The organism is Leptolyngbya sp. FACHB-60 (assembly GCF_014695775.1).
In the GTDB taxonomy this organism is placed as follows: domain Bacteria; phylum Cyanobacteriota; class Cyanobacteriia; order Phormidesmidales; family Phormidesmidaceae; genus Nodosilinea.
Window position 1 is genome coordinate 1 of the sequence record NZ_JACJOX010000017.1, and the last position, 353,002, is coordinate 353,002.

The following is a 353,002-nucleotide window of genomic DNA, read 5'->3' on the forward strand; positions in this document are numbered from 1 at the left end:
AGCAAAAATGAACTCGGATGGGCTGACTTTCGCGTGACTGACTATGCTGCGATTGAAAAGTGGTGGGAGATTGTCATGAGCGCCTATTGGATGGTCACCTTGCACACGCCACCGATGCGTCCTGACGGGATTAGTCCCCCAGGACGAGATGACTCCGGTGTGGTCTCGTCGTTTACCCAACATTCAGCCTGGGATGCAGGGAATGGATGGAAGAACTGGCTCAATAACCTTCGCCTCATTCTGTTGCCCTGAGTGAGTTCGAATCTGCTCCAACCTTGGCTGGAGGTGTTCCCCGTTCCTCAGTTGGAAAAAGGTTTTCAGGCGCTCATTGGGCTTATGAATCTGTTTCCAGGCGCGTCTCTACCGACCTCACAACTACTTTCCTCCGTCTAGAGTCATTGAAGAGCGATAACTCCTGACCTAGATAAGAAGGATTTTTATCTACCAGGGCAATACTTCTCCATTCGAGTGCCAGAAGGTGCCGGAGTTTTCCAGAGTTAGCTCGTCGATGCGGGCTAGCAGACCTTTGACCGATTCTTCTGGAGTGATGCCGCTATTGGTAAAGCCCGTCATGCGGGTCTGCACCAGTCCTGGGTGCAAAATTGCCACGGCAATGCCTTTGGGATGGAGGTCGTGGGCTAACGACTTGCCCGCCATCGACAGCGCCACCTTCGACATGCGATAGCCGTAGGAGCCACCGGAGGTATTGTCGGCGATTGACCCCATGCGGCTGGTCATAATTGCCACCTTTGACCCATCGCTCAGCTGAGGCAGCAGTGCCGCTGTCAGCCGTAGCGGGGCGATCGCATTCACCTCAAACTGCCGCCGAATGCTGTCAAAATCCAGATTGTCTAGGGTGACGCGCTCCACAATACCGGCATTGTTGATCAGCACATCGATCGCGGTGCCCTTGAGCCGCTGGGCCAAATCAGCGACGGCAGCCTCATCGGTGAGGTCAATGCCCGTTTCTAGCGGCACCCCCAGGGCTGTTAGCTCATCCGAGGGCTGACGGCAGACGGCAATGACGCGATCGCCCCGCTGCTGGAGCTGCCGACAATATTCGTAGCCAATGCCGCGATTGGCACCGGTAATCACATAGGTAGCCATAGGATATCTTGAGGACGACTGAGCGTTGGTAGGCCAAAACGGCCAAAGCTACATCAACTGGATCAAAAACGCATCATAGAGCCTCGAAAAAACTGCTGCTGCTGACCGTCTCTTGGGTTGACGCTAGGGTGGGCAGCGCCGGCCGCCAACACAGATAGAGCAATGGGCCAAACAATGGAATCAAGGCAATCACCCAAAATCTCTCGGGCCGATAAACCCCTCGTCGCTGCATGTCATCGTCAAGCAGCGACGTCAGCGGAAAGATCAGACCCATCAGGCAAAAGTCTAGGGAGATCAAGTGCACAAAGGCGTAGCTGTGAAACTGTGCCACATAGTCGTTCCAGTCTCCAACAATAATCGAAAAAGCAATCAGCGCCAGGGTAGTCAACAACAGCACAACACCTGTAGAGCGCCGATCCAAGAGGTCAAGCCAGTAGTCTTTTTTGTCGCGAAAAGACTGGTTGCGCTGCCGCATCAGCAGGTAAGGGAGCAAACCAATCACTCCACTTAAATTTGAGGCAATAAAAAAGGGCCATGCTGGAAAATTCTGCATGCGACCATCGGCAAACATCAAGCAGGCATAGATCATCGGCCAGACTCCCATCATCCAGAAGATGGCCATGAGATAGGCATTGATTTCGCCCCACTGCAACGTCACTAGGTTGTGGGCAAAGAACCAAGTGAACGGTTGATCGAGCGGGGCCAGCCAGAGGGTATAGCCTACAAATCCAATCCAAATTGTCGCCAGTAGCAATCGCCTTACCATACGCTCTTCTCCCCAAAAACTAGAGGCACAGTTTGATCGTGAAGCAGGCCAGGGAGGCTTGTGCTCTCCCAAGGTAAAGGAACTGAGGTATGGCAAAAGACCGAAAATAGAAAAGCGAAGAATGAAAAAGATCCCAATAAGCTTGGATCTTGCCACTTTGGCTTATCCTCACCTAGGCTTCGCGGGCTGTGCGCCGTGCCCCAACAGCGGTGATCTACAGACAGAGCCGACCAATTAGCCACCCATCCGCTGGTTCACAGATGGTGACTGCATTGACAGGGGCTCAGAAACTCCCATACTGAATGTCATTGGCTGAGCGGCTGCCCTTTATTGCGTCGAAACTGTGATGATGGCTCCTAGCGATACCCACGTTTATCCGGTGGTGTGGCAAGACGATCACCTGGTGCTCATTGACCAGCGACAGCTGCCGGAGCGCTACAACATTGTGTCGATTCGCCGCTGCGACGATGTGGTGCGATCGCTGCGATCGGGCATTGTCCAGGGCGGTTCGGCCATGGGGCTCGCGGCCGCCTACGGCTTGTACTTAGGGGCGACCGAAATTCACACCGACGACCCCATTGCTTTTTGGGAGCGGCTGGAGGCGATCGGCGACCAGTTTAAGCAGACCCGGCCCGACAAGGCCCACCTCCAGTGGGCGATGGAAAGGATGCTGGCGGTGGCTCACCACTCCAGCGATGCTATTGAGGTGGTCAGGGGTCAGCTCTTAGCCCAGGCTCAGGCAATGCAGGCAGAGGATTTTAGTCTGTGCCACGCTATTGGCGACCACGGCATTGCGGTGCTGCCGGAAAGCCCGGCGAAGCTGACCCTACTGACCCACTGCAACCATGGGGCGCTGGCGACTTCGGGCTATGGCACGTCGTTGGGTATCATGCGATCGCTCTGGCAAGCGGGCCGACTAGAGCGCATCTATGCCGCCGAAACCCGACCAACCTTTCAAGGCTCGCGCCTCACCGCCTGGGAGTGCATACAGGAAGGCATCCCCGTGACGGTAGTGACCGACAGCATGGCGGCCCACTGCATGCAGCGGGGGCTAATCCACGGAGTGCTGGCCGGGGCCGATCGCATTGCTGCTAACGGTGACACCCTGAGCAAAATTGGCACCTACAGCTTGGCCGTGATGGCCAAAGCCCATGACATTCCCTTTGTGGTGGCGGCCCCGGTATCGACCATCGACCTCACGGTTGCCAGTGGAGAGGGCATGGCGATCGCAGAACACCCCCCTGAGGAGATTTACCAAATGGGCGATCGCGTCACGTCTCCCAATGGCGCAGAATTTTATAACCCCGCCTCAGACATTACCCCAGCTCGTTTAATTACGGCGATCGTGACTGAAAAAGGAGCCTTTGCCTCCCATCAGCTGGAGAGAGCCAGCTAGCTTTAGCATTGTCTAGACAACCAATCTTTTCTTCTCGATTAAAAGCCAAACATTGAATCACCATTATGATTAAGGGCATTATTGCCCCCTGCCCTGTTTTCGTCATTCCTAACCATGCCCATCCCGCGCCCCTCAGCCAATGTGTCTCGGTATTTGCTGACGGTTATTGCCATTACCACTGCCATTCTCGCAGCACGGTTTTTCATTACTTGGGCGGCGGAGGCGTTTTTGCACCCCATTCCGATTTTGGGTGGCTGGCTCAAAAGCCTTGAAATTGTTGAGCTGAGCGTCGTCATATTATTTGCTTTTTTGGGCTGGGGGCTGGGAGCAGCCTCTCGTCACTTGGTCGCCAAAACCTCCCTAGCCATTAAGTCGATTGCGTTGGTTGTAGTGCTACCGCTGGTGTTTTTTAGCAGCTACTGGCTGCGGCATCACCTGTGGCTGAGCCAGCTTACCGCTGAGTCAAACCTGTCTCGCCAAGAAATTACGGCGCTGGCCAACCAAGCGCTCGCCAGCGAAGGCGGCAGTCAGGGATTTTGGGGCTACTACACCACCACGACTCGCATGCCCATCCTGCCTGCCACTGTGTCCGAGCTACAGCGCATGGTTGAAGACCAAAAGTGGTTTCGTTCTGAGCTCACCCGCTTCAGCGGTATTGAGCCAGGCGTATTTTCAATGATTTTTGACGGGGCCGGATGGGGTATTCGTCTGTTTTATATGGTCTTAGCCTTTCTCACTGGGGTCATCTACTTCTCTAAGGGCCTGGTTTGGGCCGATGCCGCCCGGCTGCGCAAGGTTGCCCAGGGTGCCATAACTCAGAGCAAAGCATGACGGTGCTGACAGTGCGGGTGAAGCCCAACGCCAAGCAGCAAAAAGCTATCTGTCTCGACGACGGCAGCTGGCTACTCCACCTCAAAGCCCCACCTCAGGATGGCAAGGCCAGCCTAGAGCTGATTGTCCTGCTAGCCCAGGCATTGGGGATTCCCAAAACTCAGGTACACATTAAATCGGGGCACACCGCCCGCATTAAGCGAGTCGAAATTGATGCTTAGGGCCGAGATGAGATGACCTCCCTGGCTACCGTGATTTTGGCGGGGGGCCGCAGCTCGCGGATGGGGCACGACAAAGCTCTGATCGCAGTTGGTGAAGAAACGCTGATTCAGCGCACCTGTCGGGTCGCCCTGCAATGTAGCGATCGCGTGTATATCGTTACCCCCTGGCCCGATCGCTATCAGCCTGCTTTGCCCAATACGGTCGGTTTTATCGCAGAGGCCACAAGTCCAGGACAAGCCGGTACTTTTCAGGGGCCGCTGATGGCGCTCATTACAGCCCTAAGCGTTCTGCGAACCAAACAGGAGGATCCACCGGCCTGGGTGCTGACCTTAGCCTGCGATATGCCCAACCTTTCGGCAGCGGTGCTAGCCACCTGGCGCGACGAATTAGACCATCTGGAACCGCAACACTTAGCTTACTTACCCAAACGCCAGCAGCGATGGGAACCGCTGTGCGGGTTTTATCGAGTTACGGCGTTAGAGTCTTTGAAGCAGTATGCGAGTACCGGCGGGCGATCGCTGCAAGCCTGGCTGAATCAGCAGGCGATCGCCCCTATCCCGGACATCGATGAAGCCATGTTCGCCAACGTCAACACGCCCAGCGATCTAGCCGAGTGGCAGAAAACCAAGGACTTCTAGCGCTGTCCCACGGTGATCACTCTCCGACTGAAGGTGAATCGTCAGAGCTTTCCGTCTCAGCTTCAGTTGGGGTGTCGGCCTCGTCGGGCGACTCGGCCTGGGGCCAGGGAATGCGGCGATCGGCAGCTATCAGCCGGGCCATCTCCCGCGCCCCATAGAGGTTGACATGGCTGGGGTCAGCAAACAGGTGAGACTGCCAGCGCCACTCCTCTAACCGATCTACCAGGGTAAAGGCACCTTGGTTAGCCCAGGTCTGCAAAAACCGTTGAAACTGCCGCTCGTAAGGCGTACGTGCCCCGTCTAGGTAGTCGTTACTCAGGGGCAAATTCACAAACACTAATGGAATGCCTTGGCTCTGCAAAAACTGAGTCATCGCCGCCAAAGACAGGGTCTGTACCCCCTCAAGGCGAAAGGCGCGGTAGGAATCGTCGTACTGGCCGCGCACCCGAGGAAAGCGGCGGTAATAAGTCGTCGGGTTGAACTGATCGTTAACGGCTAAAAAACCTTGGGAGTTGATTGGGGTCAGCGGTACCGTTCCATAGCTTGCGACGGCTGTTTCAGAGGCAATTTCTAAAGCGTCGTCGGGAGTTTTAGTAGATTCTTCAGCGGCTTCCTCAGACTCTTCAGCAGACTCAGTCCCATCTTCAACGACTGGTTCAGACGCTTCAGCTCCTTCAGAATCCTCCGCGGTTTCAGGAGATGCGGCGGTTTCAGTAGACGCCTCGGCGAGATCTTCGGGGGCAGAAGCCAGAGGGGCCTGTGCTTGCAGGGTCAACTTTGCTCCCTCCTGCACAGCGGCGTAACCTGGAGATGCCAAAATTTCGGCAAAGGTGCGGTCAAATCGGCCGCTGTTGAAGGCGCGGGAGCCTTCAGCCCAGACAATGAGTCGAGGGTGCAGGTCGGTACCCAACAGTTGCCGGGTGACAAAGCTCACCACCTGGGCCGTGGCACCGTTAACGCTAAAGTTGTACACCCGCAGACCGGGGTAGCCTTCCACCGCTAGCGCCTGTTGTAGCACCTGGGGGTCAATGCCTTGTAGCGATCGCGAACTGCCCACAATCAGCACGTCCGGCGGTCCCTGGGCTGCAACATAGGCTCGATACAGGCTGACCTGCTCGTCTAGCACATCGCTGCCCAAGGCCGGGAAAGCACGGGGTAACCCCTGCTGCTCGGCTTTTTGGTAAGCCAGCAGCAAATTTTGCCGATATTCGCGAGCCTTGCGCTGGCTAAAGACATGGCGGGGATCATCGGCAGGGAGAGTTTGCAGCAGAGTCAGCGATCGCCCCCAAGCCCCGGCCACCTGCTGCCACTGAGTCGCAGTCGCAGCAGTTGCCGCTAGCTGGCTGGCTCGGTTGGCCTCACTGATAGCCCCATGCCAAGGGTCAGCGGGCACCGCTGCCGCCGCTTCGCCGTTGCCAGCCTTGGGCATGCCTTGCGGGCCAGGAGCGCCAATGCAGCAGGAGAGCAGCGTGCCCAATGACAGCGACACCACTAGCCCAGCGCGAGAAGTGAAGAGTTTAGTCATAGCTGTTTGAGGGCATGATGACGAAGGGTAGGACCAGGAAATAGTGCTGTGCCCCAGCCCCTAATCCCAGTGTAGAAAATTGTGTTGCCGAGCAGACAGCAGTCCCTCTGGATCGTCGGCTCTATACCTTTGCCCAAAACGGACAGTGAGAGCAGGTTTTGTGCCCTTCCTGAGTTTAGCTATCTATGTCGGTGGCCAGCGATCGCATTCTCAAGCCTCCCATTCAAAATCTAAGTAGCTTTCAGGCACGGCAACTACGGCCCACGATCACCACATACCGGGCTAATTCTGTTACCGGCAGGTCGCTAGATCTGACGCAAAGGCCAACCAGAGACAGATTTTCATTTCCTAAACACTCTGTAATAGTGTCTTTGTCTCCAGCACTATTTGCGAGGTAACTGGTGGTACCCCTAAAAGACTACAACCCAGGTCAGCGTACTCCCTACGTCACCTACGGACTAATTGCGCTCAACCTAGTCATTTTTGTCTATGAGCTCAGCCTGCCCGCCTACGGATTGACTGATTTTTTTCACAGCTGGGCCTTGGTGCCCGACGAGCTTTCTACTAGCCTAACCACGGGAGTATCGGCCCCCAACGCCGAAGAATGGCTGACGATAGTGACCAGCCAGTTTCTCCACGGTGGCTTTTTGCACGTGGCTGGCAACATGCTCTACCTGTGGATTTTTGGCAACAACGTCGAAGACCAGATGGGGCACGGGCGGTTTTTGGTGTTTTACCTGCTGTGCGGCGTGCTGGCCAACCTGGCTCAATGGTTCTTTGCTATGGGTTCAGAGATTCCGTCTTTGGGGGCGAGTGGCGCGATCGCCGGTGTCATGGGAGCTTACATCTTTCGCTTCCCAGAGGTGCGCATTCTCACTTTGGTACCCCTAGGGCCGTTCCCTCTACCGCTGAGAATTCCGGCTTTGTTTTACCTGGGCATTTGGTTTGTGCAGCAAGCCTTCTACGGCGTCGCCAGCCTCGGAGCCCCGGCCATGATCGGCATGGAAAGCGGCGGCATTGCCTACTGGGCCCACGCTGGCGGCTTTGCCATTGGGGCACTGGTCGGCCCCCTGTTTGGTCTGTTTAGCCAGCCTGACAGGATAGAGGTTGTCGCTGAGACGCCCGGTGCTGAGTAGATCCAGCGCCGAATAGGCTATAGGAAAGGTAGGCAGAGGTAGAGGCAAAAACCGTGTGAACTGGCTCAAAACGAGTCTTTTATCCGCTAACGCAGGTTCACCAATCCAGGCCAAAGCGCCCTGCCGAGCAACGCCTCCTAAAGCTTTCTCTCAAACCCAAGACAACCAAAGCTCTTTGCCGATTTCAAGATACTGACAGCGTCTGTGGCAGGGGTCAGCGTCTTTCGCTGTGCTTGCAATTGAAATGAGTAATTGTTACATTAATTTACAATAGCGTAACAATTAGCAACGTATTGAGTCTTGAGCCGCAAGCGTGTGAGAAATCAGCTGCCCTTGAGCGGCAAAAACGGTTGGAGTGTTGTCTGATGGGTAAAAACAGTCCTATGGATTCTCAATCCATCACCATGGCCCAGGTATTGGATCTGTATGCCACTGGTCGCCGCGATTTTAGCCATCTCGACTTCCATGAGGCATGGATGCCTGGATTAGAGCTGCCCGGCATCGATCTGAGCCAGGCCAACCTAGTCTCGATCAATCTACACCGGGCCATGCTGGCCGGGGCTAAACTGGGCGGCTGTAATCTGTGGCGTGCCAATTTGGAAGATGCCGATCTGGAGGATGCTGACCTAGCTCGGGCGGTTTTGATTCGGGCTGAGCTCAGCCGGGTCAACCTGACGAGGGCCAACCTGCGCTGTAGCGACTTACGCCTGGCCACTCTGCACTACAGCACACTGATCGGCGCTGACCTACGCAACGCCAACCTCAGCTACGCCGATTTGCGCGGTGCCGACTTTACCAAGGCTGACCTGCGTGGTGCCGACCTCACCGGCGCTAACCTGCGGGGTACGACCCTGGGGCTCGCTCAGATTGAAGGCACTTGCTTCGATCGCGCTTGGTTAGACGAAGCCGAACCGCCTCACCCCGAACTGTTCTCCAAGGTTTAGGCCTCGCCTCACCCCTCAGCACCAGCGGCCAAAGCTTGCCGCAGCTGCCCCTGGTGCTGGGCTAGGCGCTCAGCCGCCGCCTGGGCATCGAGGTTGCCTAGGTGCATTGTCAGGGCCAGTTTGACCTGCTGGTTGCTGCGATCGAGCAGGTCAGCGGCGGCCTCACGATCGAGGTCAGTCAGGTCGCAGAGAATGCGCAGGGCGCGATCGCGCAGTTTGGTATTGGTCACCGCCACATCGACCATGCGATTGCCATAGACTTTCCCCAGGCGCACCATCACCCCCGTCGAAAGAATGTTGAGGGCCATTTTTGTGGCGGTGCCTGCCTTCAGCCGGGTCGAGCCCGCGAGCAGCTCTGGGCCGACCAGCAGGCGAATGTCAATGTCGGCCTCGGTGGGCACCTGGTCAGCGGGCACGCAGGCCATAAACGCTGTGGTAGCACCGCGCCGATTGGCCGCGGCGATCGCCCCCTGCACGTAGGGCGTCGTGCCCCCAGCAGTAATGCCCACCACTACATCGTGGGATTGCACGTTGCGCTCGGTGATTGCCGCGGCCCCGTCTTCGGCAATATCCTCCAGTCCCTCAGAGCTTTTTACCAGCGCCCCGGCTCCCCCCGCGATAATGCCCTGCACGAGATCGGGCGGGGTGCAAAAGGTGGGCGGGCACTCTGCGGCATCGAGCACTCCCAGACGACCGCTGGTGCCCGCGCCCACATAAAACAGTCGCCCCCCCTGCCGCAGCGACTCGGTAGCGGCATCGATCGCCGCCGCGATCGCCTCCCTAGCTCCGGCGATCGCGGCTAGCGTGTGCTGGTCTTCGCGGTTAAACAGATCGACCAGTTCCAAAACGCTGAGCCGATCGAGCTGAGCGCTACGGGGGTTGGCTTGCTCGGTTAACAAGTGGCCGCGATCGGCAGGGTTGACAAGGGAAGAATTGGCGGTCACAGGCAGCATCCAGAAAGCATATACATTGCCGCCAATGTAAGGGATGGTGGGCCTAGCGCACAAACCGAATCGCTACCCCATAGCGGACGGGCTTGCCCTCGGCAGCCTGAGTCGCCGATACAATGCAGCTGACGATTTCGATCAGGGCCAGGGGCACCACCAGCAAAAAGCCCACCAAAATAAACATCAGCGCAATGGTCACGATCCAAGCAATCAGCATCGTCAGCTGAAAGTTCAGGGCCGCTTTGGCCTGGCTCTGCACAAAGGCAGCATTGGGGGCAGCGTCGGGGTTAGATGAAGGCCCCGTTCCTTTCACTAAAAGCAGCGCTAGCGGTGCCACCACCCGCCAGGGCAGCAAAAACGAACTGCCCCAAAACAGCGGCCATCCCCCTAGCCACTGACTCCCGATCGCCAGATAGCTCACCAGCGGCACCAGGTGAGTCAGCACGACCAGGGTTGCGTCTGACAAACCCGCCTTGTTCTTGCCGAAATCAGAGGGCGATCGCGGCAAGCTGTCCGTAGACGAGGGAACCGCTGCCCCAGCCGAGGAATCGTGAGACAGTACCGCTGGCCCAGCGTTCTCTGCGGTAGCAGGTGGAGGCAATGTCGCGCCGCCAGCGCCCTCAGCTGCTCCAGCCTGAACTTGAGCATCCGTTTGGCCAGACGCGCCCTTGAGACTAAAGGATTCTTGCCAGTCGGCGGTGTCAGCACCGATGCGTCGCCCAGAAACCCGCACGCTATCAATCGGGCAAGTTAACCCCAGGCGCATCATCCCCCGGCGAATGTGAGGCACCACCAGATTTTGATGGATATCGGTATCGGCCTCCAGATCGAGGTGGAGCGTGGTGCCCCGCCACTGGCCACGAGCGACCACACCGGTGGCCAAAGAGGGAGTCAGCAAGTGGGCGATCGCGCGGGCATCGCCCTGGCGGGCCTGGGCAATCAGGGTTGAGATCGGAGTTGACATGGCCCGTGACCCTAGAGCAGTTTCTCAAGCTGCTGGCGCATCCGGTCTAGCTCAGCTTGAGAAAGCCCGTTGTCGTCGGTAGACGGAACACTGTCGGCAAGCGGAGCAACGGCGTCAGGATTGTCGGGGTCCCAGGTAGTTTGCTCGAGGGTTTGATCAGGGGGAACCGCCAAAGTGCCTTCAGGTACCAGGCGATAGCCGTACCCAGCCGATTCGCAAAACTCTTCAATTTCAGCCTGGTCAAACCCCTCCACGGTGGCCTCTGGAAAATCTTGGGCCTCCAGCATCAAGGCATAGCGGATGGCGTCGTCCTCATGCTCAAACATCAAGATGATGTTCTCCCCGTTCATGGTTTCGGCATGAATGCCCTCGTTGTCGGTGCGGGCATTAAACAACAGCACGTACACCACCATGGCCCTATCTCGCTAACAGCATTACTTGTTTACTGTACCGGGCCGTTGCCTCGCGAACAAAGCAGCCTCAGTGGTCGTCTACGGTTTGAGGCTCTCAGTTGAGTGACTGAAGCTGAACGATTCAAGTTTCCTCGCGATCGGACCCAGCAATTTCGCTACAGACAGCGCCGACCATTAAGTTCGTTGGAAGTGGTAGGCAGAAAGCGGGGAGTTCATTACTATTGTTGGGTGTTCTGCGGTGGCGTAAACGGGTATGACCCCTTCTCAAGAACCAGAGCCTTCTCAGGAACCGGAATCTCAAGAGCCGGAGTCTTCTCAGGAACCGGAATCTTCTCAAGAGCCGGAGTCGAGCGGCAGCGGCCGTTGGCTGACAGCGGGCCTGTTGCTGGGCACGCTGCTGGTGTTGGGAGGTGCAGCAGCGCTGGGGGGCTGGCTATGGAGCCGCAATAACCTTGTGCCCTTGCTGGCCAGGGAGCTGTCGGAAGCCCTGGAACGCCCGGTAGAGCTAGGGCCGGTAGAACGGGTGGGTTTATCGGGGGTGCGGCTGGGGCCATCTAAAATTCCACCAACACCGACAGATCCAGATAGCCTATCGCTGGCAGCGGTAGAGGTGCAGTTCAAGATATGGGATTTGTGGCGGCGGGAACTGCCCCTCACTGTGACTTTTGAGAAGGGAGAGCTGTACCTAGAGCAGAATGCCGAACGCGAATGGTTTGATCTGGATCTAGAACTATCCGATCGCGATCCGGAGCGCGATCCCTTCATCAATGTGAATCTCGACCAGCTCTACGTCAAAGATTCTCAGCTGACTATGGTGCCCTACGTACAGGGTGATGTTGAGCCGGTGCGGGTGGCGATCGAAAACTTGCAGGGCCAGCTAGACTTCAACGAAACGTTCATTGAGGTACCAGGGGATCCTAATTCACCCCTTGAAACTCGGCAGCTCGACCTAAACCTCAGCGGCGAATCCACCCAGGGAGGCGACTTGGATCTCACCGGGTCGGTGCTACTGCCGCCGCCCAAAGAAACCCCCAGCGAAAGCGCCGATTCTCCGGTTGATCCGACCGAGGTACCTGGCCCTGGCCTGCAAGCCAATATTAATTTACGCACCCAAAAGGCCCGAACCACCGACGTCATGCCCTTGGTCGACTCCTTTTTGGAGGAGCCTCTGCCGGTGCAATTTCCCACTGGCGTGGTCAGTGGGCAGGTCGATATTGAAAGCGGTGTTGGCATCCCCACCAACATCGTCGGTACAGCCCGGGTAGAGGAGGGCAGCGTAGTTCACCCCATTCTGCCCGAGCCCCTACAAAATGTTCAGGGCGACGTACGCTTTCGGGGCCGCACCTTTAAATTTGAGAATGTCACCACCAGCATGGGCGACCTAACCGCCCGCGCTGGGGGCAGCCTCAACTTAGATGAGGGCTACAACCTCAGAGGCCAGGTCAACCCATTTACCGTAGCCCAGGCCTCTGAACTGCTGGACAGAAGTTTGCCGGTAGAGGCCAGTGGCGTCTTTGGGGCCGACGTTACCATGACTGGGCCCTTAGGCAAGCCGGTGCTAACTACCGAGCTGATCTCCCAAGATCAAATCATCGTTGATCGAATAGCTTTCAGTGAAGTCAGGGTCACAGGCACCCTGCGATCGCCCAACCTAGCGATTGATCAACTCCTGGCAGTGCCAGTCGGGGGCGGTGCTCTGACCGGCAGCGGCGTTTTTACCTTTGGCGAACCGGGGCGGCTGGTGCTGGCACTAACGGGCGATCGCATTCCCGCCGACACCATCGGCCAGGCCTACGGGCTGTCTGACCGGGTAGCCTTAGGGCCAGTATTTTTTGACGCTGATATCGCTGGTCCCGTCAACCAGCTCGTCGGCACGGCCAGCTGGCGCGCCCCCGTGGGCGACTACCCAGCCCAGGGCAATCTCCGCCTGGTGGGCAACCAGGTGCGCTTTACCGATACCTTTGTGCAGGTGGCTGGGGGCACTATAGCGGGCGATGGCCTGCTCGCCAATGGTCAGTGGAACGCTGACCTCCGGGGCCAGGGGGTACAGCTCGGTCGCTTGGGGGTCGGGGTTGACGGGGTGGCTAGCGGCACTGCTCAGCTTTCAGGCACCCTAGACAATCCTGGCCTGGCGGGTATTCGGGGCCAGGGCAATGGCGCGATCGCTCTGGCTGGCGGCGGCACCGTGCTCACCGACGTGAGCCTGGCGGGTGGCCAGTGGAGCGCCAATGTCCAAGGGCGCGAGCTGCAAATGGCGGCCTTTGCTCCCGATCTCCAGGGCACCGCTGGGGGCAACTTTCGCTTTACGGGCAGGACTGACAACCTCACCTTGGCCGGAGCGCGGGGGCAGGGGCAGCTCGTGCTTTCGGATGGACTGGCTACCGCTGCCTCCCGATCACCTCAGCTCGCCCAGATGCGCGGCCCCCTTACCGCCGACCTGGTCTGGAACGGCCAGACGGTGCTTGTGCAGCAGGCCAGCACCAGAGGGATCCAGGCCAACGGGTTTATCACCCCGCAGCTTAGTGGCCCTGGAGCACCTGCGATCGCCAACCTCGATCTCAACCTCAACGCAGATAACTTCAGCCTGGCGGCACTGCCCGTGCGCCAGGTGATTCCCCTGACAGGCAACGCCTTCTTTAACGGACGGTTGCGCGGTCGTCCCGGCGCGCTGGCCTTTAGCGGCGACGCCTCTCTGGTGGGGCTACAGGCGGGCGATCTGGCCTTTGCCTCTCCCCTCAGCGGCCCTGTCACCTACAACCAGGGCGGCGCACTGGCGGTTGATCTAACAGGCGGTGGCGATCGCGTCTATGTAGCCAGCGCTGGAGGCGACCGCGACCTAGCCTTTGAGATCCGCAGCGGCGAGGCCCTGGCCGAGGGCTACACCCGGGGTGACGAGCTCTACGCCACCGTCGAAAATTTGCCCCTGGGCGACCTCCGCTTGCCCCAGGCTGGCATCAACGGCATTGGCACTGTGAGTGGTCTAATCAGCCGGGCCGAAATTGTCGCCAACCTGCGGCAGCCCACCCTGCGGGCCACCTTCGACGTGCAAGACCCCAGCATTGGCTACCTCAGACTGCCCAACGAAATCACCACCGTCGCCATTGACCCCACTGCCCCCGAGCGCCCGACCGAGTCGACTCGCTATGGTCGGCTGCGGGGCAGCGTTACCTACACCAACAACGTCATCAGTCTAGCTGGGGTCGTGCTGGAGTCAGCCTCTGGGCTTAGCCGCTACCTGGCTAGCGGCACCTATACCCTGGGCGACCAGCCCCAGATCAACGGTGAACTTGTGGTTCACAATGGCCAAATTCAAGACGTTCTCCAAACCCTGCTGATTTTTGAGCAGGCCGATTTTCGCTTTAACCCGCTTCGACCCCCCGAGTGGTTTCGCCCCGCCACTCCAGCCGATTTGGCTTCGCTGGAGGAGGTGCAGCCCGTGGGCGATCGCAACGCCAGCCTGCTCGATCAGCTCCGCCGTCTAGCCGAAGTGCAAGAGCTCGAAGATATGCTGGCAGACCAGGGCGAAACCGCTACCCTGCCTCCCCTCGATGAATTTGTTGGCAACTTCTCAGGCAAAGTGACCGCCAACGGCACCGTGCCCGACAGCCTCAACATCACTTTCGACCTGGCCGGAGCGGACTGGGTCTGGGGCAACGCCGACGGCAGCAACGGTGCCACCTACCGCATCGACGAAGTTATTGCCAAGGGCAGCTACCAGGACAGCGTCATTCGTCTCGAGCCGGTCAGCCTGCGCTCTAACTTCACCGATTTTTCCGACACCACCCAGCAGGGTGTAGCGCTGGCCACTCTCAACGGCGACTTTAGCCTGCGCCCCGACGACCCCGTAGCCCGCACGCTGCGTCTGGAGGTGAGTAATGTGCCCATCAACGCGCTGCGCCAGCCCTTGCGCCTCCCCGACAACCTCGACGGGTTGGTCAACCTGGGGGCCACCCTCACCGGCACCCTGGCTGCCCCCCAGGTACGCGGCCAGCTGGCGGTCAACGAAGCCACCATCAACCGCAACGCCATCGATTTGGCCACCGCCAACTTTCGGTACGAAAACGCCCGCCTCAACCTGATCAGCCGGGTCGCCATTGACGAACAAGTCGACCCGCTGCGGCTGGTGGCCAGTGTGCCTCTGCCTCTGCCCGGCCTACAGCAACAGCCCGAAACCGATACGGTTGACGTTTCCCTTAGAGTGCGCGATGAGGGCTTTGCCCTGGTCAATCTGTTCACCCGCGCCATCACCTGGGAGTCAGGCCCAGCCAGCCTCGACCTAGCCGTTCAAGGGCGCTGGCCCGTCAACCAGCCCATTCAGGAGGCCCTGACCACCCTCAATGTGACCGGCAATGCCAACCTTGAGGGTGTCACCATCAGCTCCCGCAGTCTAACCGAGCCCCTCACCAATATTCAGGGCCGTATCGACGTGCTCGAAGGCCCTGACACCATCCGCGGCAACTCTGTCTACACCAACGGTTTAGTGCTCGCCTTCCAAAACTTAGAGGGCGACTTTAGCAACGGCAAGGTAACGGCCGGTGGCAACCTCAAGCTGCTGCCCTCAGTGCAAGACTTAGCCCCTGGGTTATTTGACACCCGCACGCCCCTAGAGGATGGTGGCACTTCCCCACAAGGTGACAACCCTTTCCGCGTTACCCTCGACAACATTGCCCTTGACCTGCGTAACCCAGCCGGCACCTATCGGGGTCGCGTCGATGGCAACGTTGTTGTCGACGGCAGCGTCTTTTTGCTGCCGCCCCTGGTCTATGGCGAAGTGAAGCTATCCAACGGGCTGCTTACCTTGCCCGATACCAGCTTAGGGGAGGGCACCGCAACTGGCTTTGCCTCGACCTCAGAGCCCAGAATCTTTGACCCGATTCCGCCAGTGCTAGAAGACTTTAAGCTGGTGCTGGCTGAGAATGTGCGGTTGGCTGTCCCTGGCATTGTGGATGTGAGGGCCGAAGGTACGCTAGACCTGATGGGTACTGTCCCCAACATCAGACCCGATGGTCGCATTAATCTACCTTCGGGCCGCATTAACCTACTGACCACCGAGTTTCGTCTCACAGGCGATCAAAACTATGCTGAGTTCAGCGATCTCGACGAAACCATCGACCCCTACTTGGTGGCCAACCTATCGGCGGCAGTGCCCGATAGCGCTGCGGCTGGCAATGCCCTGGCTGTAGCCACCCCCTTCCCCCGTAACGAAATTAGCGTATCTCGCATCGACCAGCTGGGTATCACCCAGGCCGGGGTGCAGACCGTGCGCATTCGCGCCAGCGTCAACGGCCGTGTTAGCCGCGTAGTGAATTTGCAGGGGGTAGAGCTATCTAGTACCCCACCTCGCTCCGAGGGTGAGATTGTAGCCTTGCTCAGCGGTGGCCTCCTGGCGGCGCTTGAATCCACCTTGGGCAGCGTGTCAGGCGGCGGCGATGGGTTCCAAGGTCTGCTAGCTTTTGCGGGGTCGGCCCTGCTCAACAACCTGCAAAATCTGCTGGGGTCAGGGCTAGATCGCACCGAGCTACGCCTGTTTTCGGCCTCGCCACCGGGGCAGCAGGCAGGTGCCCTCGACATTGGCGGCGAGATTGGCTATAACTTTTCTCCCAGTATCTCGGTGTCGGTGCAAAAGGTATTTACGAATGTTACTCCCGCCGTGTTTAGCGTGCGCTATCGCATCACCGACCAGATCACCATACGGGGTATCACCAGCTATGAGCAATTCAATGAAAACACTGGCGCAGTTGTAGAATTTCGATTTCAGCCTTGAGCTCAGGGGCAACGCCCCTAGGCCTGTAAGGTGGAAGAGAATCGCTGCCCATACCTCGACAACGATAAGCTGATGGACCCTAAGCTGCCGCAACCTGCTCCACCCAATCCCCCCGCTGAGGAGACACCGCCAGCGGAGGTTTCAGCTTGGGCTCGTTGGCGATCGCTGTGGGCAGGGCAGTGGAGCAACATTCGAGTGCTGGCGATCGCCCTAGCGATCGCCCTCACCGTGCGAGTGCTGATTGCTGAACCTCGCTATATTCCCTCCAACTCCATGGATCCGACGCTGCACATCGGCGATCGCCTACTGGTCGACAAAATTAGCTACCGCTGGCAGGCTCCTCACCGAGGCGATATCGTGGTGTTTGCGCCACCGCCGCAGCTAGCTCGCCTGGGGTACGAGACTCGTCAGGCCTTCATCAAACGAGTGATTGGCGAACCTGGCCAAACCATCGCCGTTCGCCAAGGACAGGTGATCGTTGACGGCGAACCGCTGCAAGAGAGCTATCCCCTCGAAGCCCCGGCCTACACCCTAGAGCCCGTCACCGTCCCACCAGGGCAGGTGTTTGTTATGGGCGACAACCGCAACGACAGCAATGACTCCCACGTGTGGGGCGGGCTCCCGCAGCAAAACATCATTGGCCGCGCCCGGTTCAGGTTTTGGCCCCTCGATCGCCTTGGCCCCGTCAGTTAACGGTTAACCCCCAATTTCCCTAACCCAGCGGCAGCCCAACGGCATACTGCACTACCACCCTGACTTGACGGGTTGTGTAAGATCAAGGCGACTTGTGATCACCCAGTTTTGAGGCAGCGCCCATGCTTGTACAGCTTGTTCGCCCCCTGGTGCGTACCCAGGTGCAAATGCTCACCCAGGCTCAGTCGGTCAGCAACAAACTGGTGGGCATGGTGTCGCAGTGGTTGGGCTACCTGGGCATTCACGCGGAGGTGACTCAGTTGCACACGACTGGCGATCGCATTCAAGTGTCGCTCTGCGTAGGCAAACCCGAACAGTGTACCGAGGCCGAGTGGCAGCAAATTCTCGATAACCTGAACCAAGACCAAACCGTTACATCTGAAGAAGACACCCTTACCTACACGGACATGTCCTCTGCCCAGCAGAGCAAGGTGCAGCGGCTGCTAGCCTCCATTCTCCACGCCAGCGGCCAAGACCCCCTTGAAGAATGGGCTAGCCTGCGGCCAAGGCTAGTGGCTTTAGGCATGGAGGAATCGATGTTGGCGGGCATTCAAAGCGCTCTCAAGGTGCCCATGCCCGTAGAGCTTTTGGCCGAGCAACTAGAGCCCGATGTAGCGGCCTTTGTGCTGTCTAAAGCCATCCACATTGCCCTGCTCGACCAGCAGATCAGCCAGGCCGAAGACACCGCCCTCAAGACCCTGCTCAACGCCGTTGATCACAAGTTAGTGGCCTAGGTTTGCCGATCACGATTCCGGGACGGATACTCGTTCCGAGTCGGTGCCCGTTTCTAGAATGCCGCAGGCTATACGCTTCGCGAATCGCCGCTTCATCTTCGCCCCCTTCGCCCTTCCCGGTATGGATTCTGTTGTCTTGTTTCACCTGGCCTTTCCCGTGGTCGATATTCCTACCACAAAAAAATTTTACGTGGATGGCCTTGGCTGCAAACCAGGGAGAGAAACGCCTAACTCGCTCATTCTCAACCTGTATGGCCATCAGTTAGTGGCTCACACCACAACCGAGCTAGCCCCGCAAAAAGGCATTTATCCGCGCCACTTTGGCCTGGTCTTCATGGCTGAGCCCGACTGGGAAACATTGCTACATCGCGCCAAAGATCATCAGCTCACGTTCTACCAGGACGAAAAGCACCGCTTTCCGGGCACAACGCTGGAGCATCGCACCTTCTTTTTGCAGGACCCATTCTTTAACTTGCTAGAGTTTAAGTATTACTGCCACCCCAGCGCCATCTTTGGGGAGGTTGACCAGGCGCAGGTGGGGGATACCGAATAATCGACTCCAGCGCTGAGCCACGATAGAAGTTGTGTCCTCTCTGCGGCTGTCGCCGTGATAGGTTGATGGTCGGCGAATCTCTGGCGTGGCTATGCATAAAATTCCAGTTACCATCATTACCGGCTTTCTCGGAGCAGGCAAAACTACACTGATTCGCCAGCTACTGCAAAACCCTGAGGGTCGGCGCATTGCCGTGCTAGTCAACGAGTTTGGCGAAGTCGGCATTGACGGCGATCTGCTGCGCAGTTGCCAGGTGTGTGACGAAGATGGGGAGGTGATCGCCCCAGAAACCAACATTCTCGAACTCACTAACGGCTGCCTCTGCTGCACCGTGCAGGAAGAGTTTTTGCCGACAATGCAGCAGCTCATGACCCGCCGCGACCAGATCGACTGCATTGTAATCGAAACCTCTGGCCTCGCCCTGCCCAAGCCCCTGGTGCAAGCCTTTCGCTGGCCCGAAATTCGCACCGCCGCCACGGTTGACAGCGTGATTACCTTGGTGGACTGCGAAGCCCTCGCGGCAGGTGACCTGGTAGGTGACCTGCCTGCTTTAGAGGCCCAACGCCAAGCCGACGATAGCCTTGACCACGAAACGCCCCTCGAAGAACTGTTTGAAGACCAGCTCAACTGCGCCGATTTGGTGCTGCTCACTAAGGTGGATAAGGTGAGTGAGGGCGATCGCACCCGCATCGAGACCTGGCTTACCCAGCAGCTGCCCCACTCCGTCAAAGTGCTGGGCCTGGCCGGCGGAGAGGGTAGCAGCCCCATCAGCACCGACCTACTGCTGGGCTTTAACGCCGCCGTCGAAGACAACCTCGACAGCCGCCCTAGCCACCACGACCACGAGCATGATCACGACCACGACGACGACATCGTCGCTATTCCCATCGTGCTCGATCAAAGTTTTGAACCAAAGGCTCTGGTCAAGCGGTTAGAAACCCTGGCTGCCACCCACGAAATCTACCGCATCAAAGGCTTCGTTGATGTTCCCAACAAAGCCATGCGCCTGGTAGTCCATGGCGTTGGTCAGCGGTTTGACTCCTTCTTTGACCGGGCCTGGCAACCCAGTGAGCCTCGCCAAACCCGACTGGTAGTGATTGGTAAGGATCTGGATCAAGAGGTGATTCGGGCGGCGATCGCCGCCTAACCCCCTTATCCATACAGCTCTGCCACATACTCCCCATAGCCGTTGTAAATCACCGTGGGCTGCTGTTCCCAGGTAAACATTGCCGTAGATTTTCCGATTAATCGTTCTTTAGCCTGCGACCAGCGGGGATGGGGCACATCGGGCTCTACATTGGCCTCAAACTTATACTCATTGGGGGCTAGCGTATTCCAGTAAGTGGCGGGCTGTTCGGCCACAAACTCGACTTTGACAATCGATTTGGCCCCCTTAAATCCATACTTCCAGGGCACCACCATGCGAATTGGGGCACCGTGCTGCTTAGGCAGGGTGCGCCCGTACACGCCCACCGCCAAAAAGGCCAGGTCATTGGCCATTTCCTCTACAGTTAGCCCCTCGGTGTAGGGCCAGGGCAGGTCGCGGGCAAAGCCCAGGCTAGGGCCTGGGCACACCGCCGAGTCATAGAAGGAGGTAAACCGGACGTACTTAGCCGCTGGGGTGGGCTCCACCGCCGCCATTAGCGCTCGCATGGGGAAACCAATCCAGGGCACCACCATCGCCCAGGCCTCTACACAGCGAAACCGGTAGATGCGCTCCTCTAGGGCAAAGCGTTGGGTTAAGTCATCTAAGCTAAAGGTCTGAGGGTTTTTGACTAACCCTGTCACCTCTAGGCTCCAGGGGTCAGTCGGCAAGGCTTGAGCGCTCGCCCAGATATCTTTGCTGCCGCCAAACTCGTAGAAATTGTTGTAGCGGCTGGCGTACATTTGTGGCGTCGGCTCTCGTCCAGCATTGGCAAAAGCATCGTTGAGCATTGCCCCGCTGAGGGGATCTCCTAGGGTATTCGCCAGGTCTGCATCCATCTCCGGCGATCGCTGGCAGGCCCCCACTGAAGCAGCCGCTAACCCTACTCCGGCCCCAATCAGTGACTTCATAAACCGTCGCCGCTGCCAAAACACCCCCTCGGCAGTCACACGAGACGCTGGCAGCTGCCAGCCGGGGCGAGACTGAAAGAAAACCATCGTAGTGAGCCCTAGGATTACAAACTGGCGATCGCCAGCCTAAACCCCATTCTGGCATCGCCTCTTCGACCTGGATGAATGTGGGGTGAGAAAAGCATCCTTGCACCGAACCGACCCTAGGCATTACCTGCGAACTGATGTAACAGTTCTAAACCCACCCCAGGGAAAATACGGGTCTTTTTTCTAGTCACCCAAGCACAATTCAAAGACTTAATTTCGATCAAGATCCTGGCTTGCCCAACCGCCTCCGTAAGAATTGGCAGACTTCGCCAAAAGTTTACAGAGCCGTAGAAATTATGTAAACAAGGCCAAACCCATTGGGGTGCGAGGCTTAGCGATTCACAAATTTTGAGATTGAGCCCCCGAATCAACCCTCTCAGGCCTCGGCAAGAAGGGGCTGAGCAGGAAGACTTTAGAACAGAATCGCCAGCTCTTATACTGATGAGGCGAGTCCATAGGTATCCGTAGTTACGCCATTGTGGTTGCTTCCGTCGGCCCTTAGGCTTATATCACGAGCACACGATCCTGTGATGCACTGCCTTGTCGTTGACAGAGAGCAGATGGGCGAGGGTAGCAAGGTTTTCTTTGCCGCCGATCCCCCAGCTACCTTTGTTACCGTTTAAGGCCCACCGTCAGGCGGCATAGTTCTCGGTTTACCCAACTGGATTCACCACTTCCTGAGATCGCCATGGTCGCTACTTCCCGATTTCAAGCTAAAGGCAGCACTCTAGAACTGCTGCGGCTCTATCAAAGCAATCCCGATCTCAATTTGCGCAATCAGCTGGTGCAGCTCAACATTGGGTTAGTACGGCGTGAGGCCTACCGCTGGCTGCAACAATCTAACGAAACCTTTGACGATCTCATGCAGGTGGGTAGCCTGGGGCTGATCCGCGCCATCGAGCGCTTCGACATGGGCAAGGGCTATGCCTTTAGTTCCTTTGCGATTCCTTACATTCGCGGCGAAATTCAGCACTACCTGCGCGACAAAAGCACCTCCATGCGCATTCCGCGACGGTGGCAGGCGTTGCAAAGCCAGTCGGCCCGTGTCATTCGCCAGCTGCAAACAGATCTGGGCCGGCTACCCAACGATGCCGAAATTTCTGCGGCCCTCGATATCTCTACAGCCGAGTGGCAAGAGGTCAAGCTGGCCAATCGCAACCGATCGCTGCTGAGCCTCGACGCCCCAGTGCAAGATGAAGAATCAGGCTGTCTAGGCGACCTGCTGCCCGACCTCAAATACAAAAGCTTTCAGCTGGCCCAGGAAGATCAGCTTCGCCTCCAGCAGGCCCTGCACCAGCTTGAGCATCGCACCCGCGAAGTGCTGGAATTTGTCTTTCTCTACGACCTCACCCAAAAAGAAACGGCCGAACGCATGGGGATTAGCGCCGTTACCGTGTCGCGCCGGGTGAAGCAAGGGCTGAAGCACTTGCAGGTGCTAATGGTGTCTAACGAAGATGAAACCGCCTAAAACGCTCTGCATCCTCGGAATTGAGCTATCGTTTAGGAACATCGGCTCAGGAAGCAAGGAGGCTCAGCCATGGGGGCGATCGCGTTTTTAGTCTTATTTTTTCTCGGCGTTTTGCTGGCTTTTGTAGGCAGCATTATTGGTATTGTAGACGCGTTTAAGGTCAGCCCTGTCTGGGGTTTACTGTCGATTCTTATCATCCCCCTGTTAGTCTTTTGGGCTAAGTTTCGCGGTCGCAAGTGGGCTCGAAACAGCCTCTTGATATTCCTAGGTGGGCTGCTGTCGATGTTGGCGTCCATTCCCTTCTTGGGCAGTTTTCTTGCCCAGCGAGCCCAGCAGGCCGGGGTCCCCGCCGAAGAGGGCATTCCCGCTGAAGAAGTGCCGGTGGAGTCGATACCAGTACCTGAGGAGCAGGTGGCCACCGAAGAATTTGCTGAGCCTTTGGTGCCCATTGCACCTCAGTTCTCTCCCATTGCTCGGGCCGATTTGATTCAGTCTACAGACCCCAACGAGCGCCTTCAGCAAATTAACAACAGCCGTACCGATCCCTTCGCCATAGTGCCCATTCCACCACCGCCGCCCCGGGTAATTGCCCCACCGCCGCCTCCAGGAGGCGGCACGGCCCCTGGCACAGCTACGGCTGGTACCACTGCGGGTGGTGGCGGGGCAGGTGCTGGTGGTGGTGCCGCTGGGTCCGCTGTGGCTAGGGCTGGTGGCGCTGCTGGAGCTGGTGGTGCTGGTGCGGCTAGGGCTGGTGGCACTGGCACTGCTGGCGCTGCTGGCAGGACGTCGGGTGGGGCAGGGGCCGCAGCGGGCAACGCTGGTGCTGGACGACCCACAACCCCGCCGCCATTGGCACCTCTACCCCAACTCCCGAAGCCTGCCCTAGCGGAAGCCGTGCTGGTGACTGGTGTGATGACCATCGGCAACGAAAATTTTGCTGTGGTACAAACCTCAGCTGGTAGCCAGTATGTCAAAGCAGGTCAGCGAGTTTCTAATGGTCAGGTGCTGGTTAAGCGCATTGACATGCGCGGTAGCGATCCGGTGGTGGTGCTAGAAGAGAACGGTATTGAGGTGTCGCGCCCAGTGGGTGCTCCTTCTACAGCCGCAGAACCGGCGGCTTAGCTGTTTGATTAAATCTTGAGCCATAGCAAAGCCTGGAGGGTCGCCTCTGGGCTTTGCTATTGTTGCGAGACCTGCACCCCGCAGCAAGTCGTGTCAGAATGTGAATTGCTCGATGTGGTGTGGAATTTTATATGCCGCTTGAAACGGTTGTTTGGCAGGGATTGTGGGGCGCGATCGCGATCCTAATAGCAGAGGCGGTGCGCGATATTTATCATGTGGTCAGCCACTACTGGCCGCCCCTAATGCGCCTCCACAACTGGCACCATCGGGCCTATAAAAAAGATTTTAGCCCTGTTAGCCCCGACCTCTATCGCCAAGCTCAGCTCTATAACGACACTCCCGAAGCCATTGTCATGGTTGGCGCGCTGGCGGGTCTAGCGATTTCTACTGGCATCGCTGGGCTGTGGCTGGGGTCAGTGTACGGGCTAGGGTTTTTGACAGCAGCGATCGCCCGCTCCCAGGGCTGGCTGCTCACCACCGACATCACCCACGAACCCGGCGAACTCACTACGATTCCCGGCAACTGGCGAGTCAACCGCACCTATCACTGGCGGCACCATTTTGACGACACCAACGCCTACTTCGCCGGCTACTTTACCGGACTGGACAAGCTGATGGGCACCGCTGTTTCTCTCAAGGGCAAAACTGTGGCGGTTACCGGCGCGTCGGGTACGATGGGCCGCGCTCTGCTCAACGAACTCGTTCGCCAGAAAGCCCGGCCCATTGCCCTCACGACCTCTGCCGACGCCACCTTTGAGGAGGGCATTCCCTGCTGGCAGTGGCAATCTGGGGCTGAAGCCGACCTGCGCGATGCGCTCAAGAAGGTGGATATTCTAATTTTGAACCACGGGCTGAATGTGCATGGCGATCGCACCCCAGAGGCCATTCAAACCTCCCTGGAGGCCAACGCCCTCTCTGGCTGGCGTCTGATGGAGGTCTTCTTCAGCACGGTGGAGACTTCGCCCCAGCGGGCTACTAAGGAAGTCTGGGTCAACACCTCCGAAGCCGAGGTAAACCCAGCCTTTAGCCCGCTGTACGAATTGTCTAAGCGGCTGATGGGCGATTTGGTGAGTCTGCGACGGCTCGATGCCCCCTGCGTAGTGCGCAAGGTGATTCTGGGGCCGTTCAAGAGCAACCTCAACCCAATTGGGGTGATGTCTGCCGACTGGGTAGCTTGGGCGGTGGTAGCGTTGGCCAAACGCAACGTACGCAACATCATCGTCACCATCAACCCACTGACCTACCTATTATTTCCGATCAAAGAGTTGAGTCAGGGAATCTATTTCAGGCTTTTTACTCGCTCCAGCAAGAGCTGACGATTAGAGGAGCTGCCATCCCTAAGTTACTGATCGGCTGACACAATTTGCCACGGCTGCTGTCTCCACCCTAGCTGCCGCTTGGCAAAAGCGGTATTGACTTGGGGCATGTGGGTTTCAACTAGCGCTACGGTTTCTTGTACCAAGGCCTCCAGGTGAAGAGCTGCGATCGATGCCTCTTGGTGAAACAAATCTTCCAGCCGTAGCGCAAGATTTTGAGGGGCAATCTTCATTTGCTCGATCAAAGTACCCATGCACTTGAATTGAAACGTTGAGAAGTACAGACGATTCAAGCCCGACAGCACACCAAGAATATTTTGGGCAGACTCAACCAGATTTGGTAGTACCAGAGGGTGGCATCGCGCCGAGCCAGCTTTGGCTGCATGCCCCAAAGGGCAAAGAACTTGAGATAGTGCTCTACCATAGCCTGGGCGAGTTGGTCAGGATACTTAGCGATGTCAACTTGCCACTGCCGAATGAGGGCTTCTCCGTAGAGCGGCATGCCGATCAAGGTGCCGTGCAGCATTTTCATGATGCCGGGTTGAATCTCAAACTTTTCCAGTGCAGTGGCCATTTCTGCTTCCCACTGGGCGATCGCAGTATGGGCAAACTGGCATTCAATCCCCTGCACCCGAAAGGTTTCACCAAACGCACCCGATTGGCGATCGCCCAACAACTCGACTAATTCTGCGCCTCGATTTTGCTGCCGCGCCAGAGTCAGCTCATCCTCAGTAGGGAGCTCATCGTAGTACAGCATCACGTCGCAGTCTGAATACTCATCGCATCGCCCTTCTGCCACTGAGCCTGTAACCATAACCGCTTTTGTTTTTGGATTCGCGATATAGGGTCTGACGCTGCGCTGTACTAATGTCAACAGATATTGGGTTCTATCGGCCATGGCTTGACGATTAGATATTGAGCTATTCAGCCTGCCCGGGAATCTGTTTAGCTACGGTTAAAGAACTCAACTTGGGGCAGGCGAGGGTCGTTAACCATGCCCAAACCCTGAAAATCCCAGCGGTTGATCAAGGGCTTGAGGCTAGAGGCGGTAATGGTTTCGATCGCAAATTTGTCGCTCAGCTCGGGGGCATGGGCGTTGAGATAGCTGAGGGCATCGTAGTCTGCGGTAAACACCAGCAGAAACCCCGTAGGAAGAGGCTGATCAGGGTTACCACGACCGTGGGGGCGGGCCACTAGGTAGCTGCCGTCGGCGCGCGATCGCAGCAAATAGTAGAGCTGAGACACCATAATTTCTCGCTGCCTCAGTTAATATCTGATAGGCGGATGCGAGGGTCGGCAAAGCTTAGCGCTAGATCGGCCAGCAGGTTGCCAACAATCAGCAACACTGCCCCCATAATCAGACTCGCCATCACCAGATACAAATCCTGGGCCTGCACCGCTTCGAGGGTCAGTTTCCCCAGGCCAGGCCAGTTGAAATAGGTTTCGGTGATGAACGCGCCGCCCAGTAGGCCAGCAAACTCAAAGCCCAGCAGCGTGATCAGCGGGTTTACCGCATTGCGTAGAGCGTGAACGTAGACCACGCGATTTTCTGACAGCCCTTTGGCGCGGGCGGTTTGAATGTAGTTTTGGCGCAGCACGTCAAGCAGTTGCCCTCGGGTAACCCGTTGGAGCCCGGCAAAGCTGGTGATGCTGAGGGCCAGAGTTGGCAAGATCAGGTGCCAGCCCACATCCACAAGCTTGCCAAACCAGTTGAGGTCGTCATGGATGATGCTGGTGCGCCCGCCAATAGGGAACAGCGGTGCCACGCTTTGAGCAAAGAACAGCAGCAGCAGGCCGGTCACAATACTCGGCATGCCCTGCCCCAGATAACTCAGCACTCGCAACACGCGATCGGTAGGACGGTTTTGGTTGACAGCGCTGACGATGCCCATGGGAATGGCGATGAGCCAGGTAACCAGAAAAGCCGCTAAGGCAAGCAACAGGGTGTTGGGCACTCGCTCCCACAGCAGGTCAACCACTGGGCGCTGGTAGGCAAAGCTGAGGCCAAAGTTGCCATGGAAGATTACCTGGTAGAGCCAGTTGAAGTACTGCCGCCAGGCCGGCTGATCGAGGCCGAACTGGGCCTCCAGCTGCGCCAGAGTCTCGGGCGAAAACTGCGGGCTCTGACGATACTGATCGAGAAAATTGCCTGGCGCTAGCTGAATCACAAAGAAGCTTAAGGCCGAGGCCAGCAGCAGCGTTAGTGCAGCCTGCAAAATACGCTTCAGCACGTAGAGGACAGTTTCGCTGTTGGCCAAGACCACCAGACGTTCCCAAGGGCTGATTGAAGGGCGGCGAGGAGTAGAGGACTGGGCCATTCCCAAATGCACAGAGATTAAAGGGCTATCTGTGGTGATTCTAAACCATCGCGCCCAGCCAATCGATGCTGACGGCGCTAAGGCGCGATCGCAGCTAACAAAACAGATACTTAACCCGACTATTTGCAACGTTAGATTGCTGAATTGAACCCACTAGGGTAGCCATCATCTTTGATGTTTATATTCCCCCTGCAAAGGCAACGCTCAACACAACGCCTTTGTCTGGCTCAGATTGAATTTTGCTACGCCCCAAGGTCATTTGGCAGTCCCTAATTTACACCCCGATCGAAACCAAATTTTTCTTCAGGATTTACCTATGACAGCCCTTGAAGCCCCCCCGACCAAAACCAACCGTCTGGTTTTAACGGCCCCGCTGTCGGGGCTGGTGGTGCCGATAGAAACCGTGCCTGACCCAGTATTTGCGCAAAAAATGGTGGGCGATGGTGTGTCTATCGACCCAACCAGTCAGGTGCTGCTAGCCCCCTGCGATGGGGATATTGTGCAAATCCACAGCGCTAGCCATGCGGTCACGGTGAAGACCGCCGAGGGCATTGAAATTTTGATGCATATTGGTCTCGATACCGTAGCCCTAAAAAGTGAGGGGTTTACGGCCAGGGTAAAGGTCGGCGATCGCGTTAGATCTGGCGATATCCTGATTGAGTTTGATGCCGACTATGTGGCGCTCCACGCCCGCAGCCTGCTGACCCAGATTGTGGTGACCAACAGCGATCGCGTGGCCGAGTTCAGACCCGCTAGCGGTATAGTCAACGCCGCCCGCGATGCGGTGCTGGAGCTGGTGCTAGTTGGAGAAACGACCGCTAGCGAGGCCGAGACCGGACCAACGGTGACCTCCGAGGCCATTGTCATTCCTAATCCGGTGGGGCTGCATGCCCGGCCAGCGGCGGTGCTGGCTCAGCTGGCGAAAAAGTATCAATCGGCCATTCGCCTGCATCGGGGCAGCGATAGCGCTAACGTGCGCAGCGTGACCACGCTAATGGGGCTGGAGATTGGCCGGGGCGATACGGTAACACTGGAAGCGACCGGGGCCGATGCGGAGGCGGCGATCGCCGAACTCTCCGCAGCTCTGGGGGATGGCCTGGGCGAAGAGGGTGCCGTGCCCGTAACCACCGCTGCCGCCAGTATGACCCAAGCCGAAATCTCCGCTCCGGCCCCTCGACCCAAGAGCGACAACCCCAACATTATTCTGGGCGTAGCGGCCTCGCCTGGGGTAGCAGTGGGCAACACCTACCGTCAGCAGCGGCAAGCCCTACGCGTTGACGAAACCGCTGACAGTCCTCAGGACGAGCACCGCAAACTCGACAGAGCGATCGACCAAGCTGCGCTCGAAATCGAGAGTCTGCGCGCCAAGGTGCAGGGACAGGGCGACCCCAGCAAAGCCGCTATCTTCGCTGCCCACCAAGAACTGCTTGCCGACCCAGAGCTGATGGATAGCGCCACCAGCGCCATTGACCAAGGCAAGAGCGCCGCCTTTGCCTGGCAGCAGATCTACACCAGCCAGGCCGACCAGCTAGCCCGGCTCAAGAGCGAGCTGCTGGCTCAGCGGGCCAACGACTTGCGCGATGTGGGCGATCGCGTGCTGCGCATTCTGACTGGGGTTCAAGCAGAGGCTCTAGTTTTGCCCGCCAACACTATTTTGCTGGCCGAAGACCTCACCCCATCGGATATGGCCAACCTTGACCCAGCCCGAGTAGTGGGCTTTGCCACGGTGGCGGGCGGGGCCACCTCCCACGTGGCAATTTTGGCCAGGTCGATGGGCATACCGGCGATCGCCGGCATCGAACCCCGCATTCTCGAGCTAGCTGACAGCACCCCGGTGATTCTCGACGGCACCAAGGGCCAGGTAAGGCTCAACGCATCTGTAGACGAGTTAGAGCAAACCCAAGGCCGCATTGCTCGCCAAAAGGCCAAGCAGGCGACGGATCTGGAGCATGCCTTCACGCCCGCCATCACCCAGGATGGGCAGCAGATTGAGGTAGTCGCTAACATCGGCAGCCAAAAAGATGCTGAAGCATCGCTCAAGGTGGGCGGCGAAGGGGTCGGTCTGCTCAGAACAGAATTTGTGTTTATGGAGGCCAGCTCGGCCCCCACCGAGGATGAGCAGGAGGTGATCTACGCAGGCATTTTGCGGGTGCTGGGCGATCGCCCCATGATCATTCGCACCCTGGATGTGGGCGGCGACAAGCCCCTGCCCTACCTACCCATGGCCCACGAAGAGAATCCTTTCCTCGGCGAACGGGGCATTCGCCTGGGCTTCGATCGCCCCGAGTTGATGCGCACCCAGTTTCGCGCCATTCTCAAAGCCTCTACCGCTGGCAAAGCGCGGGTGATGTTCCCCATGATCGCCCGCATGGAGGAGTTGGATATGGCCAAAGCAGTGATGGAAGAGGAGCGCCAGAAGCTGGGTGTGCCGCCCATTGAGATTGGCATCATGGTCGAGGTGCCCGCTGCCGCTGTGTCCGCTGAGCGGTTTGCAGAACAGGTGGACTTCTTTTCCATTGGCACCAACGACCTCACTCAATACACTCTGGCCATGGATCGCGGCCACCCCAAGCTGGCTCCCTATGTGGATGCCCTCAACCCCAGCGTGCTGCGCATGATCGACCTGACGGTGCGAGGAGCGAACAAGCACGGCAAATGGGTCGGTGTCTGCGGCGGCATGGCGGGCGACCCCCAAGCGGTTCCCATTCTGATGGGCCTGGGCGTGAAGGAACTGAGCGTCAGCGTGCCAGTGATTCCAGCGGTGAAGGCCCAGGTACGGGCTTTGAGCTATTCCCACTGTCAGGAGCTGGCGCAGCAGGCGTTGAATTTGGATTCTGCCGCCCAGGTGCGCGATCTGGTGCCCTTAGAAGAGGCGTAGGGTGCATTCGGCGGCAATGGCTGCGCGCAGTGTCGATCCCCTTTGCCCCGCCAATGCACCATCTTTGAGAACTCAAAGCACCGTAGGGTGGGCACCGCCCACCATGGACTACGCAGTATTCAGATCAATTGCTTGTAGGAAAGCGCGGCGCACGATTGAGGACGAAAGCCAAGCCTACCGCTGGGGCCATTTCGCTGGCCCCAAACCCCCGTCGAGAAGGGCGTTCCGCCTCCCTTCACCCCACGGAAAGGATTAGCTGATCATCGGTTTAAACCTCTGTTCTGCCAATGGATCGGTAAGAAACATAAGCCCTGCTATGTCGGCTCCTTTTCTTAACTCCATCACCCATCCACCCCCTTACCCCCTACCCCCCACCCCTTAACCCTCTATGAAAATCAAAGAAACCTGGAACCACGCCTTCGGGCTGTTGCAAAAAATGGGGAAGTCGCTCATGCTTCCCGTGTCGGTGCTGCCGGTGGCGGGCCTGCTGCTGGGCTTGGGCAGCGCTCGCCTGATTGAGCTGCAGCAGATTGAGCAGGGCGTTCTCACCGACCCGAAGTTTTGGTGGCTACCGGAGTGGCTGGCCGCCATTATGAAAACGTCTGGGGACGCCATTTTTGCCAGTCTGCCGCTGATTTTTGCGATCGCCGTGGCGATCGGCTACACCGGCAACGATGGCGTCTCGGCCTTAGCCGCCACCGTGGGCTTCGTGGTGTTTCTCGCCACCCTGGGCACCGTTGCCCTCGGTATGGGCTTAGAGACCAAGACAGTGCTAGGCATTCCCACGTTGGATACGGGGGTGTTTGGCGGCCTGATTATGGGCTGCATCGCCGCCTATATGTTCAACAAATTCTTTCGCATCAGCCTGCCCCGCTACCTGGGCTTTTTTGCCGGTAAGCGGTTTGTGCCCATTATCACCGCCTTTGCCGCCATTCTTACCGGCTTGGTGATGAGCGTAATTTGGCCGCCCGTCGGGGCTGGCATCAACAGCTTCGCCCAGGCAGCAGCGGAGGGCGGCAATGTGCCCCTGACCGTTGCCCTCTACGGCTTTATCGAGCGCTTGCTAATTCCCTTTGGTCTGCACCACGTCTGGAACGTGCCCTTCTTCTTTGAGATTGGCTCATTCCAAGACCCGATTACTGGGGAGACCGTGCGGGGCGACATTGCTCGCTTCTTTGCGGGAGATCCTACAGCAGGGATTTTGGGTGGGGCCTACTGGTTCAAGATGTTTGGGCTGCCGGCGGCTGCGATCGCCATCTGGCACAGTGCCAAGCCAAAAAACCGCAAGCAGGTCGGCGGCCTGATGATTTCTGCCGCTCTGACCTCTTTCTTAACCGGCATTACCGAACCGATTGAGTTCTCATTCTTATTTGTCGCCCCGCAGCTCTTTGCCATCCACGCCGTGCTGGCTGGGTTTGCCGATTGGCTGTTTGTCACCCTGGGCGGACGCATGGGCTTCACCTTCTCCCACGGGCTGATCGACTTTGTGTTGTTCAACAGTTTGGGAACTCGGGTTTGGCTGATCCCGGCTCTGGCTCCAGTATTCGTCGCCCTGTACTACTTCATCTTCCGCTTTGCCATTCGCCAGTTTAACCTCATGACCCCAGGCCGCGAAGAGGATGTGGATGCAGATGAATCCACCGCCGTCATCACCGGAGACAAAGCTGCAATGGCCAAGGCTCTGGTACTGGCCTTTGGGGGTCGCAGCAACATCAAAAACCTGGATGCCTGCATTACCCGTCTGCGCATCACCGTAGATGACATGGCTAAGGTCAACGTCCCGCGTCTAAAGGCCTTGGGAGCTTCTGGGGTTTTGCAGATGGGGCAGAATGCCCAGGCTATTTTTGGGCCGCAGTCTGACAACCTCAAGACCGATATGGCCGACTACCTCAAAACCGCAGGCCCAGAAGCCGATGTAGTGGAGGTACCTGCCACAGGCTTTGTGGGTGAAACCACCCCTGCTGTGGTCAAAGTTTCCCCTGACCCCCAAGCTACCGAAAAAGCCGAGGCCATGGTTATGGCTCTGGGCGGGGCTAACAACATTCGCACCGTTGACTCCGTTGCCCTGACTCGCTTGCGGGTAGAAGTAACCGACCCCCTAGCCATTGACGAAGCTGCACTCCAGGCCGCTGGAGTACAAGGCATCATGCGGTTACAGAATGACGTGCTGCATCTGGTGACTGGGCTTAACGCCGAACAGTACTCCGCTGCGATCGCCCAGCGATTGGCTGCCAAGGTGTAGATTTATCTGCTGAACTGCGCGGTTCTGTCGGGCTACTAGGGTGGTAGGGGTTTGCGATCGCCCCTACCGCCCTACAAAATTCATAGCAAATTAGCGTTTCATCAATTCAGTGTTGATGAAGGATTTTTTATGTCCCACGCGCTACTCAAGATAGTCTTCGTTGTCGGGTTTGGCAGGTAACGGTAGTGCATCTTTCCACCCGTGCCGCTCGGGTCAGCGAGCAGGTATCAGTAAGCTACGACGGGCAGTGGGGCCGTGGCATCTGCGCTCGTTCTGCCACACCGCTGTAGTGCCACAAAAAACCCCAGCCGTCCAAAGCTAGGGTTGTTAGGTTAAATGGCTGATTCGACGATTTGATTTAAGGTTTTGATTTAACGGTTGGATTTATGAAATGCGTTAGTGGTGCTTTTGCCCCAGTCGCTAACCTTGTCTTTTGGGCTTAACCCGCCGACACCAGTCAGTGAACTATGACATTGGCAACACTGCATAAAGCTTATGTTAGCTCAACATTGTCCGCCGTTACACAGACTACGTTTAAGTAAATCTATAGAGCGGCCCGGCAGGCTCTATCTAATCTCAACCAAGCGCAGAAAATCCAAGCCTATCTCCTTTGTGCCCTGGAGCTGTGAGTAGCAACCTGCCAATTTTTCATCAGTAAATTTGTTACAGCCCAAAGTTAGTAAAACTCCTAACCGATTTCGCGGGCAGCATTATAAATTGCTTCATTGGCCTGCACTGACTTGTGCAAATCCACCATCGGGCGCGGATAGTCAACACCGAGGGTAACCCCAAAGCGCTTTTGCTCTACCGGCTGAAGTTTCCATGGCTCATGCACCTTAGCTGGGGGGACATCTATTAATTCTGGCAACCAGTGCTTCACGTAGAGGCCGTCGGGGTCATAGTCCTTCGACTGCTTAGGAATGTTGAAATAGCGAAAGCCTCGCGCGTCGTTGCCAACTCCGGCGGTGTAATTCCAGTTGCCGTAGTTACTGCATGGGTCGTGGTCGACCAGCAGCGACTCAAACCACTCAGCCCCCATGCGCCAGTCAATACCCAGATTTTTGGTCAGAAAGCTAGCGACATTCTGTCGCCCTCGGTTCGACATAAACCCGGAGTGAGCCAGCTCACGCAGGTTGGCATCCACTAATGGAAAGCCTGTTTCGCCGTTGCGCCAAGCGTCAAAGCGAGGCCGGTCCTGATTCCAGTCGATCAGCAGCCCCCGCAAACCAGAGGGGTAAAATACTTTGTTACTGTGCTTGGCACAGATAAAGCGAAAGTAGTCGCGCCACAGCAACTCAAAGACCAGCCAGTAGGTGGAGTCGTTGCGAATGCGCTCAGCCTCGTAGGCTTGCACCGTCTCGTACACCCGGCGGGGCGAGAGGCAACCCATCGCCAACCAGGCCGACAGCTTTGAGGAATAGTCGGCCCCCACCATGCCGTTGCGGGTCTGCTTGTAAGTCTTGAGGCAGTCGGCCTCCCACACGTAGTGGTTGAGGCGAGCCAGGCCAGCCGTTTCGCCTCCCTCAAAGGTGAGCACGGCACGGCTGTCAGGGTTTGGGGCTTCCAAGCCAAAGTCTGCCAGGGTGGGCAGGGTGCCAGGGTTAACCTGGGGCAGGGGCAACATTTTTGTGGGCGTGGGTAGGGCTACATCCACCGTGCTGTGCTGTTCCACCTGTTTGCGAAACTGGGTAAACACTTCGGGCAGGCGGCTGATGGCAAAGGGTAGGTTGTCGGGATGGTAGAGGGTGGCCCCCCAGCACACCTCCGTTTTGCAGCCTATAGCTGCTAGTTTGGTCTCTACCGCCCGCTCCACCCGTAGTTCTTCAGCGGTGACTTCCTCGTGCCAGTAGACGGCCTCAACGCTGTGGGCTTTCACCAGCTCTGGAATAATGTTTTCGGGATGGCCCACGCGCACGACGAGGTCGCTGCCCAGGGTTTGAAGCGATCGCCGCAGATCCGCCACACTCTTTAGCAAAAACTGCGCCCGATAGGCTCCCGTTTTGGGAAAACCAAAGGCGGTCTGGCCAAACTGACGGGGGTCAAAACAATAGAGAGGAATAATCGGCTGACCGGCTCGCAGCGCCTCATTGAGAGGCTGATGGTCGTGGAGGCGGAGGTCGTTGCGAAACCAGACGAGGGTAGTCATTGGCGCATGGTAGGGGCAGTTAGGAGTGATAGAACTCCCCGATTTCAGCTCTGTCAGGGCACCATCTCAAAGCAAATGCCTTCTCAAAATGTCCTAGAAGAGCTGATTTAGCCAAACGGGCCGTGATCTGTTTAACGACAGAGCTGCTTTATTAAGTATTCTAAAGAACTATCCGTTGTCGTGCAGGAGATTCGCATCTATGGCTATCAAAGTAGGGGACATGGCCCCCGATTTCACGCTGCCCAACCAGGCGGGCGAGTCCATTGCCCTAAGCAGCTTTCGGGGCCAGAAGGCGGTGGTGCTGTACTTTTACCCCAAAGACGATACCCCTGGCTGCACCGTAGAATCGTGCTCGTTTCGCGACAGCTACGCAGACGTGGTGGCCGTGGGGGCCGAGGTCATCGGCATCAGTAGCGACTCGCCTGACTCACACAAAGCCTTTGCCCAGAAGCACAATCTGCCCTTTACCCTGGTCAGCGATCGCGGCTCTGCGGTGCGCAAGACCTACGGCGTGCCCGCCACCCTGGGGCTACTGCCCGGTCGAGTCACCTACGTCATCGACAAAGACGGCAAGGTACGGCATGTTTTTAATTCCCAATTCAACCCCAAGGGCCATGTAGAGCAGGCCATGGGCATTCTCAAAACCCTACAACCCGCCTGATATGGACCTGCAACCTGAGCACTATGAACTAGCGATCGCCCTATCGGCCATAGAAGGCGCAATGGCCGGTCTTTGGTATCCCAGTGAAAGCGATGCCCTGGTCTCCCTAGTGATCTACGCCGACCCCCTGCCCGATACGGAGGCCTTGGCCCAAAAGCTGGGGGCGGGGGAGGAGAACCTCGAAATTCGGCCCGCTGAAACTTTTTTTCGGCCGGTGCTCAACAACCCCTACTGGGCCAGTGAGCAGGGCGGTCACCTAGCGCAGAAATTTGCCAATCTCCGTGATGTGCTAGAAACCCACCTAGAAGATCTCCAGAGCATTCGTGTGGGTGTGGGCAATGTGACGTTATATCTACTAGGGCGGCATTCTAGCGGCTGCTACCTTGGGGCCTGCACCCACGTCGTCGAGACCTAGCCACTCCGGTCAGATGACGGTAGCCTAACGGTAGCAATCAAGGCAATGTATCTATGGCTTTCCAAACCCCAGACTGGGTGAAGCACGCGGTCTTCTACCAAATTTTTCCCGACCGGTTTGCCCGTACCCAGCAGCATCTAGATGACCCGGCGATGGCTGTGACCTTAGAACCGTGGGAGACGCCGCCGACGCCCTTTGGCTACAAGGGCGGTGACCTCTGGGGCATAGCCGAAAAACTCGACTATTTGGCAGATCTAGGGGTTACAGCCATCTATATGACGCCGATTTTTCAGTCGGCCTGCAATCACCGCTACCACACCCATGACTATTACCAGGTTGATCCGCTGCTGGGGGGCAATCCGGCTTTTTTGGATCTGCTAGAGGCTGCCCACGCCAAAGACATCAAAGTGGTGTTAGATGGGGTGTTTAACCACTGTAGCCGCGGCTTTTTCTTCTTTAACGACATTCTTGAAAACGGCCCCAACTCTCCCTGGCTGGAATGGTTTGAGGTGGGGGGCTGGCCCCTGTCGGCCTATGACGGGTCGCAGCCCGCTAACTACCGCAGCTGGGTCGACAACCGGGCTTTGCCGACCTTTAAGCACGACCACCCAGCGGTGCGCGAATATCTGATGCGGGTGGGTGAGTATTGGGTGCGTCAGGGCATTGATGGCTGGCGGCTCGATGTGCCCTTTGAGATCAAAACCGAGGGCTTTTGGCAAGAATTTCGCGATCGCATCAAGGCCATCAACCCCGAAGCCTATATCGTTGGCGAGGTGTGGACCGATGCCAGCCAGTGGCTCGACGGCACTCAGTTCGACGGGGTGATGAACTACATGTTCACGGGGCCAACCATGGCGTTTGCGGCGGGCGATCGCATCCGGATGGATCTAGTCGAAAAGCCCCACTACTATCCCTACCCCGCCCTAGATGCGGCGGGTTATGCCGAAAAAATTCAGCAGCTGCTCAAGCTTTACCCCTGGGAGATTCAGCTGACCCAGCTCAACTTGCTCTCTAGCCACGATGTCGCTCGCATTCATTCGGTGGTGGATGGGGATGACGCTAGCATGGTGCTGTCTACGGTGCTGTTGTTGACCTTTCCAGGAGCGCCAAGCATTTACTACGGCGATGAGGTGGGGCTACCGGGCGAGCTAGACCCCGACTGCCGCCGTACCTTTCCCCCTGAAAAAGAGTGGCACCTCGATCTATTGACTATTCACCGGGAGCTGATTGCGCTGCGCCACCGGCACCTGGCCCTGCGCATCGGCACCTACGATGTGCTGCACGCCGAGGGCCATGTCTATGGGTTTAGTCGCACGCTGGGGAGCGATCGCATCATTGTCATTCTTAACGCTGGCGAAGAGAGCGTGCCCCCGATCTCGACCGATACCTTAATTTCTAAGGGGCAAACCGTCCACGAGGTCTTTACCTACCACGGGGCTACCTGGACCCAGGACAGCCTAACGCTGCCCTCGCGATCGGCGGTGGTGGTGACAGCAGAGTAAGGCGAAAGGAATCCCGTTGGCTGCACCATTTCACTAGGCCACCGACCCGAGCTTCTACCCACCCCGACGCTGACGAATTTGGGCAATAAAAAACTCTTCCAGCGTTGGGCGAGTCTGTTGTAGGGCAATTAGGTGGCCTCCCACTAGGGGGATCTGCTTGGCAAACTCGTAAGGGTCGCCTTTGACATGGCCTTGCCAGAGATCGCCCTGCACCGTCATTTGGTCGAGCCAGAACTCTAGCTCGGCGATGCGACCGCCGCGACCTTTTGCCACATATTGGTCGGCGGTGCCCAGCAGCTGGTCTAGGCTGCCGCTGGCAATCAGCTCACCCTGGTCGAGAATGGCGATGCGATCGCAAATCACCTCCACATCCGACAAAATGTGGCTATTAAAAAAGATCGTCTTGCCCTCTCGCTTTAGGGCCAAAATAATTTCCCGCACTTGAAAGCGCCCGGTGGGGTCAAGCCCTGACATTGGCTCATCGAGAAACACTACATCGGGGTCATTCATCAATGCCTGGGCCATACCCACTCGCTGGAGCATCCCTTTGGAGTACTGGCGTAACTGCTTTTTCTTCGCCGCTTCTTGAGGTAGTCCCACCAGATCGAGCAGCTCCACAATACGGCGCTGCTGAGCCGCCCGCGACAGACCAAATAGACCAGCGGTATACTGCAAAAACTCCCAGCCGGTCAAAAAGTCGTAAAAGTAAGCATTCTCAGGCAGGTAGCCAATGCGCTGTTTTACCGCACTGTCGCCCAGGGCATGACCCAGTAGAGTCGCCTTGCCCGCCGTCGGGCGAATAATGCCCAACAAAATCTTCAGTAGTGTCGTCTTACCCGCCCCGTTGGGGCCTAGCAAGCCAAAGGTTTCACCCTGATAAACTGTGAGAGAACACTGCTGGAGAGAAGTAACTCGCTGGTTAAGCCAAAACCCAGTGCGATAGGCTTTACCTAGCCCCTCGGTTTGCACCACTGGCACCCGATCTAGCGGTGTGGTTAGCCCATTTTGTGACAGTACAGCGCCCATACCCGTGCTCGTAAAACCGTGATAGAACCGTATTAAGACGTTAGGCAACGTCAGCGTATCTCTGTTTAGGGTACCCGCCCCGTGGCACTATGGTACTGACTTAGCGCTGGTCCGGACTGTCACTGACCTTAGTCTAGGTTCAGCCTAGAGTGACCCTGTCCTCGTTCTCATACTCCTTCCTAAGTGCTGCTATGGATCGCTCCAAGCTCGTTGCTATCGTTACCGGCGTTATTTCTCTGCTGCTAGCAGTTGGCTATTTAGTACTAGTACAACTCCTCGATTTTCGCGGCGATATGGTGCCCGCTCCCCTATCATTCCTGCCCAACTTGCCATTTTTGGCTGCGATTTTCAGCCTTATTTTAAGGTAGGACAAAGTTTTCAAGGTTCAGGGCATGCCGTTAAAAACCGTTGACCTAAAGCATGCACAAAAGCCAAATCCAGAGGTTGCTCTAAAAATCCTGCTCTATGCAGCAAATAGTTGAGGATGTCCCCTCAACTCCCCTCCTTTTGAGGAAAGCACAGGGCAGCAGATAGCTAAAGTGACGACAGATTCCGCTTCAAAAGCTTCTAAGGCTTTCAGCGCAGTTATTTTCTTCAGCGTCAAAACCACCCAGATCTAGGGTTAACTTTAAAACAACGCCTTTCTAAGCTGGGGGAGATCGCCTGGTTGAAAATTTTGTTCCCCGCCAAACCATCTATTAGCAATACTTATAAAACCTTGCAATTGGCTCTATTTTCTCTATAGGGCTCGTGATTTCCCGCAGAGTTAAATTGGGTTTAGGGCAATGTCGCCCTATATCTGTCCACTGAGTGCCCCCACAAGCCCGTTGACTTTGGCATAGTATTATTGCGATTAACCCCTAAGATATTTATCCGCTACCCAGCAGGTACCCATGGCCATGCAACAGCTTGAGACAACTTCGACCCTTGACTACCAGTCAGAGCACTACAAAGATGCCTATAGCCGCATCAATGCCATTGTGATTGAGGGCGAGCAAGAAGCGTACGACAACTACTGCAAGCTGGCAGAGTCAATTCCTGACTCTAAGGATGACCTGCTGCGTCTAGCAAAAATGGAAAGCCGGCACATGAAAGGTTTTCAGGCCTGTGGCAAAAATTTGGCCGTCACTCCCGATATGGAGTTTGCCGCCAAATTTTTCTCTCAGCTGCACGAAAACTTTCAGCAAGCTTGGGCTGAGGGCAAAATTGTCACCTGCCTACTCATTCAGTCACTGATTATTGAGACCTTTGCGATCGCGGCTTACAACATCTACATTCCAGTAGCCGATGATTTTGCTCGCAAAATCACCGAGGGCGTAGTCAAAGACGAATACAGCCACCTCAACTTTGGAGAAGAATGGCTCAAGGCCAATTTTGAGTCGGCCAAGGTCGAGCTTGAAGTGGCGAATCGCCAAAACTTACCCATCATCTGGGCCATGCTTAACCAGGTGGCTGACGATGCCCAGGTTCTCGGCATGGAAAAAGACGCCTTGGTTGAAGATTTCATGATTACCTACGGTGAGGCGTTAGCCAACATTGGCTTCTCCAGCCGCGAGGTGATGAAACTCTCAGCCCAAGGTTTAGCTGCTGTTTAGACCGCCATCCGGCAGCCGCTAACGGTCTGAGCGTCAGCGGCCCGGCTATTTCAAACCTCTCTGACCTGCCCAGTGTGCTATTCAATCCAGCACTGGGCAGTTTATCGTAGGTAAATTGTTAACCTGCACCATAACTTTTTGGCGCATTTCCCCTCTCCAATACCCTAGATACGCGATGTTTGGCCTAATTGGACATTTAACCAGCCTTGACCACGCCCAGCTTGTAGCCCGAGACTTGGGATATCCAGAATATGCTGACCAGGGGCTCGATTTTTGGTGCAGCGCCCCACCTCAAATTGTCGACACGATCAAAGTCACCAGCGCCACCGGCCAACAGATCGAAGGCCGCTACGTTGAGTCGTGCTTTTTACCGGAGATGCTAGCCGCTAAGCGCATTAAAGCGGCTACCCGCAAAATCATCAACGCCATGGCCCACGCCCAAAAGCACGGCATTGACATCACGGCTTTGGGCGGCTTCTCCTCAATTATTTTTGAGAATTTTAACCTCAACCAAATTCAGCAGGTGCGCAACGTCACCCTAGAGTTTGAGCGGTTTACCACAGGCAATACCCACACGGCCTACATTATTTGCCAACAGGTGGTGGCCGCTGCCGAAAAGCTCGGCATTAACCTCTCTGATGCCACCGTGGCGGTGTGCGGTGCTACTGGGGATATTGGCAGCGCTGTCTGCCGCTGGCTGACTGCCCGTACCGACATCAAAGAGCTGCTCTTGATTGCCCGTAACCAAGAGCGGATTCAGCGTCTGCAAGAAGAACTGGGCTGCGGCGTGGCTATGGATCTCGATACTGCTCTGCCCAAGGCCGACATTGTGGTGTGGGTGGCCAGCATGGCCAAGGGAGTTGAGGTTGACTCCAACAGCCTGAAGCGCCCCTGCCTGATGATTGACGGCGGCTATCCCAAAAATGTCGACCAGCACTTTAATTTTGATGGCGTTCACGTGCTCAAGGGCGGCATTGTCGAGCACTCCCTCGACATCGACTGGCGGATCATGCAGATTGTGAACATGGATGTGCCCGGACGCCAGCTGTTTGCCTGTTTTGCAGAAGCCATGCTGCTGGAGTTCGAGAAGTGGTACACCAATTTTTCGTGGGGACGCAACCAAATCACCCTTGAGAAAATGGATTTGATCGGCCAGGCGTCGCGGCGGCATGGGTTTCGTCCCTTGCTCGACCTCAACACGTCTCTCTTGGTCACTGAGCTCTCCTAAGCGGACGATACCCTGATCGCGGAGGTTTTATGCCCTCAGTTTTATCCGCTGAGCAGAGGGGCTGCGGCTTGGTATCCTAGATTGCAGACGGGCAAGAATTTTCTGGGTGACCAGGGCGTTCCTAGCCCATGTTGGCCTGTTTAAATAGTTTGTTTCTTCCTTGGCTATGGCCCCACCTGAGCGCAAGTCCATTCTGCTGTCCTTTGAAAAGCCCCTGGTCGAACTAGAGGCCCGCATCACCCAGATTCGAGAACTGGCGGAAGAAAACGATGTGGACGTGTCGGCCCAGCTGCTTCAGCTGGAAGCCCGCGCCACCCACCTCCGCCAGGAAATTTTTTCTAACTTAACGCCAGCCCAGCGACTACAGGTGGCCCGCCATCCTCGCCGCCCCAGCACCCTCGACTACATTCAGGCGATTACTGACGACTGGCTTGAGCTGCACGGCGATCGCGGCTCGGGCAAAGATGATCCTGCCCTAGTGGGGGGGGTGGCCCGGCTCGAAGGTCGGCCTGTGGTGATCTTGGGCCATCAGAAGGGACGCGATACCAAAGACAATGTAGTGCGCAACTTTGGTATGGCCTCTCCCGGTGGCTACCGCAAGGCCATGCGGCTGATGCGCCACGCCGATCGCTTTTCTATGCCAATCATTACCTTTATTGATACTCCGGGTGCCTATCCCGGCTATGAGGCCGAGGAAATGGGGCAGGGCGAGGCGATCGCCTACAACCTGCGAGAAATGTTTGGCCTCACGGTGCCAATTGTCTGCACCATCATTGGGGAAGGCGGCTCTGGCGGTGCTCTAGGGATTGGCGTGGGCGATCGCCTGATGATGTTTGAGCACTCGGTTTACACGGTAGCCAGCCCTGAAGCCTGCGCCGCCATTTTGTGGAAAGACGCGGGTCGCTCGGGCGAGGCGGCCGAAGCCCTCAAAATCACCTCTTGGGATCTTAAGCAGCTGGGTCTATTAGACGAGCTTCTGCCCGAGCCTGTAGGAGGTGCCCACGCCAACCCCATTCAGGCAGCAGACATTCTTAAGCAGGCACTGGTGGAGCAAATTACCGAGCTGTCTCAGCTAGCGCCTGCGGCCCTACAGCAGTTGCGCTATCAAAAGTATCGCCAGATTGGGGTCTTTGCCGAGGCCGCCTAGGGCGCGTTGGCTAGGACGCCAACGGCTGCTCGCTCTGCTTCACCAAATCAGTGCTCCATGTCTCAAGCCCTGTTTCCCCAAGAAGGAGTTAATGCTCTGTTCATATTCGCGGTCAAGGTCAACGCTAGGGTAAACCAAGACTACGCCGCTTACTAACGATGCCTGCGCTCATAAACTGTTTACATTTGTTAACATAGGAAAAGTGCTTAGCCCACACGCCTTTCCCCAAGGGGCAATCTGCCCTGGTTCTCTGGCGATCTTGGGGTGTCAGCTATCCTGATTTCTTTGTTGATTGGTAACTACCATTGCAGAATCCTGTATCTTCTGACCTGCCGCGTCGCGCCCTGGTAACGGGGGCTAGCCGTGGCATCGGCAAAGCGATCGCCCAAGCCTTGGCCTTAGCTGGGTATGACGTTGCTCTGCTCGGTCGCTCCCTAGAGACCTTGCAACCGGTGCAGGAGGAGTTGAGCACCTACGGCGTTTTGGCTAAAGCCTATGCCGTTGACTTAGCCCAAGAGGGCTTGCAGCCTCGGCTAGCAGCGGTGCTAGCCGACTTCGGACCGCTCAGTGTAGTAGTCAACAACGCTGGTATGGGCTACACCGGGCCGCTAGCCACCATGCCCTTAGCTGACTGGCAGCAGGTGATGGATTTGAACGTCACCAGCGTCTTGCAATGTATTCAGGCGGTGCTGCCCATGCTGCGACAGGGCGGTGGCGGCACCATCGTCAACATCGCCTCGATTGCGGCTCGGTCGGCTTTCCCCGATTGGGGAGCGTATACCGTGAGTAAAGCCGCCATTGTGGCTCTATCGCGGGTACTAGCCGCCGAAGAGCGCGCCCACGGCATCCGGGTTGTGACGGTGTCACCGGGGGCGGTTAACACCCCCATTTGGGATACCGATACGGTGCAGGCCGATTTTGATCGGTCGTCCATGCTCACGCCAGAGATCGTGGCTCAGACCGTTCTGCACACCATTCTCTTACCCCCTGAGGCGGTGATTGAAGACCTCACCCTAATGCCCGCAGGCGGTGCCCTGTAGCTAGTTTTTTCCCTGTCGCGCCCCTGGCCAACTCAGCGAGTGGCCTCAATTTTGTTGAACCTCTGGAGTATTTAGAACCCTATGACTACCGCATCCTCAAGCAGCCTTAACGACAAAGCGACTAACAGCTCTAGCACCATTGGCACTGGCCTCAAGGGCATAACCCCCGAAATTCGGCCCGATCGCACCCACAGCTACCGGGAAGAGGGCGATCAGTACCCCATCCCTGAAACTAGCCAAGAAGACATGAGCGACGCGGTGCGCACCATGCTGCTGTCGGTGGGTGAAGACCCGGAGCGAGAGGGACTGCTCAAAACTCCTAAGCGCGTCGCCGAGGCTATGCGATTTCTCACCAGCGGTTATCAGCAGTCGTTGGAAGAACTGGTCAACGGTGCCATCTTCGACGAGGGCCACAACGAAATGGTGCTAGTGCGCGATATCAACCTGTTTAGCCTATGTGAGCACCACATGCTGCCGTTTATGGGTCGTGCCCATGTAGCCTATGTTCCTAACCAGCGGGTAGTAGGGTTGAGCAAGCTGGCCCGCATTGTCGAGATGTATTCGCGGCGCCTTCAGGTGCAGGAGCGCCTCAACCGCCAGATCGCTGAAGCGGTGCAGGAAATTTTAGATCCCAAGGGTGTGGCCGTGGTGGTGGAGGCCAGCCACATGTGCATGGTGATGCGCGGCGTGCAAAAGCCCGGCTCTTGGACAGTGACCAGCGCCATGCTAGGGGTGTTTCAGGAAGATTCTAAGACGCGCGAAGAGTTCCTCAGCCTGATTCGCCATCAGCCTTCGTTCTTCTAGGCTGAACGGCTTCTGGCTCGCGAATCGAGCGAGGCGATAGTCCCTAAAAACCGGGTTTCTGTAGGCTAACTCCAACGATTGGAGGTTGCACAGAACCCGGTTTTTTTGACGCCTATGGGGTTGAGCGTCCCGCCAGGTAGCCCCAGGCGTAGGCCGCATCACCCATACTCTGCATAATCGTGAACTCGTTGACGTTGGGCACGTAGTAAATGTCGAAATAGGTCTCGACCGAAGGCCACTGCCGAGCCGGGGGGACCGCTACCGTTTCTAGAACGTCAAAGAACCAGTCTGAGCCGTAAAAGCCCGTGTCGATGGGGCCATAGAGGGTGATGCCCGGCAGCAGGTCGCCGGTAATGCGCTGATCGACGATGAGAGGATTTTGGGGCGACTTGTGGCCCAGGCCGGTGGTGTAGGTCATGTTGTCGGGGTTGGCCCCGGCGGAAAACTGGCAGGCTAGCAGCGCGGCGTTGAGATAGCGATCGCCACCGGCTAGCGCATGGGCCCGCAGCAGGATCCGCGCTTTGGGAGTCCCAAGCCCATCGCCCCAGCCGACCGGGGTCGACGGGTGCACCTTAGTCCAGCCAAAGGCCGTGGTTTGACCGGTTTCTACGGCGGCGTCAGCCTCGGCCAGCAGCGTGGTTCGCAGCTCGGCCTGAAGTTCTGCGTCGACCTGGTCAGCGGGGAGGCGGCTGTAGAGAAAGTTGATTTCTCGCTGGGGGGCGGCAATCCGGTAGTCGCCGCGCGCCTCAGCGGGAATGGCCGAGCGCGCGGCGACAAAGCGATCGTGCCAGGTGCGATCGCCCGTCAGGTCATAAAGCTCTAAGGCCGCCAGGGCGCGATCGGCCTCAATGCGATGGCGGGGCCATTCCTGGGCCTGAATGCCGGCTTCATGCTGAGCCTCGGCCCAGGCCATGGCCGCTAGGGCGCTGTCGCGGTAGCCCCCGGCCTGATCGGGAACATAGGTCTCCATCAGTCGGGCCGTGCGGGCTGCCACCCCAGCGTAAACATAGCTGCTCCAGGGGTCGGGGGCGTAGGCCATCACCGGCAGTGACTCTTGCCAGCTGGTTTCGCCTCGCTTGGGGTGTTCTGCCGACTCAATGCCGCCGCGCACGCCGCCCTCAGAGGTTTGCAAACGGCGAAAGAAATCGACTCCCCACAGCGCCTCATCCAACAGATCAGGGTGATCGTTAGCAGATTCTGGAATATTGAGCGCCATATCGCTTAGGGGCTCAGGAAATAGTTCGAGCAGTTCGAGCAGCCAGCGGGCGACCTCCAGGTGCTGAATGCGGCGATCCCAGTCGCCCGCATCGAAGTAGCCACCCCAGGCGTTGGCTACCACCGCATCAGTCTTGCCCTTTACCAGATTGGCGAAGTTGCCGTCGTCGGTGCCTTGGGCGTTGAGGCCATTGCCCGTATCCATCAGCCCAGTGGTGGATTGGTAGACCTTGACCCCATCGTCGGGGTGGAAGGGACGGGGACGCTCAATATCGGTGTAGGGCTGCCCTAGGGCAATGCCGCTGCGCTGGTGATAGAAGCCGCGGGCCGCCACATAAAAGGCCTGTTGCCAGGCATTTTCAGCCACCGCAAAGGAGTTAGAGCAGCCGACAGTGTCTACACAGAGTCGGTACTGACCAGGCTGAGTGAGGGCGCTAAAGTCGAGTTGGTCAACGTCGGTGAGGGTGTAGGTGCGATCGCGGGCATCCTCTGCCTCTTCACGGCGATAGCGGCGGCTAGCCTGTCCCCTCAACGCTACCTGGTTTGTCGCCTCGTCGATCACCTGAAACGACAGTCCCTCGGGATAGCTCAGCCCGCCGCCCGTACCCATCCAGGTCGACAAAAACCCTACTTTAAGGGAGTCGTCGGGGCGAAACCCTAGGGCCGACACATGCACGGCCTCACTGATCTGGCGATCGGGTTGGTAGTCCAGAGTCAGGGGCGGTAGCTCCTGCCCTGTGATTTGAACTTGATAGCTCTGCCCTGGAGTCAGGGGCGTGGGCAACCGCAAGTAGAACCGATGATCCATAGCCCAGCGGCGATTGTCTCGGCTGACCTGGGCTGTGTCTATGGGCTTGCTTTTGCGATACACCTCTATCGGCGTTACGGGCTGCCGATAGCTAGGATCATCCTGGGACTGAATGTGATAGCCGTACGGTTGGCCGGCGCGATTGGCATTAAACGGCTCCTCGCTGTAGCTGTCGAAGCCGTAGAGCACAGATTGATCGGGGCTGACCAAGGTTCCCAGAGCCTGCCCTTGCCGCAGCACCCAAGTGTTGTCACCCGAAGTTTCTAGCTTGTCTTGGGGCTGGGCGCGGTAGGGCTCCTGGCGAGCGTGGGTGATGGTGCCCTGGCGAAGGGAGACCACGATTACTTCAGGGCTAACCACGGCTACTGTCACCGGGGGCTGCGCCGATTCGGCGTTGGGCAACCAGCTAGTACCGGCTGTGCAGGCCATCAGAAATGTCAGCAGCCCAAGCAAAAACGCAGTCCGGCGGGGCCGGCGACCTACAGTAGCAAACAGCATTTGCAGCAACTCTCCTGAGCAATTGATCAAAGGCAGCAAGGTGGGCATCGTGAGCCGTTGCCTGCTCTCAGCCCTGGGGCCATAGTATAAACTGCACCTGTAGGTGTGGAGCCTTGTTCCCATGCTGTACCAAAGTTTTACCCCAGCTAAACAATTGGGCTATTGCTTCATTAAAAGTGAGCTAATATCTAAGCCGATTCAGCCTTTTCTTTCTGAACGGTCGCTGCTCGCGGGCTAGGTGGTATGGCTCGGCCAACAGGTTGCGATCGCCCAAAAGCGCGGCTGAATTCTGTGGTGTGTGGGGAGATCGGCCCGATTGCGGCTAAGGCAGCTTTTTACTGGAGTAGTTGGGGTGGCTGGGGTATGCCTATTTGGCAGCCTACCGGCCAAAGCCAGCGCACGGCTTCAAGCCTGGGAATTTGACACTGGCCAAAACCGTTTGGTGTTTTCCACCGAAAGCGGGGTAGAGCCTCAGGTCAGCTGGCTCAGCAATCCGCAGCGGTTGGTCATCGATCTACCAGGCATTTTGACAGAAGAATCCCTAGGCGATCAGTTTGTTGGTGGAGCGGTCGCGGCAGTACGCGTCACCCAGGCCGATGCCCAGACCACCCGCATGGTGCTAGAGCTGAATCCCAACTACAGCCTCGACCCTAAGCAGGTAAAGGTGTGGGGCCTGACCAGCCAGCAGTGGGTGGTGCAGCTACCGGGTTCGACCCCAGTCGCTGCCGATGGCGGCTTGACCATGCCCGATTTTTCCAAAGCAGCCCGACCGCGCCCCCTAGCAGCGGCTGGAGCCGATCCGCTGCCGCCATTGATCAGCCGCAACCAGATCAACAACGTCGCTGTCAGGGCAACGGCCACCGTGCTGCGCGGTGTTCAAACCACCGCCGAGGGCTTCTTCATTCCCACCGCTGGGGCTACACCTCAGGTGCGGGTGTACCGCACCCGCGATGCTAATCAGGCGCGGCAGATTGTTATTGACCTGCTAGACGCGGCCATTGCCCCTGGCCTCACCCCCGAGGCGCTGCCCCAGGGGCGCTACGGCATCCACCACTGGAGCATCAGTCAGTTTGCCACGGCCCCGCCTGCCATTCGCCTCACCCTCACCCTCGACGGGTTTAGCCCCGACTGGCAAATTACCCCCCTCGCCAGCGGCGGCATTTGGGTCACCCCCATCGGCGTCGCCCCCAGTCAAATTGCGACCCCACCCACCACGGTCGTGCTGCCGGTGCTCAACCCGGTAGTAACGCCACCACCGATCGCTCAATCTCCCCCGCCCACAGCAACAGTTCCAGCACCGGCCATCGCTTCAACGCCTGCCCCCCGCCCCGCCCAAGGCCAGGTGCTAGTCATGCTCGACCCAGGTCACGGTGGCGTTGACCCCGGAGCGGTGGGCATTGGCGGCCTGCAAGAAAAAGGGGTAGTGCTGGCGGTGGCCCAGCACACAGCAGCCGTGCTGCGCGCCCAGGGCATTGCCGTGCAGATGACCCGCCAGAGCGATCAAACCGTCGATTTGCAGCCCCGAGCCGATATGGCCACAGCGGCTCGGGCCACAGTGTTTGTCAGCATCCACGCCAACGCAGTGAACATGCAGCGCCCGGAGGTGAATGGGCTCGAAACCTATTACTACTCCGAAACTGGGCAGGTGCTAGCGGCGGCCCTCCAGCGCCAGGTGCTGAGCACCATGGCGATGAACGATCGCGGCGTGCGCCAGGCCCGTTTTTTGGTGCTGCGCCGCACCGCTATGCCCGCGGCCCTGATCGAAATTGGCTTTGTGACCGGCGCTACCGATGCCCCCAAACTGCGTGATCCACGCTGGCAGGCGCAGATGGGGCAGGCCATTGCCCAGGGGATTCTCAACTATTTGAGGAGCCAGCCCTAGGGTTGGGGTGGATAGGTAAGGGGCAGATGGGTCGAGGGGCTAGCGCTAGTTTGAGGCGTATTTGGCCAGAGCGGCGGGAAAGTTGACGATGATCATGTTGGTGTCCCAGTTGGTGCGGGTGATGGCTTCGGGCTCACGGCCCAGGGCAGGCTGGCCCCGGGAGTAGGTGCTGGCAATCAAAATCAGCAGCGTATTCGGCCGCACGGCCTCCGACACGCGCTTGACGGTGTTGCCCTGCACTGGCTGCACGGTGCTGTCAGCGTCTTGGAGCAGGGCGGTGAGCTGGCGATCGCGCACTGACCCAATCGTCATCTGCATCACTTGAAGCGGGGCCTTCAGTTCCTCCGCCAGGCATTGGGCCATGGCCAGGGTACTTTGAATGTGCCCTAGAACCTGACCACCAGTAATGGCAAACAGCACCTGCTCGGTATTTTTAATGGGCTGCGGAAAGCGGCTTATCAGCACCGGGATGGTGGCCGATCGCACAATGGTGTCGATCACGCTGCCAAAGAAATTCTCTTGATAGGTCGAAAACCCCTTCCAGCCGCAGATCAGCAGGTCTGCCTCGCGTTCTTGTATGGTACGCAACACGCCCCAGGCTACCGAGTCATCAATGCGGCCAATGGTTTCGACCGGAATGGTGGCCGAGTGGGCAATGGTTTCGGCGTTTTCCAGCAGGCGGTTTTGGCGAATTTTCTCAGCTTCGACGATGGGCTGGTTGCGATCGGGCAGGACGTGCAGAGGCAAAAGGGTGCCAGCCGTGCGCTGAGTCAGAATGATGGCCAACTGGAGCAGGTTGTCTTCGGTGTTGGGATTAGCCACCGGAATCAGCACCCGCTTGCCTAGGATGGGCATTGGTATCGATGTTTGAGCCACAGGAGCCAAAGCCGACTCCGCAGCCGTTTCACCTTGCATCTGTGTTCCCCAGCGGGCGACCACCCAAGGAGACAGCACGCAGCTAACCAAAATCATCGCGATGATGGCGTTGACCACTAGTTCATCTACCAGGCCAATGTCAAAGGCAATGGTAATGGCGGCCAGAGTAGAGGCGGCCTGGGCCATCGATAGGCCAAACATCACCATGGCGCTGGGAAAGGTCCACTTAAACCAGCGGGCTGACGCCCAGGCCGCCAGAAGCTTACTGGCCAGTTCTACTAGCACAATCGCCGCGGCGATCAGCAATCCCTGGGGTTCGCGCAGCAGAATGAGCGGGTCTACCAACATGCCGACCGAAATCAAAAAAATCGGCACAAACAGCGTGTTGCCAATAAACTGCACCCGGTTCATCAGCGGGCTGAGGCGAGGAATAATTTGGGTAATTGCCACCCCCGCCAAGAACGCCCCCACAATCGCCTCAATCTCGATCAGGCTAGCTAGGTACGACGCCACAAACAGCGTCGCCAGCACAAAGGTAAACTCAGCCCCTTCGTCATGACCAAACCGCTTAAAGAACCAGCGACCCAGCTTGGGCACTCCCCACAGCACCGCAAAGGTGTAGATCGTCAGGGCCGGAATTAAAAACAGCCAGAAGCCTAGGGTTAGATCGCCCTGATCGGCCTTAACCACCACCGCCAGCACCAGCAGGGCCAGCACGTTGGTAATCAGCGTGCCCCCCAGGGTAGCAATCGACGAGGGGTGGCGCATAATGCCCAGCTTGCTCAACACCGGCAGCGCCACCAGAGTATGGGAGGCCAGGCAGGAGGCTACCAGCACCGAGGCCCAAAAGCTATAGCCCAGCGCTAGCATTGCCCCGGTGCCCAGCAGCATCGGCACCACAAAGGTTGCAAGGCCAAAAATAATTGGCTTGTCGGCGTCTTTTTTGAGGTCGTCGAGGCTAGTTTCTAGCCCGCCCAAAAACATTAGAAACAACAGCCCTACGGTGCCCAACAGCACGATGGTAGGATCCCGATCCAAAATACCGAGGCCGTGGGGGCCAACGACTACCCCTGCCAAAATCAGACCAATGATGCCCGGTAGGCGCAGCCGTTCAACCAGCAGCGGAGCCACCAGCATAATGGCCAGGATAGTAAGAAAAATGGCTACCGGGTCAGTAAGCGGTTCTTGCAGCAGCTGCCCCAAAGGTAGGGGAATGAACCCAACCAAGGTCTTGGAACCGGCGATCGCCGCGTCAAATCTTAGGCCTAGGTAGGTCATGGTCTATCGGTTGATAAATATCAGGGCAGGGGCGCATCTAGAGCATCACCCTCAGGCCAAAGCTCTTACTTCGCCTAGGGACATAGACAATACGGGGGACGCAAGCCCTTGGAGGACAGTGGTAGCCTTCTTTTTGAATGCTAGAGCTCGACTATTAGGATAACCTTCGCGTCGGCTTATCCCACCGCTTTTTGCATAGTACCGTCTCCCCTAGCCCACCCAGGAGAAGGATCATGGCCACTGTTCCGCGATCGCCCAATCACCACAGCCGCAATGTCTATTGCCTGATTGTGCTGATGCTAACCCCGAGCTGCCTGGGATTTTTTGTTGAGCGGCGCAACGAAACAGCCCGCCTCGCCGAGGCCCAGGGGTTGTTGTCTACCGACACCACCCCCCAAGGAGTATCAGGCGGCCGGGCTCGCGGCGGTGGCTTTGACAGTCCCTCCGACGGCGGCTCACCTGGGGGAGGTTTTTCCGGCGGCGGTGGTGCGTTGCCCCCGCCAGGGGGTCCGAGCTATGGCGGTCCAGGTTATGGTGGCGGCTATCCCTCCTACCCTAGCGGCGGTCCAGTGATTGTGCCGGTGCCCGGTGGCTACGTGGGTGGCTACCCTGGCGGCTATGTGGGCGGCTATCCTGGCGGCGGCATCGCGATCGGTAGCGATGCAGGTCTATTGTTTCTGCTGGTGGTGCTGGGCTTTACGGTTCTGCCTTTGATCACAAATTTGATGCGCTTGGGGGTAGTAGATCTGGTCGCGGCATCCAAGTTGTGGACAGCGGCAACGAGCTAACCAACGATGTCGTCACCATAACTCAGCTCCAGGTGGCGCTGCTCTCCCAAGCCCGCGATCTTCAGACTGAGCTAGAGACTATCGCCGCCCGTAGCGATATTGACACTAAGCCAGGGCTGAATCAGCTGCTGCAAGAGACGGTGCTGGCCTTGCTGCGATCGCCCGAATACTGGTCCCACGCCAAGCTTACCGGCCAAACCGTTCGCTCCCGCGCCCATGCCTCCCAGGTCTTTGAGCAGCTCTCCGTCACTGAGCGCAGCAAATTCAGCCGCGAAACCTTAGTCAACGTCGGCGGCCAGGTCAGCCGTCAAACTTACCAGCCCAAGGCCGATGCCGACCCGGCTGCCTACATCGTGGTAACGCTAATCGTGGGCACAGCCGACGATCAACCCTTGCTCACTCAGCCGATCCATTCTGCCAGCGATCTCCAAGCAGCCTTGAGACGGCTCCCCGACTATCTGCTGGTCTACGAACTGCTTTGGGCACCGCAAGCGGCCAGCGATAGCCTCAGCTATGACCAAATGCTGGCCGCCTATCCCGACCTCACCCAAATCAGCTAACCGGAGCTTCAGTCAATTCGGCCTCGTTAGAATCGGCAGAGACAGCTTCCAGCAGGGCGAGTAATTCGCGCTCAAAGGCCACTTGGGCGCGGTTCGTTCTGCCGCCCACATACACCGTGCCCTCCTGCGCCAGCGCCCACACCTGAGAGTGCGACACGTAGCTCATGATCACCCCCAGCATCAGCAAGCCAAAGCCCCCGTAAACCAAAGGAATGCCTGGGTCAGCCTTAATTTGCAGGCCCGTACTGCCTACTACATCTACCAGCGAGAGCCTAACGCCATTCACCTCTGCCGCCATGCCTTTACGAACCGTAGAAATGAGCTGTCCGGCATTGTCGTAGATCAGCACAGAACCTTGAAGATCGGTGGCCAGCAAAGTCACGCCTTCGCTCATATCGGGTTTCGTCGGCAGCCAGGTACCCCAAAAGCGTGGGCCGTCGTTCTCGAGCTGCTGCATCGGCAGTTGCAGCACCGGGCTGTTGTTAAGCTTTACCTGCACCGCGGCTACGCCCCAGTCGGCTTGATAGAGGGTCACGCCCTTGTGGCGCAGAGGCTGGTTTACAAAGATGGTCTTGCGATCGATTTCATCTCCGGCCCGGTCTAGCACTGACAGGTCAGAGTAAAACTGATCAATATTGCCCTCAGGACTGTAGTCAATCCAAAATCGGTTTACCCGCACCGACCAGTCTTTAGGAATTTGGGCCTCGGCCCAGGGACCAGCATCAAAAATATTGCGAATTTGAAAGGTCTCGCCGCTGGGCACGATCTCTTGGGCAAAAAAGCCCGTCATGGCCCCTAGAATGGCCCCCGCCAAAATCAGCAGCATGCTGGCGTGCACCACAATAGGGCCAATGCGGCCCACAATGCCCTTGCGTCCGTAGAGCTGATTGCCGTCTTGAAACACCCGGTAGCGCTTTTGGGTCAATCTATTGACTAGGGAGGCGAGGTCAGTTTCGGACAGCTCAGCGCTCAAAGCTAGCTTTTGAAACTGGCGGGGTTGAGTGTAGTACTTCCACTTTTGAGCTGCCCCCAGAGCCGGGAACTGACGGGTAAAGGTGCAGGCGGTCAGGCTGGCCCCAAACACCATCAGCAGCGCCAAAAACCACCAGGTGCGGTAGACGTGATCTAACCCAAGGGTGAGAATTACCTTCCAGCTCAAGAATCCAAGCAGAGCCGGATCCTGGGGATAGTTGGTCTGGTAAAACTCCAGAGTCTGGCCCTGCTCAATCACCGTGCCGCTGATGCTAAAGGCCGCGATCGCCAGCAGCAGCACAATTGCCAGCCGCAGATCCGCCAGCAGCGGCAGCAGATCTTGTCTAAAATAGTCGCGCACCCCGTCCCAGAGAGTCGGTTGGGGAGCTTCAGACGGGGCCATAGTATCCCTCAGAAACGGGTGACATATTTTCTAGAAAATTACACCAAGCTGGTCGGCAGCAGCCGAGACAGCAGCGAAAACACCCCAAACCCCAGCAGCAGCGCCCCACTTGCCGGTGTCACCCAGCTCGACCACTGACGCAAATCTAGCAGTCGTTTTAGAGACGCGGTAAAGGTACCCGCCAGCACCAGCGGCGTTACATAGCCCACGGCGTAGGCCAGCAACAAGGCACCGCCCAGCACCGGATCTTTCGTAGTTGAAATCCAGGCTAGGAGGGTAGCCAGAACTGGTGTGCTACAGGGCGACGCCACAATACCAAAGGTGAGACCCAGAGCGTAGGCCCGCAACCAAGGGGGCAAGTTTAGATTTTCAAAGGTGGGGCCAACGCCAGCGGGCAAGGCCAAGGGAATGACTCCCAACAGATTTAGCCCCATCACGATCGCCACCAGGCTCACCACAATCGGTAGCCCCCAGGCCACCTGACCATAGACGTAGCCAAAGAGCCCAGCAATCAGGCCCAACAGAGCGAGGGTGGTGGCGAGGCCAAGGGCAAAAGAGAGCGATCGCGCGATCGCACCACCCCGATCACCTTCTTCATAGCCGCCCATATAGCCCACCATAATCGGCAGCATCGACAGCAGACAGGGAGATAGGCTTGTTAAGAGCCCCGCCAGCCCCACCACTGATATGCTCACCCAAGACACCTGAGTGAGTTGATCACTCACCAGTTGATTAGCCCACTGGGCAATTTCGTATAAATAAAGCTGCAGGCTCTCGAACATTAGCGAGGTGATGAGATGCAAAAGCACTCACCATTGTAACAATCCTGCAACCCGCTCTCAGTTTTCTGCATTAAGAAAGCGCGTTGCCGCCATCAAACACTCGCAGGGGCAAAGGCTCCTGCGGCTCCGCCTTAGACCACCGTCGTCGCAAAGGTACCGGCGCATCTAGATTTATCTCGCGCGCGGCCCGCACCAGCAGCGCCGCCGTTGCCAAACTAGCCAGCATCGAGCTGCCGCCGTAGCTCAGCAGCGGAAAAGGCAGCCCTGTCGTCGGCAAGAGCCCTGTGGCTACACCCATATTCAGCAGCGCCTGCCCCACTAGCAGCACCATCCCTCCCACCGCAACCAGGCGGTGCAAAGGTTGCTTCAAGCGTAGCGCTACCAACAGAGCCAAAGAAGCATAAGCCCCCAAAACCGTCAGCAACACGAGGCAACCCACAAAACCAAACTCTTCGGCAAACACCGAGAAAATAAAGTCGGTGTACTGAATGGGCAGCGAGTAAAGCTTTTGCTGAGACAGCCCAAAACCCTGGCCCCAAAACCCGCCAGAGCCAATAGCTAGTAGGCTCTGCACTAACTGATAACCCTGATTGCCTGGATCAGCCCAGGGGTCCAAAAACGAGACAATGCGCTGGCGCTGATAAGTCTTGAGGCTGACGCTTACCGTCGCAGTCAGCAGCCCCCCTCCCGCCGTTAGCAGCAGATGCAGATAGGGCAACCCCGCCGCCAGCGCAATTAGCCAAAGCGTTAAGCCACAGATAGCCGCTGTACTCAAGTTGGGCTGCAACAAAATCAGCCCCAAAATAGCGACAAAAATGCCCAGCCAGGTCAACCGTGTCTGCCAAGTGAGCTGCGGCCACCGCCCAAACAGTCGCGCCCCCTGTAACACCAAGCAGGGCTTTAGCAGCTCCGAAGGCTGAATCATAAACGGCCCCAGAGGCAGCCAGCGAGTAGCCCCATTCACGGTTACCCCCAAAGAAGGCACTAGCGTTAGGCTCACCAAACCGACCAACACCAGCAGCACAATACCCGACCCCTGAATGAGCCGATCCAGCGAGGTATGAACAATGCGGTTGAAAATCACCAAACCAATTGCAACCCACAGCAGCTGCACCATCACATAGTGCAGCCCATAGCCATGTTCAGCCACAGACACAGCATAGGAAGCTGAAAACAATACCAGTAGACCGCTGCCCAACCAGACAAAGGTCAACCAGCGCAGCCAGCGCGCTTCCGCTGACCACTGGCCCACCGTGGGGTCAATCCATGGAACCAATCGAGCAATGTTCACCCTAATTACCCCACGTGCCTAAGGGCCAAATCTTTCAAGGGCCTAGTATAGCTGAGGGGGTCGAAAGCCGCTCAAGATTTTGAGTGTATTTTCACGGCTATGGAGCATGTTCCAAAGGCGTGGAAATATCCCTAAAAACACAACGGCAGGGCTGACCCCTAGGCCGACCCTGCACGTATCGCAGCATGAAAAAAAGCAGTAAAAATTTTTATCAGACGCTTTGCTGAATTAGGCGCGTTAGAGCAGACCGGTATTGGCACCCTGCCGACCAGTAGCCAGCTCAACCTTAACGATTTTGCCGCCCATTTTTTGAATGCGCTGCTGCTCTTTGAACCAGTTCTCGTAGGGCACCAGCTTGGTAAAAAAGGTATTTTGCAGCTCCCGCTGGGTACGAATCCTGGTTTGGCTAGGAACACAAGCGGTGATCTTAAACATGCGCATGGCCGAAAACTCTCCTGCTAATCACTGGACGGATGTAAACCAAAGCCAAGTCCAGAAATGAAGGTTTACCAATAGGAAAACACAAATCCCAAGCTGGACTTGGTATGAACACTGAAAAGCCAGAGTCGAGAGCCAATGCTATGGACATCAGGAAGACAGTACAGCACAACCTAGTGTCCTCAACACTCGCCCCTGACTCTGGCCTAGGTTCGCTCTGGCCCGCGGCCAAAGCGCAATGGATGAGCCTGGACTAGCTCAAGCCAGAGGAGATGTAGTCGAAGTAAACACCCATTTCCTTACCAGCATCAGCACCCACTAGGCTAGCGGTCACTTCTTTCATGGCTTGGATAGAGTTGACGGTAGCGCCGATGGGTACACCCAAGGAGTTGTAGGTTTCCTTGAGGCCATTGAGCACCCGCTCATCCAGGATGGAGGGATCCCCAGCCAGCATGGCGTAGGTGGCATAGCGCAGGTAGTAATCGAGGTCGCGGATGCAGGCAGCATAGCGACGGGTGGTGTACATGTTGCCACCGGGACGGGTGATATCGGAGTACAGCAGGGACTTAGCCACGGCTTCTTTCACGATTTCAGCAGCGTTGGCGCTAATGGTGCTAGCGGCACGAACGCGCAGCTCACCGGTTTGGAAGTAAGCCTTGAGCTTGTCGAGGGCGGAACCGTCCAGGTACTTGCCCTGCACGTCGGAGGAGTTGATAACAGAGGTAATTGCGTCTTGCATTGGTGAAGCTTCCTTAGAACTGACGTAATCTCAACAACGAATCGACGGGGTAGTGCAGCTGCGACTACTGCATAGCGCCGACAACATAGTCGAAGTAGGATGCGGCTTCAGCAGCATCTTCGCTGGATAGAAGCCCAGTTGCGACACCCTTCATGGAGCGTACAGACTCAGCCACAGCGGGGATAGGGGTGCCCAGGGAGTTGTACATTTCACGCACGCCCACCAGACCGATTTCTTCGATGGGGGTAACGTCACCAGCGACCACACCGTAGGTGATGAGACGCAGGTAGTAGTCCATGTCGCGCAGGCAGGTAGCGGTCATCTCTTCGCCGTAGGCATTGCCACCGGGAGAAACAATGTCAGGGCGCTTTTGGAACAGCTGGTTGCCAGCTTCCTTAACGATGCGCTCGCGGGATTCGGTTAGCACCTGAGCAATCCGCAGGCGACGCTCGCCAGAGGTGACAAAGCCCTTGATGCGATCCAGCTCACCGGGGCTAAGGTAACGGGCCTCAGCATCGGCATTCACGATTGACTTCGTGACAATACTCATTGATGGATTCCTCCGAAAAGTATGACCAGATGTATGAAACTGGCATTTAAGGGTGCGGAGCCAGAGCTAACTCTATTAAGAACCTCAGTTCTGGCGGCCTTCCCGATTAATTGTCCGGTATCGCGTAAGCCTTCTTCAAAGCCGCGAAATATTTTGTAATAGTTTCCCTCAGTTTCTCTAAGGCCAGTCAGCAACGCGCCTGTAGAGGCTTAGGGAAAGCCCTAAATACTCAAAAAACTATAAACCGGGTGCCATTTAGCATCCGGTTTTAATATTTCGTAACAGAGTTAAGAAGGGCTATTGGCGAGACAATGTCTTTGCCAATAGAACTGCTAGTTAGCAGGTTGTTGGATCAACAGATGGGGATGATTTAGACTACCCCCATCTGTCGATCACGGCCTAGACGCGACGGTAGGGTACACCCTGCTCGCCAAAGTAGCGCAGGTACTCAGTCGAGCCGAGCATAGCTTCAGCGACAGCCATAGCGCCTTGTTGGGCTGCAATAGCACTGTACTCGGCAGCATCCTCTAAGTTCCGCCCCAGCAGCTGGCGGCCCATAATGGCTACGAGCTTGGGTGCTGGGTATGCGGCGACGAAACGGGTCTGATAGGCAGGAGTCTGAATCAGCTGGCGAATGAACTCGCGCAGGGTAATGCGATCGCCCTTCACCAACGCCTCAGCCTTAGTCAATCGCCAATCCGCTGGGATCTCTCCCTCGGGCAGCACCATCACCTGGCGGTAAACGGCAGTGAGCACCTGGTCTACCTGCTCAGGACTAGCCCCAGGCTGTAGACGATAGAACCGCGTCGTTGGGGCAACGACAGCTACGTCAGCCTCTACGGAGGAGCGACCTACCGTTGCGGCCAGCTCCGCAGCGTTAGCGGCCTGGGAAGCCACCGCATCAGCCATCAAAGGCATATCGGCAACATTGACAGTGTTTTTGGCACTAACAAAGCTAGGCACGATGAGATCGCGATTTTGCTTAGTGAGCCGGTTGTAGAGCTTCTCCGTGTTGGGGAAGTTGGCCGCCGGCAGAGTGGGATAGCGGCGGTAGGGCACGGTATCTTCCCCAAAGCTTTCGGCATACTCAGGGGTATTGAGCATTGAGCGAATAAACCCACGAATGCCCTCGCTAGCCAACACCTGGTTGTACTTGCGAATTTCCGCCTGATCCTGCGGGGCACGACCCAAGAAGTGCTTGGTACCAAACTCAATCACTTGGGTATTGGGGTAGGGCGCGTAGAACTCTTTGATATATAGAGTTGAGGTGCCTAACCCCTCAATGAACTCCTTCATGTTGATCTCGCCGTTGCCCAGCTTGCTTTCCAGGGCGGTGAACTCGCTCTTAACAATGTAAGGAGCAATGTCTCGCTCAAAGATCTGTCGGTAGGCTGCGGCAGTAACCAGTTTGAGGTTGGGTTTATCAGCCAGAGAAGTGAGTTTGAACACCTTAGTCTGCTGACGCTGGCGGTTCACACCCTGATTTAGACGGCGCTGCACCTCAGGTATGGCGCGATCCTCGGTGACTGTGCCCAGCTCCACAAAGCGAGGAATGCTGGTATCGGCCACGGGCACCATACCTTTCTCAGCCAGAGAACCAGCCCGCATGCTGCGTAGAGCCAGACCCTTGGGAGTCAGGTAGCGCTCATAGGGTACAGTGTCGTCTCCAAAAGCTTCGATATATTCCTGGCTGTCGATAATCGAATCAACCAGGGCATAGAAGCCTTTCTTGGCGCAGATGTCGAAGTAGGCGTTAGTTTCCTTACGGCCATAGGTGGGGCGACCTAGCAGGCGACGGTGAATGTACTCCACCGCCTTCATCACATACAGCGATGACCAATAGGTCTTGCGGAAAGCCTCAGACTTGGCGATCGCCCGAATGAACTCCTTCATGGAGATTTCGCCGTTCTCCAGCTTGATCTCAGCGACCTTAGAGCGCTGACCCGAGTACACCTCACGGCCAAACACTTGACGGTAAGCAGCGCTGATGATCGTCTGAGTCGAGCTTTCAGAGTAGCGTACGCTGTTTTGGGTGTTGCCGGTTCTAGGAATTTGATCCAGCTTGAACACCTTGGCCCCGAGAGAACCAGGATTTTCAGGCCGGGCAGCGGGATTGCTCAACTGGTTGTTGATACCCGCACCACGGTGAATCAGAATGCGGCGGGTGTCTTTGTTGAAGAACGCCGGAGTAGCGCTGACGTCGCGGGTTTCCTTGGGGAAGATGGCCCCAAACTGAATTTCCAACGGGTCGTTGCCCGAGCCGTAGGGGTGCTGGTCAGGCAGAGGTTGCTCGTAGGCCGCGAACAGCGTAATGAACTGCGGCTTTTTGCGGAAGGGGGCACTGTAGTTAAACAGATCAAACTGAGGTCCCCAGTTGCGGCACTCCTGGGCTTCTTGACCCAAACCACGCAAGTAAGGTACCGTCTCTTCCCCAAAGTAGTCAGAGTACTCTTTAGAATCGACTAGGGCATCAATTAGAGCTGCCAGACCACCGCTAGACACAATGGAGAAGTAGTCACGCACTTCTTCACGGGAGCTAGGTGCTCGACCTAGAATGTGGCGGAAAGCCAGTTCCAGGGCACGGCTGTTGATGTAAGGAGTAAAGAAGTTCTTGCGGTACAGCGGCGACTTGGCCAGGCGACGCACAAACTCCTTCATAGAGATTTCGCCGTTCTTCACCTTTGACTCTAGGTCGGAAACCGACAGGGAGTAGGCTCGGGTGATATCGCGCTCAAAGACCTGACGGTAGGCGGCCTTGACCACATCATTTTTCTCTACCGCCGACAGGCCCGGCTTCATCGCGTACTTAGGCCGACGCTCAGCAGCGTTGAAATAGATCTGAGGAAGCTGTAGGCCTTGCAGATCGTTAGAAGGACGCTGTCGCACCTTGTCTGACGGGGTAGGTGCCTTAAACTCGCTCAGCAGCACCCCAAAGTACTGGTCGACAATCGCTTGAGCCTCAGGATCGCCATTCAGGTAGCGCAGAGACCCCGCCTTCATGGTTTGAATGGCGACAATCGTTGCCGCTGACGAGCAGGCATTTTCAATAATTTCGCGGAGGCCACGCACGTTGACCGCGATGATGTTGGGGTCGCCCGCCACAATGGCGTAGGTCACGTAGCGCAGGAACCAGCTCATGTCGCGCAGAGACTTCTGCATGTTGCTGGGGCCATAGCGCGACACGCTAATGGGGCGAAACCCAGCGGGCACAGGCCCAGTGGGGGTAGAATTGAACAGGTTTTGGAACAGCCCACCGCCGCTGCTCTCGATAAAGGTTGAGGTGCCCAGTCGAGAAGCCTCTGTTTCGTTTAAAACAGTGCCCGCCCGAGTTTTTTCAACGGGTGATTCGCTATCAACTCGCTCCAGGTAGGCCAGAGGAGACCCTCCGGTAAAGATGCGGTTGGCCGCCTGGGAGACAATCAACTCGGAGTAACGGGTCAAGGTTTCGGCAATCTTAACCCGCTTCAGACCAGAACTAAAAAAGCCTGATAGCTCATCTAGCTCTCCCCGACCCATATAGCGGTCTTGCTGCTCGGCCTGGGAAATCGTGGCCACCGGCAGAGTTTGGTAGAGCTGGGGCCGCGCCGGTGCACTTCCACCACTTGCTTTAACACTCATGCGTTTTCAAAGGCTCCCTATGCGGACAATGACGGCATCAAAAAAGAATCTATCAATCGGGTTGGAGGGCGTAGGACCCGGCAACGCTCAGGAACGCTCCCTGAACCAGCGCAAAATCACTGAACCCACTTGAAGGTAAAGCGTTGTTAACCTCACCTGCCACGCATTCAAGCAGGGCACCGAATGCGGTATCTATGGATGGCGGGCTGTTCGCTGAACCTGGAATCAGATTAAACCGTTTCAGTACAGCAACACAGATTATTAAAAAGTGTGTAACATCCAACCGGGCAAATACCTTTGGTCATCATAGATGATGGCCACTACACCCCTGAGAAGGCGGATAAGTTTTGTAACGTTTCGTGATAAAGCTGAGGCCCAAAAGCCGCTTCTGGAGAGGACTTGCTTTTGTAGCCAAAACGATCGCCCATGATGCAGCCCTAGCCCCTAGGGCGAGTTTTTTCTAAACCACTACCGCAGGGCAGCGATCTTCTAAAGTTTGACCAAACTACGTGAATTGAACTGACAGATTAGCTATGGACGACTCGACAAAAACCCAGGCGGTCAGCGATGCAGTAGCCAGCCTGTACAACACCTACCCTTTTCCTCCAGAGCCCATTTTAGATGAAGCCCCACCGGGATACAACTGGCGCTGGTACTGGCCTACAGTACATAGCTTTTGCACGGGGGCAGCCCCAGCTAGCAACACGGTGCGGGTATTAGATGCGGGGTGCGGCACTGGGGTAAGTACTGAATATATTAGCCACCTGAACCCAGACGCTGAGGTGCTGGGCATTGATCTGAGTGAGCGGGCGATCGCCACGGCCACCCAGCGTTGCCAATCCTCCGGAGCTACCAACGTCCAGTTTCGCCAGCTCAGCATCTACGACGTCGACCAAATCGAAGGTGAGTTCGAGTGGATTAATTGCGTCGGCGTTATCCACCACATGCCCGACCCGCTAAAAGGGCTCCAAGCTCTCGCCACCAAACTAGCCCCCGGCGGATTTATTCATCTATTTGTATACGCTGCTATTGGTCGAGCAGAAATTTCACTGATGCAGCGGGCGATCGCTCTGGTCCAAGGCAGCCAGCGCGGCGACTACCGCGACGGCGTACAGGTGGGGCGACAGATTTTCGCCAGCCTACCTGAGGGAAATCGGCTAAAGCAGCGAGAGCGCGATCGCTGGGCCATGGAAAACCACCGAGACGAATGCTTTGCGGACATGTATGTCCACCCGCAGGAAGTTGATTACACCTTAGATAGCCTATTTGAGTTGATCGACGCCTCGGGTCTAGAATTCGTCGGCTTTTCCAACCCTCAGGTGTGGCAGCTCGATCGTCTGCTGGCATCAGACCCAGCGCTGCTCGATCGCGCCCAGCAGCTGCCGGAGAAAGATCAGTATCGCCTAGTAGAACTACTGGATCCTGAGATCACTCACTTCGAGTGGTTCCTAGCTCGTCCCCCCTACCCACGATTTAGCTGGGACGAGGACGCCGCTTTGCTGTCTGCCATTCCCACCCGCAATCCCTGCATGGAAGGCTGGCCCAGCCAGAGTATCTTCGACCACAACTACCAGATCATTTCTCTAGACAAGACAGAGTTTGAGTTTTTGCAGGCCTGCGATGCTCACAACGGTCCAAACTCCGAGCATTCCCAGGCCAGTGTGGCTGAGCTGGTGGCCCACGGCGAGGCGAGCCCTGAGGTGGTGCGGCAAATGCAGCAAAGGCAGCTTATTTTACTAGAGCCATCCCAGCAGACTTGATCGAGATAGGCCAAGGACAATGGATTTACTTTGGAGAAGTGTCTATTAAGTATTATTGCCGTGATATGATCATATGCGGTCTGCTCAGGCAGGCAAAACCCTTTAACGGCTAAGGATTAGGCGCTTTCGTGGCCCCATTGCCCCCCGAAACCACTGACCCTGTCGATCAGGTCGAGGCAGAGGTAGACCCCGGTCAAACCGAAGGTCAAATTCTCCCTCCGGCTTCGACGACAGCGATGGAAGAGTACTACCAGCTTCAGCAAAATCTGCTGCTGACTACGTTGGCCTTTACTGGCGTGATCTTTTTTAGCGTCTGGCTAGCCTACTCTCTACCAATTGCTCTGAATTATTTAATAGGAGCGTGCGGCGGTGTGGTTTACTTGAGGATGTTGGCAAAAAGCGTGGCCAACATTGGGCGCGGAAGCTCAAGGCTAGGCAGCGGCCGACTGGCCCTTGTGGTCGCTCTGGTTTTAGTGGCTACTCGGTGGCAGCAACTTGAAGTCGTTCCCGTTTTTCTCGGGTTCTTGACCTACAAGGGGGCGTTAATTGCTTACACCCTCTGGACTGCGGTGCTGCCAAAATCACCATCAGGGTCTTCCCAGGCGTCTGGTTAACCTAGATCGGTGGTTCCCAAGCATAGCATGCTTTTTCCTGGCAGGTCTTAAGGAGAAGTCGATTTAAGAGATGGCGCTCAATATGCTAATGATTCATCCCTTAGTCCTGGCAAAGCTAGAGGTTGGCCAGCATTTGTACTGGCAGCTCGGCAGCTTAAAACTTCACGGCCAGGTCTTTTTGACCTCTTGGTTTGTGATTGGCGCTCTGCTGTTAGTTTCATTTTTGGCCACCCGCAACATTCAGCGGGTACCTTCCGGCCTCCAGAACTTCATGGAGTACGCACTAGAGTTTATCCGCGACCTAGCTAAAAACCAGATTGGCGAAAAAGAGTATCGGCCTTGGGTTCCCTTTGTGGGAACGCTGTTCCTGTTTATCTTTGTCTCAAACTGGTCAGGGGCGCTGATTCCCTGGAAGTTAATTCATCTGCCGTCGGGTGAGTTAGCCGCTCCAACTAACGACATCAATACCACCGTCGCCCTGGCGCTGTTGACGTCCTTAGCTTACTTTTATGCTGGGTTTAGCAATCGCGGGCTGGGGTACTTTGCCAAGTACATCGAACCCACTCCCATTCTGCTGCCCATCAACATTTTGGAAGATTTCACCAAGCCTCTCTCCCTAAGTTTCCGTCTGTTTGGAAACATCCTGGCCGATGAGCTGGTGGTCGCTGTGCTGGTCTTGCTGGTGCCTCTCTTCGTACCGCTACCAGTGATGGTCTTGGGTTTGTTTACCAGTGCCATTCAGGCGCTGATCTTCGCAACCCTAGCAGCGGCCTATATTGGCGAGGCGATCGAGGGGCATGGTGGTGAAGAGCATGGATGACCCTCAGTGATTTCCTCTTGAGGGCATTCAGTTTGATATTGGCTGGTAGGGCAGGTGCTGCCAGCCGACGTGGTCTTAGGGCCGCAGTATAAGAAACGCCTATTAAGCGTTGTCTACGACCTGTTTAACGAGTTGTTAATTGTCCAAATCGAGGTAAAGACATGGATCCTATTATCGCTGCCGCTTCCGTAATTGCAGCTGCTCTAGCCGTTGGTCTGGCAGCTATCGGCCCTGGTATTGGTCAAGGTAATGCAGCTGGTCAAGCGGTAGAAGGTATTGCTCGCCAACCCGAGGCTGAAGGCAAGATTCGCGGCACCCTGCTGCTGAGCTTGGCATTCATGGAAGCACTGACCATCTACGGTCTGGTGGTAGCTCTGGTGCTGCTGTTCGCCAACCCCTTCGCGTAGATTCGAAATCGCTGGGCAGGGTAAGGTTCAATACTTTTCCCTGCCTATCGAAACTCACATTCGCGATGTCACCTTGTAGTGCTGGCCCTGGGCCGAGTGAAAGGGCATACCCACAATGATGAATTTTGTTTGGTTACTGGCGGTTGAAACCGCCGAGGCAGTTGAAGAGGGCGGCGGTCTTTTTGACTTAGATGCTACTCTGCCGCTGATGGCCGTGCAGTTTGTGCTGCTAGCGGTGGCACTCAACGTATTGTTTTATAAACCCCTGGGCAAAGTCTTAGACGAGCGCGACGGCTACATTAGCTCCAACCAGGTTGATGCGGCAGAGCGTTTGGCCAAAGCCGAGCAAATCGCCAAGCAGTATCAGCAAGAGCTGGCCGAAACCCGCCGCCAAGCCCAAGCGGTGATTGCCGAAGCCCAGGAAGAAGCGCAAAAGATTGCGGCTCAAACCGTTGCGGTGGCTCAGCAGGAGGCCCAAACCCAGCGAGAGCAGGTGCAGCGAGAGCTAGATGAGCAGAAGAATCAGGCGATGGCTACCCTGGAGCAACAGGTAGATGGCTTGAGCCAACAAATTTTAGACAAGCTGCTGGGTTCTTTAGCGGCCTAAGCTATCGGTGATGACGGGGTAATTTAGCCCCTGGAGTTGCCCGCGTCGTTGACGGAAAGTAGGGATATGACTATTGGTTGGTTATTAGCGGCGGAAGAAGGCGGGTTTGGTGTGGATTTCAACATCCTAGAAACCAACCTGATTAATCTGGTCATTATTATTGGCGTGCTGTATTACTTTGGCGGCAAGTTTTTAGGGAAGACCCTATCGACTCGCCAATCGGCCATTAAAACGGCGATCGCAGAGGCCGAGCAGCGTAAGAAGGAAGCCGCCGCCGCTTTGGCAGAGCAGCAGCAAAAGCTGGCTCAGGCTCAGGCAGAAGCCAAGAAAATTTTGACCGAGGCTCAAACCTCGGCAGAGCGCACTCGCGAGGCCATTTTGGCTCAGTCTCAAACCGATGTAGAACGCATGCGGGCCACCGCCGCCCAGGATCTCACCTCCCAAGAGGCGCGGGTGATGCGAGAGCTACAGCAGCGGATTGCAGCCCTGGCCATTGAGCGCAGTGAGGCCGCTTTACCGGGTCAGCTCAATGACGACTTGCAGCGGCGACTGGTCGATTCCAGCATTGCCCTGCTCCAAGGAGAATAGCCATGAATGACACAACGCTAAATTCTGAAATTGCGGGCCCCTACGCCAAGGCGCTGATGTCGGTCGCCGTCGACAACAACGCCGTTGACCAGGTGGGTGTCGAGGTAGCTGACCTGCTGGAGGTGCTGGACAGTTCCAAAGAGCTAACCGGCTTTTTAATGAGCCCGTTGATGTCTGCCGACACCAAAAAGGGCGTACTGCGCCAGGTTGCGGAAGGCAAAGTAAGCGGTTTTTTGCTGAGTTTTCTGCTGCTGCTGGTTGACCGCAGCCGCGTGGCGTTCTTAAAGCCCATTCTTCAGCAGTACCAAGCCTTGCTGCGGGAGCGGAACAACACGGTCTTGGCCGATGTTACAGCGGCAGTCGAGCTGTCTGACGATCAGCAGAATGCCATTCGCGATCGCGTGAAGGCCATGACCGGTGCCAACAGTGTCGAGCTATCCGTAACCGTTGACCCGTCCCTGATTGGCGGATTGATCATTAAGGTTGGCTCTCAGGTGATTGACGCTAGCCTGCGGGGCCAGCTACGCCGCATTGGCATGCAGCTAGCAACAACCGCCTAGCGACCTAAGCTTGCCCCCTGGTTGGGCAGTTTCTCTGAAGTCTCGTGTTTATGTAGGTTTATCCAGAGCAAGTCCTATGGTTAGTATCAGACCTGACGAAATTAGCAGCATTATTAAGCAGCAGATCGAGCAGTACAACCAGGAGGTCAAGGTCTCCAATGTGGGTACAGTGCTGCAGGTGGGTGACGGTATCGCCCGCATCTACGGCCTCGAAAACGCCATGTCCGGCGAGCTGCTGGAGTTTGAAGACGGCACCGTAGGTATCGCCCTCAACCTTGAAGAAGACAACGTGGGCGCGGTGCTGATGGGCGACGGTATCAATATCCGCGAGGGTAGTGCTGTCACCGCTACCGGCAAAATTGCGTCGGTGCCCGTCGGTGAGGCCATGCTAGGCCGCGTAGTAGACGCTCTGGGCCGCCCCATTGACGGCAAGGGCGATGTCCAGACCACTGAAACCCGCTTGATTGAGTCTCCAGCCCCCGGCATCATTGCCCGGAAGTCGGTGTACGAGCCGATGCAAACCGGCATTACCGCCATCGACGCCATGATTCCCATCGGGCGGGGCCAGCGCGAGCTGATCATTGGCGACCGTCAGACCGGCAAAACCGCGATCGCCATCGACACCATCCTTAACCAGAAGTCTGAGGACGTGGTCTGCGTCTACGTGGCAATTGGTCAGAAGGCCTCTTCGGTGGCTCAAATTGTCGACGTGCTACGCGATCGCGGTGCCCTTGACTACACCATTGTGGTTACCGCCAGCGCCAACGACCCAGCACCGCTCCAGTATCTAGCTCCCTACACTGGCGCTAGCCTAGCCGAGTACTTCATGTACAAGGGCAAAGCTACCCTGATCATCTACGATGACCTCACCAAGCAAGCCCAAGCCTACCGCCAGATGTCGCTGCTGCTGCGTCGTCCGCCCGGTCGTGAAGCCTTCCCTGGCGACGTGTTCTACCTGCACTCTCGCCTGCTAGAGCGAGCTGCTAAGCTTAGCCCCGAGCTGGGCGAGGGCAGCATGACTGCCCTGCCCATAATTGAAACCCAGGCGGGTGACGTGTCAGCCTACATTCCCACCAACGTGATTTCGATCACCGATGGTCAAATCTTCCTATCTTCTGACTTGTTTAACTCGGGTCTGCGTCCTGCAATCAACGCCGGTATTTCGGTGTCTCGGGTGGGATCTGCGGCTCAGATCAAGGCCATGAAGCAGGTGGCCGGTAAGGTGAAGCTGGAGCTAGCCCAGTTTGACGAACTCCAGGCCTTCTCTCAGTTTGCCTCTGACCTGGATGCTGCTACTCAAAAGCAGCTGGCCCGTGGTACTCGCCTGCGGGAACTGCTGAAGCAGCCCCAGTACTCTCCCCTACCGGTGGAAGAGCAAGTGGCGATTATCTATGCCGGTATTAACGGCTTTATGGATGAGGTGCCTGTGGATCAGGTGGTGGCCTTCTCGAAGTCTCTGCGTGACTACATCCGCAACAACAAGCCCAGGTTTGCGGAGCTGATTCGCAGTGAGAAGAAGCTTGGCGACGAGAGCGAGACCCTGCTTAAAGAAGCGATCGCTGAAACCAAGCAAGCCTTTTTGGCGGCAGTCTAACCTCCTGTTCTAGCCGGGGTGTTGCATGAGCCAATGCCCCGGTTCTCGACGACCCCTTAGGGATCCACTATGCCTAACTTAAAAGCGATTCGAGACCGCATTAAGTCTGTAAAAAATACCCGTAAGATTACCGAAGCTATGCGCCTGGTGGCGGCCGCTAAGGTACGCCGTGCTCAGGAGCAGGTAATTGCTACCCGCCCCTTCGCCGATCGCCTGGCTCAGGTGCTTTACGGTCTGCAAAGCCGCCTCAGGTTCGAAGAGACCGACCTGCCGCTGCTGAAGCAGCGTGAGGTAAAGACCGTGGCGCTGCTAGTGATTTCTGGCGATCGTGGCCTTTGCGGTGGCTACAACACCAACGTCATTCGCAAGGCGGAAATCCGTGCCAAGGAACTGGCCGCTGAGGGCTTGAACTACCGCTTTATTTTGGTGGGACGCAAGGCTAGCCAGTACTTTAAGCGCCGCGATCAGCCCATTGAAGCTAGCTTCACTGGGCTGGAGCAGATTCCTATCGCGTCCGAAGCCTCGACCATTGCGGACGAGCTGTTGTCGCTATTTCTGTCCGATGAAGTCGATCGGGTTGAGCTGGTCTACACCCGCTTTGTGTCGCTGGTTAGCTCTCGCCCGGTCATTCAAACCCTGCTACCCCTTGACCCCCAAGGGCTAGAGGTACCTGACGACGAGATTTTCCGGCTCACCACGAAAGGCGGTGTCTTTCAGGTGGAGCGCGAGCGGATGGCAGGGCCAGCTCCAGCAGAGTTTCCCCAGGACATGATCTTTGAGCAGGATCCGGTGCAAATTCTGGATGCGCTGCTGCCTCTGTACTTGAACAACCAGATTCTGCGAGCGCTCCAAGAGTCTGCTGCTAGCGAACTGGCGGCCCGTATGACCGCCATGAACAACGCCAGCGATAACGCCAAAGAGTTGGCTAAGACTCTGAACCTGACCTACAACAAAGCCCGTCAGGCTGCCATTACCCAGGAAATTCTGGAAGTAGTTGCTGGGGCTAACTCTCTCAACTAAGTCAGTAAACCTACATTCACGATTCTAGGCCCGTCACAATTGTGACGGGCCTTTTTTGTGTACCCGATAGCTGCGAGTCGCACAACCACCGGTGCAAAGACTGCCTAGCCGTGGCGCTTTTGGTGCCACGCCCAGGCGTGGGTAAGAATGGTGTCAATGTCAGCATACTGCGGGTTCCAGCCCAAAGTAGTGCGGGCGCGATCGCTGCTGCCAACCAGCGCCGGTGGATCGCCGGGGCGACGTTCTACCTCAACCACCGGGATAGACTTGCCGGTGATTCGCACTGCCGCGTCGATCACCTCTCGCACCGAGAAACCGCTGCCGTTACCGAGGTTAAAGACGGCGCTCTCACCGCCCTTCAGCAGATACTCCAACCCCAGAATGTGGGCATCGGCTAGATCGCAGACGTGGATATAATCGCGCACGCATGTGCCGTCAGGGGTGGGGTAATCGGTACCAAAAACGCTGATTGACTCTCGCTTACCCAGGGCCGTTTGCAGCACTAGGGGAATTAGGTGGGTTTCAGGGTTGTGGTCTTCGCCCAGCAGACCGTTAGGGTGGGCACCAGCGGCGTTGAAATAGCGAAACCGTACTGACTTGAAATCGTAAGCTTTGTCGTAGTCGGTCAAAATCCGCTCCACCATCAGCTTAGTCATGCCGTAGGGGTTGATGGGGTTTTGGGGATGGGTCTCAGTGATTGGCATCTCCTGAGGTACACCGTAGGTAGCACAGGTGGACGAGAACACGAATGTTTTAACGCCCGCCTCCACCATGGCATCGAGCAGCGATAGAGTACCGACCACATTGTTTTCGTAGTATTTGCTGGGATCGCTTACTGACTCCCCAACATAGGCGTAGGCCGAGAAATGCATGACCGCACTGATGTCGTAGCGGCTAAAAACATCCTTGAGCAGGGCTTTGTCTAGGGTGCTGCCGACAATTAGCTCAGCCTTTAGAGCCGTTTCCACTAGGTCCCGATGGCCATAGACCAGGTTGTCTAAAATCAGCACTCTGTAGCCGGCCTGCTGAAGCGCCATGACGGCATGGCTGCCAATATAGCCAGCGCCTCCCGTAACCAGAATTGTTTTTAGGTCAGTTGTCATAGGAAATTTCTCTAGAGTGTTGGGTGCCGCTAGGGCATTAGCGTTGTCGGGTGTCCCGGTGAAGTCATTCTAAAGCGTGGCCCTATGCGCTAGGCATTAGCTCTAAGCCTAGGTCATTAACTTTTCATCTCTAAAGTTTGCCTCCTTATGAAAATTCAGCTGAGTACATTGGAAATCCTGCCTGTTAAGCAATTTTTAATCAAAGCTTACTGGCTACTTAGCCTTGCCATTAAGTGCTGCAGTGAGTAATGACCGAAGATAACTCCGTAGCATTGGCTACCAGATGTGACCCCCAAGTGTTATCCATGGCTGACTTCACGCTCCAACTCTTCCATGCCGCTGACCAGGAGGGCAATATTACCGCCCTTGACGATGCCCCTCGGTTTTCAGCCGTATTAAATGCCCTAAAAAATCAAGATATTGATGGTGATGGCGTAGCCGGCTTTGCCAATACGCTGATTTTGTCTTCTGGGGATGCGTATATTCCTGGCGTATTTTTTAATGCCAGCGCTGATGCTTTTGGCGGTGCTGGTCGCGGCGATATCCTAATTCAAAACGCCCTGGGCTTTCAGGCGATCGCCTTTGGCAACCACGAATTTGACCAGGGTACTGCTTTGGTGGCCGATCTGATTGGCGGTGGCGAAGACGATCCAACTACAGAAATCGACGAATCATTTGCTGGAACAGCGTTTCCTTACCTAAGCAGCAACCTTGACTTCAGCACCGATGCCAACCTAGCCGATTTAGTCATACCCGATGCCGCCGCTCCCCAGCCTAAAGGCATCGCGGCCTCTACAGTCATTGAGGTCAATGGCGAGAAAATTGGCGTGGTAGGGGCCACGACTCCCACCATCAGCAACGTCAACGTGCGCATCTCTAACCCTGGAACTGTCACAGTGCTGCCTCAGCCCTTTGACAGCAGCCCCACCCCAGACCAGCTGGATGCCCTAGCCGCCGAAATTCAGGCCGATGTCGATGCTCTGCTGACCGCTAACCCCGACATCGATAAAGTTGTGCTGCTGGCCCACATGCAGCAGATCGCCATTGAGCAAGAGCTGGCCCAGCGGCTATCGAACGTCGATATCATCGTTGCCGGTGGCTCTAACACTCGTCTCTTCGACACGGACGATCGCGCCCGCGCCGGCGACACCAACCAAGGTATTTACCCCATTATTCAAACCGGGGCTGACGGCAACCCCATTGCCGTGGTCAACACCGATGGCAACTACAAGTATGTCGGTCGCTTGGTAATTGACTTCGACGAAAACGGCGTGCTCTTGCCTGAGAGCTACGACCCAACGATCAGCGGAGCCTACGCCACCGACGATGAGGGCATTGCGGCCGTAGGTGGTGAAGGACTGGCGGATCCGGCGATCGCAGCAATTACCGCTGCCCTGCGCGAGGCTGTGATCGCCACCGAGAGCAACGTGTTTGGCGTCAGCGAAGTATTTCTCAACGGCAACCGGGGCGCGGTACGCACTCAGGAAACCAACCTAGGCAATCTCACCGCCGATGCTAACCTGGCGATCGCTAAGGGCGTTGACCCGACGGCAGTCATTTCTCTCAAGAACGGCGGCGGCATTCGCAACAACATCGGCCAAACGCTGGTGCCTGCGGGCGGCACGGGTGAAGCTGAGCTGCTGCCCAATGAAGCAATTCCCGGAGTAAAACCAGCGGGCGGTATCTCTCAAAACGATGTGGCCAATGCCCTATCGTTTAACAATGCGCTCTCACTCGTCACGGTAACGGCTGAAGAACTGCTGGCCCTGATTGAGCACGGTGTTTCTGCCAGCCTGGCAGACGATAGCGCTACCCCTGGCCAGTTTCCTCAAATTGGTGGTTTTTCCTTTAGCTTTGACGTCAATGGTGAACCCGGCAACCGCGTTCAGTCCCTGGCGATCGAGGCTGAAGATGGCACCGATATTGACGTCGTGGTGCAAAATGGCGAGATTGTGGGCAACCCTAGCCGCACCTTCCGCATGGTGACCTTGAGCTTCTTGGCTGACGGGGGCGATGGCTATCCCTTCCCCACAGGTGAAGCGACCAACCGCATTGACTTGGTAGATGAAACGGCTCCTGTAACGGGCAATGCTACCTTCGCCCCCGATTTCAGTGAGCAAGATGCTTTAGCGGAGTATCTGTTCGACAACTTTGGCGCAGATACTCCTTTTACCGCAGCTGAAACGGGGCGCGAGTTGGACAGCCGCATTCAAAACCTGGCCTTCCGTAGCGATGCGGTGATTGACAGCGTTGATCCCACCGAGCCCACTGATCCGACCGATCCCACCAATCCGACCTCTTTGCTGGTACCCGTCGGCACCTACAGCACGGGAGTTTTTGACGCCAGTGCCGCTGAGATTGTGGTTCACGACCCGGCGACCCAGCGGCTGTTTGTGGTCAATGCCAACGTTCCTACCGTAGAAGTGCTAGATATTAGCAACCCCAGCAACCCTACCAAATTATTTGACATCGACCCCTCGGCGTATGGAGCCGGGGCAAACAGCATGGCAATTAGCAATGGCATCGTTGCGATCGCTATCGAAAGCGCTGAAAAAACCGACCCTGGCAGCGTCGTGTTCTTTGACGTTGACGGCAACTTTTTGAATGCCGTTACTGTGGGCGCTCTGCCCGACATGCTGACCTTTACCCCCGACGGCACCAAGGTGCTGGTGGCCAACGAAGGGGAACCCAACGCTGACTACAGCATTGACCCCGAAGGTTCGATCAGCATTATTGACCTCTCAGGAGGCGTAGAAAACCTTACCCAGGCCAATGTCACCGCCGCTGGCTTCACCGCCTTCAATGACCAGCGCGATGCGCTAATCGCCGATGGGGTGCGAATCTTTGGCCCTAATGCCACCGTGGCCCAAGATGTTGAGCCAGAGTACATTGCGGTGACCGGCGACTCTCGCACCGCCTACGTGGCCTTGCAAGAGAACAACGCCTTGGCCGTAGTGGACATTGCGTCGGGGGTCGTCACCGACATTTTGCCGCTGGGGTATAAGGATCACTCGGTGGTGCCGCTGGATGCCAGCGATCGCGACGACGCCATCAACATCACCACCTACCCCAACCTGTTTGGCATGTACATGCCCGACGCGATCTCGCTCTACGAAGCGGGTGGCGCAACTTACATCGTCACCGCCAACGAAGGGGATGCCCGCGAGTACGACACCTTTGCTGAAGAAGCGCGGGTGAAGGATCTAGCGTTAGATCCTGTGGCATTCCCCAACGCTGCTGAACTTCAGGCTGACGAAGCCCTAGGCCGTCTTACCGTTACCACTACTCTGGGCGATGCCGACGGTGACGGTCTCTACGAAGAACTGTACGCCTTTGGTGGGCGCTCTTTCTCAATTTGGAATACCCAAGGCAATCTGGTCTACGACAGCGGCGCGGAGTTTGAGCAGACTATCGCTGAGCTGTTCCCCACCGAGTTTAATTCTGACAACAGCGAGAATGGCTCCTTTGATAGCCGCAGCGATGCTAAGGGCCCTGAGCCTGAAGGCGTGACTATTGGTGATGTCAATGGACGAACCTACGCCTTCATTGGACTAGAGCGGTTTGGGGGTGTCATGACCTACGACATCACCGACCCCAGTTCACCGTCCTTTGTCGATTTCGTCAACAACCGCGATTTTGCCGGTGACGCTGAAGCTGGTACTGCGGGCGATTTGGGAGCTGAGGGATTAATTTTTATCTCCGCCAAAAATAGCCCCAATGGCAACCCTCTAGTAGTGGTAGCCAACGAGGTCAGTGGTAGCACGACTGTATTTGATGCCAGCGCGTTGGATTCTTCTGGCCCTGGGGAACCTAGCCCTGAGGCACCTGACTTCTTTCTTGACCTGCGCGATATTACCGGAGCAGTAGCTGCAACCTTTACTGTCAATCGAGAGGCGGCCTTCGACAACTTTGCAGGCTTTTACCGGGTCGCTGACATCAATGGCGGCATTGACATTACCGGTGACGGTATAGCTGACATTACTCCGGGGCAATCGGGGTATACCGAGGCTGCTTTAGCGAACCGCGCACAAGATGTGGCGCTGACCACCGCCAACCTAGTGACGTCGCTCTTTGAATCGACGGTAGCCGGAGGTAGCCTCTACGCCCCCTTCCTAATCGCCAACGGTAATTTGGACAGATTTAACTCTAACGAGGTGTACTTTGCCTTTGGCAGCGCCAACGCCGACGGGGTTGAGCACATTCGCGTTAGCGATGGCGCGATCGGGTTTGAGGATCTGTTTGGTGGTGGCGACAATGACTTCAACGACATCGTTGTAAAGGTTGCCGTATCAGTCTAAAGGTCAGCAGTAACCAGGGTTAATCAGCAGCTAACCGCTAATGGACTCTTGACTGCATAAACTTATATAAAAGCAGGCTCAAAAACTGAGCCTGCTTTTTTGTTGCCAGCACAACAAATCTTCAGCACTCGTCTCAACTAGATTAGGAAGGCTTGGCTCAAGGTATAGCAGCTCTAAAACTTAGGGATCGCAACAAAACATTACGCCGCCATCAAGATATGCGCCACAAGAGAAATAGTTCTTCAATTTAATTCACTTATCTTTAGCGTAGGCCATTGGTTTTGTCGCTGAGCAGCAAAGTTTTGCTGGCGATCGCACCGTCTTTAAGCATAGCTTTTACCCTTTTCCCCAAAGACTAAATTAGCTCGACCAATTAGTTCTAATTCTTCCTGTTTAAGCATTTCAGCCCAGAAAATCCTTGATTTTGTCGCTTCAGCTACTCATTCCCATCTTTAAACAGACTTACTCAAGAAGTTTTGTTTTTCGTAGCTTATCGGCCCAATGGCCAATATTCTTATAAAAGAAGAGAGCATTGAGGTAGTTACTTTAAAAGCACTATCAATGACGTTCATACCTACTATTGATGCTAGTCAGCTGCTTGATTTCAATACCGCAGCCCTGGCCGTTTTAACCCATCTACACGACCGGCTTGGCTTTGACCTGTGGATGGTAACGCGCACCGAGGGTGAAGACTGGATTGTTTTACAGGCTAATGACGCAGGCTATGGTGTCAAATCCGGAGATGTTTTTCGCTGGTCTGACTCCTTCTGCTCTCGCATGATCAAAGGAGAAGGCCCTCGCATTGCCCCCTCGTCTGAGGCGGTGGTGGCCTACGCCGAAGCTCCCATCGGGCAACAAGTCAAAATTGGTGCCTACGTGGGCGTCCCCCTTCTAAAAGAGGATGGCACTCTATTTGGCACCCTTTGCGCCATCGACCCGCTGCCTCAGCCCCACGCCATTCAGCAGGAGCTGCCCTTAATCGAGCTTTTAGCCCAACTGCTCAGCCGCATTCTCCACGCCGATATAAAATCCGCAAAGCAGGCGCGACTAGCCGAACATCTGCAAACAGAAGCGTTGACCGATGGCTTGACTGGGCTCTACAACCGTCGCGGCTGGGATCAACTCTTAGACAGCGAAGAAGAACGCTGCGCCATCTATGGCTACCCCGCCAGCATCATCGTCATTGACATCGATGACTTGGAGACAGTCAACGACAGCCAAGGCCACGCCGCTGGAGACCAGATTTTACAGCGCACTGGGCACCTGCTTAAGCAAATAACTCGCAAACAGGATACCGTTGCCCGCATTGGTAGCGATGAGTTTGCCATGCTCTGTGTGGAGTGCCCTCTAGTCGAGGGAGAATTGATTAAATACCACCTAATGAAAGCCCTAAGCGAAAGCCAGATTCATGCCTCGGTGGGCATTGCGGGCCGCCACCCTAGCCAAGGACTGCGTTGGGCCTGGGCCAATGCCGATCGCGCCATGTATAGCCACAAGCACGCTAGCCAACAAAAAAACCGTTAACCACGTGATTAAAAGTGGCCACAGGCAGTTATAGTAATATTCAGTCGGCCATCACCGTTGGCCAAACCAACAAAAACCAGTTTGACAAGGGTATACCTGTTATCTATACTGGGGATTGTTGAAAAATAGGCCCCCATCGTCTAGAGGCCTAGGACACCTCCCTTTCACGGAGGCGACGGGGATTCGAATTCCCCTGGGGGTATAGTTCTAATACCACGATGTTATCAGCCCTGTAGCGCTCAAACGCCTACGGGGCTTGCTTTTTAGATACCATTGCGGAATGTGTATTAACCCTAATTAACCCTAATTAACCTTAATCGCCCCTGTTTTTTTAGGCCAGATTTTAGGCACGTGGAAATAGCCGGTAAATTACGCCAGGTCAATGGCAGGCTTAAGGCCAGCAAAGTGGGGGTCACCGTTGAGCAGCACGGGGACAAATTGCGACTGCGGGCCACCCTGCCACCAAAACCGGGCAGCTCACAGGCAGAACCTTCCCAGCAGCGGATCAGCTTGGGGCTACCAGCGAACCCTGACGGTCTCAGGCGAGCGGAGAAAGAGGCGCGACTGTTGGGTGCCCAGCTGGCGGCCCGCGAATTTGAATGGGAGCGGTGGGGAGTTGTAGGGGCCGCTGTGCCCACTTGGGGCTGTGATGCGGCAATAGAGGGGTTTAAGGCCCAGTACCTCGCCGCCGGTGGCACCCTAGACACTTGGGAGGGAGATTATTTCAAGCCGCTGCGCAAACTGCCACCAGCAGCAGTGCTCACCGGTGACCTACTGCGCCAGCTGGTGGAGAGCACCACGCCAAACAGCCGATCGCGGGTTCGGGTCTGTGTGGCTGCGGGGGCGTTGGCTAAGTTTGCTGGGGTGGAGTTTGACCCTAAGCCCTATCGGGGCAACTACAGCCCCACAAAGGTAACGCCCCGAGACCTGCCCACCGACTTGGCGATCGTGGAGGCGAGGAATAACGTACAAAACCCGGCTTGGCGGTGGGTGTTTGGCATGATGGCTACCTATGGCCTCAGGAATCATGAAGTGTTCCACGTCGATTTATCGTGCTTCCCTCGCGTGAAGGTGAGGGAGACCACCAAAACCGGGGCTAGGGAGGTGTGGCCTTGCTATCCAGAATGGGCGGAGGAATGGGGGCTAAACTATCCGGTGTTTCCGCCGATCGACCTCGACCGGAGTAACCAGAAGATTGGCAATTCAGTCACCAAATACCTCAGCCCTCGCATGGACTTTGTGCCCTACGATCTGCGCCACGCTTGGGCTATTCGCACGCTGTTGTTTGGGTGGCCTGTGGAGCTGTCGGCCCGGCAGATGGGTCACAGTGTTGACGTTCACACGCGCACCTACCAGCGGTGGATCAGTTCTCAGCAGATTGAGAGCGTGTATCGACTGCTGGTGGAACGGTCTGATCGCCCGAAGCCGCCGGAGTCCAGAGGGTTCCAGCTTGGAGCTGTTCTTCAACGCCGGGGGGATATTCGTTAATCCAAATCCCCTCGGTAGAGCCCAGTTTTTTACGGAGCATTGCTATAAACTCAGGAGCTTTGACGCGAGCGACAAAATTCCTATATTTGTCATCGCCAGTTGTGGCGATCGCCTGAGGCTCTACCCCAAGCTCAGGAGGAGTTAAGGCAAGGGCTTTTTGAACACGCTCACACATTCCACGGTCGTTTTCATCGACCCAAATTTCTAATCTGTACACGGGCTAAGCCTCCATCAGCTTTTGGATTTTCTTGAGGTGCCATCGATAGGTGGGCCGCCAGGCGCTGGGGTTGAGAACGCGGTAGTGGGTGCCTCGTTTGAAAATGGTATCCCGGTTCTCTCTGAGATATTTGGCACTACAGCCCAGCTCTTGGGCGGCCTGGCTGGTGGTGAGCCAGACGCGGGGGGCGTTTTTAGGCATCGACTTTCTCCCCCAGTGCTTCTACTAAGCGCGCGAGCAGGGCAACCCGCTCGCGTTCGGTCAAGCCATTGAAAACGCGATCGCAGTATTCCTCGATCGATGCCTCAGCATCTGGGGGCAGCTCGCGGGGCGGTTCGAGGAATAGGCGATAGATCCCGGTGGGGCTTTCGCTGGTGAGCATTTTTAGAGGGTAGTCGGGGAGTTTGTGAGATATCCACCCTTCAGCCAGGCCCTGGGCTATGGTTTCGGCGTCTGCTTTGGGCTTGCAGATGGGCAGGCCGATGGGGTTTTGTACGATATTCGGCTCGGGGTTGTCGAGCTCGCGGGCGATCGCAATCAGATGATCGGCCAGGCGCTCTGGCACCCTGATCGCCCTGGTTGGGCCGCTCCACTTGGCGGGGCGGCCTGCTTTAGTTTTCTCGGTCATAGCGCCCCTCTATCTGGTTTTTATATTTCGCTCGGTAGTGAGCCAGGCGTATGGAGGGCATAAGTTCGTCAGGCACTAACCAGAGCCTTTGCTTACCACTGCATGGCACCGCAGGAATTGCCACAACATCAGCCAGCCGCCAGCCAATTGGGCCGCGAAACCAGGGGGAATCAGAGCTTGTCACATTACCGACGAATCGGGCGATCGCCACAATGCCGGTGGGGTGCTCTGAGCCATCTGGCGGACACCCTAGACCGATGTTTTGCCGGAGCCAGTCAGCGCTCTGCCGGTCATATTTCAGTCCGGCGTGGATGGCGATCACGCTACCAGTCGCCAGAGGACAGGCCCAAGAGCGGTTTTCAATGTCTTTGCCCAGATGCGCGATCGCGTAGGCCCATGGACGGTGAAAGGTTATGGCTTTTAGTGGTCGTTTGGTGGGTTTAGCCATCGATCGCACCTCCCAGCAGGGTTAATTGACCAGCTCTCTCGCGTTTGGCCTGGCTGTTGGCCACACGATAGGGGGCGTCGTGGCGTAGATGGCAGGGGGCGCAGAGTGCCCGCAGGTTGGACGGGGCGTTGTCGCTAGGATCTTGGTTGAGATGAGCCACCGTGAGCACAAATCGAGTGGGGTGTTCGCAAATGGTGCTGGTGGCGGTGTGGTTTACCCAGTCCAGCTCTGGCCAGTCCTCTCCCTGCATGCGCACGATGAAGTCAAACAAGATTTCTCCCGTCATCCGGCAGGGCCTGCCGCACTCCTGACATTTCCAATCGGCTTCGCTTTTCACTTTGAGCGCTATTTCGTCCCAGTTTTTGGCGTAGCGGCTTTTATCCATTGGCATGGTCTTCAACCTCCAGTTCAACAGCGGGGTTTTCGATGGGCTTAAGAAATTCGTTGTTGAACTGCTGTGTGCCCATGCCGGGGACGTACACCGTTGAGGCGTGAACCCCTTTCTTATCAAGCCTTACAGCAGTTTCTAACTCTGTGCAGTACAGCCAAACTTCGGTGGGCTGTTGAACTCGTGTTGAACTCGTGTTGAAGAGCTGTTGAACTTGTAAACCCTTGACCTGTAAGGGTTTCGGCTCTGAGTTCAACAAATCCCCAGGTGTGGGGGGTGGGGTCTCTGGCGAAAAGTGATCATTATTTTGATCACTTTTCGAATTTAGGATCACTTTTTCCGTAGGAGGGGAGGAAAAAATATTTTGTTGAACTGACCCTCTAATGCTTTCGTCGTCTGGGTTTCCGCTCTTCAACAGCGAGTTCAACTGTTGAACTTGTTGAAGAGCCTTTTTGACGTAAACAGCGGCCCTTTGGTCGCCGCGTTTTTCAACCAGGTCGTCAGCCTGAAGCCGCTTCAGCACTTCATAGAGAGAACGCTTTGGCAGGTTGGTCTCTTGGGCTATCTGGTCTAGCTTGGCGCTGCCCACCTGGGTGAGATAGGCGAGCACCCGATCGCGCTGGCTCAAGTCGACCTCGGGGCCGTGCCAGTTGCCCAGCAGCCGCCATTCGAGGGTGTTGGCGTCGAGCAAAATTTGCAAATCCATCTTGTTCCAGCCGTTTTCTACGCATAGGCGATAGTTGCGCTCGTCGGCGGCGAGCACCATGGTGCCGCGACAGGTGGCCCTAATGGCGCTGCTGCCCCTGATGGTCTCGAAGATGTCGGTGTCTCCGGCGTTGTTGACGTTGACTTTGCCAGTGTGGTGCACCAGCAGACCGGTGCAGCGCTGGCGTTTACACATTTCTTGCAGCGGTTCTAACAGCTGGCTCATCTCGGCTGACGATTCGCTGATGGCGCTGTCTCGGATGCGGCTGAGGGTGTCGAACACCACCAGCCGGGCCCCGAGCTCTTCGACCAGCTCATCTAGATGGTTCAGCTCTGAGAGCTTAAATTTGTCGAGCCAGTAGACGGGCATTCCCTCAGTCCACCCCTGTTTCAACTCACGTTCTTTGGTTTTGGTGTCGCTGTCTTCGCAACGAACGTAAATAACGGCCCCCTGGGAGGCGGGCCGCCCCATAAACTTGCCGCCGGTGGCGACGGCCTTGGCCAGGGTAAAGGCCAACAGCGATTTGCCAGCCCGGGGGGAGGCCGCCAGCAAAAACAACTCATCGGCGGTCAGAATGTCATCGACGAGCCAGTCGGTGTAGTCGGGGGCGGTGGCCAGCAGTTCGTCATTGGTGACCAGGCGATCGCGCAGGGGGTTGTCTTTTTTCTTCGGTTCCCAGGCTTTTGCCTCGGTGGCCTTGGTGGTGAAGTCGGCCCAGAGGCCAGCATTTAGGGCATCGCTGACATCCCACCCCTCTGCCGGGGCTTCTGGGTGAGGGACGGTGGCCACCTTACAGCGCTCTTTGAGTAGATTCTGGACTTTGGCCGCTCCCTTTTGGCCGGGCTCGTCGAGGTCGTACCAAACGGTGACGGTGCCGGGCAGCTGCTCTAGAGTTTCCATTTGGGGGACGTTTCCAGCGCCACAGGTAAAGCAGCTCACCTGTATGTCATTTTTCAGCTCTGAATTACGTACAAAATGCCCGAGCAGCATGGCATCCCATTCCCCCTCGGTGAGCCATGTTTGAGTAGGGGTTTCTGGCTGGTGGGTGGTGTAGACCATCCTGGGAATGCCGTACTGGCTCCAGGCCTGGTAACCATCGGGCTGCTCTTCTTTTGGCACCCAGGGTCTGATTCTCTTCTTTTGGTAGTAGGCGGTGCCATCGGCGTTGGGAATGCTGACTGCGATCGCTGGTAAATGGGTGGACTTGGTGGCCTTGCTGCTGTCGCCTACTTTGGACCTCACCACTCCCAACCGGTAGCGCTGAATCATCTCTGAGGTGATGCCTCTATCGGTGAGCCAGCGGAGGGCATGGGTGCCGTGGTTTAGCAGCTGCTCTGTGGCGGCCTTCACCTTTTCGGGGCTCACCATGACGTTCTTCGCAGGTTTTGCCGGTGGTGAGCTGGGTGGTGGGAGGGTGCGATCGGCGGTGTAGCCCAGGGCGTCTTTTATTTGTTGGGGGAGACAACCGCGATGGCATTTGTAAGCCCCGCTCTCTAGAACGGATAGATTCTTAGCTGTTTTGCCGTCTGTGAGGCAACTGGGGCACGTGGCCCGGCCTTTGGTGTCGAACTCCACATATTTAGAGATGTCGAATGTCATAATGTTCAAATCTTGACTGGGGTAGGGTTTGTAGGCGGGTTGCAGCCCGCGAACCACGACAAAGAAAAGGGCCGGTACTCTTAGGGGGGTTCCGGCCCTTCTGTTTTTAGAATTCGTCTAGTTCTGGCGTTAGTACCTCCTCCTCTGCCGGTTGCAGTAGTGAGTTAAAGGGAGAAAGTTTAGGGGCATCGGGGTTTAGCCCTTGGGCCTTGAGGAAGTCGGCGGTTTGATTCCACTGCTCAGCCGCTGTCTTGATTTTGTTCTCCAGGCTTTCCAGCGATTGCTTATAGCGGTAGATGCGGCCATAAAGCTCATCGGCATCACCGTTGCTGCCAGCGTTGAGGGCGATCGCCTTCTGCCGCAGCTGCTCTACCACTTCGTCTGGGGTCTCGCCTTCTTCTACAGTTGCTCTGAGCGCAATGGATTCGTTGTTGTAGTTGCCCAGGTTGTAGAGGGCTTTGTATTCGACGTGGGTGATTTTCATAGTTGGGTTGAGGGTTGAGGGTTGAGGGTTGAGGGTTGAGGGTTGAGGGTTGAGGGTTGAGGGTTGAGGGTTGAGGGTTGAGGGTTGAGGGTGGCAGCCCCTTTGCTTTCAGAGGGGAAAGTCTTGCTCTGGTCGGTCGATCAGCGGGTAGAAGGTCACCTCGCGGTAGACCTCCATCATTTCCTGCTGCACAAATACGCGGTTGCCCCAGAGAATGACCTCTGGCTCTTGGCCTTGCGGAAATTTGGGGAGGTCGGCTTTGCGTACAACGTGGCCGTCTTGGGTCTCTAACCAGATGGTGGTGAACATCTAAATCACTCCACCTCGTCGTCTTGATCGGAGTCAAAAAGTTGCAGGTCGTCGAAATCGCCTTCCCAACCGCACTGCTGGCAGAACATGAAGAAGGTTTCTCCACCCAAATAGCCATTTGCGGTTGACTGTCTAATTTCGGCTGAGAGGCAGCTCGGGCAACGGTATCTGGTCATCTCAACTCACTCCTTCCTCTGCGATCGCGCTCCAATGCCAGGGGCTGTTGAGATGCGATGTTTCAGCATTTTCGGTGGCCCGCCAGAAAGCTGGCCACGGCTCGGGGTTGGTGCTGTAGGGCAGGCAGCCCTGCATGTTGCGATCGATTAGGAGAGGCAGCCAGGCGAGAAGGGCGCGCCCCCGGGGGCAGTCGATCCACCCCACGACTTCGCGGCCCCCTCCATCAAATGATTCGGCCCCCAGGATGGGCCGGAATGGTTGCAGTAGCTCTATCAGCATTTGCTCTATATCGCTCCATACAAAGGATTGAGAGAATAAATAGGCGGGCTGACATGTGAGAGTGACCAGCCCGCCTTGTCGTCTAGCGGAGCATATCAGTCTAACAAGTTAGTTGTAACTGTTCTGCTGATATGTTAATCATATGGTAGAGCCAAACCTGTTTGATGTCGAGGGAGAACCCCCGGTGAAAAAGATCAGAGAAGTCCTGGGGTTAACACAGCTCCAGTTCGCCCAGCTATTAGGTGTCTATCCCCACACCATCAGTCGGTGGGAAAACGGGAAAGGCAACGCGTTGCTGAGCATTGGTCAGATAAAAGCGTTGCTGGCGGCCTTGGAACCGTACGGCATAACGCTAAAAGACCTGCCAGACGATCTGAGTCGTCCAGCAGGTCAAAGCTAGGAGTTTAATTTTGCAAAACCCAGGGGCCCCGGTTGGCACTGAAACCCCTGGGATTAGCCACGAAGGGCATTTCTTATTATGACTACGTCCATATCGATCCCAACGCCTGAGTTTGAGCTAAGAGCCGATGTCTGGCTCCGCTACGGCGGAACTATGATCCCCACCAGCATCAAGGTGCGCCACTACGACCCAGACAAAGGCGGGTGGTTTTATCGCGTTGCCCTGTCGGGCAATTGGCACACCGCCGATGAGCTAGAGCACCGCACTGGGGAGGCTGCGTAGGTCATGGCCTCCCCTAAAACTCAAGCTCAGCAAAAAATTCTCAATCAGATTGAGACCAACGGCCACTACACAACCACATCAGACCGCAGTGCAAATACAGCTCACGCCCTAGCCGATCAGGGCGTGCAACACGTTTATAGCTGCGTTTTACCCGAGAACCCAGGCAAAACGACGCACCGCTTTATAAAGCGCCAATCTTGCCAGTCTCAATAACGTTCGCTGAGCCCGCGCCCCCAACTCTCCTTGGGGGGCGCTTTTTGTCGTTTAAAGGTTTTCCATCCATATGAATGACCAACTGCCTGCCCCGCTTTACTCACTCGATTTGACTCTTAAAGAAATCGAGGAGCTGACAGACCTGCTGGAGAACTGCATCCCAGAAGAAGAAGCAGCCAGGACTACTCCGTTTCTAGACCAACTCTACGACTTAATCTCGCTGGCTACTGCCCCACCAACACGACCTGTCTAACCGCTAACCCAAAGGTTCTCCATGAAACAGATTCTGATTCCTCTACCACTGGCCCTGCTGCTGGCTGCGCCTGCCTTTGGGCAGGTAGAGGCCCGCTACGGCTCTTACACCCTGCCCGATGGCAAGGTCATTCCAGAGGGGCAAAACCGCCCCCCTGCTACCCATGACGCGATCGCCTTTCGCCCCAACTGCGAGCAGGTCGCCCCGGTAGGGCAGACCAACGGCACCACCGCTTGGGTGCTCAACATGCCCGATGGTGCGGCCCGCATCCTAGCCACCTACCCCGCCGACCTGGATGGGTTCGAGGCAAAGCGCTACCTCTCCAACGATGGCCTATGCGCCTGGGGCGGGGTAGAGGTGCCGATCATCTACACCGCCCAGCTGCCTCAACAGCAACAGGCCCTGCAAGTCAGCAACCCCACCGGCACTGTGGAGGGCGACGATCGCCCATCAGCCAACTGGCTCGGGGTCGGGGCCGGTGCTCTGCTGCTGGCGGCGGTCGCTGGGGTCATCGCCAAGATGGCCACCGCCAAGCCCAAAGCTGCCCCCACCGATACCAAAGCCAAAGCCGCCGATGCCCTAGACGACCTGCTCGGGGGTGGCAAATGAAAACCCAGTGGATTGTCTTTTCACCCTTTCTCATCGCCGCCAGCCTGCTGGGCCTGGGGCTGGTCAGCACCTCCCTCGACACCGAGGGCAAAGAGATCCAGCAGCTGGCCGAAAGCCGCTATCGGGCCGAAGCTCGCAGCCTGTTTGAGGGCGACATGATGAGCGCCACCCAAGGCCTGGCCACCCAGCGCTATCAGTCTGGGAGCTGTGTCTACGTCGGCAACGGGGTCGAACTGAAAGAGGGCCAGGTTTACCAGCTGGCCAATAACACCTGCGTGGCCGATGGCTACGGCAGAACGGGGCTGATTGGCTCCAATGGCGCGGTGGGGCAACTCGCCACCACCCAAGACCGGCAAGTGATCCAACAATTTCTAGGATGGTGACCCATGGCAAATGCTAAGTTCAACGACCCAGAACGGGTTGATACCCTCATCGGCTGGGCCATTCTCATCGGGGCCGGGGGAGTGCTGTTCTACTACCTGGCCCTCAACATCTTTCCCTACGCTGCCTTCTTTGGGCAGCTGCTCAAAAATCTGATTCCTGAGGGGATACCCCTGCTGGCTCCATTGCGGGCGATCGCCACCGTGGCGGGCTGGGTCATTGGCATTGGGGCTTTAGTGGCCGTGCAAAGTGCCGAGGCCTGGCCGGTGCTGTTGGGAGGCTCACCCAAAGAAAGCCGCACCGACCGCTGGGAGCAAAAAATGTTTGTCGCCTCTGTCATTGCCACCGTGGGCTATGGCCTAGATGCCTTCTTCTGTGGCCGGTTCTGGCCGGTGCTGCTGGTGTCGATGGAGCAATTTAGGTTTGCTCGCATGTGGAGCCTCGTTAACTGGGGCAACATCGCCACTGTGGTGATCACGATGTTTGGAGTCGCTGTTTACGTTCTGCTCTGGCGTTTCGTGCGGAGGGCCATGTAGCCATGACTGACCAACAGATTCTCGACCTCAAAGACGCCCTACGGCTCAAGGTCACCAACCGGGCGATCTCCAACGTCCACACTCGTCTGGGGCTCGCGGGGCAGATTAGCGCCGCCATTGTGGCGCTGTGCTATCCAATAGGCGTGATCATTGCTGGCCCCATCGGGCTATGGGCCATGATTGCCCTAGCCACCGCTGTGGCCGGTGGGTCGCTGGCTGCCATCCGACAGGAGAGCAGCGCGATCGCCACTGGGGACGCCACTAAAGCCCGGCAATACCTCTCCCCTGAGGAACTGATCGAGTTCAATGATGCGGCTGTTCAAATTCAGGCCGCAGCCTCAAAAAAGCCAATGGGGGCAGCACCAGCGACTCAGGAGTCTGGCAGTGGAACGAATCCACCGGCACCTGGGAGCAAGTCAGCTGATGTTGCCCCTGTCCCCTTTGCCCCCATCAAACTAGACCCAGACTGCCCCCACTTCCTGTTGCTGGCAGGTACTAGGGAGGGAAAAACCAACGCCCTCCGCTGCCTGCTCGATGGCCATGCTCGCGTCAACTATGTGAGCACTAAGGCCACCGACAAAATACCCGCCCATTGGGATGGTTATGTTCTCGGGGGCACACCTGAAGACAAGGGTAAGCAGCTGCAATGGTTGCTCGCCCATTGGGGGGCCAAACTAGCTGCTCACGCCGAGGGCACCGATACTGAGCCGGAGTGGTTTGTCTTTGATGAAGCCATTCAAATTCAGACCTACGCCAAGCGCTCAAAGGTGAAAGGCCTGGCCGATGCCATAGCTGGGCTACAGGTTGAAATCGCTACCCAGGGGGCGGCGATCGCCGCCTATGGGGTGCTGTTGGCTCAGACTAAAAATGCCGGGCCATTGGGTATTGACCTTGACCTATTGCAGCAAAATTTCAGGATGGTTTTACCCCTGAAAAGTAAGCGGCGGTTAGCCCTCTCAGTCATCGAAAAGATGGGCGGGCTACGGCTCACCACCGAGCAACGGGAGGATATTCTTAGCAACCCTAACCGCTACTTACAATTGTGGTTAGGTGAGGATGAGGACATCTACCACGATGTCTTGCCCGAGTTCCAAGGGGAGTTAAAGCCCCTGGTTAAATGCCCGACCGAGGACGCTAGCAGCCCAGAGCCATCACCCCAGGAAACGACCGAACCCAAACCCCTAGGGGTGAAGATTTTGGATTACCTGAAGGGGCATGGCGAGGCCAAAACGGCAAGGGAAATTAGGGGCGCTTGCACCCGCTCAAGTGATAGCCCAAGGGCATCAGTTGACGAGGTGCGAGACCTCTTAGCCCTGATGATTTCTGAGGGGCAAATTACAAGATGGGAGGATGGGAACACCGACCGCTACCAGGTAACTGGCACAGTCTAGGTGTGGGCGTGGGCGAGGAAAAAATAGGGGTGTGGGCACACCCGCCCACACCCGCCCACACCCGCCCACACCCGCCCACACCCGCCCACACCTGAGCGCCCACACCCAACTGGCACAAACCCCGCCAAGCTATTTAGGAGTAGCTTGGCGGGGTATTTTTTGTGTCTATCGCCTATCCCTCAAAATGTCATCAATCACTTTCTCAGCGCACCAATTGAGCGATTTACTCATATTGGCCTGACGGGTCGAATGCAGCAGCCGCACCGACACTTCATAGTTATGGGTGTACTTCGTTATGCTGCTCACCGCCTGGCCGATTTCCTGCTGCTGGGCATGGTTCACCGGAGCTGTTCTCCTAGCCCCAGCAGGTGCTGGCCGATGGGCTACCCTCACCTTTCTAACCCTGCTCTGGCCACTACTGCCAAAACTGAAAAAAGGAATTTTCACCGCCCCAGAACGATAGAGCTGGTTATAGCGAATCCACCACGCCACAAAGCCAATCACAGCAAACGCTAACAGTACATCCATCGCCCTTTCCGGTGCTCTTAACAGAGTCTTCCCGGTCGGCTGAAAGGATTTCGTACAAAACTATTGTCTTAGCCAATCCACTATTAATATGAAGGCCGCCACACCAGCACCGGCCACAACCAGCCGATAAACCTTGCCCGCTGGTGTCTGCCCAGACAGCGCCCACTGAGTCCCCAGGTAGAGGCTATCCCAGGGGGTTTTGCTCGATGACGGCGGTGCTGGCTCTGGCTCAGTCACCGTTGGCAGAGTAGCCAGAGGCATATTGCTCGCGATCGTCGCTGGGCCTGTATCCTCGCGGCTTATCGTGTCTTGTTCGTCTTCTACGCAATGGATTTTTGCATCAGGGCCGAGCCAAAACCTATCGCCAATATTGAGGGGAGCTGGGGTTTTGGGGTCGATTCTGTTCTTACGGATGATCGTGCCGTTGCGGCTTCCCAAGTCGCTAATGCTCCAGCTGTCGCGGGCGTAGCTGTAGGCGATCGCCGCGTGATGGATAGACACGCTCTTAATATCAAAAGTTAGATTCGCTGCTGGCGACCTGCCCAGCACAAACTCACCAGCCGCCCCCCCAGGCACCTCAAGCGCATAAACCGTATTGGCCCACCGCTGATCAGGGAAATCCTTATCAAAGTAGAGACTAAGCTTGGGCACTAGAACGTCACAGGAATATAGTTCTCGTTAGCGATCTGTTGCCACCCTGAAACGGACGATAGAACTGGCATAGAGAGAGATTTGCAATGGTCATAGATGCTTTGGAGCGCTTCACTATTCGCGGCGATCGCCGCCAGCTTCAAATCTTCACGCCAGGTCGCCGGTAGCCTCTCCGACCAATCCCTAAACGTGGCTGACTCTAATAGGGCTAGACGAAAATCTTGCCAGTTAGGCTCGGGCTGCTCTGGCTCTGGCTCCGGTGGGGTGTAGTGTTCCCAGTTCCCCGCAGCGTAGGCGGATTGAAGGGCGTCTCGAGTAGCCATGCTGTTGGGGGCGTAACCCTCGAAGTCAGGAGAGCCATCGGGCTTGGCAGGCACGGGGTGCTCAATGCCGTCTGAAGTGGTGATTTTAATAATCAAACTCTTCTAAGCCTATAGTTTGCAGACAACGCAGCCCTAAACGCTCCAGGGGTTCCGGTAGTGTTCCAAACTGCTATCAATCCACTGACGTTGCCGGTTGAACTTAAAGAAAATCGGTTCGGATGCACTATTCCCAGGGGTAGAGCAGCCCAAAAGGTTCCCTCGTTGTTTATCACTAGAGAGGTTAAGGGGACGGCGGTAAAAACAACTGAATCGTCTCGGATTGGGTAAATTGTTACCGTCCAGAAGTTGAGGGAGTCTACTAATCCCGTAGACCTCCTGTAAATCAGTTCGACACCATCCAGCCAGATGTCTGAAATAGGAGTTCTAGACGGCAGAGTGCAGCCAATGTTATTCCCATTCGCAGAAACAGATGTAAATGCAACCGAGGGTGGGCCAGCCTTATATCTAACCGTGCTTAGCCAAAGGCTCCCAGACCATTCCCACTCGCCATTACCCTCGCGCCAGGTCTGCCCCGCTGTAGGGTTTAGTGGTTCTGATTGCTGGTCATAGGTGAACCCCTGGGGGCGGGCTAAGAGGGCGACGATCGCAGCGGCCTGTTCGGAGTTGACCGTAGATAGGCTCGTAATGGCGGCATCTTGGCTGTCTTGGTCGGTATCAATAGCGGCGATGGCGTTGGTCAAGTTGCCGGTGATGGTGGTGAGCGCCCCAAGCGCATCGCCCTGGTTGTTACTGGCTGTGGTCAGCAGGTCGATCGCTTCTCCCTGAGCTGCCTGGCTGGTGTCTAGGGTGGACAGATCGTTGGAGAATGCGGCGATCGCATTGCCCTGGGCCTCAATCGCTGTAGCGCTTTCCTCGGTGAGGGTATAAACCTCCTGAAAATTGGCGTTGATTTTCTGCCCCGCCGCCCGCAGGGTCTCGCCGGTGCCGTCATTGGCTTCGGTGCCAACGTTAATCAATTCCCTCGGCATTAGTAATGTCCATCGTGAGATCTTCCCGGTCGATCGTCGTGGTCTCAGAGTCAAATTGCAGCTCTGAAATAGCTACATTCACCCTCACAAATTCTTCTATCTCAATACGCCATTTAGGCTCTGGGTTACGGCCCCTAAAGTTGCGATAAATCTTCTTTAGAATTTCGGGCCGCCACTCCACCCCCGAGCCGCGCACCTCACGGGGGATAGGGGCTTCCATTACTACCGGCTCACTGCGAGGGTAGACGCGCCGGGTAGGGGTATAGATGGGATCGCCATCTATTACTGCCTTAAACCTCACCAGCGCATAGGTTTTAAACCTATGCGCTGGCTCAATCCCAGAGGGCCGAACCCGAAACACAGCCGCCCCAGCCGCTAATGGCTTAGCAGGCCGAAAGGTACGCCACTCCTTCAAGCCTGGGGCCAGCACCCCTAAAGAAAGCCAGGGCATTAACGATTAACTCGAAAGGTACCTAGATCGACCTCGTCCGGTGAATCGGGCAGATAGACCACCTGCACCGGGAAGGCGAACGGAAGGCCACCGGGGGGCTTAAGAATAAAGCGGTAGTCATTGGGGTTAAGGCTGGGCAATTTGCGATCCTCTACCGCCACCTGCATGGCCTCAATCGCCTGATCAAAGCCACCTAATTTTGTGATGCGAGCCGGGAAAAGGCTCGCTACATCAGAGGGCGCGGCGGGGGGCTTGGGGGCCGCGTCTTCGGTCTCGGGAGCCTTAGTAGATGACGCCTTCGAGCGCGGCGTCGTGGGCGTCGATTTCGAGCTGTCGCTCGTCGAGTTCTCCATCGTTGACATATTCTTCCCACTCCTTACGGGATACAGCTTCCATGAGGCCCTGTGAGCCCGCACGGCAAATTAAATAGGTGTCCCCCCCGGTCTGCTCGGCCTGGGCTCGCCAAGTGGGAACCGGGGGGATCTCGCTTAGAGCTAGGTTGTATTCAAGCGTCCCAGGGAGGATCAGTTTAGACATTAGACCGCGCCACCAGCCGCCGCGAATTCAATAAACTCTTCGGTCTCAAGGTTGTAGCCAGCCGCGACTACCGCGTCTTGGGCATCGGTGCTGTAGAAGGTAGAAAAGACGCCGCCACCATCTTCGATCGAGGCTCTGCCCGGTTTGGAGCGGCTGCCGGTAACCAGCGATTGCCGTTCTATGAGGGTGGTGATTTGGGCTGCGGCCTGTAGCCCCAATGCGGCCCCTGCTCGCTCAAAATCGACACGGTTAAGAGGGAAGGCGTAGAGCAAACCATTACTAAGCTCAGCTACCGCCGTCATTGAGCGCCGACCGTCAACGCTTGCCGTCAGTCGCACACCACGAGCCCCTTTGGCCAGCGTCCAGCCAGCAGTGGTAGCCGCCGCTAGTTTGTCGAAGGCAATATAGGTGGAGGTGCTGCCTGGCTGAGAAATCGGTGCGGTGCGATCGCGCTTGACCACGCGAGCGGGTTTGGGGCTGTTCGCTCCGGTCACCATTAAGCGGTTAGCGCCTGCCAGGGCTTCGGCGGGGGTCATGTGGCCCAGCTGGCCCTTAATATCAGCAGCGCTGATGCCGGTTCGAGCTGCTAAGTCAACGGTTTTCCAGCCGTACATAAAGCGGGCGTTAACGCGAACAAAGGTAAGCGTGTCGCGGACTTGCCCACGGGTGAAATCTGACATTTAGTGATGCTCCTATAGGAGGTAAGGGTTGGCACCGTAATTCACCACGCCTGAAACTGCGTCAATGCCCAAAATTACCGGGATAGAAAAACTGCCCTGGTAGCGGCCTGTATCGCTGTTAAAGGTGCCGGTGATGAAATTGCGGTTTTGTGGGTTCTTTGCTGGTTGTAGTTCCAGGCTTTGTAGATACATCAGCACTTCTAAGGCGTATTTTTCGGGGCTATTGCCCTTAAACGTGCCGCCAGTGCCGACCTGAAAACCAGTGCCCACTAGATAGGGGGTCGCTTCCAGGGTCAGGCCGCCAGTGTTACTAATCGTCTGGGCTACCGTAAATTCATAGGTTCCAGAGAAGATCAGAGCTTGCTGGTCGTGCTGTCCACTTACGTTTGTAACTTCCCCTGGGTTAGTGCTTAAAGACTGCTGCCTTATCCCGATAAAAGTTAGAATTTCATGGGCCTGTCCCTCAGCGGTTGTTGATTTGATAGTCCCGCCAGTGCCAGGTAAAACAGTAGCCATAGAAGGTAAAAACCTTAGGTGATAATCGAAGTGTACCCGCAATATTCAGGTCGTCAAGTCCCCCTGCCTACTGGGTTGTAGGCTCTGTACAAGGGGTAAAAATGCTTTGGGATTCCGAATAAGTTACCCATGATTTAGGGGGTTAAAAATTCAGTGAATTTACGTATGTATTATTTGCTCCATCACAAGAGCCAGCGAGTTATTAGAAAGCGGAAACGCCGCAACGGTGAGCCGTATCAATACCGGCCAAGGATAGACCTCCTGCAACGACTTTCTAGAGAGACAGGGCTCTCGGTTGAGAAAGTATATGACGAGCTTATGGACTTGAGACAGGAGCTGTTGAATCGCTCCGACGCAGAAGCTCTCTAACCACTTCGTCAAAGTTGGCGGGCTTGGTTTGTCGCCACAGGTCGATCCGGCTGCGTTTGTCGATATAGTTGCCGTCCCGACTGCGGCGGCCTAAGTCTTTAGCTAGGGTTCGCTCACGGTTAATGATGGTCACGTAGGCCGGATAGATGCGGGTGGTTTCTTTGTAGAGCTTGGGGTTTTTCAGTCGCTCGGCCTGTTTCTTTTCCTCAGTAACGCTAATGGTCGTAATTTCGGCGGTAGTTAGGGTGAGGAATGCCATTAAGCGGTCTTCGGCCTCTTTAGCTGTGCCCCCATAGACCGTGAGGGGGTGCCCGTTGTCGAGGATGGCATGAGCCCTAAATCGGCCCCATAGGTAACCATTGCGGCCCCCACAGGCAAAGATCAGCTTTTCCCAATCTATTTTGGCCCGGCTCACGTCGCTGATCTGCACCTGCACCGACACCAGGCGCTGATTGCCAACGCGTTGATAGGGTGGGCTATTAAGACTTTTCATCTGAAACTGAAGCCTAATGCCGTTGAATGGGCGAGGCCGCACATAGTCGTCTAGGGGCTGGCCGACTACCTGCCCAATATCGCGATCCTCCACCATCTGGTGGGTAGTGAGAATGGTGGTGAGCTGGCCTCTGAGCTCGCTCTCTGGCCCGGCCAAAACGAATTTCTCAGCATCATTCTGCCGGTTGGGTTGCACCTCTACTACCCGCTGGCGCTCATTGGTGAGGGTCTGAGCCAGCTTTTGCTGGGCGTAGTAACCCTCGATCGAGTTCGAGACCACATACCCGGCTTCTATGCAGGCGTCGATCGCCTCTTCGATCAGCTCTTCGGTGAAGTTTTGCCAGAATTGGCTGGGGATTTTTTCGACTTTCTCATCTACGGCTGAGGCGAAAGACCAGCTGGGGGCGTTTTTTTCGCCCCAGGTTTTTCGTACGTTATCGGCATTCGCGCCAAACAACAGGCCACCGATGGGGTTTTTAGGGTCTTTGAGCCAGCGGCGAGCCCCTTTATAGAGCCACCCAGCGGTTTGGCGGCCTAGGTTGCGAAATGACATTCGCAGCACGTTGGAGAGCTGAGCGGTTAGTTCTTCAAAAGCCTCTGTGCTCACTTCCCGTAGCACATAGCTGGCCAGGCGCTCATCAAAGGCGAACAGCGATGTGGCGGGGACAATACCACAGGCAAAATACCCTAGAGCGTTGCCAGCGGTGCCCCCTAGAATGCCGCCGTAGGCAGACCAGCGGGCCTTAGCCTGCTGGTCTAACCGATCATCGGGGATGTTCCAATCAAAGTAGTACAGCTCGATCGCCGCGCTGGTGAACATTGACCAGAGGTTGGATAGGGAGAAAATCAGCGAAGGGATTTGGGCCAGAGCGGCCCCGATTAAAAACCCTTTCAAATTGCCAAAGGTCACCACGTTAGCGATCTTTTTGCCCGCCTGCACAATGCGGTCTAGTAGGTTGCCCGCCTTTCCCGTGGCTCTGCCGATCTGAGTGCTAATTCCCCGACTAAATAGCTGGTTTGAAGTGAGCGTAAAACCCATTATTTGCCGTCCTTTTTCGGGCTGCGGTCTTTGATCTGTGGCCCCTCGCCGGGTGGGCGGTTGTAGGGGGTGGCGTCGCCAGTGGCACCTCTGAACCCTTCAGCCACCTGTTTTAGGTAGGCTTCCCAGTCGCTATCGTTGCCGTCGCCAGCGGCGGCTTTATCGATGAAATCGCCCTGCCCACGAACATTTTCGCCAATTTGTTTTTTGAGGTCGCCTTTGGTGTCCAACTTCCTCCAATAGACAGCGCGAATGATCGCAGCGGCTTGCAGCAGCTCGGCCAGAATCGCTTTGATGTCGGTTTTGTCTGTGTTCTGGAACCCTCGAACTTTGGCGGTAGATTCGTTCAGGAACCCATCAAAGGGATCGGCTCCTGGAGTGTAGGCCAGGGGCATATCAACGGCATTGGCGCGGCTTTCATAGCCCAAGAAGTCGGCGTTAGCCTGGGAGGTGATGTTAGCTAGGTGCGCCTGCTGGGTCGCGCTGCCGGCCTGGACCAGGGTGCGGCTGCTGGTGTTGAGGATTTGAGCGGCGGTGACCTGCTGCGAGACCATCATGCCGACCATTTCCGCCACGGCTTCGGCCATGTTGGGCATACCCACGTTTACCGGCCCCGCCGGGGTGGGGATGGGGATCTGTTGCGGCCACCTGCCCATGACACCATCGAGCTGCTGAACTTGCCACAGGTGAAGCTCTGCGAGCGAGCCAATCTGTAATTGGGTAGGGTTTTGCTTGGCGATCTGGTCTGGCACCGATGCCGGCAGGCCATCGACGCCTATGCCTGATTTGATTTGCTCTAAGCGCTTAATGATGTCGGGATTTGCCGGGGGAATGCAGCATTTGCCCTCTTCAATGCGGGCGGGTTGCTCAACCGGCGTTATTTCGGCCTTTGTGTTGGGGTTGGTAGTAGGGGCGTCGGTGGGGTTGATGAGCTGATTAGGGCTGCCTGTTGGGGTGATGGCAGGCTGCTTAGAGCCTCCCCGAATTGTTACCGGAATTTCAGGATCTTTGAAATCAGGCGGGTTTATCGGCTTAACGGGAATGACGCTAGGGATAAAGCCAGGGAAACCACGCCCGCTTTCTTTTTTCTCTGGCTCTAGCGGTTTGCTGGGGCCGGTTGGGTTGAGCGGATCTAACGGGGCCTGGGGCGTCGTTGGGGTTGGGGTGGCCTCTGGCTCTAGCGGTTTGAGGGGATCGGGGGTAGGTGTAAACTCTGGCGTGTCGGCGGGCTCTTTAAACGGAGAGCTATCCCCAAAGGGAACCGTGTCGGCAATGGGGGCAGGCGTAAACTCTGGCCAAGGGAGATCGACCGGCGGGGCTGATGGAGTGCCAGAGCCAGCCGGATAATAGGGCGTTCGCAGAGGTCGGCTAGGAACTCGCGCCGCGTTAGGGGCTCGGATCGGGTCAATACCGCCCGAAGGATCTCCGCCTGTGTCCGCTAGTCCGTCAACTCTCTCAACCCTAATATTGGTTGCTGTTTCGCCACAACCAGAGGCTAAATTTTCGCTGCGATTTGACCCGATCATGGTGTAGCGGTTAAAGCTGACGCCTTCGCCGCACCCAGTGCTTGAGTCAGAGCCTTGCAGTGCTCTACTGAGACGTAACGGCCCCATTATGTCAACTGTTTGATTAGGGGTGCCATAACTTCGCGTCCAGCTAACTCTATAAGCAACGGGAGACTGGCCGCCCTTGAAGGGTGGCGGGGTGCCGGGCATAACTATCGCTCCAGCTTCGGCAGCTAGAGCAGCAAACTGCCCTGGGTAATCCTCCAAATTTCGTATCGGTTGAGCAGCCCCTGGTTGAGTAGGAATGCCGATATCTGGCTTTGCTGGGTCTGGCCAAAAGAAATCGTCAATGGCGCGACCAATGCCACCGCCGACAGAGCCACCAACGGCACCGCCAGCCAGGCCACCGCCGACCGCTCCTATAACAGTCCCGGCACCTGCCCCTACCACGGTTCCCACGACAGGCACAGCAGAGCCAACAGCACCGCCAACCGCAGCACCAGCAGCGGCCCCGGCAACCTGGCCGCCAATGCCCCCCGCAATCGTACCGACTCCTACTCCTAGCCCTTCAAATAGCCCACCACCTTGGCTGTAGACTGCTTGGGCTTGTAGAGCACCGCCGATCGCACCAGCAGCTAACCCAGCACCAGTTAGGTTTTGGCGGGCGATCGCCCCTGGGGTTGGGGCTAGACCCGGCGCTAGGGTGCTATTTGGTAGACGGTCCTCAGGCGTGTAGAAGACCCGGTTGCCAAAGGAATTGGCGGCATACGCCCCTGTTTTTTGCTGGCGTAAGGGGACGGTGGCCCCGCCTTGATAGAGGTAGGGGTTCTCGCCCAAAGGCACAGTCGTCATACTCGGAGGTAAGCAGGGGGCAGAGCTACAGCCGATGGTTCAACGACGTTTACCCAAAAGGGTTGGTCGCTAGTTCGCCAGTCAGGGGTCATCTCTAGAGAAACCCTAATGATTACCCTCTCGGTCTTGTTAGCTGCCAACCCGTCTTGCATCGTGACAACGGGTACGTTGGCAGAGTTCTCTGACTCCTGATAGGGCAGGAACCTGTAGAGACTGTAATAAGCCCCGCCAGCCCAAGCGAGGGTTTTTGCCAAACTGTTTACGCTCAGGGGCACCTGGGTGCCTAGGTTTACTACGGTCATAAAGTCTCCCAAAAATCATCGATTGATCAGCAGTCTTATCCAATGAAACAGAGAGAGCCCCACAAATCCCAAACAATAGCCAATGCCGGCCTGTTTCCAGCTTTTGTAAGGGTAGTAGAGGGGCGGAAATTTACGCTTAGGCTTGTTTTTCATCTCTGTTTACCTGATTGAATTTTGGCTTATCCGCAAGGGTATCACTAGCAGTATTTAGGCTAAGATCTAGTCACGCCCTCAAAAGCAAAAGCTAAAACCCTTGTATAGCAAGCTTTTTGGGCAAAGGGTGAGCGGTTTCGAATCCCCTGGGGGTATAGCTTTAATAGCGTTGAGACCTCGTAACAGAAGTTACGAGGTCTTGTTTTTTACACGACAGACTTAACTTAGGTCAGGTGACAAGCTCAATTACTTCCAGTACTGTAAGGATCACGCAACGGGTTCAACCTTGTGCAGAAGGGAAATCTATGACCTTCATTATGCTATTGGCAACCGCAGTCGGTATTGTCTCGGCGATCGCCCTAGTGGTCGTGGGGTTAGTAGAGGCTCCTTGGCAGCTGCTGCTGTTTGGGCTCTTAGCCGCCCTTTATGGATTACAGCGGCAGATTTGGGCCAGTGAGTCAGTCATTGAGGTTGGCAGTGCCATAGTACCAACCGATGTTGATACTCAGAAAAATTCGGCTTTGTCCCAGCCCAAGCAAGCCGATGTAAGCAACACAGACAGTTCCTCAGCCCAAGAGCCTGAAGGCGAGGAACTTATTTACCGAGGCATTCGCTATCGCGCTAGCCAGTCCGAGAACCCGCCACCGCTGCCCGACGAGAAAGTTGAGGGCATCTATCGAGGGCAACCCTGGGAGCGCTAGATTTTGGCACCGACTAGCTGCAATATTCTCCGTTTTACGGCACCTCCGCTGGGGCAAAAATGCTGTCATCCTGGGCAAAGGCCTTAAATTCGAGGGCATTACCGCTGGGGTCAAGAATAAACAGCGTGAACTGCTCTCCAACCTCGCCCACAAACCGCTGGTAGGGCTCAATTAAAAACTCTACCTGGGCCTGGCGCAGGCGATCGGCCAAAGCATGCCATTCAGCCGGGGTGAGAATGACTCCCCAATGACTGACCGGTACGTTGTGACCATCCACAGCATTAGTCGACACGATGGATTGAGGCTCAGCCCGATGTGCCGTAATCTGGTGACCAAACAGATTAAAGTCAACCCAGGTTGACGACGTGCGCCCCACCGAGCAGCCCAGCACGGTTTCATAGAAGTGACGCGTGCTATTCAAGTCGTACACTGGAAACGCCACATGAAAAGGGCGAAGCATTGCCATGTCCTCTAGGTCTACGACTAAGCCTAGCGCCGGTAGTTTGAGGCCCGCCACGGAAGCCATTTACCCTCGCTATGCCCTCAACCACTGTACTCTCTACACCGGCCGTGGAGTGCTGCAAAACCACGCGCTGGTTATAGACGGCAGCCGTATTTTAGACCTTATTCCTGAGGGTCAACTGCCGTCAGACTTGCCCCGTATTGACGGTCAGGGTTGGGCAGTGGCCCCCGGCTTTATTGATCTACAGCTAAATGGTTGCGGCGGCGTGATGTTTAATGACGCCATCACCGCCGACACCCTTGAAACCATGCACCGCACCAACCTCCAGAGCGGCACCACGAGTTTTTTGCCCACATTAATTACAACCTCCGACCAGGATATGGACGACGCCATGGCTCTGGTAGCCAAGTACCGTCAGCAGCAGCCGTATCACGTACTGGGGCTCCATTTAGAAGGCCCCTATCTCAACGCCAAGCGAGGAGGAATTCACAGTCAAGCCTTTATTCGCTCTGCCGACAGGGCCATGATCGATCGCATAGTCAAGGCTGGGCCAGAGGTGGTCAAGCTGGTCACCCTAGCCCCCGAAGTGGTCTCTTCAGAATACATTCGGCAGCTGGCGGCAGCCGGCATTTTGGTCTCTGCCGGGCACTCCGAGGCTAGCTTTGAGGAAGCACTAGTTGGCTTTGAGGCCGGAGTTGGCATGGTCACGCACCTGTTTAACGCTATGTCTGGATGGCAGGGGCGTAGTCCTGGGCTGGTGGGGGCGGTGTTGAGCGAAGCTGATGTCTATGCCGGCGTCATTGCGGATGGCCACCATGTTCACTACAGTTCTGTTGGCCTAGCGCATCGGGTAAAGCAAGACCATCTGGTGCTCGTCACCGATGCCACACCCCCGGTAGGCACCACGCTAAAATCCTTTATCATCGGCGGCCAGGAAGTGTTTTATCGAGACGGCAAGTGCGTCTCTGCCGACGGCACCCTTGGGGGGGCTGCGCTAACATTAATAGCTGCCATAGAGAACTGCGTGGGCCACGTGGGCATTCCCCTGGCAGAAGCCCTGCGGATGGCAACCCTATACCCAGCCCGCGCCATTGGAGCCGATCGCTATCTGGGGATGTTGTCTCCAGGCTACCAGGCCAATATTGCTCTGTTTGACGCTGACACGTTCATCGTCAAGGGGGTGATCGATCAAGGCATGCTGGCTTGGTCTACAACAGACCTGGGGTAGGAGAACCAAAATTCTTAGAGGTGAGGGCGAGGCAGACCTGCCACTCGCTGCTGAAGCAATTGCGCAGCCATCCTCTGGCTGCGTAAGCTAATCCACAGGCTGCACTGATCCTCGTCTACAGACACCAGTGCTCCAGCTCGCTGCTCTGAAAATTTACAGGCTAAATGATACAGCCTTGTACGCTTGCCGGCTTCGACCGTTAAGGCCCGGTAGTACAGTTCGTTATAGTGATGAGTGCCGTCCTGAAGGGCGCCATTAAACCAAAACTTAAATACCTGAACTCGATTTTCGGGCAAAACCTTTGGCAGCATTGAGGCTCTCTCTTGACCTAATTTCAGCATACCCAGTTGGTCCAGGGAATGCTGATGCATAGGCAAAGGTAGAGGCGTGGACTGAGGTATAGCCACTCAATTTACTGGCAGGTCGTGCGGGCAAAGGCAGACTCAACTAGCGATCGCAAAATGTCCATACTGAGTGGTTGCACCAGCAACCCATCTAGTCCCGGAGTATTTTCGCTGTAGTCCCATTGTGGGCTAGCCGAGTCCGTTAGAGCCACGATAGTCATATCGGGAGCCCGCCCTTGCTGTCGCAGGTGATTGACCAACGGCGGTGACCAATCTTGAAAATTATTGCCGACTAAAATCACCAGGCAGGGTGCCCCCTGGCTGACACGGGTAACCGCTTGCTCGGGAGAGCTGGCCACAAATATAGGGTATTGCAGGTCAGGCTCTAGGGGATGAGCGTCGTCATGGTGATCACACTCTGGGTCGAGCACGAGGATATAGTCGCGGATTGAGGTCATAGCTGAAAACGACGCAATTGCCTTCCATATTACCTAGAGCAAAAACAGTGTTTAACCCACCTATAGTCGCTTTTTTCAACCATAGACTAAGGTTTTCATGCCATTTTAGAAACTTTGACTTATTTCAATCTTCCGTTTTTTTTAGTCTGTCTAAAGGCATGCCAAAGCCTTCACCTTGCAAAAGCAAAACTATGATTAAGTTATGCAAATAATTGCTCCAAAATTTACCAGTCATTCAGCTCTTGATAACGTTTTGTACGATTAGCCCCCGATCGCACCTGCAGACCTCAGCTCAGAGTTGGGTAACTCTAGCTACAAAAACCCCCTGGGGCCTTTGCTATGTTTAGCGAATAAAATTTGCCGTTTATAACGAAACCCAGTGGGCGCTGTATCGGTACAGATTATTGAGGGCAACCCCCATTTGCGATCGCTCTTGGGCTGGCATCTTCAGCAAGCTGGCTACAGGGTTTTTCAGTCGGCAGATGTTGTTCGCACTCGCGACCTTTTTCAGAGCCGACAGCCAGACTTAGTGATCTTAGACTCGCAGCTTCCCGATGGGGATGGTGTGGAGCTGTGTAAGTGGCTGCACAGCCAGGGGCAACCCCTGATCATGATTCTCTCAGCCTGCAACACAGAAACCGATATTGTGGCCGGACTACGGGCCGGAGCGGACGACTACATGACTAAGCCCTTCGGCATGCAGGAGTTCTTGGCCCGGGTCGAGGCGCTAACCCGGCGCGTGCGGCTGATGAGTGCGCCAGCGTTGCTCACCTATGGCGACTTGAACATTGACCTAGTGCAGCGGCGCGTCAACTTTCGAGGCGACTATATCGATCTAACACCCCAGGAGTTTAGCCTGCTGTACGTGCTAACCCAAGCGGCCGGGTCACCTCTGAGCCGTACCGATTTGCTGCGCCGTGCTTGGCCCGATGCGATCGACAATCCTAGAACCGTTGACACCCACATTCTCTCCCTACGCAAGAAAATTGAAGTTGACCCAAGGCAGCCCAACATCATCCAAACCGTGCGCAATGTAGGCTATCGCTTCAATGTTGAGCGTGTTTCCGCTGAGTCTAACGGCCATAGCCCTCGGATTAGCGCATCCCTGGCCTCATCCTCCCTGATTTAAGAAAGCTCAGATCGGTTTGAATTAGCTGAGCAGAACCAGAGCACGCCTGGGGAACTATAGGATTTTGGCCAATTCCCGCTTCGCCGAGATTGGGCGATATCGTGATCAGCTAAGTGCAAAAACCTTTCGCTATCTGATTCGACACAGGCAACCGAGCAGGAGCTTCGAACGAGGCTGGGAGCTTGATGGCGATCGCCTTAGGTCCCTGAATGTTGAGCAAATAGAACTTTGTCAACCGCACCGTAGCTAAAACGGATGGCCCAACCAGCCGTGGCTAGTTTTGGTGAATTAGACTATAATTCAGAAATCCCTTTATGCTGCCCTGCTGACCCTGTGTTTACAACCCTCTCGCCCGTTGCCGCACCTTCGACCGACGATCTGGTCAACGCCATTAACGATCTCAAACGAGAGCTAAATGCCGTTGTTTTGGCCCATTACTACCAAGAGTCTGATATTCAAGACGTAGCCGACTACATTGGTGATTCTTTGGGGTTATCGCGCCAGGCAGCCGATACTAGTGCCGATGTAATTGTGTTTGCAGGGGTGCACTTCATGGCCGAAACTGCCAAGATTTTAAACCCCGACAAGCAAGTCTTGCTGCCCGACCTCAACGCCGGCTGCTCTTTGGCTGACAGCTGCCCCCCCGACGCCTTCGCAGCATTCAAGGCCGCACACCCCGATCACTTGGTGATTTCATACATCAACTGTACGGCCGCCATTAAGGCCATGAGCGACATTATTTGCACCAGCTCCAATGCGGTTAGCATTGTCCAGCAGTTGCCGCCTGAGCAAAAGATTATTTTTGCCCCCGACCAAAATCTGGGCCGCTACGTGATGCAGCAGACTGGTCGTGACATGGTGCTGTGGCAGGGTAGCTGCATGGTGCACGAAACGTTTTCCGAAAAAAAGCTAGTACAGCTTCAAATGAATCACCCCCAGGCTGAGGTGATTGCCCACCCCGAGTGCGAAGCGGCGGTGCTGCGCCATGCTCATTTTGTTGGGTCAACAACGGCCTTGCTAAAGTATGCCCAGCAAAGTCCTAAGGCTGAGTTCATAGTGGTGACAGAACCAGGCATCATTCACCAGATGGAGAAACAGGCCCCAGGCAAGGTATTTATTCCGGCACCGCCCACAGCGGCCTGCGCCTGCAACGAATGCCCACACATGCGCCTTAACACCTTAGAAAAGCTTTACCTCGCGATGAAGCATCGCCAGCCGGAGATCGTTTTAGACCTAGAGCTACAGCGCCAAGCACTGAAGCCAATTCAACGGATGCTAGACCTCAGTGCACCTTAGTTCAGCTAGCCTAGGCTCCTTGAACAAAGCTCTTTAACTCGGCAGCAAGCTGATCAATGAGGCTGTCGTGGTCTATATCCAATGAACTGCTGTCTTGCTCGATGCGCTGTACAACCTCCTCGGGCAGGTCAAGCAACGACACCAGACGGTTGTAGGCATCTGCTTCCTGTTGGTTGATCAGCTCTTCACCGGGGGTACGGGCGCTAGCGCTAATCACCTGGCGACCCAATTTGAGCACTAGTTCTCGCTCAGCAGGGCGAGTAAGCTTGGGCACCAGTTCTTCGAGGGGCAGGTTTTGCATTAAGTAGTCGCGCAGCTCGTCGTGCAGCGCAGCCTGCTGCTTAGCATCGCTGGCAAACAAACGGCTGAACTGATCGAGCATGACACCCACTTCTTCGTCGGCTAGGTGGCCGTCGCTCCAAGCCATGGTCGACGCAATGCGTAGTAGAGTCATCTGGCTAGGGGTGATAGATGGAGGCAGGGGAGGTTGAATAGGCATAAGCAATCTCCGGGGTAGTGAACTACGTCGGGCAGCTGATGATGACAACCTACCACGGAGATTTAGAGAGGCTGGCTAACTTTAGCAATCTCTACAAATTCAGGTAGATGAGGGGCGGCTTATCATAGCCGCCGGGCTAAATGGGCTAGCTGGCGAGTGTTCTTGATGCACAGCACCGAGCGAGCAGGATCTTCAACAATCCAGCCTTTTTCAACTAGCTTGGCCATAATTTTGTCGGCTTCGTCAGGGGTAATATCGGCCAAGTCGGCGAGGTCTTTGCGAGGAACGTTGAACAGGTCAACACCGTCATCTACCGGTTCACCGTAGGCCTCCTGGATCGCCGTTAGGGTAGTGGCCAGTTTAACCGCAGGGGGCTGATGACGTAGCTGGAAGCGCAAGTTGGTCTGGCGTAACCGCTGCACCATAATTTGCAGCAGCCGATGGTGTAGCTGGGGGTCTTTAAACAGGGTTTGAAGAAATCGCTGCGCTGAAATGCTCATCAGCTTAACAGCGGTCAGAGCAACCACATCGGTGGAGCGGGGTGACTCGTCTAAGATGGCCATCTCCCCAAAGAAGTCGCCTTGGCCCAGCACCGCCAGCGTAATGGAGCTATCTTCAGCATGGCGGCGAACCTTAACCCAGCCAGATTCTATAAAGTAAACGGCATTGCCCCAGGCATCTTCCATAACTACAGCTCGGTTGGCCGGATAGTCATGGTGAGTAGCAACAGACAACAACCACTCTACAGTTTCGGGGCTCGCCGCTTGAAACAGAGGGTATTGTTCGCTCAGCGTATCGGCTTGCATAAAGGGCATGATTAAAGGGTGACGGCTCAGGACTAGCTAGGCAAGACCACAATCGGCCTCTACCTGTTCATGGTACCCAGAATTTTAAATCGACCGAAATAGCGACCCTACCTCGGCAGCCCGATCGCACTGGCAATGTCACTCAGGGGCGATCGCAGTGCCTCTACATAGCTGGGCCAACCCACCACAATAGGCTGATAGTGAGCCAGGGTCTGAGGAGCCACATCGGGCTCTGTGAATCGAATTGGCTGCCCGGACAGGTCGCAGCAGACCAAACCCGCTGCCTCAGCCAGTGCCAGGGGGCCAGTAGTATCCCACAGCTTGACGCGACCGTTGAGGTAGATATATAGGCCCGCCCGACCAGTAATTACCGCCAGCACCTTCAGACCAAAGCTGCCCAAAGAGAGAAACTGAACGGTGGGAAAGCGGCGGGCGATCGCAGCGCCAAACCGACGCTCATCCTTGTCGCCGATAACCATAGACCAAGCATTGGTTGGGTCAAAAACAGGCTCTTGGGGCGTTAGGGGCTGAGGTGCGCCACTGCCCGTCTGCTCAAACAGACCCCACCCTGGACCACCCCACACCAAATGCCGCGCAACTGGTGCATAAATCCAGCCCGCTTGGGGAGTGCCGTTCACAACTTGCCCTACCATCACCGCATAGTGATTCCCACCTTGAATAAAGTCGTCGGTGCCGTCGATGGGATCTACAAACCACAGGGTGCGATCGCTATTAGAAGACAGCCCCTGACCATAGCCCTGACGAAACTGCTGCACCGTGGCGCGATTTTCTTCAGTAATAATGCTGTCGTCTGGAAAGATCGCCTGCATCCCCGCCAGCAATTTTTGATCCAACAGCTGATCTACCGTCGTAACATAGTCGTCCACGCCTTTTTCAAACACTTGGAACGAATGTTTAGGCTGCTGACTGGCATAGTCACCACAGGCAATTAATAGCTGATGCAGGGCCAATAGATCGGCGGGGCGGATGGGCGGCATACCAGGCTAGACCACAGAATCCCAATGCTGGGGAGATTAGAGATAGACAGGGGCGATCGCCCAGTGCAAAGATCTGATCACTCCGCTAGTGTAATCTGGCCCGGTAGCAGAACACTACCGACCCTAGATACAAAAAATGGGCTGGTCAGCTTGTGCTGACCAGCCCACTTCGGGAACGCGATGCAGACTTATTGAAGCACCAGCTTGACGTTGGCGTTCTGCAGGCCAGGACGCTTAACCTCAGCCAGGGTCTTATTGACCGCGTACTTTTGGTTGATGGAGTTGATCAACTCAGTCTGGTTGTGCTTTTTGGCCACACCCCAGAGGTCAGCGATCAGATCAAAGGAGCCATCGGCATTACGAGACCAACCCAGATCGTACTCACCATCCAGAACGGCAACAAGGTCGGCGCGCACACGCTGGCCGTTGTAACCGCGTACATCAGCTTCGGTCTTAGTGGCAATACCCAAGTCAGACAGCGACTGCTTGAGAATCTCAGCATCGGTCACTTTGGTGCGAAGGGTGCTGAAGTGAGACATGGTGTTTCCTCCTGTAGGGAAAATGAGAGAGACAACGAGGTTTGAGAGAGACAAAACCAGTTAGCCACAGGCTATCTGGATACCAAACTGCTAGCAAACGCTAGCCCTTCCCCCGGATACCGCCGGGAGGAAAGCCTTTAGAACTCCATCCGCTGATACTCAGCGACGGAGGCTGCCGCCGGACGCGCCCGCTGGCGGGCCCAATCCCGCAGGGCAGTCACCTGCTCACTCATCGTCTTCGACAGCGGCATCGTAGCGCGAATGGCCGCAATAATGTCGAGCTGAGTGAACTCACGTCCTTGGGCAAATGCTTCGTACATGGCCGAAATCAGCCCCTGCTCGATTTCAGCTCCAGAAAACCCATCGCAGACCTTAGTCAGCTGGTCAAGATCAAAGCGCTCAATGTCGCGACGGCGCTTTTGCAGATGGATTTGAAAAATGTCCTTGCGTTCTTCGGCGTTGGGCAAGTCAACAAAGAAAATTTCATCGAACCGGCCCTTACGCAGAAACTCACTGGGCAACTTCTCAACCCGGTTGGCCGTGGCCATCACAAACACTGGGGAGGTTTTCTCCTGCATCCAGGTTAGGAAGGTACCAAAGATTCGGCTTGAGGTCCCCCCGTCGGAGTCGGAGGAGCCGCCTGCTCCACCAAAGGCTTTATCAATTTCATCGATAAACAAAATGGCAGGAGAAATTGATTCAGCGGTGCGCAGAGCGTTGCGCAGGTTTGCCTCAGAGCGGCCCACCGTAGAGCCGTCATACACTCGGCCTAAGTCTAGGCGCAGCAGAGGTAGGCCCCACAGCCGAGAGGTGGTTTTAGCTATCAGCGACTTGCCACAACCCGGCACCCCCAAAATGAGCATGCCCTTAGGCTGGGGTAGGCCATACTCCCGCGCCCGCTCGGTGAAGGCATCGGAGCGCTGCTGTAACCAGTGCTTGAGTTCTTCGAGGCCACCTACAGAGTTTAGGGTCTCGTCCACATCCATGAACTCGAGAATGCCGTTGCGGCGAATCAGCTGCTTCTTCTCAGAGAGAACGATATCAACCTCTTCGGCGGTGAGGCGCTTAGCCATCACCCGAGCCTTGCGGTAGACTTTCTCAGCTTCGTCGCGGGTAAGGCCCAATGCAGCCTTCAACAGCTTCTCGCGCTCTTCGGTAGAGATGCTGTTGCCACGGGCGCGGTTCATCTCCGTGGAGAGCACTTCGTCGAGTTCCGCCATGTCGGGCAGTGGGAAGTCGAGCAGGACAACCTCTTTCTCAAGCTCAATGGGAATTTCTTGTACCGGCGACATCAGCACAATAGTCTTGCGAGTGCCCTTGAGCGCCACAATGGAGTCACGCAGACAGCGAGTTACCGCTGGAGAATCTTTAAAGGGGTGCAGATCTTTGAAAATGAAGATACCAGGCTCTCGCTGCCGAATCACCCACTCTACCGCCGCCTCAGGGGAAACCGTATTGTTGTTCTGGGTACCAGTGCCCTGGGCACCGACCTCGACCATACCTCGGGTCATCGTCCAGGTGTAGACCCGCATGGGAGCCTTTATCTCAGGATCCCTGGCAAGGTGACGCGCTACCGCGGCGATAGTTTGCTCAGCCCGCTCTTCCTCAAAGGTGACCAAATAGATCAGAGGATATTGGGCTTGTACCAGTACATTCAAATCCTCTCGCATGACCATATCCCTTCTCAGGCGTGTGGGGCAGTGAAACTGCTGTCTAGCTAACTACAACCAGAGCAGCCAAATCTGTACCTAGCAAACAACCAGCTCTCCTTCCTCACGGGAACCGGGATTGGCAACCACCTCAGGCACAATGGCATTGCCTAGAGAGCTGCTACCCTGAGACGTGCCTACGCTGGCAATCTCAACCAGCTCACCCTCACGTAGCACCACAGGGGACATACAAGTCGGGCAACTGTAGATACGGTGGGTCTGTCCAAAGGAAGACTCCAAGCTCTCAGCAACTATGTCACTGTGAGTCAGATAAAAATCAATGGCGCGCTGAGCAATGGAAGACATCGCCTCGCCCTCGACAGCAGAGCGAATTTTTAACTGACGGTGCAGGTCGGGAGGTAAATACAACGTGACCTTAGTGGCTTTCTGCTCTTCCATAGCGCTTTTCTAAATAGGTGTGACCCGGGTATGTAGTCACCTTAAGCGGGCCGCCCTAGGCTGTCAAGCCAGCATGCTGTCATGACGTCATTCTTGTAACATTACTTTACATAGGAGAATATTCCTTCACTGCTGCTGCCTAACCAGCTGGGCATGTCTGTGGCCCTGAAGTTAGATATAGACGGGTATTGGCAAGGGCAGTACAGCTACCCTAACGAGAGAATAGCCCCTTGAACAGAGACGTAAATTTATACGACAGCCAGAGAATTCTCCTAGGCAGGTCGATATGCTCGTTGAAGCGACCAGACTGAAGCGATTTGCCGGACAAAAGTTCTCGCAGCCCTCTCTGTTATAGCTGAACGTCAATCCTTACAATTGAGCTGTGTCGCCGATAGTAGGGAATGCTGTGTTTGTTCTGTATCGATGGCTCCACTAGCTATGAAATCTACTGTCGCCCAGGGTATGTCTTCTGCCCTAAGCTCCCAAGTAGTACCGCCATCTTCACCCCAGGATGGCGTCTTTCAGCAGTGGTATGGAGAGGGAGAAAGGCTGGCCGACGCTGGGGCCTACGATCGCGCCCTGCGGTGCTTCGAAGAGGCTGCCATTCTTGCTCCTGACCAGGTGACGGCTCTGGTTTATCAAGCGGTGTGCTTAATTCATTTGGGGCAGCCTCAGCAGGCTTTAGAAGTAGCTGAGCGAATTTTGGCGATCGCCCCCGATCATCCCCAGGGGTGGCTATACCAAGGTGTCGCCTTACATCGGCTGGGCCGCTACAAGGAGGCTTATGCTAGCTATGCCCAAGTTAAGTCATCCTGATTAATTCGGGCCTACTAGGGCCATCTCATCCTCCTATAAAGAGTACACTTGAACGCACGAAGATCATTCTCTGAGCGTTGGCTATGGTTGGGGTTGCATCACCCACAGCGCCGTTTCCTTCGTTGGAAACAGCCCTAAAACATCATTTTGGCTACGACCAATTTCGCCCAGGGCAGCGCCCGGTAATTGAGGCGGTGCTCAAGAACCAGGACGCCCTGGTAATCATGCCTACTGGGGGCGGCAAGTCGCTGTGCTACCAGCTGCCTGCCCTGCTCAAGATAGGGGTGATGGTGGTAATCTCACCGCTGATTGCCCTAATGCAGGACCAGGTCGATAGCCTGACCGACAATGGTGTAGCCGCCACCTGCCTAAACAGTTCCCTCGACTTCGCTACCATTCGCCAGCGAGAAGCCGACCTGCTGGCGGGCAAAATTAAGCTGCTGTACGTGTCGCCCGAGCGGTTGATGAGTCCGGGCTTTTTTGGGCTGTTGGGGCAGCTGCTCCAGACCGTAGGGGTGAGCGGCTTTGCCATTGATGAAGCCCACTGCGTGTCGGAGTGGGGGCATGACTTTCGCCCCGAGTACCGGCAGATGTCGGTGCTGCGGGAGAAGTTTCCCCAGATTGGAGTGATGGGGCTGACGGCCACTGCCACCGAGCGGGTGCGGGTCGATATTGCCCAGCAGCTGCGGCTACGCGACCCGCTGGTGCAGGTGTCAAGCTTTAACCGACCCAACCTGTTTTACGAGGTGCGCCCCAAAAGCCGCGACGGTTATCAGGAGTTAAGGCAGCAGGTCAAGCAGCACCAAGGGTCTGGGATTATTTACTGCCTTAGCCGCAAGCGGGTCGACGAACTGGCCCAGCGACTCAGGGAGGATGGGGAGTCGGTGCTGCCCTACCATGCCGGTCTAGCGGACGATGTGCGGCGGGAGAACCAGACTCGGTTCATTCGCGACGATGTGCGTTTGATGGTGGCTACGGTGGCCTTTGGCATGGGTATCAACAAGCCCGACGTGCGGTTTGTTATCCACTACGACATTCCCCGCAACATTGAGGGCTATTACCAAGAGAGTGGGCGGGCGGGGCGCGACGGCGAACCGGCTCACTGCACTCTATATCTGGCCTACGGTGACGTAGCCACGGCGGACTATTTAATTAGCCAAAAGCCCGATGAAGCCGAGCAACGCATCGCCCGCCAGCAGCTTAGACAAATGGTGGACTACGCCGAAACCACAGTATGTCGCCGCCGGGTGCAGCTCAGCTATTTTGGCGAAACCCTAGGCGAACACCTAGATGGACTGTGCTACCAGTGCGATAACTGCACCAACCCACCGCCGGTAGAGGACTGGACTGTTGAAGCGCAAAAGTTTCTCTCCTGTGTGGCGCGCTGCCAGGAGCGGTTTGGCATGGCCCACATCATCGACGTGCTACGCGGCTCAAAAAAGCAAAAAATTGTGGATTTGCGCCATGACCAGCTCTCAACCCACGGTATTGGCAAGGATCGATCGGTAGACGAGTGGCGGTTATTGGGGCGATCGCTCCTCCACCAGCGCTTGGTTGATGAAACCACCGACGGCTACCCAGTGCTCAAGCTCAATGCCGCCAGTTGGCAGGTCTTACGCAAGCAAATTTCCGTGGAGGTGGCCGTCCCGAAGGACTTCTTTCCCGGCACCGCCGAAGCCTCCGCGCTTGAAGACGCCCCTGAGGTAGCCCAGCTCTTAACCGTGCTCAAGGCCCTACGTAAGCGCCTAGCCGATCAGCAGAGTGTGCCCCCCTACGTCGTCTTTCCAGAGTCAGCCCTGCGGCAAATGGCCCAGACTCGGCCCCAGACTATGGAGGCCTTTGGCCAGGTCTCGGGGGTGGGCAGCCGCAAACTGGCCCAATATGGCGAGGTGTTTACCGATGCCATTCGTCAGTTTTGCGCCGACTACGGGCTAGAGTCTGACCCCGGAGCCGCGCGCGGGCGCGCGCGGCCGGTCCGAGAACGCCGTCAAACCGTGGGCGACACCCACCGCCAAACGTTGGAGCTTCACCGCCAGGGACTGTCTATCGAGGAGGTTGCCGCCCAGCGTGGTCTTAAAACCACCACCGTCGCCAGTCATCTAGAACAGCTGATTCGCCAGGGTGAGACGGTGGATGTTGATCAGTTGGTCAGCGCCGATCGCCAGCGGGCCATTATTGATGTACTGACAGAAAAGGAGCATGGGTCGCTGACGGAAATGCGCGATCGCCTTGGCCCGACCTTTAGCTACGAAGACATTCGCCTGGTACGCGCCGCCTGGCAGATGGAACAACAGCCTTAAATCAAGCCGTTCTCAAGTAGACGGGTTATCGCAGAAAGCCTGGGAGCTGGAGAGTGTAACTGACAGATCTAGGGCACTGAGCAATTCCGCGAGGCGGCTCTGATCGGTTAGATACAGATAACCAATCAGGGCCTCAAACGCAGTGGACTGCTGATAAATTTGGCTATCAACCCGCCGGGGTCCACGGGACGAAGCATTGCGCCCCCGGCGCAGCAAGTCTTGCTCGGCGGCAGTAAGCAACGGTAGCAGCTGCTGCACCTGCCAGGCCTGTTGCTCAGCACGCACCTGGTGGACAACCTGCTGATGAAAGGCCTGAATCCGTTTGGGCGGCAGCAAATAACTACCCCGCACAAACAGCTCGTAAACCGCGTCGCCGATATAGGCTAGGGCTACGGGGGATAGAGCATTGACCTGCTCTAGGGTGAGAGCCATGGCAGAGCCATGGGCGCTGAACTGGAGCAGCCCTTGTAGGCCAACAGAGATCTCGGAGGGCAGTTCAGCCACAGCTACCTCTAGCTAGGCCAATAGAGGACTGGGTTTATTCACTGGGCGGGTTTTCGAGATGGGCGATCGCATCTTCCACCGAGGGCTGAAGCGACAGAAACTTCTCTAGCCGCACCAGCTTCACCGTTTGGGTAACGCGGGGGTTGGTCACCACCTGCACGGTGCCACCTTCGGTAGTCGCTTTTTTCACAAGCTGTACCAGGGCGCCAAGGCCGGAGCTATCGACAAAGTCAATAGTTGCCAAATCCAAAATGATATTGTTCGGCCCCGCTTCGACGTACTTGGTCATTACCTTGCGAAAAGCAGGTTCTGAGAAAGCGTCTAACAAGCCCGTGAGGCGAAAAAGTTGATAAGTTCCCCTGACATCGCGGGTGCCTCGTAAGCTTACGGTCAGGGTTAGAGATTCAGCGATGGGAAACCTCCTCGTGCTCCAATTCGACGTTAAATATAAGTCAGGATACTGCTGACCGCAAGGGGTGAAACCGTACCCCAACCAATTGGCCGCAAAGCCCATAACCTGATTCAGATTGAACCAAGGTTACTGCCCCACTGTAGACAGATAGCATATAGCGGTTTAGCTAAATTTTGCCAACCTGATCGAGAAACCCCTCAACTGGCGTGGCCAGAGTCCACCGTTAGACAGGCAACTGCTGCTGGCGATGGGTGCGCATGGAGGCGACGAACTTAGCGAAGAGGTAGTCGGCATCGTGGGGACCAGGGCTGGCCTCAGGGTGATACTGCACCGAGAACAGGGGCAGAGTCTTGTGGGCTAGCCCTGCTACGGTCTGGTCGTTGAGGTTGAGATGGGTAACCGCAACCGTGTCTTCAGGAATTGAGGCCGCGTCAAGGGCAAAGCCGTGATTTTGACTGGTGATCTCCACCTGGCGTTCTAAACCGCAGGGTTGGTTTAACCCTCGATGGCCAAACCGTAGCTTAAACGTAGAGGCCCCCAGCGAGAGTCCCAAGATCTGATGGCCCATGCAAATGCCGAAGGTAGGGAGCGAGTAGTTTAAAAGCGCCTGCACCAGCTCTGGGGCCTTGGTTACCGCCGCCGGGTCGCCAGGGCCGTTTGACAGAAAAATGCCGTCGGGCTGATAGCTCATAATTTGCTCTGCAGTAGCGCTCGCGGGCACCACAATTACCCGACAGCCATAGCTAGCCAGGCGGCGCAGAATGTTGCGCTTTACGCCAAAGTCAACGGCAACTACGGTCAGCGGAGCGCCTTCGCCTGGGGTTGAAACGGTGGGGCCAAAGGCCCAGGCATCGTCGGTAACCTCAGTCCACTCATAGACTTGATCGGTGGTGACCTGATCGACCAGGTTGAGTCCAGCCATTGAGGGCGCGTCTTGCAGCTGGCGCAGCAGCTCTTCGGGATCGAGCACGCTAGTAGAAATGGCCCCATTCATAGCCCCTGCCGTGCGCAGCTTGCGAGTGAGGGCACGGGTGTCGATGCCAAAAATGCCGGGAATTTTGTGGGTTTTAAGGTAGTTGGGCAGTGACTGGGTGGAGCGCCAGTTGCTGGGAATTTCGCAGATGTTGCGGGCGATCGCACCCTTAATATGAGGCCGACTCGACTCCTCATCGTCGGGGTTGACGCCGGTATTGCCCAGCTCGGGATAGGTAAAGGTGACGATCTGGCCACAGTAGCTAGGGTCGGTCATGACTTCCTGATATCCCGTCATGCCGGTGTTGAAAACGACCTCACCCATGACGGTGCCCGGTGCCCCAAACGACCAGCCCCGAAACACGGAGCCATCGGCCAACACAAGCACTGCGGGAGGGGCATCAGGAAAAACCATGGCGATTTGCTCAGCGCTAAGAATCGCTATTATCCTAAGGCTAAAGGACGGCTTTCAGCCATTTGATCGCTATTTCATTGACAGGTAATTCTCCCCAAATTAGTAGCTAGCTCAACGTGGTCTTGACCTTACTCCTGCGCGGGACATGTCACCGATAGCGAGAGGATGGGAATCCTGGTATTTAGGTTGAGCAATTGGAACAGTGGAGCAACAATGGGAAGTGCCGGGGCGATCGCAAGTAGGTTCATGCTGGCCACTGTGGGCTTGGGTTTGGTAGGCTGCGGCCTGTCTGTAAATACATTGCTGCCGGTTAATCCCGCCGAGGTGTCTACCGAGGCCTCTGAGGCGGCGATCGCCCCTGAGCCACTCGTTTTACCTATCGCCGCCGAGTCGGCTCCGGTGCCACCTTCCCCGACCCCAGATTCTTTTCGAGAGGCGGTGAATCGGGCCAGTAGCGCTGTCGCCATTGGTCAGTCGGCCCAGTCTAAGGATGATTGGCAGCTGGCCGCCAGTCGCTGGCAGCAGGCGATCGGCCTGATGGAGCAGGTGCCCAGCAGCAGCCCCAACCACGCTCAGGCCCAAACCAAGGCCCAGGAGTATAAGCAGCATTTGGCGGCGGCTCAGAACCGGACCACGGGTTCTATCGTGCCAGCGGCGGCCCTTGCCCCGGCCCCCAAGACGGTTTTACCGGCTGGGTTGGCGGCCCAAATCCCGATTCAGGGGCGGCAGGGGGGCACACCCATTGTGGCCGTTACCCTACAGGGCAGCAGCGGCGCTCAGACCTTCCCCATGCTGTTTGACACCGGGGCTACCGGCACCTTAATTACCGCCGAGATGGCCCAGGCAGTGGGAGTCACCATTGTGGGCGCAATCCAGGCCAGAATCGCTGACGGCAGCGTGGTGACCCTACCCGTTGGCTATGTGGATGCCGTGGAATTGGGTGGCCTCCGTCGCGAACAGGTGATAGTCGCCATCGGCGGCAGCTACGGCCTGCTAGGGCAGGACGTCTACGGCGAATATGGCATTGCTATTGGGTCTCACCAGATCAACCTGCACCAGTGAGAACAAATCTTTGGGGTTAGCCTGGCTCAGAGCCTAAGAATGCGTGAGAATAGGCAGCAGGTTTTGCACTATCTTCACCTATGGCTGTCTCTGTATTGCCCGCCGCCGCTGCGGGGCTAAGTGAACCCACCTCGATCGCAATGGCGGCTCAAGTACAGGTGGCGGCAATCAACACACCGCCCGCTGACGTCGCTATTCCCACGGCCTACGTGGCAGGAACAGCTAGCGGCAGTACGCCGCCTCTGCTGCTGATTCCTGGGTTTGACAGCTCGCTGCTTGAGTTTCGCCGGCTGCTGCCGCTGCTGAGCCCCCAAGCCTGGGCCGTTGATCTGCTGGGGTTTGGGTTTAGCGATCGCACTCTGATCCCTAATCTCTCGCCAGGGGCTATCAAGCTGCACCTGCACAGCTTTTGGCAGCAGCAGATTCAGCGCCCGGTGGTGCTGGTGGGAGCTTCCATGGGCGGGGCGGCCGCCATCGACTTTGCTCTAACCTATCCCGAGGCCGTAACTGGCTTGGTGCTGATCGATGCCGCGGGCTTTGCGGCCGGCCCAGCGATGGGCAATTTGATGGTGCCGCCGTTAGATAGCTGGGCCACGGCCTTTTTGCGCAGCCCTAGGGTGCGGCGCAGCATTAGCCGTCAGGCCTACTTCGACAAAACCTTTGTCACCGCCGATGCGGAACTGTGCGCCGCCCTGCACCTCCAGTGCCCCGGTTGGCAGGAGGCTCTGATTGCCTTCACCAAGAGCGGCGGCTACAACTTCTTAACCACCAAAATTACTGAAATCACTTCCCCAACCCTGGTGATCTGGGGAGAGCAGGACAAGATTTTGGGTACGAAGGACGCGCGGCGGTTTGAGCACGCGATTCCTAACAGTAAGCTGGTCTGGATTCCCAACTGCGGCCATGTGCCTCACCTGGAGAAGCCTCAAGAGACAGCAGCGGCGATCGCCCCCTTTGTCGCCCAACTCGCCCCCATATCCTGACCCGATAGCCTGAATTTGTCCCTTGAGGGTGCAGGTGGGCAGCAAATTTATCGCCAATGTTTCAAGATATGAATGAAGAGGCGCTTAGATCCTGGGCGCGATCGAGGCAAACCTAACCATTTTGGAGCCATGCGCAAACGGGTATGACGCAACTTTTTCCCCAGACCAGCACCGTTGATGCCGACACCGCTATTCCAGGGAGCAACGGCACTGCCCCTGCGGCTCCCCTCAGCCCCTTTGCAGCCCGCCATTTGGGGCCTACCGCCGACGACACCGAGGCAATGCTCGCAGCCCTAGGCTATGCCACGTTGAATGAGCTGATTGATGCCACTGTGCCTGCAGCAATTCGGCTACCCCACGCTCTCAAGCTGCCTCAGGGAGGAGATGAGGCCACAGCGCTAGCCCAGCTCAAAACTCTCGCCAATCAGAATCAAGTGTGGCGGTCATACCTCGGCCTGGGCTACGCCAACACCTTCACTCCAGCGGTGGTTCAGCGCAATGTGCTTGAAAATCCCGGCTGGTACACCCAATACACCCCCTATCAGCCCGAAATTTCTCAGGGGCGGCTAGAGGCCCTGCTCAATTTCCAAACCCTGGTGGTCGATCTGACTGCCATGGAAATCGCCAACGCCTCTCTGCTAGATGAAGGCACCGCCGCCGCCGAGGCCATGACCTTGGCCTTCAACGCCCGCAAGAAAAAAGACGCCAAAACCTTCTGGGTTTCCGCCGCCTGCCATCCCCAGACCATCGACGTGGTCAAAACCCGTGCCTTACCCCTGGGCATTGAGGTCGTTGTGGGCGACCACCAAACCTTTAGCTTTGATACTCCGGTGTTTGGGGTGCTGCTGCAATACCCCGCCACCGATGGAGCCATCTACAACTACGAAGACTTCGTGACCCAGGCCCATGCCAACCATGCCCTGGTCACCGTCGCCGCCGATCTGCTCAGCCTGACCCTGCTGCGTCCGCCTGGCGAATTTGGCGCTGATATTGTGGTCGGCAACACCCAACGTTTTGGGGTGCCATTGGGCTTTGGCGGCCCCCACGCCGCTTTCTTTGCCACTCGCAGCAGCTTTGCCCGCAAGCTACCCGGCCGCTTGGTGGGCGTTTCTAAAGACACCTACGGCAACCCGGCCCTGCGCCTCACTCTGCAAACCCGCGAACAGCACATTCGCCGCGACGCCGCGACCAGCAATATTTGCACCGCCCAGGTGCTGCTGGCGATTATGGCCAGCATGTACGCGGTATACCACGGGCCGGAGGGGCTGCGGGCGATCGCAGCCCGCATCCATCACCAAGCCCAGACTCTCTCTGCCGCCCTCATCAAGGCTGGCTTTGAGCTAAGCAAAGAGCCGATATTCGATACGCTGCGGATTACAGTGGACGATGAGGCCGCCATCCTTGCCCGTGTCGCCGACCACCGCATCAACCTGCGCGTACTCGATGCCCAAACCCTGATTGTCGCCCTTGACGAAACCGTCACCGACTCCGATCTCCACGACCTCATCACCGTCTTTACCGGCGATCCCAATTCAAAACTCAAAACTCAAAACTCAAAACTCCCCCACTCCCTCCAACGCACCTCCCCCTACCTCACCCACCCCACCTTCAACCGCTACCACTCCGAAACGGAGATGCTGCGGTACCTCTATCGCCTGCAAAACAAGGATCTTTCCCTAGCAACGGCGATGATTCCTCTGGGTTCTTGCACCATGAAACTCAACGCCACCGCCGAGATGGTGCCTGTCACCTGGCCCGAATTTGGCCAGATTCATCCCTTCGCACCTGCCGAGCAGACCGCAGGCTACCGGCAGTTGTTTGCCGATCTAGAGACCTGGCTGGCCGAAATTACCGGGTTTGATGGCGTTTCGCTTCAGCCCAACGCAGGTGCCCAAGGCGAATACGCTGGCCTGCTGGTGATTCGTGAGTATCACCAGCAGCGGGGCGACCACCACCGCAACGTCTGCCTGATTCCCCAGTCGGCCCACGGCACCAACCCCGCCAGCGCCGTCATGGCCGGCATGAAGGTTGTCCCCGTTGCCTGTGATGAGGATGGCAATATCGATGTGACCGACCTACAGGCCAAGGCCGAAAAGCACAGCGAGAATCTGTCGGCCCTGATGGTCACCTACCCCTCCACCCATGGGGTGTTTGAGGCGGGCATTGCTGAAATTTGTGCGATCATCCACACCCACGGCGGCCAGGTCTATATGGATGGGGCCAATATGAATGCCCAGGTAGGTCTCTGCCGTCCCGCTGACTTTGGAGCCGATGTTTGCCACCTCAACCTGCACAAAACCTTCTGCATTCCCCACGGTGGCGGCGGGCCGGGTGTCGGCCCAATTGGGGTGAAGGCACACCTGGTACCTTACCTGCCGGGGCACAGCCTAATGAGCGGGGTAGGCGGCGATCAGGGCATTGGCGCGGTGACGTCGGCCCCCTGGGGCAGCGCCAGCATTCTGCCAATTTCGTGGATGTATATTGCCATGATGGGCGGTGCGGGGCTGACAAGAGCCACGGAAATCGCCATTCTCAACGCCAACTACATTGCCCAGAGATTGGCGGGGCACTACGACATTCTCTACACTGGGCAGAACGGACGAGTAGCCCACGAATGTATTCTCGACGTGCGACCCTTCAAAAAGTCGGCGGATATTGGGGTAGAAGATGTGGCTAAACGGCTGATTGACTACGGCTTTCACCCACCTACCATGTCGTGGCCGGTGGCGGGCACGCTGATGGTCGAACCTACGGAGAGCGAGTCGAAGGCAGAGCTAGATCGCTTCTGCGACGCGATGATCGCCATTCGCGACGAAATTCGCGCCATTGAGAATGGGGAGAGCGATCGCGACAATAACTTGCTCAAAAACGCGCCTCATACGGCGATTGATCTGGTGTCTGACTGGAATCGTCCCTACAGCCGAGAGCAGGCGGTGTTTCCGACGCCGTTTACCCGCAGCGCTAAGTTTTGGCCAGCGGTGAACCGCATTGATCAGGCCTACGGCGATCGCAACCTAATTTGCTCCTGCACCGGCATGGATGCCTACAGCGACGCCTAGGGGTTTTCTCGGTCTAGGAATTCTTCAAATTCGCTGCAAGCCGCGGCTTTGCCTTTAAGCTAAAGCTGTTCAGTTGCTAGACATTCAACGTAATGGCTAATTCTCCGCAACCTCGGGTGATTTTTTTAGATGCGGTTGGCACGCTGTTTGGTGTGGCGGGCAGCGTTGGCGCAGTCTACGCCGGCCTAGCCCAGCACCACGGCATTGAGGCTGACCCTGCAACCTTAAATCAAGCGTTTTTTCGGGCCTTTAGAGCTGCCCCAGAAATGGCTTTCCCCGGTAGCGACCCAGCTACAGTGCCCGAGCAGGAGTATCGCTGGTGGCGGGTGATTGCCCAGCAGACCTTTAGCAGCGCCGGGGTGCTCGATCGCTTCGTAGACTTCGACAGTTTTTTTGCCGACCTCTACGCCCACTTTGCCACCGCCGCCCCCTGGGAACTCTACCCCGACGTGCCCCCGGCCCTCGATCGCTGGCGGCGACGCGGCATCACCCTGGGGGTAATCTCAAACTTCGACACCCGGCTATATCAAGTGCTCGAAGAACTCAACCTGGCCCCCTATTTCAGCTCAGTTACGCTTTCGTCTGAGGCCGGGGCTGCCAAGCCCGACCCGCTAATTTTTGCCACCGCGCTACAAAAGCACCGCTGCGACGCCAGCCAAGCCTGGCACGTCGGCGACAGCAAAACCGACGACTTCGAAGGGGCCAAAGCCGCCGGGCTGCACGGCATCTTAGTTAAGCGACCCATGAATGGGTAGGCTCCTCCGCACCACCTAACCCACCTCGACCCGCCGCCGAGCGCCCTAAGCTCTGGTGCCCTTAAAGGCCAACTCCGCCGGGCCAGTCATATAGACCCGATTGTCGGCGGCTGACCACTCAATGTAGAGGGGGCCACCGGGAAGTTCTACAGTGGCAGCGCGATCGCACACCCCATTCAGCACCCCTGCCACTAGCGAGGCGCAGGCCCCGGTACCACAGGCCAGGGTAACGCCCGCGCCCCGCTCCCACACCCGCATTTTGAGGTAGTCGGGCCGCACTACCTGAATGAACTCAGTGTTGATCCGCTGGGGAAATACGGTGTGGTGCTCGAACTGAGGGCCAAGGCTTTCTAGGGCGATCGCCGCCACATCCTCCACAAACGTGATGCAGTGGGGATTGCCCATACTGACGCAGGTCACCTCCCAAGCTTGCTCGGCTACCGTCAGCGGGACAGCAACCACCTTCTGCTCAGCCGCCGCCAGGGTAGTCGGAATTTCCTGCGCTAGCAGGTAGGGTGGCCCCATATCAACCGTCACCTGGCCATCGGGTTGCAGGGTGGGCGAAATCAGCCCCGCCAGAGTGTGAATCCGGTAGGTATGGGGTGACTGGGGGGCTTTGCCATCGGCAGTTTCTAAGGTTTCTAAGAACTTGGCCATACAGCGAATGCCGTTGCCACACATCTCCGGCTCAGAACCGTCGGAGTTGTAAATGCGCATGGTGTAATCGGTGCCCCCCTGCCCCGGCAGCGCAAAGATCACCCCGTCAGCACCAATGCCAAAATGGCGATCGCACCACTGCACCGCCATCTCCGGGCTAATTACCGGCTCCACCTGGTGACGATTGTCCACCAAAATAAAGTCGTTGCCCAAGCCGTGGTACTTGCTAAATTCCATAACGCGCCGCTGCTGAATGAGTGAGACTTAATTATCGGCCAAATTTGGGAGATGGGGGAGGTAGAAAAGATGAGGGAGGTAGGGGAGATGGAGGAGGTAGGGGAAATAGAAAAAATTGGATTCGGAACAGCTTGGATTGAGATTGAGGCGGCATCGATCTTCCCCATCCCCCTCATCTCCCCTACCTTCCCCATCCCCCTCACCTTCTTTGAATAAATTTCCTCCCCTTGTCACCTAGCCCCACTAAACGGGGTACCGTAAGACCAGCATAAGTTCAGTGGCCTAGCACCATGTCTCAAGAATTTGCCACCGGGTTGCCGAGCGTGCGACAGGTTCAAAATCTAATTCGCGATAACGCCCCCATCGAGGTCAAGCTCATCACCGGTGACGTTATTACTGGTCGTGTCGTATGGCAAGACCCTCAATGTATCTGCATACAGACCGAAGACCAGAGCAAGCACCAAATTTGGAAGCAGGCCATTGGCTTCTTAAAATATTCTTAATTCGTCGCTGTGCCCCCGAGCAGTCTTCACACGTTCCTGTGGTCTGCTGAATTGATTGGGGAAAACTAAACTCAGGTGGATGCCTACCCCTGTTCATATCCCGGTCCCCTGTTTTCCAGTAAAGCCGTTAATCCGCCAGTTTCATGGAGCTTTTGGCCAAATGACTATCGAAAAAATTGTTGAACAAGCCCTACAAGACGGCTACCTGACCCCTGCCATGGAGGCCGAAGTGGGTCGTATTTGCGACACCGCTGCCGAGCTTTCGATCGAAGAATATATGGCCCTCGATCGCCTGATGGGTGCCCTGCTAACCGGCGAAGTGGTGGCTGTGCCCCGCAAGCAGTTCATCAACGTGATGGAAGAACTGGTGCTGACCGAGGCGATTTCACGGGTGGCCGAGATTGAGTCAACTTCCGATAAAACCCTTGATTTGGGCGATATCGCTGCCTACGCCCTTAACCGGCTGCCGCCTCTCTATGCCACCACCGAAGAAGGTGCCAACTTCCAGCGCGAAAATGCTCGGGGCGAGCTGTCTGCCCTAATTGCCAGCCAGGTACAGCAGGCCATTTCTCGCAACCTCGACAAGCCCGACTTTTACCCCGAGCGCCAAATCATTCAGAAGAAAACTGGCGACAACGTGCTCAACCAAGTCAGCTCGCTGCTGCAAGACCACGCCCACAAGTTTGAACCGGCACCAAAGGCGTAGCTATCTACCCTAGGGCGGAGGGCCTTTCTCACTCCACAATTCCTTGACCAGGGCCTAGATCGCGCTAAACCGTAGCTCTAGGCCCTGGTTTGTCTTTGAAGGTTAAAACGGGTACACCCGTGGGGTGATTAGTACCGTCAGCACCCAAAAAGCTAGATTGAACGGAATGCCCACCCGCATAAAATCGGTAAACTTATAGCCCCCGGGGCCATAGACCATGAGGTTGGTCTGATAGCCAATCGGGGTGCTAAAGCTGGCCGAAGCGGCAATCATCAGAGCCACCACAAAGGGAATGAAGCTCACCCCCAAACTCTGCGACAGCGATAGCGCAATGGGAAACACCACCGCCGCCGCTGCGTTGTTGGTAATCACCTCGGTGAGGACGGTGGTCACGCCATAGACAATGGCCAGGGCCACCCACGGGTTATCGCCAGCCAGGCCCAGCACCCCACCCGCCAGCACGGCGGCGGCTCCGGTGACCTCCAGCGCCTTGCCCAGCCCCAGGGCGGCGGCCACCACCAGCAGCACCGACCAGTCAATGGCGCGCAAGCCCTGCTGAAACGAGCAGCAGCCGGTGAGCACAACCAGCAGGGCAGCTAGGGTGGCGGCATTGAGCATATCCATCCAGCCGGAGGTGGCCAGGGCCACCATCACCACTAAAATCACTAAAGCCATGGGGGCGCGATCGTGACGCAGCGGGTCGGAGTTGGGCACCTCGCTAACCAGGTAAAAATCACGAGAAGCCCGACGCTCCTCCAAAAACGAGGGATTGGCTTCTAACAGTAAGGTGTCACCCGTCTGAAGCCGAATGTCGCCAATTTTGCCCGACAAGCGCTCACCATTGCGGCCCACCGCCAGCACTACTGCCCCATAGCGGCTGCGAAACTTGCCCTGGCGAATGGTAATGCCCACCAGCGGACAGGTGTTCGATACCACCGCCTCCACTAAGGTACGCCCGGTGCGAGGGGTATCGAGCTTAAACACCTGGTCGGTGGCGGGCTGCAATCCTCGAATTTGGTTGAGGTCAACAATCGAGTCGACCATGCCCACAAACACTAGCTGATCCTGCCCTTGCAGCACCTCTTGGGGGCCAATGGCAGTCAGTAACCGCCCCCCTCGCTGAATTTCGGTCAGATACAGCCCCGGCAGGTGGCGCAGCCCAGCCTGCTCAACAGTTTTACCCGCCAGGGGGCTGTGGTTTTCGACCACCATTTCGACGGTGTACTCTCGCGGGTCGTCGGTGTCCGTAATGGCGGGCTTGCGCTGGGGCAGCAGCCAGCGCTGGGCCAAAACTAGCATCAGGGTACCGGCGATCGCACAGGGCACCCCCACCGGCACCAGATCAAACAGCTTGAGGCCGGGGTAGTCGGTTTCAGACACTAGCAGCCCGTTGACCACCAGGTTGGTGCTGGTACCAATCAGCGTACACATGCCCCCCATAATGGCCGCATAGCTGAGCGGAATCATTAGCTTAGAGGGGCTGATGCGCAGCTTGCGGCACCAGTCACTCACCACCGGGATAAACATCGCCACAATCGGCGTGTTGTTGAGAAAAGCGCTCATGCCCAGTACTGGCAGAATTAGCCGCAGTAGCGCTGTGGTTTGCCCCTTCGGTAGGCCCAACACCGCGCGCGAAATCATATCTAACCCGCCGGTTTGCTGTAGCCCAGCAACAACGACGTAGAGTACGCCTACCGTCATCATGCCAGGGTTGCTAAATCCGGCCAGGGCCGTAGCCGTATCGAGCACCCCCGTCAGCAACAAAATAGCGAGGGAGGCCAAAAAAATAGCATCGGCGGGCAGGGTGGTGAGGGCATTGAGCAAAAAAGCGCTCAGCGTTACGCCAATCGTCAACCAGCCCCCCCAGGTTAGCTGCTCCGGCAGCGTCACCAGCCCTAGGCCTAGGGCGCCCCCTACAGCAATTGTCAACCCGAGGACCAGAGCCGCAACCAGGACACCTCTGTGGATCGTCTTTTGACGGACTGAAAATGTATCGTACCGTTGCTTATCCTGGAGCGGATCGTATTCCATAAAAAGCTAACTGGGGATACTGCCCTAAATACAGGGAAATGAAGCGATCGCGCCAGCTCAATAGCTGCAACTGTTAGTTGCCCGATCGACGTACCGGGTCTATACCGCTTCAAAGGGGGTCGCCAAGCGGCGACACCTAAGTCAACGAGGCAATTGCTGTGAAATTCATTTTGAAGCGAAGTAGGCTCTCAATCCCGCTCATCTTAACAGCGAGAGCAGTGCGAATTAACTCGGATTAGCATTAGCTTCAGTCAGCGACCGAAACGACAGCGACAACAAAATTTCGCCTCTATGCAATCTGAGCAGCGCCTTTGGGTTAGGTGCCGCTTACCTCCGTGGCAAACGCAGGGCGCTGGTGACTCCAAGGGCTAGCTTGTTCAAGCTGCGTGGCCAGGGCCAGCAAAGTGGCTTCGTCGGCAGGGCGACCCACCAGCTGCACGCCAATGGGCAAGCCGTTGGGGGCAAAGCCTCGGGGAATCGCCAAGGCAGGCTGGCCGCTGGCATTAAAGGGTGGACAGGGGGCTACCCAGTTGATGACATTGTCGAGTACTTGGGGCGATCGCAGCCCCTTCCACTCGCCGACTTTGATCGTGGGGTGCATGTACACCGGCAAAATCAGCACGTCGTAGGGCTGACAAAATTTCACGATCTGACGAGCCACCTGCTGGAGCTTGGCCACCGATCTCAGGTAGGCACCACTGTTAATCCGCCAGGCCCGCCAGTAGAGCCAACGATTCATCTTTTCCATGACGACCCAGGGCACGCCGACCTCTGTCAGCACAGATTGCCACACCACCACAAAGGGTTCGATCAAGTCTTTCAAGTTGGGGAAGATCACCTCTTCAACCCTGTGGCCCAGATTTTCGACCTGCTGCACGGTTTCATAGATAGCCTGGCGGCAGACTGGGTCAACCTCGCCAATCGGGTCAAGACGGGTTGCGTAACCAATTCGCAGCGGTTTAGGCGGCGTATCCAGCCCGGCTAGAAACGACGGCTCTGGATCGGGCAGCCAGTAGGGATCGCCCACTTCGTAGCCGCTCAGCACATCCAACAGAGCGGCTGTATCAGCCACAGTACGCCCCAGGGGTCCATTGACGGCCAGCCCGTTGAGCCGCTCTCCCACGGGTGAAAAGCTAATTCGCCCCCGAGAGGCCTTCATGCCCACAAGGCCACAGCAAAAGGCCGGGCCGCGCAGCGAACCGCCGCCGTCAGATCCCTGAGAAATCGCGCACAGCCCCGCCGCTAAGGCCGCCGCCCCGCCGCCGCTGGAGCCCCCTGGCGTATAGGCCAAATTCCACGGGTTGCGGGCGGGCGGAAAGCCCGGTGGCTCGGTGTAGGGTAGAGAACCAAGCTGGGAGGTGGCCGTTTTGCCTAGAATAATCAGCCCCGCCTGGCGCAGCTTGCCGACGATGTAGTCGTCTTCGGGAGCAATGAGATTGCAGGCGGCCTTGAGCCCATAGGCGCAGGCCACCCCCTCTACCGGGTTCAGGTCTTTGACCGAGACTGTGACCCCAAACAACGGCGGCAAATCTCCAGGATTGCCGACCAAGTGCTCGGTTTTAGCCCTGGCATCGGCCAGGGCCTGCTCTGCCATCACCGTCACATAGGCCCCCAGAGACGGGTTGAGCCGCTCAATGCGCTCCAGGTAAATTTCTGCTAGCTCTAGGGGGGAAATGTCTTTATTGCGAATCAGCCGAGCTTGTTCGAGAGCAGGCAAGAAGGCAAGATCGACTGAATTCATAGCTACAGGGTTAAGGACTGGGGATTGTTTTCAATCACGTTGGCCAGATCCTTGAGGAAAGCGGCAGCATCGGCCCCGTAGATGATGCGGTGGTCGCAGGTGATATTAACCTGCATCTGGCGCTTGACGCCCATCAGGCCGTCAGGGGTGGCAACCACTGTGGGGCGAGAGGCCCCGATCGCCAAAATCGAGCCTTGCCCCGGCGGCAAAATTGCGTCAAAGCGATCGACTCCAAACATGCCCAGATTCGACAGAGTGAAGGTGCCAGAGGTGTACTCATCGGGTTGGAGTTGTTTGGAGCGCGATCGCGCCACCAGATCCGCCCAGGTGCGCGACAGCGAATAGATATCGTACTGGTCGGCATTCTTTAGCACCGGGGTAATCAGACCGCCCCCTTCCATCGCCACCGCCACGGCGATATTAATGCCTGAGTGGTACTGCACGCCCTGGTCGGTAAAGCCGGCGTTAAGCAGTGGGTGCTTTTGCAGGGTGACGGCTACGGCCTTGGCCAGCAGCGCCGTCATAGTCACCCCCTTAGACTTGATTTGTTTGTAGAGAGCATCCAAACTGTCGGTGGTAATGGTGTAGCCCACGTGGTAAGTGGGTACCGCCAGGCTAGCCACCATGTTGCGAATAACAGCCTGCTGCAAGGTATTGAAGGGCACAACCTGCCCCAGGGGAGCGGCGCTGGGGGCGGGAGCGGCTGGGGCGGCAGAAGGAGCGGGAGCCACAGGGGCAGCAGACACCGGTGGCACCACCGCTGCCAGTGGCGTTGCCACCGGCCCAGTAACAGTAGGATTTTTGCCCGCCGCCAGCTCCACATCTTGAGCCACAATGCGGCCGTGGGGGCCACTGCCCTGAAGGCTAGTGAGGTCTACCTTGAGGTCTTTAGCCAGCTTGCGGGCGCGGGGAGAAATAACCACTCGACCGCTACGGCTGCCAGAGGAGGCCCCATTTTGGGTAGCAGGGGTCGGAGCTTCGACCACGGCCACCGGGGCAGCGGCTTCGGGATTGGGGCTGGAGTCACCCCCAGCAGCACCGGCTTTGGCAGCAGCCTGCTGTTTGGCGGTCTCAACTTCGGCTTCGGTTTCGGCCAACAGGGCGATCGCCTCACCCACCGGAGCCGTGCCGCCCGCTTCCACCACAATGGCGGCCAAAATCCCTTCGTGGAATGACTCCACATCCATGTCGGCTTTGTCAGACTCGACAATCACCACCGTCTCGCCTTTTTCTACCCTGTCGCCGGGGGCTTTGACCCAAGACACAATTTTGCCTTCGGTCATGGTTGAGCTGAGGGCAGGCATAAAGACTTCGCGAATCATGGAGGTGACTTCCGAAACAGGGTAAAACGACAGAGCAGCAGAGATGCCAAGGATTTATTCTATCCCCAAGGCTGAACCGTTCGAGCGTTTAAACGTTCAAACGTAGGCGAGCTGAGACGTGCCTAGACTAGAGTTCGCCGCGAATCTCCTGAATCACACCGTCCTTGATCAAGATTTCGACCTGGAGCTTACGTACCAGATTGTCGCCCACTGAGACGTTGAAAAAACTCTCGACCTTGCCCTGATCCACTTCGGCATCGATCGCGATGGTCTGCACTTCCTGGAGCTGTTGTAGGCTCTGGTTTTTTTGCTGAAGCAGCTTGCTTTTGTCTTGGTTGAGCTGATTTTGAATGTTGCCCATCTGCTGCTGAATGGTGCCGCTGGGGGGCTGCCCTTCGGCCTGTTTTTGCAGTTCGGATACCATACGCTGGCCCTGCATTTCAAGCTGTTGCAGACGGCCGTCAACCTGGTTAATCTGGGTCTGGAGCTGCTTTTGGGCCTCCTCTTTCCACAGGGGAGTCACAATGGCTTTAATGTTGACCACCCGCTTGAGCAGCAGCGTTTGATTCTCATCCATAATCTTTGACGCAATAAAGAAATCACCAATACCGACTACGACCATCGAGCACCGTGGCCGGACTATTCCACCGGGTGCGGCTGAGGTTAGTGAAGTCTTTACACCACCGCAGCTACACAAACATCGCGTCAATCATATCGCGATACCGGGTCGTAACCACGGGACGACGGACTTTTAGGGTTTGGGTGAGCAGGCCGTTATCAATGGAGAAGGGTTCGAGAACCAGGCGAAAGGGGCCGACGCGATCGTCGGGACGATAGCCGGGGCGATCTTTCACCTCGCGGCCCAGCTCATCGCGAAACAGCTTCTGCACCCGCTCGTCATCAAGGGTGATGGCGATGCAGTCGGCGGGGGCGGGGGTGTCATCTCCCGGCACCGCCACAAACAGAGAGTGAGTGGCAGCCCAAGCCTGGAGAGCATCGACATTGGGCACGATCAGGGCACCGAGCGATCGCTGATCTTGGCCCACCAGCATGATCTGGTCGATGTACTTGCTGCGAATGCAGGCGTCTTCGATGGGCTGCGGCTCAATGTTTTCGCCGTTGGTCAGCACAATGGTGTCTTTAGCCCGCCCGGTAAGCACTACGTTGCTGTCGCGGCTGATCCAGCCCAGGTCACCCGTATCGAACCAACCCTCGGAGTCGATCGCCTTTTGGGTGGCCTCAGAGTTGCGGTAGTAGCCCTCCATAATCTGCGGACCCCGCGCTAGTACCAACCCCTGTCCGCCCTGGGGCAGCTCCTGGCGGGTTTCAGGATCCACCACCTTGATTTCAGTAAAGGGGATGGGCTGCCCCGCTGCCCCCCGCAAATTCCGCCAAGGACGGCGGGCCGAGAGCACCGGGGCCGTTTCGGTCAGGCCGTAGCCCACGATCAGCTGTACGCCGATGATTTCAAAGAAGACATCAATGTGCCGGGCTAACGAGCCGCCGCCGCTGATCAGCTGCTTGACCTGTCCCCCAGTGGCTTCACTGACTTTGCCATAGACCAGCTTTTTGCCCAGCTGGTGCAGGGGCCACAGGGCTAGGGCCACCACCCCCGACCCCAATCGCTTGAGGGACGGCAGGTCAGGCTCGTCAATTTTCATATCCTGGTAGCGCCAGAGGTTTTCGACGTAACGCTGGCTAAGGCCAAAAAAGGTGAAGATCAGCTTTTGCTTGCCGGGGGTTTGTTCGCGAAACTGCTTTTGCGCTCCTTCGTAGATCGACTCCCACAGGCGGGGCACCCCCACCATGTACTGGGGTTTGGTGGCCTTGAGGTCGGCCTTGAGGTGGCGAATGCTGCTGTAGGTCTGAGTGCAGCCCCGCGACAGTAGAAAATACTCGGCAGTGCGCTCAAAGCTGTGCCAGGACGGCAAAATGCCCACCACGCGATCGCCCGGCTCAGGCTGCACCACCGCCTCTAGGGTGTTGATCTGGTGGATCAGATTGCGGTGGCTAAGCATGACCCCCTTAGGCTGGCCAGTGGTGCCGGAGGTGTAGATCAGCGTGGCCAGATCTTCGGGCTTGATGGGCACTGGGGTGTAGGGGCGATCGCGCCCCAGGGCCATCAGCTGACCAAAATTGAGAATCTTGAGGCGATCGCCCTCGGGCGGCGCTTCGTCCGACAGCAGGATCACTAGAGGAATGGGCAGGGTTTCGATGCGATCGCGCAGCCGATTCAGCAGCGCTAGGGTCTCCACCACTAGCACGGTGCTCTCGCTGTGCTCGGCGATGTAGGCTAGCTCTTCGGTTTCGGCGGTGGCGCTGCGCACCGCGTTCATGCCGCCAGCGGTCATAATGCCCTGGTCGGCAATAAACCAGCGGTGGCTGTTGTCGGCAAACAGAGCCACATGGGCGCGGTTTGCGACGCCTAGGGCCTGCAAGCCGGTGGCAAAGGTGCGAATGGCCTCGGCCAGTTGGCGATAGTTGAGGGTGGCAGCGGGCTTGTAGTGGGGGTCGTTGAGGGCCACCGTATCGCCGTGTTTCTCGGCCACAATGGGCCAAATTTCGTGCAGGGCCTGGAGCCGCTCGTAGGAGTTGAGGGCTTCTAGGCTGGCGCGATCGCGCTGTCGCACCTCTTGCAATGCAGTTGTGGATACGGGCATAGCGGCCACCAAAAGTTTAGAAAAGCTTGCGGTAATCCTACCGCAGCCTGACTCAAGGCTAGCCCTAAAGCCTACGGGGCTTAACATTCCCCCTTCCAGAAATTCAACTGGCCAGCAATTGGCCTGGTAAAGAGACGGGGTGCGATCGCCAACCTTCAGACGGATTTAGGGCATGGCAAACAGATTTTGTTTTTGGCAACGCAAAATATAAATAGTCAGGGTTAGACGGCCCAGCGACCGCTGACACCGTCCCGCCGAGTTCTGTATTCGAGTCCAGCGAGACTCAAAATTTCATGTTATGCACTTCTTGCCACAACAAGCCCCACTGCTTGGCCGCCCAACTGGCCGAGGGGGACGCTGCCCTAGCCCAAATGCTCGAGCAGCTCAAACGCTGTAGCCTCAAATCCTCCCGACGTGATCTCGGACAGTCGCTCAAAACCACGCAGCCCCAAGCCCTCTGGAAGCGCTTGGGGCTGCGATCACGCTAGCTAGTCAGCCGCCTCAAACACCGTCTCGTCTTCCTGTCGCCAGGCGGGATCGACCAGACAGATAAACACCAGCGGGCCATCTCCCGTGTTGCGAATGTGCTGGCGGGCATGGGGCGGAATGTACACCGCATCTCCCGGCTCGACCGGACTAGTTTCACCGTCGATCGACATTTCTCCCTGCCCCGTCAGAATGTAGTACACCTCAGAGGTGATGAGGGCATGGGGGGTAGACACCTGCCCCGCTGGCAACACGGCGTGGGCCAAACTGTAGCGCAGAGCGAGGTCTTGCTTGTCGGGGTGCAACAGCTCTCGCAGCTGGGTACCGTCACCAGCGACAAATTCAGGGCAGTCAAGCAGTTTACGAATCAGCATGGCAGCGGCAGTTCCAGTAACCCTGCTGCCAGCTGCGCCTCCTTAAGCGGGGCGGGTGACAGTGGGCAGGTCAGACAAAAGGGCAGCTTTCTTCGCCATCATAGCCTCGACGGCGTCGGGTGCTAGGGGACGGGAATACAGATAACCCTGGCCCAGCTCACACCGCAGCGCCTTGAGCTGAGCGTGGTGGCGCGATGTCTCGACTCCTTCGGCAACCACATCGAGGCCCAAGTTCCAGGCAAGGCGCACCACCGACTGCAAAATCTCCAGCTTTTCAAAGTCCTGGTCGGCGTTTTCAATGAAGGAGCGATCGATCTTCAGGCAGTCAAAAGGAAAGCGGTGCAGATAGCTCAGGGAAGAATAGCCTGTGCCAAAGTCATCCACCAGCAGCTTAATGCCTAGAGCCCTAATTTGCTGAAGGGTGGCAATAATGCTGTCGGAGTGGTCGATCAGCACCCCTTCGGTCAGTTCAATCTTGAGCCGATTGGCCACAAAGCCGGTGTTGAGCAAAATTTTCTGAATTTTTTCGACGAGGTGCTGCTGCGAAAACTGCTTGCTCGACATGTTGACGCTGACCGTAAACTCAGCCATAGCAGGGTACTGCTCAGTCCACACCTGCATCTGCCGACAGGCTTCGGTCAGCACCCACCAGCCCAGGGGAATGATCAGCCCACTGGCCTCGGCAACGTCGATAAACTCCCCCGGCATCAGCAGCCCTCGGGTGGGATGCTGCCACCGCACCAGGGCTTCAAAGCCGCGAATTTCTTCGTTGCTGATGGTGACGATAGGCTGGTAGTGCAGCCGTAGCTCCCCGCGATCGATGGCCTGGCGGAGGTCAACTTCGGTTTGCAGGCGCAGATCTTTCTGCACCCTGAGAGAACTGTCAAATACCTGCCAGGCCCGATCAGGATGATCTTTCACCTGATCCATGGCCGCATCGGCATCGCGTAGCCAGTCGAAGGCGCTTTGGTAGGTCTTGGCGCCGAAGGCAACCCCAATGCTGGCGTTGACGGAAACCTGCTGAAGCCCAAAGGGTTGCTGCACCATCGCGTGAATTGTTTCGGTCAGAGCGATCGCACTAGCGTAGCTGGTCAGGTTGTCTAAAAGTATGGCAAACTCGTCTCCCCCCAGCCGCGCAACGGCGTTGTCGGGGCCAACCTGGGCCTGGAGCCGGGTTCCTAGCTCGACTAGCATTTCGTCGCCTACCTGGTGCCCTAGATTGTCGTTGATCAGCTTAAACCGCTCTAGACCGATGACCAGCAGCGCCATCACCCGTTGGGGGTTGTCTTGGGCACAGGCTAGAGCCTGACCCAGCCGATCGACAAACAAATGGCGGTTGGGCAGCCCGGTGAGCGGGTCATAAAAGGCCTGCTGCACTAGACTGGCTTCTTGCTGTTTGGCGGCGGAGATATCGCGCAGGGTAAGCAGCGCCATGCCAGAAGACAGGCTACCGCTACAGGCCACCCAGTGGGTCTGGTGGGGGTGCCCCACGGCCAAGATAAATTCTTCGTTGTGTAGGTGCTGGCCAGCGAGCACTCGGCCTAGGGGTAGTTCTGACGGCACGAGGGGCCACTGCTGCTGATCGAGCACCTGATAATCTGGCCGGTCGCCGCTGCCCCCTAATCCGGCGATTCCCCCTGGGAGCAAGGTCTCGGCCGCCGCATTGCAAAACAGCAGTGCCCCGCCCAGGTCAGCCACAACGACCGCGTCAGGCAGGGCGCTCAGCACGGCCAGGTAGATCTCGGCATCGAGGCAAAGGGGCTGTGACATAGGGCTAGAGGTGAACGAAGGGGAGGTAGGAGAAATCCAGCGCTGGTCTATCGACAGGGGCGATCGCAGCGGGTAGATTTAGCTTGCCCAAAATAGCGGCTGGGGTTTGCCTGAGGCGACCCCTCCCTGAGGCGTAATGCCCTAACTCGGCTTGAGATTAAGATAAAGTGCTGTAAAGGGTGTGTAAGGTCGCTGGGGGTTGTCCCTGGCGGTCAGCTCAAGAAAGCCAGTCAAGCCCTAAACTAAAGCTGGTTATTGGCGGCGAAATTTGACGCAACAGTTCAAACCGCGACCGTTCAACCCAACAGACCGACCTCGGAGCCAAAAAATTCTTAAGCCAGCCCGATCGCCTGTGGCTCTGCTGCAGCTGTGGGCAACCAGCCAGCTGGCCTACCGCTGGGCACCGGGCTATTGAGTCTGTGGTTAAATGACCAGGCTGACAAAGACATTCTGGGCAGCATGGAGCAAACACTACTGGGAGGACGGTACCAAGTTGTCCGGCGGCTGGGGTCAGGGGGGTTCAGCCGTACCTTTTTGGTGACCGATATACACCTGCCGAACCACCCTCGGTGTGTGATCAAGCAGCTCAAGGTACAGGACAAAGACACGGGCACCCTCGACATGGCCCGGCGGCTGTTTGACACCGAAGCTCGGGTGCTCTATCAGTTGGGCAACCATCCCCAAATTCCGTCGCTGATGGCCCACTTTGAAGAGGATCAAGAGTTTTATCTGGCCCAGGAATATGTCGAGGGTAGCCGCCTCAACCGTCAGGTCGAAGAGGGCAAACCCTGGTCCGAGACACGGGTAGTGCTGCTGCTGCAAGAGGTGCTGGAGATTCTCTCCTTTGTGCACCGCCAGCAGGTGATTCACCGCGATATTAAGCCCTCTAACCTCATCCGCCGCCACCGCGACGGCAAGCTGGTGCTGATCGACTTTGGGGCGGTCAAGCAGGTCACCTCATCCCCCTTACTCGATGCCGAAACTGGTGCCACCAACATCACTGTGGCTATTGGCACCCACGGCTACATGCCCAATGAGCAGTATGCAGGCAAGCCACGCTTTAGCAGCGACGTGTATGCCGTGGGCATTCTCGGCATTCGAGCGTTGACCGGCATCCATCCCCAAAAAATTGAAGAAGACCCCATTACCAGCGAGCTGTCCTGGCGCCACCATGCCCCGACGGTGTCATCGTCGCTGGCGGCCGTGCTCGACAAAATGGTGCGCTACGATTTTCGCGATCGCTACCCCACGGCCCAAGAAGCCCTTGAAGCCCTGCAAAATCTGCCTAACCCTCTGCACGGCCTGCTGGGCACCCAAATCTACCAAACCTGGATGAAGGGAGCTAACGGTCGAGGGCCAACTTTTCCGGGGGACGACAGCGATACCGCCATCGGCCCTACCGAAACCTCAGAGCCCACAGCCTTTGCCGACGACCAAGACTCCACGTCACTGTTTCCAGTCAATTTTGCCTATGGTGCCAGTGAAGCGGTGACGCCAGTGTCTTCAAACTTGGCGCTAGAGGAGTTTAGGCCCTATGCCCGCCGTCGATCGCTGGTGGTCGGCAGCCTGATGGGGGCGCTCAGCCTGCTAGTGCTCTGGCGCAGCAGCCTCACCATTGCCTTTGAGCCCAGTCCAGGGGCTGTCGTACCGTTTCAGGCGGCGGCAATTCCTACCCTGACCACCGATTTTGGCCTGCTGCTGCCCCCTGAAGAAAAAGCGGTCTACCTGACCCGCCAGGGCGATCGCCTGCGCTACCAGGGCCGCCACCCCGATGCCCTCGTTACCTACAACCAAGCCATCGACAGCCAGTCAGACTATGCGCCAGCCTACCTAGGGCGCTGCCGAGCCCTGATTGCGCTCAAACGCCCACTGGAGGCCATTGTGGCCTGCGACGATGCCCTGGCCTACAGCACTTACTACCCTGAGGCCGTCCGCAGCAAGGGCAATGCAGAAGAACAGCAGGGAAAGCTGCTAGCCGCCCTAGCGCTCTACGAGAGCACCAATCGCCTCATGCCTGCCATGTTTGAAGCCTGGCTCGATCGGGGCCGCGTGCTGCATAAGTTAGGGCGCTCTGCCGAGGCCATTGCCGCCATCGACCAGGCGATCGCCCGCAACCGCGAGTCAGCCGAAGCCTGGACCGTGCGCGGCGAAGCTACCTGGGCACTCCAGCGCTACGACCAGTCGATCATCGCCCTCGAAAAAGCCTTGCAAATTAACCCCGACTACGGCCCGGCTAAGGAGTTGCGTAAGCGTGCTCGGCAAACTTTGGGGAAGTGAGGGAGGTGAGGAAGATAAGGGAGATGAGGGAAATGGGGTTAAGCAAGAGTTTTACACTTTCGCCTTCCCTGCTTACCTTCCCCATCCTCCTCACTGCCTAATCTCTCAGCACCTCCACCCGAATCTCAGCCTCTAGACTAGACCCCACTCGGCTCCCCTCTTGAGTTGTGCCGCTGACGGGCAGAGTTTGTGCCGGAAAGGGGCTGGCCACTAGGGCAATATGGCGATCGCTGACCGCTAGCCCGTGGGTGGGGTCAAAGGCGCGCCAGCCGCCACCGGGCACGTAGGCCTCGGCCCAGGCGTGCAGGTCGCGATCGAGACTTGTGCTATCGCCCTCCTCATAGCCGCTGACAAAGCGAGCCGCTATCCCCACTGCCTGGCAGGCCTCCATAAACAGCACGGCAAAGTCGCGGCAGCTGCCCAGCTTTTTGCCCCAGGTAATACCCCCCGGCCAGGGAGCGCCCGTTGGACGGTTGGTGTACTCACAGGTTTCGTAGATGCGGCCCACCAGAGCGGTCAAAAAAAGGCCAACGTTGCCCTCTACTTGGTGAGCCAGCGTCTGGGCCAGGTCAACCACTCCAGGCCCGAGGGCAGGGGCACTGGCTGACACCAAGTAGGGCGCTAGCACGGCTTTTAGGCTGGTGGAATAGTCGATGGGCAAGGTGGTAGCCCAGGGCTCAGCCAGATAATCAAAGGGGTTGGTGCGGCAGGTCTCGACCTCAGCAGTGGTGATAATTTCAAACTGCTCTACGGGGTGAGGCGCAAACCACAGGCCCACGGTGCTGTTGCCATCGGTGTCTGCGATCGCGCTCTGCTGGGTTGGCGTTGGGGTGACCTCAAGGGTAAAGTGCCGCAGCTGCTGAGCACCATCACTACGGGGGCGCAGGCGCAGGGTGTGGGGCCGCAGGGTGACGGGCTGCTGATAGCGGTAGCGGGTTAGGTGACGAATTTGATAGCGCATGGCCAAGTAAGAATTGAGCAGAAACCGTAGCGGAGCACAGACAGACGATAACGCCACATCAAGCTGGATAAACTTATTTTGTGTTCCCGAGCCTACCTACAATAGTGACAAGAAAACTAGCGATCCCCACAATCAGAACAAAAAGGTAGGGATCCAAGCCTAGAGATTAAAGATAAACTCAACAGCCGGTCGCTATCCGTCGCCTCAGAATTGTAAACAACCCGATCAATCTTCAACCTGCTTGCTCTATCTAAAGGCGGGGATCATTGCCCCAGGCTTGATCCCAAGATTAAGGATTTATAAAATAGAGTTGCGTCCCCTAAAGAACGAGGCGATAATAAACAACAGGGAAGATGAGATTTTGGCCTGTGATTTTTGAGTATTGCTCAAGTAATTCTTGCAATATTTTTTCCATTGCGAGAGTTGTTTTTAATAAGATCTGACCCAAATAATATCCCTTAATTGTTCTGTCAAAAAGCTGCCGGAGTTACAAAATGATTGGTCATTCTCAACAAGTACACTGCCCCAACTGTGGACACTTAGCCGAAAGACACCACACTTACCCCGAGCAGCAGGTGCAAACTCAGTGCGCCGCTTGCGACTACCTCATGATCACCTGCGCCATCACCGGCAATGTGATTGAGGCCCACGCACCGGGTATATTCGCCGCTTCGGCTTGCTAGCTTAGGCTTGACCAATCGACCGGCATTCACCTAGGGTTCTTCCCCCTTAGGTCATTTCAAATTCGTATCCCCGGCACTGCCTCAGCGGCAGCGTCGGGGATTTTTAATTAGGGGTTGCCCGCTGGGGATGTCTTTGGCTGGGGCGAAGTTGGTATAGTCGAGGCCGTAACGACAGGGCAAACTGCGCCAAAGGGGCTCGCCATGGACATGATTTTGCGAAACGGTAAGCTACCCAGCGGTGAGTCAGTCGATATCGGCTTTGAGGATAGCCGCATACGGGCAATAGAACCCCACTTAGCCAGTTCAGCCGCCCAGGAGCTTGTCCTCGACGGCAGGCTGGTAAGCCCACCCTTCGTAGAATCGCACATTCACCTTGACTCGGCACTGACGGCGGGACAGCCGCGCTGGAACCAGAGTGGCACCCTGTTTGAAGGCATTGAGATCTGGCGCGATCGCAAACAGTCTCTCACCCTAGAGGATGTCAAAGCGCGGGCGATCGCCACCCTCAAGCTCCAGGCTCAGCAGGGGGTGCTCTTTGTCCGTAGCCATGCCGACGTCAGCGAAACCAGCCTCACCGCCCTTAAGGCCCTACTAGAAGTCCGCGACACCGTCAAAGACTGGATCACCATGCAAGTCGTTGCCTTTCCTCAAGACGGCCTCTACGACAGCCCCGGCAATCTTGAGTTGATGGAAGAATCCCTCAAACTGGGAGCCGATGCCGTCGGCGGCATTCCTCACTACGAAATGACCCGCGAAGACGGCGTGCAGTCAGTACACCGCATTTTTGAGCTGGCCCAGCGCTACGATCGCTTGATCGATATCCACTGCGACGAAATCGACGATGACCAATCGCGCTTTTTAGAAGTGGTCGCCGCCTGCGCCGTGCGATCGGGCCTTGGGCCTCAGGTCACCGCCAGCCACACCACCGCCTTTGCCAGCTACAACAACGCTTACGCCTTCAAACTCATGGGTCTGCTGGCGCGATCGCAGATCAACTTCATCGCCAACCCCTTGATCAATATCACCCTTCAGGGCCGCACCGACACCTACCCCAAACGGCGCGGCGTCACCCGCGTCAAAGAACTCTGGCAGCAAGGCATCAACGTCAGCCTCGGCCACGACTGCGTGCAAGACCCCTGGTATAACCTGGGTACCGGCAACATGCTCGATGTCGCCTCCATGGCCGTCCACGTCTGCCAAATGACCGGCCAAGACGAAATCGCCGCCAGCTACGACATGATCACGACCAATGGTGCCAAAACCCTCGCCCTAAACGACTCCTACGGCCTTGAAGTCGGCAAACCCGCCAACCTCATCGTTCTCGATGCAGATAGCCCCTATGACGCCATCTGCCACCGCGCCACCGTCACCCACGTCTTCTCCCGAGGCAAGCTGCTGGTGCAGACGAAGCCCCCAGAGGTGAAGTGGGAGTAAGGAGTAGGGAGTAGGGAGTAGGGAGTAGGGAGTAGGGAGTAGGGGGCGGATGGGTTGATGAGGAAGGTGAGAGGATGAGGAAGGTGAGGGAGTAGGGAAGTAGGGGTGAATGTTGCTCACAAGCCAATTTGCAAAATGAAGGTTTAAACCGAGGATCGGCCAGTCCTTTCCGCGAGGTCAAGGACGACGGAACGTTCTTGTTGACGGGGGCCTGGGGCCAGCAAAATGGCCCCAGCAGCAGATCTGGCTTTGAACCCAATCGTGCGCCGCAAACCCAGATCTTTGGCTAAGAAAACCTTATCCTAGATAGTAGGCAGTGCCCACCCTACCCACGGCTCACTCCAGCCCCTCGTCCTTTGGGAGAGGGGAGCGATTCATTACGTTCCTTTAATGAAAATAGGACGCCCCATTCACATCAAACGTCGCCCCTGTGGCATGGGGCGCTAACCCCGCCACCAAAAACGCCACCAAATTGGCAATATCCTGCGGCTCCGCCGGAGCCCCCATCGGGATATCCCGCGTCACATACTCCGCCCCTCGCTCTGCCATCACCTGCTCAATGCGATCGGTTCGCACAAACCCAGGCGCGATCGCATAGGCCCGCACCCCATCCGCCGCAAACCCCTTCGCGATCGTGCGAGTGAGCCCAATCACCCCACCCTTCGACGCCGCATAGGCCATAAACTCTGGCCCATCACCCCGAAATGCCGCTCGACTCGCCAAGTTGACCAACGTGCCGCCCCCCTGAATCTGAAAGTGGCGAATTGCCTCTCGACATAGATCGGCCATGGCAACGAGGTTGACCTGAAGCGTCTCTTGCCAGGCGATCGCCCACTGATCCCACTCAGCTGCAATTGAGGCGGCGGGCATAGTCGCAGCATTATTAATCACTGCATTCACGCTGCCTCGCCAGGCTAGGGACTGGTTCCACAGCTCTAGGGCAGCCCCTGGCACCGCCAAATTGGCCTGAACCAGATGAATGCGCTCATGCTCCAGGTCAGCAGCGAGCTGTTTCGTCTCGGCCTCACCCTGGCTGTAGTGAAGAATAACCGCCGCTCCCGCCCCGTGCAGAGTACTGGCGATCGCAGACCCAATCCCTCGCGAGGCTCCCGTCACCAACACCGTGCTGCCCTGCAGATCAATCAACGTCATGACCCTTGCCGTTAGTAGTTAGCACCCAGAGTTTTGCCGCTGCCCTGTCCTCGCAACCGAGAACAGGGCAGCCATAGCCATGTATAGCGCAGCTTAATTCATCAGAAATGTAAACAAGTTTGCAATATTTGTTTATATTGCGTTACAATCGGTTCACAGAAGCAACGGAGAACACCCCATGACCACTAACGGTTACATCACCGAAGAAGGCGGTCGTTTGAACAACTTTGCCGTTGAACCAAAAGTTTATGTCGATGACAGCCAGCAGTTCGGCTTCAATGAATACGCCGAAAAGCTCAATGGTCGCCTAGCGATGCTCGGCTTTGGATCGGCGGTGCTGTTTGAAGTCGCCACAGGCCATGGCATTGTTACCTGGCTAACCAACCTGTAGACCAGGGTGGTGCCGGGCTTAGGTAGGAATAACGACTTGAACGATTGAACTGCGGCCATGGGAAAAGTCATCGTTTCCACACCTCCACCCCAAAAATATGTGTTACGTTAAGTAACAGGATATTGATTTCGCCCCTCTAATCATTTAGGAGATATCCACCATGGAAACCAACCAAACCAAGTTCGGCTTTGTAGATTTCGCAGAAACCTGGAACGGCCGTCTGGCTATGCTAGGCTTCGTCATTGGTGTAGCTACCGAGTTTCTGACCGGGCAAGGCATTCTGTCCCAAATCGGCATCATGTAGAGTTCTGTAAACTCACATAGCAAAATAAACAAATGAAAGGGGAGGTGCTAAAACTAGCACCTCCCCTTTCGCTTTGTACTTCTAGATTTGCCAAAACAAAGCAGCCCAGGTCTAAATCTGCGAACCGGCCTAGCTAGAACATGCGGGTGAGGGCAGTAATTTTCGATAGTTTGGCGGCGTCTAGCCCCTCTAGCTCATTCAAGCTCAGCCAGCCTTCTTTCACCAAACTCGAAAAGACAAACAGCAAGGCTGACTCGCGATCGTCATACTTGCCGTCGAGTTCGTGACGGCGGGCGCTGAGAAAATCGTGGAGTTGCCAAAGGTCATCCATACTGTTGAGACTGCTGGCCCGATCGCGCACAACCTGAACCAATCCGCTGATCTCGCGGCTATAAGCCGCTGCGATCGCCGCCTTAGCAAGGTCTTTTTCCTCAGATGACCACTGGAGTTCGCTGGTATGCATTACGACTTTTAAAGGAAGGAATCTTGAGAACAGACCGGTGAAAACGCTATAGCCTCCAATCAGCTAAGCCCTTAACCAGTCAATGATTTTGTTTAACGTTTCTCTATATTAGAGACATGTTGCAAAACTTTGCAATGTCCTCAGGATGCTTAGCGAGCCTCAGCCACCTTCATACACTTATCTTGGCCAGGCTCAAAACAATTCTGGCTGCTGGGTCTTCCGTCTCGGGAGAGGCCCAACAGCCAGAAAAGGGGACATGGGTTTAGCTAGGGATGAGCCAACCTTAAGTTAATTTCGGCCAAGTAGACCTCAGGTCGGCGATCGCCCAGCTAATCCCATCCACAGCCATCGACCTAGCGAACCAGGTTGAGCAGTTCCTTCGGTGAGGCCAACAGGTCAATGGCGACAAAGAAAATCTTGCCATCGGGGTTGAGCAAAAACCGCCAGGCAATATTCATGCCGACGCCAGCGCCAAACCAGGGGGTCTGCACCTTGCCGGTCACTTTGATTTGAGTAAAGCCATCTTCAGCCTGTTCGGTGACCCCCCGCTCTGGAATCAGCTTGAGGTTTTGACAATCTTCCTGAAAGAACCGGAGAATCCCCTCTTTGCCGGTAATCGGGCGCTGAAAGGGAGGCTGTAGCGCACCGTCGGGGGTGAAAAGTTCGATCAACGCGTCGAAGTCATTGGCGTTGAGGTTGTCCATGTAGGCCAGCACTGTTGGGCTGGTAACCCCCTCAATGGTGACCTGGCTGCGCTTGGCCATGTCTTGGGGTGGTGCAACCGGCTCAGAGACACGGGTATAGCTGCCCATTTGCTTGGCGTCAAACCCCATGTCGACAACCGCATTGCGGAGCACCGTAATCTGCTGACCAGACTCTAGGGTGCGAATCGACTGCAACACTGCGGCGGCATTGGCCGACAGCTTATACCCTTCAGGGATAGGCGCAACAGAGCCCTCTTCCATCCACTGGCCCAGGCGGTACCAAAAGCCGAGCTTGATGTTGGGCGACCAGGTCGAGTAGGTGCGACAAACGGGCGTATCAGCCCGGTTCGCCAGGTCGCACATCGCCTGAGACTGCTCCTGAAAAGGCATCTTGCGAATTTGCTCCATGGTGGCTTCAGCAAACTGCATGCTGGCCGCACCGGGAGCCGCAATAGTAATGCTGCTCCCCATCTCTAAGTAGGCGAACCAGATTAGAGCCAGCTGGTCTTCGGCACTGAGTTGGGTAAAGCGGGCAATGGTTGCGGGTACAGAATCCGCCGTTAAAGTATTAGGGAAAATATTACGAGCTGAATCGATCGTAAAAGGCATATTGAGTTTCCTGAGGAAAGGTGGGGTTTTTGCCAATGATTCCGAGCATTTTTTCCATCAAAGCTTGACCCCTCAAGGCCCAGTCTACGCAACTACGAGACATGTGCCCTATAAAGAAATGAGAACCGATGTTATTTCCTATAGAAATTGCTCTAGAGAAGAAATAGTTTTTATCCCTGGGAGAATTCGTCGATCAGATCAGGCTGATTGCTCTGGTTTGGGGCCAAAATCCTTAGAATGGAGATGGCCTCTCAATATTTTTGGTAGCTATAGCCCATGGAAACGCTTGCCCTTACCCCTCCCAATGTGGAACAGGTTTTAGATGAACTACGCCCTTACCTGCTGGCCGATGGCGGCAATGTAGAGCTGGTTGAAATCGACGGCCCAGTGGTCAAACTCCGCCTGCAAGGGGCTTGCGGCTCTTGCCCTAGCTCTGCCATGACCCTGCGCATGGGCATCGAGCGTCGCCTGCGCGAGTTTATTCCCGAAATTGCCGAAATTGAGCAGGTATTTTAGGAATGCTGATATTCTGATCTATTGGCAAAGGGTTTCTTGTCAAAAAATCAGATTTCAGATTGTAGAGGGCTGCTGTGCTAGATCTAAAGCAAATACGAGAAAACCCAGAGCAGGTACAGTCTGCTCTGGGTAAGCGGGGTAAATACGATTTGATCCCGCTGCTAGAGCTAGACCAGCAGCAGCGCCAGATAGAGACGGTGCGATCGCAGCTCCAAGCCCGCAGCAACGAGATCGGCAAGCAGGTCGGTCAGACCATCAAAGCCGGGGCCGCCCCCAACGGCCCGGAAGTCACCGCTCTCAAAGACGAAGGCAACCAGGTCAAGGCCGAGCTGCAAACCCTGGAACCCCAGGAGCGTGACATTAAAGCCCAGATTGAGGCTATTCTGCTGGGCTTGCCCAACCTGCCCAGCGACACTACCCCCGTCGGCAAAGACGAAACCGAGAATGTAGAGGTGCGCCGCTGGGGCGACGAGTACTTGCCCAAGCAGCCCGCTAAACCTCACTGGGAGATTGGCGAGACCCTGGGCATTCTCGACTTTAAGCGCGCCGCCGAAAAGATTGCTCAGAGCCGCTTTGTCGTTCTAAAGGGCGCGGGTGCTGCGTTGGAGCGATCGCTAATTTCCTTCATGCTCGATCGCCACATTAAAGCGGGCTACGACGAAATCATTCCGCCTTATCTGGTGAATTCTGCCGCGCTGACGGCCTCAGGCCAGCTCCCCAAGTTTGCCGAAGAAAGCTTTCAGTGCCGCAACGATGACCTGTGGCTTACCCCCACCGCCGAGGTGCCCCTCACCAACCTGCACCGCGACGAAATCCTCGCTGCTGACCAGTTGCCGATTCACTACTGTGCCTACACCCCCTGCTTTCGCCGCGAGGCCGGCAGCTACGGCAAAGACACGCGGGGTCTAATCCGTCTCCACCAGTTCAACAAGGTGGAGATGTACAAATTTGTCCACCCCGACACCTCCTTTGACGAGCTAGAGGCGCTGGTGGGCGATGCCGAAGACATTCTGCAACAGCTCAAGCTGCCCTACCGCGTGCTGGCGCTTTGTACTGGCGACCTGGGCTTCTCTAGCTGTAAAACCTACGACCTCGAAGTGTGGATGCCCTCGTCTGAGAGCTATCGCGAGATCTCAAGCTGCTCAAACTGCCTAGACTTCCAGGCTCGCCGCGCCAACATTCGGTTTAAATCAGCGGGTCAAAAAGGCACTCAGTACCTACACACCCTCAATGGGTCGGGGTTGGCTATTGGCCGCACCATGGCCGCCATTCTGGAGAATTATCAAGAGGCCAACGGTTCAGTGCGAGTACCTGAGGTGCTGCAACCTTACCTCAACCGCGAGTATCTGTAGGCTTTTACAAAGGAAAGCGATAGACAATCGCCCCGGTATCTTTGACATCAAAGGACGCATTAAGAACCTGGGCTTTTTGGTCGAGAAACGCTTTGGCCTGCTCAACTGGCATCTGTGCAGCCGCCGCAAACTGAACAATGGTGAGGTCGCCCGCCTGACTTTGAAGCAGCTGTAAAAAAAGCTGCTCCTGCTGAATCGATACGGCCTGAGATAACTGCTGGTTGTTGGTTCGCAAATTCCATGCCAGCCAGGTGCCCAGCGCTGTAGGGGCGAAGCCAAACATGACCAACGCTAACCCAGTCTCGGCCCGATCTTCCCAATCGTCGTCGGAGCCAATCAGTTGGGTTGTCGCTAGAAGCGTAATTGATAGCCCAAATAGCAAGCAGGCTCCAGCTAAGGCCTTCTGTAACTTCCGCATAGCCGTCTCCTCTACCGGTCGCTCTCAACGTTGACGGTTATCGTAGCCATTGTTTCTCCAGCTAGCCCACAGAGATTAGCCACTTCTAACCCTCTCTATAATAAGAAGCAACTCAGTTGCCCTGGCCAGCCATGACCTACCCCACCGGCTACTCCATTGCGCAGACCGACCCGCCGCGATCGCCGCGCGAAACTCTGCCTACTATGTACGATCTCCCCAGCGAGTTCCCGGAGGAGCCTGGCTTGCCCGACGAATTTCATGATCTTCAACCTCAGCTCCTAAGTCGTACTCTGGCCTTAAGCGACTACAGCCGAAATCAGTGGTTTACGGGGTCTGATCTAAACCTTTACTACGACGTTCACCATCCCCTCTGGCACAAACGACCCGATTGGTTCTTAGCCGTGGGTGTGCCGCGCCTTTATGACGGTCACGATTTGCGCCGCAGCTATGTGGTCTGGCAGGAGGGTGTCTCCCCGGCAGTGGTGGTGGAATTTTTGTCGCCTAGAACCGAGCAGGAAGACTTAGGCCGATTCTATCAACAGGGAGATCAAGTCGAGCCAGAGGACGAGAATCTAGAGCCGATTGATTCAAATCAAGTGCCGCGTAAGTTGGATGTGTACGAAACCTACCTGCGGGTGCCCCATTACATTGTCTACAGCCGATATACTCAACGACTGCGCTACTTCAAGCTAATCGGTCGTCAGTATCAAGAGCAAGCTGTAGACTCCCTCCCTGAAACCGTTTGGTTAGAGGATTTAAATATCGGTCTGGGCGTTTGGGCAGGGGAGTTTGAAGGTATCTGGGGTCACTGGCTACGATGGTGCAATGCTGAGGGGTGCTGGCTACCGACAGATACTGAAACAGCCCAGCAGCGGGGCGATCGCCTTGCCCAGCGCCTGCGAGAGCTCGGCGTTGACCCCGACGAGATTTAGCTTTTCAAGCTAAACGCCTGCTTTAGCACCGCTAGCCGCGAACAATCCCAGTAATCGATGTGGGAAATTACTTTGCCCTGAGCAAGACCTAGCTCACTACGACCGGGAATGCTCATCCGTGGCTGCCAGGGAAATGGAGCAACCCAACTCAGAGTCCAGCGGGTGTCAATTTGGCTAGGGCTAGAGTACTCGATCCTGTGCAGTTGCAGGTCAACATCCTTAAACCAGCGGCTGATAAAGCCAATCATACGCTGGTAGCGATCGACGCCGCGAAACTGGTTTAGCGGGTCTTTAAAGTACACATCCTCAGCGTAGAGGTAGTAGCTCTGATCGTCAGGGAACCGCTCGTAGTCGAGGCGAATCTGTTCGAGAATATCCACCTAAAGAATCTGGGAAAGGAATTTTTGGGTACGGTCTTCGCGGGGGTTGCTGAAGAACTCTTGGGGCGTGTTTTCTTCAATTAGATAACCGCCATCCATCAGCACTACGCGATCGGCTACCTCGCGGGCAAAGCCAACTTCGTGGGTGACGCATACCATGGTCATTCCCGTATCGGCCAAGCCGCGCATCACATCCAGCACTTCCCGCACCATCTCAGGGTCGAGGGCGGAGGTAGGTTCGTCAAAAAGCATGACTTTGGGTTGCATAGCGAGGGAACGGGCGATCGCCACTCGCTGCTGCTGACCACCCGACAGCTGACCGGGGAACTTGTGGGCCTGCTCTAAAATGCCCACCCGCTCTAGCAGCTGCATGGCGACTTCTTGGGCCTTAGCTTTGGGCCAGCGGCGCACCCAGATGGGGGCCAAAGTCACGTTTTGCAGCACCGTCAGGTGGGGGAATAGGTTGAACTGCTGAAACACCATGCCCACCTCACGGCGGATGGCCTCAATATTTTTCAGGTCGTGGGAAATAGTGATGCCATCGACCTCAATAGAGCCCTTCTGATAGGGTTCTAGCGCGTTAAAGGTGCGAATAAAGGTCGACTTACCTGACCCAGACGGCCCCATCACCACCAGCACTTCGCCCTTATAGACCGTCATGTTGACGCCCTTGAGCACGTGAAAGCCGTTGTCATACCACTTTTCTACATCGCGGGCGACGATCACGGGCTCGGGGCTGGTAGCGTGGGCCGCTGGTTGCTCCGTCTGAAACTGTGTCATGAAAGGTTTCCTCTTTATCGCGCCCTCGGGGCTGCTAACAACTCATGAAATGGACGTTTTCAATATAGCTAAACCCGACAGGCGGGGCGCTAGCGCAAGATAATGCTATTTTGCCTTAACCCTAGGAGTTTTCTGGATTCCAGACTGTCAACTGTTACACGGGAGAGATATTTTGCCGGAGAGCATCTAGTTTTCGGTGTTGAGCTTCTCCTCAATTCTGCGGCTAGCCAAGGACATGGCATAGCAGAAGAACCAGTAGATCACTGCTAAGAAAAGGTATACCTCGGCGTAGCGCCCTAGATAGGACGGGTTGGCCAAGATTGATTTACCGATGCCCAGCAGTTCTGCTAAACCCACAATAGACAACAGCGTAGTGTCTTGAAATAGGCTAATAAACTGCCCCACGATCGCCGGAATCGCGATCTTAAGCGCCTGGGGCAGAATAATCAGGCCCAGGGTCGTGGGGGTGTTCAACCCTAACGACATAGCAGCCTCACGCTGGCCGCGAGGTACTGCCTGCAAACCGGCGCGCACATTTTCGGCTAGGTAGGCGGCGCTAAACAGAGCCAGCGCAATGATCGCCCGCAGAATGCGATCGGGTCGCGACCCAATCGGCAAAAACAGCGGAATCATCACCTGCCCCATGAATAGAAAAGCCACCAGGGGCACACCCCGCACCAGCTCGATGTAGACGGTAGATAGCAAGCGCACCACCGGCAGCGCACTGCGCCGCCCCAGGGCTAGCAGCAGCCCCAGCGGAAAGCACAGCACAATGCCGCTCACTGCCGTAAACAGGGTCAGCACTAAGCCCCCCCAGTCGTTGGTCGATACTCTGGTCAGCCCTAGGCCTCCGCCCAGCAGCCAGAGAGCGACAAAATACGATAAAAACCAGGACAGCGAGATCCACTTGCCCACCCCAGGAAACTTGCGCCCGATCTGCCGCCCTGCCGCTGCCCCCCCAGCCACCAGAGCAACCATCGGCAACAGCTGTAGCGAGTTGGGTCGGGTCGGCGGAAACAGCACAATGAATGCACAAACGATCCCTAGACCAATCAGCACATTCCGGCTAAACAGGGTAGAGACATTGCGCCCCAGCACTCCCCACGACAAACCAGCCAGGCCGCAGACCACAGCCAGCAAGGCCCAGATACGGGGGTACAGCTGGGAGGGAAAGGTGCCAGACATGAACAGGCCAAAGTTGTTGGGAATGACCTGCCACTGGGCGACGGTGAAAGCCCAAAGGATAAGGCGAAAAATACCCCAGCCCAAGATACCGACAATGACGATAGTCAGTAGGCTGTTGAACCAGTCACTGAACAGATTTTTTTTGGCCCAAGCCACCGGTCCCAGAGCCAATATCTCAGGGGGTGCAGAGGAGAAAGAGTCAGGCGTTACGGAGGTCATAGCTTAGCGCTCCTTAAGCTGCACAGATTGGTTGAACTGGTTCATTACCAAAGTTATAAATAGACAGAGGATTAGATAGGTGGCCATCATGACCACAAAGACTTCAACCGGTCGGCCAGTTTGGTTGTAAGTGGTGGTAGCAATCGAATAAATTTCGGGAAAGGCGATCGCAAAGGCCAAGCTAGAGTTTTTAGTCAGGTTCATGTACTGACTGTTCATCGGTGGAATAATCACCCGCAGCGCCTGGGGAAACACCACCAGTCGCATTACCATACCGGCATTTAGCCCCAGGGTGCGGGCGGCTTCCCACTGTCCCTTTGACACCGACTGAATGCCCGCTCGCACAATTTCCGCCACGAAAGCGGAGGTATAAAACACCAGGGCGGTTAGAGCGGCCACATACTCCCGCGATAGGCGCAGGCCACCGGTTACGCCACCGCCCTCAATGCCCTCGGGAATCGTCCAGTTCATACCTAGGGTAATGATGGCTAGCCAGGCTAGCCCTACTACCGCCAGAGCGATCGACTGGGCTTGGCCACCGACCCCAGTTTCAATGCGAATTTTGGTGCGCCAGCGCCAGAGATAGAGAGCCGCGATCGCCGCCCCAACCGTAGCCGCAATGCCTAATATTGCCAGCAGCGCACTACTGGCCCAGGGAATATAAACCCCCCGGTTATTCAAAAAGGCGAGACCCAGCACCCCAATCTGTGCTTCGGGGCGGGGCAGCGCGCCAAAAATTGCAAAGTACCAAAAAAACAGCTGGAGCAGTAGCGGAATATTTTGCACCAGCCCCACATAGAGACGACTGAGCTTCTGCAACAGCCAATTCTTAGAAAAGCTTGCCACCCCAGCCACTACGCCCAGCAGAGTGGTCAAAACAATACCGCCTACTACCAGGGTCAGGGTGTTGCCCAGGCCCACCATCAGCGCCTGCCAATAGGGGTCGTTGGGGCGATATTGAATCAAGCTTTCGCCAATGCTAAAGCCAGCTGGGTTCCGCAAAAAGCTGAAGCCAAAGGCCCGTCCCTGCTGAATCAGGTTGCGGTTTAAATTGCCCAGGAAAAAGCTCAGCAAGAGCAGGACAACGATCAGCGTAATTACCTGGAAGGCAATCTTCCAAAAGCGCTCATCTCGCAGCATTGCCTTAAAGTCAAAGGTTTTGCTACCGCGATCGTGGGCCATTTACGTTACCTGTGGTGTATCAGTGCAAAGCGAACAGTTCTGGCGCTGTAAGCAAAATAATCTAAGAGCGATGTCAAGAAAAGTTCAATTTGTTACAAGGATTTATGAAAAAGGCGCAGCTAGACTGCGCCTTTAACGGGGTGAATCCGGAGTAAAGAATTCGGTGAGGGCTAGAGGCTCCCACCAATCAGCAGGCGTTCCCTAACGGAAAGGAGGAGAGTACATCAGGCCACCCTCGCTCCACAGCGCGTTTTGGCCGCGCTCTAAGGCAAACTCAGAGTCAGCGCCGACATTGCGATCGTAGACTTCGCCATAGTTACCCACTTGGGTAATGACCTGCACCATGAAGTCGTTGGGCAGTCCCATATCGGTACCGAGAGTGCCCTCTTGGCCCAGGAAGCGAGCAATATCAGGGTTTTCAGTGGCCTCAAAGGTGCCAATATTCTCAGAAGTAATGCCAAACTCTTCGGCCTGAATCAGACCGTAGGTCACCCATTTGACAACGTCGTACCAGCTGGAATCGTTGTTGGTGGTCACAGGGCCCAGAGGCTCTTTAGACATGGTGACTTCGAGCAGGGTGTGCTCGTCGGGGTTGGGCAGCGTGCTGCGGCGAGCCACCAGCTGCGACTTGTCAGAGGTCATGCCCTCGCAACGGCCTTCATCGTAAGCGGCATAAGCAGCATCGGCATCTTGAAACACCACCGGCTCAAAATCGACATTGAGCTGGCGCATTTGGTCGGTCAGGTTCAACTCAGTGGTGGTTCCGGTTTCCACACAGATGGCCTTACCGGCAAAACCTTCGAGATCCGTGATGCCGCTGTCTGCACGCACCAACATCCCCTGACCATCAAAAAAGGTGGTGGGCGCAAACTCAAGACCCACGCTGGTATCACGGCTGATAGTCCAGGTGGTATTGCGGGAGAGCATGTCAACTTCACCACCTGAGAGGGCCGTAAAGCGCTCGGTCGAGTCTAGGCGACGGTACTCTACAGCTTCGGCATCGCCTAAAACAGCGGCGGCTACGGCCTTACAGATATCGACATCAAGGCCGGTGTAGGCGCCACTTTCATCCACGAAGCTAAAGCCCGGAATGCCACCATCCACGCCACAGATCAGCTGTCCACGCCCTTTAACGACGTCGAGACGGCCCCCACCAGCGGGAGCGGCTTCCCCATCAGCGGTGGTGTTAGTAGTGGTTCCGCCACCACAGGCGGCCAGCGTTAGCCCGAGGGCAGCTGCGAGAAAACCCCACTTGCGCATGAATTAATCCTCACTCACAAAAGACACTGCAAAACTTATACCCAAACCGTTGGAGTGTTGCACTGGGTTAACACTCCAACGGTTTGGGTTTTCATTTTGCATCAAGGATAACAATATACTGGCGGGGAATCTAAACCCATCCGGATCCATCTGTTTGACGGTCCAAGAGAGCCTCAACCTTACGCCTAATGAACTTGGTTTAGTGCTCCTGCGCCAGGTCGCGAATTAGAGGAATTTTGTCGCGAATGTAGTGATGAAGCTGATCGGTTTCGGCCTGATTGATTGGCTGCTGCCCAACGAATTGAGCTAACAACCAGCACACTAAACCGTGGTCATCTAGGGCTAAAAGATGACTGCTCTGGGACCGTTCTACCAAAGACCACAGGTGTCTTAGAAGCTGGGGGTTCATAGCAGCTGTTAATAATTTCTTTAGATTTATACTAGGGCATCGACTCGCTGGCGCAACAGAGTCAATGGATTATTAGTATTTCCTAAGGAAACTATAGCCATCTACCTTAGGGTCGAAGTTTTTTTGGGCTGGTGGGGGTTGCCCAGACTGTAGGGCGGGCGACGGTGCAGATGCCGCCCACGGCGATGCCGCTGCGGCGCAGAACCTGTGCCGCTGATTGAGCAGTGGCTCCGGTGGTGAAGATATCGTCGAGCAGCCACACGGTAGATGGCCGGAGAGTCTCGATGTGGGTTGGGTTGACGACAAAGGCCTGGGCCAGATTTTGCTGGCGGCTGAGACGGTTGAGGCTGTGCTGAGCCTGGGTGGCCTGCACCCGCAATAGGCCATGGCTATGTAGCGGCAGCCCGGTCAGCCGACAAAACCATTGACCGAGCAGGTCAGCTTGGTTAAAGCCCCGTTGCTGCAACCGGGTAGGGTGAAGGGGAATAGGTACGATCGCCACCGGACGAGATGATGCCTTAGATCGAGGATTGTGGTCAAGCCAGGTTTGCCCCAGTTCGGTGCCCAAAAACTGCGCTAGCCCGGTGTGACCACTGTATTTAAAGGTGCCAATGGCCTGGCGCAGGCTGTCTTCGTAGCGCCCCCAGCTGAGTACCGCAAGACTTGGAATACTACGATCGAAAGGCGTTGGAGACTGACACTGCTGCACCTGGCAGCAGCAGCTGGAGCAGAGCACCGCAGACGTCGATCGCTGACACAGGGGGCAGGGCTCGGCCAAAAACAGGCTGAGCATCTGGCGTTTGCCCTGGCTGAGCCAGGTCTGAATAGAGGAGCGGCGGTGCATGCGATCTGCCCTAATAGATAAATGGCCGAGGCGCTGGATCTATTGTCAGGGCCGCAGCGGGCAGGGACGAGGGTAGAAATAGGGATCTCTGCTGGGAAGGCACCCTATCCCACTAGCATGGTATAGGGCGAAGACGATGGCCATCGCGTAGACTCATAGACATAAGATATTGACTTCAAATAAAGCGCTTCGTTGCGATCGCCCCTGGGCACCGCCGCTCTAGGGTTGAAGCAGGCCCAGCCGCCGCAGGGACCAATGGGTCTAGCATTATAAAACCGAATAATTTGGCCACCTCCCTTAGGCGACAGCTGAGGGCTAGCCCCGTATCCCAGCATGACCTGTCTTCGACAATTGCATACCCTGGAAAGCGCTGATCTACGGGCCGTTGGTCAGAAAGCCTATTACCTAGGCTTGCTCAAGCAGCAGGGGCTGCCTGTGGCTCAGGGTTGCGTGCTGACGGCGGCGGCCTGGCACCGCGGTTTAGAGCAGATGGCCTGGCCCGATGGCGATGGCGATTGGCTGGCTCCGGTGTGTCAAGACGGGTTTAAGACCTTACAGCAGAGCAGCCAACAGTGGCAAAAGGCCCTGCGAGAGATTCCGAGCATCGAGGCGATCGCAGACGATGAGTTCAATCGTCCCGAGCCCGATGGCTTTACCCCCGCCGCCTGGATGCTGCGCGCATCGCTCTGGGTAGAGGCAATGGGTTTAGAGGAGGCAAAGGCGGCTAGATTGGTAAGCCCAGGCCTGCTGCCGGCTCAGATCGAAGCCGACTGGGCCGATCTGGCTGGGGTGCTGCCACAGTTTTGGAGCCAGGCGCTCACGGCTCGCTGTCTGCCAGTTTGGGATCTCCACTGCCAGCGGCTGCGCGATCTGAGCCTGGCCACGCTGATTATGCCGGTGTATCCAGCCTTGGTGTCAGGCACGCTCATTCTGAGCCAAGAGCAAATTACTGTGGCTGCGGTAGCGGGGTTAGGTATGGCCCTCACCCGGGGAGAAGCCATCCCAGCCTGCTGTTGGGTAAGCTCTGGCAAAGTTGCTGAGGCCACCTGGCTGCCAGGGTTTCAGGAGCGCATTTACCAGCTGAGGCCCGCCTCTAAGTACCGCCCCCGCCCGCTGGCCAGTGCCCAACCCATTCAGGTGATCGAGCGCGATCGCCCCGAGTTGCTCGCTCCCCTCAGTCAAGATCAGCTTGCCCGGCTAGTGCAGGTTGCAGAACGGGCTCAAACGGCCTTGGGTGGAGCTGGGGTGCGCCTAGAATGGCTGCTGCATCCTAGCGCTAACCCCGACCAGCCAACCCTGATCATTACCGAAGCCGGTCCTTGGCCCCACCCAGCGGTGACAACTGCGGCCCCAGTGCGACCACCTCCAGTCAAGGCTCGGGCTCAGCCCCCCCTACTGCCCTTAGCCAGCACGGTCGTACGCGGTATTGGGGCCGCAGCGGGATGCATTCAAGGAGTTGCCGTAGTCGCCCAACGCCCCCAAGACTTGCCAAAACTGCTTCCTACAGGCTGCATTGTGGTGCTGCCCGACCTACAGCCCGATGTCTTTTTTCAGCTGCCATCGGTAGCGGGCATTGTCACCGAGCGCGGCGGTGCCACCTGCCACGCGGCTATTTTAGCGAGAGAGGTAGGCATTCCGGCGGTGGTGGGTGCCCCCCATGCCACCCAGCTGCTAGAGAGCGGCATGGTGCTCTGGCTCGACGGCGATCGCGGCGTGGTCTATGGCCTCACTGACGAAGCGGCGGTCTCGTTTCGCCCCCCCGTGCCCCCCGTACCTGAACCGCTACCCACTGATCAACCGGGCCGCTACCACCGGCTGCGCACCCAGGTCATGGTCAACCTCAGCCAGCGCCAGGGCCTGGCCAACCTTTCTCTCAACCATGTAGCGGGCATTGGCTTATTGCGCTCAGAATGGCTTCTGCTGGAGGTGCTGGAAGGCCGCCACCCTTGGGACTGGGTCAACCAGGGCCAGGAAGCAGAGCTACAAAATCGCTTGGTGCAGCAGTTAGAGCCCATTTTGCAGACCCTGGAGCCTAGACCGCTGCGCTACCGCAGCCTCGATCTGCGATCGCATGAATGGCAAGGTCTCCGGGGCAGCCCTCCGGTAGAGCCCAATCCGATGCTGGGGTTACGCGGCACCCTGAGCTACGACGTTGACGATCGCCTGTTTCAGGTTGAGCTAGGGGCATTGGCCACTCTGCAACGGGCTGGCTATAGCAACCTACAGCTAATTTTGCCCTTTGTGCGCAGCGTCGAAGAAGCCATTACCTGCCGCCAGCGGGTCGAGCGGGTTGGTCTCACCGACGCCACCGGCTTTGCCCTGTGGATTATGGCCGAGGTGCCCTCGGTGCTGTTCTTGCTGCCCGCCTACGCCCAGGCTGGCATCCAGGGCATCGCCATTGGCTCTAATGACCTTACTCAACTGCTGCTGGCCATCGATCGCGACCAGCCCATCATGGCTTCCGCCTACGACGAGCGCCACCCGGTCGTGCGCCTAGCTATGGCCCACTTGGTACAGGAGGCCCGCCGCAACGGCCTGCTCTGCTCCATCTGCGGCCAAGCCCCGGTACGTCACCCCGAACTGATCGCCGATCTGGTCGGCTGGGGAATTAACTCTATTTCGGTAGAAGCAGCGGCCCTGCCATTTACGTTAGAGGCGATTTGGCAAGCGGAGAACGACGAAGGGGCTGGGGAGGTGAGGGGGTGAGGGGATAAGGGAATGAGGGAGCAAGGATTTGTCCTAGCAAAGTCATTGGCGTAGCCTCCCTGAAGATCATCAGAAATAGGGAGTCTGCGGATAGGGTTGGGGCGATTGGCCCAACAACCGGGCAGGGATGACCGATAATAACAACGTTGTGCAGACCATTAACCCCCTATGTCTCTTCCTTCAAACCTCGCCACCCTAGACGGTGCCCCTTTGGCCCCCGAGGTGCTGGCTGATAAGGTAATTCTTTTTGTGAATGTGGCCAGCAAGTGCGGCTTGACACCTCAGTACAGCGGCTTGGTAGAGCTGGATAAGGCCTACGGCGATCGCGACTTCGTGATCGTAGGCGTGCCCTGCAACCAGTTTGGTAAGCAAGAGCCCGGCAGCCCTGAGGAAATTAAAGACTTCACCAAAACCAAGTACGACGTCGACTTTACTCTGCTTGAAAAGCAGGATGTCAACGGCCCCGATCGCAGCCCCCTCTACCAGTTTCTCGTTGGCGACGGCCCCGACATCGGCTGGAACTTTGGCAAGTTTTTGGTCGGTCGCGATGGCCAAGTAATCGAGCGCTTTGAGCCGCAAACCGCTCCCAATGACCCGGCTCTCAAAGCTGCGATCGAGCAGGCGTTGAGCTAAAGTGCGATCGCGTTCAAACGAGCCTTCCTAGCCGGGGCAATTCAAAGCAGGTTTACAGGTTGAACCGTTTGAGCAGTTCAACCTGTAAACCCCAACGGCAAAATCAGGGCTTTGCGATCGGCCCAAACCTTACTAAGGCAAAAATTACGGCGATAGCACGTCCCGCAGCAGGTCTTGGTGCATAAGGGCGCGATCCACCCGCGAACTAATTTGTTCAGGCGACAGCGGATCGCCGTTGGCATAGACCTCTAGCCAGGTTTGGGTTATTTGCTCAGGGCTGTCTGGCCAGCGGTGGCTTACCGCTTGCGGGTTGAGATCAAACCCCGGCAGATCGAGGTCGGCCATCAGGTTACTAACTTTGGGGTCGTAGCTCAGCCCAAAACAGCGACAGCCCTCCGCCGCCGCCATAATCAGCGCGTGCAGTCGCATGCCCAAAGTCATCTCGACGCCGCGAAACAGCCCTTTGAGCTGGTGTGGGTCAGCCAAGGCATAGATGTGGCTAGGGCCAGGCAGCCGTGGCTGAATATATTCGGCAATGGGCAAGTCTTTGATCGGCTGAAAGGGCACCAGCAGCAGGCAGGTCTGGGTAGCCTTTTGAAACGAGGCCAAAGCCTGAGTGAACTGGTCTAGACGGCTTTCGGTCAGCCAGGGGTGGGGGCGCAGGGCAACGGCCACCCGAGGGGCGGGCAGGTTCCACAGTCCGTCTACTGGCGCGGCCTCCAAGGCCCACACCGGGTCTGGGGCTTGCACACCCGGCACATGCCAGCGGGCGAGCCAGGCTGCCGAGCCATTGTCTCGCACGCTGACGGCAGTGCAGTGGCCCAGGGCATAACGGCCCAGCCCTTGACTGAGGGGATGGCTGAGAGGGCCAATGCCCTGACCCCAGGCAATAGTTTTCAGCCCCAACCACTGGGCCAGCACCATCAACCCGCCGTAGTAAATAGGGTTTTGCAGACTGGTGGCATCTTGCAGCAGACTGCCGCCGCCCCAAATCAGCACATCGGCCCCCCGCAACGCACGAATGACCGGCCCCAGTGCCTTGCGGGGCACAGCTTCAACACCGTAGCGCTGGGCAGTTTCGATGGGGTTGCCCGACAGCACCACGGGCGTTATCCCCGCAGGCAGCATTTGCAGCAGGGTAGCTAGCAGGGCCTCGTCGCCGCCGTTGCCCATGCCATAGTAGCCACACAAAACCGCTCGCATACTCGCCTGCCCCTAGCTAACCTGTGGGTTAAACCGCTATACGCCATACGCCGACCTCTCTACAATAGAGGCTGTTGTTACGCCCTGAACCCCATGCACGCTCTCTCGCTGCCCACCTGGATGATCCATATTTCGAGTGTGCTGGAGTGGATGGTGGCAATGTGGTTTATTTGGCAATTTGCCACCGTGACTCAGCGGCTAGTGTGGCGCTGGCTAGCGATCGGCATGTTTCCTGCCCTGGTGAGCGCCATGGCCGCCTGCACCTGGCACCTGTTCGACAATGCCCCTGGGCTAGCCTGGTTAGTCACCCTACAGGCCGCAATGACCGTGGTCGGCAACTGCACCCTATGCCTCGCCGCCTGGTGGATCCGGCGGCAAAGCAGCATTTCGACTGCCAGCCCCAAGTGAATTTTTAGAGTTCAGACGGCAAATTTTGGCCAGAGGTTTGTCTTCCCACCTCATTACCTCCCTCGACTCCTCATCCCCCATCCCCTCACCTAACCATCTACTCCCCACCATGCTCGACAAAAACACCCTCTTCGCCATGTCTCTATTCCCCTACCTGGGGTTTCTCTGGTTTATGACCCGTACCCAGGAGACGCCGCGGCTGGCGCTGACTGGCTTCTACGCGCTGCTGGTGTTTGTGGCGGTGACCATTCCGGCAGGCATTTATGCCAAGGTGGGACTCGGGGAAGAGCTGGCCAACGTGGACTGGCTCCACGGCAGCGCAGAGGCGTTTTTGACGCTGTCAAACATTCTTGTGGTGCTGGGGTTTCGCCAGGCCGTGGTGCACCACCGGGCTGGAGCGCAGGTGGAGGGCGATTAGATGGGGAAGGGTAGTACAAACGGCTGTCTGATTAGGAGATAGGGGTGAGGGAAGTTTTAAGTTTTGAATTTTGAGTGTTGAATGCTTGGTATGCAGCAAAAACTCAAAACTTAAACCTAAACATTCAAAACTTGCCTCTCCACCTTCCTCCCCAACCTTATCCCAGGCCGATAAACTCCTCTGCGGTGGTGGGGTGAATCGCCAGGGTGGTGTCAAAATCGGCTTTGGTGGCACCCATGGTCACGGCGATCGCAACGCCCTGCATCAGCTCGGCGGCGTGGTTGCCTACCATGTGCGCTCCTAGCACTCGGTCAGTGGATTTTTGCACCACTAGCTTAATCAAGCCCTGGGGCTCTCGGTCAGAGGGTCTGTAGTACAGAGGCTGAAAGCGGGAGCAATAGGTTTGAACGTCGTCTTTGCCAAACTTCTTCTTGGCTTCTGCTTCAGTGAAGCCAACGCTACCCAGTTCAGGCGTGGTAAACACAGCGGTGGGAATGGTGTCGTAGTCGAGGGTGGCGGGTTGGTGGTCAAATTCGGCGTCAGCAAATAGGCGGCCCTCCCTGATCGCTACCGGGGTGAGGGTAACGCGATCGATAATGTCCCCAATGGCAAAGATGTGGGGGACGGTGGTGCGATAGTGAGCATCAACGGCGATCGCCCCCTGATTGAGGGTAACACCGGTATTCTCTAGCCCCAAACCCTTCACGTTAGGGTTGCGCCCGGTGGCCGCCAAACTCACCGCATCGCTGAGCACGGTCTTTTGCCCCTGCTCGGTAGTTACGGTCAGGGTTAAGCCTGACTCGCCGGGGGCGATCGCGATCTGCTCGCTGTTGGTCACCATGGTGATACCGCGCCGCTGCATCGCCCCGTGAATTTCATGGCGCAGGTCGTCATCAAAGCCGCTCAGTATTTTGTCGCCGTGAATGATCTGGGTAACTTCGGTGCCTAACCCATTGAGAATACTGGCAAATTCACAGCCGATATAGCCGCCGCCAATAATCACTATGCGCTTTGGCTGGTGGGGCAGATGAAAGATATCGTCGGAGGTAATAGCGTGCTCAATACCAGAAATATTGTTGGGCCGGGTGGGCTGACCGCCAGCAGCAATCAAAATTTTGGCGGCGGTGACGGTAGTTTCGCCCATAGCTAGGGTGTGCTCATCGACGAACTGCGCCTGGTGGTGAAAAATCTCTACGCCTGATTTGTCGAGCAGGTCTTGATAGACAACCCTGAGGCGATCTACTTCCTGATCAACGGCATTGATTAGGGTGGGCCAGTCAAACTGCTGCTGGCCAAGGACCCAGCCATAGCTGGTAGCCACTTCGGACTGTTCTGCAAACTGAGCGGCATACACCATCAACTTTTTGGGCAAGCACCCGCGATTGACGCAGGTGCCACCCAGCTGCCTCGCCTCCGCTAGACCCACTCGGGCACCATGGCTAGCAGCCCGCCGCGCCGCCGCTATACCGCCAGAGCCTCCACCAATTACCAGCAAATCGAAGTCGTAGGTCACAGCCTTCCCCAGAGAATATTGCCCTCTAGGATTAACCGCAACCTACTTTAAAAACAACCCCAGTTAGGCACAGTTTAGGGCGATCGCCCCCAGGAGCGCGATCGCCAAATGAACTCCAGAGCATAGGGCCAAACAACTTAGGGAACAGGCTCGGCAGCGGTAAAGGCCATTTGCCAAAAGGCCGCTTCGAGGTCAGCCACCTGCAAAAAGGTGGCTTCGGCCTGGGCCTGCACCTCTGAGCTAGCCGTGGCCAGGGCCGCATCAGCTTGGGCGGCCAGCAGATGCACGTAGTCAGTAAAGCCGGGGTTGCCCCAGCGATCGGCGAACTCGGTGTAGGGCTCGGGCATGGGGCCGGGCAGCTGCCAGCCCTGATTGTAGGCATACTCGATCGCCCACAGAGCGGTGGCCTGCACCGCGTAGGACTGCGCGGCCAGGCTGGCCATAAACTCACAGTAGCGCTGGCAGGTAAGCTGGGGTGAGGTCGATAGGTTGAGCGATCGCTCGGCGGCTTTAGCCTCAAACCACAACAGCTCGTCTTTCAGGGCACCGAGCCCCGCCAGCAGCCCATCGATGTCGCTATCGGGGGCCGCCCCCAGCAACCGCCCCACCATCCGGGTAAAGTCCTTGACAAACAAAAAATCCTGCACCAGCCAGGTGTTGAACTGAGTGAGGTGCAGCGTGCCGCGCTGGCAGCCCGTCAAAAACGGGTGGGTGGTGGCGCTGTGCCAGGGGGTAGGGTGGGCTTGCAAGAGGGATTGACAGGTCAGAGACATGGAAGTTTTCTTAGGGATGAAGGGTATTGGGGATTAGATATAGGGTTTCAACTCGGCCTAACACCTTGTACCGCACACCCTACACCCTACACCTGCCCCCTGACACCCCACATCCCATTTCCTAATTCGGCACTATCTCGGTCACAACGCGGCCCCCGTCAACCACTATGGTCTGATCATCAATGCGCCCCACGGCGCGCGCGCCATTGAGATTGACGTTGGGGTTGACCTGGCGATAGTTAACGCCACCCTCGGCAACCAGAGTCTGGGTGTCTACGTTCCAGTTGAGGCGATCGCTGGTCATGCGGGCTTGATTAGCTTCGCCCACGGCCACCACATCCTGGGAGAGAAAAATTTGCTGCGCCGCCAAATCCATGCGGCCCTGGCGGGCAGTAACTCTGATTTTATTTTCGGGATGGATTAGGGTGAGGGGCTGGTTGACGGTCACCTGCTCTTCGGCCACCTGCCAATCCAGAGCCTCGCTGGCCATATTGAGCGGAATATCTAGCATCTGCATGGCTACCTGCCCGCGCAGGTTCACCAGCTGCGTAGCTAGGTTTACCGTGCCGCGCTGGCCAACTACCACATCGGTAATTGCGTTTTGCTTAAACTGCTCTACCCGCAGGGGCTGGGCACTGTCGATGCGCTCTTCCTCCCAAAACCAGGCTAGTTCCTGGGCCCGAAGCTTCAGCCAGGGCTCGGTTTTAGAATCGGCAACCACCGTACTGGCCACCACGTTACCGGCTAGCTCCATACGGTTTTCGCGGTTAAACACCCGCGCTTCGTCGGCCACAGCCCTCAGCTGCGGGTGAGTACCGGTAATTTGATCGCGCATAATCAGCACATCGTTCTCGGGACGCCACTCCATCTCGTTGCCCCGCAGCACAGAGCCATTCTTAACGCCAGTGGCCACAATATTGCCGCGCAGCAAAATTACGCTGCCGTTTTCGCGCACCTCGCCAGTATCGGCCACCACTTGGTAGATAACTTCGCCGTCCTGAAACAGGTCGCCATCAGGACGGGTAATAAACGCTACCTGCTGATCAGGGCTGTAGGTCACCTCCTTACCCCTAACCCGCCAGAGCAGTTGCCCCTGTTCATCGGGCTGCTCCAGAGTGACATCCCGCAGGGTTAGGCCCGGTGCTGGATCTCCAGCGGCTGGGCCTTCAGCATTCGGCTCTGGACCAAACCCAGGACCGATCAGGCTATACAACCCCACGGCTAAAGCTGCGATCGCAGCCCCGCTAATTATGAACCGCCGCCATCGTGCCATGGTGCTGCGCCTGTTAAACCCTACTCGCTGACTGTTAGGCTGTCGTCTACCGGCTCGTCGGCAGCAGCTAGGTTAGACAGGGGGCGATAGGTGTAGCTGTGATTTGCAGAGTTGCGGGGCATTTTTCTAATGTCGTCTTTGACCCCTTCGAGATCGATGTAGCGATCGGCCACATTGATCAGGCTGTCGCTGGTCATCGATCGCAGACTCACCACCTCAATCCGCGCCCCCCGATAGCTAGCGGCATCGGCAGCATAGGCCAAGTCGCCGTCGCCGCTGACCAGCACAGCGGTGTCATAGTAGCTGACTAAGGCCACCAAATCCACAGCTATTTCAACGTCTAGATTGGCTTTCTTCGAGCCATCGGGCAACTGCACCAGGTCTTTGGCAATCACTCGGTAGCCGTTGCGCCGCATCCACAGCAAAAAGCCCTGCTGCTTTTCGTTAGTGCGGTCTACCCCGGTATAGAAAAACGAGCGAAACAGCCGCGAGCCAGCCGTGAGCTTGCACAGCAGCTTGGTGTAATCGATCTCAATGCCCAATTGCAGGGCCGCATAGAACAGATTCGAACCATCGATGAAGATGGCTACCCTGCCCCGGTTGTCGAGCACTTGCTCAGGAGTGAATATGCCGTCTTCACCCAGTAAAGAGTGGTTATTTAAGGAATGGCTGTGACTATCTAACATGGGTTTTTATTGGGGTGGTGTTAAATCGAGTTGAAAACAAACGAGCTAAAAACAAACGTAAAACGAGCTGGAGCGGTTTTAGGCTAGGGGCTGCTCACGGGTTCGGGCAGCTCCAGGCGCTGAAATACGGGGGAGGCTTCTCCCAAAATTTGAGCAGGGGGCAAATAGCCCCAGGCAGCATGGTCGGCATAGCTAATCTGCTGGCCGATGGCTTTGTCGTCAAAATCTATAGCAAAGCCTAGCTGAGTATAAATTTGGTTGCTAATGCCAGGGATCATCGGCGACAGCAGATAGGCAGCCTGTCGTACCGACTCCAATACCGCGTAGAGAACGGCTTCGGTTTCGGCCTGTTTGCCCTGTTTGTAGAGACTCCAGGGAGCTTGCTCATCAAGGAACTTGTTGCTGGCCTGCACTAGCGCCAAAATCGCGGTACAGGCCTGGCTAAAGGCCAGGTGAGTATAGGCCTCAAAGACGGTTTTAGGCAGCGATGTGCCGATCGCCCGCAGGGGATGGTCAGCCGCAATGCTTTGGGGATCAACATCAGGCACATGGCCATCACAGTAGCGCCCGGCCATTTTGAGGGTGCGGTTGAGCAAATTACCCAGATCGTTGGCCAGATCAGCATTCAGCACATTGATGAAGCGGGTTTCGTTAAAATCGCCATCTTTGCCAAACTCGATTTCGCGCAGAAAGTAGTAGCGCACCGCATCGGGGCCATAGGTTTCCACCAGCGCCACCGGATCTAAGGTGTTGCCCTGGCTCTTGCCCATTTTTTGGCCGTCTTTAGTCAAGAATCCGTGGCTAAACACCCGCCCTGGCAGCGGCAGCCCCGCCGACATCAGCATGGCTGGCCAGGAGATGGCGTGAAACCGCAGAATATCTTTTCCTGTCAGGTGAATATTAATCGGCCACCACTTAGCCACGGCCCGCTCCAGGCTCGGTGGTTCGCTGGGGTCTTGCAAAGCCGTTAGGTAGCCTAGTAACGCGTCAAACCAGACGTAGAGTGTTTGATCGGGATCGGTCGGTACCGGAAAACCCCAGTCGAGGTTGATACGCGAAATTGAGAAGTCTTGCAGCCCCTGTTTCACAAAGCCCAGCACCTCATTGCGACGGGCCTCGGGCTGAATAAAGTCAGGCTGACTAGCGTAGAGATGTTCTAGCTGATCTTGATATCTCGACAGCTTGAAAAAGTAGTTTGACTCGTCACGCCACTCTACTGGCTTGTTGGTGTGAATGGCGCAGTGCTGGTTGGGCAGCAGATCGCGCTCTTCTTTAAACTCTTCGCAGGACACACAGTACCAGCCCTGCTGCTGGCCCTTATAGATATCCCCCTGATCCCACAGGCGCTGAAAAAACTCGTTGACAATGGTGTTGTGGCGGGGGGCAGTGGTGCGAATGAAGCGATCGCAGTCGATGTTTAGCAGCCCCCACAGACGCTCAAACCCGGCCACAAACTCGTCGCAATGCTCTTGGGGTGAGACACCGCGCTCTTCGGCGGTGCGCTGAATTTTTTGGCCGTGTTCATCGGTGCCGGTAATCATCAGCACCGGATGTCCCATCAGCCGATAAAATCGGGCCACTACGTCGGCGGCAATGGTAGTGTAGGCGCTGCCGATGTGGGGTAAGCCATTGACGTAATACAGCGGCGTAGTAATGGCAAAGGGCGGTTGGTCTACAGGGGTAAAAGTCATACAAAAACTGAAGCATCAGCCCACTAAGAGGCCCATGAGATAACAGCAACAATCGGCGCGCTAGCCTCTAGATAAAAGGCTGTAGACTAAACCCGACAGATACTAAGGATAGCAGCGCCAGGAAAAAGCTAAACCAAGGCCCCTTGCAAACCCAAAAGCCCAAGCTAACATCCTAGACTGCTATGTTAGGGTTCCCTGAGTAAGACCCAGAAGTTTTAAGCATCTGGTTTGCCCCTGCACTTAAAGATTGCCCAATCAATCGTCGAGCAGGCCCAGGCGATCGGGAGGCCAAAACCGCACTACTGCTTTGCCAATGATATTTTCCTGGGGCACAAACCCCCAGGCGTGACTATCGTAGCTGCTGTTGCGGTTGTCGCCCAGCACCAGATAAGAGGCATCTGGCACTTCTTCAGGCCCCCACTGGTAATCGGGCGCAGATTTAATGTAGGGCTCAGTCAGCACCTCGTCATTGCGAATCACCTCGCCATCGCGCACCTCGACCACGTCGCCCGGCAGACCAATGATGCGCTTGATATACGCGTCTCGGCGCTTTCCTGGGGGCGTGAGGCTATCGGGCGGCCAAAACACCACAACGTCCCCATGTTCGGGGGGATTGAGGTAGTAGCTAATCTTCTCGATCACGAGGCGATCGTTAATTTGCAGCGTAGGCTCCATTGAGCCTGAGGGAATGTAGCGCGCCTCTGCCACAAAATGTCGGATGCCCAGGGCCAACACCACGCTCAGCCCAATGGTTTGCAGCCCTTCCACCCAGGGATTGGGCTGGGAGGCCTGCTGCTTTTGAGTCAAACCTGAATTTAGGGAAGACTCGGGCGGCAGCGAAGATTTGTCAGACTGGTCGGTCACAGATGTGTCCCCGAAAATACAGAGAGATTAGGCCCCGCTGCCCCCTAGGGCAAAGTCGCCCTAAACGTACCCGCTAGACCTGTCCTAGTGTAGTCGATCTATTTTGCAACCATCCGCCTTGGGTAGACGGTTGGTCGTAGAGACAACAGACGACGGATTCAGCTATTTCAAAGGCGCTCCCCTAGGGCATGGCGGGGGCAAGATCCTCAGACCACAACCCTTTTTCTTCTAGCCAGGGGCGGCTGTAGATGCGCGACTGGTAGCGGGAGCCGCCATCGCACAGCACAGTAACAATTTTGTGGCCGGGGCCGAGCTGTTGGGCCAGTTTTACCGCCGCCGCTACGTTGATACCCACCGAACCACCCATGAACAGGCCGTCCTTATAGAGCAGCTGATAGAGGGTGCGCAGCGCCTCTGGGTCTTCGATTTGGATGGCGTCGTCGATGGGTGCCCCCTCCATGTTGGCGGTGATGCGGCTGTTGCCGATGCCCTCGGTGATTGAGCTACCCTCGATGTGAACTTCGCCGGTTTTGATATGGCTATAGAGACCGCTGCCCATTGGGTCAGCCACCACGCAGCGAATGCTGGGGTTTTTCTCTTTGAGGAACATAGCTACGCCGGCGTAGGTACCACCAGTGCCCGTAGCCGCCACCCAGCCGTCAATGGTGCCCTCGGTCTGCGCCCAGATTTCGGGGCCGGTAGTTTCGTAGTGGGCCAGGCGGTTAGCGAGATTGTCGAACTGGTTAGCCCAGACGGCGTTGTCGAGCTCCGCCGCCAGGCGACCTGAGAGCTTCACGTAGTTGTTGGGGTCGCGGTAGGGCACAGCGGGTACGGTGCGTACTTCAGCACCCAGGGTGCGCAGCAGGTCAATTTTTTCCTGGGACTGGGTGTCGGGGATGACGATAAGGCAGCGGTAGCCCTTAGCATTGCAGATATGGGCCATGCCAATGCCGGTGTTGCCAGCGGTACCTTCCACGACGGTGCCGCCGGGCTTGAGCAACCCCTTGCTCTCGGCGTCTTTAACAATGTAGAGTGCAGCCCGATCTTTGACCGAACCACCGGGGTTGAGAAACTCTGCTTTGCCCAGAATGTCGCAGCCTGTGGCCTCGCTAACGCTGCTGAGGCGAATGAGGGGGGTGTTGCCAACTGTCGCGACAAAACCTTGTTTGATATCCATGCCTTTCGTAACCGTTGACAACAGCCTGTTCGGGGCCAGGCGATCGCCCACCCTAGAGCCTGCCCAAGGCTATATACCCAGCGCAGGTCGCCTCTTCATCCTACGGTGAAACGGCTGGCTTCTTGGCTAGAATTGGGCAGTTTTCTCGGGTTCTATCGACAAGTTCAGCTTATAGGTAGAGTTTTCTGACCGACGAAATTCCCCTTCTGGACTTGGTCCTTCTAAACATAGATTTGGTTTATCGTTGCGATCGCTTACTCTGTATCTCTGCCCCCTGTTCTGTGCCGCGATGAAAACCCTTGAGGCGTTAATTTTTGATGTCGATGGCACCCTGGCCGAAACCGAGCGCGACGGCCACCGAGTTGCCTTCAATCAGGCGTTTCAGGAGTTTGGTCTGCTCTGGCATTGGCCTGTAGGTCTCTACGGGCAGCTGCTGCGAGTAGCGGGGGGTAAAGAGCGGATTCGCCACTACATTCAGCGCTACCAGCCTAAATTTGAAGCTGAGGATATTGACGAACTGGTGGTTGCCCTGCACGAGGCTAAAGCCAAACACTTTCAAGCTCTGGTCGAAAACCATGTGATACCGCTGCGGCCGGGGGTGCGGCGGCTGATCGTGGCGGCCCAGCGGCAGGGGGTGCGGTTGGCGATCGCTACCACCAGCGCCAAAGACAGCGTCATCCCTCTGCTCGAACACCTGCTAGGGCCAGACTCACCCAGCTGGTTTGAGATGATCGCGGCCGGAGACATGGTGCCCACCAAAAAACCCGCCCCCGACATCTACGAACTCATCATCAATGCCATGGCTCTCAACCCCAATAACTGCCTGGTGATCGAAGACAGCCAGCAGGGGCTAGAGGCTGCCACCGCCGCCGGGCTAACCACCGTCGTCACCATCAACGACTACACCCGCTATCACGTCCTTGACTCTGCTCGCCTGGTGGTCAACCACTTAGGCGAACCCAACCTGCCCTTCAAAGTGCTGCGGGGCAAAGCCAACAACGCTTATTACTTCTCTCTAGATTTAGCCCAGACCCTCTTACCTCCCCAAGCATCAACGCCAGGGTAAGAACTGATTTGGCGATAGCCATGCTTGCAATTAAGCCTCCCTTCGGGACGCAAGCCGTGCGTCCCTGCTTCTTTCACTCAACAATCTCCCTGCCCCCTACCCATTCACTCTCAATGGCCCTCTCCCAAACCCTCTGGCACGCTAATCAAGACCTTGCGATCGCCTGCCTTCACCACCCCTTCGTCCAGGGTATTGGCGACGGCACCCTGCCAGTGGAAAAGTTTGCCTACTACGTGGGGCAAGACGCCTTTTTTCTCGAAGCCTTTGCCCGCGCCTACAGCATCGCCGCCGCCAAAGCAACTACTTGGGAAGCCTTTCAAGTGTTCCACCAGCTGGCCGATGGGGTGCTGGCCGAGCTAAATCTGCACGGCGGCTACACCCAAGAATGGGGCGTCGATCTGGCTACAGTAGCGCCCGGTGCTGCCACCCGCCACTACACCGATTTTTTGCTCAGCACGGCTTGGGGGCAAACGCCCGGAGCAACGGCGGTAGCGATGGCCCCCTGCATGCGGCTCTACGCCTTTTTGGGTCAGTCTCTGGCGCAGCTCAACCCACCGACCCACCGTTATAGCCCCTGGATTGACACCTACAGCAGCGACCAGTTTGAACCCCTGGCCGCGCAGCTCGAAGCGCTGATTGACGATCAGACAGCAGATAACCCTAGCAACCAGACCACCTACCGCTATGCCATGGAGTGCGAACTCGCCTTTTTTGAAGCCGCTTGGCAAGCGCATCAGACTAACCCATAGCAGCATTCTTCCTGGGAAGACATTCAAGCCTGTTAAGAGGAGCGGCGAAAGATGCGCAGGTTAAATTGCGTTGTGTCCAATTTTTCCTCGGCTTCTTCCCAGCTACCGCCCAACGCGTTAAATATCTCGATATCTTTGTAGTTATGATGAGACTGTTTAGTGTCGATCAACGCCGTTGAAAGCTTGGTTTTATCCGCCTCCGTCATCATATCTAGGTATGTTGGGAACAAAACAAAGTTCACTTGTCTACGAATTGCGTAATAAGGCCCAAAGTCACTGTAAACGGCTTCATCAGGAGCAATATTGTTTTGCACAAATTGCTCTACCCGTTGATAATCACGATTTTTTAAATTGGCAAACGCTGGTACCAACTGGGTGGGCAAGCCGGGAATCATAGCCGCAATCAGCAAAAGCACAACTACTAGCATGGCCGGTCTGCGCAACAATGTTCCACGCCACTCAATCAGCGTTGCCGCAATGCCCAAAGTTAGGGGAAGCAGCGCCATCCATGCATAATAAGCAGGATAATCTCGAGCTAATCCCATAAGAAGAGGGACTACCAAGCCTGAGAGCAAGGCAAAAGTTAGAGGAGAACGTAACCGCATTCGTTTTGAATAAAGCTGGATACATGCCAGCACAAGGGCTGCTAGATAGAGAAATACAAATGTTTTATCACCGGTATACCAGCGAACAATCCCTGAGAATCGCGTTGCCAAGATAGGCAGTAGATTAGAGAGGACGTACATCGCTTTCTGTGCATTACTGGCATCTCCAACGGGGGTTTCTATACCGACAAGAGAATGCCCTCCCAGCGATGACACAAAGACTTTTAAAACTCCTTGCTGAGCATATAGCAACAGCATGGAAGCAATTCCCATAATCATTCCCCCAAAGGTTGCAACAGCAGGATAAATTACAGGACGACCAAGATAAATAAATAATAAAACTGCCATTATCACAGCGTAGGGAAGCAAGTGAAATCCCGACAAGGGAACCAGAAATCCGATACTTGCGAAGGCAACCTTTTGCCAGAGTGACGGCTGAAAACTGTAGGTCAATATTAAAGCTGAAAACAAAAGAATAGCCAGACAATCATATCGGCCAGAAAGATAGCTAAAACTAATTCCAGCACTAAAAAGCAACAGGAACACAGCAATCAAGCGATCGCGCATGGTTACGATCAGATCAAGGCGATAAACTGCCCACCAGATCAAACCCATGGAAGCAACAATAAGCAAGTAGTTTAAAGAACGGGCCGAGGTTACCCCAAAGCCAAATAACTTCAACCAGAAGAAAAGCAAAAACGGGTATAGAGGAGAATTACAAGCCCAAAATTCATCCTGAACCTGATAGTACCAAGCAGAGGATGTGAAACCATTACCTAGCCATAGATTGGCTGCTGGATCGGTCAGCAGGACTTCATCTAGCCAAACAGGAAAAAGTTGTGCGGATAAGAGAGTCGCTACAATCAAAAAAACCAAAAAAAGAAATGCAATTAAAGCAATTTCTTTGCGAACCTCTCCCCTCAAAATAGAGCCTCTTTTATGCTCTTTCTCAGAAGCCGGAAATGATGAAGCCGGAATCATTTTGCACTCCAAAATAATTTGACAAGCAATTACCAGAGACAGATCAAAAGAACCTTAGGAAGCTACAATAAACTCCCCTATCATTCAAGCTAATTTCGTGCAAAAGCGATTGCCCAGATTCCACTGAGCATTAATCCAATGCCCAACCAGGCAATTGAACTGACTTTTTCTTGAAAAAAAGCAGCTCCAAAGATAGTGGTAGAAATGACTGTCAAGCCAATAACCACAGGATAGGCTACGGATAAATTAACCTTGCTTAGAACCAAGATATACATCAAGGTACTAATGCCGTAGACCAAAATGCCGCCCAGGAGATAAAAATTTGGGATACCCTTACCCGAACCCATTTTGAGTAAGACTTGAGCCAAGGTATTTAACCCAACAGTAGATGTTATTAAAACACCAAAAATAAACGGATTATTCATTAGTACCTAGCATGTTCAAGCTTTAGGGATAAGAATACTCGCAATCTGCGCTCCAGAGTTCTTCAGCATTCAGGTAAGGTATCTGTACCCACTTACCAAGGATCTTTTCCCACCAGCGGGGTGGGTGGGGCAGACTAGCCACTTGTATGCAAGAACAGCTGCTTAACAATGATCCTAGGACATCTGTATGAAAGCTGTCGCCTATCACGATCACCTGGTGAGGCTTGAGCTGCATGCTTGCCATGGCTCTACGAAAGCTCGCAGGGAACGGCTTACGGGCAGGGCTAAGGGCAGGAACATTTAATCGGGCAGACCAGTAGTCCACTCGGTATTTTCGTTTACCATTAGAGAGAATGAATAGCCTAAAACCTTCTTTTTGAGCATCACGAATCCAAGCTTCAGAATGGGGAGAAAGATATACGTCATCTTCAGAAACGATGGTGTTATCTAAGTCCACAATAATGCCCTGAATACCTCTTCTCATCAGATCCAATCTTTCGATCTGACTGATTTGTTTCGCTTTGAGGGTGTATCGCTTCCGTCTTGCCATAATTATGTCTGTATTAAGTCTCAAACGGTTTTAGCCTTGTTTTCCTACAAGTTGAGAGATTGTAGGCGCTTTAGCTCTAATTCAAAATTCCTTTATCGTTTAAGGAAAGCACTAACACTACCGTCACGATCCAGGCTAGGACAGTCAGGGCAATGGGGCGATCGCTAAGTAACACCTCTTCAGGTCGTTCGCTTTTGCCGCCGTGGTCAGTACCATTGGCGCGACGACCAATTTCCTCAGGATCGCTGAGGAATTGATAGCGAAATACGCCGTAAATGACAAAGGGGAAGGAAAGCATCATCCAGGGCGTTGGGGCTCCGTTAACCGCTGGGCCGGCGCTCCACAAGGCGTATGTCATCATCACCCCGGTGGTGACGCTACCTTCCATCCGAGTCAGGAGGGGTTGTGAATAGCGATATAGAACCCGGCGAGTTTGCCCACCCTTGAGCTGCACCACCCGAAGCTCCGCCTTGCGCTTTTCAATTCCCAGAAACAGAGCCAGCATCGCGGTACAGAGCAAAAACCAAACCGACACGGTAATGCCGGTAGCGGCAGCCCCGGCACAGGCCCGGAGCACAAAGCCTGACGCGATACAAATCACATCGAGAATTACTGTGTGCTTAAGCCGCAAGTTGTAAGCCACCTGCATCAGCGCGTAGGCGATGAGCGTGCTGCCCAAGAGCGGGACATGCATCCAACCTATGGCAACGGTTCCGACCAGCAAGAAAGCGGCCATGGTGAGGGCCGCAGGAATGCTTACCAATCCTGCGGCAATAGGTCGTTTACACTTGGTGGGGTGGCGGCGGTCAGACTCCACATCGGCAATGTCGTTGAGCAGGTAGAAGGCGCTAGAAATGCCGCAAAACAGCCCAAACGACAGTAGCGTCTGTAGCAGAGTGATGGGGTCTAACTGAAGTGAGAAGAGGGGAGCCGCAAAGACAACTAAGTTTTTTGTCCACTGCTTGGGCCGCAAAGCCAATAGATAAGCTACTAACGATCTCTTGCCTTTAGACGCCAGCATACGCTCTCCTGAAGTCGGTAATTTTACTAGTTAAAAGCAATGCTCACCAACAAGCTTATGTCGTTTGCTGGTATCCGTCGGTGCTAAAAAATGATCTTGACGAAAGCTTTAAGAATTATCGGAGAAGTCCCTAGACCTATAAAACCTGAAACATGCTGCTTATAGAGTACTCCTCATGAATTCTACTGACCGCCTCTCCAATCAGTTCGGCCACAGATAAAATTTTGAGCTGGCCGAATCGGTTTTTTTCGGGCACAGGAATCGTGTTAGTCACTATTATCTCTTCAAAGATTCCGCTGGAGATTCGATCTATAGCGGGAGGAGAGAAAATGGCGTGGGTGGCACAAGCATAAATCGCTGTAGCTCCAGCCTTTCGCAGGGCATGAGCGCATTCTGTGATGGTGCCAGCGGTGTCTATAATGTCATCAATTACAACAGCAGTCTTGCCTCCAACATCGCCGATAACATTCATAACTTCGGCACAATTGTGGGCCTGTCTGCGCTTATCAATAATGGCAAGGGGGGCATCATTAAGATTTTTGGCAAAAGCACGAGCACGAGCTACACCACCGATATCAGGAGACACAATTACTACATCAGAAATGGCTTTTGATTGCAGGTAGCGATGGAGTACTGGAGCAGCAAAGATGTGGTCAACCGGTATGTCAAAATATCCTTGAGTCTGGGCAGAGTGCAAGTCCATTGCCAGGACACGATTGGCCCCAGCCTGAGTAATTAAGTTAGCGGTTAGCTTAGCGGTAATAGACTCACGACCGGCTGTTTTACGATCTGCTCTAGAGTAGCCATAGTAGGGAATGACGGCAGTGATTTGTCGAGCCGATGCACGACGACAGGCGTCGGTCATGATTAGGAGCTCTAGCAGGTGATCGTTCACCGGTTGGCACGTTGGTTGAACTAGGTAAACATCACATCCGCGGATAGACTCTTGAAATTGAACGTAGATCTCACCGTCGGCGAAGCGCTTGCGTACCACTGCCCCTAGATCACAGCTGAGGTATTGAGCAACCTCTTGCGCTAGTTGGGTGTTGGCTGACCCCGAAAAAATACGGAGTCTGCTAGGAGCGCGTGAATTTGAAATATCAGGCTTACGAGGCAAAGTCGCAGGGGCAGTCATTGCAAGTACTTACGAAGCTCCAACAATGCACTGAGCCTACTCTAGAAAACCCCTAATCCGTTCCCCTTAAATATCTCTCTTTATAGGGTAGTCACAGTTTGATGAAGCTGACCCTAGCTAGAAGGATTGCTGGTGAGGGGCCTCCTGTCTGTATGAGTGGGTTGGAAAGGGATTCAAGGAGGCTGACTTATCCCTGCGCCCTGAGGCGTGGAAATGCTGGTCAGCGGCGGTAATATGACGTTGACCAGCTAGCTGAGGACAGAGCCGATGGCTGATTGGCCATCCTGAGGTATCTGGCGTATTCCCAGTACGCTAGGTTCGGTGTCCTTACTACCCTAGTGACGGCTCTAGACGCGGAAACTTCTACAGGCTCATCTCATGACTGCCGACATTCGTCTACTCGTGCTCGATATTGATGGCACCCTGGCTGGCGTGTCTAACCAAATCAGCGAGCCGGTGCTGGAGGCGGTACGAGCGGTGCAGCAGCGGGGGATTGCGGTGGCGATCGCCACCGGCCGCATGTATCAATCGGCCCTGCGGTTCTACCAGGTGGTGGGTTCAACCCTGCCGCTGATGGCCTACCAAGGGGCATTCATCAAAGACCCCAACACGCAGAAATTGCACCGCCACACCCCGCTGCCCCGGCAGCTGGCCCTCGAGATTCTCGCCTACCTGGCCCCAATGGAGGCCAAAAACGACCTGTCAATTCATCTCTACATCGACGATCAGCTCCACGTGCGGGCCATTATTGAAGACACCAAGGCCTACGCCGTGCGATCAGGCGTTCAGCCGATCGCAGCGGGCGATCTAGCCGCTTTGCTATCGGGCAACGTCGCCATCGAAACCACTAAGCTGCTGACCCTGAGCGAAAACCTGGACTTACTGAGCGACATCCTCAGCGATCTGGGGCAGCGCTACCCCCTCGACGACCTGTATCTGACGCGATCGGTAGAATATTTTGTCGAGGCCACCCATCCCAAAGCCAACAAGGGTGAAGCGGTGCGGTTTTTGGCCGAAGACCTGCTGGGCCTCAAGCCCGACCAGGTGATGACCGTTGGCGACAACTACAATGACCTCGAAATGCTGCGCTACGCGGGCATTGGCGTGGCCATGGGCGATGCCCCAGAACCAGTTAAGCAGGGGGCTGACTGGGTGGCACCGGGGGTTGAGGCGGATGGGGTGGCGGCGGCGCTGCGGGAGTTTCTGCTGTAGACTCCTTGACCAGGCTGTCGTACAGCTCCGAGAGGGTGACGACCCGGTGGCCCTGGCGATCGATCAGCGCCAGCAGGGTGGGCAGGGCGTGGGCGGTCTGAACGCAGCGCTCCATCGAGCCGCCGTGCATGACAAAAATCGCTCCCGGAAAAATAAACTGCGCCAGGTACCAGGTGTTGAGGTTGGGTGTGCTAAGGCTTCGCATGGTGTCGAAGGGAATCATCGAGGCCAGGGCTACCAGCGACTCGTAGCCGGGAGCAAGCCGAATGTGGTCAACCATGGCCCGGTTGTAGAGGCCGCGCCCGGGGCGATACCAGCGCAGGGGCTGCTGAATCAGATCGGTGATGCGATCGTGGGCCTCTTGAAAGTGGCGGGCAAACTGGGCCGGTTGCAAGATAGCCGGGGTGGTGTCGGTGGTGCCGTGGTTGGCAATTTCGTGGCCGCTGGCGAGAATGTCTTGCAGGATAGTGCTGCCGGGGTTGAGGTGGTCGGTAATGACGAAAAACGTGGCACGCACCGGCTGCTCAGCGGTGCGGTTGTAGTTATTTAACGCGTTGAGAATCAGCCGGGTGGAAGCATCATCGCGATCGCCCGGCGTCGGCACATCATCAATGGTCAGCGCCACCAGGGGAGCTTTGGTAGGCGCGTAGAACAGCGCATCCGGAAACATCCGGGCGACCTGGGTCAGCAGTTGGTGGTGGGGAGGAGCCATAGCATTAGCGGCTAGTGGGATCTAGACTATCGCGGAGGCGATCGCCCAACGTGTTGATACAAAGTACTGTGAGAAAAATTGCTAGACCGGGGGCCAGCACCAAGTAGGGAGCGCTCTCAATGTAGTTTTGGGCATCGTAAAGCATGCGCCCCCAGGTGGGCACATCGGGCGGAAATCCTACCCCAAGAAAGCTTAGGGTAGACTCGGCCAACAGGGCATTGCCCACGCCGATGGTTGCCGCCACAATCACTGGCCCCAAAATGTTGGGCAGCAGATGGGTTTTGACAATGCCCCAAGGCCGCGCCCCCAGGGCCACAGCCGCCTGCACAAAGGTGCGCTGCTTGAGGCTCAAGAACCCGGCCCGCACCAGGCGCGCCACCGACATCCAGCTCAAGCCGCCAATCAGCAGCACAATCAGCAGAAAAATGCCCCGCTCTGGCCCCAGGGCACGGCGCACCGAGTCGCCCAGCAAGTAGACCACCAGCAGCACCAGCGGCAGCTGCGGCAGCGCCAAAAACAGGTCGGTGACGCGCATCAAAACGACATCTACCCAGCCGCCACAGAACCCGGCCAGAGCACCGATGCCCACCCCCAAACTAATGCCCACCAGGGTAGCCGCGAGCCCTACCGCTAGCGAAATGCGGCCGCCAATCAGCAGCCGGGCCAGCTGATCCTGGCCCAGGTCGTTGGTGCCCAGGGGCTGCCCCACACCGGGCGGCAAAAAGGCGCGAGCAAAATCGATGGTGCTGGGTGAACCGGGGTAAAGGAGGGGGCCAAGGGCGATCGCCAGCATCAACATCCCCAGCACAACCAGGGCGAGTTGGGCAGTGCGATCGCCCCACAGCCGTTCCCAAGCCCGATTTTTGCTCCCCGCAGGAGCCACGGCTCCTGGCGCAAGGTCAGTATTAGTGGCCATAGCGCACCCGAGGGTCAATGATGCCGTAGAGCAAGTCGGCCACCAGGTTAAATGCCACCACCAGCACCGCGTAGATAAAGGCAATCCCCATCACCACTGGCGTATCGCTGCGGTAAATTGACTCGATCAACAGCGCCCCAATCCCCGGCACCCGAAACACCTGCTCTGTCACCAGCGCCCCCGTAAAAATCATCGGAATATCCAGCGCCACCAGCGTCACCACCGGAATCAGCGCGTTGCGCAGCATGTGTAGGGTGACGATGCGCCAGCGGCCCAGCCCCTTTGCCCGCGCCGTCTTCACGTAGTTCTGTGGAATCTCTTCGAGCATGGCTGCCCGCACAAACCGCAGCAGCACTGCTGTTTGAAACAGCACCAGAGTTGCGATCGGCATAATTGACTGCTTCAGCCACCGTCCTAGGGTTGCGGCATCGCTCACCACCAGCTGGTTGTCGTAGATAAAGGGCAGCCACCCCAGCCGCACGCTCAGCACAATGATCAGCACCAGTCCCGAAAAAAACGGCGGTGTCGAAAACCCCATAAATGCCAGCGTCGTAATCGCCCGATCAATCCAGGTGTTGTGCCGCAGCGCCGCCACAATCCCTAAGGGCAGCGCCAGGGCCACGCTCAGCAGGTAGGCCACCCCAATCACCCACAGGGTGACCGGCAATCGCTGGGCAATTAGCTCCGCCACCGGCAGGCGACTGGTAAACGAATAGCCCAGGTTGCCGCTAAACAGCGCCACCGTCCATTTCAAATAGCGAATGGGAATGGGCTGGTCTAAGCCGAGCGATCGCATAATGTTTTCCCGCACCTCCGGCGTAATCGCCGGATTGGTCGCCAGGTCCCCCAGGGGATTGCTGGGCGCCAGCGCCAGAATGAAGAAGATCACCGCGCTAATGGCCAGCAGCGTGGGGATGGCGATCAGCAGGCGTTTGAGCAGGTAGCCGAGCATAGGGTGGAGATAGGGAAGATAAGGGAGGTAGGGTAGATGAGGAGAACAACATTCAACGGTTGAAAGTCTCAAAAATAAAAAAGCACCTCACCTTCGCCCTTCCGTTACCCCATCACCCCATCTTCCTCATCTCCCTCACCATCCCCATCTCTACCCCGCATTCGGCGCTAACGCCGCCTTCGGGTAGGCAATCCGCTTGTGGTTATACTGCTGCCACACCTGCACAAAAATCTCGGCAATCAGAGTCATGTGATCGCGGGTGAGGCCCGATTCTACCAGCTGGTTGTCTTTCCAGCGGGCGCGCAGAATACGGTTGACCATGGCTAGGGCCTCGTCGGGGGTGGCGTTGGTGAGCGATCGCAGCGCCGCCTCGCAGGAGTCAGCCAGCATGACAATACCGGTCTCAGGCGATTGGGGAATGGGGCCATCGTAGCGAAAGTCAGCTTCTTGCACCACAAGAGTGGGTTCTTCCTTAGCCAACTCTTGGGCCTGGTGGTAGAAGTAGCTGATCAACATCGTGCCCTGGTGCTCGGGAATGAACGAGCGCACCGCCTTGGGCAGCCGACATTTGCGGGCCATTACAATGCCCTCAGTGACGTGCTTTTTAATGATGGTGGCGCTAAGCCAGGGGTCGTTGAGTTCGTCGTGCTTGTTGGGGCCGCCCATCTGGTTTTCGATAAAACCCTGGGGGTCGTGTATTTTGCCGATGTCGTGGTAGAGCGTACCGGCCCGCACCAGCTCAACATTGCAGCCCAGGGCGCGGGCGGCAGCCTCGGCCAGGCTCGATACAAACACCGTGTGTTGAAAGGTGCCCGGCGCTTCGGAGGCTAGCCGCTTCAACATGGGGCGGTTGGGGCTCGACAGCTCGGCCAGGCGAATCGGCGTAACCAGATCAAACAGGTGTTCTAGGTACGGGCTCAAGCCCTGGGCAGCAATGCTAGAAATCACCCCGTAGATGCCCTGGAGAGCAGCCCCAGTGAGCATAACCGACCAGGCAGAAATCAACGAAACCGGGCTCACCACTAGGGTCAGCAGCAGGTAAACCACCCCCTGGGTAAGGCCGACACCACCGCCCAATAGGGCCAGCTCCTCGCGCGATCGCATGCGGCTCGCCAACAGGCTGCACACCAGCGCCCCCGCTGCCCCCGCCATAAACGAAATGCTGCTCACTGCCGAACCCACCGGCAGCAGCACCGCCACCAGCACCACCAGCGTGCCGCCCAGCACCGGGCCGTAGAAGCTGCCCGCCAAAAGACCAATGGCCGGTAGCCCGTAGGCCGCTATCCCAAAAACTTGCATCACCCCGGTGCTGACCACCATCGCCGATAGCAACAGATAGTCTTTTTGGCGCAGCCGCTGAGGTATCCAATGCTCAACCAGCAAAAACAGACCCACCCCACCCGCCACCAGCCCACCAAACATGGCCAGCCCCCAGTGGTTAAAGCGGCGCTGGCTGAGATTGAAGCTGTCGAGCAGCACAAACTGCCCCTGGCTGATAGGTTCTCCAGCCGAGACAATCAGCTCGCCCTGCTGCGCCTCTACAATCACGGGTTTCACGGCCTCTGCGGCCATGTCGGCCTGCTGCCGGGTGCGATCGCTATCTTCGACCAGGTTTGGCTCTAGGGCCGAGAGCAAGAGCTGGCGGGCCAGAGGCTCAATCGGGCGGGGCAGGTTGTCTTTGAGCTGAAGGTGGGCCGCCCGGTCGAGCATCTCGCGCGGCAGCCCAGCATGAATGCCCTGGGCCAGCATGCGCTCGGCGGCTTGGCGAATCTCGGCCTGGGCGCTGACCCAGTCTTGCACAGGCAGATCGAACAGAGGAGGAGCCTCGGCAACGCCTTCGGACTGGGCGGCTAGCAGTGTTAAATTGGCCATCGCCTCTTGATAGCTCTGGCGAGACTTTTCTACTGCCGTCAACAGTTTTGCCAGCTCTTGGCTACTAGACCGCTGGCCATAGGCCCACAGCTCGCCTAGGGCCGTCTGCTGGTCGGGGGTAATGGTTTGGTTGCGCAGCAGTGTTGCTAAGGGCATCTGCTCCCCCCTAGCGCTGTCGTCGGCCAGTGGGTCGATGAGGCTGCGCAGCTTCAGCCAGGTAGCATCGTCGGAGCGACGCAGGTAAATCTGCACCTGAGTTGACAATTTGTTAGTCGCCACGAAGGGCACCCCACCGGCCTGGCGGCGAATATCGCCTACTTGGTCCATCAAAGCGTTGAGCGATCGCAGCACCGAGTCATCGACGGCGGGGTCAACCCGGAGCACCCGCAGGGCACCGTTGCGGGCATCACGGCGGCGCTCTTCGGTGGTTTCTTTATCCTCCACTCGCACCGCACTTGGGGCCAGCACGGTGTTGGGGGCAATGCTGCCCACCTGCAACCCCGGTTGATTGTAGAAACGCTGCCCCAGAATGGTTGTCAGCCCTAGCGTGGCGATCGCAAAGGCAAAGCGGGGATGGCGGATATTTTTGCGTCGTCGCAGGGGACGACAGGGCTGAGGCCAGGCTGCCATGCGGCGCTGGGTTGAGGTAGCGATCGCCTCGGCATCCACCGAATCTACCGTCAGAGACAGCGATCGTGGTGATAGCGTAGAGCGCAGTGCAGTCGGCTTCATAGCCTGCTGCTCTAAGGCCCACCAGCGCTCGATCGCAGCCACAATATCCTGAATTGCCTTCATAAATTGAGACATTAAAAGGGGGCGGGCAGAGGCCGGAGAACTCCAGATTAAAGGTTTGAGCGCACCGCTTCCCCGAACCGCCAGGGCTTTGAGCCCAACCAAGACCTCTCAAAAGCTATTATAGGCGGCGGCTATGGTCAACGCCTGCGCCCGCCGCGTTAAACCCTCAGCCCTAGGGAAAACTAGGCGCTATGTTGGGCAGCGCTACCCCTGCCCAACGGCGATGCAGCGCCGCCGCCAGGGCATCGACATCGACTCCCTGCCATGGGTCGGGCTGGGCTGGGCGATAGTCAAGCAGCCAGCGCTGGCGAAGCGCGGCACCTAGCCCGACACGACCGCCTGTCAACCCCGTCAGCAGGCTTACTAGGGCGATGGCGCAGCCTCCTCGGGGGGGAATCGCCGCCGACCATTCTCGATGACAAGCCAGACCAAAGGCCACCTCAAACTGCCCCTGACTCTGAACCACTAAGCTGAGCGCCTGCGCCACCGGGCCACTGTCATTCCAAGAACTCACTCTACTGGGCAGGAGGGGGGCTAAAGCACTTAGGCTATGGGCCGCTCCCATCTGCTGACAAAGGATGGCAAACAACTGCTCACAGGCCACAGCCGCCGCCGGAGACAGCTCCAGGTCTTCTACCCAGCGGTGCACAGCGACCCGGTGGTGGCCGTGGGCATCAGCCATTACCCACAGATAAGGTAAAGCGTTCAGCGCCACCGCCGAGCTAGTCAGCGATTGAAAGTGGGCTTGCCAGTGCGGCACCGACAGCCGCTCTCCCCTGGCGATCGCGGCCGCTGTTTGCAGCAAACCCTCTTGCCACCCTAACTCTGCGGTGACTTTGGGGTAGCAAGCCCTGCGATCGCCAATCACAATCGCTTCTAGGGCCGCCGCCAGGCGATCGTGCTGTGTACCGGCTTGAACCATGGCGTATTCCGCTTAATCTATCAACCCCAATGAAGACCCTGTTGAATTTTAAGGGGTGTAGTAGTCTATTTGCTGGCAGCAATCCTATAATGCTTGCTGTCAAGCCCTTGGGGTTCTCTTGCGTTCTGTCACCCTGCCTGGAGCCAAGTCTATGTTTTGCGTCTCCCCTTTCATACAACGGATGACTCCAGGGGGGGGCAACCAGCGCGTCTGGGGGGCAGTCGCTGCAATTGCCCTGGGCATGAGCCTAACCACGTCCGTGAGCTGGGCTCAAACCCCAACCGAGGAGACGCCCCCTGCTAGCCAGCCTGCTACGCCAACGGTGAGCGGCGGTCGCATTGTGCGGCCTACTCTTCAGTTGGGCAGCCAGGGGGAGTCAGTACGCGAACTACAGTCGATGCTGATGCTGTTGGGCTACTACCCCGGCCCGGTCACCAGCATTTATCAAGAAGATACCGCCGCTGCTGCCCGTCGGTTTCAAACCGCTGCGGGCATTACCGCCGATGGCATTGTTGGCCCTGCCACCTGGAGTCGCCTGTTTCCGACTCCGCCAGGGGAGGCTAACCCACCGACGGCCACAACCTCTGGCAATACAACTCCATCGGCGACTACGGCACCTAGCGGTACAACCCCGCCGGCAACTAATCCCCCGGCCACAACTAAGCCCCCAGCCACGACCACTCCCCCAGCCACAACCACGCCCGCAAACCCTAGCAGCGGCACGCCAACGGCTCTCCCCGTATTGCGCCCCGGCATGGAGGGCGACGCCGTGCGGCAGCTCCAGCAGCGCCTGCGCACCAAGGGATTTTACAGCGGTACCGTCGATGGGGTATTTGGCAGCCAAACCGAGGCCGCTGTGCGTGCTGCCCAGGCCGCCAATGACCTGACTGTAGACGGCATTGTTGGCCCAGCCACCTGGCGAGCGCTTAATTAAAAGGAAGGAATGACTGCCTGCCGGAAACGGCTCAAACAAAGCCGCCGAAGATATAAAGTCCTCGGCGGCTCAAACATAATGGTGTTAGGTGAAATCCTAGTCTGGCCGAACAAACCAGTCGTTTAAAGTGTTGGCCGACTCAGGCAGAGTGGCGCTGGCGTAGGTGAAGTAAGGGATATCTAAGGCTTCCATAGTAGACATCTGCTGGCCAGCGTGATCCATATAGAGCATGTAGTTGCCCATGAGAAAATAAACACCCATTAGGGCAGCAGCAGAGGATGCCACTAAAAAACCTGCCAACATCAGGGAAAATTCCTGACCTTTAACGGCTTGCTCCATTAGGCGGAGCGCCCAAGCCACTAGGGCAATAACAATAGTCAGGATAAGCAGCAGCATGAAACAATAACTTTGTAACGATATGAATAGTCAGATTAATGACTAAGTCTATATGTTACACATCGTAACAGGCATTCATAAAACTGGCATGGCTTCCACAGAATGTCTTCAGGTTTGTTCAGCGCAGGGACAAAGACTAGGCCAAGCGCACGGGCACCTGGCGATCGCGCAAATGCTCTTTCACCTGTTGCACCGTTAGCTGCCCGTAGTGCAGCAGTGAGGCCAGTAGAGCCGCCTCAGCTTTTCCATCGGTGAGGGCCTGGTGAATATGTTCACAGTTACCGGCCCCGCCGGAGGCTATTACCGGCACCGGCACGCGATCGGCAATAGCGCGGGTGAGGTCGAGGTCGTAGCCCGACTGAGTTCCATCAGCATCCATGCTGGTGACTAGCAGCTCGCCTGCCCCTTGATTGACGACTTCCTCGGCCCAGGCTAAGGCGTCAAGCCCTGTATTCTCGCGACCGCCGCGTACGTAGACATCCCAACCTGGGTTACCAGGGTCAAGGCGACGGCGGGCGTCGATCGCAACCACAATGCACTGAGCGCCGAAGCGATCGCTGGCTGCTTTAATCAGCTCAGGCCGCTTTACCGCTGCCGAGTTAATGCTGACCTTGTCGGCTCCGGCCCGTAACAATTTTTTAATCGTCTCTAAGGATTGCACCCCTCCGCCCACCGTCAGGGGAATAAACACCTGCTCTGCAGTGCGGTACACCACGTCATAGATAATGTCGCGATCTTCGTGGGTGGCGGTGATGTCGAGAAACACCAGTTCATCAGCTCCTGCCTGGTTATAGGCCTGGGCTAGCTCCACCGGATCGCCCGCATCGCGCAGGTCGACAAAATTGACCCCTTTCACCACTCGGCCAGCTTTGACATCTAGACAGGGCACAATCCGTTTGGCCAGCATTGCGTTCTCCTCCAACGGCAAATTAACCCATTCCCCGGTTCCACAATAGAGGATTATGACGATCATCAAAGGCCAAGACGCTGATACACTGTCTCTTGGTTTTATCGTTGGAAACGCAGTTGGAGCCCTTAGTAGACATGGCTTTAGAGATTGGCCAGAAGGTGAAAGTATCCCGTCTTCGCGATCGGGTTTCTAAGAATGTGGCGGCTTACCTCGGCAAGCGCGGCGTCGTGAGCCAGTTCAAAATGGTGGACGGCAGCGACGTTGGTGTTGTGGTCGAATTTGAGGACAACTACACCACCTGGTTCTTTGAAGATGAGCTGTCTGCCGTTCAGTAGCGGGCGGCCTCGCTGAGGCAATCTTGACTGCTGCTGGCGCTTGGAATAATTCCGTCTGCCCCTTTGATTAAGGGGCAGACGCGAGGCTTCTAAACACGGGGTTCTGAAAGCGAAGTAGAGGGAAACCTGGAGCAATCTCCCCTTTTAGAGTGATTTCACCGCTATCAGGTCCCCGAGATGATCGGTATTGATTCCCTTAGTGCGGGATGCAGAGCAAATTCGCTTCAATGCATCCTTGGCACTCATGGGAGCAGCGACGACCTGACCAACGCAAAGGCCCCATTTTTCTATGGCATTAATTCTCACCTATTTAGGTAAGGGCGGCAGCGGCAGTACGACTGTGGCCATTGCCGCCGCTAAGCAGCGGGCGCGGGCCGGGCAGCGGGTACTGCTGGCTATTCAAGATGTGACGCCGGCGCCAGCGCTGCTGCTGGATCAGACCCTGACCGTTGAGCCCGGGGAGATAGAGCCCAACCTGTGGGCCATGCAGTTTCAAAGCGCAGCGCTGCTAGAGCAAAGCTGGGATGAGGTTAAAGCCCTGGAATCTCAGTATCTGCGAACGCCCTTTCTCAAGGCGGTTTATGGTCAAGAGCTGGGAGTGATGCCGGGCATGGACAGTGCCCTGGCCCTAAACACCCTGCGGCAGCTCAATGCTAGCGATCGCTACGACGTAATCATCTACGACGGCAGCGATGCTCTGGCCACACTGCGCATGCTGGGTATGCCCGAAATCTTGGACTGGTACCTGCGCCGGTTTCGCGGCGTGTTTCAGCAGTCCGATGTGGGTCGGGTGATTTCGCCTTTTCTACAGCCCATGGCCGCAGCGGTGCTCGCTGTTGATTGGTCAGGGGATGTGCTCGACCAGCCCACCGGACAGGTGCGATCGCAGCTTGAAGAAGGCCGCCAGGCGGTGACCGACCCTGGTCGCATGGCCGCTTTCTTAGTCACAACGCCCACACCTGGGTCGGTGGCAACGGCCCGCTATCTGTGGGGCAGCGCTCAGCAGATAGGCCTCACCGTAGGCGGCGTGGTGGTGAATGGGGGTTCCCTAGACGATGAGCAGGCCACAGCCTTTGCCCCCCTGCCCCAGGTGACCCTGCCCTCGGTAGTCGAGCAGGGTTGGGAAAGCGCGATCGCCGCCCTGCCCGACCCGGCCCAGTGGGCGACAGCGGCCCCGCGCCCCGTAACCATCGATGCGACGGCCAAGACCGTACGGCTCTTCTTACCCAGCTTCGACAAAACCCAGGTCAAGCTCACCCAGTATGGCCCCGAAGTCACCATTGAAGCCGGCGATCAGCGGCGCAACCTGCTGCTGCCCCCCACACTCCAGGGCAAAGCGGTGGCTGGGGCCAAGTTTCAAGACCAGCACCTGGTGCTTTCCTTTAGCTAGGGCGATGGCGCAGCCTCCCCAGAGGGGAACCGCGCCTGCTCCAATGTCATCGGTTCCCAGGAAAACCACCCTCGCTTCGGCCAGGGTTTGATTCTGACCCGGGAAATGTGGCACCGTAGGTAGTGATTGCGATTCCTCCAGGGGTGGCTGCGCCATCGCCTAAGTTTTGATCGACGTTGTATCAACCTGTAGCAGTTTTCCCTCACCATGGCTGAACCACCGTCCTCCACTCCGGTCAACGACGCTCCAGACCAAACCCCTACTGCTGAAATTGCCCCCGAGGCCCAGGGCAACGCCGCCCGTCAGCTCTTGGGCATGAAAGGTGCCAAGTCGGGTGAAACCTCGATCTGGAAGATTCGCCTTCAGCTGATGAAGCCAATCACCTGGATTCCGCTGATTTGGGGCGTGGTGTGCGGAGCGGCCTCCTCCGGCAACTACCGCTGGAGTTTGGAGCACGTGCTAATCGCCGCCGCCTGCATGCTGTTTGCCGGGCCGCTACTGACGGGCTACACCCAAACCCTCAACGACTTCTACGATCGCGACATCGACGCTATCAACGAGCCCTACCGGCCCATCCCTTCGGGGGCAATTTCTATTCCCCAGGTGGCAACCCAAATTCTGGTGTTGCTGGTGGCCGGCATCGCCATTGCCTTTAGCCTCGACCGCTGGGCGGGGCACAGCTTCCCAATCATCACCGCCCTGGCCATTGGTGGCTCATTCGTGTCGTACATCTACTCAGCTCCGCCGCTGAAACTTAAGCAAAACGGCTGGCTGGGCAACTACGCCCTGGGAGCCAGCTACATCGCGCTACCCTGGTGGGCAGGTCACGCCCTGTTTGGCACCCTGACCTGGAAGATTGTGGTGCTCACCCTGTTCTACAGTCTGGCGGGTTTGGGCATTGCAGTGGTCAACGACTTTAAGAGCGTGGAGGGCGATCGCCAGATGGGCCTCAAGTCGCTGCCGGTGATGTTTGGCGTCACCACCGCTGCGTGGATCTGCGTACTGGCGATCGATATTTTTCAGGGGGGCGTCGCCGCCTACCTGATGGCGATTCACCAAAACCTCTACGCGGTGCTGCTGGTGCTGCTGATCATTCCTCAAATCACCTTCCAAGATATGTACTTTCTGCGCGATCCTCTGGGCAACGACGTTAAATATCAGGCCAGCGCCCAGCCTTTTTTGGTGTTAGGTATGCTGGTAACAGGGCTGGCACTGGGGCATACAGCGCTTTAGGGATCCGCGTAATCACCGCTGTACCCTTGAAGAAATGGCCGAAACCCCATACAGTTCACAGAGGATGTGAAAGGCAACGCTGCTATGGCTCGATCTTGGTTAACCCGGCTGCCGTTTCCTTCAAGGAAATCGTCGCGGCCCTCAGGACGAAGCAGGTCTGGGGGCAGTGTGGTCAATGGTGCGCGGGTCTCTCCCCAGCAAGTAGAGTCTCAGCCCGGGCCATCGGGCACCCAGCCGGAGCTGCCACGCAGCTATCGACCCCTATTTTTGCGCCCTTTGTTTTGGGTGGTGCTGCTGGCTGGGGCGGGCATAGCCGGAGGCGGCACCCGCGCCTACCGCGTGATCGAGGCGACAAATGCCAACTTGCCCGACCCTGATCAGGCTCTCACTTACCAGCGCGATGGCACTGTCACCATGACGTCGGCGGACGGGGTGATTTTGCAAAAGCTCGGCCCCGCCTCCCGCGAAACCATCACCTACGACTCGATGCCCGAGCACCTGGTGGATGCCTTTATTGCCTCCGAAGACCAGCGCTTCTATGAGCACGGCGGGGTTGACTACCGGGGCATCGCCCGCGCTGTCTGGGCTAACGTGCAAAACCGCGATTTGGTAGAAGGGGCTAGCACCATTACCCAGCAACTCGCTCGCATCGTCTTTCTCGACCAAGAGCGAAGCTTTCAGCGCAAGATCAAAGAGGCCATGATGGCCACCAAGCTTGAAGAGAGCTTGACCAAAGAGCAAATTATTGAGCGCTATCTCAACTTGGTATACCTGGGCTCGGGAGCCTATGGGGTAGCCGATGCCTCCTGGGTGTACTTCGGCAAAACTATCGATCAGCTCACCGTAGCTGAGTCGGCGATGATTGCCGGTATGGCCCCAGCCCCCAGCCTGTATTCTCCAACGGTCAATGCCGAGGCCGCCCGCAGCCAGCGTGATCGGGTCATTCGCCGCATGCTGGCGACCGAAGCCATCAGCGGCATCGAAGCCGAAGAGGCAATCACCACAGAGGTGGCAGTCACCCCTAACCAGCCCAAGTTTCTCTACAGCGAGTTTCCCTACTTCACGATTTATATTCAAAAGCAGCTGGAGGCGCTGCTGCCCCCCGACCAGTTAGAAGCGGGAGGGCTGACGGTAGAAACCACCCTCAACGTCGTCTGGCAACGCCGCGCCGAAGAAACCGTTGAAGACGCCGTTGCCCGCTATAGCGGTTGGCAGGATGTCGGGCAGGTATCTCTGGTCGCTGTGGATCCCCGCAACGGGGAGATCAAGGCCATGGTGGGGGGCACCGACTTCACCAGTGAAAACCAGTTTAACCGGGTAACCCAGGCGCAGCGCCAGCCGGGCTCTACGTTTAAGACGTTTGTGTATGCAGCGGCGATCGCAGGGGGCATATCACCCTACAAAAACTATATGGATGCCCGTTACGTAGTCGACGGCTACGAGCCAAAGAACTACGGCAAAAACTACAGCGGCAGCATGGAGTTGCTCCAGGCCCTGCGCAACTCGGTCAACATTGTGGCCGTGAAGCTGCTGGTGGACGTGGGTTTTGACCCAGTAGTGAAGCTAGCAGGGCGCATGGGCATTGAGTCGCCGCTGCTGCCCGCCTATTCCCTCGCCCTGGGCACCTCTGAGGTCAACCTGCTAGAACTTACCAGTGCCTATGGCACGCTGGCCAACAAGGGTATTCATCGCCCTGCCCACGGCATTCGTCGGGTGCTGAATAGCAGCGGTGAGGTGATCTACGAGCGCCCTAACGAGTCGGAACAGGCGATCGACGCCGACAGTGCCGCCATTATGACCTGGATGCTGCGCGGTGTTGTGGAGGGCGGCACCGGCAGCAATGCCTATATAGGGCGGCCGGTTGCGGGTAAGACCGGCACATCCGAAGAGTATCGTGACCTGTGGTTCGTCGGCTACATTCCCCAGCTGGTGGCTGGCGTGTGGATGGGCAACGACGACAACACCCCCACCAACGGCGCTAGCAGTATGGCCGCTGGGGTGTGGCAGAGCTTTATGGCTAAGCTCACCGACGATATTCCTGTCGAGGAGTTTCCCAGCCTGCCTCGGCTGGGTGGGCGCGAGGGCAGCATTACCCTCAGCCCGGTCAAGCCCGGTCGCGTGGTGGCTGAAAGTGGGCCGTCGCGATCGTCCGAGGCCGCCTCTAGCTCTGGTGGCGGAGAGAGTCGCCGATCGCGACGGTCAGAGAGTAGTTCTAGCGGTAGCAGTGGTAATGACAGCAGTGGCAGTGAAGCCGCAGCGCCTCCGGCACGATCCTCTGGCAATAGCTCTAGTAGCAGACCACCGGCATCAACCGAACCGGCGGCACCTGTCGTCACGCCAGATCCCCCGGCAGCAGCGACTCCACCCGCAGCCCCGCAGCCCATCAACACCGCTCCGCCAGCACCCGCCCCGGTGGCTCCCGCTCCGGCCCCAGCCCCAGCTCCACCGCCGATTGTGGCACCGCCGCCACCCCTCGAACCTCCCCCGCCTGCCGATGGGGAATAGGCCTTGGGGTAGAGTGCTGCGTTTGAACCAAGAACTATAGACCTCTCAAGGGTCAGACCTGGGGGTGATCCCTGGTAGTAACCTGCCGTCGTAGGATGATACACAACTGATTTTGGAGTTTAGTTAGCTATGTCACTCTATTTTGCGACCGCAGCGACCGCAGGTGAAGCTGGTGCAGGTTCATCTCTTGTGCTGGTGTATGTAGTGGGCTTTATCGCCGCAGTTACCCTTGGCTCCGTCGCCTGGTATAACTCCAAGCGCCCCGCTGGCTGGGAAAACAAAGAGAAGCCTGACTTCGTTCCTACCGTTGATGCAGAGGAAGGCAAAGAGGTCTAGGCCATCCGAAACCGCTACAGCTTTGGCCTCACCGTAGGCAGAGGCATTTGGGATGGCGTTCTAGCGATCGCGCTGCCGTCTGAGCTATAGGCTTGGGCGGCGTTTGTTTTGGTATTTTTCGTCGTGGACTGCCTTTGGCAGCAGGCCATCGCTAGGCATTTTTAATCGACCACCCGCAGTCGTCCCTGGCGAATCGCTTCAAACACCCGTTGGGCCGTCGCATGGTCTTGATTGCTCAGGGTGGGCTGGCTGAGCAAAAGCTCCATTAGCTCTCGCTGCACCTGGCGACTAATGCGGCGTTCGGCAAAGATTTGATCGACGAGAGATTTGAGCGACTGGCTGGTGGTTTGAGGCATGGTGACGACCTGAGCTATTGAGGCTATACCCAATATCACCTGTAACTCTCAATTGCAGCGTGATACAACCTTTTCCCAAACATGATCTTAAGCTGGTCGCACGGTGACAGACAGCAGCTCTAGCTGTGGTTTAAATCACCACAAAATAGTTTCTATGCAGTAGGCTAAGCCACCGCTAAATCGATCGACATAAACTAATCAGCCTAATGAGGTAATTGGCTCTGACTATTGCATTTTCTCTATAGAAGCTCAAACCTCCCAATGTGTTCCCCAGACCGGAGTCGATTGTGACTCTAGGGTTTCTGGCGCTGGCGATCGCCCCAATAGCGCACATATTCAGCTATCCCAGCCAGCAGCGCCGAGCCCAAAATCAACATCACGCTCAGGGCGTTGATGTCGGGCTTAACGCCGGTACGTACCCGGCTAAAGATTTCGATAGGCAAAGGGTTAGCACCGCCTCCAGCGGTAAAGCTAGAGATCAGCAGGTCATCCATGCTGAGCACAAAGGCCAGCAGACAGCCCGCCAGAATACCGGGTGCCAACTGGGGCAGCAGCACTTTGAACATAGCCTGGGTGTGGGTGGCCCCTAGATCTAGAGCGGCTTCTTCGAGGTTGGGGTCGAGGCGCTGAAGGCGGCTAGACACCACCACTGCAATATAGGCCAGGCAAAACACCATGTGCGCCGCAATGATGGTGCCCAGGCTGAGGGGCACCGCGACCGACGCCAAAAACACCAGAGTTGCCACCGCGATCGCAATGTCAGGAATAATCAGCGGCAGATACGACATGCCCCGATATAACCCTTTGCCCGGAAATCGGTAGCGGGTCAGACCAATCGCCATCAGGGTGCCCAGCACCGCCGAAATTGCCACCGCCATGATCGCGATGACCAGGCTATCTTGCAGGGCGGCCAGCAGGCGGCGATCGCTAAACAGCGATCGGTACCACCGCAGGCTAAAGCCGCCCCAGCTCGCGCTGTAACGGGAGTCGCTAAAGCTGTATGCCCCCAGCACAATGATCGGGAAGTACATGAAGGCGTACATCAGCGCGGTGAAGAGGCTGGGCCAGGTGACGGAGCGGGAGGGCATGGGGAGGTGGATGGGTGGGGGTAGAGCTGAGGGAGATAAGGAAGGTGGGGAAGATAGGGTGGGTTGAGCCGTGGTAACGATCGCGGACAAGCACCTAAAGGGGGTGTAGCTCAGGTTTCAGTGACGGTGTTGCGATCGCCGTAGCGGATCAGGAGGGCGATCGCCAGACTCACCGCCAAAATCAGCACCATGCTGAGGGCTGAGCCAAAGCCCCAGGCACGGGTAGGGCCAAGAAACTGGTTGTAAATTAGCCGTGAAATATTCATCGACGAGGCCCCACCGAGCAGCGTGGGCACCACAAAATCGCTGAGAGTGCTGATAAACACCAGCAGACTGGCCGCTGCAATGCCAGGCAGGGTTTGGGGTACGGTAATTTTCCAGAAGCTTTGGCGGGGCGTGGCCCCTAGGTCAGCGGCTGCCTCCAACAACCGGATGTCAAGCTTTTCGAGCGATGCGTAGAGAATCAGCACCATATAAGGCAAAAAGCTGTAAGTGAGGCCAATGAACACTGCCGTAGGTGTGTTTAGCCAGTTTTGGGCGGGCAGCCCGATCGCCGTAAGCATCGCGTTGAGCACGCCGCTGGGGCGCAGAATGGTTGTCCAGGCATAGGCCCGCAGCAGCGACGATGTCCAGAGGGGCAGAATAAAGGCCACCAGCAGCAGGTTGCGCCACCGCTGGGGCGACATCAGCGCCAGCCAGTAGGCCACCGGGAACCCCAGCACCAGGCACAGCGCCGTAGAGCCGATCGCAAACGCCACCGATCGCCCAATCACCCGCAGGTACACCGGCTGCAAAATTTGCAGGTAGTTGCCCAGGCCATAACCGCCGCTGGGCTGCCCCAGCCGCAGCCCAGGCACCAGGCTGATCTCAAGAATCAGCAAGGTGGGCAACACCAGCAGCACCAGCAGCCACACCCCCGCAGGCCCCATCAGCGTCACCGGCCCCAGCCAGCGCCGGGGAGCGAGGCGATCGGTCCAGGTTGCAGAGGGAATTGGGGCGGGGGACATAGAAGAAGGTGAGGAGGGTGGGGAAGGTGAGGAGGGTGGGGAAGGTGAAGAGGGTGGAAGCTAGGTTTTACAGGCTTTCTCCGGCCCCCTCATCTCCTCACTCTTCTATGCGCTGGTTACTTCAGTCCAAAACTGGTCAAACAGATCGGTGCTGGCAGTATCGACGGACACAATGCCTTCGCACTTAGCCAAAACCGCCTCGGGGGGGTAAAGGTCGGCGTTGTTTTGAATGTCGGCGGGCAGCAGGTCAAAAGCGGCCTGGTTGGCAGTGGCAAAGAACAGGCGCTCTACGGCGGCGCTGGCCACCTCCGGCTCCAGCAGAAAGTTAATCCACTGGTAGGCGGCGTCAACGTTGGGAGCGGTGGCGGGGATGGCTAGGGTATCGGTCCACAGCGACGCCCCGGTTTCCGGAATCACATACTGCATGCGATCGTCTTCGAGGGTGAGGGCGATCGCATCGCTGGAGTAAGCCATCGACACGCTCAGGTCGCCACTGAGCAGCTCATTCTCAAAGCCCGTAGTCTTAAAGGCCGCGATATGGGGCCTCAGCTCTAGCAGACGGTTGTAGGCCGCTTCAATCTCAGCTGGATTGTTGGAATTGTAGGAGTAGCCCAGCGACTTGAGAGTGGCTCCTAAGGTTTCGCGCATGTCGTCCAGCATGGTGATGCGGCGGGAGAGTTGGGCCTGGTTATTCCAAAGAAAGTTCCAGTCGGTGGGTTCACCGGGGGAAGCCTCGCGGTTGTATAACAGTCCTGTGGTGCCCCAGCAGAAGGGTACGCTGTGGGCGTTGTTGGGATCGTAGGCGGGGTTGCTCCACTGGGCTCTGAGATTTTCTAGCCCGGTGAGGCGGCTTTGATCGAGTTCGGTGAGCAGGTCTAGCTCTAGCATCTCCGACACCATGTAGTCGGAGGGGTAAATGATGCTGTAGGCGTCGCCACCCCCTGCTTGTAGGCGGGTGAGCATGACCTCATTGGAATCGTAAATATCAACTACCACCGGAATGCCCGTGCGTTCGGTAAAGGCCTGAGCCAGGCCATCATCGGTGTAGTTGGCCCAGGTGTAAATATGCAGAGTGCCGTCGTTTGCGCCCCCACCCGCCGGTGGCCCCGCCAGGTTTTGGCGACAGTTGGCCGCTGTCAGGCCTGTCACGACCGCTGCTGACCCCTGCAAAAACCGCCTCCGACTCACGGCAAAACGGCGCGAGTCGGAGGGAGTTTGTAGTCGCGTTCCAGGCACAGGCATTCTCCAGGGGGCTAAGGAGCTAGAAATAGCAGTGGTCGGCGCTAAAGTAGGCGCTAAAAGAGAGCGACCTCGTCTTTAGTTTCTAAGTATATGGCGATCGGCCTGAGGTAACGCTCGATCGCCGCGATCGCAGACCAAAAGCCACCGCTTAGGCCGCATCGAGCACCAGGCAATCGTCGGCGGCCCAGTGCACATACACGGCGGTATCCACTCCCACCAGCGATTCGGCCCGGTTAGGCTGACGTACCATGAGGGTTTCGCCTGAACCCAGGCGCACCACACAGTGCAGGTGGGTGCCCAGATACATCAGATGGCTAATGTGCCCCTGGTAGCAGTTATGGGCGGCAGTCGGCGCGCTGAGGCTGAGGTTGATTTTTTCGGGCCGCACACTCACGACCACGGTCTGGGCATTGCTGCTGTCGGCCGTGCAGGCCAACACCCGCAGACCACTGTCAGTAGTGACCTGCACCTGGCGGGAGTAGGCCTGGTCAATGCGCCCGGGCAGCAGATTGGTATCGCCAATAAAATCAGCGACAAAGGCGGTGCGAGGGCGATCGTAGATATCGCTGGGGGTGCCGATCTGCTCAATCTGACCGTTGTTCATCACGGCAATGCGGTTAGAGAGCGACAGGGCCTCCTCTTGATCATGGGTGACCATAATGAAGGTGATGCCCAGCTGCCGGTGCAGGTTAGTCAGCTCGACCTGCATCTGCTTGCGCAGCTTTTGATCGAGAGCGCCAAGAGGTTCGTCGAGCAGCATCACCGCTGGATGGTTAACCAGGGCACGGGCCAGCGCCACCCGCTGCTGCTGCCCGCCAGAGAGCTGGGCGGGGTAACGGGCGGACATAGATTCCATGCGCACCAGGCGCAGAGCTTCGGCAACGCGATCGCGCACCTGGGCCGACCCAACGCGGCGAATTTTGAGTCCAAAGGCAATGTTGTCTCTGACCGTCATGTGGTCAAACAGGGCATAGCTCTGAAAGACAGTGTTAACGGGGCGGCGGTGGGCGGGCACGGTGCTTACGTTGGCCCCTTGAATCAGCACATCGCCAGCGGTGGGCGTTTCAAAACCCGCAATTAAGCGCAGGGTGGTGGTTTTGCCGCAGCCCGAGGGACCCAAAATACTAAAGAATTCGCCCGGTTGCACCGTCAGGTCGAGATCGCGCACGGCCATCTCTGCCCCAAAAGCTTTGACCACCCGCCGCAGTTCGACGTCCGGCTGAGTTGCTGAGGTTGCCATCACTGCCGCAGAACGCACCGTCTGAGCCATAGCCATGTCTCCTGGGTTCACCCCAACTGTAGCGATCGCCCCTGAGATAGACAAGTCGCTGCCATCACAACTACCGCCCTGGTTCAGACCGATACCAGAGCAACACTGCCTCTACTTTACCCACCCTGGCGATCGCCGACGCATCCTGCCCCAAAAAAGCCGATATTGCCCACCTCAGCCGCCAAAAAGACGGCATTGACCAGCTAGCGAAACGTTACCATGGCACCAAATAGTGCTCGGGAGTACAGTTATGCCCGCGAAACTTGACCAGTCGCCGCTTCAGCGCCGTCGGCCTACCCTGGCAAGGTGGGCAATGGCGATCGCCGCTGGGGTTGCGATCGCCGGCTGCCGACCCAGCCCCGCGCCCCAAAGTGAAACTCTAAACCCTGCCCCAGCAACTCCCGCCGACTCTGCCCCTGAGACCCCAGCCGCACAGCCCACTAAAGTCCCGACTCCGACCCGAGCCGCCCCGTCAAACACTCCCACCGCCACCCTGCCCGATGCCCTAATCAGAGAATGGCAGCCCCTCAGCAACGTGCTGCTCGCCTTTGGCCCCATGACCCTAACCCCCGAGCAGGTGCAGTGGAGCAGCGGCCAGGTTAGCCCCTACACCCTGATCAGCACCGAGGGAGGCTATTTGCTGGAGCTAGAGGCCAGCCCCAGCTTTTATGACACTCAAAACCGCTACATCAAGCTCATTCCTAAAGCCGATGCCAATACAGCCGAGTCAATTGAAGTGGCCTTTTATCCTAATGCTGCCCAGCTTCAAAACGACGAATACATCATGTATGGCGGTTACTTTGCCGAGTAGTCATTCATTAGAGCAAAAAATAGGGCAGATGCACCCAATCTTTGCATCTGCCCTTTAGTTAATCATCTTCTCTACAGAAGAACCGTGAACCTTTACCCACCAAAATAGTCAGCTCTCAGCAGGAAATCAGCTTATTCCTCTTGGCGACCTCGATTTTCTAGAATCTCTTGCACCGACTCACTGGGGGTGTACTGGTACCCAAAGGTTGACTGGTCTGAGTCATCTAAAATCTGCGGCGTCAGCAGCACAATCAGCTCACGGCGCTGGTTATCGGTAACCGTACTGCGGAACAATGCCCCCAAGATCGGGATATCGCCCAGAATGGGAATTTTGTTGACGCTGTTGCGCTCCGACTCTTGAATGATGCCGGAAAGCAGCAGAGTTTGGCCATCGCGAATTCGCACCTGACCAGAGCTAATTTGGCGCTCTGACAGCAGGAAGAACGTGCCAGCGTTACTGGTAAAGCTGTCGGTCGGGGCTGAAATACTGGGAGCTACCGAGAGTGACACAAAGCCATTGTCATCGATGCGATCGACATCAATTTGCAAAATCAAGCCAGCCGGCTCAGTTTCAATATCCAGAGTGGTCAAGGTCCCCGTCTCAGTCACTTCAATGGTTTGCGTCAGCTCAGTCACCACATCTTGAGTCAGCTGAACCGTAGCCGTCTGCCCCTCTTGCACAATTAAAGTCGGGTCAGTAATAATCTTGCCGTTGCCGTTCTGCACCGTTCCCAGCAGCTGAGCCAAGAAATTGCCGGAGGTAGCATTGCCACCAGGGCCACCTAGCGGACGCGGTAGGATAGGCGTGCCCGTAGGAGTTGCCTGGTTTTCAGTGCTGGGTGTACCACCATCGCCAATATTGAGAATACCGAGACCGCCAGAGCTGAGCACCCCAAACAGCCCGTTCTGGAATGAGAAGCTGGTACCAAAGGCATCAAGAGAGTTGAGATCGATATCAATGACTCTGACGTTAACCGCCACCTGCCGTCTCCGCAGGTCAATGCGCGTGAGCTGCTCGGTAGCAATGGCGATCAGATCGGCTCGGCCAACCAGGGTCACTGAGTTAGTGCGCTCGTCGGCAACTACCTGCAACCCGCGAAGAATACCTTGGCTGTCTTCATAGTCAACCCGGCTTACCTCAATCTGCTCAACCGTTGAGGTCTGGGTTTCAGTAATCGGAGGGGTTCCCTCAGCGACGGTCACAGCATTGACGTTAGTGACTAGGCGCTCTCGGCTGACGGCGCTCTCGGCACCCAGTGCTACTAAGAAGTTGGTGGCCACAACGGCGTCAACTTGATTCAGTCGCAGGGTTCTAGCAGAGACGTTTTGGGCTGAGACTGGCAGAGTTGGGCCAACATAGACACTGCGACCTACCCGGTTAGCCTGCAAGCCAGTTACTCGCAAAACGTGGTTAAACACATCCTGCACAGATTCATTCTCAATATCTAGACTGACGGGTGGGCCATCGGCACTGGCACCTTCGGCCCCACCCTCAGTCCCTCCCCCAGCGGGAGTAAACACCAGGTTGAGGCCTGCTGCCCGCGCCAGCAGCGATAAAACCTCACGGGCCGGGGCGTCCCGTAGCAGCAGCTTGGGAATTCGCTCGTTGCTTCCCAAGTTGATGTTGTTAAAGGAGGGCACTCCCTCCGCTACGGCAATGTCGCCAATCGGAGGAGCTACAGCCCGGGGCAAAAAGGGAGGCGCTTGCTGCACTTGGGGGCGAGGCACAGGGGTGCCATCAATGGTGACTTCAGGGTTAGGCACCATTACATCGGGGCTAGCCGGGGTGGGCACCTCTGGGGCCGCTGCGGGAGCTGGTTCTGGGGCTGCTTGGGCTACTGTGGGGGGAGCAGCCGGAGCGGGTACGGTTTCGATTTCAGTAGGCACGGGAGTAGGAGCCTGAGCGGTTTCGCCATCGTTGCGAATCGACAGCACTACCTGATTATCGCTGGATTCTACTGCCCCGGTGGGGGGCTGGCTGGTGCCACTGACGGTGATGCGCACGCTGTTGGCGTCGAGGGGCACCACAGACACCTGACTGATGCCGGGGGCAGGGTTAGCTTGGGTAAAGCTGCCGCCGTTGGGCAGGTTAAGCTGGGCACGGGTAATATCGGCCTGTAGGGTGTTGCCCTGGCTCACTGTAAAAACGCTGCTGTTGTCGCCGCCTTGGGTGTCAAACACCAGGTCTAACCCCGTGGCGGTGGGGTTCAGACGGACATTAGTAATGCTGGTTACTGAGGCTAGGCCAGGCTGGGCCGCCAGGGCAACGAGGGTGCTGCCAAGTAAGAATGGTTGCAGGTTCATTAGACGGTTCACGGTTCACTCCTCCATCACAGATGCGGCCGGGCCGCGCGGGGTTTGATTGGGCTAGGTGGGTAGATCAGGCCACTGGGGTGGCAGTAGCAACGGGGCTTGAAGGGTTGGACTAGCCACCCTCAGGCGGAGGCGCACCTTCGACGGGGGTTTCACCCTCGGCGGGGGCGGGCGGCGGGGGCGGCTCAGGCGGCACGCTGGGGTCGCCAATGGGCACAAGCACTTCGAGGGTGAAGTCGGTGAGCAGCAGTCGGCTAATACCCAGCAGCTCCTCCTCGGTGGCGTCAGCTGGGGGCGGCGCAATACTCTGCTGCACATCTTTAATGATGATCAGCGGCTCTAAGCGCTCAATGTTGCGCATAATGCTGAGCGTCTGAGGGAACAGCGCCTGCATCGACACATCAACGGTGACGCGCTCTAGTTTGCCGTTGAGTTCTGGGGCACGATCAGTGACCGGCTCCGGTGGGCTGGGGTTAAACCGCAGCAACTCGGAAGAAAAGAGCTGTTTTTGTACCTGGGAAGTACCAGCAAACTGAGTCTTGACTCGCTGAAGTTGCTCTCGGGTAAGCCCCAAAGCAGCGAGCTGAGCATTGTCGAGGGTAGCTGGGTTGGCCCGCAGCACATCGGCGATCGCAGCGTTGCTGTTTTGAATCTGCTGGTTGATATCGAGCAGCAGGGTATCGAGGGTTTGGGAACCGCCCAACAGGCTGTAAACGCCCACCCGCTGCTCTAGGGCCGAGTTTAGCTCGGCCTGTAGCGCAGCGCGGTCTTGAAGACTGGCCCGCTGCTGGTCAACCTGAGCCTGCTTTTGGGCAACCTCGCCCTCTAGAGCAGTTTTTTGCTCCACTACGGGCTTGACCACAAAGTTGTACAGGGCAAAGGCGCCGATCAGGCCCAGCACTGCTAGGGCAATACCCTGTACCTTGGGAGTTAGCTCAATACCAAAGACTATGGGGTAAGGGGGGCCGACATCTAAGGCCTGATTATCGTCGGCGGGAAGGAAATCACCCGATGCGGTCATTCGATCACTCCTTTTTCTCTCAGGGCCTGAAGACGGGTTACTAAACCGACAGTCCCTTGGCGTTCAAGCTCATCTACCAGCTGGGATGCTGGGGTATCAGTAATATTGGCCCCGATGGTGTAGTCAATTAAAAAGTCAGGATCCCCCACGGGAGTGCCTGGGCAGCGGCCCTGGGTTTGGGGGTCGAGCAGAGTAGGTTGCTGCTGGGCCTGACTAATCGCTACGGTCTGGGACTGCAACAGGGGCGATCGCTGTAGCACCAGGGCAAAATCATTGATCTCGTCGTAGGAACAGGCCACACCATTGATGGAGATTCCTTCGGACGACTCTGGCGCAACGTTGGGATCGGTCTGCTCGGGGGTGACAGTCGTCTGGTCAAGGCTGACAATTTGAACGCGCGCTGGAGTGCGGGTGCGAATATCTTGCAGCAGCGCCGACCAAGGCAGAATCTCGTTGAAGACCGTCACAAAGGCGTTAATTTCAGACCGAACTAAGTCGATTTGCCCCTGAAGGCCACTGATCTCCTGGAGCTGACTTTGCAGCTGAGCCGTCTCGGCGTCGAGCGCAGCACTGCGGGTCCGAAGTTGCCTGACCTGACCTTGCGTCACAAAAAAGTAGCCGCCCACCAGTGCTAGAGGCACCACCGCCGCCGCCAACCCCAAATAGAGCGGCCTGCGATCGCCCGGGGTCACCCCGCCGCCACCCCGAGCCCGGGGCCTGGCCTCAAAGACGCGAACTTCGCGGTCCTTGAGAAAATTAATATCGAGACCGTACATAGCTACACCTCCCGCATGCCAAGACCAATTACCGTCGCCAACCCCGCCCGCTGACTCTCGGGAATATCCTCAGCCACCTCCAACGACAGCGCTGAGATCGGGTCGATTTGGCTGGCGGGCAGACTCAGTCGCTGGGCCAGAAACTCGTCGAGCTGCCCAATGGAAGCCCCCGGTCCGGCCAGCAGCAGCTGTGCCACTTCCATGTCTTCGCCCTGGTTGAGGTAAAAGTCGATGGAGCGACGCAGCTCGTCAGACAGCTCGCCCAGCACCCGCAGCATGGCGGTGGTGCCAGGGTTGGTGTTACCCATCTGGGGCGCACCCACGGTATCCATAGTCTGAATCGGCACCGTCATGCCCTGGAGTAGCTCAGTGTTGCGAGAGGGAGGCAAATTCATGGCGCGGCTGAGGGCGCTCTGAATTTGAAAGGTGCCAATGGGTACGGTGCGTGAGAAGTGGGGCACCCCGTCAACCACAATGGAGATCTCGGTGTTTTCAAACTCGATGTCGACTACGGCGGCGGCCTCCTGGGGCGTAAACTGCCGCAGCTGCTCACGAATGGTGCGAATCAGGGCAAAGCTGGAGGTTTCGAGCACGTTGAGGGCTAGCCCCGCCTGCTGAAACACCTCAATGTAGGGGTCGGTGAGGTCTTTGCGCACCGCCACCAGCAGCACCTGCACCTTCTCAATGCCGTCTTCGTCAACAAAGTAGCCGAGCTTTTGATAGTCAACATCGGCCTCCTCGCGGGGGAAGGGCAGGTAGAGGCTGGCCTCCTGGTTGAGCACCATTTCGCGCAGCTCGTTGTCGTCGAGCTCGGCGGGCACGGGAATGACGCGGGTAATCGCTCGCCCTGGGATAGCAGTGGTGGCCTGCCTGACCTTGAGCTTGCTCTCAGTGAGCACCGTTTGAATGGCGTCGGCCATGGCGGCGGTGTCTAGAATTTGGCCTTCTTCGTAAATGCCCTCGGCCAGTTCTACCGAGGCTAGAGCTTCTAATTTAAGCGAGGTTCCCTGCTTTTTTAGGCGGGCCAAATTAACTCTTTCAGGGGTGAGCTCAATGCCAACTCCCTGAGGCTTGCGACTAAAAATGGCTTTGAGGCTATCCACGGTAGTATCCGAAAAACAGGTGGGTATATAGAAAACCTGCCCGGTCAAAGTGACAACCAAGCAGACCCAAACGAGCCCGTTTCTTCCTTCCCAAACAGCCATTTTCAGGCACTCGAGAAGAGATTCAGCGGCCCAGCAATTATCCCTGGGGGAAAAGTGCTAACGAATGGTACACAATTTAATTCAGATTTTCCACTTTTCTTTTTAAGCACTTTTTCTGGGTTAGGAGATAGCCGATGCTGTATCTCCTGCCCGCACACCCGATGGTCTCGCCGTTGCTCCTGAGGTAATGCCAAGCCAACTAAAGCTTGGTATCACCAGCGATGTTACACACAATTCTGAAAAGTGAGCACCTAATATTGAGAAACTATGGCCCTGTCGCTGTATTTCTTTACGCACTGTCTTTCTTACCCGCCTGGAGCAACTTGTTATGACTACTCCTCCATCACCCCTGGCACCCCTGGGCACCCCCTTGAGCAAAGAGGCCCAACGATTGCTGCTGCTAGGGTCGGGTGAGCTGGGTCGTGAGGTGGCCCTGGAGGCAGTGCGCCTGGGGCTGGAGGTAATTGCCGTCGATCGCTACGACCAGGCCCCAGCCATGACCGTGGCTCACCGCCGCCACGTGATTGACATGCTGGATGGCGGAGCGCTCCGCCAAGTCGTCGAGCAGGAGAAGCCATGGCTGATCGTGCCAGAGGTGGAGGCGATCGCCACCGAGACCCTAGTGGCGATGGAAGCCGAAGGCTGGCGGGTCATTCCCACCGCCCGCGCCACCCAGCTGACCATGAACCGTGAGGGCATTCGGCGGCTGGCCGCCGAAGAATTGGGGCTCAAGACCTCGCCTTTTCGCTTTGCGGGCACCGAGGCGGAGTACCTGGAGGCGATCAAAGCCATTGGCCTGCCCTGTGTGGTCAAGCCGATTATGAGTTCGTCGGGCAAAGGCCAGAGCACAGTGCGCCAAGAATCTGAGGTGTTGGCGGCGTGGAAGTATGCCGGGGAAGCGGGTCGGGGCAAGAGCGATCGCGTCATCGTTGAGGGCTTCGTGCCTTTCGACACCGAGATCACGCTGCTGACGGTGCGGGCGATCGACGGCACCCACTTTTGCCCCCCCATCGGCCACCGCCAAGAGGCGGGCGACTACCGTGAGTCGTGGCAGCCCTGTGCCCTGCACCCCGACACCCTGGCGGCCTGCCAGGAAATGGCCAAAGCGGTCACCGATGCCCTGGGCGGCTGGGGACTGTTTGGGGTCGAGCTATTTATTGCTGGAGAGGCAGATCAACCCCAGACCGTGTACTTCAGTGAGGTCAGCCCCCGCCCCCACGACACCGGCATGGTGACGATGGTGAGCCAGCACCAGTCAGAGTTTGAGCTGCACGTGCGAGCCATTATGGGCCTACCCATTGGCGAAATCACCTTGGTGCAGCCGGGAGCCTCGGCGGTGATTTTGGCCGAAGGCCAGAGCGACCATCCCCAATACTCTGGCTTGGACAAAGCCTTACAAGTGCCCATGAGCAAAGTGAGGCTGTTTGGCAAGCCTACCGCCCACCCTAACCGCCGCATGGGAGTAGCCCTGGCCCTAGGGAATACGGTGGAGGAGGCAAAGGAGCGGGCGATCGCCTGCGCCGAGCAGGTGCAGGTGATTCTATAAACCCCCGCCACAACCGCACAAATTAAGCGAAAATGAACACCCGTGACTGGGTGCACCCCTTTCGTACTTCGTTCTTCCTTCTTTTTTCGCCATGAGACTCCGCCCCTACGCCCGCTTTGGTCTGTTTGCCCTATTGGGTCTGATGATGAGCTGGCTAGTGGCCTGCGGTAGCGGACAGCCCAGCGCTACTGCCCCCGCCGAGGGCGGCAGTCAAGAAGTCGAGTTTTGGACGATGCAGCTCCAGCCCGACTTTACCGACTACTTCAACGGACTGATTGCCGACTACGAAGCGCAAAACCCCGACGTCACCGTGCGCTGGGTCGATGTGCCCTGGGCCGACATGCAGAGCAAAATTCTCACTGCTGTCACCGCTGGCACCGCTCCCGACGTGGTCAACCTCAACCCCGACTTTGCCGCCCAGCTAGCCAGCCGCAACGCCTGGCTGCCATTGGATGACAAAGTTTCTGCCGAGGCTAAGCAGGTCTATCTACCCAACATCTGGGAAGCTAACACCCTTAACGGCCAGAGCTTCGGCATTCCCTGGTATCTGACCACCAACGTCACCCTGCACAACCAGGCACTCTTGGATGAGGCCGGGGTAGCCCCGCCCACCACCTACGCTGAGCTGGCCGAAGTGGCCCGTCAGGTGAAAGAAAAAACCGGCAAATACGCCTACTTCACCACCTTTGTGCCCGAAGATTCTGCCGACGTGCTGCAATCTTTTGTGCAGATGGGGGTCGAGCTGGTGGATGACCAGGGCCAGGCCGCCTTCGACACCGATGCGGGCCGCGCCGTCTTCCAATACTGGACTGACCTCTACCAGGAAGAACTGCTGCCCCAGGAGGTGCTGACCCAGGGCCATCGCCGGGCGATCGAGCTGTTCCAAGCCGGGGAAGTGGCGCTGCTGTCCACCGGGGCAGAATTTTTTCCCACCATTGAGGCTAACGCCCCCGATGTTGCTGCCGTCACCGGCAGCGGCCCCCAGATCACCGGCGACACCGGCAAGACCAACGTTGCGGTGATGAATGTGGTGATTCCGGCCGGTACTGACGTTCCCGATGCGGCGCTGGATTTTGCGCTGTATGTCACCAACGACGCCAACCAGCTCAGCTTTGCCAAAGCCGCCAACGTCCTGCCTTCTACCACCGGGGCACTTGAGGATGGCTACTTTGCTGCTCAGGGGACTAAGGGCGTTGAGAAAGCGCGATCGGTCAGCGCCGAGCAGATGAACCAGGCTGAGGTGCTAATTCCCGCCATGGATGGGATTAAGGAACTGCAAGCGATCATCTACGACAACTTACAAGCGGCGATGCTGAGCCAAAAACCAGTAGACCAGGCAGTTAGTGATGCGGCAGCAGCCTGGAACGCTCGGTAGTGATGTCTCTGATCGGGAATGCTTCTGCCAAAGCTCAGCTAAATTTTGCTGTCTCCAGCTTCGGCAATTCGTCGCAGCGTTTTTTCACCGATCGCAGAATGCCTGGGATGATCCATTAGGCCAGTATCCAGCAGCACCACGCCAAAGAAAATGGCCCATCCTAGGGCTCGCTGTAGGGTGGCCTCAGAAATGGGACCATAGGCAGCGATCGCCGCTCGCCTAGCTGTTTCATCCTCAAACAACATCCACACCGCTGCTAAGTCAGTAGCGATATCGCCCGAGGTGATGTCGCCCCAGTCAATGATGCCGGTCAACACACCATCTTCAACCAGGATGTTGCGAGGGTGAAGATCGCCGTGAAGCCAAGTGGGCGGAGTATCGATTGGCACATTTAAGGCTGATTGCCACAGGATTTTGAGGGTGGGCGTGATCAGAGCGGTTTTAGTTTCTAGGCGCGCTAGGCGCGCTGCGATCGCCGCCGCCCGGTCTTTCAACGGCACGCCACGAAAGGGATTCCTGGGCGCATTGGCTGGTGCGGGGGTATGCAGGGCTCGAAGAAATTCCCCAAAGCGGTTTGCCTGCTCTGGATGGGGCGGATCTAGATCGGCGGGGCTGCCGTTGAGCCAGGGCAAAATGCTCCACCGCCAGGGATAGCCGAGGGCCGGGACGCCTATGCGGCAGGGAACGGGAACAGCGATCGGCAGTTGAGCGGCAAGGCGCGGCAACCAGGTTTGCTCATGCTCAATCAGGACAGCGGCGATCTGGCGGCGGGGAAGCCGTACCGAGAGGCGATTCGCGCAGCGTAAAGCCTGCGGCATCCCAGAAACGGGAACCGACTCGAAACGAGTATCCGTCCCGGAATCGCCCAGGCGAAACATGGCATTATCCCAACCCGCATCGACTAGCACAATGTCTAGGTGCACCAAATCGGGGTGCTGGTCTTGCAGCAACCGTCGAACAAGGATGTTGTCGATGAAGACTTCGGCGTCTGGTGTTTTAACTAAACGCCCAAAATCTTTTGGCGACATAGCTAGTCCCAACCTTAAAAGCCTGATGGCGTATGGGGTGCATGACAGTGAAGCAGCATTTGAATAGCTAGCCACCTGGCCACAGAACAGCCAAAAACATCCTGCGAATAATTATGACTTGAGCAGTTGATCTAGAATCGCTCGGGCCGGTTGGGCGCGCTCCAGCGCTCCTTGGTAGTCGCTGTAGAGCTTTAGCAACTTAGAGAGGCCGCTAATGCCGCCGCGCAGTTCCTCCAAATCGTCTCCCGATACCAGTTCGCCGTCGAGCAGCCGCACAATTAGCGGCTTGATGTCGCCCACATCCTGCCGGGCTTTTTGCAGTTTTTCGACAGTGCTCAGTAGAGTCTTAAGGTCTTTGAACAGGTCGTCAATTTGGTCATGATCAACCGCTTCAACAACGGTGTCTTCACCGTCGTCATTGACTGGAGCCGTATCGTCTAAATCTAGAGTGGTGGTGTCTGTCTCTGCCACTGCGCCGTTACCTTTTGCCTTTGCCATTGAGCTGTCTCCGTAGAAACCATGAATGGGGAGAGTATAGTCTAACGTGGTTCAAAAGTACTACAAATCAATTCGCTGCTTTTCTTGAGTTTTACCACGCTCACCCTTCTGGAGCACATTAAGTTGCGCGAACAGACAGTTCTCTAAGGGCAAAACCTGACCCAGTGCAGCATGCCTTTACTCAAACACAATTGTTTCCTGCTTCTGAAGCTGCTTTTTCTCTCGGGGGGTAAGCTTGCGACGGCGGCTGGCCTCTTCTAGACGCTGCTGCAACCGCTCTTTTTGGTCAATTTCGGGCAGCTTGAGCACAATACCCGCTGCCAGCCAGTAATACACATTTACCGGATCTACATCAAGCGGGTAGTAGTAGGGAAAGATGCTGATAAATAGCACAAACACCCACATAGATGCACCGTAGCCCCGCAGGTTAGGGTCTTTAATCGAGCGGTAGGCTTTGAAGGTGGCAAAAGTGAGGGTGAGGTAGACTGCCAGAGTGGCCAGCAGCCCCAAAGGACCGATTTCGTACATGAGCTTGGGGTGGTAGGTTTCGACCAGCTCGGTTTTGCCAAAGATGCGGGCGGCGTTAGTGGCGCGACCTACTCCTCGGCCTAAGATGCCTTCCTGCTGTTTTTGAGCCCACTGAAACTGTTGCACAATAAACTCGTGGGGCGGCGAGGCACTCCAGCGGCTTTCGAAGCTGGCCCACCGTTCATTAACCACCGCTGGGTTTTGAGCCACAAACACGCTCAAGATCAGCGCCAGACCAATGCCAATTGGCAAAAATCGCCTCAGGTTGGCCACCTGCCCCGTGAGCACCAGCAGGCCCACAATGGTGACAGGTACCAGAGCTAGAGCGATGCGCTGACCAGAGACCACCGCCATTACCCCTACCGCCGCTAGCGACCCCAAACCCACGATGCGCCACAGGGGACTGCGATCGCTAAACGCCGTGCCAAAGGCAAAAAATCCGCTCGAAATCAAAAACCAGCCCCACTGCCACGGGGCGTTAAAGGTGCCGGGCAGACGAATTTGCCCCTGTGCCGGGGTATACAGCAGCGACCCACCCACGAAACAGCGGGCTTCCAGCGATGCTTTAAACAGGTCTTCGCCCTCGCCGATGGTGCCCTGGCAAATGCCCAGCCGCAGCATCATGTATTGAATGAAGCCTAGGCCGCAGCAGACCAAAATCAGCACCACTTGCAGGCGCAGGAGAAAGTAGATGTCTTCGCGATCGCGCAGCAAATAGTAAATGCACGGAATAATCAGCACGTAGCCGATCAGCACCTTCAGGCCCAGCACCCCAATCAAAATCGGCACCTCGCCCCCAGCCGCATCGAGCTGCTGCCCGCCGTTGACCACCAGCAAGGTCAGCCCGCTTAACCCCAACAGTGTCAGCAGCGGAAGTTTGATCATTTGAGGAATAATCAGCGGCTGCCGGGTGCGGCGACAAAACTGAATTACCCCAAGCAGCGCTGGAATGTAGATGGCATCTTTAGCCAGCTGCAAAATGCCGCTGCCCCCCAAGGCGTAGGTGACGGTGCCGCTAAAGGGCACGTAGATAATCAGCCCGTAGATCGCCTGGCGGGGATATTTGAAGGAGAGGGCGAGACAGGCGATCGCCACCACCGCCGCCAGGGCCAGCTTGGGTTCGCCCAGCAGCGCCAGTAAAATCCCGATCAGTCCGGCCACAAACAGCGTCGCTGATAAGTACTGAATCAGTTCTTTGCGCGCCTTTTGGGCATGGCGCTTCTTCGCCCGCTCTTCTTTGCGGCTGAGGGGAGGCACTTGATCCGCCTTATCCTGTTTGCCCTTGTCTCGCTGCCGGGGTCGCGTCGCGTTTACCTGAGTCTGGGGATTATCTACCACGGCACGATCCCATGGGGCTTGCACTGTCAGGGTAGCCTCTAGCTCGACGCTTTGAGCAGCACGCACCCTATCGCCACACATTCCATCACAACCAGCGGAACCCAGATGCTACATCTGGGTTCCGCTCGCTACTTTTTTAGGGCTGCATGACTGGTCGAGTTCCAGACCTAAAGTTCAAACCTAGAACTTACGACTCAAACCCAAAATCCCAGACAATCGGCTCCCAACCATAGGCATCGCCCTGGGCGCGCACATGGCCGAGGCCGGGGAAGGGCATGTGGGGCACCAGCAGTTTGCGGCGATCGCCCACGACGGTCTCTAGCAGCTGTTTCCGCGTGGCTACACCCTGGCTGGGGTCGGTGTCAAACGCCACCTCCCAGTCGGGGTTTTCTAAGTTGAGGGGATCGCTAAAGAACACATCCCCCGTGGCCAGCAAGCTGTCGTCGCCAGAGGTGATCAGGTAAGAGGCTTGCCCAGGGGTGTGGCCCACCGAAGGCACCGACACAACGCCGGGAATGATCTCATCGCCCAGAGCAAAGCGAGTGGTGCGATCGCCGATCGCGCCTAGCCATTCCTGCGCCACTGCCACCGTAGTCGCCTGGGTGTCTGCATCCACCAGCGAGTTAGGCATTTCCACTGTCGGGGCAGTCCAGAAGTCCCACTCGGTCTCTGAGATGTAGTAGCTGGCATTGGCAAATACCGGGTTGCCGCTGACGTCGAGAATGCCGCCGATGTGGTCGGGGTGGGCATGTGTCAAAATGATGGTGTCAATGGTGTCTAGGGTAATGCCCGACGCTTCCAGGTTGCTGGTCAGATAGCCCACGGTAGGGCCAAAGGTATTGCCCGCCCCGGTGTCGATCAGCACCCGGTGCTCATCGGTCTCCAGGTACAGCACATTGAGGTGGGCCAAGACATTGTCAGTCGGCAAAAAGTTGTCGGCTAGGGCGGCGGCGGCGGCCTCTGGGTCAGCATTGGGCACAAAGAAGCCGACCGGGAAAGTCAGTATGCCGTCGCTCATCACCATGGCTTTGTAGTCGCCCACGGCGAAGCGGTAGGCCGTGGCATTGGTGGGGGTGGCCCGCTCGACAGCGGGTTCGTCTTGGGCCAGGACAATCGAGGACGGCAAGGGCAGCCCGCCCAGCCAGAGGGAAAAGCCGAGGGTCACCGTGGCGATGAGAGCCATCAGTCCCCATCGCTTTCGGCCCCACTGCGTTGAACGCTTTGCAGCAGTTAAGAAATTGGGCACGTATCGTCTCCTCAATACAAGGTCAGGCTTCTATCGGGGAATTCCCCCATATCCTCACCTATGGTAGAGCAGGAGGTTTGCCGCTGCAGACCGCTGGATTAGGATGGAACCAGCGATCGCCCCAGAGATCTCTACTCGCTGCCCACCTCGCCAGAAGAGAGCGCCCATGCCACCGCTCACCATCAGAATTACGTATCCAATAACGTAGGATAGCCGTCCCGGCTGTCCATGGTCAGGCAAGATGCCTAACCCACAAAACTTGAGTTTTATTGAATCCTCATTCCTTTTCGTCACTCAAATATTGCCCTAAATATTATGTTTCAGGCGACTCGGCGGCGACTGGCGCTTTGGTATACGGCAGTGACGGCAGTGCTGCTGCTGCTGTTTGCCAGCGGGTTTTATCTCTACGTGCGCACCACCCTGGTTGAGCGGGTGGATGACACGCTCAACCATGTAGTGGAGATTGTGGAGCGATCGCTGGTCATAGAACCCGATGCCACCGGGGATCACATCTTTGCCACCGTCGATACCAATAGTCCACCGCTGCGGGTCAACGTAGAAGCCAGCTTTCGCGACAACGCCCAGGCCGTCGAAGACGACCACATCGACCTAGAGTGGTTTGGCCCCAGCGGCCAGCTGCTGTGGTCAACCTTTGCAGACCTACAGCCCGTGCCCCTGCATGTCAACCCAGCGGGGGAAACGGTGCGGGTAGGGCAAGAGACCTTCTTTCGCCAGATTACCGAGCGGGTGCAGGTCGATGGCCAGGTGCTGGGCTACTTACGGGTCAGCCACCCGTGGTTTGAGGTAACGAAACCCAGCCGCAGACTGATTGTAGATTTGGCCCTGGGCACCAGCCTGATGGTGGGGGCGGTGGCGGCGATCGGCTGGCTGCTGTCAGGGATCGCCATGGCCCCGGTGCGCGACTCGTATCAGCAGCTCAAGCAGTTTACCGCCGATGCCTCCCACGAGTTGCGCAACCCGATCGCCGTGATTCAGACCAATGCCCAAGTGGCGTTGTCAGACCCCAACCCCGATGTGGAGATTCAGCAGAAGCAATTTCAGGTGATCGAGCGGCTGACCCGGCGGCTGGGGCGGCTAGTGGATGACCTGCTGTTTCTCGCCCGTCAGGAGAGCGGGCTCATTGCCTTCACCCCCGCTTCGCTCAGCCTGGCTGGGCTGCTGGAGGACGTGCTGGAGGAGCAGCAGGTGATGGCTACCGAGCGCCAGATCGCGCTGCGAGTGAATGTGGCGGAAGCCACTGCTGGCAAACCACGCTCTAAAAACCCAGCGTTACTGGCAGCTCCCCCCACTGCCAGTTCCACGATTTTGGGTGATCCCGGCCAGCTCACCCGGTTGTTCACCAATCTGATCAGCAATGCGGTGCAGTACACCCCCAGTGGCGGCACTGTGACGGTAAACGTAAAGCCCATCAAGCATCAGGGACAGTCAGGAGTTCAAGTAACCGTGCAGGACACAGGGATTGGTATGGATAGCGAGGCCATCACCCACGCCTTCGATCGCTTTTACCGGGCCGATCCCTCGCGGTTGCGCAGTGGGGAGCAGGGGACGGGGCTGGGACTGGCGATCGCAAAGGTAATCGTTGATACGCACAGAGGGCACATCCACCTCGATAGCCAGCTTGGCCAGGGAACCACAGTCACCGTCGTGCTACCCCAGGGGGGATTGGGCGGATAGAATGACCTCGATCATCTACAAACAGCCTCAACCAGGCGACGAATACTCGATCAGTGGATGCCTGTGGGCGGCTGCCGATCTGTGGGAACTCACCGACGGCACCCCCGACAGTGTGGCTGAGTGGCTTCAACTCTGCCATCCAGAGGAGTTGAGAGAGCGAATATTAAGCGGCCAAAAAACGCGAGTTGCCACCTGGAATGGGGTAGTTGTTGGCTTTATTGCCTTTAAGCGCGGCAATCATCTGTCGTTGTTATTCGTCCGCAGAGAATTCTCTGGGCAGGGCATTGGCCGAGCGCTGTTTCATCAATGCGTTTTTGACTTAGACACAGTCACGGTCAACGCCGCTGAAGCCGCAGTGGGCTTTTATCAAAAGATAGGGTTTAGGCCCCAGGGCGATCGCTTCTTGAAGCATGGAATATGGGGCATACCCATGGTCTGGATTAACCCTGCCGCAAGTCCCTAGGGGAAGCCTTGTCCAAGTTCACCACGCTTCTTCCCTCTTGAGGTGGATGGGCCAATCGCCTGGTTGCCATAATTTTGAACCTAGGGAATGCTTCTTAACCCCATTTGAAAAACATCAACGGAGGTTAAGCGCAACCGACGGTTTTTCAAAAGCGGGTTAAAATCAGCAAAGCTATAATCACCGGGTAGACCACTCAGCGATTGCGTCAGTCGCCCCCTAGTGCCCAATGCTGCCACTGCTGTCAATCGCTCCCAGGTGAGCCCCACGGCATTTATTCCGGCCTTTTAGCATTTTACCAATCTGCCGCATCGTCCCCAGGGCAATGATCCCCGGCCCCAAGCTTTTTCTAAAACCCAATCTCTGGTTGCGGCTCGGCTAACGTTAAGCCGGCCGCTGCGCTCAGGATTTTCTCAATTCCTCACCCATTTTTCTCCTATGGCTGATTCACTCCAGCATTCGGCATTGCAGGCTGCTCCTGCGGCCCCCACGGCCTATGATGGCCCCCACGATGGACTGATCCCCGCTGTTAGCACGGGGGTTTTTGTTTGCGTACACGGGCACTTTTACCAGCCGCCCCGCGAAAATCCCTACCTGGATGCGATCGAGAAGCAGCCCAGTGCAGCCCCCTTCCACAACTGGAATGAGCGCATTCACCACGAGTGCTACCGGCCCAACGCTTACGCCCGCATTCTCAACAATCGTGGCGAGGTGGTGCGCATTGTCAACACCTTTGAATACATCAGCTTCAACATTGGCCCCACCCTGATGAGCTGGATGGAGCGCCACGACCTGGAAACCTACCAGCGCATCATCGACGCCGATCGCAACAGCTGTGCAAGGTTGAGCGGCCACGGCAATGCGATCGCCCAGGTCTATAACCACATCATTCTGCCCCTGGCCAACCCGCGCGACAAAGTCACCCAGGTGCACTGGGGCATTGAAGACTTTCGCCGCCGCTTTGGCCGCCAGCCTGAGGGCATTTGGCTGGCTGAAACTGCCATTGATTACCCCACCCTAGACGTGCTCCACGCCGAGGGGATCAAGTTCACGATTTTGGCTCCGTCGCAGGTGCAGCGCTGCCGCCCGATGGTCAGCTACAACGGCGAACGCGACACCTGGCAAGAAGTCGGCGGCGGTCAGATTGATCCCAGCCGTCCCTACCGCTGCTTTCTCAAGCATGCCGACGGCAGCCCCGACCCCAGCCGCTACATCGATATCTTCTTCTACGACGGCCCGATCTCCCGCGACATGGGCTTTAACGACGTGCTGAGTTCATCCCAGCATTTTGTCGGGCGCATTGGCCAGGCCATCCACGGGGATCACCGGCCCTTTCAGCTGATTTCGGTGGCTACCGACGGCGAAACCTTTGGCCACCACCGGGGCGGGGCTGAAAAAGCCCTCGCCTACGCCCTTACCGAAGAATTCCCTCGCCAGGGCTGGACGGTGACCAACTACGCCCACTACCTGGCTACCCACCCGCCCACCTGGGAAGCTGAACTGAAGCCCGTCACCGCCTGGAGCTGCTCCCACGGTGTCGATCGCTGGCAGGATGACTGCGGCTGTGGCGGTGGCGGCGAATGGCATCAGCAGTGGCGTCGTCCCCTGCGCGACACCCTTGACTGGCTGCGCGATCAACTCGTTGCCGTCTATGAAGCGCATGGCTCTGACCTGCTGCGCGATCCCTGGGCGGCGCGCAATGCCTACGTGGCGGTGATGGGCGATCGCAGCCCTGACAACCTTGACGCTTTCTTTGCCACCCACCAAAGCCGCAAACTCTCGGCGATCGAGCGGGTCACCACCCTGCAACTGCTCGAAATGCAGCGCCACGCCCTGTTTATGTACACCAGCTGCGGCTGGTTCTTTGAAGAGCTCTCGCGCCCCGAGGGAACCCAAATTCTGCGCTACGCCGCCCGTGCCATGGAGCTAGCGGGCGAAGTCTCGGGGATCGCTTTGGAAGCCGATTTTGTGAAGCGCCTGGGTCTCGCCCCCAGCAACATTAGCGAATTTGTCCATGGGTCTGGCGTCTACGAGGCCCTGGTGAAGCCCTCCCGCATTTCGCTGGAGCAGGTGGTAGCCCACTACGCCATGGGGTCACTGTTTACCGATTACCACCGCGAACAGACCGTCTACTGCTATACCGTCGAGCAGCACGACTATCGCCGCCAGCGCATGGGGCCCATTTCCCTCGCGGTGGGCCTGGTCGAGATCACCTCCACCATCACCCGCGAAAGTATCAGCCTTGCCTTTGCCGTGGTTCACCTGGGCGGCTGGGATTTCCACTGCGGAATCAAGGGAGTGCGATCGCGCCTCGATTACACCCAGGCCAAAGCTGCCGTGTTTGAAAGCCTCAGCCAGGCCAGTGCCGCCCAGGTGATTCTTGCTATCAACAGCGCCTTTGGCCCCCACACCTACGGCCTGCAAGACCTGTTTGCTGAAGAGCGCCACCGCATGATGGGCCTGCTCTCCCAAGACACCCTGCTGCGCCTTGACCAGCTCTACGCCCAGGTCTACCGCGACAATTACGGTGTGCTACGCGCCTTCCACCGCGACGGCCTGCCCGTGCCTAAGGAACTGCAAGTGGCGGCAGACATCGCCCTCAGCCACCGGGCGATGGAGGTGCTGCAATCTCTTGAACGCGAGACCAGCGACCCCACCGCCAGCCCCCTGCGCCAGGGGAGCGACTATTTGAATGAACTGGAGGCGATCGCCACCGAAGCCAGCACCTGCAATGCCTCGCTGTCGCTAGCGGCGGCCAAGCCCATGCTGGAGCGGCTGATCGGGCGATCGGTCTGGCAAATTCTCAACCAGGAACCCACAGAATCCCTTGCCGCCGATGTGGATTGGCTGGGGCGACTGGTCAATCTAGGTCAGCAGCTTAACCTGGGTCTTTCCCTAGAGCGACCTCAGGAGTTGTACTACCAGCACCTCAACCGCCAGGTGTTTGCCCTGCTCAAGCAGGCAGCGGTGTCTAGAAAGCCTCTCGGCCAAGATAGCCGCGCCCAGGTCAACGACATCCTCCGCCTCGGTGAATACCTATCAATGGACGTGGGAGCCGTGCTGAAAGCGCTGGATCACCTCGATCCCGGTCGGCCTGCATAAAAAGGCCGACATCAATATGAGCGGCCAAGACTCAACCAATACCTCTCGTACTAATTGGGCGGCACTAGAGACAATGGAGGATGAAGGGATTGACTATTCCGACATTCCTCCTTTGACGGGAAAGTTCTTTGATAAGCACTACCAAATTTTGACCGTCCGTTTGTATTTGAATTGTTATGGGGCGCTACTGCAACGCACCTTCTTAACAACTTGACGAATTGCATCAATGACTAGTTCTGGTTTATCGAGGTGGATTGCATGTCCACTTTCATGGGCAATAATGTGAACGCCTTGGGACGACTCATTGGCTAGATCTGCATGTAATACTTGCAGTTTATCAACTACCTCTTGGGTTATGTCAAAATCTGGTTTTCCAGCTGACAAAACAATGAGAGGAATATCAGGAAACGATTTTGTCTGGCGTACCTGTTCGACTTGGTGCATGCTGGCTGATACCGCAGCCGACTCCTGAGCAAAGGTTTTCCCAAACTGGGTTTGAGAATAGAGTGCTTTGGCACGAGATCGCATTGAAGATGGGAATTTTTGGAATAAACCAGCCGCCATCGGCAAAGAATCAAGGGCGATGAGCAAACGAAGCAGACCAGTACGTCCCATTATTGGCACTACGTAGGTTAACAGTCCTTCAAGTCGTTTGTTCAATTCAACCCATTCGACTGGTGTGTCTTCATACATTCGCTCATGAGCGACATCCACTAAAACCATCCCAACCACCTCTTCGGGATAGTGATAGGCAAATAAGCGAGTGAATAAACCACTTAAAGACATTCCCACTAAGACATAAGGTGGTTCAATTTCAACCTCTCCTAAAAGTTGCCGCAACTCACTAACGACTTGCTCAGCGGTACGCGGTTCTGAACTTACATCACTCCAGCCATAGCCTGCTCGATCGTAGGTCAAGATTCTCGTAAATTTGGCAACTTCAGGCTGTACTGATTGCCAATCTAGGTGAGTACCTCCGGTTCCACTATCTATAATGACTGTTGGGAGACCTTCACCCATCATTTGATAGTGCCAGTTCTTACCGTTGATTTGAACTACTTTTCCAGGTGGCAGAAACCTTCGGCGATCGCGACTTGTGGCAAGTGCTTGATAAATTGCTCCAAACCCAACTACTCCAATCACCACCCCAATGGGTACAACAAGCCATAGCATCTGGTTAATTCCCAAACTTACATACGTTTACGCTTTTCCACAGATTGCTTTCTAACTACGCCCAAGAGATAACTTGAGCCACATAACAACTCATTATGCCGACAGCTTCCGTATAACTCCCCTCAGGAACGTAATTACATAGATAATCCTTAAAAGGGTAAGTTGGGTGGGAGCAGCTTTACTCTCAACAACCTTACCTCCAACTAATCTGCTGGAATGTGGCTAGAGAACACATAGATTCGCTGGCTCTCTAGACTGCCGCAGAGGTCGGAGGGCTTGACGGTTTCAGGGGTTGGCACCGCATCGTGGTGAAAGACTTGGCGATCGAGGCCGACCTGCAAGCCGCTGAAGGGATCGCTGCCGCTAGAGATTAAGAAAGCGAGCTGGTCGATTTCGGGCCAGGCGGCGAGTTTGTCGAGCAGGGTGGCGATCGCATTCATCTGCGGCTGCTCACAGTCGTGGTACCAGGCTTCGGCCCCTTCGACCGGCAGGGTATCTAACCCCAAGTTCACAATCAGATCGGGCTGGCTAAATAGCGCTGCCGCTACCGGGCGGGCTTCCTCTTGCAGCATGAGTCCTTGGCTATGGGCCAGCTCGCGCAGGTGCTCTAGCTTTTGGTAACGCTCCTGCACCGGCAGATCGCCGCTGCGCCAGTGGATCGCCACCGTGGCCAGGTAAGTCTGCACCAGTAGGTGGCCCAGCTTTTGGGCCTTAGTGGCCAGGTAGCTTGAGTTGTGGTCGGTAGCTTCAATGATTAGCGGCACCCGGTTCACCATATCCAGGCCATAGCCCTTGATGCCGGCAATTTTGCGGGGGTTGTTGGTAATCAGGCAAAACTTCTGCACACCGATGTCGTTGAGAATCTGCGCGCCGATGCCGTAATTGCGCTGGTCTACCGGCAGGCCCAGTTTTTCGTTGGCCTCTACGGTGTCGAGACCCATATCTTGCAGAGAATAGGCTTTGAGCTTGTTGACCAGGCCAATGCCGCGCCCCTCTTGGCGCAGGTAAACCACCACGCCGCGCCCGGCAGCATCAATCATTTTTAGCGCCGCCTGAAGCTGCATGCGGCAGTCGCAGCGCAAAGAGCCAAAGGCATCGCCGGTCAGGCATTCGGAGTGGACGCGCACCATCACCGACTGGTCAGCAAAGGCGGCGGGGTCGCCTTTGACCATAGCCACATGCTCTGAGCCGTCGAGCAGGTTGCGGTAGGCGTAGATGGCAAAGTCGCCAAACTGAGTGGGCATTTTCGCCACCGCCTCGCGCTGCACAAAGCGCTCGTGTTGCAGGCGATAGTGAATTAAATCGGCGATGCTGATCAGCTTGAGGCCAAAGGTTTTGGCGTACTTGACCAGCTCTGGCAGCCGAGCCATGGAGCCGTCAGGATTCTGAATTTCGCAGATCACCCCGGCGGGGTAGAGCCCCGCCAGCCGAGCCAGATCGACCCCGGCTTCGGTATGACCGGCCCGTTTGAGCACGCCGCCTTCCTTGGCCCGCAGCGGAAAGATGTGCCCCGGACGACGCAGATCTTGGGGGCGAGCATTGGGGTTGATGGCGACTTGAATGGTGCGGGCACGATCGTCGGCGGAAATGCCCGTGGTGACGCCCCAACTCAAGGCGGCATCGATGCTGACGGTGAAGGCGGTTTGCTCGTTCTCGTCTTCAAAGGCGCTGGGGCTGACCATCAGTGGAAGATCCAGTTGATCGAGCCGTTCGCCGGTCATGGCCAAGCAGATCAGCCCCCGCGCTTCCACCGCCATAAAGTTAATATTGTCGGGAGTGGCAAACTGGGCCGCGCAGATCACGTCCCCTTCGTTCTCGCGGTTTTCGTCATCGACCACCACGATCGACTTACCGGCGGCCAGGTCGTGGAGTGCCGACTCGATGGAGTCAAACTGAAAACCGGGCGGCAGTTCAAGCTCGGCGAGGGAGGGTTTGGGGGCTTGAGACATCTCCGCTTCTGGGTTGGGCACGGTAGGGCGAACCTGTAGAAAGTACGATTACTTCTAAAATTCTAGCTTTATGGCCTACGCTTCACCGGCAGAATAGCTACATCCTTTGATGGGCAGCGACTTCGCTAACCCCGGCATGAGACAACAAGCCCACGGCAGCATCCCAAGCCACCATGTTGAATTGAGATTACTGGTTTACTATTACAGTGCTGATCTAAAGGGAAGGGGCTAACCGGGTTAGCGATCGCCCCCCACAGCTGCCCTACTCCCTTACATCCCTCAACCTAGCCAGCCCCAGAACCATGAGCGAGTCACCCGTCGGAAAAATCAAAGTCGGCATTGTGGGCGCGTCGGGCTATGGAGGGGTACAGCTGGTGCGGCTACTCACTCAACACCCCGGAGTAGAGCTAGTTTACTTGGGAGGTGACAGCAGCGCTGGGCAGCCCTACACCGATATCTATCCTCACCTAGCCGGCTCCGTCAATTTGACGATAGAAGCTGTGGATTTGGGCGAAATTGCCCAGCGTTGCCAGGTAGTGTTTCTGTCGCTACCCAACGGGCTGGCTTACACCATGGCCCCGACACTACTAGAGCGGGGCTGCCGGGTGCTCGACCTCTCGGCCGACTACCGCTTTGAGAATTTGAACACCTACCAGTCGTGGTACGGGGGCGATCGCACCGACCAGGGCATTGCGGGCGAAGCCGTGTACGGGCTGCCCGAGCTATTTCGCGATCGCATTCGCAACGCCCGCCTGGTAGGCTGCCCCGGCTGCTACCCCACCGCCAGCCTGCTCGGCATTGCCCCGCTGCTCAAGCAGGGCCTCGCCCAGCCCGAGACTCTCATTATCGATGCCAAGTCTGGCACCTCTGGCGGTGGTCGAGTGGCCAAAACCAGCATGTTGCTCTCCGAGGCGAGCAACTCCTTGGGAGCCTACGGCGTTGCCCGCCACCGTCACACTCCCGAAATTGAAGCAATATGTACGGGTTTGGCCAGCCAAGAAGTGATGGTGCAGTTTACACCCCACATCATTCCTATGGTGCGGGGCATTTTGGCCACCATCTACGCTACCCTACGCGACCCCGGCCTGGTGCGCGACGATCTGCTCACTATCTACAGCGCCTTCTACCGCTCGTCCCCCTGGGTGACAGTGCTGCCCAGCGGCACCTACCCCCAAACCAAGTGGGCCTGGGGCACCAACCGCTGCTACATCGGCCTCGAAACCGATGCCCGCACCGGCCGGGTAGTTGTCATGTCAGCGATCGACAACTTGATGAAAGGCCAGGCTTCTCAAGCCGTGCAGTGCTTCAACCTGATGATGGGCCTCGAAGAAGGTCTTGGTCTACCGACCACTACCTTTTATCCCTAAGTTGGCCTTTGTCCAGCACTACTTGTGGGCCTCCCGTCTTTTCCAGACATCACGGGATGGCCCTGAATATGTTAAAGTCCCTCGCCCCATCTTCGACACCTGGACCGAGTTACTCTGCCATGCCGCTTAATTGGATAAAGTCGACTTAGTTGTCAGGGACTATCAAGGAGGTTTAATGCTTGTTTAGAGGGCTGTCAGATTGTCGACTTTTGCTCTAGCTGCCTCTGCTACGACTTCAATCAACTGAATTGGATCAATGGGTTTAGAGAGGAATTCTTGGAAGCCACCTGAGAGTGCTTGATTTCGATCTTCTGGCTTGGCATAGGCCGTTAGGGCGATCGCCGGGATTGTCCTCTCCCGTTTTTGTTCAACCATCCGAACTCGTTGCAGTAGTTCATAACCATTTTCGTTGGGCATGGCAATGTCACTCAACAACACATCGGGGTGCGAGTGTTGGAGGTAATCTATTACCTCTTGCCCACTCGCCACCGCCGTGACTTGAGCACCCGCTAGCTCCAGCGCGGTCACTAGATAGTTTCGGTTATCAACATTGTCATCTACCACCAAAACAGAGATATTCTCTAGGGCTAAATCGCTAGGCAATGACTCCGGGTTTGGCATCTCAGCAGATGGGTCAAGTTGGGTTGGAGTGTGCAACGGCAGAACGATAGTAAAGGTCGTGCCTTTGTCCTTGCCCTCGCTGGCAGCGTCAATTTTGCCGCCGTGAAGCTCAACGAGTTGGCGGACGATCGCCAATCCTAGCCCTAACCCATCATGAGAACGGGTAGAAGACGAATCTGCTTGGCGAAAGTATTCAAAAATCTGAGGTAGAAAATCAGAATCAATGCCGACTCCGGTGTCAGTTACAGTGATTTGGGCAAATGCAGCGTTTGGCAAGAGGTGTTGAGCTGTTCGTTCTGACTCTTGGTTTTTGCTCATTATCCACAACTCATTCCCCATGATTCGCTTTAACCCCACCTCAACCTGCCCACTTTCTGGCGTAAATTTAATGGCGTTTGAGAGTAAATTGCGAAGGATTTGCTGTAGGCGCTGCATGTCGCCGCTAACAATGCAGCGATCGGACGTAAACTCACTCGTCAGCTGAATACCTTTTTCGTTGGCGGCAGGACGAATGGACTCCAGTTCGTTTGAAATTACATTGAGCAAGTTGATCGGGTGTTGATGAATTTTCACTTTGCCGCTGGTAAGACGGGCGACATCCAAGATGTCATCAATGAGTTGCGCCTGAGATAGGGCATTGCGATTAATAGTTTCGAGCGCGCGGCTCGCCGTGCTCTCGTCAAGTTTGCCTGCTATCAATAGTTGTGACCAGCCTAAAATCGCGTTGAGCGGGGTTCGTAGTTCATGGGAAACGATCGCCATGAATTCATCTTTCATGCGGTTGGCAGATTCTGCTTGTTGACGAGCAAACTGTTCCTGGATAATCTCGACCTTCTGCATGGCTAATTCTGCTGATTGCCGCTGGATCTCCTGGGTCTTTTTGAACAATTCAACAAATACAAAGACTTTGGAAATGAGAATTTCGGGGTTAATCGGTTTGAGTAAATAATCCACTGCTCCCAACGCGTAGCCCTTCATCTGCAACTGATCGTCGGTGCTAAAAGCGGTGACGAAGATGATTGGTGTATGCTCCGATCGCTCTCGCTGCCGAATGATGGATGCGGTTTCAAATCCATCCATTCCTGGCATTTCCACATCTAACAGAATCGCAGCAAAATCCTGATTTAGCAGACACCGAAGCGCTTCTTTTCCGGATTGAGCTTTCACGAGGTTCTGCCCCAGTTTGCACAAGATCTCTTCTAGGGCGATCAAGTTTTCTACGCGATCGTCAACCAGAAGAATGTTGGCTTTGAGTTCAGAGGGCATGGTGTGGAGAATTGAAGGACGGAGAGGATGCACTGCCAAGCAAAGTATGAATTGAGGGTGAGAGCAGCCCAGTTCTCACCCTTTAGCACCTAGTCTCTAGATCGGGAGAGCCAGACTCGTAGTAGTGACAGCAGTTGCTCCATTTCGACCGGTTTAGTAATGTAATCGGTTGCACCGGCTTCCAGACATTTTTCGCGATCGCCTTTCATGGCTTTGGCAGTGAGGGCAATCATCGGCAGATCGGCAAACTGACTAATCTGTCGGATTGCCCCCATGGTTTCGTAACCGTCCATTCCAGGCATCATAATATCCATCAGTACCACATCAATATCAGGATTTGCCTGCAAAATATTGATGCCATCTCTGCCGCTTTCGGCGTAGAGAACCTGCATTTGCTCACGTTCTAACAGGCCGGTAAGGGCAAAGATGTTGCGAACGTCATCATCTACAATCAACACTTTTTTGTCTACCAGAATCGGATCGTTCCGCCGTATTTGTTCTAACATCAACCGTTGCTGATCGGGTAAGTTTGCCTGAATCCGATGGAGGAACAAACTCGTTTCGTCGAGCAGGCGTTCGGGCGATCGCGCATCCTTTATGATCAAGATGTCGGACAGGCGGTGCAGTTCTGTTTCTTCCTGAGCGGTTAGATCTTTGCCCGTGTAGACGATGATCGGCAGGCGACCTAAGTTCGGTTCGCGTCTGATTTGTTCGAGTAGCTCAAAATCCTTAACATCGGGCAGCAGCAGATCGAGGACTACACAATCAAACTGTTTCGCGCGAATAGCGGCTATGGTTTCAGCAGCGGTTGAAACTGCCGTGATGCTGACATCGCTATCTCCAATCAAATCGACGATGCTTTGGCGTTGCTGGTCGTCGTCTTCTACCACTAACAAGTTCTTGACTAACCGTCCTACAAACTCTTTCATGCTTGCCAGGGCATTGAGCAGAGATTCACTGCTGACGGGTTTTTGGAGGTAGGCGATCGCGCCCTGCCGCAAACTGCGGGATTGCCCATCTTCCACGGTCATAATGTGAACCGGAATGTGGCGGGTGGCAGAGTCGTGCTTGAGGTAGTTCAGCACGGTCCAACCGTCCAAAACAGGTAACCGGATGTCAAGCATGATGGCAGAGGGTTGAAAGTCTCGCGCCATCTGTAGTCCCACATCTCCCCGTGTGGCAACTAAGCCTTTGAAGCCGTGCTCCCGCGACAGATCGAGCAAGATGCGTGCGAAGTTAACGTCATCTTCGATGATTAGCAAAGAGCGATCGTCGGGTTGGATTGAAACGCGATCGTCTTCTAGCGTTGGATCAACGGAAAAGGTACCGACTTGAGTGGCGGTGACAGGAATAGCGGCTCGGATTCCCCCTGACGGGGTGGGTGACGCGACTTCGGTGGGGCGCAGGGCTATCGTCGAGCTCACCGAGTGAGCCGTGGAGCTATTGGGAATTGGCGCTCTGCGGGTTTCTACCGGAATGGTTCTCTGGATCTCCCTACCGTCCCGTCTGCCTGTCTCCCCGTTCTCTTGGCGCTCCACATAGGTCAAGGGCAAATATAGGGTAAACGTACTGCCCTGACCCAGTTCGCTCGTCAGGCGAATTTCACCTCCCAAAAGTTGGGCGATTTCTCGGCTAATCGACAAGCCTAAACCGGTGCCACCATAGCGGCGGCTCGTTGTCCCATCTTCTTGCTGGAAGGCTTCAAAAATAATCTGCTGTTTCTCTGGAGCGATGCCGATGCCCGTATCGGTCACCGCAAAGGCAATCACCTGATCCGCCTGATTTAATCTAGCTTTCTCTGAACTCCAGCCTTGGGTGACGATGCTGATTTCTAACTCTACTTGTCCCCGCTCTGTGAACTTGAAGGCGTTTGCCAGCAGGTTTTTCAACACCTGTTGCAGCCGCTTGGCATCGGTGTAAAGGGTGCGTGGCAGTTGCTCGCTGAAGCGCATGCGAAAATCGAGTTTGCGATCGACGGCAACCTGACGGAAGGTACGCTCTAGATGCACTTGCAGATCGGCAAACAGGATAGGCTCGGCATTCACTGAAATTGTGCCGGATTCGATCTTCGCCAGATCGAGGATGTCGTTAATCAACCCTAGCAAGTCATTGCCGGCAGAGTAGATGGTCTGAGAATATTCGACCTGTTTGTGGGTTAAGTTGTTCTCAGTGTTGTCGGACAGGAGTCGCGCCAAAATCAGCAAGCTGTTAAGCGGAGTTCGGAGTTCGTGAGACATGTTTGCCAGAAACTCAGATTTGTATTTAGAAGTTAGCGCTAGCTGTTCAGCTTTTTCTTCTAAAGACAATCGCGCCTGCTCGATTTCGCGGTTTTTACGCTCTACTTCGCTGTTCTGCGTCGCTAATAGTTCGGCTTTTTCTTGCAGTTCTTCGTTGGTCCGTTGCAGTTGCTCTTGCTGACTCTTGAGTAAGTCTTCTGACGCTTTCAAGGATTGCGCCTGTTGCTCCAAACGACGGTTGGTGTCGGTGAGTTCAGTTTGTTGACCTTGCATTTCTTCCGCCAGAGATTGGGACTGTTTCAGCAGTTCCTCAGTTCGCATACTGGCGGCGATCGTGTTGAGGACGATCGCGATACTTTCAGTCAATTGGTCGAAGAAGGTGAGGTGAATTTCATTAAAGCGGTTGAAGGAAGCTAGTTCGACTACTGCCGTCACCTGCCCCTCAAACAGAACGGGCAGGACGACGACGTTCATCGGTGAAGCCTCACCCAGCCCAGAGTTGATTTTGATGTAGTCCTGAGGCACCTCAGTGACCAGAATTCGCTCTTTCTCCAGGGCACATTGTCCGACCAATCCTTCGCCGAGATAGAAGCGATTTGCTAGATTCTTGCGCTCTCGATAGGCGTAGGTACTGAGCAATTTCAGGAACGGTGGATGTATCTCGCTAGTTTCCAGCAGATAGAATACGCCGTGTTGGGCGGATACCAGAGGAGCCAGTTCGGACAAGATCAGCTTGGAAACCGTTTCCAGGTCGCGCTGTCCCTGCAACATCCGCGTAAATTTTGCCAGATTGGTTTTGAGCCAGTCTTGCTCGATGTTTTTCTGGGTGGTTTCGCGCAGGTTGGCGATCATCTGGTTGACGTTATCTTTCAGGATGGCAACTTCGCCCTGCGCCTCAACCGCAATCACCCGCGTCAAATCGCCCTTGGTCACGGCGGTTGCCACTTCGGCGATCGCTCGTACCTGGGTCGTCAGGTTTGCCGCCAATTCGTTTACGTTGTCGGTCAGATCACGCCAGGTGCCTGATGCACCCGGCACTTTCGCCTGACCACCTAATTTTCCTTCGATCCCTACTTCCCGCGCTACGGTTGTCACCTGGTCGGCGAAGGTTGCCAGAGTGTCGATCATCTCGTTGATCGTGTCTGCCAGGGTTTCAATTTCCCCTTTGGCATCCAGCATCAACTTCTGTTTTAGGTTGCCGTTGGCTACGGCAGTCACGACTTTAGCGATGCCTCGGACCTGCGCCGTCAGGTTGCCAGCCATCGAGTTTACATTATCTGTCAGATCTTTCCAGATGCCCGCTACGCCAATCACCTGTGCTTGACCGCCCAGTTTTCCTTCAGTTCCCACCTCCCGCGCCACCCGCGTTACCTCGGAGGCAAAGGAACTCAGTTGATCCACCATCGTGTTGACGGTGTTTTTCAGTTCAAAAATCTCACCGCGCACATCTACGGTAATTTTCTTGGACAGGTCGCCGTTGGCGATCGCGGTCGAGACCTCGGCAATGTTCCGCACCTGCGCCGTCAGATTGCCTGCCATCGAGTTTACCGAATCGGTCAAATCCTTCCAGGTTCCGGCAACGCCGCGCACCTCTGCCTGTACGCCCAGTTTTCCTTCGGTTCCTACTTCCCGCGCCACCCGCGTTACTTCCGAGGCGAAGGAGTTGAGTTGATCCACCATGATGTTAATGGTGCTTTTCAGGTCGAGAATTTCACCTTTTACGTCTACCGTGATTTTCTTAGAGAGATCGCCGTTCGCCACTGCCGTTGTCACTTCGGCAATGTTCCGCACCTGCGCCGTCAAACTACCGGCCATGAAGTTTACCGAGTCGGTCAGATCTTTCCAGGTGCCAGCCACGCCGCCCACTTCTGCCTGTACGCCCAACTTCCCTTCAGCGCCCACTTCCCGCGCCACCCGCGTTACTTCCGAGGCAAAGGAATTTAACTGATCCACCATCGTATTAACGGTGTTTTTCAGTTCCAAAATTTCGCCCTTGACATCCACCGTAATTTTCTTCGACAAGTCGCCATTTGCCACGGCAGTCGTCACTGTGGCAATGTTCCGCACCTGCGCCGTCAAACTGCCTGCCATGAAGTTTACGGAATCGGTTAAATCTTTCCAGGTGCCGGCAACGCCGCGAACATCAGCCTGCACACCCAGCTTGCCTTCGGCTCCCACTTCTCGGGCTACCCGCGTTACCTCCGAGGCAAAGGAGCTGAGTTGGTCCACCATGATGTTGATGGTGTTTTTCAGTTCCAAAATTTCACCTTTCACCTGCACAGTAATCTTTTTGGACAGGTCACCGTTGGCGATCGCCGTTGCCACGTCAGCAATGTTTCGCACCTGCCCGGTGAGGTTGCCTGCCATCAGGTTCACGTTGTCCGTCAGGTCTTTCCAGGTGCCGGCAACCCCTTTTACTTCCGCCTGCACGCCCAACTTACCTTCGGTTCCCACTTCCCGCGCCACCCGCGTCACCTCAGAAGCAAAGGAATTCAACTGATCCACCATTGTGTTGACGGTGTTTTTCAGCTCCAGAATCTCACCTTTTACATCGACCGTGATTTTGCGGGATAAGTCACCGTTGGCGATCGCCGTTGCCACTTCGGCAATATTTCGCACCTGTCCAGTCAAGTTACCCGCCATGAAATTTACCGAGTCGGTCAAGTCTTTCCAGGTGCCAGCCACGCCGCGCACCTCTGCCTGTCCGCCCAACTTACCCTCAGCGCCCACTTCTCGCGCTACCCGGGTTACTTCCGAAGCAAAGGAGTTGAGTTGATCCACCATTGTGTTGATGGTGCTTTTTAGGTCGAGAATCTCACCTTTGACATCGACCGTAATTTTCTTGGACAAATCACCGTTCGCCACGGCCGTTGTCACTTCGGCAATGTTCCGCACCTGCGCCGTCAGGTTGCCTGCCATTGAGTTCACGGAGTCCGTCAAATCCTTCCAGGTGCCAGCCACACCAGGAACTTGCGCCTGTACACCCAGTTTTCCTTCGGTGCCCACTTCCCGCGCCACCCGCGTTACCTCAGAGGCAAAGGAGTTGAGTTGATCCACCATGATGTTGATGGTGCTTTTTAGGTCCAGAATTTCGCCTTTGACATCGACCGTAATTTTCTTGGATAGGTCGCCATTGGCCACAGCGGTCGTCACTTCGGCAATATTCCTTACCTGCGCCGTCAGGTTCCCCGCCATTGAGTTGACGTTATCGGTCAAATCTTTCCAGGTGCCGGCAACCCCTTTTACTTCTGCCTGCACGCCCAACTTGCCTTCGGTTCCCACTTCCCGCGCGACCCGCGTCACCTCAGAAGCAAAGGACTGAAGCTGGGACACCATTGTGTTAACGATCTGTGCCGTTTGCAGAAACTCCCCTTGCAGCGATCGCCCTTCAATCTCCGTTGCGATCGCTTGCGACAGGTCACCATTCGCCACAGATCGGATCACCCGTGTAATCGCCGCCATTGGCTGCACTAGATCCACAATCAGCGTGTTGATTGACCCTTCACAGGCTTTCCACGATCCTTTTGCTCCACCCAACGAAGCCCGTTCATTCGTCTTACCCTCTTTCCCCACCACTCCGCTGATCCGCTCTAGCTCCGTCGCGATCTGCTCGTTCTTGTCAATGATGTCATTGAGCGTATCGGCAACTTTCCCTGCGATACCCGTCTGATCAAGCGGCATTCGCACTGAAAAATTTCCTTTCTTCACTTCAGTCAAAACTTTAAGCAGTTGCTTCAGGTCGAAGCTATCGGTCTCAGCGAGGGTTTGAGCGGTTGTCATAAACTTCTACGGCTGCTTTTGGTAGGGATGGTGATAAAGGATTGACGCTTGAGCCAGTGAGGTAGTAAGTTTCTGCAGCGAAAGGTTTTTCAAGGACAAACATACCCCCCCTACGGATCATCTACCGCAAAGGATAGAATCGGCTTCATACCTTGGACGGAGGACTAAATTTTCATAGATCAGTCCAAAGAGAGGTGTCAATACAGCAGTTTTAGCCCAACTTAGGTAAGTTAGCTATATGCTTAGATTTGCACAATAGTTGCTTGCTGGCTGTATAGCGGGTAGTTGGCAATGGATGTGCTCACATTGCCGGCTGTCAGTTGCCTAGTGCCTATACCAGCCCTTCTACTATCTCATCTTCTAACACGCAATTCCCTTGGACGATCAATCCTTACTTAACGAATCGAGTCAGTCGGGAATCAATTTACCTCAACTGGTTGAGGCGGCAGTTCAAGCTGTAACAAAAGTCGGTGAAAGCCGAGACTTAGAGACTGCCTTAGCCATTCGAGATGAAATCCGGCGTTTACCGGACGAGCTAGTGACAGAGATTTTGAATCAACTGATTCTGAGATTGATTTTTATTGATCCGTTACTGTGTCGTTGGTTTGTGCTAGATGTGTTTTTGCATGACGCTGATCCAGATGCAAAAGCCGATGTCACCGAGCGAATTAATGTATTAATGGCAGATTTGCGATCGCAGCAAAAATGATTTTCCGTACATAGTCTAAGTTTTTTTTGCTTATTAAAGGTTGTGAGTGAGTCATCAATACAGGATGTTTTGGATCAAACAGATTGATTCATATCCATCCGTTCAAGATACTTTTGTCCCCACTTACACAGTTACCTTGCTTGACAAGCCTCATCCAAGTCCAGAAGTGAAGTTTTTTGCCGGCAAAAAACTTCACTTCTGGACTTGGTATATAAGCAGGTCTTTACAGGTATAGAAAGCCGATTATTGTGATAAAAGATTAAGCAGACTTGACATTTAAGGGCTGAGTAGAGTGACTATTTTTTCTTCCCCTATCCTCTAAGCCAATGACGACGTTATGCGCCAATTCTGCTTCACATTTAAACATTTGCCTCACCAGTTCATCGCGCTTGAGATGCTGCCATTCCCCTTCAATGGGACTCATCTCTGAAAAATAGGCGAACAAGAAAAACACATAGAGTCCCTGAACTTTCCACTCGGTAGGTGCGATCCTCGTCTGCCGCCAGCAAGACTCGCAGTCGCATCCCCATGACGCCCCCTTGTCAGCCAAGCGATCGGTTACAAACAAACATATCTCGATATTCTCAGCACGGGCTATTTAACTAACATGCTTGAGCAATTCCAGCCTAGGAGGCGTGAAACCCTAAGAACGTGGTGACGCTCCAAACCCTTGGGGCTAGCATTATCGGTGAAGCAAGTAGGACTACAAGCATTGCATCCAGCGGGAGCTTGCGTTTACCGTCTAGGCTCGCCTAATCCGTCCAAACCACGTGCCGTTCTGACTTAGTGCGATAGCCCGTTTGCTCCTGAATGACTCGACCAGCCTGGGCTGGGTCAAAGTAGCGATCAAAATCGGCCCTCAGTCGGGCGTGGGTTACCTCGGCTTGGTCAAGCTCGCGGTGCACCACCTCTAGCTGCTGCACCTGAGCTTGGAGATAGGGCACCAAACGCGCCAGCGACACAGCCGCTACCAGCATTAAAAAACAGTTCACCCCTAGCCGAGCGCTCAGCTCAAACACTGGGGTGTGGCGAGCTAAACGCCGCAAAGGGTCTGCCCGCCGCTGTCCTCGTCGCCGCTGAGCAGGCATTCGATTTACAGAAGACGTAGGCAGCGGGCTACGAGATCGGGAACGGCGCATAGGGTAGGTGCTATAAGCTGGCCTTTATTATGCCTGAGAATAATCAGAATAAACGCCATCTGCCCTTAGAAGTAAGCGTTTTATCCCTAAGCAATTGCAAATCTCCAACCTCGGTTAGAAACTCCGCTTCGAATTGACTTTAAACATATAAGCATTACGAAAAACCAGAAGTTGAGTTTGGGGTTAAGGCATAATGAAGGGACTGGATTTCCTATCCTATGCCCCGACGCATTTTTATTGGCGATATTCACGGTCACTTCGACGGTCTTCAACGGCTGTGGGATGCGATCGCCCCAGAACCCGACGATAAAGTCTACTTTGTCGGCGATCTCATCGATCGCGGCCCTAAGAGCGCTGACGTAGTCGACTTTGTGCGTCGCAACGCCGCTGGCTGCGTACGGGGCAACCACGAGCAGCTAATTCTCGACACCTTTGTCGACGGCAAAATCAATCCTCCCACCCTCCAGGGCTGGATCTTTAGCGGTGGTCAGGCCACCCTATCGAGCTACCACGGCTCTGCCGCCACCCTTGAAGACCACCTCGACTGGCTGCGCGAGCTGCCCCTATACATTGACCTAGGCGATCTGTGGCTGGTGCATGCCGGAGTCAACCCCATGCTGCCCATCGCCGAACAGAGCAGCTACGAAATGTGCTGGATCCGTGAAACCTTTCACAGCAGCCTGACGCCCTTTTTCTCCGACAAGCTGATCATTACTGGCCACACCATCACCTTTACCTTCCCCGGCGTAGACCCCGGCCAAATCGTTGCTGGGCGCGGCTGGATCGATATTGATACCGGCGTTTACCATCCCCGCAGCGGCTGGCTCACTGCCCTCGACTGGGATAACCAGATCGTCTATCAGGTTAATGTGTTTGAGCCGATTGAACGGGTGCGATCGTGCGCCGAAGCAATTACCTACCTAGACCCCACGTTGATCAAAAAACGTCCCCGCGACATGGTCAGCCGCGCCGCATTTTAGCCCGCCGCACCTTAGATAAACACTGCACGATCTCAACGGCACTCAGAACGGAAAGAATGCTATGGGTAGATTTTCTGCTGAGGCGAGATCTACGCTTTTATTTCAGAGTTCAGTTTTGGCTGGGGCAACTAAAATACTGAGTTAAGTTGGCAGCGAAATAAAGCGGCTGTGGTCAGATCTACACTTGTGGCCGAGCATAGCTTTCGTCGTTACCATTGGGCATTGAGTTCCAGTTGGCCCTAGGAGAATGCGTTGTGTTTACTGGCCTAGACCTGGTTGTAATATTGCTGGTGTTTTTCGCGTTCTTTTACGCCACAGGCTCCAGCAAAAACTCGGAGTTTAAGCTGGAGCCACTGACGCTACTGCTGGTAACAATTGTGGTGGGGATGATAGCAGTTTCGCTTTTGAGGCGCTGAACTGACCAGGGACCCTCAAGCGGAGAAAGCTATAGAAAGATTGACAGGGGCCGCAGAAAACTGGCCAGACTGTTATAGGCATCTTGGATGCGCTCGCCCTCCAGCACCACTTCTTCGGTGGGGTACTTTTGCAGCACCTCTAGCAGGGTGATATGGCTATCGTCGCTGGCCGACAGCACCAGGGCCGATCGCAGCGCCTGGCGATTGGCCTCGCCTTTACCCGTATGGATAGAGTCGCCAAGCTGATCGAGAGCCCACTCCCCAGGGCCGCTGTTGAGGGAGCGATCGAGTATGACCGAGTTGACGGGCAGAGGACGAGTCAGCAGCGATCGCAGCTCTGCTGGGTTCTGCCCCGCTTGGTTGAGCAGCCCGTCGAGCGACCCAGAGGAGTCACCGGTTTCGGCTAGGGCAGTCAACAGCGCCACAGGCACCGTGCGGCTAAACCCCCGATAGTTGAGGCGCACCGACTCAGCCGCCCCCGCTGGAGCGACTAGGGCACCTAGGCCCAAGCTGGTTAACGCTACTGCCGTTAAGACTTGACGGGTTCGATGTTGCATCGTGACCTCCTACCGATTTATCTGCTAACGTCACGGCTTTCTAAAAGGTTGCGGCCCTGACGCATGTGATTAGTATAACGAGGCTGACTGAGTCGCCCAGGAAACCTGTGACGACTAGCAATCTGGCCCGTAGTGCTGATCTACTAATCTCAGCTACTTAATTGCGTATTGAGAAAACAGCAGAAGCGATGCAGTAAATAGAGCCTTTCTTAGCATTAAGCACTCTTTTCTATTTTCAGGGATGTCGTATTAGCATCGTCAACAATTACGCTCAATTTTCTTCTAAATACTTAACTAATCGTTTTTTACTGCCCACAGGAGAAAGTCCTGCTAATTCTGCGGCTTCAGCACCATAAGGATTACTTGAATAGCCAAATGAAAACCACAAATCATGCCCCTGACCTGTCAACAGGTCAATTGTTTTGCTCCCACGGCCAATAAAAAGTTCTTTCAGCCTATTACGAATATTGTTCGCTTTTCCAACATAGACAGATAGATCTTCCGCAGTTTCGTCGTAGATGGCGTAGATGCCCTCTATCTCTGGTACTGAGTTTATATAAATACTGGCAAAAGGTTTGACTTCACTTCCTCCCATCGTCTTCTCCTGATATGCCATATAAAACTTATCTATTGACGTCAGAAAGGATTGGCTAAAATCGCATTTAATTTATCCAATCTTTTGGGCATAGACTCATAAAATATATTTCTGACCATCACCTCTGCACTATGGTCAAGGGTTCGTAGAATTTCAATGGTCACAACTTAGCTCGGTTTCAAAGGGCAGATTGACCATGGATGGTGAACACCACTGAGATTGATTTCATCATTCCTTGCCAGAGGCTATGTCGTTTGATCGTCAAAAGGCATTGATGCTAACGCCATCGGCTCGCCTCTGTAAAACTTACCTTCCTAGAGAAAGCCAGGCATCTCATTATGGTTGGCAAACATACTGAGCCATGTCTCTACGGTTGATTCAGTATATTTGCGATTGTTTGGTAATTTTTCGTCAGTGAATTAGCGATCGCGCCGTAGGATAAACGGAATTGAACCAAGAGATCAACTAGTCGCTAGGGCTGATGAGCAAAAGGCGCGATCGGTTAAAAGCATCACCAAAGGGGCTAAAGCTGCTTGAAGACAGTATTCATCAACGGGGATGGGGGCGGCAATCGGCGGCTTGGTACGATCGCGCCCATGTTTCCCTAGCTACCCTGCGGCGGTTTTGGCAGCGGATTCCGATTAGTGCCGATGCTTTTAAGGCTATTTGTGAGACGGCCCAGGTCGATTGGCAGCAGGTGGCCGATCGCACTCCACCCATGGCAGAGCCAGCACTCTCTGACAATTACTACAGCGAAGTCTGGGTTGGGCGGGCCGCCCTGCTCGATGAGCTAGTGGAGCGCAGCCAAACGCCCTGTCGTCTACTGCTGATCACGGGCATGACCGGGATCGGCAAAACGGCTTTGGTCAATCAGTTGCGTCAACGGTTAGCAACGGTTTTGCCCAACCAGCGCTGCATCACTTTTGATGGTCGCGATCAAACCAGCTTTAGCCAGATCGCCCCCTCCCTGAGCGACAGTGATGGGGAAACTTCCTCGCTCTTACCGGAGGAAAGAGTGAGTACGGTGGTGAACCAATTGGCCAGTCAGCCCAGCCTGCTGGTGCTAGACGGGTTAGAAGCCACACTTCAGGGCAATGAAGAAACCGGCTGGAGCGAGTTTAAGGACATCGAGTGGAAGCAGTTTTTCCACCGCCTGTTGGCGGCTCAGGCGTGCAAGAGTGTGGTGCTGGTGGCAACGCAGGAGTTTCCGGTAGAGCTGCGATCGCTGGGCAGCCGCTATCAACCTATCTGGCACTGCGCTTCTCTAAAAGGGTTAGCACCCCCCGAGCAAATGCTGTTATTTGAGCAACTGGGGCTAGAACTTGAGGCAGATAGCCTGACGCAAGACCGGCTCCGCCGGATTGGAGCGGCCTACGAGGGCCACCCCCTCACCCTACAAATCATCGCGGGGGAAATTCTCAACGCTCCCTTTAACGGCAACTGCACCGATTACTGGAGCACCTATGGCCAAGAGATTGAGCGGCTAGAGCAAGTCGCCCAAGCCCTGCCTGTGGAGGGAGAAAACGATCAGCTAAGGCTGGATTCCTATACCCGGCATTTGCGGCAAATTGTGCGCCAGCGCGTTGAAGCCAGCTTTGACCGCCTGCGGCAAGATGTGCCGCTAGCCTACTGGCTGCTCTGTCTAGGGTCGGTCTACCGTCGTCCGGTGGTAGAGGCCTTTTGGCTAAATCTGTTAGCCCCTCTGCAACCCAATCTCGACCAGCAGCAGCTCATGGTAGACGCGCTGCTCGATCGCTACTTGGTGGAAGACCTCGTAGAGCAAGGCCAGATACACCTGCGCCAGCACAACTTGATCCGCAGCACTGCCCTGAGCCACCTGCGCCACCTGAGAACCCGCCATGACAACCCTGCCAGCCCCTGAGTACAGCTTTCTAGAGGCTGTGCCCCTAGAAAGCTTAATTGCCAGCACCTTGGGAGGCGATCTGGCTACATTGTGGCCCAGACAGTTAGCCGATCTGCCAGTTGTGGATCTTTCATCGCCCTGGGTGTATGCCCACTACGTGGCGATCGCGCAGTGGCTGAGTCACTACGAACCTTATAGCCAGGCCCCTTTAGACCAGGTGCGGGGCTGGCTAGAGGCGTTTTATCACGCCTGTGAGGCAGAGTTGTGGCCGATCGCTCAGGCGATCGCCACAGCTTCCGTCAGCGATGGCATCGCTCTTTACCGGCAGTTGGGGCTGTGGGGGCACCGCCGTGAACAGGTTGAGCTGTGTGAGGCTCTGTTAGACCGGGTAGGTCAAGGTTTGCAAACCGAGCTACGGCAGCTGGCCGGAGACTGCTGGCAGCAGTTGGGAGCTTACGACAAAGCCAGACACCACTACGAAGTTCTGTTAGCAGAAAGTCGAACCCAACCCAATCTGCGGCTGGAGGTAGAGGCCCGCCGTAGTCTGGTCGATTTGGAGATGGAATGTTTGCGCTATCGCCCTGTCATCAAAGAGCTAGAAGCGATATTACCCCTGGCCCAAACCTTGGCGGCCTGGGAAACAACGGCCAAAGTTTTGCAACAGCTAGCCCTGGCTTATGGCTACACCGGGCAGATGAGACGCAGTCTTGAAGCTCTGCAAGAGTCTTTAGCCCTGGCCCAAACCCATCGGCTTCCAGCCCAAGAAACGGCTACGCTATACCATTTTGCCAGGGTGTACGAATGGCGTGGCGAGCCGGCGAAAGCATTGCCTTACCTCAACCGCTGCTTAGTGTTGAGCCAAAACCAAAACGATCTAATTCTGCAAGCCGGTACCCTAGTAGGGCTTTGTCGGTGTTCTTTTCTAAACCATGATTTAGCGGCGGCGATCGCCTACGGGCAACAAAGTCTTACCCTCTCTCGCGAAATCCACAGCTATAGCCGAGAATTCATCACCCTTAACGATCTGGGAGTGATTTATGCCTACGGTCTGGGCGATTTTGCTGAGGCCATGACCTATTTCAAACAGGCGGAAAACATGGCCCGACGCATTGGGGAAGGGAATGGCGCGATCGCGATTGTCACGGCTCACCAGGCCTACTGCTACGCCGCGCTGGGCCAAGCCAGCCTGGCTCAGCAGGCCAGCCAGCTGGCCTTGTCCAAATTAGAAGACGAAGAGCTCGAAGCGTATATCAAGGCGATCGTCTACGCCTGTCTGGCCAAAGTGCACTGGGAGCAGCGCAATTACAAAAAAGCTCTAGTGTTGGTTTACCGAGCATTGCGCCTATCGCCCCCGTGGGAGACCGCCAATAGTCGTTTGCTGTTCCACAAGTTTTTGGAAACCCTAGCCCGCCCCTTAGAAAAATGGCGATCGATCGGGGTTGCACTACCAAAAAAGAGGCAAAAGTAAGGTGGATAACCGTTGAAACTCCTGCTCATGAACGTTAGGGCTGGCGAAAAAGTAGCCAACCGCCTACGGTCAGGATATAGCCCGTCCCTACTAGGGCAATCGTTCCAAATGGTAGGCCAAGGTCGTAGAGGGTGCCACCAACCACCAACCCCAGGCTGACGGCAAGATTAGAGACTGATACCAAAAAGGCATAGGTAAGACCCTCGGCCAGGGGTGGGCAGGCGGGCACAACTCGCCCAAATAACCCTAGAAATCCAACGATCCCCAGCAGACCGCGCAGCAGGTAAACCCCATAGGCCGAATTCACATCGTGCATGAAAGCCAGGCTGAAAGTGGCACCCGCCTGGCCGATTACAGCTAGGCTCAGCTGCGGCAGCTGCGGCGCACACCAGGCCCATAGCCCAAACCCCAGCGCCCCCAGTGCTGTGCCCACCGCCTCCACCGCCTTAAGTTGGCCAATTACCCCATTGTCAAAGCCCAGCTCCTGGGCCTGATAGAGGTAATCTACCGGCAGCGGACTGATCTGTAGTACTACCACCAGACCAATTACCCGACGCAGATCAGATTGTCTCAAAGCTTGGCGAAACTGTTGCCAACTGGCCTTCAGACGTTGGGTAGCATTGGGTTCTTCAGGCAGCTTCCAGACCACCAGCACCAAAGCGGCCCCAGGCAGCAGGGTACTCAGCCAAAAAGCTGTGGGTAGGGCAACGTGGTCGGCCAACCATCCCCCAGCCAAAAACATCGCCACCGCCGTGCTACCCCACCCCGCCCACTGAGCCGCCTGATACAGGTTTGCCCGCTGGCGCTGCTGCCCCTCTACAACCATTAACCGATCAGCTAGCACATCCGAGACGGCCACCGCCGTAGAAATGATGCCGATGCCGACTAGCAGCTCTACAGCGGTGGGCTGCGGTACCAGGCCCAATACCCCAAACGCCACGATCACCAGGCCGTAGCACAGGCTCAGATAGCTTTTAACCCGGTATTTCACCAGCGCTACACCATCGGCTAGCAGCGCCCATAGCGGCTTAGTAAACCAGGGCAGCAGCACCGCAGCCTGGAAACTAGCCAGCTGTGTCGCTGAAAAGCCCAGGGAATCCGTCAGATAGGCAGCTACAGGTAAGTAAGCCAGCCCTGGATTGCTGCTGGCTGCCTGCACGGCATACAGCAGCGTCATGAACCCCACCAGCGAGCGTTCTCTAAGGCGATGGGGCGTAGCTGGTGTTGCTATGGGCGATCGCATTGGTCGTCAGGTTTAGTGCAGCTAATATTAATGCCGCTCAACGGTTAGACCTTCCCCCAAGTCGATCCTTACCATCTGTTTGTGCTGGAGTGCTGAGGGAGTAGCAAAAGCGATCAGCACGGGAAATGGTGGACCCATAGAGCACCGGCTGCTGGTTCCGGGTGTAGGCCGTGTAACGATACACCATCAGGGCGTGGCCCAAGGGTACCTCCAGGTAGCCGCTGAGGTCGTAGTCGGCGTGGGTGCATTCAATTACGCCATCTAGGCGTTCGATGGGAATACCATTTTGAGCCAGGGTTGGAAAACTCATCTGCTGTTCGAGCAAGGGGGCCAACCGTTTGCCCAGATCAGCAATCAGGTACGACAGATCCACCGCTCCAGCGGCCCCATCCATGCGAAAGAGTTTTTTTTGCTGATAAACCTCAGATTTCGGAGAAATGCCCAGCACCGCAGCTACCTCGGCTGGGGCCGGAGTGGGCTCAAATGTCAGGTTTTCAAAGGAGAAGGCGATCCCTTGACGGGCCATATCTTGCTCTAGAAACACTAGCGGGCTAGAGAGAGAATAGGTGACCTTTTTTTGCGGCGTGACAAAGACACCCTTGCCTCGGTAGGCGATCGCCAACCCCTGACTGACCAAATTTGCCACCGCCTGGCGGGCCGTAATGCGGCTGACGCTAAAGGTTTCCATCAGCTGGTGCTCGCTGGGCAGGCGATCGCCAGACTTGTACTCCCCCACCTCAATCTGGTGGCGCAGCTTTTCAGAAATGCTGATGTGTAGCGGAGCAGCCATGGTCAGGGAACCATCATTGACGGGTGGACAGACATTCTTCAAGACGGCTTGGTCACCCCAAATAATTATGCTAAGCTCACTTGTTATAACAAGTTGAAAGAGGGTCAGTGTGCTGGCCGATTTAGTCAGCGGGTTGTTATGGAAAAAGTAGTTTGAGCGCTTGGGCGTTTCGCAACCAAGCTACTTCCCATTTTCTGATTATCCGACGTTGCCCAAACATTTTCTACCAGAACGTTAACCATGCTTACGAATACTACACCTGCTGTCGAATCCAGACCATTGCCCCGTCAACCGCGCCAGATTTTATCGGCGGCGGCCTTGGCCACCCTCAACCAGCGATCGAACTGGGCTGGGGGCAGTCAGTTTTTGGGCCACTTGGCAGTGACGGCCGTTAGCGGCTACCTTTGGGCCACCGCTCCCCTAGGGCTAGCGCTGCCCGCCTTGATAGTCTACGGGGCTAGTCTGGCGCTGATGTTTTGTGCCATGCATGAAGGCTGTCACCGCACTGCTTTCGCCAACCCCCGTCTCAATGACGGAGCCGCCTGGCTGGCAGGGCTGCTGTCGTTTTATAACAGCACGTTTTACCGGCGCTACCACAAGTGGCACCACCGCTACACCCAGATCCCCGGCAAAGACCCTGAGCTAGAAGACTACAAGCCTACCAGCTTAAGCAATTACGCTTGGCAGATGAGCGGCATTCCCTGGTGGATTGGCAAGGTGCGCTGCCACAGCAAAGTCGCCATGGGGCAGCTAGACGGACTCTATTATCTCCCCGAAAGCTCCCACGCTGAGGTGGTTCGCTCGGTGCGGCTTCAGCTGTTAACCTACGCGGCGGTGATTGTGGTCTCTGCGCTGCTGGGTCACCCCTGGGTTTTGTTCACCCACTGGATGCTGCCGCTGGCAGTGGGTCAACCCCTGCTGCGGTTTGTGCTGCTGGCCGAGCACACCGGCTGCCCCAATGACGCCGACCCATTGATTAACACCCGCACCACACTCACCCTCTGGCCCCTGCGCTGGCTAATGTGGAACATGCCCTACCACGCTGAGCACCACCTTTACCCGTCAATTCCCTTTCAGGCGCTGCCGATGGCCCACGAGCAGCTCAAGCCCTACTTTGCCTGCATAGATGCTGGCTATGTGTGCGCTAACCGCAGCATTGTGGCGGATTTTAGCTAATGGGTATGGCCACACCAAGGCGGTTTACGCTTCAGGAATTTCCCCTCCAGTGCGGCGTTGTCCTGCCCCAAGTGGAAGTGGTGTATCAGGTCTATGGAGAGCTGAATAGTCATCACAACAACGCTATCCTCTACACCACGTCCTACGGAGCCCAACACACTGATGTTGACTGGCTGGTGCGCCCCGGCGGCATCCTTGACCCCGATCGCTGGTGCGTGGTGATGGTCAACATGTTGGGCAATGGCCTCTCGACCTCGCCCAGCAATGACCCGGCTACCGCTCAGCCCGGCGTCTACTTCACCCACTACGACAACGCGCGCGCCCAGTTTGCCCTAATTACGCAAGAACTGGGAATTGACCAGCTAGCCTTAGTCTATGGCTGGTCGATGGGGGCGCAGCAGGGCTACCACTGGGGCGCGCTCTACCCCGATCGCGTGCAGCGCTTAGCCACCCTCTGCGGCACCGCCAAAACCACCGATCACAACAAAATTTTTCTCTACAGCCTACGAGCCGCTCTGACCAGTGACCCCACCTGGAACGGCGAACGGTTTGAGGGCACCCCCGATCGCGGCTTTCACACCTTTGCCCAGATCTATGCCAGTTGGGCGGCCTCCCAGGCCTACTACCGGGCCAAGCCCTACCTAGCTTGGGGCTACGACTCCCTTGAAGACTACATTTTGCGCGGTTGGGAGGCGGGCTATCGCAAGCGCGATCCCCACAATCTGCTGGCCATGATCGACACCTGGCTGCGCTGCGATGTGAGCAATAACCCGGTTTACCAGGGCGGCTACGCCAAAGCAATGGAGTCCATCACCGCCAAAACCTTGGTTATGCCCGCCACCACCGATCTGTACTTTACTCCTGAGGATTGCGCAGCCGAGGCAGCAATGATCCCCGATGCGGAGTACCGGCCTATCCCCTCAATCTGGGGGCATCGGGCGGGCAACCCCTACCAAAACCCTGAAGACGAGGCGTTTATCCAAGGGGCGATCGCAGCGCTTTTAGGTCAATGACCCCTTCAGCTAGGGTTCAAGCTGCACAGACGGTTCACACTGCACCGGAAAGTTCACCGAATTAGCAATAAAGCACTTTTGATGGGCCTGCCCGTGGAGCTGTGCCGCCAGCTCTGAATCGCTCTGCGGCGCAATGGTAACAATGGGCCGGAGTAAAACCTTAGAAAACTGCCCGCCGCCGTCCCTCGTTTCCATCATTGTGCCGATTGGGTAGTCGACATAGCGGGTGACAATCACCTGGGCCTCGGCACACAAATGCAGGTACCACAGCATATGGCAGCTCGACAGCGAGGCGACCAGCAGCTCTTCGGGATTGTATTTGGTTTTGTCGCCCCGAAAGACTGGGTCGGCAGAGGCGGCGATCGCCGGTTTGTCGTCAGCGGTGATGGTGTGAGCGCGATCGTAGGTGCCATAGCTCTGAGTGCCCGACCCGGTGTTGCCTGTCCAGGTCACTTCCACTCGGTAGAGATGGGGCTTTGATTTGGTCATACTAGTCCTCGCCAGTGCAGCGATCGTTGTGCCATCGTTTTCACAAACTCGTCTTTGTCATCCATGCAACCGTCAATGTCGTTGGGGTACTGCGCCGCCAGGGTGCGCTTGAGTTCACTGTACTGCTCGGCACAGTCGGGGTGAGCGATCAATGAATTGGAGGAAACCTGAACCTGTTTCGTAGCGATTCGCGAAGCGTAAAGCCTATGGCATTCAGAAACGGAAACCGACTCGGAACGAGTATCCTTGCAGGAATTGCAGCAGCCTACTACAGATCTAGGGAGAGAAGGACGCGATCGCGGCACCAAATGCCGTTTTCGTAAATTGGCTCTGGGTAGGTGCGCACAAAGTAGTCGCGATCGATCGACTCTAGCCGAAAGCCCATCTTTTGATAAAACGCCAGTTGGGCAATGCCAGAGTTGCCGGTGCCCAGCACCATGCGCTTAACGCCCTGCTGGCGCGATCGCTCCACGGCTGCCGCCAGCAGCAACTTCCCCAGCTTTTTGCCCTGGTAGCTGGGGGCAACGGCAATATTCATCACCTCGACCATCTGCGGAGCGCGATTCAGCAGCACCACTACTGCAATCACAGCATTCCCCTCGATCAACCCCAGCACCGTAGATTGATGAATATAAGCGTCAATCAGCTCTCGCGACGGATCGGCATCCAGCAGTAGGGGCCAGGGCCATTCTGCTGGGGTGAGGTCTTTTACCTGCATGGCCTGTCCAAGCATTTGTGGGCTAGTGTACACAGCAAACGTGAAGAACGAAAACCCATTGGAATAGCCCTCAGCAAAAAAGGGCATCCCATGGGACGCCCTTTTTCACAACTACTGTTAAGCCTGAGGCCCTAAGCACCTCAGAGTCAGAAGACTAGTTCTCTAGAACAACCTTAGCTACCATGCCAGCGCCACGGTGGGGAGCGCAGTAGTAGGTGTAGGTACCAGCAGGCATGTCGCTGGTAAAGGTGGTGGCGTAGTTTTCGCCGGGGGCAAAGGTCAGCTGGGTGTGGGAAATGCTGTCAGCCAGAGCCTTGTCGCCGGGCACGCTAGCAGCGTCAAACACGACGTTGTGGGGGGCCATTTTATTGTTGACCCAGGTCACGGTGTCGCCGGGCTTAACGGTGACAGTGCTAGGTTCAAACACCAGCAGACCTGCATCAGAACCCATTTTCACATCGTAGTTGCTGGCCGCAGCAGGGGCAGAGGCCAGGGTGAGAGTACCCACCACTAACAGAGCAGACAGAATAACCAAGCCCAAACGCTGGGCGGCGCGAAATACACGTTGCATAACTACCTCTAAAGCTCGTATCTCTAGTTCAATCAGTCAGGGGCTGCTGAACAGCCTTCCTATGGCATATTACCTGCTTTAAGCGGTAACTTGGGGCCTCAGCCCTGGAGTAATTGCCGTCCCCGGCCACCTGCGAAACTCTGCAAACAGCAGTTTCAGGTGCAAACTCCAGAGCTTAATCCATCAGACGATGGGGCAGTTCCCAAGTAACCTAACCATCCCTAGACTTGAGGAGCAGAGAAGCGGGTTTTGCCAGCTCCCCACATGTCGCCAATCACATTGGGCTGAAGCAGAATATGGCCTGAAATCGCCACGAGATCTTCCTCGGTCAAACTACGCATTTTGGGGAAGATATCAGCACTCTTTTTGCTGGGGTGTACCTGAGAAATATCGCTCAGACCGTCGTAGGTCATCGGCTCTTTCAGGTAGGCCACCAGGGCTTCAAGGTTATCGCGGGGAGGCAAGGAACCGGCTAAGGAGTCCGGATCAAGGCCAACAGTGGGGTTGGTTTTGGTGATGCCCCCGACGTGGCAGGTGCCACAGGCGTAGTTAAACTGGCGACGGCCACGGGTTACCTGCTCTAGGGACAGCACATAGGTGTCCCCTGCGGAATTGAGCTGTATGGTACGAGTGGCCTCATCTAGCTCAGCCGCGACAGCGTCTCCCATGACCAGGTGGCTGACAAAGAAGAGTGCGACCGCAACTAGCCAAATGCATCTCTTCAACATGGTTCTCCTCGAATGTATAGGGCTTGGGTATGAAATCAACACAGCTATGTTAAGTCCAGCTCAGGCGCTGTCGTTTTCCGTTAGGCAAAATTTCAGCTCTCAGCTTGGATTTAGATGTAATTCAACGGAGTTTTCCCCATTAAATTATTCACGTAATGTCTATCATGCCACCGAAGGGGGCCATTCCCAATGTTTCGCCGCTATAAATCGACGCCAATGTGGGTTGGCTCTGCGGCACTGAGGCCATTAGCCCAAGGGGTGTGGCCATCGACGGGGGGGATGGTGGCGATCGGCTGGTGCAGACGAATCAGCTGAGCCAGGGTCTGCTTGAGCTGGGTGCGCGGCACAATCGAGTCGACAAAGCCGTGTTCGCGCAGGTATTCGGCGGTTTGAAAATTGTCGGGCAGTTTTTCGCGCAGGGTTTGCTCGACGACGCGGCGACCGGCAAAGCCGATAGTGGCCTTGGGTTCAGCCAAAATGATGTCTCCCAGCATAGCGAAGCTGGCAGTGACGCCCCCAGTAGTGGGGTGAGTGAGCACCGGCATGTAGAGCAGCTTGGCAGCCTGGTGCTGCTGGAGTGCGCCCGAAATTTTGGCCATCTGCATCAGGCTGAGCATGCCTTCCTGCATGCGGGCTCCACCGGAGGCACAGACGATGATTACCGGACGGCTAGTGGCGGTGCCGCGCTCGATCATGCGGGTGAGTTTTTCGCCCACCACCGAGCCCATGCTGCCGCCCATGAAGCGAAAGTCCATGACGCCGAGGGCGACGGGCAAGCCATCTAGCTCACCCAGGCCGGTTTGCACGGCGTCGGTGAGTTTGGTTTTGGCCTGGGTATCGCGCAGGCGATCGCCGTAGCCCTTGCGATCCTTAAACTTGAGCGGATCTTGAGGCTGAATGTGGGCGTCGAGGGGCTGCCAGGTGTTGGCGTCGATCAGCTGGCGAATGCGCTCGTCGCTGAAGATGCGGTGGTGGTGACCACAGTCGCCACATACCCACTGGTTGGTACGCAAATCTTTGGTGTAGGTGAGAACGTCGCAGTGCTCACACTTCGTCCAGAGACCGTCGGCAATTTCTCGCTCCTGGCGGTCTTCGCTAATGGGACCTGACTTACGGCGATTGGCAAACCAGTCGAACAGAGACATGCGTTGGTTCATCGACGACAGAACGACCTAAGAGTGTTCGTTTTGAACACACACCCCATCCTACCGGGTTTGCTCCTTCTTCGATAGATAGACTCCGATAGATGGGCTGATCCAGATGCCGTGTTGTAACTGCTGATGTCCTGATTTGAGCTGTGCCAGAACCAGAGCCAATACAGCTTTACGCCTGTTCGCTACTTTGTCGTCATGATGTAAACCCCGTCCCAGTCTTCGGGGGGTGGCTGCACTAGGTATTGTCGGGCGCGGCTCAGGTGAACGGTCACGGCTTTGTCGTCGGGGCGCATCTGCTGGGCCTGCTCAAATAGGCGCAGAGCTTGCTCAAACTGCATGGCCGTGTAGGCGCTGCGAGCCTGGGCGTAGAGGTCGAGAAAGGCTTCGGTGCCGGGGGTGAGCGGGGCGTCGCGCTGGTCGATGAGTTCGTAGATGCCAACGGCCCGCTGTTTGCCTTTAACCTGGGTGCGATCTAGCTCGCGAGCCCAAATTTTGTCGGCGCAGAGGGCATAGGTGTACTCGCTGATTACGATGTCGCAGCCATATTCTTTGGTCACTCCCTCTAGGCGGGAGCTGAGGTTAACTCCATCGCCGATGACGGTATATTCCATTTTGCGCTGAGAGCCAATGTTGCCCGAGACGACTTCGCCGGAGCTGACGCCAATGCCAATGCGAATTTTGGGTTGCCCTAAAGCTCCTCGCTCACCATTGAACTTGGCCAGCCGTCGCCGCATGTCGAGGGCGCTTTGCACAGCAGCCCAGGCGTGGTTGGTCAGGGGCAAAGGCGCACCAAACACCGCCATCAGCGCGTCGCCAATGAACTTATCGAGGGTGCCCTCGAAATGAAACACCGACTCCACCATGGTTTCGAAGTAGGCGTTGAGCATTTCGACGACTTTGTCGGCTTCCAGGTCTTCGGTCAGGGTGGTGTAGCCGCGAATATCTGAGAAGAGCACCGTAACATCTTTGCGCTCACCTTTCATGAGCAGATCATCGCCCAGGGCCATTACCCGCTCGGCGACACCGGGGGTCATGTAGCGGTAGAGGGTGCTTTTCATCCGTTTTTCTTGGCTGATGTCTTCGAGCACTAGCAGGCCGCCCAGCACGCCGCCCTCGGGGTTAGTCAAGGGGTTAACGGTGAGATTGATGCTGCGCTCAATGATCTGCACCACCTCTTTGGGTACCGGAGTCGCGGACGGATCGCCCCAGGGGTGGTAGAGGGCAGGATTGTCGTTGTCGGGCAGGGCCAGCGTTGAGATGGGGTCTAGCTCAGTGCCGGGGCCGGGGGCGATCGCCACCCGCAAACTCTGCTCTGGCACGTAGTGGCGCGCTCCGCTTTTGAGGCTGTCTTCAATGCGAAAGCGCAGGCTCTCCACGGGGATCGTCTCCCACACTGGACGGTGGAGTAGGGCAGAGCACCAGCGATCGCGAATAGTGCGGCTGTAGTCGGTGTCTTCGGGGCAGCCGATCAGCTGTAGGGCGGCATCGTTGATGGTGATAATTCGCCCCTCCATATCGGTGGAAATTACCGCATCAGAGAGACTTTGCAGAATGTCTTTTTGGTACTGCTTTTCGACTAAGACGCTTTCAAACAGCTTGGCATTTTCTAGGGCGACGCCTGCCTGAATGTTGAAGGCCCGCATGAAGGCTTCGTCGGAGGTGGTGAAGGTGCCTTGGGCCTTGTTGATCAGCTGGGTAACGGCAATCAGCTTACCGCCCGAGTCATATACCGGCATGCAGAGGATATTGCGAGTGCGGTAGCCAGTGCGCTTATCAGCATCGGGGTTAAAGCGGGGATCTTGATAGGCATCAGGGATGTTGAGCACCTCGCCTGTGGTGGCCACGTGGCCCACAATGCCGCTACTGATAGGAATGCGTAGCTCTACCAGCGATTTGCCGTCGCCCGACTTCACCTTCGACCACAGATCGCCGCTCTCGTCGTCGATCAGCCACAGAGTGCTGCGATCGGCTTGCATGAGCTGACGGGCTTCTCCCATTACCGATTGCAGGGTCTTCTCCAGATCCAAACTCTGCTCCAGCGACGAAATCGCCTTCAGCAAAGCGGCCACGCCTTTCTGGTTGCGAGCTGCAATATAGAACGAGTTACAGCTTTCGAGGATGACCCCTAGGGACTCGGCAAACTCTTTAAAGTGGCGCTCGTCCTGCTCGTCGAAGGGGGCGTGGTTGAGCTTGTTGAGCAGCTGCACCACCGCCACAATGTTGTCGGTCTTTTTACTTAGCACCGGCATGCAGAGAATGCTGCGGGTGCGGTAGCCGGTCTTTTTATCGTAGGTGGGGTCAAAGCGCTCGTCGGCGTAGGCGTCGGGGATATTCAGCGGCAGCACGTGGGTGGCCACGTGGCCCGAGATGCCCTTACCCATAGGGACGCGAATTTCGAGCGATCGCTCCCCATCCCCCTGGGCAATCTTCGACCACAGCTCCTGTTTTTCCTGATCCACCATAAAGATAGTGGTGCGCTCAGCCTGGAGAATCTGGCCAATTTTGAGGGTAAACGCCTCCAAAATCTGCTCCAGCATGACCTCCAACGACTCGTTGTTGATCATGTCAATGGCGCGCAGAAAATGCTCAAACTCCGCCGTAATTTGGTCGAGCAGGCTGATGAACTGCGGGGTGGGCAGATCGCGCACCCGGTTAGTGAGGGAACTGTGCTGGTTGACCAAAGACAGCGCGGTGATCATGCTGCGGTCGATCTGAGTTGCCATAGGAACCCTACTCAAGCGTGGCAAAGGGCAAGAACGAAAGCAAAGGGCGCAGTTGGTCGTGGGGGTTTGGTCGGGGTAATGTCGTGGCGCACAGAGCTATTGGCCATCTCAACCAGTCGGCCAAGGAGACACTTTTTTCCCCACCGCAACTACCCTTGGGGAGTTAGGGGTGAAACCCCCTAAACACCTCTTACTCTAACCGTATACCTCAAGGCGTAGGACGGAAAGTTGCGATTCGCACAGAATGCCTCCGCCCTTTGCCTGACCTAGCATACCCAGCCCTCCTTTAAGAATATGAATTTAGGAATGTGGACTGGTCAGCATAGTGGGGGGAAGACCAGCGTCCAGAAAAGCTACAATCTCGGCCCAGGCTCTGTCGGTGGCAGCGGGGTCATAGCGGTAGCCATCGTCGCGCATGAAGGTGTGGTTGGCTGGGTAGATTAGGGTTTTGTGGTCGGTTCCTCCAGTTATTAGAGTGCTGAGAATGATGTCGCGCCCCTCGGCGGGCACGTGGGGGTCTTGATCCCCAAAGATCAGCAGCAGTTGGCCAGATAGTTCACCCAGCCGCTCCAGGGTGTCGGCCCGATCGCGCCCCAGTTTGCCGCTGTGAATGCCGGTGGGGTAGCAGCACACCGCCGCTTTGACGATCGGGTTCAGCGCCGCGCGACAGGCCAGATGGCCGCCGATGCAGAAGCCCACTGTCCCTAGCTGTCCGGGGGCCACAGCGTCTGATGTCTGAAGCCAGTTCAGCGCTGCCGCTGCATCGGCATCGTATTGGGCCACCTTTGTGCGGCTGGCGGCATCGTTGCCCCGCAGGCGACCCAGGTCGTTCGGTTCAATCACGGTGCCGATGGGCTCTAGCCAATGAAAGATTTCTGGAGCTGCCACCACGTAGCCGTATCCCGCCAGGAGATCGGCCAAGCGCAGAATTGGCCCGCCCAGCTGGTAAATATCTGAGTAGAACAAAATGCCGGGATACTGGCCAGGCAGGCTGGGCTCCATCACATAGAGCCGCATCAGGCTATCGTCTATGGTCAACCCCACCTCACGGCGTTTGATTTGCACAACTAACCTCCAACAGAACGATCTATATACTGAGCCAGGATGAATTTGAGAGGGGTAGGTGGATGGTTCAGCATGCTGAACCATCCACCTACCCACCCATCCACCGCTATGGTGGAGGATGATTTAATCAACAAGTGGTTACCCAGAACACAAGCACTGGCATGACGACATTTTTTGCCCCCGATCCTGACCTGCAAACGGCCCTAGAACGGGTACTAGAGCAGGTGCGGGCCGAGTTTGCGTTGACGCCGACTCAAATTGCCGTGACCTGGGTGGTCTATGACCGGCCCTACATCACCAATACAGGCGGGGCCTTAAGTGCCGATGATTTTTGGCAGCACCGCCCTCGGGGGGCTAGCTACCGAGGGGTTGAGCTGATTTACCCGGCCAGCGTAGTGAAGCTGTTTTATCTAGTTGCCGCCCACGAGTGGGTGGAGCAAGGGATGATCCCGCCGTCGGCGGAGCTAGACCGGGCGCTAAAGGACATGATTATGGACTCTAGCAATGACGCCACTTCCCTGGTCGTCGATATGCTCAGCGGCACCACCAGCGGCCCGGAGCTGCCCCCCGGTCCCTTTGAAACCTGGTGTTACCAGCGCAACATTATCAACCGTTTCTTTCAGTCGTTGCCGTGGCCTGAGTTGGTGGGGGTGAATATGAACCAAAAGCCCTGGGGCGATGGACCCTACGGTCGCGAGCGGGCTTTTGTGGGCGAGCACTATGAGCATCGCAATCGGCTCACCACCGATGCCGTGGCCCGGTTGATTCACAGCATTGCTGGCGGAGTGGCGGTGTCGGCAGCGCGATCGCAGACTATGCTCTCCCTCATGGCGCGCCACCAGCCCACCACCCCGCCAGAACCTGGCGAAGAAGACCAGTTCACCGGCTTTTTAGGGGAAGGCCTACCCCAGGGCACTCAGCTCTATTCAAAGGCGGGGTATACCAGCAAGGTGCGCCACGACGCCGCCTACTTTGAGCTATCCAGCGGCGAACCCGGCCTGCTAGTAGCTTTTACCGAAAGCTCTAGGCATAGCAAAAATCGACAAATTTTACCTCGGTTGGCCGATCTTATTGTTCAGCACATGGTCAGTCTATAGAGTTAGGGCCAATGTTCCAAAATGCTGGTCGCCCTTCGAATTGATCTGCCCTAATGTAGAGTCGCGTCTATCCAAAGTAGGTGCAGAATGTTGTCAACATAGCCTCGTCTTTAGGCTGAAGATGGTACAATTCAGCCAATTTCAGAGGCACATGTGGTGTGTGAATCTGTAGCGACGGGAATAGTTTTAACTTTCCTGAATCTCACTACGACATTACGATTTCAAGAGCGATTAATCATTGGCATTTAGCCGATGAGATTTGACTGTTAAAAATCTGAGGAGTGAACGAATCATGGCGTATCTCAAGCAAGTTTCCCTGGCTCTAAGCTTGGCGGCTGTAGCCGGTATGGCTGCCCCGGCCCTGGCCCACAACCACTTGGCCGAGCTAGAGCTGGCCCAAAACAATTTAGCTGAAACAGTCGAAAGCTCCACTGAAGCAACCGCTGAGCCTGTTGTAGCTGACGAAGCTGCCGCCGCTGAAGTGCCCGCTGCGGTTGAAGTGCCCGTCGTTGAGGCGATCGCCCCAGTGGAGTCTGATGCCAGCCTGCTAGCTTTACCCGAGGCTGAGTCGCTAACCGCTGACCAAAGCCTGTTCGATACCGCCGATATTGAGTCGGCTCTGACAGCGGCCACCATTGAAACCACTCCCGCCGCCAGCGATTCTATTGACCTAGCCCAGGGCACCCGCCCAGCCTACGCAATCTCCCCCGCTTACCTGGGCGTGGGCGGCAACATCGGCATCGGCAGTCGCAACGACAGCGGGCTGTCTAGCTTTGGTTTCAACGTCATCAGCAAAATTTCCCTTGGGCCTCGCTTCTCGGTGCGGCCTGGGGCTACCATCACCAACAACCGGTCGAGCTTTACTATTCCGGTGACCTACAACTTCAGCACCTTGAGCTACAACGGGTTCCGTGCCCAGCCCTATGTTGGGGCTGGGGTCGATATTCCCACCAGTGGCGATATCGGTCTGCTGATCAACGCTGGGGCCGACGTACCTATCTCCCGCGACTTTACCTTTAACGCCGTGGGCAACTTCCGAGTTACCAGCGGCTTTGCCCTGGGCATCTCCCTGGGCGTGGGCTACAACTTCCCCTTCATCTTTGAATAAGACTTAGGGATAAACCATCAGGTTGCAGTGCCCCGCTGGGGTAACAGTAGCCATTTATCAGGAAGGGGATCGTGTTTAGGCGCGATCCCCCTCCTTGTATACACGCTGCCAACCGTAGGCTGAATCACGGGGCTGACCTGGGCATTCTGAAGGCACAATTCAGGGTGTGACGATGGCAGAACAGTCCATGGCCTGGGCTAGCGTACTCCAGGCGTTTCAGCAGATTTGGGGCTACAGCGACTTTCGCCCACCTCAGGATGCGATTGTCAGGGCCTTGCTCAACCATCAAGATATTTTGGTCGTCTTGCCCACCGGCGGCGGGAAATCAGTTTGTTTTCAGCTACCAGCGCTGCTTCAGTCGGGCCTGACGCTGGTGGTGTCGCCCCTGGTGGCGCTGATGGAAAACCAGGTGCAAGAGCTGCACGATAAAGCTCTGCCCGCCGCCACTCTCCACAGTCAGCTGCCGCTACCCGTGCGCCACCGCACTCTCAGGGCGCTAGAGCGTCAAGAATTGCGGCTGCTCTACGTTTCGCCTGAGACCTTGCTCAGCCCACCTGTTTGGGAGCGGCTCTGCCAACCGAAACTCCGGCTCAACGGGTTAATTTTGGATGAGGCCCACTGCCTTGTTCAATGGGGTGAAACCTTTCGTCCCGCCTATCGCCGCCTGGGAACGGTACGAAAAGCGCTGCTGGACTGCCGCCCGGCTGGTAGCACCCTACCCATTGCGGCCTTTACCGCCACTGCCGATCCGGCGGCCCAAACCGTTCTGCGCGAAGTGCTACAGCTTCATTCGCCCCAGGTGGTGCGGCTCAACCTCCACCGTCCTAACTTAGATCTGCGGGTGAAGGCTGTGGTCAGCGAGGGCCAGCGCAAGGGCGTGTTAAAGCGCTACCTAGAGCAGCACCCCAACCAGGCGGGGTTGGTCTATGTACGCACGCGTAAAGACAGCGAGGCGCTGGCCCAGCAGTTGGGCGATCGCTATCGAGTAGCGCCCTACCACGCTGGGTTGAGCAGCCGCGATCGCCGCCAGATTGAGGCTGACTGGATGGCCGACAAACTCCAGTTTGTGGTCTGCACCTCGGCCTTTGGCATGGGCGTTAACAAACAGTCAACCCGCTGGGTTGTCCACTATCAAGCCCCCTGCACCATTACCGAATACGTGCAGGAGGTGGGGCGCGCCGGGCGCGATGGCAACACCGCCGAGGCCCTGACCCTGGTGAGCGAGCCAACGGGCTGGCTAGAACCGGGCGATCGCCAGCGGGCTAAATTCTTTGAGGCTCAAACCCAGGCTCTACAGCAAAAGGCCCAGCGCCTGGTGACCCAGATTCCGCCCGAGGGAGACGTGCGCGACATTAGCCAGCAGTTTGAGCACGGGGCTATTTCCCTGTCGTGGCTGCACAGCGTCGGTCAGCTGGAGTGGATGAGCCCATTTCAGTATCAGCTCACCAACGGGCCAGGGCAACCGGTGCGATCGCAGGAATCAGCCAGCCAGCAAATGCATCAGTTTCTCCACAGCCGTCACTGTCGCTGGCAGGCACTACTTATAGCCTTTGGTTTTCGCAGCGAGGCGCAGCGATTGGGCCATTGTGAACATTGTGATAACTGCAACGGCAAACCAGCGGCGGCCCAGCCTCGTCGGTAGCCCGCGAACTAATTGCCGCTTCCCCACGTCTTTTCAGATTTACAGATCTTGAAATGGGTGCATCCAACTTGGGAACTGGGATGAGACATGACCGTAGAATCTGGCCAGGAGAAAGTCAATACTTAACCTACGATCGCAGTTAGCAAGATTGACAATTTGAGAGCTAACACCCCAGATTTTTCTATAGTTTTTGTTACCGTTAGATATCACATTCTCAAGTTTTGCGTTTGATTATTTCAGATAACTCCCGTAGCATGGCGAGAATACCCATACGGTCTCTATGAACATTCTTTTGGTTTATCCCCGCTTTCCCCAAAGCTTTTGGTCGTTTGATAAAACTCTAGAGTTGGTAGGGTTGAAGGCGCAGCTGCCCCCCTTAGGGCTAGTGACCGTAGCGGCGATTTTGCCCCAAACCTGGGACTACAAGCTGGTAGACCGCAACGTGCGGGAAGTGCACGACGACGAATGGCACTGGGCCGACATTGTCATTGTGTCGGCGATGATCGTCCACCGTGTAGACTTTTTAGACACCGTACAGACCGCCAAGCGCTACGGCAAGCTGGTGGCGGTGGGTGGCCCCTACCCCACCGCTATCCCTCAAGAATCTGAAGCCGCTGGGGCCGACTTTTTAATTCTGGACGAAGGGGAAATTACCCTGCCCATGTTTGTGGAGGCGGTGGAACGGGGCGATCGCAGCGGCACCTTCCGCTCCGGCGGCGAAAAGCCCGATGTCACCGGCACCCCCGTGCCCCGCTACGACCTGCTCGAGATGGACGCCTATGCCGAGATGTCGGTGCAGTTTTCTCGCGGCTGTCCCTTCCAGTGCGAGTTTTGCGACATCATCGTGCTCTACGGCCGCAAGCCCCGCACCAAAGACCCCGATCAGCTGCTGGCCGAGCTGCAATGCCTCTACGACCTGGGCTGGCGGCGCAGCATCTTTATGGTCGACGACAACTTTATCGGCAACAAGCGCAACGTCAAACTCCTGCTCAAGGCCATGAAACCTTGGATGGAGGAGCACGGCTATCCCTTCTCCTTTGCCACCGAGGCCTCTGTAGATCTGGCTCAAGATCCAGAACTCATGCAGATGATGGTCGACTGCAACTTCGGCACCGTCTTTTTGGGTATTGAAACCCCTGACGACGACAGCCTGAATATGACCAAAAAGTTTCAGAACATGCGCGACCCCCTCTCGGAGTCGGTAATTTCCATTGCCCAAGCGGGGCTGCGGGTCATGGCCGGGCTGATCGTCGGCTTTGATGGCGAAAAGTCTGGGGCCGGTCGGCGCATCTACGAATTTGTTGAGCAGACCGCCATCCCCACTGCGCTGGTGAGCATGCTGCAAGCTCTGCCCGACACAGCCCTGTCTCACCGTTTAGAGAAAGAAGGCCGTCTGCTGAGCAAGAGCGCCGACATCAACCAGACCACTTTGATGAACTTTGTGCCCACCCGGCCCATTGAAGAAATCACCGAAGAGTACATCCAGGTGTTTTGGGATCTCTACGACCCACTGACGGTGCTCAACCGCACTTTCCGTCACTTTTTAATGTTGGGTGAAGCCCAAAAGCGCAACTACAAAAACCGCACTACTTCTGCCGGTGCCCCCGATATCAACTGGGTCACCATTCGCGCCTTTTTAATTGTGGTGTGGCGGCAGGGTGTGATGCGCAAAACCCGCCTGCGGTTTTGGGTTAACCTGGCCATCATGCTGTGGCGCTACCCGGCAGTGGCAGCCAACTATATATCGGTGTGTGCCCAGGCCGAGCACTTCATCGACTTCCGCCAGATTGTGCGGCAGAACATTGAGGAACAGCTGGCGGCCTACCTGGAAGCCAAGCAAATCACCGATCAGACAGCGGTAGCCACCGCGTCGGTTGAATCTGTAGCTGTGCCTGTTAGCTAGATTTAGCCCTAGCGCTACGTAAAGCGAATCATTGCAAAATGGCCGAGAAACTTTAAGCTTCTCGGCCATTTTTGGCGTGGGTTAAGGGGTTAGTCAAATCTCTGTCTAAAAATGGCAGAAGACGTTACTGATGGCTTGACCCTAGTGGCGCCGCATCCGTCAGGCACGATCGCCGCCACTGTTGATAAGCCCGTTGATAGTCAGCCCAGGCTTTAAGCTGGCCGTCGGGGCCTTCGTAGCGGTGCTTAAACTGCTCCCAGCAGACTTTTTCCATGGGGGCCTCTTATTGTTTAGAAACGGCTTATATAGAAAATTTTGGATCCTAATTTAATAATGACAAAAACCTTGGGATCAGGGTTGACCTTGCAATACAACTTGAGATCCTGATGAATTGAACTCTATGCAGCTAGGTGCTTCTAGATTTAGCGCCATTTCTGGAGAAAGTTGACTGTTAGACACTACATCTAAAAATAATCGGGTATGATGATCGACCATTGGGGCGCTTTACTCGGCTCAGGCGAGAATCTACCGATGCATGTGGGTTTCTACCTCTGGGTGTGGGCGATGCGCCAATCTACGTACTCTCTTGCTAGCAAAAGGCTGATCCCATGGTTCAAGAACTTCCCCGTACCCGGTCGCAGGGGCCATTTCCTGAGGCAGCTCCGGCGGCGTTTCCTGTGTTTTATCGCACCTACAGCCGTCGGGGCGAGGTGGTAGAGGGGCAGCGCGAAACCTGGGATCAGGTGTGCGATCGCACCCTAGCCGGTCTCGTCGAACTCGGTAACCTCACCGCCGACGAAACCGCCCTACTCAACCGCATGCAGCGCCAGGCGAAAGCGCTACCCTCTGGCCGCTGGCTGTGGGTGGGCGGCACCGACTGGAGCAAGCAGCCCGAAAACTTTTCTGGGGCCTACAACTGCACCAGCACCGATGTGGTCGACTGGCGCGCCTTCGGCCTGATGATGGATCTGGCCATGATGGGCTGCGGCACCGGGGCGATTCTCGAACCTAAGTACATCAACCAAATTCCCGCCATTCGCAACCGGCTGATCGTCACCATGGCGGGCGACATTGGTGAAACTCCCGTGGCCGATCGCCACGAAGTCACCGACGTGGCGATCGAGGGCAACCAGGTCACCATTCGGGTCGGCGACAGCCGCCAGGGCTGGGTAAAATCCTACGAAACCCTGCTTGAGCTGTCTACCAACGATCTCTTCACAGGCGACATCGCCGTCACCATCGACCTGCGCGACGTGCGCCCCGCCGGCGAAAAGCTCAAGGGCTTTGGCGGCGTGGCCAACCCCGTCCGGTTATCGCTGCTCTACGATCGCTGCGCCACCATTCTCAACAAGGCGCTGGGTCGCCAGCTCAACTCGGTCGAGTGCTGCTTGCTAATTGACGAAGCCGCCGCCTGCGTGGTGGCGGGCAACATCCGCCGCAGCGCGGGCATGCGCCAGTTCGACAGCAACGATGAACTGGCCGCTAGCGCCAAAGACAACCTCTGGCAGCAGGACAGCGAGGGCAACTGGCGCATCGACCCCGAGCGCGACGTGCTGCGCATGGCCAACCACACCCGCGTCTTCCATACCAAGCCCAGCCTGCAAGACTGCGTCGATTCTGTACGCAAGCAGTTCTACTCCGGCGAAGGGGCCATCCAGTGGGCTGGGGAAGCCAAGCGCCGGGCCGGGGGCGACGATCGCTACGGCCTTAACCCCTGCGGTGAGATCCTAGGAGCCAACTTCCACTGCAACTTGGCAGAGGTACACCTCAACCAGCTCGACCCCAAGAATCTGAAGGATCAAGAAGACGCCTTTACCGCTGCGGCTCTCTCCGTCGCGGTGCTTCTGAATCACCAGTTCCAAGAACCCCGCTACCAGAAGTCGCGCCTGGAAGACCCGATCGTCGGCGTCTCCTTCACAGGGCTATTTGACTTCTTCGTGATTGCCTTTGGAGTCGAGTGGCTGCGCTGGTGGGAGGCAGGCCGCCCCAACACCATGCAGGGGCTTGACTTCAAAGCCAGAGAGAAAGAATTTTTGACTAGATGGAAGGATATTGTGCATCGGGTCGTGGGTGAGTACTGCGATCGCCACAACCTGGTGCGCCCCAACCGCTGCACTACCGTGCAACCGGCGGGCACTAAGTCGCTACTGACAGGCGCTAGCCCCGGCTGGCACCCGCCCAAGGCCCAGCGCTTCATTCGCCGCATCACCTTCCGCAAAAATGACCCTGTGGCGATGGCCTGCATCGATTACGGCTACTCCATCGTGCCCTCCCAGTCGGATAAGGATGAGAACGGCGGTTTGCTTGACGATCCCTTTGATCCCCGCTGCACCGAGTGGTTGGTCGAGATTCCGGTCGAGGTGCCCTGGGCGAATGTGCCTGGGGCCGACGAAATCGCCATTGAGAAATTCTCGGCGGCTGCCCAGTTCGACTTCTACATGCAGGTGCAGAAGCACTACACTACCCACAACACCTCCGCCACCATCGAGTTTCGCGAACCCGAGCTAGAGTCGCTGGCCGAGCGCATTTACCAAACCATCCAAAACGACGAAGGCTACATTTCTGCCGCCCTGCTGGCCCGGTTCGACGACCTACAAACCTTCCCCCGCCTGCCCTTTGAACCGATCGACAAGGCCACTTTCGAGGCTCTCAAGCAGCAGGTAGAAGCGCGGCGCGGCACCGAAAACTTCCACGCTGCCCTGTCGCGCTACGACGCGGGCGAGGTGATCGAGGCTGGCCCCGCTGGCTGCGACTCCGACAAGTGCATGATGCCGGAGAAAAAGCCCGACTAGATCGAGCCTGTTAGCCCGTTGAGACGAGAGAGACAGCGAAAGGGGTTCCTGACTTGTGCAGGAACCCCTTTTTTCTTAGTCGGGCATTGAAGAAAGCCAACAGGTGAAGCCTGGGTTAGAACAGTCCAAAAAGCCAAGATTCAAGCTCGACCGGCACTCTTTTCATTTTTCGTTCTTTTGCTATAGCCTTGCCTTGAATATGGTTGTGTCACATACGAACGCAAAAAAACCGATTCAAAACCTGTACCCCTTACCCCCCATGGTGGGGATTAACGTGGGGAATTAGCGAGTGGGGCTTCTCCAAGCCGTGGGCTTCCATTAACGCCCGATCGCCCATAATCTGGCGGGGGCAACCGTCGGCAATGATGCGGCCTTCGTCGATCAGAATGACGCGATCGCACACCTCCAGCACAAACTCCAGATCGTGGGAGGAGATCAGCACAGTTTCGGAGGAGTTTTGCAAAAAGCGAATCAGGCGGCGACGGGTGCGCAGGTCGAGGCTGGCAGTGGGTTCGTCGTAGAGAATGATCTGGGGGGTCATGGCCAATAGACCGGCGATCGCTACCATCTGCTTTTCGCCGCCCGACAGGTGGTGGGGCAGGCGATCGAGCAGGTGGGCGATGCCTGCCATATCGGCAGCTTGGGCGACGCGCGCCTCCACCTCAGCCGGGTCGAGGCCCATGTTTTGGGGGCCAAAGGCCAGGTCATCGCGCACCGAGGCCGAGAATAACTGATCGTCTGGATCCTGGAAGAGCAGACCGACTTCTGGGCGAAACTGGCCGGGTTTGAGGGGTTCGCCAAACAGGTGAATGCCCCCAGCGGCGGGAGCCAGCACACCGCACAGCAGCATAAATAGCGTGGTTTTGCCGCAGCCGTTGTGGCCAATAATGCCGACGCGATCGCCCTCGCCGATCGTCAGCGAAATATTCCCCAACACCTCGGGCTGATCGGGGTAGCCAAAGCAGAGGTCGTGGGCCGAGATCGCTTCCCGCTGAGGCTTTTGGGCCAAGGCTAAGGGGTCAAACCCAGTTGAGATCGAGTTCATCATAGGCGTATCCATCACAGGCGCAAAAGTCCTTCAGCGATTACTAGGCTCACCGCCGCCGTCAGCACCGCCGCCGCCAGCATCCAGCTCAAGGTACTGGGCTGCGCCGCTGCACTTTGGCCCGCCACTACTTTTCCTCCATAGCCGTAGCCCCGCAGTCGCATGGCCCGGTAGACCCGGTCAGACTGCTCATAGCTGCGAATCAGCAAATTGCCCGCCAGCATCGCCAGCTGCTGCATCATCTGACCGTTCACTCGCAGCCAGCGCTGCCGCCGCTGGCCAAAGCCCCGCAGCCGCATGGCCTGCTGCATAGTGGCCAGCATGGCGGCGATCTCAAACAGATAGCGGTACGAGAGCAGCGTCATATCGGCCAAGATCGTGGGCAGACCGAGCGATCGCATCGCGTTTAGCAGGGTCAAAAACGGTGTCGTCCCCAGCAAAATAAACCCCAGCGTCAAAATCGACAAAAACCGCCCCACAATTAGCAGCGTCGCCTGCAACCCCTCCTGGCGTAGGGTCAGCCAACCCCATTGCCCCAGCACCGTATCGCCCACCGTCAGCGGCAGCACCACTACCAGCGACAGAATAAATAGCCCCGGATAGCTCAGCCGCTGTCGCAAAAACGACACTGGCAGCCCAGATAGCCCGTACAACGCGGCCGCCAGCGCCAGCATCCAGGGCACCAGGGTGAGCTGGCGCACCATGGCAAAGGCAAACATCAGCGCCACCAGACTGACCAGCTTCAGCCGGGGCGACCAGCGGTGAATCACTGACTCACGGTGCACATAGGTATCGAAGCTAGCGGCTCCCATAGTGGCCTATCCCTCCAGCAGCTCAGGCTTCACCCGGCGCAAAAACAGCACCAGCATGGTTGTAAACATGCCTTCAATTATGGCCAGGGGCACGTGACCCACCGACAGCGTCAGCACCGCCGCCTGCTCTGCCCCCGCATTGAGTTCGGCGGGAATGTTAAAAATAATCAGTGCCAGAAAGATCAGGGCCGCGATCCCCAGGCCCAGAGCACCGCCTAGAAACGCAAATACGCCCGTGCGAGTCGGCTCTGTTAAGGGCTTACCCAAAGAATTACGCAGCTGAAAGATGTGGTAAGCCGCTAGCGCCGGAATCCCCATCATCACCGCGTTAACGCCCAAGGTCGTGATGCCCCCATGGCCAATCACCAGCGCCTGAAAAAATAGGCCAATCAGAATAGCCGGAAAGGCAAAATAGCCCAGCACCACCCCCAGCAGCCCGTTCAAAATCAGGTGGACACTGGCGGGTGGCACCGGAATATAAATAGACGAGGCCACAAAAAACGCCGCCGTCAACAGCGACGCCTTGGGAATTTCGGCAGCGGGGTCGGGCTTCCGGTTAATCTGCCGCAGGGAATACCAGGTAGCTACTCCAGTCATGGCGTACCCAGCCGCGCAGACCTGGGCTGGTAAGATTCCGTCGGGAATGTGCACTAGCGCTTGCCTCTGGCAAAGAATAGAGCGGTGCCGATAAAGCCCCAGATTACAGAGCCAATAGTAATACCCTGCTGCACTGGGGATAGGCCAGTACTAGGAGAGATTAAAGAATTGGGATCTGCTTCCGCCTCTGCCCCAGGGTCAGACCCAGGGTCAGAAGCAGAGTTCTCAGGGGAGGGGGCTTCCACCGGAATGATGGTCACTACCCCATGCCCCGCCTGGCGCACCATGACTTCCCAACTGCCGGGCTGGTCCGCGTCTGGGGTAAAGCTAAACCGTCCCTGGTCATCGGTAGTACCTTGTTGCCAGGGTTCGGCGAGTTGATTTGGAGCATAGACCAGCACCTGGGCGTTAGCCATTGGCTCACCGGTCTCAAATTGAGCGTTGATCTCAACACTGCTGACTTGGCGATGCTCTACCGTGACGCCATGGGCGATCGCCGGCAACGCCCAACCAGCCCAGCCTAGGGTCAATACCAATGTCAGGTTTAGTCTCATAGGGTAGCCAGCTTAGTTTCTGCACAGTGGCCTTCGCCCACATGGCCCAGGCTTGGCAAGATCGAGAGAAATGTCGTGTAATCAGCCTCCGACAGCTCCGCCTGTAGGGCAGCGCTATCGACATCGACCACGCCATTTTTGGCCAGAGCCGCCAGGGGCTCAAAGCCCAAGGCACCGGTATTGATGCCGTCGTCAGCGGGGGCACTGCCGTCGCCAAACAGGTGGTCAAAGTGGAAGGTAGCCTCTAGGTCGGCTGCTTCCCCAGCGGTGAGAATGCCCTTGCGATCGTCGCCCACAAAGTCGCCGCAGGTAAAACCCAGTTCTTCATTCACCTTGACGGTAAACGGAATCGCTTCGCCCTCTTTGGTGGCCGTGCCCCGCATCCAGATAGAGTAGCCTTCTGAAGGGCCGCTTTCGGCAGGCACCATGCGCCAGGCCAGGGCATTAAAGCGCCCTGCCGGAGCCTCTACCTCACCCACGGTTACGGGCTCAGCCGCTTCATCGCCCTCGGCCAGATCGACCACTTGGGTACCGTCTACCTTAACTTCGGCCTTGGCCTCCAGGGTATCGTCCAACTCAGGGTCAAAGGGGGGGTCGGTCTGGGCAGCAGTGATGTCGGCGAGAGACACGTAGAGGTTGTCAAACTCGATTTCCCAGCCGTCTTTGGTGGTAAACCCCTGGCGCACAAAATCTTCGCCATTGGCGCGAATCACCAGGGTGCCGCTTTCGCCCTCGGCACTGGCGGTTTCGGTGGTTTCGGTAGTTTCAGCCTCAGGAGCTGTGGCGGTAGGGCTTTCGCTGCCGCAGCCAGCCAGCACACCCAGGGCCAAAAAGCCCAGCGTGCTTACCGCGAAAGCTTTGAGAGAATTGCGTTGCATAGTACCCATAGCCATAAATTAACTTCATCTAAGTCTTGCCGTGAAGCATTAATGGTAGGAGATTACCAAGCTTGGCGCTGGGCTTGACCTCACTTAGGGTTGATGCTGAGTTGCGCTCATCCATACCAAACGCTCTAAGACTCATGCTCCAACCTGTTTACTTAACCCCGAGAACCCAGAAACTTCAATGCCCAGGGGGGGCACCAAGCCCGGATTGGCCAAATTTTCTGGGTTCTCTAAGGCGGTACGATGAGGGGACAGCCACGCTGTAACCCATCTAACCCAGTCAAGAACTCAATGTACGACGTCATTGTGGTGGGGGCTGGCCCCGCCGGAGCATCGACCGCCTACCACCTGACCAAGCAGGGGCACTTGGTACTGATTGTAGAAAAAGATGCCCTGCCTCGCTACAAGCCTTGCAGCGGCGCAGTATCGCCCAGCGTGGCGGATTTTTTTGACTTTGACTTTACCCCGGCGATCGATCGCCCCATGCGCCGGGTGCGCTACACCTACAAGCTGGGCGACCCCGTTGAGGCCGAGCTCACCACCGCCGACCCGATCTGGATGGTGAAACGCGAGGTGTTTGACCACTTTCTGGTGCAGCAGGCGCAGAATCTGGGGGCACAGCTAAAGGAGAGTACGGCTGTCACTAGCATTGAGAATAAGGGCGACTACTGGCAGGTCTCCACTACAGAGGGAATGTTTGAAGCAGCCTACCTGGTCGCCGCCGACGGCGCTACCGGCCCGATGGCTAAGTGGCTGGGCTTTCCTAATTTGACGCTGCGCACCGCCAGCGTGTTAGAAGTGCCTGCCCCCCTGGGGGATAACTGCGCCATCAACTTTGAGTTTGGCCTCATCAAGCAGGGCTGTGCGTGGAACTTCCCTAAAGCCGACGGTTACTCGATTGGGGCGGCGACCTTTTTGGGCCAGGCTCCAGCAGACTACAGAAAGGCCTTAGAAAAATATAGCCAGTCCTTTGGGGTCAGCCTCGATCAGGGTACGGTCTACAGCCACCCGCTGAAACTGTGGGATGGCAACCATCCTTTGCATACCCATCGGGCGGTGCTGGTGGGCGAAGCCGCTGCCATTGTCGATCCGCTCAGTGCCGAAGGCATTCGCCCCGGCATGATTAGCGGTGTGCGGGCCGCCGAGGCGATTCACGCAGCGCTGGATGGCGATCCCCAAGCCCTAGCCAACTACACCGCCACTATGCACGCTACCTGGGGCGAAGATATGCCCTGGGCCAAGCGCATTGCCGGGCTGTTCTTTCGAGTGCCGGGGATCGGTTACCGAGTGGGCATCAAGCGACCCACAGCCACCCAGCGGTTGGGGCAAATTTTAGCTGGAGAAGTGCGCTATGCCGATATTGCCGGCCGAGTGATGAAGCGGCTAAGTGGAGGGTTGTTGTCAGGGTAGCCATGTCAGCAGGAAGCTACGATTCACAGCTTCATCTAGAGCCACAAAAGTCCTATGGACAGATACAGTCCGCTATCAACCGCTGAAACCCTTGAAGAGAAAAGGTAGCAGGCCCTGAGTCAATGCGATCGCCTCATCAAAGATTTTGCTAACCGTGCAGATCGACACAAGCTTCGTTTCAAGCAGCTGCAAACCGCTAGTCTCGGTTTGGCTATTTCCACAACAATCTTATCTGCTCTATCCGCTAGCAAAGTATTGGGTCAGTTAGATTGGATAGTCCTGGCTATCAGTGGTTTGGCTACGCTTGCTACGACCTTACTCAGTCAAACTAACTCACAAAAAATGTGGGTCCAATCTCGTAATATCTCCCAAAGTTTTCAGGCTGAAATGTTTTTGTATCTCCAAGACAGTGGAGAATACACCAACCTGGAGGACGATACAAAACGTCTTAAGTTCTTTTCAAAGCGGTTGATGGACCTTTGGTCACAGGCACAAGAAAACTGGTCCCAGCAAGCATCCTCAAAGACATAAGCAGCCCACATTGAAACCTACAGCCTGTCACTAAACCACAAATCTAAAATCACTATTTGCAGGGTTTTCCCAAGTGGCGGTACCAGCGGGCGAGTTTGTGAGGATCAACGCCGAGTAGGTAGCCAGCTATCATGGCCTGATTCGCCAGGGTGGTACGGAGAATGCCGAGAGTGCGCCAGCGCCGATCGCTCGTCACCACGGCGCTAGGCGCGAGCGCCACCTTGCCCACTTTCCGCAGCCGCCGCATCAGCTCAAAGTCTTCCATCATCGGCAGTTCGGGGAAGCCACCCAGGTTGTGAAAAGCCTCGGCCTTCAAAAAAATAGCCTGGTCGCCGTAGGGCATTTGCAGCAGGCGCGATCGCAGGTTTACCCCCCGTTCCACCCAGCGCAGCCCTCGGCCAGGGCCGTCGATGGTGAGGCGAAAGGCTCCGGCAACCACCCCAGGTTGGGCAAGGGTCTGCCGAATGGTGCGATCGAACCCCTCGGGCAGGCGGGTATCGGCGTGGAGAAACAGCAGCAGGGAGCCGGTAGCGGCGGCGGCCCCACAGTTGAGCTGGTACGATCGTCCCGGGGCCGACTTGACTACCCTAGCTCCCTGAGCTTCAGCCACTTCAGCAGTACCATCGGCACTGCCGCCATCCACCACAATCACCTCCACAAGGTTGGCGGCGTGGATTGTGTCTAGCACCGCTGGCAACTGTCTCGCCTCATTCAAGGCTGGGATCACGACGGAAATCGCGGGCTGCGACAGGGTTTCGTTGGTGCTTAAGACCACGGTGTGGGAATAGTGATCCGCTAGGCTCCACGACTGGGGCAAGGGGCCGACAGCTTGGCGAGCCCTGGGGTTTAACCATAGCGCCAGCTGCGCCTGAAGCTTGGCCACAGCCCATAAACCTTCGATCGAGAGGGGCATACCGCAGTACCAGTGAGCATTTCGATAATTTACCCAACCTGGCACCCAGCGGGAATGAGGGGTAAGTTAATGTTTGCTGAGAGTGCTGCCGAGACCAGGCTAAAATCGGTCAAAAATGTAGTTGTCGGCGTATTGGATGGCGCGATCGCACTCAGCCTGGCTGCGCACCGTCCAAGCCAGTAGGGGCAGCTTAAAGTAGCGGCGGGCCAGGGTGGTGGGTAGCGTCGGCAGCGCCTTGACGTTGTAAGAAATAAAATGCGGGGAACTGGCCCAGGTGAGCAGCAGGTTGCTGCGCAAAAACATCTGCGGTTTGCTGGCTAGCTGCCCGCGCATAACATCGGGAGCATGGCGCTTAAACCACTGGAGCGATCGCGGGTTAAACGACTGCACCGCAAACTCCCCCCGGTAGCCCGCCAGAGTTTTCACCAGGGCCTGCTCGGGGCGGCCAACCTTTTTCTCATTCTTGATCTCAATTAGCAGGGGCACTCGACCATCGACACAGGCCAGCATTTCGGCCAGCGAGGGAATGGTCTGCTCGGTGTCATAGAGGCAAAACTGCTTGAGGCTTTGGAGGTTGTGGTGGGCGATGCGGCCCTTGTGGCCCGTCAGTCGCTTCAGGTCGCGATCGTGAAACACAACTAGATTGCCATCGGCCAATAGCTGCACATCGAGTTCGATGGGGTGGTGGGCTGCGATCGCCGCCTCAAAGGCCGCCAGCGAATTCTCTGGCACCGCTGTTCCCTGGTGCAGGCCCCGGTGGGCAATGGGTCGGGTCGTAATCCACTCCATCGCTGGCCTCTCCTAGGCTGATAAGCTGGGCAATGTCCTAAACTGGTCGGTCGAGCTGTATCAAGACTAAACAGTACAATCCAGCAGAGACTCGCGCCAACCCCATTTACTTACCCCCCCTTAACCCTTCCCTTCTCACGCTCTCATCTCCCCCACTCCCCATTTCTCCCATCTCCCCAATGCCCGTCGATACCTGGTTTCCCCTTGCCGTCTACTACACCGACCTGCCCAATGCAGCCCAGCATAAAGCTGCTCTCGCCGAGGCCATTCTTGACCTAGAAGCTAACGGCAGCGAACCCCGCAACTTTCCCGAAATGGCCTGGACGGGCGACCTGCACGGCGTCGAAAAAGTGCACACCGATCCCCGATTTAGCTGGGTGGTCAGCCAGGTCGAAACCCACGTCGTGACCTATCTTCAAGAACTCGGCCTCGACCTCAGCCAGATCGATCTCTACATTCAGCGAGCCTGGCCCGTAGTGTCGCGTCCCCAGCAGGAAGTCGGTGCCCACTGCCACAACACCGCCCACGTCAGTGCCGTGTATTACGTCGCCGTGCCCGAGACGGGCACCGATGCCGCTGGCTGTCTCACCTTTTTAGACGATGCCCGCCCTAACGAGGTCAGCCCTGGCCTCGGCAGCGAAAACACCGACATCATTTCTACCTGGAACTACCTCAACCAAGACCAGGCCCTCTACTTGCCCACCGAAGGGCGGCTGATCGTCTTCCCCGCTAAACAGCGCCACGGGGTAACGCCTAACCACACCGACGAGCTGCGCCTGTCGCTCTCGTTTGATATTGTGCTGACAGCGGCACCGGGACAGGCCGCCGGGGCCTACGAATTTCTCATGCCACCGCCGACCCAGTGGCAACGGTTTGGCGAAGCGACCTAGCTGCCAGTCTCAATTGGGATAAAGGTTTCGTCACTGAGAACGGTACTTGCACTGTAGTTGCTTATGGCTTCGCTCACCCATCACCTGCTGACTATGGCCTACAACAATGCTTGGGCCAACCACCGCCTGTTGAAAGCCTGCTGTGACCTGAGCCAGGCCGACTTTGTGGCCACCAGAACGAGTTTCTTCCCCTCCATCAAAGCGACCTTAAACCATTTGCTAACCGTTGACTGGTACTACATTGACGCCCTAGAGCGCACCATCAACCGTCAGCCTCCAAATCCTAACGCCAAAGCCTTTTTCGACCCGGAAGAGCCCTTTGACAGTTGTGCCGACTTGCACCGGGAACAGCACCAGACCGATAGGCGGTTAATTGCCGTTTGTCGCGCCCTGACCGATGGGTCGCTGGAACAGCTCGTTAGCATTCCCCGGTCCCACGGCATTAAAAGTGAGCAAATATCGCGCCTGCTGGCTCATCTGTTTCACATCAAATTCACCATCGTGGTCAGGCTCACACCATGCTTGCCGGAACAGCGGTTGAACCGCCCCAGCTCGATGAGTTCTTTTGTGCCAACGAGGCAAAATTGAGGGAACGCGATTTCCAAGAGTTGGGCTTTTCAGAACAAGAGATATGGGGCAGTTAACCAAGGGTAAGTGCAATGGACATTCGCGAAGATGACCTGACGGGCCAGCAGATCATTGCCCTGCTGCGCGAGCATTTGGAAAACATGCACGAGATTACGCCCCCCGGCAGCGTTCACGCGCTGGATTTAGAGCGGCTGAGGGCACCAAACATTACCTTTTGGACGGCCTGGGATGGGGATGACCTGCTGGGCTGCGGCGCGCTAAAAGAACTCGGCCCCACCAGCGGTGAAGTTAAGTCGATGCGTACGCCCGCAATTCACCGCCGCAAGGGCGTTGCCTCTAGCATTTTGGAACACATTATCGAAGTCGCCCGGCAGCGCGGCTACACCCACCTGTATCTAGAAACGGGCGCGTTCCATGCCTTTGCCCCAGCTCGCAGGTTGTACGAGCGCTACGGCTTTGAGTATCGAGGTCCCTTTGGCGGCTACACCGACGATCCCAACAGCTCGTTTATGGCGAAAAGCCTTTAGCGACAGCGCCAAGATACCTTAGCGACAACTCAGGGATTAGGGCGATTCACGCGAATAAGTTTTCCTGCCAACGTTCCTGTTTCGAGAATCGCTTGGTGTACTCGATTGGCAAGCCCTTGGCGATCGATGTCTTCTGTGCAAACGATAATGCCAGCATGAGCAAGATTTTGTTTATGCAGCCGAATGAAGTCGCCTCGGTTAACGGTTAGCACAGCTCGATTTTGACTGCTAGCAAAAGCTAAGACCATTTCATCAGGGATGCGTTTATTCCCTTGCCCTGCTTCTTGGACGGTCAGCACATCATGCCCTAAGTCTCTGAGCAGTCGACTGACTTGGCGAGGATAAGCCTCATCGGCGTAGAGTTGAGCCATGCTCAGGCTGCTGCTTGCCGTTGAAGGGCAGCTTCAATTTCGGCTTGGTGGCTGCTGGCATAGAGCCAGGCGTTGGTTAGGTCTGCGGCGGTGAGGTCGGGATAGTCTTCTAACAGAAAGGCTTCGGTTGCGCCCTGCTGGCGGAGGCTGACTAGCAGCCAGACGGGAATGCGGGTTTGGCGAATGCAGGCATCGCCGCCCATCACGCCGGGGGTTTTCTCAATGCCAACCCAGGTACCGCTGAGGCTAGAAACCAGCAGTTGAATGACCTGCGCTTTTTCTTGGGGCGAAAGCGCTAGCAGTTCGGTTTGGAGTTGGTCGATGGTCATAATTGTTGGCTCCACACAATCAGATTGTAAAAGATGCCAGCTAAGAACAGGAACCCAGCAATTAAGACTTAAGGAATAGCTTTCATCACCAACACTAAACCTCTCTCCCAAGCCAACTTAGCAACAGCATCGGTAAAATCAAAAAAGGGTTTTGAAACCGGGAAGGGCTTAATGCCCAAAGATTCAACAGAATATTTAGTCTCTAGCTCTATACTCTGAGATATTTCTTTAATACCAAGAGATTCAGCCAGGACATTTTTAATCCAGAACTCACTTATAAGAGCAGGGTTATCAAATAATGCTGCATATAGTCTATCTTCTTGTCGGAAAAACTTGATTTCGTGGACATAAGCCATTTTTAGATTCCTTAAAATAAGGATAATTCAATTAAATCGAGCGAGAATACTAGGTGAGTAGAGCACCAGCGTAACCCAAAAAAGCAACCCGCAGCCACCTTCTAGCAATGCTGCGCGAAATGTCGGGTTTCACTCTATTCAAGAGGTGCGAATGTAGCGAGATAGATGGTAAGCCGCCAGCTTTACGTCTTCTGGGGTAACCCGTTGCGGTTCATTGTCGATAAAACTGGGCAGCGCTTTGGGGTTGAGCACCCAGAGGTCAGAAGGCCCTTTTGTCTTAGACGACTCCACGAACCATCCTGGAAAAACCACTACTGGCTTGACAGCGAAAGACCTGCCGGTACTTTCCTTCAAAACTTCTGTAACCCAGTAAGCCTGAGCCTTGGCCTGCTCAACCGCATTGCGCTCCATCAACTGACCATTGATCTGAATAGTTTCGCCGTCAAAGTGAATAGTGGATTTTCCAGACGATGATTTGCTGTAGGTTTTGGTTTCAATCGTGAAAATGCCGCGATCGCAAATCACCACATGATCGACGTTGAACCCCTTTCCCACAATGTCATGGAAGACCCGATAGCCTTTTTCTCTCAAATCTGACAAGTATTGGCCAACCGCCTTCTCTCCATCTCGCGCCATCCTCAAGCGCCTAAGCTGCAATCTCAATCGGTAGAGCCTAAAGCAGGCATAGCTCGAAATCGGAATGGCAACTATGAGTGTTGCTAAAGGTTGCGGCGGGGTGTTACTCACTGCGCGCCACCACTCGTATCCGGTGAAGATGATGGGCAGCAAAAACATGCCCAGCCACGTGTTGAGGTCTTCATCCCACAAACGCTGTAGCTCTTCATCGAGGGATTGCCCTGGATTCCGCAAGGGTTTGTCTTTTAGGGGAGATACCCGTTGCCTGCGGGCGTTTAGCTTCATAGTCGATAAACTTCCTGGGGCTAACTGCTAGGCACGTTGAGAGTATGCCCCAGATACATGACGCGAAACCAACCGATACCCTTACCCCTGCTTTAGGCGATACCGCTTCTGCGATTGCGTATCGCGAGGGGTCACAACCCAGGTGTTTTCTCCATTGAGATAGTCGTAGATGGCGACTATTGCGATCGAGTTTTTGAGGGTGACGTAGAAGGGTAAAAACAGCACATGCTTAATGTAGTAAGTCAGCGGATAACGCCTAGAGGCAATCTTCGCAGTGGCTAGAATCTGGTAAAACCCGCTAAAGAGCGACAGGCCACCGGCAATAAGAAAATAAACCCGCATCTGGCCAGACACCGCACCGGGCACTAGCAAAAAGGCCAGCAACACCGGCAAGAGCTGTAGCGAAATTAGGGCGAAAGATTCGCAGTAGTAGAGCAGATACGTCCAATAAAATTTTTGCCAGTTGTTGAAGTGGGGCGATCGCCACAACCGGCGCTGATAGAGCAGCGACACTTCTAGCCAACCGTGGGCCCAGCGTTTGCGCTGAAACCAAAAGGTTTTGAGCGAGGCGGGCGCTAGCTCACTGGTGACAATGCTGCGATCGTGCAGAATTTTGTAGCCGTTGAGCAGCGTTCTCAAAGAGGCGTCGATATCTTCGGTCAATCGGTTAGGGTTGAAGCGAATCTGTTTGAGCACCGAGGTGCGCCAGTAGCCGTTCGAGCCGCCAAAGATGCTGGAGTCGGTGAGAAATGACTTCGCCGCATGGCTAATGCCGTAGAGCTGCTCAAACTCGATCGCCACATTTTGAGCCAGGAAATTTTCGTCGTAGTTGCGAATGACGTTGCGCCCTTGAATGACGTCATAGCCCTGGGCAATCCAGTGCCACGATCGTCTAAAACAGTCGGCGCTGGGATGGTGGTCGGCATCGAGCACGCAGGTGATTTCTCCCGTCGCAATGTCGAGAGCGGCATTCATATTTTCGGCCTTAGACTGACTGCCTTCAACCCGCAAAATGGTCAGCTCATCATGCTGTCTGGCTAGCTGATGCAGCTCAGCTTCAATGGGCAGATCGACGGGCGTGTTGTAGGCCAAAATGATTTCTAAGCCGCCCGCTGGTCGCTCAATGTGAGCGAGCAAATGGTGGAGAGTCTCAACGATAATGCTCTGCTCGTTGGGCAAGTAGGCGGCGACCAAAAACGAGCAGCGGGGCACCGGATCGAGGGGGGAGGGGTACTCAGCCCCCCGCACTCCCATCCAGGCTTTGACCTGGTTGCGGGTCTGCTCTGACGGCTGATTGAACCGGTGACGATGGGTTGCAAACCGGCGAAACAGCGCGTTGGTCGACTCGATGATAATCATCACCGCGTTGAACAAAAAAAGCGTCAGCACGACGGCCCGTGGCCCTACTAAAGCCCAACCACTAAGCAGCAAATACCCATAAAAGACGGCGGGTAGGCCAATCAGCAGCACGTGGGTAAAGATAACCTTTTGAATTTCGCTAGACCATGTTTTGGCCACTACGGTGCAACTCCTGGCTTAAACAACAGTTTTGATTGGGGCATAGGGGCTGCTCTGAACCCTCGACGTGGCCTCAACCAGGCTCAACTGGTTGGCATTGACCCAAATTGTTCGACGATCCTCTGCAATTTGGCAAAGATAGGATTCGCCTTCGTCGAGTAGAGTTTCAACCTTGTGCACAGTCCAGTCTCGGCTGCCCTTGTAGCTGACGCGATCGCCCACTACCGGGCGCCAGTTGGCCCCTTCAGGCGTTGGGTTCTGCATTAGCAAGTAGTCAATATCGCGCCACAGCTGCACAGCGCTGCGCTGCATGAAGGGGCGCGCCGCATCGGCAATCATGGCCAGAACCAGGGTGCCAACGACCATTAGCGGCAGCGCAACCCAATAACGCCAAACGCTATCTTGCACCCACAAATTGATCGTGCGATCGATCACAAAGCCGTGAATTAAGAAGTAGCTATAGCTATGGACGCCCAGCCGTCCCATGGCCGCCGACAGTGCCGGCACATTGCTGAGCGATCGCAGCACCACCGCCGCCACCATGACAAAACCAATAGGAAACAGCAGATCGCAGACCACCCAGCCCATGAGATAAAACTGCGCTACAAAACCCACCGCATAGACTAGCAACCCAACCCAAAGCAGCCGCTGAGGCCGCCAAAACAAAGGACCACGGTGCTGGCAGTAGGCCTCTGCCATGGCCATACCGACTACAAAGGTGCTCAGCTTGGCCGCAAATGAGACAAAGGGCAACCAGTTGTTGGGCGTGTCAAACATGGAGTAGGTCAGATGACCACCAAAGTGGTAGACCGCAGCGTAGCGATAGAGCAGCGTGAGCACTAAACTCACCAGCAGCAAATTGCGGGTTCCCCAGCGGTTTAAAAGGTGCCAGAGGATAGGAGAAATGAGCGTGAAACTAATAATTAGGGGAATAAACCACCAGGGGCCGCTGGTTGCCAACAAACGTTCGCCGTCAAAGCCAAACAGCAGCGGAAATGTAACCCCAGCAAAGGTGTCCCACTGTGACGGTCGATAGGTGTTGGTGGCAATACCAATCAGCCAAAGAATTGGATAGGCCAGCCAGGCTACGGTCCAAAACGGCCAGAGAATTCGCAGCAGACGGCTTTGAATAAACTCGCCTGCACCGACAGCATGAGCTTTGCTGCGCAGCGACAAAACCAACACAAAGCCAGCAACTAAAATAAAGATGTCGACTGCCTGAAAGCCAAACCAAACCGGCAGAGCGATCGCAGAAGCCAGCATATTTTGGCCGAGATGAGCGTTGGCCTCAGCAATAGTTACCCAATTGCTGCGCAACCCGGTGGGTTGGGGAGTGTAGGCATACTTTGTAAACAGCAGCTGGGCGTGATAGAGCAAAATGCCAACGGCCGCTAATAGCCGAATACCTTGTAGCCAATTAAGCCGTTGTTTTGAAGGCTGATAATGCTTAGAATTGAGTTGAGACATAGACCGACGACTTCAGTAAGTTTTGCCTCGAAGCGCTCTAAACCCTTTCTCACGCAAGGGTTACTAGAGGGGGTTAAACCAGTAGACACCGCTATGCCCACAGGCGCGACTCACGGGAAAGCTGTCGCTCGGGCATAGTATTGATTGAGAAAACCTACCGATCGCGCAAGCAGCAGCGAGCGTAACATTTCGTTCAGAATACATGCAATAAAAGTTGATGAAAATCAGCCCTAAGTAGTATTTACTGGAGCACAAAAACCAGCTTTAACAGGTTCTGAGCCGACGGTTTTGCAGAGTTTTAGTTCCCCATTATTGCTCTAGAGCAAACTCCGTGTTTTTACCACAAGAAAAGCCATTACCCAAGCTTTTCAAAATATCTCTCAGTTGAGTAACGTGGCATACAAAACCAGTATTAGGACAAAGCGATGGTATACACATTTCCACCTGGGTTTCAGTGGGGGGTAGCGACTGCGTCATACCAGATTGAGGGGGCTGCCGAGGCCCGAGGCCCCAGCGTGTGGGATATGTTTAGCCAAACTCCAGGGCGCGTGCTGCATGGCGATACTGGGGCGATCGCCTGCGACCATTTCCACCGCTACCGTGACGACATCGCCCTGATGGCTGACCTGGGCGTGCGCCACTACCGCTTCAGCATCTCCTGGCCCCGCATCATCCCCCAGGGGCGCGGTGCGGTGAATGACGCTGGTTTAGCCTTTTACAGCGAGCTAGTCGACACCCTGCTTGAGTTTGGCATTACTCCCCATGCCACCCTGTTTCACTGGGATAGTCCCCAAGCCCTCGAAGACGAGTACGGCTCGTGGCGCAGTCGCCAGATGGCGCAAGACTTTGCCGACTACGTCACAGTGGTGGTGAAGAAGCTGGGCGATCGCATCATCCACTGGATGACCCTCAACGAAATTTTCTGCTTTACCCACATCGGCTACGGCGTTGGCCACGTTCCCGAAATGGCCCCCGGCACCGTCGTTAAAACCAGTAAAGAAGTCTGGCAAACCTCCCACCACGCCCTGCTGGCCCACGGCCTCGGCTGCCAGGCCATTCGTGCCGCCTCGCCCCAGCCCTGCCAGGTGGCGCTAGTGGATAACTACCTCGCCACCGTCCCCCTCACCGACACCCCAGCGGATATCGCGGCGGCCCAGGCCGCCTTTCCTCTCACAGGCACCAACGGCGGCATTATCTACCCCGTCTTAACTGGGGAATACAATCCTCAACTGCTGGCAGATTTGGGCAAGAATGCCCCCGACATTCTGCCTGGCGACCTGGCCACCATTCACCAACCGCTAGATTCCCTCGGGTTTAATGTCTACACCGGGGCCTATGTGCGGGTGGCTGACAATGCTAGGGGCTTTGAGGCGCTGCCCTTTCCTCAGAGCTACCCGCGCATGCACATGCCCTGGCTGCATATCTTGCCCGACAGCCTCTACTGGGGCGTGCGCCACATCAGCGATACCCTTCAGCGTCCCGAGCTGCGCGTCTTCATCAGCGAGAATGGCTGCGCCGCCCAGGATGAACTCACGCCCACTGGCGAAGTGCTGGATCTCGATCGCATCCAGTACCTGCAACAGTATCTGCGATCGGCCCACCGCGCTGTGCAAGAGGGCTATCCACTGATGGGCTATTTCCTCTGGACTTTTATGGATAACTTTGAGTGGGCCTATGGTCGCGATCGCCGCTTTGGCATCACCTATGTAGACTTCGCCACCCAGCAGCGCATTCCCAAAGCCAGCTACCACTGGTACGCCCGCTGCATTGAAGAAAATCGAGTGGTATAGCCAGCAGAAGATGTATCCCGATCGCAGCGGGGCAACCTGAAGCATTAACAGCCTTCAGTCGCTTCAGGTTCACGATGCGCGAGTTCTACGACATTGTCCAAGCCGCGACAGATGAGCAGCGTCATGAACTGGGCGAACTCGTCGGCTCAGGGTTTGGCGGCCAGCCAGATACACTCTGCGATCACATCAAATATTTGCGGGCTGGCACTATTGGGCAGCTGTTTTGGCAGGCGTCATGGAAGCAGGTGGTTACGGATGTCGCTGACCATGTTGGTATCGACTGGTTAGCGCTGCTGTCCGGACGGCACTGGCAAGAGCTGCCTACCGAAGAAATTGAGGCAGCTGTGGTGGCCAAACTATTCCACGATATGTTTGATCAGCTATCCCCAGACCAACAGCAAAAAGTCGTCATGGAAATGCATCGCCATGGCGATGACTCTCGCCTAGAGGCTTTGTTTCTAGGTGGTGGCGCGATGGCGGCAGCCAAAATGAGCGGGTTTGGAGTGTATTTGATGGCCAGCACAGTGTTAGGTGGGCTAACAAATGTGATGGGTCTAACGCTGCCGTTTGCAGTTTATATAGGTATGAGTCAGGCGATCGCTTTGGTACTAGGCCCGGTAGGGTGGGCAGCCTTAGCCAGTGGAATCGTTTGGACCCTAAATCAACCGAACTGGGAGCGCCTCACGCTGGGAGTAGTTTATGTGTCACTCCTGCGCAATAACGGTATTTTCGAAGCTACTGGATAAGTGACTATCTTGGTACCAGACGAAACTAGGGAGAAAATATCGTCTACTACTTGGGAAGCACCCCATGAAACGTCGCCCCTTTCTGCGCTACACCACGACCACTGCCCTCGCAGTTTCAGGTCTAGGCCATGTCTCAGGCGAACTTCTCGCCAGTCCGCCGCCGCTCACCCTGCATGTTTACCTGCCCAACGGTGATCCGCTACCCAAGTTTGAACTCAACCGCCTCTACTTTCTGGGTCTAGACGACGAACCCATTCCCCACCCCGATCGCACCGTAGAAGACGGCATTCTCACCACCCAGCCGCCAGCGGGCCGCTTCGCGATCGCCCTTCAGCTCCCCGTGGAGGGTTTTGGCGATGTCACCCTCTATGCCGACAACCAGGGGCGCGGCTTTACGCCAACAGATTTTCCGCTGGTGCTGAATGGGGCGTTTGCGCGCGATCGCCTCTACCGAGTTAGCCAAGCGTGCGATCGCTGGCAGCGTCAGGGCTACGGCATTGCTCAGAGTGTGCGCGATCGCCTCCATCGCGCCCAGGCTTACCTCACCCAGGCCAGCCAAGCCCCTGACCTGCAAACCCAGATTCCGTTGTGGAACAACGCTTTGGTGGAAGGGCTATGGGCTGGAGAAGAAGCCGCCCTCAGCCGCGCCCGCCAGCGCATTGTCCGCACCCCACCGCGCCAAGATTTCAAACTCGGCTGCAATGCTTTCGCCCACCCCGGCTTGGGAGCGGAGTACGATCGCCACTTTGAGGCCCTTTTCACCACTGCCACGGTGCCCTTCTACTGGAAACCCTTCGAACCTGAGCGGGGCCAACCCACCTACGCCGAAGTTGATACCCAGGTAGCATGGCTACGGCAGGCAGGGATTGCTCCCAAGGGACACCCGCTCACCTGGTTTCATGAGGTCAGCGTACCCGACTGGGTGCGCCCACTGCCCTATGACCAAGTTAAAGCGGCCTTGCATCAGCGCATCGTGGAGATCACGCAGCGGTACGGCAGCCAAATTCCCACCTACGACGTGATCAATGAAGCCCATATCGTACCCTGGGGCAACGAGTTAGGCTACGACCAAGACCAATTTCTCGACCTCACTCGCATGGCCTGCGAGGCCGCTAAAGAGGGCTATCCCGCTGTGAAACGGGTGGTCAATAGCTGCTGCCTATGGGCTCGCAATGTCGCTCTGTACGGCCCACCCCAGCACAGCCCCTATCAGTACCTCACAGCCTGCCTGGCCGCCGCCATCGACTTTGAGGTGATTGGCCTACAGCTCTACTATCCCGACCAGGATATGTTCGAAATCGATCGCCTGCTCGATCGCTTTGCCGACCTGGGCAAGCCCATCCACATCACTGAGATGGGCTGTTCTTCTAACACTGGCACCGACGAAAATTCGATCATGGGCGAGGCTGAAGGAATGTGGCACGCCCCCTGGAGCGAGCAGGTTCAGGCCGACTGGGTCGAGCAGATCTACACCCTGGGCTACAGCAAACCCGAGATCGAAGTGGTCTCCTGGTGGGATCTGTCAGACCAGGCTGTTTTCTGGCCCTTTGGCGGGCTGCTGAACCGCGAAAATCAGCCTAAAGCTGCCTACTATCGACTCCAGGGGCTCAAGAAAGCCTGGGGTTTGCAGAGCTAGGGGCAAGACCTAAGCCCTGTCCACCTAATCCTCGACGCCGCCAGAATTTTGCTATCCGATGTCCCCCAGCAACATGAGCTGGCGAACATTGGGATCTGTGGCCGGGGTCTGCGGCTTTCGTCGCCGCGACTTTGGCGGCAGCACATTCACATGGGCCACAAACCAGGTGCGCAGAGTCGCCGTCTGCGCGACATCTAGGTCAGCCAACGGCAGCGCGGTGGGAAAGAGATCGGCGATCGCACTCTCAGCCCAGGCCACCTCGCCCCCATAGAGCTCCGTGCCAAAGGGCGTCAAATCCTTGGGCATCTGCGCCAGGTGAGGCAGCAGGTTACTGGCGTTGAGAAACTTGCCCCGCTGGGCTTCGAGCAGTTTGACCCGATGCTGGCGAGCCGCTTTATAGTTCAAAATTGGGGCGGGGTAGCCCGATAGGGTAGGCGGGCTGCCGAGCTGCCCTGGGTGCACATCCGCCAGCTCCGGCACCCAGCGCTTGATGAACTCGCCCTCAGGGTCACAGCGATCGATCGCCACCTGGCCAGGGTTGTAGATACGCGTCCAGGTTTTATCGATGCAGTGGGTCACCCCCGACTGCATCGCCCACTGATAATGGTCGATGGGGCAGTCACCGTCTATTAAATGACGCATAAAGTGCAGCGCTCCGTAGCGCCAGTCGATGCCGCCCAGGTTGCTGAGAAAGCTGGCATAGATGGCGCGGGTGCGAAAGTTTAGCGCCAGGTAGCCCCCGGTCGCCTGCAAACAGCGCGCGGCAGCATCCACAATCGGGAAGCCGGTGTGGCCAGTCTGCCAGGCCTGGTAGAGATCGGGGTCAAAGGCCCAACCATCGTCGTCAAAGGTGTGGTAGAGCGATCGCAGCTCCAGCTGCGGTAGATACCGAAACCGCTGGGTAAACCCGTTGCCCCACCGCAGACGCGAAATCAGCTGCCGGTGGCTGCGGCGCACCCGGTCATCCCCAAAATCGGGCGCGCTGCGGATGGTTTGCACACATTCTCGCACCGAGATCACGCCAAATTTGATGTGGGGGCTGAGGCCCGTGGTGGCCTCGGCGCTGGGGTATGACAGCTGCCAGTAGTAGCGATCGGCCTTATCGGTCAAAAAGCCTTGCAGCAGGGCGCGGGCAGCGGCGGTGCTGGCAGGGGGAATCGGCTTTTCGTCAGCCCGGTGACCTAAAGCATCCAGGCCGGGTAACGGATCGCTGGGGATCGCTGGCGGTACGGAAACCTGTTGGGGCGTGGGCACTAGGGGTTGGCCCATCTCCCGATACCACAGCTCCCGGTATTGGGGGTAGGGGATGAGGTCGGCGGCGCTAGCGGCGGGCTCAAACCAGCGAATTTTCATGCCCCGCTGGGCAAGGGCCTGGTTGAGGCGAGCATCACGAACCCGACCATAGATGCGCTCGACGTCGGTGTGGGCATAGATGCCGTCGGCGTCGGTTTCCTTAACCAGATCGGGCAAGACCTGAACCGGGTCGCCCGATCGCACAATCAGCCGTCCGCCCAAGGCTTTCAAGTCTGCATCCAGAGCGTGCAGGGCGGCCAGCAAAAACGCCACCCGAGCCGAGCCAGTTTCAGGATGGTGCAGCAGAGCGCGATCGAACACGAACACCGGCACCACCAGGCCCCGCCCCGCCGCCCGCCGCAGTGGCTCATGATCCGATACCCGCAGGTCACGGCGAAACCAGACAATGGTTCTGTTCATGGCGTTTCAGGCATAGCCACGGCGATCCCCAAGGAAGCACAGAGGAACAAGACAGCACTTTTCAAACCGTAACCAAAAAACAACTGGCCTATCTGATTGCTGAATAGTATTTTAGTACTATACTTGGGTTTATCAATTCCCCTCTTTCTTCGCTGCCACCTAAGCCCCTTTTGGGCTATACCTCTCGGCGGCTAATTACCTCTACCCCAGCGGCACTCACCCCTGGCGTAGAACATCTGGGCAGGGTCTTCAGGCCAGTTCTTGGCCCCAAGCAAGCTCGCGTCAGGGCCTCTACTCTGGCTGCCCGGCATTGGGCACCCCCCTTATCTCAAACGGTAAATAGCAAAGGTCAACGCCATGGTTCAACGTTCTTCTTACCCCGTGTCGGCCCACTATCAGCCTCCTCAGCCTCAGCCCCAACCGGTGCATCCTCGCCCGGTGAACCCCCAAGCGATGCCGCCGCAACCGATGCGGCCTCAGCCCAGTCCCTACGCCTACGTGCCCCAACCGCGGCGGACCGCCCCTGGAGCCTTTCCAGACCGACCGCAGCCCCGTCAGGTGCTGATGGCCGGAAGCATGGCGGGAGGCTCAATGCTCGCTTTGGCAGCCCTGCTGATTTCGCCTAACCCCGATCAAGCCAAGGTGCAGGAGGCCGAGGCCTTTACCTGCATTCGGCAAGAGCAGCCCAAGGCGCTAGTCTCGCGCGACCAAATTAAAAAGCTCTTAGCAACCGAGCTCCAAGCGCCCAAGACCACGGTGCAGGAGTTTCTTCAGGTGCCCTACTGCGTGCTGTCGCCGGGCAAAACCGAGGCAGGGCTGCCCGCCGATCGCGAGGCTTACCCCCTAGAGTTTGACCCACAAACCTGGCTGGTGGTGCTGTACGAGGGCGATCGCTACGCCGGATACGACTTTCGCTTTCGCTAAGGCGTGCCGCAATCCGTGGTCCGTTGCCGAAGTTCTTTGCTAGAGTGGCAGGGCAAATTGGCCAGGCTCCTATAGTGTTGCATTCTAAGCTGCTGCAGAAAAAGCCTCCGCTGCTGTTGCCCTTGGGCGCGGCTCTACTCTTTATCGGCGGCGGCGCGCTGACCTTTTGGGCCACTTCCCGACACGGACAATTAGCCAAAACGTTGCCCGCTGGGGCCAATGCCATTCCAGCCGATGCCCTGGCGGTGGTAGCCCTGAGCAGCGATGAAGCGCAGTGGCGACGGCTGCGGCAATTTGGCACTGAGGCCACCCAGGCCCAGTTTGACCAGCAGCTAGTGCAGTGGCGCGATCGCCTGCTGGCCGACCAAGATCTCAACTTTGCCCGCGATATTCAGCCCTGGGTTGGCCCCGAGATCACCCTGGCAGTGCTGCCCGTCGAGACCGGCCCCAGCGACCTGCCCCCGTCACTGCCCGCTCCCGAACTGGCCTTAGCCTCAAATGTGGTGGTAGTGATTCCCATTGCCGATGCCAACCGCGCCCAAAACGACCTAGGCGATCGCCTAGGAGCCGCTGAATCGGTAGAAGATGCCCCCTACCGCGGCGTTACTCTACAGCAGCTCAATGGCGAGGCCGACACCCCTCTCTATGCCGCCGTGCTCGACGCCAAGATGGCGGTGCTTAGCCCCCAGTTGCCCCTGCTGAAGCGGGCGATCGACACCTATAAGGGGGGCGAGTCGCTGGTCACTCGCCCTGGGGTGGGCAAAGCCTTTGAGCAACTTACCGAAACTCGGCCGCTGGCCCGCTTTTATGTGGATGTCCCAGCCCTGTCTCAAACCGTAGCGGCGGCCGCCGACCCCCCCATTGCCCCCGCTCGGCTGCGGGCGTTTCAGACCCCACGGGGGCTGGTGGGGGCGATCGCGCTGCAAAGTCGCGGCGTAGCCCTACAGGGCATCAGCTGGCTCGAACCCGGCTCCCAAACCTTTGCCACCGGCAACAGGGCTGACCAAATGCCCCAGCGACTGCCCACGGGTACCCTGGTGGCGGTGTCAGGGGGCGACTTTCAACAATTTTGGGAAGACTTTGAGGCTGGCGAGCAGCTTTCGGCCCTACTGCCGGTGCGGGCCAACGATTTATCCCTGGGGCTGCAAACCGCCACTGGCTTAAGCCTGCAAGAAAACCTGCTGCCCTGGATGGCTGGAGAATTTGCCCTGGGGGTGCTCAACCCTCCCCCACCGGACGATAGGGACAATGCCCCACCGCTGCCAAATCCTGCCCTGGTGCTGATGGTCAAAACCAACGATCGCGAGGCCGCCACCGCCACCTTTGAACAGCTCGACGCCGTGATGGAGAGCCGCTACCGCTTTGCGATTGAGACCACCGATTTGGGCGGCGTGCCCGTCACCCGTTGGACCTCCCCCTTCGACTCACTGGTGATGGCCCACGGCTGGCTCGACGGCGACATTGCCTTTTTCACCTTGGGTCAGGGCATTGCCGAGCAGGTGGCCCCAACCCCCAACCGCAGCCTGGGCCAAAATGACCTCTTTCAGGCTACTACCGGCAATGCACCGCGCCCCAACAACGGCCACTTTTTTCTCAATTTAGAGACCCTCACCGGGGTCGAAAACAATCTTTTGCTGCCGCCCTTACCCCAGGATGGGCTGCTGAGTTCTGAAGCCATTGAGGCGATCGGGGTAACGGCGACAGTGCTCAGCGATCGCCAGGTGCGCTACGACATTACCGCAGCGCTCAAGCGAGGCGATCGCCCCGGCCCCTTACCCGGCGGAGATGAACCCCAACCCACTCCCACGCCAGAAGCCGCCCCTGAGGCAGCTCCCGATACCGCTCCCTCCACTCCCCAGTAACTCTCGCCGCTGCCTCGACAATTCAACCCGCAAAAGTCGGCCCAAAAAATCGGTACGATAGGAAAGACTCCTCATGGCTACCGAACATGGATCTGATTGCGCTCCAGGGCTGGCTCGATAACGCATCCTTTGCGGTGCTGTTTGCGGCAATGCTGCTCTATTGGTGCGGCGTGGCGTTTCCCAAGGCCACCGTTCTGCCATCGTTGGGCACCAGCACCATGGCCGTGGGCAACCTCACCATCGCCGCTCTGCTCGGTGCCCGGTGGATCGAGGGGGGCTACTTCCCCATGAGCAACCTCTACGAGTCGCTGTTTGCCCTGGCCTGGGGCATTACCGCCATGCACCTGGTGGCCGAGCGCATGAGCCGCAGTTCTCTGGTGGGGGCCGTCACTGCTCCCATTGCTATGGCGATCGCCGCCTTTGCCACCCTGACGCTACCTGACACCATGCAGGGCTCAGAGCCGCTGGTGCCCGCCCTCAAGTCGAATTGGCTGATGATGCACGTCAGCGTCATGCTGCTGAGCTATGCGGCGCTGCTGGTGGGGGCACTTTTGGCGATCGCATTTCTGCTCATCACCCGGGGCCAGGCGGTAGAACTAAAAGGCAGCTCCGTGGGCACCGGCGGCTTTCGCAACGTCAAGCTGCGTCGGGCTGAGGATGACGCCGCTGAGGCCGCTGCGGTGATGACCATGTCTGCCGGGGGTGCGGCGGTGCTCGAAAAACCCGCTACCGTCACCCTTTCACCCCAGCGGCTTACCCTGGCCGACACCCTCGACAACATCAGCTACCGCATGATTGGCCTGGGCTTTCCGCTGCTTACTATTGGCATCATTGCCGGAGCAGTGTGGGCCAACGAAGCCTGGGGCTCCTACTGGAGCTGGGACCCCAAAGAAACCTGGGCACTGATTACCTGGCTAGTGTTTGCCGCCTATCTCCACGCTCGCATCACCAAGGGCTGGCAGGGACGCCGTCCAGCTATCCTCGCCGCTACAGGGTTTGTGGTGGTGTGGGTGTGCTACTTAGGGGTCAATATTCTTGGCAAGGGGCTACACAGCTACGGCTGGTTTTTCTAGCAGCGTCCTGCCCTGGGGGCCGGGCAAACACCCTTTAACCCTAATAATGTGATGTTCAAACTGGGGTAATGACTCCGCTTGACCACGGCTGTTCTTTTAGCCCTGTTGCCTGTGCTGCCTTGGTGGCATAGGCGACAGGTTTGGTTGCTCAAATTTTGGGGGCTTCAAAGAATCGAGTTCTCTCAAAATATCTCCAAGGGCTTATTTTGATGTGGATCGGGAACAATCGTACCGGCGGCGGGCAACGCCGTCAGGGAGCTGATCTGAGCGTCTTGGATCCTAATGTGGCAGTGGAGAAGCAGGGTCACGTTTGACGCGGTTGTAGACTAGGCTGTGCAACTGAGGTTGCCAGGATGCTAAAACAACCCAGGGGTAAACCTGCCCCGCCCTGTCGTTGCGATCGCGTTTTGCTATGCCCAGACCCACACCCAAACCGACGACTAGGTTTCGCCGTCCCCAACGGTGGATGCAGCTGCTGCTAGCGCTGCTGGGACTGTTACTCACCCTGAGCTGGGATCTGTCCCCAGCCGTGGCCCAAATCTCCAACCCCTTCGCCGGCGACAGCACCCTACCCCCAGCCGGGGTAGAGCGCATTGGCCTGCTTGAGACCACGGCGATCGCCCTGGATGGTACCCCCCTCTTCGATATTGCCTCCCCGGCGGTGTTTAACCGCAATGAATCGGGCACGGAGGTGCCCGTCGAGGTGCGCGCTCGGCAGATCGAGACCAACCTCAACCAGGTGGTCAACCGCACCTTGGCGCTAAGGTATGACGATAACGCCGTCGATGGCGCATCCCTCGATGTCACCATTGAAACGATTAGCGGCCAACCGGTGCTATTTGCGATCGGAGCGGGCCTAGCCGAACCGAGAGTACTGCTCACCATTACCGACACCGATGCTCAGTACAACGGGGCGTCGCAACTCGATTTAGCTGACCGCTGGCAGGCCGTGCTGCGCGACTCGCTGCGGCAGGCAGTCGACAGTCGCCTGCCCGAAGCGCGCCAACGGCAGATTCGCCGCACCGTTTGGGTTCTGCTAGCCAGTTTGCTGCTAACCCTTGTGCTAACTGGCATTTGGCGAGTGCTGGGCTGGCGCAAAAGTGAGCTAGAGCAAAAGCAAACGGCTCAAAATCATCTCCCCATTCGCCCCGGAGCGGATGTTCCTGAGCAGCAACTTTTGCAGGTGTTTAGCTACCAGCTCACCCTTGCCCAGCGGATTCAGGCCGTAGCCTTTTTTCGCTGGCTGGTGTTCTGGGGCATCGCCTTCGTGTGGATTACAGGCATCGCCAGCGGGCTCTACATTTTTCCGCAAACCCGCAGCTATGCCTTTAGGCTGTTCTCAATTCCGGTGCTGCTGCTACTGACCTGGTTTTTCACTGGGTTGCTCAACCGAATCACCAATCTGGCTATTGAGCGCGTCGCCCAGGCCTGGAGCAAAAATGAGCTGGGCGATTTGGACGACATTCAGCGCAAATCGATGCGCATTTCGACTATTATCGGTGCCCTCAAAGGACTGAAGACAGCCGTCATCTACGCCCTAGCCACCCTGCTGGTACTACAAACCCTAAGAATTGCCCCAGCGTCGCTGCTGGCCTTTGGAGCAATTTCTGCCCTGGCCATTTCCTTTGCGGCTCAGAATTTGGTTAAAGACCTGGTCAACGGCTTTTTAATCTTGCTAGAAGATCAGTACGCCATTGGCGATCTGGTCACCACCGGCACCACCACCGGCATTGTGGAAAATCTCAACCTGCGCATTACCCAGATTCGCGGCGAAGATGGCCGTCTGGTCACCCTACCCAACAGCCTCATTGCCCAGGTCGAAAACCTCAGCCGTGGCTGGTCGCGGGCCAATATCCTCATCGATGTGGCTTACAGTACCAATGTCGATGAAGCCCTATGGGTCTTACATGAAACCGCCCAGATTATGGCCAGTGACCCTGAGTGGCGCTATGCCATTCTCAATCCGGTCGAAATGCTGGGGGTTGAGAGCATGACCCATGCGGGCCTCACCCTTTTGATTTGGATCCGTACTCGGCCCCTTAAGCAGTTTTTGGTGGCGCGTGAATTTCGCCGCCGCCTGCGTATCGCCTTCGACAAGGCAAACATTGCCATCGGGGTGCCACAGCAGGGATTTACAGAGCTGCCCAACAGCATCGACCACGATAACCATGAACACCATAACCACAACGGTGATGCCGCTCACAGAACGGCAAAAAGCGGGGCTATTGAACCCCGCTAATGGTTGTATGAGCTTAAAAGTTTGCTGAGCTTAGGGTGTAACGCCCACTACGGCAGGCTGCGCCATCGCAATGCTTGTTGCAATCACCGCCGCCCCAAACAGCTCTACTTCAGCTTTTGCTTGATATAGGCCAGCATTTTGCCCAGCTGGCCTTTGAGCTGAGCGACCTCGCCTTGCAGCTGTTTTACCTGGGTCTGGAGAGCCTGGAATTCGGCGGCACTCACATCGCCACCACCGGATGACGCCGCTGCAGCGGTTGCGGCGGGGGATGTCATAGGGGTGCGCCGCGGCTTGCGGGCCTTGACCATCGACGCTTTGATTGCTTCGATCAGTTCTTTTTGCTCAAAGGGCTTTTGAATGAATTCGAAGTACTCAAAGGGCTCAGTGATTTTTTCAGTAACTTCTTCTTTGCGACCCGACATCAGCACCAGGGGAATGTTCTGGAGGTCTGGGTTCGACTGAATTTCTTGGAAGACTTCCCAGCCGCTCATGCGGGGCAGCAAGAAGTCGAGCATGATTAGGTTGGGGCGTTGGCTGCGAATGGCATCCATGCCTTCTACACCATCTTGGGCTTCAATGACTTCAAAATTGCCCTGGGGAAGCATGTCGCGCACCCGCATGCGAATCACCCGGCTATCATCGATGACCAAAATCCTATGATTTGCCACAGTTGATTCCTCTCGCGGTGTCGAAGGCCATGGTAGGCGGTGCCATTAAGTATAGTTCAGGTTTCCGGAAAGTCTGTGCTGGGGCTGAAGAATATAGCGATCGCCAAGTGTGGGTTTAAGTGCCCTGCCACGGCCCGCCCAATCTAGCCCAGAACTGCCTTTAGTATGCCCCGCTGAGCCTCAAAACTGACAGCGGCGGCTGAGAAAGCCTGGGTTAAATTTAGCTGCCTAAGCCTTAGGCGACTCTGGAGCGAGCAGCAGATGGGCGGCCTGCTTCACCTGGTCAAACGCGCTAGGGCTAGGCACCAGCGCCGGTAGCCGCACGACACACAGGTGGGGAAACAGCTCAGCGGGCAAATCGCTGCCGACTTGGTAGCGGTTGTGGACGATGTAGCGCTGGGCAATGCCGCGATCGCCCAGGGTGTGAGTTAGCCGACTGGCCTCGGCCAAAATCGCCGACTGGTTTTGCACGACACCAATAAACTCGGTGTGCTGAGGGTCTTTGAGCTTGTCTTGGGCAGCGAGCACGCGCTGCCGCAGGGTGCGCAGGCGGCCCATAAACTCTACCCGGCCGACCACATCTTTGTACTTAATCCAGAGCTTAAAGATCCACCCTAGCCAGTCGCCCAAGGCGGTGGGCATCTCCAGAAACCGCAGCAGGTGACCAGTGGGGGCGGTGTCGAGCACAATTAGCTGCTGCTCATTGCGCTCGAGCAAATCCATTACGGTAATCAGCGAGAGCATTTCGTCAATGCCGGGCAGGGCCTGAGCAACAATCTGCCGCCAGGCGGCGGGTCCGTAGGCCATCTGAATGCCGCTAGCAATATCGCCATCGCCCGCCATCATGTCGGCCAGTTCCCACAGGTAGTCGGTGCGAAACTGATCGAGCACCATGTCAGCGCTGACCTCCTGGGCCTGGAGGTTGGGCCGCAGCCGAGTGGGTTCGTGTCCGAGGGGCTGGCCAAAGGCATCGCCCAAGGAGTGGGCCGGGTCGATGGACATGACCCGCAGGTTGGCCTCGGGATGGCGCTCGGCCAACCCCCAGCTCAGCGCCGCCGACACGGTGGTTTTGCCGACGCCGCCCTTGCCACCCACCACAATCAGCCGACGGCCTGCTGCTAATAAGTCTTCTATGCCAGGGGAAATTGGCTGCGGCCACGCGAGTATTGGGGAGAGTTCGGCGGCGGGATCTACCCGCGTCTGCTCTGGAGTCAGTGGCTTGACCTGGGGCATAAGGGCATCGAGGGCGACGCCGCCCAGGGGTTCCTGGGTCTGGGCCGGCACCCAAAGCACTGGCTGCCCTTGAGCGATCGCCTCAAACTCGGCCAGCATTTGCCGGTGAGTATCTAGAATATGGCCCGCTTCCTGAAGTACGCGATTGATGACCAGACCACCAATGGGGACTTTTAGCCGGTTTAAGGCGGTGATGAAGCGATCGCTCTCAGCCCAACTCATCGGCTCGGGAATGCCAATCACCCAGCAGGCAGCGCGATCGCGGTCTTGAATCAGCGCCCGGCCCTGCTCCAAATCGTGGCGCATGTCGGCGATGAACTGGTCAGCATGATCGGGGGTATAGCGGCCCGCCAGGGTTTCGGTCAGGGTGCGGTGCTTTTGCTGAAACTGCCCCAGCGCCTCTAGCAAGGTGTCGAGAAAATCCATCAGGGCAAACAGGCTGAGGGTGTGGCCGCTAGGGGCCATATCGACGACGACGCGATCGGCTTCGCGATCGCGCAAAATCCGCTGAATTTCTAGCAGGGCCATCAACTCATCGAGGCCGGGCCAGCCCATGTCCCACACGGGGCTGAGGTCATCGCCCTCCACAAAACTGCCCCGCTCGACCAGCAGCTCTAGCACGGTGCCGTAGTCAGCCCGAAACTGCTCTAGCAGCAGCAGCGCATCCAGGGCACGCACCTGCACATTCGCCAAATCGGGTAGGGGGGTGGGGGTGTTGTCTACCGTCAGTTGCAGCACATCCCCGAGGGAATGAGCCGGGTCAGTGGAGAGCAACAGCACCGTTTCGTTGGGGTGCTGTTGGGCCAGCTGCCGCGCAAACCCACAGGAAAGAGTGGTTTTGCCCACGCCGCCCTTGCCGCTAACCATAAACAATTGATGGGGCGATGATGTCAGCATTGGCCAACCTTACAGACTGCTGAGCCTAGGGTGCCCAGAGCCGTCCGCCAACGCTGGCCGCAGCATGAAACTTAAGGCCATGGGTGGGGACGAGCCTCTCCGCACAGGGCAAACAACCGGTTGCCCCTACTGGGACGACCGCTCAAAATGGAATTTTCTCAGTGCAAAATCTTTCCGTCTCCAACCCATTGCCCCTCTCTACCGCACTGGGTTCTCAGGGCCGCGCCCGCGATAGGTGTCAATAAAGGTGGCGGCGGCTTCAGGTTCAAACTCCGGCAGCCGTAGTTTGTGGGTCCATGCGGTGAGCACGACTTCTTTGCCTAGCCCGGCCTTGGGCACCACCACCAACCCATCCCAAAGACCTGGAAATTCGTTGGCCCAGGCTGTGAGCGTGTCCATTGCGGCCTGCCCAGGTTCGTCAACATAGATCACGATGTTGCCGTGCTCGATGGAGTGCACCAGTTCTTCTAACCGCTGCTCTTGGGTGTAGACCCCCGGCAAAACAGGATTGGGATCGTGGGGGCCAGAGGTGGGAAACTCGCTGTCGTAGTCGACCGCCTGACCAGGACTAACGTGGGCCTGCCCCTGGTCGGGGAAGGTTTGGATCGCCGCCATCGCCGCTTCGCCAACGGTGGTGTTGGGTTCAAAGGCCACCGACTGAGGGCGGTTGCGATACCATAGCCCGCCAATCAGGGCGACCATGAGCACGCCAATGCCCACTGGGCCAAGTATCACCGACAGCACGCTAGAAGAGGTACGGCGGCGCTTAGATCGTGCAGTCCGAGTCATAATCCCAATGTAAAACTATCAACATACGTCTCGTTGACCAGTGTAGCGGCGGCAGGCAGTGGGTGGGCTAGGGATAATAGCTAGTTGCTGGTGGCATCGATAGCCGTTTTCGCCAAAAGTAAAGTGATTGGTAGGGGCGAGGGGAAGCCTTGACCCTCTAGGGAGCTGGAGGGTATAGGATGAGAATGTCGATATCGGAGGCTCACTATGACTGTGGCAACCCGGCTAAAAATTGGCGATGTTGCTAAACAAACCGGTATTGCGGTAGGGGCACTGCGCTATTACGAGAGTCTAGGCCTGCTGCACTCGGAGCGCGGCGACAACGGCTATCGCTACTATTCACCCACAGCGGTACACCAGGTGCAGTTCATTAAAAAGGCTCAGGCACTGGGCTTTTCTCTAGAGGATGTAGGGGATGTGCTCAACGTGCACCAGCGAGGGGATGTGCCCTGCGGGTTTGTGCGATCGCTGCTGCAAGACAAGATTCAGCAGCTAGAAGACCAGATTCAGCAAATGACGGCGTTTAAGGCCGATTTAGAAAACTATCGCGATCGCTGGGCCGAGACGCAGCCCCGCCCGCAGCCAGGGGATATTTGCCCCCTGATAGAAACCGTGCCGCTGACGGCGTAGCCCTCTTATCAGCACCCTATGAGCAACCCCGCCGATGGGGTTCGATGCTGTGAGCTAAAATGAAAAGCTAGATCAATCCTAGGTTTCTAGGATGCGATCGGGATAGATCGGTTCTCACTGGCGGTTTAGGCGCAGCATTTTGGCCATGAAAAGGATTGTAGTCGGGCTCTCCGGCGGCGTAGATAGTTCGGTAGCAGCAGCGACTCTGCACCAGCAGGGGTATGACGTAGTGGGCCTCACCCTGTGGTTGATGAAGGGCAAGGGCCAGTGCTGCTCTGAGGGCATGGTCGATGCCGCTAAGCTCTGCGAAGACCTGGGCATTGAGTACCACGTGGTCGATAGTCGCGAGGTGTTTGAGCGCGAAATTATTAACTACTTAGTAGAAGGTTACGGCAACGGCATCACGCCCCTACCCTGCTCGCAGTGCAACCGGGCGGTCAAGTTTGGGCCGATGTTGCAGTATGCGAGGGAGGAGTTGGGGTGCGATCGCATTGCCACCGGCCACTATGCCCGCATCACTCAGAATGCTGAGACGGGCCGCTATGAGCTGCGCCGCGCCGTCGACCCGACCAAAGATCAGTCCTACTTTCTCTACGACCTCACCCAGGACTTGCTGGCCGCTTGCGACTTTCCCCTCGGCCACCAGACCAAGATCGAGACCCGCCGTATGGCCACCGAGCTGGGCCTGCACACCGCCGCCAAGCCCGATAGCCAAGACCTCTGCCTAATCGAGCACCACGGCTCGATGCAGACCTTTTTGGATAAATACCTGGCTCCCAAGCCCGGCGACATTGTCGATACCGAAGGCCGCATTCTCGGTCAGCATACGGGCATTCACCACTACACCATTGGCCAGCGCAAGGGCTTAGGCATTGCCGCTGCCAACCCGCTCTACGTAGTGGGCTTTGACATGGGCAAAAACCACGTCATTGTGGCCGATCGCAGCGATGCCCACCTACCCGACTGCACCGTGCAGCGGGTGAACTGGGTCGCGATCGCCGCCCCCCAGGAACCAATGAAGGTGTCGGTGCAAATTCGCTACCGCAGCGAGGCGGTGAGCGCAACGCTGGTTCCCCTACCCGCTGGAGATGGCACGGGCGATCGGGTGCGTATTGTGTTTGACGAGCCGCAGTTTGGCGTGACTCCCGGTCAGGCGGCAGTGTGGTACGACGGCGATCGGGTGCTCGGCGGCGGCCTAATTGAGGTTGCTGTCCCTGAGCTGTCTGCCCCTGCAACCGAAGCTGAAGCCCTTAGCCATTGAACGCGCCTATGACTTCTCAATCGTTGAAGACTCAGCTTCAAACTCTCACCGCCGCAGAAAAGGGCGACGCCTTGCAGATTCTGACTGAAACCCTGAGTCGGCCTTCCTTGGGCATTACCAAAATTCCCGAGGTAATGGGCGGTGATGCCTGCATTGCGAAGACTCGCTTACCCGTTTGGCTATTTGTCAGTCTGCGGCAGCAGGGCGCTACAGATGCAGAACTTCTAGAGTCCTACCCTCACCTGACAGCCGCAGATTTAGTGAATGTTTGGGCCTACGCCGATGCCCACCCTGAGGAAATCGCGATCGCCCTTCAAGAACAGAAAAATGATGTGGACGGTGCTCCTGAACGTTAGTCATGGCTAGGCTATACGCTGACGAGCAGTTTCCTCGTCCCGCTATAGAAGCACTGCGCAGATTTGGCCATAAGGTTACGACCATTCAAGAAGCTGGGCAAGCAGGAGCGGCTGATCCCGATGTTCTAACCTTTGCGATCGCCAATCAGCTCACTGTCTTAACGCAAAATCGCCGTGATTTCATCAAGCTACACCAGCTAAACCCTAACCATGCTGGAATCATTGTTTGCTCAGAGAATCGAGACTTCCTCGGACTAGCTCAGCGGATTAATGATGCTATCTGCAATGAGACGTCGCTTCAAGGTAAGCTGCTGCGAGTTATTCGGCTTGGATAGCTGTTTTAGGTGCATAGCGTTGTTACAAAACCGATCGAACCAGGTATTGCCCGATGTCTGATATCACCAAAGACCAGCAGCACCCCCAATACAAGACCGATCGCCAGGTGGTAAACCAGCTTTTGGCCGGAGAAGCCAACGACTACAACCTGGTCGAACTGGCCCGGCTGATGACCCGCTACGAAGGCTTCCCCGGCGCCCGCGATATTCAGACTGACCTCAAGAAAGCCCTCAACCGCTGGCAGCTCACCGAGGCCGAGCTATTTGAGAAAACCCGCGCCATTCACCAGCAGGGCGAGGTCTACAAAGGGCTAGGCCGAGGTCGCGAAGACTGGAGCTAGGGATATACTACTCACCTATGAGTATCCCTAAAGCCAATCGGGGCGCAGTGGCGGCGGGCCACGCCCTCACCGCCGAAGCTGGAGCCGAGATGCTGCGCCAGGGCGGCAATGCCTTTGATGCGGCGATCGCCGCTGCCTTCACAGCCTGCGTAGTCGAATCGTCATTGACCTCCCTAGCGGGGGGTGGCTTTTTGCTGACCCATACGGCGGCGGGCGAAAACCGGCTGTTCGACTTTTTTTGCCAAACGCCCCGGTCGCAGAAAACTGAGCGATCGCCCGATTTCTACCCTATCCACGCCAACTTTGGCGATACCACCCAGGAGTTTCACATTGGCCTAGGGTCGATGGCGGTGCCAGGGGCGATCGCAGGGCTGCTCCACGTCCATCAAAAACTGGGGCGACTGCCGCTAGAGAAAATTGTCGCTCCGGCTCAGCATTGGGCTACTGAAGGTTTTGAGGTCGATGCCTTTCGTGCCCATAGCTTTGAGATCCTATCGCCTATTCTCACTGCTACCGCTGCTGCCAGGGCAATCTATGCGCCGAAGGGCGACTTGCTGACCCAAGGCGATCGCCTCTATCTACCCGACTTCGCCGCCTTTCTGCACGACCTAGTGCGCCACGGGGCCGACTGGTTTTATCAGGGCGATTTGGCCCATGCGATCGCCCAAGACTGCCAGAGCCACGGCGGCTACTTGAGCCTGGAAGATCTGCAAACCTACCGTGTGATCGAGCGCGTCCCCCTGAGCGTGGCCTACGGCGGCGACACGATTCTGACCAACCCGCCCCCCAGTTCTGGCGGTACGCTGATCGCCTTTGCGCTGCACCTGTTGGCACAGGTGTCGCCCGCCTGCACTCCCCACAGCAGCCCCCGCCACGTGGCCATTTTGCGAGACGTCATGAGCCTGACCAACCTGGCTCGCCAGCAGGGCTACGACGACCACCTCTACCGCCCCGATATTGCCGAGGAGTTTCTTAGCCCAGCCCACTTGGCCCCCTATCTAGAACAGCTCCGGGCCACCCTCAGCCAGCGCGGTAATCGGTGGGGCAGCACCACCCACATTAGCGCGATCGATGGTGAGGGCAACGCCGCTAGTCTCACCACCTCCAACGGCGAAGGCTCGGCCTGCATCATCTCTGGCACTGGCATCATGATGAACAATATGCTGGGCGAAGAAGACCTCAGCCCCCAGGGCTTTCACCAGTGGCCACCCAATCAGCGCATGTCGTCGATGATGGCCCCCACCATAGTGCTCAAAGACGGCAAACCCCATATCGTGCTGGGCTCGGGCGGGTCTAACCGCATTCGCACCGCAATTTTGCAGGTGGTGTCAAACGTGCTCGACTTTGGCATGGATATTGAAACCGCCGTCAGGGCGCCCCGCCTTCACTGGGAGCGAGGGGCGCTGCATCTGGAACCTGGTTATGAGCAGGCGGCGATCGCCGCCCAGGGCATTACCGGCGATGACGTCTGCACCTGGTGGCAGGCCAGCAGCATGTTTTTTGGCGGCGTCCACGCCGTGGCCGTTGGTCCCGATGGCACTCTCTCGGGCGTAGGCGACAGCCGCCGAGGGGGAGCCTGGGTTGTCGTCGATGGCTAGGGCATGCACCCACCTCAGTCTAGACACGCCATTCGACTGTTGAAACCCCAATTTCCAGCAAAGAGGGGGGTTGTTTGACACAATACCAATAGCCCCTACCCAACCCCGAGCATGGCCCCAAGCATGGATTTCACCGCTGCCCTGCCCACATTTTTTATCACCCTGCGCGAAGGGGTAGAAGCGGCCCTGGTCGTCGGCATTGTGCTGGCCTGCTTGGCCAAGGCCAACCGCCAAAGCCTCAACCCCTGGGCCTATGCTGGCATCGCCGCTGGGCTAGCCGGTAGCGTCATGCTTGGCATTGCGCTGGGGATGGGGCTCCAGCAGATTCAGCAGGTGCTGCCCAGTTTGCAAACGGTGATCAAGCCGCTGTTGAATGTGCTGTTTGGGGCGATCGCCATTATCATGCTGAGCTGGATGCTGCTGTGGATGACCCGCCAGGCCCGCAGTCTCAAGGGCGAAATTGAAGGTACGGTGCGATCGGCGCTAGACGAGGCCCAAACCGCCGGCTGGAGCATCTTTAGCCTGGTCTGCATCGCCGTGCTGCGCGAAGGGTTTGAAACAGTGCTGTTTATTTTTACCAACGTTGAAACGAGCGTGTCTGCCGTAGCAGGGGCTGTGGGTGGCTTGCTTGGGGCCGTACTCATCGGCTTGGCGCTATTTCGCTGGGGTCTGCGCATCAACCTCAAGCGCTTCTTTCAAGTGATGGGGATACTGCTACTCCTGATCGTCAGCGGCCTGGTAGTTTCGGTCTTTAAGAATTTAGATGCGGCCCTAGCCGCCATTAGCCAAATCAACCCCACCGCCGACCTCTGCTTCGCTCAAAGCTCCTGCATCCTCGGCCCGCTGGTGTGGGATGGCAGCACCATTCTGCCCGATCGCCAATTCCCCGGCATTGTCTTCAAAACCTTGCTCGGCTACCGCGATCACCTTTATCTACTTCAAATCATCGCCTACCTGGGCTTTTTAGCCCTCGTCGGCAGCCGCTACTTCCGCAGCCTCAACCCCTCTCTACCCACAACTACCCCATCCCCCACTCCCTAATCGCCCTCACCTCCCCCACTCATCCACCCATCTACTCACCTTCTCCCCACCCCTCCCCAAACCGCGATATACTCCTTCGAGCCATCCCCACTAAGGACATCACCCATGGTCGCTGTCGCCATTCTTGCCGCCGGGCGCGGCACCCGCATGAAATCGAGCCTGCCCAAGGTGCTGCACTCGGTGGGGGGCAAATCAATGGTCGAGCGCGTGCTGGATGGGCTAGCCGACCTTAACCCCAGCCACACCATCATCGTCGTCGGCTTTGGCCAAGACCAGGTAAAAGCGGCCCTCGCCCACATCCCCGGTCTCACCTTCGTGGAACAAACTGAACAGCTCGGCACCGGCCACGCCGTGCAGCAAGTGATCCCTCACCTGGAGGGGTTTGATGGCGATCTGCTGGTACTCAACGGTGATGTGCCGCTGCTGCGGTCCGAAACTATTCAAACCCTGGTCAAAACCCACCAAGACCAGGGCAACGCCGCCACCCTGCTCACGGCCCAGTTTACCGACCCGACGGGTTACGGGCGGGTATTTTGCACCGAGCAAAACCTGATTACTGAAATTGTCGAGCACCGCGACTGTAGCCCCGCCCAGCGCCAAAACCCCCGCATTAATGCCGGAGTCTACTGCTTTAACTGGGCCCAGCTGATGACGGTATTGCCCCACCTCAGCGCCGACAACGACCAGCAGGAGTACTACCTCACCGACGTGGTCAAAGACCTGACCCCAGCCATGGCGGTGGATGTGGAAGACCGCCAGGAGATTTTTGGCATCAACAGCCGCAAGCAGCTAGCCGAGGCCTACGCCATTCTGCAAGACCGTATTAAAGACCACTGGATGGCGGAGGGAGTCACCCTGATCGACCCCAACAGCACCACCATCGACACCACCGTACAGCTCGAACCCGACGTAATCATCGAGCCCCAGACCCATCTGCGGGGCAAAACCGTAGTGGGCACCGGCAGTCGCATCGGTCCCGGCAGCCTAATTGAAAATAGCCAGATTGGGGCCAACGCCACTGTGGCCTTTTCGGTGGTCAGCGACAGCAGCGTAGGCAGCGGCGCGCGGGTTGGCCCCTATGCCCACCTACGGGGCGAGGCGGTAGTGGGCGATGGCTGCCGCATCGGTAACTTTGTGGAAATTAAGAAATCGACCTTAGGAACGGGTACCAATGTGGCCCACCTGTCATACCTGGGAGACGCTACCTTGGGCAACAAAGTGAATGTGGGAGCAGGGACGATCACGGCAAACTACGACGGCTATAAAAAGCACCCAACCGTGATTGGCGATCGCACCAAAACCGGCAGCAACAGTGTCCTCGTTGCCCCCGTCACCATTGGCAGCGACGTCACCATTGCCGCCGGTTCAGTGGTGCGCAAAGATGCCCCCGATAACTGCCTCGTTGTCTCCCGCGCTCCGCAAAAAAATCACGAAGGGTGGCAGCCAAAGCATCTGCGGGAAGAGAAGACAGAAGAGTAGATGGGTTTGGGGTGCAAGGTGCAGGTATAAGGATGAAGGTTAGGCCCTGCACCCTACACCTTATACCCTGTACCCATTGCCTTTCCCGCAAACAACCCCTAAACCCCAGCGGATTCCAGCAACGGCACCATGTCGGCCCAGGCTAGTCCTCGGTGCAGGTATTGGGGGGCAGCAGGGTTGTAGGGGCCAACCATGATGTCAATAACCCTGATATCGGCGTTTTTGGGCAGTACGGGCACCTCGGGGTCGGCTGCGGTGGGATGCATCAATGAGCTAGAGAAGCCGCGAAAAATCAGCACTTCGTCAGCTTCGCCGTCAACAACGGCTTGCACAAGCAGCACAAGCTGAGGGTGCCTGAGGGTAAATTGCTCTAACCGAAAACCGGGAATCATGGCGGGTTAGTTGATCGCTTGACGACCCTGCTTGCCCAGGCGCACAAACACAAACCAGGCCAAAGAGGCCATGTAGATGACCAGTCCCAAAATGCCAAAAAACCCTAGAAAGCCGTTGGTATAACCAGCGTGAAAATATTCTTTGTAGAGCAAGGGCGGCTCTAGCCAAATTTGGCAATCGGCCGCACCAAAGCGAGCATTGGAGAACGCACAAGGCAAAAAGCCAAGCAAAATTGCCCCGCCAATAATGTTGTAAAGGGTAATGGCCCAGCGCCAGGCACTAAAGAGAAGCTTGAGCAGCGAGTCGGGCTGCTCGCGAATTTCTTCGTTGAGGTCTATCCAAAACCAGAGCCCCACTGGGATCAGGATACGCGCCATCAGCCCTGATAAAAAGCTGATATTAAAGCCGCCGATCATTAGATAGACGGTGATCATCAGCAGGCTGGCCACCTTCCAGTAGATGGTGAGCAGGCGCTGAATGGATTCGTTTTTTTGCACAAAGGCCCAAATCAGCAGCACCAGAGGCAAAAACACGGTGAATAAAACCGCCAATCGATAGTCCGTCCAGACTAGGGCGCGCAGCAGCGAGGATTCTAACATAGGGGCGCAGTAGCGATACAGTCCATCAAGCTAGCCGCCATCTTGGAGTAGGCAAAGGCTACACCGCGGGCGCTAAGACAGGCCGTTTGGCCTAGCCCTGCCGAGGGCAAGCACAGCACTAGCTGGTTCAGCGATGTGCCAAACCAGCCTATAGAGTAACATTTGCCCTACCCCCTTTCTGGCGAGAGCAAAACTCATTCCTAGCGCTGTGTCGAGGAAACGTCAGCCTCAGGTGCAGGGCGTTTCATCCACATCCAGAGGTTAATCAGCCCTGCGGTTAGGCCCAGCAAGGCCATTGCGATCGCCCAGGAGATTTCCCCTTGCAGCTGACGGTCGACAAGGCTACCAAGGACGACCCCCCCCAGGGGAAGTACCACAAGTGACAGCGAAACCCGAGCCAGAAAAGCAGGCATGCTGCTATCTTGAGCCCTCACCGATAGGTTGGAGGGGTCGGGCTGACGGGCGTTATATTTCATGGTTGGACAAAGCCAAATTGGACACTATCTCCAGGTGCGATTGCCGTCTTCGTCGATGCGGGCCTGGCGAATAACGTCAGAGATTTCCTCTGCGTCTTTAATGTGGTGCAGCGCTTTCTGGCCTTCCTCGGGATCATCAACGACGAAGTAGGTGGGTACTACGATGCGATCGCCAGTAATGTCGGCCGTATCGACCGCTACCTGCTTAGATTTTTCTTCAAGGGTCTTTTCACCATCGACGTAGTCGCCTGGGTTGAGCACCAGGTCATCTTCTCTCATAGCCCTCTTCATTTCTGCCCGCTGCTCTGGGGTAACTTCTTCAGGACTGAGGGGCTGGCTAATTGGCTTACGCTCTTCGGAATTCTGATTATCCATGGAGTCTACCTCTTTGAGTAGCATTTGCATGAGCCTAGGCTAAGGCTTTTGAGGCATTGACCACATCGCTCAAAGGGGGCAGGTTTAAATCTCTCGTTGTAGCTATTTTGGCGCTGGGGCCAGGGTGCTGATCGCTCCGTTTTCACCGGCTCTAGCGGGTTCTGGCACGCGCAGCATTAGCAGCGCCGCTAGCCCCAGTAAGATGCCCCCCAGAGCCAGAGCCCAAAGGCGGTTGTCTTGCAGCATGGTCTTCATCACCCAGCCAAATCCCAAAGACATGGCGATCTGAGGCAGGGTAATAAAGCCATTAAAAATGCCCATGTAAACGCCGCTCTGGCCCTCCGCCAGGTCATCCATCAGCAGCGAGTAGGGAATGGCCAAGATGCTGGCCCAGGCGATGCCCAGCCCAACCATTGAGAGCAGCACCGGGTAGCGGCTGTGCACCAGCAGCAGCGACAGCAGCCCCACAGAGCCCGCCATCAAGCAGCAGGCATGCACCGTCACCCGACCCCAGCGCTGGCTCAGGGAGGGAATCGCCCAGGAGACGCCCAGACAGACCAGGTTATAGAAGGCTATGCAAAGACCAGCCCATTCCACTCTATGGGTGTAGCTGGCCAGGGAGCGATCGGGGGTGGCCAAAACATTGAGGGCGATCGCATTGGGCAAGTACAAAAAAATGCAGTAGATGCCAGCCCAGCTTAGAGCTTGCACCATCGCTAGCTGCCGCATTATGGGGGGCAGAGCCGTTATCGCCTGAGCGATCGCCTCTAGCATTGGCAGCCGTGCTTCGTCAGCCAGGCTCACCTGGGCTGGTTCATCCACGGCCCAAAAGGTGGCTAGACTACCTACTAAACAGACAGCTGCCCCCACCCAGTAGGCCCCCCGAATCACATCTGGAATACCCAGGTGGGAGACTGGCTCTAGGCGAAACACATGCTCTAAGATCCAGGGCAGACCCGCTGCACAGATGGTGCCAAGGCCAATGCAAAACCCCTGGAGTGCGTAGCCCAGGGTGCGATGGGCCGGAGACAGCAAGTCGCCCACAAAGGGGCGACTGGGGGCAACGCTGACGTTGAGGGCTAGCTGCAACAGCCAGTACAGCACTACTGCTTGAATCAAACTGGTGGCCATGGGCATCGCCACTAACATCGCTGCCCCAATTACGGCACCGCCCAGGAAGTAGGGCTGCCGCTTGCCCCAACGGCTGACGGTGCGATCGCTGAGTTCGCCGACAATGGGTTGGGCTATCAGCCCCATCAGCGGTGCCCCCAGCCACAGCATAGGCAGCTGGCTAGCCTCGGCCCCCAAGCTCTCAAAAACGGCGCTGGCGTGGGCAGTTTGCAGACCATTGCCAATCTGCACTCCCCAAAAGCCTAAATTCATCGTGATCAGCAGACGTAGACTTGGGGGCTCAAGATCCATAGCGATCGCGTGGGAGTAGAGGTTAAAACTCGTCTTATCCTGCTGGGGGTGTAGCACCGGCCACATCTTTCACAAGACGCATTTCGAATAGGGCAAGACCCAGCTATAGCCCTATGCCAGCCACCGAACCACCATCGACTCGGTAGTTGGCTCCCACCACGAAGCTCGATTGCTGAGAGCAGAGAAAGGCAATTACTGCCGCCACCTCTTCAGCCTTGCCCCGGCGCTTCAGCTCTAGGTGGGGCCGCTCTTCATCGAGAAAGGTTGCGATCGCATGATCAACAGTAGTGCTCATCTTTTCAGCCCGCTGCTCCATCATGGCATCAGTCATTGGCGTGGCAATAAAGGCCGGAGCCACCGAGTTCACCAGCACACCATCTTGGGCGTAGGCCTTAGACAGGTTCTTGGCAAAGTTCAACACCCCCGCCTTAGAGGCACAGTAGGGCATTTCATCGACGTAGGGCTGCACTGCATCTTCAGAAGCCACCAACACCACTCGACCCCAACCCGCCTCTCGCATCGCTGGAATAAACGTGCGGCAGGCGCGCACAGCGCCCGTTAAGTTGATGTCGAGCGCTTGCTGCCAATCATCATCGCCAATCTCTAAAAAGTCGCCCGTCGCCCCGGTAATGCCCGCGCAGTTAACTAAAATATCGACCTGGCCAAACCGGCTCAGGACTTCTTTGTGGGCAGCTTCGATATCGGCCAAGCTGCGTAGATCGGCCTGCACCGCCAAGGCTTCGCCGATCGCGCTCACCTCATCTACCGCGTTTTGAAGCTGTGTTGTGGTCTTGTCAACTAAGGCAACTTTTACCCCTTCATTGGCCAATAGCTTAGCGGTAGCGCGGCCGATACCAGAATCTCCACCAGTGATAACGGCGACCTTATCTTTGATGCCGAGTTCCATCAATATCTCCTTGACTTCTATATTAACTTTAATAAACTTTACAATTTTTAATCTTGAAGACCCATCTGCCTATCAACAGAGTTCAGACCAGAAGACAGCCCGTACCGAAAGTTTGTTGTAACGGCTTTTTCTACGCAGAAAAATGCCGAGATTTCCTTAAACTCTGCTTTTAATTGCACATTCAGCCTAACCATCCCCATTTTCAATAGGGGGTAAGGAGATCAACAGATGATTAAAGTAACAATAGATATTTTTCTAAACAGATTTTAGACAAAGAGGCCCAATATCCTAGTTTTGCAGTTTGCCTTTTCCACTCCAGTGCAAATGAGCTGAAAAATTTCAAAAGATTACTCAACGTAGGTTATGCAAACAAAAAAAGGAGAGCAGTTTTAGTGCTCTCCCTCTAATGGCTTACAGCAAATCGTTAGCCGATATTAATCGATCACTTTTTTGACCTGATCTTTAATATCTTCTTTAGCGTGTCCAGCTTTGGCTTCGCCCTGCTTGGCCTTGCCTTCCATTTCGTCGGAGGTGTTGCCGGTTACTTTACCAGCTGCTTCTTGCGCTTTACCTTGAATATTTTTGCCGGTGGCTTCAGCTCTATCTTGAATGCTCATGTGTTAATCCTTAAATTCTTCAATTTTTCACCCTTACAGTTTAAGAAAAGGGCTGGTAGGCACCATCCGTCAAGAGGCACACTTTGCTCAGACAACACAGTATCGCGATGCCATTGAAAGAATGCTGCGCTCTAGCCCGATAGAGTGAGCTAGCTGACCGAGGCTAGAGGCTTTGTTGCTCAGTTGCCGAGATTTAGAGTTTTTGCAGTGCCAGACGGATCTGGGGTGATCGCTCCTCCCAATGGCTAGCCTATTATCGGCCGTACTTCAGATTCAGACAGGGTTAGGCTCACATATTATCCCCCCAAAGAATTAGGCAGTGGGATAGATGCTTTATTTGGATTAATAGAGTTTGATGTAAGCCTAGAGGCTGTATCGGTTGTCCTGAGGTATCTAGAGTTGCGACTCAGACTACTCAGATTTTTTCATTTTTAAGTCTATTTTTCGTGTGTTTTAGCCTGGCACTGCTCTATCGGTTTTATATCCCGCAGAGCTAAAAGCGATCGCCCAAGCTAACTCTCACACAGAGCCTTCTAGTCTTTGGCAGATCAAACTGCATTCTCAGTATCTCTACTAACAGTTACTAGAAACGGGTAGACCAAGCGGCATCGAGACAGTTGCAATTTTCAAAGGAACAGTACCGTGATTGAGCACATTGGATTAAACCTATTAAGTGGCCCTCTGGCCCAGATAGTCTCTCCAGAAGTTACCACCCCTGAAGAGGCTTCCCTGATTTTTTCTGGCCCCCAATTTTTTATCGCCCTACTTTCGGGCGTAATTTTGGCCTTTGGCTTCCATCTTTTGCTAACCAACCTGTCGGTCGCCGCTGGCCTCACCTACATCGGCCATTCTTCATCGAGTAGTAGCAGCAGCAGCTCTAGTAGCGGTGACAAAAAAATTGCCACCAAATTTGGCATTTGGACCATGATCACGGTCAGTTTGGCCCTTTTTTGTGCCTGCTTTTTAGCCGTCAAGCTCAGTCTTTACACCAGTGCACTGCTTGGGGCGATCACCGGTTTGGTGGTATGGGGCACCTACTTTTGCCTGCTATTTTGGGTCAGCTCAACCACCGTTGGGTCACTGATCGGGTCTGTGGTAAAAACTGCCACCTCTAGCTTTCAGTCACTGTTAGGGGCAGCTACTGGGGCTGTAGGGGCCAAGATGGCCAGCAACCAGGTGGTTGAGACCGCCGAAGCCACAGCCGCCGCCGTGCGCCGTGAGCTTACCGCCGGCTGGAGCGGCAAAGACATTAAAGACACGCTGCGCGATTACGTTAGCTCCCTCGCGTCCCCAGCACTAGATATTGCAGGGTTAGAAGCTGAGTTTGAGCGCCTAATTCACGAGTCTGACCTGACCTCGCTGGCCGATCGCGATACCCTAGCCCAGCTCAATCGCGACAGCTTTGAGAAGCTGGTTAGCAGCCGCACTGACCTATCGCGCAAAGAGGCTAGCCGCATCGCCGATCGCCTCTACGGTACCTGGAGCAAGGCCCTGGGCAAAGCTTCTGGCGGCGACAGCCTGGGTGAACTGGTCAACTATCTTAAGTCGGCCCACCCAGAAGAATTGCTCGCCGACTCGCTGGGCAGCCGCCTAGACGAGTTTCTTGACGAACTGCGCCAGCAGCGTAAGGGCAAAGAGGCCAAGACTAACCCGCTCAACCAGGGGCTGAGCACCTTAATGGGTGTCGTGATGGGTCGAGCCGACCTCTCTGACCTGGACGTGGAGAAAATCACCGAGCGCTTCAAGCAGCTCAAAGACGGTGTCACCACCCAGGTTGACACGCTCAGCAGCCAGGTAAGCGGCGGCGATCGCTATAGCGTTGTTAGAGCCGACGTTGAGACCTATCTGCTCAACGCCTATCCCTGGCAGCTCAATACCCAGCGCATGCAGAAAGAGTTTTGGGATGTCATCTACGACCCCTTTGCCGACCCTGGTCTGATGCGCCAGGAGCTAATGAACCTGGACCAGTCGTTCTTTGCCGAGCTTTTGGCCTCGCGGGGGCTGCTGACCCAGAGCGAAATTGCCACCGTTTCGCGCCAGCTCGAAGTCGTGCGCACCCAAGCCTTGGGCGAAGTTTCTGAGCGCTACCGCCTCGAAGCCGCTAAGGATGTGCAGGCCAAGGTTTACACATTCCTGCGCCAAACCCCGCGCGAAGAGCTGCTGTCTGATATGGGCACCCGCGCCTTCAGCAGCCTGCTAGAGGATCCTTACGCCGATGCTGACGACCTGCAAGAGCGTTTCGCCCCCTTTGGCTACGACGCCTTTGTCCAGACCCTGAGCACTCGTGGCGATATGAGTGAGGCAGAAACACAGGCCGTTGCTAGCCGTCTAGAAGGGGTAATGAACACCACGCGGTCCGATGCCGCTGGGTTACAATCTTCGGCCAAAGCTCGGGTTGAGAACCAGTGGATGGGGTTACAGCACTACCTGCAAAACACCAATAAATCTGAGCTTAACCCCGAGGGCATCAAGGCCGACATTGCTACCCTGCTCCACGAGCCCGATGCTGGTGTGCATCGCCTGCGTCAGCGCATGGCCCAGTTCGATCGCGACACCCTGGTACAGTTGCTCAACCAACGCCAAGATCTCTCCGAAGCTGAGATCAACCGCACCCTCGACCAGGTTGAGTCGACCTGGTATAAGACGGTCAACGCGCCTGGCGCTCTGACGGCCCAAGCCAAGGCCAAGTACGACGAAGCCACCAGCGCCATCGAGCGCTATCTGCTCGAAACCGGTAAGCCCGAACTCAACCCCGAGGGCATTAAGCGCGACCTAGAGCTGTTGGTGAACAACCCTCAGGCGGGGATCGGGGCCATGCGCGATCGCCTATCGTCCATGGATCGCGATACCCTGGTGCAGTTGCTTAGCCAGCGCGAGGACCTCAGCGAGGCAGAAGCCAACCGCATTATCGACGATGTGCTGGGCAACATTCGCGATATTCTGCACATGCCCCAGCGGCTGGCGCGCCGAGCCCAAGCCCAGGTTGTCTCCTTTGAGACCGCTCTGGAAGACTATCTGCGCAACACCGATAAAGCAGCGCTGAATCCTGACGGCATCAAGCGCGACCTCAAGCTGCTGCTTAACGATCCCCGCCTAGGGGCCGAGCGTCTGCAAGCGCGCCTGTCGAAAATCGATCGTGACACTGTTGTGGCTCTACTAGCCCAGCGCCCTGACATGACCCAGGCCGAAGCCGAAGCCGCCGTCGATCAGGTGCTATCGGTGCGCGATCAAGTTGTGACTCAGATCCGCAATGTGCAGAATCGCATTGCGTCGGTGGTGCGCGGCATTCTGTCACGAATTCGCTCTTACCTCGACTCTCTGGGTCGCCCCGAGCTTGATTACAACGGCATCCGCCGCGACTTGCAGCAGCTCATGGATGACCCCCAAGCAGGCTTCGACTCTCTCAAGGTGCGCCTTGGTCAAGTCGATCGCGGCACCCTGGTAGCCCTGATGAGTTCCCATGACGCGATCTCAGAGACCGATGCCAACCGCATCATCGACCAGATCGAAGATGTCCGCAGCGGTGCTCTAAGCAAAGCCGAACAGCTCGAACATGCGGTCCAGAACCGTCTGAGCGAGATCAAGCACCAGGCTTACCAGCAGGTGGAAGACACCCGCAAAACCGCCGCTGCCGCCTCCTGGTGGATCTTTGCTACCGCTACGATCTCAGCCATCTTTGCTGCTATCGGCGGTGGTTGGGCAGCCGGGACCTAGACTCAGAGCACCGACAGATAGGGGCGATCGCGTTAGTAGCGCGATCGCCCTTTTTATTGCCTGCTCATAATTCAAGCCAGCCAACCATGGTTGACGAGGTCTAATGCTAAAGAGATACAGCGTTCTTTAAGCTAAGCAGGTGCATAGATCGTCCGAAGCCCTTTGCCCCTTAGGGTTAGACGTTGCCTCACGTAGCAAAGAAAAGCTGTAGACAGAGTGGAGATAGCCCAATATCTTGTCTTGGAGAGCGATCGCAGCAGCAGCAGAATTACTAAGACAATTTGGAATGTCAGATTAAAGCCTATTGCAGATGTTCCATGAGTTAAAACCCTCCGAAGCCGAAGCCCTTTGATTAGCCGACTTTTAGGGACAAAGTATTCTAAAGCTCTACTCATTAGAACGTAGCCTTTCTTCGCCACATACAACTACCTTGCTTAATGCAGCAATATCAATACCCAAAAAACGAGGCCCTAGTTGCGACTAGGGCCTCGTTTGACGTGGTTTATACTCTCTCAACTCAGCCTAAATGATCGTGTCATCAGGGATAACGGCCGATCGCAAAACGACAACAATACCGCTGCGAATGTAAAATCCTTCGTCTTCGCGATCGGCCTCCTCAATGCGGTCTTTATTGAGGATTTTTACGTTGCAACCGATGCGGGCATTCTTATCGACAATGGCCTTATGAATGGTCGTGTTGGCACCAATGCCGAGGGGAACTCTGGCCGTATCACAACTACCGCGGCGCTCAAAGTTGTCTTGGTAATAATCAGCTCCCATAATCAGGCTGTCTTGAATGGTACAGCCCGACTCAATGCGAGATCGAATGCCAATAATCGAATTAGTGATGCGGCACTCCTTGAGAATGCAGCCCTCGCTAATCATCGACTCAGTAATATCACACTTCAGGTGTTTAGTAGGTGGCAGATAGCGGGCGCGGGTATAGATAGGGGCAGCCTCATCGTAAAAGCTAAACAGCGGGTTAGGCTGCTTGACCAGAGCTAAATTGGCGTTAAAGAACGACTCAATTGTACCAATATCTTCCCAATAATCGTTAAAGAGGTAGGCCTGCACATTATGGTCTTTAGCAGAATCTGGAATAATCTCTTTACCAAAATCAGGTGATTCAGGCTGCTTTTTGAGCAGATCGATCAATACCTCTCGTTTAAACAGATAAATGCCCATAGAGGCAATATAGGGCTTTTCTTTAGCCTCTTCTGGGGAAAGGCCTAGGGTGGTAGTATCGACCTGCATCTGCTTGAGGGCATCACCCTTGGGCTTTTCGCTAAAGTTGATGATGCGGCCCGAATCGTCAATTTTCATTAACCCAAAGCTGGAGGCACGAGCGTCATCAACCGGCAGCACCGACAGGGTAATGTCAGCATTGGTGCGCCGATGATGCTTGACAAAATCGCTGTAGTCCATGCGATACAGGTGGTCACCCGACAAGATTAAATACTCGTCTACATCCATATCTTCGAAGCGCGGCAGGTACTGTCGCACGGCATCGGCAGTACCTTGGAACCAGTCTAAATTTTCGGGGGTTTGCTGGGCTGCCAGTACTTCTACAAAGCCTTGCTGAAAGCCTGAAAAACTATAGGCTCGGGAAATGTGGGCATTTAGTGAAGCCGAGTTAAACTGCGTGAGAACGTAGATTTTTGAAATGCCTGAGTTGATGCAGTTGCTAATGGGAATATCGATCAGGCGATGTTTTCCACCTAGGGGCACCGCCGGCTTGGCCCGAGTCTTGGTTAGGGGATAAAGACGGGTTCCAGCACCACCGCCCAGCACAATACCTAATACTTTATTCACAACATCTCCTTAATCACGCTCGATCGCCACGACAACCAATTACCCAACTCACCCAGCAAAGGGCGATCGCCACTTGGCAGCTTTTCCCAGGGTGTAGTATTACCTCATTTAGGGCATACACCTAAGGGTAGAGTTGTCTAAGGCGAGACACCTACTTTTTGTAAATAAAAAAATCTGTCAACCGTTTTCCAGCTTCCTTTACGGTTTTTTAACCCTATCTGTAGGGTTGGCGGAGATATTCTTTAAGACATCTTAATAGAGACATACCGCATCTATCTCTTTAGGTGTTTTAGTTTGTGTCTCTGTGTAGATGGTCTTATCCCGATGACGTCATAAATTGGGGACAAGATTTATCAGCCCGAGAGATTTATCAGTCTAAGAGTTGTCCCACTGAGAGGTAAAGAGTTTCCATGTCTTACACCAACGAACCCGGTGCTTACCGAGAAGAGTCCGTCGCCTACGGCACCAATCCCAGCCAGCGCGTTGCAGACGTAGCCCCCGTTGCCGTCACTGGCTACCATGACTTGGTACGCTGGGGTCCAATTTTTGCTGGACTGGTGGTTGCGATCGCATCCCAGCTCGTGCTTACTGCCTTGGGTGCGGCCGTGGGCCTCACAAACATAGCCGGCTCAGATGCTGCCCAAAGTAACGCTGGCGACGTTGGTACTGCCGTGGGCATTTGGTCAATTATCAGCCTACTGATCGCTCTGTTTTTAGGCGGCTACGTCACCTCCCGCGCCTGCGGCCCCATGAACCGCAAAACCGCCTTGCTCAACGGTGCTATTTTGTGGGCAACCACCCTGGCCGTTAGCGCCTGGTTGCTTTCCAGTGGTGTGGCCGGTGCCTTTGGCCTAGCAGCCCAGGGGGCCGATGCCGTCATTAATCAGGTGCCGTCCATCGATGCCCTGCCCGACGCTGCTCAAAACCCCAATGTTACCCAAGAGCAAGCCCAAAACATTGCTGGCAATGCTGCTAAGGTAGGTTGGTCATTTGCTTTAGGGTCTCTGCTGGGCCTAGTGGCTGCCCTCGCTGGTGCTGCTACCGGTGCTCGTAGCCCCCGCGCCGTTGGCGCTGCTCCTCGCTAACGCCGACGGTTTTTTGTAAACACAGCAGACAGTAAAAAGGTAGGCTTATGCCTACCTTTTTTGTGCCTTCGATCTGTGCCTCAAGTTCGAGGTGAGTAAAATAGCTTATCAACTAGACTAGCCATATTCACATACTTTATTTAATCCTTTGCTGTGTGCACCCCTTCTGATTTTCGTATTCTGGTCGTCGACGACATAGAAGACAATTTGTTTTTATTAAGAACTGTTTTAGAAACAGAAGGCTACGAAGTCGAGACTGCTGGCAATGGTGGCTCGGCCCTAGCTAAGGTTGAAAATGCACCCCCTGATCTGATTTTGATGGATGTGATGATGCCCGATATGAATGGCTATGAAGTCACCCAAAAAATCCGCCAGAATCCGGCTCTGCCGGTGATGCCAATTTTAATTGTCACAGCTTATGACACTCTTCAAACGTGCAAGGGTCTAGCGTTAGAACCCAGCAACTTTATTCGTAAGCCAATCGAGTTTGATCAGTTGCTCACTAAAGTCGCGGCCTTGCTTGAGGCCAATCATCACCATTAAAGGCTCTCTAATTAGCCCAAAAGGCATGCGTGGGGCTGAACGCTGCTGTAGGCTTTTCTTCAGTCACGGTGAATCAGCCCTATTGCTAATCATTAGCAACTAGTCGCAAAATAGCCCCAATCTTGGCGTTGCTGAATCGAGGAATAAACCGGCAAAACTCTAGACTTGCCTGGCCCCCTAAATCCCCCAATTCTGGGAGACGTTGAGCTTCTATCTCCCCCCAGGATTGCGGGCGGGGGGCAAATCATAGTTGCGTTAAGCAACGCCCTAATCTTTGCTCTTGGACCACATCTATTCGGCGGCTAAGGTAGCGATCGCCTCAATTAGTTGCGCTGGCTCAAAGGGTTTGCTGAGGTGGCGGTGAAACCCTGCCGCCAGCGCCTGCCGTCGATCTAGATCGCTGGCGTAGGCGGTTAGCGCGATCGCTTTACAGTACTGGCCCCGACGGTTTAGCTCAGCCCGCATCTGCTGCATCAGCATGTAGCCATCCATTTGGGGCATGGCAATGTCGCTAATTAAGATGTCTATTGCCAGATCGGGCAGGCGTTTCAGCGCCTCCTCAGCGGAGGCCGTAGCGGTGACGGCAGCCCCGGCCTGCTCTAGCACAAACACCAGCATCTCGCGGGCATCAATTTCATCTTCGACCACCAAGATGCTGATCCCTGCCAGGGTGCCACTCTCCAAAGAATTTGACGGGTCGGCAACGAGGTCTGAACTGTCATTCAGCCCGTGGCGCGGGTGGCGCTGGAGGGGCAGGCGTACGGTAAACGTAGCGCCTTGGTCATCGCCGGGGCTAGCTGCGGTGATGGTGCCCCCGTGCAATTCGACTAGCTGCCGGGCGATCGCCAACCCCAGACCCAGCCCGCCAAACTGGCGCGTGGTCTTGCTGTCTGCCTGGCGAAAGCGCTCAAAAACGTGGGGGAGCACCTCTGGGGCAATGCCCTTGCCAGTGTCAGTAACCGTCAGCTCAGCCTGGGTCAGGTGGTTGGCAGCGGGCAACCCAGCTCGGTGGGCAGGTGGGGTAATCGCCCTCAGCTGAATCTCGATGCGGCCGCCCTCAGGGGTGAACTTCACCGCGTTGGCCAGCAGGTTCCAAACCACTTGCTGGAGCCGCCCGGCATCGCCCATCACAGGGGCAACAGCAGGGTCAAACTGGGCGCGCATCTCAATAGCCTTGGCCTCTGCCGCCAGACGCACGGTTTCCATAGCTGCTTCAACGGTGGTCTGAAGCTGCACCGGTGCGACCTCCAAGCTGAGCTTGCCCTGCAAAATACGAGACATATCGAGCAGATCGGCAATCAGCTGGGTTTGCAGCTTGGCGTTGCGCTCAATGGTCTGAAGCCCTCGCGTCAGCGTGGTCGCATCGGGCTGTCGCTTTTGCAACAGCTGCGACCAACCCAAAATGGGGTTGAGGGGCGACCTCAGCTCGTGGGAGAGCACCGCCAAAAATTCGTCTTTGATGCGGTTAGCCGCCTCGGCCTCACTGCGCGCGGTTTGCTCCGCCTGGTAGAGGCGGGCGTTATCTACTGCGATCGCCACCTGATGGGCAATATTCTCAGCTAGGGCCAAGTCGTTGGTGGTGTAGCGACGGCCAGTTTCAGCCATCACAAAGGAAACCGCTCCTAGGGTTTGCCCCCGAGCAATCAGCGGCGCAATGATACAAGACTTCAGACCTAGCCCTTGCAGTAAACGCAGGTGCTCAGCATCGTGGGCCGCCGCCTCTAGCATCACTGGCGGAATATCAGCCACCAGTTGGGTTTGGCCCGTGCGCAAAATTTTGGGCACTCCTTCGAGAGCATCTAACGACGGTGGGTATTGTCGATGCAGCTGCCAGCCCAGTTCGACCTTAGCGCGATCGCAGTGCGCCATCGCCACCCGCTCAATGCCCTGAGTTGGGCCTTGAGGTGGGTGCAGCAAATCGATCGCACACCAGTCAGCAAAAAACGGCACCACCCGATCGGCGACCCGCTCTAGGGTCTCGGTGTGGTTGAGCAGCGAGGCCAGCGCCGTACTGATATCCACCAGTAGCGCTGAGCGAAACTGGCCCGCTTCGGCATCGAGCCGGGCCGCTTGCTCTCGAATCAGCTGAGCCCGCTCAGCCTCAGCTGTTTTGTGAGCAGTAATGTTTGAAAACGAGGCCACGACAGCAAAGGGAGTTGGGGCATCGGGGTGAAACAGCGGCCGGGTGTTGATCGAAATCCAGGTCAGGGTGCCGTCGGGCTTGTGCACCCCCATCACCACGTTAGACTGCGGCTCACCGGTTCGCAGCGTGATCATGGCCGGGTGCTGATCGCCCGCAAAGGGAGAGCCGTTTTCATAGATAGTGGCCCAGCGAGGGTCGAGGGAGCTGCGCCCCATCATTTGCTCGGCGGTCAGGCCCAAAATCTCTTCGGCACTGGCATTGCAGGTAAAAATGCTGCCATCGACATGCTGTAGCACAATGCCTTCGGCCACCGTTTCAATCACCGAGCGATAGCGTTCCTCAGAGGCCTGGAGGGTAGCCTCCGCCTGCTTCTGGGAGGTGATGTCGCTGATTGAGGTGACGACATTGGCAATCCGCCCCTCGGCATCAAACAGCGGCGACGCATTGATGCACAGAATGCTCCTCGTGCCATCGTCGTGGGCAATGGCGTGTTCTACACCGTGCACCGCCGCCCCGGTGCGCATCACCTGGGCAAAGGGCAGGTCTTCTTCCTTAAAGGGCTGCCCGTCGATCGCAGTAATCAGCCAAGCAGGGTCGTTATAGGCGCGACCGGTCAGGTCGCTACAGGTTAGCCTCAAAATTTTCTTAGCAGCTGAATTGGCGCTGACCAACTGCCCCTGGGGGTCAAGAATGACCAAGCCGTTGGGAATGGTCTCAAAAATACTAAACAGCCGGGCCTCGCTGTCGCGCAGGGCATTCTCCATCTGTTTGCGTTCGGTGATGTCGTGCATCACCACCACGGCTCCTTTGCTGCTGCCGTCTAGGGTAGCGATCGCCTGTCCGCTCGCCAACACCGTGCGAGCCTGCCCCCCCTTGGGAGCAATGACCATCTCCGCATCGACCACGCGCTCGCCTTGCAACGCCCGAAATAGCGGAATCGCCTCCTTGGCCAAGGGTGTTTTGCCATCGGGATGATAGAGGTCGTAATAGTCTGCCCACTGGTCGGGGGGTAAGGAGGATTCTGGCAGGCCGTGGAAGTCTCGCGCTGTCTGGTTGAATAGGCTTAACATGCCCGCTTCATCACAGGCGACAATGCCCGCCTGTACGTTTTCGAGCAGCACCCGCAGCAGCTCCTGCTCCTTTTCTAAGGCGATATCAGCTTGCTGTCGTTCTGCAATCTCTAGCTGTAGTTGGTGATTGGTTTGAGAAAGCTCAGTGGTGCGTTGGGCCACCAGGTGCTTTAGGTCTTGCTGCACTTGGAGGCGCACGGCATCGGTGCGCTGACGGTCGAGTTCGGTGGCAACGCGCAGGGCAAAAATGGGCAGCAGCGCCTTGACCAGCTGTACGTTGCCCCAGGGTTTGCTATCCATCACCCCCAGCAGGCCTAAAGGATTGCCCTGGGGGTCAAAAAAGGGAATCGCCGCGTAGCTGTCAATGCTTAGGGTGTGCAGCAAGGCCGCCTGCGGAAACTGCACCCTAATGCCGCCGGCATAACAGCACAGTTCACGTTTCAGCAGCACCTGATCGCAGGGAGTATGGTGCAGCAGATACTCAAAGTTTTCGACAAGTTGCCCCTGGGCGCAGGCGGCAATGGTTTGAATGGCCTCTTGCCCATCGCCCTTGACCAGACCAATGTAGGTATAGTCGACCCCTAGGGTCTGGGTGAGATGCAGCACCAGAGCCGAGAAAAAGGCATCGCCCGTTTGGGTGGCTACCCCTTGGGTGACCGCTAGCAGAGCCTTATCGAGCGCAGCCACCCGGTGAGCGGCCAAACGCAGGTCAAGTTCATCAATCACCATGGCGGCTAGATCTGATAGCATCGCCTGCTGGTCGGGGCCAAAGGTGTCTCGCGGCTGATTGTCAAGCAGGCACAGCGTGCCCAAGATAAAGCCGTCTTGATTGCGTAGGGGTGCCCCGGCATAGAAGCGCAGCCCCAGTTCAGCCTGCACTAGGGGGTTATCAGCAAAGCGACTGTCATAGCGCGCCTCAGGGACCACTAACACATCGTCAGCCAGCAGCGCATGGCTACAGAACGTGCTGTGCCGCTGCATCTCTTGCCCCTCAAACCCATAGCAAGACTTAAACCAGGCCCGAGATTCATCCACTAGGGAAATCAGGACCATGGGCACATTAAACAGTCGGGCGGCCAAAGCGGTGATGCGATCGAATCCGGCTTCGGGAGGAGTATCTAAAATTTCGTAGCGCCGCAGGGCTTCTAACCGTCCCGCTTCATCGTTAGGTAGGGGAGCTGAGGACATTGGCAATTCAGGGCATGTACCAAGAAGGATGAATTATGCCGTTGAGGGGCGTTCTGAATGGTTAGAAGTTATGCCTCGGGTCTAACCCTCGCAGCTTAAAAGAATTTGGATGGGGAAACCTCCCCCCTGGGGCAGACGTGGATTGCGTCACCAGATACATTTGATAGACCCCGCTTTTACCTGTAACCAGACTAGCCATTATTGTGCCCATCCTGGATGCTGCTCATAGCTTTAACGGCTGATCCCAAACTTTAACTAGGCTTAAATCTATACATTTGAACTTCACCCCTGCCTACACCATCTTTTCCTGGCTAACCCGAGCAGCAGGCACAAAAATGCTCCCGCCCTTCTTTGATAAGGCTGGTTAATTTGAGCGATCGCCCCAATTTTCCACAGTAGGCACCAAGGGCATAATCCCTCAATCAGCAGCAGGCAACACCGCAAACTATTACGCTGATCCAGCCGTTGAACCATCCCAGAAGGAGCGTTTTTTGCTCCAACACCAGTGGCTGACGCGGTGACAACAAGGCAGCATCACACCAGGGCCAAAGATGGTAGAAGGAATGTGCGAGCGCCAGTCACCAGCCTACCTAGAGCGAACTAGAGTCTAAGCTAGCCGCCTCCTCAGGCGACTGAGGCAGGTGCAGACCACATTCTTGCTTGAGCCCCTTAAAGCGGGTGTCGCGATCGTTGTCGTCAGCGGCCGTGATCGGACGGCTAGAGTGCCAATCGCCCACGGTCACATAGCCCTGTTCAAACAACGGGTGGTAGGGCAAGTCGTGGGCCACCAGGTAGTCGTACACATCCTTAGAAGTCCACTTGAGAATGGGCAGCAGCTTGTAGCGCCCCCCCTGTTGGCCCACTCGCCCCAGCGACTTGCGGTGGTCAGTCTGGTCCGACCGCAGCCCAGTGAGCCAGGCCGTGGCGTTGAGGTCGCCCAAAGCCCGCTGCATGGGCTCTACCTTACGGATTTTGTCGTAACGGTTGAGCGCCTCTACATCGTGCTGCTCCCACAGACGACCATGCAGCGCTTCCATACGGGCCGGGCTAAGGGGCGACTGGTAAACCTTGAGATTGAGGTCGAGGCGAGTCGAGAGATCTTCAGCAAAACGGTAAGTCTCGACCGGCAAATAGCCCGTGTCAACCCAAATAATTGGGATTTGTGGCACCACCTGAGTCACCAGGTGCAGCATCACCGCCGACTGAATGCCAAAACTAGTGCTGAGAACTAGACCATCACCAAAGGTATTGTGGCCCCACTGCACCAAACTGGTGGCGTCAGCTTCTCCCCACTCTCGATTGATAGCATCGAGGTCAAGAACGGGGGCAGCCTGCCTCTTGCTGGGCAAGAGTGCGACATCTGACATGGGTTTACTCCTTCCGTTCAACAAAGCCGTAGCTCCAGTGCCACAATTCTGTGGTGGTTGTGCTGTCAGCTAGGCCGCCAGCAGAGTGAATTTATGTTTAAGAACACAAAGTTCATGCTACACCGTAGCTCGGTTCCCTGTATTCTCCTCTGCCGGTAGCCGTATTTCGACATTAGCGGATCTACTGATCATAAATGAGTGCAGCAGGGACAATTCGTGACCTGGAGGTCGCTTTTTACGGGAAACCGAACTTAGTGGATCCGTTTTGCAATGAAGAATCGGCCGTTTGCGTGGTGATTTAGCCAAACCAAAGCGTAATTTAACTCCTAAAATCCAGACTAAATCTTGCTGCGAACCCCACGTACCTGCTATGACAATGACTCCTTCCTATCCCCGCGACTTGGTGGGCTACGGCCGCATCCCGCCCCAGGCTCAATGGCCTGGCAACGCCAAAATTGCGGTGCAGTTTGTCATCAACTACGAGGAAGGGGGTGAAAACTGTATTCTCCACGGCGACGCAGCCTCGGAGGCATTTCTATCGGAAAGTGTGGGGGCTGCACCACTGACCGGGGTGCGCAATATAAATATGGAGTCGATGTACGAGTACGGCAGCCGGGCTGGGTTTTGGCGGCTGCACCGATTATTTACTGGCCGGGGTTTGCCGCTGACGGTGTATGCCGTGGCCATGGCGATGGCCCGTCACCCCGAAGCGATCGCCGCCATGGCCGAGGCCGCCTGGGAGCTCGCCAGCCACGGCTACCGCTGGATTGACTACCAATACTTCGGCATTGAGGCCGAGCGCGAGCACATTCGCCAGGCAGTAGAGATTCACACCCAGGTAGCGGGCAGTCGGCCTCTGGGCTTTTACCAGGGCCGCAACAGCCCCAACACCCGCGCCCTGGTGGTCGAAGAGGGCGGCTTTCTCTACGACGCCGACAGCTACGCCGACGACCTGCCCTACTGGAATACTGAGTACGGTAGGCCACACCTGGTGATTCCCTACACCCTCGACAACAACGACATGCGCTTTGCCACCTACGCGGGATTTAACTCGGGGGATCAGTTTTTTGCCTATCTGCGCGATGCCTTCGACATTCTTTATGCGGAGGGCGACGAGTGCCCCAAAATGATGAGCATTGGCCTGCATTGCCGCCTGGCGGGCAAGCCGGGTCGCACGGCGGCACTGGCGAGGTTTTTGGACTATGTGCAGGGGCGCGATCGCGTCTGGATCTGCCGCCGGGTCGACATCGCTCGCCACTGGCACGAGCACCACAGTTTGTAAAGACATCTCTAACCTCGCTATGTCCACGACCATCCCAGTCCCTGTTAATGGGAAACCTATGATTAGGTAATCATCATGGGAGCACAAACAGATGGCCGGAGAAATCATTTCTTACAACGAGATGTGCCAACGGGAAGGCCAATCTAGCCTGCAGCGGGGGATGAACTACGGCATAGGTCAGGCTTACACAGTGATTTTAATGTCAGTGCGCCGCGGTGCACCCTACCGAGATCGATGGGAAGAAGACGGGTCGGTGCTGATTTACGAAGGACACGACGAGCCACGGCATGCCGATAGCCCAGAACCTAAACAAATTGACCAACCCAAATTTACTCGCAGCGGCAGGTTTACTCAGAATGGGTTATTCCATCAAGCGGCACAGCAGTACAAAGAAGATCAAAAACCATCAGCAAGGGTGAGAGTCTACGAGAAGATTATTAACGGAGTATGGTCTTACAACGGAGTTTTTTCGTTGATCGACGCCTGGCAAGAATCTGATGGTGTTAGAGATGTATTTAAATTCAAACTCATAGCTTCTTTTGAAGATGAGCTGATAGAAGAAGCATGGGACATACCACCTCTTACCGAGCGGCGACGTATTATTCCATCGACCGTTAAACAGAATGTCTGGAAGCGTGACGGAGGTAAGTGCACAGTCTGCGGAGCATCCGATGAGTTGCACTTTGACCACATCATTCCTTTCAGCCAGGGAGGCACGTCTCTGACCGCTGAGAACGTTCAGTTGCTTTGTGCCAGGCATAACTTAGAGAAAAGTAACAGGATCATCTGACGTAAATTAGATTTCTTGGCTCAAATAGCGCAACTCCCATGCATCCCCCCGATATCCGCTGGGTTCAGCGATTCGCTAACTTCGAGCGCACGTTTTTGCTGCTGCGCGATGCCTTAACGATCGAGTCGCCCTCCCTGGCGGAGCGTGCGGGAATCATTCAGTTCTTTGAACTGGCCTTTGAGCTGGCGTGGAAGGTGATGAAAGACTATGAGGAGGCCGAAGGCATCGTGGTGAGAACACCCCGAGAGGCGATTAAACAGGGATACCAGATCGGTCTGATTAGTCAAGGGCATAGCTGGATGAGTGCTTTGCAAGACCGCAGCCTGACCACGCATACCTACAATGAAGCCACAGCGATCGCCGTCGAAGCCAGCATTCGCAACGACTACTTTCCCCTGCTGAGCGAACTTTACCAAGTCCTAAAGGTCAAGGCTGATGGTTAACGCCTACGGTCTCACAGAGAGCGACATGGCTCAGATCGTCGGGGCTTGCGGCCAGTTTGAGGAAATTGCGGCGGTGGTGCTGTTTGGATCTCGGGCCAAGGGCAACTACAAGCCAGGGTCAGACGTAGATTTGGCGGTGAAGGGCGATCGCATCACCCGCCGCACCATCGCCCAGCTGGCCGACCTTCTGAATGAAGAGCTGCCGCTGCTCTATTTCTTCGACGTTGTTCACTACAGCAGCTTGGATCAGCCGTTGGCTGACCACATCGATCGCGTTGGGGTAGTCCTTTACGACGGGGCTAACGCGTTCCCTCAAACCTCTGTTCCATAGCACATTCCGTTAGGCGGTATTATCAACTCCAACGCTAGTCGGCGAGGGAGCTAAGAGTGCTGAGTCCTAGGATAATCGGACGGCTGTTGCGCGTGGCTCAGGCCATCGATGACCTGAGCGAGTGGATTGGCAAAAGTCTGAGCTGGCTGGTGCTGCTCACCGTTGCCGTGGGCTTTTACAACGTTATGGCCCGCTACATTGGCCGCTTTTTGGGCTTGCAGCTAGCTTCTAACGGGCTGCTCGAGTTGCAGTGGTATCTATTTTCGCTCACCTTCTTGCTCAGCTTTCCCTACATCCTCCAGCAGGGGGGGAATGTACGGGTCGATTTTTTGGAGGCGGGCTGGAGCGATCGCCGCAAGGCCATGATTAGCTTTTGGGGCACGGTGCTGTTCCTGATTCCGTTCTGCGTACTGGGGCTGTGGGTGACGGTGAACCCGGTAATGCAGTCGTGGGGGCTGCTGCCCGACGGCACCTGGGGCCGCTGGGAGATTTCTCCTGACGCCAGCGGGCTGCCTAGGGCACCGATCAAATCAATGGTGCTGGTGGGCTTTGGGCTGCTGCTGCTCCAGGCTGTGGCCCAAGCGATCAAGTATTGGGCGGTGTGGTGTGGCTACATCGAGGGCAGACTGCTGCCGGAGGCCGAGGCTGACCTCCCTCCCCTGGAGTGAGCGGTCATGGGCGATGTCATAGTTTTCAGAATGCAGTTTCTTGAGTCCCCCTTGTAAGGAGCGCCATGAGCTACGAGTGGTTAGCGATCGCGATGTTCGTTGGCTTCTTTTTGATCTTGATGAGCGGCTACCCCGTGGCGTTTTCCTTTGCCGGTACGGGGCTGGTATTTGGCCTGGTAGGCTGGCTGCTGGGGGCGTTTGAACCCGCCCGCCTCTTGCTGCTGCCCAACATCTGGTTTGGCACCATGGCCAACTTCACCCTGCTGGCGATTCCATTTTTTGTGTTTTTGGGCGCGGTGCTCGAAAAGTCGGGTCTGGCGGAGGAGCTGCTAGAGACCATCGGCCTGGTGCTCGGCCCTCTGCGCGGCGGCATGGCCCTGGCGGTGGTGCTGGTCGGCACCCTGCTGGCGGCGGCGACTGGGGTGGTGGCCGCCACGGTCATTCTAATGGGATTGATTTCGCTGCCGATTATGCTGCGCCACGGCTACGACAAAGAGCTGGCCGCTGGCACCATTATTGCCTCGGGCACCCTGGCGCAGCTAATTCCGCCCAGCCTGGTGCTGGTGGTGCTGAGCGACCAGCTGGGGGTGTCGGTGGGCGATCTGTTTTTGGGAGCGCTGATTCCGGGGCTGATGCTGGCCGGAGCCTACGCTGTCTACGTGCTAATGGTGGCCTACTTCAAACCCGGTACGGCCCCGCCGCTGCCCCTAGCAATGCGCCAGATCAGCCGCTGGGAGCTGCTAAAGCGGGCGCTGAAGGCGATCGTGCCGCCGGTGCTGCTGATTTTTGTGGTGCTGGGCAGCATCTTTTTTGGCATTGCCACCCCCACTGAGGCGGGTGCGGTAGGGGCCGTGGGTGCCTGCGGCCTGGCCGCCCTCAACCGGCGGCTGACGCTCAAGCTGCTGCAAGAGGCCGCCCACGCCACAGCGATCGTGACTGGGGTCGTGCTGATTATTCTGTTTTGCTCGTCGTTCTTTGGCCTAGTGTTTGATGCGCTGGGGGGTAAGACTCTGATCACCAATCTGCTGGTGAATCTGCCGGGAGGCTACCTGACCTTTTTGCTGGTGGCCAACCTGGTAATTTTTGCCATGGGGGTATTTCTAGAATTTATTGAAATTTGCTTTATTGCCATGCCGCTGCTGGTGCCCGCTGCTCAGGCGCTAGGCATCGACATGGTGTGGTTTGGGGTAGTGATGGCGCTAAATTTGCAGACAGCGTTTATTTCGCCACCTGTCGGGTTCTCGCTGTTTTATTTGCAGAGCGTGGCCCCAAAGACCATTAGCACCCGAGAAATTCACCGCAGTGCGCTGCCGTTTATGGCCATTCAGCTAGTGGTGCTGATGGTCGTGATGGTGTTTCCCCAGACGGTGAGCTGGCTGGTGGAGCGATCGCTCCAGTAGCCCCGCCTAGGCGGGTGGCTCGCCCCCAGCCTTCAAATTGCTGTAGACAAAGCGTTCAAAGGCCCCTTGGTTGAGCTGGCTCCAGGCGTAGATGCGATCGCGAAATCCGCGCCAGTCGTCATAGATGGTCTTGAAGTCGGCATCGCTAGCGGCAAACTCGTCGTAGAGGTCAAACGTGGCCTCCTGGGCGGCGGTCATAATCTCGGCGCTGTATTCGCGCAGCTGCACGCCGTCGTCAACTAGGCGTTGTAGAGCCTCGTTGTTGCGGGTTTCGTAGCGCGCCAGCATTTCTAGGTTGGCCTCAAAGGCAGCCGTACGGACAATCTGCTGATAGACCTCAGGCAGTTGATTCCACTGATCGAGGTTGATCTGCACTTCGAGAGTGCTCCCCGGTTCCCACCAGCTAGGGTAATAGTAGTACTGGGCCACCTTATTCAGCCCCAGCTTTTCGTCGTCGTAGGGGCCAACCCACTCGGCAGCATCGATCGCCCCGGTTTGCAGTGCCTGAAAAATCTCGCCCCCAGGCAGCGTCTGCACCGTTACCCCCAGCTTGCTCATCACCTGGCCCCCCAAACCGGGTATGCGCATCTTGAGCCCCGCCAAGTCGCTGACGCTGGCAATCTCGCGGCGAAACCACCCCCCCATCTGCGCCCCGGTATTTCCAGCGGGGAACTGAATCACGTTGAACTGACGGGCGTAAAACTCCTGGAGCTTGTCCAGCCCGCCCCCCTCGTAGAGCCAGGCGTTTTGCTGCTGAGGAGTCAGGCCAAAGGGCAGACTGGCCCCAAAGCCCATCACCGGGCTGCGCCCCACGTAGTAGTACGACGCTGTGTGACCACAGGGCACTGCCCCCTGAGAGACCACATTGAGCACTTCCAGGGGTGGAGCAATTTCGCCAGCGGAGCGGGGTGAAATGGTAAACCGCTCGCCGCTCATGGCGCTGACGCGATCGGCAAAGGTTTGAGCCCCACCCAAAATTGTGTCGAGGGCAGCAGGCCAGCTGGTAGCCATCTGCCAGTCAATGCGGGGCAAATCCTCAGCAGTGCCCTCTGCCACGGGGGAAGAGGCCCCGGTGCAGGCCGCCACACTCGCGGTCGTAGCCGCCGCCACACCCCAGGTTGTCGTTTTAACCAATTGCCGACGCTTCATGGCACCTCAACGTAGGGAAACCTCAGAACAAAACAAAGCAGCAGCCATCAATCGGCGACTGCTGCATATTCAAACTGAGGTCGATTGTCCTATAGGTTGAGATCTGTCTACGCTATCAGTAGGAAATCGTAAGAAATCAAACCCTGCACCGCAGACACTAAGCTAGGCGGCCATTAATGCTGAATTAGTTGGGTTTTAACCCGCTACTACTCGCTCAGAATCTTAGGCACCTTGAAGAAGCCATCTTCGCAATCGGGGGCGCAGTCGAGAATAGCATCTCGTTCGGCGAAGGTCTGGAGACTATCGGTGCGGGTGATGTTGCTGAGCTCGATGGCGCGGGTAGTAGGCTCTACGTCGTCGGTGTTGAGCTCCTTGAGCTGCTCCACATAGTCGAGAATGCCGCTGAGCTGCCCGGTAAACTGTGCTTCTTCTTCCGCAGTGAGTTCTAGGCGGGCCAAAAGGGCAACTTTGCGAACTTGTTCAAGATCGATCATGGAAACGTTATCCAGAAAGGGGAATTAAATCTCATCGGCTATAGGTTGGCTGAGATGCAATGGAACCCAACAACTGTTACCGAGCTGAGGGAGACCAGGGCAAAAGCCAACCAGTAGAACGACAATTGAGGGTGGGCATTGCCCACCCTACAGGCTACAGCTTGGTACTCTGTCAAGTTGCACAACTGGGGCATTTCGTAGATTGAGTGCCGCTAACGCTCTACGCAACCTGCAGGGAATCAAGGATTTTAAGCGTGACCAACCACTAGAAGAAAATGTCATTCTTCATGCGGCCGGTGTTCTTCATCCAGTTTTGGGCTTCGATGTAGTTGTTGGGGGCAATGGTGATGGCCTCTAGCCAGAAGCGGGCTGCCTCATCAAAGAGATTTTCGGCGGTGTCGGTGTCGCCACTGGCCTCGGCCTGCTCGCCCTTGTAGTGGTAGATCACCGCGATGTTGTTGAGGGCCTGGCACAGGCGAGGGTTTAGATCGAGTGCCTCCTTATACTTCTCTAGGGCGATTTCATGTTCGCCGTTGCTGGCGTGAATCAGGCCCATGTTGTAAAGAATGAAGCTTTTATCGTAGGGTTCTTCTTCCAGAGTCAGGGCCTCGCGGTAGTTTTCCATGGCCTCAGCGTATTCCCCATCGGCCTGGGCAGACATGCCGTCGCGGTAGTAGGCAAAGGCCTCCTTCTGGCTCTTTTTAGTGGGCATTATCTTCAAAATCATGTCGGCCATGACGGTGAAGGATTTATCGATGAAGTTGTCGTTGCGTTGGGTTCTTGGCATGGGTAGCTACGCGCAAATGAGGGACTTAACGCTTACCTAAGCCCGATGGCGGTGGTGTTGCCGCAGCAGTTGCTCGGGGGCCTAGGCTAGACAAATATATAAATTACACTAGCAAACCCTGGCAGTTTAATGGCAGCAGCATTGGGGCCACCTGCCGATAGACGGCATTTTTGTGTAGAACTAGAGTTAGCTCAATTCGGCCCTAGGAGTGAGTTCACTGGCGTGACCCACTTCTGGTTGATGGATCCGAGGGCTATAGCTACGTTATGCCGCTGGAATGGATTTATCTCTTTTACTGGCGATCGCGCTCATCATTGCTCTCATCTTCTGGCTCAATCGCCGCCAGGGCCGACGACGGCCCGCCGCCAAGCGCTCGCCAACCGCCACCGCCCCGAGTCGATCGGTGCGGGGCCACACCCAGCGGCAGCTCCTGCGCCTAGTGGGGGGCAACCAGGCTGTGGCCGAGCGCTTGGTCGAGCAGGTGCAGCTGCGCAACCCCAGCCAGAGCCAGCAGTGGTGCTGGGAAAAAGCGATCTATGATATCCACCGCGATCGCCGCAGCTCGTAGGCAAAAACAGAAAAGCGAAGACCGAGGATTGACCAGAGGAGGAAATGACAAGCCAAGAACCACTAAGTTGAAAACAGCTTTTCCATTCTTCGTTTTTCCACTCTTTTCATGACAGGTCACCTAGTTTCTATGGTTGTTCACATAGTTGACGCGGGTGCCAGCCCAGTTGAGCTTGCTACGCAGGGTGCCGTAGTAGGAATGGTTCTGCCGCAGGATAATAAAGTGGGCCATCGCCTCAGCGCTGCGCACATCCACCCGCTGCCCCGGCCAGATGGCGGTGCCCATAATTCCGTCAGTCCACAGTTTGGTGGTGAGGTCGGGGTCAGCCAGGGGCCACACGCTAACCACTGAGCCCGGTGGCAGCACAATCGGGCGGCTCGATAGGCTGAGGGGGCAAATGGGCGTCACTACGATTGCATCCATGCCGGGGTGAATAATCGGGCCACCCGCCGCCACGGTGTAGCCAGTCGAGCCAGTGGGGGTGCTGATCAGCAGACCGTCGCCCTGGTATTGATCCACTACTTCGCCGTCGATCTCCATTTCGAGCATGGAGGTGATCATGCGATCGGGGGAAGCGGGCTTGATAGCCATTTCGTTGAGGGCCAGGTACATCTCACTGACGGGGTCGAGGTTGGTGCGGTGGCCTTCGTAGATGCGGGCCTGTAGCATCATGCGCCGCTGAACGGCAAAGCGATCGCTCAGCAGCCGATCCCACACCGACTCGGTGTCATCCATCTCCTCAGAGCTTTCGGTCAAAAACCCCAGATGTCCGCCAATATTGACCGCCAGAATCGGGATATTCTCAGCAGCCAGATTGCGAGCCGCGGTCAGCGCCGTGCCGTCACCACCAAACACAATAGCCAGATTAATTGGCTGACTCACCGAGGCCAAAAACACCGGGTAGGGATTGTCTTTTGGCCCGCTGGGGCCGCGCAAGACCTTGCTGCCCAGGGCCTCTAGCTGGTGGGCGCACTTCTCGGCCCACTTTTGGCTCAGCCGATTGCCAGCCTTATGGACAATGATGACTTGCTCAAGTTGCACAACAAAATGCCGTGGGTTGATAGTACAGAGTGAGAGAGCACACCGTCTCCAGCGTACCTAGACAGCAACACCCCAGTGTTTTAAAGACAATTGTAGAGGGAGCAACGGCCACCCCCTCTACAATCCAGATATTCTTACGCTTCGGCAGGCCTACCACTTGAGCAAGTTGAACTGCTCCATATCCACGGTGTCACGGTTGCGGTAGATCGAGAGCACAATGGCCAAGCCCACTGCCGCCTCGGCGGCCGCAATACTAATCACAAACACCGCAAACACCTGACCGTTGATGCCTACCGGGTCGAGGTAGTTCGAAAACGCCAGCAGGTTCAGGTTGACCGCATTTAGCATCAGCTCAATGGACATCAGCACGCGAATGACGTTACGGCTGTTAACCAAGCCATAGATGCCAATACAGAACAGGGCAGCGGCAGTAAGCAGAAAATACTCAAGTTGCATGGTTGAAGAAGAATCCGTTCCAATCCCTAACAACAGTTTTGAGCCTTGGGCAGCAGTTTTTCATCAGCCTGCCAAGGCAGCCGAACAGAGGTCTAGTCAGACTCTGGGCTTGCCACCGACGACACCAGTTCGCGCGGTCGCTCTGGCAGCTGTAATGCTTCAGAAGCAGCCTCCCCAGGAAGCACGTCAGGAATCAACTCGCGGCGGGCCAGCACGATCGCCCCAATCAGCGCAATCAGCAGCAGCACCGAAGCCAGCTCAAAGGGCAGCAGATAGTCGGTAAAAAAGTGAATGCCAATGGCGACAGTAGCCATCTCACCCTTGGGCACTTCGGTAGAAATAGCCCAGGGCGTGTTTAGGGTTGAGGTTGTCAGCAGCGCAAACAGACCGACGCAAACTCCGCCTGTGGCGAGCTTGCCCACCCAAGCCTGCTTCATGGGGGTGAACTGCTGTTCCTTATTCACCAGCATGATCCCAAACAGAATCAGCACGCTGACAGCACCCACATATACCAGCACCTGAGCCGCCGCCACGAACCCCGCATTGAGCAAGATATAGAGGCCCGCCATGCTAGTAAATACGCCTCCCAGCAAAAACGCTGAGTAGACGATGTTATCCAACAGCACGACTCCCAGGGCACCCCCCAGCGTCATCGCAACCAGTATGCCAAAGGCAACGAGTTGTACTCCTTCCGCTAGCGTCACAGTCTTGACTCCTGTAAAAATTAAGCGATCGCAGCCGTGGTCTTAGCTTAGGCGAATGTACCACGGAACCCTAACGGGTGCATTACTCCTTGGGCTTGGCTTCACTGGCTTTAGCTTCACCTTCAGCCGCTGTAGCCTCTTTTTGAGCCGCCTCTAAAATTTCCTGGGGCATCTGGCCGGCCCGTCGAGCGTTGAGCGGCAGGTCGTGAGGATCCATGACACCCTTGGGTAAGTAGGCTAGCTCCCGCAGGGGAGTAACCATCGAGTCTTGGGTGACCTTGTAGGGCAGACGACCCAGGGCCACGCTGTCGTAGTTCAGCTGGTGGCGCTCATAGACAGCCAGCTCATACTCTTCGGTCATCGACAGGCAGTTGGTGGGGCAATACTCCACACAGTTGCCGCAGAAAATGCAGACCCCAAAGTCAATGCTGTAGTGCTTCAGGTCTTTTTTCTTAGTCGCCTTATCAAACTCCCAATCGACTACGGGCAGGTTGATGGGGCACACCCGCACACACACTTCGCAGGCAATGCACTTGTCAAACTCAAAGTGAATGCGTCCCCGAAACCGCTCTGAGGGGATCAGTTTCTCATAGGGGTACTGCACTGTCACCGGGCGGCGACTCATGTGGTCAAAGGTTACAGAGAGCCCCTGGCCAATATACTTGGCCGCCTGTAAGCTCTCTTTGGCATAATCGCCGACTTGTTTAAGAAAACCCAGCATGGGGAAACCTCCGCAGTGGTACAGATTGTCGATGGGGAGTTGAGCGTTCAGCAGGGGTTAGCCACCAGCAGCCACTTATTACAGGGTAAGGCAAGCTCTCTAAGCTAGCCACCAAAGGCAGCCGGAAACGCCAGCTTGAGGGCGGCGGTCAGCAACAGGTTGACCAACGCCACCGGCAGCAGAAACTTCCAGCCAAAGTCAAGCAGTTGGTCAATGCGAACGCGGGGTACGGTCCACCGCAGCAGCACCGCAATGAAGACCAGGGCATAAGCCTTGAACAGGGTCATCACGATGCCGAGGGAAGCGGTAATGACCTGGAGCCAGGGGGTAGTTTCACTGACCCCAATCAGACTAGCTAACCAGCTCACTGAGATGGGAGATTCCCAACCGCCCAGATACAAAATCGAGACAATCAGCGCCGACAGCACCAGGTTGACGTAGGAGCCGACGTAGAACAGGCCGAACTTCATGCCGGTGTATTCGGTCTGGTAGCCTGCCACCAGCTCTTCCTCTGCCTCTGGCAGGTCAAAGGGCAGACGTTCGCACTCCGCTAGGGCAGCAATCCAAAAAATCAGGAAGCCAGCGGGCTGTCGCCAGATGTTCCAGCCCAAAATGCCGTAGCCCGACTGCTGATTGACAATGTCGATGGTGCTCAGGCTGTTAGACATCAGCACCACCGCCAGCACCGCCAGCGCCATGGGAATTTCGTAGCTGATCGACTGGGCCGCCGCCCGCAGCCCCCCTAGCAGGGAGTACTTGTTGTTGGAGGAATAGCCCGACATCAGCAGGCCAATGGGAGCAATGCTGGAGAGGGCAATCCACAGAAAGATGCCAACGCCGAGGTCGGTAATCACCAGATTTTGGCCAAAGGGCACAATCAGGTACGACAGAAACACTGGGATCACCACGATCGCAGGCCCCAGCGTAAACAGAATTGGGTCGGCCTTAGCGGGGGTAATGTCTTCTTTAAAAATCAGCTTGATGCCGTCGGCAGCGGCCTGAAGGGTACCCAGCGGCCCAGCAAACTCAGGCCCAATCCGCTGCTGAGCGGCGGCAGAAATCTTGCGCTCTAGCCATACCGTGACAAAAATGCTGACCGTGGCCCCAATCAGAATCACCACCATGGGCAGGGGCAGCCACAGAGCCTTTGCCGCTCCAGCGGGCAGCCCCAGGTCGACGAGGGCATTCACGAAACTACCCTGTAGGTCAATTCCTTGGTTCATGGGCCAGTCCTTAGCAACGGTACAGTTAACTCTGGCAGAGAGAAAACACTTTAGATTCTACCGTTATCTTCCGCGATCCACCGAGCCAGGCAGGTGGGATTCATAGGAAGTTTTGGCGGGAAGGAATTGAGGGGAGGGTGGGGAGAAAGTTTTAAGTGCTGAGTTTTGAGTTTTGGATTCAAGCGCTGCCACCAGAACTCAAAACTCTTCACTCCCCCTACAATCCTGACTACCCCACTCCCCTCTCCCGCCCATGCCCCTCATCCTCACCTCCCTAGTTGCCCTACTGCCGATTCTGACCGTCTTCTTGCTGCTGGTGGTGGCGCGGCGACCGGCGAGTCAGGCGATGCCGGGGGCGCTGGGGGTGACGGCCTTAGTGGCGGGGTTGGTGTGGCGAGTGCCGGTGAATTACATTGCGGCGTCTCTGGTGCAGGGGGCAGCGATCGCAGCCGAAATCCTTTTCATTGTGTTTGGGGCGATTTTGCTGCTGAATGTGCTGCAAGCTTCAGGGGCGATCGCCGTGATTCGCCAGAGCCTGCTGACTCTATCGCCCGATCGCCGGGTGCAGATGATCGTGATTGCCTGGCTGTTTGGCAGCTTTATTGAAGGGGCGTCGGGCTTTGGCACCCCAGCGGTGGTCTGTGTGCCGCTGCTGGTAGCGGTGGGGTTTCCAGCCCTGGCGGCGGTGATGGCGGCGCTGATCATTCAGAGTACGCCCTCGACCTTTGGGGCGGTGGGTACGCCGCTGCTATTTGGCATGGATGCAGGGCTGGGCGGAGCGGCGGCAGTGGAAGCGGCCCTGACGGCGCAAAACCTGGAGTTAGCGAGTTTTATCGCCGGGGTTGGTCGCCACGCGGCCATTCTTCACGCCATCGTTGGCATGTTTATTCCGCTGCTGCTGGTGGCGATCATCACCCGCCTGTTTGGTGCCGGGGAGTCAAAGGCCGAAGGTCTACGGTTGTGGAAATTTGCCCTGGTGGCAGGGCTGGCGTTTACCGTGCCCTACGCGCTGACGGCAGTATTTTTGGGGCCAGAGTTTCCGTCGATGATGGGCGGGCTGGTGGGGCTGATGCTGGTGGTGACCATCATTCGCAAAGGCTGGCTACAACCTGAGCAAGCCTGGGATTTTCCACCGGAGGAGACCTGGCCGGAGGCGTGGTCGGGGAGTCTGTCGCCCACCCTAACGACGCCCCAGTGGGGATGACGGTGGTGAAGGCCTGGCTGCCCTACGTGCTGCTGGGGGTGCTGCTAGTGCTGTCGCGGCTGACACAGCTGCCTCTCAAGGGCTGGCTCCAGGGCATGCGGGCCTCGTGGACAGGAATCTTTGGCACGACCGTTGCGGCGGCCTCAACCCCCTTCTATCTGCCCGCCACTATGTTTTTGCTGGTGGTGGCGATCACCTATTTCTTACACCAGATGAAAGCGCGGGATTTGGGGCGGGCGGTGGGGCGATCGCTCCCCATCCTGCAAAAAACAGCCCTCGCCTTGGGCTCTGCCGTGCTGATGGCGCGGGTATTTATCAATTCAGATGTCAACGGTGCTGGGTTGCCCAGCATGCCCCTGGCTCTGGCGGAGGGTATGGCGGCGATCGCTGGGGGCACCTGGCCGATGTTTGCCGCTGGAGTCGGGCTGATCGGCGCGTTTGTGGCGGGCAGCGTCACCGTCAGCAACATGATGTTTTCACTGTTTCAGTTTGGGGTAGCCGAGAAGATCGGCACACCCACACCGCTGATTTTAGCCTTGCAAACGGTAGGAGCCTCGGCGGGGAATGTCATCTGCGTGTCAAATGTGGTGGCAGCGGCGGCGACGGTGGGGCTGCTGGGCCGAGAGGGGCTGCTCATGCGCCAGCTCTTGCCGGTAGTGGCCTATTATCTGGGTCTGGCGGGAGTGATTGGGATGGTATGGGCCACGGTTGGGGGATGAGGAGATAGGGGTGTAGGGTCTCGGGTTCTGGGTTTCGGGTTCTAGGCTGCCCTCTAAATCTGACACCTAAAAACCTGATACCGGAAACCTAAAACCCATCCAAACAAAAGCCCCCCAGCGCAAGCGCCAGAGGGGCAGGAGTTCCTGAAAATCGTCACTAGATCAATAATCTGCGCAGGGGAGAAGAGTGCCCAGGGGGGTCTGACCCATCAGTGGCCAATTAGGAGGGTAGAGACACCGAAAAACCCTGTTTATCCCAGATGTGGGGACGATTGGCCAGGTCGACATAGGCCTGGCTGTGGGGGCCGGTGTAGATTTGGGTGGGCCGGAAGATGCGGTTTTCGCCGAGCTGCTCTTTCCAGTGGGCTAGCCAACCAGCCACCCGGGCGATCGCAAAGATTGGCGTAAACAAATCGGTGGGAATGCCTAGCTTGCGGTAGACCAGCCCCGAGTAGAAGTCAACGTTGGGGTAAATGCCCTTAGCGCCGAGCTTTTCAGAAACGGCCAGCTCCATTTCTAGGGCGATCGCGTAATACTCGTCTTGGCCAAACTTGGCAAACAGCTGCTCAGCCAGCCCCTGCAAAATGGTGGCGCGAGGGTCTTTGACCTTGTAGACCCGGTGGCCAAAGCCCATGATCTTAGACTTTTCGGCAATGCAGCGCTCCACGTAGGGGCGCACGTTTTCGACCGAGCCAATCTCCTCCAGCATGTCGATCACCTCTTCGTTCGCCCCGCCGTGGAGCGGCCCCGCCAGGGTGCCCACCGCCGAGGCTACCACCGCGTAGGGGTCAGTGAGGGTCGAGGCCGTCACCATCGCCGAAAAGGTCGAGGCGTTGATGGTGTGCTCGGCATGGAGGGTGAGACAAATATCAAAGATCCGCGCCGCCAGGGGGTCGGGCTCACGCTCGTTGAGCATATAGAGAAAGTTGGCGGAATAGTTGAGGTCGTCCCTGGGCTGCACCGGGTCGTTGCCCTTGCGCATCAGCTGAAACGCCGCCACCATAGTGGGAATTTTGGCCAGTAGCCGCACCACCGCCTGTTGAATGTAGACCGGATTGTCCAGTGCGCGGCGCGAGTAAAACAGACCTAAGGCAGCCGCGCAGGCTTGTAGAGCATCCATGGGGTGGCCGCTCTCGGGGAAGCACTTCATCATGTCGCGGATGCGGTACTTGAGGCGGCGGTGGTAGCGAATTTCGTACTCAAAGGCCTCTAGCTCTGGCTTGGAGGGCAACCCACCCCAAATCAACAGGTAGGCCGTCTCGAGAAAGGTGCCCCGCTGGGCCAACTCTTCAATGGGAATGCCGCGATATTCCAAAATTCCCGCCTGGCCATCCACATAGCTAATGCTCGACTGGGTGGCCGGTACACCCTCTAAACCGGGCCTGTACTCACATGCGGTCATAGTATTGTCGCTCCCATTTGCTGACCTGTGATTCCAAGGGCGTTAACCCCCTTAGAATCAACGCTACCAAATCATCTAATCAACCTTAGCGCTGCTGTCAACCCAGTGGGGGTAGCGACGGTGTTGCGATCGCCTAGAGTAGTTGAGTCCTCGATTTCTCAGACTCCCCATGACCACCCTTTCTGTGACCGTGCCCGATATGGCCTGCGGGGCCTGCGTCAGCACCATTACCCAAGCCGTTCAGGCTGTTGACCCCAGCGCCGAGGTTAAAACCGACCTGGGGTCCAAGGCGGTAGACATTACCGCCAGCGTTACCGCCGAGGCGCTTACCGAGGCGATTCAGAAGGCGGGCTATACGGTGCAGGCATAGGCGCGGCAACATCGACCACGCGCCCTGTCGCCGCCGATCGCTGGGCAGCAGTCGCCACCTGCAAGGTGTAGAGGCTGGCCTCGGGGGTGCAGTACAGTGCCCGCCCCGTGAGCAAGTGCTCGATCACCTGGGCCGTGTCGGCTGCAAACAGCCCCCGGCGAGAGCCGACCTCTACAGCACGGGTGCCTTGGGCGTCGGTCAGAGTACCCTGGTCGCCGTCCAGGCAAAGCGAGCCGTCGCTGCCGATCGCCTCTAGCCGCCGCGTCGCCTGCCACAGGGCTTCGCCCTTGCCATAGGTCACCTCGGCGATCAGCCCTGAGGCGAAAGTGAGCTGGGCGGTGCAGAGGCAGGTGGTGTAGCAGGCTAGGCCCTCGGGGCCGGGGATAAGGCCACCGTAGTGATTTTGGCAGTAGACTCGCGCCACCGGGCCAAAGCAGTCAATCAGCCGGTGCAGGCGCGACAGTGCCCCCACCAAAGGAAAGCCAAACAGCTCAGGGCAGTAGGTCCAAGTGGAAGGAGCGGGGCGACGGGGGGACAGGGTGCAGTAACGGGCATAGAAGGGCCGACCGATCGCCCCCAAATTAGCTTTAGCAGCCAGATGGGTGCCCCCCAGCAGCTCAATATGCTCGACATGCAGCAGGCGCTGCTTAGCTTCGGCCAGGGTGAGCAGCGGCTGAGCCTGATCGGCAGTCAGCGCTAGGGGATATTCCACTACCACGTGGTGGTTGGCCTCTAGGGCAGCGGCGACGACGGGGCTGTGGTCGCGGTTGATGTGGCAGACCATAATCAGATCTAGGTCAGAGCGATCAATGAGGGCTTTCCAGTCGTCCACGGCGACGGCGTTGTATTGCGCGGCAAAGGCCTGGGTATCAACAGGGTTGTGGCCAGCCACGGCGACTAGAGAGGCGCGATCGCTCGCCTGGAGCGCCGCAGCCCGCAGCCGCGCCACAAAGCCCGTGCCGACCATACCAACCCGCACTACATCGCCCTTAACCCTGGGGGTTGCCATCACCCGTTCCTCAGCTATGTCGCCACCGCCATAGTACGTTTTTCTCCAGCGGGGGGATGGTGCTGCAACGGGTTCTCTGGAATGCTAAAAGCAGTATTAGCACGACCCTATGCCCCCCTTTGTGCCCCCCTGGTTTTTGCAGAATGGCCTGGCCATGACCCTCTACACCGCCCTGGTGTCGAGCCAAACCTGGCCCCAGAGCATTGACCTGCCACCCGTCGCCTACCAAGACCATATTTTCACAGGCCAGGGGGATGTGCCGATCTTTGGCCGCTGGTCAGTGCCCAACCGGTCAAAGGGCACGATTGTCGCCACCTACGGCATTACTGGCAGCCTCGATGACCAGTGGCAGCTCGAAATTTTGGCCCGCAAAGCCCACCATCGGGGCTATGGCCTGGTGGTGTTTGACTGGCGCGCCCACGGCAAAACCGCCGACCTCTCACCCACCCTCACCTCCGATGGCATCTACGAGGGGGATGACTACGTGGCCCTAGCCGCCCAGGCCAAGGCACTTGGCTGCACGCCGCCCTTCTGGTTTATGGGCTATTCCCTCAGTGGGCAACTGGCGCTGTGGGGGGCTAAAGCAGCCATGCAGCTTCCAGCCGACAGCGGTCTAGCATCGGGAGACATTGCCGGAGTAGTGGTGGTCTGCCCCAGCCTCGACTCAAATCGATCGCTGCGCTACCTAACCGCAGATCCGTTGGGCAAGTTTTTGGAGCGATCAATCGCCCAAGAACTCAAGCGCCTGGCCCAGCGTCTTCACCAGGCCCACCCCGACCACTTTGACCCCGCCGCAATCGATCGCGCCAACAGCATCTGGGGCTTTGACCACGAGTTGGTAATTCCTCGCCTGGGGTTTGCTTCAGTCGAAGACTACTACAACGCCAGCAGCCCGCTCCCATTCATGACCGATCTGACGATTCCCACCTTGATTCTCTATGCCGCCGATGACCCCCTATTCAGCCCCGAGATCATCCCTGACCTTAAGCAAGTTTGTGCGGCCAACCCTAAGATCGACTTAGTGCTGACCGAGTTCGGCGGCCACGTAGGCTACTGCAACAGCAGCGCCGGTCAACGCCAGGCCGGGGACAGCGACCCCTGGTGGGCATGGAACCGAGCGCTGGACTGGGTAGAGCAGGTGGGTATGTAGAAGAGTGGATAGAGTATCCACCCCACTAGGTCAACCTAAATCAGCCGCTAGAACAGGCGCAGAATTAGCGGGTAGCGAAATGCCGTGTTCGGATTAGTAACACTGTAGAAGATGGCTACGATTGGCATGATGAAATTCACAATACCCAACACAACCAGCATCGGAATGCCAATCAGCAGCCAGGCCAAAATGCCTGCGACAGTCCACCAAAACCACATGTTTAAGTGGAAGTTAATTGCCTCTTTAGCGCTTTCCTTGATCACTGAATCTTGCGAGAGCAGCAAGATGGCGATGGGAACGCCAATGGACACTACTAAGGTGTTGAAGAAAATCGAGCCGTGGCTAACGGCAGAGAGAATTTTACGGGTGCCGGTGTCTTCACTGGATTGCATGGGGAATCTCCTGTTTTATAAAGATAGGTGAAAGGGTAAATGGGTGGGCGTTAACTAGCCTGTTCGTGCAGCTCGGCGGTTTTAACTTGCACCGTTAGCGGGCGATCGCCCCGCTGAATTTTGAGTTCTAAGGCATCGCCAATCTTGGTATTTTCAACCTTGATTTGCAGCCCATCGGCGCTGCGAATGGGGGTGCCATTGACCTGCAAAATAACGTCACCACGGCGCAGACCGGCATCAGCGGCGGGGGTGCCTTCTAGCACCCGAATGATGAGGACGCCATCAACCTCGGGGAGAAACATGCCCGAGTTGATATCTTCGTTGCTGCGCTTGGCTTGCTCAGGGGTGAGGTTAGCGATTTGCACGCCGATGTAGGGGTGGACGACGGTTTCGCCTCGGGCCAGCATGTCTTTAACTTCTTTGGCCTTGTTGATAGGAATGGCAAAGCCAATACCCATGGCGTCAGCGCGAATGGCGGTGTTGATGCCGATCACTTCGCCCCGCTGGTTAACCAGCGGCCCACCCGAGTTGCCGGGGTTGATGGCGGCATCGGTTTGAATAAACTCCAGGCGCTTACCGGGAATGCCTACCGAGCTGCTGGTGCGTTTGAGGGTGCTGACAATGCCGAGGGTCACGGTGTTGTCGAGGCCGAGGGGGTTGCCGACAGCGATCGCCCAGTCGCCCACTTCGATCTGGTCAGAGTCACCCAGGGTGGCAATGGGCAGCACATCGTCTTCGCCATCGTCGATTTTGACCACGGCTAGATCGGTGACTTCATCTACCCCTTCCACCACGGCGTCAAAGCTGCGGCCATCTTTAAGAGTGACCACCACCCGGTCAGCGCCGTTGATCACGTGGGCGTTGGTCAAGATGTTGCCAGTGTCGTCGATGATGAACCCTGAACCCTGACCCCGTAACAGCTCTTCCTGGGGCTGACGCGGCATGCCGCCAAAGAAATCGCGCAGGAACGGGTCTTCATAGAGCGGATCGCGGTTCTGACGAGTGATCGTTTTTTCGGTGTCGATGCGGACTACTGCCGGGCCAACCTGGCGCACAGCGGCGGCCACAAAGCTTTCGTTGCCGATCGCAGCTGTTGCCGCCGACTGGGCCTCAGCCGGAGATGCGATCGCGCCACTCAACATCATCACCGCTGCCGCGATCATGACCAGCAGCCGTCTTAGGGGTATCCAGAGTCCTTGTTTCAAGGGAGCAGACCTCATAAAGCGAATTCGACGCACAACAGCAAGGGGGTAGTATCCCGTCGATTGATCAAAATTGTTCCACAAGTGCCCGCTTAGCGGGGGAGGGGGATACCGTACTTCTAGGTGGGCTGGGCCGAAGTTTGGGGTTTAGAGCATCATAGGAAAAGAGCGGTGGAGGCGTGGAAACGCTATGAGTACAGCCAGGCCATCTACGAACTGGTGAAAACGTTGCCAGAAGAGCAGGCAAGTCTAGTACTGGTTTTCACTCGGTTTGTTCAACAGCAGGGCAAGCAAAACTTCTCCCAAGCCGTTCCTTTAGGTACTTTGACTGGACTGAGAGGAGCTAAACCAGTAGGCGATTTCTCCACAGACCTAGATGTTGCGGCAGACTCCACCAACTACTTGATTTGGAAATATCAATGAGGGTTCTGATCGATACCAACATAGTGCTGGACGTGACCTTAGAACGAGAACCTTTTGTAGGAACAGCAGTTGCCCTCTTGCTTTGACTAAAGTAGGCAAAATCCAGGGCTATATTTCAGCAACCACTATCACTAAATTTTTTTATATTATGCACAAACTCAAAGGTCGGAAAGTGGCACTAGAGGCTATCGCCAGACTGGTTCAGGGACTAAACCTGTGTGCAGTAGAAGTTCGGCAATTCAGCAGGCTCCATATCTAAATTTGCACGACTTTGAAGATGGTGTGCAACTAACCTATGTCCTATTTGAGGGTCTCGGTGCAATAGTCACTCGCGATGGCAACAATTTTCAGAACGCCAATTTTACCGTGTTATCAACCGATCAAATAGTTGGTCATTCACACTAGCAAGATGACGATATGCAGCCGTTTTCAATTCAAAATCCAGATTCGGCACAAGGCAGAATCTGACATAGTTTGCTACGCTTTTGGCGCTGCAAGCGCGTAGATAAAATGACTGCTAACTACATCATGGCCCTAGATTTGGGCACCACCGGCAACCGAGCAATCATCTTTGACCGGGAGGGGGCGATCGCTGGTCAGGCCTATCGTGAGCTTACCCAGTATTACCCGCAGCCCGGCTGGGTTGAGCACGACGCCCGCGAGATTTGGGATGCGATCGCCTGGGCCATGGAGTCGGCCATCGCCAATGCCAAACTGAAGCCGACCGATATTGCCGCCATTGGCCTAACCGTGCAGCGTGAAACCTGTCTACTGTGGGATAGGCGCACTGGTCGCCCCCTCGCCAATGCGATCGTCTGGCAAGATCGCCGCACGGCACCGCTGTGTAACCAGCTGCGCGACGAGGGGAAAGCTGAGGAAATCTACGATCGCACTGGCCTAGTCCTTGACGCCTATTTCTCTGCCACGAAGCTGGCCTGGCTGCTAGAGCAGGCTAAGAAAGAGGTGGACCCGCCGGTTGATTTTGACCAAGTGCTTGCAGGCACGATCGATAGCTGGGTGCTGTGGAACCTCACCGGGCGGCAGGTTCATGCCACCGATCACAGCAATGCCAGCCGTACCATGCTGCTCAACCTTGCCAGCGGCCAGTGGGATGCCACCCTGCTAGCTCTGTTTGGCATTCCGCCCCACATCATGCCTGCGATTCAGCCCAGCGTGGGGGTGTTTGGTCATACAGATCCATCTATTTTAGGGACTGAAATTCCCATTGCGGCGGTTTTTGGCGACCAGCAGGCGGCGCTCTACGGCCACGGCTGCGATCGCCCCGGCCTGCTCAAGTGCACTTACGGCACTGGGGCGTTTCTGGTGTCGCACACCGGGGATGAAGTGGCGCGATCGCAAAACCATCTGCTCTCTACAGTGGCCTGGTCTGAGGCAACGCCAGATCCGCAGCGGCCCCATCTCGGCTATGCGATCGAGGGCAGCATGTTCACCGCTGGGGCCTGCATCCAGTGGCTGCGCGATGGCCTACAAATTATCTCCAGTGCGGCAGAGACCGAAATTCTGGCCCGCAACGCCCGTGACAACGGCGGCGTCTACTTTGTGCCCGCACTCAGCGGCCTCGGTGCCCCCCATTGGGACATGAACGCCAGGGGTGCATTTCTGGGCCTGACTCGCGGTACCCAGCGAGAGCACATGGTGCGAGCGGTGCTAGAGGCGATCGCCTACGAAGTCAAAGAAGTGGTCGATGCCGTCAATCAAGATGCCGGTACCCCCATTCATAAACTCAAGGTCGATGGCGGAGCCTGCAACAACGACTTTCTTATGCAGTTCCAAGCCGACGTGCTGGGCATTCCCGTCGAGCGACCCCAAATGCTCGATGTCACCGCCCAGGGAGCCGCCTTTGCAGCGGGCCTAGCGATCGGCTTCTGGGATGACTACCGCACGCTCGTGGAGAGCCGTGCGATCGATCGCGTGTTTGAACCCGGTGCAGACCAGGCCACAGCACAAGAAAACTTTGCCCTGTGGATGAAAGCTGTCGAGCGGGCCAAGGGCTGGGCTGGCTAGCAGTACAGTTCTAAGCAAAATGAAATTCCCGCTAACCTAAGGAGACGTGCCCCTCTCCTCCATTGCCATGCCCGATACCCATGACGTCAGCACCCCTCTTACCCCTGCGGCCTCAGCAGATTTAACCCCTGCGGCGAACGTTTCCTCAGATGAGGAGATGTGGGACATCGTTGATCATCACCTGGTGCGCTACGGGGGCAGCTTTGCTCCCAGGCTGATCGAGCGGGCGCGGGGCAGCTATCTCTACGATCGCCAGGGCCGCAAGATTCTCGACTTTACCTCTGGGCAGATGTGCGCCACCCTGGGCCACAACCATCCCGATGTGGTGCAGGCCATCCACAAAGCCTGCGAAGACGTGCTGCACCTATTTAGCGGCATGCTGTCTCCAACAGTGGTAGAACTGGCCGACTCGCTCTGCCAGCTTTTACCGCCCGCCCTGCAAAAGGCCCTATTTCTCAACACCGGCAGCGAGGCCAACGAAGCTGCCCTGCGAATGGCCAAATTGCATACGGGCGGCTTCGAGGTAGTGGGGTTAAGTGCCTCCTGGCACGGCATGACCGCCGGAGCCAGCGCCAGCACCTTTGTCTCAGCCCGCAAAGGCTATGGCCCCACCATGCCGGGAAATCTGGCGCTGCCCACGCCCAACTGCTACCGCTGCCCCATTCGCCACTGCCAAGATCAGTGCGATATGACCTGCCTAGAGGTGGGCTTAGACCTGGTCGATAGCCAGTCGGTAGGGGCCTACGCCGCGCTGATTGTGGAACCTGTGCTCAGCGCTGGGGGGGTGGTCGTGCCTCCCGAGGGCTACTTCCAGCGGTTGCAGGCCTACTGCCAAGAACGGGGCATGCTGCTGATTTTGGATGAGGCCCAAACCGCTTTTGGCCGCCTGGGCAGCTTTTTTGCCTTTGAACAATTAGGCCTGGTGCCCGATATTCTCACCCTGTCGAAGACTCTTGGGGGAGGCCTGCCCCTGGCGGCGACCGTGACCAGCGAGGCAATTGAGGTTGATTGCTACGAGAAAGGCTTTATCTACTACACCTCCCATGTGTCTGACCCGATGCCAGCGGCGGTGGGGCTAGCGGTGCTGCGGGTGTTAGCCGGCCAAAACCTAGCCGAGCAGGCCACAACCATGGGGGCATACTTGAAGGATGGATTGCTCAAGCTGAAGGATCGCTACGAGGCAATCGGCGATGTGCGCGGTCGAGGGTTGCTGTTGGGGGTAGAGCTGGTGAAGGATCGAACCACCCGCGAACCCGACCCAGAAAAAGGTGCCGCTATTACCCGCCGCTGTCTAAAACTAGGGCTGAGCATGAACATTACCGCCCTACCCGGTATGGGCAGCGTGTGGCGCATTGCCCCGCCGCTAACCGTAACCTATGAAGAGCTAGACGAAGGACTCGCCATTTTGGATCAGGCGATCCGCGACTGCCAGTGATGACTTGTCCATCACTGGCGTAGCGTAAAACGATTCTTCCCCCTCTATCCTTTAACCCTCCACCGCCCCATGAAGATTTTGCTCGTTGATGACGAAGTAGAACTCGCCGACCCGCTGAGTCGCTTACTCAATCGGGAAGGTTACGAGGTGGATGTGGCCACTAGCGGAGAAACGGGCTGTGACTTGGCTGGCCAAGGCGGCTACGACCTGCTAATTCTCGACTGGATGCTGCCGGGGCTGAGCGGACTAGAGATCTGTCGACAGGTGCGATCGCGCCAAGACAACACCCCTGTGCTCTTTCTCACGGCCAAAGATACCCTCAACGATCGCGTCGATGGTCTCGATGCCGGAGCCGACGATTATTTGGTCAAACCCTTCGAGCTGCGCGAACTGTTGGCGCGGGTGCGGGCACTGCTGCGGCGATCGCCCAACCTCGAAGCAGCCACCCCGACTCGCTTGACCTACGGCGATCTCACCCTCGATGAAGCCAACCAGCTTGCCCACCGCCAGGGGCAACCCGCCGAACTCTCCGAAAAAGAAACCCGCCTGCTGGCTTACTTGCTACGCCACCCCAACCAGGTACTCACCCACGAACAAATTTACCAGAGCGTTTGGGATGACCAAGACGCCCCTAGCAGTAATGTAGTGGCCGCCCAAATGCGTCTACTGCGCCGCAAAATAGAGCCAAAAGGCACTGCGCCAATTATTCGCACCGTCTACGGCAAAGGGTATCGGTTGGGCGGGTAAGTTTTGAGTTCGCCCATTCAACACTCACAACTTAAAGTTCAAAACTTTTTAGAATCTCGACCCTCGCTGCCGTAGAAACTCTGCCTCATCTGGGGTCGTTTCCCGGCCTAAAATCTGATTGCGGTGGGGAAATCGCCCAAACCGCTGAATCACTTCCCGATGGCGCAGGGCATAGTCGAGGGTGGATTCAAATTCAGGGTGGGTGGCGTAGAGCGATCGCACCAACACCACCGAGCGCTCCTGATCGGCCAGATTTTCGCTGTGCTCTAGCGGTAGATAAAAAAAGATGCGCTCTACCGGCAAAACCTGCTGGTCATAGCCTTGGGCTAGGGCATAGTAGGCAGTGTCTTGGGCAACGCGATCGGTGGCAAAACTGCGCGCCTCGCCCCGAAACAGATTGCGCGGAAACTGGTCTAACAGGATCACTAGGGCGAGGCACGATCGCGGTTTCTGCCGCCACGTCGCCAAAGCGCCAGTTGAAGCCTGCTCATAGTCAGTCAAAAACTGCCGCCGAATTGTGCCATCAAACACCGGGTCTTTCTTGAACCAGACCCGGCGCTGCTGACCATACTCGCTACTAGACTCCTCTGGGTCGCCAAACCAAAACCGCAGAATCTCTTGCCAACGCCCCATCCACGCACCTACTCCAGCACCAGCGGATCCAGCGCGTAGTCCTCCCATTTCTGGTGCGATCGCTCCGAAATGTGGGGCGTCACAATAAATTTAGGCACTTCATCTTGGGTAACATCAATGCGCACAAAAGAGTAAGGCCGCCGTCGCTCGGCTTTGTGGCCCACGAGGCCCATGTACAGCTGCGATTTTGCCACCAGCTTAAACTCCGTTTGCCCATCGGGGTCTGCCCCCAAGGGTTCATAGAGCATGGTGCCCTCCGGGCGCTGCCGCCGCAGGCTCAAACCGCTGCCGCCGCAGACTAAATAGTTCATGTGGCTGTCGGCGTAGCCGGTGGCCTCGGTTTTGAGATATTCAAAACAGTGGGCGTGACCGTTGAGCACCAAGTTGACCGGAGGGCGATCGGGGCCAATTTCAGGCACCGCCGCCGCTACTTGATCGAGCACCCAGCGCAGGTTTTGGCGAATGGCCATCGTCTGCCCCTGGCCCCACTTAGTATTTTCCGTCACGTAAGGGGGGTGGTGAAAGAACAAAACGCGCCCCCGCACCGCCTTATCCTGCCAAGAAGCAATTAGCCCATCCCGCAGCCACAGCAGCTGCTCAGTATCGACCAGCGTAGTGGGTCGAGGGTGCACCTGCTTTTCAATATCGAGCAGCATCTCCTCCATCTGCTCTATCTTGGCTTGCAGGTCGTCTAAGCGCTCTTGGGAGTGAGGATCGGTGCGTTGCAGGTGCATAGCTTCGTCTCGCACCTGCTGCTGCTGACGCTGAATAGCCTCTCGCTGGGCCAGCAACCGACCTCGATAGGCCGCATTTGAAGCCCGCTGGGGCGACAGGGCCGGGTCGTTGAAGGTGCTGCTGTCGAGGGCAAAAAAGTCGATGCCGCCGTAGCGAAAGGTGTAATAGCGATTGGGCAACCGAGTAAACTGCCCCGGCTGGTAGCGCAGCCCCAGGGTGTTCTCGCCCCAGGGGCCATAGTGGCGATCGAGGTGAGCGTCTAGATCTTCATCCGACAGCGTGCGTAAGTAATCCAAAAAAGCGCGGGCATAGGCATCGCCAATGCCAGAACCGTGCCAGCTCACATTGGGGTTGAGGTTCAATCTCAGCAGCTTGCGCACGGGCCGGGACAGCTGCACCAAAATGCTGTAGAGCCGGGGCAGGTTGTAATAGTCATGGTTGCCCGGCACCGCCAAAAACGGAAACTGAAACACCATGGCGTCAAAGGCGATGCGATCGGGGCGATCGCCCCCTACCAGCCATTCCCGGTAGGGCTTGATAAAATTTTCTGGATATTGCTCGCTAGAACCGACCTGGTATACCACATCACCTGTGTGCAGCAAAAAGCGGCAGTCTTGCAGGTGGGGCAGCATTTGCTCAGCAATGCGCCGCTGGGGATGATGGTCGGGGTGAGGGCCAGAGCCGCTATCACCAATCACCAAAAACGAAAATTCTCTATCGTCGCTGCGACCATCCTCCAAAATTAGCCGGGTCTGGTCGATGCGGCGCTGCATTAACATCGGGTGCTGCCAGCAGACCCGCTCTTTCATTTTGGCGACTTTGGTCAAAATGGGCGGGTCAAGAATGGAAGCCATGGGTCAGGAGTGAATTTGTGCGGCGATTGAGAGCTGGCCCCAAAGCGAAAGGCCCTCATTTAGGGTAATCTGTGTTTCCTGAAATTGCCGAGCTTCCTATGCAGCAGCGGCAATGATCCGGCGCGGGCAGGCTAAGCTAAATCCATTCCGGGTAGAGCGAGCAGGTGACGAAATAGACGCTCTCCTTACAAAAATTTGACAGTCATCCTCGCTGAACCACGGCGAAACCTTTGAGCACCCATGCCCCTCGACTCTATTGACAACGTCATTCACCAGTTTGAACAGCAGCCTCGCTGGCGCAGCCGAGGCCTATTTCGCCAGGTGCTCAACAGTTGGGCTGCCGTCGTGGGCGACGGGGTAGCTCGCCAGGCCGCCCCCGTGCGGCTCGATCAAGACGTGCTGCACGTGGCGGTAGTTAACCCAATGTGGGCCCAAACTCTAACGCTAGAGCGGCGGCGAATTTTGGCCAAACTCAACGATCACCTCCACCTCAACCTCAGCGACATTCGCTTTTCGAGTGGCGACTGGTACCGGCAAAATAAGTCGGCTCAGCCTGGCAAAACGTCAGCTGCCGCATTAGAACTACCTGAGTGGCTGCGGCAGCACCCCAGCTATGAGCCTCGCGCGATCCCGCGATCGCCCCAGCGCCCCGAAACAGCCGAAGAGAGCTTTGAGCGCTGGGCAGGCCTGACCCAACAGCTGGCGGCCCAGCAGCCCCTCTGCCCCCAGTGCCACTGCCACTGCCCCACGGGGGAACTCAAACGCTGGGGACGGTGCAGCATTTGCGCGGCCAAAGGGCTCAAAGGCCCAGTTGGGCAACATTCTGTATGACGGGTTGAACTCCAAATACCTGAGCAAAGCTGCTCACAACCACTGGACGCACCGCCTCCACCGTAATGCCTGGGCAAAACTGGGCCAGGCTGCCCACCGATTTGTCGGCAATGCCGCAGGGCACGATTGCCTGAAATCCTACCAAGTCGGGACAAATATTCAGCGCAAAGCCGTGCATCGTCACCCAACGGCTCACCTTAATGCCAATCGCCGCCAGCTTGGTGTTGCCTACCCACACTCCGGTTAGCCCGGCCTGCCGCTCTGCACTCACGCCAAACTGGGCCAGCGTTTGAATCAGCACTTCCTCAAGCTGGCGCAGATACCAGTGCAAGTCAGGCTGGTGCCGCTTCAGGTTGAGAATCGGGTAGCCTACCAGCTGACCAGGGCAGTGGTGGGTGATCTCGCCCCCCCGTTCAGTGCGAAACAGAGGATAGGGCAATTCCTCAGCTGGGAGCTTGAGGTGATCTAGGGTTGAACCCTGGCCCAGGGTATAGACACCAGGGTGCTCGACCAAGAGCAGGCAATCGGGCTGAGGGTGCTCGCGGTGGCGCTGTACTAGCGTCTTTTGCAGCGTCCAAGCGGCGGCAAAGGGCATGACCCCCAGCTCATAAATATTGCAGAGAAACGTTGATTCCTCGTACTTTTGCTCCATTCTTGTCAAGGGTAAATCAGCGTAAATGGCTTAATTTTCAAAATTTTGCAATCAAGAATTATCAACCCATGCAAAGGATTCTAACGGACGCTGTCGTGCAGAATACAAGGTGTTAGGGTGAACCCAAGCCGACGTATCAAGGAGTCCGCTTTATGAAGCTGGTAATCCATGGCAGAAATATTGAGATCACAGACGCGATTCGGGAGCATGTAGAACAAAAAATCCTCAAGGCGGTGAGCCACTTCAAGCACCTAACCAATGAGGTCGATGTCCATCTGTCCGTAGCCAAAAACCCCAGAATTGGGGCCAACCAGGCCGCCGAAGTTACCCTGTTTGTAGACGGAGCCGTTGTCAGAGCCGAAGAAAGCAGCGAAAATCTCTACGCCAGCATCGACCTGGTAGCCGACAAAATTAGCCGCCAGCTGCGCAAGTTCAAAGAAAAGCGCAACACCCGCATGCAGGGCAATTTGGGCAAAACCACCGAGGCCTACCTCAACGAAGCGCCCCTGACTGATGTTACCCATGTGCTCAACACCAGTGAGCCCCAGCTCCCTGAAGAGGTGATTCGCACTAAGTACTTCGCGATGTCGCCCATGTCTGTGTCAGACGCCCTAGAGCAGCTCGCAGTCATTGACCACGATTTCTATATGTTTCTCAACGCAGAAACTGAGGAAATTAACGTGATTTATGAGCGCAACCACGGTGGCTACGGGTTAATTCAGCCCCGCAAGCCCAATTCAAACAGCCACCAAAACGGGCACACAGCTCAGCAGTCTGTTGAAGCCGCTGCCCACAGCTAGCCCTAGGCGAACTGCACACCATTACGAAAGCCCCAGACTCTCTAAGAGTCTGGGGCTTTCGTAATGGGTAGAACCCACGGTAGTGGATCAGTCCTGGGATTATCTTGCCCGCAGAAATATCTTGGGTGCTTTCTTTCTCAGCAGTTTTGCTAAGCAGGGGAGCCGCTCAGGAGAGGTTCTACGCCGCCTTTAGAATCTAAGGCAAAGAGGTCGTCGCAGCCGCCCACGTGGTGATCGTTGATAAAAATCTGGGGGAGCGATCGCCGCCCATCAGCCCGCTCAGACATTTTGTTGCGGGCCGCCTCATCGCCGTCGATGGCGTATTCGGTGTATTCAATACCTTTTTGGTCTAGCAATCTCTTAGCGCGAATGCAGAAAGGGCAGCTTCTCCAGGTGTAAATTTCGACGGTAGGGGTCATAGCGCACCTCCAGGGGCGGTAGTTAAGGTTCTTTACATTTATTTTAGTCTTCTCGGCCGTGTCGCTACGTCAACAGTTCGATAGGCATGCTTATGGGCTGGCGGTGGCATGCGTGGGAGGTGAAGAGGTTTTACAAATTTTTCTCCCCCGTCTCCCCCATCCTCCCTATCTCCCTCACCTTGAAATTCACCTCACCCACTTCCCTTCAAGGCATGGGCGATCGCATCCACCACCCGCGGCACCTCCACAATCTCAAGCCCGTCTACTTTTACTGACTGCCCCTTGGGCACGATCGCCCGCTTAAAGCCCAGCTTTGCCGCCTCCTTCAGCCGCAGTTCTAGCTGGGAAATCGGCCGTACCTGGCCACCCAGGCCCACTTCGCCAATGAGAACAAGTTCTGGATCGACGAGGCGATCGCGAAAGCTGGCCACCACCGAAATCGCGATGCCCAGATCCGCCGCCGGTTCCCCCACCGCCAATCCGCCAGACGAGGCCACGTAGGCATCCAGCTTAGATAGGGGAATGCCCACCCGCTTCTCCAGTACCGCCAAAATTTGCAGCAGCCGGTTGTACTCCACTCCTGTAGTTGAGCGCCGGGGCGAGCTGTAGCTGGTGGGGCTAACCAGTGATTGCAGCTCTACCACCAGGGGCCGAGTGCCCTCGCAGGCGACGATGGTGGCAATGCCTGGCACCTGCTCATCGCGATTGCCCAAAAATAGCGCCGAGGGGTTGCTGATCTCCGCCAGGCCGCGATCGACCATTTCAAACACGCCCAGCTCGTGGGTGGCGCCAAACCGGTTTTTCACCGATCGCAGCAGTCGGTGGCTGGCAAAGCGATCGCCCTCAAAGTACAGCACCGTATCGACTAGGTGCTCTAGCACTTTCGGGCCTGCGATCGCCCCCTCCTTCGTCACGTGCCCGACGATAAACAGCGAAATATTCGCCCGCTTCGCCAACTGCATCAGCGCCGACGTACATTCCCTTACCTGTGAAACCGAACCGGGGGCCGAGGTCAGCGCCGCATAGTACAACGCCTGAATACTGTCGATAATTGCCACCGTCGGCTTCAGCGACTCCAGCTCCATCAGAATCGTCTCTAAGTCAATCTCCGGCAGCAAAAACAACTGCGAATCCACCGCTTCCACCCCGGCGGGCTCAAACTCCTCAAACTCCGCCTCTTCTTTTCCCTCCTCCCTCTTCCCTCTTCCCTTTTTCCCTTTAGAAGTCTCCCCCCTACTCCTTACCCCATCACCCTCATCACTCTCCACCTTCCCCGCCGGCGCCAGCCGCTGCCACCGCAGCTTCACCTGCTGGCCCGACTCCTCCGCGCACACGTACAGCACCCGCTGCCGCGACGCTAACTGGTTTGCCACCTGGAGCAGCAGAGTAGATTTGCCAATACCGGGGTCACCCCCCAGCAGCACCAGGGATCCCGGCACAATGCCGCCGCCCAGCACTCGGTCAAGCTCCCCATAGCCCGAAGGCAAGCGCGCCTGGGGATGGTCTTGGATCTGGTTTAGGGTCATGGCCAAGCGCGGCTGACTGACCTTAGCCGTTGTCGACCCACCCCGACTGCGCCCCAAAGCAGAGGCCCGAGCGGTAGTCTCCTTAGCAGGCTGAGCCTGCTCTACCAATGCATTCCAGCTGTTGCACACGGGGCAGCGGCCAAAGTACTGGGGCGACTCAGCTCCGCATTCATTGCAGACAAAAATTGAACGAGATTTAGCCATAACTACCTCTGCCCTGCCGATTATCCAGGGCGATATTTGGCTTTAAGACATAGCCGCCGCTGCGCAATAAACCTTAAAAAAGCCTGAAGCACAGATGTTCCATGCATGCGGCATGAATCAATACACATAGAATAATCAAACGTCGTAGGTTCTGCTTCGGCAGCGTTTGGGGGGCACTGCTTTGGCCGTGTCCACGGTTGTTCAGCTCAATCAACTAATTAGCTTTCAAAAGTTAATCATTAAACGTTGCGATTGTTTATAGAATATGACGTTATGTAGGGAGCCTTGAAAGCCTTGGAAAACAACAAAGAAAAAATTCTAGTGGTCGACGATGAGGCCAGCATTCGGCGAATTCTCGAAACCCGCCTATCGATGATCGGCTATGACGTCGTCACCGCCGCCGATGGCGAAGAGGCCCTAGAAACCTTTCGCAATACCGCTCCTGACCTGGTTGTGCTCGACGTGATGATGCCCAAGCTCGACGGCTACGGCGTCTGCCAAGAGCTACGCAAAGAGTCTGACATCCCTATTATTATGCTCACTGCTCTGGGGGATGTGGCCGATCGCATCACCGGCCTAGAGCTTGGGGCCGACGATTACGTCGTCAAACCCTTCTCTCCTAAAGAGCTAGAGGCTCGCATTCGCTCTGTGCTGCGCCGGGTCGACAAAACCGGCATGACCGGCATTCCCAGCTCCGGTGTCATCTCTGTCAACACCATTCGCATCGACACCAACAAGCGCCAGGTGTACAAGGGCGACGAGCGCATTCGCCTCACTGGCATGGAGTTTAGCCTGCTAGAGCTGCTGGTCAGCCGCTCCGGGGAGCCCTTCTCTCGCTCCGAAATTTTGCAGGAAGTGTGGGGCTACACCCCCGAGCGCCACGTCGATACCCGCGTGGTCGATGTGCACATCTCTCGCCTACGGGCTAAGCTCGAAGACGACCCTAGCAACCCAGAGCTGATTCTCACCGCTCGGGGTACCGGCTACCTGTTTCAACGCATAGTAGAGCCCGGCGAAGAATAGTCGGTAGGGTAGTCTGCTAGAATTTCCTCAGGTTTTTAACAGATTTAGCAGATGGGTTTTAACCGGGCACGCATTGCTATTGATGCCATGGGGGGAGATTTTGCCCCAGGCGAAATCGTTGCAGGTGCCATTCGCGCCAAGGCTGAGCTAGATGTCGATGTCGCCCTGGTCGGCGATATCGAGCAGATCAAGGCATCTACGGCCAGTCCGGAGCATCTGGTGGGCATTGAGCTAGTGCCCGCCGAGGGCAGCATCGAAATGCACGAAGAGCCGCTGAGCGCCCTACGCAAAAAGCCCCAAGCCTCGATCAACGTGGCAATGGATTTGGTCAAGCGTAACGAGGCCGATGCGGTAGTATCGGCGGGGCACTCTGGGGCAGCGATGGCTGCTGCCCTGCTGCGGTTGGGGCGGCTGAAGGGTATTGACCGACCGGCGATCGGGGCCGTGTTTCCCACCGTAGTCGCCAACAAATCGGTGCTGATTTTAGACGTGGGGGCCAATGTAGATTGCCGCCCCAAGTATCTAGAACAGTTCGCCATCATGGGCACCACCTATTCCCGCTACGTGCTGGGAGTCGATAACCCTCGCGTGGGGCTAATCAACATTGGCGAAGAGCCTTGCAAAGGCAACGACTTGGCCTTGAAGGCTCACCAACTGTTTGAAGAAAACCCCAACATTCCCTTCGCGGGAAATGCTGAGGGGCGCGATATTCTCTCGGGCCAGTTTGATGTGGTGGTCTGCGATGGTTTCGTGGGCAACGTGCTGCTCAAGTTTGCCGAAGCGGTGGGTGAGTCAGTGCTGCAAATTTTGCGAGAAGAGCTGCCCCAGGGCGTTCGCGGCAAAATTGGGGCGTCTATTCTCAAGCCCAACCTGCGCCGCATCAAGCAGCGGGTCGACCACGCCGAGCATGGTGGTGGCCTATTGCTCGGTGTGGCAGGGGTGACGGTGATTAGCCACGGCAGCTCCCAGGCGCCCTCAGTGTTTAACGCTATTCGGCTGGCCAAAGAGGCGGTCGACAACCGCGTTCAAGACCGCATTCAGGCACAGTACCAGCGGGTGGCCATACCCGCAGCAGACGGAGAATAACCCGTGGAACAGTTTATGCCCGGTGTGTCACTGGTGGGCAGCGGTTCAGCCTGCCTAACTGTACAACTCACCAACGACGATCTCAGCCAGCGCGTTGACACCTCCGATGACTGGATTGCGACCCGCACCGGCATTCGTCAGCGCCACATAGCAACCCCTCAAGATTCCCTCGCGTCTCTGGCTGCGGAGGCAGCCCGCAATGCCTTGGCCATGGCTGCGGTGAGCGCCGAAGAGGTCGATTTGATCGTGCTGGCTACCTCTACCCCCGACGATTTATTTGGCACTGCATGCCAGGTACAAAAAGCGCTGGGGGCGACCCGCGCCGTGGCCTTTGATCTCACCGCCGCCTGTTCAGGGTTTGTGTTTGCCCTGGTGACGGCAGCACAATACATTCGCACCGGGGTGTTTAAGAATGTGGTGGTGATCGGGGCCGACGTGCTCTCTCGCTGGACAGACTGGGACGATCGCACCACCTGCGTGCTGTTTGGCGATGGGGCCGGGGCCGTGGTGCTACGGGCCGCTGAGCGCGATCGCCTGCTTGGCTTTGAGCTATGCAGTGATGGCTCCTTAAATCACTGTTTGAACCTAGCTTACCAACCTGAATCCGATGTTCTGGTTGGAGACATCACCGTTCAGAAAGGCACCTTCGCCCCCATCACCATGAATGGGCGCGAGGTCTATAAGTTCGCCGTCAACCGCGTCCCCGAAGTCATCGAAAAAGCGCTCTTCCGTGCCAACCTCACCACCGCCGATATTAACTGGCTGGTGCTCCACCAGGCCAACCAGCGCATTCTCGACGCCGTGGCCGATCGCCTAAACGTGCCCGCTGAGCGCGTGGTCAGCAACATGGCTCGTCACGGCAACACCTCCGCCGCCTCTATCCCTATCGCCCTCGACGAAGCCGTGCGGGCAGGGAAAATAAAAGCTGAAGATGTGATTGCTACCGCTGGTTTTGGGGCAGGGCTGACCTGGGGCTCTGCCATCATCCAGTGGGGCTAAGCAATCGGGCCAGTTTTCGTTGCCAAGTCAGATAGTCGGCTTGGGTTTCCTCTCAACCTCGCTCTCCTTCCCACAGCGGTTACAGTAAGCATTTTGTGAGACAGTATCTTGTGTAGTTCTGGCAGCGCCAATAATTTTGCAAGTCAGCCCTGAATCTGGGGATGGGATAAGGCAGGTATTGGAGCTAGTCGCGATCGCCACGCAAGTCGGGAAGGGTAGAGGCATGACAAACGCAGCATGGGTATTTCCTGGGCAGGGTTCCCAGGCGATCGGCATGGGGACAGACCTGGCCACCGTGGCGCTGGCCCAAGCGCGCTTTGCCGAAGCCGAAGCCGTCCTGGGCTGGTCAGTGCTCGATGTGGTTCAAGACGCTGACGATAAGGTTTCGAACACCCTCTATACCCAGCCCTGTCTATACGTCATAGAAAGCATTCTGGTTAATTTGCTCAAGGAGCAGGGCCATCAGCCAGCGGTTGTGGCTGGCCACAGCCTGGGAGAATACGTCGCCCTCTACGCCGCTGAAGTCTTTGACTTTGCCACCGGGCTAACCCTGGTGCAGCGTCGCGCCGAGCTGATGGCCCAAGCCTCTGACGGCATGATGGCTGCCCTGCTGGGCTTCGACGCCGACGAGCTAGCTGCCAAGATTGAGGCCACCCCAGGAGTGGTGCTCGCCAATGACAACAACCCTGGTCAGGTAGTAATTTCGGGCACTCCAGAGGCCGTCACCACCGTGATGGAAGGCGTAAAAGCCAAGCGGGCCGTGAAGCTCAATGTCAGCGGAGCCTTCCACTCGCCGCTGATGGCCAATGCCGCCGCAACGTTTCAGGAAGTTTTAGAACCAATCCCCTTCGCCACTGCCCAAGTGCCCGTACTCTCGAATGTAGACCCTACCCCCGCGACCGACGGAACCTTGCTCAAGCAGCGACTAGTCCAGCAGATGACCGGCTCTGTGCGCTGGCGCGAAATTACCCTGGCGTTGCCAGAATTAGGCATTGACACAGTAGTCGAAGTGGGGCCAGGAAACGTGCTCACTGGGTTGACCAAGCGCACCTGCAAAGAACTAGCGCTGGTCAACGTAGGCAATCTAGAGCAGATTGCCAATGCAGGCTGAGCCTCACGCGACAGTCTTAATCTCCCAAGCAAAGGGACTTTGATGGTTTTACAGAATAGGGCCGAGATGAGCCGCGATCGCGAACCCCCCGTTAACCTGCTGTGGTATCACCTGTTCAAATGGTCGGTGGTGAGCCCGATGCTGGGTCTGTATTTTCGGGGCCGGGTCTACGGTACAGATCAGGTGCCCAAAACCGGAGGATTAGTGGTAGTCGCCAACCACGCCAGCGACTTTGACCCACCGCTGCTCTCTGCTGCCGTGCGCCGCCCTGTCTCTTACATGGCCAAAGAAGAGCTGTTTAAGGTGCCAGTGCTCAGCCAGGCCATTCGCCTCTACGGGGCTTACCCAGTGAAGCGGGGCAGCGCCGATCGCAGCGCCATTCGCGAAGCTCTCAAGCAGCTGGAGAAGGGCTGGGCGGTGGGCATTTTTCTCCAGGGCACTCGCACCCCCGATGGCCGCATTCCTGAGCCCAAGATCGGTGCGGCGCTAATTGCGGCCAAAGCTCAGGTACCGCTGCTGCCCGTCAGCCTCTGGGGCACCCAGCGCATTTTCACTAAGGGTTCGTCTATACCCCGCCCGGCCCCCCTTACCATTCGCATCGGTGCGCCCATTGCCCCACCCCCCTCCACTGCTCGCGAGGGGTTAGAGGCCATCACTACCCAGTGCGCCACCGAAATCCATCGCCTCCATGACCTGGGCCGTTAGTCACCCCACCTGCACATCCCCTTACCCCTCTCACCCATCCACTGACTTGCCCATCTACTCCCGCCCCATCTGGTAGCCTGTAAAAGTTCGCGATCGCACCGGCCAAGCCCATGTCCCAAGACCTCAAACAAGAACTTACCGATATGCTTGCCCCCGCCGATTGGGCCTGGATTAGCCCCCACGCCAATCGCGGGGCGGTGGTGGTGGTCGATCGACAACTGGATTTAGTGGAGGTGGGGGTGGCGATCGCCACCGACAATACCGCCGCCGTCAACCGCTGGATTGCTGAAGCTCTAATCACTAAGCCCTCGCCCTTGCAGCTAGAAGTGTGGGATCAAGCAGCTAAGAAGCAGTTTCAATCGTTGATTGTGCAACCTTTCGTGCTCGTGCAAGAAGCCCCGGTCCATGAAAACTGAGGAACCCCAGGAAGAAATTGCCCCGGGAGCGTCGTCTCGGAGCAAAGATAGTATCTGGACCGCTTTGGGCACCAGCACTCTAGTGCGGTTCTTGCTGTTGTTTGCTAGCGGTTGGGCCACCATTCAGCTGTTGGCCTACTTTGAAGTACTAGTAGTAGTGTTTGTTACCGCTACTATTCTGGCGTTTTTGCTCAATCATCCAGTCACCTGGCTCAGCCGGTGGCTGCCGCGCGGGGTAGCGGCGATCGCCGTATTTCTCACTTGCTTAGCGGTTATTGTCGGCCTTTCCCTCACCCTGGGCATGGCGGTGTTATCCCAAGGGCAACAGCTTTCTGCCAGCGTACAAAACTTTTCTGATTCAGTCATACCCTGGCTCAGCAGCGCCGAAGATCTATTAGAAACGCTGAATTTGCCTGTTGATTTGCAGGGTCTAGAGCCTCAGCTCCAGAACCAGGCTGTGGCCATCCTCACAACTGGGTTGGGGCTTCTGCAATCAACCCTTGCCAATCTAGTTCTCGCCATTCTCATTGCGGTCGTCACTCTATTTATGATGCTGGATGGAGCCAAAATTTGGTGGTGGTTGCTCAACAACCTGCCTATCCGCAACAAAGTGCGCTTTAATACCGTCATTCAGCACAATTTGCTGAGTTTCTTTTGGGGCCGACTGCTGCTGGCTGTATTTTCTATCACCTCCACCTTTGCGGTCTTTGCCTTTTTAGGCATGCCCTTTCCGCTGGTGCTTGCCCTCATTGCTGGGTCCTTTAATTTAATTCCAGGCATTGGGGCAACCTTGGGCATCAGCATTGTATCCTTGCTGCTACTATCCCAAGGGGTATGGTTAGCCATTCAAGCCATCGTCGTTTGCGTTGCGGTAGAACAGATTGAAGAAAACTTGCTGCTGCCCTACATCATGAAAGACTCCTTAGATATCAACCCCGTGGTTATGTTCTTTGCGTTGATTGTCGGGGCTACGGTAGCCGGAGTTTTGGGACTTTTTCTAGCAGTGCCGGTGGCCGGGGTAATTGTCACCTGGCTGAATATTGAAGCGATGCGGGGGAAACCCACTCAAGACTAAAAAAATCAGCATAGCCTGGCTAAAGTAGGCCAATAAATAGGCCATCAGCCGATAAGCTAGAACACTGAACCCCTGGCGATAGAATTTGATTTATGACCAACGCTGCCCCGCCAAACTCCTCTATGCCCCAGGGGAAGCGGCTGCGCTTTACCCAGTCCCCCCGGCCCTGGCTCTACGCTCTTTGGAAATTTTGGCGGCCTCACACAGTCATTGGCACTAGCCTCAGCGTAGTGGGCATTGCCGCCATCGTTCTGGCTAATTTAGAATTCGAAAACCTTGCACCCTTCGAGCCTCTGCTGGGCTTAGTCGGGATTGCCGTAGTGGCCTGTCTGCTAGGCAATCTCTACATCGTTGGCCTCAATCAGCTTGAAGATATTGCGATCGATCGCATCAACAAACCCCACTTGCCCCTAGCCGCTGGAGAATTTTCTGTTGCCGATGGCCGCTGGATTGTTGGCTTAGCGGGGCTGGGGGCTATGGGTTTAGCGGTCGTAGGCGGTCCCTGGCTGCTAGTAACGGTGGGCCTGAGCCTGCTCATCGGCACCGCCTATTCGCTGCCCCCAGCGCGACTCAAACGATTTCCGTTTTGGGCCTCAGTGTGTATTCTGGCGGTGCGGGGCACTATCGTAAATTTGGGGCTCTTTCTGCACTTTAGCGATCGCCTCAATCTTCCCCTCACGATTCCTGGACGAGTTTGGGCGCTAACGGTATTTGTTCTGCTGTTCAGCATTGCCATTGCGCTATTTAAGGATATTCCCGACATTGAGGGCGATCGCCGCTACGGCATCAGCACTCTGTCCTTAAAGCTGGGTCAGCGCACTGTGTTTAAGCTGGCGCTAAGTATTCTTACTGTCTGCTATCTGGGCATGGCGCTAGTCACCCCCTGGTTGACTGGGGTCAATCGGCTTTTCCTGGCAGGGTCGCACCTGTTAGTGCTAGCTTTCCTATGGTGGATGAGCTTGCGGGTGTCCCACAGCGGCCAAAACGTCGCAGTTCAAAAGAATCTGGCCTATCCCGAGTTTTACCAGTTCATTTGGAAGCTATTTTTCCTGCAATACCTGATGTTTCCCCTCGCCTGCTGGCTGGCCTAGAGCAAAGCAGCCTAGCGTAAAGGATAGTAACCCTATGTACGACTGCGTCATTGTCGGTGCCGGACCCGCCGGATCCACCGCCGCCTACCACCTCAGCAAAGCCGGTCGCCAAGTTCTGCTGCTCGATGCCGCCAAACTCCCTCGCTACAAACCCTGCGGCGGCGGCGTCTCGCCCCAAGTAGCCCAGTGGTTTGACTTTGACTTTGCTCCCGCCATCTCCGTTAAGGTGCGCAAGGTGCGCTACACCTTTAATATGGCCGACCCCATTGAAGCCGAACTGCCCACCGAAAAAGCCTTATGGATGGTGCGGCGCGACGAGTTTGACTACTTCATTGTGCAACAAGCCCAAAAACAAGGCGCTACCCTTTGGGATGGCACCAAAGCCCAAAGCATTGAAAATCATGGAGATTTTTGGCAGGTCAACACTACTCAGGGCCCGGCTCAGGGACGTTTTTTAATTGCAGCAGACGGGGCACGCGGGTCAATGGCCAAATGGCTCGGCTTTACTCAACGTCGGTATAAACTGGCCGCAGCCCTAGAAGCCGAGCCTCGACTGGAAGTTCCCAGCGAGCCCGTAGTGCATTTTGACCTAGGCCTCATGCAGCAGGGTTACCTGTGGAATTTTCCTAAGGCCGATGGCTACTCTATTGGCGGGGGTGTATTTCGCTCCGGAACTCAGCGCAAGCAAGACCTGCGAACTCCAGTTGGGGACTATGCTGCTGCCTTTGGCGTAGACGCCAGCACCGTGCAGCACTTTGGCCATCCCATATTTATCTGGGATGGTCCTCAGGATCTGCATACTCACCGAGCCGTGCTGGCAGGGGAAGCCGCCTGCGTAGTCGATCCTTTCACAGCCGAGGGCATTCGCCCCTCCATCTTTAGCGGACTTAAGGCAGCCGATGCGATCGCCCAGGCCCTCAAAGAAGACGATCATCAACTCCTACTATCGAAAGGACATCAATCCCTAGCAGACTATAGCCAGATCATGAACACAGAATGGGGCGAAGAAATGCGTTGGGCCAGACGGTTAGCCCGCCTAGTCTACAGCGCCCCGGCCCTAGCCTATCGTGCTGGGGTGAAACGCCCCTCTAGCACGCTAACCATGGTGAAAGTATTCTGCGGTGAGGTCAGCTATGGCGAGGTGGCCCACAGAGCTATCCAGCGGCTCAGCAAAGGGCTACTGTCTTAACTCTATTGAGCCGATAGGCACAACAAAAGCCAGGGCATCTTTGCCTTGGCTTTTGTGTGTAGACAACTGTCAGAAATCAAACTCTAGACGCCACTGAATCCTAACCAATCGCATCCATAATCTTGAACATTGGCAGGTACATCGATATTAGAATCGACCCTACCATGCCACCCAACACCACAATCATGATCGGTTCCATAATGCTGGTCAGAGCCTTCACGGCCTGTTCTACCTCATCCTCATAGAAGTCGGCCACCTTCATCAGCATCGCGTCTAGTTCCCCCGTTTCTTCCCCAATACTGATCATTTGAATCGCCATACCGGGAAACACCGAGTGCTTTTGGAGAGCTAGGCTGATCATCCCCCCCCCTTGAACGTCTTTACGCGCGTCATCCACAGCTTCAGCAATCACCTGGTTACCCGCCGTGTCCCGCACAATTTCCAACGCCGTTAGAATCGGCACCCCGGATTTCGACAGAGAACCAAAGGTGCGGCAAAAGCGCGCGGTAGCCGTTTTTTGAATCAGGTCGCCAAATAGAGGCATTTTGAGAGACAAACGGTCAATCACCCGACGCCCGTTGAGAGTCGCGTAGTAACGCCTGTAGGCAAAAGATAGGGCCGATATTGCTGCTATCATAAACACCCAGTTCAAGGGCTGGCGCAAGAATCGGCTGATCATCATCATGACTTGAGTAAAGATCGGCAGATCAGCCCCTAGATCCTCAAACATATCAGCAAAGATCGGCAGCAAAAATACCGTCATACCGACAAAGATAATCACCGCCAAGAATCCTACCGTTACTGGATAGGCCATGGCTGACTTAATCTGGTTCTGCAACCGGGCTAAATCTTCCAGCAGTTTGGCCAGACGATTGAGCACTTCATCAAGTACGCCACCTACCTCACCTGCTTGGATCAGCGCCACGTAAAGGTTATCAAAACAAGCTGGGTGCTTACGCATCGCGTCAGACAGGTTGGTGCCCTGCTGCACGTCAGCATTAATGGCCATCAGCGCCTTTTTGAGCTTGGGGTTAGCACAGTCGTCTGCCAATACTCCCAACCCTCGCACCAGAGCAACACCAGCGTTAACTAGGGCAGCAAACTGACGGGAAAAGATTGCCTTATCCTTAACCGTCACCTTGGTCATGGAGGTTTTGATGCTTTCCAGGTCAATGTTGAACCCGGCTTCCTCCTTTATATCCATCACATAGAGGCCCTGATCTTTCAGAAGATTGCGGGCCTCATTTGGAGTCTCAGCGGAGATCCGCTCTTTGCGCTGGGCTCCGCTGGTATCGCGACCAATGGCAACGTAGGTAGGCATGGCTCTATTAGCTCAACGGCTTAAAAGTACTGCAATTATAGCGACGGGTTCAGCTTACCGAACCCGCTAAATCTACCTGAACTCGTGTGGGGCATGCCGTGCTCTCGCGGCATGGTCACGTGGACCCTAGGTCTAACCCCAAACCAGTAGCAAGAAAGATAATCTGTGCTCCCTCTCTCTAGGCTAAGGCACTCAGTTTAATTTTCCCTGAGCGCCCTATTTAGTTACCTAGGTCTTTTGCCTAAGGTTTTAGTGGCGTCCGGCGGCCGCCCCTTGGCGAGCAGCCGCATTAGGTGCTGGAGCTCCCCCAATTAGCCGTTGCAGTTCGTCGGGGCGGGATGTCTTGGACATGGCTGCCTCAAAGGAAATCGTGCCGGCCTGATAGAGATCAGCCAGAACCTTTTCTAGAGTCTTCATCGCTAGCTTACCCCCAGTCTGGATAGCGCCGTAGATTTGAGGAGTTTTACCTTCCCGAATCATGTTGGCGATCGCTGGAGTAATCACCATAATTTCTTGGGCCATAACGCGGCCAAACTCACCGGGTTTAGGATTTGCCTTAGGCACAAGGGTCTGGCTAAGTACCGCCACTAGCGAACCTGACAGCTGCACCCGAATCTGCTGCTGCTGTTCGGGAGGAAATACGTCGATCATGCGGTCAACGGTTTGGGCTGCTGAGCTGGTGTGCAAAGTACCAAAGACCAGGTGCCCTGTTTCTGCGGCCGAAATAGCTAGGGAGATAGTTTCTAAGTCCCGCATCTCACCCACCAGAATTACGTCAGGGTCTTCCCGTAGGGCAGCACGTAAGGCATTGGCAAAACTCTTCGTGTCTTCCCCAATCTGGCGCTGGTGAATCAGGCTTTTAACGGGTTCATAGACAAATTCAATCGGGTCTTCAACGGTGAGAATGTGCTCGGGCCGCGTGAGGTTGATGTTGTTGATCATTGAGGCCAGAGTGGTCGACTTTCCGGAACCAGTGGGTCCAGTTACCAGAATTAGACCCCGAGGCTTCTCTGACAGCTCCCGCACAATGTTGGGTAACCCTAGCGCATCCATGCTTGGGATTTTGGAGCTTAGCGCTCGCAAGCAGGCCGCGTAGGTACCTCGATCTTTATAGACGTTGACCCGAAAGCGGGCAAGCCCTTTGACCCCGTAGGAGCAATCCAGTTCCCAGGTTTGCTCTAGCTGTTTGCGCTGAGTATTGTTGAGCATGCTGAAGATCAGCCGTTGACATGACTCGGCAGTCATCGGCTCGTGCTCGGTGGGGGTGAGTTTGCCGCTAATGCGAATGTAGGGGGGCAACCCAGCAGACAGGTGCAGGTCAGAGCCACCCCGCTCAATCACCTCTTCCATCAAGTCTTCGATCATCAATTCCATAGGGCTACCTCATGGGGTTTAAAGAACGTCGAGAGAATCTAGCGTTAGAAAAGCTTAGGCTAAGCTGATAAAACAGTTAGTGCCGTAGAGGCCGTTGCTGCTAACAAGATGCCCACTTTGGGGCGGCATGCTGTCAGCCAGCCGCTAATCTTGGAAGCGGGGAGTAAGGCAGTAGGCACAGTCGAGCCAATCTTGCTGAAGCTCAGCGGCGCAGCTAGCACAGGTTAGAGAGGCTTTACGCTTCGACTTCAGTTCTGCTTCTAAGCCTGTATCCGTAAAGGTTACCCGTTCCACTTCGTCTAGGGTGGTGTACCCCTGTCGCACCAAGTCTAAGCTGTAGGAAAGCAGAGTTTGCATCCCTTCTTCTACCGCTGCCTCCTTAATCCGTTCAGTAGGGGCCCCTTCAGAGATTAGCTTTTGCAGCCGCTCGGTGACGCGCAGCACTTCGTATACTCCGACTCGGCCCTTGTAACCACCACCTTGACACTTAGGGCAAAGGGTATTGTTATCTTTAGCTGCTACAAGTTCTTCTACGGTAAGGGTATTGGCCTTGTAGAAGGTGATATCTGATTCAGAGGCAGAACTCAGACCAAAGTGAGCCAGATCTTCGGGAGTCGGGCTGTAGGAAATACGGCAGTCTGTGCATACTCGCCGCACTAGACGCTGGGCTAGCACCCCAATTAGGGCGCTAGAAACCATGAATGACTCTACCCCCATTTCGTCGAGGCGAGCGATCGCCCCAGCAGCGTCATTAGTGTGCAACGTAGTCAGCACCAAGTGCCCTGTCAAAGCGGCTTCAATCGCCGTCTTAGCTGTTTCGCGATCGCGGGTTTCACCCACTAGAATCACATCAGGATCCTGACGTAAAAAAGCGCGCAGAATCGACGCAAAATCCATGCCCTTTTCACGAATTACCTGCACCTGAGTTAAACCAGGCAGCGTATATTCGATCGGGTCTTCGGCAGTGCTGATATTAATGCCGGGGTCGTTACGCTCTGATAGCACCGAGTAAAGGGTCGTGGTCTTCCCTGAACCGGTTGGGCCTGTCACCAAGAGGAGGCCAAAGGGACGAGAGGCCATCTCCTGCACAATGCGAAGCGAGTCGGGGTCAGTAATGAGCTTATCCAAACCCAGCTGAGTAGCTGAGTTATCCAGAATCCGCAGCACCACCTTCTCGCCGCAGCGACTGGGCAGAGTATTGACCCGAAAGTCTACTTTGCGGCCCTGAAACACACGCCGAATACGGCCGTCCTGAGGTGCTCGGCGCTCGGCAATATCGAGTTCGGCGATAATTTTAAAGCGGGCAGTAACCGCCGGAATAATCTTCTTGGGCATCTTCGGCAGCGCTTCTTTGAGCACCCCGTCTTTACGGAAACGAATCCTCAGAAAGTCTTCTTGAGGTTCGACATGGATGTCAGAAACGCCCTCTTGCAGAGCTTTAGCCAGAATTTTATTAACTAGGGCAATGACCGGAGCCGCACCGGCATCCTTAAGGGCCATGCCCAGGTCAGCTTCGTCGTCAATAACATCTTCTAGACTACCTTCGCCAAAATCGAGCTCTTCCAGACTAGTGTTGACGTCAACAGCCGCGTCTAGCTCGTCCTTCTTCTGTTTAGCTACGGCATCATCTAAGTAAGTAGACATTAGCCGTTGATAATCTTCAACGGTGATGACCATACGCCGAAGAGAGAGACTCTGGGCCCGCAAAATACGGTTGAGGTCGTCCTGAGCCTCTAGATTCTCCGGATCGACCATGGCAACGAGCACCGAAGGGGGCTCACCTTGATCCTGAGAAAGAGGCACCAAACGGTGACGACGGCAGATATCAACCGGCACCAGGGTATCGATTAGCTTCCCAATTTGGGCCGGGGAGATATCGTTGAGTTCGGGATCGAGGGATTCAACCCCGTAAAGGATCTTGAGCTCAAAGAGCTGTTGTTTTTTATACTGCCGCAGCAGTTCGGGGGAGAGCTGCTGCCCAGTAAGCGACTCAAGCACATCAGTCAGCGACTGCCCGCTTTTGCGGCTCTCCGCCAGGGCTTTCTGCATCTGCTCGGAGTCAACATAGCCCGCTTGAATGAGCTTGTTGCCAAAGGGCGAAAAACTTCGCTGAAGTACTAGAGCTCGCCGGGAGGAGGAATTAGTCATAGCGCTGATGCCAAAGTGCTGATGTAAAACAGGCTTAAACCCAATCGTATGCAGGCAGTATGCCCTAAACGGGGGGCTGTACCCACTAAGCTAGCGCGATCGCAAGCCCTACCCGCATTGACCCCGTAGTGTCGATAATACCCTTATCTAATTTATCTGCACCACGGCGGGGCCATGGCTTGTCAATCTTGAGAGCAGGCAGAGCCTCAACCCACGGCAGTCAAACCTACATTCCGCGATAGAATCAAAGGCAGTGCTAAAGGACAAGTCGCTGAGATAGAGACTTGTCCTTTAGCAAAGTTGTTGCATTCACCCGCCGAGTTACATATCAGCATGGTTGACGACATTCATCACACTGCCCACGATCCCGCTTCTGACCCTGAAGCTATTGAAGAGATTCTTGAAGAAGACGCTGTGGATATTGACTTTGATGACGTGGTCGAAGCAGCAGCAGCTACGGTTGAAGCCGCTGAAGCAGCACCGCCCTCTGAAGGAAGTAGCGTTGATACGGTTTTAGTAGCTGATTTAGAGCGCCAGGTGGCGGGGCTAAAAGCCCAGCTTGAAGATCGGGCAAATCAATCAATGCGGATTGCAGCTGATTTTGAGAACTACCGCAAACGCACCAGCAAAGAAAAAGACGAGTTAGCTACTCAGATCAAGGGCGACACCGTTATCGAGCTGCTGCCCGTGGTTGACAACTTTGAACGGGCGCGATCGCAGATTAAGCCTCAAACCGAAGCCGAGATGACTATTCACAAAAGTTATCAAAGTGTTTACAAGCAGCTAGTGGAAACCCTAAAGCGCTTAGGAGTTTCAGCCATGCGTGCCGAAGGGCAAGAGTTTGACCCGCTACTGCACGAAGCCGTCATGCGCGAGCCAACCGCTGACCATGCTGAGGGAGTGGTGATCGAAGAGTTCGTGCGGGGTTACCAGCTTGGTGATCGAGTGCTGCGCCACGCTATGGTGAAAGTAGCTGCTCCTCCGGAGGATAGCTCTCAAAACCCAGATATTGAGAGTTCCGGATCTCTCGAATAATCCATCAACCGATTAACCGAGTGCTTGCTTATTGCGATAGGTAGGGGAGCTGTTTCCCTGTGCTCTAGGTTCTACCAACACCCGCGTCTGGGCAGTGCAGTCGAAAGTTACCGCAATAGACGATAACTTCTCTGGTGCAAGCGGGCAACCTAATCACAATTAGCTCAGACCGTTATGGGCCTAAGCTAATTTCGAAGGTAAAGCGAACGATTAAGTTGAGCACCGGGGGCTATGGGTAAAGTAATCGGCATTGACCTAGGAACAACGAACAGTTGTGTCGCTGTCCTCGAAGGCGGCAAACCAGCTGTAATTTCTAGCACTGAGGGGGGCCGTACGGTACCCAGCATTGTTGGATTTGGTAAAAACGGCGAGCGGTTGGTAGGCCAGTTGGCTAAGCGCCAAGCGGTCACCAATGCAGAAAATACGGTCTACAGCATTAAGCGATTTATTGGTCGCCGCTGGGAAGACACCGAGGCAGAGCGCAGCCGCGTACCTTACGTTTGCGTTAGCGGTCGTGACAACACTGTAGACGTGCAGATCCGAGGCAAGGCGTTTACGCCCCAGGAAATTTCTGCCATGATCCTGCAAAAGCTCAAGCAGGATGCCGAAACTTACCTGGGAGCCGAAGTAACCCAGGCCGTTATTACCGTACCGGCTTACTTTACCGACGCACAGCGCCAAGCGACTAAAGATGCCGGCACCATTGCAGGCCTAGAAGTCTTGCGCATTATCAACGAGCCCACTGCTGCAGCCCTCTCCTATGGGCTTGACAAGCAAGACCAAGACCAGATTGTGCTGGTGTTTGATCTGGGGGGCGGTACCTTTGATGTGTCTATTTTGCAGCTAGGCGATGGCGTCTTTGAGGTCAAGGCTACCGCTGGCAACAACCATCTAGGTGGTGACGACTTTGACAACTGTATTGTGGAATGGATGACCGCTGCTTTTCGCGAGCAAGAAGGCATTGATCTATCGGCCGATCGCATGGCGCTACAGCGCATTCGTGAAGCAGCCGAAAAAGCCAAGGTCGAGTTGTCGAGCATGCCCTCAACTTCCATCAATCTCCCTTTTATTACTGCCGACGAGTCTGGGCCAAAGCATTTAGAAATGACGCTGACTCGCGCTCAGTTCGAGCAGTTTGCGTCGGAACTGGTGCAGGCTACCCTAGATCCGGTTAAGCAGGCCCTTAAAGATGCGGATTTGAGCCCTGATGCGATCGATCGCATCTTATTGGTAGGCGGTTCTACCCGCATCCCAGCCGTGCAGCAAGCGGTTAGCGCCTACTTCAACGGCAAAGCTCCCGATCGCTCTGTGAACCCCGACGAAGCTGTGGCCCTCGGGGCCTCAATTCAGGCGGGCGTCCTGGGGGGCGAAGTCAAAGATTTACTACTGCTCGATATCACTCCCCTCTCCCTGGGGATTGAAACCTTGGGAGAAGTATTTACCAAGATCATTGAGCGCAACACCACTATTCCCACTAGCAAATCTCAGGTATTTTCGACCGCCACCGATGGCCAAACTTCTGTAGAAATTCACGTTCTCCAGGGTGAGCGAGCCATGGCCAAGGACAACAAGAGCCTGGGTAAGTTTGAGCTCACCGGTCTTCCTCCTGCCCCACGGGGAGTACCGCAAATCGAGGTATCCTTTGAAATCAACGCCGACGGTATTCTTAAAGTAGCGGCTCTCGACAAAGGTACGGGTCGCGCCCAGAGCATCTGCATTACCAACACGGGCGGCTTAACCGACAGCGAAGTTGATCGCATGCGTCTAGAGGCCGAAACCTATGCCGATGAGGACGGGCGACGACGACAGCTGGCAGAGCTGACTAATCGAGCTGACAACCTATTTTATAGCTACGAAGCTACCCTGCGCGACCATGGCAGCTTGCTAGATGAGGCAACTCGGGCTGATTTAGACGAGAAAGTCAACCAACTCCGTGCCGCTACCCATAACCCCAGCATTGATGTTGCTACGTTTCAGGGATGTATTGATGCCCTACAAGCGGCCATCTTTGCCGTCGGTACTAACGTTTACCGCGACGTAGACACCGGAGACGAAGTGGATATGGGCATTCCGGCAGCGGCCTATGCCAGCGTTGAAGCCGGAAACGACGAGACCAACGACGAGACCTATGATCCTGATTATGACGATGATATGGGTTTAGACGCCACTGTGACTGCCGATTACGAAGCCATAGATTAGGGTTGGGGGGCGGGTATTCCCACCTAGCCAAGGTGGGCACTCCTTTTAAAATGGTTTAATGTTGATTGTTGCTGGAGTTGTCTAGGTAGCCCCCTATGGCCCGTGATTTCTATGAGATTCTCGGTATTTCGCGCAACGCCGATCAAGACGATGTTAAGCGAGCTTATCGACGCTTAGCCCGCAAATACCACCCCGATGTCAACAAAGATCCTGGGGCTGAGGACACCTTCAAAGAGATCAACCGCGCCTACGAAGTGCTTTCTGAGCCAGAGGTTAGAGCACGTTACGATCGCTTTGGAGAAGCTGGGCTCGGTGCTGGTGTTGGTGCTGGCGGCTATCAAGACTTTGGCGACATGGGTGGCTTTGCTGACATTTTCGAGAGCTTCTTTAGCGGCTTTTCGGGAGGCGTGGGCCAGGGTACTCGACGACGAGGGCCGACCCGAGGTGATGATCTTCGCCTTGACCTCAGGCTTGACTTCAAAGAAGCGGTGTTTGGCGGCGAGAAAGAAATTAAGATTAGCCATTTGGAAACCTGTGGCACCTGCACAGGCAGCGGGGCTAAGCCGGGTACTCGCCCTTCTACCTGCGGCACATGTAGCGGTACTGGCCAAGTTCGTCGGGCTACCCGTACTCCCTTTGGGAGCTTTACCCAAGTATCGGCCTGCCCCACCTGTAATGGCACGGGTGAGATGATTGAAGATCGCTGCGATGTGTGCGGTGGCAGTGGTCAGAATCAGGAAACCAAAAAACTCAAAATTACTGTGCCAGCTGGTGTTGACAACGGTACTCGGCTGCGGGTGTCAAATGAAGGGGATACGGGGCTACGAGGTGGGCCTGCTGGAGATCTGTACGTCTACCTATTTGTAGCTGAAGATGCTGCCTTTAAGCGTGATGGCATCAATATCCTCTCTGATCTCAAGATCAGCTATCTTCAAGCAATTTTGGGCTGCAAGCTGACTATTGACACCGTCGAGGGCCCAGAAGAGCTAGATGTACCGGCGGGTACACAGCCTGGTACAGTCCTCACCCTCGACAATCGTGGTGTGCCTAAGCTGGGCAACCCTGTCAGCCGTGGCGATCACTTGATCACTGTGCAAGTTGATATTCCCACGCGCATGAAGCCGGAGGAGCGGGAGCTGGTTGAAAAATTGGCAGAAATTCGGGGCGAGAAAGTCAACCGAGGCGGTATCGAGGGCTTCTTAGGGGGTTTGTTTCGAGGATGAGCTACTCTACAGCTGCCGATGAGCGTTTAGATCTGCGGGGCACTCCCTGCCCGATTAACTTTGTGCGGACTAAGCTCCAGCTGGAGAAAATGGCTCCTGGAGCTTTACTGGAGGTGTGGCTCGATGCGGGGGAACCCGTCGAGCAGGTGCCCGATAGTCTCACTATGGAGGGCTACAAAGTAGAGCATCTAGAAGATTGCACTGATTACTTTGTCGTCTACGTGCGCCGCCCCAATTAGGTGATGGCACCCTCTGAGTTTGATCACACAGCAGTCACGGAGGCGAGCATAGGCCTCTGGGGCTTGGTAGTAGCCATCCAAGCCAATTACTATCGAGTGAGATTAGACCTAAACAGCGATCTGCCTAGTGACCAGGCCGCGGGTCAAATCTTGCTGTGTACCCGCCGGGCACGTCTCAGGAAAACTGGGCAGCAGGTGATGGTGGGCGATCGTGTGCGGCTAGAGGCGATAGACTGGGCCGATGGACGGGGCGCGATCGCTGCAGTCGAAGCCCGCCGATCGGTGCTGGATCGTCCACCCGTAGCCAATGCTGATCAAATTTTGCTAGTCTTTGCTCTAGCCGAGCCTGACCTTGACCCCCAGCAGCTTGGGCGGTTCTTAGTTAAAGCCGAATCAACAGGGGTACCCGTTCACCTCTGTCTCAATAAGCAGGATCTGGTTAGCAACGCCACGCGTTGCTATTGGCAGGAGCAGCTAGACGCCTGGGGCTACCCAGCCACGGTGATCAGCCTTCAAGCAGATGAAACCTTACAAACACTGCTACCTCGGCTACAGGGCCGCACAACCATCATCTCCGGACCCTCTGGAGTAGGTAAATCAAGCTTAATCAACTGGCTTATTCCCCAGGCTAGCCTGAGAACCGGAGCGGTGTCTGGCAAGCTGGGGCGGGGCCGACATACCACCCGCCACGTAGAGCTATTTGAGCTGCCGGGGGGCGGTTTTTTGGCAGATACCCCTGGTTTTAACCAGCCCGATCTAGCCCTGACCCCACTGGTTCTGGGCCAGTGCTTTCCAGAAATTCGATCGCGCCTAGCTGAGGGTGTTTGCCAATTCAACGATTGTCTACACCGAGACGCACCGGGCTGCGCCGTAGGCCCCCACTGGCCTCGCTATAACTTTTATCTCACCCTGCTGAATGAAGCACTGGAGTACCAGGAAATCCAACAGCAGCAGCGTGACCCCGAGGCCCAGCTCAAGCTCAGGATGGGAGAGCAGGGACAGCAGCATCAAGAGCCAAGGCTTCAGACCAAAAAATACCGTCGCCCCTCGCGCCGTCACCAGAAACAAAGGCTCGACTATCTACGCTACGATCTGGATGGATCCAACGATGTGTTTAATTCGCAGTCTGACGATGGTGACTGGCCTGAAAACAATGAGCCGAGCTAATCAGATTGGGCTGAGATTTTGTGCTGGTCAGGATCCAATTGTAGGATTTTGTTTACTTAGTACTAGGGCGTGTCATCAATTAGGTTAGGGTTGAAGGGTAGTCCTTAAAGCAAGACTCAGCGGAATGACAAGCCGACGCTATGCCCTGCGCGATGACCAATGGGAGCGAATCCAG

The 353,002-nt window shown here is 56.5% G+C and carries 324 protein-coding genes, 1 tRNA gene and 2 pseudogenes; 154 read left to right on the forward strand and 173 right to left on the reverse strand.

Annotated elements, in window-relative coordinates; translation table 11 throughout:
• A pseudogene (locus H6F57_RS27450) lies at window positions 1-393 on the forward strand (IS701 family transposase); the annotation flags it as partial.
• Between the two features lie 48 nt (window positions 394-441).
• Here H6F57_RS27450 and H6F57_RS04805 read toward each other — a convergent pair.
• On the reverse strand, window positions 442-1,107 hold the full coding sequence (locus H6F57_RS04805) for an SDR family oxidoreductase (protein ID WP_190628066.1): 666 nt from the start codon (window positions 1,105-1,107) through the stop codon (window positions 442-444).
• Window positions 1,108-1,180: 73 nt separating this feature from the next.
• A complete protein-coding gene (locus tag H6F57_RS04810; RefSeq protein ID WP_190628065.1) occupies window positions 1,181-1,873 on the reverse strand; it encodes a DUF2834 domain-containing protein in 693 nt (230 codons plus the stop codon).
• Window positions 1,874-2,219: 346 nt separating this feature from the next.
• On the opposite strand from H6F57_RS04810, the gene mtnA reads away from it, so the two are divergent.
• From mtnA to H6F57_RS04830, 4 genes are all read left to right on the forward strand, one after another.
• Window positions 2,220-3,269 carry an S-methyl-5-thioribose-1-phosphate isomerase gene (gene mtnA, locus H6F57_RS04815; RefSeq protein WP_190628063.1) on the forward strand — a complete coding sequence of 350 codons (1,050 nt, stop codon included), beginning with the start codon at window positions 2,220-2,222 and terminating at the stop codon, window positions 3,267-3,269.
• A gap of 114 nt (window positions 3,270-3,383) precedes the next feature.
• Complete coding sequence (locus tag H6F57_RS04820) at window positions 3,384-4,100, forward strand: hypothetical protein (RefSeq protein WP_190628061.1); 717 nt, start codon at window positions 3,384-3,386, stop codon at window positions 4,098-4,100.
• Window positions 4,097-4,321 carry a DUF167 domain-containing protein gene (locus tag H6F57_RS04825; protein WP_190628059.1) on the forward strand — a complete coding sequence of 75 codons (225 nt, stop codon included), beginning with the start codon at window positions 4,097-4,099 and terminating at the stop codon, window positions 4,319-4,321. The genes H6F57_RS04820 and H6F57_RS04825 overlap by 4 nt, the downstream gene beginning before the upstream one ends.
• A 12-nt stretch (window positions 4,322-4,333) precedes the next feature.
• Window positions 4,334-4,960 (forward strand): molybdenum cofactor guanylyltransferase, encoded by a 627-nt coding sequence (locus H6F57_RS04830; RefSeq protein WP_190628057.1) that lies wholly within the window; start codon window positions 4,334-4,336, stop codon window positions 4,958-4,960.
• A gap of 16 nt (window positions 4,961-4,976) precedes the next feature.
• On the opposite strand, the gene H6F57_RS04835 is transcribed toward H6F57_RS04830, so the two are convergent.
• Complete coding sequence (locus tag H6F57_RS04835; RefSeq protein WP_190628055.1) at window positions 4,977-6,485, reverse strand: hypothetical protein; 1,509 nt, start codon at window positions 6,483-6,485, stop codon at window positions 4,977-4,979.
• Window positions 6,486-6,886: 401 nt separating this feature from the next.
• Between H6F57_RS04835 and H6F57_RS04840 the strand changes: the two genes are divergently transcribed.
• Window positions 6,887-7,621, forward strand: a complete 735-nt coding sequence (locus H6F57_RS04840; RefSeq protein ID WP_190628054.1) for a rhomboid family intramembrane serine protease — start codon at window positions 6,887-6,889, stop codon at window positions 7,619-7,621.
• A 383-nt stretch (window positions 7,622-8,004) separates the two neighbouring features.
• Complete coding sequence (locus H6F57_RS04845) at window positions 8,005-8,565, forward strand: pentapeptide repeat-containing protein (RefSeq protein ID WP_190628052.1); 561 nt, start codon at window positions 8,005-8,007, stop codon at window positions 8,563-8,565.
• Between the two features lie 8 nt (window positions 8,566-8,573).
• Here the strand turns inward: H6F57_RS04845 and murQ are convergent, their stop codons facing one another.
• Genes murQ through H6F57_RS04860 form a run of 3 tightly spaced genes read right to left on the reverse strand, consistent with a single transcriptional unit; the run spans window position 8,574 to window position 10,889 of the window.
• A complete protein-coding gene (gene murQ / locus H6F57_RS04850) occupies window positions 8,574-9,518 on the reverse strand; it encodes an N-acetylmuramic acid 6-phosphate etherase (RefSeq protein WP_190628050.1) in 945 nt (314 codons plus the stop codon).
• 43 nt (window positions 9,519-9,561) lie between these two features.
• A complete protein-coding gene (locus H6F57_RS04855; protein ID WP_190628048.1) occupies window positions 9,562-10,476 on the reverse strand; it encodes a DUF4870 domain-containing protein in 915 nt (304 codons plus the stop codon).
• An 11-nt stretch (window positions 10,477-10,487) separates the two neighbouring features.
• Window positions 10,488-10,889, reverse strand: coding sequence for a DUF3110 domain-containing protein (locus H6F57_RS04860; protein WP_190628046.1), 402 nt, complete (start codon window positions 10,887-10,889; stop codon window positions 10,488-10,490).
• A gap of 253 nt (window positions 10,890-11,142) precedes the next feature.
• Here H6F57_RS04860 and H6F57_RS04865 point away from each other — a divergent pair, with 253 nt between their 5' ends.
• The 5 genes from H6F57_RS04865 (at window position 11,143) to cobW (ending at window position 19,780) form a co-directional block, all read left to right on the forward strand.
• Window positions 11,143-16,653, forward strand: coding sequence for a translocation/assembly module TamB domain-containing protein (locus H6F57_RS04865; protein ID WP_190628043.1), 5,511 nt, complete (start codon window positions 11,143-11,145; stop codon window positions 16,651-16,653).
• Window positions 16,654-16,725: 72 nt separating this feature from the next.
• Complete coding sequence (gene lepB, locus H6F57_RS04870) at window positions 16,726-17,346, forward strand: signal peptidase I (protein ID WP_190628136.1); 621 nt, start codon at window positions 16,726-16,728, stop codon at window positions 17,344-17,346.
• A 122-nt stretch (window positions 17,347-17,468) separates the two neighbouring features.
• Window positions 17,469-18,080: a hypothetical protein gene (locus H6F57_RS04875; protein ID WP_190628041.1), complete on the forward strand. Its 612-nt coding sequence runs from the start codon at window positions 17,469-17,471 to the stop codon at window positions 18,078-18,080.
• Between the two features lie 121 nt (window positions 18,081-18,201).
• Window positions 18,202-18,633, forward strand: coding sequence for a VOC family protein (locus H6F57_RS04880; protein WP_190628040.1), 432 nt, complete (start codon window positions 18,202-18,204; stop codon window positions 18,631-18,633).
• A gap of 91 nt (window positions 18,634-18,724) precedes the next feature.
• Window positions 18,725-19,780 carry a cobalamin biosynthesis protein CobW gene (cobW, locus tag H6F57_RS04885; RefSeq protein WP_190628038.1) on the forward strand — a complete coding sequence of 352 codons (1,056 nt, stop codon included), beginning with the start codon at window positions 18,725-18,727 and terminating at the stop codon, window positions 19,778-19,780.
• 5 nt (window positions 19,781-19,785) lie between these two features.
• Here the strand turns inward: cobW and msrP are convergent, their stop codons facing one another.
• Window positions 19,786-20,775 (reverse strand): protein-methionine-sulfoxide reductase catalytic subunit MsrP, encoded by a 990-nt coding sequence (gene msrP, locus H6F57_RS04890; RefSeq protein WP_190628036.1) that lies wholly within the window; start codon window positions 20,773-20,775, stop codon window positions 19,786-19,788.
• A gap of 688 nt (window positions 20,776-21,463) precedes the next feature.
• On the opposite strand from msrP, the gene H6F57_RS04895 reads away from it, so the two are divergent.
• The 3 genes from H6F57_RS04895 to H6F57_RS04905 all read left to right on the forward strand — a co-directional run bounded on the left by H6F57_RS04895 (window position 21,464) and on the right by H6F57_RS04905 (window position 24,681).
• On the forward strand, window positions 21,464-22,243 hold the full coding sequence (locus tag H6F57_RS04895) for an RNA polymerase sigma factor SigF (protein WP_190628033.1): 780 nt from the start codon (window positions 21,464-21,466) through the stop codon (window positions 22,241-22,243).
• A 69-nt stretch (window positions 22,244-22,312) separates the two neighbouring features.
• Window positions 22,313-23,365 carry a hypothetical protein gene (locus tag H6F57_RS04900; RefSeq protein ID WP_190628031.1) on the forward strand — a complete coding sequence of 351 codons (1,053 nt, stop codon included), beginning with the start codon at window positions 22,313-22,315 and terminating at the stop codon, window positions 23,363-23,365.
• A 131-nt stretch (window positions 23,366-23,496) separates the two neighbouring features.
• On the forward strand, window positions 23,497-24,681 hold the full coding sequence (locus tag H6F57_RS04905) for a bifunctional sterol desaturase/short chain dehydrogenase (protein WP_190628029.1): 1,185 nt from the start codon (window positions 23,497-23,499) through the stop codon (window positions 24,679-24,681).
• A 26-nt stretch (window positions 24,682-24,707) separates the two neighbouring features.
• Here the strand turns inward: H6F57_RS04905 and H6F57_RS27120 are convergent, their stop codons facing one another.
• The 4 genes from H6F57_RS27120 to H6F57_RS04920 form a co-directional block, all read right to left on the reverse strand.
• Window positions 24,708-24,935: a hypothetical protein gene (locus H6F57_RS27120; RefSeq protein ID WP_199289748.1), complete on the reverse strand. Its 228-nt coding sequence runs from the start codon at window positions 24,933-24,935 to the stop codon at window positions 24,708-24,710.
• A 35-nt stretch (window positions 24,936-24,970) separates the two neighbouring features.
• Entirely contained in the window at window positions 24,971-25,495 is a 525-nt protein-coding gene (locus tag H6F57_RS27125; protein WP_199289747.1) for a hypothetical protein, read from the reverse strand.
• A gap of 131 nt (window positions 25,496-25,626) precedes the next feature.
• Window positions 25,627-25,929, reverse strand: coding sequence for a hypothetical protein (locus tag H6F57_RS04915; RefSeq protein WP_190628027.1), 303 nt, complete (start codon window positions 25,927-25,929; stop codon window positions 25,627-25,629).
• 14 nt (window positions 25,930-25,943) lie between these two features.
• Window positions 25,944-26,999 carry an ABC transporter permease gene (locus H6F57_RS04920; protein WP_199289746.1) on the reverse strand — a complete coding sequence of 352 codons (1,056 nt, stop codon included), beginning with the start codon at window positions 26,997-26,999 and terminating at the stop codon, window positions 25,944-25,946.
• Window positions 27,000-27,315: 316 nt separating this feature from the next.
• On the opposite strand from H6F57_RS04920, the gene ptsP reads away from it, so the two are divergent.
• The gene (ptsP, locus tag H6F57_RS04925) at window positions 27,316-29,877 is read left to right on the forward strand and encodes a phosphoenolpyruvate--protein phosphotransferase (RefSeq protein WP_190628025.1); all 2,562 of its coding nucleotides are present in this window, start codon (window positions 27,316-27,318) and stop codon (window positions 29,875-29,877) included.
• 388 nt (window positions 29,878-30,265) lie between these two features.
• Window positions 30,266-32,119: a glucose-specific PTS transporter subunit IIBC gene (gene ptsG, locus H6F57_RS04930; protein ID WP_190628024.1), complete on the forward strand. Its 1,854-nt coding sequence runs from the start codon at window positions 30,266-30,268 to the stop codon at window positions 32,117-32,119.
• A gap of 688 nt (window positions 32,120-32,807) precedes the next feature.
• Here the strand turns inward: ptsG and H6F57_RS04935 are convergent.
• Window positions 32,808-34,265 carry a DASH family cryptochrome gene (locus H6F57_RS04935; RefSeq protein WP_190628022.1) on the reverse strand — a complete coding sequence of 486 codons (1,458 nt, stop codon included), beginning with the start codon at window positions 34,263-34,265 and terminating at the stop codon, window positions 32,808-32,810.
• 199 nt (window positions 34,266-34,464) lie between these two features.
• On the opposite strand from H6F57_RS04935, the gene H6F57_RS04940 reads away from it, so the two are divergent.
• From H6F57_RS04940 to H6F57_RS04950, 3 genes are read left to right on the forward strand one after another with little or no spacing between them, the layout of a single operon-like run.
• Window positions 34,465-34,926, forward strand: a complete 462-nt coding sequence (locus H6F57_RS04940) for a peroxiredoxin (protein WP_190628020.1) — start codon at window positions 34,465-34,467, stop codon at window positions 34,924-34,926.
• Window position 34,927: 1 nt separating this feature from the next.
• Window positions 34,928-35,341, forward strand: coding sequence for a nuclease A inhibitor family protein (locus H6F57_RS04945; protein ID WP_190628018.1), 414 nt, complete (start codon window positions 34,928-34,930; stop codon window positions 35,339-35,341).
• 53 nt (window positions 35,342-35,394) lie between these two features.
• Complete coding sequence (locus H6F57_RS04950; RefSeq protein WP_190628016.1) at window positions 35,395-36,843, forward strand: glycoside hydrolase family 13 protein; 1,449 nt, start codon at window positions 35,395-35,397, stop codon at window positions 36,841-36,843.
• 54 nt (window positions 36,844-36,897) lie between these two features.
• Here the strand turns inward: H6F57_RS04950 and H6F57_RS04955 are convergent, their stop codons facing one another.
• Window positions 36,898-37,869, reverse strand: coding sequence for an ABC transporter ATP-binding protein (locus H6F57_RS04955; protein WP_190628014.1), 972 nt, complete (start codon window positions 37,867-37,869; stop codon window positions 36,898-36,900).
• A 191-nt stretch (window positions 37,870-38,060) separates the two neighbouring features.
• On the opposite strand from H6F57_RS04955, the gene H6F57_RS04960 reads away from it, so the two are divergent.
• The 6 genes from H6F57_RS04960 (at window position 38,061) to folE (ending at window position 43,683) form a co-directional block, all read left to right on the forward strand.
• Window positions 38,061-38,237 (forward strand): hypothetical protein, encoded by a 177-nt coding sequence (locus tag H6F57_RS04960; protein WP_190628012.1) that lies wholly within the window; start codon window positions 38,061-38,063, stop codon window positions 38,235-38,237.
• Window positions 38,238-38,768: 531 nt separating this feature from the next.
• Entirely contained in the window at window positions 38,769-39,464 is a 696-nt protein-coding gene (locus H6F57_RS04965) for an aldehyde oxygenase (deformylating) (protein ID WP_190628124.1), read from the forward strand.
• Window positions 39,465-39,639: 175 nt separating this feature from the next.
• A complete protein-coding gene (locus H6F57_RS04970) occupies window positions 39,640-40,692 on the forward strand; it encodes a long-chain acyl-[acyl-carrier-protein] reductase (protein WP_190628010.1) in 1,053 nt (350 codons plus the stop codon).
• Window positions 40,693-40,858: 166 nt separating this feature from the next.
• Window positions 40,859-41,839, forward strand: a complete 981-nt coding sequence (accA, locus tag H6F57_RS04975) for an acetyl-CoA carboxylase carboxyl transferase subunit alpha (protein WP_190628008.1) — start codon at window positions 40,859-40,861, stop codon at window positions 41,837-41,839.
• Window positions 41,840-42,144: 305 nt separating this feature from the next.
• Window positions 42,145-42,879: an SDR family oxidoreductase gene (locus H6F57_RS04980; protein WP_190628006.1), complete on the forward strand. Its 735-nt coding sequence runs from the start codon at window positions 42,145-42,147 to the stop codon at window positions 42,877-42,879.
• A gap of 81 nt (window positions 42,880-42,960) precedes the next feature.
• The gene (gene folE / locus H6F57_RS04985; RefSeq protein WP_190628004.1) at window positions 42,961-43,683 is read left to right on the forward strand and encodes a GTP cyclohydrolase I FolE; all 723 of its coding nucleotides are present in this window, start codon (window positions 42,961-42,963) and stop codon (window positions 43,681-43,683) included.
• A 112-nt stretch (window positions 43,684-43,795) separates the two neighbouring features.
• On the opposite strand, the gene H6F57_RS04990 is transcribed toward folE, so the two are convergent.
• Complete coding sequence (locus H6F57_RS04990; protein WP_199289745.1) at window positions 43,796-46,204, reverse strand: glycoside hydrolase family 9 protein; 2,409 nt, start codon at window positions 46,202-46,204, stop codon at window positions 43,796-43,798.
• 352 nt (window positions 46,205-46,556) lie between these two features.
• Here H6F57_RS04990 and H6F57_RS04995 point away from each other — a divergent pair, with 352 nt between their 5' ends.
• Window positions 46,557-48,086: an N-acetylmuramoyl-L-alanine amidase gene (locus H6F57_RS04995; RefSeq protein WP_190628003.1), complete on the forward strand. Its 1,530-nt coding sequence runs from the start codon at window positions 46,557-46,559 to the stop codon at window positions 48,084-48,086.
• Window positions 48,087-48,131: 45 nt separating this feature from the next.
• Here the strand turns inward: H6F57_RS04995 and H6F57_RS05000 are convergent, their stop codons facing one another.
• Window positions 48,132-50,240, reverse strand: coding sequence for a cation:proton antiporter (locus tag H6F57_RS05000; protein WP_190628001.1), 2,109 nt, complete (start codon window positions 50,238-50,240; stop codon window positions 48,132-48,134).
• A gap of 233 nt (window positions 50,241-50,473) precedes the next feature.
• Between H6F57_RS05000 and H6F57_RS05005 the strand changes: the two genes are divergently transcribed.
• Both H6F57_RS05005 and H6F57_RS05010 read left to right on the forward strand, forming a co-directional pair.
• A complete protein-coding gene (locus H6F57_RS05005) occupies window positions 50,474-51,028 on the forward strand; it encodes a hypothetical protein (protein ID WP_190627999.1) in 555 nt (184 codons plus the stop codon).
• Window positions 51,007-51,588: a DUF1517 domain-containing protein gene (locus tag H6F57_RS05010; protein WP_190627996.1), complete on the forward strand. Its 582-nt coding sequence runs from the start codon at window positions 51,007-51,009 to the stop codon at window positions 51,586-51,588. The genes H6F57_RS05005 and H6F57_RS05010 overlap by 22 nt, the downstream gene beginning before the upstream one ends.
• Here the strand turns inward: H6F57_RS05010 and H6F57_RS05015 are convergent.
• The 7 genes from H6F57_RS05015 to H6F57_RS05045 all read right to left on the reverse strand — a co-directional run bounded on the left by H6F57_RS05015 (window position 51,581) and on the right by H6F57_RS05045 (window position 60,381).
• Window positions 51,581-52,963: a cytochrome c biogenesis protein gene (locus tag H6F57_RS05015; RefSeq protein WP_190627994.1), complete on the reverse strand. Its 1,383-nt coding sequence runs from the start codon at window positions 52,961-52,963 to the stop codon at window positions 51,581-51,583. The genes H6F57_RS05010 and H6F57_RS05015 overlap by 8 nt on opposite strands.
• A 38-nt stretch (window positions 52,964-53,001) precedes the next feature.
• Window positions 53,002-53,745 (reverse strand): cytochrome c biogenesis protein CcdA, encoded by a 744-nt coding sequence (locus H6F57_RS05020; protein WP_190627992.1) that lies wholly within the window; start codon window positions 53,743-53,745, stop codon window positions 53,002-53,004.
• A gap of 70 nt (window positions 53,746-53,815) precedes the next feature.
• Window positions 53,816-55,036, reverse strand: a complete 1,221-nt coding sequence (locus H6F57_RS05025; RefSeq protein WP_190627990.1) for an FtsW/RodA/SpoVE family cell cycle protein — start codon at window positions 55,034-55,036, stop codon at window positions 53,816-53,818.
• A gap of 237 nt (window positions 55,037-55,273) precedes the next feature.
• On the reverse strand, window positions 55,274-55,477 hold the full coding sequence (locus H6F57_RS05030; RefSeq protein ID WP_073606652.1) for a phycobilisome linker polypeptide: 204 nt from the start codon (window positions 55,475-55,477) through the stop codon (window positions 55,274-55,276).
• Between the two features lie 250 nt (window positions 55,478-55,727).
• Window positions 55,728-56,213: an allophycocyanin subunit beta gene (apcB, locus tag H6F57_RS05035; RefSeq protein ID WP_073606651.1), complete on the reverse strand. Its 486-nt coding sequence runs from the start codon at window positions 56,211-56,213 to the stop codon at window positions 55,728-55,730.
• Window positions 56,214-56,277: 64 nt separating this feature from the next.
• Window positions 56,278-56,763 carry an allophycocyanin subunit alpha gene (gene apcA / locus H6F57_RS05040; protein ID WP_073606650.1) on the reverse strand — a complete coding sequence of 162 codons (486 nt, stop codon included), beginning with the start codon at window positions 56,761-56,763 and terminating at the stop codon, window positions 56,278-56,280.
• A gap of 399 nt (window positions 56,764-57,162) precedes the next feature.
• Window positions 57,163-60,381, reverse strand: coding sequence for a phycobilisome rod-core linker polypeptide (locus H6F57_RS05045; protein WP_190627988.1), 3,219 nt, complete (start codon window positions 60,379-60,381; stop codon window positions 57,163-57,165).
• 533 nt (window positions 60,382-60,914) lie between these two features.
• Between H6F57_RS05045 and H6F57_RS05050 the strand changes: the two genes are divergently transcribed.
• The 9 genes from H6F57_RS05050 to H6F57_RS05090 all read left to right on the forward strand — a co-directional run bounded on the left by H6F57_RS05050 (window position 60,915) and on the right by H6F57_RS05090 (window position 68,351).
• The gene (locus H6F57_RS05050) at window positions 60,915-62,141 is read left to right on the forward strand and encodes a class I SAM-dependent methyltransferase (RefSeq protein ID WP_190627986.1); all 1,227 of its coding nucleotides are present in this window, start codon (window positions 60,915-60,917) and stop codon (window positions 62,139-62,141) included.
• 128 nt (window positions 62,142-62,269) lie between these two features.
• The gene (locus H6F57_RS05055) at window positions 62,270-62,755 is read left to right on the forward strand and encodes an ATP synthase subunit I (RefSeq protein WP_313933604.1); all 486 of its coding nucleotides are present in this window, start codon (window positions 62,270-62,272) and stop codon (window positions 62,753-62,755) included.
• Between the two features lie 70 nt (window positions 62,756-62,825).
• The gene (atpB, locus tag H6F57_RS05060) at window positions 62,826-63,575 is read left to right on the forward strand and encodes a F0F1 ATP synthase subunit A (RefSeq protein WP_190627984.1); all 750 of its coding nucleotides are present in this window, start codon (window positions 62,826-62,828) and stop codon (window positions 63,573-63,575) included.
• A 161-nt stretch (window positions 63,576-63,736) separates the two neighbouring features.
• Window positions 63,737-63,982: an ATP synthase F0 subunit C gene (gene atpE / locus H6F57_RS05065; protein ID WP_073606645.1), complete on the forward strand. Its 246-nt coding sequence runs from the start codon at window positions 63,737-63,739 to the stop codon at window positions 63,980-63,982.
• Window positions 63,983-64,097: 115 nt separating this feature from the next.
• Window positions 64,098-64,589 (forward strand): F0F1 ATP synthase subunit B', encoded by a 492-nt coding sequence (locus tag H6F57_RS05070; RefSeq protein ID WP_190627982.1) that lies wholly within the window; start codon window positions 64,098-64,100, stop codon window positions 64,587-64,589.
• A 66-nt stretch (window positions 64,590-64,655) separates the two neighbouring features.
• Window positions 64,656-65,177, forward strand: a complete 522-nt coding sequence (locus H6F57_RS05075; protein ID WP_190627980.1) for a F0F1 ATP synthase subunit B — start codon at window positions 64,656-64,658, stop codon at window positions 65,175-65,177.
• A 2-nt stretch (window positions 65,178-65,179) separates the two neighbouring features.
• A complete protein-coding gene (gene atpH / locus H6F57_RS05080) occupies window positions 65,180-65,737 on the forward strand; it encodes an ATP synthase F1 subunit delta (RefSeq protein WP_190627978.1) in 558 nt (185 codons plus the stop codon).
• Between the two features lie 76 nt (window positions 65,738-65,813).
• Entirely contained in the window at window positions 65,814-67,331 is a 1,518-nt protein-coding gene (gene atpA / locus H6F57_RS05085; protein WP_190627975.1) for a F0F1 ATP synthase subunit alpha, read from the forward strand.
• A 69-nt stretch (window positions 67,332-67,400) separates the two neighbouring features.
• Window positions 67,401-68,351, forward strand: coding sequence for a F0F1 ATP synthase subunit gamma (locus tag H6F57_RS05090; protein WP_190627960.1), 951 nt, complete (start codon window positions 67,401-67,403; stop codon window positions 68,349-68,351).
• A gap of 104 nt (window positions 68,352-68,455) precedes the next feature.
• Here the strand turns inward: H6F57_RS05090 and galE are convergent, their stop codons facing one another.
• Window positions 68,456-69,454 carry a UDP-glucose 4-epimerase GalE gene (gene galE / locus H6F57_RS05095; RefSeq protein WP_190627959.1) on the reverse strand — a complete coding sequence of 333 codons (999 nt, stop codon included), beginning with the start codon at window positions 69,452-69,454 and terminating at the stop codon, window positions 68,456-68,458.
• A gap of 296 nt (window positions 69,455-69,750) precedes the next feature.
• On the opposite strand from galE, the gene H6F57_RS05100 reads away from it, so the two are divergent.
• The 4 genes from H6F57_RS05100 (at window position 69,751) to H6F57_RS27455 (ending at window position 76,764) form a co-directional block, all read left to right on the forward strand.
• A complete protein-coding gene (locus tag H6F57_RS05100) occupies window positions 69,751-73,752 on the forward strand; it encodes a choice-of-anchor I family protein (protein WP_347279961.1) in 4,002 nt (1,333 codons plus the stop codon).
• A 561-nt stretch (window positions 73,753-74,313) separates the two neighbouring features.
• Window positions 74,314-75,276: a sensor domain-containing diguanylate cyclase gene (locus tag H6F57_RS05105; RefSeq protein WP_190627957.1), complete on the forward strand. Its 963-nt coding sequence runs from the start codon at window positions 74,314-74,316 to the stop codon at window positions 75,274-75,276.
• Between the two features lie 129 nt (window positions 75,277-75,405).
• Window positions 75,406-75,478 (forward strand) — tRNA-Glu (locus tag H6F57_RS05110).
• 149 nt (window positions 75,479-75,627) lie between these two features.
• Window positions 75,628-76,764 carry a site-specific integrase gene (locus H6F57_RS27455; protein WP_190627956.1) on the forward strand — a complete coding sequence of 379 codons (1,137 nt, stop codon included), beginning with the start codon at window positions 75,628-75,630 and terminating at the stop codon, window positions 76,762-76,764.
• Between the two features lie 220 nt (window positions 76,765-76,984).
• On the opposite strand, the gene H6F57_RS05120 is transcribed toward H6F57_RS27455, so the two are convergent.
• The 9 genes from H6F57_RS05120 to H6F57_RS05160 all read right to left on the reverse strand — a co-directional run bounded on the left by H6F57_RS05120 (window position 76,985) and on the right by H6F57_RS05160 (window position 81,999).
• Window positions 76,985-77,182 (reverse strand): DNA-binding protein, encoded by a 198-nt coding sequence (locus H6F57_RS05120; protein WP_190627955.1) that lies wholly within the window; start codon window positions 77,180-77,182, stop codon window positions 76,985-76,987.
• Window positions 77,175-77,609, reverse strand: a complete 435-nt coding sequence (locus H6F57_RS05125; protein ID WP_190627953.1) for a hypothetical protein — start codon at window positions 77,607-77,609, stop codon at window positions 77,175-77,177. Before H6F57_RS05125 ends, H6F57_RS05120 begins: the two co-directional genes overlap by 8 nt.
• Window positions 77,593-78,057, reverse strand: a complete 465-nt coding sequence (locus tag H6F57_RS05130) for a hypothetical protein (RefSeq protein ID WP_190627950.1) — start codon at window positions 78,055-78,057, stop codon at window positions 77,593-77,595. The genes H6F57_RS05125 and H6F57_RS05130 overlap by 17 nt, the downstream gene beginning before the upstream one ends.
• Entirely contained in the window at window positions 78,050-78,448 is a 399-nt protein-coding gene (locus H6F57_RS05135) for a hypothetical protein (RefSeq protein ID WP_190627949.1), read from the reverse strand. The genes H6F57_RS05130 and H6F57_RS05135 overlap by 8 nt, the downstream gene beginning before the upstream one ends.
• On the reverse strand, window positions 78,435-80,750 hold the full coding sequence (locus H6F57_RS05140; RefSeq protein WP_190627947.1) for an AAA family ATPase: 2,316 nt from the start codon (window positions 80,748-80,750) through the stop codon (window positions 78,435-78,437). Before H6F57_RS05140 ends, H6F57_RS05135 begins: the two co-directional genes overlap by 14 nt.
• Window positions 80,751-80,856: 106 nt before the next feature.
• Window positions 80,857-81,234, reverse strand: a complete 378-nt coding sequence (locus H6F57_RS05145) for a hypothetical protein (protein ID WP_190627945.1) — start codon at window positions 81,232-81,234, stop codon at window positions 80,857-80,859.
• Window positions 81,235-81,342: 108 nt separating this feature from the next.
• Entirely contained in the window at window positions 81,343-81,543 is a 201-nt protein-coding gene (locus tag H6F57_RS05150) for a hypothetical protein (protein WP_190627943.1), read from the reverse strand.
• Window positions 81,544-81,548: 5 nt separating this feature from the next.
• Window positions 81,549-81,719: a hypothetical protein gene (locus H6F57_RS05155; protein WP_190627941.1), complete on the reverse strand. Its 171-nt coding sequence runs from the start codon at window positions 81,717-81,719 to the stop codon at window positions 81,549-81,551.
• 1 nt (window position 81,720) lies between these two features.
• Complete coding sequence (locus H6F57_RS05160; RefSeq protein WP_190627940.1) at window positions 81,721-81,999, reverse strand: hypothetical protein; 279 nt, start codon at window positions 81,997-81,999, stop codon at window positions 81,721-81,723.
• A gap of 184 nt (window positions 82,000-82,183) precedes the next feature.
• Here H6F57_RS05160 and H6F57_RS05165 point away from each other — a divergent pair, with 184 nt between their 5' ends.
• From H6F57_RS05165 to H6F57_RS05195, 6 genes are all read left to right on the forward strand, one after another.
• Window positions 82,184-82,399, forward strand: coding sequence for a helix-turn-helix domain-containing protein (locus H6F57_RS05165; protein ID WP_190627938.1), 216 nt, complete (start codon window positions 82,184-82,186; stop codon window positions 82,397-82,399).
• Between the two features lie 78 nt (window positions 82,400-82,477).
• A complete protein-coding gene (locus tag H6F57_RS05170; RefSeq protein ID WP_190627936.1) occupies window positions 82,478-82,681 on the forward strand; it encodes a hypothetical protein in 204 nt (67 codons plus the stop codon).
• Window positions 82,682-83,168: 487 nt separating this feature from the next.
• Window positions 83,169-83,756: a hypothetical protein gene (locus H6F57_RS05180; protein ID WP_190627934.1), complete on the forward strand. Its 588-nt coding sequence runs from the start codon at window positions 83,169-83,171 to the stop codon at window positions 83,754-83,756.
• Window positions 83,753-84,139, forward strand: a complete 387-nt coding sequence (locus tag H6F57_RS05185; RefSeq protein ID WP_190627932.1) for a hypothetical protein — start codon at window positions 83,753-83,755, stop codon at window positions 84,137-84,139. Before H6F57_RS05180 ends, H6F57_RS05185 begins: the two co-directional genes overlap by 4 nt.
• 3 nt (window positions 84,140-84,142) lie before the next feature.
• Window positions 84,143-84,673, forward strand: a complete 531-nt coding sequence (locus H6F57_RS05190) for a hypothetical protein (protein ID WP_190627929.1) — start codon at window positions 84,143-84,145, stop codon at window positions 84,671-84,673.
• 2 nt (window positions 84,674-84,675) lie between these two features.
• Complete coding sequence (locus H6F57_RS05195) at window positions 84,676-86,064, forward strand: hypothetical protein (RefSeq protein WP_190627927.1); 1,389 nt, start codon at window positions 84,676-84,678, stop codon at window positions 86,062-86,064.
• Window positions 86,065-86,229: 165 nt separating this feature from the next.
• Here H6F57_RS05195 and H6F57_RS05200 read toward each other — a convergent pair whose 3' ends face one another.
• The 11 genes from H6F57_RS05200 to H6F57_RS05250 form a co-directional block, all read right to left on the reverse strand.
• Window positions 86,230-86,592: a hypothetical protein gene (locus H6F57_RS05200; RefSeq protein WP_190627925.1), complete on the reverse strand. Its 363-nt coding sequence runs from the start codon at window positions 86,590-86,592 to the stop codon at window positions 86,230-86,232.
• A 60-nt stretch (window positions 86,593-86,652) separates the two neighbouring features.
• Window positions 86,653-87,243, reverse strand: a complete 591-nt coding sequence (locus H6F57_RS05205; RefSeq protein ID WP_190627924.1) for an FHA domain-containing protein — start codon at window positions 87,241-87,243, stop codon at window positions 86,653-86,655.
• On the reverse strand, window positions 87,243-87,662 hold the full coding sequence (locus H6F57_RS05210) for a hypothetical protein (protein WP_190627922.1): 420 nt from the start codon (window positions 87,660-87,662) through the stop codon (window positions 87,243-87,245). Before H6F57_RS05210 ends, H6F57_RS05205 begins: the two co-directional genes overlap by 1 nt.
• The gene (locus H6F57_RS05215) at window positions 87,659-88,594 is read right to left on the reverse strand and encodes a hypothetical protein (protein WP_190627920.1); all 936 of its coding nucleotides are present in this window, start codon (window positions 88,592-88,594) and stop codon (window positions 87,659-87,661) included. The genes H6F57_RS05210 and H6F57_RS05215 overlap by 4 nt, the downstream gene beginning before the upstream one ends.
• On the reverse strand, window positions 88,575-89,045 hold the full coding sequence (locus H6F57_RS05220) for a hypothetical protein (protein ID WP_190627919.1): 471 nt from the start codon (window positions 89,043-89,045) through the stop codon (window positions 88,575-88,577). The genes H6F57_RS05215 and H6F57_RS05220 overlap by 20 nt, the downstream gene beginning before the upstream one ends.
• Window positions 89,045-89,407 carry a hypothetical protein gene (locus H6F57_RS05225; RefSeq protein WP_190627917.1) on the reverse strand — a complete coding sequence of 121 codons (363 nt, stop codon included), beginning with the start codon at window positions 89,405-89,407 and terminating at the stop codon, window positions 89,045-89,047. The genes H6F57_RS05220 and H6F57_RS05225 overlap by 1 nt, the downstream gene beginning before the upstream one ends.
• A gap of 174 nt (window positions 89,408-89,581) precedes the next feature.
• Window positions 89,582-90,262, reverse strand: a complete 681-nt coding sequence (locus tag H6F57_RS05230) for a hypothetical protein (RefSeq protein ID WP_190627916.1) — start codon at window positions 90,260-90,262, stop codon at window positions 89,582-89,584.
• 12 nt (window positions 90,263-90,274) lie between these two features.
• Entirely contained in the window at window positions 90,275-90,778 is a 504-nt protein-coding gene (locus H6F57_RS05235) for a hypothetical protein (RefSeq protein WP_190627914.1), read from the reverse strand.
• A 316-nt stretch (window positions 90,779-91,094) separates the two neighbouring features.
• Entirely contained in the window at window positions 91,095-92,678 is a 1,584-nt protein-coding gene (locus H6F57_RS05240; RefSeq protein ID WP_190627912.1) for a hypothetical protein, read from the reverse strand.
• Window positions 92,678-95,035 (reverse strand): hypothetical protein, encoded by a 2,358-nt coding sequence (locus tag H6F57_RS05245; protein WP_190627911.1) that lies wholly within the window; start codon window positions 95,033-95,035, stop codon window positions 92,678-92,680. The genes H6F57_RS05240 and H6F57_RS05245 overlap by 1 nt, the downstream gene beginning before the upstream one ends.
• The gene (locus H6F57_RS05250; RefSeq protein ID WP_190627909.1) at window positions 95,032-95,337 is read right to left on the reverse strand and encodes a hypothetical protein; all 306 of its coding nucleotides are present in this window, start codon (window positions 95,335-95,337) and stop codon (window positions 95,032-95,034) included. The genes H6F57_RS05245 and H6F57_RS05250 overlap by 4 nt, the downstream gene beginning before the upstream one ends.
• 458 nt (window positions 95,338-95,795) lie before the next feature.
• Here H6F57_RS05250 and H6F57_RS05255 point away from each other — a divergent pair, with 458 nt between their 5' ends.
• Window positions 95,796-96,191: a DUF4278 domain-containing protein gene (locus H6F57_RS05255; protein WP_190627907.1), complete on the forward strand. Its 396-nt coding sequence runs from the start codon at window positions 95,796-95,798 to the stop codon at window positions 96,189-96,191.
• A gap of 34 nt (window positions 96,192-96,225) precedes the next feature.
• Here H6F57_RS05255 and H6F57_RS05260 read toward each other — a convergent pair whose 3' ends face one another.
• Window positions 96,226-96,657, reverse strand: coding sequence for a VOC family protein (locus H6F57_RS05260; RefSeq protein WP_190627905.1), 432 nt, complete (start codon window positions 96,655-96,657; stop codon window positions 96,226-96,228).
• Here H6F57_RS05260 and nagA point away from each other — a divergent pair.
• Window positions 96,656-97,882 carry an N-acetylglucosamine-6-phosphate deacetylase gene (nagA, locus tag H6F57_RS05265; RefSeq protein ID WP_190627903.1) on the forward strand — a complete coding sequence of 409 codons (1,227 nt, stop codon included), beginning with the start codon at window positions 96,656-96,658 and terminating at the stop codon, window positions 97,880-97,882. The genes H6F57_RS05260 and nagA overlap by 2 nt on opposite strands.
• A gap of 14 nt (window positions 97,883-97,896) precedes the next feature.
• On the opposite strand, the gene H6F57_RS05270 is transcribed toward nagA, so the two are convergent.
• Window positions 97,897-98,193: a hypothetical protein gene (locus H6F57_RS05270; protein WP_190627901.1), complete on the reverse strand. Its 297-nt coding sequence runs from the start codon at window positions 98,191-98,193 to the stop codon at window positions 97,897-97,899.
• A gap of 101 nt (window positions 98,194-98,294) precedes the next feature.
• Window positions 98,295-98,684: a hypothetical protein gene (locus H6F57_RS05275; protein WP_190627899.1), complete on the reverse strand. Its 390-nt coding sequence runs from the start codon at window positions 98,682-98,684 to the stop codon at window positions 98,295-98,297.
• Window positions 98,685-99,063: 379 nt separating this feature from the next.
• Here H6F57_RS05275 and H6F57_RS05280 point away from each other — a divergent pair, with 379 nt between their 5' ends.
• Window positions 99,064-99,813 (forward strand): response regulator, encoded by a 750-nt coding sequence (locus tag H6F57_RS05280; RefSeq protein WP_190627897.1) that lies wholly within the window; start codon window positions 99,064-99,066, stop codon window positions 99,811-99,813.
• 333 nt (window positions 99,814-100,146) lie between these two features.
• Window positions 100,147-101,109 carry a quinolinate synthase NadA gene (nadA, locus tag H6F57_RS05285; protein WP_190627895.1) on the forward strand — a complete coding sequence of 321 codons (963 nt, stop codon included), beginning with the start codon at window positions 100,147-100,149 and terminating at the stop codon, window positions 101,107-101,109.
• 10 nt (window positions 101,110-101,119) lie between these two features.
• Here nadA and H6F57_RS05290 read toward each other — a convergent pair whose 3' ends face one another.
• The 6 genes from H6F57_RS05290 to H6F57_RS05315 form a co-directional block, all read right to left on the reverse strand.
• Entirely contained in the window at window positions 101,120-101,608 is a 489-nt protein-coding gene (locus tag H6F57_RS05290; RefSeq protein ID WP_190627893.1) for a TerB family tellurite resistance protein, read from the reverse strand.
• A 122-nt stretch (window positions 101,609-101,730) separates the two neighbouring features.
• Window positions 101,731-102,414 carry a Crp/Fnr family transcriptional regulator gene (locus H6F57_RS05295; RefSeq protein ID WP_190628114.1) on the reverse strand — a complete coding sequence of 228 codons (684 nt, stop codon included), beginning with the start codon at window positions 102,412-102,414 and terminating at the stop codon, window positions 101,731-101,733.
• Window positions 102,415-102,521: 107 nt separating this feature from the next.
• Window positions 102,522-103,412, reverse strand: coding sequence for an inositol monophosphatase family protein (locus tag H6F57_RS05300; RefSeq protein WP_199289743.1), 891 nt, complete (start codon window positions 103,410-103,412; stop codon window positions 102,522-102,524).
• Between the two features lie 188 nt (window positions 103,413-103,600).
• The gene (locus tag H6F57_RS05305) at window positions 103,601-103,951 is read right to left on the reverse strand and encodes a DUF1257 domain-containing protein (RefSeq protein ID WP_073606628.1); all 351 of its coding nucleotides are present in this window, start codon (window positions 103,949-103,951) and stop codon (window positions 103,601-103,603) included.
• A gap of 137 nt (window positions 103,952-104,088) precedes the next feature.
• On the reverse strand, window positions 104,089-105,621 hold the full coding sequence (locus tag H6F57_RS05310; protein ID WP_190627891.1) for an AAA family ATPase: 1,533 nt from the start codon (window positions 105,619-105,621) through the stop codon (window positions 104,089-104,091).
• A 78-nt stretch (window positions 105,622-105,699) separates the two neighbouring features.
• Window positions 105,700-106,059 carry a hypothetical protein gene (locus H6F57_RS05315; RefSeq protein ID WP_190627889.1) on the reverse strand — a complete coding sequence of 120 codons (360 nt, stop codon included), beginning with the start codon at window positions 106,057-106,059 and terminating at the stop codon, window positions 105,700-105,702.
• Between the two features lie 438 nt (window positions 106,060-106,497).
• On the opposite strand from H6F57_RS05315, the gene H6F57_RS05320 reads away from it, so the two are divergent.
• Window positions 106,498-106,875, forward strand: a complete 378-nt coding sequence (locus tag H6F57_RS05320; protein ID WP_190627887.1) for a tetratricopeptide repeat protein — start codon at window positions 106,498-106,500, stop codon at window positions 106,873-106,875.
• Window positions 106,876-106,958: 83 nt separating this feature from the next.
• The gene (gene recQ, locus H6F57_RS05325) at window positions 106,959-109,175 is read left to right on the forward strand and encodes a DNA helicase RecQ (RefSeq protein WP_190627885.1); all 2,217 of its coding nucleotides are present in this window, start codon (window positions 106,959-106,961) and stop codon (window positions 109,173-109,175) included.
• A 12-nt stretch (window positions 109,176-109,187) separates the two neighbouring features.
• Here recQ and H6F57_RS05330 read toward each other — a convergent pair whose 3' ends face one another.
• From H6F57_RS05330 to carA, 3 genes are all read right to left on the reverse strand, one after another.
• Window positions 109,188-109,679: a ribonuclease III domain-containing protein gene (locus tag H6F57_RS05330; protein WP_313933602.1), complete on the reverse strand. Its 492-nt coding sequence runs from the start codon at window positions 109,677-109,679 to the stop codon at window positions 109,188-109,190.
• A 34-nt stretch (window positions 109,680-109,713) separates the two neighbouring features.
• On the reverse strand, window positions 109,714-110,091 hold the full coding sequence (locus H6F57_RS27905; RefSeq protein ID WP_073606624.1) for an STAS domain-containing protein: 378 nt from the start codon (window positions 110,089-110,091) through the stop codon (window positions 109,714-109,716).
• A 223-nt stretch (window positions 110,092-110,314) separates the two neighbouring features.
• Window positions 110,315-111,478 carry a glutamine-hydrolyzing carbamoyl-phosphate synthase small subunit gene (carA, locus tag H6F57_RS05340; protein WP_190627881.1) on the reverse strand — a complete coding sequence of 388 codons (1,164 nt, stop codon included), beginning with the start codon at window positions 111,476-111,478 and terminating at the stop codon, window positions 110,315-110,317.
• Window positions 111,479-111,691: 213 nt separating this feature from the next.
• On the opposite strand from carA, the gene H6F57_RS05345 reads away from it, so the two are divergent.
• The 4 genes from H6F57_RS05345 (at window position 111,692) to H6F57_RS05360 (ending at window position 117,337) form a co-directional block, all read left to right on the forward strand.
• Window positions 111,692-112,540 (forward strand): retropepsin-like aspartic protease, encoded by an 849-nt coding sequence (locus H6F57_RS05345; RefSeq protein ID WP_199289742.1) that lies wholly within the window; start codon window positions 111,692-111,694, stop codon window positions 112,538-112,540.
• An 80-nt stretch (window positions 112,541-112,620) separates the two neighbouring features.
• Window positions 112,621-113,523 carry an alpha/beta hydrolase gene (locus tag H6F57_RS05350; protein ID WP_190627873.1) on the forward strand — a complete coding sequence of 301 codons (903 nt, stop codon included), beginning with the start codon at window positions 112,621-112,623 and terminating at the stop codon, window positions 113,521-113,523.
• A 143-nt stretch (window positions 113,524-113,666) separates the two neighbouring features.
• Complete coding sequence (gene gcvP / locus H6F57_RS05355; RefSeq protein ID WP_190627871.1) at window positions 113,667-116,582, forward strand: aminomethyl-transferring glycine dehydrogenase; 2,916 nt, start codon at window positions 113,667-113,669, stop codon at window positions 116,580-116,582.
• Window positions 116,583-116,674: 92 nt separating this feature from the next.
• Window positions 116,675-117,337 carry an HAD family hydrolase gene (locus tag H6F57_RS05360; protein WP_190627870.1) on the forward strand — a complete coding sequence of 221 codons (663 nt, stop codon included), beginning with the start codon at window positions 116,675-116,677 and terminating at the stop codon, window positions 117,335-117,337.
• Window positions 117,338-117,382: 45 nt separating this feature from the next.
• Here H6F57_RS05360 and dapF read toward each other — a convergent pair whose 3' ends face one another.
• Entirely contained in the window at window positions 117,383-118,231 is an 849-nt protein-coding gene (gene dapF, locus H6F57_RS05365; RefSeq protein WP_190627868.1) for a diaminopimelate epimerase, read from the reverse strand.
• A 51-nt stretch (window positions 118,232-118,282) separates the two neighbouring features.
• Between dapF and H6F57_RS05370 the strand changes: the two genes are divergently transcribed.
• The 3 genes from H6F57_RS05370 to H6F57_RS05380 all read left to right on the forward strand — a co-directional run bounded on the left by H6F57_RS05370 (window position 118,283) and on the right by H6F57_RS05380 (window position 119,440).
• Entirely contained in the window at window positions 118,283-118,447 is a 165-nt protein-coding gene (locus H6F57_RS05370; RefSeq protein WP_190627866.1) for a hypothetical protein, read from the forward strand.
• Window positions 118,448-118,521: 74 nt separating this feature from the next.
• The gene (locus H6F57_RS05375) at window positions 118,522-118,734 is read left to right on the forward strand and encodes an RNA-binding protein hfq (RefSeq protein WP_190518127.1); all 213 of its coding nucleotides are present in this window, start codon (window positions 118,522-118,524) and stop codon (window positions 118,732-118,734) included.
• 160 nt (window positions 118,735-118,894) lie between these two features.
• Window positions 118,895-119,440: a late competence development ComFB family protein gene (locus H6F57_RS05380; protein ID WP_190627864.1), complete on the forward strand. Its 546-nt coding sequence runs from the start codon at window positions 118,895-118,897 to the stop codon at window positions 119,438-119,440.
• Between the two features lie 102 nt (window positions 119,441-119,542).
• Here the strand turns inward: H6F57_RS05380 and H6F57_RS05385 are convergent, their stop codons facing one another.
• The 5 genes from H6F57_RS05385 to H6F57_RS05405 all read right to left on the reverse strand — a co-directional run bounded on the left by H6F57_RS05385 (window position 119,543) and on the right by H6F57_RS05405 (window position 127,194).
• Window positions 119,543-121,471, reverse strand: a complete 1,929-nt coding sequence (locus H6F57_RS05385) for an SLC13 family permease (protein ID WP_190627862.1) — start codon at window positions 121,469-121,471, stop codon at window positions 119,543-119,545.
• 316 nt (window positions 121,472-121,787) lie between these two features.
• The gene (locus tag H6F57_RS05390) at window positions 121,788-123,212 is read right to left on the reverse strand and encodes an amidase (RefSeq protein ID WP_190627860.1); all 1,425 of its coding nucleotides are present in this window, start codon (window positions 123,210-123,212) and stop codon (window positions 121,788-121,790) included.
• 2 nt (window positions 123,213-123,214) lie between these two features.
• Complete coding sequence (locus H6F57_RS05395; RefSeq protein WP_190627857.1) at window positions 123,215-124,534, reverse strand: dihydrolipoamide acetyltransferase family protein; 1,320 nt, start codon at window positions 124,532-124,534, stop codon at window positions 123,215-123,217.
• Between the two features lie 127 nt (window positions 124,535-124,661).
• On the reverse strand, window positions 124,662-125,111 hold the full coding sequence (locus H6F57_RS05400) for a YlqD family protein (protein WP_190628106.1): 450 nt from the start codon (window positions 125,109-125,111) through the stop codon (window positions 124,662-124,664).
• A 112-nt stretch (window positions 125,112-125,223) separates the two neighbouring features.
• Window positions 125,224-127,194 (reverse strand): AMP-binding protein, encoded by a 1,971-nt coding sequence (locus H6F57_RS05405; RefSeq protein ID WP_190627855.1) that lies wholly within the window; start codon window positions 127,192-127,194, stop codon window positions 125,224-125,226.
• 293 nt (window positions 127,195-127,487) lie between these two features.
• On the opposite strand from H6F57_RS05405, the gene H6F57_RS05410 reads away from it, so the two are divergent.
• Complete coding sequence (locus tag H6F57_RS05410) at window positions 127,488-127,682, forward strand: hypothetical protein (protein WP_190627853.1); 195 nt, start codon at window positions 127,488-127,490, stop codon at window positions 127,680-127,682.
• Here H6F57_RS05410 and H6F57_RS05415 read toward each other — a convergent pair whose 3' ends face one another.
• Both H6F57_RS05415 and H6F57_RS05420 read right to left on the reverse strand, forming a co-directional pair.
• Window positions 127,683-128,054, reverse strand: a complete 372-nt coding sequence (locus tag H6F57_RS05415) for a cupin domain-containing protein (RefSeq protein ID WP_190627852.1) — start codon at window positions 128,052-128,054, stop codon at window positions 127,683-127,685. It abuts the gene before it with no gap.
• A 42-nt stretch (window positions 128,055-128,096) separates the two neighbouring features.
• Window positions 128,097-129,824: a GGDEF domain-containing phosphodiesterase gene (locus tag H6F57_RS05420; RefSeq protein ID WP_190627850.1), complete on the reverse strand. Its 1,728-nt coding sequence runs from the start codon at window positions 129,822-129,824 to the stop codon at window positions 128,097-128,099.
• A gap of 369 nt (window positions 129,825-130,193) precedes the next feature.
• Here H6F57_RS05420 and H6F57_RS05425 point away from each other — a divergent pair, with 369 nt between their 5' ends.
• Entirely contained in the window at window positions 130,194-132,101 is a 1,908-nt protein-coding gene (locus H6F57_RS05425) for a serine/threonine-protein kinase (RefSeq protein WP_313933601.1), read from the forward strand.
• Window positions 132,102-132,198: 97 nt separating this feature from the next.
• Here H6F57_RS05425 and H6F57_RS05430 read toward each other — a convergent pair whose 3' ends face one another.
• Window positions 132,199-133,119 (reverse strand): transglutaminase family protein, encoded by a 921-nt coding sequence (locus tag H6F57_RS05430; RefSeq protein WP_313933600.1) that lies wholly within the window; start codon window positions 133,117-133,119, stop codon window positions 132,199-132,201.
• A gap of 437 nt (window positions 133,120-133,556) precedes the next feature.
• Here H6F57_RS05430 and H6F57_RS05435 point away from each other — a divergent pair, with 437 nt between their 5' ends.
• Complete coding sequence (locus H6F57_RS05435; RefSeq protein ID WP_190627847.1) at window positions 133,557-133,745, forward strand: replication restart DNA helicase PriA; 189 nt, start codon at window positions 133,557-133,559, stop codon at window positions 133,743-133,745.
• A gap of 201 nt (window positions 133,746-133,946) precedes the next feature.
• Entirely contained in the window at window positions 133,947-135,179 is a 1,233-nt protein-coding gene (codA, locus tag H6F57_RS05440; RefSeq protein WP_190627845.1) for a cytosine deaminase, read from the forward strand.
• A gap of 387 nt (window positions 135,180-135,566) precedes the next feature.
• On the opposite strand, the gene H6F57_RS05445 is transcribed toward codA, so the two are convergent.
• Window positions 135,567-136,331 carry an SDR family oxidoreductase gene (locus tag H6F57_RS05445; RefSeq protein WP_190627844.1) on the reverse strand — a complete coding sequence of 255 codons (765 nt, stop codon included), beginning with the start codon at window positions 136,329-136,331 and terminating at the stop codon, window positions 135,567-135,569.
• Window positions 136,332-136,467: 136 nt separating this feature from the next.
• Between H6F57_RS05445 and H6F57_RS05450 the strand changes: the two genes are divergently transcribed.
• Both H6F57_RS05450 and H6F57_RS05455 read left to right on the forward strand, forming a co-directional pair.
• Complete coding sequence (locus tag H6F57_RS05450) at window positions 136,468-136,722, forward strand: high light inducible protein (protein WP_347279962.1); 255 nt, start codon at window positions 136,468-136,470, stop codon at window positions 136,720-136,722.
• Window positions 136,723-136,882: 160 nt separating this feature from the next.
• Window positions 136,883-137,026: a chlorophyll a/b-binding protein gene (locus H6F57_RS05455; protein ID WP_190627840.1), complete on the forward strand. Its 144-nt coding sequence runs from the start codon at window positions 136,883-136,885 to the stop codon at window positions 137,024-137,026.
• Between the two features lie 133 nt (window positions 137,027-137,159).
• Here the strand turns inward: H6F57_RS05455 and H6F57_RS05460 are convergent, their stop codons facing one another.
• Both H6F57_RS05460 and H6F57_RS05465 read right to left on the reverse strand, forming a co-directional pair.
• Window positions 137,160-137,489: a hypothetical protein gene (locus H6F57_RS05460; protein ID WP_190627838.1), complete on the reverse strand. Its 330-nt coding sequence runs from the start codon at window positions 137,487-137,489 to the stop codon at window positions 137,160-137,162.
• Window positions 137,490-137,842: 353 nt separating this feature from the next.
• Entirely contained in the window at window positions 137,843-138,802 is a 960-nt protein-coding gene (locus H6F57_RS05465; protein ID WP_190627836.1) for an orange carotenoid-binding protein, read from the reverse strand.
• A gap of 276 nt (window positions 138,803-139,078) precedes the next feature.
• Between H6F57_RS05465 and H6F57_RS05470 the strand changes: the two genes are divergently transcribed.
• Entirely contained in the window at window positions 139,079-139,318 is a 240-nt protein-coding gene (locus tag H6F57_RS05470; RefSeq protein WP_017299982.1) for a NifU family protein, read from the forward strand.
• Between the two features lie 74 nt (window positions 139,319-139,392).
• Window positions 139,393-140,670, forward strand: a complete 1,278-nt coding sequence (serS, locus tag H6F57_RS05475; protein ID WP_190627834.1) for a serine--tRNA ligase — start codon at window positions 139,393-139,395, stop codon at window positions 140,668-140,670.
• 4 nt (window positions 140,671-140,674) lie between these two features.
• Here serS and H6F57_RS05480 read toward each other — a convergent pair whose 3' ends face one another.
• Window positions 140,675-141,088 (reverse strand): hypothetical protein, encoded by a 414-nt coding sequence (locus H6F57_RS05480; RefSeq protein WP_190627832.1) that lies wholly within the window; start codon window positions 141,086-141,088, stop codon window positions 140,675-140,677.
• Window positions 141,089-141,219: 131 nt separating this feature from the next.
• Between H6F57_RS05480 and H6F57_RS05485 the strand changes: the two genes are divergently transcribed.
• Entirely contained in the window at window positions 141,220-142,020 is an 801-nt protein-coding gene (locus H6F57_RS05485) for a Uma2 family endonuclease (protein ID WP_190627830.1), read from the forward strand.
• Here the strand turns inward: H6F57_RS05485 and H6F57_RS05490 are convergent.
• From H6F57_RS05490 to H6F57_RS05520, 7 genes are all read right to left on the reverse strand, one after another.
• Entirely contained in the window at window positions 142,017-142,400 is a 384-nt protein-coding gene (locus H6F57_RS05490) for a DUF2358 domain-containing protein (RefSeq protein WP_190627829.1), read from the reverse strand. The two genes, H6F57_RS05485 and H6F57_RS05490, sit on opposite strands and share 4 nt — an antisense overlap.
• Window positions 142,401-143,180, reverse strand: a complete 780-nt coding sequence (locus H6F57_RS05495) for an amino acid ABC transporter ATP-binding protein (protein ID WP_190627827.1) — start codon at window positions 143,178-143,180, stop codon at window positions 142,401-142,403.
• 186 nt (window positions 143,181-143,366) lie between these two features.
• Complete coding sequence (locus H6F57_RS05500; RefSeq protein WP_190627826.1) at window positions 143,367-144,584, reverse strand: amino acid ABC transporter permease; 1,218 nt, start codon at window positions 144,582-144,584, stop codon at window positions 143,367-143,369.
• 3 nt (window positions 144,585-144,587) lie between these two features.
• Entirely contained in the window at window positions 144,588-145,766 is a 1,179-nt protein-coding gene (locus H6F57_RS05505) for an ABC transporter permease subunit (RefSeq protein WP_190627824.1), read from the reverse strand.
• A 201-nt stretch (window positions 145,767-145,967) separates the two neighbouring features.
• Window positions 145,968-147,026, reverse strand: a complete 1,059-nt coding sequence (locus H6F57_RS05510) for an amino acid ABC transporter substrate-binding protein (protein WP_190627822.1) — start codon at window positions 147,024-147,026, stop codon at window positions 145,968-145,970.
• 199 nt (window positions 147,027-147,225) lie between these two features.
• Window positions 147,226-147,435: a hypothetical protein gene (locus H6F57_RS05515; protein ID WP_190627820.1), complete on the reverse strand. Its 210-nt coding sequence runs from the start codon at window positions 147,433-147,435 to the stop codon at window positions 147,226-147,228.
• Between the two features lie 106 nt (window positions 147,436-147,541).
• Complete coding sequence (locus H6F57_RS05520; protein WP_190627818.1) at window positions 147,542-148,279, reverse strand: ComF family protein; 738 nt, start codon at window positions 148,277-148,279, stop codon at window positions 147,542-147,544.
• A gap of 333 nt (window positions 148,280-148,612) precedes the next feature.
• On the opposite strand from H6F57_RS05520, the gene H6F57_RS05525 reads away from it, so the two are divergent.
• Together H6F57_RS05525 and H6F57_RS05530 are read left to right on the forward strand one after the other, a co-directional pair.
• Window positions 148,613-150,985, forward strand: a complete 2,373-nt coding sequence (locus H6F57_RS05525) for a putative PEP-binding protein (protein ID WP_190627816.1) — start codon at window positions 148,613-148,615, stop codon at window positions 150,983-150,985.
• A 168-nt stretch (window positions 150,986-151,153) separates the two neighbouring features.
• Entirely contained in the window at window positions 151,154-151,618 is a 465-nt protein-coding gene (locus tag H6F57_RS05530; protein WP_190627814.1) for a glutathione peroxidase, read from the forward strand.
• A 144-nt stretch (window positions 151,619-151,762) separates the two neighbouring features.
• On the opposite strand, the gene csaB is transcribed toward H6F57_RS05530, so the two are convergent.
• Window positions 151,763-152,821 (reverse strand): polysaccharide pyruvyl transferase CsaB, encoded by a 1,059-nt coding sequence (csaB, locus tag H6F57_RS05535; protein WP_190627812.1) that lies wholly within the window; start codon window positions 152,819-152,821, stop codon window positions 151,763-151,765.
• A gap of 93 nt (window positions 152,822-152,914) precedes the next feature.
• Here csaB and H6F57_RS05540 point away from each other — a divergent pair, with 93 nt between their 5' ends.
• Complete coding sequence (locus tag H6F57_RS05540) at window positions 152,915-153,229, forward strand: DUF2499 domain-containing protein (protein WP_190627811.1); 315 nt, start codon at window positions 152,915-152,917, stop codon at window positions 153,227-153,229.
• Between the two features lie 109 nt (window positions 153,230-153,338).
• On the forward strand, window positions 153,339-153,647 hold the full coding sequence (locus H6F57_RS05545; RefSeq protein ID WP_190628100.1) for a DUF3593 domain-containing protein: 309 nt from the start codon (window positions 153,339-153,341) through the stop codon (window positions 153,645-153,647).
• A 157-nt stretch (window positions 153,648-153,804) separates the two neighbouring features.
• Here H6F57_RS05545 and gorA read toward each other — a convergent pair whose 3' ends face one another.
• The 7 genes from gorA to H6F57_RS05580 all read right to left on the reverse strand — a co-directional run bounded on the left by gorA (window position 153,805) and on the right by H6F57_RS05580 (window position 161,624).
• Window positions 153,805-155,160 carry a glutathione-disulfide reductase gene (gene gorA, locus H6F57_RS05550; protein ID WP_190627809.1) on the reverse strand — a complete coding sequence of 452 codons (1,356 nt, stop codon included), beginning with the start codon at window positions 155,158-155,160 and terminating at the stop codon, window positions 153,805-153,807.
• Window positions 155,161-155,297: 137 nt separating this feature from the next.
• Window positions 155,298-155,933, reverse strand: coding sequence for a TenA family transcriptional regulator (locus H6F57_RS05555; protein WP_190627807.1), 636 nt, complete (start codon window positions 155,931-155,933; stop codon window positions 155,298-155,300).
• A gap of 121 nt (window positions 155,934-156,054) precedes the next feature.
• Window positions 156,055-157,206: an LPS export ABC transporter periplasmic protein LptC gene (lptC, locus tag H6F57_RS05560; RefSeq protein ID WP_190627805.1), complete on the reverse strand. Its 1,152-nt coding sequence runs from the start codon at window positions 157,204-157,206 to the stop codon at window positions 156,055-156,057.
• A gap of 20 nt (window positions 157,207-157,226) precedes the next feature.
• Window positions 157,227-157,892: an NYN domain-containing protein gene (locus tag H6F57_RS05565; protein WP_190627795.1), complete on the reverse strand. Its 666-nt coding sequence runs from the start codon at window positions 157,890-157,892 to the stop codon at window positions 157,227-157,229.
• An 83-nt stretch (window positions 157,893-157,975) separates the two neighbouring features.
• Window positions 157,976-159,583 (reverse strand): methionine--tRNA ligase, encoded by a 1,608-nt coding sequence (metG, locus tag H6F57_RS05570; RefSeq protein WP_190627793.1) that lies wholly within the window; start codon window positions 159,581-159,583, stop codon window positions 157,976-157,978.
• 255 nt (window positions 159,584-159,838) lie between these two features.
• A complete protein-coding gene (gene lepB / locus H6F57_RS05575) occupies window positions 159,839-160,390 on the reverse strand; it encodes a signal peptidase I (RefSeq protein WP_199294697.1) in 552 nt (183 codons plus the stop codon).
• A gap of 238 nt (window positions 160,391-160,628) precedes the next feature.
• Window positions 160,629-161,624, reverse strand: a complete 996-nt coding sequence (locus H6F57_RS05580) for a cysteine synthase A (RefSeq protein ID WP_190627790.1) — start codon at window positions 161,622-161,624, stop codon at window positions 160,629-160,631.
• 289 nt (window positions 161,625-161,913) lie between these two features.
• Between H6F57_RS05580 and H6F57_RS05585 the strand changes: the two genes are divergently transcribed.
• Window positions 161,914-162,690 carry an HAD-IA family hydrolase gene (locus H6F57_RS05585; RefSeq protein WP_190627787.1) on the forward strand — a complete coding sequence of 259 codons (777 nt, stop codon included), beginning with the start codon at window positions 161,914-161,916 and terminating at the stop codon, window positions 162,688-162,690.
• Window positions 162,691-162,803: 113 nt separating this feature from the next.
• Window positions 162,804-163,439, forward strand: a complete 636-nt coding sequence (locus H6F57_RS05590; RefSeq protein ID WP_190627785.1) for a TenA family protein — start codon at window positions 162,804-162,806, stop codon at window positions 163,437-163,439.
• Window positions 163,440-163,471: 32 nt separating this feature from the next.
• On the opposite strand, the gene H6F57_RS05595 is transcribed toward H6F57_RS05590, so the two are convergent.
• The 5 genes from H6F57_RS05595 to H6F57_RS05615 form a co-directional block, all read right to left on the reverse strand.
• Window positions 163,472-165,025 (reverse strand): hypothetical protein, encoded by a 1,554-nt coding sequence (locus tag H6F57_RS05595; RefSeq protein ID WP_190627783.1) that lies wholly within the window; start codon window positions 165,023-165,025, stop codon window positions 163,472-163,474.
• 89 nt (window positions 165,026-165,114) lie between these two features.
• Window positions 165,115-165,450 (reverse strand): SMR family transporter, encoded by a 336-nt coding sequence (locus H6F57_RS05600; RefSeq protein WP_190627782.1) that lies wholly within the window; start codon window positions 165,448-165,450, stop codon window positions 165,115-165,117.
• A gap of 22 nt (window positions 165,451-165,472) precedes the next feature.
• Window positions 165,473-166,000: a YqeG family HAD IIIA-type phosphatase gene (locus H6F57_RS05605; RefSeq protein WP_190627780.1), complete on the reverse strand. Its 528-nt coding sequence runs from the start codon at window positions 165,998-166,000 to the stop codon at window positions 165,473-165,475.
• A 76-nt stretch (window positions 166,001-166,076) separates the two neighbouring features.
• A complete protein-coding gene (locus tag H6F57_RS05610) occupies window positions 166,077-167,021 on the reverse strand; it encodes a decaprenyl-phosphate phosphoribosyltransferase (protein WP_190627778.1) in 945 nt (314 codons plus the stop codon).
• Between the two features lie 136 nt (window positions 167,022-167,157).
• Window positions 167,158-168,156, reverse strand: a complete 999-nt coding sequence (locus H6F57_RS05615) for a ribose-phosphate pyrophosphokinase (protein WP_190627776.1) — start codon at window positions 168,154-168,156, stop codon at window positions 167,158-167,160.
• Between the two features lie 378 nt (window positions 168,157-168,534).
• Between H6F57_RS05615 and H6F57_RS05620 the strand changes: the two genes are divergently transcribed.
• Window positions 168,535-169,368, forward strand: coding sequence for a Cof-type HAD-IIB family hydrolase (locus tag H6F57_RS05620; protein WP_190627775.1), 834 nt, complete (start codon window positions 168,535-168,537; stop codon window positions 169,366-169,368).
• Here the strand turns inward: H6F57_RS05620 and H6F57_RS05625 are convergent.
• The 5 genes from H6F57_RS05625 to H6F57_RS05645 all read right to left on the reverse strand — a co-directional run bounded on the left by H6F57_RS05625 (window position 169,289) and on the right by H6F57_RS05645 (window position 175,537).
• A complete protein-coding gene (locus H6F57_RS05625; RefSeq protein WP_190627773.1) occupies window positions 169,289-170,080 on the reverse strand; it encodes a polysaccharide deacetylase family protein in 792 nt (263 codons plus the stop codon). The genes H6F57_RS05620 and H6F57_RS05625 overlap by 80 nt on opposite strands.
• Before the next feature lie 4 nt (window positions 170,081-170,084).
• The gene (locus H6F57_RS05630; protein WP_190627770.1) at window positions 170,085-170,996 is read right to left on the reverse strand and encodes an ABC transporter permease; all 912 of its coding nucleotides are present in this window, start codon (window positions 170,994-170,996) and stop codon (window positions 170,085-170,087) included.
• On the reverse strand, window positions 170,986-171,948 hold the full coding sequence (locus H6F57_RS05635) for an ABC transporter permease (RefSeq protein WP_190627768.1): 963 nt from the start codon (window positions 171,946-171,948) through the stop codon (window positions 170,986-170,988). Before H6F57_RS05635 ends, H6F57_RS05630 begins: the two co-directional genes overlap by 11 nt.
• Before the next feature lie 150 nt (window positions 171,949-172,098).
• On the reverse strand, window positions 172,099-174,627 hold the full coding sequence (locus H6F57_RS05640; protein WP_242024899.1) for an HDIG domain-containing metalloprotein: 2,529 nt from the start codon (window positions 174,625-174,627) through the stop codon (window positions 172,099-172,101).
• A 160-nt stretch (window positions 174,628-174,787) separates the two neighbouring features.
• Window positions 174,788-175,537 (reverse strand): hypothetical protein, encoded by a 750-nt coding sequence (locus tag H6F57_RS05645; protein WP_190627766.1) that lies wholly within the window; start codon window positions 175,535-175,537, stop codon window positions 174,788-174,790.
• A 241-nt stretch (window positions 175,538-175,778) separates the two neighbouring features.
• On the opposite strand from H6F57_RS05645, the gene H6F57_RS05650 reads away from it, so the two are divergent.
• A complete protein-coding gene (locus tag H6F57_RS05650) occupies window positions 175,779-176,471 on the forward strand; it encodes a peptidoglycan-binding protein (RefSeq protein WP_190627764.1) in 693 nt (230 codons plus the stop codon).
• 96 nt (window positions 176,472-176,567) lie between these two features.
• Here the strand turns inward: H6F57_RS05650 and H6F57_RS05655 are convergent, their stop codons facing one another.
• Together H6F57_RS05655 and hisF are read right to left on the reverse strand one after the other, a co-directional pair.
• Window positions 176,568-176,867 carry a hypothetical protein gene (locus tag H6F57_RS05655; protein ID WP_190627762.1) on the reverse strand — a complete coding sequence of 100 codons (300 nt, stop codon included), beginning with the start codon at window positions 176,865-176,867 and terminating at the stop codon, window positions 176,568-176,570.
• A gap of 136 nt (window positions 176,868-177,003) precedes the next feature.
• Window positions 177,004-177,774 (reverse strand): imidazole glycerol phosphate synthase subunit HisF, encoded by a 771-nt coding sequence (gene hisF / locus H6F57_RS05660; RefSeq protein ID WP_190627761.1) that lies wholly within the window; start codon window positions 177,772-177,774, stop codon window positions 177,004-177,006.
• 137 nt (window positions 177,775-177,911) lie between these two features.
• Between hisF and H6F57_RS05665 the strand changes: the two genes are divergently transcribed.
• From H6F57_RS05665 to H6F57_RS05685, 5 genes are all read left to right on the forward strand, one after another.
• Window positions 177,912-178,112, forward strand: a complete 201-nt coding sequence (locus H6F57_RS05665; RefSeq protein WP_190627759.1) for a cytochrome b6f subunit family protein — start codon at window positions 177,912-177,914, stop codon at window positions 178,110-178,112.
• 289 nt (window positions 178,113-178,401) lie between these two features.
• Window positions 178,402-179,502: an ArsA family ATPase gene (locus H6F57_RS05670; protein ID WP_190627758.1), complete on the forward strand. Its 1,101-nt coding sequence runs from the start codon at window positions 178,402-178,404 to the stop codon at window positions 179,500-179,502.
• Between the two features lie 207 nt (window positions 179,503-179,709).
• Window positions 179,710-180,735, forward strand: coding sequence for a chlorophyll synthase ChlG (gene chlG, locus H6F57_RS05675; protein ID WP_190627756.1), 1,026 nt, complete (start codon window positions 179,710-179,712; stop codon window positions 180,733-180,735).
• A gap of 84 nt (window positions 180,736-180,819) precedes the next feature.
• Window positions 180,820-183,240, forward strand: a complete 2,421-nt coding sequence (locus H6F57_RS05680; RefSeq protein WP_190627754.1) for a PBP1A family penicillin-binding protein — start codon at window positions 180,820-180,822, stop codon at window positions 183,238-183,240.
• A 129-nt stretch (window positions 183,241-183,369) separates the two neighbouring features.
• On the forward strand, window positions 183,370-183,576 hold the full coding sequence (locus H6F57_RS05685) for a hypothetical protein (RefSeq protein ID WP_190627752.1): 207 nt from the start codon (window positions 183,370-183,372) through the stop codon (window positions 183,574-183,576).
• A gap of 161 nt (window positions 183,577-183,737) precedes the next feature.
• Here H6F57_RS05685 and H6F57_RS05690 read toward each other — a convergent pair whose 3' ends face one another.
• The 5 genes from H6F57_RS05690 to H6F57_RS05710 form a co-directional block, all read right to left on the reverse strand.
• A complete protein-coding gene (locus H6F57_RS05690) occupies window positions 183,738-183,932 on the reverse strand; it encodes a hypothetical protein (protein WP_190627750.1) in 195 nt (64 codons plus the stop codon).
• Window positions 183,933-184,225: 293 nt separating this feature from the next.
• The gene (locus tag H6F57_RS05695) at window positions 184,226-185,020 is read right to left on the reverse strand and encodes an ABC transporter permease (protein ID WP_190627748.1); all 795 of its coding nucleotides are present in this window, start codon (window positions 185,018-185,020) and stop codon (window positions 184,226-184,228) included.
• A gap of 110 nt (window positions 185,021-185,130) precedes the next feature.
• On the reverse strand, window positions 185,131-186,027 hold the full coding sequence (locus H6F57_RS05700; protein ID WP_190627747.1) for an ABC transporter permease: 897 nt from the start codon (window positions 186,025-186,027) through the stop codon (window positions 185,131-185,133).
• A gap of 105 nt (window positions 186,028-186,132) precedes the next feature.
• Window positions 186,133-187,263 (reverse strand): spermidine/putrescine ABC transporter substrate-binding protein, encoded by a 1,131-nt coding sequence (locus H6F57_RS05705; protein WP_313933599.1) that lies wholly within the window; start codon window positions 187,261-187,263, stop codon window positions 186,133-186,135.
• Window positions 187,264-187,417: 154 nt separating this feature from the next.
• Window positions 187,418-188,539 (reverse strand): ABC transporter ATP-binding protein, encoded by a 1,122-nt coding sequence (locus tag H6F57_RS05710; protein WP_190627744.1) that lies wholly within the window; start codon window positions 188,537-188,539, stop codon window positions 187,418-187,420.
• 250 nt (window positions 188,540-188,789) lie between these two features.
• Here H6F57_RS05710 and H6F57_RS05715 point away from each other — a divergent pair, with 250 nt between their 5' ends.
• On the forward strand, window positions 188,790-189,350 hold the full coding sequence (locus tag H6F57_RS05715; RefSeq protein WP_190627742.1) for a hypothetical protein: 561 nt from the start codon (window positions 188,790-188,792) through the stop codon (window positions 189,348-189,350).
• Window positions 189,351-189,481: 131 nt separating this feature from the next.
• Here H6F57_RS05715 and H6F57_RS05720 read toward each other — a convergent pair whose 3' ends face one another.
• The 4 genes from H6F57_RS05720 to pilM form a co-directional block, all read right to left on the reverse strand.
• Window positions 189,482-191,665 carry an AMIN domain-containing protein gene (locus H6F57_RS05720; protein ID WP_313933598.1) on the reverse strand — a complete coding sequence of 728 codons (2,184 nt, stop codon included), beginning with the start codon at window positions 191,663-191,665 and terminating at the stop codon, window positions 189,482-189,484.
• Between the two features lie 109 nt (window positions 191,666-191,774).
• Window positions 191,775-192,683, reverse strand: coding sequence for a hypothetical protein (locus H6F57_RS05725; protein WP_190627739.1), 909 nt, complete (start codon window positions 192,681-192,683; stop codon window positions 191,775-191,777).
• On the reverse strand, window positions 192,680-193,459 hold the full coding sequence (locus H6F57_RS05730) for a PilN domain-containing protein (RefSeq protein ID WP_190627737.1): 780 nt from the start codon (window positions 193,457-193,459) through the stop codon (window positions 192,680-192,682). Before H6F57_RS05730 ends, H6F57_RS05725 begins: the two co-directional genes overlap by 4 nt.
• A 2-nt stretch (window positions 193,460-193,461) precedes the next feature.
• Complete coding sequence (gene pilM, locus H6F57_RS05735; RefSeq protein WP_190627734.1) at window positions 193,462-194,562, reverse strand: type IV pilus assembly protein PilM; 1,101 nt, start codon at window positions 194,560-194,562, stop codon at window positions 193,462-193,464.
• Window positions 194,563-194,992: 430 nt separating this feature from the next.
• Here pilM and purT point away from each other — a divergent pair, with 430 nt between their 5' ends.
• Complete coding sequence (purT, locus tag H6F57_RS05740) at window positions 194,993-196,210, forward strand: formate-dependent phosphoribosylglycinamide formyltransferase (protein ID WP_190627733.1); 1,218 nt, start codon at window positions 194,993-194,995, stop codon at window positions 196,208-196,210.
• A gap of 91 nt (window positions 196,211-196,301) precedes the next feature.
• Window positions 196,302-197,585 (forward strand): sugar ABC transporter substrate-binding protein, encoded by a 1,284-nt coding sequence (locus H6F57_RS05745; protein WP_190627731.1) that lies wholly within the window; start codon window positions 196,302-196,304, stop codon window positions 197,583-197,585.
• Window positions 197,586-197,623: 38 nt separating this feature from the next.
• On the opposite strand, the gene H6F57_RS05750 is transcribed toward H6F57_RS05745, so the two are convergent.
• The 4 genes from H6F57_RS05750 to H6F57_RS05765 all read right to left on the reverse strand — a co-directional run bounded on the left by H6F57_RS05750 (window position 197,624) and on the right by H6F57_RS05765 (window position 202,160).
• On the reverse strand, window positions 197,624-198,613 hold the full coding sequence (locus H6F57_RS05750) for an aminoglycoside phosphotransferase family protein (RefSeq protein ID WP_190627729.1): 990 nt from the start codon (window positions 198,611-198,613) through the stop codon (window positions 197,624-197,626).
• 111 nt (window positions 198,614-198,724) lie between these two features.
• Complete coding sequence (locus tag H6F57_RS05755; RefSeq protein WP_190627727.1) at window positions 198,725-199,111, reverse strand: hypothetical protein; 387 nt, start codon at window positions 199,109-199,111, stop codon at window positions 198,725-198,727.
• A 177-nt stretch (window positions 199,112-199,288) separates the two neighbouring features.
• Complete coding sequence (gene hpsL, locus H6F57_RS05760) at window positions 199,289-200,977, reverse strand: hormogonium polysaccharide biosynthesis protein HpsL (RefSeq protein WP_190628095.1); 1,689 nt, start codon at window positions 200,975-200,977, stop codon at window positions 199,289-199,291.
• Between the two features lie 187 nt (window positions 200,978-201,164).
• A complete protein-coding gene (locus H6F57_RS05765; RefSeq protein ID WP_190627725.1) occupies window positions 201,165-202,160 on the reverse strand; it encodes an MBL fold metallo-hydrolase in 996 nt (331 codons plus the stop codon).
• Window positions 202,161-202,538: 378 nt separating this feature from the next.
• On the opposite strand from H6F57_RS05765, the gene H6F57_RS05770 reads away from it, so the two are divergent.
• The 3 genes from H6F57_RS05770 to H6F57_RS05780 all read left to right on the forward strand — a co-directional run bounded on the left by H6F57_RS05770 (window position 202,539) and on the right by H6F57_RS05780 (window position 207,480).
• Complete coding sequence (locus H6F57_RS05770) at window positions 202,539-203,918, forward strand: HAMP domain-containing sensor histidine kinase (RefSeq protein ID WP_190627723.1); 1,380 nt, start codon at window positions 202,539-202,541, stop codon at window positions 203,916-203,918.
• A 1-nt stretch (window position 203,919) separates the two neighbouring features.
• Window positions 203,920-204,381, forward strand: a complete 462-nt coding sequence (locus H6F57_RS05775; protein ID WP_190627721.1) for a GNAT family N-acetyltransferase — start codon at window positions 203,920-203,922, stop codon at window positions 204,379-204,381.
• A 435-nt stretch (window positions 204,382-204,816) separates the two neighbouring features.
• The gene (locus H6F57_RS05780; protein ID WP_190627719.1) at window positions 204,817-207,480 is read left to right on the forward strand and encodes a DUF3536 domain-containing protein; all 2,664 of its coding nucleotides are present in this window, start codon (window positions 204,817-204,819) and stop codon (window positions 207,478-207,480) included.
• A 174-nt stretch (window positions 207,481-207,654) separates the two neighbouring features.
• Here the strand turns inward: H6F57_RS05780 and H6F57_RS05785 are convergent, their stop codons facing one another.
• Both H6F57_RS05785 and ribBA read right to left on the reverse strand, forming a co-directional pair.
• Window positions 207,655-208,668: an alpha/beta hydrolase gene (locus tag H6F57_RS05785; protein ID WP_190627718.1), complete on the reverse strand. Its 1,014-nt coding sequence runs from the start codon at window positions 208,666-208,668 to the stop codon at window positions 207,655-207,657.
• A gap of 188 nt (window positions 208,669-208,856) precedes the next feature.
• On the reverse strand, window positions 208,857-210,602 hold the full coding sequence (gene ribBA, locus H6F57_RS05790; protein ID WP_190627716.1) for a bifunctional 3,4-dihydroxy-2-butanone-4-phosphate synthase/GTP cyclohydrolase II: 1,746 nt from the start codon (window positions 210,600-210,602) through the stop codon (window positions 208,857-208,859).
• A gap of 302 nt (window positions 210,603-210,904) precedes the next feature.
• On the opposite strand from ribBA, the gene argC reads away from it, so the two are divergent.
• Window positions 210,905-211,969, forward strand: a complete 1,065-nt coding sequence (argC, locus tag H6F57_RS05795; RefSeq protein WP_190627714.1) for an N-acetyl-gamma-glutamyl-phosphate reductase — start codon at window positions 210,905-210,907, stop codon at window positions 211,967-211,969.
• Between the two features lie 183 nt (window positions 211,970-212,152).
• Here the strand turns inward: argC and H6F57_RS05800 are convergent, their stop codons facing one another.
• Together H6F57_RS05800 and H6F57_RS05805 are read right to left on the reverse strand one after the other, a co-directional pair.
• On the reverse strand, window positions 212,153-213,856 hold the full coding sequence (locus H6F57_RS05800; RefSeq protein WP_190627712.1) for a response regulator: 1,704 nt from the start codon (window positions 213,854-213,856) through the stop codon (window positions 212,153-212,155).
• Between the two features lie 89 nt (window positions 213,857-213,945).
• The gene (locus tag H6F57_RS05805) at window positions 213,946-219,873 is read right to left on the reverse strand and encodes a HAMP domain-containing protein (protein ID WP_190627710.1); all 5,928 of its coding nucleotides are present in this window, start codon (window positions 219,871-219,873) and stop codon (window positions 213,946-213,948) included.
• A 376-nt stretch (window positions 219,874-220,249) separates the two neighbouring features.
• Here H6F57_RS05805 and H6F57_RS05810 point away from each other — a divergent pair, with 376 nt between their 5' ends.
• Window positions 220,250-220,582: a hypothetical protein gene (locus tag H6F57_RS05810; RefSeq protein ID WP_190627708.1), complete on the forward strand. Its 333-nt coding sequence runs from the start codon at window positions 220,250-220,252 to the stop codon at window positions 220,580-220,582.
• 752 nt (window positions 220,583-221,334) lie between these two features.
• On the opposite strand, the gene H6F57_RS05815 is transcribed toward H6F57_RS05810, so the two are convergent.
• Window positions 221,335-221,721 carry a hypothetical protein gene (locus H6F57_RS05815; RefSeq protein ID WP_190627706.1) on the reverse strand — a complete coding sequence of 129 codons (387 nt, stop codon included), beginning with the start codon at window positions 221,719-221,721 and terminating at the stop codon, window positions 221,335-221,337.
• Window positions 221,722-221,939: 218 nt separating this feature from the next.
• Here H6F57_RS05815 and H6F57_RS05820 point away from each other — a divergent pair, with 218 nt between their 5' ends.
• On the forward strand, window positions 221,940-222,701 hold the full coding sequence (locus tag H6F57_RS05820) for a metallophosphoesterase family protein (RefSeq protein WP_190627705.1): 762 nt from the start codon (window positions 221,940-221,942) through the stop codon (window positions 222,699-222,701).
• Between the two features lie 445 nt (window positions 222,702-223,146).
• On the opposite strand, the gene H6F57_RS05825 is transcribed toward H6F57_RS05820, so the two are convergent.
• Together H6F57_RS05825 and H6F57_RS05830 are read right to left on the reverse strand one after the other, a co-directional pair.
• On the reverse strand, window positions 223,147-223,674 hold the full coding sequence (locus tag H6F57_RS05825; RefSeq protein WP_190627703.1) for an alpha/beta hydrolase: 528 nt from the start codon (window positions 223,672-223,674) through the stop codon (window positions 223,147-223,149).
• Window positions 223,675-223,945: 271 nt separating this feature from the next.
• Window positions 223,946-224,269, reverse strand: a complete 324-nt coding sequence (locus tag H6F57_RS05830) for a GIY-YIG nuclease family protein (protein WP_190627701.1) — start codon at window positions 224,267-224,269, stop codon at window positions 223,946-223,948.
• Between the two features lie 481 nt (window positions 224,270-224,750).
• Between H6F57_RS05830 and H6F57_RS05835 the strand changes: the two genes are divergently transcribed.
• Both H6F57_RS05835 and H6F57_RS05840 read left to right on the forward strand, forming a co-directional pair.
• Window positions 224,751-226,151 (forward strand): ATP-binding protein, encoded by a 1,401-nt coding sequence (locus H6F57_RS05835; RefSeq protein WP_190627700.1) that lies wholly within the window; start codon window positions 224,751-224,753, stop codon window positions 226,149-226,151.
• Window positions 226,129-227,601 carry a tetratricopeptide repeat protein gene (locus H6F57_RS05840; protein WP_190627698.1) on the forward strand — a complete coding sequence of 491 codons (1,473 nt, stop codon included), beginning with the start codon at window positions 226,129-226,131 and terminating at the stop codon, window positions 227,599-227,601. Before H6F57_RS05835 ends, H6F57_RS05840 begins: the two co-directional genes overlap by 23 nt.
• Window positions 227,602-227,635: 34 nt before the next feature.
• Here H6F57_RS05840 and H6F57_RS05845 read toward each other — a convergent pair whose 3' ends face one another.
• On the reverse strand, window positions 227,636-228,844 hold the full coding sequence (locus H6F57_RS05845; protein ID WP_190627696.1) for an MFS transporter: 1,209 nt from the start codon (window positions 228,842-228,844) through the stop codon (window positions 227,636-227,638).
• Between the two features lie 37 nt (window positions 228,845-228,881).
• Window positions 228,882-229,634 carry a GntR family transcriptional regulator gene (locus tag H6F57_RS05850; RefSeq protein ID WP_190627695.1) on the reverse strand — a complete coding sequence of 251 codons (753 nt, stop codon included), beginning with the start codon at window positions 229,632-229,634 and terminating at the stop codon, window positions 228,882-228,884.
• Between the two features lie 240 nt (window positions 229,635-229,874).
• Between H6F57_RS05850 and H6F57_RS05855 the strand changes: the two genes are divergently transcribed.
• A complete protein-coding gene (locus H6F57_RS05855; protein WP_190627693.1) occupies window positions 229,875-230,810 on the forward strand; it encodes a fatty acid desaturase in 936 nt (311 codons plus the stop codon).
• A 5-nt stretch (window positions 230,811-230,815) separates the two neighbouring features.
• Window positions 230,816-231,823, forward strand: a complete 1,008-nt coding sequence (locus H6F57_RS05860) for an alpha/beta fold hydrolase (RefSeq protein ID WP_190627690.1) — start codon at window positions 230,816-230,818, stop codon at window positions 231,821-231,823.
• 9 nt (window positions 231,824-231,832) lie between these two features.
• Here H6F57_RS05860 and H6F57_RS05865 read toward each other — a convergent pair whose 3' ends face one another.
• The 8 genes from H6F57_RS05865 to H6F57_RS05900 all read right to left on the reverse strand — a co-directional run bounded on the left by H6F57_RS05865 (window position 231,833) and on the right by H6F57_RS05900 (window position 239,271).
• Window positions 231,833-232,312, reverse strand: coding sequence for an OsmC family protein (locus H6F57_RS05865; RefSeq protein WP_190627688.1), 480 nt, complete (start codon window positions 232,310-232,312; stop codon window positions 231,833-231,835).
• Window positions 232,309-232,617: a GrpB family protein gene (locus H6F57_RS27910; protein WP_199289738.1), complete on the reverse strand. Its 309-nt coding sequence runs from the start codon at window positions 232,615-232,617 to the stop codon at window positions 232,309-232,311. Before H6F57_RS27910 ends, H6F57_RS05865 begins: the two co-directional genes overlap by 4 nt.
• Window positions 232,581-233,063, reverse strand: a complete 483-nt coding sequence (locus tag H6F57_RS05875; protein ID WP_199289737.1) for a GNAT family N-acetyltransferase — start codon at window positions 233,061-233,063, stop codon at window positions 232,581-232,583. The genes H6F57_RS27910 and H6F57_RS05875 overlap by 37 nt, the downstream gene beginning before the upstream one ends.
• A 121-nt stretch (window positions 233,064-233,184) precedes the next feature.
• Window positions 233,185-233,601: a plastocyanin gene (gene petE, locus H6F57_RS05880; RefSeq protein ID WP_190627685.1), complete on the reverse strand. Its 417-nt coding sequence runs from the start codon at window positions 233,599-233,601 to the stop codon at window positions 233,185-233,187.
• A gap of 221 nt (window positions 233,602-233,822) precedes the next feature.
• The gene (gene psbV, locus H6F57_RS05885) at window positions 233,823-234,329 is read right to left on the reverse strand and encodes a photosystem II cytochrome c-550 (protein ID WP_190627683.1); all 507 of its coding nucleotides are present in this window, start codon (window positions 234,327-234,329) and stop codon (window positions 233,823-233,825) included.
• Between the two features lie 200 nt (window positions 234,330-234,529).
• Complete coding sequence (gene accD / locus H6F57_RS05890) at window positions 234,530-235,474, reverse strand: acetyl-CoA carboxylase, carboxyltransferase subunit beta (RefSeq protein WP_190627680.1); 945 nt, start codon at window positions 235,472-235,474, stop codon at window positions 234,530-234,532.
• A 191-nt stretch (window positions 235,475-235,665) separates the two neighbouring features.
• Window positions 235,666-238,206 (reverse strand): adenylate/guanylate cyclase domain-containing protein, encoded by a 2,541-nt coding sequence (locus H6F57_RS05895; RefSeq protein WP_190627678.1) that lies wholly within the window; start codon window positions 238,204-238,206, stop codon window positions 235,666-235,668.
• Between the two features lie 300 nt (window positions 238,207-238,506).
• Complete coding sequence (locus tag H6F57_RS05900) at window positions 238,507-239,271, reverse strand: dienelactone hydrolase family protein (RefSeq protein WP_190627676.1); 765 nt, start codon at window positions 239,269-239,271, stop codon at window positions 238,507-238,509.
• A gap of 161 nt (window positions 239,272-239,432) precedes the next feature.
• On the opposite strand from H6F57_RS05900, the gene H6F57_RS05905 reads away from it, so the two are divergent.
• The 4 genes from H6F57_RS05905 to H6F57_RS05920 all read left to right on the forward strand — a co-directional run bounded on the left by H6F57_RS05905 (window position 239,433) and on the right by H6F57_RS05920 (window position 245,021).
• On the forward strand, window positions 239,433-240,368 hold the full coding sequence (locus H6F57_RS05905; protein ID WP_190627674.1) for a serine hydrolase: 936 nt from the start codon (window positions 239,433-239,435) through the stop codon (window positions 240,366-240,368).
• A 292-nt stretch (window positions 240,369-240,660) separates the two neighbouring features.
• On the forward strand, window positions 240,661-241,476 hold the full coding sequence (locus tag H6F57_RS05910; protein ID WP_190627672.1) for a hypothetical protein: 816 nt from the start codon (window positions 240,661-240,663) through the stop codon (window positions 241,474-241,476).
• 172 nt (window positions 241,477-241,648) lie between these two features.
• Window positions 241,649-243,118 (forward strand): RecQ family ATP-dependent DNA helicase, encoded by a 1,470-nt coding sequence (locus tag H6F57_RS05915; protein ID WP_190627669.1) that lies wholly within the window; start codon window positions 241,649-241,651, stop codon window positions 243,116-243,118.
• Between the two features lie 280 nt (window positions 243,119-243,398).
• Window positions 243,399-245,021: a B12-binding domain-containing radical SAM protein gene (locus H6F57_RS05920; protein ID WP_190627667.1), complete on the forward strand. Its 1,623-nt coding sequence runs from the start codon at window positions 243,399-243,401 to the stop codon at window positions 245,019-245,021.
• A gap of 124 nt (window positions 245,022-245,145) precedes the next feature.
• On the opposite strand, the gene H6F57_RS05925 is transcribed toward H6F57_RS05920, so the two are convergent.
• Entirely contained in the window at window positions 245,146-245,295 is a 150-nt protein-coding gene (locus H6F57_RS05925; protein WP_190627666.1) for a hypothetical protein, read from the reverse strand.
• Window positions 245,296-245,629: 334 nt separating this feature from the next.
• Between H6F57_RS05925 and nrdJ the strand changes: the two genes are divergently transcribed.
• The gene (gene nrdJ / locus H6F57_RS05930) at window positions 245,630-247,813 is read left to right on the forward strand and encodes a ribonucleoside-triphosphate reductase, adenosylcobalamin-dependent (protein ID WP_190627664.1); all 2,184 of its coding nucleotides are present in this window, start codon (window positions 245,630-245,632) and stop codon (window positions 247,811-247,813) included.
• A gap of 250 nt (window positions 247,814-248,063) precedes the next feature.
• Here nrdJ and H6F57_RS05935 read toward each other — a convergent pair whose 3' ends face one another.
• The 5 genes from H6F57_RS05935 to H6F57_RS05955 are packed head-to-tail and all read right to left on the reverse strand — an operon-like array spanning window position 248,064 to window position 251,708.
• Window positions 248,064-248,858: an ABC transporter ATP-binding protein gene (locus H6F57_RS05935; RefSeq protein WP_199289760.1), complete on the reverse strand. Its 795-nt coding sequence runs from the start codon at window positions 248,856-248,858 to the stop codon at window positions 248,064-248,066.
• Between the two features lie 14 nt (window positions 248,859-248,872).
• On the reverse strand, window positions 248,873-249,670 hold the full coding sequence (gene cbiQ, locus H6F57_RS05940) for a cobalt ECF transporter T component CbiQ (RefSeq protein WP_190627660.1): 798 nt from the start codon (window positions 249,668-249,670) through the stop codon (window positions 248,873-248,875).
• A 6-nt stretch (window positions 249,671-249,676) separates the two neighbouring features.
• Entirely contained in the window at window positions 249,677-250,321 is a 645-nt protein-coding gene (gene cbiM, locus H6F57_RS05945; RefSeq protein WP_190627658.1) for a cobalt transporter CbiM, read from the reverse strand.
• On the reverse strand, window positions 250,321-250,821 hold the full coding sequence (locus H6F57_RS05950; protein WP_199289735.1) for a carboxypeptidase-like regulatory domain-containing protein: 501 nt from the start codon (window positions 250,819-250,821) through the stop codon (window positions 250,321-250,323). Before H6F57_RS05950 ends, cbiM begins: the two co-directional genes overlap by 1 nt.
• Window positions 250,818-251,708, reverse strand: a complete 891-nt coding sequence (locus H6F57_RS05955; RefSeq protein ID WP_242024894.1) for a DUF4382 domain-containing protein — start codon at window positions 251,706-251,708, stop codon at window positions 250,818-250,820. The genes H6F57_RS05950 and H6F57_RS05955 overlap by 4 nt, the downstream gene beginning before the upstream one ends.
• Window positions 251,709-251,996: 288 nt before the next feature.
• On the opposite strand from H6F57_RS05955, the gene H6F57_RS05960 reads away from it, so the two are divergent.
• The gene (locus tag H6F57_RS05960; RefSeq protein ID WP_190627656.1) at window positions 251,997-253,115 is read left to right on the forward strand and encodes a geranylgeranyl reductase family protein; all 1,119 of its coding nucleotides are present in this window, start codon (window positions 251,997-251,999) and stop codon (window positions 253,113-253,115) included.
• A 583-nt stretch (window positions 253,116-253,698) separates the two neighbouring features.
• On the opposite strand, the gene H6F57_RS05970 is transcribed toward H6F57_RS05960, so the two are convergent.
• Window positions 253,699-254,559, reverse strand: a complete 861-nt coding sequence (locus tag H6F57_RS05970; RefSeq protein WP_190627654.1) for a TIGR04283 family arsenosugar biosynthesis glycosyltransferase — start codon at window positions 254,557-254,559, stop codon at window positions 253,699-253,701.
• A 99-nt stretch (window positions 254,560-254,658) separates the two neighbouring features.
• The gene (locus tag H6F57_RS05975) at window positions 254,659-255,348 is read right to left on the reverse strand and encodes a glycerophosphodiester phosphodiesterase family protein (protein ID WP_190627652.1); all 690 of its coding nucleotides are present in this window, start codon (window positions 255,346-255,348) and stop codon (window positions 254,659-254,661) included.
• A 179-nt stretch (window positions 255,349-255,527) separates the two neighbouring features.
• Between H6F57_RS05975 and H6F57_RS05980 the strand changes: the two genes are divergently transcribed.
• The 3 genes and pseudogenes from H6F57_RS05980 to H6F57_RS05990 all read left to right on the forward strand — a co-directional run bounded on the left by H6F57_RS05980 (window position 255,528) and on the right by H6F57_RS05990 (window position 257,353).
• Window positions 255,528-256,238, forward strand: a complete 711-nt coding sequence (locus H6F57_RS05980) for a TIGR02466 family protein (protein WP_190627650.1) — start codon at window positions 255,528-255,530, stop codon at window positions 256,236-256,238.
• Window positions 256,239-256,301: 63 nt separating this feature from the next.
• A pseudogene (locus tag H6F57_RS05985) lies at window positions 256,302-256,882 on the forward strand (DinB family protein).
• A gap of 15 nt (window positions 256,883-256,897) precedes the next feature.
• Window positions 256,898-257,353 (forward strand): GNAT family N-acetyltransferase, encoded by a 456-nt coding sequence (locus tag H6F57_RS05990; protein ID WP_190627648.1) that lies wholly within the window; start codon window positions 256,898-256,900, stop codon window positions 257,351-257,353.
• A gap of 29 nt (window positions 257,354-257,382) precedes the next feature.
• Here H6F57_RS05990 and H6F57_RS05995 read toward each other — a convergent pair whose 3' ends face one another.
• The 6 genes from H6F57_RS05995 to H6F57_RS06020 all read right to left on the reverse strand — a co-directional run bounded on the left by H6F57_RS05995 (window position 257,383) and on the right by H6F57_RS06020 (window position 262,315).
• Window positions 257,383-257,724 (reverse strand): DUF5615 family PIN-like protein, encoded by a 342-nt coding sequence (locus H6F57_RS05995; RefSeq protein ID WP_190627646.1) that lies wholly within the window; start codon window positions 257,722-257,724, stop codon window positions 257,383-257,385.
• 2 nt (window positions 257,725-257,726) lie between these two features.
• The gene (locus H6F57_RS06000) at window positions 257,727-258,053 is read right to left on the reverse strand and encodes a DUF433 domain-containing protein (protein ID WP_190627643.1); all 327 of its coding nucleotides are present in this window, start codon (window positions 258,051-258,053) and stop codon (window positions 257,727-257,729) included.
• Between the two features lie 68 nt (window positions 258,054-258,121).
• Window positions 258,122-258,409, reverse strand: a complete 288-nt coding sequence (locus H6F57_RS06005) for a hypothetical protein (RefSeq protein ID WP_190627641.1) — start codon at window positions 258,407-258,409, stop codon at window positions 258,122-258,124.
• A gap of 138 nt (window positions 258,410-258,547) precedes the next feature.
• Window positions 258,548-259,330 carry a nuclease-related domain-containing protein gene (locus H6F57_RS06010; protein ID WP_190627639.1) on the reverse strand — a complete coding sequence of 261 codons (783 nt, stop codon included), beginning with the start codon at window positions 259,328-259,330 and terminating at the stop codon, window positions 258,548-258,550.
• An 81-nt stretch (window positions 259,331-259,411) separates the two neighbouring features.
• Complete coding sequence (locus tag H6F57_RS06015) at window positions 259,412-260,848, reverse strand: glycosyltransferase (RefSeq protein ID WP_190627637.1); 1,437 nt, start codon at window positions 260,846-260,848, stop codon at window positions 259,412-259,414.
• Window positions 260,849-260,866: 18 nt separating this feature from the next.
• On the reverse strand, window positions 260,867-262,315 hold the full coding sequence (locus H6F57_RS06020; protein WP_190627634.1) for an acyltransferase: 1,449 nt from the start codon (window positions 262,313-262,315) through the stop codon (window positions 260,867-260,869).
• 425 nt (window positions 262,316-262,740) lie between these two features.
• Here H6F57_RS06020 and H6F57_RS06025 point away from each other — a divergent pair, with 425 nt between their 5' ends.
• From H6F57_RS06025 to H6F57_RS06035, 3 genes are all read left to right on the forward strand, one after another.
• Complete coding sequence (locus tag H6F57_RS06025; RefSeq protein ID WP_190627632.1) at window positions 262,741-264,105, forward strand: GH1 family beta-glucosidase; 1,365 nt, start codon at window positions 262,741-262,743, stop codon at window positions 264,103-264,105.
• Window positions 264,106-264,179: 74 nt separating this feature from the next.
• Entirely contained in the window at window positions 264,180-264,851 is a 672-nt protein-coding gene (locus tag H6F57_RS06030) for a hypothetical protein (protein ID WP_190627629.1), read from the forward strand.
• 64 nt (window positions 264,852-264,915) lie between these two features.
• Window positions 264,916-266,487: an endo-1,4-beta-xylanase gene (locus tag H6F57_RS06035; protein WP_190627627.1), complete on the forward strand. Its 1,572-nt coding sequence runs from the start codon at window positions 264,916-264,918 to the stop codon at window positions 266,485-266,487.
• Window positions 266,488-266,538: 51 nt separating this feature from the next.
• Here H6F57_RS06035 and H6F57_RS06040 read toward each other — a convergent pair whose 3' ends face one another.
• On the reverse strand, window positions 266,539-268,200 hold the full coding sequence (locus H6F57_RS06040; RefSeq protein ID WP_190627625.1) for an FAD-binding domain-containing protein: 1,662 nt from the start codon (window positions 268,198-268,200) through the stop codon (window positions 266,539-266,541).
• Window positions 268,201-268,557: 357 nt separating this feature from the next.
• Here H6F57_RS06040 and H6F57_RS06045 point away from each other — a divergent pair, with 357 nt between their 5' ends.
• The 4 genes from H6F57_RS06045 to H6F57_RS06060 all read left to right on the forward strand — a co-directional run bounded on the left by H6F57_RS06045 (window position 268,558) and on the right by H6F57_RS06060 (window position 274,298).
• Window positions 268,558-269,124 (forward strand): hypothetical protein, encoded by a 567-nt coding sequence (locus H6F57_RS06045; protein WP_190627623.1) that lies wholly within the window; start codon window positions 268,558-268,560, stop codon window positions 269,122-269,124.
• 74 nt (window positions 269,125-269,198) lie between these two features.
• Entirely contained in the window at window positions 269,199-270,986 is a 1,788-nt protein-coding gene (locus H6F57_RS06050; protein ID WP_190794986.1) for a DUF3352 domain-containing protein, read from the forward strand.
• An 86-nt stretch (window positions 270,987-271,072) separates the two neighbouring features.
• Window positions 271,073-272,059 (forward strand): c-type cytochrome biogenesis protein CcsB, encoded by a 987-nt coding sequence (gene ccsB, locus H6F57_RS06055; protein WP_190627619.1) that lies wholly within the window; start codon window positions 271,073-271,075, stop codon window positions 272,057-272,059.
• 412 nt (window positions 272,060-272,471) lie between these two features.
• Window positions 272,472-274,298 carry a mechanosensitive ion channel family protein gene (locus H6F57_RS06060; RefSeq protein WP_190627617.1) on the forward strand — a complete coding sequence of 609 codons (1,827 nt, stop codon included), beginning with the start codon at window positions 272,472-272,474 and terminating at the stop codon, window positions 274,296-274,298.
• A gap of 104 nt (window positions 274,299-274,402) precedes the next feature.
• Here H6F57_RS06060 and H6F57_RS06065 read toward each other — a convergent pair whose 3' ends face one another.
• The 3 genes from H6F57_RS06065 to H6F57_RS06075 all read right to left on the reverse strand — a co-directional run bounded on the left by H6F57_RS06065 (window position 274,403) and on the right by H6F57_RS06075 (window position 277,885).
• Complete coding sequence (locus tag H6F57_RS06065; RefSeq protein ID WP_190627615.1) at window positions 274,403-274,966, reverse strand: response regulator; 564 nt, start codon at window positions 274,964-274,966, stop codon at window positions 274,403-274,405.
• 228 nt (window positions 274,967-275,194) lie between these two features.
• Window positions 275,195-277,096 (reverse strand): ArsA family ATPase, encoded by a 1,902-nt coding sequence (locus tag H6F57_RS06070; RefSeq protein ID WP_242024893.1) that lies wholly within the window; start codon window positions 277,094-277,096, stop codon window positions 275,195-275,197.
• A 198-nt stretch (window positions 277,097-277,294) separates the two neighbouring features.
• On the reverse strand, window positions 277,295-277,885 hold the full coding sequence (locus tag H6F57_RS06075) for a DUF3105 domain-containing protein (protein WP_190627613.1): 591 nt from the start codon (window positions 277,883-277,885) through the stop codon (window positions 277,295-277,297).
• A 207-nt stretch (window positions 277,886-278,092) separates the two neighbouring features.
• On the opposite strand from H6F57_RS06075, the gene H6F57_RS06080 reads away from it, so the two are divergent.
• The 8 genes from H6F57_RS06080 to glmU all read left to right on the forward strand — a co-directional run bounded on the left by H6F57_RS06080 (window position 278,093) and on the right by glmU (window position 284,926).
• Window positions 278,093-278,515, forward strand: a complete 423-nt coding sequence (locus H6F57_RS06080; RefSeq protein ID WP_190627611.1) for a heavy metal-responsive transcriptional regulator — start codon at window positions 278,093-278,095, stop codon at window positions 278,513-278,515.
• A 145-nt stretch (window positions 278,516-278,660) separates the two neighbouring features.
• Window positions 278,661-279,776 (forward strand): tRNA 2-thiouridine(34) synthase MnmA, encoded by a 1,116-nt coding sequence (gene mnmA, locus H6F57_RS06085; RefSeq protein ID WP_190627609.1) that lies wholly within the window; start codon window positions 278,661-278,663, stop codon window positions 279,774-279,776.
• 8 nt (window positions 279,777-279,784) lie between these two features.
• Complete coding sequence (locus H6F57_RS06090; protein ID WP_190627605.1) at window positions 279,785-280,132, forward strand: DUF433 domain-containing protein; 348 nt, start codon at window positions 279,785-279,787, stop codon at window positions 280,130-280,132.
• A 2-nt stretch (window positions 280,133-280,134) separates the two neighbouring features.
• Window positions 280,135-280,467: a DUF5615 family PIN-like protein gene (locus H6F57_RS06095; protein ID WP_190627603.1), complete on the forward strand. Its 333-nt coding sequence runs from the start codon at window positions 280,135-280,137 to the stop codon at window positions 280,465-280,467.
• Between the two features lie 53 nt (window positions 280,468-280,520).
• Window positions 280,521-280,808 (forward strand): DUF3288 family protein, encoded by a 288-nt coding sequence (locus tag H6F57_RS06100; protein WP_190627601.1) that lies wholly within the window; start codon window positions 280,521-280,523, stop codon window positions 280,806-280,808.
• A 17-nt stretch (window positions 280,809-280,825) separates the two neighbouring features.
• Window positions 280,826-282,406 carry a gamma-glutamyltransferase gene (ggt, locus tag H6F57_RS06105; RefSeq protein ID WP_190627599.1) on the forward strand — a complete coding sequence of 527 codons (1,581 nt, stop codon included), beginning with the start codon at window positions 280,826-280,828 and terminating at the stop codon, window positions 282,404-282,406.
• Between the two features lie 123 nt (window positions 282,407-282,529).
• Complete coding sequence (locus tag H6F57_RS06110) at window positions 282,530-283,447, forward strand: FTR1 family protein (RefSeq protein WP_190628084.1); 918 nt, start codon at window positions 282,530-282,532, stop codon at window positions 283,445-283,447.
• A gap of 105 nt (window positions 283,448-283,552) precedes the next feature.
• Complete coding sequence (gene glmU / locus H6F57_RS06115; RefSeq protein WP_190627597.1) at window positions 283,553-284,926, forward strand: bifunctional UDP-N-acetylglucosamine diphosphorylase/glucosamine-1-phosphate N-acetyltransferase GlmU; 1,374 nt, start codon at window positions 283,553-283,555, stop codon at window positions 284,924-284,926.
• A 98-nt stretch (window positions 284,927-285,024) separates the two neighbouring features.
• Here the strand turns inward: glmU and H6F57_RS06120 are convergent, their stop codons facing one another.
• From H6F57_RS06120 to H6F57_RS06150, 7 genes are all read right to left on the reverse strand, one after another.
• A complete protein-coding gene (locus tag H6F57_RS06120; protein WP_190627595.1) occupies window positions 285,025-285,318 on the reverse strand; it encodes a hypothetical protein in 294 nt (97 codons plus the stop codon).
• A 6-nt stretch (window positions 285,319-285,324) separates the two neighbouring features.
• Complete coding sequence (locus H6F57_RS06125; RefSeq protein WP_190627592.1) at window positions 285,325-285,918, reverse strand: DUF3177 family protein; 594 nt, start codon at window positions 285,916-285,918, stop codon at window positions 285,325-285,327.
• A gap of 200 nt (window positions 285,919-286,118) precedes the next feature.
• Window positions 286,119-286,394, reverse strand: coding sequence for an AtpZ/AtpI family protein (locus tag H6F57_RS06130; RefSeq protein WP_190627591.1), 276 nt, complete (start codon window positions 286,392-286,394; stop codon window positions 286,119-286,121).
• A gap of 24 nt (window positions 286,395-286,418) precedes the next feature.
• Window positions 286,419-286,769, reverse strand: a complete 351-nt coding sequence (locus tag H6F57_RS06135) for a hypothetical protein (protein ID WP_190627581.1) — start codon at window positions 286,767-286,769, stop codon at window positions 286,419-286,421.
• A 102-nt stretch (window positions 286,770-286,871) separates the two neighbouring features.
• Window positions 286,872-288,257: an MFS transporter gene (locus H6F57_RS06140; protein ID WP_190794987.1), complete on the reverse strand. Its 1,386-nt coding sequence runs from the start codon at window positions 288,255-288,257 to the stop codon at window positions 286,872-286,874.
• Between the two features lie 37 nt (window positions 288,258-288,294).
• Window positions 288,295-289,098: an SDR family NAD(P)-dependent oxidoreductase gene (locus tag H6F57_RS06145; protein WP_190627577.1), complete on the reverse strand. Its 804-nt coding sequence runs from the start codon at window positions 289,096-289,098 to the stop codon at window positions 288,295-288,297.
• 434 nt (window positions 289,099-289,532) lie between these two features.
• The gene (locus H6F57_RS06150; RefSeq protein ID WP_190627575.1) at window positions 289,533-289,715 is read right to left on the reverse strand and encodes a CsbD family protein; all 183 of its coding nucleotides are present in this window, start codon (window positions 289,713-289,715) and stop codon (window positions 289,533-289,535) included.
• Between the two features lie 642 nt (window positions 289,716-290,357).
• Between H6F57_RS06150 and H6F57_RS06155 the strand changes: the two genes are divergently transcribed.
• Window positions 290,358-293,429, forward strand: coding sequence for an MFS transporter (locus H6F57_RS06155; protein WP_190627573.1), 3,072 nt, complete (start codon window positions 290,358-290,360; stop codon window positions 293,427-293,429).
• A gap of 522 nt (window positions 293,430-293,951) precedes the next feature.
• Here the strand turns inward: H6F57_RS06155 and H6F57_RS06160 are convergent.
• Window positions 293,952-295,241: a glucose-1-phosphate adenylyltransferase gene (locus tag H6F57_RS06160; RefSeq protein ID WP_190627570.1), complete on the reverse strand. Its 1,290-nt coding sequence runs from the start codon at window positions 295,239-295,241 to the stop codon at window positions 293,952-293,954.
• Window positions 295,242-295,651: 410 nt separating this feature from the next.
• On the opposite strand from H6F57_RS06160, the gene H6F57_RS06165 reads away from it, so the two are divergent.
• Together H6F57_RS06165 and H6F57_RS06170 are read left to right on the forward strand one after the other, a co-directional pair.
• Complete coding sequence (locus H6F57_RS06165) at window positions 295,652-296,326, forward strand: hypothetical protein (RefSeq protein WP_190627568.1); 675 nt, start codon at window positions 295,652-295,654, stop codon at window positions 296,324-296,326.
• 153 nt (window positions 296,327-296,479) lie between these two features.
• Complete coding sequence (locus H6F57_RS06170) at window positions 296,480-296,869, forward strand: response regulator (RefSeq protein WP_190627566.1); 390 nt, start codon at window positions 296,480-296,482, stop codon at window positions 296,867-296,869.
• A 291-nt stretch (window positions 296,870-297,160) separates the two neighbouring features.
• On the opposite strand, the gene H6F57_RS06175 is transcribed toward H6F57_RS06170, so the two are convergent.
• Complete coding sequence (locus H6F57_RS06175) at window positions 297,161-301,270, reverse strand: PAS domain S-box protein (protein ID WP_190627564.1); 4,110 nt, start codon at window positions 301,268-301,270, stop codon at window positions 297,161-297,163.
• Window positions 301,271-301,860: 590 nt separating this feature from the next.
• Complete coding sequence (locus tag H6F57_RS06180) at window positions 301,861-302,637, reverse strand: phosphoadenylyl-sulfate reductase (RefSeq protein WP_190627562.1); 777 nt, start codon at window positions 302,635-302,637, stop codon at window positions 301,861-301,863.
• 376 nt (window positions 302,638-303,013) lie between these two features.
• On the opposite strand from H6F57_RS06180, the gene puuE reads away from it, so the two are divergent.
• From puuE to H6F57_RS06210, 6 genes are all read left to right on the forward strand, one after another.
• A complete protein-coding gene (gene puuE, locus H6F57_RS06185; RefSeq protein WP_190628082.1) occupies window positions 303,014-303,919 on the forward strand; it encodes an allantoinase PuuE in 906 nt (301 codons plus the stop codon).
• Window positions 303,920-304,010: 91 nt separating this feature from the next.
• On the forward strand, window positions 304,011-304,709 hold the full coding sequence (locus H6F57_RS06190; protein WP_190627560.1) for an HNH endonuclease: 699 nt from the start codon (window positions 304,011-304,013) through the stop codon (window positions 304,707-304,709).
• A 38-nt stretch (window positions 304,710-304,747) separates the two neighbouring features.
• Entirely contained in the window at window positions 304,748-305,152 is a 405-nt protein-coding gene (locus tag H6F57_RS06195; protein ID WP_190627558.1) for a nucleotidyltransferase substrate binding protein, read from the forward strand.
• Window positions 305,145-305,483 (forward strand): nucleotidyltransferase domain-containing protein, encoded by a 339-nt coding sequence (locus H6F57_RS06200; protein ID WP_190627556.1) that lies wholly within the window; start codon window positions 305,145-305,147, stop codon window positions 305,481-305,483. The genes H6F57_RS06195 and H6F57_RS06200 overlap by 8 nt, the downstream gene beginning before the upstream one ends.
• A gap of 74 nt (window positions 305,484-305,557) precedes the next feature.
• Window positions 305,558-306,151 carry a TRAP transporter small permease subunit gene (locus H6F57_RS06205; protein WP_190628080.1) on the forward strand — a complete coding sequence of 198 codons (594 nt, stop codon included), beginning with the start codon at window positions 305,558-305,560 and terminating at the stop codon, window positions 306,149-306,151.
• 65 nt (window positions 306,152-306,216) lie between these two features.
• Window positions 306,217-307,551: a TRAP transporter large permease subunit gene (locus H6F57_RS06210; RefSeq protein ID WP_190627553.1), complete on the forward strand. Its 1,335-nt coding sequence runs from the start codon at window positions 306,217-306,219 to the stop codon at window positions 307,549-307,551.
• A gap of 6 nt (window positions 307,552-307,557) precedes the next feature.
• Here H6F57_RS06210 and H6F57_RS06215 read toward each other — a convergent pair whose 3' ends face one another.
• From H6F57_RS06215 to H6F57_RS06225, 3 genes are all read right to left on the reverse strand, one after another.
• Window positions 307,558-308,700 (reverse strand): TRAP transporter substrate-binding protein, encoded by a 1,143-nt coding sequence (locus H6F57_RS06215; RefSeq protein WP_190627551.1) that lies wholly within the window; start codon window positions 308,698-308,700, stop codon window positions 307,558-307,560.
• Between the two features lie 206 nt (window positions 308,701-308,906).
• Window positions 308,907-309,194: an Asp-tRNA(Asn)/Glu-tRNA(Gln) amidotransferase subunit GatC gene (gene gatC, locus H6F57_RS06220; RefSeq protein ID WP_190627549.1), complete on the reverse strand. Its 288-nt coding sequence runs from the start codon at window positions 309,192-309,194 to the stop codon at window positions 308,907-308,909.
• 265 nt (window positions 309,195-309,459) lie between these two features.
• Window positions 309,460-309,981, reverse strand: a complete 522-nt coding sequence (locus H6F57_RS06225; RefSeq protein WP_190627546.1) for a photosystem I assembly protein Ycf3 — start codon at window positions 309,979-309,981, stop codon at window positions 309,460-309,462.
• A 277-nt stretch (window positions 309,982-310,258) separates the two neighbouring features.
• Here H6F57_RS06225 and H6F57_RS06230 point away from each other — a divergent pair, with 277 nt between their 5' ends.
• The gene (locus tag H6F57_RS06230; RefSeq protein ID WP_190627545.1) at window positions 310,259-310,549 is read left to right on the forward strand and encodes a hypothetical protein; all 291 of its coding nucleotides are present in this window, start codon (window positions 310,259-310,261) and stop codon (window positions 310,547-310,549) included.
• Between the two features lie 120 nt (window positions 310,550-310,669).
• On the opposite strand, the gene H6F57_RS06235 is transcribed toward H6F57_RS06230, so the two are convergent.
• The 5 genes from H6F57_RS06235 to nuoH all read right to left on the reverse strand — a co-directional run bounded on the left by H6F57_RS06235 (window position 310,670) and on the right by nuoH (window position 314,694).
• Window positions 310,670-311,590, reverse strand: a complete 921-nt coding sequence (locus H6F57_RS06235) for an NAD(+) kinase (RefSeq protein ID WP_190627544.1) — start codon at window positions 311,588-311,590, stop codon at window positions 310,670-310,672.
• A 150-nt stretch (window positions 311,591-311,740) separates the two neighbouring features.
• Entirely contained in the window at window positions 311,741-312,046 is a 306-nt protein-coding gene (gene nuoK, locus H6F57_RS06240) for an NADH-quinone oxidoreductase subunit NuoK (protein ID WP_073606437.1), read from the reverse strand.
• A gap of 92 nt (window positions 312,047-312,138) precedes the next feature.
• The gene (locus H6F57_RS06245) at window positions 312,139-312,750 is read right to left on the reverse strand and encodes an NADH-quinone oxidoreductase subunit J (RefSeq protein ID WP_190627542.1); all 612 of its coding nucleotides are present in this window, start codon (window positions 312,748-312,750) and stop codon (window positions 312,139-312,141) included.
• Window positions 312,751-312,832: 82 nt separating this feature from the next.
• On the reverse strand, window positions 312,833-313,468 hold the full coding sequence (gene ndhI / locus H6F57_RS06250) for an NAD(P)H-quinone oxidoreductase subunit I (RefSeq protein WP_199289750.1): 636 nt from the start codon (window positions 313,466-313,468) through the stop codon (window positions 312,833-312,835).
• Window positions 313,469-313,575: 107 nt separating this feature from the next.
• Window positions 313,576-314,694, reverse strand: coding sequence for an NADH-quinone oxidoreductase subunit NuoH (gene nuoH, locus H6F57_RS06255; RefSeq protein ID WP_190627539.1), 1,119 nt, complete (start codon window positions 314,692-314,694; stop codon window positions 313,576-313,578).
• A gap of 253 nt (window positions 314,695-314,947) precedes the next feature.
• On the opposite strand from nuoH, the gene H6F57_RS27915 reads away from it, so the two are divergent.
• Together H6F57_RS27915 and H6F57_RS27920 are read left to right on the forward strand one after the other, a co-directional pair.
• The gene (locus H6F57_RS27915) at window positions 314,948-315,898 is read left to right on the forward strand and encodes an L-lactate permease (RefSeq protein WP_199289732.1); all 951 of its coding nucleotides are present in this window, start codon (window positions 314,948-314,950) and stop codon (window positions 315,896-315,898) included.
• The gene (locus tag H6F57_RS27920) at window positions 315,850-316,617 is read left to right on the forward strand and encodes an L-lactate permease (protein ID WP_199289731.1); all 768 of its coding nucleotides are present in this window, start codon (window positions 315,850-315,852) and stop codon (window positions 316,615-316,617) included. The genes H6F57_RS27915 and H6F57_RS27920 overlap by 49 nt, the downstream gene beginning before the upstream one ends.
• Before the next feature lie 220 nt (window positions 316,618-316,837).
• On the opposite strand, the gene H6F57_RS06265 is transcribed toward H6F57_RS27920, so the two are convergent.
• Window positions 316,838-318,019: a citrate synthase gene (locus tag H6F57_RS06265; protein ID WP_190627536.1), complete on the reverse strand. Its 1,182-nt coding sequence runs from the start codon at window positions 318,017-318,019 to the stop codon at window positions 316,838-316,840.
• A gap of 169 nt (window positions 318,020-318,188) precedes the next feature.
• Between H6F57_RS06265 and H6F57_RS06270 the strand changes: the two genes are divergently transcribed.
• Window positions 318,189-318,389 (forward strand): heavy-metal-associated domain-containing protein, encoded by a 201-nt coding sequence (locus H6F57_RS06270; RefSeq protein WP_190627534.1) that lies wholly within the window; start codon window positions 318,189-318,191, stop codon window positions 318,387-318,389.
• Here H6F57_RS06270 and H6F57_RS06275 read toward each other — a convergent pair.
• Window positions 318,346-319,398 carry a Gfo/Idh/MocA family oxidoreductase gene (locus tag H6F57_RS06275; protein WP_190627532.1) on the reverse strand — a complete coding sequence of 351 codons (1,053 nt, stop codon included), beginning with the start codon at window positions 319,396-319,398 and terminating at the stop codon, window positions 318,346-318,348. The genes H6F57_RS06270 and H6F57_RS06275 overlap by 44 nt on opposite strands.
• 109 nt (window positions 319,399-319,507) lie before the next feature.
• On the opposite strand from H6F57_RS06275, the gene H6F57_RS06280 reads away from it, so the two are divergent.
• Window positions 319,508-320,548 carry an alpha/beta fold hydrolase gene (locus H6F57_RS06280; protein WP_190627531.1) on the forward strand — a complete coding sequence of 347 codons (1,041 nt, stop codon included), beginning with the start codon at window positions 319,508-319,510 and terminating at the stop codon, window positions 320,546-320,548.
• A gap of 47 nt (window positions 320,549-320,595) precedes the next feature.
• On the opposite strand, the gene H6F57_RS06285 is transcribed toward H6F57_RS06280, so the two are convergent.
• Both H6F57_RS06285 and H6F57_RS06290 read right to left on the reverse strand, forming a co-directional pair.
• Window positions 320,596-320,940 (reverse strand): DUF4870 domain-containing protein, encoded by a 345-nt coding sequence (locus tag H6F57_RS06285; RefSeq protein WP_190627528.1) that lies wholly within the window; start codon window positions 320,938-320,940, stop codon window positions 320,596-320,598.
• Window positions 320,941-320,990: 50 nt separating this feature from the next.
• Window positions 320,991-322,085 carry an HhoA/HhoB/HtrA family serine endopeptidase gene (locus H6F57_RS06290; RefSeq protein WP_190628078.1) on the reverse strand — a complete coding sequence of 365 codons (1,095 nt, stop codon included), beginning with the start codon at window positions 322,083-322,085 and terminating at the stop codon, window positions 320,991-320,993.
• Between the two features lie 228 nt (window positions 322,086-322,313).
• On the opposite strand from H6F57_RS06290, the gene H6F57_RS06295 reads away from it, so the two are divergent.
• The 4 genes from H6F57_RS06295 to rppA all read left to right on the forward strand — a co-directional run bounded on the left by H6F57_RS06295 (window position 322,314) and on the right by rppA (window position 326,772).
• The gene (locus tag H6F57_RS06295) at window positions 322,314-322,565 is read left to right on the forward strand and encodes a DUF2281 domain-containing protein (RefSeq protein WP_190794988.1); all 252 of its coding nucleotides are present in this window, start codon (window positions 322,314-322,316) and stop codon (window positions 322,563-322,565) included.
• Between the two features lie 510 nt (window positions 322,566-323,075).
• Complete coding sequence (gene glpK / locus H6F57_RS06300; protein WP_190627524.1) at window positions 323,076-324,590, forward strand: glycerol kinase GlpK; 1,515 nt, start codon at window positions 323,076-323,078, stop codon at window positions 324,588-324,590.
• 46 nt (window positions 324,591-324,636) lie between these two features.
• Entirely contained in the window at window positions 324,637-326,025 is a 1,389-nt protein-coding gene (locus H6F57_RS06305) for an aspartate aminotransferase family protein (RefSeq protein WP_199289729.1), read from the forward strand.
• Between the two features lie 69 nt (window positions 326,026-326,094).
• Window positions 326,095-326,772: a two-component system response regulator RppA gene (gene rppA, locus H6F57_RS06310; RefSeq protein ID WP_190627522.1), complete on the forward strand. Its 678-nt coding sequence runs from the start codon at window positions 326,095-326,097 to the stop codon at window positions 326,770-326,772.
• Window positions 326,773-326,820: 48 nt separating this feature from the next.
• Here rppA and H6F57_RS06315 read toward each other — a convergent pair whose 3' ends face one another.
• On the reverse strand, window positions 326,821-327,405 hold the full coding sequence (locus H6F57_RS06315) for a DUF924 family protein (protein ID WP_190627520.1): 585 nt from the start codon (window positions 327,403-327,405) through the stop codon (window positions 326,821-326,823).
• A gap of 8 nt (window positions 327,406-327,413) precedes the next feature.
• A complete protein-coding gene (locus tag H6F57_RS06320; RefSeq protein ID WP_190627518.1) occupies window positions 327,414-328,994 on the reverse strand; it encodes a metallophosphoesterase in 1,581 nt (526 codons plus the stop codon).
• 240 nt (window positions 328,995-329,234) lie between these two features.
• Between H6F57_RS06320 and H6F57_RS06325 the strand changes: the two genes are divergently transcribed.
• Window positions 329,235-329,825, forward strand: a complete 591-nt coding sequence (locus tag H6F57_RS06325) for a DUF721 domain-containing protein (RefSeq protein WP_190627516.1) — start codon at window positions 329,235-329,237, stop codon at window positions 329,823-329,825.
• Here the strand turns inward: H6F57_RS06325 and lipB are convergent.
• Window positions 329,794-330,477, reverse strand: a complete 684-nt coding sequence (gene lipB, locus H6F57_RS06330) for a lipoyl(octanoyl) transferase LipB (protein ID WP_190628073.1) — start codon at window positions 330,475-330,477, stop codon at window positions 329,794-329,796. The two genes, H6F57_RS06325 and lipB, sit on opposite strands and share 32 nt — an antisense overlap.
• Before the next feature lie 152 nt (window positions 330,478-330,629).
• On the opposite strand from lipB, the gene raiA reads away from it, so the two are divergent.
• Window positions 330,630-331,277, forward strand: coding sequence for a ribosome-associated translation inhibitor RaiA (raiA, locus tag H6F57_RS06335; protein WP_190627514.1), 648 nt, complete (start codon window positions 330,630-330,632; stop codon window positions 331,275-331,277).
• Window positions 331,278-331,426: 149 nt separating this feature from the next.
• On the opposite strand, the gene grxC is transcribed toward raiA, so the two are convergent.
• Entirely contained in the window at window positions 331,427-331,696 is a 270-nt protein-coding gene (gene grxC, locus H6F57_RS06340; RefSeq protein ID WP_190627512.1) for a glutaredoxin 3, read from the reverse strand.
• 191 nt (window positions 331,697-331,887) lie between these two features.
• On the reverse strand, window positions 331,888-333,426 hold the full coding sequence (gene radA, locus H6F57_RS06345) for a DNA repair protein RadA (RefSeq protein ID WP_190627510.1): 1,539 nt from the start codon (window positions 333,424-333,426) through the stop codon (window positions 331,888-331,890).
• Between the two features lie 294 nt (window positions 333,427-333,720).
• Between radA and rpaB the strand changes: the two genes are divergently transcribed.
• The 9 genes from rpaB to H6F57_RS06390 all read left to right on the forward strand — a co-directional run bounded on the left by rpaB (window position 333,721) and on the right by H6F57_RS06390 (window position 342,121).
• The gene (rpaB, locus tag H6F57_RS06350) at window positions 333,721-334,449 is read left to right on the forward strand and encodes a response regulator transcription factor RpaB (RefSeq protein WP_190627508.1); all 729 of its coding nucleotides are present in this window, start codon (window positions 333,721-333,723) and stop codon (window positions 334,447-334,449) included.
• Window positions 334,450-334,500: 51 nt separating this feature from the next.
• On the forward strand, window positions 334,501-335,535 hold the full coding sequence (plsX, locus tag H6F57_RS06355) for a phosphate acyltransferase PlsX (protein WP_190627506.1): 1,035 nt from the start codon (window positions 334,501-334,503) through the stop codon (window positions 335,533-335,535).
• Between the two features lie 15 nt (window positions 335,536-335,550).
• Window positions 335,551-336,534, forward strand: a complete 984-nt coding sequence (locus H6F57_RS06360) for a beta-ketoacyl-ACP synthase III (RefSeq protein ID WP_190628071.1) — start codon at window positions 335,551-335,553, stop codon at window positions 336,532-336,534.
• Window positions 336,535-336,757: 223 nt separating this feature from the next.
• Window positions 336,758-337,645: an ACP S-malonyltransferase gene (gene fabD, locus H6F57_RS06365; protein WP_190627504.1), complete on the forward strand. Its 888-nt coding sequence runs from the start codon at window positions 336,758-336,760 to the stop codon at window positions 337,643-337,645.
• A 66-nt stretch (window positions 337,646-337,711) separates the two neighbouring features.
• Window positions 337,712-338,350: a lysophospholipid acyltransferase family protein gene (locus H6F57_RS06370; protein WP_190628070.1), complete on the forward strand. Its 639-nt coding sequence runs from the start codon at window positions 337,712-337,714 to the stop codon at window positions 338,348-338,350.
• A 110-nt stretch (window positions 338,351-338,460) separates the two neighbouring features.
• The gene (locus H6F57_RS06375) at window positions 338,461-338,766 is read left to right on the forward strand and encodes a DUF2288 domain-containing protein (protein WP_190627503.1); all 306 of its coding nucleotides are present in this window, start codon (window positions 338,461-338,463) and stop codon (window positions 338,764-338,766) included.
• A complete protein-coding gene (locus H6F57_RS06380) occupies window positions 338,756-339,841 on the forward strand; it encodes an AI-2E family transporter (protein WP_190627501.1) in 1,086 nt (361 codons plus the stop codon). The genes H6F57_RS06375 and H6F57_RS06380 overlap by 11 nt, the downstream gene beginning before the upstream one ends.
• A 92-nt stretch (window positions 339,842-339,933) precedes the next feature.
• Window positions 339,934-340,932: a homogentisate phytyltransferase gene (locus H6F57_RS06385; protein ID WP_190627499.1), complete on the forward strand. Its 999-nt coding sequence runs from the start codon at window positions 339,934-339,936 to the stop codon at window positions 340,930-340,932.
• Between the two features lie 34 nt (window positions 340,933-340,966).
• Window positions 340,967-342,121: a geranylgeranyl reductase family protein gene (locus H6F57_RS06390; RefSeq protein WP_190627496.1), complete on the forward strand. Its 1,155-nt coding sequence runs from the start codon at window positions 340,967-340,969 to the stop codon at window positions 342,119-342,121.
• A gap of 100 nt (window positions 342,122-342,221) precedes the next feature.
• Here H6F57_RS06390 and H6F57_RS06395 read toward each other — a convergent pair whose 3' ends face one another.
• The 3 genes from H6F57_RS06395 to H6F57_RS06405 all read right to left on the reverse strand — a co-directional run bounded on the left by H6F57_RS06395 (window position 342,222) and on the right by H6F57_RS06405 (window position 346,964).
• A complete protein-coding gene (locus H6F57_RS06395) occupies window positions 342,222-343,442 on the reverse strand; it encodes a type II secretion system F family protein (protein WP_190627494.1) in 1,221 nt (406 codons plus the stop codon).
• A gap of 249 nt (window positions 343,443-343,691) precedes the next feature.
• Window positions 343,692-344,816 (reverse strand): type IV pilus twitching motility protein PilT, encoded by a 1,125-nt coding sequence (locus H6F57_RS06400; protein WP_190627492.1) that lies wholly within the window; start codon window positions 344,814-344,816, stop codon window positions 343,692-343,694.
• 144 nt (window positions 344,817-344,960) lie between these two features.
• Window positions 344,961-346,964: a GspE/PulE family protein gene (locus H6F57_RS06405; protein WP_190627490.1), complete on the reverse strand. Its 2,004-nt coding sequence runs from the start codon at window positions 346,962-346,964 to the stop codon at window positions 344,961-344,963.
• Window positions 346,965-347,297: 333 nt separating this feature from the next.
• Between H6F57_RS06405 and grpE the strand changes: the two genes are divergently transcribed.
• From grpE to rsgA, 5 genes are all read left to right on the forward strand, one after another.
• Window positions 347,298-347,999, forward strand: coding sequence for a nucleotide exchange factor GrpE (gene grpE / locus H6F57_RS06410; protein WP_190627488.1), 702 nt, complete (start codon window positions 347,298-347,300; stop codon window positions 347,997-347,999).
• Window positions 348,000-348,230: 231 nt separating this feature from the next.
• Window positions 348,231-350,198, forward strand: coding sequence for a molecular chaperone DnaK (dnaK, locus tag H6F57_RS06415; RefSeq protein ID WP_190627486.1), 1,968 nt, complete (start codon window positions 348,231-348,233; stop codon window positions 350,196-350,198).
• A gap of 95 nt (window positions 350,199-350,293) precedes the next feature.
• A complete protein-coding gene (gene dnaJ / locus H6F57_RS06420; protein ID WP_190627484.1) occupies window positions 350,294-351,421 on the forward strand; it encodes a molecular chaperone DnaJ in 1,128 nt (375 codons plus the stop codon).
• Window positions 351,418-351,660, forward strand: coding sequence for a sulfurtransferase TusA family protein (locus tag H6F57_RS06425; protein ID WP_190627482.1), 243 nt, complete (start codon window positions 351,418-351,420; stop codon window positions 351,658-351,660). The genes dnaJ and H6F57_RS06425 overlap by 4 nt, the downstream gene beginning before the upstream one ends.
• Window positions 351,661-351,663: 3 nt before the next feature.
• Window positions 351,664-352,827, forward strand: a complete 1,164-nt coding sequence (rsgA, locus tag H6F57_RS06430; protein WP_190627480.1) for a small ribosomal subunit biogenesis GTPase RsgA — start codon at window positions 351,664-351,666, stop codon at window positions 352,825-352,827.
• The last annotated feature ends 175 nt before the right edge of the window (window positions 352,828-353,002 follow it).

Coding starts and splice junctions, on each gene's coding strand:
- H6F57_RS05435 (WP_190627847.1), top strand. CDS start 133,557: ATGATTGGTCATTCTCAACAAGTACACTGCCCCAACTGTGGACACTTA.
- ccsB (WP_190627619.1), top strand. CDS start 271,073: ATGGATCTGATTGCGCTCCAGGGCTGGCTCGATAACGCATCCTTTGCG.
- H6F57_RS27915 (WP_199289732.1), top strand. CDS start 314,948: ATGCCCCTCATCCTCACCTCCCTAGTTGCCCTACTGCCGATTCTGACC.
- H6F57_RS05465 (WP_190627836.1), bottom strand. CDS start 138,802: ATGCCTTTTACGATCGATTCAGCTCGTAATATTTTCCCTAATACTTTA.
- H6F57_RS06030 (WP_190627629.1), top strand. CDS start 264,180: ATGCGCGAGTTCTACGACATTGTCCAAGCCGCGACAGATGAGCAGCGT.
- H6F57_RS05520 (WP_190627818.1), bottom strand. CDS start 148,279: ATGCACCGCCGCTCCTCTATTCAGACCTGGCTCAGCCAGGGCAAACGC.
- H6F57_RS06360 (WP_190628071.1), top strand. CDS start 335,551: ATGCCCGGTGTGTCACTGGTGGGCAGCGGTTCAGCCTGCCTAACTGTA.
- H6F57_RS06320 (WP_190627518.1), bottom strand. CDS start 328,994: ATGGCTTCCATTCTTGACCCGCCCATTTTGACCAAAGTCGCCAAAATG.
- H6F57_RS05620 (WP_190627775.1), top strand. CDS start 168,535: ATGACTGCCGACATTCGTCTACTCGTGCTCGATATTGATGGCACCCTG.
- H6F57_RS05230 (WP_190627916.1), bottom strand. CDS start 90,262: ATGTCAGATTTCACCCGTGGGCAAGTCCGCGACACGCTTACCTTTGTT.
- H6F57_RS05610 (WP_190627778.1), bottom strand. CDS start 167,021: ATGCTGGCGTCTAAAGGCAAGAGATCGTTAGTAGCTTATCTATTGGCT.
- nuoH (WP_190627539.1), bottom strand. CDS start 314,694: ATGAACCAAGGAATTGACCTACAGGGTAGTTTCGTGAATGCCCTCGTC.
- H6F57_RS04835 (WP_190628055.1), bottom strand. CDS start 6,485: ATGACTAAACTCTTCACTTCTCGCGCTGGGCTAGTGGTGTCGCTGTCA.
- H6F57_RS05725 (WP_190627739.1), bottom strand. CDS start 192,683: ATGACCGCATCGGGTGATTTCCTTCCCGCCGACGATAATCAGGCCTTA.
- msrP (WP_190628036.1), bottom strand. CDS start 20,775: ATGGTTTTCTTTCAGTCTCGCCCCGGCTGGCAGCTGCCAGCGTCTCGT.
- folE (WP_190628004.1), top strand. CDS start 42,961: ATGACTACCGCATCCTCAAGCAGCCTTAACGACAAAGCGACTAACAGC.
- H6F57_RS06400 (WP_190627492.1), bottom strand. CDS start 344,816: ATGGAATTGATGATCGAAGACTTGATGGAAGAGGTGATTGAGCGGGGT.
- accD (WP_190627680.1), bottom strand. CDS start 235,474: ATGTCTCTGTTCGACTGGTTTGCCAATCGCCGTAAGTCAGGTCCCATT.
- H6F57_RS05815 (WP_190627706.1), bottom strand. CDS start 221,721: ATGCGCCGTTCCCGATCTCGTAGCCCGCTGCCTACGTCTTCTGTAAAT.
- H6F57_RS06190 (WP_190627560.1), top strand. CDS start 304,011: ATGGCCGGAGAAATCATTTCTTACAACGAGATGTGCCAACGGGAAGGC.
- H6F57_RS05235 (WP_190627914.1), bottom strand. CDS start 90,778: ATGGCTACTGTTTTACCTGGCACTGGCGGGACTATCAAATCAACAACC.
- ggt (WP_190627599.1), top strand. CDS start 280,826: ATGAGTATCCCTAAAGCCAATCGGGGCGCAGTGGCGGCGGGCCACGCC.
- H6F57_RS04940 (WP_190628020.1), top strand. CDS start 34,465: ATGGCTATCAAAGTAGGGGACATGGCCCCCGATTTCACGCTGCCCAAC.
- H6F57_RS05730 (WP_190627737.1), bottom strand. CDS start 193,459: ATGTACGGTCTCGATATTAATTTTCTCAAGGACCGCGAAGTTCGCGTC.
- radA (WP_190627510.1), bottom strand. CDS start 333,426: ATGGCTAAATCTCGTTCAATTTTTGTCTGCAATGAATGCGGAGCTGAG.
- H6F57_RS05970 (WP_190627654.1), bottom strand. CDS start 254,559: ATGCCCCTCTCGATCGAAGGTTTATGGGCTGTGGCCAAGCTTCAGGCG.
- H6F57_RS06275 (WP_190627532.1), bottom strand. CDS start 319,398: ATGGCAACCCCCAGGGTTAAGGGCGATGTAGTGCGGGTTGGTATGGTC.
- H6F57_RS05860 (WP_190627690.1), top strand. CDS start 230,816: ATGGCCACACCAAGGCGGTTTACGCTTCAGGAATTTCCCCTCCAGTGC.
- H6F57_RS04915 (WP_190628027.1), bottom strand. CDS start 25,929: ATGGTGTCTCAGCTCTACTATTTGCTGCGATCGCGCGCCGACGGCAGC.
- nrdJ (WP_190627664.1), top strand. CDS start 245,630: ATGGTTCAAGAACTTCCCCGTACCCGGTCGCAGGGGCCATTTCCTGAG.
- puuE (WP_190628082.1), top strand. CDS start 303,014: ATGACTCCTTCCTATCCCCGCGACTTGGTGGGCTACGGCCGCATCCCG.
- H6F57_RS05745 (WP_190627731.1), top strand. CDS start 196,302: ATGAGACTCCGCCCCTACGCCCGCTTTGGTCTGTTTGCCCTATTGGGT.
- H6F57_RS05480 (WP_190627832.1), bottom strand. CDS start 141,088: ATGCGGAAGTTACAGAAGGCCTTAGCTGGAGCCTGCTTGCTATTTGGG.
- H6F57_RS05950 (WP_199289735.1), bottom strand. CDS start 250,821: ATGAGACTAAACCTGACATTGGTATTGACCCTAGGCTGGGCTGGTTGG.
- H6F57_RS05155 (WP_190627941.1), bottom strand. CDS start 81,719: ATGACCAGATACCGTTGCCCGAGCTGCCTCTCAGCCGAAATTAGACAG.
- metG (WP_190627793.1), bottom strand. CDS start 159,583: ATGACTTTTACCCCTGTAGACCAACCGCCCTTTGCCATTACTACGCCG.
- H6F57_RS04960 (WP_190628012.1), top strand. CDS start 38,061: ATGGATCGCTCCAAGCTCGTTGCTATCGTTACCGGCGTTATTTCTCTG.
- H6F57_RS05135 (WP_190627949.1), bottom strand. CDS start 78,448: ATGCCAATGGATAAAAGCCGCTACGCCAAAAACTGGGACGAAATAGCG.
- H6F57_RS06080 (WP_190627611.1), top strand. CDS start 278,093: ATGACTGTGGCAACCCGGCTAAAAATTGGCGATGTTGCTAAACAAACC.
- H6F57_RS06005 (WP_190627641.1), bottom strand. CDS start 258,409: ATGGCTTATGTCCACGAAATCAAGTTTTTCCGACAAGAAGATAGACTA.
- H6F57_RS05015 (WP_190627994.1), bottom strand. CDS start 52,963: ATGGCCCCGTCTGAAGCTCCCCAACCGACTCTCTGGGACGGGGTGCGC.
- apcB (WP_073606651.1), bottom strand. CDS start 56,213: ATGCAAGACGCAATTACCTCTGTTATCAACTCCTCCGACGTGCAGGGC.
- H6F57_RS05840 (WP_190627698.1), top strand. CDS start 226,129: ATGACAACCCTGCCAGCCCCTGAGTACAGCTTTCTAGAGGCTGTGCCC.
- H6F57_RS05070 (WP_190627982.1), top strand. CDS start 64,098: ATGATGAATTTTGTTTGGTTACTGGCGGTTGAAACCGCCGAGGCAGTT.
- gcvP (WP_190627871.1), top strand. CDS start 113,667: ATGACGCAACTTTTTCCCCAGACCAGCACCGTTGATGCCGACACCGCT.
- H6F57_RS06265 (WP_190627536.1), bottom strand. CDS start 318,019: ATGACCGCATGTGAGTACAGGCCCGGTTTAGAGGGTGTACCGGCCACC.
- nuoK (WP_073606437.1), bottom strand. CDS start 312,046: ATGCAACTTGAGTATTTTCTGCTTACTGCCGCTGCCCTGTTCTGTATT.
- H6F57_RS06150 (WP_190627575.1), bottom strand. CDS start 289,715: ATGAGCATTCAAGATAGAGCTGAAGCCACCGGCAAAAATATTCAAGGT.
- rppA (WP_190627522.1), top strand. CDS start 326,095: ATGAAGATTTTGCTCGTTGATGACGAAGTAGAACTCGCCGACCCGCTG.
- H6F57_RS05845 (WP_190627696.1), bottom strand. CDS start 228,844: ATGCGATCGCCCATAGCAACACCAGCTACGCCCCATCGCCTTAGAGAA.
- H6F57_RS06385 (WP_190627499.1), top strand. CDS start 339,934: ATGACCAACGCTGCCCCGCCAAACTCCTCTATGCCCCAGGGGAAGCGG.
- H6F57_RS05555 (WP_190627807.1), bottom strand. CDS start 155,933: ATGTCTCTGACCTGTCAATCCCTCTTGCAAGCCCACCCTACCCCCTGG.
- nagA (WP_190627903.1), top strand. CDS start 96,656: ATGTCCTCTAGGTCTACGACTAAGCCTAGCGCCGGTAGTTTGAGGCCC.
- H6F57_RS05180 (WP_190627934.1), top strand. CDS start 83,169: ATGAAACAGATTCTGATTCCTCTACCACTGGCCCTGCTGCTGGCTGCG.
- H6F57_RS05640 (WP_242024899.1), bottom strand. CDS start 174,627: ATGTCTCAATTTATGAAGGCAATTCAGGATATTGTGGCTGCGATCGAG.
- H6F57_RS06225 (WP_190627546.1), bottom strand. CDS start 309,981: ATGCCAAGAACCCAACGCAACGACAACTTCATCGATAAATCCTTCACC.
- H6F57_RS05195 (WP_190627927.1), top strand. CDS start 84,676: ATGACTGACCAACAGATTCTCGACCTCAAAGACGCCCTACGGCTCAAG.
- H6F57_RS06180 (WP_190627562.1), bottom strand. CDS start 302,637: ATGTCAGATGTCGCACTCTTGCCCAGCAAGAGGCAGGCTGCCCCCGTT.
- H6F57_RS06130 (WP_190627591.1), bottom strand. CDS start 286,394: ATGAAATATAACGCCCGTCAGCCCGACCCCTCCAACCTATCGGTGAGG.
- H6F57_RS05385 (WP_190627862.1), bottom strand. CDS start 121,471: ATGGAATACGATCCGCTCCAGGATAAGCAACGGTACGATACATTTTCA.
- H6F57_RS04880 (WP_190628040.1), top strand. CDS start 18,202: ATGGATTCTGTTGTCTTGTTTCACCTGGCCTTTCCCGTGGTCGATATT.
- H6F57_RS04865 (WP_190628043.1), top strand. CDS start 11,143: ATGACCCCTTCTCAAGAACCAGAGCCTTCTCAGGAACCGGAATCTCAA.
- dapF (WP_190627868.1), bottom strand. CDS start 118,231: ATGGAATTTAGCAAGTACCACGGCTTGGGCAACGACTTTATTTTGGTG.
- dnaK (WP_190627486.1), top strand. CDS start 348,231: ATGGGTAAAGTAATCGGCATTGACCTAGGAACAACGAACAGTTGTGTC.
- carA (WP_190627881.1), bottom strand. CDS start 111,478: ATGGTTTTTCCTGATGCCCCTCCCGCAGTGCTTGTGTTGGCCGATGGC.
- H6F57_RS05240 (WP_190627912.1), bottom strand. CDS start 92,678: ATGGGTTTTACGCTCACTTCAAACCAGCTATTTAGTCGGGGAATTAGC.
- H6F57_RS05090 (WP_190627960.1), top strand. CDS start 67,401: ATGCCTAACTTAAAAGCGATTCGAGACCGCATTAAGTCTGTAAAAAAT.
- H6F57_RS06395 (WP_190627494.1), bottom strand. CDS start 343,442: ATGCCTACCTACGTTGCCATTGGTCGCGATACCAGCGGAGCCCAGCGC.
- H6F57_RS05185 (WP_190627932.1), top strand. CDS start 83,753: ATGAAAACCCAGTGGATTGTCTTTTCACCCTTTCTCATCGCCGCCAGC.
- H6F57_RS05350 (WP_190627873.1), top strand. CDS start 112,621: ATGGCTGTCTCTGTATTGCCCGCCGCCGCTGCGGGGCTAAGTGAACCC.
- H6F57_RS05960 (WP_190627656.1), top strand. CDS start 251,997: ATGTACGACGTCATTGTGGTGGGGGCTGGCCCCGCCGGAGCATCGACC.
- H6F57_RS06135 (WP_190627581.1), bottom strand. CDS start 286,769: ATGGATAATCAGAATTCCGAAGAGCGTAAGCCAATTAGCCAGCCCCTC.
- H6F57_RS06095 (WP_190627603.1), top strand. CDS start 280,135: ATGGCTAGGCTATACGCTGACGAGCAGTTTCCTCGTCCCGCTATAGAA.
- H6F57_RS05540 (WP_190627811.1), top strand. CDS start 152,915: ATGCACGCTCTCTCGCTGCCCACCTGGATGATCCATATTTCGAGTGTG.
- H6F57_RS05825 (WP_190627703.1), bottom strand. CDS start 223,674: ATGCAACATCGAACCCGTCAAGTCTTAACGGCAGTAGCGTTAACCAGC.
- cbiQ (WP_190627660.1), bottom strand. CDS start 249,670: ATGGGAGCCGCTAGCTTCGATACCTATGTGCACCGTGAGTCAGTGATT.
- H6F57_RS05420 (WP_190627850.1), bottom strand. CDS start 129,824: ATGTCACAGCCCCTTTGCCTCGATGCCGAGATCTACCTGGCCGTGCTG.
- H6F57_RS05585 (WP_190627787.1), top strand. CDS start 161,914: ATGAAAACCCTTGAGGCGTTAATTTTTGATGTCGATGGCACCCTGGCC.
- H6F57_RS05630 (WP_190627770.1), bottom strand. CDS start 170,996: ATGGCCACTAATACTGACCTTGCGCCAGGAGCCGTGGCTCCTGCGGGG.
- H6F57_RS06120 (WP_190627595.1), bottom strand. CDS start 285,318: ATGATTCCCGGTTTTCGGTTAGAGCAATTTACCCTCAGGCACCCTCAG.
- H6F57_RS05770 (WP_190627723.1), top strand. CDS start 202,539: ATGTTTCAGGCGACTCGGCGGCGACTGGCGCTTTGGTATACGGCAGTG.
- fabD (WP_190627504.1), top strand. CDS start 336,758: ATGACAAACGCAGCATGGGTATTTCCTGGGCAGGGTTCCCAGGCGATC.
- ribBA (WP_190627716.1), bottom strand. CDS start 210,602: ATGTCTCAAGCCCCCAAACCCTCCCTCGCCGAGCTTGAACTGCCGCCC.
- recQ (WP_190627885.1), top strand. CDS start 106,959: ATGGTTGGGGTTGCATCACCCACAGCGCCGTTTCCTTCGTTGGAAACA.
- codA (WP_190627845.1), top strand. CDS start 133,947: ATGGACATGATTTTGCGAAACGGTAAGCTACCCAGCGGTGAGTCAGTC.
- H6F57_RS04805 (WP_190628066.1), bottom strand. CDS start 1,107: ATGGCTACCTATGTGATTACCGGTGCCAATCGCGGCATTGGCTACGAA.
- H6F57_RS06230 (WP_190627545.1), top strand. CDS start 310,259: ATGGATTTATCTCTTTTACTGGCGATCGCGCTCATCATTGCTCTCATC.
- mnmA (WP_190627609.1), top strand. CDS start 278,661: ATGAAAAGGATTGTAGTCGGGCTCTCCGGCGGCGTAGATAGTTCGGTA.
- H6F57_RS05695 (WP_190627748.1), bottom strand. CDS start 185,020: ATGCCCTCCCGCTCCGTCACCTGGCCCAGCCTCTTCACCGCGCTGATG.
- murQ (WP_190628050.1), bottom strand. CDS start 9,518: ATGCTGCCTGTGACCGCCAATTCTTCCCTTGTCAACCCTGCCGATCGC.
- H6F57_RS05615 (WP_190627776.1), bottom strand. CDS start 168,156: ATGACTGCCCCTGCGACTTTGCCTCGTAAGCCTGATATTTCAAATTCA.
- H6F57_RS06100 (WP_190627601.1), top strand. CDS start 280,521: ATGTCTGATATCACCAAAGACCAGCAGCACCCCCAATACAAGACCGAT.
- H6F57_RS05455 (WP_190627840.1), top strand. CDS start 136,883: ATGGAAACCAACCAAACCAAGTTCGGCTTTGTAGATTTCGCAGAAACC.
- H6F57_RS05645 (WP_190627766.1), bottom strand. CDS start 175,537: ATGGTTCAAGCCGGTACACAGCACGATCGCCTGGCGGCGGCCCTAGAA.
- H6F57_RS05470 (WP_017299982.1), top strand. CDS start 139,079: ATGGAAACGCTTGCCCTTACCCCTCCCAATGTGGAACAGGTTTTAGAT.
- H6F57_RS04935 (WP_190628022.1), bottom strand. CDS start 34,265: ATGACTACCCTCGTCTGGTTTCGCAACGACCTCCGCCTCCACGACCAT.
- H6F57_RS27120 (WP_199289748.1), bottom strand. CDS start 24,935: ATGGGTACTTTGATCGAGCAAATGAAGATTGCCCCTCAAAATCTTGCG.
- H6F57_RS05380 (WP_190627864.1), top strand. CDS start 118,895: ATGACTATCGAAAAAATTGTTGAACAAGCCCTACAAGACGGCTACCTG.
- H6F57_RS06060 (WP_190627617.1), top strand. CDS start 272,472: ATGCCCAGACCCACACCCAAACCGACGACTAGGTTTCGCCGTCCCCAA.
- H6F57_RS05510 (WP_190627822.1), bottom strand. CDS start 147,026: ATGCGCAAGTGGGGTTTTCTCGCAGCTGCCCTCGGGCTAACGCTGGCC.
- H6F57_RS05800 (WP_190627712.1), bottom strand. CDS start 213,856: ATGCCCTCTGAACTCAAAGCCAACATTCTTCTGGTTGACGATCGCGTA.
- H6F57_RS05955 (WP_242024894.1), bottom strand. CDS start 251,708: ATGGGTACTATGCAACGCAATTCTCTCAAAGCTTTCGCGGTAAGCACG.
- H6F57_RS05685 (WP_190627752.1), top strand. CDS start 183,370: ATGTCACTCTATTTTGCGACCGCAGCGACCGCAGGTGAAGCTGGTGCA.
- glmU (WP_190627597.1), top strand. CDS start 283,553: ATGGTCGCTGTCGCCATTCTTGCCGCCGGGCGCGGCACCCGCATGAAA.
- H6F57_RS06315 (WP_190627520.1), bottom strand. CDS start 327,405: ATGGGGCGTTGGCAAGAGATTCTGCGGTTTTGGTTTGGCGACCCAGAG.
- H6F57_RS05680 (WP_190627754.1), top strand. CDS start 180,820: ATGGCTCGATCTTGGTTAACCCGGCTGCCGTTTCCTTCAAGGAAATCG.
- psbV (WP_190627683.1), bottom strand. CDS start 234,329: ATGTTGAAGAGATGCATTTGGCTAGTTGCGGTCGCACTCTTCTTTGTC.
- H6F57_RS05545 (WP_190628100.1), top strand. CDS start 153,339: ATGCTCGACAAAAACACCCTCTTCGCCATGTCTCTATTCCCCTACCTG.
- H6F57_RS04905 (WP_190628029.1), top strand. CDS start 23,497: ATGCCGCTTGAAACGGTTGTTTGGCAGGGATTGTGGGGCGCGATCGCG.
- H6F57_RS05000 (WP_190628001.1), bottom strand. CDS start 50,240: ATGACCTACCTAGGCCTAAGATTTGACGCGGCGATCGCCGGTTCCAAG.
- H6F57_RS05125 (WP_190627953.1), bottom strand. CDS start 77,609: ATGACCGAGAAAACTAAAGCAGGCCGCCCCGCCAAGTGGAGCGGCCCA.
- accA (WP_190628008.1), top strand. CDS start 40,859: ATGGCCCCACCTGAGCGCAAGTCCATTCTGCTGTCCTTTGAAAAGCCC.
- H6F57_RS04895 (WP_190628033.1), top strand. CDS start 21,464: ATGGTCGCTACTTCCCGATTTCAAGCTAAAGGCAGCACTCTAGAACTG.
- H6F57_RS04830 (WP_190628057.1), top strand. CDS start 4,334: ATGACCTCCCTGGCTACCGTGATTTTGGCGGGGGGCCGCAGCTCGCGG.
- H6F57_RS05805 (WP_190627710.1), bottom strand. CDS start 219,873: ATGACAACCGCTCAAACCCTCGCTGAGACCGATAGCTTCGACCTGAAG.
- H6F57_RS06165 (WP_190627568.1), top strand. CDS start 295,652: ATGTCTTACACCAACGAACCCGGTGCTTACCGAGAAGAGTCCGTCGCC.
- H6F57_RS05905 (WP_190627674.1), top strand. CDS start 239,433: ATGACGACATTTTTTGCCCCCGATCCTGACCTGCAAACGGCCCTAGAA.
- H6F57_RS05295 (WP_190628114.1), bottom strand. CDS start 102,414: ATGCAAGCCGATACGCTGAGCGAACAATACCCTCTGTTTCAAGCGGCG.
- H6F57_RS05150 (WP_190627943.1), bottom strand. CDS start 81,543: ATGTTCACCACCATCTGGTTAGAGACCCAAGACGGCCACGTTGTACGC.
- H6F57_RS05170 (WP_190627936.1), top strand. CDS start 82,478: ATGACTACGTCCATATCGATCCCAACGCCTGAGTTTGAGCTAAGAGCC.
- ptsP (WP_190628025.1), top strand. CDS start 27,316: ATGACAGCCCTTGAAGCCCCCCCGACCAAAACCAACCGTCTGGTTTTA.
- H6F57_RS05405 (WP_190627855.1), bottom strand. CDS start 127,194: ATGCCCGTATCCACAACTGCATTGCAAGAGGTGCGACAGCGCGATCGC.
- H6F57_RS05445 (WP_190627844.1), bottom strand. CDS start 136,331: ATGACGTTGATTGATCTGCAGGGCAGCACGGTGTTGGTGACGGGAGCC.
- H6F57_RS05045 (WP_190627988.1), bottom strand. CDS start 60,381: ATGAGTGTTAAAGCAAGTGGTGGAAGTGCACCGGCGCGGCCCCAGCTC.
- H6F57_RS06195 (WP_190627558.1), top strand. CDS start 304,748: ATGCATCCCCCCGATATCCGCTGGGTTCAGCGATTCGCTAACTTCGAG.
- H6F57_RS05275 (WP_190627899.1), bottom strand. CDS start 98,684: ATGACCTCAATCCGCGACTATATCCTCGTGCTCGACCCAGAGTGTGAT.
- H6F57_RS06000 (WP_190627643.1), bottom strand. CDS start 258,053: ATGACCATCGACCAACTCCAAACCGAACTGCTAGCGCTTTCGCCCCAA.
- H6F57_RS05005 (WP_190627999.1), top strand. CDS start 50,474: ATGGCCACTGTTCCGCGATCGCCCAATCACCACAGCCGCAATGTCTAT.
- H6F57_RS05635 (WP_190627768.1), bottom strand. CDS start 171,948: ATGCTCGGCTACCTGCTCAAACGCCTGCTGATCGCCATCCCCACGCTG.
- H6F57_RS05530 (WP_190627814.1), top strand. CDS start 151,154: ATGTCTCTTCCTTCAAACCTCGCCACCCTAGACGGTGCCCCTTTGGCC.
- H6F57_RS06270 (WP_190627534.1), top strand. CDS start 318,189: ATGACCACCCTTTCTGTGACCGTGCCCGATATGGCCTGCGGGGCCTGC.
- H6F57_RS05375 (WP_190518127.1), top strand. CDS start 118,522: ATGTCTCAAGAATTTGCCACCGGGTTGCCGAGCGTGCGACAGGTTCAA.
- H6F57_RS05925 (WP_190627666.1), bottom strand. CDS start 245,295: ATGGAAAAAGTCTGCTGGGAGCAGTTTAAGCACCGCTACGAAGGCCCC.
- H6F57_RS05995 (WP_190627646.1), bottom strand. CDS start 257,724: ATGGCTCAACTCTACGCCGATGAGGCTTATCCTCGCCAAGTCAGTCGA.
- H6F57_RS05690 (WP_190627750.1), bottom strand. CDS start 183,932: ATGCCTCAAACCACCAGCCAGTCGCTCAAATCTCTCGTCGATCAAATC.
- H6F57_RS05370 (WP_190627866.1), top strand. CDS start 118,283: ATGGGGGAGGTAGAAAAGATGAGGGAGGTAGGGGAGATGGAGGAGGTA.
- H6F57_RS05075 (WP_190627980.1), top strand. CDS start 64,656: ATGACTATTGGTTGGTTATTAGCGGCGGAAGAAGGCGGGTTTGGTGTG.
- H6F57_RS05710 (WP_190627744.1), bottom strand. CDS start 188,539: ATGGCTCAGACGGTGCGTTCTGCGGCAGTGATGGCAACCTCAGCAACT.
- H6F57_RS05910 (WP_190627672.1), top strand. CDS start 240,661: ATGGCGTATCTCAAGCAAGTTTCCCTGGCTCTAAGCTTGGCGGCTGTA.
- H6F57_RS04990 (WP_199289745.1), bottom strand. CDS start 46,204: ATGCTGTTTGCTACTGTAGGTCGCCGGCCCCGCCGGACTGCGTTTTTG.
- H6F57_RS05935 (WP_199289760.1), bottom strand. CDS start 248,858: ATGAACTCGATCTCAACTGGGTTTGACCCCTTAGCCTTGGCCCAAAAG.
- H6F57_RS05975 (WP_190627652.1), bottom strand. CDS start 255,348: ATGGAGTGGATTACGACCCGACCCATTGCCCACCGGGGCCTGCACCAG.
- mtnA (WP_190628063.1), top strand. CDS start 2,220: ATGATGGCTCCTAGCGATACCCACGTTTATCCGGTGGTGTGGCAAGAC.
- H6F57_RS06145 (WP_190627577.1), bottom strand. CDS start 289,098: ATGGAACTCGGCATCAAAGATAAGGTCGCCGTTATCACTGGTGGAGAT.
- H6F57_RS05345 (WP_199289742.1), top strand. CDS start 111,692: ATGGGAAGTGCCGGGGCGATCGCAAGTAGGTTCATGCTGGCCACTGTG.
- H6F57_RS05030 (WP_073606652.1), bottom strand. CDS start 55,477: ATGCGCATGTTTAAGATCACCGCTTGTGTTCCTAGCCAAACCAGGATT.
- H6F57_RS05485 (WP_190627830.1), top strand. CDS start 141,220: ATGACCTACCCCACCGGCTACTCCATTGCGCAGACCGACCCGCCGCGA.
- H6F57_RS05315 (WP_190627889.1), bottom strand. CDS start 106,059: ATGGAAGAGCAGAAAGCCACTAAGGTCACGTTGTATTTACCTCCCGAC.
- H6F57_RS05595 (WP_190627783.1), bottom strand. CDS start 165,025: ATGATTCCGGCTTCATCATTTCCGGCTTCTGAGAAAGAGCATAAAAGA.
- H6F57_RS05835 (WP_190627700.1), top strand. CDS start 224,751: ATGAGCAAAAGGCGCGATCGGTTAAAAGCATCACCAAAGGGGCTAAAG.
- H6F57_RS05360 (WP_190627870.1), top strand. CDS start 116,675: ATGGCTAATTCTCCGCAACCTCGGGTGATTTTTTTAGATGCGGTTGGC.
- atpE (WP_073606645.1), top strand. CDS start 63,737: ATGGATCCTATTATCGCTGCCGCTTCCGTAATTGCAGCTGCTCTAGCC.
- H6F57_RS27125 (WP_199289747.1), bottom strand. CDS start 25,495: ATGGTTACAGGCTCAGTGGCAGAAGGGCGATGCGATGAGTATTCAGAC.
- H6F57_RS05715 (WP_190627742.1), top strand. CDS start 188,790: ATGCCCGCGAAACTTGACCAGTCGCCGCTTCAGCGCCGTCGGCCTACC.
- H6F57_RS04875 (WP_190628041.1), top strand. CDS start 17,469: ATGCTTGTACAGCTTGTTCGCCCCCTGGTGCGTACCCAGGTGCAAATG.
- H6F57_RS04820 (WP_190628061.1), top strand. CDS start 3,384: ATGCCCATCCCGCGCCCCTCAGCCAATGTGTCTCGGTATTTGCTGACG.
- H6F57_RS05200 (WP_190627925.1), bottom strand. CDS start 86,592: ATGGATGTACTGTTAGCGTTTGCTGTGATTGGCTTTGTGGCGTGGTGG.
- ptsG (WP_190628024.1), top strand. CDS start 30,266: ATGAAAATCAAAGAAACCTGGAACCACGCCTTCGGGCTGTTGCAAAAA.
- atpH (WP_190627978.1), top strand. CDS start 65,180: ATGAATGACACAACGCTAAATTCTGAAATTGCGGGCCCCTACGCCAAG.
- H6F57_RS05920 (WP_190627667.1), top strand. CDS start 243,399: ATGAACATTCTTTTGGTTTATCCCCGCTTTCCCCAAAGCTTTTGGTCG.
- H6F57_RS06075 (WP_190627613.1), bottom strand. CDS start 277,885: ATGACTCGGACTGCACGATCTAAGCGCCGCCGTACCTCTTCTAGCGTG.
- H6F57_RS04970 (WP_190628010.1), top strand. CDS start 39,640: ATGTTTGGCCTAATTGGACATTTAACCAGCCTTGACCACGCCCAGCTT.
- H6F57_RS05655 (WP_190627762.1), bottom strand. CDS start 176,867: ATGCTGCTGCTTATCCTGACTATTGTTATTGCCCTAGTGGCTTGGGCG.
- H6F57_RS06280 (WP_190627531.1), top strand. CDS start 319,508: ATGCCCCCCTTTGTGCCCCCCTGGTTTTTGCAGAATGGCCTGGCCATG.
- H6F57_RS05225 (WP_190627917.1), bottom strand. CDS start 89,407: ATGTCAACGATGGAGAACTCGACGAGCGACAGCTCGAAATCGACGCCC.
- H6F57_RS06090 (WP_190627605.1), top strand. CDS start 279,785: ATGACTTCTCAATCGTTGAAGACTCAGCTTCAAACTCTCACCGCCGCA.
- gatC (WP_190627549.1), bottom strand. CDS start 309,194: ATGATCGATCTTGAACAAGTTCGCAAAGTTGCCCTTTTGGCCCGCCTA.
- H6F57_RS05820 (WP_190627705.1), top strand. CDS start 221,940: ATGCCCCGACGCATTTTTATTGGCGATATTCACGGTCACTTCGACGGT.
- H6F57_RS05190 (WP_190627929.1), top strand. CDS start 84,143: ATGGCAAATGCTAAGTTCAACGACCCAGAACGGGTTGATACCCTCATC.
- H6F57_RS06290 (WP_190628078.1), bottom strand. CDS start 322,085: ATGATGTTGAGTGGCGCGATCGCATCTCCGGCTGAGGCCCAGTCGGCG.
- H6F57_RS05460 (WP_190627838.1), bottom strand. CDS start 137,489: ATGCATACCAGCGAACTCCAGTGGTCATCTGAGGAAAAAGACCTTGCT.
- H6F57_RS04950 (WP_190628016.1), top strand. CDS start 35,395: ATGGCTTTCCAAACCCCAGACTGGGTGAAGCACGCGGTCTTCTACCAA.
- H6F57_RS05505 (WP_190627824.1), bottom strand. CDS start 145,766: ATGGCCCACGATCGCGGTAGCAAAACCTTTGACTTTAAGGCAATGCTG.
- H6F57_RS05245 (WP_190627911.1), bottom strand. CDS start 95,035: ATGACGACTGTGCCTTTGGGCGAGAACCCCTACCTCTATCAAGGCGGG.
- H6F57_RS05670 (WP_190627758.1), top strand. CDS start 178,402: ATGGCATTAATTCTCACCTATTTAGGTAAGGGCGGCAGCGGCAGTACG.
- H6F57_RS05915 (WP_190627669.1), top strand. CDS start 241,649: ATGGCAGAACAGTCCATGGCCTGGGCTAGCGTACTCCAGGCGTTTCAG.
- H6F57_RS04900 (WP_190628031.1), top strand. CDS start 22,313: ATGGGGGCGATCGCGTTTTTAGTCTTATTTTTTCTCGGCGTTTTGCTG.
- H6F57_RS06325 (WP_190627516.1), top strand. CDS start 329,235: ATGCCCCTCGACTCTATTGACAACGTCATTCACCAGTTTGAACAGCAG.
- atpA (WP_190627975.1), top strand. CDS start 65,814: ATGGTTAGTATCAGACCTGACGAAATTAGCAGCATTATTAAGCAGCAG.
- H6F57_RS06375 (WP_190627503.1), top strand. CDS start 338,461: ATGTCCCAAGACCTCAAACAAGAACTTACCGATATGCTTGCCCCCGCC.
- chlG (WP_190627756.1), top strand. CDS start 179,710: ATGGCTGAACCACCGTCCTCCACTCCGGTCAACGACGCTCCAGACCAA.
- H6F57_RS05020 (WP_190627992.1), bottom strand. CDS start 53,745: ATGTTCGAGAGCCTGCAGCTTTATTTATACGAAATTGCCCAGTGGGCT.
- H6F57_RS05780 (WP_190627719.1), top strand. CDS start 204,817: ATGGCTGATTCACTCCAGCATTCGGCATTGCAGGCTGCTCCTGCGGCC.
- H6F57_RS05320 (WP_190627887.1), top strand. CDS start 106,498: ATGAAATCTACTGTCGCCCAGGGTATGTCTTCTGCCCTAAGCTCCCAA.
- H6F57_RS05300 (WP_199289743.1), bottom strand. CDS start 103,412: ATGCCGCCCATCCGCCCCGCCGATCTATTGGCCCTGCATCAGCTATTA.
- H6F57_RS05700 (WP_190627747.1), bottom strand. CDS start 186,027: ATGTCCCCCGCCCCAATTCCCTCTGCAACCTGGACCGATCGCCTCGCT.
- H6F57_RS05270 (WP_190627901.1), bottom strand. CDS start 98,193: ATGCTGCCAAAGGTTTTGCCCGAAAATCGAGTTCAGGTATTTAAGTTT.
- H6F57_RS05980 (WP_190627650.1), top strand. CDS start 255,528: ATGCCCGTCGATACCTGGTTTCCCCTTGCCGTCTACTACACCGACCTG.
- H6F57_RS06405 (WP_190627490.1), bottom strand. CDS start 346,964: ATGACTAATTCCTCCTCCCGGCGAGCTCTAGTACTTCAGCGAAGTTTT.
- H6F57_RS06035 (WP_190627627.1), top strand. CDS start 264,916: ATGAAACGTCGCCCCTTTCTGCGCTACACCACGACCACTGCCCTCGCA.
- atpB (WP_190627984.1), top strand. CDS start 62,826: ATGGCGCTCAATATGCTAATGATTCATCCCTTAGTCCTGGCAAAGCTA.
- H6F57_RS04860 (WP_190628046.1), bottom strand. CDS start 10,889: ATGGTGGTGTACGTGCTGTTGTTTAATGCCCGCACCGACAACGAGGGC.
- H6F57_RS06215 (WP_190627551.1), bottom strand. CDS start 308,700: ATGAAGCGTCGGCAATTGGTTAAAACGACAACCTGGGGTGTGGCGGCG.
- argC (WP_190627714.1), top strand. CDS start 210,905: ATGAGCGAGTCACCCGTCGGAAAAATCAAAGTCGGCATTGTGGGCGCG.
- H6F57_RS06425 (WP_190627482.1), top strand. CDS start 351,418: ATGAGCTACTCTACAGCTGCCGATGAGCGTTTAGATCTGCGGGGCACT.
- H6F57_RS05310 (WP_190627891.1), bottom strand. CDS start 105,621: ATGCGAGAGGATTTGAATGTACTGGTACAAGCCCAATATCCTCTGATC.
- dnaJ (WP_190627484.1), top strand. CDS start 350,294: ATGGCCCGTGATTTCTATGAGATTCTCGGTATTTCGCGCAACGCCGAT.
- lptC (WP_190627805.1), bottom strand. CDS start 157,206: ATGGCACGATGGCGGCGGTTCATAATTAGCGGGGCTGCGATCGCAGCT.
- galE (WP_190627959.1), bottom strand. CDS start 69,454: ATGACAACTGACCTAAAAACAATTCTGGTTACGGGAGGCGCTGGCTAT.
- H6F57_RS05850 (WP_190627695.1), bottom strand. CDS start 229,634: ATGGCTGCTCCGCTACACATCAGCATTTCTGAAAAGCTGCGCCACCAG.
- H6F57_RS04810 (WP_190628065.1), bottom strand. CDS start 1,873: ATGGTAAGGCGATTGCTACTGGCGACAATTTGGATTGGATTTGTAGGC.
- plsX (WP_190627506.1), top strand. CDS start 334,501: ATGGGTTTTAACCGGGCACGCATTGCTATTGATGCCATGGGGGGAGAT.
- H6F57_RS06285 (WP_190627528.1), bottom strand. CDS start 320,940: ATGCAATCCAGTGAAGACACCGGCACCCGTAAAATTCTCTCTGCCGTT.
- H6F57_RS04825 (WP_190628059.1), top strand. CDS start 4,097: ATGACGGTGCTGACAGTGCGGGTGAAGCCCAACGCCAAGCAGCAAAAA.
- H6F57_RS04945 (WP_190628018.1), top strand. CDS start 34,928: ATGGACCTGCAACCTGAGCACTATGAACTAGCGATCGCCCTATCGGCC.
- H6F57_RS05605 (WP_190627780.1), bottom strand. CDS start 166,000: ATGGCAAGACGGAAGCGATACACCCTCAAAGCGAAACAAATCAGTCAG.
- H6F57_RS05580 (WP_190627790.1), bottom strand. CDS start 161,624: ATGGATATCAAACAAGGTTTTGTCGCGACAGTTGGCAACACCCCCCTC.
- H6F57_RS05500 (WP_190627826.1), bottom strand. CDS start 144,584: ATGACCTCCGTAACGCCTGACTCTTTCTCCTCTGCACCCCCTGAGATA.
- purT (WP_190627733.1), top strand. CDS start 194,993: ATGACTACTCCTCCATCACCCCTGGCACCCCTGGGCACCCCCTTGAGC.
- H6F57_RS05755 (WP_190627727.1), bottom strand. CDS start 199,111: ATGGCAAAGGCAAAAGGTAACGGCGCAGTGGCAGAGACAGACACCACC.
- H6F57_RS06040 (WP_190627625.1), bottom strand. CDS start 268,200: ATGAACAGAACCATTGTCTGGTTTCGCCGTGACCTGCGGGTATCGGAT.
- raiA (WP_190627514.1), top strand. CDS start 330,630: ATGAAGCTGGTAATCCATGGCAGAAATATTGAGATCACAGACGCGATT.
- H6F57_RS05250 (WP_190627909.1), bottom strand. CDS start 95,337: ATGACCGTAGTAAACCTAGGCACCCAGGTGCCCCTGAGCGTAAACAGT.
- lepB (WP_190628136.1), top strand. CDS start 16,726: ATGGACCCTAAGCTGCCGCAACCTGCTCCACCCAATCCCCCCGCTGAG.
- H6F57_RS06125 (WP_190627592.1), bottom strand. CDS start 285,918: ATGTTAGAATCCTCGCTGCTGCGCGCCCTAGTCTGGACGGACTATCGA.
- H6F57_RS06390 (WP_190627496.1), top strand. CDS start 340,967: ATGTACGACTGCGTCATTGTCGGTGCCGGACCCGCCGGATCCACCGCC.
- lipB (WP_190628073.1), bottom strand. CDS start 330,477: ATGGAGCAAAAGTACGAGGAATCAACGTTTCTCTGCAATATTTATGAG.
- H6F57_RS04920 (WP_199289746.1), bottom strand. CDS start 26,999: ATGGCCCAGTCCTCTACTCCTCGCCGCCCTTCAATCAGCCCTTGGGAA.
- H6F57_RS05665 (WP_190627759.1), top strand. CDS start 177,912: ATGGCTTTAGAGATTGGCCAGAAGGTGAAAGTATCCCGTCTTCGCGAT.
- H6F57_RS05050 (WP_190627986.1), top strand. CDS start 60,915: ATGGACGACTCGACAAAAACCCAGGCGGTCAGCGATGCAGTAGCCAGC.
- H6F57_RS06070 (WP_242024893.1), bottom strand. CDS start 277,096: ATGCTGACATCATCGCCCCATCAATTGTTTATGGTTAGCGGCAAGGGC.
- csaB (WP_190627812.1), bottom strand. CDS start 152,821: ATGCGAGCGGTTTTGTGTGGCTACTATGGCATGGGCAACGGCGGCGAC.
- H6F57_RS05515 (WP_190627820.1), bottom strand. CDS start 147,435: ATGAACCCCCAGCTTCTAAGACACCTGTGGTCTTTGGTAGAACGGTCC.
- H6F57_RS06110 (WP_190628084.1), top strand. CDS start 282,530: ATGGATTTCACCGCTGCCCTGCCCACATTTTTTATCACCCTGCGCGAA.
- H6F57_RS06010 (WP_190627639.1), bottom strand. CDS start 259,330: ATGAAGCTAAACGCCCGCAGGCAACGGGTATCTCCCCTAAAAGACAAA.
- petE (WP_190627685.1), bottom strand. CDS start 233,601: ATGCAACGTGTATTTCGCGCCGCCCAGCGTTTGGGCTTGGTTATTCTG.
- H6F57_RS05895 (WP_190627678.1), bottom strand. CDS start 238,206: ATGGCAACTCAGATCGACCGCAGCATGATCACCGCGCTGTCTTTGGTC.
- hisF (WP_190627761.1), bottom strand. CDS start 177,774: ATGCTGGCCAAACGGATTGTGCCCTGTCTAGATGTCAAAGCTGGCCGA.
- H6F57_RS05220 (WP_190627919.1), bottom strand. CDS start 89,045: ATGCCCTGGCTTTCTTTAGGGGTGCTGGCCCCAGGCTTGAAGGAGTGG.
- H6F57_RS06175 (WP_190627564.1), bottom strand. CDS start 301,270: ATGTCCTCAGCTCCCCTACCTAACGATGAAGCGGGACGGTTAGAAGCC.
- H6F57_RS05215 (WP_190627920.1), bottom strand. CDS start 88,594: ATGCCGAGGGAATTGATTAACGTTGGCACCGAAGCCAATGACGGCACC.
- H6F57_RS04965 (WP_190628124.1), top strand. CDS start 38,769: ATGCAACAGCTTGAGACAACTTCGACCCTTGACTACCAGTCAGAGCAC.
- H6F57_RS06025 (WP_190627632.1), top strand. CDS start 262,741: ATGGTATACACATTTCCACCTGGGTTTCAGTGGGGGGTAGCGACTGCG.
- H6F57_RS05830 (WP_190627701.1), bottom strand. CDS start 224,269: ATGGGAGGAAGTGAAGTCAAACCTTTTGCCAGTATTTATATAAACTCA.
- H6F57_RS05600 (WP_190627782.1), bottom strand. CDS start 165,450: ATGAATAATCCGTTTATTTTTGGTGTTTTAATAACATCTACTGTTGGG.
- H6F57_RS06045 (WP_190627623.1), top strand. CDS start 268,558: ATGGTTCAACGTTCTTCTTACCCCGTGTCGGCCCACTATCAGCCTCCT.
- H6F57_RS04855 (WP_190628048.1), bottom strand. CDS start 10,476: ATGTCAACTCCGATCTCAACCCTGATTGCCCAGGCCCGCCAGGGCGAT.
- H6F57_RS05260 (WP_190627905.1), bottom strand. CDS start 96,657: ATGGCAATGCTTCGCCCTTTTCATGTGGCGTTTCCAGTGTACGACTTG.
- H6F57_RS05105 (WP_190627957.1), top strand. CDS start 74,314: ATGACGTTCATACCTACTATTGATGCTAGTCAGCTGCTTGATTTCAAT.
- H6F57_RS06020 (WP_190627634.1), bottom strand. CDS start 262,315: ATGTCTCAACTCAATTCTAAGCATTATCAGCCTTCAAAACAACGGCTT.
- H6F57_RS05145 (WP_190627945.1), bottom strand. CDS start 81,234: ATGAAAATCACCCACGTCGAATACAAAGCCCTCTACAACCTGGGCAAC.
- H6F57_RS05160 (WP_190627940.1), bottom strand. CDS start 81,999: ATGCTGATAGAGCTACTGCAACCATTCCGGCCCATCCTGGGGGCCGAA.
- H6F57_RS06380 (WP_190627501.1), top strand. CDS start 338,756: ATGAAAACTGAGGAACCCCAGGAAGAAATTGCCCCGGGAGCGTCGTCT.
- H6F57_RS05525 (WP_190627816.1), top strand. CDS start 148,613: ATGACCTGTCTTCGACAATTGCATACCCTGGAAAGCGCTGATCTACGG.
- apcA (WP_073606650.1), bottom strand. CDS start 56,763: ATGAGTATTGTCACGAAGTCAATCGTGAATGCCGATGCTGAGGCCCGT.
- H6F57_RS04845 (WP_190628052.1), top strand. CDS start 8,005: ATGGATTCTCAATCCATCACCATGGCCCAGGTATTGGATCTGTATGCC.
- H6F57_RS06370 (WP_190628070.1), top strand. CDS start 337,712: ATGAGCCGCGATCGCGAACCCCCCGTTAACCTGCTGTGGTATCACCTG.
- H6F57_RS05990 (WP_190627648.1), top strand. CDS start 256,898: ATGGACATTCGCGAAGATGACCTGACGGGCCAGCAGATCATTGCCCTG.
- H6F57_RS05565 (WP_190627795.1), bottom strand. CDS start 157,892: ATGTTAGATAGTCACAGCCATTCCTTAAATAACCACTCTTTACTGGGT.
- rsgA (WP_190627480.1), top strand. CDS start 351,664: ATGGCACCCTCTGAGTTTGATCACACAGCAGTCACGGAGGCGAGCATA.
- H6F57_RS05290 (WP_190627893.1), bottom strand. CDS start 101,608: ATGCCTATTCAACCTCCCCTGCCTCCATCTATCACCCCTAGCCAGATG.
- H6F57_RS05750 (WP_190627729.1), bottom strand. CDS start 198,613: ATGTCGCCAAAAGATTTTGGGCGTTTAGTTAAAACACCAGACGCCGAA.
- H6F57_RS05400 (WP_190628106.1), bottom strand. CDS start 125,111: ATGGATGAGAATCAAACGCTGCTGCTCAAGCGGGTGGTCAACATTAAA.
- H6F57_RS05395 (WP_190627857.1), bottom strand. CDS start 124,534: ATGATTCGCGAAGTCTTTATGCCTGCCCTCAGCTCAACCATGACCGAA.
- H6F57_RS04955 (WP_190628014.1), bottom strand. CDS start 37,869: ATGGGCGCTGTACTGTCACAAAATGGGCTAACCACACCGCTAGATCGG.
- H6F57_RS05855 (WP_190627693.1), top strand. CDS start 229,875: ATGCTTACGAATACTACACCTGCTGTCGAATCCAGACCATTGCCCCGT.
- H6F57_RS05255 (WP_190627907.1), top strand. CDS start 95,796: ATGACCTTCATTATGCTATTGGCAACCGCAGTCGGTATTGTCTCGGCG.
- H6F57_RS05625 (WP_190627773.1), bottom strand. CDS start 170,080: ATGGCTCCTCCCCACCACCAACTGCTGACCCAGGTCGCCCGGATGTTT.
- H6F57_RS05410 (WP_190627853.1), top strand. CDS start 127,488: ATGTTATGCACTTCTTGCCACAACAAGCCCCACTGCTTGGCCGCCCAA.
- H6F57_RS05120 (WP_190627955.1), bottom strand. CDS start 77,182: ATGCCTAAAAACGCCCCCCGCGTCTGGCTCACCACCAGCCAGGCCGCC.
- H6F57_RS05130 (WP_190627950.1), bottom strand. CDS start 78,057: ATGGCTAAACCCACCAAACGACCACTAAAAGCCATAACCTTTCACCGT.
- H6F57_RS05765 (WP_190627725.1), bottom strand. CDS start 202,160: ATGGCTCTCATCGCCACGGTGACCCTCGGCTTTTCCCTCTGGCTGGGC.
- H6F57_RS06210 (WP_190627553.1), top strand. CDS start 306,217: ATGAGCTACGAGTGGTTAGCGATCGCGATGTTCGTTGGCTTCTTTTTG.
- H6F57_RS05590 (WP_190627785.1), top strand. CDS start 162,804: ATGGCCCTCTCCCAAACCCTCTGGCACGCTAATCAAGACCTTGCGATC.
- H6F57_RS05775 (WP_190627721.1), top strand. CDS start 203,920: ATGACCTCGATCATCTACAAACAGCCTCAACCAGGCGACGAATACTCG.
- H6F57_RS05140 (WP_190627947.1), bottom strand. CDS start 80,750: ATGACATTCGACATCTCTAAATATGTGGAGTTCGACACCAAAGGCCGG.
- H6F57_RS06200 (WP_190627556.1), top strand. CDS start 305,145: ATGGTTAACGCCTACGGTCTCACAGAGAGCGACATGGCTCAGATCGTC.
- H6F57_RS05495 (WP_190627827.1), bottom strand. CDS start 143,180: ATGACACAGTTTCAGACGGAGCAACCAGCGGCCCACGCTACCAGCCCC.
- H6F57_RS05865 (WP_190627688.1), bottom strand. CDS start 232,312: ATGACCAAATCAAAGCCCCATCTCTACCGAGTGGAAGTGACCTGGACA.
- H6F57_RS05305 (WP_073606628.1), bottom strand. CDS start 103,951: ATGTCTCACTTCAGCACCCTTCGCACCAAAGTGACCGATGCTGAGATT.
- H6F57_RS05650 (WP_190627764.1), top strand. CDS start 175,779: ATGAGCCTAACCACGTCCGTGAGCTGGGCTCAAACCCCAACCGAGGAG.
- H6F57_RS05390 (WP_190627860.1), bottom strand. CDS start 123,212: ATGAATTCAGTCGATCTTGCCTTCTTGCCTGCTCTCGAACAAGCTCGG.
- H6F57_RS05415 (WP_190627852.1), bottom strand. CDS start 128,054: ATGCTGATTCGTAAACTGCTTGACTGCCCTGAATTTGTCGCTGGTGAC.
- cobW (WP_190628038.1), top strand. CDS start 18,725: ATGCATAAAATTCCAGTTACCATCATTACCGGCTTTCTCGGAGCAGGC.
- grpE (WP_190627488.1), top strand. CDS start 347,298: ATGGTTGACGACATTCATCACACTGCCCACGATCCCGCTTCTGACCCT.
- glpK (WP_190627524.1), top strand. CDS start 323,076: ATGACTGCTAACTACATCATGGCCCTAGATTTGGGCACCACCGGCAAC.
- H6F57_RS06140 (WP_190794987.1), bottom strand. CDS start 288,257: ATGTGGCCGGTGCTACACCCCCAGCAGGATAAGACGAGTTTTAACCTC.
- grxC (WP_190627512.1), bottom strand. CDS start 331,696: ATGACCCCTACCGTCGAAATTTACACCTGGAGAAGCTGCCCTTTCTGC.